General features: G+C 61.9%; 403 protein-coding genes, 4 pseudogenes and 1 riboswitch (2 of these 408 only partly in view). Of the genes and pseudogenes, 213 read left to right on the top strand and 194 right to left on the bottom strand.

Translation table 11 applies throughout. The features are described from left to right. Together DSC91_RS15685 and DSC91_RS15680 are read left to right on the top strand one after the other, a co-directional pair. A protein-coding gene (locus tag DSC91_RS15685) for a DHA2 family efflux MFS transporter permease subunit (RefSeq protein WP_115779568.1) crosses the window boundary here: on the top strand, positions 1–387 show its final stretch. It extends 1,140 nt beyond the left edge of the window; the window shows 387 of its 1,527 coding nt (coding positions 1,141–1,527); its start codon lies beyond the left edge, outside the window; its stop codon occupies positions 385–387. 123 nt (positions 388–510) lie between these two features. Beyond that, positions 511–1,344 carry an AraC family transcriptional regulator gene (locus DSC91_RS15680; protein ID WP_115779567.1) on the top strand — a complete coding sequence of 278 codons (834 nt, stop codon included), beginning with the start codon at positions 511–513 and terminating at the stop codon, positions 1,342–1,344. Between the two features lie 82 nt (positions 1,345–1,426). Here DSC91_RS15680 and DSC91_RS15675 read toward each other — a convergent pair whose 3' ends face one another. Beyond that, on the bottom strand, positions 1,427–3,346 hold the full coding sequence (locus tag DSC91_RS15675) for a cytochrome c biogenesis protein DipZ (RefSeq protein ID WP_115779566.1): 1,920 nt from the start codon (positions 3,344–3,346) through the stop codon (positions 1,427–1,429). A gap of 252 nt (positions 3,347–3,598) precedes the next feature. Here DSC91_RS15675 and DSC91_RS15670 point away from each other — a divergent pair, with 252 nt between their 5' ends. Further along, the gene (locus DSC91_RS15670; protein ID WP_115779565.1) at positions 3,599–4,354 is read left to right on the top strand and encodes a response regulator transcription factor; all 756 of its coding nucleotides are present in this window, start codon (positions 3,599–3,601) and stop codon (positions 4,352–4,354) included. Then, the gene (locus DSC91_RS15665) at positions 4,351–5,844 is read left to right on the top strand and encodes a sensor histidine kinase (RefSeq protein ID WP_115779564.1); all 1,494 of its coding nucleotides are present in this window, start codon (positions 4,351–4,353) and stop codon (positions 5,842–5,844) included. The genes DSC91_RS15670 and DSC91_RS15665 overlap by 4 nt, the downstream gene beginning before the upstream one ends. A gap of 86 nt (positions 5,845–5,930) precedes the next feature. On the opposite strand, the gene DSC91_RS15660 is transcribed toward DSC91_RS15665, so the two are convergent. Next, positions 5,931–6,590 carry a M24 family metallopeptidase gene (locus DSC91_RS15660; protein ID WP_115779563.1) on the bottom strand — a complete coding sequence of 220 codons (660 nt, stop codon included), beginning with the start codon at positions 6,588–6,590 and terminating at the stop codon, positions 5,931–5,933. Positions 6,591–6,688: 98 nt separating this feature from the next. Here DSC91_RS15660 and DSC91_RS15655 point away from each other — a divergent pair, with 98 nt between their 5' ends. The 5 genes from DSC91_RS15655 to DSC91_RS15640 all read left to right on the top strand — a co-directional run bounded on the left by DSC91_RS15655 (position 6,689) and on the right by DSC91_RS15640 (position 11,534). Next, positions 6,689–7,729: a LysR family transcriptional regulator gene (locus DSC91_RS15655; protein ID WP_229758356.1), complete on the top strand. Its 1,041-nt coding sequence runs from the start codon at positions 6,689–6,691 to the stop codon at positions 7,727–7,729. Positions 7,730–7,886: 157 nt separating this feature from the next. Beyond that, a complete protein-coding gene (locus tag DSC91_RS15650; RefSeq protein ID WP_115779561.1) occupies positions 7,887–9,089 on the top strand; it encodes an NAD-dependent formate dehydrogenase in 1,203 nt (400 codons plus the stop codon). Between the two features lie 68 nt (positions 9,090–9,157). Continuing rightward, a complete protein-coding gene (locus DSC91_RS37515) occupies positions 9,158–9,307 on the top strand; it encodes a hypothetical protein (protein ID WP_162831408.1) in 150 nt (49 codons plus the stop codon). 307 nt (positions 9,308–9,614) lie between these two features. Then, positions 9,615–10,271 (top strand): peroxiredoxin, encoded by a 657-nt coding sequence (locus DSC91_RS15645; protein WP_115779560.1) that lies wholly within the window; start codon positions 9,615–9,617, stop codon positions 10,269–10,271. 192 nt (positions 10,272–10,463) lie between these two features. Then, a complete protein-coding gene (locus DSC91_RS15640; protein WP_115779869.1) occupies positions 10,464–11,534 on the top strand; it encodes a rhodanese-like domain-containing protein in 1,071 nt (356 codons plus the stop codon). 54 nt (positions 11,535–11,588) lie between these two features. On the opposite strand, the gene DSC91_RS15635 is transcribed toward DSC91_RS15640, so the two are convergent. Then, a complete protein-coding gene (locus tag DSC91_RS15635) occupies positions 11,589–12,824 on the bottom strand; it encodes an NADH:flavin oxidoreductase/NADH oxidase family protein (protein ID WP_115779559.1) in 1,236 nt (411 codons plus the stop codon). A gap of 70 nt (positions 12,825–12,894) precedes the next feature. Between DSC91_RS15635 and DSC91_RS15630 the strand changes: the two genes are divergently transcribed. Beyond that, on the top strand, positions 12,895–13,332 hold the full coding sequence (locus tag DSC91_RS15630; protein ID WP_115779558.1) for a MerR family transcriptional regulator: 438 nt from the start codon (positions 12,895–12,897) through the stop codon (positions 13,330–13,332). Positions 13,333–13,375: 43 nt separating this feature from the next. Here the strand turns inward: DSC91_RS15630 and DSC91_RS15625 are convergent, their stop codons facing one another. Next, positions 13,376–13,843: a hypothetical protein gene (locus tag DSC91_RS15625; protein WP_162831407.1), complete on the bottom strand. Its 468-nt coding sequence runs from the start codon at positions 13,841–13,843 to the stop codon at positions 13,376–13,378. Positions 13,844–13,884: 41 nt separating this feature from the next. Further along, the gene (locus DSC91_RS15620) at positions 13,885–14,793 is read right to left on the bottom strand and encodes a LysR family transcriptional regulator (protein WP_115779556.1); all 909 of its coding nucleotides are present in this window, start codon (positions 14,791–14,793) and stop codon (positions 13,885–13,887) included. 196 nt (positions 14,794–14,989) lie between these two features. Here DSC91_RS15620 and DSC91_RS15615 point away from each other — a divergent pair, with 196 nt between their 5' ends. After that, complete coding sequence (locus DSC91_RS15615; RefSeq protein ID WP_115779555.1) at positions 14,990–15,736, top strand: SDR family oxidoreductase; 747 nt, start codon at positions 14,990–14,992, stop codon at positions 15,734–15,736. A 124-nt stretch (positions 15,737–15,860) separates the two neighbouring features. Here the strand turns inward: DSC91_RS15615 and DSC91_RS15610 are convergent, their stop codons facing one another. Continuing rightward, the gene (locus DSC91_RS15610; RefSeq protein ID WP_115779554.1) at positions 15,861–16,592 is read right to left on the bottom strand and encodes a GntR family transcriptional regulator; all 732 of its coding nucleotides are present in this window, start codon (positions 16,590–16,592) and stop codon (positions 15,861–15,863) included. Positions 16,593–16,756: 164 nt separating this feature from the next. On the opposite strand from DSC91_RS15610, the gene pcaB reads away from it, so the two are divergent. The 3 genes from pcaB (at position 16,757) to DSC91_RS15595 (ending at position 21,475) form a co-directional block, all read left to right on the top strand. Further along, positions 16,757–18,127 (top strand): 3-carboxy-cis,cis-muconate cycloisomerase, encoded by a 1,371-nt coding sequence (pcaB, locus tag DSC91_RS15605; protein WP_115779553.1) that lies wholly within the window; start codon positions 16,757–16,759, stop codon positions 18,125–18,127. 32 nt (positions 18,128–18,159) lie between these two features. Then, positions 18,160–19,575, top strand: coding sequence for a cation:dicarboxylate symporter family transporter (locus DSC91_RS15600; RefSeq protein ID WP_115779552.1), 1,416 nt, complete (start codon positions 18,160–18,162; stop codon positions 19,573–19,575). Positions 19,576–19,807: 232 nt separating this feature from the next. Then, a complete protein-coding gene (locus tag DSC91_RS15595) occupies positions 19,808–21,475 on the top strand; it encodes an alkaline phosphatase family protein (protein ID WP_115779551.1) in 1,668 nt (555 codons plus the stop codon). An 83-nt stretch (positions 21,476–21,558) separates the two neighbouring features. On the opposite strand, the gene DSC91_RS15590 is transcribed toward DSC91_RS15595, so the two are convergent. The 3 genes from DSC91_RS15590 to DSC91_RS15580 form a co-directional block, all read right to left on the bottom strand. Beyond that, the gene (locus tag DSC91_RS15590) at positions 21,559–21,762 is read right to left on the bottom strand and encodes a hypothetical protein (RefSeq protein ID WP_115779550.1); all 204 of its coding nucleotides are present in this window, start codon (positions 21,760–21,762) and stop codon (positions 21,559–21,561) included. A 64-nt stretch (positions 21,763–21,826) separates the two neighbouring features. Continuing rightward, entirely contained in the window at positions 21,827–22,159 is a 333-nt protein-coding gene (locus DSC91_RS15585; RefSeq protein WP_229758355.1) for a hypothetical protein, read from the bottom strand. 89 nt (positions 22,160–22,248) lie between these two features. Then, positions 22,249–22,752: a hypothetical protein gene (locus DSC91_RS15580; protein ID WP_115779549.1), complete on the bottom strand. Its 504-nt coding sequence runs from the start codon at positions 22,750–22,752 to the stop codon at positions 22,249–22,251. A 96-nt stretch (positions 22,753–22,848) separates the two neighbouring features. Between DSC91_RS15580 and DSC91_RS15575 the strand changes: the two genes are divergently transcribed. After that, entirely contained in the window at positions 22,849–23,781 is a 933-nt protein-coding gene (locus DSC91_RS15575; RefSeq protein WP_115779548.1) for a LysR family transcriptional regulator, read from the top strand. A gap of 22 nt (positions 23,782–23,803) precedes the next feature. On the opposite strand, the gene DSC91_RS15570 is transcribed toward DSC91_RS15575, so the two are convergent. After that, entirely contained in the window at positions 23,804–24,568 is a 765-nt protein-coding gene (locus tag DSC91_RS15570) for an SDR family oxidoreductase (RefSeq protein ID WP_115779547.1), read from the bottom strand. A gap of 142 nt (positions 24,569–24,710) precedes the next feature. On the opposite strand from DSC91_RS15570, the gene DSC91_RS15565 reads away from it, so the two are divergent. Next, a complete protein-coding gene (locus tag DSC91_RS15565) occupies positions 24,711–25,628 on the top strand; it encodes a LysR family transcriptional regulator (protein ID WP_115779546.1) in 918 nt (305 codons plus the stop codon). Between the two features lie 128 nt (positions 25,629–25,756). On the opposite strand, the gene DSC91_RS15560 is transcribed toward DSC91_RS15565, so the two are convergent. Both DSC91_RS15560 and DSC91_RS15555 read right to left on the bottom strand, forming a co-directional pair. Beyond that, complete coding sequence (locus DSC91_RS15560; protein WP_115779545.1) at positions 25,757–26,512, bottom strand: SDR family oxidoreductase; 756 nt, start codon at positions 26,510–26,512, stop codon at positions 25,757–25,759. Positions 26,513–26,560: 48 nt separating this feature from the next. After that, positions 26,561–26,962, bottom strand: a complete 402-nt coding sequence (locus DSC91_RS15555; protein WP_115779544.1) for a nuclear transport factor 2 family protein — start codon at positions 26,960–26,962, stop codon at positions 26,561–26,563. 228 nt (positions 26,963–27,190) lie between these two features. On the opposite strand from DSC91_RS15555, the gene DSC91_RS15550 reads away from it, so the two are divergent. Beyond that, entirely contained in the window at positions 27,191–27,817 is a 627-nt protein-coding gene (locus DSC91_RS15550) for a TetR/AcrR family transcriptional regulator (protein ID WP_115779543.1), read from the top strand. 6 nt (positions 27,818–27,823) lie between these two features. Here the strand turns inward: DSC91_RS15550 and DSC91_RS15545 are convergent, their stop codons facing one another. Beyond that, the gene (locus tag DSC91_RS15545; protein ID WP_115779542.1) at positions 27,824–28,486 is read right to left on the bottom strand and encodes an FMN-binding negative transcriptional regulator; all 663 of its coding nucleotides are present in this window, start codon (positions 28,484–28,486) and stop codon (positions 27,824–27,826) included. A 163-nt stretch (positions 28,487–28,649) separates the two neighbouring features. On the opposite strand from DSC91_RS15545, the gene pdxR (DSC91_RS15540) reads away from it, so the two are divergent. Beyond that, positions 28,650–30,173: a MocR-like pyridoxine biosynthesis transcription factor PdxR gene (pdxR, locus tag DSC91_RS15540; protein WP_115779867.1), complete on the top strand. Its 1,524-nt coding sequence runs from the start codon at positions 28,650–28,652 to the stop codon at positions 30,171–30,173. A gap of 46 nt (positions 30,174–30,219) precedes the next feature. Here the strand turns inward: pdxR (DSC91_RS15540) and DSC91_RS15535 are convergent, their stop codons facing one another. From DSC91_RS15535 to DSC91_RS15525, 3 genes are read right to left on the bottom strand one after another with little or no spacing between them, the layout of a single operon-like run. After that, positions 30,220–31,680, bottom strand: a complete 1,461-nt coding sequence (locus DSC91_RS15535; RefSeq protein ID WP_115779866.1) for an efflux transporter outer membrane subunit — start codon at positions 31,678–31,680, stop codon at positions 30,220–30,222. A gap of 17 nt (positions 31,681–31,697) precedes the next feature. Then, complete coding sequence (locus DSC91_RS15530; protein WP_229758354.1) at positions 31,698–33,362, bottom strand: MDR family MFS transporter; 1,665 nt, start codon at positions 33,360–33,362, stop codon at positions 31,698–31,700. After that, positions 33,298–34,440: an HlyD family secretion protein gene (locus tag DSC91_RS15525; protein ID WP_229758353.1), complete on the bottom strand. Its 1,143-nt coding sequence runs from the start codon at positions 34,438–34,440 to the stop codon at positions 33,298–33,300. The genes DSC91_RS15530 and DSC91_RS15525 overlap by 65 nt, the downstream gene beginning before the upstream one ends. Here DSC91_RS15525 and DSC91_RS15520 point away from each other — a divergent pair. Both DSC91_RS15520 and DSC91_RS15515 read left to right on the top strand, forming a co-directional pair. Then, positions 34,334–35,311: a CerR family C-terminal domain-containing protein gene (locus DSC91_RS15520; RefSeq protein ID WP_341869793.1), complete on the top strand. Its 978-nt coding sequence runs from the start codon at positions 34,334–34,336 to the stop codon at positions 35,309–35,311. The genes DSC91_RS15525 and DSC91_RS15520 overlap by 107 nt on opposite strands. A gap of 139 nt (positions 35,312–35,450) precedes the next feature. Further along, entirely contained in the window at positions 35,451–35,855 is a 405-nt protein-coding gene (locus tag DSC91_RS15515) for a hypothetical protein (protein ID WP_115779538.1), read from the top strand. Positions 35,856–36,043: 188 nt separating this feature from the next. Here DSC91_RS15515 and dctA (DSC91_RS15510) read toward each other — a convergent pair whose 3' ends face one another. Next, positions 36,044–37,399 (bottom strand): C4-dicarboxylate transporter DctA, encoded by a 1,356-nt coding sequence (gene dctA, locus DSC91_RS15510; RefSeq protein WP_115779537.1) that lies wholly within the window; start codon positions 37,397–37,399, stop codon positions 36,044–36,046. Here dctA (DSC91_RS15510) and DSC91_RS37510 point away from each other — a divergent pair. Then, positions 37,398–37,559, top strand: a complete 162-nt coding sequence (locus tag DSC91_RS37510; RefSeq protein WP_162831406.1) for a hypothetical protein — start codon at positions 37,398–37,400, stop codon at positions 37,557–37,559. The two genes, dctA (DSC91_RS15510) and DSC91_RS37510, sit on opposite strands and share 2 nt — an antisense overlap. Before the next feature lie 4 nt (positions 37,560–37,563). Here the strand turns inward: DSC91_RS37510 and DSC91_RS15505 are convergent, their stop codons facing one another. Beyond that, on the bottom strand, positions 37,564–38,730 hold the full coding sequence (locus DSC91_RS15505; protein WP_115779536.1) for a mandelate racemase/muconate lactonizing enzyme family protein: 1,167 nt from the start codon (positions 38,728–38,730) through the stop codon (positions 37,564–37,566). A 130-nt stretch (positions 38,731–38,860) separates the two neighbouring features. Between DSC91_RS15505 and DSC91_RS15500 the strand changes: the two genes are divergently transcribed. Then, a complete protein-coding gene (locus DSC91_RS15500) occupies positions 38,861–39,820 on the top strand; it encodes a LysR family transcriptional regulator (RefSeq protein WP_115779535.1) in 960 nt (319 codons plus the stop codon). Positions 39,821–39,880: 60 nt separating this feature from the next. Here DSC91_RS15500 and DSC91_RS15495 read toward each other — a convergent pair whose 3' ends face one another. The 3 genes from DSC91_RS15495 to DSC91_RS15485 form a co-directional block, all read right to left on the bottom strand. Continuing rightward, positions 39,881–41,233, bottom strand: coding sequence for an MFS transporter (locus tag DSC91_RS15495; RefSeq protein WP_115779534.1), 1,353 nt, complete (start codon positions 41,231–41,233; stop codon positions 39,881–39,883). A 4-nt stretch (positions 41,234–41,237) separates the two neighbouring features. Next, positions 41,238–41,990, bottom strand: a complete 753-nt coding sequence (locus tag DSC91_RS15490) for an alpha/beta hydrolase (protein ID WP_115779865.1) — start codon at positions 41,988–41,990, stop codon at positions 41,238–41,240. A gap of 186 nt (positions 41,991–42,176) precedes the next feature. Next, complete coding sequence (locus DSC91_RS15485; RefSeq protein WP_115779533.1) at positions 42,177–43,313, bottom strand: C45 family autoproteolytic acyltransferase/hydrolase; 1,137 nt, start codon at positions 43,311–43,313, stop codon at positions 42,177–42,179. Positions 43,314–43,553: 240 nt separating this feature from the next. Between DSC91_RS15485 and DSC91_RS15480 the strand changes: the two genes are divergently transcribed. Beyond that, positions 43,554–44,432, top strand: coding sequence for a LysR family transcriptional regulator (locus DSC91_RS15480; RefSeq protein WP_229758352.1), 879 nt, complete (start codon positions 43,554–43,556; stop codon positions 44,430–44,432). A gap of 152 nt (positions 44,433–44,584) precedes the next feature. Here DSC91_RS15480 and DSC91_RS15475 read toward each other — a convergent pair whose 3' ends face one another. Then, a complete protein-coding gene (locus DSC91_RS15475) occupies positions 44,585–45,499 on the bottom strand; it encodes an alpha/beta fold hydrolase (RefSeq protein ID WP_115779532.1) in 915 nt (304 codons plus the stop codon). Between the two features lie 9 nt (positions 45,500–45,508). Further along, the gene (locus tag DSC91_RS15470; protein WP_115779531.1) at positions 45,509–45,874 is read right to left on the bottom strand and encodes a nuclear transport factor 2 family protein; all 366 of its coding nucleotides are present in this window, start codon (positions 45,872–45,874) and stop codon (positions 45,509–45,511) included. Positions 45,875–45,985: 111 nt separating this feature from the next. On the opposite strand from DSC91_RS15470, the gene DSC91_RS15465 reads away from it, so the two are divergent. Both DSC91_RS15465 and DSC91_RS15460 read left to right on the top strand, forming a co-directional pair. Continuing rightward, positions 45,986–46,897, top strand: coding sequence for an AraC family transcriptional regulator (locus DSC91_RS15465; RefSeq protein WP_115779530.1), 912 nt, complete (start codon positions 45,986–45,988; stop codon positions 46,895–46,897). A gap of 253 nt (positions 46,898–47,150) precedes the next feature. Beyond that, positions 47,151–47,435: a cupin domain-containing protein gene (locus tag DSC91_RS15460; protein WP_115779863.1), complete on the top strand. Its 285-nt coding sequence runs from the start codon at positions 47,151–47,153 to the stop codon at positions 47,433–47,435. Positions 47,436–47,468: 33 nt separating this feature from the next. On the opposite strand, the gene DSC91_RS15455 is transcribed toward DSC91_RS15460, so the two are convergent. Continuing rightward, on the bottom strand, positions 47,469–47,921 hold the full coding sequence (locus DSC91_RS15455; RefSeq protein WP_115779529.1) for a cupin domain-containing protein: 453 nt from the start codon (positions 47,919–47,921) through the stop codon (positions 47,469–47,471). 404 nt (positions 47,922–48,325) lie between these two features. On the opposite strand from DSC91_RS15455, the gene DSC91_RS15450 reads away from it, so the two are divergent. The 3 genes from DSC91_RS15450 to DSC91_RS15440 all read left to right on the top strand — a co-directional run bounded on the left by DSC91_RS15450 (position 48,326) and on the right by DSC91_RS15440 (position 52,074). Continuing rightward, a complete protein-coding gene (locus DSC91_RS15450) occupies positions 48,326–49,285 on the top strand; it encodes an MBL fold metallo-hydrolase (RefSeq protein ID WP_115779862.1) in 960 nt (319 codons plus the stop codon). A gap of 30 nt (positions 49,286–49,315) precedes the next feature. Further along, entirely contained in the window at positions 49,316–50,347 is a 1,032-nt protein-coding gene (locus DSC91_RS15445) for a CobW family GTP-binding protein (protein WP_162831405.1), read from the top strand. A gap of 167 nt (positions 50,348–50,514) precedes the next feature. Continuing rightward, positions 50,515–52,074 carry a methyl-accepting chemotaxis protein gene (locus tag DSC91_RS15440; RefSeq protein WP_115779527.1) on the top strand — a complete coding sequence of 520 codons (1,560 nt, stop codon included), beginning with the start codon at positions 50,515–50,517 and terminating at the stop codon, positions 52,072–52,074. 221 nt (positions 52,075–52,295) lie between these two features. Here the strand turns inward: DSC91_RS15440 and DSC91_RS15435 are convergent, their stop codons facing one another. The 5 genes from DSC91_RS15435 to DSC91_RS15415 form a co-directional block, all read right to left on the bottom strand. Next, positions 52,296–53,033, bottom strand: a complete 738-nt coding sequence (locus DSC91_RS15435) for an OmpW/AlkL family protein (RefSeq protein ID WP_115779526.1) — start codon at positions 53,031–53,033, stop codon at positions 52,296–52,298. Positions 53,034–53,109: 76 nt separating this feature from the next. Beyond that, entirely contained in the window at positions 53,110–55,080 is a 1,971-nt protein-coding gene (locus tag DSC91_RS15430) for an acyl-CoA synthetase (RefSeq protein ID WP_115779525.1), read from the bottom strand. Further along, positions 55,077–56,033 carry a fumarylacetoacetate hydrolase family protein gene (locus DSC91_RS15425; protein WP_115779524.1) on the bottom strand — a complete coding sequence of 319 codons (957 nt, stop codon included), beginning with the start codon at positions 56,031–56,033 and terminating at the stop codon, positions 55,077–55,079. Before DSC91_RS15425 ends, DSC91_RS15430 begins: the two co-directional genes overlap by 4 nt. 25 nt (positions 56,034–56,058) lie before the next feature. Next, positions 56,059–57,129 carry a VOC family protein gene (locus DSC91_RS15420; RefSeq protein WP_115779523.1) on the bottom strand — a complete coding sequence of 357 codons (1,071 nt, stop codon included), beginning with the start codon at positions 57,127–57,129 and terminating at the stop codon, positions 56,059–56,061. Positions 57,130–57,138: 9 nt separating this feature from the next. After that, a complete protein-coding gene (locus DSC91_RS15415) occupies positions 57,139–58,800 on the bottom strand; it encodes a bifunctional 3-(3-hydroxy-phenyl)propionate/3-hydroxycinnamic acid hydroxylase (protein ID WP_229758359.1) in 1,662 nt (553 codons plus the stop codon). 168 nt (positions 58,801–58,968) lie between these two features. On the opposite strand from DSC91_RS15415, the gene DSC91_RS15410 reads away from it, so the two are divergent. After that, positions 58,969–59,721: a TetR/AcrR family transcriptional regulator gene (locus tag DSC91_RS15410; protein ID WP_115779521.1), complete on the top strand. Its 753-nt coding sequence runs from the start codon at positions 58,969–58,971 to the stop codon at positions 59,719–59,721. A 335-nt stretch (positions 59,722–60,056) separates the two neighbouring features. Here DSC91_RS15410 and DSC91_RS38605 read toward each other — a convergent pair whose 3' ends face one another. Continuing rightward, on the bottom strand, positions 60,057–60,209 hold the full coding sequence (locus DSC91_RS38605) for a hypothetical protein (RefSeq protein WP_308422880.1): 153 nt from the start codon (positions 60,207–60,209) through the stop codon (positions 60,057–60,059). Between DSC91_RS38605 and DSC91_RS15405 the strand changes: the two genes are divergently transcribed. Further along, positions 60,208–60,762, top strand: coding sequence for a carbonic anhydrase (locus tag DSC91_RS15405; RefSeq protein ID WP_308422879.1), 555 nt, complete (start codon positions 60,208–60,210; stop codon positions 60,760–60,762). The genes DSC91_RS38605 and DSC91_RS15405 overlap by 2 nt on opposite strands. Further along, a complete protein-coding gene (locus DSC91_RS15400) occupies positions 60,755–61,048 on the top strand; it encodes a hypothetical protein (RefSeq protein WP_162831404.1) in 294 nt (97 codons plus the stop codon). Before DSC91_RS15405 ends, DSC91_RS15400 begins: the two co-directional genes overlap by 8 nt. Before the next feature lie 142 nt (positions 61,049–61,190). Here the strand turns inward: DSC91_RS15400 and DSC91_RS15395 are convergent, their stop codons facing one another. The 5 genes from DSC91_RS15395 to DSC91_RS15375 form a co-directional block, all read right to left on the bottom strand. Continuing rightward, entirely contained in the window at positions 61,191–62,039 is an 849-nt protein-coding gene (locus DSC91_RS15395) for a sugar phosphate isomerase/epimerase family protein (protein WP_115779518.1), read from the bottom strand. After that, positions 62,036–63,283: an NAD(P)/FAD-dependent oxidoreductase gene (locus DSC91_RS15390; protein ID WP_115779517.1), complete on the bottom strand. Its 1,248-nt coding sequence runs from the start codon at positions 63,281–63,283 to the stop codon at positions 62,036–62,038. The genes DSC91_RS15395 and DSC91_RS15390 overlap by 4 nt, the downstream gene beginning before the upstream one ends. Before the next feature lie 19 nt (positions 63,284–63,302). Continuing rightward, complete coding sequence (locus DSC91_RS15385) at positions 63,303–64,337, bottom strand: sugar ABC transporter substrate-binding protein (protein WP_115779516.1); 1,035 nt, start codon at positions 64,335–64,337, stop codon at positions 63,303–63,305. Positions 64,338–64,434: 97 nt separating this feature from the next. Beyond that, positions 64,435–64,758, bottom strand: a complete 324-nt coding sequence (locus DSC91_RS15380; protein WP_064270848.1) for a non-heme iron oxygenase ferredoxin subunit — start codon at positions 64,756–64,758, stop codon at positions 64,435–64,437. A gap of 15 nt (positions 64,759–64,773) precedes the next feature. Continuing rightward, entirely contained in the window at positions 64,774–65,832 is a 1,059-nt protein-coding gene (locus DSC91_RS15375; RefSeq protein ID WP_115779861.1) for a fatty acid desaturase, read from the bottom strand. A 258-nt stretch (positions 65,833–66,090) separates the two neighbouring features. On the opposite strand from DSC91_RS15375, the gene DSC91_RS15370 reads away from it, so the two are divergent. After that, positions 66,091–67,116: a LacI family DNA-binding transcriptional regulator gene (locus tag DSC91_RS15370; RefSeq protein ID WP_115779515.1), complete on the top strand. Its 1,026-nt coding sequence runs from the start codon at positions 66,091–66,093 to the stop codon at positions 67,114–67,116. Between the two features lie 163 nt (positions 67,117–67,279). Here the strand turns inward: DSC91_RS15370 and phbB are convergent, their stop codons facing one another. The 6 genes from phbB to DSC91_RS15340 form a co-directional block, all read right to left on the bottom strand. Next, positions 67,280–68,023 carry an acetoacetyl-CoA reductase gene (gene phbB / locus DSC91_RS15365; protein ID WP_115779514.1) on the bottom strand — a complete coding sequence of 248 codons (744 nt, stop codon included), beginning with the start codon at positions 68,021–68,023 and terminating at the stop codon, positions 67,280–67,282. 196 nt (positions 68,024–68,219) lie between these two features. Continuing rightward, a complete protein-coding gene (locus tag DSC91_RS15360; RefSeq protein ID WP_115779513.1) occupies positions 68,220–68,762 on the bottom strand; it encodes a phasin family protein in 543 nt (180 codons plus the stop codon). A gap of 680 nt (positions 68,763–69,442) precedes the next feature. Further along, positions 69,443–70,564, bottom strand: coding sequence for a dihydrolipoamide acetyltransferase family protein (locus DSC91_RS15355; RefSeq protein WP_115779512.1), 1,122 nt, complete (start codon positions 70,562–70,564; stop codon positions 69,443–69,445). A gap of 4 nt (positions 70,565–70,568) precedes the next feature. Beyond that, positions 70,569–71,549, bottom strand: coding sequence for an alpha-ketoacid dehydrogenase subunit beta (locus tag DSC91_RS15350; protein ID WP_115779511.1), 981 nt, complete (start codon positions 71,547–71,549; stop codon positions 70,569–70,571). Further along, the gene (pdhA, locus tag DSC91_RS15345) at positions 71,542–72,630 is read right to left on the bottom strand and encodes a pyruvate dehydrogenase (acetyl-transferring) E1 component subunit alpha (RefSeq protein WP_115779510.1); all 1,089 of its coding nucleotides are present in this window, start codon (positions 72,628–72,630) and stop codon (positions 71,542–71,544) included. The genes DSC91_RS15350 and pdhA overlap by 8 nt, the downstream gene beginning before the upstream one ends. A 279-nt stretch (positions 72,631–72,909) precedes the next feature. Continuing rightward, a complete protein-coding gene (locus DSC91_RS15340) occupies positions 72,910–73,221 on the bottom strand; it encodes a hypothetical protein (protein ID WP_115779509.1) in 312 nt (103 codons plus the stop codon). A 186-nt stretch (positions 73,222–73,407) separates the two neighbouring features. Here DSC91_RS15340 and DSC91_RS15335 point away from each other — a divergent pair, with 186 nt between their 5' ends. Beyond that, entirely contained in the window at positions 73,408–74,202 is a 795-nt protein-coding gene (locus DSC91_RS15335) for a DUF899 domain-containing protein (protein WP_115779508.1), read from the top strand. Positions 74,203–74,214: 12 nt separating this feature from the next. Here the strand turns inward: DSC91_RS15335 and DSC91_RS15330 are convergent, their stop codons facing one another. From DSC91_RS15330 to DSC91_RS37500, 8 genes and pseudogenes are all read right to left on the bottom strand, one after another. After that, positions 74,215–74,637 (bottom strand): ACT domain-containing protein, encoded by a 423-nt coding sequence (locus DSC91_RS15330; RefSeq protein ID WP_115779507.1) that lies wholly within the window; start codon positions 74,635–74,637, stop codon positions 74,215–74,217. Positions 74,638–74,783: 146 nt separating this feature from the next. Further along, complete coding sequence (locus DSC91_RS15325; protein WP_115779506.1) at positions 74,784–76,766, bottom strand: SMP-30/gluconolactonase/LRE family protein; 1,983 nt, start codon at positions 76,764–76,766, stop codon at positions 74,784–74,786. A gap of 381 nt (positions 76,767–77,147) precedes the next feature. Next, complete coding sequence (locus DSC91_RS15320; protein WP_115779505.1) at positions 77,148–77,399, bottom strand: hypothetical protein; 252 nt, start codon at positions 77,397–77,399, stop codon at positions 77,148–77,150. Positions 77,400–77,431: 32 nt separating this feature from the next. Then, positions 77,432–77,832: pseudogene (locus DSC91_RS38660) on the bottom strand (NUDIX hydrolase). Positions 77,833–78,064: 232 nt separating this feature from the next. After that, entirely contained in the window at positions 78,065–78,799 is a 735-nt protein-coding gene (locus DSC91_RS15310; RefSeq protein ID WP_115779504.1) for a hypothetical protein, read from the bottom strand. A gap of 474 nt (positions 78,800–79,273) precedes the next feature. Further along, positions 79,274–79,735: a hypothetical protein gene (locus tag DSC91_RS15305; protein WP_244218017.1), complete on the bottom strand. Its 462-nt coding sequence runs from the start codon at positions 79,733–79,735 to the stop codon at positions 79,274–79,276. Positions 79,736–79,963: 228 nt separating this feature from the next. After that, positions 79,964–80,389 carry a hypothetical protein gene (locus DSC91_RS37505; protein WP_162831403.1) on the bottom strand — a complete coding sequence of 142 codons (426 nt, stop codon included), beginning with the start codon at positions 80,387–80,389 and terminating at the stop codon, positions 79,964–79,966. Between the two features lie 139 nt (positions 80,390–80,528). Then, entirely contained in the window at positions 80,529–80,828 is a 300-nt protein-coding gene (locus tag DSC91_RS37500) for a hypothetical protein (protein ID WP_162831402.1), read from the bottom strand. Between the two features lie 644 nt (positions 80,829–81,472). On the opposite strand from DSC91_RS37500, the gene DSC91_RS15300 reads away from it, so the two are divergent. After that, complete coding sequence (locus DSC91_RS15300; RefSeq protein WP_308422878.1) at positions 81,473–83,032, top strand: sensor domain-containing diguanylate cyclase; 1,560 nt, start codon at positions 81,473–81,475, stop codon at positions 83,030–83,032. A gap of 116 nt (positions 83,033–83,148) precedes the next feature. On the opposite strand, the gene DSC91_RS15295 is transcribed toward DSC91_RS15300, so the two are convergent. Continuing rightward, positions 83,149–83,523 (bottom strand): VOC family protein, encoded by a 375-nt coding sequence (locus DSC91_RS15295; protein WP_115779502.1) that lies wholly within the window; start codon positions 83,521–83,523, stop codon positions 83,149–83,151. 113 nt (positions 83,524–83,636) lie between these two features. Then, complete coding sequence (locus DSC91_RS15290; RefSeq protein WP_115779501.1) at positions 83,637–84,497, bottom strand: MBL fold metallo-hydrolase; 861 nt, start codon at positions 84,495–84,497, stop codon at positions 83,637–83,639. 87 nt (positions 84,498–84,584) lie between these two features. Here DSC91_RS15290 and DSC91_RS15285 point away from each other — a divergent pair, with 87 nt between their 5' ends. Genes DSC91_RS15285 through DSC91_RS15275 form a run of 3 tightly spaced genes read left to right on the top strand, consistent with a single transcriptional unit; the run spans position 84,585 to position 85,778 of the window. Continuing rightward, a complete protein-coding gene (locus DSC91_RS15285) occupies positions 84,585–84,920 on the top strand; it encodes an ArsR/SmtB family transcription factor (protein ID WP_115779500.1) in 336 nt (111 codons plus the stop codon). Continuing rightward, the gene (locus DSC91_RS15280; RefSeq protein WP_115779499.1) at positions 84,917–85,351 is read left to right on the top strand and encodes a YeeE/YedE family protein; all 435 of its coding nucleotides are present in this window, start codon (positions 84,917–84,919) and stop codon (positions 85,349–85,351) included. Before DSC91_RS15285 ends, DSC91_RS15280 begins: the two co-directional genes overlap by 4 nt. Before the next feature lies 1 nt (position 85,352). Continuing rightward, on the top strand, positions 85,353–85,778 hold the full coding sequence (locus DSC91_RS15275; RefSeq protein WP_115779498.1) for a YeeE/YedE family protein: 426 nt from the start codon (positions 85,353–85,355) through the stop codon (positions 85,776–85,778). Positions 85,779–85,905: 127 nt separating this feature from the next. On the opposite strand, the gene DSC91_RS15270 is transcribed toward DSC91_RS15275, so the two are convergent. Beyond that, positions 85,906–86,556 (bottom strand): MHYT domain-containing protein, encoded by a 651-nt coding sequence (locus DSC91_RS15270; RefSeq protein WP_308422877.1) that lies wholly within the window; start codon positions 86,554–86,556, stop codon positions 85,906–85,908. A gap of 775 nt (positions 86,557–87,331) precedes the next feature. Here DSC91_RS15270 and DSC91_RS15265 point away from each other — a divergent pair. From DSC91_RS15265 to DSC91_RS15240, 6 genes are all read left to right on the top strand, one after another. Further along, positions 87,332–87,895 (top strand): cysteine hydrolase family protein, encoded by a 564-nt coding sequence (locus DSC91_RS15265; RefSeq protein WP_115779496.1) that lies wholly within the window; start codon positions 87,332–87,334, stop codon positions 87,893–87,895. A gap of 984 nt (positions 87,896–88,879) precedes the next feature. Beyond that, positions 88,880–90,592: a porin gene (locus DSC91_RS15260; RefSeq protein ID WP_229758348.1), complete on the top strand. Its 1,713-nt coding sequence runs from the start codon at positions 88,880–88,882 to the stop codon at positions 90,590–90,592. A 498-nt stretch (positions 90,593–91,090) separates the two neighbouring features. Then, a complete protein-coding gene (locus DSC91_RS15255) occupies positions 91,091–93,016 on the top strand; it encodes an alkaline phosphatase family protein (protein ID WP_167470511.1) in 1,926 nt (641 codons plus the stop codon). 409 nt (positions 93,017–93,425) lie between these two features. Further along, positions 93,426–94,988 carry an HAL/PAL/TAL family ammonia-lyase gene (locus tag DSC91_RS15250; protein WP_115779493.1) on the top strand — a complete coding sequence of 521 codons (1,563 nt, stop codon included), beginning with the start codon at positions 93,426–93,428 and terminating at the stop codon, positions 94,986–94,988. 98 nt (positions 94,989–95,086) lie between these two features. Then, complete coding sequence (locus DSC91_RS15245; RefSeq protein ID WP_115779859.1) at positions 95,087–95,938, top strand: transporter substrate-binding domain-containing protein; 852 nt, start codon at positions 95,087–95,089, stop codon at positions 95,936–95,938. A gap of 49 nt (positions 95,939–95,987) precedes the next feature. Beyond that, positions 95,988–96,959, top strand: coding sequence for a LysR substrate-binding domain-containing protein (locus DSC91_RS15240; protein ID WP_115779492.1), 972 nt, complete (start codon positions 95,988–95,990; stop codon positions 96,957–96,959). 115 nt (positions 96,960–97,074) lie between these two features. Here DSC91_RS15240 and DSC91_RS15235 read toward each other — a convergent pair whose 3' ends face one another. Continuing rightward, positions 97,075–98,067 (bottom strand): zinc-dependent alcohol dehydrogenase family protein, encoded by a 993-nt coding sequence (locus DSC91_RS15235; protein ID WP_115779491.1) that lies wholly within the window; start codon positions 98,065–98,067, stop codon positions 97,075–97,077. A gap of 159 nt (positions 98,068–98,226) precedes the next feature. Between DSC91_RS15235 and DSC91_RS15230 the strand changes: the two genes are divergently transcribed. Further along, a complete protein-coding gene (locus DSC91_RS15230; RefSeq protein ID WP_115779490.1) occupies positions 98,227–98,592 on the top strand; it encodes a winged helix-turn-helix transcriptional regulator in 366 nt (121 codons plus the stop codon). Positions 98,593–98,679: 87 nt separating this feature from the next. Here the strand turns inward: DSC91_RS15230 and DSC91_RS15225 are convergent, their stop codons facing one another. Beyond that, positions 98,680–99,231, bottom strand: a complete 552-nt coding sequence (locus tag DSC91_RS15225; RefSeq protein ID WP_115779489.1) for a thioesterase family protein — start codon at positions 99,229–99,231, stop codon at positions 98,680–98,682. A 362-nt stretch (positions 99,232–99,593) separates the two neighbouring features. Between DSC91_RS15225 and DSC91_RS15220 the strand changes: the two genes are divergently transcribed. Beyond that, on the top strand, positions 99,594–100,313 hold the full coding sequence (locus DSC91_RS15220) for an ABC transporter substrate-binding protein (RefSeq protein WP_229758358.1): 720 nt from the start codon (positions 99,594–99,596) through the stop codon (positions 100,311–100,313). A 99-nt stretch (positions 100,314–100,412) separates the two neighbouring features. Here DSC91_RS15220 and DSC91_RS15215 read toward each other — a convergent pair whose 3' ends face one another. From DSC91_RS15215 to DSC91_RS15205, 3 genes are all read right to left on the bottom strand, one after another. Next, complete coding sequence (locus DSC91_RS15215; RefSeq protein WP_115779487.1) at positions 100,413–100,787, bottom strand: tautomerase family protein; 375 nt, start codon at positions 100,785–100,787, stop codon at positions 100,413–100,415. Between the two features lie 96 nt (positions 100,788–100,883). After that, entirely contained in the window at positions 100,884–101,684 is an 801-nt protein-coding gene (locus DSC91_RS15210; protein ID WP_115779486.1) for an acetoacetate decarboxylase family protein, read from the bottom strand. 282 nt (positions 101,685–101,966) lie between these two features. Next, entirely contained in the window at positions 101,967–102,998 is a 1,032-nt protein-coding gene (locus DSC91_RS15205; RefSeq protein WP_115779485.1) for a DUF1571 domain-containing protein, read from the bottom strand. 227 nt (positions 102,999–103,225) lie between these two features. Here DSC91_RS15205 and DSC91_RS15200 point away from each other — a divergent pair, with 227 nt between their 5' ends. Next, the gene (locus DSC91_RS15200) at positions 103,226–103,984 is read left to right on the top strand and encodes a hypothetical protein (protein WP_115779484.1); all 759 of its coding nucleotides are present in this window, start codon (positions 103,226–103,228) and stop codon (positions 103,982–103,984) included. Between the two features lie 138 nt (positions 103,985–104,122). Here DSC91_RS15200 and DSC91_RS15195 read toward each other — a convergent pair whose 3' ends face one another. Together DSC91_RS15195 and DSC91_RS15190 are read right to left on the bottom strand one after the other, a co-directional pair. Then, positions 104,123–104,713, bottom strand: coding sequence for a TMEM165/GDT1 family protein (locus tag DSC91_RS15195; protein ID WP_115779483.1), 591 nt, complete (start codon positions 104,711–104,713; stop codon positions 104,123–104,125). A 13-nt stretch (positions 104,714–104,726) separates the two neighbouring features. Further along, a riboswitch (yybP-ykoY riboswitch) is annotated at positions 104,727–104,909 on the bottom strand. A 149-nt stretch (positions 104,910–105,058) separates the two neighbouring features. Next, positions 105,059–106,000: an AraC family transcriptional regulator gene (locus DSC91_RS15190; RefSeq protein ID WP_115779482.1), complete on the bottom strand. Its 942-nt coding sequence runs from the start codon at positions 105,998–106,000 to the stop codon at positions 105,059–105,061. 267 nt (positions 106,001–106,267) lie between these two features. Here DSC91_RS15190 and DSC91_RS15185 point away from each other — a divergent pair, with 267 nt between their 5' ends. From DSC91_RS15185 to DSC91_RS15175, 3 genes and pseudogenes are all read left to right on the top strand, one after another. After that, positions 106,268–107,008, top strand: a complete 741-nt coding sequence (locus DSC91_RS15185; RefSeq protein WP_115779481.1) for an SDR family oxidoreductase — start codon at positions 106,268–106,270, stop codon at positions 107,006–107,008. Between the two features lie 91 nt (positions 107,009–107,099). After that, positions 107,100–107,240: pseudogene (locus tag DSC91_RS15180) on the top strand (SDR family oxidoreductase); the annotation flags it as partial. Between the two features lie 71 nt (positions 107,241–107,311). Continuing rightward, on the top strand, positions 107,312–108,160 hold the full coding sequence (locus DSC91_RS15175; protein ID WP_115779480.1) for an SDR family oxidoreductase: 849 nt from the start codon (positions 107,312–107,314) through the stop codon (positions 108,158–108,160). A gap of 97 nt (positions 108,161–108,257) precedes the next feature. Here DSC91_RS15175 and DSC91_RS15170 read toward each other — a convergent pair whose 3' ends face one another. The 5 genes from DSC91_RS15170 to DSC91_RS15150 all read right to left on the bottom strand — a co-directional run bounded on the left by DSC91_RS15170 (position 108,258) and on the right by DSC91_RS15150 (position 116,930). Then, on the bottom strand, positions 108,258–111,014 hold the full coding sequence (locus tag DSC91_RS15170) for a UPF0182 family membrane protein (protein WP_115779479.1): 2,757 nt from the start codon (positions 111,012–111,014) through the stop codon (positions 108,258–108,260). A 282-nt stretch (positions 111,015–111,296) separates the two neighbouring features. Then, positions 111,297–113,813, bottom strand: coding sequence for a glucose/quinate/shikimate family membrane-bound PQQ-dependent dehydrogenase (locus tag DSC91_RS15165; RefSeq protein ID WP_115779478.1), 2,517 nt, complete (start codon positions 113,811–113,813; stop codon positions 111,297–111,299). A 152-nt stretch (positions 113,814–113,965) separates the two neighbouring features. Then, positions 113,966–114,355 carry a potassium channel family protein gene (locus DSC91_RS15160; RefSeq protein WP_115779477.1) on the bottom strand — a complete coding sequence of 130 codons (390 nt, stop codon included), beginning with the start codon at positions 114,353–114,355 and terminating at the stop codon, positions 113,966–113,968. A 343-nt stretch (positions 114,356–114,698) separates the two neighbouring features. Next, a complete protein-coding gene (locus DSC91_RS15155) occupies positions 114,699–115,166 on the bottom strand; it encodes a hypothetical protein (protein ID WP_115779476.1) in 468 nt (155 codons plus the stop codon). Positions 115,167–115,538: 372 nt separating this feature from the next. Continuing rightward, the gene (locus DSC91_RS15150) at positions 115,539–116,930 is read right to left on the bottom strand and encodes a surface-adhesin E family protein (RefSeq protein ID WP_115779475.1); all 1,392 of its coding nucleotides are present in this window, start codon (positions 116,928–116,930) and stop codon (positions 115,539–115,541) included. A gap of 152 nt (positions 116,931–117,082) precedes the next feature. Between DSC91_RS15150 and DSC91_RS15145 the strand changes: the two genes are divergently transcribed. From DSC91_RS15145 to DSC91_RS15135, 3 genes and pseudogenes are all read left to right on the top strand, one after another. Further along, positions 117,083–118,522 (top strand): hypothetical protein, encoded by a 1,440-nt coding sequence (locus DSC91_RS15145; RefSeq protein ID WP_162831401.1) that lies wholly within the window; start codon positions 117,083–117,085, stop codon positions 118,520–118,522. A gap of 438 nt (positions 118,523–118,960) precedes the next feature. Next, positions 118,961–119,678: pseudogene (locus DSC91_RS15140) on the top strand (transposase). A 124-nt stretch (positions 119,679–119,802) separates the two neighbouring features. Continuing rightward, entirely contained in the window at positions 119,803–121,068 is a 1,266-nt protein-coding gene (locus tag DSC91_RS15135) for a leucine-rich repeat domain-containing protein (RefSeq protein WP_115779472.1), read from the top strand. Here DSC91_RS15135 and thrS read toward each other — a convergent pair. Further along, on the bottom strand, positions 121,031–122,290 hold the full coding sequence (gene thrS, locus DSC91_RS15130) for a threonine--tRNA ligase (RefSeq protein WP_229758347.1): 1,260 nt from the start codon (positions 122,288–122,290) through the stop codon (positions 121,031–121,033). The two genes, DSC91_RS15135 and thrS, sit on opposite strands and share 38 nt — an antisense overlap. A gap of 347 nt (positions 122,291–122,637) precedes the next feature. On the opposite strand from thrS, the gene DSC91_RS15125 reads away from it, so the two are divergent. Next, entirely contained in the window at positions 122,638–123,123 is a 486-nt protein-coding gene (locus DSC91_RS15125; protein WP_115779471.1) for a GNAT family N-acetyltransferase, read from the top strand. 40 nt (positions 123,124–123,163) lie between these two features. Here DSC91_RS15125 and DSC91_RS15120 read toward each other — a convergent pair whose 3' ends face one another. Next, positions 123,164–123,748 carry a flavin reductase family protein gene (locus DSC91_RS15120; RefSeq protein ID WP_115779470.1) on the bottom strand — a complete coding sequence of 195 codons (585 nt, stop codon included), beginning with the start codon at positions 123,746–123,748 and terminating at the stop codon, positions 123,164–123,166. A 311-nt stretch (positions 123,749–124,059) separates the two neighbouring features. On the opposite strand from DSC91_RS15120, the gene DSC91_RS15115 reads away from it, so the two are divergent. Beyond that, positions 124,060–124,623, top strand: coding sequence for a cysteine hydrolase family protein (locus DSC91_RS15115; RefSeq protein ID WP_115776491.1), 564 nt, complete (start codon positions 124,060–124,062; stop codon positions 124,621–124,623). A gap of 132 nt (positions 124,624–124,755) precedes the next feature. Here the strand turns inward: DSC91_RS15115 and DSC91_RS37495 are convergent, their stop codons facing one another. Both DSC91_RS37495 and DSC91_RS15110 read right to left on the bottom strand, forming a co-directional pair. Beyond that, a complete protein-coding gene (locus DSC91_RS37495; RefSeq protein ID WP_162831400.1) occupies positions 124,756–125,055 on the bottom strand; it encodes a hypothetical protein in 300 nt (99 codons plus the stop codon). A 105-nt stretch (positions 125,056–125,160) separates the two neighbouring features. Beyond that, positions 125,161–125,553: a lysozyme inhibitor LprI family protein gene (locus tag DSC91_RS15110; RefSeq protein ID WP_162831399.1), complete on the bottom strand. Its 393-nt coding sequence runs from the start codon at positions 125,551–125,553 to the stop codon at positions 125,161–125,163. 472 nt (positions 125,554–126,025) lie between these two features. On the opposite strand from DSC91_RS15110, the gene DSC91_RS15105 reads away from it, so the two are divergent. Then, on the top strand, positions 126,026–126,682 hold the full coding sequence (locus DSC91_RS15105; protein WP_115779468.1) for an aspartate/glutamate racemase family protein: 657 nt from the start codon (positions 126,026–126,028) through the stop codon (positions 126,680–126,682). A gap of 117 nt (positions 126,683–126,799) precedes the next feature. Here the strand turns inward: DSC91_RS15105 and DSC91_RS15100 are convergent, their stop codons facing one another. Together DSC91_RS15100 and pdxR (DSC91_RS15095) are read right to left on the bottom strand one after the other, a co-directional pair. Continuing rightward, positions 126,800–127,132: a hypothetical protein gene (locus DSC91_RS15100; RefSeq protein ID WP_115779858.1), complete on the bottom strand. Its 333-nt coding sequence runs from the start codon at positions 127,130–127,132 to the stop codon at positions 126,800–126,802. Positions 127,133–127,355: 223 nt separating this feature from the next. After that, positions 127,356–128,915 (bottom strand): MocR-like pyridoxine biosynthesis transcription factor PdxR, encoded by a 1,560-nt coding sequence (gene pdxR / locus DSC91_RS15095; RefSeq protein WP_115779467.1) that lies wholly within the window; start codon positions 128,913–128,915, stop codon positions 127,356–127,358. 108 nt (positions 128,916–129,023) lie between these two features. Between pdxR (DSC91_RS15095) and DSC91_RS15090 the strand changes: the two genes are divergently transcribed. Further along, the gene (locus tag DSC91_RS15090) at positions 129,024–129,764 is read left to right on the top strand and encodes a GNAT family N-acetyltransferase (protein WP_115779466.1); all 741 of its coding nucleotides are present in this window, start codon (positions 129,024–129,026) and stop codon (positions 129,762–129,764) included. A gap of 174 nt (positions 129,765–129,938) precedes the next feature. On the opposite strand, the gene DSC91_RS15085 is transcribed toward DSC91_RS15090, so the two are convergent. Continuing rightward, positions 129,939–130,475 carry a GNAT family N-acetyltransferase gene (locus DSC91_RS15085; RefSeq protein WP_115779465.1) on the bottom strand — a complete coding sequence of 179 codons (537 nt, stop codon included), beginning with the start codon at positions 130,473–130,475 and terminating at the stop codon, positions 129,939–129,941. Positions 130,476–130,766: 291 nt separating this feature from the next. Between DSC91_RS15085 and DSC91_RS15080 the strand changes: the two genes are divergently transcribed. The 4 genes from DSC91_RS15080 (at position 130,767) to DSC91_RS15065 (ending at position 133,818) form a co-directional block, all read left to right on the top strand. Further along, on the top strand, positions 130,767–131,606 hold the full coding sequence (locus DSC91_RS15080) for an AraC family transcriptional regulator (RefSeq protein WP_115779464.1): 840 nt from the start codon (positions 130,767–130,769) through the stop codon (positions 131,604–131,606). Positions 131,607–131,884: 278 nt separating this feature from the next. Next, entirely contained in the window at positions 131,885–132,850 is a 966-nt protein-coding gene (locus DSC91_RS15075; protein ID WP_115779463.1) for a quinone oxidoreductase family protein, read from the top strand. Between the two features lie 55 nt (positions 132,851–132,905). Beyond that, the gene (locus tag DSC91_RS15070) at positions 132,906–133,082 is read left to right on the top strand and encodes a DUF1427 family protein (RefSeq protein WP_115779857.1); all 177 of its coding nucleotides are present in this window, start codon (positions 132,906–132,908) and stop codon (positions 133,080–133,082) included. Positions 133,083–133,239: 157 nt separating this feature from the next. Next, the gene (locus DSC91_RS15065) at positions 133,240–133,818 is read left to right on the top strand and encodes a DUF4337 domain-containing protein (RefSeq protein ID WP_115779462.1); all 579 of its coding nucleotides are present in this window, start codon (positions 133,240–133,242) and stop codon (positions 133,816–133,818) included. A 116-nt stretch (positions 133,819–133,934) separates the two neighbouring features. Here DSC91_RS15065 and DSC91_RS15060 read toward each other — a convergent pair whose 3' ends face one another. The 5 genes from DSC91_RS15060 to DSC91_RS15040 all read right to left on the bottom strand — a co-directional run bounded on the left by DSC91_RS15060 (position 133,935) and on the right by DSC91_RS15040 (position 137,186). Next, entirely contained in the window at positions 133,935–135,212 is a 1,278-nt protein-coding gene (locus DSC91_RS15060; RefSeq protein WP_115779461.1) for an RNA polymerase sigma factor, read from the bottom strand. 4 nt (positions 135,213–135,216) lie between these two features. Continuing rightward, positions 135,217–135,624 (bottom strand): VOC family protein, encoded by a 408-nt coding sequence (locus DSC91_RS15055; RefSeq protein ID WP_115779460.1) that lies wholly within the window; start codon positions 135,622–135,624, stop codon positions 135,217–135,219. Between the two features lie 74 nt (positions 135,625–135,698). After that, complete coding sequence (locus DSC91_RS15050; protein ID WP_115779459.1) at positions 135,699–136,226, bottom strand: SRPBCC family protein; 528 nt, start codon at positions 136,224–136,226, stop codon at positions 135,699–135,701. Positions 136,227–136,263: 37 nt separating this feature from the next. After that, a complete protein-coding gene (locus DSC91_RS15045; protein WP_115779458.1) occupies positions 136,264–136,677 on the bottom strand; it encodes a YciI family protein in 414 nt (137 codons plus the stop codon). 155 nt (positions 136,678–136,832) lie between these two features. Then, entirely contained in the window at positions 136,833–137,186 is a 354-nt protein-coding gene (locus DSC91_RS15040) for a YciI family protein (RefSeq protein ID WP_115779457.1), read from the bottom strand. Between the two features lie 278 nt (positions 137,187–137,464). Here DSC91_RS15040 and DSC91_RS15035 point away from each other — a divergent pair, with 278 nt between their 5' ends. The 3 genes from DSC91_RS15035 to DSC91_RS38225 all read left to right on the top strand — a co-directional run bounded on the left by DSC91_RS15035 (position 137,465) and on the right by DSC91_RS38225 (position 140,155). Then, the gene (locus tag DSC91_RS15035; RefSeq protein ID WP_373291961.1) at positions 137,465–137,605 is read left to right on the top strand and encodes a glycine zipper 2TM domain-containing protein; all 141 of its coding nucleotides are present in this window, start codon (positions 137,465–137,467) and stop codon (positions 137,603–137,605) included. A 301-nt stretch (positions 137,606–137,906) separates the two neighbouring features. Next, positions 137,907–139,868: a hypothetical protein gene (locus tag DSC91_RS15030; protein ID WP_115779455.1), complete on the top strand. Its 1,962-nt coding sequence runs from the start codon at positions 137,907–137,909 to the stop codon at positions 139,866–139,868. 62 nt (positions 139,869–139,930) lie between these two features. Continuing rightward, on the top strand, positions 139,931–140,155 hold the full coding sequence (locus DSC91_RS38225; RefSeq protein ID WP_115779454.1) for a GDCCVxC domain-containing (seleno)protein: 225 nt from the start codon (positions 139,931–139,933) through the stop codon (positions 140,153–140,155). Between the two features lie 54 nt (positions 140,156–140,209). Here DSC91_RS38225 and DSC91_RS15020 read toward each other — a convergent pair whose 3' ends face one another. Next, a complete protein-coding gene (locus tag DSC91_RS15020) occupies positions 140,210–140,491 on the bottom strand; it encodes a hypothetical protein (RefSeq protein ID WP_167470501.1) in 282 nt (93 codons plus the stop codon). 100 nt (positions 140,492–140,591) lie between these two features. On the opposite strand from DSC91_RS15020, the gene DSC91_RS15015 reads away from it, so the two are divergent. Continuing rightward, on the top strand, positions 140,592–141,797 hold the full coding sequence (locus DSC91_RS15015) for an MFS transporter (protein WP_115779453.1): 1,206 nt from the start codon (positions 140,592–140,594) through the stop codon (positions 141,795–141,797). An 82-nt stretch (positions 141,798–141,879) separates the two neighbouring features. Here the strand turns inward: DSC91_RS15015 and DSC91_RS15010 are convergent, their stop codons facing one another. The 6 genes from DSC91_RS15010 to DSC91_RS14985 all read right to left on the bottom strand — a co-directional run bounded on the left by DSC91_RS15010 (position 141,880) and on the right by DSC91_RS14985 (position 149,370). Then, positions 141,880–142,230, bottom strand: coding sequence for a copper-binding protein (locus DSC91_RS15010; protein WP_115779452.1), 351 nt, complete (start codon positions 142,228–142,230; stop codon positions 141,880–141,882). Then, on the bottom strand, positions 142,227–145,433 hold the full coding sequence (locus tag DSC91_RS15005) for an efflux RND transporter permease subunit (RefSeq protein WP_115779451.1): 3,207 nt from the start codon (positions 145,431–145,433) through the stop codon (positions 142,227–142,229). The genes DSC91_RS15010 and DSC91_RS15005 overlap by 4 nt, the downstream gene beginning before the upstream one ends. After that, entirely contained in the window at positions 145,430–146,998 is a 1,569-nt protein-coding gene (locus DSC91_RS15000; RefSeq protein WP_115779450.1) for an efflux RND transporter periplasmic adaptor subunit, read from the bottom strand. The genes DSC91_RS15005 and DSC91_RS15000 overlap by 4 nt, the downstream gene beginning before the upstream one ends. A gap of 11 nt (positions 146,999–147,009) precedes the next feature. Then, a complete protein-coding gene (locus DSC91_RS14995; RefSeq protein ID WP_115779449.1) occupies positions 147,010–148,305 on the bottom strand; it encodes a TolC family protein in 1,296 nt (431 codons plus the stop codon). A gap of 92 nt (positions 148,306–148,397) precedes the next feature. After that, positions 148,398–148,760: a hypothetical protein gene (locus tag DSC91_RS14990; RefSeq protein ID WP_115779448.1), complete on the bottom strand. Its 363-nt coding sequence runs from the start codon at positions 148,758–148,760 to the stop codon at positions 148,398–148,400. Positions 148,761–148,896: 136 nt separating this feature from the next. Further along, complete coding sequence (locus tag DSC91_RS14985; protein WP_115779447.1) at positions 148,897–149,370, bottom strand: hypothetical protein; 474 nt, start codon at positions 149,368–149,370, stop codon at positions 148,897–148,899. A gap of 1,034 nt (positions 149,371–150,404) precedes the next feature. On the opposite strand from DSC91_RS14985, the gene DSC91_RS14980 reads away from it, so the two are divergent. Both DSC91_RS14980 and DSC91_RS14975 read left to right on the top strand, forming a co-directional pair. Next, the gene (locus DSC91_RS14980) at positions 150,405–150,878 is read left to right on the top strand and encodes a GNAT family N-acetyltransferase (protein WP_115779446.1); all 474 of its coding nucleotides are present in this window, start codon (positions 150,405–150,407) and stop codon (positions 150,876–150,878) included. Positions 150,879–150,909: 31 nt separating this feature from the next. Further along, a complete protein-coding gene (locus tag DSC91_RS14975) occupies positions 150,910–151,260 on the top strand; it encodes a DOPA 4,5-dioxygenase family protein (protein ID WP_115779445.1) in 351 nt (116 codons plus the stop codon). Between the two features lie 51 nt (positions 151,261–151,311). Here DSC91_RS14975 and DSC91_RS14970 read toward each other — a convergent pair whose 3' ends face one another. The 4 genes from DSC91_RS14970 to DSC91_RS14955 form a co-directional block, all read right to left on the bottom strand. Further along, positions 151,312–151,623 (bottom strand): high-potential iron-sulfur protein, encoded by a 312-nt coding sequence (locus DSC91_RS14970; protein WP_115779855.1) that lies wholly within the window; start codon positions 151,621–151,623, stop codon positions 151,312–151,314. Between the two features lie 96 nt (positions 151,624–151,719). Next, complete coding sequence (locus DSC91_RS14965) at positions 151,720–152,442, bottom strand: PepSY-associated TM helix domain-containing protein (RefSeq protein ID WP_115779444.1); 723 nt, start codon at positions 152,440–152,442, stop codon at positions 151,720–151,722. Next, on the bottom strand, positions 152,439–153,122 hold the full coding sequence (locus DSC91_RS14960; RefSeq protein WP_115779443.1) for a Fe2+-dependent dioxygenase: 684 nt from the start codon (positions 153,120–153,122) through the stop codon (positions 152,439–152,441). The genes DSC91_RS14965 and DSC91_RS14960 overlap by 4 nt, the downstream gene beginning before the upstream one ends. Positions 153,123–153,199: 77 nt before the next feature. Next, positions 153,200–155,392: a TonB-dependent receptor gene (locus DSC91_RS14955; protein ID WP_115779442.1), complete on the bottom strand. Its 2,193-nt coding sequence runs from the start codon at positions 155,390–155,392 to the stop codon at positions 153,200–153,202. 591 nt (positions 155,393–155,983) lie between these two features. On the opposite strand from DSC91_RS14955, the gene DSC91_RS14950 reads away from it, so the two are divergent. Continuing rightward, complete coding sequence (locus tag DSC91_RS14950; protein WP_115779441.1) at positions 155,984–156,979, top strand: aldo/keto reductase; 996 nt, start codon at positions 155,984–155,986, stop codon at positions 156,977–156,979. Between the two features lie 94 nt (positions 156,980–157,073). Here DSC91_RS14950 and DSC91_RS14945 read toward each other — a convergent pair whose 3' ends face one another. From DSC91_RS14945 to DSC91_RS14925, 5 genes are all read right to left on the bottom strand, one after another. Next, the gene (locus tag DSC91_RS14945; protein ID WP_115779440.1) at positions 157,074–157,643 is read right to left on the bottom strand and encodes a YbhB/YbcL family Raf kinase inhibitor-like protein; all 570 of its coding nucleotides are present in this window, start codon (positions 157,641–157,643) and stop codon (positions 157,074–157,076) included. Positions 157,644–157,782: 139 nt separating this feature from the next. Continuing rightward, a complete protein-coding gene (locus DSC91_RS14940; RefSeq protein WP_115779439.1) occupies positions 157,783–158,583 on the bottom strand; it encodes an ROK family protein in 801 nt (266 codons plus the stop codon). 42 nt (positions 158,584–158,625) lie between these two features. Further along, positions 158,626–160,239 carry a glucose-6-phosphate dehydrogenase gene (gene zwf / locus DSC91_RS14935; protein ID WP_115779438.1) on the bottom strand — a complete coding sequence of 538 codons (1,614 nt, stop codon included), beginning with the start codon at positions 160,237–160,239 and terminating at the stop codon, positions 158,626–158,628. A gap of 51 nt (positions 160,240–160,290) precedes the next feature. After that, positions 160,291–163,098 carry an MGH1-like glycoside hydrolase domain-containing protein gene (locus tag DSC91_RS14930; RefSeq protein ID WP_115779437.1) on the bottom strand — a complete coding sequence of 936 codons (2,808 nt, stop codon included), beginning with the start codon at positions 163,096–163,098 and terminating at the stop codon, positions 160,291–160,293. 51 nt (positions 163,099–163,149) lie between these two features. Further along, entirely contained in the window at positions 163,150–165,147 is a 1,998-nt protein-coding gene (locus tag DSC91_RS14925; RefSeq protein WP_115779436.1) for an amylo-alpha-1,6-glucosidase, read from the bottom strand. 590 nt (positions 165,148–165,737) lie between these two features. Here DSC91_RS14925 and DSC91_RS14915 point away from each other — a divergent pair. The 3 genes from DSC91_RS14915 (at position 165,738) to DSC91_RS14905 (ending at position 169,137) form a co-directional block, all read left to right on the top strand. Then, on the top strand, positions 165,738–167,894 hold the full coding sequence (locus tag DSC91_RS14915; RefSeq protein ID WP_115779434.1) for a phosphocholine-specific phospholipase C: 2,157 nt from the start codon (positions 165,738–165,740) through the stop codon (positions 167,892–167,894). Between the two features lie 504 nt (positions 167,895–168,398). Further along, entirely contained in the window at positions 168,399–168,794 is a 396-nt protein-coding gene (locus DSC91_RS14910; protein WP_162831398.1) for a hypothetical protein, read from the top strand. Positions 168,795–168,870: 76 nt separating this feature from the next. After that, positions 168,871–169,137 carry a cupin domain-containing protein gene (locus DSC91_RS14905; protein ID WP_115779432.1) on the top strand — a complete coding sequence of 89 codons (267 nt, stop codon included), beginning with the start codon at positions 168,871–168,873 and terminating at the stop codon, positions 169,135–169,137. A 106-nt stretch (positions 169,138–169,243) separates the two neighbouring features. Here the strand turns inward: DSC91_RS14905 and DSC91_RS14900 are convergent, their stop codons facing one another. The 4 genes from DSC91_RS14900 to DSC91_RS14885 all read right to left on the bottom strand — a co-directional run bounded on the left by DSC91_RS14900 (position 169,244) and on the right by DSC91_RS14885 (position 175,409). Continuing rightward, positions 169,244–170,680, bottom strand: coding sequence for a glycosyltransferase family 9 protein (locus DSC91_RS14900; RefSeq protein ID WP_162831397.1), 1,437 nt, complete (start codon positions 170,678–170,680; stop codon positions 169,244–169,246). 115 nt (positions 170,681–170,795) lie between these two features. Then, complete coding sequence (locus DSC91_RS14895) at positions 170,796–172,916, bottom strand: S8 family serine peptidase (protein ID WP_115779430.1); 2,121 nt, start codon at positions 172,914–172,916, stop codon at positions 170,796–170,798. A gap of 568 nt (positions 172,917–173,484) precedes the next feature. Then, entirely contained in the window at positions 173,485–174,603 is a 1,119-nt protein-coding gene (locus DSC91_RS14890) for a succinylglutamate desuccinylase/aspartoacylase family protein (RefSeq protein WP_115779429.1), read from the bottom strand. Positions 174,604–174,641: 38 nt separating this feature from the next. Next, a complete protein-coding gene (locus tag DSC91_RS14885) occupies positions 174,642–175,409 on the bottom strand; it encodes a transporter substrate-binding domain-containing protein (protein ID WP_115779428.1) in 768 nt (255 codons plus the stop codon). Positions 175,410–175,525: 116 nt separating this feature from the next. On the opposite strand from DSC91_RS14885, the gene DSC91_RS14880 reads away from it, so the two are divergent. Further along, positions 175,526–176,446 carry a LysR substrate-binding domain-containing protein gene (locus tag DSC91_RS14880; protein ID WP_115779427.1) on the top strand — a complete coding sequence of 307 codons (921 nt, stop codon included), beginning with the start codon at positions 175,526–175,528 and terminating at the stop codon, positions 176,444–176,446. Positions 176,447–176,494: 48 nt separating this feature from the next. Here DSC91_RS14880 and lysA read toward each other — a convergent pair whose 3' ends face one another. Further along, on the bottom strand, positions 176,495–177,730 hold the full coding sequence (lysA, locus tag DSC91_RS14875; protein ID WP_373291962.1) for a diaminopimelate decarboxylase: 1,236 nt from the start codon (positions 177,728–177,730) through the stop codon (positions 176,495–176,497). A gap of 121 nt (positions 177,731–177,851) precedes the next feature. On the opposite strand from lysA, the gene DSC91_RS14870 reads away from it, so the two are divergent. Further along, complete coding sequence (locus tag DSC91_RS14870) at positions 177,852–178,775, top strand: LysR family transcriptional regulator (protein WP_373291963.1); 924 nt, start codon at positions 177,852–177,854, stop codon at positions 178,773–178,775. Positions 178,776–178,826: 51 nt separating this feature from the next. Here DSC91_RS14870 and DSC91_RS14865 read toward each other — a convergent pair whose 3' ends face one another. The 5 genes from DSC91_RS14865 to DSC91_RS14840 all read right to left on the bottom strand — a co-directional run bounded on the left by DSC91_RS14865 (position 178,827) and on the right by DSC91_RS14840 (position 183,997). Then, positions 178,827–179,243, bottom strand: a complete 417-nt coding sequence (locus DSC91_RS14865) for a rubredoxin (protein WP_115779425.1) — start codon at positions 179,241–179,243, stop codon at positions 178,827–178,829. Positions 179,244–179,675: 432 nt separating this feature from the next. Further along, on the bottom strand, positions 179,676–180,914 hold the full coding sequence (locus DSC91_RS14855; RefSeq protein WP_115779424.1) for an aromatic ring-hydroxylating oxygenase subunit alpha: 1,239 nt from the start codon (positions 180,912–180,914) through the stop codon (positions 179,676–179,678). Between the two features lie 191 nt (positions 180,915–181,105). Continuing rightward, entirely contained in the window at positions 181,106–182,557 is a 1,452-nt protein-coding gene (locus DSC91_RS14850; RefSeq protein WP_115779423.1) for a glycosyltransferase family 2 protein, read from the bottom strand. Positions 182,558–182,627: 70 nt separating this feature from the next. Continuing rightward, on the bottom strand, positions 182,628–183,227 hold the full coding sequence (locus DSC91_RS14845; protein WP_115779422.1) for a cytochrome b: 600 nt from the start codon (positions 183,225–183,227) through the stop codon (positions 182,628–182,630). Positions 183,228–183,397: 170 nt separating this feature from the next. Then, a complete protein-coding gene (locus DSC91_RS14840) occupies positions 183,398–183,997 on the bottom strand; it encodes a uracil-DNA glycosylase family protein (RefSeq protein WP_115779420.1) in 600 nt (199 codons plus the stop codon). A 309-nt stretch (positions 183,998–184,306) separates the two neighbouring features. Here DSC91_RS14840 and DSC91_RS14835 point away from each other — a divergent pair, with 309 nt between their 5' ends. The 3 genes from DSC91_RS14835 to DSC91_RS14825 all read left to right on the top strand — a co-directional run bounded on the left by DSC91_RS14835 (position 184,307) and on the right by DSC91_RS14825 (position 187,040). Beyond that, on the top strand, positions 184,307–185,371 hold the full coding sequence (locus tag DSC91_RS14835; protein WP_115779418.1) for a DMT family transporter: 1,065 nt from the start codon (positions 184,307–184,309) through the stop codon (positions 185,369–185,371). Positions 185,372–185,554: 183 nt separating this feature from the next. Then, positions 185,555–185,758 carry a DUF3562 domain-containing protein gene (locus DSC91_RS14830; protein WP_115779416.1) on the top strand — a complete coding sequence of 68 codons (204 nt, stop codon included), beginning with the start codon at positions 185,555–185,557 and terminating at the stop codon, positions 185,756–185,758. 178 nt (positions 185,759–185,936) lie between these two features. Continuing rightward, complete coding sequence (locus tag DSC91_RS14825) at positions 185,937–187,040, top strand: NAD(P)/FAD-dependent oxidoreductase (protein WP_115779414.1); 1,104 nt, start codon at positions 185,937–185,939, stop codon at positions 187,038–187,040. 19 nt (positions 187,041–187,059) lie between these two features. Here DSC91_RS14825 and pdxR (DSC91_RS14820) read toward each other — a convergent pair whose 3' ends face one another. Then, entirely contained in the window at positions 187,060–188,547 is a 1,488-nt protein-coding gene (gene pdxR, locus DSC91_RS14820; protein WP_115779412.1) for a MocR-like pyridoxine biosynthesis transcription factor PdxR, read from the bottom strand. Between the two features lie 117 nt (positions 188,548–188,664). Between pdxR (DSC91_RS14820) and DSC91_RS14815 the strand changes: the two genes are divergently transcribed. The 6 genes from DSC91_RS14815 (at position 188,665) to DSC91_RS14790 (ending at position 195,553) form a co-directional block, all read left to right on the top strand. Then, complete coding sequence (locus DSC91_RS14815) at positions 188,665–189,126, top strand: GNAT family N-acetyltransferase (protein ID WP_115779410.1); 462 nt, start codon at positions 188,665–188,667, stop codon at positions 189,124–189,126. Positions 189,127–189,411: 285 nt separating this feature from the next. Continuing rightward, the gene (locus DSC91_RS14810) at positions 189,412–191,121 is read left to right on the top strand and encodes a molecular chaperone HscC (RefSeq protein ID WP_115779853.1); all 1,710 of its coding nucleotides are present in this window, start codon (positions 189,412–189,414) and stop codon (positions 191,119–191,121) included. 6 nt (positions 191,122–191,127) lie between these two features. Then, on the top strand, positions 191,128–192,948 hold the full coding sequence (locus DSC91_RS14805; protein WP_115779408.1) for a J domain-containing protein: 1,821 nt from the start codon (positions 191,128–191,130) through the stop codon (positions 192,946–192,948). A gap of 273 nt (positions 192,949–193,221) precedes the next feature. Further along, positions 193,222–194,706, top strand: coding sequence for an ISNCY family transposase (locus DSC91_RS14800; RefSeq protein ID WP_115779406.1), 1,485 nt, complete (start codon positions 193,222–193,224; stop codon positions 194,704–194,706). A gap of 193 nt (positions 194,707–194,899) precedes the next feature. Next, positions 194,900–195,241: a helix-turn-helix domain-containing protein gene (locus tag DSC91_RS14795; protein ID WP_229758389.1), complete on the top strand. Its 342-nt coding sequence runs from the start codon at positions 194,900–194,902 to the stop codon at positions 195,239–195,241. Between the two features lie 78 nt (positions 195,242–195,319). Next, complete coding sequence (locus DSC91_RS14790) at positions 195,320–195,553, top strand: SymE family type I addiction module toxin (protein ID WP_115779402.1); 234 nt, start codon at positions 195,320–195,322, stop codon at positions 195,551–195,553. Between the two features lie 36 nt (positions 195,554–195,589). Here DSC91_RS14790 and DSC91_RS14785 read toward each other — a convergent pair whose 3' ends face one another. The 21 genes from DSC91_RS14785 to DSC91_RS14685 form a co-directional block, all read right to left on the bottom strand. Next, on the bottom strand, positions 195,590–195,979 hold the full coding sequence (locus DSC91_RS14785; RefSeq protein ID WP_115779400.1) for a hypothetical protein: 390 nt from the start codon (positions 195,977–195,979) through the stop codon (positions 195,590–195,592). Continuing rightward, on the bottom strand, positions 195,976–196,722 hold the full coding sequence (locus tag DSC91_RS14780) for an RHS repeat-associated core domain-containing protein (RefSeq protein WP_244218016.1): 747 nt from the start codon (positions 196,720–196,722) through the stop codon (positions 195,976–195,978). The genes DSC91_RS14785 and DSC91_RS14780 overlap by 4 nt, the downstream gene beginning before the upstream one ends. A 152-nt stretch (positions 196,723–196,874) precedes the next feature. Then, on the bottom strand, positions 196,875–197,066 hold the full coding sequence (locus DSC91_RS37490) for a hypothetical protein (RefSeq protein ID WP_162831288.1): 192 nt from the start codon (positions 197,064–197,066) through the stop codon (positions 196,875–196,877). 8 nt (positions 197,067–197,074) lie between these two features. Next, on the bottom strand, positions 197,075–197,974 hold the full coding sequence (locus DSC91_RS14770) for an RHS repeat-associated core domain-containing protein (RefSeq protein ID WP_115779397.1): 900 nt from the start codon (positions 197,972–197,974) through the stop codon (positions 197,075–197,077). 143 nt (positions 197,975–198,117) lie between these two features. Then, on the bottom strand, positions 198,118–198,516 hold the full coding sequence (locus tag DSC91_RS14765; protein ID WP_115779394.1) for a DUF4279 domain-containing protein: 399 nt from the start codon (positions 198,514–198,516) through the stop codon (positions 198,118–198,120). 29 nt (positions 198,517–198,545) lie between these two features. Beyond that, complete coding sequence (locus DSC91_RS14760) at positions 198,546–201,998, bottom strand: RHS repeat-associated core domain-containing protein (protein WP_115779392.1); 3,453 nt, start codon at positions 201,996–201,998, stop codon at positions 198,546–198,548. A gap of 42 nt (positions 201,999–202,040) precedes the next feature. After that, positions 202,041–202,289 carry an RHS repeat domain-containing protein gene (locus DSC91_RS14755; RefSeq protein ID WP_229758392.1) on the bottom strand — a complete coding sequence of 83 codons (249 nt, stop codon included), beginning with the start codon at positions 202,287–202,289 and terminating at the stop codon, positions 202,041–202,043. Between the two features lie 404 nt (positions 202,290–202,693). Continuing rightward, on the bottom strand, positions 202,694–204,097 hold the full coding sequence (locus DSC91_RS14750; RefSeq protein WP_115779388.1) for an MFS transporter: 1,404 nt from the start codon (positions 204,095–204,097) through the stop codon (positions 202,694–202,696). A 25-nt stretch (positions 204,098–204,122) separates the two neighbouring features. Next, positions 204,123–205,388 carry an NAD(P)/FAD-dependent oxidoreductase gene (locus DSC91_RS14745; RefSeq protein WP_115779386.1) on the bottom strand — a complete coding sequence of 422 codons (1,266 nt, stop codon included), beginning with the start codon at positions 205,386–205,388 and terminating at the stop codon, positions 204,123–204,125. Continuing rightward, entirely contained in the window at positions 205,381–206,346 is a 966-nt protein-coding gene (locus tag DSC91_RS14740; RefSeq protein ID WP_115779383.1) for a VOC family protein, read from the bottom strand. Before DSC91_RS14740 ends, DSC91_RS14745 begins: the two co-directional genes overlap by 8 nt. A gap of 26 nt (positions 206,347–206,372) precedes the next feature. Next, positions 206,373–207,863, bottom strand: a complete 1,491-nt coding sequence (locus tag DSC91_RS14735; RefSeq protein ID WP_115779381.1) for an aldehyde dehydrogenase — start codon at positions 207,861–207,863, stop codon at positions 206,373–206,375. Between the two features lie 40 nt (positions 207,864–207,903). Continuing rightward, positions 207,904–208,734: an aspartate dehydrogenase gene (locus DSC91_RS14730; RefSeq protein WP_115779379.1), complete on the bottom strand. Its 831-nt coding sequence runs from the start codon at positions 208,732–208,734 to the stop codon at positions 207,904–207,906. Further along, a complete protein-coding gene (locus DSC91_RS14725) occupies positions 208,727–210,385 on the bottom strand; it encodes a thiamine pyrophosphate-binding protein (protein WP_115779369.1) in 1,659 nt (552 codons plus the stop codon). The genes DSC91_RS14730 and DSC91_RS14725 overlap by 8 nt, the downstream gene beginning before the upstream one ends. Continuing rightward, entirely contained in the window at positions 210,378–211,175 is a 798-nt protein-coding gene (locus tag DSC91_RS14720) for an SDR family oxidoreductase (protein ID WP_115779359.1), read from the bottom strand. Before DSC91_RS14720 ends, DSC91_RS14725 begins: the two co-directional genes overlap by 8 nt. Continuing rightward, positions 211,172–212,074, bottom strand: coding sequence for an IclR family transcriptional regulator (locus tag DSC91_RS14715; protein WP_115779357.1), 903 nt, complete (start codon positions 212,072–212,074; stop codon positions 211,172–211,174). The genes DSC91_RS14720 and DSC91_RS14715 overlap by 4 nt, the downstream gene beginning before the upstream one ends. Continuing rightward, the gene (locus DSC91_RS14710) at positions 212,075–212,965 is read right to left on the bottom strand and encodes an alpha/beta fold hydrolase (protein WP_115779355.1); all 891 of its coding nucleotides are present in this window, start codon (positions 212,963–212,965) and stop codon (positions 212,075–212,077) included. 39 nt (positions 212,966–213,004) lie between these two features. Beyond that, positions 213,005–213,532: a cupin domain-containing protein gene (locus DSC91_RS14705; protein WP_115779353.1), complete on the bottom strand. Its 528-nt coding sequence runs from the start codon at positions 213,530–213,532 to the stop codon at positions 213,005–213,007. A gap of 26 nt (positions 213,533–213,558) precedes the next feature. Then, on the bottom strand, positions 213,559–214,335 hold the full coding sequence (locus DSC91_RS14700) for an SDR family oxidoreductase (RefSeq protein ID WP_115779351.1): 777 nt from the start codon (positions 214,333–214,335) through the stop codon (positions 213,559–213,561). Further along, a complete protein-coding gene (locus DSC91_RS14695; protein WP_115779349.1) occupies positions 214,328–215,425 on the bottom strand; it encodes an aromatic ring-hydroxylating dioxygenase subunit alpha in 1,098 nt (365 codons plus the stop codon). The genes DSC91_RS14700 and DSC91_RS14695 overlap by 8 nt, the downstream gene beginning before the upstream one ends. Before the next feature lie 49 nt (positions 215,426–215,474). Beyond that, positions 215,475–215,786, bottom strand: a complete 312-nt coding sequence (locus DSC91_RS14690) for a recombinase-like helix-turn-helix domain-containing protein (RefSeq protein ID WP_115779347.1) — start codon at positions 215,784–215,786, stop codon at positions 215,475–215,477. Position 215,787: 1 nt separating this feature from the next. Continuing rightward, on the bottom strand, positions 215,788–216,102 hold the full coding sequence (locus tag DSC91_RS14685) for a non-heme iron oxygenase ferredoxin subunit (RefSeq protein ID WP_074289216.1): 315 nt from the start codon (positions 216,100–216,102) through the stop codon (positions 215,788–215,790). A gap of 440 nt (positions 216,103–216,542) precedes the next feature. Between DSC91_RS14685 and DSC91_RS14680 the strand changes: the two genes are divergently transcribed. Continuing rightward, on the top strand, positions 216,543–217,619 hold the full coding sequence (locus tag DSC91_RS14680; RefSeq protein WP_115779345.1) for a porin: 1,077 nt from the start codon (positions 216,543–216,545) through the stop codon (positions 217,617–217,619). Positions 217,620–217,710: 91 nt separating this feature from the next. Here the strand turns inward: DSC91_RS14680 and DSC91_RS14675 are convergent, their stop codons facing one another. After that, positions 217,711–218,682, bottom strand: coding sequence for an IclR family transcriptional regulator (locus tag DSC91_RS14675; RefSeq protein WP_115779343.1), 972 nt, complete (start codon positions 218,680–218,682; stop codon positions 217,711–217,713). A 175-nt stretch (positions 218,683–218,857) separates the two neighbouring features. Here DSC91_RS14675 and DSC91_RS14670 point away from each other — a divergent pair, with 175 nt between their 5' ends. Beyond that, on the top strand, positions 218,858–219,145 hold the full coding sequence (locus tag DSC91_RS14670) for a hypothetical protein (protein ID WP_115779341.1): 288 nt from the start codon (positions 218,858–218,860) through the stop codon (positions 219,143–219,145). Positions 219,146–219,259: 114 nt separating this feature from the next. Then, positions 219,260–220,945: an acid phosphatase gene (locus DSC91_RS14665; protein ID WP_115779339.1), complete on the top strand. Its 1,686-nt coding sequence runs from the start codon at positions 219,260–219,262 to the stop codon at positions 220,943–220,945. Positions 220,946–220,986: 41 nt separating this feature from the next. On the opposite strand, the gene DSC91_RS14660 is transcribed toward DSC91_RS14665, so the two are convergent. Further along, positions 220,987–221,661, bottom strand: coding sequence for a DUF4410 domain-containing protein (locus DSC91_RS14660; protein ID WP_115779337.1), 675 nt, complete (start codon positions 221,659–221,661; stop codon positions 220,987–220,989). A 161-nt stretch (positions 221,662–221,822) separates the two neighbouring features. On the opposite strand from DSC91_RS14660, the gene DSC91_RS14655 reads away from it, so the two are divergent. After that, the gene (locus DSC91_RS14655; RefSeq protein ID WP_115779334.1) at positions 221,823–222,182 is read left to right on the top strand and encodes a DUF3564 domain-containing protein; all 360 of its coding nucleotides are present in this window, start codon (positions 221,823–221,825) and stop codon (positions 222,180–222,182) included. Positions 222,183–222,349: 167 nt separating this feature from the next. Here DSC91_RS14655 and DSC91_RS38515 read toward each other — a convergent pair whose 3' ends face one another. Further along, a complete protein-coding gene (locus tag DSC91_RS38515; RefSeq protein ID WP_268238898.1) occupies positions 222,350–222,484 on the bottom strand; it encodes a hypothetical protein in 135 nt (44 codons plus the stop codon). A 117-nt stretch (positions 222,485–222,601) separates the two neighbouring features. Between DSC91_RS38515 and DSC91_RS14650 the strand changes: the two genes are divergently transcribed. The 4 genes from DSC91_RS14650 to DSC91_RS14635 all read left to right on the top strand — a co-directional run bounded on the left by DSC91_RS14650 (position 222,602) and on the right by DSC91_RS14635 (position 224,823). Then, a complete protein-coding gene (locus DSC91_RS14650; RefSeq protein ID WP_115779332.1) occupies positions 222,602–223,351 on the top strand; it encodes a DNA/RNA non-specific endonuclease in 750 nt (249 codons plus the stop codon). Then, positions 223,344–223,604, top strand: a complete 261-nt coding sequence (locus DSC91_RS14645; RefSeq protein ID WP_115779330.1) for a hypothetical protein — start codon at positions 223,344–223,346, stop codon at positions 223,602–223,604. Before DSC91_RS14650 ends, DSC91_RS14645 begins: the two co-directional genes overlap by 8 nt. Before the next feature lie 265 nt (positions 223,605–223,869). Continuing rightward, positions 223,870–224,241: a hypothetical protein gene (locus tag DSC91_RS14640; protein ID WP_115779328.1), complete on the top strand. Its 372-nt coding sequence runs from the start codon at positions 223,870–223,872 to the stop codon at positions 224,239–224,241. 195 nt (positions 224,242–224,436) lie between these two features. Continuing rightward, complete coding sequence (locus tag DSC91_RS14635) at positions 224,437–224,823, top strand: hypothetical protein (protein WP_115779326.1); 387 nt, start codon at positions 224,437–224,439, stop codon at positions 224,821–224,823. A gap of 10 nt (positions 224,824–224,833) precedes the next feature. Here DSC91_RS14635 and DSC91_RS14630 read toward each other — a convergent pair whose 3' ends face one another. Next, positions 224,834–225,547, bottom strand: a complete 714-nt coding sequence (locus tag DSC91_RS14630) for a Crp/Fnr family transcriptional regulator (RefSeq protein WP_115779852.1) — start codon at positions 225,545–225,547, stop codon at positions 224,834–224,836. Between the two features lie 89 nt (positions 225,548–225,636). On the opposite strand from DSC91_RS14630, the gene DSC91_RS14625 reads away from it, so the two are divergent. Beyond that, positions 225,637–226,158 (top strand): Mpo1 family 2-hydroxy fatty acid dioxygenase, encoded by a 522-nt coding sequence (locus DSC91_RS14625; RefSeq protein ID WP_115779324.1) that lies wholly within the window; start codon positions 225,637–225,639, stop codon positions 226,156–226,158. On the opposite strand, the gene rarD is transcribed toward DSC91_RS14625, so the two are convergent. Further along, positions 226,155–227,051 (bottom strand): EamA family transporter RarD, encoded by an 897-nt coding sequence (gene rarD, locus DSC91_RS14620; protein WP_115779322.1) that lies wholly within the window; start codon positions 227,049–227,051, stop codon positions 226,155–226,157. The two genes, DSC91_RS14625 and rarD, sit on opposite strands and share 4 nt — an antisense overlap. Before the next feature lie 658 nt (positions 227,052–227,709). Here rarD and egtD point away from each other — a divergent pair. Continuing rightward, a complete protein-coding gene (gene egtD, locus DSC91_RS14615; protein ID WP_115779320.1) occupies positions 227,710–228,693 on the top strand; it encodes an L-histidine N(alpha)-methyltransferase in 984 nt (327 codons plus the stop codon). 96 nt (positions 228,694–228,789) lie between these two features. Here the strand turns inward: egtD and DSC91_RS14610 are convergent, their stop codons facing one another. Continuing rightward, positions 228,790–229,083 (bottom strand): acylphosphatase, encoded by a 294-nt coding sequence (locus tag DSC91_RS14610; RefSeq protein WP_115779318.1) that lies wholly within the window; start codon positions 229,081–229,083, stop codon positions 228,790–228,792. Between the two features lie 210 nt (positions 229,084–229,293). Between DSC91_RS14610 and hpnA the strand changes: the two genes are divergently transcribed. After that, a complete protein-coding gene (gene hpnA, locus DSC91_RS14605) occupies positions 229,294–230,304 on the top strand; it encodes a hopanoid-associated sugar epimerase (protein WP_115779316.1) in 1,011 nt (336 codons plus the stop codon). Between the two features lie 243 nt (positions 230,305–230,547). Beyond that, positions 230,548–231,093 (top strand): hypothetical protein, encoded by a 546-nt coding sequence (locus DSC91_RS14600; RefSeq protein ID WP_115779313.1) that lies wholly within the window; start codon positions 230,548–230,550, stop codon positions 231,091–231,093. 80 nt (positions 231,094–231,173) lie between these two features. Here the strand turns inward: DSC91_RS14600 and DSC91_RS14595 are convergent, their stop codons facing one another. Then, entirely contained in the window at positions 231,174–232,346 is a 1,173-nt protein-coding gene (locus DSC91_RS14595) for a glycosyltransferase (RefSeq protein ID WP_115779311.1), read from the bottom strand. A gap of 58 nt (positions 232,347–232,404) precedes the next feature. After that, on the bottom strand, positions 232,405–232,623 hold the full coding sequence (locus DSC91_RS14590) for a hypothetical protein (protein ID WP_229758393.1): 219 nt from the start codon (positions 232,621–232,623) through the stop codon (positions 232,405–232,407). Positions 232,624–233,056: 433 nt separating this feature from the next. On the opposite strand from DSC91_RS14590, the gene ispH reads away from it, so the two are divergent. Both ispH and hpnH read left to right on the top strand, forming a co-directional pair. Then, positions 233,057–234,001, top strand: coding sequence for a 4-hydroxy-3-methylbut-2-enyl diphosphate reductase (ispH, locus tag DSC91_RS14585; protein ID WP_115779309.1), 945 nt, complete (start codon positions 233,057–233,059; stop codon positions 233,999–234,001). Positions 234,002–234,011: 10 nt separating this feature from the next. Further along, on the top strand, positions 234,012–235,166 hold the full coding sequence (hpnH, locus tag DSC91_RS14580) for an adenosyl-hopene transferase HpnH (RefSeq protein ID WP_115779307.1): 1,155 nt from the start codon (positions 234,012–234,014) through the stop codon (positions 235,164–235,166). 177 nt (positions 235,167–235,343) lie between these two features. On the opposite strand, the gene DSC91_RS14575 is transcribed toward hpnH, so the two are convergent. Further along, positions 235,344–235,949, bottom strand: coding sequence for an MlaC/ttg2D family ABC transporter substrate-binding protein (locus DSC91_RS14575; RefSeq protein WP_115779305.1), 606 nt, complete (start codon positions 235,947–235,949; stop codon positions 235,344–235,346). Between the two features lie 213 nt (positions 235,950–236,162). Between DSC91_RS14575 and hpnN the strand changes: the two genes are divergently transcribed. Further along, complete coding sequence (hpnN, locus tag DSC91_RS14570) at positions 236,163–238,778, top strand: hopanoid transporter HpnN (RefSeq protein WP_115779303.1); 2,616 nt, start codon at positions 236,163–236,165, stop codon at positions 238,776–238,778. Positions 238,779–238,780: 2 nt separating this feature from the next. After that, the gene (locus DSC91_RS14565) at positions 238,781–239,767 is read left to right on the top strand and encodes an MlaA family lipoprotein (protein WP_115779301.1); all 987 of its coding nucleotides are present in this window, start codon (positions 238,781–238,783) and stop codon (positions 239,765–239,767) included. A gap of 395 nt (positions 239,768–240,162) precedes the next feature. Here the strand turns inward: DSC91_RS14565 and DSC91_RS14560 are convergent, their stop codons facing one another. The 7 genes from DSC91_RS14560 to DSC91_RS14530 form a co-directional block, all read right to left on the bottom strand. Continuing rightward, positions 240,163–240,894 carry a phosphorylase gene (locus DSC91_RS14560; protein ID WP_115779299.1) on the bottom strand — a complete coding sequence of 244 codons (732 nt, stop codon included), beginning with the start codon at positions 240,892–240,894 and terminating at the stop codon, positions 240,163–240,165. 3 nt (positions 240,895–240,897) lie between these two features. Further along, entirely contained in the window at positions 240,898–242,946 is a 2,049-nt protein-coding gene (gene shc, locus DSC91_RS14555; protein WP_115779297.1) for a squalene--hopene cyclase, read from the bottom strand. Continuing rightward, positions 242,943–244,214, bottom strand: coding sequence for a hydroxysqualene dehydroxylase HpnE (gene hpnE, locus DSC91_RS14550; protein ID WP_115779295.1), 1,272 nt, complete (start codon positions 244,212–244,214; stop codon positions 242,943–242,945). The genes shc and hpnE overlap by 4 nt, the downstream gene beginning before the upstream one ends. Positions 244,215–244,218: 4 nt before the next feature. Continuing rightward, positions 244,219–245,067, bottom strand: a complete 849-nt coding sequence (gene hpnD, locus DSC91_RS14545) for a presqualene diphosphate synthase HpnD (protein ID WP_115779292.1) — start codon at positions 245,065–245,067, stop codon at positions 244,219–244,221. Positions 245,068–245,276: 209 nt separating this feature from the next. Beyond that, the gene (locus tag DSC91_RS14540) at positions 245,277–246,215 is read right to left on the bottom strand and encodes a sensor domain-containing diguanylate cyclase (protein ID WP_115779290.1); all 939 of its coding nucleotides are present in this window, start codon (positions 246,213–246,215) and stop codon (positions 245,277–245,279) included. Further along, the gene (locus DSC91_RS14535; protein ID WP_115779288.1) at positions 246,212–246,835 is read right to left on the bottom strand and encodes a chemotaxis protein CheC; all 624 of its coding nucleotides are present in this window, start codon (positions 246,833–246,835) and stop codon (positions 246,212–246,214) included. Before DSC91_RS14535 ends, DSC91_RS14540 begins: the two co-directional genes overlap by 4 nt. Next, positions 246,828–247,196: a response regulator gene (locus DSC91_RS14530; RefSeq protein WP_115779286.1), complete on the bottom strand. Its 369-nt coding sequence runs from the start codon at positions 247,194–247,196 to the stop codon at positions 246,828–246,830. Before DSC91_RS14530 ends, DSC91_RS14535 begins: the two co-directional genes overlap by 8 nt. Positions 247,197–247,432: 236 nt before the next feature. Here DSC91_RS14530 and DSC91_RS37485 point away from each other — a divergent pair, with 236 nt between their 5' ends. From DSC91_RS37485 to DSC91_RS14520, 3 genes are all read left to right on the top strand, one after another. Continuing rightward, on the top strand, positions 247,433–247,741 hold the full coding sequence (locus DSC91_RS37485; protein WP_162831396.1) for a hypothetical protein: 309 nt from the start codon (positions 247,433–247,435) through the stop codon (positions 247,739–247,741). Between the two features lie 129 nt (positions 247,742–247,870). Continuing rightward, a complete protein-coding gene (locus DSC91_RS14525) occupies positions 247,871–250,159 on the top strand; it encodes a hybrid sensor histidine kinase/response regulator (RefSeq protein ID WP_115779284.1) in 2,289 nt (762 codons plus the stop codon). A 237-nt stretch (positions 250,160–250,396) separates the two neighbouring features. After that, positions 250,397–251,416: a hypothetical protein gene (locus DSC91_RS14520; RefSeq protein ID WP_115779282.1), complete on the top strand. Its 1,020-nt coding sequence runs from the start codon at positions 250,397–250,399 to the stop codon at positions 251,414–251,416. A gap of 115 nt (positions 251,417–251,531) precedes the next feature. Here the strand turns inward: DSC91_RS14520 and DSC91_RS14515 are convergent, their stop codons facing one another. Continuing rightward, positions 251,532–252,086: an NADPH-dependent FMN reductase gene (locus tag DSC91_RS14515; protein WP_115779280.1), complete on the bottom strand. Its 555-nt coding sequence runs from the start codon at positions 252,084–252,086 to the stop codon at positions 251,532–251,534. Between the two features lie 417 nt (positions 252,087–252,503). After that, positions 252,504–252,635: a hypothetical protein gene (locus tag DSC91_RS38510; RefSeq protein ID WP_268238900.1), complete on the bottom strand. Its 132-nt coding sequence runs from the start codon at positions 252,633–252,635 to the stop codon at positions 252,504–252,506. 448 nt (positions 252,636–253,083) lie between these two features. Here DSC91_RS38510 and DSC91_RS14510 point away from each other — a divergent pair, with 448 nt between their 5' ends. Together DSC91_RS14510 and DSC91_RS14505 are read left to right on the top strand one after the other, a co-directional pair. Continuing rightward, a complete protein-coding gene (locus DSC91_RS14510; protein WP_097397126.1) occupies positions 253,084–253,692 on the top strand; it encodes an RNA polymerase factor sigma-70 in 609 nt (202 codons plus the stop codon). Beyond that, positions 253,679–253,882: a zf-HC2 domain-containing protein gene (locus DSC91_RS14505; RefSeq protein ID WP_115779278.1), complete on the top strand. Its 204-nt coding sequence runs from the start codon at positions 253,679–253,681 to the stop codon at positions 253,880–253,882. The genes DSC91_RS14510 and DSC91_RS14505 overlap by 14 nt, the downstream gene beginning before the upstream one ends. Before the next feature lie 111 nt (positions 253,883–253,993). On the opposite strand, the gene DSC91_RS14500 is transcribed toward DSC91_RS14505, so the two are convergent. Continuing rightward, the gene (locus tag DSC91_RS14500) at positions 253,994–254,284 is read right to left on the bottom strand and encodes a DUF1272 domain-containing protein (protein WP_115779276.1); all 291 of its coding nucleotides are present in this window, start codon (positions 254,282–254,284) and stop codon (positions 253,994–253,996) included. A 307-nt stretch (positions 254,285–254,591) separates the two neighbouring features. Between DSC91_RS14500 and DSC91_RS14495 the strand changes: the two genes are divergently transcribed. Continuing rightward, complete coding sequence (locus DSC91_RS14495) at positions 254,592–255,575, top strand: sulfonate ABC transporter substrate-binding protein (protein WP_115779274.1); 984 nt, start codon at positions 254,592–254,594, stop codon at positions 255,573–255,575. A gap of 27 nt (positions 255,576–255,602) precedes the next feature. Here the strand turns inward: DSC91_RS14495 and arsC are convergent, their stop codons facing one another. Then, complete coding sequence (arsC, locus tag DSC91_RS14490; protein WP_115779272.1) at positions 255,603–255,962, bottom strand: arsenate reductase (glutaredoxin); 360 nt, start codon at positions 255,960–255,962, stop codon at positions 255,603–255,605. A 935-nt stretch (positions 255,963–256,897) separates the two neighbouring features. On the opposite strand from arsC, the gene parA reads away from it, so the two are divergent. Together parA and DSC91_RS14480 are read left to right on the top strand one after the other, a co-directional pair. Next, complete coding sequence (gene parA / locus DSC91_RS14485; protein WP_054034704.1) at positions 256,898–257,560, top strand: ParA family partition ATPase; 663 nt, start codon at positions 256,898–256,900, stop codon at positions 257,558–257,560. 24 nt (positions 257,561–257,584) lie between these two features. Continuing rightward, complete coding sequence (locus tag DSC91_RS14480; protein ID WP_115779269.1) at positions 257,585–258,640, top strand: ParB/RepB/Spo0J family partition protein; 1,056 nt, start codon at positions 257,585–257,587, stop codon at positions 258,638–258,640. 79 nt (positions 258,641–258,719) lie between these two features. Here the strand turns inward: DSC91_RS14480 and DSC91_RS14475 are convergent, their stop codons facing one another. Beyond that, positions 258,720–260,069, bottom strand: coding sequence for a replication initiation protein (locus tag DSC91_RS14475; protein ID WP_115779267.1), 1,350 nt, complete (start codon positions 260,067–260,069; stop codon positions 258,720–258,722). 1,996 nt (positions 260,070–262,065) lie between these two features. On the opposite strand from DSC91_RS14475, the gene DSC91_RS14470 reads away from it, so the two are divergent. Then, the gene (locus DSC91_RS14470; RefSeq protein WP_115779265.1) at positions 262,066–263,271 is read left to right on the top strand and encodes a DNA-binding protein; all 1,206 of its coding nucleotides are present in this window, start codon (positions 262,066–262,068) and stop codon (positions 263,269–263,271) included. 88 nt (positions 263,272–263,359) lie between these two features. On the opposite strand, the gene DSC91_RS14465 is transcribed toward DSC91_RS14470, so the two are convergent. From DSC91_RS14465 to DSC91_RS14455, 3 genes are all read right to left on the bottom strand, one after another. Then, positions 263,360–264,427 (bottom strand): tyrosine-type recombinase/integrase, encoded by a 1,068-nt coding sequence (locus DSC91_RS14465; protein ID WP_115779263.1) that lies wholly within the window; start codon positions 264,425–264,427, stop codon positions 263,360–263,362. Between the two features lie 63 nt (positions 264,428–264,490). After that, positions 264,491–264,889, bottom strand: coding sequence for a DUF2471 family protein (locus DSC91_RS14460; RefSeq protein ID WP_115779261.1), 399 nt, complete (start codon positions 264,887–264,889; stop codon positions 264,491–264,493). Between the two features lie 114 nt (positions 264,890–265,003). Further along, positions 265,004–265,630, bottom strand: a complete 627-nt coding sequence (locus tag DSC91_RS14455) for a helix-turn-helix domain-containing protein (protein ID WP_115779259.1) — start codon at positions 265,628–265,630, stop codon at positions 265,004–265,006. Positions 265,631–265,799: 169 nt separating this feature from the next. Here DSC91_RS14455 and DSC91_RS14450 point away from each other — a divergent pair, with 169 nt between their 5' ends. Together DSC91_RS14450 and tdh are read left to right on the top strand one after the other, a co-directional pair. Next, the gene (locus tag DSC91_RS14450) at positions 265,800–266,999 is read left to right on the top strand and encodes a glycine C-acetyltransferase (RefSeq protein WP_115779257.1); all 1,200 of its coding nucleotides are present in this window, start codon (positions 265,800–265,802) and stop codon (positions 266,997–266,999) included. Between the two features lie 13 nt (positions 267,000–267,012). After that, complete coding sequence (gene tdh, locus DSC91_RS14445; protein ID WP_115779851.1) at positions 267,013–268,044, top strand: L-threonine 3-dehydrogenase; 1,032 nt, start codon at positions 267,013–267,015, stop codon at positions 268,042–268,044. An 84-nt stretch (positions 268,045–268,128) separates the two neighbouring features. Here tdh and DSC91_RS14440 read toward each other — a convergent pair whose 3' ends face one another. Next, on the bottom strand, positions 268,129–268,779 hold the full coding sequence (locus DSC91_RS14440; RefSeq protein WP_115779255.1) for a YceI family protein: 651 nt from the start codon (positions 268,777–268,779) through the stop codon (positions 268,129–268,131). 109 nt (positions 268,780–268,888) lie between these two features. On the opposite strand from DSC91_RS14440, the gene DSC91_RS14435 reads away from it, so the two are divergent. The 3 genes from DSC91_RS14435 (at position 268,889) to DSC91_RS14425 (ending at position 270,811) form a co-directional block, all read left to right on the top strand. Then, complete coding sequence (locus DSC91_RS14435; protein ID WP_115779253.1) at positions 268,889–269,578, top strand: TetR/AcrR family transcriptional regulator; 690 nt, start codon at positions 268,889–268,891, stop codon at positions 269,576–269,578. 13 nt (positions 269,579–269,591) lie between these two features. Continuing rightward, complete coding sequence (locus DSC91_RS14430) at positions 269,592–270,071, top strand: nuclear transport factor 2 family protein (protein ID WP_115779251.1); 480 nt, start codon at positions 269,592–269,594, stop codon at positions 270,069–270,071. Between the two features lie 221 nt (positions 270,072–270,292). Beyond that, a complete protein-coding gene (locus tag DSC91_RS14425) occupies positions 270,293–270,811 on the top strand; it encodes a hypothetical protein (RefSeq protein ID WP_115779249.1) in 519 nt (172 codons plus the stop codon). Between the two features lie 376 nt (positions 270,812–271,187). Here DSC91_RS14425 and DSC91_RS14420 read toward each other — a convergent pair whose 3' ends face one another. The 4 genes from DSC91_RS14420 to DSC91_RS14405 form a co-directional block, all read right to left on the bottom strand. Further along, positions 271,188–272,228 carry a porin gene (locus tag DSC91_RS14420; RefSeq protein ID WP_115779247.1) on the bottom strand — a complete coding sequence of 347 codons (1,041 nt, stop codon included), beginning with the start codon at positions 272,226–272,228 and terminating at the stop codon, positions 271,188–271,190. Positions 272,229–272,398: 170 nt separating this feature from the next. Then, positions 272,399–273,757 (bottom strand): C4-dicarboxylate transporter DctA, encoded by a 1,359-nt coding sequence (dctA, locus tag DSC91_RS14415; RefSeq protein WP_115779245.1) that lies wholly within the window; start codon positions 273,755–273,757, stop codon positions 272,399–272,401. Positions 273,758–273,824: 67 nt separating this feature from the next. Beyond that, positions 273,825–274,736, bottom strand: coding sequence for a substrate-binding domain-containing protein (locus DSC91_RS14410; RefSeq protein ID WP_115779243.1), 912 nt, complete (start codon positions 274,734–274,736; stop codon positions 273,825–273,827). Positions 274,737–274,771: 35 nt separating this feature from the next. Further along, positions 274,772–275,623 (bottom strand): amidohydrolase family protein, encoded by an 852-nt coding sequence (locus DSC91_RS14405; protein ID WP_115779241.1) that lies wholly within the window; start codon positions 275,621–275,623, stop codon positions 274,772–274,774. A 143-nt stretch (positions 275,624–275,766) separates the two neighbouring features. On the opposite strand from DSC91_RS14405, the gene DSC91_RS14400 reads away from it, so the two are divergent. Continuing rightward, entirely contained in the window at positions 275,767–276,996 is a 1,230-nt protein-coding gene (locus DSC91_RS14400) for a LysR family transcriptional regulator (protein WP_115779239.1), read from the top strand. Between the two features lie 234 nt (positions 276,997–277,230). On the opposite strand, the gene DSC91_RS14395 is transcribed toward DSC91_RS14400, so the two are convergent. Continuing rightward, positions 277,231–278,208 carry a LacI family DNA-binding transcriptional regulator gene (locus DSC91_RS14395; RefSeq protein ID WP_115779850.1) on the bottom strand — a complete coding sequence of 326 codons (978 nt, stop codon included), beginning with the start codon at positions 278,206–278,208 and terminating at the stop codon, positions 277,231–277,233. A 250-nt stretch (positions 278,209–278,458) separates the two neighbouring features. Here DSC91_RS14395 and DSC91_RS14390 point away from each other — a divergent pair, with 250 nt between their 5' ends. The 4 genes from DSC91_RS14390 to DSC91_RS37865 all read left to right on the top strand — a co-directional run bounded on the left by DSC91_RS14390 (position 278,459) and on the right by DSC91_RS37865 (position 282,817). Further along, complete coding sequence (locus DSC91_RS14390) at positions 278,459–280,006, top strand: UxaA family hydrolase (protein ID WP_115779237.1); 1,548 nt, start codon at positions 278,459–278,461, stop codon at positions 280,004–280,006. 99 nt (positions 280,007–280,105) lie between these two features. Next, positions 280,106–281,395, top strand: coding sequence for an MFS transporter (locus DSC91_RS14385; protein WP_115779849.1), 1,290 nt, complete (start codon positions 280,106–280,108; stop codon positions 281,393–281,395). Beyond that, the gene (hpaI, locus tag DSC91_RS14380) at positions 281,382–282,149 is read left to right on the top strand and encodes a 4-hydroxy-2-oxoheptanedioate aldolase (protein WP_115779848.1); all 768 of its coding nucleotides are present in this window, start codon (positions 281,382–281,384) and stop codon (positions 282,147–282,149) included. Before DSC91_RS14385 ends, hpaI begins: the two co-directional genes overlap by 14 nt. Positions 282,150–282,640: 491 nt before the next feature. Then, complete coding sequence (locus DSC91_RS37865) at positions 282,641–282,817, top strand: hypothetical protein (RefSeq protein WP_167470500.1); 177 nt, start codon at positions 282,641–282,643, stop codon at positions 282,815–282,817. Between the two features lie 44 nt (positions 282,818–282,861). Here the strand turns inward: DSC91_RS37865 and DSC91_RS14375 are convergent, their stop codons facing one another. Next, complete coding sequence (locus tag DSC91_RS14375) at positions 282,862–284,109, bottom strand: ATP-binding protein (protein WP_115779235.1); 1,248 nt, start codon at positions 284,107–284,109, stop codon at positions 282,862–282,864. Beyond that, complete coding sequence (locus DSC91_RS14370; protein WP_115779234.1) at positions 284,093–284,833, bottom strand: response regulator; 741 nt, start codon at positions 284,831–284,833, stop codon at positions 284,093–284,095. The genes DSC91_RS14375 and DSC91_RS14370 overlap by 17 nt, the downstream gene beginning before the upstream one ends. 452 nt (positions 284,834–285,285) lie before the next feature. On the opposite strand from DSC91_RS14370, the gene DSC91_RS14365 reads away from it, so the two are divergent. The 11 genes from DSC91_RS14365 to DSC91_RS14315 all read left to right on the top strand — a co-directional run bounded on the left by DSC91_RS14365 (position 285,286) and on the right by DSC91_RS14315 (position 300,134). Next, positions 285,286–286,506 carry an efflux RND transporter periplasmic adaptor subunit gene (locus tag DSC91_RS14365; protein ID WP_115779232.1) on the top strand — a complete coding sequence of 407 codons (1,221 nt, stop codon included), beginning with the start codon at positions 285,286–285,288 and terminating at the stop codon, positions 286,504–286,506. A 12-nt stretch (positions 286,507–286,518) separates the two neighbouring features. Continuing rightward, positions 286,519–289,719 (top strand): efflux RND transporter permease subunit, encoded by a 3,201-nt coding sequence (locus DSC91_RS14360; RefSeq protein WP_115779230.1) that lies wholly within the window; start codon positions 286,519–286,521, stop codon positions 289,717–289,719. Further along, on the top strand, positions 289,716–291,194 hold the full coding sequence (locus tag DSC91_RS14355; RefSeq protein WP_373291849.1) for an efflux transporter outer membrane subunit: 1,479 nt from the start codon (positions 289,716–289,718) through the stop codon (positions 291,192–291,194). Before DSC91_RS14360 ends, DSC91_RS14355 begins: the two co-directional genes overlap by 4 nt. A 151-nt stretch (positions 291,195–291,345) precedes the next feature. Beyond that, entirely contained in the window at positions 291,346–292,041 is a 696-nt protein-coding gene (locus DSC91_RS14350; RefSeq protein WP_115779228.1) for a DNA alkylation repair protein, read from the top strand. Between the two features lie 292 nt (positions 292,042–292,333). Next, positions 292,334–294,724: a HAMP domain-containing protein gene (locus DSC91_RS14345; protein ID WP_115779226.1), complete on the top strand. Its 2,391-nt coding sequence runs from the start codon at positions 292,334–292,336 to the stop codon at positions 294,722–294,724. Positions 294,725–294,779: 55 nt separating this feature from the next. Next, entirely contained in the window at positions 294,780–295,514 is a 735-nt protein-coding gene (locus tag DSC91_RS14340) for a methyl-accepting chemotaxis protein (RefSeq protein ID WP_115779224.1), read from the top strand. Next, positions 295,511–296,050 carry a hypothetical protein gene (locus DSC91_RS14335; protein WP_115779222.1) on the top strand — a complete coding sequence of 180 codons (540 nt, stop codon included), beginning with the start codon at positions 295,511–295,513 and terminating at the stop codon, positions 296,048–296,050. The genes DSC91_RS14340 and DSC91_RS14335 overlap by 4 nt, the downstream gene beginning before the upstream one ends. A gap of 58 nt (positions 296,051–296,108) precedes the next feature. Continuing rightward, positions 296,109–297,080, top strand: a complete 972-nt coding sequence (locus tag DSC91_RS14330) for a chemotaxis protein CheX (protein WP_115779846.1) — start codon at positions 296,109–296,111, stop codon at positions 297,078–297,080. 20 nt (positions 297,081–297,100) lie between these two features. Next, positions 297,101–297,466: a response regulator gene (locus tag DSC91_RS14325; protein WP_115779220.1), complete on the top strand. Its 366-nt coding sequence runs from the start codon at positions 297,101–297,103 to the stop codon at positions 297,464–297,466. A gap of 241 nt (positions 297,467–297,707) precedes the next feature. Beyond that, positions 297,708–298,562, top strand: coding sequence for a class II glutamine amidotransferase (locus tag DSC91_RS14320; protein ID WP_115779218.1), 855 nt, complete (start codon positions 297,708–297,710; stop codon positions 298,560–298,562). An 825-nt stretch (positions 298,563–299,387) separates the two neighbouring features. After that, entirely contained in the window at positions 299,388–300,134 is a 747-nt protein-coding gene (locus tag DSC91_RS14315) for a winged helix-turn-helix domain-containing protein (protein WP_115779216.1), read from the top strand. Between the two features lie 152 nt (positions 300,135–300,286). On the opposite strand, the gene DSC91_RS14310 is transcribed toward DSC91_RS14315, so the two are convergent. The 5 genes and pseudogenes from DSC91_RS14310 to DSC91_RS14290 form a co-directional block, all read right to left on the bottom strand. Further along, positions 300,287–301,210 (bottom strand): dihydrodipicolinate synthase family protein, encoded by a 924-nt coding sequence (locus tag DSC91_RS14310; RefSeq protein WP_175172057.1) that lies wholly within the window; start codon positions 301,208–301,210, stop codon positions 300,287–300,289. A gap of 42 nt (positions 301,211–301,252) precedes the next feature. Next, a complete protein-coding gene (locus DSC91_RS14305) occupies positions 301,253–302,611 on the bottom strand; it encodes an MFS transporter (protein ID WP_115779214.1) in 1,359 nt (452 codons plus the stop codon). 101 nt (positions 302,612–302,712) lie between these two features. Then, positions 302,713–304,440, bottom strand: a pseudogene (locus DSC91_RS14300) (IlvD/Edd family dehydratase). A gap of 357 nt (positions 304,441–304,797) precedes the next feature. Next, entirely contained in the window at positions 304,798–305,556 is a 759-nt protein-coding gene (locus DSC91_RS14295) for an SDR family oxidoreductase (protein ID WP_115779211.1), read from the bottom strand. 42 nt (positions 305,557–305,598) lie between these two features. After that, positions 305,599–306,561 carry a GlxA family transcriptional regulator gene (locus tag DSC91_RS14290; RefSeq protein WP_115779844.1) on the bottom strand — a complete coding sequence of 321 codons (963 nt, stop codon included), beginning with the start codon at positions 306,559–306,561 and terminating at the stop codon, positions 305,599–305,601. Between the two features lie 253 nt (positions 306,562–306,814). Between DSC91_RS14290 and DSC91_RS14285 the strand changes: the two genes are divergently transcribed. Both DSC91_RS14285 and DSC91_RS14280 read left to right on the top strand, forming a co-directional pair. After that, positions 306,815–307,453 (top strand): HD domain-containing protein, encoded by a 639-nt coding sequence (locus DSC91_RS14285; protein ID WP_115779209.1) that lies wholly within the window; start codon positions 306,815–306,817, stop codon positions 307,451–307,453. A 266-nt stretch (positions 307,454–307,719) separates the two neighbouring features. Further along, entirely contained in the window at positions 307,720–308,013 is a 294-nt protein-coding gene (locus DSC91_RS14280) for a hypothetical protein (protein ID WP_115779207.1), read from the top strand. A gap of 54 nt (positions 308,014–308,067) precedes the next feature. On the opposite strand, the gene DSC91_RS14275 is transcribed toward DSC91_RS14280, so the two are convergent. Next, a complete protein-coding gene (locus DSC91_RS14275; RefSeq protein ID WP_115779205.1) occupies positions 308,068–309,654 on the bottom strand; it encodes a Na+/H+ antiporter in 1,587 nt (528 codons plus the stop codon). A 267-nt stretch (positions 309,655–309,921) separates the two neighbouring features. Beyond that, entirely contained in the window at positions 309,922–310,647 is a 726-nt protein-coding gene (locus tag DSC91_RS14270) for a GntR family transcriptional regulator (RefSeq protein WP_115779203.1), read from the bottom strand. Positions 310,648–310,809: 162 nt separating this feature from the next. Here DSC91_RS14270 and DSC91_RS14265 point away from each other — a divergent pair, with 162 nt between their 5' ends. The 4 genes from DSC91_RS14265 to DSC91_RS14250 all read left to right on the top strand — a co-directional run bounded on the left by DSC91_RS14265 (position 310,810) and on the right by DSC91_RS14250 (position 317,334). Further along, positions 310,810–312,030: a pyridoxal-phosphate-dependent aminotransferase family protein gene (locus tag DSC91_RS14265; RefSeq protein ID WP_115779201.1), complete on the top strand. Its 1,221-nt coding sequence runs from the start codon at positions 310,810–310,812 to the stop codon at positions 312,028–312,030. 141 nt (positions 312,031–312,171) lie between these two features. Beyond that, positions 312,172–313,458: an MFS transporter gene (locus DSC91_RS14260; protein WP_115779199.1), complete on the top strand. Its 1,287-nt coding sequence runs from the start codon at positions 312,172–312,174 to the stop codon at positions 313,456–313,458. Positions 313,459–313,539: 81 nt separating this feature from the next. Further along, complete coding sequence (locus DSC91_RS14255; RefSeq protein ID WP_115779197.1) at positions 313,540–314,289, top strand: 2-keto-4-pentenoate hydratase; 750 nt, start codon at positions 313,540–313,542, stop codon at positions 314,287–314,289. Positions 314,290–314,313: 24 nt separating this feature from the next. Then, complete coding sequence (locus DSC91_RS14250) at positions 314,314–317,334, top strand: FAD-binding and (Fe-S)-binding domain-containing protein (protein WP_115779195.1); 3,021 nt, start codon at positions 314,314–314,316, stop codon at positions 317,332–317,334. 13 nt (positions 317,335–317,347) lie between these two features. Here the strand turns inward: DSC91_RS14250 and DSC91_RS14245 are convergent, their stop codons facing one another. After that, positions 317,348–318,268, bottom strand: a complete 921-nt coding sequence (locus DSC91_RS14245; RefSeq protein WP_115779193.1) for an AraC family transcriptional regulator — start codon at positions 318,266–318,268, stop codon at positions 317,348–317,350. A gap of 160 nt (positions 318,269–318,428) precedes the next feature. Between DSC91_RS14245 and DSC91_RS14240 the strand changes: the two genes are divergently transcribed. The 4 genes from DSC91_RS14240 to DSC91_RS14220 all read left to right on the top strand — a co-directional run bounded on the left by DSC91_RS14240 (position 318,429) and on the right by DSC91_RS14220 (position 323,441). Then, positions 318,429–319,355: a DMT family transporter gene (locus DSC91_RS14240; protein WP_115779191.1), complete on the top strand. Its 927-nt coding sequence runs from the start codon at positions 318,429–318,431 to the stop codon at positions 319,353–319,355. 730 nt (positions 319,356–320,085) lie between these two features. Then, on the top strand, positions 320,086–322,269 hold the full coding sequence (locus DSC91_RS14230) for an NHL repeat-containing protein (protein ID WP_115779187.1): 2,184 nt from the start codon (positions 320,086–320,088) through the stop codon (positions 322,267–322,269). A gap of 121 nt (positions 322,270–322,390) precedes the next feature. Continuing rightward, on the top strand, positions 322,391–322,648 hold the full coding sequence (locus tag DSC91_RS14225) for a hypothetical protein (protein ID WP_115779185.1): 258 nt from the start codon (positions 322,391–322,393) through the stop codon (positions 322,646–322,648). Positions 322,649–322,841: 193 nt separating this feature from the next. Next, complete coding sequence (locus DSC91_RS14220; protein ID WP_115779183.1) at positions 322,842–323,441, top strand: LysE family translocator; 600 nt, start codon at positions 322,842–322,844, stop codon at positions 323,439–323,441. A 22-nt stretch (positions 323,442–323,463) separates the two neighbouring features. Here the strand turns inward: DSC91_RS14220 and DSC91_RS14215 are convergent, their stop codons facing one another. The 5 genes from DSC91_RS14215 to DSC91_RS14195 form a co-directional block, all read right to left on the bottom strand. Continuing rightward, positions 323,464–324,687: a winged helix-turn-helix domain-containing protein gene (locus DSC91_RS14215; protein ID WP_115779843.1), complete on the bottom strand. Its 1,224-nt coding sequence runs from the start codon at positions 324,685–324,687 to the stop codon at positions 323,464–323,466. Between the two features lie 224 nt (positions 324,688–324,911). Then, a complete protein-coding gene (locus tag DSC91_RS14210) occupies positions 324,912–325,211 on the bottom strand; it encodes a hypothetical protein (RefSeq protein WP_115779181.1) in 300 nt (99 codons plus the stop codon). Positions 325,212–325,488: 277 nt separating this feature from the next. Beyond that, a complete protein-coding gene (locus DSC91_RS14205; protein ID WP_115779179.1) occupies positions 325,489–327,201 on the bottom strand; it encodes an FAD-dependent oxidoreductase in 1,713 nt (570 codons plus the stop codon). 93 nt (positions 327,202–327,294) lie between these two features. Beyond that, positions 327,295–328,287 carry a DedA family protein/thiosulfate sulfurtransferase GlpE gene (locus DSC91_RS14200; protein ID WP_115779177.1) on the bottom strand — a complete coding sequence of 331 codons (993 nt, stop codon included), beginning with the start codon at positions 328,285–328,287 and terminating at the stop codon, positions 327,295–327,297. Between the two features lie 338 nt (positions 328,288–328,625). Next, entirely contained in the window at positions 328,626–328,877 is a 252-nt protein-coding gene (locus DSC91_RS14195; RefSeq protein WP_007178686.1) for a hypothetical protein, read from the bottom strand. A 684-nt stretch (positions 328,878–329,561) separates the two neighbouring features. Between DSC91_RS14195 and DSC91_RS14190 the strand changes: the two genes are divergently transcribed. Continuing rightward, on the top strand, positions 329,562–333,197 hold the full coding sequence (locus tag DSC91_RS14190; protein ID WP_115779842.1) for an ATP-binding protein: 3,636 nt from the start codon (positions 329,562–329,564) through the stop codon (positions 333,195–333,197). Between the two features lie 39 nt (positions 333,198–333,236). Here DSC91_RS14190 and DSC91_RS14185 read toward each other — a convergent pair whose 3' ends face one another. Then, entirely contained in the window at positions 333,237–333,638 is a 402-nt protein-coding gene (locus DSC91_RS14185) for a RidA family protein (RefSeq protein ID WP_115779175.1), read from the bottom strand. Between the two features lie 212 nt (positions 333,639–333,850). Continuing rightward, positions 333,851–335,251, bottom strand: a complete 1,401-nt coding sequence (locus DSC91_RS14180; RefSeq protein ID WP_115779174.1) for a GntP family permease — start codon at positions 335,249–335,251, stop codon at positions 333,851–333,853. Positions 335,252–335,564: 313 nt separating this feature from the next. Here DSC91_RS14180 and DSC91_RS14175 point away from each other — a divergent pair, with 313 nt between their 5' ends. The 14 genes from DSC91_RS14175 (at position 335,565) to DSC91_RS14105 (ending at position 353,143) form a co-directional block, all read left to right on the top strand. Next, positions 335,565–337,031: a sigma-54 interaction domain-containing protein gene (locus tag DSC91_RS14175; protein ID WP_115779172.1), complete on the top strand. Its 1,467-nt coding sequence runs from the start codon at positions 335,565–335,567 to the stop codon at positions 337,029–337,031. Between the two features lie 87 nt (positions 337,032–337,118). Next, on the top strand, positions 337,119–337,379 hold the full coding sequence (locus DSC91_RS14170) for a hypothetical protein (protein ID WP_115779170.1): 261 nt from the start codon (positions 337,119–337,121) through the stop codon (positions 337,377–337,379). A gap of 521 nt (positions 337,380–337,900) precedes the next feature. Next, positions 337,901–338,104, top strand: coding sequence for a hypothetical protein (locus DSC91_RS14165; RefSeq protein ID WP_115779168.1), 204 nt, complete (start codon positions 337,901–337,903; stop codon positions 338,102–338,104). Positions 338,105–338,195: 91 nt separating this feature from the next. Continuing rightward, the gene (locus DSC91_RS14160) at positions 338,196–339,395 is read left to right on the top strand and encodes a serine hydrolase domain-containing protein (RefSeq protein WP_115779166.1); all 1,200 of its coding nucleotides are present in this window, start codon (positions 338,196–338,198) and stop codon (positions 339,393–339,395) included. Positions 339,396–339,560: 165 nt separating this feature from the next. After that, complete coding sequence (locus tag DSC91_RS14155; RefSeq protein ID WP_115779841.1) at positions 339,561–339,851, top strand: H-NS histone family protein; 291 nt, start codon at positions 339,561–339,563, stop codon at positions 339,849–339,851. Positions 339,852–340,478: 627 nt separating this feature from the next. Then, positions 340,479–341,003, top strand: a complete 525-nt coding sequence (fae, locus tag DSC91_RS14150) for a formaldehyde-activating enzyme (RefSeq protein WP_115779164.1) — start codon at positions 340,479–340,481, stop codon at positions 341,001–341,003. An 82-nt stretch (positions 341,004–341,085) separates the two neighbouring features. After that, complete coding sequence (locus tag DSC91_RS14145; protein WP_115779162.1) at positions 341,086–342,123, top strand: aldo/keto reductase; 1,038 nt, start codon at positions 341,086–341,088, stop codon at positions 342,121–342,123. Continuing rightward, entirely contained in the window at positions 342,120–343,559 is a 1,440-nt protein-coding gene (locus DSC91_RS14140; RefSeq protein ID WP_115779160.1) for an NAD-dependent succinate-semialdehyde dehydrogenase, read from the top strand. The genes DSC91_RS14145 and DSC91_RS14140 overlap by 4 nt, the downstream gene beginning before the upstream one ends. Positions 343,560–343,751: 192 nt before the next feature. Next, positions 343,752–345,137 carry an MFS transporter gene (locus tag DSC91_RS14135; RefSeq protein ID WP_115779158.1) on the top strand — a complete coding sequence of 462 codons (1,386 nt, stop codon included), beginning with the start codon at positions 343,752–343,754 and terminating at the stop codon, positions 345,135–345,137. 387 nt (positions 345,138–345,524) lie between these two features. Beyond that, complete coding sequence (locus DSC91_RS14130; RefSeq protein ID WP_115779156.1) at positions 345,525–346,082, top strand: fimbrial protein; 558 nt, start codon at positions 345,525–345,527, stop codon at positions 346,080–346,082. Between the two features lie 77 nt (positions 346,083–346,159). Beyond that, entirely contained in the window at positions 346,160–346,903 is a 744-nt protein-coding gene (locus DSC91_RS14125; RefSeq protein WP_115779154.1) for a fimbria/pilus periplasmic chaperone, read from the top strand. A 134-nt stretch (positions 346,904–347,037) separates the two neighbouring features. Continuing rightward, positions 347,038–349,773: a fimbria/pilus outer membrane usher protein gene (locus tag DSC91_RS14120; RefSeq protein ID WP_115779152.1), complete on the top strand. Its 2,736-nt coding sequence runs from the start codon at positions 347,038–347,040 to the stop codon at positions 349,771–349,773. A 186-nt stretch (positions 349,774–349,959) separates the two neighbouring features. After that, entirely contained in the window at positions 349,960–350,916 is a 957-nt protein-coding gene (locus DSC91_RS14115; protein ID WP_115779150.1) for a fimbrial protein, read from the top strand. Between the two features lie 625 nt (positions 350,917–351,541). Next, positions 351,542–353,143, top strand: coding sequence for a peptide chain release factor 3 (locus DSC91_RS14105; protein ID WP_115779146.1), 1,602 nt, complete (start codon positions 351,542–351,544; stop codon positions 353,141–353,143). Positions 353,144–353,301: 158 nt separating this feature from the next. On the opposite strand, the gene DSC91_RS14100 is transcribed toward DSC91_RS14105, so the two are convergent. Together DSC91_RS14100 and DSC91_RS14095 are read right to left on the bottom strand one after the other, a co-directional pair. Next, positions 353,302–353,961, bottom strand: coding sequence for a fimbrial protein (locus DSC91_RS14100; RefSeq protein ID WP_373291846.1), 660 nt, complete (start codon positions 353,959–353,961; stop codon positions 353,302–353,304). A gap of 761 nt (positions 353,962–354,722) precedes the next feature. Then, positions 354,723–355,592, bottom strand: a complete 870-nt coding sequence (locus DSC91_RS14095) for a LysR family transcriptional regulator (protein WP_115779142.1) — start codon at positions 355,590–355,592, stop codon at positions 354,723–354,725. Between the two features lie 353 nt (positions 355,593–355,945). Between DSC91_RS14095 and DSC91_RS14085 the strand changes: the two genes are divergently transcribed. Continuing rightward, positions 355,946–358,519 carry a bifunctional acetate--CoA ligase family protein/GNAT family N-acetyltransferase gene (locus tag DSC91_RS14085; protein ID WP_115779138.1) on the top strand — a complete coding sequence of 858 codons (2,574 nt, stop codon included), beginning with the start codon at positions 355,946–355,948 and terminating at the stop codon, positions 358,517–358,519. A gap of 42 nt (positions 358,520–358,561) precedes the next feature. On the opposite strand, the gene DSC91_RS14080 is transcribed toward DSC91_RS14085, so the two are convergent. Then, complete coding sequence (locus tag DSC91_RS14080; RefSeq protein ID WP_115779137.1) at positions 358,562–359,107, bottom strand: hypothetical protein; 546 nt, start codon at positions 359,105–359,107, stop codon at positions 358,562–358,564. A gap of 102 nt (positions 359,108–359,209) precedes the next feature. Beyond that, on the bottom strand, positions 359,210–359,998 hold the full coding sequence (locus DSC91_RS14075) for an IclR family transcriptional regulator (RefSeq protein WP_115779135.1): 789 nt from the start codon (positions 359,996–359,998) through the stop codon (positions 359,210–359,212). 322 nt (positions 359,999–360,320) lie between these two features. Between DSC91_RS14075 and DSC91_RS14070 the strand changes: the two genes are divergently transcribed. The 9 genes from DSC91_RS14070 (at position 360,321) to DSC91_RS14030 (ending at position 369,477) form a co-directional block, all read left to right on the top strand. Then, on the top strand, positions 360,321–361,370 hold the full coding sequence (locus DSC91_RS14070; protein WP_162831395.1) for a sugar ABC transporter substrate-binding protein: 1,050 nt from the start codon (positions 360,321–360,323) through the stop codon (positions 361,368–361,370). After that, a complete protein-coding gene (locus DSC91_RS14065) occupies positions 361,367–362,887 on the top strand; it encodes a sugar ABC transporter ATP-binding protein (RefSeq protein ID WP_115779133.1) in 1,521 nt (506 codons plus the stop codon). The genes DSC91_RS14070 and DSC91_RS14065 overlap by 4 nt, the downstream gene beginning before the upstream one ends. After that, entirely contained in the window at positions 362,877–363,932 is a 1,056-nt protein-coding gene (locus DSC91_RS14060; protein WP_115779131.1) for an ABC transporter permease, read from the top strand. Before DSC91_RS14065 ends, DSC91_RS14060 begins: the two co-directional genes overlap by 11 nt. Before the next feature lie 25 nt (positions 363,933–363,957). Continuing rightward, positions 363,958–364,320, top strand: a complete 363-nt coding sequence (locus DSC91_RS14055; RefSeq protein WP_229758214.1) for a UxaA family hydrolase — start codon at positions 363,958–363,960, stop codon at positions 364,318–364,320. A gap of 42 nt (positions 364,321–364,362) precedes the next feature. Next, positions 364,363–365,676, top strand: coding sequence for a UxaA family hydrolase (locus tag DSC91_RS14050; protein ID WP_115779127.1), 1,314 nt, complete (start codon positions 364,363–364,365; stop codon positions 365,674–365,676). A gap of 202 nt (positions 365,677–365,878) precedes the next feature. Continuing rightward, on the top strand, positions 365,879–366,919 hold the full coding sequence (locus DSC91_RS14045; protein WP_115779125.1) for an aldo/keto reductase: 1,041 nt from the start codon (positions 365,879–365,881) through the stop codon (positions 366,917–366,919). 7 nt (positions 366,920–366,926) lie between these two features. Next, on the top strand, positions 366,927–367,757 hold the full coding sequence (locus DSC91_RS14040; RefSeq protein ID WP_115779123.1) for an amidohydrolase family protein: 831 nt from the start codon (positions 366,927–366,929) through the stop codon (positions 367,755–367,757). A gap of 55 nt (positions 367,758–367,812) precedes the next feature. Beyond that, entirely contained in the window at positions 367,813–368,556 is a 744-nt protein-coding gene (locus DSC91_RS14035) for an SDR family oxidoreductase (protein WP_115779121.1), read from the top strand. 72 nt (positions 368,557–368,628) lie between these two features. Further along, positions 368,629–369,477, top strand: coding sequence for an ureidoglycolate lyase (locus tag DSC91_RS14030; protein WP_115779119.1), 849 nt, complete (start codon positions 368,629–368,631; stop codon positions 369,475–369,477). Positions 369,478–369,555: 78 nt separating this feature from the next. On the opposite strand, the gene DSC91_RS14025 is transcribed toward DSC91_RS14030, so the two are convergent. Next, positions 369,556–369,990, bottom strand: a complete 435-nt coding sequence (locus DSC91_RS14025) for a PaaI family thioesterase (protein ID WP_115779117.1) — start codon at positions 369,988–369,990, stop codon at positions 369,556–369,558. 267 nt (positions 369,991–370,257) lie between these two features. On the opposite strand from DSC91_RS14025, the gene DSC91_RS14020 reads away from it, so the two are divergent. Beyond that, positions 370,258–371,880: a methyl-accepting chemotaxis protein gene (locus tag DSC91_RS14020; RefSeq protein ID WP_115779115.1), complete on the top strand. Its 1,623-nt coding sequence runs from the start codon at positions 370,258–370,260 to the stop codon at positions 371,878–371,880. A gap of 112 nt (positions 371,881–371,992) precedes the next feature. Here the strand turns inward: DSC91_RS14020 and DSC91_RS14015 are convergent, their stop codons facing one another. Further along, positions 371,993–372,196 (bottom strand): cold-shock protein, encoded by a 204-nt coding sequence (locus DSC91_RS14015; RefSeq protein WP_007178724.1) that lies wholly within the window; start codon positions 372,194–372,196, stop codon positions 371,993–371,995. A gap of 263 nt (positions 372,197–372,459) precedes the next feature. On the opposite strand from DSC91_RS14015, the gene DSC91_RS14010 reads away from it, so the two are divergent. Next, on the top strand, positions 372,460–372,690 hold the full coding sequence (locus DSC91_RS14010) for a hypothetical protein (protein WP_244218015.1): 231 nt from the start codon (positions 372,460–372,462) through the stop codon (positions 372,688–372,690). A 54-nt stretch (positions 372,691–372,744) separates the two neighbouring features. Here DSC91_RS14010 and DSC91_RS14005 read toward each other — a convergent pair whose 3' ends face one another. After that, positions 372,745–373,854, bottom strand: coding sequence for an AGE family epimerase/isomerase (locus DSC91_RS14005; RefSeq protein WP_115779111.1), 1,110 nt, complete (start codon positions 373,852–373,854; stop codon positions 372,745–372,747). Positions 373,855–374,098: 244 nt separating this feature from the next. Then, positions 374,099–374,335, bottom strand: coding sequence for a hypothetical protein (locus DSC91_RS37480; protein ID WP_162831394.1), 237 nt, complete (start codon positions 374,333–374,335; stop codon positions 374,099–374,101). A gap of 205 nt (positions 374,336–374,540) precedes the next feature. On the opposite strand from DSC91_RS37480, the gene DSC91_RS13995 reads away from it, so the two are divergent. The 10 genes from DSC91_RS13995 (at position 374,541) to DSC91_RS13950 (ending at position 396,652) form a co-directional block, all read left to right on the top strand. Beyond that, positions 374,541–376,001: a hypothetical protein gene (locus tag DSC91_RS13995; RefSeq protein WP_115779109.1), complete on the top strand. Its 1,461-nt coding sequence runs from the start codon at positions 374,541–374,543 to the stop codon at positions 375,999–376,001. A 396-nt stretch (positions 376,002–376,397) separates the two neighbouring features. Further along, the gene (locus DSC91_RS13985; RefSeq protein WP_115779105.1) at positions 376,398–376,706 is read left to right on the top strand and encodes a hypothetical protein; all 309 of its coding nucleotides are present in this window, start codon (positions 376,398–376,400) and stop codon (positions 376,704–376,706) included. Positions 376,707–376,897: 191 nt separating this feature from the next. Beyond that, entirely contained in the window at positions 376,898–377,056 is a 159-nt protein-coding gene (locus DSC91_RS37860) for a hypothetical protein (protein ID WP_167470499.1), read from the top strand. Between the two features lie 435 nt (positions 377,057–377,491). Continuing rightward, a complete protein-coding gene (locus DSC91_RS13980; RefSeq protein WP_115779103.1) occupies positions 377,492–377,803 on the top strand; it encodes a hypothetical protein in 312 nt (103 codons plus the stop codon). 109 nt (positions 377,804–377,912) lie between these two features. Beyond that, positions 377,913–378,866 carry a 3-hydroxyacyl-CoA dehydrogenase family protein gene (locus DSC91_RS13975; RefSeq protein ID WP_175172062.1) on the top strand — a complete coding sequence of 318 codons (954 nt, stop codon included), beginning with the start codon at positions 377,913–377,915 and terminating at the stop codon, positions 378,864–378,866. Positions 378,867–379,136: 270 nt separating this feature from the next. Then, positions 379,137–381,326, top strand: a complete 2,190-nt coding sequence (locus DSC91_RS13970; RefSeq protein WP_115779101.1) for a two-partner secretion domain-containing protein — start codon at positions 379,137–379,139, stop codon at positions 381,324–381,326. 56 nt (positions 381,327–381,382) lie between these two features. Beyond that, positions 381,383–383,188 (top strand): ShlB/FhaC/HecB family hemolysin secretion/activation protein, encoded by a 1,806-nt coding sequence (locus DSC91_RS13965; RefSeq protein ID WP_373291851.1) that lies wholly within the window; start codon positions 381,383–381,385, stop codon positions 383,186–383,188. A 10-nt stretch (positions 383,189–383,198) separates the two neighbouring features. After that, on the top strand, positions 383,199–384,107 hold the full coding sequence (locus DSC91_RS13960) for a peptidylprolyl isomerase (RefSeq protein WP_115779096.1): 909 nt from the start codon (positions 383,199–383,201) through the stop codon (positions 384,105–384,107). A 129-nt stretch (positions 384,108–384,236) separates the two neighbouring features. Then, positions 384,237–395,927: a two-partner secretion domain-containing protein gene (locus tag DSC91_RS13955; RefSeq protein WP_229758212.1), complete on the top strand. Its 11,691-nt coding sequence runs from the start codon at positions 384,237–384,239 to the stop codon at positions 395,925–395,927. Further along, positions 395,924–396,652 (top strand): hypothetical protein, encoded by a 729-nt coding sequence (locus tag DSC91_RS13950; protein WP_115779088.1) that lies wholly within the window; start codon positions 395,924–395,926, stop codon positions 396,650–396,652. The genes DSC91_RS13955 and DSC91_RS13950 overlap by 4 nt, the downstream gene beginning before the upstream one ends. A 221-nt stretch (positions 396,653–396,873) precedes the next feature. Here DSC91_RS13950 and DSC91_RS13945 read toward each other — a convergent pair whose 3' ends face one another. Continuing rightward, entirely contained in the window at positions 396,874–397,269 is a 396-nt protein-coding gene (locus tag DSC91_RS13945; protein ID WP_115779086.1) for a helix-turn-helix transcriptional regulator, read from the bottom strand. 263 nt (positions 397,270–397,532) lie between these two features. Here DSC91_RS13945 and DSC91_RS13940 point away from each other — a divergent pair, with 263 nt between their 5' ends. Further along, on the top strand, positions 397,533–398,144 hold the full coding sequence (locus DSC91_RS13940) for a flavin reductase family protein (protein ID WP_115779084.1): 612 nt from the start codon (positions 397,533–397,535) through the stop codon (positions 398,142–398,144). A 286-nt stretch (positions 398,145–398,430) separates the two neighbouring features. Continuing rightward, positions 398,431–398,865, top strand: coding sequence for a cupin domain-containing protein (locus DSC91_RS13935; protein ID WP_093634459.1), 435 nt, complete (start codon positions 398,431–398,433; stop codon positions 398,863–398,865). Positions 398,866–399,005: 140 nt separating this feature from the next. On the opposite strand, the gene DSC91_RS13930 is transcribed toward DSC91_RS13935, so the two are convergent. After that, complete coding sequence (locus DSC91_RS13930) at positions 399,006–400,460, bottom strand: polyhydroxyalkanoate depolymerase (RefSeq protein WP_115779082.1); 1,455 nt, start codon at positions 400,458–400,460, stop codon at positions 399,006–399,008. A gap of 219 nt (positions 400,461–400,679) precedes the next feature. Here DSC91_RS13930 and DSC91_RS13925 point away from each other — a divergent pair, with 219 nt between their 5' ends. Next, entirely contained in the window at positions 400,680–401,333 is a 654-nt protein-coding gene (locus DSC91_RS13925) for a glutathione S-transferase family protein (protein WP_115779080.1), read from the top strand. 50 nt (positions 401,334–401,383) lie between these two features. On the opposite strand, the gene DSC91_RS13920 is transcribed toward DSC91_RS13925, so the two are convergent. Both DSC91_RS13920 and DSC91_RS13915 read right to left on the bottom strand, forming a co-directional pair. Continuing rightward, positions 401,384–403,357 (bottom strand): methyl-accepting chemotaxis protein, encoded by a 1,974-nt coding sequence (locus DSC91_RS13920; protein ID WP_115779078.1) that lies wholly within the window; start codon positions 403,355–403,357, stop codon positions 401,384–401,386. A gap of 139 nt (positions 403,358–403,496) precedes the next feature. Further along, positions 403,497–405,956: a heavy metal translocating P-type ATPase gene (locus DSC91_RS13915; RefSeq protein WP_115779076.1), complete on the bottom strand. Its 2,460-nt coding sequence runs from the start codon at positions 405,954–405,956 to the stop codon at positions 403,497–403,499. A gap of 259 nt (positions 405,957–406,215) precedes the next feature. Here DSC91_RS13915 and DSC91_RS13910 point away from each other — a divergent pair, with 259 nt between their 5' ends. Both DSC91_RS13910 and DSC91_RS13905 read left to right on the top strand, forming a co-directional pair. Next, on the top strand, positions 406,216–407,637 hold the full coding sequence (locus tag DSC91_RS13910) for a DUF1254 domain-containing protein (protein WP_115779074.1): 1,422 nt from the start codon (positions 406,216–406,218) through the stop codon (positions 407,635–407,637). A 398-nt stretch (positions 407,638–408,035) separates the two neighbouring features. After that, the gene (locus DSC91_RS13905) at positions 408,036–411,842 is read left to right on the top strand and encodes a DUF748 domain-containing protein (protein ID WP_115779072.1); all 3,807 of its coding nucleotides are present in this window, start codon (positions 408,036–408,038) and stop codon (positions 411,840–411,842) included. Between the two features lie 114 nt (positions 411,843–411,956). Here DSC91_RS13905 and pdxR (DSC91_RS13900) read toward each other — a convergent pair whose 3' ends face one another. Next, positions 411,957–413,510: a MocR-like pyridoxine biosynthesis transcription factor PdxR gene (gene pdxR / locus DSC91_RS13900; protein ID WP_115779070.1), complete on the bottom strand. Its 1,554-nt coding sequence runs from the start codon at positions 413,508–413,510 to the stop codon at positions 411,957–411,959. A gap of 130 nt (positions 413,511–413,640) precedes the next feature. On the opposite strand from pdxR (DSC91_RS13900), the gene DSC91_RS13895 reads away from it, so the two are divergent. The 8 genes from DSC91_RS13895 to DSC91_RS13860 all read left to right on the top strand — a co-directional run bounded on the left by DSC91_RS13895 (position 413,641) and on the right by DSC91_RS13860 (position 422,976). Further along, entirely contained in the window at positions 413,641–414,738 is a 1,098-nt protein-coding gene (locus tag DSC91_RS13895; RefSeq protein ID WP_115779068.1) for an ABC transporter ATP-binding protein, read from the top strand. A gap of 153 nt (positions 414,739–414,891) precedes the next feature. Continuing rightward, on the top strand, positions 414,892–415,941 hold the full coding sequence (locus tag DSC91_RS13890; protein WP_115779066.1) for an ABC transporter substrate-binding protein: 1,050 nt from the start codon (positions 414,892–414,894) through the stop codon (positions 415,939–415,941). Between the two features lie 236 nt (positions 415,942–416,177). Continuing rightward, complete coding sequence (locus DSC91_RS13885; RefSeq protein WP_115779064.1) at positions 416,178–417,455, top strand: ABC transporter permease; 1,278 nt, start codon at positions 416,178–416,180, stop codon at positions 417,453–417,455. Between the two features lie 24 nt (positions 417,456–417,479). Further along, on the top strand, positions 417,480–418,319 hold the full coding sequence (locus tag DSC91_RS13880) for an ABC transporter permease (RefSeq protein ID WP_115779062.1): 840 nt from the start codon (positions 417,480–417,482) through the stop codon (positions 418,317–418,319). 149 nt (positions 418,320–418,468) lie between these two features. Continuing rightward, positions 418,469–419,512 (top strand): OmpA family protein, encoded by a 1,044-nt coding sequence (locus tag DSC91_RS13875; RefSeq protein ID WP_115779060.1) that lies wholly within the window; start codon positions 418,469–418,471, stop codon positions 419,510–419,512. A 172-nt stretch (positions 419,513–419,684) separates the two neighbouring features. Continuing rightward, positions 419,685–420,320 (top strand): response regulator transcription factor, encoded by a 636-nt coding sequence (locus DSC91_RS13870; RefSeq protein ID WP_115779058.1) that lies wholly within the window; start codon positions 419,685–419,687, stop codon positions 420,318–420,320. Positions 420,321–420,475: 155 nt separating this feature from the next. Next, a complete protein-coding gene (locus DSC91_RS13865; protein WP_162831393.1) occupies positions 420,476–422,011 on the top strand; it encodes a sensor histidine kinase in 1,536 nt (511 codons plus the stop codon). After that, entirely contained in the window at positions 422,008–422,976 is a 969-nt protein-coding gene (locus DSC91_RS13860) for a hypothetical protein (RefSeq protein ID WP_115779054.1), read from the top strand. Before DSC91_RS13865 ends, DSC91_RS13860 begins: the two co-directional genes overlap by 4 nt. A 119-nt stretch (positions 422,977–423,095) precedes the next feature. Here DSC91_RS13860 and acnA read toward each other — a convergent pair whose 3' ends face one another. The 6 genes from acnA to DSC91_RS13825 all read right to left on the bottom strand — a co-directional run bounded on the left by acnA (position 423,096) and on the right by DSC91_RS13825 (position 431,614). Next, the gene (gene acnA / locus DSC91_RS13855) at positions 423,096–425,813 is read right to left on the bottom strand and encodes an aconitate hydratase AcnA (protein ID WP_115779052.1); all 2,718 of its coding nucleotides are present in this window, start codon (positions 425,811–425,813) and stop codon (positions 423,096–423,098) included. A 45-nt stretch (positions 425,814–425,858) separates the two neighbouring features. Beyond that, the gene (locus tag DSC91_RS13850; protein WP_115779050.1) at positions 425,859–427,310 is read right to left on the bottom strand and encodes a bifunctional 2-methylcitrate dehydratase/aconitate hydratase; all 1,452 of its coding nucleotides are present in this window, start codon (positions 427,308–427,310) and stop codon (positions 425,859–425,861) included. Between the two features lie 25 nt (positions 427,311–427,335). Continuing rightward, a complete protein-coding gene (locus DSC91_RS13845) occupies positions 427,336–427,833 on the bottom strand; it encodes a hypothetical protein (RefSeq protein WP_115779048.1) in 498 nt (165 codons plus the stop codon). 105 nt (positions 427,834–427,938) lie between these two features. Further along, positions 427,939–429,126: a bifunctional 2-methylcitrate synthase/citrate synthase gene (gene prpC, locus DSC91_RS13840; RefSeq protein ID WP_115779046.1), complete on the bottom strand. Its 1,188-nt coding sequence runs from the start codon at positions 429,124–429,126 to the stop codon at positions 427,939–427,941. 172 nt (positions 429,127–429,298) lie between these two features. Further along, the gene (locus DSC91_RS13830) at positions 429,299–430,315 is read right to left on the bottom strand and encodes an HpcH/HpaI aldolase/citrate lyase family protein (RefSeq protein ID WP_115779042.1); all 1,017 of its coding nucleotides are present in this window, start codon (positions 430,313–430,315) and stop codon (positions 429,299–429,301) included. 315 nt (positions 430,316–430,630) lie between these two features. Then, positions 430,631–431,614 (bottom strand): malate dehydrogenase, encoded by a 984-nt coding sequence (locus tag DSC91_RS13825; RefSeq protein WP_115779040.1) that lies wholly within the window; start codon positions 431,612–431,614, stop codon positions 430,631–430,633. Between the two features lie 504 nt (positions 431,615–432,118). Between DSC91_RS13825 and DSC91_RS13820 the strand changes: the two genes are divergently transcribed. From DSC91_RS13820 to leuB, 11 genes are all read left to right on the top strand, one after another. Then, positions 432,119–432,919, top strand: coding sequence for a GntR family transcriptional regulator (locus DSC91_RS13820; protein WP_115779038.1), 801 nt, complete (start codon positions 432,119–432,121; stop codon positions 432,917–432,919). A 157-nt stretch (positions 432,920–433,076) separates the two neighbouring features. Continuing rightward, positions 433,077–433,493, top strand: coding sequence for a succinate dehydrogenase, cytochrome b556 subunit (gene sdhC / locus DSC91_RS13815; RefSeq protein ID WP_115779036.1), 417 nt, complete (start codon positions 433,077–433,079; stop codon positions 433,491–433,493). A 4-nt stretch (positions 433,494–433,497) separates the two neighbouring features. After that, a complete protein-coding gene (gene sdhD / locus DSC91_RS13810; RefSeq protein ID WP_054034791.1) occupies positions 433,498–433,866 on the top strand; it encodes a succinate dehydrogenase, hydrophobic membrane anchor protein in 369 nt (122 codons plus the stop codon). Between the two features lie 4 nt (positions 433,867–433,870). Next, positions 433,871–435,646 carry a succinate dehydrogenase flavoprotein subunit gene (gene sdhA / locus DSC91_RS13805; protein WP_115779034.1) on the top strand — a complete coding sequence of 592 codons (1,776 nt, stop codon included), beginning with the start codon at positions 433,871–433,873 and terminating at the stop codon, positions 435,644–435,646. 24 nt (positions 435,647–435,670) lie between these two features. After that, positions 435,671–436,375, top strand: coding sequence for a succinate dehydrogenase iron-sulfur subunit (locus DSC91_RS13800; protein ID WP_054034792.1), 705 nt, complete (start codon positions 435,671–435,673; stop codon positions 436,373–436,375). A gap of 1 nt (position 436,376) precedes the next feature. Further along, on the top strand, positions 436,377–436,652 hold the full coding sequence (locus DSC91_RS13795) for an FAD assembly factor SdhE (protein WP_115779032.1): 276 nt from the start codon (positions 436,377–436,379) through the stop codon (positions 436,650–436,652). Between the two features lie 101 nt (positions 436,653–436,753). Next, the gene (gene gltA / locus DSC91_RS13790) at positions 436,754–438,055 is read left to right on the top strand and encodes a citrate synthase (RefSeq protein WP_115779030.1); all 1,302 of its coding nucleotides are present in this window, start codon (positions 436,754–436,756) and stop codon (positions 438,053–438,055) included. Between the two features lie 377 nt (positions 438,056–438,432). Continuing rightward, the gene (gene leuC, locus DSC91_RS13785; RefSeq protein ID WP_115779028.1) at positions 438,433–439,842 is read left to right on the top strand and encodes a 3-isopropylmalate dehydratase large subunit; all 1,410 of its coding nucleotides are present in this window, start codon (positions 438,433–438,435) and stop codon (positions 439,840–439,842) included. 5 nt (positions 439,843–439,847) lie between these two features. Beyond that, on the top strand, positions 439,848–440,006 hold the full coding sequence (locus tag DSC91_RS13780) for an entericidin A/B family lipoprotein (protein ID WP_115779026.1): 159 nt from the start codon (positions 439,848–439,850) through the stop codon (positions 440,004–440,006). 86 nt (positions 440,007–440,092) lie between these two features. Next, complete coding sequence (gene leuD, locus DSC91_RS13775; protein ID WP_115779024.1) at positions 440,093–440,746, top strand: 3-isopropylmalate dehydratase small subunit; 654 nt, start codon at positions 440,093–440,095, stop codon at positions 440,744–440,746. Between the two features lie 80 nt (positions 440,747–440,826). Continuing rightward, on the top strand, positions 440,827–441,894 hold the full coding sequence (gene leuB, locus DSC91_RS13770) for a 3-isopropylmalate dehydrogenase (protein ID WP_115779022.1): 1,068 nt from the start codon (positions 440,827–440,829) through the stop codon (positions 441,892–441,894). 22 nt (positions 441,895–441,916) lie between these two features. On the opposite strand, the gene DSC91_RS37475 is transcribed toward leuB, so the two are convergent. Continuing rightward, positions 441,917–442,201: a hypothetical protein gene (locus DSC91_RS37475; protein WP_162831392.1), complete on the bottom strand. Its 285-nt coding sequence runs from the start codon at positions 442,199–442,201 to the stop codon at positions 441,917–441,919. A gap of 63 nt (positions 442,202–442,264) precedes the next feature. Between DSC91_RS37475 and asd the strand changes: the two genes are divergently transcribed. The 13 genes from asd (at position 442,265) to DSC91_RS13705 (ending at position 457,603) form a co-directional block, all read left to right on the top strand. Then, positions 442,265–443,386, top strand: coding sequence for an aspartate-semialdehyde dehydrogenase (asd, locus tag DSC91_RS13765; protein ID WP_115779020.1), 1,122 nt, complete (start codon positions 442,265–442,267; stop codon positions 443,384–443,386). Between the two features lie 139 nt (positions 443,387–443,525). Next, positions 443,526–446,018 (top strand): motility hub landmark protein FimV, encoded by a 2,493-nt coding sequence (locus tag DSC91_RS13760; RefSeq protein ID WP_115779018.1) that lies wholly within the window; start codon positions 443,526–443,528, stop codon positions 446,016–446,018. Then, on the top strand, positions 446,015–446,827 hold the full coding sequence (gene truA / locus DSC91_RS13755) for a tRNA pseudouridine(38-40) synthase TruA (protein WP_115779016.1): 813 nt from the start codon (positions 446,015–446,017) through the stop codon (positions 446,825–446,827). The genes DSC91_RS13760 and truA overlap by 4 nt, the downstream gene beginning before the upstream one ends. After that, entirely contained in the window at positions 446,824–447,537 is a 714-nt protein-coding gene (locus DSC91_RS13750) for a phosphoribosylanthranilate isomerase (RefSeq protein ID WP_115779014.1), read from the top strand. The genes truA and DSC91_RS13750 overlap by 4 nt, the downstream gene beginning before the upstream one ends. 60 nt (positions 447,538–447,597) lie before the next feature. After that, entirely contained in the window at positions 447,598–448,791 is a 1,194-nt protein-coding gene (trpB, locus tag DSC91_RS13745) for a tryptophan synthase subunit beta (protein WP_115779012.1), read from the top strand. A gap of 11 nt (positions 448,792–448,802) precedes the next feature. Beyond that, positions 448,803–449,720, top strand: a complete 918-nt coding sequence (locus tag DSC91_RS13740) for a DNA-methyltransferase (protein WP_115779010.1) — start codon at positions 448,803–448,805, stop codon at positions 449,718–449,720. Positions 449,721–449,753: 33 nt separating this feature from the next. Beyond that, complete coding sequence (gene trpA, locus DSC91_RS13735; RefSeq protein ID WP_115779008.1) at positions 449,754–450,566, top strand: tryptophan synthase subunit alpha; 813 nt, start codon at positions 449,754–449,756, stop codon at positions 450,564–450,566. Positions 450,567–450,647: 81 nt separating this feature from the next. Beyond that, on the top strand, positions 450,648–451,520 hold the full coding sequence (gene accD / locus DSC91_RS13730; RefSeq protein WP_115779006.1) for an acetyl-CoA carboxylase, carboxyltransferase subunit beta: 873 nt from the start codon (positions 450,648–450,650) through the stop codon (positions 451,518–451,520). Positions 451,521–451,672: 152 nt separating this feature from the next. Then, a complete protein-coding gene (gene folC / locus DSC91_RS13725; protein WP_115779004.1) occupies positions 451,673–452,983 on the top strand; it encodes a bifunctional tetrahydrofolate synthase/dihydrofolate synthase in 1,311 nt (436 codons plus the stop codon). A gap of 29 nt (positions 452,984–453,012) precedes the next feature. Further along, on the top strand, positions 453,013–453,933 hold the full coding sequence (locus DSC91_RS13720) for an SPOR domain-containing protein (RefSeq protein ID WP_115779002.1): 921 nt from the start codon (positions 453,013–453,015) through the stop codon (positions 453,931–453,933). Between the two features lie 7 nt (positions 453,934–453,940). Next, positions 453,941–454,435: a CvpA family protein gene (locus tag DSC91_RS13715; protein ID WP_093634947.1), complete on the top strand. Its 495-nt coding sequence runs from the start codon at positions 453,941–453,943 to the stop codon at positions 454,433–454,435. 136 nt (positions 454,436–454,571) lie between these two features. Beyond that, the gene (gene purF, locus DSC91_RS13710; protein ID WP_115779838.1) at positions 454,572–456,119 is read left to right on the top strand and encodes an amidophosphoribosyltransferase; all 1,548 of its coding nucleotides are present in this window, start codon (positions 454,572–454,574) and stop codon (positions 456,117–456,119) included. A 293-nt stretch (positions 456,120–456,412) separates the two neighbouring features. Continuing rightward, on the top strand, positions 456,413–457,603 hold the full coding sequence (locus DSC91_RS13705; protein ID WP_115779000.1) for an O-succinylhomoserine sulfhydrylase: 1,191 nt from the start codon (positions 456,413–456,415) through the stop codon (positions 457,601–457,603). Positions 457,604–457,701: 98 nt separating this feature from the next. Here DSC91_RS13705 and DSC91_RS13700 read toward each other — a convergent pair whose 3' ends face one another. Next, a complete protein-coding gene (locus DSC91_RS13700; RefSeq protein ID WP_115778998.1) occupies positions 457,702–458,475 on the bottom strand; it encodes an AraC family transcriptional regulator in 774 nt (257 codons plus the stop codon). A 44-nt stretch (positions 458,476–458,519) separates the two neighbouring features. Then, positions 458,520–458,861: an FKBP-type peptidyl-prolyl cis-trans isomerase gene (locus tag DSC91_RS13695; protein WP_115778996.1), complete on the bottom strand. Its 342-nt coding sequence runs from the start codon at positions 458,859–458,861 to the stop codon at positions 458,520–458,522. A gap of 188 nt (positions 458,862–459,049) precedes the next feature. On the opposite strand from DSC91_RS13695, the gene DSC91_RS13690 reads away from it, so the two are divergent. Both DSC91_RS13690 and DSC91_RS13685 read left to right on the top strand, forming a co-directional pair. Further along, entirely contained in the window at positions 459,050–459,856 is an 807-nt protein-coding gene (locus DSC91_RS13690; protein ID WP_115778995.1) for a sensor histidine kinase, read from the top strand. A 94-nt stretch (positions 459,857–459,950) separates the two neighbouring features. Then, positions 459,951–461,294 carry a hemolysin family protein gene (locus tag DSC91_RS13685; RefSeq protein WP_115778993.1) on the top strand — a complete coding sequence of 448 codons (1,344 nt, stop codon included), beginning with the start codon at positions 459,951–459,953 and terminating at the stop codon, positions 461,292–461,294. Between the two features lie 57 nt (positions 461,295–461,351). Here DSC91_RS13685 and treY read toward each other — a convergent pair whose 3' ends face one another. After that, on the bottom strand, positions 461,352–461,373 hold the 3' portion of the coding sequence (treY, locus tag DSC91_RS13680; RefSeq protein WP_115778991.1) for a malto-oligosyltrehalose synthase. Its footprint extends 2,837 nt past the window's final position; 22 of the gene's 2,859 nt are visible here — the last part of the coding sequence; the start codon falls outside the window, past its right edge; it ends in the stop codon at positions 461,352–461,354.

Here is a 461,373-nt window from a genome sequence, read left to right as displayed (position 1 = left end):
GTGTTGCTGGCCGCCATGAGCGACGTCGACCCCAGCGACTCGGGCCTCGCTTCCGGAATCGTCAATACGTCGTTCATGATGGGCGGCGCACTCGGTCTTGCCGTGCTCGCGAGTCTCGCTGCCGCGCGCAGTGACGCGATGCAAGCATCCGGGAACGCGGTGACGGCGCTCAATAGCGGCTACCACGTAGCGTTTTTGTTCGGTGCAATTTTCGCAGCGGCGGCGGGGGTACTGGGCGGCTTGCTGCTGCGCCCGGGGCAACCCGGTGGCGCGAACGCGCATGCGGATGCGGATGCGGATGTGGATGTGGATGCACACGCTCACGAGGGACCCGCAGCAGCGCCGTCGCATGGCGCCGGTAATGCGGCGGCGACCGAAAACTACTGACCTGCTCCACTTGAAACCAGGCCGATCGCGATCAATCGAGCGCCATCCGCAAAACCGCAAACGCGATCAAATGCGCCGCATCGCGCTTGGCTATGCTGGCTTCATGCTGACATGAGAGCCGAAATGAACCCCGTTGGAAAAGCGCTCTGGTTTATCGAAAGCCACTTTGCCCGTGAGTTGACGCTCGACGACATCGCCCACTGTGGATGCGTGTCGCGTTTTCACCTGACCCGTGCTTTCGACGCGGCTACGGGGCTTTCGGTGATGCGCTATGTTCGCGCGCGCCGCCTGAGCGAAGCGGCACGGCGTCTCGCCGACGGTGCACCCGATATCCTGACGGTCGCCATCGACGCCGGCTACGGCTCTCACGAAGCATTCACGCGTGCGTTTCGCGAGCAATTCGGACTCACGCCCGAAGCGCTTCGCGCGCGTGGTCACCTCGACAACATTGCCATCGTGGAGCCGATCAAAATGGACGAAACCCTTCTCACGCATCTGGAACCGCCGCGTTTCGAAGACGGCAAACCGTTTCTCGTCGCGGGCCTGAGCGAGCGCTATACAGGCGAAACCTGCGCCGCGATTCCCTCGCAGTGGCAGCGCTTTGGCGACTACTTCGGCAGAGTGCCAGGCCAGGTCGGCAACGTCGCGTATGGCGTCTGCTACAACGCCGACGACGCCGGCAATATCGACTATCTGTGCGGCGTCGAAGTCAGCGACTTCTCGTCATTGCCTGCCGAACTGGGCCGCTTGCGCATTGCCCCGCAACGCTACGCGGTATTCAGCCACCGCGAGCACATCTCGACCGTGCGGCGCACCTGGAACACGATCTGGAATCAGTGGCTGCCGGCATCGGGACATATTCCCGCCGATGCCCCGAACTTCGAGCGCTATGACGAGAAGTTCGATCCCGTCAGCGGCATGGGCGGACTCGAAATCTGGTTGCCGTTGAAGGCTTGATTAGAAGGATGGCCGGCTTGCCCGGCCATCCCTCGATCGTGACCGCGGCAGTTTCAACACCGCCCGCGACCAGCAACCAAACTCAGCCAAACGTGAATGCGTACGCTTGCACGCCCGGATCCAGAAACTCGATCGAGAACGTGTGATCCGCAACATCGCCGGTTTGCCGCACGAGTTGATAGAGACGCTGCTCGGTAACCGTGCCGCTGCCGTCGGCGGCGACGTCCGTTCCATGTGCCGCGCCCGGTGCGGCGCCATCCACGCTCACGCGGAAGCGAACCGGCTTGCCGTCCTTGCCCGGACCGAGCACCAGATGCAGATCACGCGCATGGAAGCGATAGACGATGCGCCCGGATGCCGCCGCGAGCGTCGCGTGTTCGGCGCCCACATTCCACGCGCCGGCCAGCCCCCAATCGTTGACGGCGGGCTGTGACGGCGCCGTGTAGGTGTGAACCTTGTCTTCCGCTGCGCCGCCAGGCGACGTGAAATTCTCGGCACGCTCGTATCCGATATAGGTCTCCGGCGACTGCATGTCGGCGTTGTCGGCCGCTGCTTGCACGCCTTGCGCGCCCGTGCCGCCGATGCCGATTGCGACCTTCGACGCATTCGCATGCCCTGCCTCGGTCAGCAATTCCTGGATCACCTTCTCGGATTCCGCGTAGTCGCCTTCGCCGAAATGGTGATAGCGAATCTGCCCTTTGCCGTCGACGAAATAATGGGCCGGCCAGTACTGATTGTTCAGCGCGCGCCAGATCGCGTAGTTGTTGTCGATCGCGACGGGATAGTCGACGCCGAGGTCGTGGACGGCCTTCTTCACGTTGTCGATATTGCGTTCGAACGCGAATTCCGGCGCATGCACGCCGATGACGACGAGCCCCTGGTCCTTGTATTTCTGCGCCCACGCTTTCACGTACGGCAGCGAACGCAGGCAGTTGATGCACGAGTACGTCCAGAAATCGACCAGCACGACTTTGCCGCGCAGGTCCTGAACCGTCAGCGACGGTGAATTCAGCCACTGGACGGCGCCGTTCAAGGTCGGCAGCACGCCTTCGACGGGCAATGCAGCCGCGCCGCCTGGTGCGCCTTGCGAGGCACGCATCATCGTACCGGCGCCGCTTGCATCGGCGGCTGGGTTGGCCGTTATCGCAGCATCATTGCCTGATGCATTGGCCGCTGGGTTGGCCGATGCGGTGGCCGATGCGGTGGCCGGCGCGGTGGCCGGCGCGGTGGCCGATGCGTTGGTCCTGTTACCCGCTGCCGGATTGGCCGGCGTTGCACCGGGCGAAAGCGTGTCGACCAGTTTCTGTTCGATGCCGCCAGTGGCGATGGTCGATACGCGCGCCAATACGCCGGTGTCGAGCCCGAACGCAATCGCCACCACGCCGGCCAGCATCGCCGCACCGATCCCGCGGCGAATCCACTCGCCCGCGCCGAGCGAGCGTTTCATCGCCGTGAACACCCGGCCACCGATCAGCAGCGCCACCGCAAGCGAAGTCGCGGCGCCGGCCGCATAGGCCGCCAGCAACAGCGTGGTGCCGACGCTCGCGCCCCGCAATGCCGCACCGGTCAGCACCAGGCCGAGAATCGGGCCGGCGCACGGCGCCCACAGCAAGCCGGTGGCAATGCCCAGCAGAAAGGACGATCCCGCGCGAACCTGTTGACCGTCGCCCTGCGCGAAATTCGACAGGCGATTGCCGGCGCTCACCAGCGGGCGCATCAGATGATCCGCGAAACGCGGCAGCAGCAGCGTCAGTCCGAAGACGGCGAGCAAGGCGATCGCGAGCCAGCGGCCATACTGGTTGGCCTGCGTGACCCAGCCGCCACCCACGGCGGCGAGAGTCGCGACGATGGCAAACGTCAGCGCCATGCCGGCAAGCAAGGGCAGCCCGCTACGCACAAAAGGCTGATCGGCGCGCGCGAACACAAATGGCAGCACCGGCAGGATGCAGGGACTGAGGATCGTCAGAGCGCCGCCAAGATAGGCAAGAACGATAAGTAACATGTCGATTCCGGGCGTTGTTGTAAGTCGGTTAGGGTGGATACGCGCTTGGGTACGCTGCGAATCAGCGGAAAGCGAGCGGAAAGTGCCCACATCCTAGGGCGCGGGGGGTGTCAAAGTCCTCACGAAAAGTTAAATTAAATGTGATAACTCGCCGCCCGGAAATTTTGCACAATGGCGCAACGGCCCGTTTTTTTGCGGGCGCATTCTTTCCACCGCTCCGAACCACGCCCTTACCCGCGGCTACAGCCTTCCATGGACCAACCGAAGCGCATCCTGATCGTTGAAGACGACGTCGACATCGCCAACGTGCTGAGCCTGCATCTGCGCGATGAACGTTACGAAGTCGTGCACAGCGCCGACGGCAGCGAAGGGCTGCGCCTGCTGGAGCAAGGCGGCTGGGACGCGCTGATCCTCGACCTGATGCTGCCGGGCGTCGACGGTCTGGAAATCTGCCGGCGCGCCCGCGCGATGACGCGCTATACGCCGATCATCATCACCAGCGCACGGTCGAGCGAAGTGCACCGGATCCTCGGCCTCGAACTCGGCGCCGACGACTACCTGGCCAAGCCGTTCTCGGTGCTCGAACTGGTTGCACGCGTCAAGGCCTTGCTGCGGCGCGTCGAAGCCATGGCGAAAGACTCGCGCATCGACGCGGGCAGCCTGCAGATCGCCGGCCTCACGATCGACCCGCTGGCGCGCGAAGCGGCAGTCGAAGGCAAGCCGATTGAACTGACGCCGCGTGAATTCGACCTGCTGTATTTCTTCGCGCAGCATCCCGGCAAAGTGTTCTCGCGGATGGACCTGCTCAATGCCGTGTGGGGCTACCAGCACGAGGGCTACGAACACACCGTCAACACCCACATCAACCGCCTGCGCGCAAAGATCGAGACCGATCCCGCCCAGCCCGAGCGCATCCTGACCGTGTGGGGGCGCGGCTACAAGCTGGCTACGCCAGGCATGCCGGGCGATGGACCCGCGCCCGCCGGCGCACATGGGAACACGCCATGAACCTGACGCTGACCCAGCGGCTCTCGCTGGTTTTCTCCGCGCTGCTGCTGGCGTGCTGCGGCGCGTCGGCATGGCTGCAGATCCGTTCGAGCGACCTGCACGAAAAGGAAGTGGTGCAGCGCCTGTCGAAGGATCTCGCCAACCATATCGCGCATCGCACCACGCTGATGGACGCGAACGGTTTGCGGCCCGACGCGGTGCGCCAACTGTTCGGCCAGTTGATGATGGTGAATCCGAGCGTCGAGGTGTACCTGCTCGACAACCAGGGGCGCATCGAGGGCGACGATGCCCCCGCGGGCCACGTCAAGCGCGCTCAGGTGGATCTGGCGCCGATCCGCCAATTCGTCGCCGGTGAGGCGTTGCCGATCCTCGGCGACGATCCGCGCAGCGTCGACGGGAAGAAGGTGTTTAGCGCCGCGCCGCTGCAATTGAGCGGGCAAGCGCCGTCCGGTTATATCTACGTGGTCCTGCTCGGCGAGGAACACGATGCGCTCGCCGCGCGCGTGGCCGCCAGCTCGGTGCTGCGTACCACGCTCTGGTCGATGGGGCTGGTCGCGCTACTGGGATTGCTTGCAGGCTTGACGGCATTCGGCCTGATCACGCGACCGCTACGTCGCCTCACCGACGCCATGCGCCGTTTCGATGCCGATGGCGAGCCGGACACCCAGCCGGCAGTGCCACGCTCGTCGCCTGCTGGACGGCGCGACGAGATCGGCGTACTCGAAGCGACCTTCGCGCAAATGGCCAACCGCATCGGCGACCAGTGGCGTGCGCTGACGCGCCAGGATCAGCAGCGGCGCGAGTTGATCGCCAATATTTCGCACGACCTGCGCACGCCGCTGACCTCGCTGCACGGCTACCTCGAGACGCTGTCGCTCAAGTCCGAGACACTCGGCGAAACGGAGCGCAAACGCTATCTGGCGATTGCGCTTGCACAGAGCGTCAAGGTCGGGCGGCTCGCGCAGGCGCTATTCGAACTCGCGCGGCTCGAACACGGCAACGTGCAACCCGCACTGGAACCATTCTCGCTGATCGATCTGGTCCAGGATGTCTTCCAGAAATTCGAGTTACCGGCGGAGGCGCGGAACATCCGGTTGCGCGCAGGCTTTCCCCCTCGCCTGCCGACCGTCTACGCCGATCTGGGGATGATCGAGCGCGTGCTGACGAACCTGCTCGACAACGCGATTCGCCACACGCCCGCCGACGGATCGATCGATGTCGATCTCGCGCACAAGGACGGCAAGGTATCGGTCACCGTTAGCGATACCGGTCCCGGCATTCCAATGGAGCAACGCGAAGGGCTGTTCGAACGTCCGTTCAACTCAGGTGGCGCGCATCGCGGCGGCGGACTCGGACTGCTGATCGTACAACGCATGCTGCAGTTGCATCACAGCCAGATACGCCTCGTCGAGCGCGCGGGAGCGGGCACGGCATTCTGTTTCGAACTGCCGACCACCGAGAAGCCGGCTGTCGCCGGCATCCCGCTCTGACCGGTCGTCTGGCCGTTTGCCGTTTGCCGTTTGCCGTTTGCCGTTTGCCGTTTGCCGTTTGCCGGCGTAACGGTTGACTGGCGCAATCAGACCAGCAAGTCCTCATAGAACGCCCCGAACGGCCGAGTCGGATGTGCGAGCTGGATTTCAAGAATCCACAGGCCGGCATCCGGGCACTCCGCAAAATCGCCAAGATCTCCCGCTTTGTAGATCGCGTGCGGAAAGTCGCTGACACGGTGGCCCTTGATATCCAGATTCAAACGCCATCCGAGCGCCGCTGCACGCTGCGCCGCGAAGTCATACAGGGCTTTGCCTCCCGCACGCGTCGAGCGCCAGTGATGCTCCACTTCGTCGAACACGGTCTTCGCCGCGTCGGCACAAGCCTTCATCTCCGCATCGTGGCCGACCACGAAGGTCGCGCCCGCATCGCCTTCATGCTGATCCCAGACGACGCCCAGGTCGACGAAGAATATATCGTCTTCCTTGAGTCGTGGGTCGCCATCCGAGCGCTGCTTGAAAGTCTTCAGCGTGTTCTCGCCAAAGCGCACCAGCACCGGATGCCAGATACGATCCATGCCCAACTCGTTCAATACGTTCTTGCATTCGGCCGTCGCCTCCGACTCGAGCATGCCGGGCTGGACCCGCTGCGCCAGCCGCTCCACCACCGCCCACGTTCGGCCCTGCGCATATTTCATCGACTCAAGCACGTATTTGCTTCCGACCGCCTGTTTCGCCGCTGCTTCCATCCATCTTCTCCGGTTATATCCGTCTGAATATAACGATCGAACGCGCCGGTGTCCACGTTCTGTTTCTATCGATTGTGCGTAGTGGAGACGGCCATTTCGTGCGAAATGGCGTGCGCCGGTCCGCTCGGAGCACACGCAGTCGCTATATTCCATGTGATATAACGAGGCGGGCATGTGCAAACGGCATCTGCCGGTATCCAGGGAGCGCCATGTTCATCCGTCAACTTCATTATCTGGTTACGCTTGCGCAGGAACAGCATTTCGCCAAGGCTGCCGAGCTGAGCCATGTTTCGCAACCGGCGCTGTCCTCGGCGATTCGAAGCCTCGAGGCGGAGTTGGGCCTGGTCATTGTCAGACGCGGCAGACGCTTCATCGGCTTCACCGAGGAAGGCGAGCGAGTGCTCGGATGGGCCCGTCAGACGCTCGCGACACTCGAACACATGCGGCAGGACGCGTCGGCCGCCCAGGTGCGGTTGACCGGCACCATCCGCATCGGCGTCATTCCGACGACGATGCCTATTGTCGGCCTCCTGCTGGGAGCGTGCCGGGCGGATCACGCCGCGATCCGATACGCCGCGCGCTCGCTGAGCGCCGACACCATCCTGCGCCAGCTGGACGACTACGAACTGGATATCGGCTTCACCTATCTGGATGATCGCGTACAAGCCGGTTTTGCCGTTCTGCCGCTGTATCGCGAGCGTTACTTCCTGCTGTCTCCTCCCGACTCGCCCGCGAACCCGGCTCTGAACCGCTGGGACGCGCTCGGCGAACTGCCGTTCTGCCTGCTGGGCACCACGATGCAGAACCGGCAAGTCATCAATGCTGCATTTCGCCGCGCCGGCGTTCAGCCAACCGTCGTACTCGAAACGGATTCGTTGCTCGCGCTGTATTCGAACGTGCAACACGCCGGCTTATACAGCATCCTGCCGCACAGCCTGTTGAGCGTGCTCGACTCCCGGACCAGCGTCAACGCAACACCGTTGTTACCCGAACTGACGCGCGAGATTGGCCTGATCACGCGCAATTCTCCGTCGATGCCGCCGCTGGCGGCTGCCATGTGGACTGCCGCAGAAAGACTCGACCTGCAGCAGTCCTTCGATGCATTGCTTCAGAAGGCGGATATCGCGGCGTTGCAATGAACGACGCTTGATAAGCACAGGTTATCAGCCAATCCGTCCAAACGATTGGACCGGGCCCGCTTCCCTCACAGACACTGTGCCGGTCGATGTCACGCATCGATCCACCCGGCAGATGCATGACGCCGGATCACTATTGCATTGAGTGGAGTGAGACAACATGGCCAAGGTGCTTTGTGTACTGTATGACGACCCGGTCGGCGGCATGCCGAAAAAGTATGCACGCGACGACATTCCGGCAATCACCCGCTATCACGACGGTCAGACAGCGCCGACGCCCGAGGCGATCGATTTCACGCCGGGGCAGCTGCTCGGCAGCGTATCCGGCGAACTGGGGCTGCGTCGTTTTCTCGAGTCGCAAGGACATACGCTGGTCGTCACGTCCGACAAGGACGGCCCGGACTCGGTTTTCGAACGTGAGTTGCACGATGCGGAGGTCGTCATTTCGCAGCCGTTCTGGCCCGCCTATCTGACGGCGGAACGCATTGCCAAGGCACCCAGGCTCAAGCTCGCGTTGACCGCCGGCATCGGCTCCGATCACGTCGATTTGCAAGCGGCGATCGAGCGCGGCATCACGGTCGCCGAGGTGACGTACTGCAACAGCATCAGCGTCGCGGAACACGTGGTGATGATGATCCTCTCTCAGGTCCGCAACTATCTGCCTTCACACGAGTGGGTGAAGCAAGGCGGCTGGAATATCGCCGATTGCGTCGAGCGGGCATACGATCTCGAAGGCATGCATGTCGGCACGGTTGCAGCCGGGCGCATCGGCGCGGCGGTGCTGCGCAGGCTCAAGGCTTTCGACGTCAAGCTTCACTACACGGACCGGCATCGTCTGCCGGCGGAGGTGGAACGCGAGCTGGGTGCGATCTGGCATCCGGACGTCGAATCGATGGTGAAGGTATGCGATGTCGTGACGATCAACTGTCCGTTGCATCCGGAAACCGAACATCTGTTCGACGAAAAAATGATCGCGAAGATGAAGCGCGGCGCGTACATCATCAACACGGCGCGCGGCAAGATCTGCGACCGCGACGCGATTGTTCGCGCGCTCGAAAGCGGACAACTGGCCGGCTACGCGGGCGATGTGTGGTTCCCGCAACCCGCACCGCGCGATCATCCGTGGCGCACGATGCCGCATCAGGGGATGACGCCGCACACGTCGGGTACGACCTTGTCGGCACAGACGCGATACGCGGCCGGCACACGCGAAATTCTCGAGTGCTGGTTCGGCAAGCGGCCGATTCGCGACGAATATCTGATTGTCGATGGCGGACAACTCGCGGGCGTGGGCGCCCATTCGTACTCGGCGGGCAACGCGACGACGGGTTCCGAAGAGGCCCGCCGCTTCAAGGCTGCCTGACCCTGTTGCCGCGTGCCGTCAAGCGTGGATCAGCCGCGCGGACGGCACGCGGCCCACGCCGGAGTACCATGCAAAGTCTTCCCGGGTCAGCGGCGGTCGGTTCCCGCTCCGCGTTTCGCCATGTCGCCCTGTCGGCGATACCAGGGTTTCCAGGTGGCCCCCTTGCGATCGGCGTGCTCGGCACGATCGGCAAGCTGACATCCGGCCGGCGGCGTTGACCGTCAGCGCCACCATTGCCGTCACAACGGCGGATCCGCCCTAGAACCTACCTACAGAGAAAGTCTTTTTTGTTCTACGCTATAGGTGCGATCCGCAGCGCGTCCCGATGTCTATCCCGCATCACGGCTTTTTGAGCGCCTTCGAATTTTGCTGCGTCCGCAGATGGTCTTCCGGCACGATACGGCGCAACGTGCCGGAGGGTATCTCTGGTCAGACCAATTGCCACTCAACACCCAGGCAGCCCGGGGGACGTCACGCCGACTTCGGCACGGGCACCTGGGTGCACCCACCCTATGGAGACTGATGATGTCGATTCGACTTGGAGAAGACGCTCCCGATTTCACCGCCGAAACCACCGAAGGGACGATCCGTTTTCACGAATGGATCGGAGACCAATGGGTGATCCTGTTTTCGCACCCGAAGGATTTCACGCCCGTTTGCACGACGGAACTCGGCTACCTGGCGGGTCTCAAGCCAGAATTCGATAAGCGCAACACAAAAATTATCGGACTCAGCGTCGATCCCGTCAGTGACCACAGGGAGTGGGTCAAGGACATCGCCGAGACGCAGGGGCACGCGATCAACTACCCGCTGATCGGCGACTCGGACCTGACCGTCGCGAAGCTCTACGACATGATTCATCCCGAGGCAAGTGGCGGCGGCCCCCGCACCGCGGTGGACAACGCGACCGTACGCTCGGTATTTCTCATCGGGCCGGACAAGAAGGTCAAAGCCATGCTTGTCTATCCGATGAGCGCAGGCCGCAATTTCGACGAAGTGCTGCGGCTGCTCGACGCCCTGCAACTCAACGCGAAACACACGGTGGCAACGCCGGTGAACTGGAAACCGGGTGAAGACGTGATCATTCCAACGTCCGTGTCCAACGATGCCGCGATGCAAAAATATCCGCAGGGCTTCAAAACCGTGAAGCCTTACCTGCGATACGTTACGCAACCGAAGTAAAGCGCTCATTGATTGGAGCGGCAAACGCCCAATAGTGCGAATACGGCGGCCGATGCGGGTCCGGGTGCATTCACGTGCCCGGCTCGCTGAACGGGGTGCGGCCAATTCGACTGCCTGCAGGACAGTTTAGCGACGCCCCATGGGCCGCGATCCTTAACCGCTCGCAAAAGCGGGCCGCGGAGCGAAATCGTGTTGATCTTCCGGCAGCTATTCGATCAGCAATCGTCGACCTACACATATCTTCTTGCCGACAGCGCCACGCGGGAGGCCGTGCTGGTCGATCCGGTATTCGAACAGGTGCGCCGGGATGTCGCCCTGATCGAAGAGCTTGGATTACGTCTGCTTTGCACAATCGACACCCACGTCCACGCCGATCACGTGACCGGTGCATGGATGCTGAATCGCCGCACAGGTAGCCGGATTGCGATATCGGCTGCGAGCGGCGCCGAAGGCGCGAACCGCTATCTGAGCCACGGAGACAAGGTCGAGTTCGGCGCGAGGTATCTGGCCGTACGTGCCACACCGGGTCATACCGATGGATGCATCACACTCGTACTCGACAACGAGACCATGGCGTTTACCGGCGACTGCCTGTTGATCAGAGGCACGGGCCGCACGGATTTCCAGCGCGGTGACGCGCACGCCATGTTTCGTGCGATCCACAACCACATTTTCACGCTACCCGCCGCGTGCCTGCTTTATCCGGCCCACGACTATCGCGGTTTGACGGTCACCAGTGTGGACGAGGAGCGGCGCTTCAATCCACGCCTTGGCGGTGAACTATGTGAAGACGATTTCGCCGGGTACATGACGAATCTGCACTTGCCGCATCCGAAGCAGATCGACGTGGCCGTGCCGGCGAACCTCAAATGCGGCCTGGCGGAGCGCTACCCCGCGCAGATGGCGGAGCCCGATTGGGCGCCGCTGACATGCAGCTTCGCGGGCATCTGGGAAATCAATGCCCAGTGGCTCGAGGAAAACCTGCGTGCGGTCGAGGTCGTCGACGTGCGCGAGCCTGACGAGTTCAACGGGCCGCTGGGGCGCATCCCCGCTGCCACGCTCATTCCATTGGGCGAGCTGGCGAAGCGTGCCGCCGAACTCACGAAGGACCGCCCGATCGTGACGGTCTGCCGGGCCGGCGGACGGTCGGCACAAGCCACGATCATGCTCCGGCAAGCCGGATTCGAGCGGGTTGCCAATCTTCCCGGCGGAATGCTCCGCTGGCGTGCGGAAGGCCGCGTCGTCGAAAACGCCAGCATGTAGCGGCGGTGTCGACTGATGGCGAACCATTGGCCGCGCGGCGGCCGCACTGCCGCTTCAAGCTTGCTCCTGCTTCCATTGCCGATAACGCCGCGTCAACCGGCGCGTGCGCAGTTGATCGAGGATCAAGGTCAAGACCGCGGAATACCGGGCAGGTGCCGTACGTCCCGCGCCGAGCATACGCAGACGGCGTTTGACAAGCGCCATGCGGGCGAGTCCCGCGAGCGCCCGGTCGCGCCATTCAATCGGCTGAATAGGCGCGCCCAGATCGGCGCCTGCCTGCCAGCGCGCGGGCAGATCGGGCATCACGGCGAGCGCCGTCGCCATGCCGACGACGGCGACGCCGCTGTTCAACACCTGCTCGGCGACCGCGCGGCGCCGGATGCCGCCGGTGGTCATGACGGGCATCCTGGCGACGCCGGCCAGATCCTTCGCGAATTCGAGGAAATAGGCCTCACGTGCGAGCGTGCGCCCGTCGGCGGTGTCGCCCTGCATCGCGGGGCTTTCGTAGCTGCCCCCGGATAGCTCGACCAGGTCGACCGCCAGTTCATTCAGCCACAGCACGACTTGCCGGGCGTCATCTTCCGAAAAACCACCGCGCTGAAAGTCCGCGGAGTTCAGTTTGACTGCCACGCAAAAACCCGGCGAGACCCTTGCGCGTACCGCGCGCACCACGTCCAGCAACAGGCGGGCACGGTTGACGAGATCGCCTCCCCAACGGTCGGCGCGGCGATTGGTCAACGGCGAAAGAAACTGCGAGATCAAATAACCATGGGCGGCGTGAATTTCCACGCCGGTGAACCCCGCCTGCTCGGCAGCGTGCGCCGTCGCGGCAAAGCGGCCGATGGTCTCGCCGATCTCGTCCTCGCTCATGGCGCTCGGCTGCGCGAACAGCTTGCTGTGCTTGCCGAGCGCCATCGGAACCACCGAAGGCGCCCACGCTTTGCCGCCCATCGCCGCCAGCACCTGCCGGCCCGGATGATTGATCTGCATCCACACCTGGGCGCCGCGGCTGCGTGCCGCTTGTGACCATTGCCTGAAGGGTTCAAGCGGCGTATCGGCCTCGAGCACAATCCCGCCTGGTCCGGTCAACGCCCGGCCGTCGATCATCACGTTGCCGGTGACGATGAGCCCTGCGCCACCTTCGGCCCACGAGCGGTACAGGCGATGGATGGTCTCGCCAGGCAGTTGTCCGGCGTCGGCCAGATTCTCTTCCATGGCCGCTTTGGCCAGACGGTTGGGCAGCACGCTGCCGTTGGGCAACTGCATGGGGGTGAACAGCGTTGTAGTCATGGCGAAGTCCGCTTGCAGGATGAGCGATGCCGCTATACTAAGATTCAAGTCAACTTGAAGGTCAAGCGTTATGAGAATCGGCGAACTCGCGGAGAAAACCGGCCTCGCACCGTCCGCCATCCGCTTTTATGAGCAAAGCGGCTTGCTGCCCGCGCCGGAGCGCAGTGCCAATGGGTATCGCGTCTACTCCGACCAGACCGTTGGGCGCCTGCGCATGGTGCAGTTGGCGCAGAATCTCGGCTTCCCGCTCGACCGGTTGCGCGAGGCCATGACCGGCGACGAGCAATGTCCGAAAGAGGATTTACTGCACAATCTCGATACGCGGCTGGACGAGATCGAACAACTCATGACGGCCCTGCGCGCGCAGCGAAAAACGCTACGGACGCTTCGCACCACGCTCAGCGAAGCGTGGGCTGCTGGAGATTGTGTCGATGCGGCGGAGTTGGCGGATCGCCTCCTGGCACAGCAACAGGAACCGTTGCGCCGCTCAAAACGCAGCGCTCGATAGTCCGCTCGCCGCAAGGCCGCCCGAGACAGACACGGGTCGACGCTTAATTGAACGGCGCCTTTTCCGGTTCAGCTGCGTATTTGTCCCGGATCGCGTTCACGCAGTGGGTGAAGCGCGTGCGGAAACCGACGGGATCGGTGCTGGGTGGTGTGAGTCCGTCCGAAGTCACGCTCCACCCGTCGGACGTACGGGTGACATCGAGATCGAAGGATGGGCCCGGCTCGTCCTCGAGAATCACCGTCTCGCGCACATCGCGGCCCGCGGCGCGAATGATCGCCATGCAGCCCTGGTGAAGCCGGCCCGCGGCATGCGCGCCGCTGCCCGGCGCGTAGTTGTCCGAGGCCGCGCCGTACATCCGCAGTGTTTCGAATTGGGGCGGCGTCCCGGCAGTCACGAAGGCGGCGTCGGTCTCCGATATCCCGTCGCTACACCCGCCTACCAGGCTGGAAATCGCCGCCAACAGGATACCGGCGGAAGCACGTCGGAAACTCGATGAGGCGTAGCGTGGCATGGTTGGTCTTGGAATGTGCGCCGCGTGGCGGTGGCGACATTCTAGGGCAAATCGGCGTTCGCCCATTCGCGCACTGCTTGCGAAAATAATCTGAGCGCCGTCGGTGGATGCCGGTTGGCCGGATAGTAAAGACACAAGCCAGGCAGGGATGGGCACCACTCCGGCAGCAGACGGATCAATCGTCCGGAAGCTAAATGATCGACAACGTGATAATCCGGAACCCAGGCAATCCCGATCCCGGCCAACGCCGCGTCGACCATCAGGTTCGTATTGCCAAGCGTCATCGGCCCGGCGACGTCGATACTCGCGCTGCTGCCGCGATGCTCGAGTTCCCAACGATACAGCGCGCCGCTGACGAACCGGAACCGGATGCAGCGATGCTGGGCCAACTCCTCAGGCGTCGTGGGGGCCGCGTGGCGAGACAGATACTCGGGCGACGCCACCGCGGCGAACCGCAAGTCGGGCCCGAACTTCACGGCGATCATGTCGCGCGGCACGTCTTCAAGGATCCGGATCCCGGCGTCAAAGCCATCGGCCACGATATCGACAAGCCGCGTATCGACAACGATCTCGACATGGATATCTGGATAAGCGGCGAGGAAAGCCGGGAGAACATGAAGGATCAGTGGCCGGGCTCCGGCTTCCGCCGTACTGATCCTGATCGATCCGGACGGCCGGCTGCCTGCCGATGCGACCTCGTTGATGCCGTCCTCCAGATCGGCAAGCGCGGGACCCACGCGCCGTAGAAGATGCTCGCCAGCCTCGGTCAATGCCACCGAACGGGTGGTCCGGTTAAACAACCGCACATTGAGACTTTCTTCGAGACTTCGGACGGCATGGCTGAGTGCGGGCGGCGAGACACCCAGCGTTCGCGCCGCCGAGCGGAAGCTGCGATGTTCAGCAATGGCGATGAAAGCAGTCAGCTCAGATAAGCCGGCGCGCAGTTGCATAGATGAATTTTCCTTAATACCCCGTGAAATTCTACGCTCATTGTTAAAAATAAAACAACAAACTAGGATGGGGTGAACCCTCCCGTCGGCGGCCTTTCACGGTACGCCGGCGGTCCTCACATCGATTGCCCCTCTGCCCTCTCGCCCGCCGTTGTCTGGCGAAAACCGGGTTCGCGAGGGGTCGAAGGAAAAGCGTATGGAAACGAATATCGAAGGAAAAGTCGTCGTCGTCACTGGCGCAAGCAGCGGGTTGGGCGAAGCGACTGCCCGATATCTGAGTGCGCGAGGCGCCAGGCTTGTACTGGGCGCACGCCGCGTCGAGCGCATTCAAACGCTTGCGGCGGATCTGGCGAGCAATGGCGGTCAAGCGGTCGCAGTCGCAACCGACGTCACCCGGCACGAAGACGTCAAGGCACTCGTCGACACGGCGGTACGGACGTTCGGGCGCGTGGACGTGATGATCAACAACGCCGGCCTGATGCCGCACTCGCCGCTCGAGCGTCTGAAGATCGACGACTGGGACCGAACCATCGACGTCAATATCAAGGGCGTGCTGTACGGTATCGCGGCGGTGTTGCCCTACATGAAAGATCAGAAGAGCGGCCACATCATCAATGTTTCATCGGTCGCCGGCCGTACCGTCCGGCCCGGCAGCGCCGTTTACGCAGCCACCAAGAGCGCCGTCCTGATGTTGTCCGAGGGGCTGCGCCAGGAGGTCAAACCCTACGACATCCGCACGACAGTCATTTCCCCAGGCGCGGTCGCGACGGAACTCCCGAGCAGCGTAACCGAGCCGGATGTCGCCGGTTTTATCAGCAGGTTCTACGAACAATATGCGATTCCCGCCGACTCGTTTGCGCGCGCGGTCGCTTTTGCAATCAGCCAGCCGCCGGAGGTCGACGTCAACGAGATCCTGTTCCGGCCCACGCGTCAGGAAGGTTGAGGATTGCAAACGTTCGATAGGTCGAACAAGACCGCACACCGGCCGTCTCGACGCAGGTGTCTGAAAATCGACTTTGGGAACCCGGCTTGAAGCACCCGTCCGCAGGCGCCAATGCGTGCCCGGACTAAGCGTCGGAGCGCTTCAGCCGCATCGAAACCGAAAAACGTTCCGCCGGATGCACGCTGATCGACACCTCGAACGTCTCGCCCGAGGCGTCGAGATAGCGCCGCACGATCTCGAGCGCCGCCGTGCCCTTGTCGACCTGCAGCCGTTGCGCCATCTCCTCGGAAATCAGCGCGCCACGCACGTCCTGCTGAATCTCCGCGATACAGCGGCCATAACGCGTTTCGATCAACGAACTGATCAGCGTATCCGGTTGGGTTCGCGCGGCCTGGGCAACTTCCGTGTAAGCCGGATCGATATACACATCGGTCCAACCGATCGGCGGACTCTGCCTGTCTCCGTCGATGCGCAGGCTCGAAACGCGCAGCCATCGCGCACCGTCCGCGCATTGCAACGTTCTTGCGAGCTTGCCGGTCACGGCGATTTCCTCCGTCGACTGCACCAGGCGCAAGTGCTCTGAACCGAACTGCACGACGTCGTCGACCGACGCCAGCGAAGGCCTGAAGTCGTTTCTCGGCCGCGCGGACTCGACGCGCGTCCCCGCATTCTTGCGCCGTGAGACAAGACCGAGTTGCTGCAGCTCATGCAGCGCGGCACGCACTGTATGGCGGCTCGTCTGGTAAAGGTCACGCAGCTCCAGCTCGGTCGGCAACACCGATCCGACGGGATAGCGGCCGGATGCGATGCCTTCGGTCAGGTCACGCGCGATATCGGCGAAGTGCGGTCTGTTCATCTCTTTTGCGGATGGAAAGCGGGTTTTGGTACGCCAGGGTAAATCATAGCTTGTTCCATATGTTCGAACATATTAAATTTCAATATGTCCGGACATATTGACGAAGCGCCACATCCATCTGGCCCTCATCCCGTCCGTCCTTTCCGCACTTCCAAGAGGTCGCAATGACGAATCGCACTATTCCGATGGCCAGTACCGTGGTCGATTCCATCCTGTTTCGCGATGCCTTCGGCACCGCGAAGATGCGCGCGTTGTTTTCGGATTACGCGCTCGTGCAGCGCTATATCGACGTTGAAGTGGCCTTGGCGAAGGCCGAGGCGCGCGTTGGGGTGATCCCCGCCGAGGCCGCCGACGTGATCGCGCGCCAATCCAGCATCGAGCGGATCGATTTCGATCACATGCGCGAGGAAACCGACATCGTCGGCTATCCGATCCTCCCGCTCGTGCATCAACTGGTCGAGATGTGTGGCGAAGCCGGACGCTACGTACATTGGGGCGCCACGACGCAGGACATCATGGATACCGCCGTGTCCCTTCAGGTACGCGACGCGCTCGACGCGATCGAAGGCGACATACGCGAGTTGCGCGCGATCCTCGTCGATCTCGCGAAGAAACATCGCGACACGCCGATGGCCGGCCGCACGCATTTGCAGCAGGCGCTACCCGTCACGTTCGGCTACAAGGCCGCAATCTGGCTCGCGATGTTCGACCGGCATCAGGAGCGCCTCGCGCAATTGCGTCCGCGTGTGGCCGTCGTCGAATTTGCCGGCGCGGCGGGCACGCTGGCTTCGCTCGGTGACAAGGGCTTCGAGGTCCAGAAAGCCCTTGCCGAAGAACTCGAACTCGGTGTGCCCGCCACCACCTGGCATGTGGCACGCGACGGGTTTGCCGAAGCCGTCAACCTGCTGGCCCTGGTGACCGGCTCGCTCGGCAAGATCGCGCTCGACATCATGATCATGGCTTCGACCGAATTCGCCGAAGTGTATGAGCCGTTCGTCAAGGGCCGCGGCGCGAGCAGCACCATGCCGCAAAAACGCAATCCGATTTCCAGCGAGCTGATGCTGGCCGCGGCCAAAGCAGTGCGTCAACACGCGGGCCTCATGGTCGACGCGATGATTCAGGACTTCGAACGCGCAACCGGCCCCTGGCATGCCGAATGGATTGCGATCCCCGAGAGCTTCATCCTCTCCGCGGGCGCGTTGCATCAAGCGAAGTTCGCGCTGGGCGGATTGATCGTCGATACGGAGCGCATGAAGCACAACCTCGGCATCAGTAAAGGGCTGATCGTGGCCGAGGCCGTGATGATGGGAATGGCGCCGTTCACCGGCCGCCAGCAGGCCCACGACATCGTCTACGACGCCTGCCGCACGGTGAACGAGCACGGCGGCACGCTTGCCGACGCGCTCGCCGCGCTGCCCGAGGTCACTGCGCATTTCGACCGTGCCGCGATCGACCGCATGACCGATCCCGCCAACTACCTGGGCCTTGCACCGCGCATGGTCGATCGGGCTGTCGAACTGTCCAGCGATATCTGAAGGCGTCCCCAAAGGGCGTGGAGGAGCACACGATGAATAACGCAAACGCATCACACGACGCATCGAACGTCGCGCCACCGAAGAAGCTGCCGTGGTACCGCAAGCTCGGCATGCAGGTGTTGCTGGCGCTGGTACTCGGTATTGCCGTCGGTCTGGTGTTTCCGAAGTTCGGCGCGCAACTGAAAATACTCGGCGACATTTTCCTGGCGCTGATCAAGGCAGGCGTCGCGCCGCTGGTATTCCTCACGATCGTGCACGGCATTGCATCGGCCGGCGACGTGAAGAGTGCAGGCCGGGTCGGCTGGCGTTCGATCGTCTATTTCGAGGTGGTCTCGACCATCGCGCTGATGGTCGGCCTACTCGCCGGCAACCTGCTGCAAACCGGCAAGGGGATGACGTCCGTGAGCGTCGGCGCCGTGCCGGCAACGGCGGCCAAAGCGGCGCCGCAAGGGTTTGGCGAATTCGTCATGCATCTTGTGCCCGACAACTTCATCGGCGCGTTTGTCAAAGGGGAATTGCTGCAGGTGGTCGTCCTTGCGGTGATGGTCGGAATCGGCATTCTCGCGATTCCGGAACGCCGGCGCGTGAGAATTACCGAAGGACTCGATCTGGTCTCCGAGGTATTGTTTTCGTTTATCAACCTCGTGATGAAACTCGCTCCGCTCGGCACGCTCGGCGCGGTCGCCTACTCGGTAGGGAGCAATGGCACCGCGGTGCTGATCGCACTGGCGCAGCTGGTCTTCAGCTTCTATGCGGTGGTTGTGCTGTTCATCGTCGTCGTGATGGGCATCATTGCGAAGCTGGCCGGATTCAGTTTGTGGCGCTTTCTGCGGTATATCAAGGACGAGATTTTCATCGTGCTCGGCACGGCGTCGTCGGAAAGCGCGCTGCCGCGCCTCCTGATCAAGCTCGAAAGACTCGGTTGCGCCAAGCAGACTGTCGGGCTCGTATTGCCGACAGGCTATGCGTTCAACCTCGACGGCACGTCGCTCTTCATGTCGATGGGCGTGATGTTCATTGCGCATGCGTACAACGTGCCCATCACGCTCGAGCATCAGATCGGCCTGCTGTTGCTGATGCTGTTGACGTCCAAAGGCGCGGCGACCGTATCGGGCGGCTCGTTCGTGGTGTTCGCCGCGACCGTCACCTCAACGGGCATTCTGCCGGTGGAGGGGCTCGCGATCATCTTCGGTGTTTACCGGTTCATGTCGATGGCCATCGCAACGTGCAATACGATCGGCAACAGTCTCGCCACGGTGGTGATCGCCAGGTGGTCGCGGACATTCGACGCCGGCGTTGCAGAGCGGCATCTCTATCCCGAGCGCTACCCGGAGACCGCGCGGGCCGATGCCAGTCTCGGGGACGGGAATTTGCTGCCGGAAGATACGAGCGACGCCAATCCGCATCCGGGTGGAATACGGATGAAGACCGCCGGCACTTCGCAGTGACGGTTTTCAGGCAACGAGCGAGCGCCAGCCGTGGGGACTGCTGGCTCCAACCACTCACGCATTGCTTAAGGAAACCTTAAGCAATACAAACTATTACGTGATTTTCTCGCCGTAGCATAAATCGTTGGTGCGTTATGGAATCGAAAGCGTCGATTCATCCGGAGGACTCAATTGCACTGCACATTCATCCCTGATTACCGAATCTTTCGCGACAACCTTAAAAGGATGGGAAATGAAAGCGATCAGGAGATGGAAGCGTGCACAAAGCGCCATTGGCGTGGGCGTTGCCTTGCTGGCCGGACTGTACTCGATGGCCGCAATCGCGGGCGATGACCACGATCACGACCGTGAGTCAGTGAAACACGTTCTGCTGATCAGCTTCGACGGTTTGCATGAGCAGGACGTCGCACGCTGCATCGGTTCGAACTCGTGTCCTAATCTTGCGTTGCTGGCCAAGTCGGGAACGACCTACACCAACGCGCACACGCCTGGTCTTTCGGATTCGTTCCCGGGCCTCGCGGCGCTCGTCACCGGCGGTTCGCCCAAATCCGCCGGCCTGTTCTACGACGTATCGTATGACCGCACGCTCTACGCACCGTCCGATAGCAATTGCACCGGCAAACAAGGCTGGAATGTCGTATTCGACGAGACCACCGGTATCGACGGCGAGAACGGCGGTGCACTGACCCATCTCAACGGTGGCGGCGCGTTCAATCCGCAGGCCATCCCGCACGCATTGGTCAATGGCGTCTGCACGCCCGTCTATCCGCACAATTACCTGAAGACCAACACGGTTTTCGAAGTGGTCAAACGCAACGTGAAAGGCGCTCGCACCGCCTGGGCGGACAAACATGCGTGGGGCTACGACTGGCTCAATGGACCGTCCGGCACAGGCGTCGACGATCTTTCCCGCACTGAGATCAATTCGATCGATCCGGCTACCAACACGAACTACACGGACATCTACACGCACACGGAACAGTTCGACAATCTCCATGTGCAGTCGCTGATCAATGAAATCGACGGCAAGGATTCGACGGGCCAATCCAGCGCCGACGTGCCCACGGTGTTCGGGACCAACTTCCAGACATTGAGCGTCGCCGAGAAGGCAACGGTCGCGTCCGGCGGCGGCTATCTGGACGCGAGCTTCACGCCGGGTCCGCAGGTGACCGGCGCGATTGCCTATCTGGACAGCGCCCTGGGCCGCATCGTGTCCGAACTCAAGCAGCGCAACCTCTATTCGTCGACGGCGATCATCGTCACGGCGAAGCATGGCCAGTCCCCGACCGATCATTCGAAGCTGGTCAAGAACGGCGACACGCTCTCGAAACTGCTTGAAGCGAACAACTATCTGGATCCGAACGGCAACTTCGGGCAGAACAGTACGCAAAGCGGCAACCTCAATGACGGAACGGGGCTCGTCGATACGGGGTTCGTGCAGACCGACGACGTCGGCCTGATCTGGTTGCGCGATCAGAGCCAACTGTCCGCGGTCGTAAAGACTCTGAAAGACAATCTGAGCTGCAATGCGCCTGGCATTTGTGCGGACGGCCCGCAGGCATACATTCTGTACGGCCCGCAACTGAAAGGCTGGTTTGGCGATCCGTCACGCGGACGCACGCCTGACATCGTCGTTCAGCCGAATCCGGGGGTTATCTACACGTCGAGCAAGACCAAGGACGAAGAGCACGGCGGCAACGCGCCCGACGACAGCCATCTGGGTCTCGTGGTCTACGTGCCGCACGCCCATCACGCTGGACGGACCAACGACGAACGCGTGCTGACCACGCAAGTTGCGCCGACGATCCTGCGTTTGCTCGACCTGGAGCCTGAGCTGCTGCACTCGGTCGCTGCTGAAGGTACGCGTGCGCTGCCGGGGTTCGATCGCGAGCACTTTTAAACGAGCTTTCGACGAACCTTAGACGAACGGAAGCACGCCGCGCGGCTCATGCCGCGCGGCGTGCTTCACTGGCAACGCTGTGTTTAATTGCTTTCGGTCGTTTCTGACGACGTCGGCAACGACACAGAGAGCACCTTGATCGATTCCCAACGCGGATGCAGGAGCCGCAACGTAGCGAGGATCGCGCTGTTGGTATTCTCCGACACGGTCACCAGGTCGTTTCCTGTCTGAACTGCTTTCTTGCCGTGCTGGCAATACTGATACTCGACGCGAACCGTTACTGACATGATTACGAATTCCTTCCTATTAAGATTAATATCTCGCGAGTGATCGACGGTTGAGTGCCGCCAGTCAGTCCCGGCTCGTCTCGATCCGATCGACGAAGCCACAATCCAGCAGGATCTGACACAAGGTATCAGGCGAGCAGGATGGCCCCGCCACTTCGCTCATCCGGGCGAGCACATCGGAGAACGAAGCGAGAACGCGCCAACTGTCATAGTAAGCATGCAGTTGCGGTACGACCTCATTGCCCAGTTTTTCCCAGCGAACGGAAAGCATACCCACCGTGCCCCCGCCTTCCACCCGGTAGAGACCGAAGGTGACGGCCGAGACGACGCCCATCACCCGGCAATAGGAGGCCGTGTTTACATAAAATTCACGCCTAAGACGCTCATCGTCGTTCATCGCCTGTCCCCTGCTGCCTGAGCTTGTGCGGTTGTAAACCGTATAACGGCGCGCAAACGCCAAAGCTTGAGCGATGACCGACGGAAAGATCAATAGCTCCGAACCGCCTTGAACTGAGAGCGCAGCAGCAGATAGAAGGCGGCCACATGCGTAATCATCAGCACAGGCACGTAGATGATCGGAATCGCATACGTCGCGCCGAATTCGCCCGCATGCGCGGGAAGATCGGACTGGATAGCGTGGGCGTAGTCGAGGATGAGGTCGGCCGTTCCCACAAGATTGAAGGCGACGACGAACGACCAGAAGAGTTGGCGCACTCGTGCCGTGAGTAGCGCCAGCATCGCCAGAACGCCCGTTGCGAAGTCGCCGTATGCGGCGAACACGGCGAAGCTGGCAGGCAGATCGGGACTGACGACGCCCGGCAGAATGAAGACCAGACCGAAGAATCGGAAGCTGTGCAAGGTGGCGATGGCGCGTTGCGCGTCGAACGGATCCATCGACTTGAGTTTCGGCCAGGCGTAGACGCGGAAGCAAAGCAGCCCGGCGACATACCCCAGAACGAGTTGCAATTGGAAGAGAAGGTCCGGTGACATGTTGCCTCCAGTCAGGTGTTGCCAGCCGCGTTGAGGAATAGCGTAGGTGTACCATGGCCTTTCGCGAGCGACTATTCATCACAATGTTGACGGGCTATGAAGCAGAACTTCACAGTCAGGCAGGGTGCGCTCGACGGCGTGGAGGCGTTTCTGAGCGTTGCCCAGCATCGCAGTTTTCGCCGGGCAGCCGCGGAACTCGGGGTGACGCCGTCCGCCGTCAGCCAGACGGTGCGTGCACTCGAAGCGCGCATTGGCGCAGCGCTCTTCATACGCACCACGCGTAGTGTCGGCCTGACCGAAGCCGGCGAGCGGTTTCTTTCGCAAGCAAAGCCCGCCTTCGAGGAGCTGATCGCCGCGAGCGAGGTTGCGCGCGGACTTGGCCAGCGGCCCGCCGGATTGTTGCGTCTTTCCGTGCCGCGCGCGGTGGTGCCCATCCTGCTGGAACCTGTGATCGCCTCCTTCTGCCAGGCTTATCCCGAGGTCGAAGTGGAGATCGCCACCAGCAAGGAACTGGTCGATCTTGCAGCGGAAGGGTTCGACGCCGGTATCCGGCTGGGTCAGTTCGTCGACGCCGACATGGTCGCCGTGCCGTTGACGCCGCCGTTTCGTCTTGTCGTTGTCGGCAGCCCCGCCTACTTCGCGGGGCGCAGCCCGCCCAGGCACACGGACGATCTGCGCCAGCACGCGTGCTTGCGATGGCGGCGGTCCAGCGGCGCGCTCGCGCTATGGTCGTTCAACGACAACGGCCAGGCGGTCGAGATCGCCGTATCCGGCCCCCTCATCGCCCACGATTTCCCCACCATGCTTGGCGGGGCCGTCGAAGGCATGGGGCTTGCCCAGCTCCCCGAGCCGTTGGTCGCCGACGGGTTGCGAGCGGGCAAACTGGTGCAGGTACTGGAACCCTTCGCGCCGGTGACACCGGGCGTGTTTCTCTACTATCCGAGCCGTCGGCAGATCACGCCGAAGCTGCGCGCCTTCATCGATCATGTGAAGAGCCGCCCGGCGATCTCTTCAAACAAGGCATCCTGAACATCGGACGCCGTCAAAGCAATCACGTACGCGTTATCGACGCGCCGCCATCGACCAGCGAAGCCGTGCCGGTCACAAAGGACGAGTCATCGGACGCGAGATAAAGCACCGAACGGGCGAGTTCTTCCGGCCGTGCGACCCGCTTGAGCGCATGCAATCCGGTCACGAAAGCCTGCGACTCGGCGGTGTCGTTCATGTCGCGATACATCGGTGTGTCCACGGCACCCGGCAGAATCGCGTTGACGCGCACACCTTGCGGCCCATACTCGGCAGCAAGCGCCTGCGTCAGCCCAATCAGGCCGGCCTTGCTCGCGGCGTAGGCCGCGGTGCCCGGGAACGCGAATGAATAACCCACGAACGTCGACGTGAAGATGATCGATCCACCACCTTGCTTCAGCATTTCGGGGATCTGGTGTTTCGCACCCAAAAAGGCGCTCGTCAGATTGGTCGCCAATGCGGCCGACCAGCCTGCTTCCGAGACGCCCGTGCTCGTGCCCATTTCGCCGAGAGTGCCGGCGTTGTTATAGGCGATGTCGAGTCGCCCGAAGCGGCTGACGGCGAGCGCGACCAGCGCTTTCGCGAACTCCTCCGACTGCACGTCGCCCGCCAGAAACGCGACCTCACCACCTTCGCTGACGATCTCGGCAGCGAGCGTTTCAAGTTCGGCTTCGCGGCGCGCCGCGAGCACCACTTTTGCGCCTTCCGCGGCGAACAGTTTTGCGGTGGCGCGGCCAATTCCCGCGCTTGCGCCCGTGACGATGGCGACTTTTCCTGATAAGCGTTGCATGTTCAATCTCCTGCTGCAGTGTGTCGACCAGTGCCCAGTGCCTTGGTCCGTGAGAAGCAATATAGGCTTCAGTCACTCACGCAGGAAGGCTCAAAACATGGGTATATCATTCAGTATTTGTGAATGATCGTTGGGGGGGAATATGGACCGGCTGCGCGCTTATGAAGTCTTCGTGACCGTGGTGAGCCGCGGCAGCTTCACGCGCGCCGCCGATGCGCTCGAGACGTCGCCCGCCAACGTGACCCGCTACGTGAATGAGCTGGAAGCGCACCTCGGCACGCGCCTGCTGAATCGCACCTCACGCAGGCTGTCGCTCACCGAGGGCGGCGAAACCCTTTACGCCCGCTGCAAATCGATTCTCGACGACGTCGCCGAGACTGAGGGGCTTGTGTCGTCGGCATCGGTCGAACCGCGCGGCCGGTTGCGCATCAATGCGCCCGTGAGCTTTGGCATTCTGCATCTGGCGCCGCTATGGCCCGAGTTCATGCGCCGATATCCCGGCGTGGAACTCGATGTCGCGCTGATCGACCGTGTCGTCGATATCGTCGAGGAAGGCTACGACCTCGCCATTCGCATCTCGCGCGCCGGTTCGACGAGCCACGCGGCCCGCAAGCTGGCGACGTCGAGAAACATCCTGTGTGCGTCGCCAGCCTACCTGGCGCGTTGCGGATACCCCGCAACGCCAGCTGACTTGATCGAGCATCAATGCATCGGCTATTCGTACGCCGCCACCGGCGACGAGTGGCAATTGATCGACAGCGACACCAAGGCTCACACCGTGAAGGTCGACTGTCAGATGCATACCAACAATGGCGATACGGCGCGCGCGGCGGCGCTCGCCGGGCAAGGCGTGATCTGGCAACCCACCTTTCTGATCGGCAACGACCTGCGCGCCGGCAAGCTGGTTCAGGTATTGCCCGAGTATCGCCTGCCCGACATCGACATACTCGCGTTGTATCCGAGCCGCCGGCATCTGAGCGCCAAGATCCGCGCGGTGGTCGATTTCCTGGTCGAGGCGTTCGGCGGCGTGCCGCCGTGGGATCGGGATGGCGGACGTTGAGCGGGTGTCACGCCACCTCCGCCCACCATCCGCAATCCGCGATCGCCCAGCAAGGCGAACCTCGATGGCTCCGTCACCGGATGGGTGCCGACTTGCCTGCGTCACGTATCTCGCAGGCAAGCCGTCATTTACCCACTGAACACTTCCGTCATCTGCGCATTAAAGCCATTGACGAAATCATGCTCACCGGGTCCCGGGTTCGCGCGGAACTGCTTCGCGCCTTCAACCAGAACTTCATCCGCATCCGTTCCGAGCACGGCAATCGTTTCGTCGATGAAGGCGCCAAGCGGCATCGCCTGTTCGGCCTCGCGGCTGTTCATCAGATCCGTGCGCACCCAGGGCGGTGCGATCTCGAGCACGCGAACCTTCGTGTTCCGCAGCATGAAGCGTTGCGAGAGAATGTACGAATGCAGCGCCGCCTTGGTCGACGAATACACGGACGTCACGGCCAACGGAACGAAAGCGAGCACCGAGCTCGTGTAGGCAACCACAGCGTCGTTTTTGGTCTTGAGGTGGTCGAGCAGCGCCGACGTCATGCGGATCGGCCCCATGAGATTGGTCGTGATGGTGGACACCATCAGCGCGTCGTCGATGTGGCCGCCCGCCTGATCAGGCTGCATGATCCCCGCGTTGTTGATCAGCACGTTGAGATCGGGATAGTCCGCGATCAGTTGCGCCGCGACTTTCTCGATGCTGGCCGGGTCGGTAATGTCGAGCTCGATTGCAGCCATGCCGGGATTCGCCGCCACCACCTCGTCGAGATGGCCGCGCCGGCGCCCGCTGATGATGACCTTATTGCCGCGCTTGTGGAGCGCCTCGGCAAGCCCGCGGCCAATGCCCGAACCGCCGCCCGTGATGAAGATCGTGTTTCCGGTAAGTTTCATGATCGTAGTCCTGATGAAGTTGATTTGCTGTCGATAAGGCTGGCGTGGTTAGCCGGGGAAGCGGTCGCCGAACATCGGCAGACCGCTCGCTGATTCGGCCCGTGTCGCTTCGTCCTGAAGCACGTCCCAGTGCTCGGCAAGCTTGCCGTCTTCAAAGCGGACGACGTCGGCTGCAATCCACGCAGCGGGCCGGCCGTGTCCCGAGAAACGCCCATGTGCAATGACATAGTCGCCCTCGGCCAGGATCAGCTGGTTCTCGTAACGCAAGGTATCGGGCAGCGTGCGGATCAGGTCGAACAGGCCGTCGCGTCCCGGCGCGATATGGGCGCTATGCTGGATGTAGCGGTCGGACCAGAAGCGCTCGGCTGCCGCGTAGTCGCGCTTGTTGAACAGGGTGTCGAATGCTTCCAGTACGAGCGCCTTGTTCTGCTCAGAAGTTGTCTTCGTCATGCTGAGATCCTCTTTGAGGAGTGAGGTAACGACGCGGTCGGGCGTCGATTAGCCGTTGTGCCTCCTGCCGCCTGGACATTCAGGTAAAGAAGGCTATACTCAAGACAATGGTGAATGACATTGTCATTGAAATGGATTGTGGGCGCCCACCCCGCCAATGTCAATGGTGATCGACATTGTATTTTTTGATGGGTGTTATTGGGTCGTTGTCGGCCGAAGGGAGGGAAAGTGGGTGTTTCGAGGCAGCAGGCAGTGGAAAACCGGCACGCGATCGTGACAGCGGCTGAGAAGCTGTTTCGCGAGCGCGGGGTCGATGCGGTCGGGCTCGCCGAACTGATGAAGGCGGCAGGCTTCACGCAAGGCGGTTTCTACAACCACTTCAAGTCAAAAGACGCGCTGGTCGCCGCGGTGATGGAAAAGGCGATGGAAGAAGGGGGCGAGGCTTACGCCGCCCTATTCGAACACGCGAGGTCAGCTGACGCTGACCCGGTCAAGTACAACATTGAGTGGTACCTGTCACCCGAGCATCGCGCGAATATCGAGGCGGGCTGCCCCTGGTCGGGTTTTGTCGGCGACGCCCGCCGGTTCGACGACGCCGCCCGCGGCGCTTACGCACAAGGTCTCGCGGCGAACCTCGAACGATTCGCCAAAGTCATCGAAGAGACGGAGGGAAGCAGCGAAGCCAGCCGCAAGAAGGCGATCACGCTGTTCAGTCAGATGGTCGGTACGCTGTTGCTTTCGCGCGCCGTTGCAGACGTTGACCCGGCGCTTGCAGACGAAATTCTCGACGAGGGCCGCGAGCATCTCCTCGCCGCCACGGCGTCCGCTGAACATCATCAGAGGCCGTGTTTTTGACGAGCGTCAGGCGGGGGAATCGTCGGCCTTTATGGCGCTCTTTATCGCGGCGTACTCGAGCATGGCTCCGCCGATCACGTTTTCCCCCTGTTCGTTGAGGGCGGCGCCGGCTCCCTGTATATCCCGCACCTCCTTGTTCTGGCTGAGCTTGATCTTCCCGACCAGCCGGGTGATTTCGATCTCGACGCCAACGATCGCCTTGAGCATCGCGTCGATGTAGTCGCTCGCGCTATCCGTCATCTTCCACGGATGGGGCTGGGACGCTTCATGGGTTCGCGTGAGGCGGGCCACCAGTCCGCGAACGTAGCGCTCGTCGTCGCGGATGGTCACCCGGCCATGAGCGTGGACCACCCTGTAGTTCCATGTCGGCACCTGCTTGTGAAACTCGTGCTTGCTCGGATACCAGGTGGGCGAGATGTAGGCGTCGCCCGCGCGGAACACGACCAGCACCTCGTCCCCGTTGGCCACGTCCTGCCAGACCGGATTGGCGCGAGCGACGTGGGCGTGAAGGACGCCACACGCGCCTTCGCCCGCTTTCAGATCAAACGGGATGTGATTGGCGTCCAGACCGCTTTTGCCATGCGTGAACAGAATGCCAAGCGGATTCTCCGCGATCAGCGTGTGCAGAACCTCAGGGCGCGGCTCGTCGAAATGCTTCGGTACGTACATATAGGCTCCGTGATACGTGCAGCGATGCGCTAACCCTCATTTCAGGCAACGCCGGCGCGGCAGACCCGCGTATCGCAGGACCCCACGCCTGCAAAGAATTGTGGAGGCAAACTGGTTTATATTGTAGAACCAGTTTGGATCATTTTCTTTGGACCAGAAATTCATGGCGCGCAAACCGAAAGCGGTGGAGGTGCCGTCGATCGGCATGCTGGATCGAGCCGCGGGTAATTTGGGCCGCCAGCTCGCGCAGGCACTTCGCGACGCCGTTCGCCGTGGCGACCTCAAACCCGGCGAGGCGCTCCCATCCACGCGCACGTTGGCTGCGTCGTTGCATGTTGCCCGCGGCACCGTCGTCGAGGCATTCGAACAACTGATCGCCGAAGGTTTTCTGCAATCGCATCCTGGCGCCGACACGCGCGTGGCGCAATCGTTGACGCCGCCTGCCGACACCCGCGGGCGTTCCTCATCCGTTGAAGCTGCCCCGCTTCCAGAGCGCGCTCGCCTGTTCGCCCAGGTTGCCCGTCAGTTTCCTGCCGTACCGCAAGCGCCGTTCGCTGTTTCGGTACCCATTGGCCCCGCCGCGCCGGACGACGTCTGGCGCCGGCTCGGCAACCGGCTGCGTGCCCGCGGCCCCGGCGCTCCGGCTGGGTATGGCGATCCGCAAGGGGCCCAGGCGCTGCGCGAAGCGGTGGCCGACTATGTGAGGAAATCGCGCTCGGTTCGCTGCGAGGCTGAACAGGTGATCATCACAAGCGGCACCCAGCAGGGTCTTTACCTGTCCTGCCAGGTGCTGCTCGACGACGACGCATCGGCATGGGTGGAGGACCCGGCCTATCGGGGCATTACTGCCATTCTGGAAAGCACCGGCCGTCCGGAGCGCATGATCCGGGTACCCGTCGACGCCGAGGGCCTCAACGTCGATGAAGGTATCAGGCGGGCCCCGCACGCGCGGGCGGCATTCGTCACATCGTCGCACCAGTATCCGTTGGGCATGCCATTGAGCATGGCGAGGCGCAATGCGCTGTTGGCATGGGCCCGCTCAAACAATGCCTGGGTAGTCGAAGACGACTACGACAGCGAACTGCGTTACGCGGGACATCCGTTTCCGTCGCTCCAGGGGCTCGATCCTAACCGCGTGATCTATCTCGGCACCTTCAGCAAGATCCTGTTTCCGTCACTGCGGCTCGGCTATGCCGTTGTCCCGGCGAACCTCGTGGAGGCCTTCTGCGGTGCGCGCGTGCTCATGGATCGCAATCCGCCAAACGCCGATCAACACGTACTGGCGGCCTTCATTGCGGAAGGTCATCTGGACCGTCACATCCGCCGTATTCGTGGCGTCTACGCGGACCGCCGCGCGTGCATCATCGAGACGCTCGAGCGCGTGTTGCCGAGAGAGGTCGCCTGGTTGCAGCCAAGCGATCAGGGCATGCACCTCGTGCTCTGGCTTGGAGGAGGCGTCGACGACCGGTCGGTGGCGTCGTTGGCGGCCGAAAGCGGGGTTGCCGTGCGCGCGGTGTCCCCCATGTATTCCGACGGAAAAGGTCCGATGGGTTTGATACTGGGTCTCGGCGGTTTCAGCGACGACGAAATCGAAACCGCTACTCAACGTCTCGCCACGAGTATCGAGGCCGTCGCAAGAGCGGCTCGCCGCACGAATCCGCAGAGGAAAAAGGTAGAGACGAGTTAGGTGGCGCCAACGGCTTCCGGCCGGCGAGAATCGTCGCCCCGGCGCGCTAACCTTGCTGCGCCTGCCAGCCGATGCCGAGGCTCTTCTGTAGCGACACGAAGTCCTTGAGCAGCTCAGCCTGTCCCGCGACGACACTTTGCTGCGCGGTGAATTCTTCGCGCTGCGTATCAAGCAGATCGATCAGCGTGGCGACACCTGCTGAATAGCGCTGCCGCATCAGCGTGGCCGAATGGCTTGCGGACGCTTCCACCTTTTGCAACGTGACGACATGCTCGCGCTGATGCCCATAGCGCGAGAGCGACGAGTTCGCGTCCTGCAGCGCGCCGAGCACGGCCTTCGTATAACGCGCCTCGGCTTCGTCACGCGATGCCTCGGCCGCGTGAACGCTGCCCAGCGTGCGACCGAAATCGAACGCATTCCATTGCAGATACGGCGCGCCGATCCAGCTGAAATTGTTCTTGCGCACGAGGTGGCCTGGATCGCTTGCGCTAAATCCGATATCGCCGAGCAGCGTCACCTTCGGGAAAAAATCCGCGATGTGTTCGCCGATCTGCGCATTGCTCGACGCAAGCCGCCGCTCCGCCGCACGAATGTCGGGACGTTGCTGCAACATCGCCGACGGATCGCCGATCGCCACCGTCCCGGGCAACGCCGGCAGCGGCCGCACACCAGCAAGCTGTTGGTCCAGTGCGCCGGGCTCACGGCCGGTCAGCACGGCGAGGCGGTCGAGCGAATCGGTCAGTTGCGCGTCGAGCGGAATCAGCGTCGCGCGGGTGTTCTCAACCTGCGTGGTCAGGCGTTCCACATCGAGGTCCGGTGCCGTGCCGCGCTCCCGGCGCTGTTGCGTGAGCGTCAGCATTTTCTGTTCGGTCTCCGCCTGACGCTGCGCGAGTTCGAGCCGCGTCTGCTGGTCGCGCAGTTCGATGTAAGCCTGCGCGACCTCGGCCGCGAGCGAGACCTGGGTGTCGGCGAGGTCGGCGTCGACGGCTTCCGCATCCGCCGATGCCGCTTCGATGGCGCGCCGCGTGCCGCCGAACAGATCGATCTCCCAGGTGGCGTCGAAGCCCGCGGTATAGAGCTGCAGCGGGCCGCGCCCCGACGACGCTGCACTCGAGCTCCCCGAACTGAGCGCGCTCAGATCAGGCGAGCGCATGCGCACCGCGGCAGCATTCCCGGCGACTTTCGGCAAAGCATCCGCACGTTGCTGCTGCAATTGCGAACGCGATTCCCGCAGCCGCGCCTGGGCGATATGGACATCGGGACTGTGTGCGAAAGCGGCGGCGATGAGGTCGTTCAGCTGCGGGTCGTTGAATGCGAGCCACCACTGGTTCGGCGCGGGCGTCGCCGTCGTACCGGCGGCCGGCGTCCGCACGAAGCTCGCGCTGCTGCGGGCATACTGAGCATCCGGCGGCGCACCGTGATAGTCCGGGCCGACGGTGCAACCCGACAAGGCGGACAGAAGCGCGGCGGCGGCCAGCGCGAAACACGAGGGACGATTGAACATCATGGCGAGATGAAAAGACATTAGTGTCCGGCGGAAGAAGGCGGCGGCGCATTCCTGCTCGGTGTTTTCAGAAGCAGCGCGAGCGGAATGCAGGCAAGCAGCGCGATACCGAGCAGATAAAAGGTTTCCGAATAGGTCATCACGATGGCCTGCTGCTGGATCTGCGCGCCGAGTTGCCCAAGCGCGCGCATCTGCGCGAACGCCATGTCCCCCGTATGGGCGAACCAGTTCGCCGCATTCGCCGCGAGGCTCTCCTGCCCGATCAGCGAATTTGCGCTGACGGACTCGCGGATCATCGCGGTATGAAACGTCGTGCGCCGGTCGATCACGGTACCGATGATCGCAAGCCCGATCGACCCGCCGAGGTTGCGCGCCATGTTGTAGAGACCGGCCGCGTCGCCGGAATCCTCACGCGATACGGCTGCCATCGACGCCTGATTGAGCGGCATCATCGCCAGCATCTGTGCGGTGCCGCGTATCAGTTGCGACCAGACGAAATCGTGCCCGACACTCTGCGCCGTCAACTCGATGTCGATCATGCAACTGATCGCGTACAGCACCAGCCCGGTGATCACCAGCACGCGAAAGTCGACTTTGGCGAGCAACCGCGGCAGGATCGGCATGATCATGAAAGCGGGCAGCCCGGAAAGCAGCATGATTGCGCCGGACTGTTCCGCGTTGTAGCCCGCGACCACGCCAAGAAACTGCGGCAGCAGATACGACACGCCATACAACGCTGCGCCAACCGCGGACACAATCACGATCACGCTCGCGTAATTCGGGTTGCGCATCAGGCTGAGGCGGACAATCGGCTTCTTCGCGGTCATTTGCGAGGCGGCGATCAGGATCATGCCGAAGACCGACACGCAGGTGAGCGTTACGATCATCGACGATTCGAACCAGCGCTCGCGCTGACCTTCCTCGAGCACCACGGTGAGTGAACTGAGACCGATCGCGAGACCGACGATGCCGAGCCAGTCCGCCTTGAAAAACGCCTCCCAGTGCGGCCGGTCAGACGGCAGGCCGACGATCAACAGGGTCATCAGCGCAAGGCAGATCGGCAGATTCATGAAGAAGCACCAGCTCCAGCTGATGTTCTCCGCGAGCCAGCCGCCGACGACCGGTCCAAGCAGCGGCCCGAGCAACACGATCAAGCCGAACATGGTCATGCCGACCGGCATCTGCGATAGCGGCAGCCGCGTACGAATGATGGTCTGGGCCGTGGGAATCAACGCGCCGCCGGCGAAGCCCTGCCCGATGCGGCCGACGATCATCATGGGCAACGTGTGCGACCAGCCGCACATCATCGAGAAGGCAATGAAAAACGCTGAGTTCATCAGCAGAAAATTGCGCAGGCCGAACACCCGCGTGAGCCATGCCGCCAGCGGAATCATCACGATTTCCGACATCAGATAGCCAGTCGAAATCCAGGTGCCTTCGGTACCCGTGGCGCCGATTTCGCCCTGAATCTGCGGCAATGCGGAGTTTGTGATCGAGATGTCGAGCGTCGCCATCAAGGCGCCGAGCGCGCCGGCGGCGACAGCGATCCAGTCGCCGACGCTGGCACGCTCCTCGGCACGCGGTGCGGCCGGCGCCGCGGCGGGCGTGGTGGTTCCCGCTTCAGCCACGATGGTTCTCGCTATCGATGCGCGCGTCGCGATCGCGCGCGGAACGCGTGTCGACATCCACCGTCACCGATAGTCCCGGCAAGAGCACGCTACGCGTCTCGGCACCCGTGTCGATGCGAATCCGCACGGGCACGCGCTGCACGATCTTCGTGAAGTTGCCGGTTGCGTTTTCCGGCGGCAACAGCGCGAATTGCGAGCCCGTGCCCGGCGAGAAACTGTCGATCACGCCGTGCAGCGTATGACCGGGCAATGCGTCGACGTGCATTTCCACCGGTTGACCGACGCGCATCCCGCCGACCTGCGTTTCCTTGAAATTCGCCAGCAAATAGGTACTTTGCACCGGCACGACCGTCAGCATCCGCGAGCCGGGTTGCACGTACTGACCAACCCGCACGGTGCGATCGCCGACCTTGCCGCCGAGGACACTGCGCACCACGGTGTTGTCGAGATCGAGTTGCGATTGCTGTGCACTGGCCTGGGCGGCTTCGAGCTGCGCGCGCGCCTGCGCGAGCTGCGCGGTGGCCGAACCGACCTGCGAGCGTGCCGCGTCGACCGCCGCCGAGTTCGCGAGGAGCGTGGCATTCGCCTGATCGCGACTACTGGTCAGTTCCGCCAGCCGTTCACTGCTTTCAGCGCCGGTTGCGACGAGCGGCGCGTAACGCCGCACTTCGTCGCTCGCATGTTGTGCGCTCACGCGCGCCACCTGCTGCTGCGCCTGAGCCTGCGCAATGTTGGACTGCTGCTGTTTGATCTCGGCCTGCGCGCGTTCGATGTCGGCCTTGCGCGCGTCGATCGTGGCCCGCGCCTGGTCGAGCGCGACCTGATACTGGCGGGCGTCGAGATGGACCAGCGGATCGCCCGGCTTCACGACCTGATTGTCCGCGACGTAGACTTCCGTCACGTAGCCGGCGATCTTGGGAGCGACCGTCACGCTGTCAGCTTGCAGATAGGCATCGTCGGTGCTTTCGATGAAGCGCCCAACCGTCCACCAGCGGGCGAGCCAGAGCGCGCCGACAACCAGCGCGACGATGCCGAGCGCGATCAGCACCGTTCGCCGGGTGGGGCGCCGCGCACCCGCTGCGGGCGAATCGTCGGCCGGTATCGGGCGGGAGGGAGAGCCTGCGGTCGCTGACATCGTGTCGGTCCAATTGTTTCCAGGTGACACAATTATTCCAGTCGATAGAATTGTGTCAAGTGATATATTTCTTACGAATTCCCGCAATGGGCCTAATGGAGAAAGATGCATGAGCACCGCAAAGAAGCTGCGCCGCTCGCCGGAGGGCGGCTGTGCACGCGGCGACGAAACGCGCCACCGGATCATCGAGGCGGCGATCGAACTGTTTGGCGAACATGGTTTCGAGGGCGCGTCGACACGCGACATCGCGGCCCGCGCCGGCGTGAACGCGCCCGCGCTGCAGTACTACTTCGAGAATAAAGAAGGGGTGTATCGCGCGTGCGTCGAGATGCTCGCCGACGACGCGTGGGAGACATTCGGCCCGCCCATCGAACATGCGCAGGAAGTACTGCGTGAAAACGCCGACACCCCGGCGCTGATCGACGCCTTCCTCGGTATTCAGGTAGCGATCGCGCACGCCGCTTTCATCAAAGCAAGCAAACCGGGCCGGCGGATGTTCTTCGCACGCGAACAGGCAGGACACGAACCCCAGAGCGCCATGGAGATTTTCGGCGCCCGGATCCGCCAGCCGCTCAACGATGCCAGCACGGCGCTAGTCGCGCGAATTTCCGGGCGTGCGATCGACGATCCGGTCACCTTGATCCGCACCTTCAGCCTGCATGGACAAATGGTTATTTTTCACATCGCGCATCCGTCCAAGCTGTCGATGCTCGGCTGGAAAAGTATCGACGCGGAAAAGGCGGAACTGCTCAAGTCGACCATCCGTGAGCAGACTCGCACGCTGCTCGAACATTGGAGCCGGGAACGCGACGAGGCGCGCACACCCGCCGCGCAAACCACAGGCAGAGGAAAATCACGCAAGCGGCCGTGATCTCAGGGTGTCGCACCCTATGGGCTCATCGCCCCTGGTCATTGGCACGCCCATCGCCTGACGGATCGCCGCGTTAAGCGCCGTCGCGCAAGATGCCTTTACAATCCAGCACTTCGATCCGACAACGGTGATTTGCGCCATGAAATACCTCTCTGCACTGACATTCGCCGCGGTCATCGCTGCCGCGAGCACGGTCGCGACAGCCCAAACATCCGGCGGCAGCGACGCACCCAAACTGCAGTGCGCGATCGGATATGTCACCGGTGTCGGTGGAGCGGCGCAGAGCTTTCGCGACTACCTTGCGACCCCCGACCGGGACAAATATCGCTTTGTTGCCGACAACCCGATCCAATGCAAAGTCTCCGACGAGGGTCGCGCGTCTGGCTGTACCGGCGTAACCAACCTTAGCCGTGAAAAAGTCAGCGTGTACGACGACGTCGACAACGCAACGATAGCGGTAGTCGCGCGCGTGGAGCTCGAGCACGGGGCGACGTACCCGGTGATCATCCTCGTGCGAAGGCAGGATGTGAAGTGCGAGGAGTGAGTGGCTGTTTGCTTCCGCTTGTCAGCCTATGTATGTCTTCCCGGGTATAAGTGCTGAATTTACGGGGCACGCGCTTCGATTTTGCATGGATCGGCTGTACGCCAAGGATGTGTTTCTACGAGTGCGTGCATCAGCGCTGCGCTACCCGCAGTAACGGAGTCTGCTCAGCGTAAAGCGGCCTGGACGACTCAATGCATGTGGGACCGAATGACGGCGTCTTTCGAAGACGTCCGATCTGTGTGTACCTCGTCGGTGGACTCCAACGCATCGATGCTCGCGTCGGACCGGTCGAGCATGGCGCGAGCCGTGTTCATATCGAGCGCCCCTTCCCATCGGGCGACCACAATCGTCGCCACGCCGTTGCCAATCAGGTTCGTAACGGCTCGCGCTTCGTTGAGGAAGCGATCGACGCCCAGCAGCAGCACCAGTCCGGACACCGGAATCTTGTGCATCGAAGCCAGCGTGGCAGCCAGCGCGACGAATCCGGCTCCGGCCACACCCGCGGACCCTTTGGATGTCAGCAGCAGCACGCCGAGGAGCAGCAACTGGTCCCAGATCGTCATGGGGATATTCATCGCCTGCGCAACGAACATCGAGGCCATGGTCAGGTAGATCGCCGTGCCGTCGGCGTTAAAGGTATAGCCCGTGGGCAACACCATCCCGACTACCGGGCGTGAACACCCCAGCTTCTCCATCTTGATGAGCATCTGCGGCAGCACCGCTTCAGTCGATGCCGTACCGAGAGTAATGAAGATTTCGTCCTTGATGTAGCGGAGATACTTCCACAACGACAATCCGCTCATCCGCATGACAAGACCCAGCACAACGACCACGAAGAAAATCGAGGTCAGATAGAGGCACAGCATCAGTTGACCGAACGATGCCAGCGTGCCGATCCCGTACTTCGCGATGGTAAATGCCATGCCGCCAAACGCACCGATGGGCGCGACACACATCACGATTCGCACGACGCCGAACATGCCCTGAAGGAACATGTCGAGCATGTCGACGAACGGCGCAGTGCGTGGACCCAGCCTCGCGAGGGAGACGGCGAGCAGAAGCGAAAAGAAGATGATGGGCAGCATGTCTCCATTTGCAAACGCTCCGACAATGCTGTTCGGCACGATGCTCATGAAGAAATCAAGCATCCCGTGCTGTTGCGCCGAATGGGTGTAGGTGGAAATGGCCGAACTGTCGATATGCGCGGGGTCGATGTTCATGCCGCTGCCCGGCTTGATGACGTTCACGATCACGAGGCCAACCGCAAGCGCAATCGTCGATGCAATTTCGAAGTAGACGACCGCCTTGACGCCAACGCGACCGGCCGCATGAAGGTCGTTCATGCGGGCAATGCCGACCACAACGGATGCGAAGATGATCGGGGCAAGCAGCATCCGGATCAGCTTGATGAACAGATCCCCGAGAGGTTTGAGCTGAGAACCGACGTCAGGATAGAAATGGCCGACGAGGACACCGGCAACAATGCCGATCAGAACCTGTACGTACAGCCTGGAAAGCAATTTTCCGATCTTTGAAACCCGCATGACTGTCTCCTATGCGTGGCATCTTTTTATGAAAGTCAGGACCCGCCACCGCAGCGGGATCTACCGCTGCGGCGAACATGGACCGATTTCGCCTGCGTTCCTTCTGTCTATTTTTATGAACGCCACGCCGACGCTTTTGCCGGCGCGTTTTGTCGCTTGATGGCTTATGCGGACAGCTTTTGCATCTCGGCGAAAAGGTCGGCTTTTCCTTCGAAGCCGATGCCGGGCAGATCGGGCATCGTGATGAAGCCGTTTTCCACCTTCACGCCATCTGGGAAGCCGCCATACGGCTGAAACAGGTCCGGATAGGATTCGTTGCCGCCCAGACCGAGTCCCGCCGCGATGTTCAACGACATCTGGTGTCCGCCGTGCGGAATGCAGCGGCTCGGCGACCAGCCGTGCTGATGGAGCATGTCCAGCGTGCGCAGATACTCGACGAGGCCATAGCTCAGCGCGCAGTCGAACTGCAACCAGTCGCGATCCGGACGCATGCCGCCGTAACGGATCAGGTTGCGGGCGTCCTGCATCGAGAACAGGTCTTCGCCCGTCGCCATCGGCTTGTCGTAGTAGTTGCGCAGCGTGGCTTGCAATTCGAAGTCGAGCGGATCGCCCGGTTCCTCGTACCAGAACAGGTCGTATTGCGACAGCGCCTTTGCGTACTGGATCGCGGTGTCGAGGTCGAAGCGGCCATTGGCATCGACGGCGAGTTTCTGACCGTCGCCGAGTACGCTCAGAATCGAGTCGATGCGGCGCAGATCTTCATCGAGCGAAGCGCCGCCGATCTTCTTCTTCACGACCGTATAGCCTCGGTCGATGTAGCTGCGCATTTCGTCTTTCAGCTTCTCGTGGTCCTGGCCTGGGTAGTAGTAACCGCCGGCCGCGTACACGAAGATCTTACGATCGGGCCGGCCATCGCCGTAGCGGTCGGCCAGCAACTGGAACAGCGGCTTGCCTTCGATCTTCGCCACCGCATCCCAGATCGCCATGTCGATCGTGCCGATGGCGACCGAGCGTTCGCCGTGACCGCCGGGCTTTTCGTTCGTGAACATAGTCGCCCAGATCTTGTGCGGATCGAGGTTGTCGCCGGCATCGTTGACGAGCGTGGCGGGATCGGCTTCGAGAATGCGCGGAATGAAACGCTCGCGCATCAGCTTGCCCTGGCCGTAGCGGCCGTTGGAATTGAAGCCGTAACCCACCACCGGCTTGCCGTCGCGGATGACATCCGTCACCACGGCGACGAGGCTCAGCGTCATCTTGCTGAAGTCAATGTAGGCATTCCGGATCGGGGAGCTGATCGGAACGGTTTTTTCGCGAATTTCAACGATTCTCATGACGGCGTCTCCTGAGTTTTGAGCACGTTCTGCATGCATCTGGATGCAATGGAAACTAGCTTATCCGCGAAAGGAGGGATTAGAATTCACCTGAATTCATTTCATTTTTTACTTTAGGTGAACAACTGAGGTGACAACCGACTCAGTATCCGACTTCGAATTTTTCATCCTCCTCGCCAGACTCAAGAGCTTGTCGGGCGCAGCGCGGGCGCTCGATCTCACCCCGCCGGCCGCGACCAAGCGCCTGGGGCTGATGGAGCAAAAACTAGGCGCGCGGTTAGTCAACAGGACAACGCGAAGTGTCAGCCTGACACCCGAGGGCGAGACTTACCTGCGCTACGCGACACAGATCGTCGGGCAGGTCCGGCAGATGGAAGACGAGATATCCGGGGCTCGATCCGATCCCCATGGACTGTTACGCGTGAATGCGACGCTCGGCTTCGGGCGCACGACCATCGCGCCGCTTGTGTCCGAATTCGCGAAGCGCTTTCCCAACGTGGAGATCCAGTTTGAGGTGACCGACCGGCCTATCGATCTGGTGGAGGAAGCATTCGATATGGCGATCCGTTTTGGCGAACTCCCCGACAGCCGGCTTAGCGCCCGGCGCATCATGAGCAATCGCCGTTTTCTGTGCGCCTCCCCGAAATATCTCGAACGTTTTGGGGCTCCGGAGCGCGTGGAGGACCTCGTTCGGCACCGTTGCATCATCCATCGCCAGAACGACGATGCTTATGGCGTGTGGCGGTATATGCAGGGCGATCACACCGAAGCGTTGAAAGTCAAAGGCGCGCTTTCCAGCAACGATGGCGATATCGTGCTGCGATGGGCGCTCGACGGGCACGGGATATTGATTCGCTCCGAATGGGATCTGGCGAAGTATGTCCAAAGCGGGCGGCTCAAACTGGTTTTGCCGGAAATCGTGCTGCCGTCGGCCGACCTCTTCGTCTACTATCCGAGCCAGCGAAACCAGACCGCCCGCGCCCGCGCATTCATCGACTTTCTGATCGACCGTTTTCAGGCACCGTTCATACCTGTCGAAATCGGCGCTTCGATCTACGATCGGAAGAAGAAGGCGGGCCGCAAGGCATAGGTCGCGCGGACGCGGATAGGGTAGCGGCGCAGTCCGCACAAGCCAACCCGACCTATCACCCTAGTCCGCCCGCTGCATACCGGTCTCGCGTGCCGCACGCCGTTGCCCGCGCTCCAGCCGGTCGGCCTGCAACACCCGCCGCCCAGTGCGCGTAACGAGGACCAGCGTGATCGCCAGCAGCCCCGTGCCGAACAGGTAGCTCGGCGGAATGAAGCGCGCGTTGGTGAAGCGCGCCACCATCGAGATATAGAACGGCGCCAACCCGCCAAACAGCATGACCGAGGTGTTATACGAAATGGCCACGCCGGTGGAGCGCCCTTGCACCGTGAATATCTTGACCAGCATCCCTGGGTGCGCGGCGCCTTGCAGCGTCACGAACAACATGCCGATCACTTGCACGATCATCAGACGGCTGGCAGTGGGCTCATCCAGCAAGTACCAGAACAGCGGAAAGACACACGTCAGCCAGCCCGCGATAAAGAAGCAGAACAGCCGATATGCGCCGACGCGATCCGCCAGTATGCCGAACACCGGCGACAGCACACACGACACGATACTCGTGACGAACACGCCGTGCAGCGACGAACTCAGTGACAGGTGCAACTGGTATTGCGCGTAAGTCGGAAGATAAGCATTCCAGACATAATTCAACGACGTGCCGGCGATCATCACGCCCATCGCGCACACCACGGCATCGCCATTTTCACGCACAAATTCGCGCAGCCGCTCGCGCACGGGCGCCCGCGCCGAGGGCCGCGCCTGCATCTGATGGAATTCGTCTGATTCGCCAACGTGATGCCGGATGTAGAAGCCGATCGGCCCGACCAGCGCGCCGATCAGAAACGGCACGCGCCACCCCCAACTCACCAGCTCCGCTTGCGACAGATGGCTCGACAGGTAATAGCTGCATCCCGACGACAACATCCCCGCAATCCCCAGCGACAGCATGTTGAAACTGCCGTAAAACATCTTCCGCTCGGGCGGCGCCACCTCGTAGATCGTCACGGACGACAGCGCAAACTGCGCGCCCACCGCGAAGCCCTGCACGAGGCGGCCGGTCAGCACCAGCAGCGGCGCAGCCAGGCCCAACGTCTCGAAGCCCGGTGTCAGGCCCAGCAACAGCGAACCCACCGACATCAAGACCATGATCCACGACAGCACCTTCACCCGCCCTGCCCGGTCCGCGACCATCCCCATCACCACGCCGCCAATCGGCCGGACCAGAAAGCCGACAGCAAACGTGCCGAAGGTCAGCAACAGCGACTCGCTGCGATCGGCGCTGGGAAAAAACACCCGTGCGATTGTGCTCGAAAAATGGGAGTACACCATGAAGTCGAACCACTCGAAGGTGCCCCCTATCACCGTCGATACAATGGTCTTCCAGATCTTCGCTGAATCGCTTTGGGCGTCCATGTGTTTATCCTCCGGCCCGCAGCGCGCGCAACACCTGCGCAAGGAAATCCTGAACCACTTCGACGACCTGCATGCCGTTGTGGGCGATATTGGACATCTCATCGAAACGCACGCGAACGCCGGCAGCCTCGAACGACGCCTTCAGCGTGCGTAGCCGCTCCGGACGCGTCGTTCCAGCATCGTTGATACCTGGCAGATACATCGGACTATCCTCGGGCACCGTAATCTCCCAGGTTTCCAGGTCGGCCCGGCCCACCACCATCTGCACCGGCACACGCTGCAAGGCGGCCAGATCGAACGGCTTGCCGAAGTGCCGCTCGAAGCCGCCCGTGCCGAGCCACCAGTCCTTCGTGTGATCGAGCACGGTGACGTTGCCTGGCGCGCCGATCGACGCGGCCCATAGCCGCGCCGGATGCGCGTAGGCAAAGCGGTTCACGTACTGCCCGCCGCCCGAATAGCCGAACAGCGCGAACCTGTCGAAGCGCTTGCCATAGCGCTCGCCCACTTCGGTCACCATGTCGAGCAGCACTTTGTCGTAGCGGATATCGCCTTCGATCAGGCGTTTGAAGCCGCTGCGCTCGCCGTCGCCGCGCACACCTACGGGGAACAGCGGACACAGCACGATGCAGCGGTTCCAGCGGCCGAACGGCGCGAACGCATCGCGATACTGCGTGAACTGACGCCCCGTGCCATGCATCACGACGACCAGTTCCACGTCGTTGCCGGGTGTCAGGACTTCAGACGGCACGTACAGCACATACGGAAAGCGCGGATCGTGGCGGCTCGCGTACACGGTGGTCGAACCCAGGTCGTATAGCGCTTGCGCTTTCTCATGACCCGGAGTGGATCGCGTCTCTGCATCGAACATCTGTCATTCCTCTCTGACGATTTCTGCGGTCTCGTGCATGCCCGGCGCTGCCCGGCACGCGTGCTTATTCACAGCTCACGCCGCTTCGGGGAGCGGTTCGTGGTGCAGGCTGTAGCGGGTGAAGATCCGGTTGAGCGCGGGCATCGGCGCGACATCCATTTCCCCTGCGCCCGGCAACATGACGATCATCGCGACCGTCGCGGTCATCGTGTGACGCGTGCCCGGACGCGGCGGACGGCACACCGAATACGGCGTGCCGAACGCGTCGAAGAGTGCCGCCTTGACCGCGTCGCGATCCACCTTTGGTGCGGCCTTCAGCACCTGACGCACGCGCCAGTCGCGGTAATAGCTGTCCGGCGAGTTCTCGCACCCGGTATCCAGCAGCTTGGTGCGGGCGACTGGGCTGACCCAGTGATTCGCGTGCACGATCATCTGGTCGTCGTCCGGATAGATCGGGAAAGCTTCGTTCGGCGCGCATTCGAAATCGATGCCGAAGCCTTCGGCCATCCCGAGCATGATGTTGTTCGAACACGATTTCGGCGTGGTCGCGATCACCCGCAACGCGTTCGCGAACACCGGCTCTTCCAGCACGCGCCGGCGCAGCAGCGACAGCGGCACGCCCAGTTGCGAGAAGTCGCGCTCCGATTCGAGATAGTTCGCGGTGATCGATACGCCCGCGGCATTGAGCCCGCTGCGCGCGAGGCCGCCCGCTTCGACGAAGGTCAGGAGATCGGGGCCGTCGTCGCTGCGTACGCGCAAGACGATGCCGGTATCGACGCAATCGGCCTTCCAGTCCCAGTTCTGCGCATGGATCAACTGCCCGGTCGACGAGCGCGACGGCAGCACCAGCACGCCGGTACAGCCGTCTTCGTCGTCGGCCTGCAGCGCCATTTCCGCTCGCGCCTTGGCCAGCACCTCGGTACGGGCATTGATCATCACGATGTCCTCGAACGGCACGTCCGCGCCGGCGGCGATGCCGCGCATCTCGTCCAGGTACGCCGGTTGAAACTCGCCGATGACCTGTTCGAGCGAGCGGATCAGCGCCGTCTGCGACGCCTCGCCATAGCCGAGATTGCGCAGCGTCTGACCGTAGCGGGAAGCGCTCAGGCGCACACGCGCCGCCACCGCACGGCCATATTGCAGGCCGCGTTCGTACGGTTTACCGGACACACTGACAAAAGGAAACGGCGGAAACTGCTGGATTTGCGACATGTGTGGGACTCCTGACCATGGGCTGCTGCCGACAACGTCGAACGGGACTCGACACACGCTGAAGCCATCGGCTTGATTTGTGGCAAATCGATTCTCATTGGCCACAAACAAAATAAAAAGCGTTATTTTCTTTATCGAAAGGAAAGAAAAATTTTCGTTTCGTGCGATCATGCAGCGCGCGGAGACGGGAAAAAATCGTGCAATCCGTGCACGTTCCGGAGGCTATGAAGGAGATCCCGCATGAGTGAAATTCGAATGCTGCGGACGTTTCTCGCCATCGAGAAACATGGGACCATGGCGGCGGCCGCCGATCGCATGGCGCTCACGCACGCGGCGGTCGGCGCGCAGATGCGCACGCTCGAGCGCGTGTGCCAGCGCCAGTTGTTCGACCGCAGCGGGCGCAGCATCCAGTTGAACGAAGCCGGCCGCTCGATCATCCAGCAGGCACGCACGGTGGTGGCCGCGTACGACTCGCTGCTGCGCGGCGTGGCTGACGAACTCAGCATCGAAGGCTCGATCACGATCGGTTCGACCGTCTCGTCGATGGGTTTTCTGGCGGCCAACGTGATCCGGCTGCGAGTCTCCTACCCCGGCCTGAAGGTGCGCCTCACGCACGGCAACAGCGGCGAACTGGAGCGCCAGGTGCGCGCCGGGGAGATCGATGCGGCGGTGATCATCAGCGAACCCCGGGCGACCACGCTACCCGAGTCGTGGGAGCGCCTTTACGATGAGCCGCTGGTGCTGCTGGTCAATCCCGCGATTGGGCCACCCGATGCGTCGGTGGCTTCATTGCTCAAGCGACATCCGTTTATCGGCTTCGAAGCCGCATCGCTGACAGGCACGCATGTGGCAAGCCTGCTTCGGCGCCTGCGCGTCGAGGTCAATCCCATTCTGGAAATGAACTCGATCGCCGCGATCGCGGATCTGGTGCGGCAGAACGTGGGCGTGTCGATCGTGCCGCGTCTGCGGCACGCCGCCTGGGACGAAGACCCGTTGCTGTCGGTGAGGCCGATTCCGGGCACGGCGTGGCGCCGGCACATCGGCTGGTATGAATTCGGGCGGCAGCCGCTGGCCACCGCGATCGTCAAGAATCAATTGCTCGCGGCGCTGGCCGAGTAGCGACGGCTTATGTTTTCGCTATGTTTCGAACTGGCTCGACCTTTTGCGAGTGGATTCCAGAGAGTGCCGGCGGATTCCGGTGGACAAGCTACGAACGGAGTCAAAAATTTCCCGTGAAGTGTCCCGGCTGCAACTCGAACGAATCCTCGCCATCATCCGAAAAACTTGGTGAGGTATCGCACGGTTTCATCCGGTTGCTCGTCTGGAATCCAGTGTCCGGTATTGGGTAGCTTCAACACCGTCGCATCAGGGGCCGCCGTGCCAAGGAAAGCCGCGAGAAAGTCATAGCTGATGCCGCCTAGCCCGAGCACCGGGATAGTCAACGGCGCGTAGCCGCCGGCATCGGCGATATCAGTTGCAAAGGAGGAGAACCAGCTATTGGCTGCACGCAGCGCATCCGCGCTGTCATAAGCCGACGCATAGACGGCGCGGTCGTGCGCCGTGATTGCAGTCTTGTCGGCTGCCAGGTAGTCGAACAGCCAATCTTGCACGATGCCGTAGCGGCCCGCGAACACGCGTTCCGACAGTCCGGGAATCTGGTTGAAGGCAAACCACCACGGATGCACCGCACGCGCCGGATTCTCCAGATCGTAGGTGCCCGGTGCCGGAAGCAGTGGGATCTGCTCGAATACCGCGAAGGGATGCGGCGAGTCCATCATCACCAGCTTGCGCGCCGCCTCCGGGTAGTTCGCGGCAAAACTGTAGGCCACCATCGCGCCGACATCGTTGCCGGCGATATTCACCGCACCCAGGCCAAGCTGGATTACGAGGGCGTGGATATCGGACGCCATCGTCTTCTTGTCGTAGCCACCGGCGGGTTTGTCCGAACCGCCCATGCCGCGAAAGTCGACGGCCAACACGCGATAGCGTTCCGCGAGCCGTGGCAATACTCGCCTGAACTGCCACCAGGTCTGTGGCCAGCTCGGCAGCAGAATCAGCGGGTCGCCGGTACCCCCTTCCACATAGTGCAGGCGAATGCCGTTGACGTCGGCGTAGGCGTTCTTGAAACCAGGCAGCGTTGCGACGAGGTCGGCATCGCCGAGCGGGCCGAGCGATGAAGAAGGCATGTGATCTTCCTAGAACATTGTGTTGGCATTGTTGGACGAGGCCGGCACTGGCTGCAGTACATCCCAGTGCTCGACGACCTTGCCGTGGGCGTCGAAGCGGAAGATGTCCACGCCTGCGGTTTCCTGGCCGCCCCAGTCCAGATAGCGCACATGGACAAAAGCCAGATCGCCGTCGACGGCAACGCGCTTGACCTCGCAAGGTACGCGCCCGGCCTGCTTGATGTAACCCATGATTCCGTCGACCCCATTCGGGAAAAGCGGGTTGTGCTGGATGTATGGCCCGGAAACGAGACCCGGCAGCAGGTCGGCTCGACCCTGGTTGAAGACTTGCCCATAGATGGTGTCGATCGCGTGCTGGATGAGATCTCTAGTCATGACTCGGCTCCCGATTTGTCTGTCTCATCATTGAAACAAGCTTTTGGAAGATAAACCATACGCATAAGGCGCGATAACATAGCAATTCGTCTCGTTTTCCAGGATGCAGTCATGGACGCATTGAACAGTTGGTTGAAAGTCGTTCGCGCCAACGGCCTGGTGCTGGTGCGTACGCGCGTGGCAGGTCCGTGGGGGTTTGTCGTACAACCTCGCGACGCGGTGGTATTCCATTTCGTGGCAGAAGGACGCGCCTTCGTGCGCCAATCCGACACGGAAAGCATGGAATTGCGGGCTGGCGAACTAGTCCTGTTTCCGCGTGGTGACGCGCACGAAGTAGTGCATTCGGCTCGCGGGAAAGCCATGCCGTTGGAGGCGTTCCTGGCGAGGCGCGACGGCGTCGTGGATCGCGATCCCAAAGCCGTCACGCTGATCTGCGGTCAGTTCAACATGGATCTGCAACTGGCGCTTCCCGCGTTGCGGGCGCTACCGCAAGCCGTCTCTCTGCGCGCCGGTACCGAACCGGGATGTTCCCCGCTGAGCGACACCCTGCGCATGCTCCGTAACGAAGTGGAGACGCCTAACTTCGGTAACCAGATCGTCGTGCGCAACCTGCTTTCGTCCTTGTTCATTTTCTTCATGCGCGATTGGGCCGACACCACGTTTCCCGCAGCCAACGATTGGTTTGCGGCCGTGCGGTCGCCACAGATGGCGCGGGCTCTCGCGCGCATGCACGAGGCACCCGAACGTGCATGGACACTGGAGGAACTCGCTCAGGAAGCCGGTTTGTCGCGGGCTGCGTTCGCCCGCAACTTCAACGCCTCGGTGGGGGAGCCGCCACATAGTTATCTGACACGCTGGCGCATGGGGGTTGCCGCGCAGTTGCTTCAGGAAACCAGTCTGCGGCTCGGTGAGATCGCATCGCGGGTCGGGTATCGGTCGGAATTCTCGTTCAGCCGCGCCTTCAAATCTGCCCGCGGCATCTCGCCGATTCAATACCGCCACGAAGCGTCGAATCGCGCGTAACCGTCGCGGATGTCTCAGGCTTCTCGCCGACAGCCAGTACCGTTAAAGATAAACGCAACTGTGTTGGTCAGTGCAAGAGCACTGTGCATGTCAAACGAAGGGTTTGACCTCCAGAATGACCAATAGATGTATTGAGCCCGAAAGCATGTCGACGCACGGTGGAATCGCCACTAACAGGTGATAGCTCGCCTACCGCTGCGGCGTGACGGGCTATCCGACGAACATCGTCGCTCACTTCGCCGAGGAAATTCTCATGGGTCGTCCGCAGGCAGTTCCCACGCAGCAGGTAATCAATGAACGCGTGATCGTCACCGAGTGGCGATTTGCGCCCGGCGCCGAGACCGGCTGGCATGTTCATGGGCATGACTATGTCGTGGTGCCACAAACAGACGGCCAACTTCTCCTCGAGACAGCGCAAGGCAACCGGGAATCGCAACTGCATGCCGGGCACAGTTACGCTGGGCTGAAGGGCGTGGAACACAACGTGGTGAACGCGACCGACCACGAGGTGGTATTCATCGAGGTGGAGATTCGCTAAGGCAGCGCGGTGCAGCATCCGCCCCCTCAGGTTTCATGGTCGTGATGGCGGCGGCGCCGGCACTAACCCATACCTGGACATGACCTCCATAAGCTTCGAGCGGTCGGGCGGACCGCCGGCGCTTACGACTGTTGCGACATCACGAAAATACTGGGCACCGATATCGGGCGTAAGGACGATCAGTGCGCGCGCGGTGTCATTGTGCGGGTTGCTAAAGTGATGAACCGACCCGCGTGGGGTAAACATCCATTCTCCCGGCACCAGGTCCCGAACTACCCCGTCGACCGAATACCGAAGCATGCCCTCCAGCACATAGACACACTCTTCGTTACGCGTGTGGCTATGCGGCGGCGGGACCTGTGAACCAGGCGCCACCGTCAATTCGAAAACCCCCATCCCGCCTGTGGCAGTTCCATCGATCAGATACTGAATGCTCAACTTTCCAATGTTGATTGGTTCGATCGAAGCCGCGCCATTAGGTGTCATTTTCGAACTCCTTTGGAATTAGGATTCTCGTCAGCTCACGAGCGTTGCAGGTAAGGTACGTGCCGCTTGCGGCGCGTCCGTCGAACGAACGGAACGCAACTCATCTGGGATTATGCGCCTGTCAGGAACATATGCTGCCCGCGAGCGGCGACACACCGCCTCTGCATGTACTGACTCCCGCTGATTGACCCAAGAAAATCCGTGAGCAGGTGCTTCGGGAAGCAATGCCGGTGCGAGTGGCACCGAAGTTGTCCCATCCACTGCACCCGCAAGCTGACGAAATCGCTAGAATTCAATCGCCTTTGCGCCCGCTTACGCAGGAAATTCGGGCGCCGCCCATCCAGAATCTCAGGAGAGACAGACCCATGAGTGATCAGCCGTTCGGACGTTCCCGTCGTGATTTCATGCGTATCGCCGTTACAGCAGGCACCACGGCAGCGCTGCCGTGGATGCAGGACGCCCACGCTCAGTCAGCGGCCAGCTCCACGACCTCGGCGCCCACTGCCGGACCTGCGGCAAAAGGCACGCAACTGATCCTGCTCGGCACCAAGGGCGGCCCGACGCCCTCCGATCTGCGCGCGGCGCCGGCGAACGTGCTGGTGGTCGACGGTCAGCCCTACGTGGTCGATTGCGGTAACGGCGTCGCACTGCAGTTGACCAAAGCGGGTATCAAACTGCCGCGCATCCGTGACATCTTCCTGACCCACCATCATTCGGATCACAACGCCGACCTCGGCAACCTCGTGTTCCTCGCCTGGGCCACCGGCCTGCACACGCCGGTCAACCTGTACGGCCCGCCGCGCATCGCCAAGATGATCGACGACTTTGTCGACATGAACGCGATCGACCTCGACGTGCGCGTGCGCGAAGAAGGCCGCCCGCCGTTCCGGCCATTGATCAACATCCATGAATTCGACGGCCCTCGCCTCGTGATGGAAGACGACCGCGTACGCGTCACCTCGACACTGGTCGACCACTACACGATCAAGCCGGCCTTCGCTTACCGCTTCGAGACGCGGGACCGCACCGTCGTGTTCTCCGGCGACACGACCTACTACCCGGCGCTAGCCGAGTTTGCGAAAGGCGCTGACGTATTGGTGCATGAAGTGATGTACCTGCCCGCGCTCGAAAAGCTGATGAAGACCGTCGACAACGCGCCGACGCTGCTCGATCACCTCATGAAGAGCCACACCAGCACGGAGCAGGTCGGCAAGATCGCCGCGACGGCCGGCGTCAAGACGCTGGTGCTGAGCCATTTCGTGCCGGGCGGCGATCCCGCGATTACCGACGAGATGTGGGCCGCCGACGCGCGCAAGCATTTCGACGGACAGATCATCGTCGGCAAAGACCTGCAGGTTATCTGAGTGCCGGGGCAAACCACCATGCAAGCCACCATGCAATCCGCCGCAATTCCCCTGACGTTGCTGACGGGCTTTCTCGGTTCGGGCAAGACCACGTTGCTCAATCGCCTGCTGCCGCAACCCGCGCTGGGCCGTTGCGCGGTGGTGATCAATGAACTGGGTGCGATCGGTCTCGATCATCTGTTCGTCAGCACCTCGCGCGACGACACCATCGCGCTGCTGGAAAACGGCTGCCTGTGTTGCGGCGTGCGCGACGAACTGGCGGCGACCGTGGCCGATCTGCTGGAGCGCCGCACGCGTGGCGAGATTCCCGCTTTCGAGCGGATTTTGATCGAGACCACGGGGCTGGCGAGGCCCGGCCCCGTGATTTCGTTGCTGCTGGGCGACCCGGCGCTTGAAGGTCGTTTGCAACTCGACGGCATCGTGACGACCGTCGATGCGAAACACGGCGCCGCGCAACTGGCCCGGCATGAGGAATCGCGTCAGCAGGCGGCCGTCGCGGACCGGCTATTGCTGACCAAGGCCGAACTGGTCGATGCGCCCGCGCTGGCCGACCTCGAGGCGGCGCTTGAGGCGCTGAATCCGGGTGCGCCACGCATCCCGGTTCGCAACGGCGAGATTGACGCACACCCATTGCTCGACATCCTGACGCCGCGTGCCTTGCGCCCCTGGTTGCGCGCCGAGCCTGCGCCGCGCAAGTTGCTGATGCGTGGCGCGACGGCGTCACGCGCAGCCCACCCGGATATCGACAGTTTCTGCCTGACTTACCCGCAGGCATTGCCCATGCAGGCCTTCGAAACCGCGCTGACCGTCCTGCTCGGCTATCACGGCGAACGCATCCTGCGGGTGAAGGGAATCGGCAATTTCATCGGCGAATCGCGGCCTGTGGTGTTCCATGGCGTGCAGCAGTTGCTGCATGAACCGTTGCGGCTTGAAGCGTGGCCGGACGACGATCACACCACACGCCTCGTCTTCATTGTGCAGGGTCTCGCCAGATCGGTGATCGAGGAGACGATCGCGCATTTCCTGCGCGAAGCAGCGGCGGAAGAATCGGTAAGGCGCTAACCGAGGGTTTCACAGGATAAAACTTTCGCCTGTATCCGCCGATAAGTCAGGCAGGAACCACCTGGACGGCCGCCGGACAGTCCACCGGCGCCACCTGGCGCGCCCATTCACGTGCCACTTCGCACGGCAACCTGCGCGAGTTCCATTCGTTTGCAAGAGGACTCAGGATGCACAAGCTCAGTTTTACCCAGAAGCTGTGGCTGCCGTTGATCATCAGCCTCGTCGCGTTGCTCGCCGTTTCGGTGTCGGCGGCGTGGCATTCGCGCGAGACACGCATCGAGGAACGTAAGCACGACCTCACGAACGTCGCGCACGTCGGGCTCAGTATCGTCACGGAGTATGCCGCGTTGGCGCAAAGCGGCGCGCTGCCGGAGGCGGACGCCCGCAAGCAGGCGCTCGAACGCCTGCGCGGCGTCCGCTACGGCGAAGACGGCTACTTCCTTGTGATCAACTCGAAGCCGCAGATGGTGATGCATCCCATCAAGCCGGCACTCGAAGGCAAGGATCTCGCGGGCAGCGCCGATGCCGACGGCCGCCACCATTACGTGACGTTCGCCTCGGCCGCGCAGGCGCCGGACGGCGGTTTCGTCGACTACGTGTTCCCGCATCCGGGCGCGGCGCCGGCGCAGGCGGTCGGCAAGATCGGCTACGTGGTGCGCTACGCGCCGTGGGACTGGATCATCGCGACCGGCGCCTACGTCGACGACATCGACGCGGCGTTCATGGCCTCGCTGTGGCTGCTCGGCGCGATCTTCGTGGCGGTGTCGGCGGTGCTCGTGACGCTCGTCGCGGTGACGAACCGCAGCATCGCGCGCACGGTCGGCGGCGATCCGGCCTACGCGGCAAACGTGGCGGATGCGATCGCATCGGGCGACCTGACCGTGGCGATCCGCACGCGCGACGGCGACACGTCGAGCCTGTTGCACGTCATGCAGCGGATGCGCGACGCGCTGACGGGCACCATCTGCCAGATCAAGCACGCGTCCGACAATGTCGCGTGCGGCGCGAGCGAGATCGCGAACGGCAATGCCGACCTGTCGTCGCGAACCGAGAGCCAGGCGGCGTCGTTGCAGGAAACGGCGTCGAGCATGGAGCAAATGACGGCGATGGTCCGCCAGACTGCCGACAACGCGCGCACCGCCAGCGAGCTTGCCGCCAGCGCCGCGAAGATCGCGAACCGCGGCGGCGACATGATCACGCAGGCTGTCACGGCAATGAAGGGCATCTCGAGCGAATCGGGTCGCATGGTCGAGATCATCGCGACGATCGAAGGCATCGCGTTTCAAACCAACATCCTCGCGCTGAACGCGGCGGTTGAAGCGGCACGCGCGGGTGAGCAGGGCCGCGGCTTCGCGGTCGTCGCGAGCGAGGTGCGCAGCCTCGCACAGCGTAGCGCAACCGCGGCGAAGGAAATTCGCGAGCTGATCAGTCATGCGGTGGGCAGCGTCGGCAGCGGCGCGACGCTGGTCGAAAACACCGGCTCGACGATCGACGAAGCGCGCGACGCGATCATGCGCGTGACCGGCGTCGTGCAGGAGATCGCGGCAGCGGCAACGGAACAGAGCGCCGGCATCGACCAGGTGAATCTCGCGGTCACGCAGATGGACAGCATGACGCAGCAGAACGCGGCGCTCGTGGAGCAGGCTGCCGCCGCGGCGCAGTCGCTGAAGGAGCAGGCGATGAGCCTGCAACGCGCGGCCGCGGCGTTCCAGGTGGCCGACGCCTGACCATCGCTTTTGTCACATGGCCCGCCATACCGGATTCCAGAAATCTGTACGCACGAGACGGCATCGTAGTACCTGTAGTGGCGCAAGCGCCGCGTGCGCCGAGTACCCGCCGGAGTCGTCTCACAACACGGTACTGGGCGGTGCGAACCAGTCTTGCTCAGTTCGGCAATGATCTACAAGAGCCTGCAACTGCAGACTCTCACCTTCGTTTCTGATTGGCTCTAGAACGTATAAGCAACGTTGACGAGGGTAATCAACGGAGTCACCCGGATCTTTGTTTTCGTCACCACTTCGGATCCTGTTGCCGTGGTTGCACGCGTCGTCAACGTTGTCGACAGCGGCATATAAATTAGAGAGGCGCCGACCGACCAATGCTTCGTCATTGAGTAGGTTGCTCCAACGTCCAGCACGGGATTCCATGACGGACTCAGGCTCGCGCTCGTTGAACTTCCGGGACCGAAGTTAGCGGCAATGAAACTGCTATTCGTCAGGTGTGTGTTGGCGAACCACGTGTAGTTTGCGCCAACGCCAACAAACGGTCTGAATTTACTATCGGCGGAAAACAGGTGATATCTGGCCTCCAGAATCGGCGCCAGCGGCTTGGCTTCGCCGATCACGCCGAACTGGCTCAATGACCCGTCCCCGATCAGGTGGCTCGTGAAGGGAGTGCCCATCAGCAACGCGACCCCAATGTTGTCGGTGACGTGATATTCGATCGAAAAGCTTGCCGTGTCAGAGTTGCTGGCATGGGCTCCGGTATCCGGCACATCCTGATTGACCGGCACCCCGCCAGCGCTGACAACGTTGGTCAGGCCGGATTTTCCCTGCGGCATGATATGCAACCAGCCGGCGCCGATTGTCGTACTTCCACTTGCCTGGGCTTGGGCATTTCCGGCAATAACGGCAAGACCGGCGACAGCCGATATGCATACTGCCTTGACGTGTAGTTTGTTTCTCATATCTCCTCCTGATTTATTTCACTAGTAATACTAATTAAATAGAAAACGCTAACCCGTACGAACCTGCTTCGAACGCCTATCGTCGACCGGATAACTCGCCGCACTTACCGACAAGCGAGAACCGGAAAGGGAAGCGCCCCAAGACTTGCGTTGCCCGTTCGGTAAGCGCCATATCGACGAGTTCCACTTGCACTTCAGGTCCCTCGGGCGAGTCGACCATACTTACACGCGCGTCTTCAATCCCGGCCTCCGCAAGTGAAGCCGAAAGCACTTCGAGCGCTTCACGGCGTTTCAAGTCCGGTTTGAAGATTTTTCCCACCGCCGTCAACGGCATTGCATCGATTAGATAGATGCGCTTCGGCCAGGCCGCTCGCTCACCGATCATCCGATGTGCATACGCGGCAAGTTCCTGCTCGGTGGCCTGAGCTCCTGACTTGAGCTGCACATACACCACCGGCAGTTCTCCGGCATGAGCATCGGGTCGGCCGATAGCGGCGGCAAGCGCGACGGATGGGTGACGGTGCAGGCACTCTTCGATCGTTGCCGGATCGATGTTGTGCCCCCCGCGGATGATCAGTTCCTTCTTGCGTCCGGTCAGCCAGAAGTAGCCGTCAGAATCCTGGCGTCCCAGGTCTCCGGTATTGAGCCAGCGTCTCCCGTCTGCCAGATCGACCCACAATCCTTTGTTGTGCTGGGCCTGCGCATAGCCCCTGAAGACATTGGATCCGGATATGACAAGGAGCCCAGTCTCGTTCGGCGCACAGTCTCTGACATACTGCCCGGCTTCGTTCACAACGACCGCTTTCATCAGTTGTCCCGGCATGCGCAGTCCAATCGATCCGAGCCGGCGCTCACCGAGCGGCGGATTCGCACTGCTGACGCAAGCGCCCTCCGTCAGCCCGTAACCCTCCAGGATGCGTACGCCGGTTCGCTCCTGAAAGGACCGGAACACCTCAATAGGCATTGGCGCCGCTCCGCACAAGCCATATTCAAGCGATTGCAAATCATGGCCGGCGATGGGTACGTCAAGCAGAGAGGCATAGAGCGTAGGTACCCCGCTAAAGAAGTTGATGCGGTGATGCTCGACGATTTCCCAGAAACGCTTCACGACCCCTTCACCGCGATAGCCCTGCGGCGTGCCGAGCACGACGTGCGCGCCGCGGGAAAAAGGCACGAGGCCAGTTGCCAGGACCGCGTTGACATGAAAGAGCGGTAGTCCGCAAAACGTGGTCTTGCCAGGGCCGATGCCATCGCCAATGAATTCACCGACGGCCCACGCATTGCTGATTTCGTTGTCGTGCGTACGCATCGCAAGTTTGGGCAAGCCTGTCGTGCCGCCGGTGCAGAAATAGGACGACAGGTCACCGGATCGGATCTTGCGTACACTCGTCAATTTCGCACCGGACTCGCGCGAGATCGCACGGGCGAAATCGTGAACTTCGATGCGTGTGGGGACGGCACCCCGTATGCCGCCGCGACCGTGCAATCGTCGGCACTCCCGACGCTGCAGCGCCTTTGCTGCGAGCCCGCGAATTCCGCGAATGTGCCGCGATAGATCCACCAGCACGAGGTGTTTCAGGGACGGCACCTGATCGAGCACCCCGCTGACCTTGGGCCACAGATCAGTGCCTGGGAACGGTGCAAGCGTCACCAGGACTTTCGCGCCGGCAGCGTTCAGCAACGACGCGATCGCTGTCGCCTCCAGTAGTGGATTGATCGCACACACAATGCCTGCCGCTTCACCACCCCAGATCACAAAATGCGTCTCGGGGAGATTGGGCAACACGTAAGCGACGACTGCATCGCGCTCGACACCGAGGCGCGTGAACATATTCGCGGTGCGCGTGATATCTCGAACCAGCTCGTGGTACGACCACCGCGCCGGACTGCGATGGTCGTCGGCGCGCAGGAAGAATGACAGCGCAGGCGCCGAGGGATCGATCGCCGCGCCGCGGCAGATCATCTCGTACGTACTCGCCGGACGGTCTGCCGGCTCCCCACGTGCCTCGATGGCCTCCACATCGACCAGAGCAGAAACGCCTTTCATGCTGCCTCTTCAACGACACGGTTGCGCTGCGCACCAAGATTGATTGAGCCATCCTCGCTGACGATACGCGACTCGACGACGTCTCCCGGCTTCAGGTACTGGCTCCTTGCGGCCTGTATCTTCATGAACAGGCGCCACCGGCTCGCCTCGGGCAGCAGCGCGGCGACGCGCTGCTTGGCGGGGGACGGCACCGAGAGCGCGCAACCGGACGGCGTTCCCGTTGAAAGCAGATCGCCGGCGCGCAGATCGTGCACGCCCGAAAGCTCCGACAGCGTTTCCGCAAAGCCGTAGACGAGATTTGACGTCGAGTCGTTCTGCCGTATAGCGCCATTGACCGTAAGCGTCAGTCGCAGCTTCTTGAGAAGACCGATCTCACGAGGTTCGAGCAGACACAGGTACGGCCCTACCGGTCCGAAGGTGCGGTAGCTCTTGCCTTTGTAGAACTGCATCTGCGGTATCTGCACGTCACGGGCGGAGTAGTCATTCACGATCACCGCGCCGGCCACGTACTCGTGCAGGTTGTCGTCGGTAACGGACTGACGGGAGGAAATACTCTGCCGAAATACGAGGCCGAGCTCGATCTCATAGTCAAGGAAACGCACATGGCGCGGCCGCACCAGATCGGAATCGGCGGGCACGATGCAGCTCGGGGCTTTGGTGAAGACCATGTTGTACGCCTTCGCATCCGGATTCATGCCCGACTCGATCATGTGTTGACGATAGTTCGCCCCCTGGCAGATGAACTGCTGGTCCGGTGTCACGGGAGACAACCATTGGACGTCAGCTTCCGGGACGGTCGGGCCCGTCAGCGCGGCGAGTTGTCCGAGCGGGTTGGCCTCGATGAAAGCGCCAGTCGAGTCGAAGCTGCCGGGGATAGGCGTTATCAGACCGTTCCTGACGATCCCCCAGTGGGCACGCCCTTCGTGCCGGTAACGCAATACGTTGAGTGACATAGCTATCTCGGGTTGCTTCCAGTGGTCAGGCGAAGATTTTTGCGAGCATGCGCAGCTTCGCGACGGTCAGGTCGGGACTGCGACGAAGATTGCGGAACAGTGCCGTCACTGCACCCAGCGTCAGCTTCGGCTTGGTGAAGCTGCGCGGCATAACGGGTCCCCACTGCGACATGGCATTCCTGCTGACCGGATGAATGCCCATAGGTTTGTCGGCCGTGAACATGTCGCCGTCGCAGTAATGCTCGTGCTTGGCGCCTGTCGGATCCTGCCAGTAGTCGAACACCTGACTGCCGAGTACATGCCGGCCGATGCCCCACGCGTGGGTATAGCCTTTTTCCCGTAGAACCCGCTGCCCCATGCCGATCGCATCGGCATCGATGACTTCATACGCGCTGTGGCTATAGACCGGTGCGAAGCCCTGCGCCAATGCGAGCGTGTGATGATCCGCGGGCGTATCGCCGAGATCCAGCCGCATGAATGCAACGGCTGGAGAGCCGTCGGGCAGCACCTGAACATCGCTCGGAATGAAGCCGAAGTAACGTGTGTACCACGCACAGGTTGCCTGGAAATCGGCAAGCTCGAGAACCACATGTCCCAGTCGCAGAATCTCCGGCGCACTCGCCGGCGGGCGTTGCGTGCTGTTGACCCTGACCACGTCATCCGGCGAATTGAAATGCAACGCGGGGCGGTGCGGCAAGGTTCCCGCAGGCGTCTGCTCGCATATCGCGTCGACGCGAAATCCCGAGGGATCGACAAGCGTCACGCGATGCCCGCCGCCGGGCCAATCGGACGTCTCTATCGCCGATGCACCGGATACCTTCGTCAATGCCTTGAGGTCAGACAGGTCCCGCATTCGCAGACCCAATCCAACGAATCGCGCATGCGTCGATTTACGCACGACATAGCAGAAAGGCGATCCAGACGTGCCCCGGAGAAAGAGAAATGGTTCGTCGCGCACGACGGTGCGCAGACCAAAATCGTTCAGGAATCGCTCCGCCTGCTCGAGATCGGGGCGTTCGAAAATCAGGTAAGCCAGCGCCAATGCCTTCGTAGTCGGCGCCGGATGCCGGGCGGGTTGTTCAGTGATGAGCGTCATAGTGTTATCTCAGGCAGAAGATGCAACCGATTCGGCCGCTGTCTGCCTTGTTCGGGCAGGTTTTCGCAGCAGCATCAAACTTTCCTGCAGGATCCGGTTCGCATCGACGGCAGGCCCGTCGTTCATGACGGTCTTGTCAGGGCGGACGACCGCGACCCAGCCATATCGCACCGCGCCAGGTAGAAAGGTGCCGTGCAGATCCTCCCAGGCGCTCGCACGTGCATCAAGCTGTTGCCCGCGATGCGAGATGTTCACGATGGCGCCGCCGGCCGCGAAGAGCGCAGCTTTTGTACTGGCCTTGAGCGTTGCAGCGGCATCGACACCGAACCCGACGAGCACGAGCCGGTTGCCGAGGGCGTCGTCGCTCAAACACTGCGCGCCGGCGGCGCTGCGCACCCAACCCTGCGGAAGCACCGCACCGCGAACCAGCCGGGATCCGGAACGGCCTTTGACGAACAGTCCGCGCCGGCAGGCATTCGCCGGTTTGATGTGCATTTCCTCGAAGTAGATACGCGCCTTGGGCACGAGCCGCGCCATGCGCATCACGCCATGCGTGAAGAATGCAACGGCGGCATTGCGGGGCATCACGAGCTTGCCCATAAACTTTGCGAGCCGGATCATTGCCCTCACATGGGGTCCACGTTCCTGGTTGTATGTGTCGAGGATTTGGGGTGTGGCATGGCCGTGTATCACCATCGCCAGCTTCCAGGACAGGTTTGCCGCGTCGCGTAGTCCGGCAACCAGTCCCTGCCCCACGAACGGCGGTGTGATATGCGCAGCATCGCCCGCGAGAAAAACCCGCCCTTTGCTGAATGCGCTTACCGTTCTTGCATGGAAGCGGTACACCGCTTTCCGTTCGATGACCATCTGGTCAACGTCTCCCCATGGCGCAAGCAGATCCCGGATGCGCGCGTCGGACTCCATCTCCTCCCTGGTTTCCCCAGGGCGCAGCATGAACTCCCATCGCTCGCGCCCGCCTGGGGCGGTCATGTGAGGAACCGGGCGCCGGTGATCGCAGATGAATTCGACGTGATCGATAGGCCGGGGGACGTGACGCGCGTCCACAATGAGCCAATCCTCGTTGAAGGTTTTGCCGGTGAAGTCCTGACCGATCAACTGGCGCACGAGAGAACTGGCGCCGTCCGCGCCCACTACGTATTTGGCACGAACGCAGTGCGCGCCTGCGGGACCGGCATCCAGCGAGGCCATGACATGGTCCTCATGCTCCACCAGCCCGCTCAAAGACACGCCGAGTCCAACGTGCACCCAATCGAACTGACGGAGTTTTGCACGAAGGCACCGCTCGAGTTCCGGTTGGTAAAACGTCACGAGCTTGGGGTGTCCATCCAGAGCACCGAGTGTGTTGATTCGCCCGAATTCGCCCAGCCACGGCGAGCGCATGCGCACCTGCGATATCGCCACCTTCTCGAAGTCGCCCTCTTCAACACCTGCGAGCTGAAGGATTCGCAGCGCCTCGTTATCCAACGCGATCGCGCGAGGCGCCATGAAGATATCGGCCGCCTTGTCGATGACAAGCACATGCAAACCGTAGACGGCCAGCAGATTGGCGATCGTGGCGCCCACCGGTCCGCAACCGACGATCAGGATGTCGACGGCCGCCGGTAGCGGACCTTGCGGCAGACCGGCAGGGACCCCGTTACCGTCTGCCATGGCGGGCGGGCGAGCGCTTGTCTCCATCCTTTGCAACTCCAGTGATTGATGGCTTTTTGAGTCGACCTCGTTTCGCCGTTTTTGAGATATTGATCAAAACTGATATCTTTGTCAATTATGATTGATGAGGGTATACTCCAGCACACTCACCAAAAAGATTGAGCTCCGATGTCTACGCCACCCCGCCGCAGAACGACCCGGTCCTCGCAATCCGCGCCCGTCGCCTCCGCTGCGCCGCCTGCGGAGACGGAACCACGGGGCTCACGCCGCAAGCGGGAAACGCGCAGGCGCCTCCTTGAAGCTGCGCTCCGGCTGATGGCCGAGAAAGGAATGGAGGGCGTTGCGATCAATGAGATCACCGAGGCAGCCGACGTTGGCTTCGGATCCTTCTATAACCACTTCGAATCGAAAGAGGCGATCCATGCCGCTCTGACGGATTGGGTGTTCGAGCACTTCGCCGATACGCTGGACCAGCTCACACGCGATCTGTCCGATCCAGCAGAGGTCATATCGGTGTCCGTGCGTCATACCGTTTTGCGCGCAAGGAGTGACCCGCTGTGGGGGCAGTTCCTGATGCGTGAGGGGTTTTCTTCGCGGGCGTTGAGCCGCGGGTTGGGGCGTCGCCTGATGCGGGATGTCGAGAAGGGTATTGCGGCAGGCCGTTTTGTGGCGGAAGACCCGCTGCTGACTGTGATCTCCGTTGGCGGAACAGTCCTTGGCGCAATCACAATGCAGTTGGAGTTCGAATCGCCCGAAGAGCCAGGGCCAGACCCGTTCGCAGAATCGGGATTTTCGAGCGATCAGCTCGCCGAACGAGCAGCCGCAGTCTTGCTGAAGACGCTGGGGCTTTCCCGAACCGAGGCTGTAGAAATCGCTTACCGTCCCCTGCCTGCGCTCACCCTTCCAGACGAATCCGCCTGAGTGCCGCAAAGAACTTTGATCGGTGTCGAGGTAGCGCGTATTTGTTCGTTCAACTGGGGAAACGCATTGAACGATACGCCTTCACGGCCTACGCCTCGCAGTCGCGGGATTGTCCGTACATTGCGCCTTGCAACGACGGTATAGACTCAAACCTACACAAATTGTCGATCTACCGCGTGGCGTCGAACCATCACGCGAGGTGCACCTAGCAGGTAATCGGTGTGCCATATGCGTTGCGTCGCGATGCGGCAAGGCACCTGTTCGCGGCCAGATACGCCCAGCAATGACGGAGGCATTCAAATGTGTGATATGTGCGGTGATGCGCAGCACGAGCCTCAAGTGTCGCGCCGGGATTTCCTGAAGACCGGCGCACTCGCGGCGCTCCTGCCGTGGAGCGTGAGCGTCGCCATCGCGGCCGACGCACCCGCACCCGACGCACCGCCGCCACCGAACTCGATCACGCCGGCAGACGCGTTGAAGCGGCTCATGGAGGGCAACGCACGCTACGCCGCCAACGCGCCGAACGAGCGCGACTTTTCATCGGGACGCGCCGCCCGTGTGCAGGCGCAGTATCCGATCGCCACGATCCTGGGCTGTGCCGATTCGCGCGTGGCGCCGGAGTTCGCGTTCGATCAGGGGCCGGGCGATCTCTTCGTGTTACGCGTTGCGGGCAACATCGTGAACCCGGATCTGCTTGCATCGCTCGAATACGGCGCCCAGTTCCTGGGGGTGCCGCTCATCATGGTGCTGGGCCACACGGGATGCGGCGCGGTCGACGCCGCAATCAAAGTGCTGAAGAGCAAGGCGGTCCTTCCTGGCCATTTGCCGGGCCTCATCGCCTCGATCAAGCCGGCCGTCGTCGCCGCTGAGAAAACGCAGACCGGCAACTTGCTGGACAACGCGGCCGCCGAGAACGTGCGGCGGCAAATGGCGCGACTGAAGCACTCACCGCCGGTCATCCAAAAACTCTACGAGAGCAAGAAGATCGACATTGTTGGCGGCATGTATGACCTCGCCACCGGCAAGGTTGCCCTTGTCTGAAGTGACCGATCCGACCTATCACGCGTCCGACTTTCGCCAGCAGCGCACCGTCGGCATAGCGGGCATCGCGGTCGCTTCGCTGCTTGCCGCGGTGCTCTGGTTCGGCATCGATCTTTTGATGTCGCCCCTGCCGGGCATGGCGCTGAGCATGATCGTGCTGCTGTATGTGACGAGCCGGTTCGGGCGTGAGATCGCGGGGACGGTGGGCGCTATCGTGCCGCTCGCTGCATTTTTCGCGATCGAGGCGGTGTTGTTTTGGGGGACGCGGCCGCTGAAAGCGAAGTGATTCAATGGGGTCCGTCGAGCCGGAGCGGGACCGATCACTGACACGAAGAAATCGATATGGACACGAGGTCCATATCGCCCACAAAACGTCGTTGCGTGGGAAAAAAGCTGGCGGGTGGAGTCACCAGCGTATCAAACTCTAATCACGGTCCTTCGAGCGCCGTTAGATCCCCCCACAGCGTGCAGACCCAATCGCGCAGCAATAGAGACTCCGCCCACCGGTCGGTTGTGTCGTTACCGTCACGGCCGATGATCGCGTAAGGTTTAGGTCCCAGTTCGCAGGTGAAAGCAAGCGTGTCGTGCTCCCCTGCCCGCCTGCGCCACGATGCGAAGCCGTAGCGCCACCAGTCGAGAAAAAGGTCGACCCACATCCGGTGTGGCTCAAAAGAAAGCTCGATCTGCACCTGTTCCCGGCTCGCAACGCGGCCGTGAAACGCCCACGACTGATCGAGTATCCGATGCATGAGCCGGTGGTTATCGTCGGATACCGGCCATGCGAATTCGCGTCCCACCAGATAGTGTGAAATGTCGCCGAGCAATCTCAGATCAGGGCGTGCGTCGAGCAGGTCGAGCGTGAAGTAGAGATCGGTGGTCATCCGGTCGCGATGCGTCTCGATGTAGACCGGCACGTCCACCTGTTCGGCGAGCCGCTGCCAGCCGTCGATCAGCGCGAGACATTCCGCGACGGTGCGAGGACGCACGTCGGGCTGCAGATCGATGTGATGCGCGCCGAATTCGACGGCATTCTCGAGCACCGGTTGCAGATCGTCGACCGTGCGCGGAAAGCATTGGCCTTCCACGTCGAGTCCGTAGTCTGCACGTAATTGCGCCAGTCGCCGGACAGACGCGCGATCCGTGTAATGTGCGCTCAGGCCATCGAAGCCCGCGCCGGCGATCATCCGTACATTTTCTTCGAGCGAACGTTCGCGGCCGTCGGTGTGTCGCCGCTCCATCGCCCATAGCGACTGGAACACCAGCAGGCGTTGGCTCATTGCGCCTCCGCGACCATCAGCGAACGCAGCTTCATATCGCGATCGGCGAGCAGCGCCGGTTCGATGCACGCGCGTTGCGCAATGAGCGACTGCGCGATGCGCACGTCGCGCGCTATCTCGCCCGCCGGTCCCACTCCGCTTGCGCCGACCAGCGCGCCGCCGGCATCGAGTGCGAAGAAAATCCGCGACGCCGTGCCTGTTTCGCGCACCACCGTCGCCGTGCCGTATGCGGGAATCCCGGCGATCTGGATCGTCATGTCGTACTGATCGGACCAGAACCACGGTACAGCCGAATAGACGTCGCCATGACCCAGCATGCCGCGTGCGGCAGCGCGCGCCTGGTCCTCGGCGTTCTTCCAGCATTCGAGCCGGATCCGCTGGCCTGTCTGCGGATGCGGAAAGGAACAGACGTCCCCGGCTGCGTAGATATGCGGGTCGCTAGTGCGCAACCCGCCGTCGACCGCGATGCCGTTGTCGATGTCGAGACCCGCCGCCTGCGCGAGCGCAATACGCGGCCTCGCGCCCACGCCGACGACGACTGCGTCGCACGGGACGATGCTGCCGTCGACAAGTTTCACGCCGGTGACGCGCGCATCACCGGTCAAGCAATCGACCTGTACGCCGAAGCGCACATTTACGCCCATCTGTCGGTGACGATCAATCAGACACGCCGCGACGGCCTCGGGCACAGCTCGCATCAGCGCACGCGGCGCCGCCTCGAGCACGGTCACGTCGCAGCCGCGCGGCACGGCAGCCGCGGCAATTTCCAGACCAATGAAGCCGGCGCCGATCACGGCGATCCGCCGGCCCGGCGTCAGTTCGCCGGCGATCGCATGCGCGTCGGGCACGGCGCGCAGCGCATGCACGCCCGGCAGCATCGAGCCTGGCACGTCGAACGGGCGAGGTTCGGCGCCGGTTGCGATCAACAGCCGGTGATAGCCGATCGCTTCGCCATCGGCGAGCACTACCTTGCGCTGCGCACGGTCTATCGCGGCAACCGGCGCATCGACGCGCAGTTCGATATGTTGCTCGCGATAGAACGCCGCGTCGTAGATCGCGCACTGCGCGGCCGTCTTCTGGCCAAGCAGCACGGACTTCGACAATGGCGGGCGTTCGTATGGCAACCGTCCTTCGTCACCGAGCAGCGTAATGGCGCCGTCCCAGCCATGCTCGCGCAACGCATGCGCCGCGCGGGCGCCGCACTGTCCGCCGCCTACGATCACCATTCGATCGGTTGAACTCATCTCACGCTCCGCGGCGACATCACCGGTATTGGCCAGCCAGCGCCGACACCTGGCTGATGTTCTGTTGCGTGATGAAGCCCGGTCCCGAACTGACATTGCGCGCCTCATACACAGGCTTGAGGCCATAGTCCTGCAGACGCTTCATGAACTTCGGATTCTTCTCCAGCTCGGCGCGCGCCTGCAGCACGTCCGTGTTGTGATTCTTGTGCATGATCGCCAGCATCGCGATGGGGATATAGCCCTGCAGATACGGTTGCTGGTCGGTGCAGAACTTGATCGTGCCGTCCTTGATGGCCTTCGCGACATCGGAGTCAATGTCGAACGTCGCGAACCATATCTTGCCGGCCAGCCCCATTTTGGTCACCGCGCGAATCGTCGGATCGGCGGACGTCGGACCGAGCGTCAGCACGGCCTGAGTAGTCGGATGCGCACGGAGAAACGCGCTAACCTTGGCTTCGATGCCGGTGGGGTCCGCGCCCGCGTCCAGCACCGATACCTTCATATCCGCGCCGATGGCATCCGCAAAGCCGCGGCAACGCTCGAACGACAAGGGGTTCGTCGCGTAGTGGTTCACGCATAGAAACGTCTTGATGCCGTCGGCCTTCGCGCGCAATCCCGCCTCCTTGCCCGCCAGATATTCCGGCTGGCCGACGTGCAGCAACGCGCCCAGGTCGGCGCTCTGCTTTTCCGTGCCGGTATTGGTGGTGATGAGCGGGATGTTCTTCGCCTTGAGCTTCGGAAATGCGCTCTTCAGCAGATCGTAGTCGGCGATCGTCGACACGACCCCGTCATAGTTGCGCGCGGCCGCCTGATTGACCAGTTGCACCATGTCCGCGATATCGCCGTTCGGCGGGTTGCGGTAATCGGTCTGTACGTTGAAATCCTCGTCGGCCTGTTTGATGCCGTTCTTGACCGTATTCCACCAGGCATCGGAATCCGGCGCGTGCGAGATGAAATCGAAATGGGCGACAGGCTCGGCAAAAGCACCGGCGCACAGTCCGAAACCCAGCACCACGGCGGCCAGGCGAAACGCCTGGCGAATAGATCGTTTCATGGCTGTCTCCTTGTTTATGATTGGTTTGCCGATGTCGCGCATCGGCCCATCCCGCCTTGCCCGAGTCACGTGAATCACATGAATGAAGGGCGTGGCGTCAATCGTCGGCGAGGCCGATAAAGACCTTGCCGTCTTCGATCCTGACGGGGTGCGTGACGAGGTTCACGCAAACGGGCGCACCTTTCGCCGCGCCGGTGGGAATATGAAAGCGCCCCATGTGCATCGGACACTCGATCACCTCGCCGAACACGAGACCTTCCGTGAGCCGTGCGGTCTCATGCGTGCAAAGACCCGCCGATGCGTAATAACCGCTAGGTGTGTGATAGATCGCGTAGAGCTTGCCGTCATGCTCGAACTCGACGACGTCTTCTTCGTCGATGTCATCGCATGCGCAAACGGGATGCCATTGAAGGATGTTCATGGTGTGCCTCTTCGCTCAGCGCGTCTGCGCCATGAACGGCTGATCGCCGACGGATTCCGCGCCGAGTGCCGCCGCCTTTCCTGGCACGCGCGGCGTCACCATGTAATCGGGATCGTGCCGCTGCATTCTGAACACGAGCATGATTTCGCCCCACGCGCTGAACAGGCCGTCGTAGGCGGGCGGCAAATCCGCTTCGATCGCCTTGCGCAGCTGCGGCAGCGCATGAAACGGCACGTTCGGGAACATGTGATGCTCGACGTGATAGTTCATGTTCCAGTAGAGAAACTGGAGGAAGCGGTTCAGCTTGAGGGTTCGCGTCGAGAAGCGGTGATCCAGTTCGTTTTCGAGCAGCCCGGTGTGCTGCGTGAGCGCCAGCAGTTCGTGCAGCCAGGCGCCGTACGAACGCGGCAGGAGCAGAAACACCACCGGCAGCCAGCTATGCGCGACGACGGCCCACACAATCACGCCAACGTAGAGCGCGAGGATCACGCGCGAGTTGCGGCACATCGCACGATATTCAGTGGGCGGTACGACCGCCTTCGCCTTGTTCGACACGATGCCGAAGCTGTGCAACACGATGTTGCCCAGATGATGGATGCCATGCGAGATGCGCAGGAAATCGGTGGCGAGCTTCAGGTAGTTCGGCGGCCGCTTCACCGCCAGTTCGACATCCGATGGCACCGTCGCCGTCAGATGGGTGTACGTGTGATGTTGGGCATGCGACCAGCGGCTATATACCTGTTCGCGCCACGTCATGAAACAGATCAGCCAATGAACCGCCTCGTTCAACCATTCGCTCCGGAATGGCGTGCGATGACGCAACTCGTGCTCGATCGCTTCGGCGAACGCATAGATCGTTCCGTACAGCAGGAATGCCGGCACGCACCACAGCGTGCCGAGCGAGAACCAGGCAAGCACGCCGCTTGCCACGACCAGCGTGATGAAACCGCCGAAATGCAACAGCGCGTCCCGGTCGTTACGCCGCGTGACTTCCTTGAGCACCTTCCTGTCGAGGCGACATTTGTACCAGTCGTCCATGGTGATTGCTTTCGTGTTGTCTTGCTGTACGGACATGAGCTGCACCCCAGTGCCAAGATGTTTGACCGAGCGATGAAGCGAGTGAAGCATTGCTCATCGTTGAGCCAATTAAAGACTCTTAATGAGCACCGGTCAAAGACTAAAATGACTCATTTTGAGTTATCAAGGGTATTCCAGAAGGTGTTATCTGGCCTTTTCTGTGGCCTAAACATGAAAAAGCCTCGATAGCCTCAATTTGAGGCAAAATGTCGGCTATGCGGGCACCTCGGCCCGTACGCAAGTCTGGGGACATGCATGAAAGATCGACCGACGCTCAAACAACTGATGGAGATCACGCAGCTCAGCAGAGCAACCATCGATCGCGCCCTGAACGATCGGCCCGGCGTGCATCCACGCACGCGAAGCGCCGTTGAAGCGGCGTTGAGGCAACTGGGTGCCGGCTCGCCAGCACGTTCGTCGACGCGCGCGAGGCAGAGTACTTACGACTTCAGATTGCTCGCTCAGGCCGGTGACGCATTCACGGACGAACTGACGAGAACGGCGGTCGAACTCGAACCGGAATTTGCCGCATCCGGCGCCACTCTGACCGTCGTGCGATGTGTCGGCGCCGACGACGACGAAGTGGCTGCCAGCGTTCGCGAAGCGGCTGCCGAGGCCGACGGAATCGGCATCATCTGCACGAACACGGAAACGATAACTGCCGCGCTGCGCGAATGCATGACGGCGGGCAAGCCGGTTGTGACGCTCGTCACCGACGTCGATACCGACGCGCGTCACACGTATGTCGGGGTGAATAACCGGGCGGCCGGACAGTCAGCGGCGTTTCTCATTGGCCGGCATCTGCAGGCGCATGCTTCCCCGGATGTGGCGGTGGTCGTCGCAACGTTCTCCTATACCTGTCACGAGGACCGCGAGATCGGATTCCGTTCCCTGCTAAGGCAACGCTTCCCCAATGTGAATCTCATCGAAGTCATCAAGGGCGCTGATTCCGGTGCCGCGACCTATGAAGCGACCATGCGTTTTCTTGACGAGCACGAAAAGCTCGATGGTATTTACAACGTGGCGGGCGGCAACGAAGGTCTGGCGGCGGCGCTGCGCGAACGCAACCTGACGGGCCGAACGATTTACGTGACGCACGAAGTTAACCGGATAACGGAGCCGCTTTTGCGTTCCGACGCCATCGACTATCTGCTAACCCAGGACCTTCGACAGTTGCTGCGTACCACTGTCGAGCATTTGAAATCCGCGCGCGAAGGACGAGTCGTTCCGGCACAAGCGATCATCCCGATACAGACACATTCCCGATATTCGCTGTATTAGGTTTAATGAAGTTTCCACTCACTCCGGACCCTCAACAGTCAGCCGAGTTTCCCGTAAGCGGCCGCTCAGGAACCGTGCCGAGCAGTCTTGAGCGGCCAACCCAGCGTGTACGAGCGATTTTCGCCGCTTCGCTCATGGAGCCTCTATTGCCGGTCTCGCGGGTTCACTGCAGGTGTTGCCCGCCATTGATCGCGATGTTGGCGCCGGTCACGAAGCCCGCCTCGCGCGAACATAGATAGAGCACCAGCGCGGCGACTTCGTCGGGCTGCCCGAGCCGGCCCACCGGAATCTGCGGAATGATCTTCGTCTCGCGGATGTCCTCGGGCACCGCCATCACCATCTTCGTCGCGATATAACCGGGCGAGATCGTGTTGACGGTGACGCCTTTCTTCGCCACCTCGAGCGCCAGCGATTTCGTGAAACCGTGCATGCCGGCCTTTGCCGCCGCATAGTTGGTCTGGCCGAACCCGCCCTTGGAACCGATGATCGACGACACGTTAACGATGCGGCCCCAGCCACGCTCGACCATGCTGTCGCACACCGGCTTCGTCATGTTGAACACCGAATCGAGGTTGGTGCGGATGACCGCGTCCCAATTGACCTTGTCCAGTTTTTTGAAGCTGGCGTCGCGCGTGATGCCGGCGTTGTTGATCAGGATGTCGACCGGTCCGACCTCCGCCTTGATCCGCGCCATGCATTCTTCGCACGAATCGTAGTCGGCGACGTCGACCGCGTACGCGCGGAATTGTCGTCCTTCGGCTTCCATTCGGGCGAGCCACTCGTTCGCACCAGTGTTGCCCGCTGAATAGGTGACTACGACCGCATACCCGGCATCATGCAGCTTGATGCTGATCGCCTCACCCAGTCCACCCATGCCACCCGTTACCACCGCGATCTGCTTTGCCATCGAATCGTCCTCACAAATACCGGCGGCGTGCCCGTCTGCGGCAACGCTGCCTCTAGTCAAAATTTGATGCATTGAAATGCAGGATCCATATCCAGGATGAATAAAAGGAATCCTACGTATAAACATGGAATGGATTACGCGGACATTGCTGCCCGCGTGAGTCTTCGTGCTTCGCGTTCGCGGCTAAAGCAGCCGACTAGGCGGCACTACGTTTGGCAGCCTTGGACGCTGAGGCCGTGACGGCTTCCAGATTGCTCCCCGCCACCTCCACGGCCTGTTGCCCCGCCTTCTGCAGCGATTCGTACAGCGTGGTGGTGGCGCTGATCGCGGTTTTCCACGCGGCGATCGCCGCTTCGGATCCTGCGGGAGCACTCTTCGACGCTTCCTTGATGAATTCCTGCACGCGCGCGTTGTACCGTTCGTACTGCGTCTGCGCAAGCTGCGCGACCCCAGCCTGCGTCGTTGACGCAATGTCGAAGAGTTGGCGGCCGTATGACAGTGATTTCTCTGCGAACGGCGTGGTGAAACCGGCTTGCAGCGTGAGCCACTGCTGCGGGTTCGGTGTGCCGGGCGCCTTTGTCAGGTTCTCCTGCGACTCCGCCAGCGTAGACCGGACGACCTGCAGATTCAGTGCGACCAGTTTTTCGACGCCTTCAAAGACCTTGCCGGTCAATCCGAAGAACGCGTCGAGGCCGGCCTTCTGCGATGCGGCGATTTGCTCGGGACTCGATAGAGCCATTGTTGAAATTCCTCAGGATTCAGTCCGCCGCGCGGAACGCCGATCGTTCGGATATCGCGCGGCGAATGACGATGATGGATGGACCGAAGCGCAAGGACGCCTGCCGGGCAGCATGCGTCGCGAATACTTCGGAGGGGCGTTACTTTCATTTAGTCCGCTTATGCCGGGAGCATTAATTACCATTTCCCGAAGCGAATAGCGGCAGATAGCGGAAAATATTTCGCTCGCCTTTAAAAAGCAGGTGTTCAGTAAATCCCTACAGAGACGCCATCATAACTTCCCAATTTTCAATTGCAATATGTTCAGTACTTTTTTAATTTGTTTATCTATTCAGCCGACAGCGGCTCACTGCCTCGGCAAGCCGCGCGCAAGCCCTGTAAGCCTTGATCGGCAGGAGTCAAGCCGAGCCGAACGGGTCCGCCATGTCTGAATTGGCAGCCAATCGAGACATAGCGCCGACCACCTATTTATATCTGAATGTGGCGTTTATGGATCAGTATTGTCTTATTCAGACATGAGCCGCTTATGGGCCGATATTTATAACGAATACTTCATCGTATGCGAGTTGCTTATTTTCGCAAATCCAAGTGTCGCAAAAGGCTCAATAATCATTCACTTCTGCTGTCGCGAAGGAACAGAAGATGTCGCCGATGCGATTACGCCCGAACACACGAATACGGCTACCGCGTCATCTGCAGATCCGCGATCGTCGCGGCAAGAAAACGCGCCGCCTCGCCGCCCGTGACGACCCGATGGTCGAATGTCAGACTCAGCGGCAAGATTCGATGGACGGCGGGAACGCCGGCTGCCGCAACGACCTGCTCGTGAATGCGCCCGGCGCCGAGAATCGCGACAGTGGGTGGCACAACAATGGGCGCCGCATATTTACCGGCGATCATGCCGAAGTTCGATAGCGTGATCGTGTTGCCGCGCAGCTCTTCCGGCGGGATCTTGCGTGCCCGGATGTCGGCGCGCATCCGGTCGAGCCCGCCGCGCAGGTCCGCTGCGTCGCGATGCGCGACGTCGCGCAACACCGGCACGAAGAGGCCATCCGGCAGATCGACGGCAATGCCAAGATCGATCTTCCCCAGCACGTGGCGCCGCCCCGTGTGTCCTTCAAACCACGCGTTGAGTCCCGGTTCGGCGCGGCATCCGGCCACTAGCGCGCGGATCAGCCGGATCGTGACATCGGTATGGGGCGGCCATGCATGTATGTCGGCATCGTCGATGACGGTTGCGGCGGCCACTTCGCTCTGGGCGCGCGCCATGTTCTGCGCCATCGCGCGCCGCACGCCGCGCAGCACTTCGGGTGGCCCGAGCTCGGCAAGGACCTTCGCGACGCGCTGCACGTCTGCCGCCGTAACGACACCTTCCGGCCCCGAGGGCGTCACCATCGCCAGGTCGACATCCAGCTTGCGCGCGAGCGCTCGCGCCGCTGGGATCGCCTTGATCACGCCGGCGCCGGCACCCGCGCCGATGCCGCCGCCGGGCGCCGCCGGCGCTTCCTGCACCACATGCTGACCCACCTCCATGTGGCCGACCACGGTGCCGGCATCGGCTTCGTCGCCCTCTCCTTCGAATGCGACAAGCGGCGCGCCCAGATGCACGACGTCGCCCGGCTGGCCGAACAGCTTCGCGATGCGGCCGGATTGAGGCGACGGAATCTCGACGATCGCTTTCGCCGTTTCGACCGACAGGAGCGGCTGATCCGCGCGAACCTCTTCGCCGCTCCCGACGTGCCACTCGACGATCTCCGCTTCCTGCAAGCCTTCGCCGAGATCAGGCAGTTTGAAGACTTTCATGGCTTCACGACGCCTCCAGAGTCTGCCTGACCGCAGCAACGATGCGCTCCGTGCCTGGCATGTATTGATTCTCAAGTCTGTACAACGGCACCACCACGTCGTAGCCGGTGACACGCTGCACCGGCGCCAACAGCGAATACAGTCCACGCTCGGCGATATTGGCGGCAATCTCCGCGCCAACCCCTCCGGTGCGCGAGCCCTCGTGCACGATCACGCAACGCCCGGTTTTCGCCACCGAAGCAAGAATGGTGTTCATGTCGAGCGGCTTGAGCGTCGCCACATCGATCACCTCGGCCATCACGCCTTCCTGCGCGAGCAGATCGGCCGCGGCCTGAATGTCCTGCACCGCGCCGCCCCAACTCACCAGCGTGACGTCCGACCCATCGCGCAGCGTGAAGCAGCTGTCGAGCGGCAACGCTTCGCCGCTATCCTCCACCGGCTGCCTGAAGAGCCGGTACAGTCGCGTCGGCTCGAGGAAGATCACCGGGTCCGGATCGCGGATCGACGCGAGCAGCAAGCCGTACGCGCGTGCCGGCGATGACGGTGTCACGACACGCAATCCAGGGATGTGGGTGAACAACGCTTCAGGGCTTTCGGAATGATGCTCCGGTGCGTGAATCCCAGCACCGCACGGCGCACGGATCACTAGCGGACACGTCAGCCGTCCGCGTGTTCGATGCCGCAGACGCGACGCGTGATTCAGAATGTGGTCGATGGCCGGATAGATGAACCCGCTGAACTGGATCTCCACGACGGGCTTCAGGCCCATCGCCGCCATGCCGATCGCGGTGCCGGCGATCGCCGTTTCGGCCAGTGGCGTATCGAGCACACGCTGCGCACCGAATCGGCCCTGCAACCCGACCGTCGCGCGAAACACGCCGCCGTTCACGCCGATGTCCTCACCGAGCAGCAGGACGGCAGGGTCGTGCGCCAATTCGTAGGCGAGCGCCTGATTGAGGGCTTCGACCATGTTGAGGTCAGCCATGGCGGTTCCCCGCGGCAGGCGCGAAACGTTGTGCCATCGCGAGTTGCTCACGCATCGCTTGCGGCAAGGTTTCGTACAGGTGATCGAACATGGCGGAGATGTCCGGCGCCGGTACCGCCAGATAAGCTTCGACGGCCTGCTCGACCTGGGCAAGACACGCGCGGCCGAATTGCTCGTCCTGCGCCTTGTCCCAGACGTTCATGCGCATCAGGTAGGTGCGCAACCGCAGCAGCGGCTCGTATTCCCATTGCTTGCTGAGCACCTCGGAGTCGCGATAGCGCGTCGCGTCATCGGCTGTCGTGTGATCGCCAAGGCGATAGCTGAGCGCTTCGATCAACGTCGGGCCATCGCCGCGGCGAGCTTTCGCGAGCGCCGCGTAGACCACCTGATGCACCGCGATCACATCGTTGCCGTCGACCTGCACTCCGTCGATTCCCGCAGCGATCGCTTTTTGCGCGAGCGTTTGCGCAGCGCTCTGGCGGTTGCGCGGCACCGAGATCGCCCACTGGTTGTTATTGACCACGAGGACAAGCGGCGCCTGCCACACGCCGGCCATGTTCATTGCCTCGTAGAAGTCGCCCTTGGACGTGCCGCCGTCGCCGAATATCGCCACCGCGACGCGCGCTTCGTGACGCAGCAGGAATGCGTAGGCCGCGCCGGCGGCATGGCATACCTGTGTGCCGATCGGCACACAGTTCGGGAAATCGTAGCGGGGTCCGCTGAAGTCGCTGCCGCGTTCGTCGCCGCCCCAATACAGCAGACTTTCCGTCATCGTGACGCCGCGCAGCAATTGCGCGGCATGATCGCGATACGAAGGAAACAGCACGTCGCCAGGCTGCATTGCACTGGCGACGCCAACGCCGATCGCCTCCTGGCCGACCGACGACGCGAAGGTGCCGAGCTTGCCGGTACGCTGCAGCGCAACCGCCTTCGTGTCGAACGCCCGTGTCAGCACCATCGCGCGATAGAGCGGAATCAGCGCCGCTGGGTCCCGTGCAAACGCAGGCAACGGCTGGACAGGCTCGCCGTCGGGGCCAAGGTATTGCGTGTAGCCGATATGAAAACTGGCAGCCGTGGTCATGACCGCGCTCCATGTTCATTCAGATATCGTATACGCGCCGGAGTTCGCACGCACGAGCGCTACCGCACGAACACGGCTGCCTTGCGCACTCGAACCACAACGCGTGCGAACCGAATCGAATGCCTGGTTATCGCGATGCACCATCGGATGAGCAAAGCCAGGCTGGGGAGCACCGGCTGCCTGTCGTCACCTGACCCGAACGAAGCCCGCGGACACGTCGCAGAAAATGGGCCGCACTAAGACATTCCCGGATCCGCACCCTCCACCGAAAGAGGGTAGTCAGAAGCCACGTCCTATCGTATGCAATAAGTCGCCGACAGATTCGTGCGCGTTAACGGCGTTGATCAGGTCAGCGAGGAACCAGGGCAGATTCAATTGCGTATCGGGATCACTGACACCCACGCTGAGAACCGGTTGCCTCGACGCAGAATCGGCGCGCGTCGCACCGTGGTTAGCGCACGGCATGCATCTATCCGTGTCGGCCGGAACAGGCTGGACGGTCTGCTTGCTGGCGGGCGGCCACGTCGAGGAACAGCCGGCAGCGAGCACGATAAGGGCGGCGAGGGCAGCGGTGGAGCAAAAGGACTTCATGAGGTGACCTCCAGCCACGTTACTTCGACAGGATGGCATCGGAATACCGCCACACTTGTTACTCCCAATGTTCCATTTCCGGTACCACACTACCTCAAGGCCTACAACGACCGATAAGCAGCGAATGGCGTCGCGCTTCAACCAGGAGGCGCGGCAAGTCGCCCAACTTAGGAGATTGCAAAAGCCATGACTACCTCAACCGAGAACGGACGGAACGGCGGACAACCTGCCATGCGCACACCACCTGTCGTGTCGCCGCAGGCGTGGGAGGCCGCCCGCGAACAACTGCTCGTGAAGGAAAAGGCCCAGACCCGCGCCCGTGACGCCCTGGCCGCCGAACGCCGGCGCATGCCGTGGATGGCCGTGGAGACGGCCTACGTGTTCGACGGGCCTGCGGGCAAGGCCAGCCTGCTCGACCTGTTCGACGGCCGGCGTCAGCTGATCGTCTACCGCGCATTCTTCGAGCCGGGCGTGTTCGGCTGGCCCGACCAGGCCTGCCGGGGCTGCTCCATGGTGGCCGACCAGGTCGCCCACGTCGCCCACCTGAACGCCCGTGACACCACCCTCGTTTTCGTTTCGCGTGCGCCTCAGGCGGACATCGCGCGGCTGAAGGCGCGGATGGGCTGGGAGATGCCATGGTTCACCCTCACGGACAGCTTCGACGCCGACTTCGGCGTGGGCGAATGGCACGGCACAAACGTGTTCTACCGCGACGGTGACCGGGTGTACCGCACCTACTTCATCAACAACCGTGGCGACGAGCAGATGGGGGGCACCTGGAACTACCTCGACATCACGCCGCTGGGCCGGCAGGAGGTCTGGGAAGACTCGCCGGAGGGCTATCCTCAGACCCCAACCTACAAGTGGTGGAACTGGCACGACAGCTACGTCGCAGACGCGGCGCCCGACAAGAAGTGGGTCGAGGTGTCCGACGCCGGAGAGGCGGCGTTCCGGGACCAGCAGACAAGCACGAAGCCGTGAGTCATGGCCTGTTCAGGCCCTCTGCAAAATGTCCATCGCCTGTTCGGCATCGCCCAACGAGTCGACCGCGAGATAGGCAATGAACTGTGTGCCGAGCACCGCGGCGGAAACGCCGCGGAGGTTGATCCCCCCGTCGGCCAGCATCTGGGTCAATTGGGCAATGATTCCCAACTGGTCCAAACCCATTACACGGACGGAGTGGAGGCTCGGGGTGACGGTGAAGCCCACCTGAGTCGCGGCCTGGATCTCCCGTTCCCCTTGCAACGGCGCGACAAACACGACCCCCTTGCCCGATGCTTCCGGCGTGCGACGCGCGACGACGAACTGCAGGTCTGCGCCCGCATCCCGCAAAGCGCTTAATACGCGTGCAAGCCCGCCCGGTTCGTCCTCGATGGTAGCGGCCCAAACATCGACGCGTTCTACGTTCAGTTCCATGGCAGTTCCTCCCGCCCGAAGCATCTCCTAGTAAAAATCTACTTCACGGACGGCGCGCGAGCAAGGCTGGCAGCGTATGCGGCACACAGGAATACCCGGAGTCCCCGGGCCGGACCTTCGCGAATCGCGGCGACTCAGGCGCATCGTCAATTCACGCTGAACGGCGACACGACTATTGTCTTCGTCGCACTCACGCCAGTCCCGCTCGACGCAGGCGGCGTCCACCGATAGAGCACGATGCTCGAATCGTTGTAGTTGTCCTTCGTTATTTCATATTCGCCGGTCGAACGCCGATAGGCCCGAAGTCCGTACATGGAGTCCACGTCGTTGCCCACGTCGACTGAGTTCGGATTGCTATTGACGAACGTAGTGTCGAGCTTCCCCGTCGTGAGGTTGAAAGCATCGATATTCGGCACGGTATGGACGTAACCCACAAACAGATAATTCCCCGCGGCCACAATCGATTTGGGATTGGCGCTGGTGAGGTTGATCACCGGGTTCGGCGTGGTCCGGTTGCCGGCCAGCCAGCCGTGATACACCTCGACACGCGATCCGACCGCGGTCCAGTCCGTACTGCTGGTGATCCCTGTGAGAATCATCGTGTCGCTTTCGGGCAGGTAGACGATCCGCGTCAGTTGCGAGATCGTCGCGGGAATCGGCACCGTGACCGCGGCACTCCATAGCGGTTTGCCGCTCGCATCGAAACCGGTCAGCGGATAGTGTGAAATCGTGCCGGTCTTGTCGAGGCCCGCCCAGATATCGCCGTTACTATCGAGGCAGAAGCCGTTGCGGACTTTTGCCGTCGTACCGAAGGACGCTCCCGGCAACGTGCTATCGGGAATCGCAATGTACCCGCTCGCCCGGTTGAAGTGGAAAAAGTAGAAGGTATCGGGATTCTGGCTCGCTGCAACGAGTATCCGGTGTCCGCCCACGCTGGCGAGCTGGGCGAAATGTTCGCCGCGTTCGTGGTCGGCGAGATTGATGCGCGGATCGGACGGGTACGTGATCGGATCGATCGTGTTGGCGATGAACGTGCCACCCACGGTGCCCGAATAGATATTCATACCACCGTAGAAGATCGCTCCGTCGGTGGCCGGGTCCGGTGCGGCGTTGCCTTCAAAGTTCACCGACTGGAGCTGCCAGCGCAGAACCCCCGCGCCGTCGTACGCGTGGATGTCGGTGCCGCCGTTGCGGCCCAGGTCCCACGACCCGCCCCACGGGTTGTTCAGAACATAGAGGTTGCGTGCGGAATCCCTGCCGATGCCGGTGACGCGCGTAAAGCGCCTGTCGCCCACTTGCCCCTTGATGCCGGTGACCGTATTGAGGAAGCCGCCTTGAACACCAAACGTACCCACGGCATAAGGCGCACCGGACACGTCATAGATCTTGATGTTCATGTCCGGACCCTCGTCGCCGATCCATAGCTGCCCACTGGACGCGTCAAAATACAGCGAGGAGGGTTGCGCTTTGGCCGCCAACTGGATGGTGTTTCGGTGTTCGCCGGTCGGGCTGAACTGGATCACCGCGCCCATGCTTTGTTGCGCGACCCAGATGTTGCCGCCCGCGTCCACCGAGAGCGCGCCCGGCCCTGACACGCCGATGTCACGCACCCAGACTCCGGACGTCGTGAACACCCGCACGCGGTTGCCCGGGAAATCGCTCGCGTAGAGCAGCGAGCCGGACGTCGCGAGTCCGGTGACGACGTCCGCGAGGCGTTCGGTGGTCGTGTCGCTTACCGTGATCAGCAGGTCGCGAGTGCGGCTTGTCCGGTCGTATCGACCCACCTTGCCGCTTCCATACGCGGCGTTGAATTGCAGCGCAGCGAACAGCGAGGTCGAGTTGCCGGTGATCGCGCCGCCCTGAAACTCGGCGTGCGCCCCGATCGATCCGATGTTCCGTCCGTTCTGATAGATCGCGATGCCGCCTTCGCCTTCGTCCCACATCGATGCGGTATAGATGACCCCTTCCGGCGCCACCCACATCGAGCGGGCCACATTGCCCACCCGAGTCGTGGCCGTGCCATGGGTGTTGGCGATCCAGCCGGTGGAATATTGCGCTTCGCATACGGACGCAGCCGCTGCGTTTAGCATGACCGCGACGAATGCGGCACAGAGTCCTTTGAAAAACATAGGGGATATTTCTCCGATCGCACGCCGTGTTGTATAGGCGTCCATAGTGCGGTGTTGCCAATCCTGATTAACTTGCAGTCCGAACCCTGATGATTTGAGTCCGTGCGTCGCGAAACGGGCGACATGGCGCGTCGAATCGGTCTGGGATATCGTCTGAGTTAACGGCGGTGCGCGGCGCGGGTTGAGCGATTTTTCAATTGGACCAAGATGACGGGGTTACGAGCGGGAGACTTGCTGATCGCTATCGGTCGGGCGTTCGTTCGTTCGGTAAATTTAGGGCGCTGTAACGACCACTCGATTGCTTCGGATGCACGGCACGCTACGCGCTACAAGAAACAGCCTGCTTTTTGCACGTCTATCGCAAGAATGTCAGCGAGTGGCTTACCGCTCGCTCTTTTTCGCCTGTGCAGCGACCATCCAACAGATCACCGCACCCGCAGCCCAACCGCATGCGAACATCAGTTCAAGATCTAGCAAGCCCTGAAAATTCTCGGCATTTTCATAGCTGCATGTCTGATGCGTTTGGAACTGAATGCAACCAGTCTGCACGTCTTGAAAAAAGACAAACAATTTATACAGACCCAACGCTGTAACCGCCGAGGCAAGAAGAGCGCATTTCTTCGATTTGTTCATCGCACGTTCCGGTGGTTCTTTCCAGGACGATATCAATTGACGACGATCGCCACCGTGAGGACGGTAACAGAATTCATGAATGGCGATGCAACAAATGGACGGTTTAAACCGAGGCCGTGCAATTCCTCCGGCGATGCCAGCCGCGCGGCGACAATCTCACGATTATCAAGCCGCGGCTCGGGTATGCGATCGAGGTGCAGTTCAAACCAATGCTGCCGGTCTCTTCGCCGCTGCATCAGGTGTCTCACCGGGCCGGGCACTGCCGCCGGGGCCTTTCACTCGGCCCGGTACGATGACTTCACAAGCAACAGCGTCCGCCTGGCGTAGATTGCTACTGGCGCGCCCTCATGGCGAGGCCGTCGAAGGTCTAGCAGGCGCGAGCGCGCCGGAATCCGAGGCGAAGCGCCATGTGCCAGACAGAGTCGATAAGCATAAAGAGGTATACGAGGCTCGAAACTCGCCGAACGGCGATCGGCAGCAGGCGACCCGGAACGGCCACTTGGCTTTCCCGCTAACGGACAATCTGAGAGCGAGGAATTCCAATGCTTCGCAGAAATGGCCGGCCGTTTTACCTGCTCGATATACCGACACTGGGTCGAGCTGCGGACATCGCGGACATACTTGCAGCCGCCCCCATATTTACTCGGTGCGGACGTGTCGTCCCTTCAATACCCTTGTGCTGGATAGGAGAATGGTTGAAGTCCACGAATGGCAGGATCGACACGTACGCCAGATTCAAGCTCTGCCAGATAGCGCCGAACCTTGCTGAGAGGATGGTCGGGAAACTGGGCGTCAAACTTCTGATCATCGGCCTGATTGCGCATGAACTCAGCGCGATAGCCCGGGTCGTAGGGGTCCTGAGCCCATCCGATTAACTCACCTGTTACTTCGTCGATCTCTGGTGGCCCCATCAGAACCATAATGGCAGCTTCGCGCATACCGGTGACGCCCTGCTCGACGCTTTGTACCTTGATAACGTAAGAGCGGTCGGCAAAGGGCAGAGTGTAGGAGCCGACAAAGGCGAAACCACGTATCTGGTCCATTCGCGCCTTGAACAGCGTGCGCACGGCGCTCAATGCGGTCAGTTGTGCCAGCTCAGTCTCGACCAAGGCGAGACCGGCAGCCTCGGTTGTGCGACGGTAAAACGCACGCAGCGCATCAACGTCGTCGATTGGAGCCCCAATGTCGGGCACGGCCATAAAGAAGTTGATCGTCAGCACATCGCCCACCGCGTTGCGGAAAACGGCGACGTGCTCATCTTCCTGCTGCAAGGCCCATTGTGCCGGAAGTTCAAACTGTCGGCTCAGCCTTGGGGCGACTGCGGCGTGCTGAACCGAGCGGGTTGACGGTTCCTGACGCTTGCGTCCTAGCAGCGCGTCAACCAGAGATCGGAACGTCATGCTGCTGCTCCTAAGCGGCACGTCGGGTTCCAAATCTTTCGTAGGGCGACGATGCGGACAGGGCCAAGTTTGCAGCAAATTTGGTGCTTGACCCCGCCGTAGGTTTCGTCGATGACGCCGCTTGGCATGAGTGCCGGTAACCAGTTCATCCTTGACCCCGTTGTACACAAATGTTGTGAAAGTTTTTTCCTTGTGCAAGGCCGACCAGCTTTCCCCCGCGCAAGCTTCTACGAATTGTGGCGCGCAAATTGCCCGCACGTTCCTCTCCCGTCAACGCGAAGCTCTGCCATCGGCCTTCTTTCGAGACACCGCGAGGTAGCCTCACCCGCCCCCCGAATTGTCGACGATCGGTGCCTCCGTGTCGAACGGCAGAAAGTGGCCGGTCACGGTCCGATGGTGAATTTCCGTAGCCGACCCACAAGGGACGGTCGGTCGTGCCCGAAGCGGCCGTTCAATTGAGTTCGCTCGTTATTGTTAAACGATGGCTTCGCCGGTCGTGTATTCAAGCCGATAAGTGGTCCGATTGAAATCGACTACCTCGATGCAGTCGGACAGCAAACTGAATCCTTCGGAAAAAACATCGGCGCCGGATGCCGACCAGATCACATCGCCTTGCGGTGTTAGGCGCACAATTTCCAGTTCCCCGTGTGAAATGAGCGCGGCCCGCTTGCCTTCCCAGAAAATACCAAAGCACGTCGCGGTGTCGACCTGCGTTGCCCAGACCAACCGATGGGGAAAATCCAAGGACAGGCAAACGACGTGATCACCAACAGCCAAGTACAGCTTGTCCTTGATCGCCACCGCCGAATGCTCATGCACCGCGGAGCATCCCCCGCTGGCACCGACGACCACAACCCCGAGTCCGTTCAGCTCAACTGCGTGGACCGACGTCAGCGTGCCGTCCGAAAGACGTACTTCAAGCGGATACGTTCGCACATTGTCGTGTGATCCGAACGAGTAGGCTGCCTCATTTACGATTCTCACCGGGCCAGATTGTGTGTGTATTTGCATGCGCACGTTCAACGATTGTTTGTTGGCGGGGGCCTAACTCAACGACTGGTCTTCAGTGCACCGTCGACTGGCAGGCTGTTGGCCTGCCCTGTCGAACGCCTGGCTCGTCGTCATGACAAAACCCGCGCGAACTGCTGGGCTAATCGCTCATTCCTATCGCTGTTCAGAGTTAAACAAAAAAGATTGGTCGCCAGCCGACGACGCCCAGTTCGCGAGTTCAGAACCAAGCCGATTGATTGTTGCAGGCTCAAGCTCAACAGCGAACCGAGATCGGGCGCCTACAAGACGCGTACCATTTCTTTGACACTCGACCTCGAGTGCCGAATGTCCAACCCCGTCAAAAACGAACGCGCGCAGAACCAGCCAGCTATATGAATTCGGAGCATTCGAGCCGTTCTCAAAAACCACTTCGTCTGTCGATGACCGAGGAAATTCATGCAGGGTACGACCGAACGTTTCTATCGTTTCTGGATAGTCGTAGAAATTGACTTCCGCTGCAAAGCCAGAGCCCTGCATGGAAAATCGAAGTTCCAACATGCCGTCGTGATCACGCCATAGCGGCTCAAGGGTAAGTAGCATTCCAACTCCGAACTCATCTTTCCGGGGTGTTTGACCACCTTTTACCATAATCGGCAGGGGACCCAAACATCGAGATTGTTGACGATCTAGCCGGCGACAGCGACTGTCCCTTCATGGCCGAATGTGACCAGCGGCAACTTCAATATTCGAAGGTCGTGGAGTAACGCCCATCACTTCCGAGCTTGAAACGGCAACTGGTGAAGAGGCCTTTGTCTACAGCACTCACCAATCGAGCTAATTCGTGGAAAAAAAGCGCAAGTCGGGGCACACCAGACAAATGCCCTATTTTGCCGTCGTGGGTGCGAGTATAAGAAACGACTGCGTCGACACGGTCGCCGTCAAGCTTGACCTCGGCCACGATCGATACCCACGATTCTCGGCAAGCTGCTGTAAGCGCATGAGCTATAGCTTGCTGGCATTCAACTTGGTCCTTGAACATTCGGCTATCCCATGTAAGTCCAGAGTTACATTGTCGACGATCCGAGTGGTAGTGTCGAAGGTCCGCTCATGGCCGAAAGGAGAAGTCAATCGCCAGCAGCTCACCCGCGAGCACCCTTTCGCGGCGTGTCCAGGAAGCTGACAAGTCGACCTTAGAGAACCTGCCAAGCCATCGAAAGCAACACGTAAACTTAACCCGATCCGTCTGGGATTCGGTAGACACCCTTGGCAGTAGGAGCGGAACACGTTAACGCAGCGAGTTCCCACGCCATCATTTCATCGCACTGGAAGGTCAAGTAGGTCGACTGACAACGATCGACACCTCGATGTCGACCGGCTCAGCACGCCCCATCCGCATCACTCCGCCGCGACGCACGAACAAACCGGTTCACGGCAACCGCGCAAAACCGGTCAATTTAAGCTTCCGCACCAATACGACGCGTCCAGATTAAGTGTATTCCCGCATGCCCGCCAGTTTCTGGTGACGGCCTCGCGGCGGCACGCCCAATATCTTTCCCAAGCAAGCCGAAGTCAAGATATGAGCCTGAATGCCGATATACTCGCTGTGCGTTTGCGATTATGGCAACTTCCTCAGCAGAAAATACCCCGCCGCCAGGTGCTTCCAGGCTGTCCACGGAGAATAGTTTGATTTTGAATAGGCCGTCCATCATCTGGCGCGCGATAACCTTCGTGGTGATCGTGTGCCTGTCGCTCGTTGCACTTGATGGCTGGCGGAGTTGGACTGCACGGGCAGTCGAGTTGGGAGAAATGGATGTCGCCACCTCGAACCTCTCACGGGCAATGGCCGAACAGGCCGACGACACATTTAAGGAAGCAGACACCGCATTGCTGGGTATCGTCGAGCGCGTGCAGCACGACGGAACCGGCCCGGCCGCGCTTAAACGACTGCATGACGCTCTGGTGATGCACCAGCAGGAGCTTCCCCAGCTTGCCGGTCTTTTTGTGTATGACGAAAACGGAATCTGGATCGTCAACTCCACGTCGGCGCCACTCAATCGATTCAACAACGCGGACCGCGAATATTTTATCTTTCATCGACATAACGCTGATCCTGGTCCGCACATTGGCGTCCCGGTAATCAGCCGATCAAGTGGAAAATGGGTTATTCCCGTTTCCAGGAGAATCAATAAACCGGACGGCAGTTTCGGCGGCGTTGCGCTGGCCACCATCGATATTGATTTCTTCAAGGCTTTCTACGATAGCCTTCAGATTGGCAACGCGGGCGCTGTTGCCCTCGTGCTGAATAGCGGCGTGATGCTGATCCGCCGGCCGTTCGATGTCAAAGTGATCGGCAAAGACATGCGGAGCACCGAGCTGTACCGCTACTACACGACGCAGGGTCCGGCCGGAGCGGCCTTCATCAAGTCGGCGCAGGATGGCGTTACGCGGTTGAACAATTATCGTGGCCTCCGGCACTATCCGGTCTTTGTAGCCGCTGCGTTGTCCAAGGATGAGATTTTGCATGAGTGGTGGAACGACACCATCTGGCATTCCGTCGGCGTGCTTTGCCTTGTCATTGTGGTGGGCCTATTCGGCTGGCATCTGATCCGCCAGATCAGATTGCGAACGACTGCCGAGGCGGAGCTGACATTGACGCACGCGTCTCTTGAACAGCTCAATCAGACCCTTGAACGACTCGCCATGCAGGACGGCCTCACGGGGCTCGCGAATCGCCGCCAATTCGATATCACGTTGCATAACGAATTCAGTCGTGCCACGCGTCACGCGAGTGCTCTTGCACTGATCATGCTGGATGTCGACTGCTTCAAGCAATACAACGACATCTACGGGCACGCAGCGGGCGACGACTGCCTGCGAACGATTAGCCATCTCATCAGGAACCTGACCGCCGGACGTCCGGGAGATCTTGTCGCCCGCTATGGGGGAGAGGAGATTGCCGTGCTGCTTCCGAATACCGATGTAGCCAGTGCCGTGGCAATCGCGGACACTATCCGCAGCGCTATTCGCGATCTGGAAATTGAACACTCGGGCAATCCCACTGGCTTCGTCACGATAAGCGCAGGTGTTGACGCGCGAATCCCGATTCGTGGCGTAGACGAACCTACGGCGCTGATACTGGCTGCCGACAAGGCACTGTATGAGGCAAAGAGCGAAGGACGAAATCGAGTACTCGCCGCGAGAGGTAACGTACCCTCTTCGATTGCGGCTTCACACCGCGACTGAGCGCACCAAGCCCGTTGCGTCTCACTACCGCCCTTGCGACAACAACAGCCTTAGCAGGACACTCGACGTTTGACGTGAGAGGCGGCCGAGCCTCGCGAGTCCGTTCGATGGAAGAGTCAGGCCTCGGGTCGGTGGCAAACCACTTCGACGTTGTGCCCGTCCGGACCAATGACAAAGGCTGCATAGTAGTTCGCGTGGTAGCGCGGGCGCAGACCAGGCGCACCATTGTCCTTGCCACCCGCCTCCAGAGCCGCGCGATAGAAAGCGTCGACTTGCTGGCGATTCTCCGCCGTGAACGCCAGGTGAAGATGCGCCGGCTTCTCCTCGGTCTGGTACAGGCACAATGAAGCCTTACCCGGCGGGCTAAGCTCGACACCGTAGGTTGGCGCCCCCTCTCCGACAACCGCTACGCCGAGCGGTTCGAGTGCCTTGAGGAAGAACGCTTTGCTCGCTGCATAATCGCTGACTCCGAATTTGACGTGGTCGAACATGCGTTCTCCTGAGGTGTGCGGGCCTGCGCGAGACCCAACATGATTGAGAGATCACCGCGATGTTGCCACAGCTTGAGCAGACCGTGAATTGGTGCTGCTTACCTCAATGCGCGCTACAACGCGTCGAGGGGAATCTTCAGATAACGCGTCCCGTTTTCGTCGGGTTCGGGCAATGAGCCTGCACGAATGTTGACCTGAACAGCCGGAAGAATCAGCGTAGGCATATCGAGCGTCCGGTCGCGTGCGGTGCGCATCGCGACGAACGTCTCCTCGGCGTTCCCGTCATGCAGATGAATATTGCCCTTGCGCTGTTCGGCCACGGTGGTTTTCCACTGTGGTTGACGCGACGGCGGGGGATAGTCGTGGCACATATAGAGCCGGGTCTCGTCAGGTAGCGACAGCAGTTTGCGCGCTGAGCGAAACAGCGCATGCGCATCGCCACCTGGAAAATCGCAACGCGCGCTACCTACGTCCGGCATGAACATCGTGTCGCCGACAAAAACCGCGTCTCCGATCTGGTACGCCATGTCAGCCGGCGTATGTCCGGGAACGTGTATGGCGTGCGCACTCAGCGCGCCAATCTGAAACGTCTCGCCGGCCGCGAACAGATGATCGAATTGCAGGCCATCACCCGGTACATCGTCACCCAGGTTAAAGACGCGCTTGAACACGCCCTGCACCACACGAATGCTTTCGCCGATGGCAATCCTGCCGCCCAGGCGCGCCTTCAGATATTGCGCGGCCGACAGATGGTCTGCGTGGGCATGCGTTTCCAGCAGCCATTCGACATGCAAGCCATGCGCCAGCACAAATTCCACGACCTTGTCGGCCGATTGAGTCGAGGTACGCCCAGCCTTCGGGTCGTAGTCAAGCACCGAATCGATCACGGCACACGCAGAGCCATCGCCGGCGTGAACGACATAGGTGACAGTGCAGGTGGTTCGATCAAAGAACGCTTCTACCAGCGGTTTCATCGTGTGCCTCGGTCGATATGTTGAAAAACAATATATATTTTTATATAATGATGGTCAACATAGTGTTCGGCAGAAGGACCTTGATCGATGAACACGCCGCTATCTCCTGCCGCGCTCGACGCGCTGCGGCAATCCGCGACGAAGTGCTGCGCCCTTCTCAAAGCCATGGCGCAGGAAGACCGTCTGCTGCTGCTGTGCCAGCTGATCGAGGGCGAACATAACGTCGGAGAACTGGAAGCGGCAGTCGGCCTTCAGCAGCCGAGCCTGTCACAACATCTTGGCGTGCTGCGCGAGGAAGGTCTCGTCAGTGCGCGGCGCGAGGGAAAGTACATGTACTACAGCCTCGCGAGCGCCGAAGTCTTGAGCATTATGCAGACCTTGTCGAAGCTCTATTGCGGCGAAGTCAAAGGGCGCCTGAAATGAACATCGACTTCGCCCACTTCACGCCATTTCCCGCGCTTGCCGGCGGCTTGTTGATCGGCTTCGCGGCGGCGCTACTCGTGCTCGGAAACGGCCGCATCGCCGGCATCAGCGGGATTCTTGGTGGCCTGCTCGACACGACATCCGGCGATCGCGCCTGGCGCGCTGCATTCGTGCTCGGACTATTCGCCGCGCCCTGGCTGTTCAAGCTTTCCACGGCACTGCCGGCCGTCACGATTGTGTCATCGCCGCCTGTGCTCGTTGTGGCCGGCCTGCTTGTTGGCATCGGCACCCGCTACGCGTCCGGTTGCACCAGCGGCCACGGCGTATGCGGCCTCTCGCGCGGTTCGGTCCGCTCGCTTGCGGCCACCGCCACCTTCATGGCCGTTGGCTTTTTTACCGTTTTCGTTACGCGCCATCTGCTGGGGCTTTGACATGCTAATCCTCAACGCGCTGCTGGCCGGGCTGATATTCGGCACAGGATTGATCGTTTCCGGCATGGCCAACCCGGCGAAAGTGCTTGGCTTTCTCGATATCGCCGGCAAGTGGGACCCGTCATTGGCGTTCGTCATGACTGGTGCAATCGCCATCGGCGGCATCGGCTTCGCGATTGCGCGCAGGCTCAAGCGCAGCCTGTTCGACGCGCCCATGTCGCTGCCCACCGCAACCCGCATTGACCGCCGCCTGCTTGCGGGCAGCGCCATGTTCGGTGCCGGCTGGGGCCTGGCAGGTTTCTGCCCGGGACCGGCCCTCGTGAGCGCCGGCAGCGGCGAGTTTAAAGCGATGCTGTTCGTCATCGCCATGCTCGTTGGTATGAAAATTTTCTCTCTGGCCGAGCAGCGCTCTACCCAAACCAACTAACGCTCACCTCGTCCACCTTCGCGCGTGCGTCCGAACAATAAGTCGAATGCAAGACGTTACGGCAGCCATCGCTTCGGACAAGGTTGGCCGACGTCGCGAACGCGGCTAACAGGCCCTTCCTGATTGGTTAGAACGACCAATGCGTCGGACCTCGCCTGCGATCAATCTGATCATTAAGCCGGGCGATCGAATTGGCGAGAAACTCGACTCTCGCATCCAGACGGGAAAGGAACAGCGTCACGATGAGAATCGCGAACGCAAACGGAATGACGGCGGCAGCGAGCCATTGAGGCTTGACGCCGTTCGCGGCGCCGCACACCGACCCAACCGGGAAATTGGCCGCGGCCATACCGGTGTAATGCATGCCTGCGATGGCAATGCCCATGACACAGGCCGCACCAATGCGCTTGGGCATCACATGGCTCTGATCGGCGCCGCGGAGTGTATGCGCAACCCACAGCGCCGCAGTGGACGCGACGATTGCAATGACAATTGACCCGGCAAAAAGAGTTGGCTCGTACTGAATCGCGGGGTTCATCAGCATCGCGGCCATCCCCATGTAATGCATGCTGCTGATACCCAAACCCATCAAGACCCCACCTGCGAGCAAATGGAGCAGCTTCAGACGCTCCCGCGTGACGACGTGCAACGCAAACCACGAGACGAGTATCGCGATGATCAGCGAGTAGCAGGTAACGCCGGAATCGTAGCCAATCGGGATGCTCAGGGAAAACGAGAGCATTCCGATGAAGTGCATTGACCAGATGCCGACGCCCATCGCCAACGCGCCGGCCGCCAGCCATAGGTGTCGGGCACGAGCGTAAGCCAGTATGGAAAGCCGGTCTGCGAGATCGATTGCCGTGAAGGAAGCCAGTGTCGCGACGACAACGGAAATGGCGACTAACGCGAGGTTGTAGTTAGATTGCATAAGTCGGCGGCCCTTTCACAAAAGCTCGATTAGTGGTTATAGCAGCCTCGCACGGCCTCTCCGCCGACGAAGAACTGAGCACGACAAATCGCACTGACCTGTGCGGTTATGAATTCATTCCGAGCCTCTTCCCCCGCCGAATCGCGGCCGCGATATCGATGATGTTTCTACTTCTGCTCAAGCCGCTTTGGATGAATCGAAAATGCCGTCTGTGTAACTGGCTGCGAATGCAATACAGATTACGGTATAGCAACGCCGAGTATAGGGCAAGTTGATTGGGCGCTCGTTGAGTAAGGTCTCCAGAGTCGGGCGCTACGTTTGTGCGGCGTATCCGGCATCGCGGTGCGGTGCCGATGCACAAAGCATGGAGTTCCCGTGGCCCTTAGAGCGGTAATCTGCATCACGCGATCCATCTCAGCCGCGTGGATCGGAAACAGGTCAACGCCCGTCTCGGGTTTGAAGTGAGCATGCAGACGGTACTTCGTCTTATCGACTAATCGGCGTGACGACATGAAGTATTATTTCCACGGCATCGAAGCACCGTTTTGACAACGGATGCTTCGCTACATTCGACGTTCTCTGGTTGTGAATATGAACCGCGTGTCGACGTAAAGGAGATGTGTAAATGGAGACAATCGCGCCGGCGCAAACCGCGCTTGTCGTCATGCATTATCAGACCGACATTCTCGGGCTCTTTCCATCGGTCGCGCCGGCCTTGCTCGCCAATACGCGCAAGCTATGCGACGCGGCGCGGGCCAAAGGCGTCGGCGTCTATTTCGCCAACCTCCGGTTCAGTCCGGGCTATCCGGAAGTCAGCCCATTGAACAAGAATGGGCAGGGCATCAAGCAACTTGGCCTCTTCGTCGACGACAGGACCTCGCCGGAATTAGGTCAGCAGGCCAATGAACCGCTCATCGTCGCGCATCGCGCCAGCGTATTCTTCGGCACCGATCTGCAGGCGCGACTGTTGGCACAAGGTGTCGATTCGCTGATTATGGTCGGCATTGCGTCAACCGGCGTCGTGCTGTCGTCGGTCGCGTATGCGAGTGACGCGGACTTCCGCCTGTATACGGTCAAGGATTGCTGCTATGACCCGGATCAGGTGGTGCATGAACATCTGTTCTCTACCGCGTTCGATTCGCGCACCACAGTGCTGTCGCTCGCGGATGCCTTGTTGCTGCTCGCCTAGATGTTTGACGTCTGCTCTCGAGCAAGCTCGGGCGAGTCGCGTGACCAATAGTGCGCTGATGGAACAGACCGCGATTGAGCGCCTGACGCGCACTCGCAATGGCGACTGATCGCGAGAATCAATCCACTGTCGGCGATAACATCGCCTGAGAGGCGAGTCGTAGTTGGCGTTCCAACGATTCGGACGCGCCGCGCTACCACTCGCCCGCCTCTCTCGACCGCCTGGTGTGGCGCAAACATCCGATCCCAGCTTCGGCGAATGCGCGCTATCCATCCGTCTCGAAGGTATTGAGTTGGCGCAGGGTAGCGCTCTTCATGGTCGAAATTCGTTGAAGGCCGCCAGCGTATACGGGATGCCTGATGCAAACCATAAAATGTTTTAACTTTCACTGATCGCTGTTCTCGCGCAGCATGCACTCAGATTCCGTGAAGACACAACGACTTTTGTGAGACCGTTTGCGCGCCCCCGCAGGTCTCTCGTTGGTGCGATTTCCATTTGACCGACCAATAGCGCTTCATTGCCGACGCACATGCAAGCGATGAAGTGATTCGACTGCGTCATTCAGCGCGCCGCTCGCGCGACGAATTCCAAAACCGGAGATGGAGACGTGTGCCCCATGACGACGTTGAGACGCCGATAGTCGATCGAAATGCCTGAGCGGTCGGGTTGGGTCGGCACATCGCTACCGCGGAAATATCCCGCTGCCTTGAGCGCGCGGATTGCCCCATTTTGCGCGCGAGTTACCCGCAATCCGAAACATCGGACATTTGCGTTGGATACCGAGCGTCATCATCGATTGACTGAGTGACTGATTGGATAAGACCCCGCCGGACGGAGGCGGTCCGCGTAGCAGCACATAGGGAAGGTGGCGAGTAGCTCGAATCGACTGATTCTGCACGTGATTCTCATCGGATCGAAATAGAGGTTTGGGCTGCGATATCTATTTTCCTTATTCATTAGCATTATTAATTAATATTGGAGGAGATGATGAGAATAAGGAATCTGAAGCCGCGTCATGCGGCGGCTTCGCTATGCCTGTTTGCAGCTGGCAGTGTGACCTGTTCGGGAGGAGCATTCGCTCAGGCAACGGCGAAGGATGACGACAAACAAGAGATCCAGTTGTTGAAACAGCAAATGGAAGCGCTCAATAAAAAGCTCGACGCACTGATGGCAAAGCAAGCCCAGCCAGCGAACAGTCAGCAAGCGGTCAGTCCAGCTGTCGCAAGCACAAACGCAGGTACAGGTACTGGTTCAGGTACAAACGCAAACACGGGTACAACCGCCGGCGCGCAAAAAACATCGGATGCCGATACCTCCGGGTGGGGCGCCGGCATGCCGCCCAAGCTCAAGTCGTTGCTGGCCGCGCTGGGCGACATGGAGTTCTACGGCAATCTCGATCTTTCCGTGGACTACGCGACCAAGGGCCTCAAAGACTCGTACGTCGCACCAGGCGGGACCGTCGTCTCGCCAAGAGGGCATATGGGCTGGCAACCCGACGTCTCATCCAATCTTTCCTATATCGGCGTTCGCGGCAAGCGGCCATTCGGTTCCGACGCCAGCCTGGCGTTCGTCTATCAACTGGAAACCCAACTGGACATTTCGGCGACCTCAGGGTCCTCCAATTCGAACTCCTCTCAGGATTCGACCGTCAAGGGCGCCCTGACGTCGCGCAACAGCTTTATTGGCGTAGCATCGCCCACCTGGGGCGCGTTGAAGATCGGCAAGACCGATGCGCCTTACAAAACGTCGACTGCACGCATGAATCCGTTTTCCGGCACGCTCGGCGATTACTCCGTCATCATGGGCAACACGGGTGGCGACAATCGCGTCGAATTCGGTACGCGGCTGGATCATGCGATCTGGTATGAGTCGCCCAGTTTCCATGGCTGGTCGCTCAACGCACTGGTTTCGCCTGGGCAAAATCGCGGTTACGAAAATTCGGTGCAGGCTTCGGGTGAGTCGAGTTGCACGGGCGGCAATGTCCCCGGGAGTGGTGGAACGCCAATCGCGTGTAACGACGGCAGCTACGGGTCGGCCTACAGCGCGAACCTCGCCTATAGCAACGGCCCGCTGTACTTTACGACCGCCTATGAGCTGCACCTCGGCGTGAATCGCTCAAGCGATGTCATGAACACGCCTGCTGCGCTGGCTTCGCCTGATGGAACGGACCCCAACGATATCGGCAACGAATGGGCATTCAAGGTCGGTGCGCAATATAAATTGCCCACCCTCACCACGGTGAGCGCAATTTATGAAGTGATGCGCAGAAAGATTCCGGCCTACCTGCAAACACAGAACGAGCGGAGCCGTAACGGCTTCTGGCTCGCCCTAACGCAGGAAATCACCCCCAACGACAGCGTGAGCGTCGGTTGGGCGCACGCCAATCGCACGCCGGGTGACCCGGGGCAACACAACACGGCTCCAGCCGACCCGAATGCTATTGGTAGCCCGAATCCTTCCAATGGCGCCAATATGCTCACTGCAATGTATAAGCATGCGATCGACAAACATGCGACTGTGTATGCCGACTATGCCATGGTCATCAATCAGGCAGCGGCGCACTATGCGCTGGGCGCAGGCGGGCGAAGCGTCACCGTCGATTGTCATGACGGCAGCTCGATCTCGCAGGGTGCGCCGTTTTGCTACGCAGGCGGCAGAGAAATGGGTTTCTCCGTCGGGCTGAACTACAAGTTCTGAAAGCGCTGCCAACCAGGCGGAGGCGGAGGCGTCAGCAGTCGGGAGCGTGTCCGGGGTACTCAGGATTCGTCTTCCATCGCTGCGGCATCGCCGCTTTCCGCCGACACACACCAGACAAACGGGAAACTCGACCAGAACTGCCTCAAAGACGCGCTCGCGGATGCGACGCACGCGGCGACTGCAAAAAATTCTGGCTCGGCTGAACGACGCTCGCCATGAGCAACGATGCCCTCGCAGCCTTTGCCACCAGGCAACGCATGCAATGTGAATCACAATGAAAGCAATCCGTCAGTAGATTCACACGGCACCGACTTTTTTTCGTCCCCGTATTGTCACCCCCTCCCGATAATTTCTTACCGTCGTAATGATTTGTAATAGAGGCAGCATCTCCACGCAGAGAGCTGCCCGTCGTCTCCACACGCCGCATTACTGCTTGCTCATCCGAGTAACGTCATGGAGGCGTTCGTGAAAAAAATTGCCAATGTAATTAGTATTCCAATGTTTCGAGGTGGCTTGCTTTGCGGTGCCGTTTCCGTCGCGCTTGCCGCGGCGATCTGGCCGACCGTCGCAGAAAGCCAGCAGCAGGCCGCGATAGCGGCTGCGGCAGTGAACACCGCGTCGCCGATCAAGCATGTCATCGTGGTGGTCGGCGAGAACCGCACGTTCGATCACGTATTCGGCGCTTACACGCCACGCCAGGGGCAGACGGTGTCGAACCTGCTCTCGAAGGGCATCATCACGGCCGACGGCCACCCGGGTCCGAACTTCGCGCTGGCCGCGCAATACACGGCCAGTGCCACGGACCCGAAGCGCTTCGACATGGCGCCTGGCGGTAAGCAGCCCTATACCGTGCTGCCGGCGCCGAATACCGGCTCTACGGCAAGCACACCGAGCGATACCAGCCCGCCGCCGTTCGCCACGCTCGCAGCAGCGCAGGCCGCCGAGGGCACCATGATGGAGCCGTGGGACGTCGTGCACTTGACCACCGGTGCGACCGGCTTGCCGGCGCACAGCGTCGATACGCGCTTCGGCTCGAACACGTATAACCTGCCGAACGGACCGTATCAGATCTCGCGCGTCGGTCCCAACTACGACCAGTACATGAACAGCCCGGTGCATCGCTTCTACCAGAATTGGCAAGAGGCCGACTGCAGTCTCGATCACGCCACGCTCGATAATCCGAGCGGTTGTCAGATGGATCTGTTCGCGTGGGTGGAGACGTCGGTGGGCGCCGGTTCGAACGGCAACCCGCGGCCCGCGAACTTCAACGACGAGACGACCGGCGAAGGCGCGACCGCGCTCGGCTATTACAACGTGAACACTGGCGACATGCCGTACTTCACGCATCTCGCCCGCGAATTCACGATCAGCGACAACTATCACCAGCCGGTGATGGGCGGCACGGGCGCGAACAGCATCATGATCGGCACCGCCGATGCGCTCTACTACACGGACGGCAACGGCAATGCCGCGAAGCCGCCGGCCAATGAGATCGAAAATCCGCTGCCGCAGGCGAACACCAACAACTGGTACACGCAGGACGGCTATTCGGGCGGTACGTACAGCAACTGCTCGGACGGTCATCAGCCTGGCGCGGGCGCGCTGCGCCAGTACCTCAACCGCCTGCCGTACAAGCCGGACGCGAAGTGCGCACCGAACACGTATTACCTGCTGAACAACTACAACCCGGGCTACAACGGGGACGGCACGGTCAATACGAGTACGTTCACGATCCCGCCGTCGCCGGTGCGGACAATCGCCGATACGCTGCTCGAGAAGAACATCTCGTGGAAGTACTACGGTGAAGGCTGGAATACGTTTGTGAGCGCACCGGCCACCAGTGTCTACTGCAATATCTGCAACCCGTTCCTGTACGAAACCGCGATCATGACGAACCCCGCGCTCGTCAAGGCGCACCTGCAGGACACGACCGATCTGTACGCGGACATTGCAAACGGCACGCTGCCCGCGGTTTCGTTCGTGAAGCCGGGCGGTCTGCTCGACGGGCATCCGGAGTCGTCGAAGTTCGGTCTCTTTGAATCGTTCGTGCACAAGCTGGTCGACACGGTGCAACGCGACCCGAGCCTGTGGGCTTCGACGGCGATTCTGGTTACGACCGACGAAGGCGGCGGCTACTACGATTCAGGCTACATCCAGCCGCTCGACTTCTTCGGCGACGGCCCGCGCATTCCGCTGATCGTCGTGTCGCCCTACTCGCGCGGTGGCCGTGTTGCGCACCAGTACGCGGATCACGCGTCGATCGTGAAGTTCATCGACCGCAACTGGCGTCTGAAGCCGATCACGAATAGAAGCCGCGACAATCTGCCGAATCCGATCCAGTTGCAGACGCATCCGTATGTGCCGGTCAACGCGCCCGCAATCGACGATCTGTTCGACGCGTTCGAGTTTCCGCGCACGCCGTAAGTAACAATGTGGCATGGACGGCAGAGCCCAATCGGCTCTGCCGTCTGTTATTTCGTCGACCACTCAGTCCTTTCGGTCAGGCAAGCCACCGCATGTCCCTGCTCACACAAGAATTCAAGAAAAAACATTTACATAAATAAAAATAAATATCGAGACTTTCTGGCGCCCCACGAAAATACAAGCAAATCAATTTACCGAATTAAACAAAAACAACTACTTCACAAAACCATATCAAGCCCGACAAAAAATCCGCCTTTAGAAAAACTAAACACGGAACTCAAATCAAATCGTTTGTGCGCCGGCACCGCCGACGCTACTCTGCCCTGCAATGATCTCCGGAAAACATCGCGCTCTGAAGCCGATTTTTCCGCCCACTTCATTTCATTGCATTCGACAGAGGAAATCCAGAATGAATTTGGCGCACATCGAATCTCGACCAGGCAAGATATCCGAAGTCCAGCTCGGAGAATCCGATATTTCGATCGAGCAATTCATTGCCGTAGCCAGATATGGCGCGCAGATAAAATTTTCCTCGGTCTATCGCGAGCGCGTGTTGAATTCGCGCCGCCTGGTCGATCTTTTTCTGAGTCAGAACCGGCTGGTCTATGGCGTGACGTCCGGCTTTGGCGCCAATTCGACACACGTCATCAGCCCGAACGACGCCGAGCAGCTTCAGCGAAATATCGTGCGCTCCCATGCCGTTTCGGTCGGCGAGCCGCTGCCTCGCGAAGTTGTGCGAGCCACGCTCCTGATGATGCTGATCAGCCTCGGCAAAGGTTATTCCGGCGTGAGCCTCGAATTGCTGCAGCAAATCGCCGGCCTGCTGAACAACGACATCACACCGTTCGCGCCGGGCGACGGATCGGTCGGTTATCTCGCGCCCGAGGCCCATATGGCGCTGGTGCTGATCGGCGAAGGAGAAGCGTTCTGGCACGGTGAGCGCATGAGCGGCGCCGAAGCATTGGAGCGAGCCGGAATGAAGCCGCACTCGCTGCGCTGCAAGGAGGGGCTGTCGCTCACCAACGGCACCACCTCGGTGACCGCGATCGGGATGCTGGCGCTTTACAACGCGATCGAGCTTTCGAAGGTTGCGGACATTGCCGCATCGATGTCCCTGCAACCGCTCAAGGCCACCACGCGCTCGCTGGATGCGCGCTATCACGCCGTCAAGAAACATGCCGATCAGAGAAACACGGCCGACAATATCCGGCGGCTGCTGGCCGGCAGTGCGCTATGCGATCGCTTTGCCGATTACCGGCTGCAGGACACCTACAGCCTCCGCGGCATTGCCCAGGTGCACGGGGCGTCCAAGCGGGCGATCAAGGACGCCTACGACTCGATTCTCGATGAAGTGGGATCGTGCGGCGACAACCCTGTCATCCATCCCGACGGCGAGGACGGCACCGCGATATCCGGCGCCAACTTCGACGGCACGTTCGTCGGCATCGGATGCGATCTCCTCTGCATCGCCATGACCACGCTTGCGAAGATCTCGGAGCGCAGAACGGACCGCCTCGTCAACCCGTACTTCAGCGAACTGCCCGCGTTCCTCGCGAAGGATCCGGGGCTGAACAGCGGTTACATGATCATTCAATACACGGCGGCCGGATTGCTGGGCGAGATGCGCACGCTTGCTCAACCTGCAAGCGTCGACAGCGTACCGACGAGCGGCAACCAGGAAGACCCCGTGAGCTTCGCCTATCACGCAGCGCGAAAAGCCTACGCCACCTCGCAGAAGTTGCAGCACGTGCTGGCGATCGAACTGCTCACCGCTGCCCAGGCGCTGGACTTCTTCGATCCCGCCGACGCCTCGCCCGCCACCGCGGCGGTGTATGCGCGAATTCGGCAGGTTGCCCCGACTGCGGAAGGCGACCGGTTCTTCTATCCGGACATGATGGGTGTCCACCGGCTCGTCGAACAGGGCGACTTGCTGAACATCGTGGAAAACATCGCCGGCACCTTGCACAGCTGAAGCCGGTAGCGCCCGCCATGCCGCGGAGTGCGGCGATCCGAATCTTCCAATCCACGCCCGACCTTGATACGACACCATGGAGGTGTAATGTGAATACGATGTCCACCAACGCCCTGAAGGCTTCTCTCGTTACCTTTCTCGGCGTGTTGGCGCTGGCCGGAAACGGCGCTCAAGCAAAGGAATGGAAGACGGTGAAGGTTGCCCTGGAAGGCAGCTATGCTCCGTGGAATCTGACGTTGCCGAGCGGAAAGATCTCGGGATTCGAGCCGGAATTGATCGACAATCTGTGCAAGCGGGTCAACCTGCAATGCGAAACAGTCGCCCAGGACTTTGACGGCCTCATTACCGGCCTGCAGGCCGGCAAATTCGATGTTGTGATGGATGCCCTTGCAATCACGCCAGAACGTCAACAGGTCATCGCCTTCTCCAAACCCTACGCGGCAACACCGGCCGCATTCGCGGCGGTAGACGGGCATGGATTGGCGAACACGACAGGAAAAGCCGCTTCGCTCAAGCTGACTGGCGACCCCAAAATCGACGGCCCGATGATCGCCCCGCTGCGCGATCAACTGAAAGGGAAATCGATCGGCATTCAATCCGGCACGGTGTACACCAAGTTCATCACCGACAACTTCAAGGACATCACTTCCGTACGCCTCTACAAGACCTCGGCCGAACGTGACCTCGACCTGGTCAACGGACGCGTCGACATGGCCTTCGACGACGTCACCTATTACGCCGGCATCGCCGGCAACAAAGACACCGCTCGAATCCGCGTCGCCGGACCGACGATCGGTGGCCCGGTTTGGGGACCGGGAGAAGGGCTGGGGTTTCGCAAACAGGATGCGGATCTGAAAGCGAAATTCGACACGGCGATCACGGAAGCGCTGGCAGACGGCACCGTGACGCGCTTGTCGGAAAAGTGGTTCAAGACCGATGTGAAACCGTAAGCGTGCGGCATTGCATGACGCCGTTGCGCGTCGAGGCGGAGATCAGTCTTTGCTAGACTGGCTTCACGATGGCATTGGCCAGATCAACGACATGAACCGCCTTCCTCCTCTTCGAGCCCTGCAGATATTCGACGCTGTTATTCGTTACGGCGGCGTCGTGGCCGCCGCCGAAGCGCTTCACGTCACGCCCGGTGCGATTAGTCAGCAGATTCGCGTGCTCGAAGACTTTCTCGGGGTTGCGCTTTTCGAGCGGGAAAACACGGGCCTTCGACCGACCCCGCTCTGCGAGCTGTACCACTCGCACATCTCCCGGGGATTCGAGTGCTTTCATAGCGCCCAGGCGACGCTCAAGGCGCAGACGGGCCGCCGGCTCACCCTGATGACGTTTCCGTCAGTCGCGACCCATTGGCTTGCCTCCAGACTGGACACGTGGCACACCATCTGCCCTCACGTGCAGGTCCATGTCGAGGTCGTCGATCACGAAACCAGTATTGCTGCGAGAAGTGCCGACGTCCGGCTAACGTATGGGGCGCTACCCAACGACGGAACGCCCTATCACGTCGTTTTCACGGACAAAGTTGCACCCGTGTTCGCGCCCTCGCTATTGCAGGCGGAAAAACCCATCTCGCAACCGGCGGATATCTTGCGCTACCCGCTGATTCACGTGGAGTGGGGATGGGCCAACATGTCGCCACCAACATGGGAGCACTGGTTGCATGCGGTTGGCGTGCCGCTGCCCGAGGTGTTGGCGCCGCTCACTTACTCCGTTTCCGGCATGGCAATCGACGCCGCGATTCGGGGCAGAGGCATTTCGTTGGGACAGGGCTTTTTTGCCATCGATAGCATCAAGCGACACGAGCTTGTCGCGCCGTTCAAGGTTGCCCTGCCCATGCCGTTCCCCTACTTCATTTGCTGGAAGCGAACTGCGGCAGACTCCCCCGCAACCCGGCAATTTCTCGACTGGCTCATTGAGGAAGCCGAGCAGACAGGACGCGACATCAGAGCCATGTTCGGCGACTGAAGCGCATGGACAGGCTCAACACGTTAGTTCGGCGCGTCAACGGATATCCGTGACACGTGCAGAGAACATAAGGCGCCAGCGGGCGCCTTATGTGTTGTGTGCTTCGCGGCGCCGCCTAGTCGACCGTCACGACGATCTTGCCGATTTGCTCGTTCGATTCGAGGAAGCGGGTTGCGTCCTGGATCTGATCGAATGTGAAAGTCCGCGAGATAAGCGGGACGAGAGCGCCTGACTCCAGACCTTCGTTAATGAATTTCTTGGCGCGTTCGAGAAGCGCGTCGTTGCCGGTGATCTCGACGTAAAGATAGCCCTTGAAGGTAAGGCACTTGCCTAGCAGCGCGAACTGCGGGAACGTCCCTTCGTCCGTGCTGAGTGCGCCATATTCAAGCAGGATGCCGCCGAACGACATGCACTCCGCAAGCTGCGCGATTGCAGGACCGCCGATCGGATCGAAAACCACGCGCGCACCCTTCCCATGGGTGATCTCCTTCACTCGCGCCGCGAGGTCTTCTTCCGACGTGGCAATCACATGGTGTGCGCCGGCATCGCGAAGCGGTTGAGCCTTCGCACTTGTCCGGGTGGTAGCAATCACGGTCGCTCCAACACTCCGGGCGACTTGAATCGCGGCGACGCCGACACTGCTCGATGCCGCCGAGATGATCACGACATCGTCGGCATTCAATTTCGCCTGCTCAATCAACGCACCCCACGCGGTGACGTACTGCATCCACGATGCAGCGGCCTGTTCATAGGTCAGGCTTGCCGGGTGCTTGACGACATATTTGGCGGGAATGTTGATGAGTTCGCCGTATGTGGGCCAGCGCGACATGTCGAGTGTCGGAATGACGCTGACGGCATCGTTTTCAGCAAAGCCCTTAACGTCTGCGCCCAGCGCCTTGACGACACCCGCCGCCTCGTAGCCAAGTTGAGAGGGGAACACCGCTTCTTGCAGATAGCGGCCGGTACGAAACATAACCTCGGCACGATTGAGGCCGATGGCCTTCACAGTGAGTTGAACTTCGTCTGCGGCAGGGGCAGGAACGTCCACGTTTTCAATACGCAGCACGTCGGCATCGCCATATTCATGAAAGCGGACAACACGGGTCATACATGGCTCCTTGGAGGGTAGCTCGGGCTGTGTCGCCGAGCGTTAACTCCATTGTTCGTGTGTGCGCTGTGCGGTGCAATACTACAATTTTTTACATATACTATACAAAAGGGTAGTGTAAAAACGCTGCCTCGCTCTGCCCGAATCCTGGAGATCGTGATGCCGAAGCGTCGCAAATACGATGAAGTGCCGGCGTGCGCAATGGTCGCGACGCTCAACCTCATCAACGGCCGCTGGAAAGGCGTGATCCTCTATTACCTGCAGACCAAAGGTACGATGAGGTTCAACGAGTTGCACCGTCAACTGCCGGGATGCACGCCGCGGCTGCTCGTGAAGCAATTGCGTGAACTCGAAGACGATGCCTTCATTACCCGCACGGTTTATCCCGTCGTGCCGCCCAAAGTCGAATACGCGTTGACGGACGAGGGACGTACGATCGGCCCGATTCTTTCGCAGCTCAACGAGTGGGGAACGGGCTGGCTGGAGCGGCGGGGCTTGCGGCCAAAAGCCGTTGACGCGGCATAGTCAAACGCAACGTTAGCCCATGACGGTGAGTGTTGCGTTGTCGCCAAGTTGCGAGCAACGGTCCAGTGGCCGCTTCTGGCCGGACGGTTAAGAAACGGATGAGGCAAACGTAGACTGCTTCAACGCCAACCCTCCTTCGGCCTCACTCCAGCTCGCGACCCATTCGGGCAACTCCGGCGAAGGTTGCGTAATCTCCGACAGTTGCAGCAACTCGGCCGTCGTCACGACGCCGCCGCTTCGCTTCAGGAACCGTGCTCGCACAACCGACAATGCGACCTGCACATCGTCGCGCACGAACCCTTGTTCGATGAAGATGTGCTTTTCATCCCAACCGATAACACGCGTGCGGACGTTGTAGCGGTCGCCAAGCTCGAGCGACCGGTGAAAACGCATCGTTTCCAGTGTGACGACGGGATACCAGCCTCGTGCCTTCAATTGCCGCCATAGACCACTCCGCATCATCAGATCCACGCGCGCCAGGTCGAGGATCGTGAAATAACGGCCGTTGTTCATGTGACGCAACACGTCGAGGTCGTTTAGCCAGACGCGAAACGGCGTGATACACGTGTCGAGCACGTGCAGCCGGCTCCGGCGACGACTGGCGAATAACAGAATCAGCAAACGAATTAATAGACTCATGCGAAAACCCGATGATAGGAACGCGCCGCGTGCGGCATAGAAACGTGCATGGTAGTCGCGCGAACAAGATCGCGGACAAAGATGGCCCGGCAAATCTGTAGAACACTCACTCGAAAAGAAACGACATGTCGTAGCGCATCACGACATCGACATGGGTTGTCCGCACACGCCTTTCGACAAATGCCCGGATAATGTCGCTCTGGCACGCTAATCAAGGGCAACCCAAGATGACAAAGCCTTCAATCGCAAAACGCCGTAGCGGTGTGGTCAGAACGTTGGCAGCCTTAATGGCGTCGAGTGCGGTCCTATCCGTACCCGTTCCAACGCCCGCTGTCGCGCAAACGAAAGACGCGAGCGCGTCGATGGCGACGGTGTTCGCGCCGAGCGGCACGCTGCGCGCATCGATCAATCTCGGCAATCCTGTTCTCGCCAGTCTTGATCCGGCGACGGGCGAACCGGTCGGCGTGTCTGTCGATCTCGCCACCGAATTCGCCAAACGACTGGGCGTGCCATTGCAACTGGTCGTGGTCAAGTCGGCGGGCGCCTCGGTTGAAAACGTGAGTCAGGACAAGGCGGACATCGGGTTCTTCGCCGTCGATCCGAAGCGCGGACAGGAGATCGCATTCACCAAACCGTATGTGCTGATAGAAGGGTTCTATCTCGTGCGCGACAGTTCGCCAATCGCCGCCAACGAGGACGTCGATCGACCCGGCGTGACGGTCGCGGTCGGCAAGGGCAGCGCCTACGATCTGTTTCTGACGCGCGAACTGCATCACGCGACACTCGTCCGGATGCCGACTTCACCGGCGGTTGTGCAAGGCTTTCTGGATCAGCATCTGGACGTGGCTGCAGGCGTCAAGCAACAGCTCGAAGAAGACGCCGCTAAAACCGGTGGATTGCGGATATTGGACCAGCGCTTCATGGTGATCCGTCAGGCGATGGGCGTGCCAAAGACCAGGGGCGATGAAGCGGTTGCGTATCTGTCGAGGTTCGTCGAGGACATGAAGGCGTCAGGCTTCGTCGCGGCTTCGCTGGCGCGACATCACATCGCGGGCGCGGCAGTCGCCGACAACAACGAGTAGCGTACGACGCGTCAGTGCCCTCGAGGCACAGCACCCCATGCAAGACTTTCGCAGCAACCGGTGAGCAATCGGACACGCGTCGGCGCCCTTGCCCTCGCACTATTCGCCCGCGACGTCCGGCATGACCTGGCCCATCTCCATCGCCTGACTGGCGGGCACGTCCTGAATGCCAACGACAATCTGGTCATCGGGCGCGCCCGTCGCGGTCTGGAACAGTTTCCAAAGACGCTGTATCAATTCCCGCTTGTATTCGGGTGATCGCCCTGCCCGCATCAGGAGCGTGAGCGCGGCAGTTGCAGCGGGTTCTCCCGCAGTGAACCCGCTGCCCGGCGCATAGTCCTGAAACACGACGTGTACCCAGTTTTTTGGCACGCCCGCATAGTCGGAGTGCAGGATTGTCAGTTCCATCGCGAGCCTGGCCTTGGCGTCACTGCTGAGAACGCCGTCCTGAGTAATCAAGGTGTAGAGCGGCATGAGCGCGGCTCCTATGCTGATGTTTCGCGGGCATTCGCATTGACGGCGGCCTGCACAACCTGGCCTCCCTGCCAACTCACAGAACAGTCCCCACGATCATCCGGCGTAGTTCTTCAGAATGCGCAGGTCGGTCACGGAGTACGCCATGCCGAGCCGATAACCTCGCCCGACACGCAAGGGCGCAATCAGGTGCATGTCCTCGCCGTCGACTTCGGGAATCTTCAGTTCCGCCGATCCGGTCCAGACATCCACGATCGCGAGATTGTCCGTGAGCGACATGGTGAGTTCATCGACCGGTGGCTTTTCCTGAAGTCCCGCTGCGAGTTGAGGAAAGTAGCGGCGCATCGTCGTCGGCCGGTTGAACACGGTCGTCGGATCCGCGACAGGTTCATCGAGCTGGATGCGCGCCGTTGCCAGCCGCTCGCCGTGCGCGGACACACTCGCGCCAAAGCGACTGCCTTTGGCAAGCGGCGCAGCGGCCAGACTCGGCGCGGAGAAACTGCGAGTCTGGTAGACGCTGGCGAGTTTCTTTGGAAACCCCTGCGCCCACCCGCGGGCGATGGCCGCATCGTTGTCGACGAAGATGTAGGGGCAGTAGTTGACCGGAACACCTTCGAAGACTGCTTCGACCAGAACGAAAGCTTCGCGGTATTGATAGCGAGCCGGGTCCGTCAATTCGTCATTGGAACCCGTGAACTGCCAATCCAGAAACCAGAAGAAGCAGCGGCCGCCTGATTTCTCGTCCACCGTGACACCTGGCGGGAGGAGCGCCGCGATCGCTTTCTGGTCGGCCCAGTATTCGATGGCGAGGCAGTCGCTGGAATAGTGCCACGGCGGCAGCGTCGCCAGTGCGGACTTGCCTTGCGGAGTAATAGGAACCGAAAACGCTTTAGGCATCTCGTTTCTCCTTGATCGGGGGCGACGGGACGTCGCTACACATGGAATCCCTGCGTTTCCTGGGAACGCCGCGCATCACCTGACGCGGACAGTTCGAGGACGCAACTCGCGGCCACGATGCGATCCGCGTCGCGCTCGATCCGGCGTGCTGGGCGTGAAGGAATAGTGCCGCGCCTCGCCTGCTGACGCTTTCGAAATCGCACGACCGCGCTGCAGATCACAACCCTGCATCGCGGCAACCAATCCTTGCGAACCGGCGTGGGCGTTTCGCTGGATATGCCCTCAGCGAAAACCGTATTCAGGGTTATGCCGATCGAAAATCGATTCGCTCCAGCGGTGAGGCACAACGTCTTCGAAACGGATCATCTCCACCAGGTCGCCGCGCTCGTCCCACGCGGATTCACCACTGGGCCAGGGGTGTAGAAGATCGAACAGCAGTCTCACGCGCTGCGCGTAGTGCGCCGGCGGCCCTGACGGAGCAGTCCACGTCCATGCAAGCAAGCGCGTGCCGTGCACATTCATGAGTTCGATGCGGGCCGGCTTTTCAGTCAAGCCCTCTTCACGAAAGCTGCGGGCGTCGTGCTCAATGGTGCGCGCGATGTACTGCAGGCCGAGATCGCGGACACTATGACGGGATTGGGTGTGGGCGAACGAGCCGTCGATGGCGATCTTGCCTGACAAAATACGCAGCGCGCCGCCCAGATGACCGACGACGCTATCAGGGTCCCTTGTTTCGTCGTAGAGAATCTCCTGCCCCGCATGTGCGCCATCAGGCAGCCATTTTGCGTAGACTTTTCTGGGGCTGTCCTGGTATCGGATAACCATGTGATCGGGTCCGCCGGACCATCTGCCGGCTATGCGTTCCTGCCGGAACATTCTGTATTCGCAGGCGTCGTCGGGAACCATGTCGGATCTCGCGTACTCGACAAAGGCGTCTGGCTTCATCGCGTCCATCAGGGAAAGAATCTGGGCGTCAGTGAGGGACAGAAGCGAGCGGCTTTCGATCCACGCTCTCAACGCAGCCGCCTGATCGCGCGCCGCGAGACACCTGAACCGGTCGACGTCCACACTCACGGTATCCGACGTGGCGGCGTCGGCGCATTCCGTCGATGGTCCGGGTGAAACCGGCGTCACCGGTTTGGCCGATTGGGCCTCGGCGCCCATGCAGACAAACAGGCACGTCAACGCAAGCGCGCACAGCAACGTCCGCGCGCTTGCCTGCCAACCCGCGGCAAGCAGCGTGCTTAGGCTTGCTGGACGATCGGAAAGACGAACACCGCAAGGCATCATGGGTTCAGCACGGGCCATCATCATCTCGGGTGCCGGCGCTCCCAATAAACGTATGGCGTGGCCCCTATATTCCAATCGTGTGAAGTGAAGGTCTGCCGCGGTGGAGCCGGGACACTTTTCGGCACTCAGCCGCCACCTCGCTCGGGGCGGATAGTGCGCAATGTCCTCGCAAAATCAGGCGCTATGCGAGAGATGGAATAGACGCCCCCACGAAATCGTTTAAACGACGTACGAACCAACGGCAGACTTCGATGAGCACTCGACAACAGCACGTCATCCGTCCTGTTTGCGCGGGGCTGCTAACTGCATCCGTTGCGCTATTCGCGGGCTGCGGCGGCGGAGGCGGTGGTAGCGGCAGCGCGAGCAGCCTGTCGATGGTGTCGATTGCCGGTACGGCGGCAACCGGCAAGGCACTCGCGAACGCGACGATTAGCATCGGCTGCGCGCGGGGCTCCACCTCGGTCGCGGCGGATGCGAACGGAAACTTCCACGCGACATTCGGCGCGGCGATGCCCTGCATGATCGCTGCGACCTCGGGCGGGACGACGCTGCACTCCACAGCGTTCGCAGGCGGCACGTACAACGTCACGCCGGAGACCGACCTGTTGTTGTCGTATCTGGCGGCGCAACTCGGTACGAATGAAAGCGGACTTATCGCCGGCTTCGCAACGAGCACACCGTTTCAGCAGACGCTGCAGAATCAGACCGACGTCCTGACCGCGCAGGCCGCCGTCGTCCAGAGTCTGCAGCAAAAGTACGGCATTACGCTTTCCACCCCCAATTTTCTGACCACCGCATTCACGGTCGGTCAGCCAGGCGAGGACAGCGATCTCGAAGCACTCCTCGCTCTCGGCGCAATCGACACCAACGGCGAACCGGACGCAGCCGCCGTCGCGCTTATAGCCGCGATGGGAGCCGCACATCCGATTGCGACGTCGCCGAGTACCGGTACAAGCGGGACCGGGGGAGCAAGCGTAGGTGGCACTGGCAGCATGGGCGGCATGATGTGAGACCCATCCACGCTCAACCGAAAACACCCGCACCTGGATCAGAGCAGCTCCATGATGAAATCCCCTCGGCCGTGACGTTCAGTCCAGGAAACCGCGTCGTGGAAATCACGGCTCGAACGTATAAGGCAAGCTCTCGAACTAGAACAACGGGTGCGCTTGCGGAAACAGCGCGGTCCTGAGGGCGAGGCCACCAAGCACAACGAAGATGATGGCGGCCAGAATGTGGACCGCCTTGGTTGGCAAGCGGTCGGCGAATTTGTGCCCCAGATAGATGACGGGCACGTTGGCCAACATCATGCCGAGCGTCGTGCCCGCGACAACGCCGAAGAACTCGTGAAAACGCGCAGCAAGCGCGATCGTGACGATTTGGGTTTTGTCGCCCATCTCGGCGAGGAAGAATGTAAGCGCAGTTGTGCCGAACACGCCCATCGAGTTTTTCGTCAATACCGCGTCAGCGTCGTCCAGCTTGTCGGGAATGAGAATCCACACCGCCATCACCGCGAATGACGCGACAACCGCCCAATTCAGAATGCCCGGACTCAGAACGCTCGCGAGCCACGCGCCGAGTGCGCCGGATGCACCGTGATTGATGAGGGTAGCGGCAAAAACACCAAGAATGATGGGGATGGGCTTGCGATATCGCGCCGCCAGTACCAGGGACAAGAGTTGAGTCTTGTCGCCAATTTCGGCAAGGCCGACCACGCTGGTCGAAATGAGGAAGGATTGCATGGGTTGTTGTACCCGGGCCGCGCAGAAAAAACGCGATGACGCGCATTCCGGCGACCCGGTTAGGTCGGAATGCGTGTCATCGGTCTTGCCAGGCACTTGGCTGCGCACGCCATAGCGGGTCTCTCGACTCGCCAAGTATGTTGACGTGCACCCTCGAACGTGGCGTTCGAGGCGGCTACTCCCCAATGAGCAGGCGCGATTTTATCGCGCCTCATGTTACAGAGGCAAGCCGCCACAATAGCGCTTTTCGCGGTTGAGCATTGCTGCGCGTGCCAATTATTACGAATGCCTTTCGCGCATCATATGCTCGCCCCTGTCTTTGGGGAGTAGCCGGCTTCCAGTCCGTCAGTGAGACGCGGCGAAATCGTCGATCTTTGCAGCTGGCGATAGCGCGAACGATGCCCGCATGTCTCGGGCCTCGTCGACCGGCGAGCGTCCAAAAAACCGCTTGAACTCGCGACTGAACTGCGAGGGGCTTTCGTAGCCGACGCGCGCCGACGCCGAGGCGGCAGTCAACCCGTCGCGAATCATCAGCAGGCGTGCCTGATGCAGACGCGTCGACTTGATGTATTGGATCGGAGAGGTCAGCGTAACGGTTCTGAAGTTGACATGAAACGCGGGAACGCTCATCCCCGCCTCTTCCGCGAGACGACTGACATCCAGTGGCTGCGCATAGTCGGTGTGAATTCGCCGCAGCGCTTTCGCGACTCTGCCGAAGCGGCCCTGATGCGCGAGCGCAGCCCGCATCGCTCCGCCTCGTTCCCCGATCAATACTCGATAGCAAATTTCCCGCACGATTGCAGGCCCCAGCACCTCGGCGTCCAGGGGTGACGTCATGGCTTGCAGCAGACGCAAAGCCGCTTCGGCGAGGTCGCCTTCGAGCGGCGTCGATACGATCCCTAGCGGAGTGCCTTGCTGGTGGTTTCCGCCGCGATCGATCGCCAGTATCAGGTCGCTCAACTCGATCAGATCGAGGCGCAACGACACGGCCAGCATCGGCTCGGACTCGCTCGCTTCGGTTTCAGTCGAGAACGGCAGCGGCACGGACAAGATCAGATAGTGCTGGGCGTCGTAGACATACACCTCTTCACCCAGAAAGCCAAGCTTGCGCCCCTGACACACGATCACGATGCTCGGCTCGTACAGCACCGGCGTGCGCCCCAGCGGCCGGTTCGAACGCATGAACCGCACGCCTTCCAGCGCGGACTGGGTGTACCCCTCGTTCGGCGCCAGACGCTGGAGCAGGCTCACCATTCTTGCGGAAACCGGGTTGTCGGCAACGGTCACGAAGACTCCTCTTTCGCCAGATCGGGTGAGGAAATTCTACTGGATACGATCGACGGGCCGCATCCCACTTCAATAGGAATAGGCAATACCGCGATTGTCGCGTGTATTCGCGCGCAGGTGCCCGGCTCATAAGATGGGTCATCGGCTGGACGCTGTAGCCGAAGCGCCCGGGAGACCCCGCCGCGATTGCCCTGCCGCTTGGTGCGCAGACTTCGTAGCCTCTCCCTCGACCCAACCTGCACAGACTATCGAAACGGAGAAAGCAACATGACGACGCAATCCAACCAACCCAAAGTCATCCTCATCACCGGGGCCAGCAGCGGTATCGGTGAAGCAACGGTCCGGCTGCTCGCCGCCCAGGGGCACCAACTCGTGATCGGCGCGCGCCGTACGGAACGACTCGCCGCGCTGGCTGAAGAAATCCAGGCGAACGGCGGCTCGGTTCGTTACCAGGCACTCGACGTGACGTCCGCCGGAGACGTCAACGCCTTCGCCCAATTCGCACTGGACACTTTCGGCCGCATCGACGTGATCGTCAACAACGCCGGTGTGATGCCTTTGTCGCCCTTGAGCGCAATCAAGGTGGACGAATGGAATCGCATGATCGACGTGAATATTCGCGGCGTGCTGCACGGCATCGCTGCGGTTCTGCCGACCATGGAGCGCCAGGGGTTTGGCCAGGTCATCAATATCTCCTCGATCGGCGGCCTGTCCGTCTCACCGACGGCCGCCGTGTATTGCGCCACCAAGTTCGCCGTGCGCGCCATCTCGGACGGTCTGCGGCAGGAAACCGACAAGGTTCGCGTGACTGTGATCTGCCCCGGCGTCGTGGAGTCGGAGCTGGCCGATTCGATCTCCGACGACACCGCGCGGGCCGCGATGCGCGACTTCCGTCGCATTGCGCTGACGTCGGACGCCATTGCGCGCTCGATCGCCTATGCGATCGAGCAGCCGGCGGATGTCGATGTCAGCGAAATCGTCGTGCGCCCGACAGCGAGCCCTTTCTAACGATCCTCATCTCCACGGAGAAATCCACCATGACTTCGCATGCATCCGCCAATCAGCCGTTCAGCGGCAAGGTTGCCATCGTCACCGGCGCGGCAAGCACGCGCCGATCAAGCGGGCGGCCGATCCGCGAGAAATTGCTGAAGTGATCGCCTTTCTGGCGTCCGATAAAGCCAGCTGCATCGTTGGCGCGGTCGTGATGGCGGACGGTGGGATGAGCGCGGCGCTCGAGTAAAACCGCGGCAACATTCTTAAAAGCATTGCCTCCATATAAATTTGCATGACTTATTGATCAAGGAAACTATCATGAACAAGTCTATGAAAATCTGGTTCGTCACTGGCGCATCGAAAGGCGTCGGCCAACGACTCGTACGGCAACTCCTCGCGCGTGGCGATCGCGTCGCCGCGACCTCGCGCACCGTAGCGTCGCTGACGGAAGCGATCGGCCCCGCTGCGGAGCGGTTTCTCCCGCTGCAAGTGGATCTGACCGACGACCAGAGCGTGCGCTCCGCCATCGCGCAAACCATCAAGACGTTTGGCAAGATCGATGTGATCGTCAATAACGCGGGCTACGCACAACAAGGAACCGTCGAAGCCCTTTCGGACGACGAGCTTCGGCAGAATTTCGAGGTCAACCTGTTCGCGCCGCTGACGGTGCTGCGGCACGCGCTCCCACATCTGCGCGAGCAGCGCGGGGGACATGTCGTCAACATCGCCTCGATCGTCGGCTATCAGGGCGGCTACGCCGGCTGGGGCAGCTATGTGGCGAGCAAGTTCGCGCTCGCGGGCCTGACCGAGTCGCTCGCGGCCGAGGTGGCGGAGTTCGGCATCAACGCGACGGTGGTGTACCCCGGGCCGGTTCGCACGGAGTTTTTGTCGAGCGGCGCGTTGGCGGTGGCCAAACGACAGATCGATGAATACACCGAAGCCAAGGCGTCGCTCGATCTGCACCTGGGAACACTGCACGGTCGTCAGGCCGGAGACCCGGACAAGTTGGCCATGTTGATCATGCAGGCCGTGGATGTTGCCGAGCCGCCATTGCACCTGTTCGCCGGCAAGATCGCCAACGAACTGGCGGCGCAAAAAGCCGCGGCGGTCCAACAGGACATCGAGGCATGGAGAGGCTCATCCGAAGCGACGGACTTCGTCGAGTAACGTCAAAGCCAGGTGGCGTCCAGCAATGGGCGCTGCCGGGCGGGAGAATTCCATGAGAAAAGCGAATCGCACGAGCCCAAACCGTACCCCCAACACATCACTTCTTCCCCTCCCGCCGCCCGCCACCCAGCTCATCGAGCAGCGGCCGCAACGCATCCAGTTCCGCCCCGAACCCACTCCAGTCTCCCGCCTTCAATCGCTCGATCGCACGATCATAGTGCGCAAGCGCCTCGCGGGCACGCGCATCCGCCGTGCCCTGAGGTTGCGACGCGAGCGGCGCGCTTTCCTTGAACAGCGCCGCCAGCGCTTCACCCAAAGTCTCTTTCATCACCACCCGATCCCCATACGCGGCGATCACCCGCTTCAATTCGGGTAACTGCCCCGACTCCGCGCGCAAGTAGAGCGGAGAAATATAGAGGATCGAGTTCTCAATCGGTACGACGAGAAGATGGCCGCGAATGACGCGCGAGCCCATCTGGTTCCACAGCGAAATCTGCTGCGAAATCTCGGTGTTCTGCTGGATGCGCGCCTCGATCTGGAACGGCCCATAGACGAGCTTGTCTTTCGGGAACGCGTAGACGATAAGCTTGCCGTAGTTGGGTGGATCGCAACGCGCGGCGAGCCACGCGATCATATTGTCGCGCTGGCTGGGCACCATCGGCAGCATCAGGACGAATTCCTCGCGCGGTTCATCGGGCAGCCGCATGATCATGTAGTAAGGCGTCATCGGCGTGCCGGGACTATTCCCACCATCAATGCCGATCAGTTCCCGAGGGAACTGCCAGAGATCCTCGCGATTGTAGAAAACCTCTGGCGCATCCATGTGGTAAGCCCGATAAAGTTGCGCCTGGATCAGAAACAGATCTTCGGGGTAGCGGACATGTTGCCGAAGATCCTGCGGCATCGCCGCGAGCGGCTTGAACAGACTCGGAAAAATGCCTTGATAAGTTTGCAAGATCGGATCGTTAGGATCGCTGACATAGAAATCGACCGTTCCATCGTAGGCGTCGATCACCACCTTGACGGCGTTGCGGATGTAGTTGGCGCCATCGTCGAAACCCGGTTGGGCGTAGGGGAACCAGCTACTCGTCGTATAGGCGTCCTGCATCCAGAAAAGGCGTCCGTTGCTCGTGACGAGATAGGGATCACGGTCGAGCCTAAGGAACGGCGCAATCGTGCGCACCCGGTCCTGAATGTTACGGTGCAGCAGAATGCGGCTGTCGTTCGTGATGTAGTCGGTTAGCAGGATGTTCGGATCGTCGAACTGCCAGGCGAAGAGGCTGCGGCGCGCGGTGCTGCCAATGGCGATGCCGGCGCTCCTGCTATAAGTGGTGTAAACATTGTCCTTGCCCTTGGGGTAGTCGAATTCGGGGACACTGCCTTTTACGATGACGTAGCCCTCACCCCCTTCCCCGAAATACAGACGCGGCTCGCGAATGACCGGTCCGCCCTGGGCGACAGGCGGAATATCCTGCAGATAGAAAGAGGGCAGACCTTCCGTCGATTTCTCGGTGACGGGCGACATCACCACGCCATTGCCATGTGTGAACAGGAGATGAAGGTTCACCCAGGTCTGGGCGTTCGCGGGAAGCATCGAAGGCTCCAGTTCGCGGGCTGACAGCATGACCTGCCGGTAACCGGTGTCGAGACGGTAACGGTCGATGTCGACGGAGAAAAATTTGTAGTAAGTCCTGATCTCCTGCAACTGCGCGTAGGTATCCAACAGCGGTTGCACATCCCACAGGCGGATGTTGTCGATGGTCGCGCGATTGGCGTCGAGCGAGGCGAGATTCAATTCCTGCTCGGCCGGAAACGGCTTTACCGCGATCTGGGTGAGGCCGTAAGCCATTCGCGTGAGCGCGATATTGTGTTTGATATAAGGCATCTCCAGTTGCAGTTCACTCGGTTTGACATAGAGGCGCTGGAAGAGCGCCGGGTAGATCAAGGCGAACACGAACGAGGTGCCGAACACCAGCAACACCGAGACGGCGGGAATCCGATAGTCCCGCCAGCGCATGTTGATCCATGACGCGACGGCCGCAACGATGGCAAGGCCGATGAGCACCCACAAGACCGGGAGCTCGACGTGGATGTCGGTGTAGCCGGCGCCGACCACGACGCCGTTATCGCCGTAAAGCAGCAAGAAGCGGTCGAGTGCGTAGGACCAGGCCTTCAGAAGAAAGAAGGCGCCGAGCAGCGCTGAGCCATGAGCGGTGGCAGCGGCTGAGAGTCCGCGTGGCGTTCGCTCGAACGTGATGTCGCCGCGTACCCCATAAACCACGCCTGCCACGATCGCACTGCAAAAGATCGACTGCAGCAGCCAGTTCTTGAACGCAAGATAGGCGGGTAGCGAGAACAGATAGAAGCTGATGTCCCGACCGAAGACAGGATCGCGGTCGCCATAGGGCACCTGATGCAGGAAGCGCAGCGCCAGGTCCCAGTTGGAGAATTCGCCGCCGGCGATGATCAGCGCCAGGACAATGGCACTGCCCGCAATGCTGGTGCGCCAGGGGATGCGCGGCGCGAGCTGGTCTGCGAGTTCGCTGATGAACTCCGGCGTACCCGACAGACGGGCCGTCTCCACTTGCCAGCTACCGGGGCGCCTCGCGTAACGATGCGCAAGGAACCCCGATGCAGCGATCACGCTCGCGGACACAGCGAACACGGCGATAAAAAGGAACGCCTTGGCGGAGACTGTCGTCCAGAAAACGTCGACGTAACCGATTGAAGCAAACCACAGCCAGTCGACCACGACGCCGGTGAGGCGCCCGAGGACGATCAGGGCGACCACGACGACCGCAACCATGATTGCAACGCGTCTGACGGTCACCCGGGAGCTTGGTTGCCAATGCATCGCCCCTCCTTTGCCGGGACGCCACGCGTGGCTGGCTGCGATCAGGTCTGCTTAAACCGCTTTTCTGCTGCGAACCTGGCTGACCGGTGCGTCAATGCGCGCGTTGGAGCCAGCGCGCGGCCAACGCGTGATCAGGGTCATATAAATGATTGTAGACCGGCGAGGCACGAACGACAGAAAGCCGGCGACCGGCCACAACGTACGAGACGCCGCCCGATATGGAACGCGGCGCATTCAATGCGCCGCGCGGATTCCAGCAAAAGCGGCGCGTGCCGCTTACTACTATGGCAACGCGTAGGCAATCACATAGTCACCGAGCTTGGTGCCGAACGAGCCATGCCCGCCCGCCGCGATCACGACGTACTGACGGCCGTTGATCGAATAGCTCATCGGCGTGGCTTGTCCGCCTGCGGGCAGGCGCGCCTGCCAGAGCGACTCACCGTTGTTCACGTCGAACGCGCGGATGTAGTTGTCCGCCGTCGCACCAATGAAGACGACACCGCCCGCAGTGACAATCGGACCGCCCAGCATCGGCATGCCCATCTTGAACGGCAGAGGAATAGGCGAACTGTCGCGCACGGTGCCGATGCGCTTCTTCCACACAATCTCATTGGTCTTGAGATCGATCGCCGAGACGTAGCCCCATGCGGGTTGCTTGCACGGCAAGCCCAGCGGCGAGAGGAATGGATTGATCGTCACGCCGAACGGCACGCCGTACTGCGGCTGGATGCCGGACTCCGTGCCGCTGCCCTTGGCACCGGGCTCCGGTTCCAGCGGGTTGCCCGGCCCGCGCGGAATCAGGCGCGAGACGAACGGCAAGCCGATCGGGTTCGCGACGGCAATCTGGCGGTCGGTGTCGACGGCAAGACCGCCCCACTCGAACACGCCCAGGTTGCCCGGGAACACGAGCGTGCCCTGTAGCGACGGCGGCGTGAAGGTGCCCTCGTACCGCAGTTGGTGGAACATCACGCGGCACACCAGCTGGTCGAACATCGTCGCGCCCCACATGTCGGCGTCGGTGAGGTTCTTCGACGGACGATATGTGAGCTGTGAGAACGGCTGGGTCGGCGCAACGTGGTCGCCGGGGGCCGCGCCCTGCGGCACGGGCCTTTCGGGCGCCGGCACGACCGGCACACCTGTGCGGCGGTCGAGCACGAACAGGTTGCCGGTCTTGGCCGGCGCGTACACGACCGGCACGGTCTTACCATCCTTGCCGGTGATGTCGGCGATCGTGGGCTGCGACGGCTGATCCATGTCCCACAGATCGTGGTGCACGCTCTGGTAGAACCAGGCGAGCTTGCCCGTCGAGGCGTTGAGCGCGAGCAGCCCGGTGGCGTATTGTTCCAGCTCCGGCGTCCGGTCGCCGCCCCAGATATCCGGCGTCTTCACACCCATCGGCAGATAGACGATGTCGAGCTTCGCGTCGTAGGCGGCGGGAGCCCACGAGTTGGGCGAATTCCACGTGTAATGTTCGCCCGGATCCGGAATGTGATTCGGGTCCTTCGCGCCCGGATCGAACGCCCAGAGCAATTCGCCCGTGCGCACGTCGAAGCCGCGGATGACGCCTGACGGTTCGCGGTTCGAGAAGTTGTCCTCCACCGCGCCTGCCACGATGATCACCTTGCTGGTGATAATCGACGGCGAGGTAGGCTCGTACATGCCCGCCGTCGTGACGGGCTGGGCATGTTGAAGGTCGAGGTCGCCGTTGTTGCCGAAGCCCGCGCAACGTTGGCCCGTCAGCGCGTCGAGCGCGTAGAGGTGGCCGTCGTTGACCGGCAGGTAGATGCGGCGCGTACAAGCGGCCGTGGTGGCAGAGCCTGAGGTGTCGGCGACTGCGGCGCCCGAGGCGGCTGTGGGTGCAGCGCCTGAGGCGTCGGCGACTGTGGCGCCCGAGGCGGCTGTGGCAGCGGCGCCCGAGGCGTCTGTGGGTGCAGCGGCATCTCTCGCTGGTGTCGCTGTGGGTGCGGCCGCCGTGGCACTGGCCGACAGATCGACATACGACACGCCGCGGCACGTCACGTGCTGGAAAGACGGATCGTTCTTCAGTCGCGGATCGAACTTCCACTTGAGCGTGCCCGTTTTCGCGTCGAGTGCGAACAGGATCTGATGCGGCGAGCATAGGTAAAGCAGATCGCCGATCTTGATCGGCGTGACTTCGTTGGTGATCTCGACAGGATCGTTGGGCCCTTTCATGTCACCCGTGCGGAAGGTCCACGCCACCTGGAGGTTCTTCACATTGTCACGCGTGATCTGCTGCAATGGCGAGTAGCGCGTGCCTTCCTGGGTGCGCCCGTAGGCGGGCCAGTCGGAGGCGTCGATCCCCGTGCTGGCGACGCTCGCGGGCGCGGCAGCGTTCAGTGTGCCGTTGACCTGTTGCGGATCGTTGGAGTCCGCGTACACGAGCACGCCCGCCCATGCCACGAGCGCGACGACGAGCGACGCCACACCCAGCTTGCGCTCGCCCTCCAGCCGCCAGCTCACGAGCAGCAGCAACCACACGCCGAAAATGACAAGCACACCGGAGCGTGGCGCGAGTGCCCAGAAGTCCGGACCCGACTCGAAGAGTGCCCAGATCGCCGTGCCGATAAGCACGAGTGCATAAAGTACGAGCGCCGCGGGACTGCGTCGCCAAAGCAGCCAGGCCACGCCCAACAGCGCGATGCCGGTGATGACGTAGTACGCCGAGCCGCCGACCGCGAGCAGCCATGCGCCGCCGATCAACAGATAGAGCGCGGTCAGCACCGTAAAGAGCAAGGTGATGACGCCGATCACGCCCCGCGAATTCGATTGACTGGTCATAATGATCGCTACCCTCTTGAGTGGATACCGCCTGCCAGTGGTACCGACCTCGAATTCACATGCCGGCACACGGTAAAAAGCGCATCAGTACGCTAACTACACATATTAGGAGACGTAGCGACCACCTGGTATGACATATTCGTTGTAGTCGGCTACCGCGCTTCGGGGCGCCCGGTCAGATGCGCGGCCTGCTGGATGGCATAAACAGCGGAACCCGTTACCACACCCGTTATCAACACGCCGAGCAGTCCGAGCAGAACCGCGATGATGAGGCCAGGCGTAGTGGTCGGCACCACGTCGCCGTAGCCGATAGTGAGCGCCGTGACCGCGCAAAAATAGAAAGTGTGGCCCAGCGATGAGGGCGTGCGCGTGGCTGCATCGACCGCTCCTCCAACGTAATACATGGCAACCGACAAAATGAGGAAAAGTATCAGCAGCATCGCCAGAATGGCGCGCAGATACCAGAGAACCCTGCCAAACTCAGCAACTGCCCGGCGCGGCTGGATACGGGTGCGAGCAGCACCTTTGGCGGCATTGTCCATGTCATGAACCTCAGAAATACGCGCCGCTTCGCGCGACACGGCATCCGCTGCTCGCGCTCGAAAAAGCGCGTGACGACGCTCGGCTTAGACCGGCGGGGCAACTCAGACCGACAACCGGCACCGAGGTGCTTTCTCCTACTTTAAGCGCTCTATTGGCAGATTGGTGTGACATATTTTATGTAGCCGCTATGGTAGCGCCGGTGATATTGCGCCGTGTGACACGGATTGCCGATGATCTGGGTCATGTGACCGCACTGGGACGGACGACAATCGTCTCAGCGCGGTCGATTTCCGAGCGACCCGGCTGTACAGCCCGACTACCCCGATGGCCCGTCTTGATTATCTAGTGTGACGTGACGACCGGTTGCTGCAGCGCGTCGGCCCCTACTGTTGCGGCATTTTTCTCTGCCGGGGTTTGCCGTTGCGGTGCGTCTGCGGTGGCTATCGGTTCTCCTGCTCGTTGGGCCACCACTGCTGCAAGCAGGTTCGCTGCGTGGCGTGCCGTGATGCGGCTTTGCGGAACGCCCTTCGCATCGAGTGCAATCACTTTGTACAACTCGCGGTCGCATTCGAGTTCCTGCTGATATTGCTCCGCCGTGTCCACCAGCAATTCGAGAAGCGTCTGACGACGCCGTCTTTCCTCAAGCGTGATGGAAGGATTCCTACATATCGAGGACGCAAGTGTAATCAAGGTATCCAGTTGAGCCAGGTGCCGGCCGCATAGATCGAATGCGGACAGGGCAAGCTTTTCGTACTGGAGTGCGTCGACAGGCGGACGTGAAACGGGTTGATTTTTGTTGGACTTGCTCATGGTGCGACCTCCCTGTTACTTCCTGGATCGCCCGACACTCGCTTGCAAGGGGTGAGCGGGCACGTGACGGGGTTAGCAGACCGGCGTTACGTCAATCCGGCGAGCCTTGCGGCTCCCCCACCACGACCCGCCCATAGGAATATAGACGTGCAGCAGCAGACGCACTCCCGCCTAAGCGGGGTGTGCGGACGTAACGATCAGGCTGCTAAACCTGGCCGCCGGGTGTCTCCCGACGACTTGGTAATTATAAGGCAGGCCGCCGAGATTGCCTTCAATCTTGTAGGCTAAATGTTTGATTTGGCCGAACGGATAAGGAGAGATAGGACGAGGGTGGCTTGTGTTCGGCCTGACGGGTAGTTGATCGGACCTTTCCTAGCGTTCGATAGTCACACTGTCGACAGTCGTATCACTCACACCGAAGTCTTTGGAATCCTCGTGCGTGGTGATGAAAAAACCAAGTGCTTCGATGTAGTATCCCTTGGCTACGTCGCCGTTGAGCCTCTTGCAGTCGAGTGGCCACGCGTATCCGCCGAGTCCTGCATTCACGAGCTTCGCCTCGACATGCGACCCGATATGACAATTCAGTCCATATTTTTGGAGCTTGTCCCGGCCAGGTACGTTGTGGCCTTCGGTCACGAACGATACTTCTCCGCCTTCTTTCCACGCGTCCGCGTTGACCGTCAGTGTTTGCGCGACATACACGGTCCTGCTTTCTGAACTCCGCATATTCATCTTGGACTTAAGTTGGACCAGTCCAAGCATGTCACGATCGACGAAGAAGTCGGAACTGTAGATTTCCCGAATTCGCTCCACATTGCCCGTTGTCGGCCGAATGTCGATCGCGATACGGGTCGTGGGTAGCTTGTTGCTCTTCGACGTTTCCACAATCCGCGCCGTCGTGAATGGCGGCCTTTCTGGAAGTATCGAATAGAAACTTTGGGCCGGCGCGATCACCGCCGGGGAAGCCGGTATGCTGTCGATGTCGACATCCGCGGAGACCGGCTGTTTGGCCCTGAGGGTCTCGCCGCCGATACCGCTGTAGGTTTCGGGGTCAACGGGTTTTCCGCAAGCAACCGCCTTTATCGCGACTTCATAGTCGTCAGTCGAATCGATAGGCGTCTCGGCGTCGTCGCGAGCGATCATGTTGTCGGTGACTGCGCCTTCGGGCGTAAAGTCATAGCCGACCAAAATTCGAAAACGACTAGTCCTGCAATTCACCGTGACGAATTCTCGCTTGGAGTCATACGGTGCGTCATAGGGTGGATCGAACTGGATTTGAGGATAGTCGTACCGCGTCCAGAGCGATGTGTATTCGCCGGATTGATTGATGCTGTGCGCATCGATCTGAATCAGTTTGTCGCCGCTGGAATGACCGACGTTGACTAGTCGCTCCGGTTGCACCGGTAGGCGGCATGCCCATTGAAGAATGGCTTCGCCATACGCCGAGGCGGGCGCCGAGACGAAGGGCATGGCCGCATAGTGCCCGACACTTTTGCCGTACGACCGTTGAGCCGTGCGCCCCCCGACAAGGACGTCTCCCCATGCCATGCGAAGCGCGTGTTGCGAACAATCGAGCTCAATGGGCGCTTCAAACTTCAACGGCCCTTGGGCCGAATTGGCCGTGCCGCGCTCAATCAGGTACACATGGGTTCCAATTCTGTGCACGGAATCGACGAGATAGTCGAGGTCGCCTTTCGCCGTAATCGGCTGCCAGACTTCCGCCGCTACTGGGAGGCTTACAAGTGCCATGCATACGGCAAACATGCCAGGGACTCGGTGGCTACTCATCGGTCGAAAAAAGATTGGCATACACGCTTAACGGCGTTCGAAAAGCCAATCTTTAGCGTCAAAAAAGCACGCCTAAAGTCGTTAGCAGATTTGTCGTTAACGACGTGGACCTGTTCTCGAGAATTTCAATGAAGCTTTCCCTGTTCGCGGCAACCGTATGTGGTCTGATTGGCCTATCTAATTTGCATGCCGCCGAAGCTCCGCCTTCGCAGCAAGGCCTGGCAAGTGCACCGCAAAGTCAGGCAATGCCCTCGACGCTACCACGAGCCGTTATTGAACAAGCCGTCAGGGGTATGGGACTAGACCCTGCAAGCGAGAAAGGGCAAGTAGCCGGCCGCTGGTTCGAGCGTAGCTTTGTCGACGCCGATTTAAGAGCGCTGCTTTATCAGAACGGCGGCGTCGACCTGAAAGCGTCTGGCGACAAGCCCGTTTTTTCTGCGGGCGCGAGGCTTAAGCCGGAACAACGGCTCATGTTAGTCAAATTGTTTGCAGACTATGCTTCGACTCTGACAAAGCCTCAGTGTCAGGCACTCTTTGCATCACGGAAAGGCGACAACAAACTGCTTGAACTGCTGTCGGCCAGGCAGCTCGACGAAATGATGAAGGTTGTCGACGTCCTCCTGCACACTGCCGCGCATGCGCAGGGAGATGCAGAGTCGTATCCAGTCGACCAGGCATTACGAGCGGAATCAGAGGTCGAAGGGCGCGTTGAAGCTGCGCTGAGGCGCCGGCACGTCGACACCGCATTTCCATCAGCGGAAGATCCCCCGGGCAAGTCGGACACAGATGTCTGCATACAGATGACCACAATGCTTCGGACTCTGCTGCAAACACCGGAGCCTACCAGGCGCATCGTCACCTGGGACATGCTGTCTGCGCCTTGGTCTGGAACTGCGTTCGAACACGTGCTGCGAACGCCGGATCAATACCTGAGTTCACACTTTGCTCTCGACACCCTCCCAGCCGGTCTCCAGCAGCGGCTACCCGCGCCAGGTTCTCGACCGCTCGGATACGCAAAGATTGTCATTGCGGGCGACGAGGAGAATTCAACCGCGCACGAGAAGAGCACGCCATACGAAGAGACATACTGGAACCTGCGTGACACCGGCTTGGTCAATCGGTTCGGCCTTGATCATCCTGAGCGACCGAAGTACGGATATCTTTCGACGGAATACGGCTACCAGTCCATCAGAGCCCAACCCATTAGTGGAAGCGTCCGCTATCCAACCCCAAGGCTTCTGGCACCTGACGCGTACCCCATATTGGACAATGGTGGTCCGATCCCTGGACCGAATTCGGTCTACCTGTCACCCCCGCTCCAGCGTGATTCGGGTACCGGGCCAGGTTCGCGCTGTGAATCTTTCGATAAGTACCCTGCATCTCAAGTATTCAAGGATTTCACTGGCGAGGCCGTGGATGTCAGCTGCAAATCGATGAGCGACAAGGGGGTAACTTATCAGAATCGTGAAGCGTATCTTTACGATTACGGCATCTCCGTAACACTCTTCGAGATCAACGAAGATGGATTGTCGATATCACGAATTCGGGAAGTCAACATAACGCGATGAGGCTCGGTACTGGAATGGACAGCCGCCCGGCTTCGGTATTTTCCAGGGCGGCTCCTTAGGCGGTGGAGACGGCAGCGTGCACGACAACCTGGACATGCAGAAATGGTTCGGCGAGCAGGTGCTTGCATCGTGCCTCGGGCACGCCCGATCCTGTGGGCCGTGCATCACGGATCTTCCGAGGCGCCTGCCGAATTAACGAACAGATCACACCGCACTACTTCGGCATTTGTCTGTAGATTACCCCGCGCAGCAGCGGCATAAAACAGATACTTGCTGCGAACGGCAAATCAGCGAAAAGAGGCCAGAAAAAAGGCCTATTCGTGATGCGAACGCGCGCATATGACCGATAGAATTTCCTCCCATGAACACGTGACGCACAGTCGCGTATTCGATATCTGTCGGATCGCTTTCTCACATCGGATTTCCGGTTAATTCAGCATGACACGGCTTGCACGGCACTACGTCCCAGAACAACCGCAGCACGTTATCCTGCAGGAGCTCACGGGGCCCGCATTCCTGGACGAAGGAGACTACCTGTACTTCCTCGCCTGCCTGGCAGACGCAGCGCGCGTCGCCGATCTGGCAGTCCACGCATGGGTACTCATGCCTGACGCGATACAGTTCCTCGTCACGCCTTCATACGAGTCGAGCGTGGCCGTGGCGATGCAGGCGGTCGGCCGTCGCTATGTCGACACCTTCAATCGCCGCCATGGACGCCGCGGAACGGTGTGGCGTGGCGGGTACCGGGCAACAGTGATTGAGCCCGATCGGTATTTCCTGCTCGCGAGCCAGGTCATCGACCATGCGCCGGTGCGCAACCGCCTTGTAGCCGAGCCGGGAAACTACCCGTGGTCTAGCTACACACACCACGTCGGGTTGCGTGTCGATAACTTCATCAAGGACCATCCACTCTACCGGGCGCTCGGCAATACACCGTGCGAGCGCCACCAGGCTTACCGCGATTTGGGCGTACAGGCTCTTGACGAACGCGAGGTCAATGACCTGATGCAGTCGACGCTCAAGGGCTGGGTGCTCGGCAGCGCCGCATATTGCGAGTGGGCGGCGCAGACAGCCCACCGGCGGTTGATGCCCCTGTTGCTGCGCGACCGGCCGCCCCAAGGTTCGCACGACACACACCCTCCTACACGTGGGCTAACCAAAAGATAAACAAGCAAGGATGCCATCGCGGCGACGCGCTTCGGTGAGAGCGACGTTGCCTAGGCAGAACGCGCCCCGCTCTTCGTGTATAAAGGAGGAAGCCTGTCCTAACGGAGTCCGTCGTGCCCGAAACCCCGCCGCCAACCACGAACTCAAGCGCTGAAGGTCCGTACCCGTCCTTGCGGCAAATCATCAAGCCGTGGGCCATCGGCGGCGCAATCGTGCTGTTGCTCGGCATCTTGCTGCTGATCTTCAACCCGTTCCACAAGAGCCCGGATGAACGGGCGCTGAGCGAACTGGGATTCATCAAAGGCACCTGCAACGACAGCGGCGCGTCGACAGCCACGCCCGACTCGGAATGCCTGGCGTTGCGGGCGAAACCGACAATGACGGCATCTCAGGTCGCGGCCGCTTTGCCCCATCTAAAGAATGCCGACCGCAAGATCGAACTGAATCTGGGCGGCACCCAGATCGATAACCTCGATTCGCTGAAGGAACTGGACGATCTGGAATCGCTTGACCTGACGAACACGCCCGTCTGGAACATCGACTTCCTGAAGGACATGCACTCGCTGAAAAGGCTCGTGCTCCATCGCACCGAAGTCGAAAACATCGCCGCGCTAAAAGGGCTGACCGGTCTGCAATCGCTGAACCTCTGGGATACCCACGTCTCGAATCTCGACGCGCTCAAGAACCTGCGCGATCTGCGAGAACTCGACCTGCGGGATACACAGGTTCGCGATCTCGATCCGCTCGAAGATTTGCCTCATCTGGAAACGCTCAAACTCGGGGGCGCGAGGAACGTCCGGAACATCGACGCGCTCAGCCAGCTCGCCTCCTTGCAGACGCTCGACCTCAACGAAACCCAGCTCGACAGCATCAGTGAGTTGAAAAAGCTCAGCGGTCTGCAAGCGCTCTATCTGGCGAACACGCCGCTGCGAGACATCGACGCACTAAAGGGAATGTCCTCGCTCAGGACGCTCGTGCTGGACGGCTCAAAGGTCGACGATATCGACGCGGCGCAGGGCATGCCGCAGCTGGACACGCTGGTGCTCGCTCGCACGCAAGTGACGAACATCGATGCATTGAAGGGACTCACCCGTCTTCAAAGGCTCAATCTCGCCGACACCCGGGTCCAGAACATCGAGGCGCTGACAGACCTGAAAAGCCTGCGAATGCTCAATCTCTTTCGCACCAGGGTTCGAAACGTCGATCCACTGCGAGGTTTGACCGGTTTGCAGGAACTCTACCTCGCGAACACCCCTGTCGAAGACGTCGACGCGCTGAAAGGGCTCACAGGCCTGCGAGAGCTTGTTCTGTATGGTACCCAGGCCAGGAACGTCGACGATCTCAAAGCGGCGCTTCCAAAGACGCGAATCGTGTGGTGATCATTCGACATTTTTCAACAAACGCGGCAGGCGGCAACGCAGCCAGCCGCAAATGCTCAACACCCTCCGCGAGCACAAACGTCGACTGCCGTCCGTCGCGCCTACGAATACTGATCGTCCGATCGCGTTCATCGCGCGACCCGACCGCGACAAAAATCGGCACCTGCTTTTCCCTTGCGTCGACGATCTTCTTCTCCAATCGCTCCGGTCGGCCGTCGAGCAGCGCTCTTACGCCGGCGTCGTCGAGCGCCTGCATCACTTCCTGTGCATAAGCCGCATTCGCATCGCTGATCGTCGCGACCACAACCTGTTCGGGCGCGAGCCACACCGGCAGCCATCCTTCGTGATGTTCGAGCAACATCGCGATAAAGCGCTCCATGCTGCCAAGCACCGCATGATGAATCATCACCGGCCGCTCGCGTTCGTTGCGCTCGTTGACGAACTCCGCGTCGAGCCGCTCGGGCAGTACGAAATCGAGCTGGATCGTGCCGCATTGCCAGTTGCGTTCACGGCTGTCACTCAAATGAAACTCCAGTTTCGGGCCGTAAAACGCGCCCTCTCCTTCGAGTACGTCGAATTCAAGGCCTGCTGCACGCGCTGCATTGGCCAGCGCCTCTTCCGCGCGATCCCACGTTTGATCGTTGCCCGCGCGCATCGCGGGCCGCGTGGCGAGCGCTACCTTGAAGTCAGGGAAACCGAGGTCCGCATAGACAGCGCGCAGCAGCGAACAGAAGCGACCCACTTCGGCTTCGATGTGCGCCTCCGTGCAGAACACATGCGCGTCGTCCTGCACGAACGCACGCGTACGCTTGAGCCCTTCAAGCGACCCCGAAGGTTCGTCACGATGACACGCGCCGAACTCGCTATACCGAACCGGTAGCTCGCGATATGACCGCACACGCTGGTTGAACACCTGCACGTGACACGGACAACTCATCGGCTTCAAACACAGCGCGCGTCCTTCTTCCGCGTCGGCCAGCGAATACATCGCCGCGCCGAACTTTTCCCAATGGCCGCTTTTTTCCCACAACGAGCGTGCCAGCAGTTGGGGCGTACGGATCTCGCGAAAGCCCGCGCGCCGCATGCGGGCACGGATATAGTCTTCCAGCACGCGGTACAGTTCCCAGCCGCGTGGGTGCCAGAAAACCATGCCGGCGCCTTCTTCCTGCTGATGAAAGAGGTCGAGTTTGTTGCCCAGTACACGATGGTCGATGTCGTTCACGATGACACTCCGTTTGATTTGATCTTGCAGATACTGAGGATCGATGCCGCAAACGGGGGTCCAGAAACGCCAAAGGCCCCGTCCGTTTCCGGCGGGGCCTTTGGTGGTCTGCCACAGCTTCCTGCTTCTAGCGTGCGCAACCTCCAGACGACCCGCCTGTGAAGGTGGTCGTCGTGGTGGTGACGGCAGCGAAGGGAATCGAGTGGAAGTCCATGGATCGACAGTAAACGATTTTGCGACGATGCGTCAATTGCAATCTCGATAGCCGATACGATGGAGGCTTGAGGCGAAGCCGACGCTTCTTCGCTAAACTTCGATTCACCGTCCAACCGATCGAGCCTCTCACCTTGACCATCCACATCCGCCCCGCGCACGCAGCAGACGCCGCCTTGATTCTCCGCTTCATCACCGAACTCGCGGTGTATGAAAAAGCGGAGCACGAAGTGGTCGCGACTGTTGAAGACATCGAAACGAGCCTGTTCTCCGTCACCTCCACGGCCAAGTCTTTGATCTGCGAAATGAATGGAGAACCGATCGGCTTTTGCGTTTACTTCTTTTCCTATTCGACGTGGCTCGGCAAACAGGGGCTCTATCTGGAAGACCTGTACATCTCGCCGAAGTCGCGCGGCAGCGGCGCGGGCAAACAGATGCTTCGCCACCTCGCGCAGATTGCATGCGAAACAGGCTGTGGGCGCTTCGAATGGAGCGTGCTCGACTGGAACGAACCGGCGATCGGCTTCTATGAATCGATCGGTGCGAGCGCACAAAGCGAATGGGTTCGCTACCGGCTGGCGGGCGAGGCACTCACGGCGTTTGCCGACGGCACTACGTGAGATACGCTTGCCAGGGAGCAGAACGATAGCCGCTAACCGATCAATTCCCCGCGCCGCTCGCTACCGGCTCGACTTCAAACGCGTCACCTGTGGCGAAGAAGGTTCCGCCCGCCACGTAGTGGCACGTCCGCAGATCGGGGTCGTCACCGAAGTGCCAGCGGTTGTTCGAGTAGACGCGGCTGTCCGCATAGGCGGCGACCACTTCGCCAATGATCAGATCGTGCCGCTGGCTATCGTCCGGAATCACCTTGCATTCCATCCACGTGATGCAGCCCGCCAGCATCGGCACATCGATTTCTTGTGCAGGGAAGGTCTCGAGGTCGAAGGCCGAGAACTTGTCGAGCTCAGCGCCCGCGTTCGTGCCCACTGCCAGCGTCTGCGCGGCGAATCCGCGGCTCGGCAGTTGCAGCCCGAACACGCCGCTCGCTTCGATCAGTTGCCGCGTGAGAGTACGGCTGTCCACCACCACCACGACCTTCGGCGGCGTGAAATCGAGCGGCATCGCCCACGACGCGGCCATCACGTTCGAGCGGCCGCCATGCGCGCTGGTAATGATCGTGACGGGCCCATGATTCAGCAACTGCGTGGCCCGCGACAATGCGACGGGTTCCCGGGTGACTTTCATACGTGCTCTTCCGCGTCAAATGGATCACGCAGATTGTAGCGGGGACGCGCGAAGCGGGTGCAATGTGTCGCACGACACAGAAAGTAAAAACTGTGCCAGGTAGGGGAAGAGCTGCTGGCACAGTTGGTGAATCAACCAAGGCGGTCGACACTTTTTTGCGAGCGCTCGGCCGCTCGCGACTGTCGCTGATCGACCCGTTACGGACCGTCACCACCCACGTACGAGTGGCCGGTTAACATCTCAAGGCGGCCCTCGCATTGCGAGCAGTAGATCCCGCTAACATATGCTTTTATCTCAGGAGGTCTCTGCTCGTGACTACGATAGCCGATCGCCCCAACACCGCACTTGTCGTTATCGATCTTCAAAATGAAGTCGTCGCGAATGCATATCGACGTCATGAAGTGCTCGACGCAGTCAACATGCTCATCGAGCGGGCACGCACCGCGCACGTGCCGGTTATCTGGATTCAGCACACCGACGAAGACCTCGAGGCGGGCAGCGAAGCGTGGCAGATCGTTGCCGAACTTGCTCCGGCGCCAAGGGAAGCGATTGTCGAAAAAAGCTATCGAGACGCGTTTGAAGGCACCGATCTCGAGGAGGTGCTATCCAGTCTCGGAGTAGGCAAACTCATTGTGACCGGAGCACAGACGGACATGTGCGTACGCTCGACTCTGCATGGCGCACTCGCGCGCGGTTATGACGCGATCCTCGTCAGCGATGCCCATACGACGGATGACATGACGGAAAGGGGCGCGCCGCCACCGGATGCCGTGATCAGGCACACCAATCTGTACTGGAGCAATCAAAGGGCGCCGGGCCGCTGGGGCGGAGTCATCGAGAGTAAAGACGTCGACTTCACGCTCTGTGGTTCCTGAATTCGGCGAGCAACCCGGTCAAGCCGAATGCAACTGTCCGCTGGGCGGCCGACGTCCAGCGCAATTCGGACATTATGTTTGCGGCTCTGGGTGACCGCTCATGGCCGAACCCGGTCCGATGGCGAGTTTTCCTCAACCGGCAAGCTGATCATTGGCGGAACTCATCCACGGCCATGTAAGGCAAGCGTTAGCGATGCACGGCAGCGCAATCAAAGCACTCAACGCCGCGGCCGAAGAGGCTTGGAAGGTTCCCAGGAGTTGGGCAATCCCAACCACAAAAACCAGGGAGTACACCGCGTTTGCACCAAATGCTAAAAATCTCAGCCAGCGACGTGATCTTGCGCGAAAGGCGCAAATGGCTAGGGCAAACGGCGCGATCGCCAACGAATGATAGAAAGCCACTTCATGATATCGCAACGCGGAATTAGCCATTCCGATCACCATGGCGCCTACTATCAACCAATTTGCGCAAAGAACCACGAATCGCATACTGACGTGCTCCCTTCTCCGATTAACGACGTTAGCCCTCCGAGTAGTTCACTCCGCAGGTGTCGGGCACTCACCGTCCCCGGCGTTACAGTGCGACAACCCCTCTAATTCCCGGATCCTGGTTTGCGTCATTTCTCGGGAGCAGATCGAAAGCCATTGGCCATACGACGTCCCGCCTTCACTTCCACTTGCAGCAAACCGACAAGCTGATTCGCGGTAGGCAAGCCACGCGGTCTCGGTCTTTTTGAGCAGATCACGTTGATGGTCAGTTAGCTTCGTAGAAAGGTGTTCGTAGACGTTATGCAGAGCGACGTCTTGTTGCTGGGATTGCTTGAACGCGCATTCGTTCATGCTTCTCTGATCCAAAGCTTCGTCGCACTGTGAGGCGAACGTGGACGGCGCAATGACCACCAGCAGGAGCGCAAATAGTAAGCTTTTCATGAGCCACCGGTCAGGTAAGGACAAGCCACTTTTGCAATATCGGCTCAAATCCGAGCGCCCTTTAACACAACCGGGGCGCTTGCCTTTTGATTGTCGACAATCCAGACGGGTACGTCGGGCGACCGCTTGTGGCCGGTCACTACCCGAAGGCAACCGGCAGCACGCGAGCCGTGGGCCCCGTTGCGCTTTCGACATAAAGGCAATTCAGTCGTCTCCTGCTCCTGCCGCCTGATTAGCGAAGTATCCATCACGCTCACCTGTGTCCCAAAAGATCTCGACACGCTCGACCTCAAGGGACGGTGCTTCTCGAACTTCTTCCGCATGGATTACCTGGGCCAATGACCCGCAGGAATCGCGGCGCTTATCCGATTCCGCGTTCGCAAGTCCTTCTGATTTGCTTTGAAGCATCCGGCACGACGGACAGCCGATTCCAGGCGAGAATGTAAAACCACCCCAACCCGTCGGAGAAACCGTGCGCATCGTCTGCTTGCACACCGCTGACAGCAACATCGCCTTGTTCGATGCAGCCGCCCGCGCCGCCGGATTCGAAGCACTCGAGTTAGCCCACGTGGTCCGCGCCGACTTGCTCGCGGCCGCTGAGCAGGCCGGCGGCTTGACCGAGGCAATCGCGTCACAAACCCGCGCGGTGCTCCTCTCGCTGAAGGACAACGCGCACGCTGTTTTGCTCAACTGCTCGACGCTCGGCCCGTCAGTCAATGACGTCCTCGCCGCGCAAGCCGCACCGGTGCCCATTTTGCGGGCCGATGCCGCGTTGGCTCGGCGCGCGGTGGAGAATGGCGGCAAGGTTGTCGTGCTATGCACCGTCTCCACCACACTCGACCCGACCACGCGCGTGTTCGCTCAAGCCGCCACGCGCACCGCCGCGGAAGTCGAGGTTCAGTTGGTGAGTGGCGCATGGGACCGTTTCAGAGCAGACGACACAGCAGGCTACCTGTCCATGATCGCCGCCGCTGCGGACGCGGCCTACGAAAACGGCGCGGACGTCGTAGCGTTCGCGCAAACATCAATGGCCGGTGCGGCCTTGTTGGTCAAGGGCGGAGCGAAACCGCTGACCACACCGGCCATCGCCCTCGCCGCCGCAATCCACGCAGCCGCACTCGCCGCCTGAAGCGCGATGTTCGCGGAGTACCTCGTCAAGTGAGACTGGCTGCCGGACGGCAAGCCGATTCGCACAGATAGCATCAGGCGGCAGCCGCAAGCCGCCGCCCAATCCTTGCGTTAGCCGTCAATGCGGCGCTTTGCCGTTGGGCATTGCATCAAGCGGTTTGTGCTGCTCTTCGCCGAGTCCTGGGAAGAACGCGTTCCATGCGGCGCGCACGCCTTGAGCCGCGGTAGCCTCGGCGCCGATCGATTCGGCCTCGCCGTCGGCCGCTTTCGACGGATCGGCGGAAAGGCCGCGCCAGTGCGTGAACACCAGCAACGGTTTCTCGGTCCATACGCCGTCGCCATATTTCGCAAACGCCGTGTCGCCGCTCGTCAACTGCACCTCGTACCAGCCGTCACGAACGGGCGTGTGGGCGGCAAGCTCATACCAAGCGGTCGGTTCGATTTCCTTCATGTCGTCTCCGGTCGGATAGATCGTCAAAGATAACCACAAGCAAGGCATTCTTCATGCCCGAGCCCGGTTGCGGCTCGGCAGGTGCTCGCCACGTGTCGCGCGATGTTGCAGGCGCTGCGCTGGGCATGAGCTGCGGGCGATTCGTCGACATCGTGCAATCCGAATTCGCCGCGCATAAACGACACGATAGCGCGACATGGGTCACGCGGACAAACGCAAAAACTTACACGGCTCGCCGGGATGTCGAGCTGTTTGCCGAGCTGCTTGCCGACCTACTTCCCGCCCCGCTTGTCGACTCGCTCGCCGACCCGCTCGCCGCCTCGCCCACAAGCTTGGCCAAGACGCGGACAGCCAGCCTCAGTTGGTCGGCTGGCGTGCTGCCGTAGCCGATCACCAGCCCGTTCGTTTCCTCGCGCTGCTGCAATGCAAAACCCGACAGCGCACGTGGATTGAGCCGCTCGGCAAGCGCGCGTTGGGCGAGGGTTCGATCGGCAATGTGCGACGGCAAGCGAAGCGTCAGATGCATGCCGCAATTGCCGCCCAGAATCTGCGACGGCGCGAAATGCGCGGTGAGCGCATCGCGCAGCGCCTGCTGGCGCTCCCGGTACAAACGCCGCATGCGGCCCAGATGCCGCCCGAATTCGCCGCTGTCGATGAAATGCGCAAGCGCCAGTTGCTCCAGACGATGCCCGCCGCGCAGCATCTCCTGCACCGCGACAGCCGTGTGCGCGGCGATTGTGCGCGGCAGCACCACAAAGCCGATGCGCAGCGCCGGAAACATCGTTTTGCTGAACGAGCCGACGTACAAAACCGGCGCGTCCTCGACCAGCCCCTGCATGCTGGCGATCGGCTCGCCGGTATGGCGGAATTCTCCGTCGTAGTCGTCTTCGATCAGCCACGCGCCGCAGCGGCGCGCCTGCGCGATCAGTTCCAGCCGGCGCGCCACCGACAACACCGCCCCGGTCGGATATTGATGCGCGGGCGACGTGTAGATCAGCTTCGGAGGATGCGTGCGCCACGCGTCGGGCGGCACCGCGATGCCTTCGGGATCGACCGGCATCGGCCGCATGCTCAGATCGCCGAGGGTGAAAGCCGCTTTGGCGCCGCGATAGCCCGGATCTTCCACCCACGCGATGTCGCGCGGATTCGTGAACAGCCGCACGCACAGGTTCAGCGCTTCCTGCGCGCCTTCGGTGATGACCACCTGCGAACCCTCGCAGCGCACGCCCCGCGCCATCCGCAAATGCGCAGCAATCGCGTCGCGCAGCGCCGGCTCGCCCACCGGGTCGCCGTAGCCAAGTGCGAGCGGCAACGCGCGTTCCATCGACCGTTCGAAAGAGCGCCGCCAGGCGGCCAGTGGAAAGCGGTCCAGTGCGGGCGTGCCCGGTGTCAGCGGCAAGGTGTTGTCGGCGTGAGTGCGGGTCGCCGCGAATTGCTCGACCCGCGCCGCGTAGGCGACCTCCGGCGCGGCCGGCGGGGTCCGCGTTTCACCGCGTGCCGACGGACTGGAAAGCGGACTCACGCGCGTGCCCTTTTTGTCGGCCACGACATAACCGACCGCGGCCAGATGCTCGTACGCGATCACCACCGTGTTGCGCGACACGCCCATCTCCGCCGCCAGCAAACGCGACGACGGCAACAGCGTCCCCGCCGGCAAACGCCCCGTGAGGATCGCCTGCTGCAACCGCTCAATGAGCTGTTTTTGCAGCGGCGCGGACTTTTCGCCGCTACCGTCGAGGGTCGCGGCGGCGGGATTGGCAAGCGGGCCAATGATCTCGATCATCTTGGCTGGACCTATCAAATGACGTTCTGTTGGATCTTTTTAACATACCACGTTTGCCGTATCGTTCTCCATAAGCAAGCATCGCCCACTCTCGACAGGAGAGCAGACATGGAACCAAGACGTAATGCGTTCGAACAGCCGATCGGCGCCCTCGTGCCGGATTGGAAAGGCGCCCAGGCGCCCGGCCGCGAGCCGCTGGCGGGGCAGTATTGCCGGATCGAACCGGTGGACGTCGAACGCCATGCAGCGGACTTGTACGAGGCCTACAGTTCGGCGCCCGATGCCCGCGACTGGACCTATCTGACGGTCGGTCCGTTCGAGAGCCTGGCCGCGTATCGCGAGCATCTGACGCGGATGGCCGCATCGCCCGACCCGCTGCACTACGCGGTGATCGATCTGGCCACCGGCAAGGCGGTCGGCACGCTCGCGCTGATGCGCATCGACCGCGCGAACGGCGTGATCGAAGTCGGGCACGTCACCTATTCGACGCGCCTGAAGCGCACGCGCATTGCCACCGAAGCGATGTTCCTGCTGATGAACCATGTATTCGACGACCTCGGCTATCGCCGCTTCGAATGGAAGTGCGATTCGCTGAATGGACCGTCGCGCACGGCGGCGTTGCGCTATGGCTTCACGTTCGAAGGGATCTTCCGGCAGGCGCTCGTGTATCGCGAACGCAATCGCGATACCGCGTGGTTTTCGATCATCGACAGCGAATGGCCTGCGCTGCGTCCGAGCTATACGCGCTGGCTCGATGCCGGCAATTTCGATGCACAGGGCAAGCAGGTTGAACGGCTGGTGGACCTGATCGCGCAGCAGCGGGCGGCGGCGGGCGAAGCCGGTCAATAAGGGTGGTCGGCTCGCGGGCCGGTTGCAAGCCGGCTGGCGGACCGGCATGCGCCGGCTCGATGATTCCGGGGCTTCAGGGACCAGAGAGCCTGAATGCATGCCGGCATGCCCCGGCTCGTCAATCCCAAGGCTTCAGAGACTAAAGAGACTTCTTGTGTCTTGCCGTGCGACGACTCAGGCCACGCCTGCCATTCGCCGCAGCATGATGGTTGGGTTGCCTTTGTACGTCGTGCGGAGTTGCTCACGATAACCACACTTGCGCGCGACGTTCAGCGACGGCTGGTTTTCCGGCGCGATGATGCAAGCCGTCTCGCCGTCAGGCCAATGCGCATCGGCCCAACCGAGCGCGGCGCGCACGGCTTCGGTCGCGTAGCCGCGGTTGTGGACGGCTGGGTCCAGTGCCCAACCGATTTCCGGCGTGTCCATCAAGGAAGGCTCGATCTCGCGATGGTAGTCGGCAAAGCCGACTTCGCCCAGGAACCGGCCGCCGTCCTTTTCCCGCACCACCCAATAGCCGTAGCCCAGCAACGCCCAATGTCCGGCGTAGCGCAGCAGGCGCGCCCAGACTTCCTCGCGCGTGAACGGCTTGCCGCCGATGTAGCGGATCACTTCGGGATCGGACCACATTGCATAGCTTTCGAGGAAATCGTCGCGCGTGTGCGGACGCATGATCAGACGGTCGGTGGTGAGAAGCGTGGGGTGGCTGGACATGGGCGGGAGGGTGATTGGCGTAGACGCAGCGAGTTGAGAAGCGTTGAAGCGTGCCCCGGATGATCGCAGATTTCTTACGCGCCAGGTTCGCTGCCAAAATCCCGACAGCGTCCCGACAGCGCGCGCCATACTGCAAGCGCTGGCGTGCGAAGGGGCTTCACCTACACTCGATGGATACGCATGCGCAGCTACGTCGGCGCGATAAGCACCACGCCTCGCGCTATGCTTCGCACACGAACCATCAGGGTCCGCATTCTCCATACGCGACCGCGAACACCGAACCGAACCGCCGTGCCCAAAGCCCGCCCACCCGAACTTCACGACGACGCCGACGCCCGTTCGCTCGCGCGGCACTATCCGCGTGGGCTGCGCATCGACCCGCATTCGCATACGTGGGCGCAGGTGCTGTACGCGGTGTCGGGCGTGATGTGGGTGGAAGTCGGCCGCGAAGCGTTGGTGGTGCCGCCGCAGCGCGCGGTCTGGTTGCCGGCCGGCACAGTCCACTCGATCCACATGATGAGCGACGTGGAGATGCGCAATATCTATCTCCACGAGCGCAACGTCGGCCATCTAAGCCGACGCAGCGACGTGTTTGAAATCAACGGGCTGCTGCGCGAACTCATCACATCGATTGCGGAACACGAGCGCACCCATGCGCGCGACGAAACCTATCTGGAAGCCGCCTATCGTCTCGCGATGCTGGAGTTGGAGCACGCGCCGCGCTCGTCGCTGCGCATTGCGCTGCCCGACGCTTCGGACCGGCGGCTCGATGCGTTGTGCCGCGCGGTGATCGACAACCCATCGATTGCGATCAGCTTCGAGCAGCATGCGGCCTCGGTCGGCGCGAGCGTGCGCACGCTCGCGCGCCTCTTTACGCGCGAGCTGGGGGTGGGGTTTGCCGAATGGCGGCGTCAGGTGCAACTCGCGGTGGCCGTATCAGGCCTCGCCGAGGGACGCTCCGTCAGCAGCATCGCGCGCTCGCTGGGCTTCCAACCGAGCAGCTTCAGCGACATGTTCCGGCGCGAACTCGGCGCGCCGCCCACCGGCTTCGATCCGAGCGGCACGCTCAGCGAAGCGGCTTCTGATGCTTTACTGGAGCAGGAGCAAGACAACCTGTCCGGCGGCGGCTGAGTCATTCGCGCCGAGGGCGCTGAGATTGGCCCTTGCAACCGAGCCGCTTGCTATCAGTTGAACGATTTGATCGCTCCTGAGCCATTGAGCCACGGAGCCACTCACCCACTGAGCCACCAACCCACGGGCAAACGGCCCCCCACACCGCCCGCACACCAGCCCACAGCACCTCTTGTCCGAAATTCGAAAGTCTTTGTCTCAACGCCTCTGTACCGGCCATCTAGACTACGCTCATCGGCTGCACGACGCAGCGCAAGACCCGACAGGAGTGACACGCAATGAAAGCGATTCAGTTCAAGACATTTGGCGACCCCGAGGTGCTCGAATACGTCGATCTGCCGACGCCCCAAGCCGACGCGGACAGCGCCGTCGTCCAGGTCAAGGCGGCCTCGGTGAATCCGAGCGACGTCAAGAATGTGTCCGGCCATTTCGAACACACCGTCCTGCCGCGCACGCCAGGCCGCGATTTCAGCGGCGTCGTGGTGGACGGCCCACAGGCATGGCTCGGCGCAGAAGTGTGGGGCACCGGCGGGGACATCGGCTTCACGCGCGACGGCACGCACGCCGAGTTCATCAGGATTCCGCTCGCCGCGCTGTCGCGCAAGCCCGCCACGCTCAGCCATACGGAAGCCGCCGCGATCGGCGTGAACTTTGTGGTCGCCTGGCTCGGCACGGTCGAATATGCACACCTGCAGGCGCGCGAGACGATCGCCGTCATCGGCGCGGGCGGCGGTGTCGGCGGCGCGGTGGTACAGATCGCGAAAGCGCGCGGCGCGCGCGCGATTGCCCTCGACCGTCATCCGCTTTCTGCCGATACGCCCGCCGGCCGGTTGATCGACGACTACGTTCCGTTCGACGAAAACGTCACCGCGGGCGTCCGGGCGCTGACCGGCGGCGCCGGCGCGGACGTGGTGTACGACACGGTCGGTGGCGTCGCGTTCGAGACCGCACTGAGTCTCGTCAAGCGCCGCGGCCGGGTGCTGGAAATCAGCGCTACGGGCAAACGCCGCGTGGAATTCGACCTGATCGGCTTCTATCACAACGAAACGCAACTGCTCGGCGTGGACAGCGCCAAGCTGGGCGTCGCCGAATCGGCGCCGTTGATGACGGCGCTGGTGGACGGCTTCGAAAGCGGCAAGCTGCAAGGGCCGGCCATCGCGCAGGTCTTTCCGCTCGAACGAGCCCGCGAAGCCTACGAGGCAGTGGCCGCCGGCACGCGCGGCCGCGTCGTCATCACGATGTAATAGCCAGAGCGACCGGCGGGCGTGGCTGCCCGCGTTTCAGATGGATATGAAGAACATGAAAGCGTATTTGATCTCACTCGCTGCCGGCGTCGTGGTCGGTCTGCTGTACAGCGTCATGCAGGTAAAATCGCCTGCCCCGCCGACGGTCGCCCTGGTCGGATTGCTCGGCATGCTGGCCGGCGAGCATGCAATCCTGCTCGTGCGGACATGGCTGGCCGTCGGCATTCACTGACGCCTCCTTTCACCGATACCTTTTCCCTCTCCGAGCGCGTCACGCTAAGATTGAGCCCGCCGGGCCGGCGCGCAGCACTTGCGCCGCCGCGCACGCATGTGCCACCGCCATGCGCGCCGCCCGGAGACCACAAAAAAAGCCTGGCTCGGAGAATCAGATGTCTGAAGAATATGAAGTGCATGGTCCGCACGACCATGCGGTTGAACACGCGGGCCATCACGACGCGGACCCGTTCGCGAGCCGCATGGCCGTGATGACGGCGATCCTCGCGACGATCGGCGCACTGTGCGCCTATCAGAGCGGCAACAGCGAAAATCTGGCGCTGTACTACAAGAACGAAGCCGCCATTAAAAAGACTGAAGCGTCGAATCAATGGAACTACTACCAGGCCAAGGGCGAGAAACAGAATCTCGCTGAACTCGGCGCTGCGCTGTCGCCCGGCAATACGGATGCGCACGCGAAGTTCGTCGCCGACGTCGACAAATACAAGCAGCAGAAAGAGCCGATCCGCGCGAAGGCTGAAGCGATCGAAAAGGAAGTCGTGGACAACGACGCCAAGAGCGAAGCGCTGCTGCACGGCCATCATCGCTGGGCGCAGGCCACGACCTTGATTCAGGTGGCGATCGCCCTGTGTGCGATCACGTTGCTGACCCGCAAGAAATGGCTGCGCAATCTGTCGTTTGGGACTGCGGCTGCGGGCGTAATCACCGCCGCTGTGGCGTTCTTTTCGGCGTGATTGCGTGCGCGGTGCAGCAAGGCGTAGCGAGTGGTTACGCCTTGTTGCATGAATGAATTAAGGAGCAGGGTGTGGCCTTGGGCGTACGCCAGCTAATCCGATAAATTGCGTACGGTTCAATGCGTGCTGCCGCGCGCAGCACGCTCGAGCAACAGTTCGCGCTCACGCGCATTGCGCGTCATGGTGGCTGCGCGTTCGAACTCGGCGCGTGCCTCCTCTACCCGGCCGAGTTTCTCCAGCAGGTCGCCGCGCACGCTCGGCAGCCAGTGATAGTTCGCGAGCGCCGGGTCGGCGGCGAGCGCATCGACGATTTCCAGACCGGCAGCCGGTCCGAACGCCATGCCGACCGCCACCGCCCGGTTCAATTCCACCACCGGCGAAGGCGCCACCTGCGCCAGTGCGTCGTACAGCGCGACGATCTGCGGCCAATCGGTCTCTTCGGCACGGCGAGCGCGCGCATGACAGGCGGCGAGCGCCGCCTGCAACGCATACGGCCCGCTCGCGCCGCCCAACGCGTGCGCGGTGCCGAGCGCAGCCAGTCCGCGGCGAATCAGCAGCGGGTCCCAGCGGCTGCGGTCCTGGTCGAGCAGCAGCACCGGCCGGCCCTCGGCATCGGTGCGCGCATGCGTACGCGACGCCTGGATTTCCATCAACGCGACGAGGCCGTGCACCTCGCTTTCGTCCGGCACGAGCCCGCTCAGCACGCGCCCGAGCCGCAGCGCTTCCTCGCACAACGCCGGACGCATCCAGTCGTCGCCGGCGGTGGCCGAATAGCCCTCGTTGAAAATCAGATAGATCACCTGCAGCACCGATGCGAGCCGCGGCGCACGCGCATCCGCCTGCGGCACCTCGAACGGCACTTTGGCCGCGGATAGCGTGCGCTTGGCCCGCACGATGCGCTGCGCGATGGTCGGCTCGGGCACGAGAAACGCGCGGGCGATTTCGTCCGTAGTGAGGCCGCCGAGCAGCCGCAGCGTCAGCGCAACGCGTGCATCGGTCGACAACACCGGATGGCACGCCGTGAACACCAGCCGCAGCAGGTCGTCGCCGATATCGTCGGCGCGTGCGGCATCGAGCGTATCGACGAAATCCGGCACGAGATGTGCCTCCAATGCATCGAGATCGTGGCCCAATTCTTCGCGCTTGCGGGCATGCAGCGCGTCCTGGCGCAAGCGGTCGAGGGCGCGGTTCTTCGCAGTCGCCATCAGCCACGCTCCCGGGTTGTCGGGTACGCCCGCGTCAGGCCAATGTTCGAGCGCCGACACCAGCGCGTCCTGCGCCAGTTCTTCGGCGAGCCCCACGTCGCGCACGATCCGCGCAACGTGGGCGATGACCTTGGCGGATTCGATCCGCCAGACTGCCTCGATGGCACGATGGGTGGCCGGCTTTGTCACGGGATCAGTCCACTGCCTTGGCGTTCGGATCCATGTAGATCAGCTCCCAGATGTGTCCGTCGATATCTTCGAAGCCGTGCCCGTACATGAAACCGTAGTCCTGCGGCGCGCGCGGCACCGTGCCGCCGGCGGCGAGCGCCTTCGCGACCAGCGCATCCACCTCGCCCCGGCTCTCGCACGACAAGCCCAACAACGCCTCGGTGCTTTCCTTCGGATTGCAAAGCGACTTGCGCGTGAAGGACTTGAACAGGTCCTTGACCAGCAGCATCGCGTAGAGGTTCTCGCCGAGGATCAGACACGCGGCCTGCTCGTTGGTGAATTGCGCCTCGAAGCTGAAACCGATCGCGCTGAAAAATGCCTTCGATCGTTCGAGGTCGCCGACGGCGAGATTGACGTAGATCTGCTTATGCATGATGGAATCCATTGATCGGGTTGTGGGCTCGCCGAGACGGCGCAGTGCGCCACGTACACAGCGATCCCGCGTATTCAACTCGCCTCGGCCAGCGTTTTCAGATTGCCCAGGCCGTCTTCGAAATCCTTGCCGACCATCCGGTCCATGCTGACGAACACCGCGATCAGCTTAGACAGATACGGAGAAGGCCCATGCATCGCCCAGGTGACCTGCGTCGCACCGGCCTCCGGCTTCAACGTGAAATCGGCGATGTTGTGCGCCTCGAACGGCTTGATGAAATCGAGGTTCATCGTCACGTTCGACGGCGCCGCCGTCTCGACGATCTCCATTTGCCCCACGCCGACCTTTTCGCTTTGCCACGCATAACGGGCGCCCTTGCCGCTTGGCGTGCCGCTATAAGTGCCTTGCGCCGCGGGATCTTTGCGCAGGAACGGATTCCAGCGATTGAATTGATGCAGGTCGTCGATCAATCCGTAGATCCGCTCAGGGGGCGCCTCGATGCGCACGCTGCGCTCGATGCGAAAGTTGTCGGGCCGCGTCGCCGCATAAATGAGCAGCAGACCCACCGCCGCGACGACGGCGATCAGAATGACTTTAAGCATGATGAATCCTCCCGGTGTGGCTGGATCGGCGTCGCGATCAATGTTTGACCGCGTCCAGCTTGCGGGAACGGTCCACTTCCGTGCCCGGCTCGAAGTCCTCGTGTCCATGCAGTTGGCGCACTTCGATTTCGCCTTCGGCCTGCTCGCCGAACGGCGCCGGATACCGTCGCACCCATTCCATCGCTTCCTCGCGGGAGCGAACCTGAATCAGCGTGTAGCCGGCGATCAGTTCCTTGGTTTCCGCGAACGGACCGTCGGTCAGCGTGCGCTTGCCCGCGCTGTAGTGAATGCGCCAGCCTTTCGAACTCGGGTGCAAGCCGTTGACGTCGAGCAGCACGCCGGCCTTGGTCAGCTCTTCGTGGTACGCGCCCATTGCGGCCATCATGGTGGGGTCCGGCGGACCGCCGGCTTCGCTGACGGCAGTCGCCTTCACTATGATCATGAATCGCATCGCGGTCGCTCCTTGGGTGATGGGTGGCAAGTCGGGAGCCGTTATTTGTTTGCTGGCTCTTCACTCACACGACGAGCGATGCGCGACCGGATCGACAGACTTGCCGCCAGTCCAGGGAAAGCCCTAGGAGAACAGCCGCGGATAGTCGGATCGGCTTACAGGAAACACGGCCCGAGTTTGCGGACTTCGACGGTGCACCACGAGGCCGCCGGACAGGCTTGCGCGATCGCCACCGCTTCTTCACGGGATTCGCAATCGAGCAGGTAGAAGCCGCCGATCATTTCCTTGGCTTCGGCGAACGGGCCATCGAGCAGTTTCGGTTGACCGTCGCGCACCTGCACGCGCACGGCGTCACTCGTGGAGGTCAGCGCCTCGGCGGCGACCAGCTTGCCGCGCTCTTTGAGACCGGCGGCGAAACGCACCATCTGGTCATAGGCCTCACGCCCCGCCTGCTCACCACGTTCGATGCGCTGATTCGGGGGTTCGACGATAAGCAGCATGTAAGACATGGCGTCTCCAATTAATCGCGCCGTGGACGTCAACGCCTGGCAGGCATACGACGATAAAAGCGCGCTTACAGTTCGGTTGCGAAAAGCAGTCTAGCAAGCGCGGATGACTCCAGCAAACCCGTTGCACCGCCCGGACACCGGCGGATCGCAAGCCCTACGGACACTCGTAATACGGATGCGGCATGTGGATTGCTGCTTCGGTTATATCGACACACTTCCGAGGTGACATCATGCGGAATCGATCTGGCCTGGGCCTCATTGCAATCGCATTGGCGCTAATGACATTGACGGCCGGCTGCACCCTTGGCGGTGCGGTGGCAGGCGGCGTGATCGGCAACGAGGCAACCAATCACAGCGCGGTCGGCACAGTCGGCGGCGCGGTAGCCGGCGGGATTATCGGACACGAACTGGGCAAGTAACGAGCGCCTGAAGTGCCCGAATAAAGCCTGAAGTAATTCGATCAGAGAATATGACGGGTTCGAAAGCGCAACAACCCTTCATATTCTCCTATTCAGCCGCCGTCCGGCGTAACACAACAACGCCACTTTCAAGTATTCTCCCAACGCGCTTAGGCGCGTCGTGAACGCATTGTCTGTAGATTAAAGGCAGCCAATAATCCGCTTTCAATCCGATAAATCGACGCACCAATGCAATCAAACTCATCGGCATAATCTGCCGAAATAACAAACGAATCATATAAACAGAGCATCGGGGAAATTCATGCATCGATCGTTAGTGCGTAGCGGCGTCGCGGCCGCCGTGGCCTTTGCGTTGTTCCAACTCGGCGGTTGCGGCAGCGGCGGCGGCTCCAGCTCGTCGTCAAGCACGTCGACGGTCACGGCCACCTCGGTGAGCGGCACCGTCGCCACCGGGAGCGCCCTGGTGGGCGCAACCGTCACGCTGACCGATGCGACCGGCGCTCAGGCCACGGCAACCACCAACGCCCAGGGCGTGTACACGGTCTCGGTGAAGGGCATGACCGCGCCGTTCCTGATCGTCGCCAGCGACGCCACCGGCGTCTCCGCCCCGCTCTTCTCCGTACTCGCCAAATTGCCGAGCGGCACAGCGCCGGCGGTCGTCAACGTCACGACGCTGACCACGGCGATCGCCGCCATGCTGACGGCCTCGGGGAATCCGACCGACCTCGCATCCACCACGGCGCTCGCCAAGGTGACGCTGCCGTCCGTGCAGATCGCCACCATCACGCTCGACACGATGCTGGCGAAAATCCTCACGCAGAACGGCATCCAGACGGCGGGCTTCGATCCCATCGGCACGGCCTTCACGCCGAACCATACCGGCGCCGATGCGGTGATCGACACGGTGTCGCTGGTGTCGGCACCCAACGGCGGCCTGTTGCTGCTATCGAATGCGGCGCCGGGCACGACCGTCGCGCTGAACAACCAGACCGCCCAGTCGGTCACGCTGGCCGCGCCGCCCGCGGCGGCCAACTATCTGGAGCCGCTTGCGTCCCTGCTGACCGCCTGCGCGGCGAGCGGCACGCTCAACACGTCGTGCTCGCCGGCAATCGACTCCGCCTACCTCGAAAGCGGCTCGACCGATCTGGCCATCGCCCACGGCCTGACCGACACGACCCTCACCGGCGCGGTGTTCGGCTCGCCGAAAACGCTCGCCTTCTTCACGCGCAACGGCAAGCAGCTTGCGCTCTTGCAGTTGCCGTTCACGCTGGCGAGCGGCACCGCCACCGGCGTGCTCTACACCATCGCGCAACCGCTCTCCACGCCCGTCACGCTGGCGAACGGCACGCAGCTCGGCTGGGATCTGATCGGCAATCAGTCGCAATTCGCTGTGGCCATCAATTCGCAAATCCAGCGCCGCACCTTCCTCGATTCGAAGCTGAACGACGTGAACCGTTACGAGTCGGGTCTCAAGATTTCGATTCCGACCACGTTGAATCCGACGGTGTATTCGGCTTCCATCACAGGACCCGGCCTCGCCGCGCCGATCTGGCTGATGCCGCGCAATGCGCTCGGCATCAGCTCGCTGGGTTTGTCGGATCTGCCGTTGAGCGCGGCGCCGGTCTCGCCGGCGACGACCAGCAGCAATACGGAGCTGTACCGCTGGTCATGGCAATCGCTGTCGTCGACCGCGACCTTCACGCCGGCGGCTTCGACCGGCTACTACTCGGCGCAGTCGATCGACGCGAGCACCGTGCCGCTTTACTCGACCTACACCGTGACCTTCTACGACGCGAACGGCGCACAGCTCGGCCAGTCGTCGATCATCAATCCGGGCAGTCCGTTGAACGCGGCGGCGGGCAGCACGGTCGCGTGGCCGACACTGCTGTCTGACTTCGCGACCCAGTTCCTCACGCCAAGTGGGTCGCTGGCCGGCGTGCAGTACGCGATGAGCGTAACGTGGTCGAGCCTCGTGAACGGACAGAATCTCGCGTATCCGGTGACGTCCGTGCAGATCCAGGCCACCCCTGGAACGGGCTCCAGTTCGACGACGGCAATCGACGGCTTCTCGAGCGGCGCGCCGAACAACACCACGGTCGGCCAGTATCAGGCCACCGTCTTTGCGGGGCTGAATGCCGCAGGCGTGCAGACTTGCACGAATTGCCCGTTCCCGGCGTTGACGTCCGGTGGTTCGCGGCTCGTGCAGTTGGGGGGTGGACAGAACGGAACCACGTACTACGATATGACGAAGTACAACGACTAGGGCAAACCGGCGCAGGCTACGGCCGATGCGGGCTGTCCGTCCTACATGATGCAGGTGCAGTGATGACTGAAGTCGTGTTGAATTCCACCATCACGTGTCCGGCGTGCGGTCATAAGAAAGACGAGACGATGCCCACCGACGCCTGTGTGTGGTTTTACGAATGCGCCCATTGCAAGGCAGTCCTCAGGCCGAAACCCGGGGACTGCTGCGTGTACTGCTCGTACGGCACCACCAGGTGTCCGCCGATGCAGCAGTCAGGTTCATGCTGCGCGGGCCAGGACACGTGACAACGCCGCAGGCAAGACTCGCGAACGCGCGCCAGCAGTCCCACGCGTCGGTATTCATCGAGCGGGCAAGAGCGACCGGGCCTGCTTGAGAAGCGCGTGCGACGCCGCAAATTCATTGCGTCCCGCCAGAGTGAGTGCGGCGTGGCCGGTGCGCGCGAACAGCTCGTCGTCGGACGTCGCGAACGCATTCAAACCGGGATCCGGAGCGTCGTATCGGCGAAAGAACGCGAGCATGTCGAACGCGTCGAGCCGCCAGTCCTCTGGACCGGCCTTGGCGAGAAGCTCGGCGGCGGCTGCCAGTTGCCGGGTGGCTGCAAGGAATTCAGAGCGCTCCATGACATCCGTCTCCTGATAGGTCGCCGTCGCCGGTGCTTCTGAGCAGTCTAGCGCAGGTCTTCGACAGAATCGCACCCACTCATCGGGAAGGTTGGCTTCCATGCAGACTGAACAGCGACTCAGTGTTCTACGGCAAATTCCGCGCAGCGTGTGGGTGCTTGGCTGCGTCAGCCTGTTCATGGATATCTCATCCGAAATCATCCATAGCCTGTTGCCCATGTTCCTCATGGCCGCTCTCGGAGCCAGCGCAACCACGATCGGTGTCATCGAGGGCATTGCCGAGGCGGTAGCGCCTATCGTCAAGGTGTTCTCCGGAACCCTCAGCGACTATCTGGGAAACCGCAAATGGCTTGCCGTCGCAGGGTACGGACTGGGCGCCCTGAGCAAACCGCTTTTTGCCGTGGCGCCGACCATCGGTATCGTGGTGACCGCGCGCATCATGGACCGGGTGGGCAAAGGCATCAGAGGCGCGCCGCGCGATGCGCTCGTGGCAGATGTCACGCCGCCCCATCTGCGAGGTGCTGCATTTGGGCTTCGCCAGTCGCTGGACACCGTCGGCGCATTCCTCGGGCCACTGCTGGCCGTTGTCATCATGTTGGCGTGGGCCGATAGTTTCCGGCTCGCCTTCTGGCTTGCTGTCATTCCCGGCCTGCTCGCGGTCGCCCTGCTGACATTTGGCATCGATGAACCCGCGCGGGAGCCGAACGCGAAGCGGGTCAATCCGATTCGCCGGGACAGCATCAGGCAGCTCGGCACGCGCTACTGGTGGGTGGTCGTAGTTGGCGGAGTATTTGCGCTGGCGCGGTTCAGTGAAGCATTTCTCGTGTTGCGGGCCATGGGAAGTGGCGTGCCGATTGCGCTGGTTCCGCTCATGATGGTCGCGATGAATGTCGTGTATGCGCTTTCAGCCTATCCGTTCGGGAAATTCGCCGACACGATGAGCCACACCCGATTGCTGGTCGCAGGCCTCGTCGTGTTGATTGCTTCAGACCTGGTCCTCGCCCATGGCACCCAGTGGAGCGTCGTGCTCGTGGGCGTCGCGCTGTGGGGTCTGCACATGGGGATGACACAGGGGTTGCTGGCCACGATGGTTGCTCACACCGCGCCTGCGCAACTGCGCGGCACCGCGTTCGGTATCTTCAACCTGCTCAGCGGCGCCATTACGCTTGTGTCCAGCGTTATCGCCGGCACTTTGTGGGACCGCCTGGGTGCGGCGGCCACGTTCTATGCGGGAGCAGGTTTCTGCGTCCTGACGATCGCGTTGCTTTTGTCAGGACGAACGCCTGACACTTCAGCGGGTCGCTGAGCCTGGGTTATTGACGCAACTGCAACCCTGCAAACTCGCAGGCCAAACTAAAGCAAGCCCGCGAGTTTGCATCAACAACGCATCACGACGCTTTTTCCAGTTTCACGATGGTCAGCGTGCCGTCGACGTCTTCAATGCGCACCTTCACCTTGTCGCCTTCGTGAATCCGCTTGACCATCGAGGCATCCTTCGCCTTGAAGGCCATGGTCATGGCCGGCATCCCGACGTTCTGCAGCGCGCCGTGTTTCAGCGTGACCATGCCGGAGGCCGGGTCCACTTTTTTTACCTCTGCATCCGTGAGCGCCGCATTCGGCGTGTCCTTTGAAGCCGCCGGCTTCATGGACATGTTCATGCCCGCCATATCGTCACCCGCAAACGCGGGGGCGGCAGCCATGGTGCCGAAAGCAGCGAGCGCAACAATCCATTTCTTCATTGAAATTCTCCAGTTTGGGTAGTAGGCACGGTTGTGCCGGAAGGTACAGCATGAGAAAGCCGCGCGTCGGGCAGACGCTTCGCGCGGCGGCGTTGCAGCAGGAACCACGCTGCGGGAATAACCAGCATCGACAGGATGGGCGCCGTGATCATCCCGCCCACCATCGGTGCAGCGACGCGCTGCATGACTTCCGAGCCGGCACCGTGCCCGACCATGATGGGGATGAGACCGGCAAGCACGACCGCAACCGTCATCGCCTTGGGACGGACACGCTGCACGGCGCCCTCGCGAATCGCGTCGAGAAGCAGCGCTTCGGTCAGCGGCTCGCCTGCGTCGAGTCGGCGAGTCAACGCGCCCTTCAGGTAGAGCAGCATCACGACACCGAACTCCGCGGCCACGCCCGCGAGCGCAATGAATCCCACGGCGGTCGCGACCGACACGGCATGTCCCAGCATCCAGATGAACCAGAAGCCGCCGACCAGCGCGAAGGGCACCGTCGACATCAGCAGCAGCGCGTCACCAACCGAGTTGAACGTCAGGAAAAGCAGCACGAAAATGACAACCAGCGTCACGGGAATGACGGTGCGCAACTTCGCCGCCGCCCGCTCCAGATATTCGAACTGACCGGACCACGCAATCGAATACCCGGCGGGCAGCGTCACTTTCTCGGCGACTGCGCGCTGCATGGCCTGCACGGCTGAATGCAGGTCTGTGTCGCGGATATCGACGTACACGTAACCAGCGAGTCGTGCATTCTCACTGCGAATCATCGGCGGACCGTCGGCAATCGTGATGTGCGCCACGTCGTCTAGCCGGATCTGCGCGCCACGGTCTGTCACGACCGGCAGCGCGCGCAGCTTCTCGAGCGAATCGCGGATCTCGCGTGGATAGCGGATGTTGATCGGAAAGCGCTCCCGCCCGGCAATGACCTCGCCGACGTTTTCGCCGCCGACCGCGGTCGAGACGATCGACTGGATGTCGGCAACCGCAAGACCGTAGCGCGCCGCCGCCAGCCGGTCGATATCGACGTCGATGTATCGCCCGCCGTTCAGGCGCTCGGCGAGGGCGGACGTCACCCCGGGCACGGTCTTGACCGCCGCTTCGACCTGCGTTGCGACCTTGTCGATCTGCCCGATGTCAGGGCCCGAAATCTTGACGCCGACCGGCGTCTTGATCCCCGTGGAGAGCATGTCCAACCGATTGCGGATCGGCGGAACCCACACGTTCGAGAGCCCCGGCACCTTGACGGTGCGGTCCAGTTCGTCGACCAGTTTCTCCGGCGTCATGCCGGGCCGCCACCGGCTGCGTGGCTTGAACTGGATCGTGGTCTCGAACATCTCGAGCGGCGCGGGGTCCGTCGCCGTGTCGGCGCGGCCGGACTTGCCGAACACGGTCTGCACTTCCGGGACGGTCTTGATGAGCCGGTCGGTCTGCTGCAGCAGTTCACTCGCTTTCTCCGCCGAGATGCCCGGCAGCGCTGTCGGCATATACAGCAGATCGCCTTCGTCGAGCGGCGGCATGAATTCGCCGCCGAGCCGCGAAAGCGGAATCGCCGACGCGGCGAGCGCAACCACCGCCAGACCGATGGCCAACCACGGACGGCGCAACGTCGCCTCCAGCAACGGCCGATAGAGGCGGATCAGCACGCGATTGATCGGGTTCGCGTTCTCGTGCGGAATGCGACCGCGAATCAGCAAACCCATCAACACCGGCACCAACGTTACCGACAGCCCCGCTGCCGCTGCAATCGTGTACGTCTTCGTGAACGCCAGTGGGGAAAACAGCTTGCCTTCCTGGCCTTCGAGCGAGAACACCGGAATGAACGATAGCGTGATGACGAGCAACGAGAAGAACAAAGCCGGCCCGACCTCGGCGGCCGACGTGGCGATGAGCTCCCAACGTTCAGCCGCAGTGATCGCCTTGCCGGGATGGTCGTGGTCGAACGCTTCGAGATGCTTGTGTGCGTTCTCGATCATCACGATGGCCGCGTCGATCATCGCGCCGATGGCAATCGCAATGCCGCCCAGCGACATCAGATTCGCGTTCACGCCTTGATACCGCATCACGATAAAAGCGGTCAGCACGCCCAAGGGCAACGACAGGATGGCGACGAACGCACTGCGCAGATGGAACAGAAAGACCGCGCAGACGAGCCCAACGATAATGAATTCCTCGACGAGCTTGTCTTTCAGGTTGTCCACCGCGCGTTCGATCAGCTGCGAGCGGTCGTAGGTCGTCACGACTTCCACGCCCGCGGGCAGTGAACGCTTCAGCTCGGCGAGCTTGGCCTTCACCGCGTCGATGGTGGTCAGCGCGTTCTTGCCGGAGCGCATCACGATGACGCCGCCCGCCACTTCGCCCCGACCGTTCAGCTCTGCGATGCCGCGCCGCATCTCGGGGCCGATCTGAATCCGCGCGACGTCGCCCAGCAGCACGGGCGTACCGGCCTCGTCGGTGCGCAGGACGACGTTGCGAAAGTCATCGAGCGTGCGCAGGTAACCCGACGAGCGCACCATGTATTCGGACTCCGCCATCTCGACGACCGACCCGCCCGATTCCTGATTCGCCTTGCCCAATGCGTCGGCGACCATCGTCTGCGTGATGCCGTAAGCGCGCAGTTTGTCCGGGTCGAGCACAACCTGATATTGGCGCACCATGCCGCCGATGCTCGCGACTTCGGACACATCCGGTACCGACTTCAGCTCGAACTTCAGGAACCAGTCGTTCAGGGCGCGAAGCTGTCCCAGGTCGTGCTGTCCGCTCCGGTCGACGAGCGCATATTCGTAGACCCAGCCGACACCGGTTGCGTCCGGCCCGAGCGATACCGTCGCGCCTGGAGGCAGCCTGCCCTGCACCTGGTTCAGATACTCGAGCACACGGGAACGCGCCCAATACTGGTCGGTTTTGTCGTCGAACAGGACATAGACAAATGCATCGCCGAATGACGAATAGGCGCGAATGGTTTTTGCCCCCGGTACGCCCAGCAGCGTCGTAGTGAGGGGATAGGTGACCTGGTCCTCGACGACCTGCGGCGCTTTACCCGGATACGAGGCTTTGATGATGACCTGCGTGTCGGACAGATCAGGCAGCGCGTCGAGCGGCGTTTGCGTTACCGAGTAGACGCCCCATGCCGTGACGAGCACGGTGGCAAGCAGCACCAGAAAGCGGTTGTAAATGGACCATCTGATAAGACGCGCGATCATTTGGCGCCTCCCATCGGTTCGACTGTCGTCAGCTGGTAGCCGCTGTCCGTCTGCCGGAATGCGAAGTGCACCACGTCGCCGGGCCTGGCGTCCGGAAAGGCGGCCGGCGACGGTTTGCCGAATGCCATCGTCATCTTGCCCCAGCCCAGAGCCGGGACCGGCTGATGGGAGAACGTGATGTCTTCGGCGGTCACCTTTTCGATCCTGCCGGTGGTCTCGTACGTTTGGGATGCACCGGTCGTGGCGGGTGCGGATGCAGGCGCGCTCGAGCCTGCGTTTGCGCTGCTCGCGAGTCGAGGAAGAACCGATTTGAGGCTGGCCTCGGAATCGATCAGAAACTGGCCGGACGCCACCACCTGATCGCCATCGGCCAGACCGCTCAACACTTCGATTTGAGCGCCTGTCTCCTTGCCGACGGTGACATTCACCGGCTGCAAACGGCCGTCACCGTTCCTGACAATGACCACCGTGCGCTTGCCCGTCGTGATGACGGCTTCGGACGGAACGAGCAGACGCGAGACCGGCTTCTGCGCGCCGACCCGCACGCGCATCAGCATGCCGGGCGTCAGCTTGAACGCGGCGTTGTCGATCGCGAGACGTGCCTGGAGCGTACGGCTGCCGGTGCTGATGCCCGGCAGGATTTCGCGAATCCGGCCTTTGAAGCGCTCGCTGGGATCGCCGGCGAATGCCGCATCCACCGTCATGCCGGGCTGCACGGTCAGCGCCAGGGACTCCGGTATTTCGACGATCAGCCATAGCGTTGAAAGGCCGGCGATCTTGGCGAGCGTCTGCCCGGGCGTGACCATGGCGCCGTCGCGGACGTTCAGTTCGCTGACAACACCCGTTTCGGGCGAGGTCAGCACGACATGCGTTTGCGCCTTTCCGGTCCGGTCGAGATTCGCGACGACGCCATCCGGTATCGACATCGCCCGCATGCGCGCGCGAGCCGCGTCGAGCATGCTGCTGTCCATGCCGCTGCGTTTGAGCGCGAGGTACTCTTCCTGCGGCGCCAGCCAGTCCGGCACGAAGAGCGACGCGATCGGCGCGCCTTTCGCTATCCGCTGCATCGGTGCGTCCGCGTACAGGCGGTCTATGTAGCCCGTGACGCGCGACTGCACCACATCGGCGCGCGATTCGTCGAACCGCGTGGTTGCGACGGCGTCGAATCCTTCGGCGACTTCCTGCCGTCGCGCCGTTGCGTAGCGGATGCCGAGGTTCTGCTGCAAGCCCGAGTCGATTTTGACGCCGCTCGCGCTGGCGTCATCGGCAAAGACGGGTTCGAGCTGCATGTCCATGAAAGGCGACTTGCCCGGTTTGTCGAAATGCTGATTCGGAACCATCGGGTCGTGCCAGTACAGCACTTTGCGCCCCGTCTTCGGGTCGGTCTTGTCGCCCGTGGTGGGCGTTGTGGCAGACGTCGCGGCGGGCGTTGCGGCTAACGTCGTGGCGAAGGAAGCCGGGTCCGCCGACGTGGCATGACGCGTGCCGGCCAGGTAGCCCGCGCCTGTCAAAGCAGTTGCAGCGAACGCAATAAAGGCCGCGCGCGCCAGTTGTTTCTTTTGCATGGTGTTCTCCTTCACTGGCTGATGGACATCGACGCGGGCACAACCTGGTATTCGAGCTGCGCCCATGTCTGGGACACCTCGCGCCGAAGATCGAGCACCTGTAGCTGGGCGTCGAGCAACGCCCGCCGGGCAGCAAACGTATCCGCGAGCGACCCGCTACCCGCCTGATAGGCCGCGGCAGCGAGCTGCACGCGCCGGTCTGCGGCAGGCAACAGAGCATCCGTGAGATGGGCGATGCGCTCGCGGCCACTGGCGAGCGTCGCCGACTGCGTGCGGATATCCGCTTCGACTTGCCGCTGCGCGTCTTCGTACATCAGCCGCGCCTTGGTGCCGAGTTCCGCCTTTTCGGCAGCGTCGCGGTTCTGGCGATTCTTGCGATTGATCGGCAACGGAATGCTCACGCCGACCGAAACCATGTTCGAGTACTGCCCGCCTCGCTGCTGATAGGAGACTTCCCACGTCCAGTTGGGACTGCGGTCGCTGTTGGCGACAGCCGTATCGGCGTCGGCCACGGCGATGTCCCGCGAGGCGGCCACCAGGACCGGCTGAACGTCGCGAAGCTCATCGGGTGGCAGAGAGGACACATACGATTGCGGCGCGGGTGGATCGCCGCTCACATCGAGAACAGGCGTAGCAGTCCAGCGCGACAGGCCGATTAGCGCGGTTTGAAATGTCTGTTGTGCCTTGAGCAGTTGATCCTGCGTCTGCGCGAGCATCGCCTGGGCTTGCACGACGTCGGCCGCGCTTGCCTTGGCTCCCCGGTAAGACGCTTTCGTCGCGTCCAGTTCGTGGTCCATGTGACGCACCAGCTCCTGCTGCAACGCGAGCGCCTGCTTCGCATAGACGGCGTTCAGCCACGCAGCCGCCGTTTGCTGCCGTGTGTTCGCGAGCTGCAGCAGATAGCCGGCTCGCTCGCGGTCCACCACGTCGTTCGCCCGCGCGGAAAGCAGGCGGCGTTTATCACCGGAGACCCATTCCTGCTCGATGCCGATACGGCGCATCGTCATGAAGTCCTGACCAATGGTGAACCGTTGCGAGCCGTTGACCGGCAGGTTGTCGATGCCCGCTTTGAGCATCGGATCAGGCAACTGCCCGGCCCGGACCGCGGCATTGGAACTGGCGCGCACGGAGGCCTGTGCGGCGCCCATGGCGGACGAGCGGTCGGTCGCGGCCTGAAGCGCCGCATCGAGCGTGTAGCTGGCTTCCTGAGCGTGTGCCGCGCCGCTCGCGAAAATCAGCGCGGCGAGAAGCGAGCGCGCGCGCCGTGGTGCACGCCGGGTTGACGGCGCGTGAAGAATGAATGGCATGTTCTAACCCCAACGGCGAACTCCCAAAAGGAGTCCACGTCCTGGACGCAGGACGACCTCACCGCAAACGCGGTGAACCTGTCAGCAAGGGATTAGATGGCGCGAGGAGGTCGCCACGGTCCGGTCGGCTCACGGACCGGCAGCGACTGCGCGTAGTGGAAAACAACGGTGCTCGATAACCCGGCAGGCCGGGTTATTCCGGTCGGAGAGACCGGGTGATACAGACTGCCGAGCTGGCATTGCGCCATGACCTTGCAGAAAAGGCCCTTGGCTTTTTCGGGCTGCGATGAATGCGTCGACTCACAGCCGGACATGTCGGCCGACATCGCGTCGCTCTCGTCGGCGCTCATGCTCATCTGCATTGGACATTCTCCCGTCAAACCGCTGGCCGCCAGCCCACTAATGGGCAGCGCAGCGCACAGCAACAGGAGGAGCACAGTCCGCAGAAATCTCATGCCGGGGATTATAGCCGCACTGCTTTAACCGGGTGCATCGGATTAACTAACCACAGGATTTGCGTTGATGCGAAAAAACGCCCCATGCGGGGCGTCCTTCGTTTGAGCGTTGGCTTGCGGCAGAACGCGACGTTGCTTAGACCGTCGCTTCGACAATCGCTTGCGTATGGGCCGATCTCATCAGCCCCTCGATCATCTTCGTTTCCGCGTTCGCGATCTCGCTCAACGATGCGATCGACAGTTGCCCATCCAGAATCGCCAGCGCTGTGCAAAGACGGGCGTACTCGCTGTCTTCGAGCATCCAGGCGCCGTCGTGATGCTCACGCGCGTCGAGCTGCACCATCGCCGCATGCGCGCTTTCAATATCGGCAATGACGTCTTCACCGAGTCCAAGACGCGCCAACTCCTGCGACACCAGCAAATGCCGGCTCAAGGTCAGGTGCAAATCCCGTGTGCCCCGGCCGCGCCGGAACGCATCGAGGGCGGTGTAGCACTGCAGGAGCATCGCCGTGGTGACCGGCTCGTGGGCAGTGCGGCTATAGGTCAGCGCGCGCAGCAGCGGGGACATGGCCGGCTGGGTGTGCTTGCGGACTCGCGATTTACTGGACATATCGATTCAACCTCCTTCGCTAACTCTCGGCTTTGCCACCGAATGCTGTGCTCTCCGGTGGCAAAGGCCGCCGATGCGCCGGCGGCTTGACAGGCCCTCAATGTGAGTCTGTGTAGCCATCATGGCAAGCAACTATTAAGACAGACTTAAACAACTCAAAGTCTCGACTGTGCCCGGCACCCCGCTACGTGCAAGCCGGTTTTCCGCTGCGGCTGGCGGGAAATGCAACGCTGGCATATAGGTTCGGATCGGGTAAATACAAGTCGCATTGGTGGCGCGGACGAAAAAAACCCTGTTCCCGCAAGGGAACAGGGTCGGACAGGATGGAAGAGTCGTACAGGCGCGTGGATGCTTGCCGATCTGTAACCACCACAAACTACCAAAGCTGTTGCTACTTGAACTGCTACTGCGTTGCTGCGTTGGTGCATACGGCATTAGTGCGTTGCTGCATTACTACCTTGGTGCATTACTGCATACGGCATTACTGCGGTGCTGAATAACTACCTTGGCGCATTACTGCATACGACATTACTGCGTTGCTGCATTACTACCTTGGCGCGTTACTGCATACGGCATACGGCATTACTGCGTCACAGCTCGGTCCCTCACCATCGACATCGCCGCGCTGTAACCCCCTGCTGATCCGTGCGCATGGACGCTGCGATTGCGCACTATTTGCATTGCTTCGACTTCCTACTGCCTTACTGCCCTGCCACGTTGGTCAAACGCGGCAAACTGCCATCAACGGTACGGTTCAAAACAACGCGGGGGAAGACCGCGTCGATGGGCTCGGTGACTTGTCGCTCCATGGAAAACAGTTTATGTGAGCACGCCTGAATGCAATTGGGCGAAACGAGGGGAATTGGCAGGTCAATTTGCCGAATCGGCGAGGCGTGGCGTGGCGCGGCGGTTTCTTCAGGCGTCAGTTGTGAAGTTGAACGGCCGAAACCTAAGCGCATGGTAAAAAGGCACCTCTGACGTGACAATCCACGATAATTCACACTCGCTGCCCGCGCACCGGAAACGCTACCCGCATGTCCGTTCAAGAACCTGCCCTTACCCTGCGCCCGGCGCTAGATGCCGACGAGCGCTTTCTCTTCGAACTGCGCAAGGCCACCATGACCGAGCATCTGGCGCGCGCCGGCGAACCCGCCGACGATGCCGAGCATCGCGCGCGCCTGCATTATCGCTACGACGCGGCGCGGGTGATTTGCGTCGACGGCGCGCCGGCCGGTTTGCTGAAGGCCTATCGCACCGAGACCGAGTGGTTCGTCTCACAAGTGCAGATCGCGCCTGAGCATCAAGGCTGCGGGATCGGCGAGCGCGTGCTGCAAACCGTCTTGCAGGCCGCGCAGGCGGAGGCATTGCCGGTCGCCCTCAAGGTGCTCAAAGACAATCCGGCCAGACGCCTGTACGCGCGCCTCGGCTTCGAAATCGTCGACGAAGACGAAATACAGTTCCACATGAGACGTGCGCCGCACGTGTCAGCGAAAACTCAGCCAGAATGATTGTCTGAGACAGACGAAACGAGACCTTGCCATGACCTTTCGCGACACCTCGGCCATCAAGAGCTGGCACGCCCACGTTTACTTCGATTCAGGCAGCCGCGACGCCGCGTGGACCTTTCGCGAGCAAATCGAAGCGCACTGGAACGGCAAACTGCAAATGGGCCGCTTTCACGAACGCCCGGTCGGGCCGCATCCGATGTGGTCGTATCAGCTCGCATTCGCACCGGAACAGTTCGCCGAACTCGTCGGCTGGCTCACCCTGAATCACGGCGCGCTCGATATCTTTCTGCACCCGAATACCGGCGACGCCTTGCGCGACCACCGCGACGCGGCGATGTGGATCGGCCATTCGCACGACCTGGTGCTGAGCGCCTTGAAGTAGGCGCCAGGGCAGTTTCACATCACCCGTACCGGCGTGCAGCCGCTTCCCCTGTCACATATTCGAATACGAACTGCACCAGCCACGCGCGGCGACCTGCTTGTCGCCGAACAGCGTGCAGCCACCGTAGGCGTCGGTCGTCTTACCCTGGAATAGCGAGCAGTTGGCGCAGGTTTGTCCGGCGGCGTAGCCCGGGAATTTCGCCTTGTCGACCTTCGACGCGTCCTCTTTATAGCCGACGGCCTGCGCCTTCGGATCGGCTTCGCTCAGCGCGTTGGCGGTGTCGGCGAACGCGGCGCGGGACAGCATGAGCGATGAGCTGACGCCCACACTCAGCATCAGAAAATGGCGGCGTGAGGTTTTCATCATGGTCGGATGGAAAGTGGGGATGCACGGTTTTGGCGGTCTGCAAAGATTCTAGCGCGAGCACCCACTTCTCTGCTGGCTGGCGTGCAGGGTTCTTTAAATCAACCCCATACACACGGCAGCAACGATCGACCCCACCACCAGCACCGCGCCGACGGTTTTGCGTTTGTTCAACTCCGTCCAAAGCAGGACGCCGGTGAGCGACAGCAGAACGATGCTGCCCGCCAGCGTATCGATCAGCAGCACCCAGCCGACGCTCAAGCCGACGCCCTTGTGCAGATTCGTGAGCGTCGCGAGAAATGAGTTTTCGCTGCGCTTGACCGTCACATAGCCATTGCCGACCCAGTACTCCGCGGCGGTGTTTTCGTGCGGCGACGAAAAGGTCAGCTGCCAGTGCTCGGGCTGGAGTACGCTGCGCTCGCCCCACGCAACCGGATGCGCGGGCTCTTTCTGCGCGCGTCCCGGACTGCCGGCCAGTTTCAGTTCCTGCTTGAGCCACTTGCCGAGTTCGCGCGGCGTTTCCGGCGCCGGTTGGGGCAACGGCACCTGCACGACCGACACCTGCGGCTCGCCGGTCGGCACCTTGAGCGGCCCGCCACGATGATTCAGCAGAAAACCCGTAGTGCCGAACAGCAAACCCAGCGCCGCGCCCCACAAACCGATCCAGCCATGTACTTTGCGCAGCCATTTGACGAAGGTCGCGCGACGCGAGCGCTGTTGCCGCGCCTTCTGCTCGTCGCGGTCGAGCCGCTGCGGTTCGCTCGTCCCGGCGTCGATGGCCGCAGGCGGTCGGATTTCAATAGCCTCAGGTACGCTCACGTTTCGCTCCAGGTGCGCAACAGGTTGTGATAGCAACCGACGAGGCTGCGGCGCGCGGCATCGTCGGCCTGTGTGGCGTTCAGACGTTGAATCGCCGTGTCCATATCGAATAGCAAGGCGCGCTGCGTGTCGCTGCGCACGAGGCTTTGCACCCAGAAAAAGCTGGCAAGGCGCGCACCGCGCGTGACGGGCGTGACCTGATGCAGACTGGTGGCGGGATAGACGATCATGTCGCCCGCGGGCAGCTTGACCTGTTGCACGCCGTAGGTGTCTTCGACAACGAGTTCGCCACCGTCGTATTCGCCGGGTGCGGAGAGGAACAGCGTCACCGACACGTCCGTGCGCAACTTCACGCCGTTGGGCAGCACCCGCACCGCGCCGTCCACATGGCTGCCGAATTGCATGCCGCCTTCGTAGCGATTGAAGAGCGGCGGATACACCTGGTTCGGCAACGCCGCGCTGATGAAAAGCGGGTTGCGCTCGATCGCCGCGAGAATCACATCGCCGAGTTCACGCGCGAGCGGTGAATGCTCGGCGATCTGCTGATTGCGTTTGACCGGCGCGCCCTGATAACCGGCGGTCGCGCGGCCATCGACCCATGCGTCGCCGGCGCTGTCGAGCCGCTCGCGAACAAAGCGCAGTTGCTCGGCGTTCAGTACATTCGGAATGTGCAGCAGCATCTTGAGTTTCCTTGGCCTCGTTACGTCGGCTTGCCATTTGCGAGAGCGGCAAGCCTACCGTATCGATACGGCGCGCTTCAGAACCGGTAGTCGAACGTCGCCAGCAGCGTGCGTCCGATACCCGGCACGGAACGGCCGCCGTCCGACTGGATGAGCGCGTCGTAGTACATCTTGTTGGTCAGGTTCAGCAGATTCAGCCGAACGTCGTATTTCTTCGCGTGATAAGCGGCGGTCGCATCCCAACGGGTGTAGCCCGGAACCTGCACGTAGTTCGTGTTCGACGCGTAGCGCGGCGACATGTAAGTCGGGCCGCCGCCGATTTCCCAGTGCGGCGTGATCGCATAAGTGGTCCAGAACGTGAGCGTGTTGCGCGGTGTGTTGGCCGGCACGTGTCCCTGGGTGCCGTCGCGCGCCTTCAGGATGATGGCGTCCATGTAGGTGTAGCCGCCAAACACTTGCCACTTGTCGGTAATGTGGCCTGTCACGCCGGCCTGGAAGCCGTCGACGCGGATGTCGCCGTCGAGTTCGTATTCGGTCGGCGAGACCTGCGTGCGGGCGTTGGTCATTTCCTCGCGGAAGAACGCGGACGTCACCGAAATATTGCCGCCCAGCAGGTCCCACTTGCCGCCGACCTCATACGACCGGGTCGACTCCGGCGCGAGGTTCTGCGTCAGATTGGTGACCGTCAGCGCCTCGAGCGACGGATCGAACGACGTGCCGTAGGACACGTAGTACGACTGCCAGTCGGTCGGCTGATAAATCACGCCGGCGCGAACGCTGGTAAAGAAGTTGGTTTGCGTGGCGTAGCCCGGCAGGCTGATCGTGTTGTGGATCTGTGCCTGGAAGCGGTCCCAACGCAAGCCGCCGATCACCTTCCAGTGCTGACCGATCGACACGGTGTCGTTCACATAAGCGCCCATCTCGTTCGAGCCGGAGTCGGCGTAGTTGCCGACCGTGGTGGTCACACCGGCGGGCGAAGACAGATACGCCGGGTTCACCATCGAAACAACCGGCAAGTTGTTGCGCGTGTAGGCCTGATTCGAATAGCTGTCGTGGCCCAGTTCGAAGCCGGCAATCAAATCGTGTTTGAGCGGCCCCGTGTCGAATTTGTACTCGAGCGCGGTGTCGTTATACAGCGAGTGGTTTTCGATCACACGGTCGTGGCTTTGCAACTTGATGAACAGTTGCGAAGGCGACAGCGTCGTGAAATTGCCGTTGGTCAGCGCGGGGCTGGTGGCAAGCGGCCCCGTCAGCACCGCTTGCGGCGCGGTTTCGCGCGCATCGGTCAACGAGTGCGAGAACTGCGTCTGGTTGGTCAGCGTGAGCTGGTCGGAGAACTTGTGTTTGATCGCGGCGGTGAACGTCTGCACGTCCTGGATGGTGCGATCGGTGGTCAGGCCATAAAACGTGTTCTTCGGCACCGGCGACGGGTGGCCGTTCAACGCCTGCACGCCGTAGTCAGGCATGTCGTAGTTGTGCTGGATCAGCGCGGAGATCGTGACTTCAGTCGGCGTGCCGATGCCGAAGCGCACTTCCGGCGCGATGCCGTAGTCCTTGTTCTTCATCTCGTCGCGCGTCGAACCAAGGCTTTGGCCGAATGCATTCAGGCGGATCGCCGACGTGTCCGTCAGCTTATGGTTCACGTCGACGGTGCTGCGATAGCGGTCGTCGGTCCCAATCATGCCCGTGACTTCCGCCGAGTCCTTCAGGTTCGCTTTCTTGCTCACCTGGTTGATCACGCCACCCGTCGAACCACGGCCGAACAACATCGACGACGGACCGTACAGCACTTCGAGTTCTTCGAGATCGAACGTGTCGCGGTAGTACTGGTTGCGATCGCGGAAGCCGTCCAGATAGATGTCGTTCTGCGCAGTGAAGCCGCGCAAGTTGATGTTGTTGCCGATCTGGCCGCCTTCGGCCCCGCCGATGGTCACGCCCGGCGCATTGCGCAGCGCATCCTGGAACGACGTGGCGCCTTGGGAAGCAAGCACCGACTTGTTGATCACGGTGACTGATTGTGGAATGTCGCGCAACGCGGTGGGCGTCTTTGCGCCGACGTTCGAGCGCTCCGCCTGGAAGTCCTGCTGTTCCGCTTGCGCCGCGACGCCGATGGTCGGCAAGGTTCCGTTGTCACCCGCCGCGCTCGTCGACCCGTTTTGAGCCGACGGCTGCGATGCGGTTTGCGGCGCGGTCTGCGCGACCGCGGGCGTGGCAAATGGAACGGCAAAAGCTAGCGCTAACGCAGTCGCAAGCGGTGTGTGGTTGAACATGGGAAATCCCGTCGAATGTGCGCTTGCCCGATCCGCATGCTCGACATGGAATCAATGACAAAACCGCAATTGGCTGGCTGCCGGTCTCCTGCTTGGAGCGAAGACGACGGGATGGCTGGCTGATGGTTAAATGAGAATCGATATCATTCCATACGCATAAAAACGCATCAATCGCGCCGAACCTTACCCGGTGTAATCGAATTATTTCTAATTTTTACCAACGTATGGAATATGTAATTTTCAAGGCTTCGCGATCGGCGCAATATTACGCACTTGTAATATTAAGTGACCTAATGCGTGGCAATTCTGGATATTTGTTAGACGAATAGGCGGGCTTGTGTATATCTTCGATAAATACGTCAACTTCTCTCAACTTGACGCAGAGTCGATCTGCATGCCCCCGACGATCTAGCTCGGCGATGAAAGCACGCGGCATTTACGCAAGTCAGTCGAGCGGCACGGAAAACTTTCTAACTGCTGACAATTCGCCGTGTTTTCGTATGCCGGCGGCCGAACACGAAACCGCCACACCGTTTATCCTTTTTACAACACCGCAACCCGCTACTGTTCCGTCCATCCTCGGAGTTGACCATGCAATACCGCAAATTCGGCCGCACTGGCCTGACCGTTTCGCGCCTGTGTCTCGGCACGATGACCTTTGGCCTGCAAACTGAAGAGGATGTGTCGCGGCGGATTCTCGACACGGCGGCGGACGCCGGCGTGAACTTCATCGACACGGCCAACGTTTATCCGCTGGGCGGCGGCGAGAGCATCGCCGGGCGCACGGAAGAGATCGTCGGACGGTGGCTGAAGGGCAAACGCGACCGCTTCATTCTGGCCACGAAGGCGGTCGGCAAAATGGGGCCGTCGGCGTGGGATCAAGGCGCATCGCGCAAACATCTGCTGGATGCGATCGACGCATCGCTGCAGCGCCTCGGCACGGACTACGTGGACCTGTACCAGCTCCATTCCGACGACGCGAACACCCCGCTCGACGAGACGCTCGAGGCACTGGACGTGATCGTGCGATCCGGGAAGGCGCGATATATCGGCGTGTCGAATTTCCTGGCGTACCGGCTGGCGCGCGCGCTGGGTCGCGCCGACGTGTTGCGCGTGGCGCGGTTTGTATCGGTGCAGCCCCGCTACAACTTGCTGTTCCGGCAGATCGAGCGGGAGTTGCTGCCGCTGGCGGATGAAGAGCAATTGGCCGTGATGCCTTACAACCCGCTGGCGGGTGGTTTGCTGACCGGTAAGCATCGGGTGGATGCTGCGCCCACGTCTGGGCGATTCACCGAAACCGTCGGGAAAGCAGGGGCCATGTATCAGGAGCGGTATTGGCATCAGCGCGAGTTCGAAACGATCGAGAAACTGAAGACGATCGCTGCGCCGACGGGCGAGTCTTTGACGCGGGTTTCGCTGGCGTGGGTGCTGGCGAATCCGCTGATTACGTCGGCGATTATTGGCGCCAGTCGCGCCGAGCAGTTGAGCGATACGCTGTCGGCTTCGGAGCTTGTGCTCGATGCACAGGTTAAGACGCAACTCGATGAGGTGAGTCACGAATATCGATGGGGCGATGCGGCCAGGTAGTGTAGCGCGTTCGGTGACGCCTTCTGTGATGTCTTCGATGACGCCTTTGACGGTGGCGCCGGTTGCCCGGCCGCCGCCATCAAAGGCATAAGAGTCACCGTCCGTATCGAAGCACCGTACTGGCTGCGGCGAGCACGTGATCCTTGATAGCCGCCTGCAAGGCGTCGCGCGTCAATCCTGCCGGCAATGCGTCGGGCGCTAAATCAAGCGCATAAACCTGCGCGAAATAGTGGTGCGGAATGTCCCCAACCGGCGGGCATGGTCCGTAATATCCTGGGCCGCCAGTCCGGTTCGTTCCGCCCACGCTACCGGCCGGCGGCGGCGCACCCGCGCCGAGCCCGGTCGCCGACGGCGCGATGCCATATAGCACCCAGTGCACAATGCCCAGACCCTTCGCGCCGTCCGGGTCGAAAATCGTAATCGCGTAACTCTTCGTGCCGGCAGGCGCGTTCCGCCATTGCAAGGCCGGTGACACATTCCCGCCACCACAATTGTTCGCGCTTGCAGCGTGGCTCGAATCCAGTGTGCCGCCGTCGGCCAAACCGGGCGACGACAGCGCAAATGCATCAGCCGCGCGGACATTCGCTGCAGCAAAAGTCAGCACGACACACATGCCGGCAAAAAACAGGCGTCGTGCAACGCCCGCGGTATTGCTTCGACTCATCGTCGCCCCCCTTGTATAAGTTAGCAAAGCTGAAAAAAGTCGTGGCGCAACAAACGCGCGTCACGGCCACCGGTGACAAACGTATCGAACGGGCGCTTTATTCCGCCGACGCACAACGTATCCATCCTCCAATCATGCATTACTTGAACCTGCCCGTCCGCTCATTGGCCTCCGGCAACTGCCGCGTCTCACGCAATGACTTTGGATGCCACAAGCGCGCGCCGCCTTCGATCCCCGCATCGTTCGATACGGTTGCGACGTTCGCGGGCAACTTGAACGCCAGCCGCGCCGCATTGCCACCGCCAATCCACAGCTTGTCGTAGTTCACCAACGCATCGAGAATTCCGATCACCTTCTGGACCCGGCGATTCCACCGCTTGTTTCCGGCCTTCTCGCGCGCCGCCTCACCGACGTACTCGTCGTACGCCACGCCCTTCTTGCTGACCGGATGATGGGCAAGCTCGAGGTGCGGCATCAACTCGCCGTCGCGGAACAGCGCCGTGCCCGCGCCCGTGCCAAGCGTCAGGACGAGTTCGATTCCATGGCCTTCGATCGCGGCAAAGCCCTGCATCTCCGCGTCGTTGATCATGCGCACCGGCAGACCGCCGAGGCGCTGCGCCAGTGAATCCGCGAGCGGAATGTCGTGCCAGCCTTCAACGCCAAAATGCGGCGCCGTCAGAATGCGGTTGTTGCGCACCACACCCGGGAAGCCAATCGACATCAGCGTGGGCGGCTCCTTGTCGACAAGCGGCTCGACCAGTTTCACCAATGCATCCACCAGTTGCTCCGGCGTGCACGGATGCGGCGTCGCCACGCGCAAACGCTCGGTTTTCATCTGTCCGTCCGCATCGATGATCGCGGCTTTCAGGCCGGTGCCACCGACATCGATCGCCAGAATCCGCTCGGTACTGCTCTTGACTTTCGTTTTACGCGTGCCCACGGTATCCCCCGATTGTGTTGGTGCGCCTCATGTCATGGAGAGTCACTTCTTTTCGACAGCATTCTGCTTCAAAGGCCGCCATGCGTGGCCGTCGCGTGCGAGCAGGGCGTCTGCTTCAGCAGGCCCCTCGCTGCCGGCTGCATAACCGTGTACCGGCAGCGCGCCGCCGGTCTTTGGGTGCAGTACGTCGTCCACCGCGCACCAGCTCGTTTCGATGCTGTCGGCGCGCTGGAACAGCGTCTCGTCACCCAGCATGCAGTCGTACAGCAAGGTCTCGTAGCCGACGTTGGCCCGCTCGGCAAAGAAATCCGCATAGTCGAACGACGACTGCACCGCGCCGATCTGCATCACCGGCCCCGGCGTCTTCACATTGAAATCGAAATTCGTGCCGTGCGCGGGATCGATGCGCAAGGTCAGCACATTCGGCGTGAGCGCGTCGACCGGCGTGTCGCGGAACAGACGGAACGGCACCGGCTTCAGTTGCACCGAGATCTCCGTGCGGCGCGCGGCGAGCCGCTTGCCGGTGCGCAGATAGAACGGCACGCCCGCCCAGCGCCAGTTTTCGATGTGCACACGCGCGGCGGCGTAGGTTTCGGTCGTGCTGTCCGGCGCGACGTCCGGTTCCTCGCGATAGCCGACGCCCGCCGCACCCTTCTCGTATTGACCAAAGACGACGTCGTTCGCGCTCAGCGGCTGGATCGCGTCGAAGATCTCGGCCTTCTTGTCGCGCACGGCTTCGGCGTCGAACGAGTTGGGCGGCTCCATCGCCACCATGCCGAGCAACTGGAACAGGTGGTTCGGCAGCATGTCGCGGAACGCGCCGGTCTGTTCGTAGAACTTGCCGCGTCCCTCCACGCCGATCGTTTCGGCTGCGGTGATCTGCACGCTGTCGATATATTCGCGCCGCCAGATCGGTTCGAACAGCGCATTCGCAAAGCGCACCGCGAGAATGCTCTGCACGGTGTCCTTGCCGAGAAAGTGATCGATGCGATACACCTGCGACTCGTCCGCGTACGACAGAATGTGCGCGTTCAGATCGCGCGCCGAAGTGAGATCGGTGCCGAACGGTTTCTCGATCACGATGCGGCGGAAGCCGCCCGTATTGCCCTTACCCGCGCCCTCGCCTTCTTTCAGCAAACCCGCTTTGCCGAGATGCTCGACGATCGGTTTGAAGAAGCGCGAACTGACCGCGAGGTAAAAAATCACGTTGCCGCCCGGCGATTGATCGAGCGTTTGCTTGAGCTTTGTGAACGTGTCGTCGGTTTCGAACTCGCCGGCCATGTATTCGAGCCGTTGCGCGACCCAGTTCCACGCAGCGTCGTCGAGCCTGCCGGCGTGGAAAGTGCTGGCTTTGTCGGCGGCGAACTGTTGCAGCGACTGATGCAAGTCCTCGCGCCACTCGCTCGTCTCGCGCTCGCCGTGATTCACGCCGATGATCTTCATGCCGCTGTCGAGCAGGCCGTCCACCGCGAGGTTGTACAGCGCGGGCATCAGCAGCCGTTTGGTCAGGTCGCCACCCGCACCGAAGATCACCAGCGTGCAAGGCGGCGCAGGCCGCTTGCCGGCCGGCGACGACGGCGCCTCATGCGGACCCGCGCTGACTTTGCAACTGGGTTCGTGAAGGGCGGAAGTTGGGGTGTTCGGGGTAGTCGACATGGGATTCGCTTAAGGAAGCCAATGGAACGAACGTGGCGGTAGATGAAAGTGCTACTTGGTCACCGCCGTTACCAGCGCGGGCGCCGGTTCGGGCGCCGCCTCGGGTGGGCAGGCGGGCGCAGGCGCCGAAGTCGACATCGGCATAGGCGCCCGGTCCGGCTCGCCTGCCAGCGGCACATTGCCGGATGCGCCTATCGCTCTCGGTTGCAGGAGCAACGCCACCAGCCCGCTCCAGCCGGTTTGATGCGACGCGCCCACGCCACGCCCGTTATCGCCATGAAAATACTCATGGAACAGCACGAGATCGCGCGAACGCGGGTCGGCTTGCAAGAGCGGATACGCGCCCATCACCGGACGTTCGCCGTTCTTGTCCTTCAGGAACAGGGTGGTCGCCCGGCGCGCCAGTTCGTCGCCGATTTCGTTGAGCGAAAACTTCTGCCCTGAACCGGTCGGATATTCGACGCGGAAACTATCGCCGTAGTAACGATGAAATTCGTATAGCGATTCAATCAGCAGATAGTTCACCGGCATCCACACCGGCCCGCGCCAGTTCGAATTGCCGCCGAACACCCGTGTGTCGGATTCGGCCGGCAGATACTTGACGGTCACGCGGGTGCCGTTGTGATTGAACTCGAAGGGATGATCGCGATGGAATCGCGACAGCGCCCGCACGCCGTGATCGGAGAGAAATTCGCTTTCGTCGAGCGCGCGGCGCAGCAACGCTTTCATCCGATGCCCGCGCAGCAGCGAGAGCAGAAGCGCATTGCCTTTGCCGGGCTCGTTCCAGCGCGAGACCAGCTTCGCCAGATCGGGGCGATGTTCGAGGAACCAGACGAGCCGCTCGCGCAGACCCGGCAAGTGACCATGCAAACGCTCTTCGAGCACGTGCACCGCGAAAAGCGGAATCAGGCCGACGATCGAGCGCAGGCGCATCGGAATATTGCTGCCGTCGGGCAGGCGCAATTTGTCGTAGAAGAATTCGTCCTCGCTGTCCCACAGACCGGTATCGCAACCGTCGTCGCAACTCACGGCCTCGGCGATATACAGGAAGTGCTCAAAAAACTTCACGCCGATATCGACGAACACATGGTTCGCATACGCGAGTTCGAGCGCGATCCGCATCAGGTCGAGCGCGTACGCCGCCATCCAGGCGGTGCCGTCGGCCTGATCGATGTGACCGCCGGTCGGCAGCGGCGACGAGCGGTCGAAGATGCCGACGTTGTCCAGTCCGAGAAAACCGCCCTGAAACACGTTACGGCCGTCCGCATCCTTGCGGTTCACCCACCACGTGAAATTCAGTAGAAGCTTGTGGAATACGAGCTCCAGAAAATCGCGATCCGCCTTGCCGGTCAACGCGCGGTCGATCTCATAGACGCGCCACGCGGCCCAGGCATGCACGGGCGGATTTGCATCGCCGAGCGCCCATTCGTAGGCAGGCAACTGGCCGTTCGGATGCTGATAGCGGTCCTTCACCAGCAGCAGCAATTGACGCTTGGCAAATGCGGGATCGATCAGCGCGAACGCGGCCGCATGAAACGCCAGGTCCCATGACGCGTACCACGGATACTCCCACTTGTCGGGCATCGACACGATGTCCGCGTTGCACAGATGCCGCCAGTCCACATTGCGGCCGCGTTTGCGGGACTCGGGCGGCCTGGGTTGCAGCGGATCGCCGTCGAGCCAGCGCTGCACGTCGTACTGATAGTACTGCTTGGACCACAGCATGCCCGCGAGCGCCTGGCGCTGCACCAGGCGTGCATCGGGATCGTCGATCTCGTGTTGCAGCGCGCCATAGAATTCATCGGCCTCGGCGAGGCGGTGAGCGAACACCGCATCCGCATCGAGTTGCGCGTCATCGGGACTCGACTGCGGGCGCCAGCGCATATAGACCACGGCGCGGCCATGCGGGCCGAGTTCAATCGACGCGTGCGCGCCCGCCTTGGTGCCGGCGTCGCGTCGGATCGCCTGTTCGTCGCCGTGGACGAGATAGTCGTTGAAGCCGTCCTTGAACGGACCCGTGCCCGCCATGTTGAACAGGCGCTTGACGTTGGTGTCGTTTTCGCAGAACAGCCACGCTATCTGCGGCGCGTCGTTCGACCACGCTGTCACGACGATCGGATCATGGCCATGCTGCTTGCCGACCACTTGGACTTCACCGTTGTGGTCGTTGCTGACGACGAGCGAGGGCTTGTCCTTGTTCTCCTTCCACGACCACGAATTGCGCGCCCAGATCTGCGGCAGCACGTCGAGCGAGGCCGCCTCGTCCGCGCGATTCTCGATGGTCACGCGCATCAGGATGTCGTCCGGTGCATGCTTCGCGTATTCGACCTGCACGTCGAAGTAACGGCAATCGTCGAACACGCCGGTGTCGAGAATTTCGTATTCCGGCATGTCGCCGTCACGCCGCGCGTTTTCCTGCACCAGGTCTTCGTAGGGAAAGGCAGCATGCGGGTACTTGTAGAGCATCCGCATATACGAATGCGTCGGCGTGCCGTCGACGTAGAAGTACAGCTCCTTCACGTCCTCGCCGTGATTGCCCTGCGCGTTCGTGAGGCCGAACAGACGTTCCTTCAGGATCGGGTCCTTGCGGTTCCACAGCGCGAGCGACACACACCAGCCGAGTTTGTCGTCGCCGAAACCGGCAATGCCGTCTTCGCCCCAACGGTAGGCGCGGCTGCGTGCATGGTCGTGAGGAAAAGAATCCCAGGCGGTGCCGTCCGCGCTGTAATCCTCGCGCACCGTGCCCCACTGACGCTCGCTGAGATACGGCCCCCAGCGCTGCCAGTGGGCACAGTCGGCGGAGTGCAGACGGGAGCCTTCGATCGTGTCGAGCAGATTGGCAGCGCGCAGCGGTGGCATGACTACATCCTTGCGTCGGGCCTAGCGGTGGGACTCACATCGTAGCGCGGTTTAGGCGGCGATGGGCTCCCACCGGGCAAGCAGGTTTTCGATGCGCAGCAACTCCCCCAGCGACCACGCCTGAAACGGCGTGCCGGCGGGCGCGTGCGGCGCGTCGCCGTCGGCGATTTCGGAGAGATGGTCGAGGCCGGCGTGATCGAGATGCGCGTACAGCGGATCGAGAAAACGCGCTTTGGCTTGTGCACGGGCGTCCGGCTCGGCGCCGTGAACCCGCAGCCATGCTTCGACGAATGGGCCCAGCAGCCATGGCCAGACGGTCCCTTGATGATAGGCGCCATCGCGCTCGAGCGGCGTGCCGCCATAGTGGCCGCGGTAGGCGGGATCGGACGGAGCGAGCGTTCTGAGGCCGAGCGGCGTGAGCAGGTGCGCTTCGACCTGATCGACCACCGCGCGCGCCGCCGTGCCGTCGAGCAACGGAAACGGCAGGCCGCCTACGGCGAAGATCTGGTTCGGGCGGATCGAGCGGTCCACGGCACCTTTCACGAAATCCACGTCGACGTTATCGACGAGCGCTTGCGTCGACGGATCGGTAAAACGTTCATGAAACGCTTGCAGCGCTCGGTCGGCAGGTTGCTGCCATTGCGGATTCCACGTTGCTGCAATGCGCAATGCGTTGATCCAGAGCGCCTGCACTTCCACGGGTTTGCCGATGCGTGGCGTGACCACCCAATCGCCCACCTTCGCATCCATCCACGTGAGTTGTACGCCGGGTACGCCGGCGTTTAGCAGGCCGTCGTCGGTGGAGGCTTTGATGTTGAAGCGCGTGCCGGTCGTGTAGCCCGTAAGGATGGTGTCGACTGCCTGTTGCAGGCGCGTCCGGGTGCCGCCGTTCGCGTGGTTTGTCGCCAGATAGTCGTGCACGGCGATGACGAACCACAACGATGCATCGACGGAGTTGTATTCCGGCGTATCGCCATAATCGGGGAAACGATTCGGCAGCATGCCTTCGGACAAGGTGCCCGACCATTCGAGCAGGATCGCTTCGGCTTCGTCGAGCCGGCCTGTTGCGATCAGCAGGCCGCGCATCGCGATGAACGTGTCGCGGCCCCAATCGGTGAACCATGGAAAGCCGGCGAGGATCGTGCGGCCTACGTTGCGCGCCACGACGTAGGCATCGGCGGAGCGTTGCAGGCGTGGGCCGAGTGCGCCGCGACGCTGTTGTTCGAGGTGCGCGAGTTCCGTTGCGTGGGGGGCGGCTGCTGGGGTGCTCGCCGGTTCCGTCGCCGACTCGGGGGACGCTGAGGACGCGATCGACGCGCTGAGGATCATCACCGCTTCGCCATCGGCGAGATTGAAGCTGAACACGCCGGGCGTGGCGAGGTCCTCACTGAAGTCGAGGCCGCGCTCGCGCTCGCGAACGTAGCAGAAGTTTCGGTACCAATCAGGCGCGTGCGTGTAGACCCCGTTGGTAACGGCGTTGATGACCGGCAGGTCGCCATAAGGTTGCCAGCTTACGCACGCCTGATCGCTGCTCGTCTGCGCGTTGAAATTGAACGCCGGGTTTTCGTGGTGCAGTGCATGGTAGTCGCGCCCGGAGAGCAAAGGCCTGACTTTCAGATTGAACGCGCCTGCGGCATAAGTTGCTTCTGAACCTTCCAGCCGCCAACGCAAAACCGTTTCACGCGTTGCCTTGCTGACGAACACTTCCGCTACCAGCGTCATAAGCGGATCGAGTTGCAAACGCCATGTCGGCCAAGGGTCGGTGTCGAACGCGAGAAGACTCGCCGTCAGGTCCGGATAGATCACGTCCGGCACGTAGCGCTGCATGCTCAACGGATAACGCTTGCCGTCTGCTTCGAGCCATGCTTCGACACCGTTGACGAGCACCACGCGCCCGCCCGGCGCGCGCGTGGCCGTGAGCAACAACGCCTGATAACGCCGCGTGCGCAGCGTGCCGACGGTTCCCGAAGCGAAGCCGCCGAAGCCGTCAGCCTCGAGCCATTCGTCTTCGAGACGCGTCATGTCGAAAGGTCTTTCGATGCGTGTCATGGACCTACCAGAATAGGCGGAGCGCAAATCGTTCGGTGTGCCAAGGCTTCAGCCATATGGCGCTAACGTGACCATTCTCCTGCTTACTGCTTTCCATTTCCTTTCGAATAACCGACATCGCGACACAAGTCTATCCGCTCGCAAACGTTTCACAATTATTTCTCGAAAGGAATGGAGACTGCATCCGCCGCCACACATTGGATGCAGACATGAGAACAGATTCCCGCCTGGCCAGCGCCGTTTTCGTTGTACTTGCAACTTTCGCGTTGAGCGGCTGCGGCGCCGACGACTCGGCCCCGGCTTCAACGTCTTCATCGCCAGGCACCACCAATAACGCTGCTGCCGCGCAAAGCGCCACGACAGTCCCAGCAGCTGGAATGCTCAACGCATCAGCACCACTCGCAGCCGACCCTGCAACCGCGTCTGACGCCATCACCCAAAACATGCAGGCCAGCCTCACCGCAGACAGCCGGCAAGTCGCGCCCGTGATGCATTACGCACCGGGCGACAACGCCAATAGCAACTGACCCGATTCCCCGAGCGTGCGCGAGGCGCGCTATTCTTTCTCCACCCGCAGAAGGTGATATTCGATGACATCAAATAGCCGTCGCCGTTTCCTGCAGACCGTGGCTTCATCCGCCGGCGCTGCCGCCGCGCTGACCGCGCTGCCCGAGTCCATTCGCAATGCGCTTGCCGTGCCGGCGTTTTCGCGCACCGGCACGATCCGCGATGTCGAGCACATCGTCGTGTTCATGCAGGAGAACCGCTCGTTCGACCACTACTTCGGCCATCTGCGCGGCGTGCGTGGCTACAACGACCGCTTCCCGATTCCGCTGCCGGGCGGCAAGCCGGTGTGGTATCAACCGTCGAAGGAAGATCCGACCCAACCGGTGCTGCCGTTCCATCTGAATACGGCGACGACCAGCGCACAATGCGTCGGCGATCTTGACCACACCTGGTACAAGACCCATGCCGCGATCGACGGCGGCCGCTACGATCAGTGGCCCGCGAACAAGACCGACATGACGATGGGCTATCACCTGCGCAGCGACATTCCGTTTCACTACGCGCTGGCCGATGCATTCACCGTCTGCGACGCCTACTTCTGCTCGCTGCCGGGACCGACGCACCCGAACCGCTCGTATCTGATGACCGGCATGGTCGATCCGACCGGCACGCTGGGCGGCCCGCTGCTCGACAACGCCGATTTCGTCGACGGCGACGGTCCGCCGAACTATCAGTTGCTTTCGTGGACCACGTACCCGGAACGCCTGCAAGCCGCGGGTATTTCGTGGCAGGTGTATCAGCAGGGTCTGACGGGCGCCGATCCGTTGAACGGCAACTACGGCACCAACGTCCTGCAGAACTTCGCGAACTTCATCAATGCACAGCCGGGTTCGCCGTTGTATGAACGTGCGCAAACCGTGCGCACCATCGACGACCTGAAGGCCGACGTGCTGGCCAACAAGCTGCCGCAAGTGTCGTGGTTGTGCCCGCCGGCTGCCTACTCCGAGCACCCGAGCTATACGCCCGCATACGGCGCGGAATACACGTCGCAGATTCTCGATGCGTTGACGTCGAATCCCGAAGTGTGGAGCAAGACCGTGCTGTTCATCATGTACGACGAGAACGACGGCTTCTTCGATCACCTCGTGCCGCCACAACCGGCGACGACGCCGGCGCAAGGCCAGTCGACGGTCAGCACCGACGGTGAAATTCACAACGTGGTGAATCCGGCGCGCGGCGGCAGCTACACCGCGGACGGCTTGCCCTACGGCCTCGGCCCGCGCGTGCCGATGACGGTCGTGTCGCCGTGGACCAAGGGTGGTTTCGTGTGCTCGCAGGTGTTCGATCACACGTCGGTGATTCGCTTCATCGAAACGCGATTCGGCGTGTACGAGCCGAACATTACGCAATGGCGCCGTGCGGTGTGCGGCGACCTGACGACGGCGTTCGATTTCCGCACGCCGGACTCGAAAGTGCCGCCGCTGCCGGACACGAGCAACTACAAGAGCATCGCCGACAACCAGTGCGCAACGCAGCCGAAGCCGACTGTGCCCGCAACGCCGGGGGCGATCGATCCGCAGGAAAGCGGCATTCGTTTCGCCCGTGCATTGCCGTATGAGTTGCATGTAAACGGTCACGCGGATGTGAAGAAGAACACGTTCGAGATCGTGCTTGCCAACAGCGGCGATCAAGGCGCGCATTTCTATGTGTACTCGACGAATCGTACGGATGGTCCGTGGCGCTATACCGTCGAGGCCGGCAAGTCGCTCAACGAGACCTTCGATCTGACGACGACGAACGGCGTGTATGCGTTCGAGGTGTTCGGGCCGAATGGCTTCGTGCGCAAGTTCGCGGGCAATACGCAGCAGGCAGCGGCGCAAACGGCGCAGGCAACCTCGGGCGGACACGGCAACGGCAAGCCCGCACAGCCGGAGATCAAGGTGCAATACGATGTTGCGAACGGCAATGTGTTTCTGAAGTTCAGCAACAAGGGCGGCGGTGTTGCGCGGTTGACGGTGACGGATAACGCGTATGGCGCGCGGACGCGTCCGGTGCTGGTGCCGGCCGAGTCGCATATCGAAGAGGCGTGGGTGCTGTCGTCGAGCCATCACTGGTATGACTTGACGGTGACGAGCAATGACGATCCGAGCTTCTCGCGTCGTGTGGCTGGACACGTTGAGAATGGGCGGCCGAGTATTAGCGATCCGGCGGCGGTGGCGCCGGTGTTGGTGGTGAATTAAGGGCGGGCGGAGATGGGTGGGCTTCGGTTGAGCGGTTCGTTTTTTGGGGTGCTTGATCGAAGCTCAGTTGCGAGGCTGTTGCTCAGCATAGGTAGCATTTGACGGGGGCTGGGTTTCGATCGGACGATTCGCTAACGAGAAGGTTGATCGAAGCTCAGAGGTTTGATGTCGTTGCTCTGAGGGAACGGTGCATCCGTCCTAGGCCGAATGGCCAAAGCTTGATAGTTAGCTTAACAAAGTGAATTTTAAGAAAGCGGCACGCTTATACTTTAGCGGTCGTCAAAACAAAGACGATCGGGTTTGAGAGCCCGCATGCTATTGCCCATTCAACCTGTCATGCAGGTAGTTTGCCTCTGTGCGTCCGTTTAATGGGCGAGCCGTGGCGAGGGAGCCGCAAGGTTCGCCGGCTCTGGGATAGCACCGGTCTCTCAACCTCGCTACGTGCCCGCCCACCCGTTTGCAGCGAGTGTCGGGCGATTTCGAGAATCAACCGGAAATCGCGCCATGAGCAAACCCGCTGAAGCCCCATTTATGAATCCGCGTCTTTCGGTGAAGCCCGCTGAATATAAGCGACTTGCTGGAGAAATATTGGAAGCAACCCGCACGTATGTGGAACGGCTTTCATCGCTGGCTATGCTTGCCCGGACACTGCGCAAAGGCATCGCGATGAACCATTGCGACCGTCGTGACCAGATGTTGCTTGCGGAGTTGTTGGAGCAGACGGCGCATCAATATGAAACCGACGCGAACATCGAGCGAGGAAGAATGTCGGTCGTGATGGCCGATGCGGAAGAAGCGGAATCGAATGCTGCGCGCCGCAGGAAGGGGATGGGTGAATCAGTGGTGCCGCGCACGAGAACACGCAGGAAGCTCGACGCTGGTGTAACAGCATCGGCGTAATGCGCGGCAGCGCTCTGCAAGAATCGGCGGATGGCGTTACAGTGAATCTCCGCAACTGCTTGCCGATGGAGACACCATGGACCGCGAAGCATTCACTGAAAGCCTGACGAAAGACGGATTCCCTGAGGCCGTCGTTGTGACGCGGGAGGCGAACATCACGATGGATGTGCATGAACATTCATTCGAAGCGAAAGCGTTGATTCTGGAAGGGGAGTTGCACATCCGCGTGGGCGACGAAGAGCGAGCGTATAAAGCCGGCGACGTCTTCCACTTGCCAGCTAACAAACTGCATTCAGAGCGTTACGGACCGAGTGGTGTGACGTATCTGGTGGGAAGGAAGTAGGCGGGCGCGACGACCCAGCGGTAGACGCGAGACTTAGATGCTTCATCGGCCAATGCAAACGACGGTCGAAGCGCTGATGCTGTCTTTGTTCGGCTTGCCTTGCTCGTCAAGCGTTCCCATGTCGCGCTCCATGTCGGCAGTCAGTGCGGTGTGACACATCGCTATTGCACCAATCCTGCAAGGCTGCCCGCACGTCTTCGACAACCGCGTCCCACTCACCCAATCGGCGCTGACGGAACAGGCGCATGGATGGATACCATGGACTATCCGTTCTATCGACTAGCCACCTCCACTCCGAATAGGCTGGCTGAAGCACCCAGACGGGCTGGCCAGCAGCGCCTGCAAGATGTGCAGCAGATGTATCTACTGTGATAAGCAGATCAAGCGTTTCAAGTATTGCGAGTGTATCGGTAAAGTCCTCAATCAGCGGTCCCAAGATGTGCACGTCGAATTCGTCGGCTATGGATTTTCTGCCTTCCTCACCATCTCCTTTTTGGACTGAAAACCAGGCTATATGCGGCAATGCAAACAACGGTCTCAGCATCTCCAATTGCATCGATCGGAAGCGATCATTGTTCGTATTCGGGCTACCCTTCCAGACGAACCCAACGCGCCGTTCGTTTGCACATGCCGTGCGCGGAGCGGTCGCCTCGAAATAGGTGCGCCAGTGCTTACGTCGCTCCTGCGTTGTCGTGAGATATGGCATGGCAACTGGGAGCATTGATATTTGCAAATTCATGTACTCTGGTATCCGCATCATATAAGACCAGTACTCGTATGGTCCATTCGGTACGGTGGGATACGTGTAGACCGTTCGCACGCCGGTCATGCTGGCAGCAATTCCGGCGAGTGGTGGATCGACAAGTACATCGACTGTTGCGCCTTGCTGGCGTAACCACTCGACGAACCTAAGGAACTGTATCTGGTCGCCAAATCCCTGGTGGAGTGCGTACAAAAACCGGCATCCCGTCAGGGGTTCGCCATTCCACTCGGGGAAGTCAGGGCGAATCAATTGGTTGGAAACCGACGGGTACGTGTAGAAGATCTTATGTTGCTTCCACCCTTCGTCAAAATTACCCAGAACAAGCTGGACACATGAGACAAAATACTGCACGCTCGTGCCCGAATTTTCCGGCCAAAGACGCGCCGCTTGCATTGCGTATGAGGAACATTCTTGGGCCAACCCGCACATCCATAATGCCCTTGCCGCGTTGTAGTGCAGAAAATGGTTATCAGGATCGACCGACAGTCCCTGCTTGGCGATCTTCAATCCATCGTCATAACGGAAGTTCTCGTTCAACACGCCAGATATAAGTCTCAGCGCTTCGGCATCGTTTGCATAGCGGCTGCTCAATTGCTCTACCACGTCGTCAATCTTATCCTCGCGCTCCGTTTTGACCAATGCGACGATTAGGTCGAGACCGTCCTGCAAGCTCGCCGGGTTTGGCGTCCACGCACGAAAAAGATAACTGCCGGTACCAGAGGTTTCTATTAGTTCTGCGTTGATCGATGCATCGTTATTTGAGGTGGAAGATTTTGACATTTAGGGAATTTCTATTGACCAATTTTTTTCTTGTGCGTAGACCTGAAGGTGCGCCCCTATGATCGCCAAGTGCGATCCAGGGGCGCTACTACTCGTCAAACCAGCTTGACTCGGCTTATTTCGTATAGGTCGCCGTGAGCGTGCTGCTCAGATTCGATTGCGCGCCTATGATGAGGTAATAGGCCCCCGCAACCGGATTCGCGATCGTACAGGTCGCGGCGTTGCTGTTCCCCATACCTGCCTGGCACTCAGGGTGAAGCACAGAAGGTGTGCCAACCCGGGTATACAACCAGGCAGATTCCGTGGCATTCGACGGCTTCAACGTAACAGTCATGCCCTTTACGCCGGCCGGCACATCCAGTGCGAAGTACAACATGTCGCGATTTTTCGCCGAAACCAGGGTGGGTACATTGACCGAGAAATCCTGGACGGTAGGCGGGAGTACTGAGAATGGACGAGTCAGTGTGCTGGTAGCGCCATTACTATCGGTCACTTTCAACGTGATCTTATAGTTGCCAGCATAGTCGAAATTGACGTAAGGATTGACGGATTGTGTTCGCACCACATCAGGATCACCGGTGCCAAAATTCCACGCCCACGACTTGATGGGTGCTCCCCTCGCAGCAGACAGGTCGGTGCACGTGACTTGCATCACGTTCGGCGCTTCCGAGCAAGTAAAATCCGCTGCCGCTGGAATCTTCCCTGACTTCGCAGCGGCGATTGTCGCAGTTGCATCAAGAATGCCCGCGCCCAAAGACCGGGTCCAGTCAAACGTCGCTGGAAAAGGCTGGGCGTTCTGCTGAATCAGGGCTCGCATTTCGGCCGCGCTCAATGGAGTAGGTGCCACCGACTGGGCAAGTGCAACAACACCGCTTACCATAGGCGCCGACATCGACGTGCCATTCTGATATGAATAGCTCTCCACGCCAGGGGTGGAAGTTCCACTGTTATAGGTAGACAAGATCCAATCACCCGGTGCGGCTATATCGACGACCGGCCCATAATTCGAATCATAGTAACGAACACCACTGCGAGCGGAGTTGCCTACCGTAATAACGTTATGGCAGTTCGCCGGTTGATATTTCGCTGCATCGTTGGCCTCGTTCATCGCAGCGACCACGACGACAGCACCTCGACTGGTGGCATAATCGATTGCAGCCTGCATCGTTGCGGAACACATCCCGTATCCACCAAGGCTGGCATTGATGACTTTCGCCGGATGAGGATTGGCGGGCACCCCCTGGACCATTCCGCCGGCCGCCCACATAATTCCATCTACGACATTGGATAGGCTGCCGTTGGCGCATCCGTTCAACACCCGCGCCGAAACGACCTTCGCGGCGGGCGCGACGCCGGCGATCCCGATGCCGTTATTGGTTACCGCAGCCATGATGCCCGCGACATGTGTGCCATGCCACGTAATCGAGCAGGTGTAACCGGACGGCACCCCTGTATCCCTACCATCTCCGCCACGTGTTTCATAGGTGAAGTCATACCCAGGCAAAATATTCGCGTCCAAGTCGCTATGGCTAGTGACGCCGCTATCCACCAGACCGATCACACCCCCTGCGCCGCTCGTCATGGCCCATGCGCCCTCCGCGCGTATACCTTTTGTCGATTGCCCCGGGTCAAGGTCCGACCCTAAGCCCCACTGGGAGCTATACAATGGATCATTAGGAGCCGATGCACCGGACATTGGTGTATCTGGTTCCACATATTCAACGTCAGGGTCCGAAGCAATGGCACGCATAAATGCTTTTGCTTCGGTCGACGTTAGCTTGCGCTCTGTTGTCACCACATCCGAGCCGATACCCATGCGCCGCAGATGGCGTGCCCGGGAGGGGAGTGCACCAGTCAGGCGATCGAGCCGAGACTGCACTGCTGCCGTTGACCCACGTTCGGATGTGCCTGACTTGTACTTGACAATGAAGCGATCAACAGATGCGTCCGCCGACAAACTGCTCGCGTTCATCTTCAACGACATGGCTAAAGGTACGGTTGCCGATTTCGCTGCCAAAGCCGCATTTGCTTCCAGACTCTGAGGCGCTGTCGACGACGGTATTCCGGAAGACGTCGAATCGCTCCCGCTATGTCCGCCGCATGCAGCAAGTGCAAGCGAGACACAGGCAACGCCTGCAAGTATTCGAAATGTTTTAGCTCTTGACCACAGCGTACCGACGCCGTTGATAGTTTCGCGGCGAAAATCCCGTTCGCTTCCTCGTCTCTTCTTTTGCATGCCTCTCTTACCTCACACAAACCGCAAAAGGATTACCCCATTTTTTGTTCTGATGTTGCTGCCGCAATCGCGACTGCTTCCCGACTTTTCGCGCAACCTCGGTGCGGGTCGCATCTTTTTTTCGGAAAATTCTGAGTGACCGATCAGCACCGGAGCATATTCGCCATTACGTCTCGCCACCTACAATCAGCGGGCTAGCTCTGTAATAATCTGTAATCCATAAGATTAAATAGCCGAGGTGAGTGGCGCCATCAGAAATGTCTATTTATCAATTGGGATAAATCATCGGACGATGTACGACTGTGAGTGAACTGTTGAGGCAATAAAAAAGCGCGATTGCTCGCGCCTTCTTCATTGCTGCGGCGTGGTGGCCGCTAGTACTGGTCCGTGCAGCGCGGCCATCCGCTGCCCGCCCGCCAAGTCCGCATAGTCTTCTGCTGAATCGTACCAGTCCGCATGCACGATCGAATCGTACGCGTGGGGACGGTGCGATCTCGACTCTCTCGCCACAGGCTGTCCTATAAAGCACCCCAAGGAAAGAGGTCGTCGCCGCTAAAGGCAAGAATTCTCACGCCCCCAACAAAACCCCAGTCCTAAAAGCCGTCTTCCCAGTCACCCGCCCCAAAGGCGCCCCAGCCGTCACAAACCGAATCGCGCGTCGCATATAAAACACGCCCTCAGTATTGCTACAAAGCGTAGTTGTCTCGTCAGTCAACGGATCGACGATATCGAACAAAGGCTGTCCGATGCGAATCGTGTCTCCGATCTTCGCGCGGTGAATCAGAATTCCGCTAACGGGTGCATAGAACTGTTCGCTGCCAGCTAGCGGCGTCGCAGGCGCCAAAAGCTCAGGCAACGGCTTAACCGCATCAACCCGAATCGCCTTTCGCCAACCAAGATAATCCACGATCGCGTCCGCATCCTCTTGCGCGACTTCATAAGAAACATCCCGTTGCCCACGACACTCCACCGTCACCGCAATCGTCCCATTGGGCACAGGCTTGGTAGCAGGCATTTCCTGCTGCAGCTTCCACCACAACAAGCTATGCGTCTCATCAAACGACTCACCGCCCGAGTTAGTCGCCAGCAACGAAGCCTGCGCGCCCAAATACCGTGACAAAGGCTCGAACTCAGGCCACGCGGCCTCACTGGTATAGAGATGCATCGCCGCTTCCAAAGAGCAATGCAAATCGATCACCACATCCGCATCGAAAGACAGCTTCAGCAAGGCCAATTGCAGCGACTCGAACTCGGTCAACGGTTTCTGTTCAGCCAGTTCAGCAGCGATCAACTCGCGAACAATCCGCCGATTCTCCTCGGCATCCGAACCCAACGCATCCTTAGCCCGCTCCACCAGTTTCGAAAACTGCATGAAGTGCCGATTGAAGTTCTTGCCGCTGCCGAGATCGAAGCGCCCGAGAAACTGCCCAAGCACGTACTGCCCAAGTCCGACAGGATTCGCCACCGGCACCAGCACGATTTCCGCGTTCAGCGCGCCCTGCTTCTCCAGTTCGAGCAATCGACGCTTAAGCAAAACCGTCGTCAACATCGCCGGCGTTTCGTCAGCATGCAGCGACGACTGGATATAGATCTTTTGACCGCTATCCGCCGGACCAAAATGAAACGACACCAGTTCGCGGTGCGTGCCAATCGCTGGCGAGAGAAGCGGAATCGATTGCTTGTTCATAAGAGCAGGAGGTCTGAAAAAAGAAGTAAAACGGAAAATCAATTGCCGTACGGATCGAAGTCGAAGTACTTCTTCGCGATCTGCATGTAGGTACCGTCCTTGCGCATCGATGCAATCGCCTCGTTAATGGACGCCTGCACCGCAGTCTCATCCTTGCGCAAACCGATCCCCACGCCACGATCGCCCATCGAAAGCGGCTCGCCGGCAAACGCAAAGCCCTTCCCCGCCGGCGTGCGCAAAAAACCGTAGTCGGCTTCGACGGAACCGAGCAACGCGCCGTCAAGCCGGCCGTTCTGCAAGTCGGCGAACACCTCCTCCTGACTCTTGTACGCGACCACCTGCACGCCAAGCGGCGCCCAATTCTTCAGCGCATAACTCTCGAACTGTGTGCCCGACTGCACGCCGATCTGCTTGCCGGCCAACGCATTCGTTCCGCCCGCGAGCGCTGAACCCTGGCGCGCGATCAGCCGCGATTTGAACTGAAACAGCTTCGACGAAAACAGGATCTGCTGCTCGCGCTTTTCGGTGATCGCCATCGACGAAAGAATCGCGTCGATCTTGCGCGCCTGCAGCGCCGGAGTCATCCCCGAGAACTCGAGTTCGACCCACTGGCAATGCGCATGGATGCGCCGGCAGATTTCGTTGCCGAGATCGACGTCGAAACCTTTGAAGCTGCCGTCGGGCGCCTTGGCGTCCATCGGCGGATAGGTCGGATCGATACCGAGGCGCAACGTGGCGGGGTCGGCGGCAAACGCACCACAGCTGAAAGCCAGCGCGGCGCTCAAGAGCATCAGCGGAATTTTCATGGGAGACGGGTGTGAGTTGGGCGGATGACTACTGGGCCATCCTATGCCGTCGCCGCGCTTCAAAGAAGCACCGAAAGTAATATCATGATCACTTTTACCGATCACCGAGACTCTTCATGGCGTTGACGATCTCCCAGCTGCGCGCGTTCACCGCCATTGCCGAGCACGGCAGCATCCGCGCGGCGTCGCGAGCGCTCGGCATCGCCCAGAGCGGCATCACGCAGCAGTTGCAGAACCTCGAATCGATGCTGGGCGCGACCTTATTCACCCGCACGAACCGCGGAATCGCGCTGACCGCCCTCGGCCAGCGCCTGTTGCAGCGCGCCGGTGCGATTCTCGGCGAATGCGAGCGCGCCGAACAGGAAGTGCAGCAATTGCGTGGCGACTATGCGGGCGAGGTCACGTTCGGCATGACCACCGAGCCGCTCATCGACGCCTTTGCCCCTGTGTTGATGGAGTTCCGCGCGCGCTTCGAGCGGGTCGCGGTGCATTTGCGCACCGGCACATCGCGCATGATGATTTCGTGGATTCGCGAAGGCACGCTCGATTTCGCTGTCGCGCTAGTGTCGAAACATACCGACACGGCCGATCTGTCCGTGACGCCGCTCTATCCGTCCGATCCGGTGATCGTCTGCCGTCGAGGTCATCCGAAAGCCGGTGCGACTTCGCTGGCCGAACTCGTCGATTGCACGTGGGTGGCCACGCGCTCGCCGAATCTCACCGACGATCCGCAGGTCAATCGCCTGAACCATCTGTTCGAAAGCAGCGGCTTGCCGTCGCCGAAAATCATCGCGACGGTGGAAGGGCTGTACGAAACGCTGCATCTGGTTGGCGCGACGGATTGCCTGTCGCTGGAGTCGTCGATCGTCGCGAAACGCGGACCGTTTGCGAGCACGCTCACGTCGATCAATGTGCACGAGCGCGCGATCGAACAGAACGTGTGCCTGCTGCAACGCGCGGCGATTCCCGTCACGCCCGCCGCGCAGGAACTCGCGACGATGATTGCGTCGTACACGCGCACGGTGCGGGCGCGATGAAGCGGGAGGCTTGATGCCGCAATTCCAGCCAGGTGGGTATGAGCGTGCTCAGTCCGGCGTTTCGAGCGCGATCAATTCCTCAATGGTTTGCCGACGCCGGATCAACCGCGGCTTGCCGTTCTCCAGCAACACCTCGGGCGCCAGCGGCCGGCTGTTGTAGTTCGATGACATCGACGCACCGTACGCCCCGGCGTCATGAAACACGATGAAGTCCCCTACTTCCGGCGCCTGCATGGAACGGCTCGTGACGACGCCGCCGGCCGCCTGCGTGAACACATCGCCCGCTTCGCACAACGGTCCGGCCACCGCGAAGGAACCAACCGGCGCTTCGCTCGGCATGCCGTTGCCTTTCACCACCGTCATCTCATGATGGCTACCGTAAAACGACGGCCTCATCAGATCGTTGAAGCCCGCATCGACCAAGGCGAACTGCCGGTTCGGCCGCCGGTTCAGCGCGTGCACCTCGGCAACCAGCACACCGGCTTCGGCGACCAGAAAGCGCCCTGGTTCGATCTCCAGTCTCACGCCATGCCCGAGATGCGCTTCGATCTGCCGCCGCGCCGTGTCCCAGAGATGGAAATAATGCTCGACGTCGATCCGCGGCTCGCCCTCGCTATACGGTACCGACAAACCGCCGCCCGCCGAAATCGCTTCGATATCGTGCCCCAAGCCTTGCACCGCTTCGACCATCGCATCACACACTCGCGATAGGTGCATATAGTCGACGCCGGAGCCGATGTGCATGTGCAACCCCACCAACTTCAGGCCGTAACGCCGCACCATGGCGATCGCCAGCGGCACGTCGTCGAGCCAGATGCCGTGCTTGCTATGCTCGCCGCCGGTGTTGGTCTTGTTGCTGTGTCCGTGGCCGAAACCGGGATTGATCCGCAACCACACACGGTGACCTTCAGGCGCATGCTCCCCCACACGTTCAAGCATATCGAGCGACCCGGCGTTGACCGTGATGCGATGCTCGATCACGGCGGCCAGCGTCGCGTGATCGATGAGATCCGCTGTAAAGACGACGCCTTCGGGATCGCCATCCGGCGTGAAACCCGCAGCGAGACTGCGCGCGATTTCGCCCAAGGACACGGCGTCGACCATCGCGCCTTCGTCTCGCATCAGCTGAAGGATGTGCACGTTCGAACACGCCTTCTGCGCGTAGCGGACCACATCGAAGCAACGCAACTCGGCGATACGCTGACGAATCACGTCGGCCTCATAGATCCAAAGAGGCGTGCCGTGCTGTCGAGCGAGTTCGACAAGTTGCTGTGGATTGAAAATGGTCACGGTGCTCGGTTCCCTGTATCGAAGCATGGGTTTGAGCAACATGATGCCGAGAACCGATCATTCAGTAAAATACCTATTTTTCGCCAATCCATTCATTCCTGATATACATACCATGGTGCTCACTCATCGACATATCGAAGTCTTCCGCGCGTTGATGACGGCAGGCAGCGTGACCAAAGCGGCCGAGATGCTCTTCACCTCGCAGCCCACAGTGAGCCGCGAACTCGCGCGCATGGAACAGAGCATCGGCTTTGCCTTGTTCGAACGCGTGCATGGTCGCTTGCGTCCAACCATGTCCGCGCTGACGCTGTTCGATGAAATCAAGCGCGCGTATATCGGGCTCGAGCGAGTGGCGTCCACGGCGGCAAGCCTGCGCGAATTTCAGGGCGGCCAGCTATCCCTCATCGCGTTGCCCGCGTTCTCGCACTCGATCCTGCCAGGCGCATCGAGACGTTTTCACGATGCACAACCCGGCGTCAGCCTCTCGATCGCGACGCAGGAATCACCATTTCTCGAAGAATGGCTGACCGCGCAGCGCTACGACCTCGGCTTGACGGAACACGGCGCGCCGCCTGCTGGCACACGCCTGACGCCCTTGCTTGAAGTGGATGAAGTCTGCGTGCTGCCCGATGGGCACCCATTGCTCGCAAAGCGGGTGATCGAGTTGAAGGATTTCGCGAACCAGCCGTTCATCAGCCTGTCGTCGAACGATCCGTACCGGATTCAGATCGACGAAGCCTTCACGCAAGCGGGCATCGCGCGCCGCCAGATGATCGAGACGCCCACCGCCGTCTCCGTTTGCAGTTTTGTGCGGCAGGGTCTCGGTGTGGCCATCGTCAATCCGCTTACCGCGTTGGATTTCGTGGGCCGCAATCTGCATATCCGGCCGCTCGGCGTGTCGCTGCCGTTTCGCGTGAGTGTGGTTTATCCGGAGCATCGTCCGAGCCATCCGCTGGCGGGCGCCTTCGTCGCAGCGCTGCAAAGCGAGGCCGACGCGCTACGTCTACAGTTGAAAGCCCTCTCGAAACGTAAGCAGTAACGACGCGGTTCAACGATCGATTGGCGCCGCGCCGTGGAAGGTTTGTCGAGCCTAAAACTCGACCAAGGCAAAATCTTCCTTGCCCACATCGCACAGTGGGCAACGCCAGTCGGCCGGGACATCTGCCCAGCGGGTGCCCGGCGCAATATTCTCTTCCGGCAAACCGGCGGCTTCATCGTAGAACCAGCCGCAGATCACGCAGACCCATTGTTTGAAGTCGTCCGCAGACGCCGCGCTTTCTACCGCCGCATGCGGCGCATCGACCACGTGCGACGTTGGCGTCTCATCAAGGCTCACCACCAGCGGCGCGGCTGTCCCCACACTGCTTTCGGCGAGGCGTGCCTGCAGGCTTTCCAGCAACCGTTGCGCTTCAACTTGGGTCAAATCGATCCAGTACGGATCGCCGGCGCCGTCGTTGAGCCGTTCGGGAGAAAACTGGATTTCTACGGCTACGCCCTTCTTGTACATGGCAAATCGGAATATCGATGAAGCCGGCGGCTAGGGCCGGCATGGGTCGGATGCTTGGAGCAAAGGCTTCGTGGCGGGGTCAGGCGAACTGGTTCAGCACGATCGCTGCGATCAGTCCCGCAGCGCCGATGAGACCCAGCAGTTGCAGCAGAGTGAGGGATTTACGGGATGCGGTGGGGATGTGTTGCGTAGTCACGAGGTGTTCTTAAAGATCGGAAAAAGCGAAATGGTACACGGATTGAAGGCTGAGGCATCTCGATTGGCGCAAACCTCGGCGTGTTAGACGCCATTATCGCTGCTCGACCGGCCCGGATTCTCTACCGAGTGGAGATGGATTCATTCTCCACCGGACGGAAAGCCGCCTACGAAACAGCTGCCTCGCCAGCATGCTCGGACACCGCCCCCACGATCGCGGCAACGGTTGCAGCATCATCAGGTATTCGACAATGGATTGCCGTGACGCGAATCCCAGAAGCGGATCACCGCGGCGCCACCCGTTCCGGCACCCACCACCTGGTCCGGCGCGCCACTCTCTCGCAGCAAAGCGCGTAGATCATTGATAACCGGAAACACCTCGTGATTCCAGTCCGCGCCCTGCGAATCGTGCGCGCGTTGCTCCGCTTCGACGATTTCGCGGTCTTCCTTGAAAATGCGTTCGGTGAACCACACGAGCAGCGGCCACGCGAGATTCAGCACGCCAGGAATGCCGGGTTTGCGAATCGACAGCAGGCCAAAGGTCCGGTTCGTACGCTGCTCGCGATCGAGCGGCACGTAGATGATCCACAAATCCATCACCAGCGTCTGGTCAGACGTGCGGATCTGCAGCGTCTGATACGGATACTCGGTTCGGATCGTCATCACGTCCTTGTCGTTGTCGCCACCGGTCTTGCGGCTTTGGCCGAACACGATCGCTTCGCCGATCGGCTGCTGGCCGGCCATGCGCGCAAACGTGTAATCGACTTCGACCCAACCGTCACCGCGCCGCCGGCCCAACGAGCGCGCGCGCATCTGACCCATCTGCCGGCGATGCAGGAACTGATGGTTCATGTCCATCAGGTTCTCGTGCATGAACGAGTAGTGGCAATTCACCGGGCGGCCGAAACGGCGCGTCTTGTACTTCTTGTCGGATACGGAGCCGAACGCGGGTAGCGGCCGTTCTTCGGCCAGCTCGGCATTGCCGGGAAACACGAAAATCAGGCCTTCGACTTCGCGGCACGGGTAGGAACGCACGCCATTGGGCAGACGTTCGCGGCCCAGGTACGGCACATCGATGCACGTACCCGAACAGTCGTAGGTCCAGCCGTGATAACCGCAGCGGATCGATTCGCCGTCCACCACGCCCTGATGCAACGGCACCTGACGATGTGCGCAACGATCTTCGAGCGCGAATACCTTGCCGGACTCCGTACGCGCGAGCACGATCGGCTCACCCGCGAACGTCACACCATGCGTCTTGCCCCGCTTCACCTCATGCGACCACGCGAGCGGATACCAGTAATCAGGGTGAATACCGACGCGGCGCAGATCGCGCACCTGGGCTTCGTTGGCGGCCTGATCCGGCGCGTGTGGTTTCGCACCTGTTGAGACGTTAGTTTGCGCGGCTGCATGAGCATGCGGCGCATCGACTGACGCATCGACGGTGTCTTGTTCGAGCGGGGGAACAGCATGCATACGTGGAGCCTCCGTGCACGAGCGGATGGAAGGTTGCCGCCCTGCAATTCGCGGGCCGACATCGCGTTACAGTCTACTCGAACCCGAAGCGGCATGGTTCCGCTCACGGCAAGGCACACCCTGCTGCGCAGCCGATGGGCGCAATCGCGCCTATCGGCCACCCTGCATGCGTCAAATAAGGCAAACGGCGGCTAACTTTCGTCGCGCGTCACGAGTCCGGAGCGGCGTTGCACGCCCCACGAGCGTCCGCCACGCAGGAAATGCAGCCAGCCGAGCAGTGCGCCGACATGCCGCACCAGTTGGAACGTGAACGGCTCGGCAATCGCCGCGAGCACCGCCATCCACAAACTGGAGCCGGTGCGCTCGCCAGTCCAGCGGCGGTACAGATGGATGCACCAGAGATAAAACGCGAGGTCGATCGCGGTCTTGAGGCCGATCACGCTGAAAATCGACACGACGATCGCGCCATGCCCACCGAACAGAAAGCCGAGCAGCAGTGCGAAGGCAGTCAGCCCGTAGATCGGCTGCATCGTATCGACGGCCTTGACCGGCAGCATCAGCATGCCCAGCGTGCCGTAGCGCGGATTGCCGGTCATGTCGCGGTTCCAGTATTGCGTTTGCAGGAAGCCCGCGAACCAGCGACGGCGCTGCCGCAGGAAACTGCCGAGGTTGTCCGGCGCATCGGTATGCGCATGGGCATCGCCGACTACGCGCACGTCCCAGCCGAGACCATGATCGACCGAATAGCGGCGCAGCCGATGAATCAGTTCATAGTCTTCGACAAGACATTGCGGATCGAAGCCGCCCACGTCGACTAGCGCGTCGCGTTTGAACGACGCGAAGGCGCCGGAAATCAGCAGCAGACTATCGGCGCGCATCCACGCAAAACGGGCGATGAAGTTGCGCATGTACTCGTAGGTCTGGAACCACTGGAACACGCGGCCCGAAACCGATTTGCCGCACACCGGCACCAGAATGCCCGCCGCCGCGACCAGCTTCGGCTCGCTCGCGAAGGCGGCGCGCATCGCGTAAGTGGCGTCGTCGTCGAGCAGCGTGTCGGCGTCGACGGTCATGACGGTCTCGGTGGTCATGACCGTGATGGCCGCGTTCAGCGCGCGCGGCTTGCCGCCGTGCGGCAGGCGCAGCCAGTACAGATTCGGGTACAGCGAACTCGGCGCGCTCAGCACGCCGTCGGCTGCGGCAACCAGGCCGAAGCGTTCGGTGAGCAGCGCGTGAGTGGCGTCGGTTGAACCGTCGTCGGCGATCACAATCTGCGCCGGGCCATGCGTCTGGCGCAGCAGCGCGGCGAGCGTCACCGGCAGTACCGCCGCCTCGTTATGCGACGCGACGATCACACCCATGCCCGGCAAGTTGCGCGCATCGAAGTCCGGCTCGAGCGGCGGCGTGGGCCGCATCAGCGGCAGCGTTTTCCAGGTGACGAACGCGAGCAGCAACGTGTCGTACACGACATAGGCAATGCCGGTCGACCACGCCACCACGCCTTGCAGAAAGAATGCGCGGGCGAACAGCAGCAACCACAGCACGACGACGCTGAAATGAATCAGCGTGCTCGGCAGCGTAGTGGGACGCGGCAGAATGCGCGGCGATGCAAGGGCGAGTGCCTGTTCCAGAGTTTTCTTCAAAATGACTGCCGAGCCCGTCGATAGTGCGGTTATCAGATAGACAGCGAGAGAGAAAGCAGCGTGACGGTGCTTACGGCACCATGCGTTTCAGAACCGACTTGCGATCGATCCATTGATGCTTCAACGCGCCGCCGATATGCATCGCCAGCAACGCATACAGTGCGTAGCCGAGCCACGCATGCAAGGCGCCGAAGCGGTCGTGCAAGGTCTCCTTGAACGACGGATCGAGATTCATCACATAGCCGATTCGCGGCCAGGGCAACAGATTGAACAGACGCATCGGATGCGTGGCGGCATCTTTCCACGCGGAATCGTGCAGCCAGCCGGACAGCGGCAGGGCGATCATCAGCAGATACAGCAGGAAATGGGCAAGGTGCGCGGCGATCTTTTCCCACGACGGAAACTCGCGCGGCAACGGCGGCGGCTTGTGCGTCACGCGCCACAAGATGCGCATCAGCACGAGGCCGAGCACCGTGATGCCGATCGACTTATGGGTATCGACCACCGGACGCACCCAGTCGTCTGGCCATGATTCGGCGGTCAGGCCGAGTACGACATTGCCGATCATCAGCAGCGCGATCAGCCAGTGCAGCGTCATGGCCGTGCGGGTATAGCGCGACGGCGCCTGCGTGCCGGTCGAATCGATCAGGGAGTCGGCGTGAATATTCATCGGTCGTTCCGTCTGCAATGGGTTTTCTGGCGAAAGCTGTTTGAAAATTCGGCCATGCCGGAGCATGGCCCGGTCGCGACGCGGCTATGAACCAAACGCATTAGTGTGACGTTTTATTCCACGCGGCGCTTAGCGATGTGTTTCAGATTATTTCGACCGCGCGTGGCGAATCATTCCTGGAGCGCCGCCGCGACCCGAGTCCGCAAGGTCGGCAACACTTCCGCCTCGAACCACGGATTGCGCTTGAACCACGCGATATTGCGCGGCGAGGGGTGCGGAAGCGGTATGACGCTGGGACCGTAATCCCGCCAACGCAGCAGCGTATCGGTTAGCGTCGGCCCGGACGCGTCACCGAGGCCGAAACGCTGTGCGTATTGGCCAATCAGCAATGTGAGCCGCACTTCGCGCAACTGGGCGAGTAAGGCCTGATGCCAAAGCGCGGCGCATTCGGGGCGCGGCGGCAGATCGCCACTCGCCCCTCTGCCCGGAAAGCAGAAGCCCATCGGCACGAGCGCGAATTTCGAGGCGTCGTAGAAGGTCTCGTCGGAGACGCCGAGCCAGTTGCGCAAACGGGCACCGCTCGCATCGCTCCATGGAATGCCCGAAGCATGCACGCGCGCACCAGGCGCCTGGCCGATGATCAGAATGCGCGAATCGGCCGACGCCACGACGACCGGCCGCGGCGCATGCGGCAACACCGGCGCGCACACCGTGCAGGCGCGAATGTCGCGCAATAGCGTGTTCAGGGAAACGGGCTTCCTTGCGGTCATACCAGGGCGCGGGTCAGGATTGGGTGTGGCGCTTCAGAAAGCGATAGTGTCCCACGCCTCACTCGTTCCCATTGGCATAGCCGAACAACTCGGCCACGGCCATATAAAACATCCGCCATCGCTAAAACCACACCGTGGCGTCGCCCGCCCCCTATGTAAGCAAGCCAATGCACGCATTCAAAGAAGTAGTTCGGATGCGCGCGCACCCGTGGGGTTTGCAGCCCGATCGAATGTTCAGCGGAGTTAGGCGTCTACGGCCCGATAGCGGTATTGTGTCGGCAACGCCTGCACCCACTGAATCTTCCGCTCATGCCGACCCGCTTCAACGCCGCTTTCACCGCCCTGCTCGCCGCCGCCTTGTTCGGCGCGACCACCCCGCTCGCCAAGGCGCTGCTTGGTTCGCTGTCGCCGTTTTTGCTGGCCGGACTGTTCTACCTGGGCAGCGGCACCGGTCTCGCCGCTGTGATTCTGGCGCGTCGCCTGAAAGGTCACACGAATGGCCAGCCGGTCAGTCAGCACCGCTTCCCGCTGCGCGAAGTGCCGTGGCTCGCCGGCGCGATCGTGGCCGGCGGTGTCGCGGGGCCGGCGCTGTTAATGCTGGGTCTGAAGACGACGCCTGCCGCCACCGGCTCGCTACTGCTGAATCTCGAAGGCGTATTCACCGCGCTGATCGCGTGGATCGTGTTTCGCGAGAACGTCGACATTCAGGTGTTCCTGGGGATGGCCGCGATCGTCGCGGGCGGTGTGGCCTTGTCATGGCAGCCGGGCGCGGCCGGCCTGCCGCCCGGCACGCTGCTGCTGGTCGGCGCCTGTGCCTGCTGGGCGGTGGACAACAACCTCACGCGCAAGGTGTCGACTCACGACGCGATGTTCATCGCCTGCATAAAAGGGCTCGTGGCCGGTTCGGTCAACGTGACGCTCGCGCTCACCTTTGGCGCCGCCTGGCCCAGGGCCGCAACCGTCGCGCTCGCCATGCTGACGGGTTTCGCCGGCTACGGCGTGAGTCTCGTGCTGTTCGTCGTCGCGCTGCGCAATCTCGGCACCGCGCGCACCGGCGCCTATTTTTCGGTCGCACCGCTATTTGGCGTGACCTTGTCGTGGCTGCTATGGCCGGAAATGCCGCCACCGCTGTTCTGGGTGGCTGCGGCCCTGATGACACTGGGTGTCTGGCTGCACATCCGCGAACGTCACGAGCATCCGCACACGCACGCCCCGCTCGACCACACGCATCGCCACCGGCACGACGCGCATCACCAGCACGAGCATGATTTCGCATGGGACGGCGACGAACCGCACACGCATCCGCATTCCCATACGCCGATCACGCACACGCACGCGCATTTCCCAGATATTCATCACCGGCACACACATTGATTTCCTGCCCCACCGCGTGGTGCGGGCGCTTATTGCAGTGCAAGACAAAAATCTCTGTGGAACGGTTTGTGCGATAGACCGATTCAATTGGCATCGCGGCCGATCGCATCCTCTAATGAAACTCCTGTCGTGCGTCCGTTCCCGGCAATCCCGCCGGTCCACCCGTTTGCCCCGGAGAGTTCCATGTCCCAGCCCGAGCCCAATGTCGACGAAGTGGTGAGAAGCATCGCAGAGGAAACCGATACCCCCACGGAAACGGTCTCGAAGATGTATGCAGACACACTGGCCGACTACCGGCACGAAGCGCGTGTGTTCGATTACGTGCCGCTGTTCGCCGCGAAAAAAGTACGCGACAAACTGCGCCATACCTCGGAACACAAACACTGATACGGCGGCGCGCGGAGACCACCGCCTGCTTGGCAGCACGCTGAATCGCCCCCGATGGCTCGCGCGGCGATTCTCCAGACCACGCACCGAATTATTTTTCCTACTGCCCGAACGCGCATTTATTTATTTTTCCGCTGCTAGACTCTGACCCGGATACATCGACTCGGGGGAAGACCGCATGCGGGTGACAATCGTAGGCGCGGGCATTGCCGGCTTGAGCACAGCGTGGTCGCTCGTGAAGCTGGGACACGACATCACGCTGATCGAGCAGAGTTCGATTCCGAACCCGCTTGCCGCCTCGGGCGACCGGCATCGCATGATTCGTCGCGCCTATGGCGATGCCGACGGCTACGCACGCACCATCGCCGAGGCGTTCGATAGTTGGGATCTGCTGTGGAATGATCTGGGCGTATCTCACTACGCGAACTGTGGCGTGCTCGGCATTTCGCAATGCGCCAGTGACGGCGCCGAGTTGTTCCGCAGCGGCCTCGACCGGATGAACTTCGACTATGAACCGCTCGACCCGCGCGACGCGGCCGAGCGTTATCCGTTTCTCGATCCCGCCACGTTTCGCTACGCTTACCTCGATCGGGATGGCGGCGCGTTATTTAGCGAACGCATCGCGCACGACATGAAAGCGTGGCTCAAAATGCGCGGCGCGGACATTCGCACCCACGCCAAGGTGCTCGCGGTCGATGCGCAAGCGGCCTCCGTGCGGATCGAGGACGACACGATCCTCCGTGCCGACCGGCTCGTGGTCGCCGCCGGCGCGTGGACGCTCCAACTGTTCCCCGCGCTCGCCGAAAAGCTGATGACGTATCGCAACGCGGTTGCCTATATCGAGCCCCCCGCGGATCTGGCGGACGCATGGTCGAATGCGCCCGCTATCGTCGATATCGGCGGCGGCAGCGGCGGTTACGTGCTGCCGCCGATCGACGGTGTCGGTCTGAAGTTCGGCGCGGGCGTGCACAAGTCGATTGCGCCTGATCCCGATGCCAATCGCATCGCGGCGCAGGGTGAAGGCGACCGTCTGCGCCGGTTGTTTTCCCCACCGTTCAGCCGCATCGACGAATATAAGGTTACCGAAGTAAAAACCTGCGCCTACACGTTCACTGCGGACCAACGCTTTTTTTCGAAGCGGCTCGGCAACACGCTAGTGGTGTCGGCATGCTCGGGCCATGGCTATAAATTCGGCGCGGCAGTCGGGCGCCGGGTCGCGCAAGCGCTGGATACCGACGACGACGCCGGGCTTGCGCGTTGGCTCAGAGCGGAAACGGTCTAGTTCTCTTTCGTCATAGCAATCAGACGTTCGCGGTACGGCCCAGCCCACGCACCACGGCGGCGAGTCGCGCCACCAGCGCATCCGCTTCGTGCGGTTTGACGCCTGCGTAGCCAAGCATGAAACCGTTGTAGCGCGCGGCGCCTTTGGCAGGCGGCTGACAAAACGCGCTCAGCGCGGCGATATGCAAACCGTGTTCGCGCGTCGCCGCGCTCACGTCCTGGTCGCGCAGCGGCACATCGAGCCGCATCGTCAGATGCATGCCGCCGCCGTCGGACGAAACCGTCACCAGGTCGCCCATATGCCGCTCGATCGCGCTCACCAGTGCGGCGCGGCGCTGCTGGTACAGTCGCCGCATACGCCGCAGATGCCGCGCATATTTCCCGCTGTCGATGAAATCCGCCAACGCGATCTGTTCAGCCACGCGCCCTTGCCGCGCGATCTCGCTGAGAGCCTCGTCGATGTCCGCGACGAGATGAGCCGGCACGATCATGAAGCCCATCCGCAATGCCGGGAACATCGTCTTGCTGAAGGTGCCGAGGTAAATCACCGGCGTGTCGACCGCGAGGCCCTGGATCGACGGCAACGGCGGACCGCTGTGACGCAGTTCGCTGTCGTAGTCGTCCTCGATGATCCACGCGCCGCGCGCCACTGCATTCTCGATGATCGACCAGCGCCGCTCCAGGCTCAACACACTGCCAAGCGGATATTGATGCGACGGCGTGATGTACATCAGGCGCGGTGGCGTCAATTGCCAATGATCGGGTGTCGGCGCCATGCCGGCGGCGTCGACGGGAATCGGCACCAGTTGCAAGCCAGCAGCCTGAAACGCGGCCTTTGCGCCTTGATAGCCGGGGTCCTCGACCCAGACGCTGTCGCCGGGGTCCGCCAGCATGCAGGCGCATAGATCGAGACTCGCCTGCGTGCCCGAGGTGATGAACACCTGCTCCGCCGAACACCGCACGCCGCGCGAGACGCGCACGTATTCCGCAATCGAGCGACGCAATGCGGGGTGCCCGGCATTGTTGCCGTAACCGAGCTCGCGCGGCTCGACAGCGCGCCATGCGCGCTCCATCGAGGCACGCCATTGCGCGAGTGGAAATTCATCGAGTGCGGGTACGCCGGGGCGAAACGGCGTGGGATCATCGGGATTCGTGCGCTCGCGCGGCAGGTCGGCGACGCGGCGCGACAGGCGATTTTCAGGCGTCTGCACGCTGCCGCTTGCGGCGGTGATCGAAGCCCCCGAACCGCTCTCCATGCTGACGATGGAACCATGCCGGCTCGCCGTGATGAAGCCCTCCTCGGTGAGCCGTTCGTAGGCGTAAAGCACCGAGTTGCGCGCAATGCCCAACTGTTCGGCGAGTGCGCGCGTGGCAAGAAGACGGCTGCCGTGACGGATATCGCCATCGAGAATCGCGCGACGCAGACTCTCGTAGAGCAAGTCCTGCTGCGTAAGCTTGCGCCCACCCATTGCACGCTCGACGTTCGACATCAACAGGCTGTAGTCCAAATTCGTGGCTCCAAATTTCGATCGCATTGTGGAGCTAACAATGGTGCCACAAATTTCTTATGCTGACGGTTCTGGAGTCGTCACTCGCCCACCACGCTAACCCTACAAGGAGCCCCCATGTCCGACGCGATTCAAATCCGCCCTGTCACGCCCGCCGACTTCGACGCCTGGCTGCCGCTCTGGGACGCCTACAACGCGTTCTATGGCCGCTCGGGCGAAACGGCATTGCCGCGCGAGATCACGCAGGTCACGTGGGGGCGTTTCTTCGACGCCTACGAGCCCATGCACGCAATGGTCGCCGAACGCAACGGCCAGTTGCTTGGGCTCGTGCACTTCCTGTATCACCGTCACACCACCATGGTGGCGCCGACCTGCTATCTGCAAGATCTCTACACGCTGGAGGCGGCGCGCGGCAAAGGAGTCGGCCGCTCACTGATCGAAGCAGTGTATGCGCGGGCCAAGGCAGACGGTTTGCAGCGGGTCTACTGGCAGACCCATGAGACGAATCACACGGCGATGAAGCTATACGACAAGGTCGCGGACCACTCCGGTTTCGTGGTGTACCGCAAGGCCTTGTGATACAGCGCAGCAAGCCCGCCTGACGGGCTTCGCATCTCCTCTTCGCATCCGCTCTTCGCGCCGCCTTCCTTGCGCGGCCCGGTATCGCATTCGCATGTCCGATGGTTTATTCAGCCGGCATGCGTACTGCATCGCCCGCACCGATTCGCACCGCAGCCGCTCCCCTCGCCGCTCAAGTTTGCGTGCAGCCTGCCGTTATCGCCATTGGACGGAGCACCACCTGGCTCCCACGCGACCTTGGGCGATCTCCTCACGGAGGGGCGCAAAACGAATCGGAAACTGTACATGCCTTCGATCATCGGCATCGATCTTGGAACCACGCATAGCCTTGCGGCCGTCTGGCGCAATAACGAAGCCGCTCTCATCCCGAACGCACTGGGCGACGTACTGACGCCGTCGTGCGTCTCGATCGACGACGACGGCTCGATCCTCGTGGGCCGTCCCGCCCACGACCGGTTGCATACGCATCCTGAACGCACCGCCGCGAACTTCAAACGCTACATGGGCACGAATCGCAACGTGTCGCTCGGCGGGCAGAGACTGCGTCCGGAAGAACTCTCTTCGCTGGTGCTCAAGTCGTTGAAAGCCGATGCCGAGGCGTTTCTCGGCGAAACGGTGAGCGACGCCGTGATCGCCGTACCCGCCTATTTCAGCGATGCGCAACGCAAAGCTACGCGCATTGCCGGCGAACTGGCCGGCCTCAATGTGCTGCGTCTCGTCAACGAACCGACTGCAGCCTCGCTCGCGTACGGCGTGCATCAGCGCGACAGCGAACGCAAATTTCTGATCTTCGATCTGGGCGGCGGCACGTTCGACGTCTCGGTGCTCGATTTCTTCGAAGGCGTGATGGAAGTGCGCGCCAGCACCGGCGACAATTTTCTGGGTGGCGAGGATTTCACCGAGGCACTCGTCGAGTTGTTCTGCCAGCGCACCAGCCTTCGCGCCGCGTCGCTGACGCCGATTGCCGCGCAGCGTCTGCATCAGCAGGCCGAACGTGCAAAACGTCTGCTCACGCAGAACGCGACCGAGAGCGTCACGCTCAAACTCACCGTCGGCGATGTCGAGCACACGCTCGAACTCGAAGCAGCTGCGGCGGAACGGACCTGCGAGCATCTGCTGCAACGGCTGCGCAAACCGGTCGAGCGAGCGTTGCGCGATTCGAAGATCGCCGTGGATGCGCTCGACGAAATCATCCTCGTCGGCGGCGCTTCGCGCATGCCGATGGTGCGCAAGCTGGTCTCGAAGATGTTCGGCCGCTTGCCCGCCGCCAATCTGAACCCGGACGAAGTCGTCGCGCTCGGCGCCGCCGTGCAGGCGGGACTCGTCACACGCGATGCCGGTCTCGACGAAATGGTGCTGACCGATGTCGCGCCGTATAGCCTCGGCATCGATACCGCGATGCAGGTGGGCGCCAATCAATATGTGCCGGGGCATTTTCTGCCGATCATCGAGCGCAACACGATCGTGCCGGTCAGCCGCATGCAACGCATTTTCACGGTGAGCGACCGCCAGCAGATGCTGAGCATCAAGGTATTCCAGGGCGAAGCGCGCTTGACCGCCGACAACGTGCCGCTCGGTGAATTCACGCTGGATGTGCCGCAGAAACCGGCCGGCCAGGCCGGCGCGGATGTGCGCTTCACCTATGACATCAATGGCGTGCTCGAAGTGGAAGCCACTGCGTTTCCCGGCGGCGTGAAGCGTGCAATGGTGATCGAAGAAAACCCCGGCGTGCTGACGCCGGAAGAAATCGGCGAACGGCTCGCAGCGTTGGCTGCATTGAAGATCCATCCGCGAGATCAACTGGAGAATCGCACGTTGCTCACGCGCGCCGATCGCGTTTATGAGGAAACGCTCGGCGAGCATCGGCAATATCTGGCCGCGCATATCGCGCGGTTCCAGTCGCTGCTCGAGCGGCAGAACGCCGAGGAAATCGCCCATGCGCGCAGCGAATTGAGCGCACTGCTGGATCGCTTCGATGTGCACGTGACGTACTGACCGGCTATGGATACGACTTCTGCCCATCACTGGCCGTGGGATCTGCTCGGCATTGCGGCAAACGCCGACGAGCGCACCGTGCGTCGCGCTTATGCACGCCTCTTGAAACAGCGGCGCCCGGATGAGGACGCCGAGGCGTTTCAGCGGCTTCGGTACGCGTATGAATCTGCGTTGCAGATCGCCAGCAACGGCGCGGCTGGGGGGATAGCCGCGGCATCCGCTTCAGCGCAAGTACCTGTGTCGATGCCGGTCTCGACGCTGACGCCGGCGCCGGAGCCGACCTCGGCGCGGAATGCGGCGAGCGCCAATGCCGAGGCCACTGTCGAATCTATACCCGCCACGGAAATTGCGCCGGGTTCGCGTCCGGCACCTTCAACGCAGAAGACGCCGCAATCATCCGGTTTCATACCGGCGCAACCTGAAGCGCGCCTTCGCGAACACGATGCCTTCGAAAGCGCTGTGCAGTTGTGGCAGCACTTCGCCTCGCAACGGGACCAGCTCGAGTCGCGCCGCTCGCTGCAGGATCTATTCGCCGCCGTCGTCAACATTCAGATGCGCGACGAACTCGAATGGCAAGCGCTGGTTCACTGCCTGAACGAGGATGCGCCCGCCACGCTGCGCATGAACCTGAGTGCGGTCCTCGGATGGCGGGACAACGCCGACCATCTGCGGCGGCGCAATGCGGCCGTCGCGACGCTCGCGCTGGACCGCGTATTCGCCGACGAGGACTACACAGCGCTGCGGCTGCGCTTCACGAATGCCATGGCGCTGCTCGAAGGGCCTCAGCCGCCGTTGGCGGCGGGTGCGCATGCACTGCTTCGCGCAGGCGTGCGCGTCGAGATGGAACAGTTGCTGACGGCGCTCAGTCGCTATCATCCGAATGTCGTGCGCCTGCGGCTCGACAGAGAAAAGGTCGAATTCTGGACACGCTGCCTGACGTTCCGAATCGGCGCGGGCCGCCTGTTCGGTCCGGCGCTCGCGCTCAGCACGTGGTGCGGTTTGCTGTTTGCCAACGCGTCGATGAATCTGAACGGCGATCGCTGGTTCGATCAATGGACGCCCGTCCAGTTGGCCGTGCTTCTAGCCACGGTGATGGTGACGCTGGTCGCCAGCGCCGCAACGACTGTGCTGCTATCCGAGCCGCAGCAACAGCGGCTGCGGGCGTTGCGTTCGATTGGCTGGCTGCGCCATGGCTGGATTCCGGTGTGGCTTGGCGCCACTGCCGCCGCGTTGTGTGACGGCGGTAGTGGGCGTTTGACCTCGGCTGCAATGGACATACTCGGCATCTGCACGATGTGGACCGCGTTGATCTATGGATGGCCTCGCATCAAACAGCTCGCGATACTGGCCGCCGTGGGGGCAACCGGCTTCGGCTTCGCCGGCCATTGGCTCTCCACCGATCCTCGCGCGTGGCAGATGCCGTTCGCGCACGGCGTGTTGTTCGCTTTCTTCTTCGCTTTTGCACAACAGGAGTGGCGCGGCTGGCTCGCACGCCGACCTCGCCTCGCGTGGTTTGGGGCGACGATGTGGTTGGCGGGTTTCGTCGCGTTGATCGTTTTGCTGTTGCAACGGGACGAGCGTTCGACGCAATTCGCGTGGGCGCTCTTTACGGTGATGGCAACGGCAGGTGGTGTGCTGGCGACGACACGTTGGACTGATTTGCGCAGCGCCGTGCCGGGGTTTTTTCGCGGCTATGTGCACTTTGGCTGGTTGGCGCTTGCATTGTCCAAACCGGACATCATTGCTTGTGTGAGTGCGGGGTTGATGAGTGTCTGGATTATTGAGGAACTGAAGCAGCGACGTTTGTCGCGGGGAAAGGCGGTTTGACAATAGTACCGTGCTCACGGCTTAAAGAAACGCCGCTCGTCGCCCAATGAGTAGAAGCTGCTCAGGCGAATTTCAAGCCGCACTCTTTGATTCTCCGAAAGTATTGACTGCTCCAGCCGGCCGGGCCAGGGGGGCGCAAGACATAACGCAAATTAGCACCCTCTGGTGATGTAGCGGCCAGATGGTAATGTCCGCTTTTAGCCGCATAGAAATGTCCGCTTTTGATGCCGTCGTATGCTAGCCACCCGCCGTTTTCGGGCGCTCTAGACATCGATGGCTGTGACAGAACGGATAACAATGACGATGCGGGAACTGGACAGATTCAAGGTCATCCAGGACGTGACGGAGGGACGGCTCAAGCCATGGCGTGCCGCCGAACGTCTGGGTCTGACGACCAGGCAAATACGGCGACTGGTGGCCCGATACCGCGAGTCTGGCGCGCCCGGACTGATCTCCCGCAAGCGCGGGATGCCCGGGAATCGGAGGCTGGACGGCGAACTGGCACAACGTGCTCTGGCCATCGTCCGTGAACGATACGTCGATTTCGGCCCGACACTGGCGTGCGAGAAATTGCGCGAATGTCACGGCATCCGACTCGCGAAGGAAACCGTGCGCAACCTGATGACGGAAGCCGGGCTGTGGATACCGCGCCGGCAACGCCCACCGAAGATCTACCAGCCGCGGGCCCGGCGCGCGTGTCTGGGCGAGCTGGTGCAGATCGACGGCAGCGATCATCGCTGGTTCGAGGACCGGGCGCCGGCCTGCACGCTGCTGGTGTATGTGGACGATGCGACGAGCCGGCTGATGGCGTTGCATTTCACGGCGACCGAGTCAACTTTTAGTTATTTCGAGGCGACTCGCGCGTACATCGAGCGCCATGGCAAACCCGGCGCGCTCTATAGCGACAAGTACAGCGTGTTTCGCAAGACGGGCGCCAACAAGGATGGCAATAGTGTGACCCACTTTGGGCGGGCGATGTACGAGCTGAACATCGACACCTTCTGCGCGAACAGCAGCCCGGCCAAGGGCCGCGTCGAGCGCGCGCATCTGACGCTGCAGGACCGTCTCGTGAAGGAATTGCGACTGCGTGGCATCAATACGATCGCCGATGCCAACGCGTTCGCCCCTGTCTTCATGGCCACCTATAACGCGCGGTTCGCCAAGCCGCCGAAGAGCGATTTCGACGCGCACCGGCCGCTGCGTGCGGATGAGAGCCTTGAGCTGGTGATGACGTGGCGCGAGTCGCGCAAGGTGACAAAGTCGCTGACCGTGCAGTACGACCGCGTAATGTACCTGCTGGAGGACACGCCGGAGCACCGCAAGCTGATCGATCGATATATCGAGATCTGGGAGTACCCCGATGGACGTATCGAACTCCGGGCGGACGGCCGTGTTCTGACGTGCAGGCAGTACGACCGGTTGGCCGAGATCGATCAGGGCGCAATCGTTGAACACAAGCGATTGGGCCACGTGCTCCAGGTTTCGCAGGCGATTCAGGCACAACGCGATAACAGCCGGATCGGTAAGGCACCTTCCCGGACTCATCTGAGCGCCCCAACCAAAGCCCAAAGTCGTTCGCCAGGCAAGAAGAAACAACGCGAGTTCAATCAGACCGACATCGAACATGCAATTGTGGATCTCGCCCAGCAAAGACAGGCGCAACCGCAACCCCGCAAACCTGGCCGGCGGTCTGCAAGGGACAGTGGAACGGACGTAAGCGCCCTGCCCGTACAAACGCCATCCTTCGACACTGCGTGATCTCTAACCCATGAAAGGTAAATCCTGAACCCCTTAAACCCGGACATTTCTATCTGGCCGGGAAGCGGACATCTCAATCTGGCCTCGACAGGTGAGCCGGCAGACGCAACGGCTCGCGCGATGACGGCCCGCCAGACGGTGCTAATTTCCCAGCGATACGATCGTGGCGTTCTCGACTCACTGGTTTTCTACTATGAGCATCGCCGCACGACTCGCCACCCTGCGCAAGCAGAAGGGCCTGACACAGCAGGCGCTGGCCGACGCCATCGGCCTGCCCATCACCCAGATCAAGCGCTATGAAGCCGGTACCTCGCAACCGTCCCTGGAGGCTATCAAGAAGATCGCCAGGACCTTGCGTGTGACCACCGATTCCCTGATTTTTGAGGAGGAGGAGCTTGAGGCTGACGCCGATCTGGCCATGCAGTTCCAGGCCATCGCCAGCATGCCCAGGAAACAGCAGTCCGTTATCAAGCAACTGCTCGAAGGCATGATCATCAAGTACGGGGCTGAACGATGGTCATCCAGACTGAAGTGATGTAAACGCAGCGCGGGCGATGAGTGCGTCAACACTTACCGCCCGCTGACCACCACCAACTCAGACAAGGAGTTGATCATGGCTGATGCCAATCATAAAGCACGTCCACCCGTCACCGAACGCTCTGTCACCATCCAGGAATCCTGGCGCTATCAGAAACCGGCACGCCTGCCCTTCCATATGCGCAAGGAGCCGGCCACCTTTCCGTGGATGAAGCTCTCCGGCCGATGGATCGAGACCGCCAGCTTTGAACCCGGATCACGCGTGCGTATCACCGTCGAACACCAGAAACTCATCATTACGCCGCTTTAAATGAAGAAGGGCCGCTCACGCGGCCCTTCTGTCATGCTATGAAACGTCGCTTGGCCGAGGCTTGTCGTCGGAACAGGGATATCCGACGGTTTCCAGCGACATGCCACAATCCGCCAACAACCTTATGGTTGATGATGAGATAGAAAACGGAAATACAATTGTTTCATTCAATTCATAAAATATGGCAACGCGCAAAACGTTTTCCGCCGTCTCGTCAAATCCACACACCTGCAGATTTCTTAAGAAATCCTGAATCTCTAAATCCACATCATCAACAACCCTCTCACTGGAAGAAAGCCAGACATGAATCTTCCGCCGCCCATCTGAACCCTCCCTTTGCCGAACGGCAAATGTTTTTTTCATGTTGTCAATCCCCGAGTCTTTCAACTCATGAAATTGAGCATCAACCCAAATGGTGAGTTTCATAATTCCGTCCTGACGGCAGTCCGCGACGCTGCATTGCATTGATTACACCCAGGGCCCGGCTGACCCAGACGCTTCCATTCTCCATATGCCCCTAGCGCCTCAGCTTTTGGCACCTGTCCGTTGCCCACCTTTTCGCCTGTCATATTGCCGCTGGCGTGATACCAGCGCCAAAAGTCTCGAGGAAGCCCATACAGGTTGTCCCATGGCCCAAGCCCAAACGGATCATTGAACTGAACCGGATTGCCGTTGACGTAGGCATACGCGTTCGTCTGCCCACTCGCCCAGCCTATGGGATCTTCACTGATGAACCTTCCGGTTTGCGGACTGTAGTACCTATTGCGGTAGTAATACAGCCCCGTCCCATCGTTCTCCCGGCCCGTGTACTGCTGCGCGTTCGGATCGGCCACCCCGGTTGGCGTCGTCTTCCCGTACGGCTCAAACCGGTACTGCGTCTGGCTCTGCTGGTTCGCATCCGTCAGCGCGATCACGTTGTTATTCCCATCGCGCAGGACATAGCGGTCCTGACCCGCATCGTCCCCGATACGCCGGTACGTCAGCTCATCCAGCCCGCTCTCCGGATACGGCGAGAGCTGACGCACACGGTGCGCGTAGTCGCCGTCTGCAATCGTGAAGGCCAGTTCGTCGCCAAGCCAGAACGACTGCGTCCGGCGACCATTGACCGTCTGGTCCCGGCGACGCCCGAAGATGTCATAGCTGAAGCTCGCCGTGACACCGCCGGTCATGCCGGCAAGCAGGTCCTGCGGGTTCCAGCTGTACTGGTTCGCACCATCGCTGGCCAGGTTGCCGTCACGCCATTGGCGAGCGTCGCCTGACTGCGCCGGCCGAGCGCATCGTAGGTATAACCGTCTGTCACCATCCAGGAATCCTGGCGCTATCAGAAACCGGCAAGCCTGCCCTCCCATCTGCGCAAGGAGCCGGCCACCTTTCCGTGGATGAGGTCGAGACCGCTGGTTTCGAACCCGGACAGCGCGTGCGTATCACCGTCGAACACCAAAAACTCATCATTACGCCGCTTTAAAATCAGAAGGGGCCGCGAATGCGGCCCTTCCGTCACAACTTGATCCACAAACACATCTACCTGTTTATGGCTATGCTCTTCGCAAGAAGAACAATCCATCCGCCATACACAGGCTCGATCTCAACGAACACTTTTTCCCCTCGTTCAATCGCAACCACTTCGCGCTCAATCACCGGCAACCAGACTGTCTCATTCCTCTGGTCACTGCTCACTCCGGACAGCAGAAGCGCTAGCGAATCCCGATAGTCATTCGGCTCACTCGCCGAATCCCACAGATGAATTCTGTCAACAATGTTCTGCTCGCGGAATTTGTCAGCAACAAAACGATCCACCCCTTCCGCAACCAGAGTGAAGCACTGCCTGGCTTGTCCGCGGAAAAAAATGCTGACGCCTTTATCGTCCTCAGTAAAGGTGATGCCAGTGACATGCGCCTCCACGAAACCAGAGAAATCAATCATCGATGCGCTCCCGTCTGTCATGGTTTTCGGGGCCACGGCGAGTAAGGACGCCCCGGTTCCTCGCGTGCCCCCCGGCCATTCATGCACATGATCCACCTCGTTGCCTTGGTGCGGTTTGTCATAGTCGCGCTGCGGCAAACCATCCGATCCGTATTCACGCCCCCGCCGCGGACCCTCAATCCAACCATTTGCCGGGCCCTCATCTGGTGGATTTTTTGGCCTATTGAAAGTCGACCCATCAAACAGATCGTTAAACCATTTCGGAACACCTCCCGAACCCGGATTGCAATTCGGTCCAACCGGTAGAGGTGGCGGAACGATCGGAATCGCCTGCAGCCCCGCAGGATCCGTGAACTGCACCGGATTCCCACCCCCATAAGCATACGCATTGGTCTGCCCACTCGCCCAGCCTATCGGGTCCTCACTGATGAACCTTCCCGTCGCCGGACTGTAATACCGCTCCCGATAGTAGACAAACGCTACTACGCCGACACTCATCGGTTTGCGGTTTGATAAGCGCGTCGTAGTTGTATTCGTTGAACGTACCTACGTCCGGTTGACCGTGACCGCCCGAGGCCCACGGCTGTGCCTGAGCAAGAGCCGTCGCGGGCATTTTCCTCTGCGTTCAAGTCACCGATCAGCTATTCTTGCTCAGCAAAATAGATGTCGAAATAGAGCGGCAGATTGAGCGTGGACAAGCTAGCAATTACATCCGGCTCCAGACCGGGACCTCCATTCCCAGTACTGGAGACCCAGAAGCAGCTCAACCAACATTTGCAACCTATGTCTTCTAACGTCGCCATTTGAAGCTGGGCTTGTGAGACAAGATTTACAATAAACTTCAGATGCTCACCGACGTCTCTGGAAGCAACAGATGATTGAGTGCTCCAAAACCATGCGAAGACTCCATTTCTGTCGGAGGTTAAGGTCGGAGGCACTAGCGAGAATTCGTCAACTGAATCAAAAATCTCAGCGCTTTTTGGATACACACAAAGTGTGACGAACGTTTCATCACATGCGGACGTAGCAGGATTATTCATTTTCGGCCCTTTTTAATGCATCAGCCCATTTAGCGACTACCAGGCACAGGACAGCCGAGCTGTTGCCACTGGTCCCATAGATCTCGAATGTCATCTTTGGTGAAGTTTTCGTTGGGCGCTCGGCCCATAATAGCTTTCTCACCATGCGCCCACCGCTGGAATGTTCGATCGTTATAGCCGTACCATTTGTCGCCCGGAGCCAGCCCGTAGGGATCGGAATTGGAGACCGGATTGCCGTTGACGTAAGCATACGCGTTCGTCTGCCCACTGGCCCAGCCTATCGGATCCTCGCTGATGAACCTGCCCGTTTGCGGACTGTAGTACCTATTGCGGTAGTAATACAGCCCCGTCCCATCGTTCTCCCGGCCCGTGTACTGCTGCGCGTTCGGATCGGCCACCCCGGTTGGCGTCGTCTTCCCGTACGGCTCAAACCGGTACTGCGTCTGGCTCTGCTGGTTCGCATCCGTCAGCGCGATCACGTTGTTATTCCCATCGCGCAGGACATAGCGGTCCTGACCCGCATCGTCCCCGATACGCCGGTACGTCAGCTCATCCAGCCCGCTCTCCGGATACGGCGAGAACTGACGCACACGGTGCGCGTAGTCGCCGTCTGCAATCGTGAAGGCCAGTTCGTCGCCAAGCCAGAACGACTGCGTCCGGCGACCATTGACCGTCTGGTCCCGGCGACGCCCGAAGATGTCATAGCTGAAGCTCGCCGTGACACCGCCGGTCATGCCGGCAAGCAGGTCCTGCGGGTTCCAGCTGTACTGGTTCGCACCATCGCTGGCCAGGTTGCCGTTCAGGTCGTAAGCCATCGTCCTGCCCGACCAGCGCGTGAGCTGGTTGGCCGCGTTGTACTGTGCGTCGTTCACCGCCTGCGGCAGGTCCACCTTCGCGAGACTCCCGCCCGCCTTCGTGCGACGGCCGCCCGGATCGTAGCCGTACGTCAGATCGCCCAGCACGCTGCCGTCGGCGCGTTTGTATGTGATGCCCGTCAACTGGCTGGCGGCATCCCATGTGTAGATCGCCGTCATGCCGTTGGCGAGCGTCGCCTGACTGCGTCGGCCGAGTGCATCGTAGGTATAGCCGAAAGTACGCGGCGCCTCGCCGTTCACCTCGTACTGGATCTGCGTGACACGGTGTCCGGCGTCGCGGCTGTAGGTCACCACCGCATCCTTCATCTCGATGCGAGCCAGATCCCGGCTGTCGGCCGCGTACCGGAACCAGACGCGCCCCTGCTGGTTCGCTGACGAATCGAACCACTGGCTGAGTTTGCCGGTGACACTGTCGTAGTAAGCGCTCGTACCGCCGGGTGCCCGGTCATTGCCGCTATCGCTCGTATCCTGCAGCCGGCCAAAGGCATCCCGGCTGTATCCCAGACTTCGAACCGGCTTCGCCTTCGGATTGCCGTCCGGCATGAAATACGTCGACTGCAGGCGGCCCGCCGCGTCATACGTGTACACCCTCAACTGGCCCCTGCGGTCGGTCACGCTCGCCAGCTGCCCCGCGCTGTTCCACGTATACGTCTCGTTGTGGCCCAGCGGGTCGGTTTTACTCACCGGCCGGCCGATCGCGTTGTAGGCGTAACGGGTCGTCACGCCCTTTGGGTCGGCCTGGCTGAGCAGGTGGCCGTTGCGATCCCACGTGAAACGGGTCACGCCGTTCAGTGCATCGGTGAGCTCAGTCGTGCGGTCCAGCGCGTCGAGCGTGCGCTTGGTCGTGTTGCCCAGCGGGTCCTGCACCGCCGTCACGCGACCCACGGCATCGGACGTGAACTGCGTGGTGCGGTTCAGCGGATCGGTGACGCTGGTCAGATCCGCGCCGGTATACGTGAACTTCGTCACGCCCCTGAGCGCGTCGGTCACCGTCAGCGGGCGGCCCTGGCTGTCGTTCGTCTGCGTGGTGCGGTTGCCGAGGCGGTCCGTGATGGTCAGCAGGTTGCCCCTCGTGTCGTACGTGTAGACCGTGGCGACGCCCCGCTGCCAGTCGCCGGCCTGCGCATCGGTGAGCAGCTGGCTGTAACTGTCGAAGGTGCGTTGAATGAGTGTCCCGAACTGGTCGGCTTCACTGACGCGGTTGCCGTTCCCGTCGTAGCCATAGGTGTACTGGCGATCTCCTGCCGTGAGGTTCGTCACGCGGCCGGTCGCGTCGTACGTGAAAGTCTGCACCTGCTGCTCCGGCTGGCCAGCCGGATAGGTGTTGCGCACCACCCGTCCGTTCGCGTCGAACTCCAGACGGCGAATGCTGCCGCGGCGGTCCGTCACTTCGGTCTTTGTCACGTTGCCGCCCGTGACCGTATAGGCGAGGCCGAACGTGCTGCCGTCCGCGAGCTTTTGCGCAACCACGCGGTCGTTGTCGTCGTAGGTGCTGGCGACCTGCAGATTGCCCTCGGGGTCGGTGACGCTCACCAGCCGTGATTTGCTGTCCCAGCCGTATTTCCACACGCCGCCGCCTGCGTCCGTGACCTGGGTGAGGCGGTCCTGGCTGTCGTAGGTGTAGCTGACCTGGCGGTTCAGCGGATCGGTCACGCGCGAGACGAGCCGTGTGCCGCGCGCACCGGCCACCGTCGTGAACGTGAGCTTGCGGCCGTTGGGGCTGGTGATGCCGGTGATCGCCCCGCTCGCGCTGTCGCGGGCGATCACGACCGCATTGCCGTTGCGGTCCTGCACGCGGCTTAACCGGTATAGTCCGTTGACCATTGCGAACTGCTGCACCCGGCCGTCGCGCAGCGTAAGCGTCATACCCGCACTGCCGCCACTGATCCCCGCGCGATAGTATTCGCCCGGGCTCGTCAGGTCGTCCCACGCCGTCGTGGTGCCTGCGCGCGGGGTGAACGGCACCCGCACACCGCTCGGCAGGTACAGTTCGACGCGTGACCGCACACCACGGTCATCCGCTGCGCTGAACACCAGATGGCTGTCGTACGCAAACGTCGTCCCCACGCCGAACACGCCTGCCACCGGACTTCCGGATGCGTCATAGGTACTGCTGCGATAGACCCGCGCGAGATCCAGCGCGATCGTGTCCGCAACATGCAGGTCATGCGCGACCAGCCCGAACTGGCCGGTGAACAGGTTCACCGGGTCGGCCCCGGACGTGCTGCCGCCACAGCCGGCCGTCGCGTCAGCGGCGCAGCCGCCGGCGCCGCCGGGCTGGCCGTCGGGAAGATCGCCCTCTGCGGCAATGGCGCCCTCGGCCGGCACGGGTCCGACGGTAACGCCGTCAGTTGAAGCGCCGCCGCAATACGCGGCAATGGTCGACGGGTTGCCGCAGATGTAGCCGCCCATGCCGCCGAAATCGGCCGCAGCCGCCTTCAGTGAACATTGCGGGTCGGTCGGAAAGGCGCCGGCTTTGGCGTAGGCCATTGGACATTCCATGGCGCGCGCATGCGGTGCGGCGAACCACGAGATCAGCACGAAGAAAAACAGCACGAACGGGCGCAGCAGCGCGCGACGCGCCGCGAGGGCATCGATGAGTCGCATAAGAATCTCGAGAAACCGGGAAAGGAATCGAATGCCGCGCGTCTAGCGCGTGGCGGCTTGCGCCGAAGCAACTGAATCGGGCAGTGCCCCGGCACCGGAGTGAGGCGAGCCATCAGCATGGTGGGCATTGGCCACCGAAGACACCGCCCCCTCCCGCCGAATCCCTGTGATGTTGCCCGCCGCGTCGTAGTCGTAGTACGCAGTAGCGCCGGTCACCGTGACCGACGTGAGACGGCCCAATGCGTCGTACCCGTAGGCGATATCATCGGCGTGGGCAGACATCACAGGCATCAACAGGCAAACCGCAGCACAACAACTTGCCACACGTCCAACTAGCCCCCTGCAACTTTCCCAGCATGCCCCGACACAGGCGTACAAACTCCCAGATGAATCAACCATCAATGTCCTCTCTATTTATAGGTTTACTAACTAATAGAAGGATATTGAAAAGCAGATCGGTTTTATAGAGGATTGTTCTGAACTTGAGTAGTAGATTTCTTACGCTGCACTCGAGTTTCGAAGAACTATGCGCTAGCGCAAATTCCTTCCAAATACACGGGTCGCGCTTGCCGGTTAAATCGTCAGTGTTGCCTTCCAAAAACAAAGAGCGCACCACCCAGTGCGCCCTTCGCCTTCCTGCCATTGCGGCACTACAACATCAACCGCCCACCCAACCCATCACACGCTCGAAAGCATCAAGCCTCGAGCTGCTCCAGCACCTTGCCCTTGGTCTCAATCCCAAGAAAGTGCACCGCGATCGCCGCGATAAACGGCACAGCCGCGAGAATATAAAACGCCACGTCCAGATTGCCGCCGATCATCGTCTTCGAAACGATCGCCGGCGCAAAAATCGCCGCCACCTTCAGCCACGCGCCGCCCACACCGCAGCCCATCGCACGGATACTCGTCGGATACAGCTCCGGCGTGTACACATACGCCGTGATGAAGCCACAAGCGAGGAAGCCGAGCGAAAACGCGCAGCACGTCGCCACCACATACACAGACGAATTGTGGAACACACCCGCCAACAGCAACGACAGCGCACACGCCACGAACGACAAGTTAATGATCGGCTTACGCCCCACCTTGTCGACCAGCAACGCACAGGTCAGCGAACCCAGCACGCCCAGCACCGAGGCGGCTACCGCCAGATTCAACGCCAGTTGCAGCGGCGCGTGATAAACCGTGCGGTAGATCGTCGGCAGCCAGGTCGACAGGCCGTACTGAATGAAGCCGCAGGTGATCCAAAGCATTGCAACAGCCATCGTGCGCTTCAGATACGCCGGACCGAACAGATCGGCCATACGGCGCTTCGGATGGCGATTGGCCAGCGCATCGAACTCGGCCGAATTGGCAACCGGCGGCAGCGGACCTTTCACAGCCCGCTCGAAAGCATGCACCGCGGTATCGGCATCGGTCATCCGTTCGCGTTCGGCCAGCCAGCGCGGTGACTCCGGCACCAGCTTGCGCAGCACGAAGAACAGAATCAACGGCATGCCGCCGATAAAGTACATCGCCTGCCAGCCGAAGCGCGGCACGATCCACGCCCCTAATGCATTGGAAGCGAGCAAACCAACCGGAAAAACGATTTCATACAACAGCACGAAGCGGCCACGCCCATGCGCACGGCTGATCTCGTTGATATAGGTTGCGGCCACGGGCAATTCACCGCCGAGCCCAAGCCCCTGAATCACACGCAACACGACAAACGCCGCGAAGGTCGGCGCAAAACCGCACGCAATACTCGTCATGCCGATGATCCCCGAGCTCAGCGCAATCGCCTTCACGCGGCCCTTGCGCTCCGCATACCACGGGAACACGAACGCGCCGATCAACTGCCCGACCGAACCGGAGCCGATCAGAAAGCCGATTTCCCACGGCGTCAGATGCCACTTCGCAATCAGGATCGGCAGCGTGGCCGCGATCGCGATTACGTCGAAGCCGTCGAAGAACGTCGCGAGGCCGATCAGGATGCGCGCGCGCACCTGCATCGCATTCTTCGGCAAGCGCTCGAGACGCGCGATGATCGAGCCCCGGGTCACGGGGCCTGAGACACCGGCGCTGCTGCGGTCCCCCATGGTGTTGTCGATGGTTCTCATGCCGTGGTGCCGTCCGTAGGTGTGGTTAGGCAAGCGCCGTTGAGGCGTCGGTCAGGGTGGCCAGGTCGATCGTCCGGCCCTGGTTCATCCATTTGCGCGACAGTTTCAGTTCGCGCGGCGTATTGATGGCGATCACACCGCGAATCGCGCTGTCTTCCAGATGGAAAAGCGTGGCGCGTTTGCCCGGCAGATCACCGCGTATGGCGAGTTGCGCATCGCCTGGAATGTCGCCGAGGATCTGCAGATTGACGTCATATTGGTCGGACCAGAACCACGGAATGTCCGCATACGGTTCGAACTTGCCGAGCAAAGCCTTTGCCGCCGAGATCGCCTGGTTCTGCGCGTTGGCCCACGATTCAAGGCGCACGCGGCGCTTGAGCCAAGCGCTCGGATGATTGGCGACGTCGCCGCATGCGAAGATGCGCGGATCGTCGGTCGCGCCGAAATGATCGACGACAATGCCGTCGTCCACCTTGATACCCGCGGCTTCCGCCAGCGCCGTGTGGGGTGCGAGGCCGATGCCGGCGACCGCGAAATCCGCGTCCAGTGTCGAGCCGTTGGCGAACGTTGCGCGGATGCGGTTGGCGTCGTTCGGATGATCCGCAATCGACACGAGCGACGCATTCAGACGCACGTCCACGCCATTCTCACGATGCAGTTGCAGCAGGAAATCCGACACCATCGGCGGCAACGAGCGAGCGCACAGACGTGGCGCGCCTTCCACAACCGTCGCTTGCACGCCGAGCTTGCGCGCCGTCGCCGCGACTTCGAGGCCGATCCATCCCCCGCCGACCACCAGCACCCGTTTGCTCCCGCGCAACCGTTCGCCAAGCACGACAGCTTCGTCGAGCGTACGCAGATAGGCGAGGTGCGAGGTCTTCACCAGCGCGTCCGGCAAACGGCGCGCCGCGCCGCCGGTTGCAATCACGAGCCGGTCGTATTGCACTTCACGGCCCGACTGCGTGCGCACGATACATTGTTCGCGATCGATCGACGTCGCGCATTCCGGCTGCCATGCTTCGACATTCAGCGCGTCGAAATCGTCCGGTTTCACGAGGCGCACGGTTTCGATATCCGCCTCACCGGCAAGCACGGCCTTCGACAACGGCGGCCGCTCATACGGCAGATGGATCTCGTCGGCGATCATCACGAGGCGGCCGTCGAAGCCTTCCTTGCGCAACGTCTTCACGACCCAACCCGCCGCCTGACCGCCGCCGATCACAACGATCGTGCGCGGCGCTTCGAGTCCGGCATGCGCGGCTTGCGCCTTTTCAGCAGCAGCGTCAGTCATTTTTCCGCTCCGTCATGAACTTGCCTTCCGGCGCCTTCGCATTTTTCTGGCGACGTGTATTGCCGTCGATGCCGCCGTCGATCGCCCATTCGGCGAACACGGTCGGGCCCGGTTCGAAATCGCGTGGCTGCCATTCGGGCGTGAGCTGGTCTTCGTCGGCGTAGTACTCGATCAGGCCGCCGGCCGGATTCTGGAAGTACCAGAAGTAAGCCGACGAGACCGGATGACGTCCCGGACCGAGTTGCGTATCCCAACCGCAGCGGCTGATATGCATACCGCCGCCGAACACTTCGTGGATATCGCGCACGGTGAACGCCACGTGATTGAGACCGCGCTTACCGCCCGGCAAGGCCAGCAGGAAAATGTCGTGATGGCCGCCGTGCGGTGCGCAACGCATGAACGCGCCGCGGCCCGGATAACGGTCGGACATTTCGAAGCCGAGCAGCTCCTGGTAGAACTTTTCCTGTTCCGCGAGTTGGTTCGTGAAGAACACGACGTGGCCCACTTCGACCGGTTCGGCGCGTTCGTAAATTGGCGACGGTTGATCGATACGCAGCGTTTGACCCCACACGTTCGACGGTGAACCGTGGATATCCAAAGCACGCTTGCGGGTCACTTCAACGCGAATCGCCATGCCGTTCGGATCGATACAACCCACGGCGTCGTCCGTTTCGAAGTGGCCCGGTTGACCCACAAAGCGGCCACGCAGTTCGTCGAGTTCCGCTTTCGTTGCGACACCCCACGTCACTTCACGCAGCGTCGGACCTTCTTCGAAAGCGGGCGGCAGCGACGGGTCGTTTGCGTCGATCACAAGAATCGTGCAGCCGTTCAGCGTTTCGAAACGTGCGTGTGTTTCGTCATGCGCGACTTCCTTCAAACCCCAGTCCGCGAAAAAGCGGCGACAGGTGGCGAGATCCGTCACGCCGTAAATAATCTGTTCAATGCCGAGAATCGTCATAACGTGCCTCTTGCGTATTTCGCGTGTTAGTTCGCCCACGCCAGCGGCGCGTCGTTCAAGCCCCAGTAGAGGCTCTTCTGCTGCATGTATTCGCGGATGCCGAGCCGGCCCTTCTCGCGTCCCATGCCGCTCTCCTTCCAGCCGCTGAACGGCGTCGAAATCGAGAACAGCTTGTAGGTATTGATCCACACGGTGCCGGCTTCGAGCGCTCGAGCGATCCGGTAAGCGCGTTTGTAGTCGCGCGTCCAGATGCCGGCGGCGAGGCCGAACACACTGTTATTGGCTTCTTTGAGCAGCGAGGCTTCGTCGTCGAACGGCATCGCGACCAGCACCGGGCCGAAGATCTCTTCCTGGCAGATGCGGGCTTCGTTCGTGAGGCCTTCGAGAATCGTCGGCTGGAAGTAGGTGCCCTGTTCGCGACCCTCGCCAACCGGCCGCTCGCCGCCGCACAGCAGGCGGCCGCCTTCTTCCAGGCCCAAAGCGACATACCGTTCGACGGTTTCGCGATGGGCAGCCGTAATGAGCGGACCCATCTGCGTTTCCGCACGCGATGGATCGCCGACGCGCAGCTTGCGTGCGCCTTCCGCAAGACGCTTCATGAACGCGTCGTAAATCGAACGCTGCACGAAAAGGCGCGAGCCTGCGATGCATGCCTCACCCGACGAACTGAAGATGCCGTACAGCACGCCGTTCACGGCGTGATCGAGATCGGCGTCGTCGAATACGATGGTCGGCGACTTGCCGCCGAGTTCGAGCGAGACTGGCATCAGCTTGTCCGCGGCGATGCGCGCGATTCCGCGGCCGACTTCGGTGCCGCCCGTGAACGACACTTTCTTCACCAATGGATGCCGCACCAACACGTCGCCGATCACAGAACCTTTACCCGGCACCACGCTGATTACGCCCTTCGGCACGCCGGCTTCTTCGCAGATACGCGCCAATGCAAGCGACACCAACGGCGTGACTTCAGCGGGCTTCAACACCACGGCGTTACCACCCGCCAGCGCCGGAGCCAGTTTCTGCGCATCCGATGCAATCGGCGAATTCCACGGCGTGATCGCCGCGATCACACCGATCGGCTCATAAATACTCATCGTCAGATAGTCGCCACGCGAAGGCGTGACTTCCTCGTCGAGCGTTTCGAGGCAGGCCGCGAAGTAGCGGAAGGTGTTCGCCGCGCTCGCCACCAGCACGCGCGTTTCGCCGATCGGCTTGCCGTTGTCGCGGCGCTGCAATTGCGCAAGCGCTTCGTGACGCGCCATGATCAGATCGGCGATGCGATACAGAATCAGCGCGCGTTGATGCGGCTTCAGACCCGACCAATCCGCGCGGCGCCAGGCGATATCCGCGGCTTCGACGGCTTCGCGGGCGTCGTCGGCGTTGGCGGTCGAGATTTCCATGTTGACCGACTGATCCGCCGGATACAGGCTTTTGTACGGATTGCCACGCCCTTGCCGCCATTCGCCGCCGATAAAAATATCGCCGTTTGGTACGAGGCTGGTATCGATGTGAGTCATGTCGGTCGTTCCGGTTTGCTTCAGCTAGTCAGCTAATGTCTTAAATCACGCAACGCGCCGCGCGATTGCGTAACGCGCGAATCGCGCTGTACGCGGTCAGTGCGGACGTCTTGGGGTTGTCGGGCAGCGGCTTGCCGCACATTTCCAGCGACATCTCGCCGAACGCGCCGCGCGCCACGATACGGTGCACGTTGCGCGACGCGTTCGGGTCGGCGATCAGGCGGACCATGGTGTGGTCCAGACCGAGGCCGGCCAGCGCGATCGTCGCGGCGACGTTGGCGTTCTTCGGATAGAGGCGCGCCGCTTCGCGCGCGCTGCCTTCGAAAATCACCCTCTCTTCGTTCAACGTGTGCAGATTGCAGACCTGTTCCGCGGGCGTGCCGAGCCAGCCCGAAGGCGGCTTGCGGCCCGTGTACAGCACTTCGTCGAGGCCGCCGAGCTTGGCGGCGGACAACGCATCCACGCCGCCGATTGCGCCCGACAACAGTGTCAACGTTGCGTCGCCTTCATCGGCCGCGGCGGAGAGCGCGTCCAGCAACATCATGTCGGACAGCGCGCCGATCGATGCGACCGCGCAATCCGTACCGGCTTTCAGCAACGGCACCACGTGATCGACCAATGCGCTGTGCCCCGCGCATTCCAGCGCGAAATGCGGCTGGCTGCTCAACGCGGACACCGACGCCACCACATCGACCGATGCGCCCACCACTTCACGCACCGACGCCATATGACGCTCCGGCACGATCACGTGCGACACGCGCACCGTCGGATCCGACTCGACCGAGCGATACACCGCCTGGCCGATCGCGCCGAAGCCGATCATCGCGACATCGACGGGTGCGTGATGCCCCGCGTAGCCGGTCTCATGCATGTTCGGGCTCCTTTTCCTTGACCGGCGGGCCCGCGAACGCGGTGGCGAACGAGCCGACCGACAGCATGTCCACCTCGACCAGCACAGGGCCGGTCTTCGCCATGCCTTCGCGGATGATCTCCTCGGCCTGGTCGAGCGATTGGATGCGGTAGTGCGTGAGCTTCAGGCTTTCGCAGAACTGCGCAAAATCAGGCTGGTGCAGATCGACGTAGCAGCGGCGGCCACCGTATTGCGCGTCCTGAATGTTGCGGATGACGCCGTAGCACTGATCGTTCATCAGCACGATCATCACGTTGGCGTTTTCCTGCACGGCCGTCGCGAGTTCGCCGACGTTGACCATCAAGCCGCCGTCGCCGACCAGGCACACGGTCTTTGCAGCATTACCTGCGAGCGCTGCACCGATACCCATCTGCATGCCCTGGCCGATGCCGCCGCCGAGTGCATGAACGCCCGCGCGCGGCGAGAAGATCTTCAGCATGCGATTACCCCACGTGCTGTTCGAGATCGTGACGTCGCGCACCCAGTTGTAGTCGCGGCCCACGGCCTGCTGCAGGGCGTCGACGAGGCGCTTGTACGGGCCGAGACCCTTGCCAACATCGGCGACTGCGCTTTCGCGCGCGGCAGCCAGGTCTTGCGCGAACGTCGGATCGACTTTCAGGCGGCCTTCGAGCAGCGTCGCGAGTTCTTCGAGAACCGCCGATGCATCGCCGTGAATGAACATGTCGTTGCGATAGCCACGGTTGTCGGCGAGCGCGTCGGCGTCGATGCGATACAGCGGTTGCGGCAGCGCCAGCTTGTACTTCAGCGTCTCATTGCCACGCAAACGCGAACCGACCACCACCAGCGCATCGCACGTCTTGTAGAAGCTTTCGACAGCGGCATGCACGTTGAACGCACCGAGCGTCGCCGGATGATCTTCCGGCAGCACGCCACGGCCCTGCACGCTGGTCACGACGCCGAAGCCCAAGGCCACAAGACGTTCAACCGCAGCACGTGCGTGACGCGTGCCGCCGCCGAGCCACAACAGCGGACGCTTCGCATTTGCCAGTTGCTCCGCGAGTTGCACGACACGCTGGCTGCAATGCGTAAGCGTGGTGACATGCGGCGCGGCCAGATCGGCGGGCCATTCGATTTCGGCGGCTTGAATGTCGATTGGAATTTCGACGCTGACCGGGCCGCTCGGTGCGGTTTGCGCGACACGTACGGCTTCGCGGATCGTCGGCAATGCGGTTTCGACCGAGCGCACGCGAAATGCGGCCTTCGAGATCGACGACAGCATCGACAATTGATCCGGCGCTTCGTGGATATACGCGAGGTCCTTGTCGAGGTATTCAGTCTCGATCTGGCCGGTAACGTGCAGCAGTGCAGTGCCCGCGGTCAGTGCTTCGACCATCGCGCCGGCCGCATTCCCCGCCGCCGTGCCCGTGCTGGTGAATGCAACACCGAGCCCACCGGAGACACGTGCCAGGCCATCAGCCATATTCACCGCGCCCGCTTCACCACGTGCGCCGACGTAGCGAATCTTGCCGCGATTGTGGATCGCGTCGAGGATCGGCATGTTATGAATCGAGATCACGCCGAATGCGGTTTGAACGCCGCATTGCTCGAGAAAAGCGGCGATCAGTTCGCCAACGGTGGTTTTGTTAGACATGTCGTGCAACGCCTCCAGAAACATCGATGTGGCTGCCCGTCGTATAGGACGACAGCGTCGTAGCCAGATAAAAGAGCGCTTGTGCGGCTTCTTCGGGTTTGCCGAAGCGGCCTAGCGGAATGTTTTTCTTGCGCGCCAGGTCGGCGGTCCAGTCCTCCCAACTCTGACCCGGCTGCGCTTCTTTCGCGTAACGGCGGCGCCATTGACCCGATTCGACGATGCCGATCAGAATCGAATTCACGCGAATGCGTTGCGGCGCCAGTTCAACTGCGAGCGATTTGATGAGGCTCAGCACACCGGCGCGCGCCGACGAAGTCGCCACCATGTGCGGCTCCGGTTGCAGTGCGAGCAGCGAGTTCACGCAGACCACGGCCGGGTTCGATGCGTCGCGCAACATCGGCAGGAACGCGCGGGTCGGGCGAATCACGCTGAAGTACTTCAGGTCAAGTTCTTCGCGCCAGGCGTCGTCGGTGGTGTCGGCGAAGGTCGACACGCGACCCTGGCCGGCGTTGTTCACCAGCATGTCGGTGCGGCCGAAGCGTGTTTGCACGGCTTGCGCGAATACTGCGACTTCATCGGCGTCGAGCACGTTGCAGGTTTGCGCCAACAGTTGCGCTTGAGGAAACTGCGCCTTCAGCGCGGCTTCCGCTTGTGCGAGACGTTCGCTGTCGCGACCGCAGATCGCGACCGAGGCGCCTGCTCGCAGAAACAGTTCGGCAGTCGCCAAGCCGATGCCGGAAGAGCCGCCCGTCACCACCGCCACCTGTCCGGTCAAGTCGATTTGAATCATTTGAGCCCCAGTGCCTTAAAGTATTTCGCGCCCGCGTTCGGGCCACCCTTTGGCCGATAGTTGAGCCGCTGCGACAGTTCGTCAGCCGCGCGGCGGACCTTGTCGATCAGGCCGCTGTCGAGCAGTGACGCGTCGATCTCGTGGCGCGGAATCGTCGTGGTGATCACGGCGACGATGCGGCCCGTGTCGTTACGCACCGGCGCGCTCACCACCGAGATGCCGCGTTCGAACGACGACTCGCTGATCGCGAAGCCACGCTTGGCGTCGTCGCGAATCCGTTCGTACAGATCGTCGACCGTCGCGGGCGTTTGTTTCGTGAAGCGTTCGAGTTCCGGCTCGGGATAGAGCTTCTTCAAGTCGTCGAGCGTCATGTCGCCCATCAACACCTGGCCGTGCGTCGTCGCGTAGGCAGGCAGACGGGTGCCGACATTCACCTTCACCGAACTGAAAATCGGCGTGTGGCTTTGCGCCTTGGCAACGAACACCACATCGCGTCCGTCGCGTATCACGATGTGGCTCGTCAAGCCGGTATCGTCGCGCAGCGCTTCGATGATCGGCAAACCGAGGTCGGTCAATTCGAGCGAGCTCAGATATTCGAAACCGAGTCGCAGTACCGCGACGCCGAGGCGATAGTTGCGGTCTTTATCGGCACGCTCGAGAAAGCCGAGCGATTCGAGCGTTTGCAGCAGACGGAACACCGTCGTGCGGGGAATCTTCAGGCGCTTCGATAATTCCGGTGCGCCGAGAACCGGCTCGCGCGGCGAGAACTCCGTCAGAATCTTCAGACCGCGCTCCAGACCCGGCACGCGATAGCTGGTATCGCTGCTCGTGTCTGCGTCGTTGCGGTCGTCGTCCGCGTCGCGCTCGGCGCTAACGATGTCATGCGTGTCGGACGTCATTCATTGGCTCCGTTGTCCGTCGCTCGCGCGGCAGAACGTGTCGATAATCGCGCTGTACGCGGCGGGTGCTTCGATATAGCCGGCGTGCCCGGCGCGCGGCACGACCTGCAGTTTGGTGCCCGCGGCCAATGCGATCCGCGCGCAGGCTTCGGGAGGGGTAATGGTGTCGTCTGCGCCGACCGCGACGCTGATGCGGCCTCTGCAGCGTGCGAGATCGCTGGCGAGATCGGCGTTGGCGAGCAGATGCGTTGCTTGCGCATAGCCGCGCGGAATCACGCGCGACATGTTCCAGCGCACCCATGCGCGCGCTTCGTCGCTCGCGTAGGCGGACAACATATTGGTGCTGCGTTTTTCGGCAAGGCCTTGCGGGCCGAGTTCGTCGAGCATGGCGAGACGCTGATCGCGTTTGGCTTCGCGCACGTCAGCGGATGCCGCGCCATAACCGCCGGCAGGTGACAACAGCAGTAAACCGGCCACGCGCTGCGGGTTCGTCACAGCAAACGCGCCTGCGACAATCGCGCCAAGCGAATGACCCAGCAGTACGCAGCGTTCAATGCCGAGCGCGTCGAGCCATTCCTTCAATACAGTTGCGTAATCGCTTGCCGCGGGCGACTCGGCTGCCACGGGTGTCGATGCGCCATACCCCGGCGCATCCCATGCCAGTACGCGACGCGTCTCGCCCAGCACTTCGAGCTGCTGCACCCACGAAGCCGCGCCCGAACCGATACCGTGCAACAACACCAGCGGCAGCGCATCGCTTTCGGCGCTATCCGCCTCGCGATAGCTCACCGCGCGTTGCGATGCCAGCCAGATCTGCTGCGCGGGAAAGCGTGCAAGGCGCGCTTCGAACGTAGCGTTCTGATCGACGGTAGCGGACGAGAGTGCAGACATGATTTCCTTCGTGGGTGTTTTGAAGACGAACTTGAAGGCTTAGCGCTTGAGCTTGGCCAGAGGCGAATCCGGCGGATACGTCGGCGTAATCGGCTTGGCTGCGCCGAGCATCACGCACATCAACGCGTCTTCTTCACCGATATTCACTTCCGTGCGATACACACCCGGCGGCACCGAGATCAGATCGCGCTCGCCGAGCACGGCCTCCCACGTTTCGCCGTCTTTCTCGCAGATCACCTTCATCTTGCCGCGCAGCACGAAGAAAATTTCTTCGACATCCCTATGAATATGGCTCGGGCCGATGTTGCCGGCCGGGATCACCATGGTCGAAAACGTGAAGCCGCCTGCGGGCACCGTATTCATATCTTTCGCGACGCCCGTGCCGCCCGTGCCGACATAGCGCATTTGCGCACGGCGATATTTCGGGTCGTAGTCGGCCTGGAACTTCAGCGCGTCCCAGTCGTAACGACGCGTTTCCAGACGCGCGACGCGGCTGTCCAACCATTGTGCAAAGCTCGCATCCGCGGGTTGTTCCCACGATTTGCGCTCGAGTTCGGCGTCCGCCATCTCTTTCTCCTTTCGATTCGACAAGATCAATTCATCACGAAGCCACCGTTGACCGGCAGCAACTGGCCGGTCACGAAGCGCGCGGCATCGGACAACAGGAACAGCACCGGCCCGGTAACATCGTCGGGCACTTGTGCGCGCGTGAGCGCACGGCCTTGCAGGTAATACTGGTGACGCTCGGCGGGCACGTAGGCGGTGGCCTCGACTTCGGTGAGGCCAGGCGCGATCGCGTTGACCGTCACTTGATGTGCACCGAATTCGCGTGCCAGCGAGCGGGTCATCGAGATCACCGCCCCCTTGCTCGCGACATACGCGAGCAGCTTTGGCGCGCCCCACATCGCTGTATCCGATGCGATATTGACGATGCTGCCGCGGCCCGAGTCGCGCAGATACGGCAATGCAGCGGTGCTCATCAGCCACGTGCCGCGCACGTTGACGTTCATCACGGCGTCCCACGTGTCGACCGACAACTCGTCGGCGAGCTTGCCGCCCGAGTTGGTGATCGCCGCGTTGTTGATCAGCGCGTCGAGGCCGCCGAGTTGCGCCGCGGCCTGATCGGCGCATTGCTTGATGCTGGCGGGGTCGGCGAGATCGAGCGGCAGATACGTCACCGCGTGGCCTTGCTCGACCAGCGACGCAGCGAGCGCGCGGCCTTCGTCATGCAGCACGTCGCCGAACACGACTTGCGCACCGGCTTGCACCAGCGAGCGAACGAACGCCGCGCCGAGACCACGCGCGCCGCCCGTTACGAGGACGCGCCGCCCTTCGAGCGCAGCCGATGCCGGAAGCGCTTCGTTATGCATGGCTGTGGCCTGCTGCTTCGGTTTGCGCCGTGCCGGCTTGAGCGGCTTGAGCGTGGTAAGCGTCCAGTTCGGCAAAATGTTGCTGCGCGCGCTGGCGGAACATGCGGCGCACCCGCGTCATGCCGACGTCGTGCTGATAGAGAAATTCGTGCTCGCGCGCATTCGGCGCCATGCTTTCCAGAACATAGCGATCCTGTTCGAGCACGGCCCAGTGCAGCCCTTCCAGACGGTTGCGATACATGAAGCGCCAGGCGTCGCGCTGCCAGCCCGACACCTTGCGCGTGCGCCAGAAGTAAACCTGGCAGTTGTTTTCGTCGACCGGCGTGGCAAAGCCGATGATCCCGAAGTTGCCGCCCGGGCCGAACTTCTTCTTGTACGGAATCGCGAGGCGCATCCACAGCGTGCCAGTTTCGCCGAGCTCGACCCAGTCGAAATTCACGTCGCGCTGGCCGACCTTCTCGAACATCAGACCGGTTTCGGTCTTGCGCACGCGCATGTCGGCCTGCTTGTCGCCTTCGGCCATCGAGTGCGAGGTCGCGTGCAGATACGCGCCGTGCATCGGATCCATCACGTTGTCGATCGCGTATTGGTAGTTGCATTTCCAGTGCGACATGCACAGGAAATTCGCGTATTCGTCGCCCACCAGTTCTTCCGGCAGCACGAGTGGCGTGGGTTCTTTGTGAGCGTCGTCGCCGAACCACAGGAAGATCGCGCCGGCATGCTCTTCGACCGGATACGACTTCACGCACTTCTGGCCTTCCAGCGGGCAGTTCGAGACAGCGGGGACCTTGGTAACGGTGCCGCCGCCGTCGATTTCAATGCCGTGATACCAGCACGCCACGCTGCCACCAAGGTTCCAGCCGAGCGACAGACGTGCGCCACGGTGCGGGCAGCGGTCTTCGAGCGCGCGGACTTTGCCTTCCTTGTCGCGCCACAGCACGATCTGATCGCCGAGGCGCGTGACGCCGACCGGCGCGTCGCCGACTTGCCAGCTCGGCGCGACGGGATACCAGTAGTTGCGCAGGCCACGGTTCAGATAGGACTGAATCGGGTCGGCCGCGCCTTGAGTCGTTGTATTGGGGGACGTCATGAGGAGACTCCGGATACGAAAGCGATGAGACGTGTTCGGGAAAGCGCGCTTATTCGGCGAGCAAGCGGAATTCGGCGGCGAGTCGGTCGGCGTCCCACGCATTGCCTTCCGGCGTGCGGAAGCCCCCGCGGTTCAAACCGTCGACGACTTCCTGTAACTCATTCGCACCGGCTTCGAAAACGGTTTCGAGTGCATCGCCGAAGTCGTTTTCGTACTGAGTCGGCTCAGCCTTGCGCGTCTGCCAGATGAAATTTTCGGTCTCGCCCGGCTTTTCGATCACGCCCTTGCCGGCGACGTTGTTCGGCTGCGGCGCGAGCCACGGCTTCAGGAAGGGATTGAAGTTCACGGTTTGCTCTCGCATGTCATTCCACCTTGATCTGGATTTCTTCGCCGGCGAGACGTACCGAGTACATCTTCAGGTCGCGGCCACCGGGCTCTTTCAAGCATTTGCCGGTCGGGATATGGAACACAGCTTCGTGCAACGGGCATTCGACGGTGTCGCCGTCGACAAAGCCCTGCGTCAGCAGCGCGTACGCATGAGGGCAGACGTTTTCCAGCGCGTACAGCGCATCGCCCACCTTGTAGATGCCGATCTCCGTGCCGTCGAGTTTGAACTCGAGCGGCGCGTCGTCGGACAGGTCGCCGGCATGGCCGGCGCAGCGCCATTGTTCAGTCATTTCTCACCTTCTCCTGAAGCCCTATGTTCCATATAAGGAACATCAGTTCGTGTATGGATAATTATAGGAGTGGCTTCGAGTCGAGAAAATAAAAATCTGGGCCGGTAGGGGAAAACACCGACTGTGGCGTTCGCAACACGGCCTCGAGTGAACCGCCAGGAATGATCGTGTTTGCTCAAAAGCCTTTCTGGGCTTGGGTTTCCCCATAATTTTCAGACAAATTCGCACACCCTCATGCGGGTTTGTACGGGGTCCGAAAATTTATTTTGACCACTTCCAGACTCACTATACTTTTCCATAGGCGACACAATAGCCCATAGGTGGAACATAAAGCGTGGCAGTTTTGGCGCATAAACCCAAAGCTGCATTCAACCCAAAGCAAGGATCAGGGACGACGAAATCAGCGCGAGCTGTGAGTCGTGCGATCAGGAGAACCAACGGTGAAGCACATCATTGCGGCGGCCGGCTTGACGGCAATCTGCGCAACGACTGGCGCATGGGCGCAAAGCAGCGTGACGCTATACGGCAGCCTGGATGCCGGCATTGCATACATCAGCAATGCGGGTGGCCATGCGAAGTGGATCGAGGAACAGGGCAACATGCAGCCCGACCGCTGGGGCCTGAAGGGCGTCGAGGATTTGGGCGGCGGTCTCAAGACGGTTTTCCAGCTGGAAAACGGCTTCTATACGAACACGGGGGCATTCGCCAAAGCCGGCACCCTGTTCAACCGCCAGGCTTTTGTCGGACTGAGTTCGGACCAGTTCGGCACCGTGACGCTCGGCCATCAAACGCCATTCAGCTTCGACGTGTTGGGTCCGTTGAGCACGGCTTACCAGGCCGCGAGCTGGTACGCATTTCACCCGGGCAACATCGACGAACTCGCCGACACGGGCGTGGTGCCGTTCGACAATTCGGTGAAGTTTCGCTCGGCAAGTTTCGCCGGCTTCTCGGTCGGCGCGATGATGGGTCTCGGCAACACCACCAACTTCTCGACCGGCAAGACGCTGAGCTTTGCGCTGAGCTACGCGAATGGCCCGCTCAAGGCCGGGGCGACCTACGCGAACGAGCACAACCGCACGCCGTCGATCGTGACGACGGGCATCGCCAACTTCCAGGGCGTCGCCGCGGCCAACTACACCGCGGACAAGGTCGAGAACATGGGCGCGGGCGCGTCATACCAGTTCGGCAAGCTGCTGGTGCATGGTTTGTACACGCGCGTGAAGCTGGAATCGTCCGGCCATTCGGACACGTATCAGAGCTACGACGTCGGCGCGAATTATCAGTTCACGCCGTTCAACACCGTTGCAGGCGGCGCCGCGACGACAACGCTGGCCGGCCACCGCTGGACGCAATTCGAGATCGGCGATATCTACGCGCTGTCGAAGTCGACGCAGTTGTACGTGAATGCGCTGTACGAACGCGCGGGTTCGAATACGGACGCCGCGTTCTTTACGGCGGGCGTGTCGAGCGGCCGGAACCAGACGATTTTCCTGACGGGTATCCACCACTCGTTCTGATGTCAACGACGACGATGCCGCTGATGTAAAGCAAACGGCCCGGGTGCGAAAGCAGCCGGGCCGTTTGCCATGAGCAGAAGCAAAACCGGAATCAGTTCGCCGTAACCGGTCTGCGACGCGCTTGAGCCGCAGTCGGATCATCCGGCCGCGGACGATAGCTGAGGCGTTCGGACAATTCGAGCGCCGCCTGGCAAACCGCGATGATGAGCGGTTCGCGTTCTTCCGCTTCGCCGATATCCGAGCGCGGAATGGTGACCGTCAACGCGGCCACGATCTTGCCGCTTTGATCGCGCACCGGCGCGCTCACCACCGAAATCCCCCTTTCAAAAGACGCCTCGCTCAACGCGTAGCCGAGCGCCGCGCTTTCGCGCACCCTGCCATACAGTTCCTCGACGGTCGCCGGCGTGCGTTCGGTGAAACGTTCGAGCTGCGGCTCGGGGTACAACTGACGCAATGCTTCGAAACTCAAATCGCCCATCAGCACCTGGCCATGGACGGTGGCATGCGCGGGCAGACGTGTCCCGACATGCACCTTCACCGAACTGAACATCGGCTCGTGCGTTTGCGCCTTGGCGACAAACACCACGTCGCGCTGGTCGCGGATCAGCAAATGCGTGCTGAGGCCGGTCGCGTCGCGCAAACGTTCGAGAATCGGCGTGCCGACGTCGGTGAGTTCGAGCGAACTCAGGTATTCGAAACCGAGCCGCAGCACCGCGACGCTCAAGCGGAAATAGCGATCGCCGTTCACGCGTTCGAGAAACCCTAGAGCTTCGAGCGTTTGCAGCAGACGAAATGTAGTGGTGCGCGGAATGCCGATGCGCTTCGACAATTCGGGCGCGCCCAGAATCGGCTCGCGTGCGCTGAATTCGGCGAGGATGCGCAGGCCGCGCTCCAGCCCTGGCACGAGATAAGTCGATCCGCCGGTGCTCTCTTCATCGATGGAATCGGGGGAATCGGTGCCGTCCGCCAGGGACCGCGCCGCATCGTTTTGCGCAGTCGACACTGTCGCGCCGCGTGGCCTCACGTGCTTGCGTCCCGCTCCTGTCTGCTCTTCTTTTGCCATCTTGGCTGCCGTCTTTGCCGTTGTCTCTACTGTTCATCGGGTACAGATCAACATGATAGCGCGAAGCACACGGCGGTCATTTTCGTTTCGCGCGGTGCTATCCTTTGATGCGGTCCAACGCGCGGGGTCTCGCTGCCGCGCGTCGGTTCCCGCCAGGCGTCCGGAGGCCACACTCATGTCCGATTCCGTCCAGATCCAGGTTGCCGACTCACATCTTTACCCGGGCTGCGCAGTGCATATCGCGCACCTGCCCGAGCCGGCCCGGGAGGCCGCGGCGATAGTCGAATTCGCGGACGGCTCCGGCGCGCATGCCACCTGCCATCGGCGGACTTTCGACGAACTCGAATTGACCGTTGACGGTTACGCCACGCGGCGGCGTCATCCGGTGGACGCCAGACATTGGCTTCTGCTCGCCGTCGACTCGACGCACAACAGTTGGCGCGTGAAGCGGCGCTTGCCTTAGCTGTGCCGGAACCTTCGGCCACCCCGTATTTGAACCCGGTGCCGCGCGCACGCCGCCCCGAGCAGCAGCTCTCTGGCTGTGAAGCGCACGTCACGCACACTTCGCGAGAGACCGATGACAGACAATGACTCGACCCTGCCGCCGAACCTCAACGACGCCCCCGACGATCCCGAACGCCGCCGTGTCCTGACCGGGCTCGCGGCAGTCGGCATCGGATTGGCACTGACCGGTTGCAAGACGGAACAAGGCACCGCGAGCGACACGGCGCCGCGCAGCGCCGCCGACTTGCGGCTCGACGCCGCGCTGCGCGACCAGGTCCGGCAGATCGTGGTGATCTACGCCGAGAACCGCAGCTTCGCGAATCTGTACGGCAACTTTCCCGGCGTCCAGCATCCACTCGATGCGGTGAGCGCCGAGCGTTACCTGCAACTCGACCGCGACGGCAAAACACCGCTGCCGCGCCTGCCGGCAATCTGGGGCGGCCTCGTGCCGCAAGCGCAGGAGGTGGACGGCAAGCGCTACATGATCAGCCAGAAGGATATCGGCAACCTGCGCAACGGCCCGTTCCGTATCACCGACGCGCACGGCGCCCCGCTGCCGACCGGTGTGATCACCCGCGATCTGGTGCATCGCTTCTATCAGAACCAGATGCAGATCAACGCCGGGCGCAACAACCAGTTCGCCGCATGGGGCGACGCCGGCGGCCTGGTGATGGGGCATTACCGCAATTCCGCCGACACGCTGCGTCTGTGGAATCTCGCGCAGCAATACACGCTGTGCGACAACTTCTTCATGGCGGCCTTCGGCGGTTCGTGGCTGAACCATATCTTTCTGATCTCGGCGCAGGCGCCGTTCTATCCCGACATTCACAACAGTCCGGCGAAGAAGATGGTCTCGGTGGTCGACGGCGACGATCCGACCGGCGTGCGGCTCAAGCTGGCGCCGGACTCGCCTGCGTCCGCACTCGACGGTCCGCCGAAATTCGTCAACGACGGCGCATTTACCGCCGACGGCTATGCCGTCAACACGATGGCGCCGCCCTACCAGCCGAGCAATGTGCGTCCGGCCGAAGGCGGCAATCCCGCGTTCGCCGACCTGTCGAATCCGCGCGTGCTGCCGCCGCAAAACTTCGCGACGATCGGCGACCGTCTGACGGACAAGGGCGTGGACTGGGCGTGGTACAGCGGTGCGTGGCAGTACGCGCTGGAGCATCAGGACACGGGTGCGGTGCCGGATTTCCAGTACCACCATCAGCCGTTCAATTACTTCGCCCATTACGCGCCGGGTACCGCCGCGCGGCGTAAATATCTGCGCGATGCAGGCCTCGGCGACGACGCCTCCACCAATCGTCTGATTGCCGATATCGACGCGGGGCGCCTGCCGGCCGTCACGTTCTACAAACCGCAGGGCGATCTGAACATGCACGCGGGGTATGCGGACGTCGCGTCAGGGGATCGTCACATCGCGAACGTGATTGAACATATTCAGCGCGGCCCGCAGTGGGCCAATACGGTCGTGGTCGTCACAGTCGATGAGAACGGCGGCTGGTGGGACCCGGTTTCACCGCCGAAGGGCGACCGTTGGGGGCCGGGGTCGCGGATTCCCGCGCTGGTGATTTCACCGTTAGCGAAGAAGGGGTATGTCGATCATACGGTGTACGACACCAATTCGATTCTTCGTCTGATTAGCCGGGTACATGGGTTGGCGCCGCTCGACGGGGTTGTCGCGCGAGATCGGGCTTTTGCGCAAAATGGCCTGGCGCCGCTGGGCGATTTGACGGGTACGCTGGATCTGGCCTGAGCCGCCGGCCTATCGCACGAGGGTGGACAGCAGGGCGTCGATCACTGCGCCACCCCGTGCAGCCTCGCAATCACCGCATCTGAAATCTGCTGCGCGGTCTTCTTGATCGTCTTCTTCTCGTCGCCGCTCGCCATGACGAACTTCGCCGCGATCACGTATGGATTGAGTTTGATCACCGCGCCTGGCTTGCCCGTGCTGTCGGTGTCTTCGACGGCCTGATAGAGCGGCGGCAAATCGACCGTCCCCAAGCTGTCGCACGACACCGCCACTTGAATATTGTTCTGACCCGCACCAAGACCCACCATCGCACGTCTTAGACGATTGCCGTCGTCGACACTCAGAAACACGCCGCGCACTTGCCAACCCGTAGCGGGTAATGGCTGGCCTGGCGCAATACGGCGCGCATCGACGCCGCCTTTTTTCAGGTCCGCAGTCAGCGCGTCCGCCATTTCGTTCACGATGTCCTTGGCGTGGTCCTCCGGATTCTTGTCCTTGCCCAACGGGCCTGGGCCACTCGGCAGCAGACCGCGCAGGCGGCGCACACGTTGTCCCGGTCCGCTATCAGGCGTTATGTCGGCCACGTCGAGATCGAAGTCGGACACGTACACGATCGGCGCGGGCGAGGCGAAGGGGACACTGTCCGCAGCGGCAGTGAGCGTCGATACCGAGCTCAGGCATCCCGCGACCATCATGAATTGCAGCAATCGACGCAGCATGGCGCGCCTCCGCGAATCTCTTATGGACGCGGCTATCGTACAGCCGTGTGCGTCGCGCGTGAGTTTTTTCGTGCCCGATCGTCATCCCTTTTTGCCCTTGCATAACACGCGTCGCGACATAGACTGATAAAGCATTACTTCGCACTTTGTACGGAACTGCCATGCGTCTGACCATCCTCATCAACGGTTCCGATCCGACCGTCAGTCACGATTACGCCGTGCTATGGCTCGACACCGACGAACACCGGTGGTCGAGGGAAGCACATCAAGGGATCGATCTGCCCCCGTGGGGCGAGTTACACGACGACAATGGCGTGACCACCCTCTGTGCGCCGAGCACGGACGCACCGTTGTGCACGCTGCGCGGATTGCACGTCGACCGCAAGCAACGCGTGAGCGCGGCGCAGGGCGCCGCAGCGTGGACGGCCTTGCCCACGCACGCACCGACCAGCGGTTTCTGGCGCTTGCAAGCCGTCGACCGCCAGAACGTACAGGCCGAGCACAGCGTATTCGGTAATTAGGTTCGAGCGCTTTTTTGCCGGTCGAAATTTTTACTCGCGCCAACCGCAGCGACATGTGCGGGGGATTTGTGCGCGAGTTCGGTGTTCAACACACGCCGTACTTTGCATCCGGTGCGCGCGCTTAAGTCCATCTTAAGTTTGCGTGCGTAGAGTTGGAAATCCACGCATTAGGGTCGCTGCAAAGCGGCCCGTTTTTTTTTGGTGCGGAGCTTTCTGTGCTTTGCGCCGCGTGCTTCTTTCGCTTCTTCCGCTTCTTCCGCTTCTTCCGCTTCTTCCGCTTCTTCCGCTCCCAGCATTTTCATCGCTGCGGGCGATGCGCAAAAGCGACTTCCCTGCCACGCGTTTCTTTGCGTTCCACGTCGCGCGACACCGGCTCACGACGCTATACTTGCGCCCCCGATTCCTCGACTGACCGACATATGAAGAAGTGGTTTGCCTGTCTGTTGTTCGCCGTTGCCGCTCACGCGAGCGCGGCGCCTTCCTGCACCCAGTTCACCCCGAATGCGCAATGGCCGGTTCTGATCAATCAGAAGATGGCGCCCAAAACGCGCATGCTGTGCTATAGCGATTTCGCGGTGCTGCATTCGGGTATCACGCACGGTCCGCTGTGGTCCGCCGAGCATCTGACGCGCGATCATATCGAAGCCGCCAAAGACATGGTGCGCACCAACAAATTCTTCGAGGACGCGCGTTTGCCGGACGGCGAAGGCGCAACACTCGCGGACTATAAACGCAGCGGCTTCGATCGCGGTCATATGAGTCCGGCAGGCAATCGCTGGAATCAGGAGGCGATGGCACAATCGTTTTCGCTGGCGAACGTGGTGCCGCAGAATCGCGAGAACAATCAGCGCCTGTGGGCGCGTATCGAAACGTCGGTGCGTAAGATCGCAATGTCGTACAACGATACTTATGTCGTCACCGGACCGATTTTCAGCGGGCAGCAATTGCAGACCATCGGACCGACACGTGTCTTCGTGCCGACGCAATTGTTCAAGGTGGTCTACGTGCCGTCCCGGCAGATGGCATTCGCGGTGGTGGTGGACAACGTCTCGACCAACCGCTACGACATCAGGACGATTCACGAACTCGAAACGGCATCGGGCATCCGTTTTCCGGGCATTCCGGAGAACCTCAAAGATCAGCGACCGGGAGGACTGAAAGGTGTTTAAACCCTATTCGAACGATGACGACGTGCTCAACATCCAGGGCGATGCCCTCACCCTCAGCAACGGCACCACGCGCGTAGTGCTGAACGGAACGCTGGAGTTGACTCAGGATCAGCGCGGGCTGAAGGCGGCTCTAGCGCTGAAGGAAGCGATCGATGCAGTAGTGACCGCGCTGCAGGCGCAGGCCAACTTGCCCGCGAAGGTAAAGGACGAGCCGGATGCGAAACCGGGCGTCGTGCAGAATCCGTTTCAATAGCGCGAATCTGGAACGATGGCAGCAGACCCTGCGTCTTCACGCAGGGTCCCAGCATTTGCGTGGGATCGATCGCGACCACTGCGCCGTCTGAGCTATCGGTAAACAGAAACAGCCTCAAGCTGATTCAGGACCCCGATATGTATCCGCCGTTACGTTTTGTCACCAGAGCACCGTCAACTGCTGTCCTCCCGCCAACGTTAAACCGGCAGCGCTGAACATTTCAGCCGCGACAAAAGACACAACCGGTTAAACCAGGAGTTACATCATGAAGACGCTTTTCGCCGCTCTCGCTTCCGCTCTCGTCGTGTCGACCGCATTCGCACAAACCGCAGCGCCGTCGGCCGCACAACCCGCACAAACGCAACCCGCCGGTCAAGCCAATCTGAAGGCGAGCACCACCGTGCAAACCGGCGCCACCGACGAAGCCACTTCGGCAACGAAAGCGCCGACGAAGGCCGCGACGAAGACGCACGTGAAGAAGGCTACCTCCAGCCACACGGCAAAGACCCATAAGGCCACCAAGAAGACTGCTGTCGATACAAGCGCAAGCAAGACCAAGACGGAGAGCGCGAAAGAGGCCAGCAATGCCCCGGCAAAAGCCGACGGCGCAAAGACCGACACGACGAAGACGCAATAACACGTGATCGGCATTCGGCACGCACCGGCCAGGCATCCATAGTTAATCGAAGCCGAACTGTGCCGTTCAGGGAGGGCGAGTCTCACGACTCGCCTTTTTTTCATTGGACACCCCAATTTTTGCACTGCGTTTACCTGTAGCCGTCTAATCTCGAACTGTCTTGATCAACCATGGCGTCAACGAACGCCGCATCGAATGGCACTCACGCAATCAATCGACAACTTCGAAACGCAGCCACGCAACGCGCCGCCGGTCCCGCGCAACAATGTCCTTCCCTTCCCCGCGGCCCGCGCCCGCTTGCAGGTCACCCTGCCTCATCCGCCGCACGATCTTCCCGGCACCCAACTCCGCACACTGCTTCATTCGCCGCTCGGCGTGTATGTGGTCAGCACCGAGGCCGTACGCGAAGAAGTGCGCGTGCAACTCGACATTGCGCTCGACGATCTCGATTTCACCTTGCATACGTTGATCTCGACACTCCCCGCAGCACTGATTGGACCATTGAAGCGCCGCCATGCCGATCAGATGCAGGAGCACGCGAGTAGGCCGTATAGCGGAGACCGCGTCGTGCTTTGCGAGTAAATCGAGGCGCTCAGTCCGCAGCCGGATTCAGATCCGCTAGCGCGCCAAGCTTTTGCACATCGGCAATTTCGATTTCCGCATAGCCCAGCTTCAGCGCGCCCTGCGCTTCGAACTGCTTGAGCACCTGATTGATCGTCTGCCGCGACAACGCCAGCATCATCGCCAGGTCCTCCTGCGGCACTTTGAGTACGCGCCGCAATGCGCCGGGTTCGCCGTAGCCGCCGGCCATCAACAACAAGCGGCGGGCAACGCGCGGCGCGGCGGGCAGCAACGCGGCTTCTTCGATGGCGTCGAAAGCGAGGCGCAGCTTTTGCGTCAGCAACAAACCGAAGACATGCCAATACTCGGGCGTGCGCTCGAGCAGTTCGACAAGCGCCGCGCGTGGCACATGAAACAGCTCGGAATCGCGTTCGGCATACGCGTCGTGGGTTCGCGGACGGTTATCGAACAACGCGATCTCGCCGAACCAGTTGACCGGTTCGATGACCGCGAGCAATGCCTCTTTCCCGGCCGAACTGGCCGCGCCGATTCTCACGAGACCGTCGAGCACGCAATAGAGGCCGTCGTCGGAATCGCCGCGCGTGAAGAGCCGTTCACCCGCCGCAAGGCGCTCGATACGCCCCGCTTCGATCAACCGCGCCCGCATGGCGGCAGGTGCCGAGCGAAACCACGCGCCGCGCTCCAGCCGCGTGGCAAGCTCATTCGATGAAAAACTCGCAGTCATGGAACGGTCCGTGCCCGATTGTCGGCTACCCGATGGTTTCAAATTGCGCTGCCCGCGATTATGCTGACTTTGATCGAGGAGCGGCATCCATGAGAACGCTGACGCAACAGCTTACGCAATACGCGGCCTACCATCGCGACCGGCGCAATATCGCCACGCATTTCATCGGCATTCCGATGATCGTGCTGGCGCTGGCGGTGTTGCTGAGCCGGCCGGCTTCCGGCTTCGGCGTACTGCCATTTGCCGTATCGCCCGCGTGGGTCTTGTTCGCCGCGGCGACCGTCTATTACCTCGTGCTCGACGTGCCGCTCGGCGTGATGATGGCGGTCGTATCGGTACTGTGCGTCGCATGCGGACAGTGGCTCGCCGCGCAAACCACGCTCACCTGGCTCGCCTCGGGCATCGGCCTCTTCGTGGTCGGCTGGGTGTTTCAGTTCATCGGCCACGTGGCATACGAACATCGCAAGCCGGCATTCGTCGACGACGTGATCGGCCTGCTGATCGGGCCGCTATTCGTCCTCGCTGAAGCGTTGTTCGGTTTTGGCTGGCGGCCGGCGCTACGCGAAGCGATTGAGGCGCAGGTCGGCGCGACGCGTATCAATGCGGCCTAGCGCGGCGCAAACCGAACGAGCCGCACGCTATGCAAGGCCGTCAGCGCAACTGCCATCCAGATCGGAATATAGGTGGCTAACTGCGCCGCGCTGAGCGTCTCGCCAAGCAGCGTGATCGAGACAAACACGAGCAACACGGGCTCGACATAGCCGAGAATGCCGAACAGGGCGACCGGCAATAAACGGCTCGCCTTCAGATACGAAGCGAGCGCAATGGTGCTGAGCGCGCCGAGTCCTGGCAACAGCAGGCACCACATGTCGATCCGGCCGCCGATCATCGCCAGCGACCCGCCGCCGACGATGAACAGCGCTGCCGCCGGCAACAGCAACGCCATTTCCACTGTGAACATGGCGAGCGAGTCCTGATTGATTTTGCGGCGCAGCACGAAATACGGCGGATAGCCGAGCGCGACCAGCAAGGTGGGCCAGGAGAAGGCACCCGTCATCCACAGTTCATGCGCGACGCCCAACGCGGCGCAGACCACAGCGAGCCACTGCAGGCCGTCGAGACTCTCGCGATAGTAGAAGCGGCCCACCAGCACCATCACAAGCGGCAGCAGAAAATAGCCGAGCGAGACTTCGAGCATGCGTCCATGTAGCGGCGCCCATAGAAACACCCACAGCTGCGCGCCGAGCAAAACCGCGCTGACAACCATCGCCGCGCCGAGCTTCGGCTCCGTCACCATGCGGTAAAGAAGTTGCCGAAGAATGGGCAGGCGTTTGCGCAGCGCGATCAGCATTAGCGCCCCGGGCACAGTCCACACGACACGCCACGCGAAAATGTCGAGACCGCTCAGCGGCGCAAGCAGCTTGGCGTAAGCAGACAGTAAAGCAAACATCGCGGACGCGCCGACCGACAACGCAATTCCGCGCTTTGGGTCATACTGGTTCATCGCGCGGCCCGTGGCGCCATTCCTTTAGCGTGCAGTGCAGGTGTGCGAGCGGATGCGGCGTCAGGTGTGTGCGGCGCAGCACACGGCAACGCGCCTTGAGTTGTTGTTGTCGTTGTTGTAGTTGTTGTCATGGGAAGTGAAGTCTCACAAATTGGCAGGTCGGCTCGCAGTGTGAATCAAGCGCTGCGTTTTTATCCTCGATTGGCGAGGTGAGCGGGCATCAAGAGGGCATCAAGCGGGCATTCTAGACGGGTTCCCAACCAACGTACCCGCAACGTACCCGCCCGTTCCCTGCAATAAGCAGCAATTTTCCCCGTGCGCATCGTGCGCCGATGCACTAGAACATAACTTCACGCGCGACACGCGAATCCGCAGTTGCAACGCCGGCAATGTCCCGTGCAGCTGCTCAAGCGTGAATCTTGCTTCGAAGTCTGGCGACACCGTTTGCGACGTCATTCGAGACATCCCGGATATCCGTCGCAACGCTCAGCCATCGTTTGCAACCGTCATCTGCCGCATCAACGAACCGGGCCGGCCAAGGCAGTCCACGCGGACCGAACCAGCCCTTCTTTCCACGGCATGCATCAACTGCGTTTCGCCACGCATGCCGCCGTCCGGCCAGCAATCCCGCTCATCGAATGTGACTACTGGAGCCAGCATGACCCAGCCAGCCCTCTCGCACGATGCATCACCCGATCTATTGCGCGCGACCTTCGCCGCCGAGGTACGCGCGGGACTCACGCACACGCCGCAGAAGGAGTTGCCGTCGAAGTATCTGTATGACGAAGTAGGCTCGGCGCTGTTCGAAGTGATCACCGTACTGCCCGAATACGGTGTGACGCGCGCCGAGGAACGGCTGCTCACGAAGCACGCTGCGGACATCGTCGCGCATCTGCCGCACGACGTGACCGTCGCCGAACTCGGTAGCGGCAGCGGCCGTAAAACGCGGCGCATTCTGGAAGCACTGTGTAAAAAGCGCCCCACTTCTTACTTCCCGATTGAAATTTCGCGCAGCGCGCTGCAGTTGTGCAGGCGTGAACTCGGCGACATCGAGCGGATTTCGATTGTCGGTTATGAACGCGATTACCTCGCCGGACTAGCCGAGGTCAGCAAAGATCGCGCGGCGGACGAGCGCTTACTCGTGCTGTTTCTTGGCAGCACGATCGGCAATTTCGGCAGACTCGCGGCGACGCGTTTTCTGCGCGATATCCGCAACATGCTTGCGCCCGGCGACGCGCTGCTGCTCGGTACGGACCTGATCAAGCCGACGCCGGTGCTCGTGGCCGCCTACGACGATGCGATCGGCGTGACCGCGTCGTTCAATCTGAATCTGCTGGCGCGCGTCAATCGCGAACTCGACGGCGATTTTCCGCTCGATGCGTTCGAACACGTCGCGCGCTTCAATCCGGATGCGCGCAGCATCGAGATGCATCTGCGTGCAAAGCGCGATCTCACCGCGCATGTGGGCGCCGCGCAATTGACGGTGTCGCTCAAGGCAGGCGAAACGATCTGGACCGAGAGCAGCCACAAATATCGCGCGGACGAGGTGCCCGCGATCGCCGACGATGCGGGCTTCGTGTGCAGCCATCAATGGATCGAAGATGGCTGGGGCTTTGCGGAGAGCCTGCTGATAGCGCGTTGAGCACGCTCGGCTGCTGACTGGAGCGGCGGGGCAAACACGGCAAGGCGGCGCGCCATGGCTTGATGGCGCGCCGCCTTTTCTTTCGCGTGAAGCCGCTTAGTGCTGCTCGAACCGTTCGTAGCGCTTATCCGTCGCGCGCTCTTCGCCGGTCACCTCGGTCACGCGCGCTGCCGGCGGGCCGTGACGCAACCACGACAGCATCCGGTCGACCTGGTTGGCCGAGCCCTGCAACATGGCTTCGACGGAACCGTCGTCGAGATTCGCCACCCATCCTTTGATACCGAGCGCGTGGGCCTGCCGCACGGTCGCGTGGCGAAAGCCCACGCCCTGCACGGTGCCGCGCACCCGCACGTAATACGTTTCGATCCGCTGATCCAGATCCGGGGCCATGCCATCCTCTCCTGTGTCGACCGGAGTTAGCGCTTTAGCGCTTACTCCGAGTCCATGCAGCACAATTCTTTCAAGCCGGCATTCTAGTCGCGTCGCGGCGAGAATGCTCGGCAGTCTCCGAGCCCGCCTGCACGCTTACGCCACCCGGCGCGACACGCGGCACGCGCGACACGTACAATCCGTCGACTGTCACGCAGGGAAAGAAAGAGAATGACCGAACAGAATCGCGATCTCGTGCTCGTGACCGGCGCATCCGGCTTCGTCGGCTCGTCGGTGGCGCGCATCGCGCAGCAGAAGGGTTTCAAGGTGCGCGTGCTGGTGCGCGCCACCAGTCCGCGCAAAAACGTCGAGGCGCTGGACGCGGAAATCGTCGTCGGCGATATGCGCGACGAAGCGTCGATGCGCAACGCGCTGCGCGGCGTGCGCTATCTGCTGCACGTGGCGGCCGACTATCGCCTGTGGGCGCCGGACCCGAGCGAAATCGAACGCTCGAATCTCGAAGGCACCGAGGCGACCATGCGCGCGGCGTTGAAGGAAGGCGTCGAGCGCATCGTCTACACGAGCAGCGTGGCCACGCTGAAGGTCACCAGTTCCGGCCAGTCCGCGGACGAAACCTCGCCGCTCAAAGCCGACCAGGCGATCGGCGTGTACAAGCGCAGCAAGGTGCTGGCCGAACGCGCAGTGGAGCGCATGATCGCCGAAGACGGCCTGCCGGCCGTAATCGTCAATCCGTCCACGCCGATCGGTCCGCGCGACGTCAAGCCGACACCGACCGGGCGCATCATCGTCGAAGCAGCGCTCGGCAAGATACCCGCGTTCGTCGACACGGGGCTTAACCTCGTGCATGTGGACGACGTGGCCGCCGGCCATTTTCTCGCGCTCGAACGCGGCAAGATCGGCGAGCGCTACATTCTCGGCGGCGAAAATCTGCCGCTGCAACAAATGCTCGCGGATATCGCCGCGCTGACCGGCCGCAAGGCGCCGACGCTGAGCTTGCCGCGCTGGCCGCTCTATCCGCTCGCCGCGGGCGCGGAAGCCGTGGCCAAGATCACTAAACGTGAACCGTTCCTCACCGTCGACGGTCTGAAGATGTCGAAGAACAAGATGTACTTCACCTCGGCGAAGGCGGAACGCGAACTCGGCTATCGCGCGAGGCCGTATCGCGAAGGCTTGAGCGACGCGCTCGAATGGTTCAGGCAAGCCGGGTATTTGAAGCCCTGATAAAAGCGCTGAGGCGGGCGGTATAGGCGGCGCTGGCCTTGCGTAGGGTGGGCATGAGTCAAATCGCGCCAGGCAGCGGCGCACCGGCCCGCGAAAGCGGCATCACGCACGTCGCGCAGGTCGCACTGCTCCGGGCGATCCCGTGTCGCCTGCACGCACTTTGTTACAACGTCACTGTGTTTGCGACAGGTAAAAGCCTACGCGCAGCAGGTAAAATCGTAGGTCTTACCAGAGAAACCTCGCATGAATCTTCATGAACAGCTCGGCGCGCTGGAAATGGGCGTCGATCAGCTCATCCAGGCTGTCGTGGCCCCGCAGGCCGAAAACATTCCCGAGACACCCGCAGTAGCCGCCGCGCAGGCAGCGCCGGAGGCGAATCGTGTCGCGTCCGAATCGAAAGCGCAAGACGTTGCATCCGAAGCAGCGGCCGCACCGGCAGAAGCTGCGGAGCCGGCCGCCCCGTTGCAGCCCACGCTCGAAATCAATCGCCCCGCGCAGAACGAAATCACCATGACGATCGGCGGCCAGACGGTCGCGCTGCGTGCCGAGCAGATCGGGCAACTGATCGAGGAATTGTCGAACGCGCGCGCCTCGATGACGCCGGAGCCGCCACCGGGCATTCCGCCGGGCTGGCGTTTCGTGTCGACGAAGAATCCCGTCATGGCCGTGCAGAAACAGTCGAATGGCGACCGTCTGCTGATCATGCGCCACACCGGTCACGGCTGGGTGCCGTTCACGTTCTCGCCCGACATGGTGATCCAGATGTACATGATGCTCACCAAGGGCTGATGTCCAGGCCGAGGTAAAAAAGCAGCGGCGCCCGAGGGCGCCGCTTTTCTTTTCATCCGACAAATCCCCGGACGCGCGCCTTAGCGCTCCTGCACCGGCGCCTGCACCCGGGCCTTCCATTGGCCGCCCTTGCCGCGCCAGTAGCGCACCGCCGACGCAAACGTCGCGCCGACGTAGAACAACGCCACGAGCGGCAGAAACGGCGCCCACAGCGGCGAGCGACGGTAGTAGCCGAGCATCGGCGCATACGCGCAGCACATGGCCGCCCAGGCGAGCCACGCGGGGGCGCCTTGGGGACCGAGCACCAGCGCGGCCGCCGGCGGCACCAGGTAGATGATCGTCATGCCCAACAGCGTGCCGGCCAGCAACAACGGCGAGTAGCGCAGCTGTGTGAAGGCCGTACGCGCGATCATGTTCCAGATCTCACGCCAGCTATCGTAAGGACGCAGCGACACGCTGCGCGCCGCCACATCCAGGCGGATCGGATGACGCCCCGTGCCGCGATGCTTGATACGCGCGGCGAGGCTGCAATCGTCGATCAGTTCGGCGCGAATCGACTCGATGCCGCCCGCTTCTTCGAGCGCGCTGCGCCGCACCAGCATGCAGCCGCCCGCCGCCGCGGCCGTGCGGTTGCGCGGGTTGTTGACCCAGGAGAACGGATACAGCTTGGCGAAGAAGAACACGAAGGCCGGGATCAGCGCCTTCTCCCAGAACGAATCGCAGCGCAAACGGACCATCAGCGAGACGAGGTCGCGCTTTTCCGCGTCCGCACGGGCGACGAGCTGCGCAACGGCGTCGGCGGGATGGCCGATGTCGGCATCGGTCAACAGCAGGAAATCGGCCGGAAGGCCGAGTGTGCGCACCGCCTCGATACCTTGCGACTGTGCCCACACCTTGCCGGACCAGCCCGGCGGCAGCGGCTTCGCGCTCAGGACCGTCAGGCGACCGGGGCACTGCAGTTGCAATGCGGCTGCGCGGGCGGCGTCGGCGGTGCCGTCGGTGCTGTGATCGTCGACGACGATCACGTGGAAATCGCCGGGATAGTCCTGCTCGAGCAAGGTGGTGACCGCTTGCGCGATCACATCGACTTCATTGCGTGCCGGCACCACGGCGGCGACCGCCGGCCAGCTTTCGCGCGGTTCCAGCGTGAGCGGCGCGGCGGGACGAGCCCGCCAGAAACCGCCACGGGCAAACAGCAACACGCACCAGATCAGCAGGGAAAGACAGGAAAGAAGAAACAGAACCACAGCCATTAAGCATTACCCTCGAGTGAACCCGCTTCTACGCCGATGCGCCGCGACAGGCGCATCACTACAGTGCGTACCGCGACGACGCACCAGTCAACTGTGCGAGCACCGGCCGTTCGCGAAACACGTCGTAGCCGGCCTTTTCGATCTGCTCGGAGATGCGCGAGCCGCCGTGGATGGCGCCGCATAGCTCGATACCCGAGCGCCCGGGAATACGCAACGCGAGCGGCAGTTTATACTGCGCGATCACGCTGGCGAGCTTGCCGGACAGGAATCGCCGCACCGGTGCCGCGAGCCGCTCCGCTAACGCGTCCAGCGAGCGTCGAAACCTTTTTGTAATGCGGCTGCAAACTTGCGCCGCAGGACCACGTAGTTTAAGGGTTCCGTCAAACCGGTGCAGCGTGTAATCATTGCCATCTGCGCATTGCCATCTGCGCATTGCCACCTGCGCATTGCCACCTGCGCATTACCACCGGTGCATTGCCGCACGCGCCATGGGGGTGGCGCGGACAGCAAGCCGAGGCGCGGCGGCGCCCCGGCAACGCCGGCAGGCCGGCCAGAGCAAAGCCGGGCTGATAGCGTTAGAATGCGCGTTTGGTTTTGCTGTACCGGCTCGTCGCCGGGGCTCAAGACGTCAACTAAATTAGATGGTCGCGGCGATAAAGTCAGAGTTACCGGCTTCTTCGAAACCCGCGTCAGTCGGAGTTCGCCAATTTATGCGAGTCATCCTTGCTCAGCCCCGCGGCTTTTGTGCGGGTGTTGTACGTGCAATTGAGATCGTCGATCGCGCGTTACAACAACACGGCGCGCCCGTGTATGTTCGCCACGAGATTGTTCACAATCGCCACGTGGTGGATAACCTGCGCCAGAAAGGCGCGCGCTTTGTCGAAGAACTCGATGAGGTGCCGCATGGCGCCGTGGCGATTTTCAGCGCGCACGGTGTCGCACAGACCGTCGAGCGCGACGCGGAACAACGCGGCCTCGACGTGCTCGACGCGACCTGCCCGCTCGTGACCAAGGTCCACGTGCAAGGGCGCCAGTATGTGGCCGCCGGCCGTACCCTGATCCTGATCGGCCACGCGGGCCATCCGGAAGTCGAAGGCACGATCGGCCAGATTCCCGGCACGGTGCTGCTGGTGCAGAGCGAGGCCGAAGTCGCGCATCTGGACCTGCCGCCCGATACGCCGCTTGCGTACGTCACGCAGACCACGCTATCGGTCGACGACACGCGTGGCATCATCGATGCCCTGCTGCGCCGATTCACCGACATCGTCGGTCCCGATACGCGCGACATCTGCTACGCCACGCAAAACCGTCAGGCGGCGGTGCGCGAACTGAGCAAAGAAGTCGAGGTGCTGCTGGTGGTGGGCGCAACCAACAGTTCGAACTCGAACCGGCTGCGCGAGATCGGCAGCGAAAGCGGCGTGGCGAGCTATCTCGTCGCCGACGGTTCGGAAGTGAAGCCGGAGTGGTTTGCGAACGTGCAGACCGTCGGCATCACGGCCGGTGCTTCAGCACCGGAAGAGATGGTGAAGAACGTAATCGATGCGCTGAGCGCATTGGGGCCCGTCGAGGTCACGACGATGGCGGGCCGTGAAGAGAAAGTCGAATTCAAGTTGCCATCGAAACTGATGCAACCACTCGCTGCACGCGAAGTTTAAGGAGGACGTCTTGTCTATTCCGCTGCTACAGAAAGTCCGGGTCGGCGCATACATCATGCGCCAGCACCTTTCGCGCAACAAGCGCTACCCGCTCGCGTTGATGCTGGAGCCACTGTTCCGCTGCAATCTTGCCTGCAACGGCTGCGGCAAGATCGACTATCCGGATCCCATCCTGAATCAGCGTCTGTCGCTCGAAGAATGCCTTGGCGCAGTCGACGAATGCGGCGCACCGGTCGTGTCGATTGCAGGCGGCGAGCCGCTCCTGCACAAGGAAATGCCGCAGATCGTGAAGGGCATCATCGCGCGCAAGAAGTTCGTGTACCTGTGCACGAATGCGCTGCTGATGGAAAAGAAGATGGACGACTACGAGCCGAATCCGTACTTCGTCTGGTCGGTTCACCTGGACGGCGACGAGCAGGCGCACGATCACTCGGTGTCGCAGGAAGGCGTGTACGTGAAGGCTGTCGCCGCCATCAAGGAAGCGAAGCGCCGTGGTTTCCGCGTGAACATCAACTGCACGCTGTTCAACGACGCCGTGCCGGAGCGCGTTGCGGCATTCTTCGACACGCTGGGCCCGATGGGCGTGGACGGCATCACCGTCTCGCCGGGTTATGCGTACGAACGCGCGCCGGATCAGCAGCACTTCCTGAACCGCGACAAGACCAAGCATCTGTTCCGCGAAATTTTCAAGCGCGGCAACAATGGCAAGAACTGGTCGTTCAGCCAGTCGGCCATGTTCCTGGATTTCCTGGCCGGCAATCAAACGTACGAGTGCACGCCTTGGGGCAACCCGGCGCGTACCGTGTTCGGCTGGCAGAAGCCGTGCTATCTGGTCGGCGAAGGCTACGTGAAGACCTTCAAGGAATTGATGGAAACCACGGAGTGGGAGAAGTACGGCACGGGTAACTATGAGAAGTGCGCGGATTGCATGGTGCACTGCGGCTTCGAAGCGACTGCCGTGATGGATACGGTGGCGCACCCGTTGAAGGCGTTGAAGGTGAGCCTGCGCGGCCCGAAGACTTCCGGTGCCTTCACCAAGGATATTGCTTTGGACAAGCAGCGTCCCGCTGAGTACGTGTTCTCGCGGCACGTCGAGATCAAGCTCGAAGAAATCGGGCGCGCGGGTACGGGCAAGAAGGTGCAGACGGCAGCGTCCGCTCATTGAGACTCGCTGAAACTTTCTGGGGGCGTTTTGCGCGCCCCTGGTCGCGCATCTTTTAGAAGGCTTTAGAAGCGCGGTGGCTTGATTGCCACCGCGCTTTTTCTTTGGATGATCGGCCTGCGCAATACGTTTGCCTCGCACAGGAGAACATGCCATGCCGCCGCCAGGCGGCAGACAGTCTTAGCCCGCGCTTCGTGCGTTATGCGCAATCAGAAACTTGATCAGCCCGTCGACGCCGCCCTTGGAAATCTGATCGGCAAACTGCGTCTGATACACCTGAATCAACCAGGCGCCCATCATGTTGATGTCGTAAATCTTCCAGCCGTTGGCGCCCTTGGTCATGCGGTAATCGATGGCATCGTCGCCACCGTTGCTGATCACGTGCGACTGCACCACCAGATCCTTGGAGCCGGCAGCCACGTTGACGGGCAAGAACTTGAACTTCACGTCCTGATCCCGCAACTGCGACAACGAAGCGGCATACGTGCGCACCAGCAGCAGCGTGAATTGATCGTACAGCTGCTTCTGCTGCTCAGGGGTTGCCGTGCTCCATGCCTTCCCTACCGCGATCCGCGTGGTCCGCTGGAAATCGGTAGCCGGGACAAATCGCGTTTGAACCAGCTCCGTGATCTTCGCCATGTCGCCGCCGCGCGCCTGCGGGTCGGCCTTCATCGCGGCCACCGTGCCTTCGACGGCACTCTTCACCACCGTATCAGGCGCGCTTTGCGCATAGGCGGCCGTGGACACCACGGCCGCGGCCAGAAAAGCAGACAGATAACGTTTCATACGCTCGCCAAAACCCCAAGAAGTAAGCGCCGGCAGGCTCGCAAGCCCGCAGCGAAAGCAGGATAGACCAGTATACCGATATTGCGTTCCCACCCCGGCCGCGCCGCCCGGGCGTCGCCCTTGCTACCGAAGTGGAGCCGAGTCGCTCCGGCTCTGTATACTTGTGCACTTTCGTCAAAAAACGCCACCCGTGATAAGGCCGCCTCCGCCTACATGCTGAAGTCATCTATCGTCCGTCTCGTCGCCTATTCGGTGCGCCATCCGTTTCGGATCATCGCTCTGTCGCTCGTGCTCGCCGTTTTGAGCGGCTTCTACGTTGCCCATAACTTCAGGATCAACACTGACATCAGCAAGCTCGTCGAGACCGACAAGCAATGGTCGTTGCTCGAACACGCCATGGACGAGGCCTTCCCGGATCGCGGTCAAACCGTGCTGGTGGTGGTCGAAGCCCGTGCCCCGGAGTTCGCCGACGCCGCCGCCAACGCCCTGACCGCCGCGCTCAAAGCCGATCCGAAGGAATTCGTCGCGGTCTCGCAGCCTGCCGGCGGTCCGTTCTTCGAACACAATGGCCTGTTGTTCCCATCGACCGATGAAGTGCTGTCGACCACCTCGCAGCTCGTCCAGTCCCGCCCGCTCGTCAATGCGCTCGCGCACGATCCGAGCCTGACCGGCCTCGCCGGCACGCTCACCACGAGCCTGCTGCTGCCGCTGCAACTGGGTCAGGTGAAGCTGGCCGACATGAGCCATTTGCTGTCGCAAAGCGCAACCACGCTCGATCGCGTGCTGGCCGGCCAGCCGGCGGCGTTCTCATGGCGTGCGCTGGTCGACAACAGCGCCGCAACGGATCCGGCGCGCGCCTTCGTCACGGTGCAGCCGGTCGTGAACTACGACGCACTGGAGCCGGGCGCAACCGCGTCGAAAGCGATCCGCGACACCGCCGCCTCGCTGCACCTCGATGCGCGCTATGGCGCCACGATCCGCCTGACCGGCGAACAGCCTCTCGCGGACGAAGAGTTCGCGTCGGTCCAGGACGGCGCCGTGCTCAACGGCATCGGCACCTTCATCGTCGTGCTGGTCATTCTGTGGCTGGCGCTGCGCTCGGGCCGCATGATCCTCGCTGTGTTCGTCACGCTGTTCGTCGGGCTCGCGATCACGGCGGCGCTCGGCCTGCTGATGGTCGGCGCGCTCAACATGATTTCGGTCGCCTTCATGGTGCTGTTCGTCGGGCTGGGGGTCGATTTCGGCGTGCAGTTCGGCGTCAAATATCGTGAGGAGCGTAATCGCGACGACCGTCTTTCCGCCGCGCTCATGCATACCGCGCACAGTATCGGCGTGCCGCTGACGCTCGCGGCCGTGGCGGTCGCGCTGAGCTTCTTCTCGTTCCTGCCGACGGCTTACCGCGGCGTGTCGGAATTGGGCGAGATCGCCGGCGTCGGCATGTTCGTCGCGTACTTCACCAACATGACGCTGCTGCCGGCGCTGCTGAAGGTCTTTAGCCCGCCAGGCGAGCCCGCTTCGCCTGGCTTCAAGCAGCTCGCGCCCGTCGACGATTTCCTCGATCGTCACCGCAAACCGGTGCTGATCGGCACGCTCATCGTCGTGATCGGCGCGATGCCTTTGCTCACGCATTTGCGCTTCGACTTCAACCCGCTGCATCTGAAGGACCCGCATACGGAATCGATGGCGACGCTGCTCTCGCTGAAGGATTCGCCCGAAGCCGCAGTCAACAACGTGCATGTGCTGGCGCCCACGCTTGCCAGTGCGGACCAGAAGGCCGCAGGTCTGCGCGCGCTTCCGGAAGTGGGCCGCGTGACCACGCTGAGCACCTTCATTCCGACGGAGCAGCAGCAAAAGCTGATGCTGGTGGCAAGCGCCGCGCAGCAACTGTTGCCTGCCCTGCAGCAACCGCCCGCGCCTCAAGCCACCGACGCAGTACGCGTCGCCGCGTTGAAGCGCGCGTCGAACCAGCTCTCGCTCGCCGCCGACGACCACCCGGGCCCGGGCGCCGCCGAAGCCAAACACCTGTCCGCGACGCTGCAGAAGCTGGCTGCCGCCAACGCCGCCACGCGCGACCGCGCCGAAACCGCGATGTCCGAGCCGCTGCGCATCGCGCTGAAGCAACTGGCGGATCTGCTGCAGCCGACCGAGATTACGCGCGACAACCTGCCCAAGGAGATTGCCACGAGCTGGGTCTCCAAGGACGGCCGCGCGCTCGTCGACATCGCGCCGAAGGTCAAACCCGGCACCGATCCGAACGACGACGCCATGCTCGCCCGCTTCGTCCACGCGGTGAAGAAAGCGGAGCCGGACGCGATCGGCGGCCCGATTTCGATCCTGAATTCCGCGGACACGATCATCAAGGCGTTCCTGCAGGCCGCCGGCTGGGCCTTGCTGTCGATTGCAATCCTCTTGTGGGTTGCGCTGCGGCGGCTCAGCGATATGCTGCGCACCCTGGTTCCGCTGCTCGTGTCGGCGCTGGTAACGTTGGAGTTGTGCGTGGTGTTCGGCATGCCGCTGAACTTCGCGAACATCATTGCCTTGCCCCTGATGCTGGGCGTCGGCGTAGCATTCAAGATTTACTTCGTCATGGCGTGGCGCCACGGCCAGACCAGCCTTTTACAGTCAAGCCTCACGCATGCCGTGCTGTTCAGCGCGGCAACCACGGCGACGGCGTTCGGCAGCCTCTGGCTGTCGCACCATCCGGGGACGTCGAGTATGGGACGCTTGCTGGCACTCTCATTGTTTTGCACGCTGATTGGCGCGGTGGTGTTCCAACCCGTACTGATGGGCAAGCCGCGCCAACGTCGCGCGAAGCACAAAGGAATATAAGCATGAAGCTGCGAACCACCGTGCTGGCACTGGCCGCCACCGGTCTGATCTCTGGCTGCGCGACCGGCCCCGACCGCAAGCCTGGCGACCCGTTCGAGCCGGCGAACCGCGTGATTTTCAAAATCAACGACGGTGTGGACCGCTTCATCGCCGTCCCCGTCGCCAAGGGTTACCAGAAGGTGACACCGCAGCCGCTGCGTACGGCCGTGAGTAACTTCTTCTCGAATCTGGGCGACCTGACCAACGCCGCCAACAACCTGTTGCAACTGAAGATCACCGACGCAACCGAAGACCTTGTGCGCTTCGCCTTCAACTCGACCTTTGGACTTGGCGGCCTGCTTGACTGGGCGACGCCGGCTGGCCTGCCGAAGCACCACCAGGACTTCGGTCTGACGCTGGGCCACTGGGGCGTTCCGTCGGGCCCGTACCTGGTCTTGCCGCTATTCGGCCCAAGCACGGTACGCGACAGCATGGGCCTCGTGGTGGACGTGAAGTTCAACCCGCTGAACTACATTGAGCCGGCGGTCCGCAATCCGCTGTACGTACTGCAGTTCGTGAGCGTGCGTTCCGACCTGCTGGGTGCATCCAACCTGCTGGAGCAGGCCGCGCTCGACAAATATTCATTTGTTCGCGACGCCTACACGCAGCAGCGTAAGGCGCGCCTGCGCGGCGCCGGCGACAACGCCGCGCCGCTCCCGAACTACGACGACCAGGACGACTCCGGCGCCGCCGCACCCGCCAAGGGCGCCTCAGGAGCGGCGGCAGGCGTCCCGAACTACACCGACCCAGGCGACGCCCCAGAGGCCCCAAACGCAGCATCCGGAAGCGCCACAGGCGCCCCGGCGGGCGTCCCGAACTACACCGACCCAGGCGAGACGCCAAACGCCGCAGCAGCGGCGCCTGCTGCGGCGTCGGGCGCAATGACACCGGCACCGCAAACCACGCCAACGGACAAGAATCCGCAGGAAGCAGCACCGGCAGTCCAATAAAGGATGTGAGCAAGATGACTCGGCGCGCGCGAGGCGAGGCGCGCCGAGCAGCGAAGAACGCACGAACAACGTGCCGAACCAACCGAGGGGGTTTATGAAGTGCTCTTCGGCGCGCGCAGCGCCGCCGGAAGAATGACGCCCTTGTCACAAGCGCAGGCAGGGGCGCGAGCACGGATTCCAGAAGCACCACTACCGTGTGCGGGCTACGGTGCCCACTTAGCAGGCGTGGTTTGAGCTGCTTTCTTTTGCCTACTTTTCTTTGCAGCCGGCAAAGAAAAGTAGGTGCCTGCCCCGCACAGGGGCGACGCTAATAGACCACGAACAAATCAAGGAAAGGCACAAAAAACCAGATCAAGAAAAGGCCAACACCGTAGGCATTCCGACAAACAACACCTTCAGGCAACAGCCATCCTGAAAACCCCACCCACCCCCATCGCATGCCGCGCCTGCACAAGCGAAGTCCGCGCCGCCCGCGCATCCACGGCCACCTGAATCAGCGCCCCCAACTGCGAAGGCTGCCGCAGCAACTCCCGCAAAATCGGCCCTAACGCCGTAGTGCCATCATCCTGCAAGCCAGCGGTTGCAGCAGAAGGCAACGTCCGCCAGGCCGGATCAACAACCGCCCGGCACACCGCAAACGGCACCCCATGCGCAGCCGCCGTCGCACCGGCAATATGCGATTCCATATCGACCGCCAAAGCCCCCGTCGAGCGGTGCAACAAACGCTTGTCGTCAGCGGTGACCAAAGGCGCGGTCACAGCCGCCGTCACCCCACGCCGCAAACGCGCCGCCAGCGGCCCCATCGAAAGCGCAGCGGCAAATCTGTCAGCCCATGGCCGATCGGTCTCAAGCCGCCCAAACGGCCCCTCGACGGCCTCCCCGACGATCACCGCGCCGGGCTCCAGGTCGGGCGCCAATCCCCCCGCCGTGCCGAAGCTGACGATCCCCGAGCAGCCGCGTGCGACTGCCGCGCTCAACGCCCGCTCCAACAGATCGGCGCGCGCCGCGTAGACCACCTCGACACCCTGACCGCGCGCGATGCGCGCTTCGAACGCCATGCCCGTCACCACGATCACCGGCAAGGGGCCGCGGCCAGCGTCGGCTGACGCCGTTGTCGAAAGCGACATCTGTTACATCCCGACCGCGACGCGCGTCAGCCCGTTGCGCTTCAAATGACGGAAGCGCGCCAGCGCCCACAACGGGAAGAACTTGCGATAGCCGTGGTAACGCAGATAGAACACGCGCGGGAAACCGGTCGCCGTGAAGCGCGTTTCGTCCCACAGGCCGTGCTCGCGCTGTTCGCGCTGCAAATACTCGACGCCGCGCGCCACTGCCTCATGATTCACCTCGCCCGCCGCCATCAGGCCCATCAGCGCCCACGCGGTTTGCGAAGCCGTGCTCGGCGCGCGCTCGTAGCCACGATAGTCGAGCTTGTAGCTCTCGCCGCCCTCGCCCCAGCCGCCGTCTTCATTCTGGATCGACAGGAGCCACTGCGCCGCGCGCTTCATGCGCGGGTCGTCGTGCGGCAGGCCTGCGGCGTTCAGCGAACACAGCGCGGTCCACGTGCCGTAGATGTAGTTCAGGCCCCAGCGGCCGTACCAGCTGCCGTCCGATTCCTGTTCCTTCAGCATGTAGTCGAATGCGCGCTGCGCCGGCTCGCTGCCCTGCGGGAATTCGCCGAGTTGCGCGAGCATCGACAGACAGCGGCCCGATACGTCCGCGGTCGGCGGATCGAGCAGTGCGCCGTGATCGGAGAACGGAATGTTGTTCAGGTAGTACTGGGTGTTTTCCGGTTCGAACGCGCCCCAGCCGCCGTCGCTGCTCTGCATGCCGACCACCCATTCGCGCGCCCGCGCAATGGCCTCGCGATCGACATCCGATTGCGTCAGCGCCGCCGAGCGTTGCATCGCCATCGCCACCACCGCCGTATCGTCGACGTCGGGATAGTGCGCGTTGTTGTACTGGAACGCCCAGCCGCCAGGACGCACGTCCGGACGGCGCGAGATCCAGTCGCCGCGCACGTCGAGAATCTGCAGCGGACGCAGCCAGGCGAGCCCGCGTTCAGCCGCCTGCTCGGCATGCGCTTCGCCGGTTTCAAGCAATGCGTGCGCCGCCAGCGAGGTATCCCACACCGGCGACAGGCACGGCTGGCAATAGGCTTCGTCGTCCTTGACGACGAGCAGCTTGTCGATCGACTGACGAGCGATGGCACGATTCGGATGATCGGCCGGATAACCGAGCACGTCGTACATCATCACCGAGTTGGCCATCGCCGGGAAAATCGCGCCGAGGCCATCTTCGCCATTCAGCCGCTCGTCGACAAAGCGCACCGCCTCGCGCACCGAACGCTCGCGCGTCGCCTTCGGGAACAGGCCGTCGACCATGCGCAGCATCACGTCCACGCCGCGGAAGAAGCGGAACCAGCCGAGGTGCTGATGCGGCGCCCGATCGCGCATGCCGGTGTTGACCGGCGCGCCGCGGAACAGCTCGTCGATCCGCACACGGCGCGGATTGCGCGCCACCGGCCGCTTCGCGTTCAGCACCAGCAGCGGCACGATCACGGTACGCGCCCAGTACGACACCTTCGACAGATGGAACGGGAACCACTGCGGCAGCAGCATGATTTCCACGGGCATCATCGGCACGGCGCGCCACGACACCACGCCGAACAGCGCGAGCAGAATCCGCGTGAACACGTTCACCGTTTCCGCGCCGCCGTCCGCCAGAATCGCTTCGCGCGCGCGGACCATGTGCTCGGCATCCGGCGAGTCGCCGATCATCTTCAGTGCGAAATACGCCTTCACGCTGGCGCTGATGTCCATCGCGCCGTCGGTGAAGAGCGGCCAGCCGCCGTCCGCCAACTGGATGCGGCGCAGATAGCGGGCGATCTTCTGCTCCAGTTCCACGTTCGGCGTTTCGCCGAGATAGTGGACCAGTAGCACGTATTCGGCGGGAATCGTCGCGTCGGCTTCGAGTTCGTAGACCCAGTGGCCGTCCGGCTTCTGCGCGCCGAGGATCGCGTCGGTGGCGCGCGTGATCGCGGCGTCGAGCGGCGTTGCCGACGCTTGCGGCGCGGCAACAGGCGCGGTGTCCGGCACCGCGTTTGGCACAGTCGGCGCCGCTTCGGCGAATTCAGGCAGGACGGCGTCCAGCGGCTGGGCTTGAGATAAGTCGTTCATCGGCGTTCCATCGGTTGATTCAGCAGCGTGTCCGCGGCCTTCTGGCCGGAGCGGATCGCCCCTTCAATCGTCGCGGGCAGGCCGGTGGCCGTCCAGTCGCCCGCGAGCATCAAGTTGTTCCAGCGAGTGCGCGTGCCGGGGCGCAGCGTTTCCTGATCCGGCAACGCGGCAAACGTCGCGCGTTCTTCCACCACCACCTGCCAGGCCGGCACCGGTTCGGGCGGCAAATTAACAGCCTGAGCCACTTCGGCCCAGATGGTTTTCGCCAGCGCTGCATGCGATGTGTCGAGCAGGCGCTCGGCGGCGTTGACCGTCACCGATACGCGGCCCTCGAAGGCGAACAACCAATCGGCCGTCGCATTCAGCAGCCCCGTGATCGGCGCCATGCCGAACGGCGGCTCGACCGCGAAATGCACGTTGAGGGTCGCCGCGAAACGATTCGGCGAGCGCAAACCGGGCACGAGCGTCTGCGCAATGTCCGGCGGCACCGCAAGCACCACCGCCTGGTTGGCTTCGATCGCGATGCTTTCGTCCACGAAATTCAGTGCTGAAACCCTGGCGGGGCCGGTGTCGGCAAACACCATGTTCGTCAGGCGCGACCCAAGCCGGATTGCCGCGCCGCCATGCTGCAACAGACGCAGCGCCGGGTCGACAAAAGCGCTGCCCAAGCCGTTCTTCGCCACCAGCGGGCGGCACGCGAGGCCACCGGCAACGAGCGTCTCCCTGACCATCGCGGCCGTGAGCTCGGCCGACGCTTCACGCGGCTCGACATTGAGCATCGCGAGAAACAGCGGCCGCAGCAGGCGGTCCCACAGCGGACCATTGCAGCGCATGGTTTGCGCCACGCTGCGCCCGGGTTTGGCGAACAGCAACGGCACGAGCGCCAGATAGTCGCTAGGCCCGGTGTTCGGCACGCGTGCGTTCGGGTCGAAGATCCACCAGGGCAAGCGCCCGGGGGACAGGCGCACAGTCCAGCGCGCCCGCGTCGCCAGATCCACGAATGGGTACTCGGGCTGGGCCAGGCCGGCCAGCTCGTCGGCGGCGCCAATCGCGCGCACGTAGTTGAGCGTGGCGAAGTTGCCGGACAGCACCATGTGATTGCCGCTGTCGATAGTCGAGCCGAGCTTGGGGTCGTAATACGACCGGCAACGGCCACCCGCCTGCGGCGCGGCCTCATGAAGCACAACCTGTGCGCCGCGCCGCTGCAATTGCACCGCAGCGGCCAGGCCGGCCAAGCCCGCGCCGATCACATGGATGAGCTTCGGCATCAGCTCAGAAGAGCGCGTAGCGCGCGACGACCCACAGCATGCGCAGTTTCGGCTTGCTGACCTTCGTACGCGGAATGTCGAAACCGCGCTCGAGCGTGCGGTCGAGCAGCAAACGATAGACGCCCGACATGATGCGCGGCGCACGCACATGGCTGCGCGGCTCGCGGTCCATGATCGCGTCGGAGGCGGCGAAATGCTGTTTGGCGCGCTCGGCAAGCGTGGCGCAGACGTGCGGCAGCGACGGGTCGTCGGCGATCTGCACCGGGCTCGTCACGGCGATGCCCTCGCGCGCCAGCAATTCGTGCGGCAGATAGCAACGGTTGATGCCGGCGTCTTCGTCGATATCGCGCAGGATGTTGGTCAGTTGCAGCGCGCGGCCCAGATGGTGCGCGAGCAAACGGCCCGGCTCCTCCTGCATCCCGAATATCCTCACCGATAGACGGCCCGCCGCGCTCGCGACACGGTCGCAGTACAGGTCGAGCGTGGCTTCGTCGGGCGCGCAGATGTCGGCGGCGGCGTCCATCGCCATGCCGTCGATCATTGCGTGAAAATCTTCGCGTTGCAGGTGAAACGTATGAATGTGCCGCGTCAGCGCGCGCAAGGAAGCGCGCGGTGCGCCGGCATAGCACGCGTCGATGTCGGCGCGCCAGCGCTCGAGCGCGGCGGCGCGTTCGGCGCGCGGCATGTCGCTGTCGGCGATATCGTCGACAGCGCGGCAGAAGGCGTAGACCTGATACATCGCGTCGCGCTGCGCGGCCGGCAGGATGCGCATCGCAAGATAGAACGAGCTGCCGGACGTGGCGGCAGCGGCGTCGATTTCTGTATCGTCCACGACAAGATTGGAAACAGCCAAGACGATCTCCGCTGGAGGCGCCCGCTGAAAGGCGTTCAAGAAGGTTTAATGCCTACCCGCAGGGCAAGCGGCCCGCGCGCGCGGACACGCGCGAAACACCCGGCTGGGAGGCCGGAAACGGCGAAAAGTATAACAACCTTTGTGAGATGCCGCAGTTTAGGGGTGAATAAGGGGCCGGAAGAAGGAGCGTAGCGCCTCGCGAGAAACGCTCAGGTGAACGCCACCGAACGGTTGCGTCCTTGCCGCTTCGCGCTATATAGCGCCGCGTCGGCTTCGTTGATGAGCACGTCGTACGCCGGCACGCCCACGCGCGCCGCCGCACCGCCGACGCTGGCAGTCACCGGCACGCTCGTGCCCTGCACTTCGACCGGCGTGTCGGCGATCGTGCAGCGGATCTTTTCCGCGACCCGCATGGCGTCTTCGAGCGGCGTGCACGGCAACAACAAGGCAAACTCCTCGCCGCCGAAACGCCCGAACGTATCCTGTGCCCGCACTACCCCGGCGACCCGCTGCGCCATCACGCGCAACACCGTATCGCCGACGCCGTGGCCAAACTGGTCGTTGATTTTCTTGAAGTGATCGAGATCGAACAGCAGCACGGACATCTCGCCGCCGTAGCGCTGCCAGCGCGTGTACTCGTCGCGCAGGCGCGCTTCGAAGTAACGCCGGTTGGCGATGCCCGTCAAACCGTCGCGGTCCGCGTATTCCTGCAACTTGGCGACCGCTTCTTCGCGCTCGCGCTGCACGATGCTGACATGCGTGACGTCGGAGATGGTCACGCACACCGCCACCACTTCGCGATCGCGCGTGAGCGGCATGAACGTGCAGTCCTGCTGCATGAAATCGACGCCGCCGGTAATCGGCCGGTCGTGATCGAACTTGAAGAGGTACGGGCGCTGTTCCCACGAACTGAACGCGAAACTGCCGAGCTGAAACACGCTTTCGATCTTGCGCGACAGCCACACGCGCGGCAATTCCGGAAAGTGCGCAAAGAGCGATTTGCCGACCACCTGATCCGGCGACAACCCACTGTGGTCCTGCATGAAGCGATTCCACATCAGCACCGTCATGTTGCGATCGAGCACGAAGATGCCGAAACCGACACGTTCGACCACCAGATCGCTCAACGACTCCACGGACACATTCATAGGCTGGACAACAGCTCGTCGAGCGCCTCGTTCATGTGACGAATCGACTCTTCGGCCATCAGCATCACAAGGTGCGCGCGGAAACTCTGATCCTCGAGCGCGAAATTGACTTCGACCAGCAGCGCGACTTCCCATTGCAGCACGCCGGGCTGGAACACTTCGTCGAGCGTCATCGCTTCGCCGAGCAGGCCCGGCGCGGAGAATACCGGCGTGCGGCCGAGCTGGTCGAGAATGCACGAGACGCACGCGCCCGTCAGCACGTTCGCGACGTCGAACACGAGTTCTTGCTGGCTCACCGCTTCGTAGCTCGAGCGCGAGTACGGATCGCTCACGAGCGAACACAACTGGTCGACGCTGTCGCTGCGGCAAATTACCAGCGCTTCGCCCTTGATGTCGGAACGAAAGCCCTGGCGCACCGCGCTCACCGTGTCCTCGATCCCGGTCATCTCGCGCAGCGCCTTGGCCGCCTCGCTCACCGCCACCACCTTCACGCGCGGCACCGACAATTCGATGAACGCATCGAGCAGACTCGCAAGACGCGTCGCGGCCTGGCCCATCGCCAGATTGGCGACTTCCTGCAGCGCGTCGCGCCGGTCTTCGGTGAGGACTGGCTCAGACATACAACCCGTACTCCTTGAGGATAGGTAGTACCGCCTCGGGCGTCACGGGCTTGGCGATGAATGCAGCGGCGCCGAGCGCGCGCACGCGCGACTGGGCCATCGGCTGAACATCGGCGGAGACGACAATGACGAAGGTGTTCAGATCCTCGTGCTGCAAGGCTTCCAGCACCTGATAGCCGGTCATGTCCGGCATCGTCAGGTCGAGGAACATCACCGACGCTTTGCCTTCGCGATACAGGCCGAGCGCTTCGCGCCCGTTCGTCGCGTAGGACACGTCCACCTTCCAGTCCGGCGGCAATGCCTTGGTGAGCACCTTGCGGGCAAGCAACGAATCGTCGGCGATCACAATGGGCAAAGGCATGGGCAGGTCGGTAAGCGAAATTAGCTCTTGCGCGTTAACGGCGGGTAGAGTGGTTTCTTTAGCGTGCGGTCTGTCGACCAGCGCTGAAGCGGGCTGAAGCTTGCGAGAATGGAGCTTGCAAACGAGCGGGGAGCGCGCGCAGCGAGGCGCTTGTGACGGAAGCCGTGGGCGCGCATGGATGCGTGCGAGCACGGTGGACGACGGCTATGACCGGCATGTTCGAGCCTACCCCGTAGATGAATCCGCGCTTCACGGATCGGGTTGGTCCCCTTGCCGCGCGCCTGTTTCCGCGAGCGCCTTCGGTCACGCGTTGTGCGCGTTGTCTGGCGGGCCTCGCGGCAGATGCATCCGAACGTGGCGGACGCATTTTTTGTGATCGCATCGATTTTCGAAGCAAATTGGCGGAAAGGCAACTCGCCAATTTCACCCTGATTAAAGAGATTCTCCCATTAAATACAATTCTTGAAAATGTTTCGGTAGATTTCGAAGGCTTTCTTTTACATTTATACTTTTGTGTACGTTTGCGCTTCTCGATTTGTCACTGATTCAAACGGCCGACAAATCAGGGGTCGACCATTTGTCACAGTAACCAGTACCGCTACTACGTGTCTATGCTTTTTGTATGACACCGACTCCCGGCCCCTTCGTCCAGAACGACCTTAGCGTTATCGACCATGACATCAGACCGGTTCGACCCGCCCGAAGCGAGCCGCCCTCCCGCTAGCCATCAGGACGAGGCGCGGTTCCCCGCCGTGCCGGAACAGAATTTCCACGTCCGGCGCATCACGCTGATCGCGCTGCTGATCGCAGCCATCGTGCTGCCGTGCGTGTACGTCGCGGCGATGGCGTTCGGCGACCTGCGCGGGCGCATGGCCGACGCGACCGACGTGACGCTGCGCACGGTGCGCGTGGCGGAAGAACACGCGCTGAAGGTGTTCGACATGAACGAGACGCTGGACGCGCGCATCGTCGATCTGACGCAAGGTCTGGACGACAACGGCATTCGCGCCAAGGAAGGCGAAATTCACGAGAAGCTGCGCACCATGGGCGGTGGCTATCCCCAGGTGGCGGCCGTCTCGATCTTCGGCCCCGAGGGCGATCTGCTCGCCACCAGCCGTTTCTATCCCGCGCCGGTGTTGTCGATTGCCGATCGGGAAGATTTCATCGGTATTCGCGACGGCAAGGGTCTCGAGCATGTCTCGAGGATCATGACGGGACATGTCGTGGGCGAACAGGTGTTCAACACGGGCGTGGAGCGGCTCGACGCCAACGGCTCGTTTGCCGGGGTCGTCTCGGTCGCACTGCGGCCCAGCTATTTCGATGCGTTCTACCGGGAACTGCTCGGCGGCAGCGACAGCACGCCGATGATCATGAGTCTCGTCCGCACCGACGGCGCGATCCTCGCGCACTATCCGCGCCGCCCACGCGAGCCGCTGGCGATGGCGTCGAATTCGCCACTGGCCGAAGCGCTCGCGCAAGGGCGGCGAGCCGGCGTCGTGCGCATGCATTCCGACCTCGACGACGACAACGTGATCCTCGCCTTCCGGCGCATCGGCGCCTATCCGGTGTACGCGCTGTGCGGCTATCGCACCTCGGCGATCTGGGCTGCGTGGTACCGGCATCTGAGCGTGCTGATCCTGTCGATGTTCACGCCATCCATCGTGCTGTGGTGCGTGATCTGGCTGTCGCTGCGGCGCCTCGGCGCCGAGGAAGAGGCGTGGGAGCGCTGGCAGGCCGAAGCCTCGATGCGCCGCTCGATCGAATCCGCGTATCGCCAGTCGCGCAAGATGGAGGCGCTTGGCAATCTGGTCGGCAGTGTGGCGCACGATTTCAACAACCTGCTGATGATCGTCTCGGCCAACGTACAGATCGCCCGGCGGCACGGCGCGCCGGGGCTCGACCGCGAATTGTCGGCGATGGAGCGGGCGCTCAAGGGCGGCCAGTCGCTCACCCGGCAGTTGCTCGGCGTCGCGCGCAAGCAGCCGTTGCGCAACGAGACGCTGGCGCTCGAGCGCTGGCTGCCGGCCTGCCGCGAACTGCTGCGTGCCTCGCTCGGCGCGAAGGTTTCGCTGGTAATGGACATCGGCGTCGATATCTGGCCCATGCGTGTCGACGTCGCCGAGCTCGAACTGGCGTTGATCAACGTCGCGGTGAACGCGCGCGACGCCATGCCGAACGGCGGCCGCTTCACGGTTCGCGCCGCCAACATCAACTTCCGTCACCAGGACGGCTTTCCGCTGACTGGCGACTTCGTGCAACTCTCACTCGAAGACACCGGCGCCGGCATGCCGCCTGACGTGCTCGCGCGCGCCTTCGAACCGCTTTTCACCACGAAGCCGAAAGGCATGGGCACCGGTCTCGGGCTACCGCAGGTTTTCGCTTTCTGTGAGCGCTCCGGCGGCCTTGCCGCGATCGACAGCGCAATCGGCGCGGGCACCTCGGTGCGCCTCTATCTGCCGCGCGCCGCCGCCGCGCCCGAGGCCGAACTGCCCGCTGAGACGGGCGTCGAGGAAAGCGGCACGCCGCACGGCTTGCGCATCCTGCTGGTCGAGGACAACGACGACGTCGCCGCCGGCACCGAGGCCCTGCTGCAGATGATGGGCCACCAAGTCACCTGTGTGTTCAACGCGGATACCGCGCTCTGCCTGTTCGACGACGCCCACGCGAGGCAGGCGCGCACCGGCGAGCCGCTGCCGTTCGACCTCGTGCTGTCGGACATCCATATGCCCGGCACGATGAACGGTATCGACCTGGCCGAAGCCGTGCAGGCTTTCGACACCAGACTGCCCGTCATTCTGGTCACCGGCTACGCGGAAGAACTCGACCGTGCGCGGCATGTGAACGTGCGGGTGCTGTCCAAACCCTTTGATATCGCGTTGCTCGAAGCGCTCCTGCAAACGATCCAGCGGGACCTGGCGCAGACCGGCGCGGATCCCGCTGCGGCAGCGCATCCAGCCGGCTGAAGCCGGCCCATGCCGGCCTCGTCAGCATCCGCCGCCATTTACCGGTGGTTGTAAAAGCGCGGCAGCGGTATGCCGCGGTTTCTGGGTAACCAGATCGGCGCCAGCGGCCTGCAGCGGGCGGCGGCGGCCTGCGCGGACGCATCGTGCCGCCCCGGCATGATCGTTGCAGTGTTTTGGGGAGGCAGGCCGACGCGTTCTTGCGCCGTTCGATCCACCTAAAACCGTCGGGAGACAGCCATGCGACATACCGTGATTGGTTTATTCGACACCTACTCTCAAGCCGAGGCCGCACGCGACACGCTTGTGCAGACTGGTTTCGCACGCGAAACGATCGAGTTGCAGGCGAATCCGGAACCCTCCGTCGGCTCCGCAACCGACGAGGTCGCCAGTTCCGGCGTGCTCGCCAACATCGAGCGCTTTCTCTCGAGCCTGTTTGCGGCCGGTCCCCGCGCGTCGGACACAGCTCGCTACGCTGACGCCGTGCGCCGCGGCGCCGTGCTGGTCTGCGTGAACGCGGCAAGCGAATCCCACGCGGAACTCGCGCGCAATACCTTGAGGAGGCTGGGCGCGACCGACGTCGGCGAGCGCTCGCCCGATTGGGACACGCCGGCGGAATCGAGCCGCGATCACTCGATCCTCGACGAACTCGGCATTGGCGCGGTGACGCCCGGCACGCCGCACACATCGAGCGTGACGACGCCCGGCATAGCGACGCCGGCTTCAACCACGCGGCCTGCAAGCCCGGCCGATCCGCTCTATCCGCCACCGCTCATGGGCACCGACGCCGAGCCCTTCGTCCCGCCGCCGCTGGCTGAGCGGCCGGTGCACGACCCGGTCAACGAGCCGGTCGCCAATCCGCTGTTCGGCGACGCGGACCGTACCGCGATCGCCGCCGGCTCGGTGCCGGGCTCGGGTGCGATCTTGCAGCCGCCGAACATCGTCTCCGAAACGGGGCAACCGACTGCGGGTTCCGGCGACCAGATTCCGAACGAGTACCTGGAATACGAAGAGGATTTCCGCACGCACTACGACGAGCAATACGCGTCAGAGAACGCGCGCTATGAAGATTACGTGCCGGCCTACCGCTACGGCGCGGAGATCGGTCAGGACGCGCGATATCGCGACCGGCCATGGGACGACGTCGAGCCGGAAGCCCGGCGCCATTGGGAAAACACTTCGCCCGAGAGCACGTGGGAGCGCTTCAAGCTCGCTGTGCGCCATGGCTGGGAACGGGTGACGGGGCACCACCACGTCTAGGCGGACTCAGCGGCTGCGCCGACGTGCCGTGCAGTTGCGGCTACGTCGGCGTTTTCGGTTCGGGCAGACGCGTGCAGAGCTGCCTGAGTTGGCGCGAACTGGCCTGGATTGGCCGTCAGGCAGCAGTCTGACGTTTAACCCACGCGACGTAGCGGTCGACGAACGTCTGCAGGAACTTGCGCGTGCCGTCGTTCACGATCTCGCCTTTCTCGTTGATGGTCGCCGGGTCGTGCTTGATGAACACTTCAGGTTGGCCAAGCGTGGCGACATCGAGGTACGCCAACACGTTGCGCAGATGCTGTTGCGCCAGCGCCGTGCCGGTCGCACCGAGCGAGGTGCCGATCACCGCGCCGGGCTTGTTGGCCCACGAATTGGTGCCCCACGGCCGCGAACCCCAGTCGAGCGCATTCTTCAGGACGCCCGGCATGGAGCGGTTGTACTCGGGCGTGACGAACAGCAGGCCGCCGGCGGCTTCAATGCGCTGCTTCAGGTGCCTGGCAACCTCGGGATAGTCGGCATCGTAGTCCTGGCTGTAGAGCGGCAAGGAGCCGATCTCGATGAATTCAAAGGTGAAGTCCGCCGGCGCGAGTGAAATCACGGCTTGCGCCAATTGACGGTTAAACGACTCGCGGCGCAGGCTGCCGACGACCACTGCGATGTGATGGGCCATGGTTCGCTTCCTTGAGATAGAGCGCTTGACGCGCAAAAGGGTACGAACTGTCCATCATAGGCAATAGCCGCGCCGCCTGGCGGTGACGCATTCAAAAAACGCCGGTTTCGGGCGGCGCTGGACCAGGCCTCAAAAGTTGCGACCGGTGGATAACCCGGTAGCGACCAAAGTTATCCACAGATTCACTGAATAACCTTGTGGATAACTGGTACTTTTGCCTTGTCAATCAAGCATGCTTTCGGCCTAGGACGATTTGAGGCAAATGGGCGTTCTTCGCGATCGCACGGCAACCTGATTTCGGTGCCGCGCCGGCAGATTAGACGCAAAAAGGGCGCCTTCGTCGGCGCCCTTTTTGATTTCGAGAACCCGCCTCGTCAGCAGACTGGTGTCGGGGGGTGTCCGGCTGCGTCCGCCAGCTCAGTTGCCGAAGAACACGTTGCAGTACGATGCCGGGCCGCCGCATTGGGCCGGTGCGGCAGCTTGAGCGGCGCCCGAAGCAGCAGCAAACAGAGCAACGGAAGCGATCAGGGCGGTAAGAATGCGTTTCATGGTGCGACTCCTCTTCAGCGATTGGTTCGCGATCTGGGCGATCGATGGAGTGGAGAATAGCGATTCAGTGTCCCCTTAAAAACACCGAAGACAAGAAGAGATTTTTTCAGATACTGAAATAATCCGGACGCGTGTTTATGGCGAGCTTGAGGCGTGCCTCTCAGCACGTCTCGCCGATACACTTGAAATTACGATTGCACGCTGCGGCCTTGATTTCATTTTGCGCAATAATATTTTTTGCTGTCATAAAGCCCGTTACGGCACGACTAAGGTCATCAGGTCATCGCTTGCCGGCGGACACATGTTCAATACCGATTCGCTTGCGCTGGAACGTGCGCGAGAATGGCGCACATGTCAGGGAACCGCGCGAGGAAAGCCACCCGCCTATGAACCACAACGATTCAGAAGAAAACGCGCGGCAACCGCGAGCGCGGCGATGGAGCCTGCCATGGCGCAAGTAAGCGGGCCGGCGCTCGACGATCCCGTTTATCTGACGCAACTGCGGCGCGACCTGTTGCGCTTCGCCCGCTTGCAACTGCGCGACGCCGCTGCCGCCGAAGACGCCGTCCAGGAGGCGCTGGCCGCCGCCTGGACACAAGCCGACCGGTTTGCCGCGCAATCGGAGCACAAGACCTGGGTGTTCGGCATCCTGCGGCACAAGCTGGTCGACACCTTGCGCGCCCGGCAGCGCACGGTGAACCTGTCGGCGCTCGAATCCGAAATCGACGGTGAAACGCTGCTCGATCGCGAACTCTTCAAGGACAACGGCCACTGGTCGCGCGAGAGCAAGCCGCAACCATGGCCGACGCCGGAAACCGCGCTGCGTCAGCAGCAATTCTGGACCTTGTTCGAGATGTGTCTGGAACACCTGCCCGAGCACATCGGGCGCGTGTTCATGATGCGCGAATTCCTCGATCTCGAAACCGAAGCGATCTGCGCCGAACTGCAGATGACCGCCAATCACTGCAGCGTGCTGATCTATCGCGCACGGCTGCGCTTGCGCACTTGCCTGAGCGAAAAGGGCCTATCCAGAGAGGATGCGAATGGGGAAGTGTAAGCACATCACGCGTCTGTTATCGGACGCGCTCGACCGCCGTTTGACGACCGGCGAATGGGTCGCAATCCGGCTGCATCTGCCGACCTGCAGCGGCTGCCGCAATTACCGCAAACAGATTCGTCTGCTGCGCGTGGCGGCGCGTACGGCAAGCGGGATTGCGGCGCCGGGTGCAGGCGGCAGTGACGATTGACGTGGCTTATGGGCATCCGGCCTTGGGCTGCGCATCGCACGGAGGCCTTGCGGGCTGCAGCCGCAATGGATGACGGTTGGCCTGAACGCCGCCTTGTGCCGGCAACCTTGCTTAGCGCTCGCCGGGTGGCGTGTTCCGATAGCGCTCGAAAAAGCTCGCGTGCGACGCTTCGTCGATGGAAACGGGATGCGCTTCGGTACGGGCCGGATGTTTGGCCAGCTGCGCGCGCGTGCGAATCGGCCGATGCTGGAAATTGCCCCCGCAGTTCGGACACACGTTGCGCAGCGCGCTGAGCGCACACACTTCGCAGAAGGTGCATTCGTACGTGCAGATCATCGCGTCGGGGGCGTTCGGCGGCAGTGATTTGCCACATCCTTCGCAGGACGGTCTCAGTTCAAGCATGGTGGCTCCGCTTCGGCAGAGCAGCGAGGCGCGGGACTGCACCTCGTCTGCTGTGTCGAGGCAGTGTAAGCGGACTGGACCATGCGCAATTGACAGCCAGGCGTCAATTCCTGCCACCGTTTGCGATCCCTGCTAGCGAAGCACACTGCTTGGCGCAGTCAGGCACGCAGATCGGGACCGCAGGTGCGTTCCGCACCCTCCGGCGTGATTTGCTTATGCGAATTTATCGGTTCATCCAGGCTTGCAGACGAATTATCGTCGGGGTCAATCGGTCCGTTTTGCGTCCGTCTTTTTATCGAGCACTTTTATGTCCCGTCATCCGTTGCTGACCCGCCGCGCGTTTATCGCTGGTGTGGGCGCCTCGCTGGCCGCCGCGGCCCTGCCCGTTGTCTCCACGTCAGTCTTCGCAGCGGATGCGCATGCGAAGGAATTTCGCATCGGTTATCAGAAAGCGGCCAATACGCTCGTGTTGCTGAAGGCGCACGGTACGCTCGAAAAGCAGCTCGCACCGCTTGGCATCACGGTCAAATGGACTGAGTTTCCCGCCGGGCCGCAGTTGCTCGAAGGCTTGAATGTCGGCGCGATCGACTTCGGCTATGTCGGCGAGGCGCCACCCGTGTTCGCGCAAGCGGCCGGCGCGAACTTCGTCTATACCGCGTATGAAATCCCGACGCCGCACGCCGAAGGCATCCTCGTCCATCAGGACGCGCCGATCAAAACGCTGGCCGATCTGAAGGGCAAAAAGATCGCCCTCAATAAAGGCTCGGACGTTCACTGGTTTCTGGTCGCCGCATTGCAGAAGAGCGGCGTGAAGTACAGCGACATCCAACCCGTTTTTCTGGCGCCCGCCGATGCGCGTGCGGCCTTCGAACGCGGTGCGATCGACGCATGGGCGATCTGGGACCCGTTCCTCGAGGCGGCAAAACGCCAGTCGAATGCCCGTTTGCTCGCCGACGGCGAAGGCATCGTGAGTCACCATCAGTTCTTCCTGAGCGCGCGGCCGTTTGCGCAGCAAAACGGCGACGTGCTCACGATCGTAATGGACGAAGTCAGCAAAGAGGGGGCGTGGGTACGCGGCCACTACAGTGAAGCCGCCGCTCAGCTTGCGCCGATTCAGGGCCTTGACGCTGGTGTGATCGAGGCGGGCTTGCGGCACTATGCGCACATCTACAAACCCGTCGACGCGAACGTGCTTGCAGAACAACAACGTATTGCCGACACGTTCAGCGAACTGCGCATCATCCCGACAAAGATCGTGACGAAGGATGCTGCCTTGCCCGCCAAAGCCTAGGTCACCTGGACCATGACGTTTCGACGCCTAGGCGAATAGCACTTCGACATTTTCCGGCGGGCGGCCAATCACGGCTCGCCCGTTTCGCACGACGATCGGTCGTTGCAGGAGGATGGGGTGCTTTGCCAATGCTTCGTATAACTGAGCGTCGCTCAGCGTGCTGTCGGAGAGGTCGAGCGCTTTGTATTCGGGCTCGGTGTCGCGGATCATTTCGCGGACTGAGCAACCTAGTTGCGCGTTGAGTTCCTTTAACTGCGCGACGGTGAGCGGCTGCTTCAGGTATTCGACAATTTCCGTAGGCTCGTTGGCGCGATTGTAGGTGGTGGTGATCAGATCGCACGCCGCTCGTGATTTTGAGCAGCGGGGGTTGTGGTAGATGGTGATCATGGATAGTTGAATAGGTGTTGCACGTGTTGGGTTGCAGGGCGGTTTTCGTGAGGGATTCTAGCGGGTGCTGGGAGTGGGAGGGGCACGCGGCACGGGCAGGCGAGACGGTCGGGGTTTCGCTGCGTCGTGAAAGGGCGTTGACTGTTGGTGATCGCGCCGTTCGGTTTATGCGCATAAAGTGCTGGCAGGAAGTTGTTGTCACGTGCGTTGGAACGGACTGGGTCGCGCGGCTGGGTGCTTCGACTCATATTGTTTGCCGGCCTCTGTATGAATGAACGAGGCCCCCAGTCCCAGATGCCGTGCCGTGCCGTGCCGTGCCGTGCCGTGCCGTGCCGTGCCGTGCCGTGCCGTGCCGTGCCGTGCCGTGCCGTGCCGTGCCGTGCCGTGCCGTGCCGTGCCGTGCCGTGCCGTGCCGACAGGATCATGCGTCGATCCAAGCGGCCCGACGACAACCGCAGCGACGACTCGACGCGTGAGGAATGCTCGAGGGGTTTATGCGCATAAAGATCCGCGCAAATGACTCGCGGCTCACGCTCGTGGCACTGATTCGCCTTATTGCAGCCAACAGCCGGACTTCCAAAAGCAACGCGGCTCAGCACGGCCAGATCTGATCAAGCGGGGCAGCGTCGAACTCGAAGATGGCTGACGCCCCACAAGCTGTACCCGAGGGCGTAGCCGCACGTCGAGCAGGATCGTATAGCCGCCTCCCTCCTTCGATACCTCATCACGCCTGACATCCCTCAGACGCCCCGCACCTCTCTCTGCCGATAAGCGTCTCGCAACCGCTGCGCTTCAGCTCAACCGCGTCTTGCCACATCCTTTATGCGCATAAACCTATCCCGATCGGCTAATTCTTCTCGCGTTTACACAAAAACGATTGAAATGCGAATTCATCCAGGTAAAATCCTTTTGCGTCTAAAAAGAGGAGGTGAAGATTGGCAGCAGAAATCATCGCGGTAACTCAGCAGAAGGGTGGGGTCGGGAAGAGCACAATCGCGATGCACCTCGGGGCTGCGTTCCATGAAAAAGGCAAACGCGTCCTCGTCGTAGACGCAGATGGTCAAAACACCCTGGTCCATTGGGCCAGTGCATCATCAGACGGCGAAACCGGCATTCCCTTCCCAGTCGTCAACCTCTCCGAAGCCGGCAGCCAGATCCATCGCGAGATCAAGAAATTCGTGGCTGACTACGACATCATCGTCGTCGACTGCCCGCCCTCCATCACCGAGAAAGTGTCCGGCGTCGTGTTGCTCGCGGCGAGCGTCGCGATCATGCCGACGTCGTCATCGCCCGCCGACTATTGGTCGAGCGTCGGACTGGTGAAACTCGTCCAGCAAGCTCAGGTCATGAACGAGGACCTGCGCGCAGTCTTTCTGCTGAATAAGACCGAAGAGAAACGGATGCTGACGCGCGAACTGAAGCGCGCGTTGGAAGAGCTCGGTTTCCCACTGCTCAAGACCCAGATCCCGACACGGGAAGCCTATAAGCAGGCAATGGCGTTAGGGCAGACAGTGCTTCAGATGAACGATCGCGGCGCCAAGCTCGCCGCCATCGAAGTGCGGGCGTGTGCCAACGAGATCGCAGCCCTGCTCCCCTGAATTTATGCGCATAAAGGACCCTGAATGAAACCCTCCCAATTCGCCAAAGGCTTTCAAGCACGTCCTGATACGACCAGCAGCGAAAAGCGAACCGCCCTCGACCGCCTGAACGCGATCGACGGTTTGGTCAAGAATGGCGCCACGACTGGCGATGTCCCGAGCCGCACCATCCAGCCGGTCATGTCCCTGGACATCGCGGAAGTCGAAGCCGCAGATATCGCCAATGAGTCGGCGGCCTACCGTGCCTGGCGGATCGAGCACGCCTACCGGCCGGGCCAGGTCATCGAGCTAGCGCTCAAAACGATCAAGCCGAGCCCGTTCAATCCACGTCATTTCTACCTCAAGGCGTCGATTGCCGAGCTTGCCGTCAACCTGGCGAAGCAGGGCCAGCAGCAGGCGATTCACGTCATTCCCGATTACGACAATCCCGGCACCTACTTCGTCAGCGACGGCGGCCGGCGTGTGCGCGCGCTTAAAGAAGCGAACAAGGAATCGGTAAAGGCCATCGTCATCGATCTGCCGATCGGCATCCAGAGCTATAAGCTTGGCTATGACCTCAACGTTCAGCGCGATTCGCAGACTGTGTTCGACAACGCCGTCGTCTGGAAACGCTTTCTCGACGATCGGCATTTCCAGAGTCAGAAGGAGCTCGCCGAACACCTCGGACTAGACGAGTCGACGGTCGCGGTCGCCCTGTCGATTGCGAAGCTACCCGAAGTGGTGATGCATGAGATGGTCGCAAGGCCGGACCGCTTTGGTTCGAACATGGCGTATCAGGTGGGCCGCTATCACACTGCCCGCGGCGCCGACGCCACGCTGCGCCTGATCAACAAAATTCTGTCGGACGACCTGAGCACGCGACAAGTCGCGGACATCGTAAAGGGCAGGGCAAGCGCGCAGGAAAGCGCCAAGCCGGCCGGGCGGCAGCGCTATGCGCAGCGTCTGGAAATCAAGCTCGGAGGCGTCTCGGTCGGCGATCTGAAATCGTATGGGGACGACCGAATCGAACTGCGTCTGAAGGGCCTTACGCGTGAGAAGCGTGACGACATTCTTCGTCAGATTGAAAAGATGCTGAAGTAACAGAGCGGAAAGTATCAGCAGGAAAAGAAACGGCGGCCCACGAGAGTGGCCGCCGTTTTTCTTGATGCGATATTGATGGCTACGCCGCGCGCGATTGACTCAGCGTGAAGGCGAGCAGATCGCCATCGGTGGGTTCACCCCACGTTTTACGGGCCAGCCAATCGAAGAACGCCGTTTCGACGATTTTCGAATCCAGCCCACGACGGCGCCAGTCGTCCCGCATGTGAGTACCGAGACCCGGCAACTCGTCTTCCTCAAACGATTTCCGCGCGATCTCCCGTTCGGACTCACCTTGCTCGTCGTAGAGCTCGCGCGCTTCCTTGCGACGAACCGCCGAGTACTCGCCAAGCAGACGCGCTTTCAGGTCGTCCGCCGGCGCTGCCACCGCGGCTTTGCCGCCGCTACCGGACGGCAGTGCTTCGACCGGCGGCGCATAGCCTTTCTTCAACGCATCCTTGAACAGAGCCGGTGCGCTACGCACAGCGGGCAGCGACGTGCTGCGCATGCGTTGCTCGGTCATCTGCAGTGCCGCGCGAATCCGGTTCTCTTCGCTATCGGCGTACAGTGTTTGCGCTTCTTTCAGCGGAATGCCGATTTTCACCATCCGGTCGACCAAGGTGCTGTCGAACACATTCGGGTGTTCGTCGAGTGCAAGCATGGGCTGCTTGCGCTCGGTCACGCGGAACTGGATCTCGGCGACACGCCGTCCTTCCCGGTGTTCGATCAGTTCGACAAAGATGTTGGTGACCGCATTCACTTCGGCGATAGCAGGGCGCAGATAATCGCGCTTGAAGTACTTGTACTCGCGCTTTGCTTCGTCGCCTGCTTCGGTGTCGGGTGTGCCGGAGAGAATGGGGCGCCACCATTCCCATGATTCGCGCATCGTCAGATGGCTAGGGTTGGTCAGGTAGCGAACACAAATCTCATACAGTGCGAGCCCCGCGCTGCTGCGCAGCTGGCTCTGAAACTGCAGACTCAGCCGCGCATACTGGACCGGGTCGAGCAGCTTCTTCTTGATCTTAGGTGCGAACGAGAACTCCACCCACACGCGGCGGGTGGTGGGATCTTCGAGAATTTCCGCATCGGCAATCAGCGTGGAAATACCCCATTTCCGGCCCGGCTTCTGGCTGGACGTGCCCGTGCTCCACTCAACCTGCACCGACACCATGCGCCGCAGATGCTCTTTCACGAGCGCTGTGTCGTTCGAATCGAATGCCGAATTGGCGACGATGTCGGACAGCAAGGCGCGATAAGTGTCGCCGGACTCATCCGCTTGCTGAGCGACGGCAAGGAGAACGTTGAACAGCTTGCGGGTGAGGAGCGTGATCTTGCCGCTCTTAGGCTGGATGGCGATCGCCTCGACGGCCTTGCGTAGTTCGGCCGAGCTCGGGCTGACTACATCTGTCTTCTTCGCGCGCTTCGTGGCCATGCTTCTGGTCGAGGAGGGATTTGGCGAGAGCATACCGGCTGTGGTGATACACGTCTATAGCATGGGTCTCACCGTTCCCGGTGAAGTGAGTTTACGAAGCACAACTCACCTCGAGCGGTTCCCGAAAACCCTCACCTCACCCGTTTCGCGCCAGGTTCAGGGCATCCTTACAGATCACGGCCTCCCGAAAAACTGACCGATTCCCGACCCGTCACGAACCGGCGCCACTCGATCCCGAATCTTCTCACCTCAAAAAATTTTCGTGAATTTTGCCCGCACGCACGTTGCGAGCGGCCCGCACTCGCACTCCGTCGTCGGCGCGGGTGCGCTTCGGCCGATTTCAGCGGATAGGGGAGGGCGACTCGAGGAAAACTTGCTGCGATCGCGGCGGTCGCCTTCGTCACCCGCGCAGCAAGCGCATCAAGCCGCCCTAACCAGGCGGGCGGCGCAACGAAGCTCGCCGGCGCGCCCACGTGTCGATGACGAGCACATGGTCTACGCCGCGCAGAGGGATACGGCAACCGCCGCGACGTCCATTTGAACAGAGGCCGCCGAACCTGGCAGCAAGACACTTCATTCACGCGAGTGTGAAATCCGAGTCGAGTCGCGACAACCTCCCCCGAAAAAGCTCACCTTAACGCTAACCGAACGCTCGAAACGGCGCGGCCTCCAGACCTGGGGCCCTGGAAAAACACCGTTAAATCCTCCCGGAAAGCCTCACCTATGAGCCCGGAGCAGGCTTGCATGGGTCATGGAAAAACGCCCCCGAAAAACCTCACCTTTGCGCAATGCACAAAAAATACTCAATGATTTCATTGGGTTATGAAGTCACGATTGACCGGGCTATGGATACGCCCTCCCGTATATCCTCACCTTTGGCAGCGTTTCGATGAAATCTGACCTTTCCTGCCGCAACCCAAAGAGTCCCGAAAAATCTCACCTTACGATTTCGGCAGTCACGAAACCGGAATGGCGCTGACAGCGTCTGTAGGGCTTTTCCGGCCCGTTGCGGCGATTTTGGTCCTGTATTTCCTCACCTTAGCGATCGCAAGCGCCCTAAAAGGCTCCCGAAAAATCTCACCTCAGGCCCAAAACAGGCATTTTGGCGAGCCGGCCATCGCCTCGATCCACGTCTCCCGAATTCGCTCACCTTTGCACAAAGGCGAGCGAGGAGCCAATCGACGTAGCGGACCGAATTTTGGTCGAAATCCGGTTCAGCTCCCGCAAACACTCACCTTAAGCGCCAGATTGCACAAATTTGAGGCAAAAATGACACCTCAGCCCCGGAAAGTCTCACCTTCAGTTCGCGTTTTCTCCTGTCTCGACTCACCAATGGGGTTAACGAGGCCCAAATAAGATCAAAATCCGGGGTCGGCGAGGGTCCCGAAATCTCTCACCTTCAGGTCGATCTCGCTCCGCACCCACTTTTGAGCGCTGCCGGGCGATCCCGGGCGCGCAGGTCCCGCAAAATCTCACCTTTAGCCAAACCGCACTTTCGAGGTCGCTCCTGAACCCGCTCACGTTCTGTCCCGGAGCTGCTCACCGAGTCCCCCGAACCTCATCACTCAACTCTCCCGCAAGACCTCACCACCATTCCCGTAAAGCTTCACCTTGTCGGGCTGGAACCCTTGCCTGGTAAGGGTTTGCCATGGCGTTAACGTTTTTAACATGGGTTCAAAGGTGTTTACTTTTATTACTCTCTAGACTTTCCCCGCGTGTCCTTCGGACAAAACCTTTCCACCCCTAAACCTCCCGTGACGTCTTCGTGAAACAGTGAGCGATCAAAAAGAAACTGCCAAAATCTCTTTATTTACAATGGCTTGTTGGCTAATCTTCGTTTTGTTTCACGGAAAAATTTCACTGGCTCCGATCTTCTAAGCGACCAGCACCCTCAAAACACGCCAATTGGCCAAATAACACTCGCCTCAAACAAATACGTAGCAAACAATACGTAAATTGTTATGATTCATCCAATTCGAGCGACATCGAGGCATACATGAATCTGGACCAGGAACGACAAACCATCCGCGACGAGCTTGAATCGTTACGGGCTAACGGGGCAAGACGGCAAGAACTGTCACTGCACGCGTGCAAGCGACTTTTTTTCGATTTGGGAATTCGCCCGTCCATGGCGGCCGTCCGCGACCTGACCCAAACAGGCAGCGCGAGCGACATCCCAAAGGACATCGATCATTTTTGGGAACGCATCCGAACGGTGTCGCGCGTCAAAGTCGGCGCCGGCGCTATCCCGAAAGCACTGGAAGATCGCGCCGGAGAATTGTTGGGCGCCCTTTTCGAAGAAGCGGTAGTGCATGCCCGTTCGACCCTCGACAGCGAACGCGACGAAATTCGCGCCCAAATCACCGTCGCCGACCAACGTGCGCGAGAAGCGGAAATTCGCCGCGACGTGTCGGAAGACGCGATCAGGCGCAGCGAACTCAGAGCCGAAGCCGCATGGGAACGCGTTCGCGCGCTCGAAACCGAACTATCCAGCGCCACCACGCATGGGACCGCTCACCAGGAAGGCTTGCAGTCCACGGTGCGTCGACTCGACGGCGAAAACGAAATGTTGCGCCAACGCGTCGATACCGAACAGGCGACTAACGCGGCGCTCCGCGACCGGATCGATGCCCTGCATGTCGAATTGCGCCAAAGCACCGAGCACTATGCGCAACAGATCAAGGACGCTGTCGCCGAAGCCGAGCGCCGTGTGAAGCCGATGCTGGTCGAACTCGATTCTTTGCGGAGCATGGCGGCCACCTACCAGTCTGGGGTACGTGACGCAAGCCGCAAGGAATTCGAGTTTATTCAGCAGCTCGCCGCAGCCAAGGCCCGCGGCGACCGGCTCGACACGCAACTGCGCGAGCAATCGGACGAAGTCGATGCGTTGACGAAAGAAGTTGCGGCACTGCGCGGCCAACAGGACATCGATCCCGCGATCGCAAACCTGCTGTGTGCGCTGGTCGAAGCAGGCAGGCTCACAACCGACGAGCTGGCCGTGATCGGCACCGCGGCGGACGGCCATGTCACGCTGCCACTGCGCTGCCCAAAATGTGAGCAAGGTGAGCCCGAGTTGTCGCAAGTGGATCACCGCTTCGAGTTGCAGTGTCCGGAATGCGATCACTCGTCCGGCCTCGGAGAATCAAGGCTGGAGGCGGTCAGCCGATTTTTGTCGAACGGGTCGATTGCGGCGTCGGCATGACCGCACGACGCGGGCGTCATAGCGGATAAATTGCCAAAGGTGAGGAAATTCGGGACCTTAAGGGTGAGTATTTTCAGGGCTCGCCCGATCACCCTTTCCTCGTCAAACGCCCATCCAGTCTAGGCGCGGGCAATGGAGGAGCGGCAGGATCCGGCACATCGACAACTGGCGAATCCTGCTGATCCATCCACCTTTGCCACGCCCGATACAAACGGTTGGCCGATACGGCCTGGACAAATCCCAGCCATTGCCCGACCAGTTCCGCTTCAACCCCGCTTTCGAACAGATCCGCCGCGAAGGTGTTGCGCAAAGTCTGCGGACTGGCGCGCGAGGCTCGCGACGCGGCAATGCCTGCCGCGTCGATCAACGCATCGACTGCGCGCAACATGGTCGCCTTGTGCATTGGACGACCTGAAGGCGAAGCGGGAAAGACCAGATTACCGGTTAGTTCGGAAAGGCGCCGTTCGGCAAGCCATGCATCGAGAACGGCGGCCGCGAAGGGCGCGAGCCGGGTACGCCGCGTCAGCATCGGATTCGCGGACTCGATCGTGATCCACGGTGAGCCGACACTGACGCAACTAACTGTAAGCGCTGCAGCCTCGCCGGTCTTGATGCCACCGCCGAGAAACACCGCAATCAATGCACGGTCGCGTCGCTCCCTCCAGCGCTGCGCGACAGATAAGGCCGGCAAGGGCGAAAACAGTTGGGCAATGAGCGCGGCGCGTTCGGCATGGTTAAGAAACCCGGTCGGTTCGTTATCGCGTGCGTTTCGCCATGCTGCTTCGCCATCCTGAGCAATAAAACGCGCAGGGTTGGTCGACGCGGATTCGATCTCGCGGACGTGATCCAGCACCCGTTCGATGAGCCGCAAATACCTGACGCGTTGCGGTTTTCGGATCGCGAGACCACCCACGAATTCAGCGATGGTTTGCGTATCGACCGTGGCCAGACTCTTTTGGCGGACCGCAAGCCAGTCGAGGAAAAGCCCCCACTGTGCTTGATAGACTTCAGCGGAAGAGCGCCTGAAATGCTGTTTGGCAAGCCACGCATCGAATGCGATTTGCGGATCGCGGCGCCAGTCTTCGCGTTCCTGATCGAAGAGATCGGTTGACGGTGCAGGGCGCGAGACCAGGTCGGACAGATGAGGAGGTGACATGGGCTATCTTTCCGTTAGTTGCGCATATTGTAGGTGGCAACCGATGAAAACACAGCGCGTGGGTCAGTCGCCCCACGCCCGCGCGTGCTTAAGCGGCGCGCCTTTCGATGCAGGTTGCGCGGCGCGGCGTGCCGCCTCTTCATAGGCCGAGACGGCAAACGCGAACACCGCCGGCAAAGCAGTGGATGTGCCGAAATCCACTGCCTCGTCCGTTTCCGGATAAGGCAGCTCGGACGGCCGTTGGAACAGGCCGAGCATGATCGCGTCGTGCCGACTGGCGAATCCGAGATCCGCCAGCGCTTCGGCTTCGATTGCATGCAGCAGCCGCCACGAGAGCGGCACCTGCTGGACGATGTAGCGTGCGGCGATGTTGCGCACGATGTGTTCAAGATCGCGCGCCGCGGTTTGATAGCGCAGCGCGGCCAGAGCATGCTCGGCTTGTTCGGTGGTCAGGTCGTTCATTATCGGCTCCAGTCGACACCCTGTACTGTGCAAATATACAGTGTCTCGCGCAACCTCGGCCAAACGACAATTCAGTCCGATTCCGACATCAACCAGCCGCGGTGCGCCCGCCCCTCAGCCGTGAATCACCACCAGCAGCGCTTTCGCCTCGCCCTTTCCGACGTTGCGAATCGCATGCGGCTCGTCGGCGACGTAGCGCGCGGTGTCCGCGGCCTTGAGCCGCTTTGTCGTGCCGGCCGCCTCGATCTCGATCGATCCCAACAGCACGGTCAGATGCTCACGCGTGCCGGGCTCATGCGCGTTCGACACCAGCGCCCCGCCTGGCTGCAGCGTCAGCTCATACCACTCGAACTTGCCGGCCAATTCGATCGGGCCCCAGACACGCAACTGATACTTGGCCTCGTGCCCGCTCAAGGTGGGGATGTCGTGCGGACCGGAGACCGCAATTGCCTCCGGCGCCTTCTGCGGCGCGAACAGCGAATCGAGACTGACGCCGAGCGCGTTCGTCAGACGCCACGCAACCGCGATCGTCGGATTGGCCTTGTCGCGCTCGATTTCCGAGAGCATCGATTTCGACACGCCGGCCGCACGCGACAGGTCGTCGAGCGTCATGCGCCGTTCGGCGCGCAGACGCTGAATCTGCTCGCCGACGCGAGGCGGCGCAGCGATCGCCGGAACCGGACTCGTGCCTGAAGTGGGGGCCGCGCTGGCGGCTGCGCGGCGGATTCCCGAACTTGCCATTTACTGACCTATCGTTTAGAGTTGTTCGACATACCGGATTTTAGTTCGGAAAAACGAAAATATCCGATAAAACTGACAGCCGACTATAACAGCCCGCCTCGACGTCGAACATGCCGCACGTGCCGGGCATGTCGCCCACGGGCGCACTACCCTTTCAGGAGCCTGGTTCATGCGTGACCTTTACCTCGCCCATCTGCGCGGCACTCTCGAGCAGATCCGCGCTGACGGTTTTTACAAGAGCGAGCGCGTGATCGCCAGCCCGCAATCGGCTGACGTGCGTCTCGAGAACGGCACGGAAGTGCTGAATTTTTGCGCGAACAACTATCTGGGTCTGGCCAACGACGAACGGCTGATCGAGGCCGCCAAGCTTGGCCTGGACAACGACGGCTTCGGCATGGCGTCGGTGCGTTTCATTTGCGGTACGCAAACCGTGCACAAAGACCTTGAAAAAGCGCTGGCCGCATTCCTGCAAACCGACGATTGCATCCTCTACTCCAGCTGTTTCGATGCGAACGGCGGTTTGTTCGAAACCCTGCTCGACGATAACGATGCCATCATCAGCGACGAGCTGAACCACGCGAGCATCATCGACGGCGTGCGGCTTTCGAAGGCGAAGCGCTTTCGCTACAAGAACAATGACCTCGCCGATCTCGAAGCCAGGCTGAAAGAAGCGGATGCCGCCGGCGCGCGCTTCAAGCTGATCGCCACCGACGGCGTGTTTTCGATGGACGGCATCATCGCCGACCTCGCCGGTATTTGCGATCTCGCCGACCGCTACGGCGCACTGGTGATGGTCGACGATTCGCACGCGGTCGGCTTCGTCGGCGAGCATGGGCGCGGCACGCCGGAACATTGCGGTGTGCTGTCGCGCGTCGACATCATTACCGGCACGCTCGGCAAAGCACTCGGCGGCGCATCCGGCGGCTATGTCGCCGCGCGTCAGGAAGTCATCGATTTGCTGCGTCAACGCTCACGCCCCTATCTGTTCTCGAACACGCTGACACCGAGCATTGCCGCCGCGTCGCTGAAAGTACTCGAATTGCTCGCGAGCGACGAAGGCGCGCAACTGCGTGAGCGCGTACGCGAAAACGGCGCGCATTTCCGCCGCGCAATGAGCGCGCTCGGTTTCACGCTCGTGCCCGGCGAACACCCGATCATTCCAGTCATGCTCGGCGACGCGCAGCTCGCATCGAAGATGGCCGACGCGTTGTTGAAGGAAGGCGTGTACGTAATCGGCTTTTCGTTCCCCGTCGTGCCCAAAGGCCGTGCGCGAATCCGCACGCAAATGAGCGCCGCGCACACGCCGGAACAAATCGATCGAGCCGTCGATGCATTTGCGCGCGTCGGCCGTCAACTCGGCATCATCTGAAGCGGAGGCGCACATGAAAGCATTGGCAAAACTCGAACGCGCACCGGGCCTCACGCTGACGGATGTGAAGAAGCCCGAAGTCGGTCACAACGACGTGATGATCCGCATCACGCGCACCGCGATCTGCGGCACCGATATCCACATCTGGAAATGGGACAATTGGGCGCAAAAGACGATTCCGGTACCGATGCATGTCGGTCACGAATACGTCGGCGAAATCGTCGAGATGGGGCAGGAAGTGCGCGGCTTTGCAATCGGCGATCGCGTGTCGGGCGAAGGGCATATCACCTGCGGTTTCTGTCGCAACTGTCGTGCGGGACGCCGGCACCTGTGCCGCAATACGGTGGGCGTCGGCGTGAATCGCGAAGGTGCGTTCGCCGAATACCTCGTGATTCCGGCCTTCAACGCATTCAAGATTCCGCCTGAAATCTCCGACGATCTCGCTGCGATCTTCGATCCGTTCGGCAACGCCACGCACACGGCACTGTCGTTCAACCTGGTCGGCGAAGACGTGCTGATCACCGGCGCCGGGCCGATCGGCATCATGGCGGTGGCGATTGCGAAGCATGTTGGCGCACGCAATGTGGTGATTACCGACGTCAACGACTATCGCCTCGAACTCGCGCGCAAGATGGGCGCAACGCGTGCGGTGAACGTCTCGCGTGAATCGTTGCGCGACGTGATGGCCGATCTGCACATGGCCGAAGGTTTCGACGTCGGGCTCGAAATGTCAGGTGTGCCGAGCGCATTCACCGGCATGCTCGAAGCGATGAACCACGGCGGCAAGATCGCGCTGCTCGGCATTCCGCCCGCGCAGACCGCGATCGACTGGACCCAGGTGATCTTCAAAGGCCTCGAAATCAAGGGTATTTATGGCCGCGAGATGTTCGAGACCTGGTACAAGATGGTCGCGATGCTGCAAAGCGGTCTGGATCTGTCGCCGATCCTCACGCACCACTTCAAGGTCGACGACTATCAGGAAGCGTTTGCCACGATGCTCTCAGGCGAGAGCGGCAAGGTGATTCTCGACTGGACCGCTGCGTGAGCCAAAACGACAACGCACTCATGCGCAGCGCCTGAAACGAAAAGTCTGACCGACGACGCCTGAACCAGAACGCCCGCACCGCGCTCACGCGCCTGCGGGCGTTTTGACGAACTCGGCCTGAATACGCACATGAATATCGTCGCCGACAGCCGGGTACCACGTCGACAAACCGAACTTCGCGCGGCTGAAGTGACCGTCCGCGGAAAAGCCGAGCGTGTCTTTTTTCGTGAGCGGATCGGGGGCGAAACCGTTGAAGGTGACGTCGAGCGTGACCGGTTGCGCGACGCCGTGAATCGTCAGATCGCCACTCAACGTGCCGCGCGATTCGCCGGTTCGCTCAAACCGCGTGCTGGCGAAGCGCACCTCTGGAAAGCGCGACACATCGAGCATGCTGTCGCTTTTCACCATCTTGTCGAGTAGCGGCACATTCGTGTCGATGCTCGCGGCGTCGATCGTAATCGCCACGCTACTCTTGTCCATTCCGCCTTCGTTCCAGTCGAGTTGCCCCTGCTTGCGATCGAAGCGCATCGTAAAGCGCGAGTACTTGAAGTGATCGATGTCGAAGGTAATGCTGCAATGGTCCCGATCGAGATCGTAGCGACCGGCCGGCACGCGTGCTTCGTTCTGGCTGACCGTATGCGTGAGGACTCGCACGGGCGTGCAGGCCATCGAAGTCAGCAGTGCTGCGCTGAGTAGCGCACGCACCAACGACGCGCGGACAATAGAGCGGCTCATGATTTTCGTTCCAGTTGATCGATCGTCATCACAATAGCAGTAAGCGCGCCCAACGCGCCGAAGCGAGCAAAAACTTGACGAAGGAGAATGATCGTTCTAACCTTCGCACATGGCTACTCAAAACCCAACTGAATCGGCTGCGTCGGGCAGCGCGCGTGAACGGTTGCTCGATGCCGCGGAGGCGTTGATCTACGCAGGCGGCATCCATGCCACCGGTGTCGACGCGATCGTCAAGCAGTCCGGCACCGCGCGCAAAAGCTTTTACACGCACTTCGAATCGAAAGACGCGCTCGTCGCCGCCGCGTTGGAGCGGCGCGACGAGCGCTGGATGAACTGGTTTATCGCGGGCGCGTTGCAGCACGGCAAGACGGCGCGCGCGCACCTGCTCGGCATGTTCTACGTACTGCGCGAATGGTTTGCGTCGGAGGATTTTCATGGTTGCGCGTTTCTGAATGCCGCCGGCGAAATCGCCTCCGCGGAGGATCCGATCCGGATCGTCGCGCGTGAACACAAGGAACGCCTGCTCGCGTTCGTGCGAACCCAGTGCGATGACTACGCGGTCGAATCCGGTATGGACGCTCGCCGCGCCGCGCGCTTGTCGCGCCAATGGCTGATCCTGCTCGACGGCGCCATCGCCGTGGCGCTGGTCAGCGGCGAGACCGACGCCGCGCTCGACGCGCGAGCCGCCGCTGAAGCCTTGCTCAATACTGAGTCCGCCAGCGAATCGAACCCGATCGCAGGCCGGTCCGCGAGTCAATCCCCAAGCAAACGACCGCCATCCCGGCGCACCGCAACCTGACTGAGGAAACACTATGGCCGAGCCGATTGAAACCCGCCCTCCACTACCGCCGTTCACACGCGAGACCGCGATCCAGAAAGTGCGCGCCGCGGAAGACGGCTGGAATACCCGCGATCCCGAGCGCGTGTCGCTCGCGTACACACCGGATAGCGTGTGGCGCAACCGCGCCGAGTTCACGCATGGCCGCGCGGAGATCGTCGGCCTGTTGCGCCGCAAATGGGCAAAGGAACTCGACTACCGCCTGATCAAGGAATTATGGGCATTCACGGATAACCGCATCGCCGTGCGCTTTGCCTACGAATGGCACGACGACTCGAACAACTGGTTTCGTTCATACGGCAACGAGAATTGGGAGTTCGATGAGCATGGGCTGATGGCGCGCCGTCATGCCAGCATCAACGACCTGCCGATCCGCGAGGCCGATCGTCTCTATCATTGGCCGCTGGGCCGCCGTCCCGACGACCATCCAGGCCTGTCCGACCTCGGCCTCTAGGCCTCCTGGAGATTGAAGGTGGACACCTGCCTGGTGTTCACCGCTCTGCCATCGGTTCTCCGTTATCGTTGCGTCGGCGCTGCGGGGCACGTCCTGTGCCCGCGCGTCCGAGCGTGCCCTCCACATCGCCAGTGCGGGTTGAGGTACAGTGCGCGACGGACCACAAGTAAGAATGCCTAGAACATAGATGACACCGGCGCTCGATCGGTGGCGGAGAATACATGCATTTTCGTCAGACAAAAAAGCAGATTCGGCACGCGGCCGCGGCGCTTGTCGCGAGCCTGGCCGCGGCGTCCGGTGCGCATGCGGGTAATTGGTGCGATGGCGGCGTATGGATCGACGCAATGCTCGGCTCGTATCACATCAATCCCGACCCGAACACCCATTTCGAGCAATTCAATCCAGGCCTCGGCGTGGAATGCTGGATCAACAATCAATGGGCGGTGACGGCCGGAGGCTTTCGCAATTCGCTGCGGCGCCCTTCTTACTATGGCGGTGGCGTCTGGGCGCCCGAGTTCGCGCACTGGGGCATCGTGCGGATTGCGGCGATCGGCGGAATCATCTCGGGCTATAACTATGGCAACTGGGGCCTGGGCCGCAACCATACGATCGGACCGGTGGTCGCACCGATCGTGATGGTCGACTACAAGCGCGTCGGGGCTAACTTCATTGTGATTCCGCCGATCCCCTCGGACAATCTTCCGTTCACGATCGGGTTTCAGGTGAAGGTGAAGTTCTAGACGGATTCTGGCGAATACATGGCGTCATCGTGATCAAAGGTGAGGAACACCAGGAAATGACGTCACCACGGCCAAAGGTGAGGAATTCCAGGAGACGCAACCACCTCGACGAAAGGTGAGCCGTTCGAGGAGATGTCACCTTATCAGCAAGAGGTGAGTCATACCAGGAATCGAACTGCATCGTGGAAGCAAGCAAAGATATGCCAAAGGTGAGGAATTCCAGGAGATCGCTCGCCAAAGGTGAGCGATTCCAGGAGGTGAGCAATTGCCGCGTCGAGCACGCACCTGAAATAAGGTGAGGATTTCCAGGGAGTCTTCGTCATGGCCGCAGACGCTTCGAAGAGCTGGGTCGGCGAGGATTGTTCGATCGGCGTCACTAGAACAGGACGTCGATGCCGACGGTGACCGCTGTCTGACTGGACGCCCCGGCCGGGTTGAGCGTACTGACCACCGCGTGCTTGTACGACGTGTAGTCGACTTCGCCGTAGAGCGTGGTGCGCTTGGACAGCAGATACGCGAGCGAAATCACCGAGAGGCCGCGGCGGCTGGCCTTGTCGTTCGACACGGTGGTCTGGTAATAGCCGCCGTCGAAAATCACGTCCGGCGTGATGGTCCACGAAAGACCGCCAAAGGCGTTGTTTGTCACCTGGTGCGGTGCGGCCGGATTCTGCAGATCCTCGGACATGAAACCGCCCGACAGTCGTACCGGACCGATCTTGTAGGCGGCGCCGGCCATGTAATAACTGTCGCCGATGTAGGCCGTGCCGGTCAGTATGTTGCGATGCCCATACACGCCACCGACGCTAACCGGACCCGCGCTATAACTCACGCCGACTGAGCGCGTTGCTCCGCTGCTGAAATCGCCGGCGACGCCGCCGAACGAATTGTCCACTTCGAACAGCAACGGACCGAAAACGTTCTTGTACTTGACGTCGTTGTTGTTGCGCGTGCCGTCTGAGGCAACGGTCAACGGAAGGATCGGCGTGAAGTGGAAGCCGAACGGGTCGTAGATGCTGATGATGTCGTGCGAGATCGTGTACTGGCGGCCAAGGTCGAGCGATCCATACTTTTCATTTCCGATGCCGACGAAAGCCTGCCGGTTGAATTCAACGCCAGTGGTATTGTCGAACTGCCCGTTGCCGAGGTTGAAGCCGCTCTCCAACTGGAAGTGCGCGTTCCAGCCGCCACCCAGGTCTTCCTTCCCAAGGAAGCCGAGTTTGTTCGAACTGTAGTAACCGTTCGAATTCATCGTCACCACCGTGCCACCGCCTTTTACCGCATTCGTTTGATAACGGACGCCGCCGTCTGCCGTACCGTATAGCTGAACGCTCGACTGCGCATAGGCGGGCATTGCGCCCAGCGTGCCGGCTGCGGCCGACAGTCCAAAACCAATGGTTCTCCAAACCTTTTTTTTCATAGCATGTCTCCAATCTAATGTCGTATTTTGTGAAACGGCTGGCGATGGCATAGCTTTGCCATACGATTCGTATGACTAATTAAACTCGATAATTCCAACTCCGTTTGTCGGTTTCCGGCTGGGCCGGCGGCAGACTTTCATCCACGCCGCCGGCCGTGTGGCATGCGTTGCTAGTTGCCTGCGTGACCGCTCCTCGCCTGGTTGAGGCGGGCGGGCGGCGGGTCGGCCGGCTTGAAGCCGGTTTTCAGTTCATGGCGTAGCGCGACGCGGTCGAGTGCCTTTTCCCAGTTCGCGACCACGATAGTCGCCACACTATTGCCGACAATGTTGGTGAACACGAACGCGCTGGACATCGCCTTGTGAATGCCGAGAATCAGGGCGATCGATTCGACCGGAATCGTGTTCGATGCGGCGAGCGTCGCTGCCAGCACGGCGATCGCCGCGCCGGACACGCCTGCCGCGCCCTTCGACGTGAGCAGCAACACGGCCAGCAGCACCAACTGGTCGTGCCAGTTCATCGGCGTGTTGGTGGCCTGAGCGAGAAACACGGCGGCTGCGGCGAAGTACAGGCACGTGCCGTCGTGATTGAACGTGTACGCGGTCGGCAGCACCAGGCCCACCACCGATTTCTCGCAGCCGAGCCGTTCGAGCTTGTCGATCAGTTGCGGGAAAACGGTCTCCGACGAACTCGTGCCGATCACGAGCAGCAACTCCGCGCCGATATAGCGCATCAGGCGCAGCAGGCTGAAACCGTTGGCCTTCGCGATCGGCCAGAGAATCAGCATGATGAAGAGCGCGCAGGTCAGATAGAACTCGAGTACGAGTTTGCCGAGCGAGATCAGCGTACCGAAGCCGAACTTGCTGACCGTGAAGGCGATCGCGCCGAACGCGGCGAGAGGCGCGATTTTCATCGTCAGGCCGATGATCCAGAAGAGCGAGCCCGACGTCGCATCGATCAGGTTCAACACCGGCTGTGCGCGCTCGCCGATTGCGGCGAGGCCGAATGCAAACAGCACCGAGAAGAACAGCACCTGCAGCACGTCGCCGCCGGCGAACGCGCTGATCGCCGTGTGCGGAATCACATTCAGCAGGAATTCGCTCGTCGTGACGACGTGATGGGCTTGCGCGATGTACACGTCGACGGTGGCGGAGTGCACGCTGTGCATATCCACGTTCATGCCGACACCGGGCTTGAGCAGGTTGATGACGACGAGGCCCAGCACCAGTGCGAGCGAGGTCACCACTTCAAAATAGAAAAGCGCCTTGATCGCCACGCGGCCAACCTTCTTGAAGTCGTTGACGCCCGCGATGCCGCTGCACACGGTGCAGAAGATGATCGGTCCAATCAGCATCTGGATGATGCGGATGAAGGCGTCGCCGACGGGCTGCAGATTGATGCCGAACTTCGGGAAGAAGTAACCCGTGGCGACGCCCAGTGCCATACCGGCCAACACCTGAAAAGACAGGTCGCGGTAGAACGGCTGACGCGCCCTGGGTTTCGTGGCGGCGGACTTGCCGGGCAAGCTCATGGTGTCTCCTTGGTCAAGACGGCGAACTCGGGTTCGCTCGAAAATGGGGAAATGAACGGCCGCGACGTTAGTGCGCGGCGTCGCCCAGAATGCCAAGACTGTCGGCGAAGATTTCGTCGACACTCAGCTTGCGTGGCAGCAGTTGCTGCTGCTCGCAGAACGCAAGCGTTTCCTCAAGCGGACCGCGCAGCGCGTCGTAGCCGAACAGCAGCTTGTCCGGCTTGCCAGCGTGTCCCGCGGCGGCCGATGCCTTACCGCGGCACAGCAGGTCATACACAGCACGCACGGCTTGCGGATGCGTATCGGCCAGCGCCTTCGTGACCACGACGACGTGATTGATCGGAACGTATCGATGGAGGGCGTACCACGCACGGTCGGCGGCGGCCGCGTCGTCGATCAGCGGTTCGAGCCCCGGCTCGTCGGGTAGATCGTTGCCGAGGATGGCGGCATCGAGTTCGCCCGCGCGAAGCATCGGCAACAGTTGCTTGCCGGGTTCGGCGCGGTGCACGAAAGGCGGATCGCGATACTCCTCCAGATGCGCGCCTTCGATCGTGACCCATTCGATCTGATCGAGCGGCACGCCATAGGTCTGCTTCAGAATGGCGCGCACCCACATGCCGGTGGTCTGCGAGTAGGCGCGCACGCCGACTTTCTTTCCCGGGAGACGGCCCGCATCGAGTTTGCCACGCTGCGCATTGTAGATAATGCAGCCCTGCTGGAAGCGCGCTGCCACGACCGTGGGCAGCAGCACGACCGGCTTGCCGTAGGCCTTCGCCTGCAGATACGTGACGATTGCCATTTCGCTGACGTCGTACGCCTGACGGCGCGCCATCGGTGCGAACGCGCGGTGAATCGGTTCGACGTCCTCAAACACGAGTTCGACGGCGGGGTCGGTCAGTTCGCCCGCTTTCAGCGCCTGCGTGTGCGGATAGGTTTTCAACGCAGTCTTCAGGCGCAGCGGTTGTGTAGAGATGCTCACGGTCTTGTCTTCCTGTTTCGTTCGAGGCGTACGTATCAAGCGGCGAGCGCTGGATAAATCGTGCGCGCGGTGCCGCCGAAGATTGCTGCGCGCGCGTCGGCGGGCAGCATCGACAGACTCTCGCGGGCATCGGCGAGCAGTTGCGGCAGCGCGCCTTCGGCAGCCGGGAAATTCGAACCCCACGCGATGCGATGCGCGCCAAATGCGTCGAGCACGCGGGGGAAGAAGGCGGCGGGCGTCGAGTCACCACGCGCGGCTTCGGCGATCGTGCGGTTCGTGAGCTTCAGATACACACCCTGATGCGACGCGAGGCCGAAGAGCGGCGCGGCCGCTTCGTACGGCGGGCCGCCGGCGAGTTCGGGGCGTGCGAGGTGATCGAGCAACACCCGGATGTCCGGAAAGCGTGCGAGCATGTTCAGGAGTGCGGGAATCCCTTGCGCGGTCATCTGCAGGCAGATCGAGACGTCGTGGCGCTGCGCGTATTCCCATACCGGAAACGAGCGCTCGTCGTCGAGCCAGCCCGCCTGGCCAGGCATCGTGCTGCCGGTCGTGAAAAGGCGCAGCCCGGAGAGTCCCGCGTCGAGCCAGCGCTGCAACTGCGTGACCGCGTCGCTCGCTAGCACGTCGATCGAGAATACCCCTGCGAAGCGATCAGGATGGCTCCGCACCGCGTCGACCACATAACTATTGTCGTTACCGTACACTGTCGAAGCTTGAACGACCACCGCACGACCGATGCCGGCTTCGTCCATCAAGGCGAGCAGGCCTTCAAAACTAACGGGACGCTTCGCCGACCATTCCGACTGGTGACCGCCGACCGGTGCGAGCGGATAGCGTTGTTTATCTGGGGAAATTGCGTGAGTGTGCGTGTCGATGACGACAGACATGAACGTGCTCCTGACTGGAAACTTTTTGATCGGATGGACATTACTGTAAGTGGGATGTAGTCGAAGGCCCCAATATGAAGTGAGCCGCAAGGCATAAATTCTGGTTAAGCTAAGGGTTTTCACATAGCAATTCTGGAGAATCGATGGGTGTCGTCGAGCGCACGCCATCGGATGACGATCTGACGCGATTAAGGCGGCTTTTCCTGTTCGATGCGGTATGCGAGGCAGGTGGAATCGGACAGGCGGCCGCCCGCGCGGGGCGCACGCAACCTGCGGTGAGCCTCGCCGTTAGCAAGCTGGAAGCGAGCTTTGGCGGTCAGCTATTCGATCGCGGCTTTGGCGGCAGCGAACTGACGGAGGAGGGCGTGATCCTGCAGCGGCGCGTGCGTCGCATGCTCGATCAGATGGAGCGCGCCGTTGCAAACCTGACTGGCCAGGCTGCGGCGGCGAGCGCGGGTAAGATTTGCCGCCGTCTCACCGACACGCAGGTGCGCTGCCACATCGCGATTGCCAATGCGGGATCGGCGGCAGAGGCCGCGCAGTTGCTGGGCATCTCGCAGCCGGCCGTGCATCGGGCGGCGCGGCAGATCGAGCAGAATGTCGGCGTGTCGCTTTACCGCCGGCGTGTGCACAGCGTGTCGGCCAACCCCGCAGGCATCGAATTCGCGCGCTGTCTGAGTCTGGCGCTCTACGAAATCGCACAGGCGAGTGAGGATCTGGCCTACGCGCGCGGGCAGCTCACAGGGAAAGTGGCGATCGGCGTCTTGCCGTTGCTGCCGCCACGCCTCGTCGCGCGCGCTATTCAGCGACTGCGCAGCCGCTATCCTGCTGCGCGCGTGACAGTCGATGAAGGCTCCCACGCGCATCTCTTGCGCGAACTACGTGTCGGCGCTATCGATATCATCGTCGGCGGGCTGCGCGAGCCCCGCCTCACGGGGTCCGTGCAGGAGACGGAGCTGTTCGCCGACCCTTACGTGGTTGCCGTGCGCAAGGGGCATCGGCTGGCGGGGCAGAAAACCGTCGCGGCCCGCGACCTCGCCGGTTACGACTGGGTCATGCCACAGCGCAACGTGCCGCGACGCTCGGTGATCGATGCGATCTTCGCGCGGCTGCCGGTCAAGCCGCCGCTGGTGGTCGAGACCAGTTCGCTCGCGATGATGTTAGCGATGCTGGTAGAAAGCGATTGCATCACGCTCCTGTCGCGTGCGCAGATTCGCGAGGCCTATCCGGGCAGCGAGATGGTCGCGTTGGAACTGGAGACCCCTGAGGCAAGCCGGGCCGTCGGGTATACATTGCGTACCGACTGGCTCGGCACCGCCGTCCAGCAGGCGTTCATTGAGCACCTGCGTGAGGAATGCGCGTCTCGAATCTGACCGCGGGCCACGACGCGCTGTCGATGTTGATTCGCATCGAGAGGTGAGGTGTTCCAGGAGAGCGTTCGCCAAAGGTGAGCGATTCCAGGAGGTGAGCAATCGCCGCATTGAGTCCGCACCTGAAACAAGGTGAGGATTTCCAGGGAGTCTTCGTCACGGCCGCCGACGGTTCGAACGGCGGAATCGCAGCGGATTATTCCGTTGCGCCGACAGAGCTAACAGAGCACGACGACGCTACGTGCTTTCCCGCTCGATCAGACTGAACCCGACATCGACAATCTGTTCGCCGCTAGCGCGGTTTTCAATGCGGTCGACCAGCATGGTCGCCGCAAGCGTTCCGATTCTCGTGCCGTCGACTCTCATGGTCGACAACGGCGGTGTGGTGTCTTTCGCAAAATTCTGATCGCCGTAGCCAATCACCCGCAACTGCTCCGGCACGGCGATATCCCGGTACTCCGCTTCCATCAACACGCCCAGCGCCAGAATATCCGCGCCGCAAAAAACGGCGTCGATATCGGCGTGTGTGTCGAGCAAGCCTTTCAGCGCCCGTCGCCCGTCACCCAGATTCGCGGGTGACTCGACCGTCACGACGGGGACGGTGGAGATTGTCTTGCCGTTTCCGAACGCTTTGAGGAACGCCTTGGTGCGGGCCTGCGCGCGCCGGTCGCTCGGTGTGACGACCGCGGGCCGCCGCACGCCACGCGTCTTCAGAAAATCCGCAGCGGCCTTCCCAACGTGCTCGTGAGAAAACCCGACCAGCATGTCGATGGGCTCGCGTGTCAGGTCCCAGGTTTCGACAACGGGAATGCCGCACGCGCGCAGCTTTTGCCTCGCGCTCTGGGAATGAACGACGCCGGTCAGTACGATGCCGGCGGGCCGGCGGCCGATCACCGCATCGAGCAGGGCGTCCTCGCGCGATTCGTCGTATCCGCTTTGCCCGATCAGCAATTGGTAGCCCGACGCGGCAAGCTCGGTCGTCAGGGCGCCGACGGTTTCCTGAAACACGCTCCCGGCCATCGCGGGAATCAAGGCGACGATGAGATAGCTGCGAGTCGACGCCAGCGAACCGGCGATGAGATCGGGCGTATACCCGGTTTGCCGGACGGCCGCCTGGACGCGCTCCAGCGTATCGACCGAAACCAGTTCCGGCGTATTCAGTGCGCGTGAGACGGTCACCTTCGTTACGCCGACGAGCGCCGCCAGATCGCTCAGCGTCACGCGGCCGGAATTCTTGCGGGCACGCCGCGAGGCACTTCGTTCGACAGGGGCAAGCAGGGAAGTAGGCGGTTTGCTCACGACGTTGATGACTCAGGCCCGAAAAAAGTTGCTGGCGATTATCGCAAAAGCATACTACCATGCGTCCTATGTTACCGGTTACATGAACCGGTAACATCAATTAGAAGAAAGGCGATTGGCGCGAACCGAGTGCGTGCGCCACGGACTTGAGAGACAGGAGAGCATCATGTCGCAGGCTGGTACGGTGTTGAGCGAGCCGCTGATCCGGCTCAACGCCGCGGACAACGTACTGATCGCGCGAGAATCGCTGTCGATCGGACAGCAATTGTGCATCGGAGACACGGCGATCCGCCTGCGCGCGCAGGTCGCCGCAGGCCACAAAGTTGCCGCCTGCCGCATTCCGCGGGGTGCGCCGATCCGTAAGTACGACACCGTCATCGGTCTTGCGGCCCGCGACATCGAGGCTGGCGATCACGTCCACACTCACAACGTCGAACTGATCGATTTCGACCGCGATCCGGGCTTCTGCCTCGATGTGCGTCCGGTCGAGTACGTTGCAGAAGCTGAACGGGCAACATTCAACGGTATTGTTCGTCCCGATGGACGGGTTGCGACGCGCAACTTCATCGGGATCCTGGCATCGGTCAACTGTTCGTCGACCGTTATCAAGAATATTGCCGCCTGGTTTACGCCGGAGCGGCTCGCGCCCTATCCGAATGTCGACGGTGTGGTCGCGTTCGCGCAGACGAGCGGCTGCGGGATGTCCTCGCCCAGCGAGCACTTCGACGTCCTGCGCCGGACGCTCGCCGGCTATGCGCGCCATCCCAATCTTGCCGGCGTGCTGATCGTCGGGCTGGGCTGCGAGCGCAATCAGGTGGGCGATCTGCTCGATTCACAAGGACTGCGTGCCGGTCCGTCGGTCCACGCGTTGGTGATGCAGGACGAAGGCGGCACCCGGGCAACGATCGATGCGGGGATCGCTGCCATACAGAAGATGCTGCCGTCGGCTAACGACATCGAACGCCGCCCGGTGCCGGCGAGCCACCTTAAAATCGGTCTGGAATGTGGCGGCTCCGACGGCTTTTCGGGCATCACGGCCAATCCGGCTCTGGGCGCGGCCATGGACCTTCTGGTACGCCATGGCGGCACGGCCATTCTTTCCGAAACCCCTGAAATTCACGGCGTCGAATATATGCTGACGCGCCGCGCGGTGACACCGGAGGTCGGTCAGAAACTGCTCGACCGGCTCGCGTGGTGGGAGCGCTACACGCGCGGCCACAACGGTCAGTTCAACGGCGTCGTCGGGCCGGGTAATCAGAAGGGCGGACTCGCCAACATTTTCGAAAAGTCGCTCGGATCGGCGATGAAAGGCGGCACGACGCCGCTGCAGGCCGTCTATGAATATGCTGAGCCGATCGACCGGGCCGGCTTCGTCTTCATGGATTCGCCCGGCTACGATCCCGTCGCGGTGACGGGGCAGATTGCAAGCGGCGCAAACCTGATCTGCTTCACGACCGGCCGCGGTTCCATGTTCGGCTCGAAGCCGGCGCCCACCCTCAAGCTCGCGAGCAACACGCCGATGTTCGAGCGGCTGCGCGACGACATGGACATCAACTGCGGACGGGTCCTTGACGGAGAGCGGTCAGTCGAGGAGATGGGGAGGGATGTCTTCGAACACATCCTCCGGGCCGCCTCTGGTGAGCGCACCCGCAGTGAACTGCTCGGGCTGGGCGACCACGAATTCGTGCCCTGGCATATGGGTATCGTGAGCTGAAACACCACCTCATTCCTACAAAAAAAGCGGAGACAGAGATTGAACCAAGCCTTGCAACACGAGCCACGCAGCAAAGTGCGCTGGCTGGTGGCCGGTCTGATGTGGTCAGCCATCGCCATCAACTATATCGATCGGACGGTGCTGTCCGCCGCGGCCCCGCATCTTCAGTCGGAGTTCCATCTCAGCGCGATGGAGATGGGCATCGTGATGTCGGCGTTCTTCTGGTCGTATGCGTTGCTGCAATTGCCTGCCGGCATGCTCGCCGATCGCTTCGGACAGAAGATCGTGCTGGGTGCGGCCGTGTTCTGGTGGTCGCTTGCGACGGCCGTCACCGGACTCGCCACCGGCTTCAAGTCTCTCGTGGCTCTGCGGGTCATGCTGGGCATCGGCGAGGCGGGCGCGTATCCCAGTAACGCGGGCATCGCCTCGCGATGGTTTCCGCGCAAGGAACGCGCGACGGTGGCGGGCATCTTCGATAGCGGGTCGAAGCTTGGGGGCGCGGTCGCGCTGCCGCTGATCGCCTGGCTGCTGGCGACGTTCGACTGGAAGGTCACCTTTGCGATCACCGGTGCGCTGGGCCTCGTCTGGTGCGCCGTCTGGGTGTTGGCGTTCAAGAATTCGCCGGCCGATCACCGGCGCGTGAATGCGGCCGAGCTTGCTCACATCCGCGATGGCGAAGCGGCGTCGCGCTCCAACGGCGTGAGCACGGCCGCCGATGTCCCCTGGCACAGACTGTTCGCGCATCGGAACATCTGGGCCATGTGTATCGGCTTCTTCATGATCAACTACAACTCGTACTTCTTCATCACCTGGCTGCCGACGTATCTCGTCAAGGAGCGCGGCATGAGCCTGATGGAGATGGGCTTCATGGCTTCGCTACCGCTCGTTCTTTCGATGATCGTCGAGGTATTCGCGGGCTGGGCCTCCGATCGTGTGTATGCCTCCGGAAGGCTGTCGCTCACCGCGACCCGCAAGCTGTTTCTCGTTGTCGGCCTGGCGATGGCATCAAGCATCGGACTCGCAGCGTTCGCCACTTCTCCGCTCGTGGCCGTCGCGTTGCTCTGCGTCGCGAAGTCGGGCACGACCGTCGCCGCATCCCAGGTCTGGGCGCTGCCGGGCGATGTCGCGCCGGGGAATATGGTCTCGCGGGTTGCGGGAATCCAGAACACCGTCTCCAACATGGGCGGCGTGGTCGGTCCGATCGTCACGGGCGCGATCGTCGGCTCGACCGGTTCTTTCATTCCCGCGCTGCTGTTCTCGTCGGCGCTGATCGTGATCGCGATCCTCAACTACCTGTTCCTGCTGGGAAAGGTGGAGCCCATTCAATTCAATCAAGTCCCCATGGAGGCTAGAAATCGTGATGAACGCAACGTCGATGTCAGGGCTTAATCCATTCAAGGCGGCGCTTGCAAACGGCCAACGCCAGATTGGCTTCTGGCTTTCGATGGCCGATGCCTACCTGGCCGAAGTCAGCGCGACGGCCGGCTTCGAGTGGCTGTTGATCGACGCCGAGCACGCGCCGAACGACGTGCGCAGCATTCTTGCGCAGTTGCAGGCGGTCGCCCCGTATTCCGCCGAAGCCGTCGTGCGGCCCGTGAACGACGATCCGGCGCTGCTCAAGCGCTTGCTCGATATCGGCGCACGCAACCTCCTCATTCCGATGATCGATACCGCGGATCAGGCCCGCGCGTGCGTGGCCGCCGTACGCTATCCGCCCCATGGAATTCGCGGTGTGGGCAGCGCGGTGGGACGTGCGTCGCGCTGGAGCTTGCGAACCGACTATCTGGATATCGCGGACAGTGAAATCTGCCTGCTCGTGCAGGCGGAGACGGTCGCAGCGCTCGACAATCTCGAAGCGATCTGCGCGGTTGACGGCGTGGATGGCGTATTCATCGGGCCGGCGGATCTGGCCGCGTCGATGGGCCATCGCGGCAAGCCCGGCCATCCGGAAGTGCAGAATGCAATTGAAGCCGCAATGCGCACCATCGTCGCTTCAGGCAAGGCGGCCGGCACGTTGACCTCGGACCCGGTGCTTGCCCGGCGCTATCTCGAGCTTGGATGCACCTTCGTCGCAACCGGCGTGGACATCCTCATGTTCGCGAACGCGGCGCGCAAGCTCGCTCGCGAGTTCATCGAGCAGTGAGGAACGGTGAGGAATTCCAGGAGACGGGACCACCTCGACCAATGGTGAGGAATTCCAGGAGACGGCCTGCAAGGGTGAGCGATTCCAGACGGTGAAGAATCACCATGCTGGACGCGCACCTGGAATAAGGTGAGGATTTCCAGGGAGTCCACGTCATGGTCGCGGACGGTGATGCGGCGAGCGCTCCAAATCTCACCCTGTCGCGCGTCGATGCACGACCGAACCCACTCATCTCCTTACATCCTCTTCCATATACGAACAAAGCGTGAGCGCGACATCTTGCTCCGCGCCACGCCGCAAAAGCCGTGTGACCTGCGCCGTACGGCGATGTACACCAAAGCCCTAGTGCAGCAGAAGCGGCCACGCCGTCGCCATCTTGTAACTCTCTCGTAAAACATGATCTCGCGCGGGTTGATAAGTTGCGGATAACGCGTGTCGTCGCCGCTCGAGCAACGACTTTGCGTCACTGAAGATCTATCGATGGAGAAAGCATGAAGAAGCTGTTGGCAATCGCGGCGCTGGCCGCACTGAGCGCAACGTTGAGCGGCTGCTGGTGGGGGCCTCCGGGTTGGGGCGGGGGCGGTCCGGGCGGAGGTGGGGGTGGAGGTGGTCCCGGCGGCGGACCGCACGGTGCGATCGTCGTTCCTGACAACACCGCTCGAGGATGAGCCGGAAATCAGGCCAGAATCCAGGCCGATAACCCGGCCGACAACTACGCGGGAAACGTAAGCGTCACCACGAAACCCCCATCGGCGGCGTTATCGGCGTGAAAAGCGCCGCCGTTGTATCGCACGAGACGCCGCACGATCGCGAGCCCCAAGCCGCAGTGCGCATCGCCGCTACGCGCTTCATCGAGCCGCACGAACGGTTGCAGCGCGCGATCCAGCTGACTGCTGGGAATACCGCCGCCGTGATCGCGCACCTCGAGCGTGTACTTGCCGTCGCGGCGGGACGTCGAGATTTCCACCGGCGGCTCACCGTAAGTGAGCGCGTTCTCGATCAGATTGGTCAGGATCCGGTCGAGGTCGACAAGCGGCAACCCAAAGCCATCGCCGGCCTGCAGATCGAGGCGCACGAGCGCATCGTCCGCGAGACTGTCGCCATAGTGCCGGCGACAGTGAGCGTCGACGCTCGTGCTCGGCGAGGTATCCGCCGTCTCGCGTGCGAAATCGAGAAACTGCGTGACGATGCGCGACAACGATTCCGCGTCCCGCAAGAAGCCGCGACGGTTCGCTTCATCCGGCAGCAGATCCGCGCGCACCTGCATGCGCGTGATCGGCGCACGCAGATCGTGCGCCACGCCGGCCAGCATCACCGCGCGCTCCTGCTCGGCCTGCGCAAGTTCATGCACCATCTGATTGAAGTCGCCGATCAGCTCTTTCAGCTCGCGCGGGCCGCTCGCCTCCACGACCGGCGCGCGATGGCCAACGCGGAACTCGCGCGCGGCGAGTGCCAGCCGATGCAATGGCCGCTGCAATTGCCACGCGCCAACCAGCGCGATGATCACCGCCAGCACCAGCATCGTCGCCGATGCGCCCCAGAAGCGACGCGCCGGCAGCGTCGAGTTCTGCATCTTGAGCCAGCCGGGATCGTCTGCGTCATGGACCCAGACCGTACCGTTCTCGCTGTCGGTAACGACCTGGCTGCCGGCCGGCAACTTCTTGCGCAAGTCGAATTCGAACGGACCCGAGGTGTTCTCGCACGGCGCGGGACAGCCATACCGGATCGCGTCTCGCGAGTCGACATAAGACACACCGAGCGTTTCCGCAATGTGCGAGGCGGTGAGCGTGCCATCCTGCCTCGCCTGCAGCGCGAGGCGCACAGCGCGCTGCGCATGACGGGTATCGATCTGGCCGCGGTCACGGTCCACGAGGACGATGCCGATGATGTGCACCAGCACGATCAGACTCACCGTCATCAACGAGAGCCGGCCGAACAGCGTATTAAAGGGATTCTTCATTGTCATTGCCGCCGGGCACGAACATGTAGCCGATGCCGCGTATGGTCTGAATCCGGCGCGGATTCGCCGGGTCGTCTTCGAGCAGGCGGCGCAGGCGCCACACCGGTACATCGATACCGCGTTCGGTCACTTCCGAGTGCGGCCCGTGCAGCAGATCGACGAGCTTCGAGCGCGACAGCGTCTCCATGGGATGCGTGGCAAGCACTTCGAGCAGCGCGTATTCGCCGCCGGTCAGCTTGAGCGGTTCGTCATCGCGAAACAGGGTGCGCCTCGCGAAGTCGAGCCGGAAGCGGCCGAAGCGCAGCGCTTCGCGCTTTTCGGCTGTCGCTGCCGCAGACACCGCCGGTTGCGCGTGCCGGCGCAACACCGCATGAATGCGCGCGAGCAGTTCCTGCGGCATGAACGGCTTGCCGAGGTAGTCGTCGGCGCCGAGCTCCAGACCGACCACGCGATCCACGCCGTCCGCGCGTGCGGTCAGCATGATCACGGGAATCGTGTCGCCGTTCGCGCGCAATTGCCTGAGCGCGGTGAGTCCGTCGACGCCCGGCATCATCAGATCGAGCACGATGATCGACGGCCGCTCGCGTTCCAGCCGGCGTGCCAGATGGTTCGCGTCGTGCAGCACGGACATTTCGATGCCGCGTTGTTGAAAGAAGGTTCTGAGCAGGTCACGAAGGTCGGCGTCGTCGTCGACCAGTAAAACCTGGATGGGCGTGTCTGACATGGCTGGCCCTTGATCGATGAGGACAATTGACGGACGGCGCGGCCGTGCGCCTTTCGTACGTCGCAATATAGCGAATCGCGCGGTGGCAGCGGTTTCGGGTTCTTATACCCGCTTACAGTTTATTACGGTAGCTACCTTGGGTTCTATCCGGCTGCGTGAATCAGTCCCTGCCGCAACCCATGCCGGTGGGCGTCATACGGCCCGACGCATCGCAACATCACGCGCTTCGTTACAACTCGTAATCCTTGCCTAAGCCACCGTAAGACGCCGCTCACTATGCTGGGCCACCTCTCGCCGCTGGCGGCGTTACGCGGTTTCCTCCGGGCCCAGTGTGTTGGTTTGCGTGCAGATTCAAGCGCGTGGTCAGCCGATACGTTTTCACTCGCCCCGCTTTAGCGACCAACGCATGCCAGACGGCCCTTTGTCGAATTGAGTCGAAGGATGCCCACAGCATGCCGAATAACCCTGCCGCGTCCGGACCTTCTCCGCGCGCACCGAGATTCACCTATCTTGCCGCCGCTGTCGCCACCGCCACGTTTTTGCTGGCAGGTTGTGGCGACCAGGCGCCTCATGGACCGCCACAAACCGTTCCCGAAGTAGGCGTCCAAACGATCGTGCCGCACACCGTGGTGTCGAGTACCGAATTGTCCGGGCGACTGTCGGCGATCCGCGTTGCCGAGGTCAGGCCGCAGGTCGAAGGCATCGTCAGAAAGCGTCTCTTTACGGAAGGCGCACTGGTCGCAGCCGGCGCCGTGCTCTACCAGATCGACCCGTCCAGCTACCAGGCAACGTACGACCAGGCCGTCGGCACGCTCGCCAAAGCCGAGGCGACCGCGAGCGCCGCGCAGACCAAGGCCACCCGCTATGCCGAACTCTCGAAGATCGAAGGCGTGAGCAAGCAGGACTACGACGACGCCGTCGCCTCGCTGGCGGAAGCGAAGGCCGACGTGGTCGCCGACCGTGCCGCCTTGAAGACCGCCGCGATCAATCTCGGCTACACGAAGGTCGTCGCGCCCATCGCGGGACGGATCGGCAAATCGAGCGTGACCGAGGGCGCGCTCGTCACCGCGGAGCAAACCACCGCGCTCGCGACGGTCCAGGCGACGGCCGAGATGTATCTCGACGTCACGCGCTCTTCCGCCGACTGGTTGCGGCTGCAGAAAGAATTCGCCAGTGGCCGGTTACAGCAGGCGGGCCGGGACGGCGCGGTCGTTCATCTCGTGATGGAGGACGGCAGCACGTACACACAGCCTGGCAAGCTGCTGTTTTCCGATATCACCGTCGACGCCACCACCGGTTCGGTGACCTTGCGTTGCGTGTTCCCCAATCCGGACGGCGTGCTGCTGCCCGGCATGTTCGTGCGTGCCCGGCTCGAAGAGGGGGTGAACCAGCAGGCGATCACGGTGCCGCAGCTCGCGGTCTCGCGTGCCTCCGACGGCTCGGCGAGCGTGCTGACAGTCGGGGCCGACAACAAGGTCACGCAAACGCCCGTCACGGCGGACACCGCTTCGGGCGCCGACTGGCTCGTCACGAGCGGCCTCAAGGCGGGCGATCGCGTGATCGTCGCCGGATCGCAGAAAGCGCGTGCGGGCGGCGTCGTGAAGCCGGTCGAGTCGCCTGCCTCATCGGGTGCGCCCGCCACTGCGGCCGCTACGTCGGCCGCCCATAGCTAAAGCGAGACACTCATGGCAGGTTTCTTTATCAACCGACCGATCCTCGCGTGGGTCATCGCCATCGTCATCATGATGATCGGCGGCGCCTCCATCGGGACGCTTCCGGTCGAACAGTATCCGAGTGTGGCGCCGGTTTCCGTGCAGATCACGGCGACCTATCCGGGCGCCTCGGCCGAAACCGTGGCGACCACCGTCACGCAGGTGATCGAGCAGAAGCTGAGCGGCATCGACCATCTGCTCTACATGTCGTCCACCAGCAGTTCGGCCGGACAGGCCACCATCACGCTGACGTTCCAGCAGGGCACCAATGCCGACATCGCCCAGGTGCAGGTGCAGAACAAGGTCGAACAGGCGAGTTCGTCATTGCCGCAGACGGTTCAGGACCAGGGTGTGCAGGTCGCGAAGGCGGCCAATGCGTTTTTGATGATCGTGTCGCTGTCGTCCACGGACGGCAGCATGAATTCCATCGATCTCGGCAATATCATCGCCACGCAGATCGAAGATCCGCTCACGCAGATCAACGGCGTCGGCGACGTGACGCTGTTCGGCGCCCAGCACGCCATGCGCATCTGGCTCGATCCGGTGAAGCTGCAGGCCGTCGGCCTGACTACCGGCGACGTCACCACCGCGATCACCAATCAGAACGTGCAACTCTCGGTCGGCCAGATCGGCGGCTCGCCGTCCACGAAGACGCAGGCGCTCAACGCGACCATTTCCGCGTCGAGCCTGCTCACCACGCCAGCGCAGTTCGGTGCGATCCTGCTGCGCGTGAATAGCGACGGCTCGAAGGTCCTGCTGAAGGACGTCGCGCGTGTCGAAGTCGGCGGCGACGATTACAGCACGGACTCGCGTCTGAACGGCAAGCCGGCGGCCTCGCTCGCGGTCAAGCTCGCGAGCGGCGCGAACGCGATGAGCGTGGCCAAAGCGGTACGCGCCAAGCTCAACGAACTGAGCGGGCAATTGCCGCACAACGTGGTGGTCGACTACCCGTACGACACCACGCCGTTCGTGCGCATCTCGATCGAAGAGGTGGTGAAGACGCTGATCGAAGCAGTGATGCTGGTTTTCGTCGTGATGTACGTGTTCCTGCAAAATCTGCGCGCGACGTTGATTCCGACCATCGTCGTGCCGGTCGCGTTGCTCGGCACGTTTGCCGTGATGTCGGCGGTGGGCTTTTCGATCAACGTGCTGTCGATGTTCGGGCTCGTGCTCGCGATCGGGCTGCTGGTGGACGATGCGATCGTGGTGGTGGAAAACGTCGAGCGGCTCATCGCCGAAGAGGGGCTGTCGCCCGTCGAAGCCACGCGCAAGGCAATGAAGCAGATCACCGGCGCACTGGTCGGCATTACGACTGTGCTGATTGCCGTGTTCATTCCGATGGCGTTTTTCTCGGGGTCCACCGGCGCGATTTACCGGCAGTTCTCGATCACGATCGTCGCGGCGATGCTGCTCTCCGTGTTCCTCGCGTTGACGCTGACACCGGCGCTGTGTGCGACCATGCTGCGGCGCGTGGACGTCGAGCACCACCCGAAGCGCGGCGTGCTCGGCTGGTTCAACCGTGTGCTGACTCGCGGCACCGCTCGCTACGATTCGACGGTCGCGCGCGTGATCGGCAAGCCGATGCGCTATATGGTGATCTACTTGCTGATTGGCGGCGTGGTTGCGCTGCTCTTCATGAAGCTGCCGTCGTCTTATCTGCCGGACGAGGATCAGGGGATCATCATCACGTCGATTTCGGCGCCCGTCGGCACACCCGCTGCGCAGACGCTGGAAGTCGTGAAAAAGGTCGAGGCGTATTACCTCGGTCTGCCGCAGGTGGACAAGATCATCGCGCTGACGGGCTTCAGCTTCAACGGCTCGGGTCAGAACAACAGCCTCGCCTTCGTCAAGCTCAAGGACTGGAGCACGCGGCGCGGCCGCGACGGTTCGGCGGCCGCGATCATCCAGCGCGCCAACATGCACTTCGCCGCCTCGCGCGACGCACAGATTTTCGCGCTCAATCCGCCGGCCATTCAGGAACTCGGCACGCAGAGCGGCCTCGACTTCGAACTGGAAGATCGCGCCGGGCAGGGCCACGACAAGCTGATGGCCGCGCGCCAGCAATTGATCGCGCTCGCCTCGCAGGACAGCGCGCTGTCCGGCATGCGCCCCGGCGGCCTCGACGATACGCCGCAGTTCCATGTCGATATCGATCGAGAAAAGGCGAGTGCGCTCGGACTCTCCATCGCCGACGTGAACGACACCTTGCAGACCGCGTTCGGCTCGTCGTACGTGAACAACTACGTCGACACGGGACGCATCCAGAAGGTCTACGTGCAGGCCGACGCGCCCTACCGGATGATGCCGTCGGATATCGGACGGTGGTATGTGAAGTCGAGCACGACAAGCAGTTCGAGCACGAGCAGTTCGAGCAGCACCTCGACGAGCAGCACCAGCAGCACAACCACCGCGGGCTACGACGGCCAGATGGTTCCGTTCTCCGCGTTCGCCACCGGCAAATGGACTTTCGGGCCACCGCAGATCGAACGCTTCAACCGCACGCTGTCGATGCAAATCACCGCGCAAACCGGCGCGAACACCAGCACGGGCCAGGCGATGGCCGCCGTCGACGCGCTCGTGAAGAAGCTGCCCGCCGGCTTCGGCATCGACTGGACCGGGCAATCGTACCAGGAGCGCCTTGCCGGATCGCAGGCGATCTACCTGTACGCGATTTCGCTGATCGTGGTGTTTCTCTGTCTGGCCGGTCTGTACGAAAGCTGGTCCATTCCGATCGCGGTGATTCTGGTCGTACCGCTCGGCGTGCTCGGCGCGGTACTGGGCGCGCACATCCGCGGGCTGTCCGACGACATCTACTTCAAGGTCGGCTTGCTCGCCACCATCGGGCTCTCCACCAAGAACGCGATCCTGATCGTCGAATTCGCCAAGGACCTGCAGGCGCAGGGCCGCAGCCTGATCGACGCCACGCTGGAAGCTGCGCGATTGCGTCTGCGGCCGATTCTGATGACCTCGCTTGCTTTCGTGTTCGGCGTGCTCCCGCTGGTCATCAGCACCGGCGCCGGCTCCGCGAGCCGGCATGCAATCGGTACCGGCGTGATGGGCGGCATGATCGCCGCGACGCTGCTCGCCATCTTTTTCGTGCCGGTGTTCTTTGTCGTCGTGCGCCGCCTGTTCGGCGAACACGGCGATGCCAAGCAACAGGAAGGTGTTGAATGATGAGACTCAAATTGGGCGCATGCATGGTGGCGTTTGCCGTCGCCATGCTGACAGGGTGCACGCTGGATCCGCACTATGAACGGCCCGCGGCACCCGTTGCCGTGGCTTATCCGAAAGGCGATGCGTACGAGAGCACTAGCGCCGCGGCTTCGGGAACGGCTGCGGCTTCAGCTTCGGAAACTGCAGCGGCTCCGGGAACAGTTGCTCCGAGCACGACGACTGCAGCAGCGCCGCTCGGCGCCGACATGGCGTGGCGCAACTTCTTTCGCGACGAGCGTCTCCAGCGGCTGATCGAAATCGCGCTCGACAACAACCGCGACTTGCGCGTGGCCGCGTTGAACGTGGCCGAGTACGAGGCGCAATATCGCATCACGCGTGCCGCGCTCGCCCCGTCGATCAGCGCGAGCGGCAGCCTGACCCGCGAGCGCACCTCGGGCGTGACCACCAGTTCCAGCGACGTGAACGTCGGCACCACGTCATGGGAGATCGACTTCTTCGGACGCTTGCGCAGCCTCAAGCGCCAGGCGCTGGAGAACTATCTCGCGACCGATGCGTCGCGGCAGAGCACGCAGATCAGCCTGATCGCGACGGTGGCGACCGACTACCTCACCCTGCTGTCCGACGAGCGCCTTCTGCAAATCACCGAAGACACGGTGAAGGCGGACCAGTCGACATACGATGTGACAAAGCGCATCCAGGCGTTGGGCAATTCGTCGATGCTCGACGTGCAGCAGGCGCAAAACTCGTTGGCGAGCGCGAAGGCGAGCCTTGCGTCTTATCGGCGCGCCGTCGCGCAGGATCGCAACAACCTGGTTGCCGTGCTCGGTGCGCCGATTCCCGACGACCTTCCGCCTGCCCGCGAATTCGACGACGAGTCGATGTTCGCCGACATCGGTGCGGGCGTGCCGTCGCTGCTGCTCACCCGTCGTCCCGACATCGTGCAGGCGGAACACGCGCTGAAGGCGGCGAATGCGAACATTGGCGCCGCGCGTGCCGCGTTCTTTCCGAAGATCGAGCTGACCGCTTCGGCCGGCACATCGAGTTCGACGCTCTCAAGTTTGTTCAAGGCGGGGACGGGCGCCTGGGCGTTTGCGCCGAGCGTGTCGGTGCCGATCTTCGACTACGGCAGCAACAAGGCCTCGCTCGACGTCGCCAAAATCGAGAAGCAGATCGAGGTCGCCGATTACGAAAGCACGATTCAAACGGCGTTCAAGGAGGTCTCGAACGCGCTGACCGCGCGTGCAACTTACGTCGATCAGGTGGCGGCGGATCGCGACTATGTGGCGTCGTCGCAGCGCTATTACTCGCTTGCTCAGGCGCGCTACAAGGCGGGTACCGACAGCTTCCTCACGTTCCTCGACGCACAGCGAACGCTCTACACCGCGCAGCAGCAGCTCGCGACGGATAGTCTGTCGCGACAGGCCAATCTTGTGACCTTGTACAAGGTGTTAGGCGGCGGTTGGCAGGGAAGCTAAAAGCCAAAAGGTGAGAACATTCGGGAGTGTGTGCGGTGATAATGTTGCTCCCTGTCGGCGCACTTTCGATTCGAAGGTGAGAAGATTCGGGAGACCTGCGCCGAACGCAGCCACCGGCGAATCACTTTCCGTTCACATGGAGCACTTCCCTATGACGCCCGGCGCTTTTGGCGAAGCAATCAAGGCGGCACTCGTGCCGCACGCCGACGCTCAACGCGCGCTCGCGATGCGCGCCTACATGCGCGACCAGTTCGAGTTCATCGGAGTGCCGACGCCGTTGCGGCGCAAAGCGGTACTGCCGGTGTTCAAGCGGCTGCCGGTGGAAGATGCCAATCATCTGCTGGCATGCGCGAAGGTCTTATGGTCGATGCCGGAGCGCGAGTTCCAATACGTCGCGACTGACCTGTTGGCGCGCAGATGGAAGACGCTTGCGCCGGCAGACATTGCACACTTGTTAAAGCTCGCCCAGCGGAGCGCCTGGTGGGATTCGATCGATCCGCTGGCGGGTGTTGTCGGCGACGTTCTGAAGGCGGCGCGAACCCGCACGCCGGATGTGCAGGCCGCGATGGACGCGGCGCTCGAGCACGAATCGCTGTGGGTTCGGCGCATAGCGATGATTCACCAACTCGGCTGGCGCGAGCATACGGACGAGGCGCGTTTATTCGGCTATGCGCGCTCGCTCGCCGCGGAGCCGGATTTCTTCATTCGCAAGGCGATCGGCTGGGCCTTGCGGGACTATGCGTGGCATGCGCCTCACGCGGTCAGCGGTTTCCTGACGACCACGCGAGACATCCTGTCACCGCTCACGTTGCGTGAGGCGTCGAAGCACTTGCCGCCGATCCGCTGACACGTCGAACGGAAAACATGTGCCGTTCAATTCGCGAGGCGCGTCGACGCAACGCCGGCTATGGAAAGAGCTGCACGCCGCTGACCGCAAAATAAAGCGCTGTTAACGGCGTCAAAACCAAAAACTTTAGAAGAATATTTAGCCTCCCAGGCTTGGCCAAACGCTCCGCAGTCATCGCTTAGTAATATGCGCCAGCAATACTCCGCAGCGCTGCAAGCTTGACTCGAATTCGCAAAAAACGCGCTGCCCCGATCGAGGGCTGACGCGAAGGCCATACCCCCGGGGGTTTCACATGACTATCCGTCATCGCATCACGCTATTGGTCGTCTTGATGTTCGTCGCCTTGTCGGCAATCGGCGGCTACGCCGTGTATCAGACGCGCGGCAGCGCAGCCGAAGTACGCAAGGTGACGGAAGGCGTCGTCCCCAGCGCGCTGGCTTCCGCTGATCTCGTCTCGCAAGTCAAGGACGTACAGCTCGCGACCATGACGCTGGTCTACGCACCGGACGCCAACATGGTCGCCCAGGCACAAGACGAACTGAAGAAGAAAAAGGCTTCGCTGCAACAGGCCCTTGCGCTGCAAGGCAAGGATGCTGCGAGCCATGCCCAGCAAGGTCTCGTCTCCCAAGCCAACGATAGCCTCGAGAACTACTTCACCGCGATCGCCGAGACGGCGAAGATGAAGGCCGACGGCAAGAACGAACTCGCGCAGGCGTATCTATTTGCCAATGTCGCGCAGTATCGCGACGAACTCGAAGGCATTGTCGAAACCCTCCGCGTCGAAAAGAATCGCCAGAAAGACGAGGCAATCACCGCGCTGAACGCCACGCTTTCCACCACGACGACGGCCATTGCCGCCGTCACCGGTATCGCCATCATTCTGCTGACCTCGATCGGCACGCTGCTCTACCGTCAGATCACGCGCCCGCTCAGCCGCATGCAAGCGATGATGAGCGAGATCGCTTCGAGCCAGGATTTCACGCGCCGCGTGCCGGTGGGCCGGCTGGATGAGATCGGCCATTCGATCGTCGCCTTCAACGGCATGATCGAAAAGATTCAGGAGAGCTCGGCGCAACTCAAGCAGAAAACCGCCGACATCCAGGCGATGTTGCAGAACATGCAGCAAGGCATTTTGACGGTGGTCGACGGCGCTGTGATCCACTCGGAATACTCGGCGTATCTGGAAGATATCTTCGAAACGAAAGACATCGCCGGCCGCGCTCTGATGGATCTGGTGTTCTCGGATACCGATCTCGGCTCGGACGTGCTTTCGCAAGTCGATGCGGCCGCGCATGCGTGTCTCGGCGAAGACTGCATCAACTTCGCGTTCAACCAGCATCTGCTGGTCGGCGAAATTTCGAAGCGCATGCCCGATGGCCGGGCGAAGATTCTCGACCTCAGCTGGTCGGCAATTACCGACGAAAACGACGTCGTCGTGCGTTTGATGCTGTGCGTGCGCGACGTCACCGAACTGCGCAAGCTCGCCGCGGAAGCCAGCGAGCAGCGCCGCCGTCTCGACATGATCGGCGAGATTCTCGCGGTGAGCGAAGAGAAGTTCCATCACTTCATCGAAAGCTCGGCAGGCTTTATCAGCGAGAACGAGCGGATCATCCGCAAGCATTCGGAAGCGGACCATGCCGCCATCGCCGAACTGTTCCGCAACATGCACACCATCAAGGGCAACGCGCGGACCTACAACCTGGCGCACCTGACCAACGTCGTTCACGAAACCGAGCAGAGCTATCACGAATTGCGTCAACCGGACGCGGACCGCTCGTGGGATCAGGAACACCTGATGCAGGAACTGACGCGCGTGCGCGAGGCGATCGAGAGCTACGCGAAGATCAACGAACACAGCCTCGGCCGCAAGTCCAAAACCGGTGCGAACAATGCCGGCCATGCGGGCCGCTACGTGATGGTCGAGAAGGACCAGATTCAGCAGACCCTGAGCATGCTGGACAAGACGAACGCCGGCGAACTCCACGAATTGCAGTCGATGCGCGATGCAATGCGACAGACCTTGCGCGCCCTGGGCAGTGAAAGCGTGCGCGATGCGCTGTCCGGCGTGCTGGACTCGTTGCCTTCGTTGGCGCAGGAGTTGGGCAAGCCGGCACCGACCGTGTGCATCGACGACAACGGCTACCGCCTGCGTGGCCAGGCGGGCGGCACATTGAACAATGTGTTCATGCATCTGCTGCGCAATTCGATGGACCACGGTATCGAAACCGCCGAGGTCCGCGGCGCGCACGGCAAGACGCCGGCCGGCACGATCGATATCGAAGTGGGCGTGGACAGCGGCGCGCTGCAGATCACACTCAGCGACGACGGCCGTGGCCTCGCGCTCGAACGGATTCGCGGCATCGCCGTCGAGCGCGGCTGGATCGGCGGCGACGAACACCTGAGCGACGAAGCCATCGCCGAATTCATTTTCCGGCCAGGCTTCTCGACCGCGGCAACGGTGACTGAAGTGTCGGGCCGTGGCGTCGGCATGGACGCCGTGCGCGACTTCCTCAAGCGCGAAAACGGCCGCATCGAACTGCGCTTCACCGACGACCACAAGGGCGCCTCGTTCCGACAGTTCCAGACGATTGTCTGCCTGCCGGATAGCTTCGCGGTCGACGCGCTCGGTGTGGCGGCGCGCGGCGATGCCGGCGAACTGCAACTCGATGCGATGGTGGATTGAACGTTGGTCGAACGCTGATTGACGCGCTTCGCGACGGACTTCGGAAGGAAAGGTTGTGATTCAACAGTATGTATTGGCGGCGTTGGCAGGCAGCGCGGTGACCGCGCTGCTGGCTCTTGTCGCGCACAAATTGCACTGCGCGAGACTGACGGCACGGCTCTCCGCCGAAGCGGATGCCCGAATCAAAGCGCTGTCGGCGGAACAGACGGACCACGGTGAAGCGATCCGCGAACGCGAACAGGCCGCGCAGGAGATGGAGGCCTTGGCCGCGCAGTTGCGCGAGGAGCTGAGGCAGCAATCGGCCAGCGTCGACGAATTGCGTGCAACGTTGAAAGCGGCGACTGACGACAAGGACCAGTGGGCGCATCAGGCGCAACAGATCGCCGGCGAAGCCGCGCGCCTGAAGAGCCTTGGCGCGACATTCGAGCGTTGGCACGAGCAGATGATCTCGCTGATGACGCAAAACCACGACATGCACGCGAAGAATCAGGAGCTGTCGTCGATTGTCCGGCATGTGGTGATCGTGTCGCTGAACGCGTCGATCGAGGCCGCGCGCGCGGGTCCGGCCGGACGCGGCTTCGCGGTGGTGGCGAGCGAGGTTCGGGCGCTCGCCGCGCGTTCAGAGGAATTGTCGAAGAGCTATCGCGACAGCCTGCACCGCAACGATCTGACCACCACCTCCACGTTCCAGGACATCCAGGCGGGCGGCAAGATGATCGCGGCGTCGCTCTCCAGCGTCGAATCGCTCGCCAATCAGTTCCATTCGAAGCTGCACCAGGTGCCGGCGTGATCACGAGCCAGGCGAAGGACAGCTTCGAGCGCATTTTCCGCAAGGCGGCGCAGGCGCGCTTGCCGCAGGATGCCGGCGATACGTGTGAGGTCGCGCCGCTCGCCGAGGCCGGCGCGGGCGCAACGAAGGAGACCCGGGTGGTCGTGCTGACCATCTCGTCGATCGTGTTCAGGCTGCTGCTGATCCTTCACTTCGATGAAAACGACAGCACCCGCGAGTACTACCTGAAAGAGGCCGACGAGCGGCCGTTTCAGGAAGCTTTTCTGGAAATCTGCAATCTGTGCTGTGGCGCGATGAATCAGGAATTGTTGCGTTATTTTCCGGACCTCGGCATGTCGACGCCCTATGTGTTGAACGCGCGTTGTCTGGAGCATCTGCAGGCATTGAAACCGGATGTGCTGTCGTCGTATTCGGTCACGCTTAACGGTTCCGTGCAGCTTGCCGCGACGGTATGCGTGTGCGCCCATGCGCCGATCGACTTCGTGGCCGACACGAGTGCGATCGAAGAATCCAGCGGCGAGCTGGAGTTGTTTTGAGTGTGGTGTGTGGGGTTTTGACCATGACGTCGATATCCACAGCGAGCGGGAACGCGAAATGAACATGAACAAGCCGGTCAGCAAGGTGCTGGTGCTCGACGATTGCCCGGTGCACAAGGAGGCGCTGAAGCGCTTCTGCGACGAGAACAACCTGGTCGGCGTGAAAGTCGGCAAGAACCGCTTGCAGTCGGTGCTGCGCTCGAACATCGACCTGGGCGCGGTTCTCTTCGCGGAGCGCTACGGCGGCTCAGCCGAAGCGAGCGCCGAGATTGCGATCAGGATCAACGCGGTGCGCCCCGAGTTGCCGATCATCATGCGGCGGGACGACGATCCGGGCGTCGACAGTTTGCCGGAGAGCTTGCGCCGCGTGGTCTGCGCGACCTACGTCGCACACGATATGGCGCCCTTACGCAAGGTGATCGACGAATATATCTTCAGCCTGGATTTCCCGAACGCGCTAGTGCGTGGCATCGCCGACATGACGCAGGCGATTCTCGGCGACGTGTTCAAGGACCTGAGCATCACGTGCGACACGCCTTATATCGTGCGCGACCGCATCATCTTCGGCGAAGTGTTCAGCCTGATTCCACTGGAAAGCGCGTGGTGCCGCGGTTACATGATGATGCAGGCGGAAGAGGCGCCGATTCTCGAACTGCTCGATCGCTATCGGATGGGCGAGCACGCGGGAGACGGCGAAGCAAACTTCCGCGATCTGAATGGCGTGCTCGACGAGGTGACGAATCTGATCTGGGGTTCGTTCAAGAACCGCTATGTCGGCGATGCGGGCGCCTGGCTGCGCAGCCAGGTGCAGGTGCCGCTGCTGGTGAATCACAAACACAAGTACATCTCGTTCGGCAGCGGCAATCCGCAACTGTGTTTCGTGTACTCGCTGACCGACCCGCAGTCGGGCCGTTCGGTCAAGCTGCATCAACGTTTTGTGTTCAGCCTGAGCTGGTCGCCGGAGGACTTCAAGGAAGTCGCGGACGATGTCGGCGCGATGGTCGAAGCGGGCGAACTGGATCTCTTCTGAATGTTGTCATAGGAAAAAACATGTCGAAAATTCTGGTGGTGGATGACTCGAGCACGGTGCGCGACGAAGTGGCCGGCTTTCTGAAGAAGAACGGGCTGGACGTCGACACGGCCGTGGACGGCAAGGACGGCCTCGCGAAACTGAAGGCTAGTCCCGGCATCAAGCTGGTGATCAGCGACGTCAACATGCCGAACATGGACGGCCTGACGATGGTCGAAAAGATTCGCGGCGAACTCGCGAACACGGCTGTCAACGTCATCATGCTGACCACCGAAAGCAGCCCGGCGATGAAGGAGCGCGGCAAGGCGGCCGGCGTGAAAGGCTGGATCGTCAAGCCGTTCAAGGGCGACGCGGTGCTGGAAACGTTCCGCAAGCTGGCGGGCTAGACGCAGCACGCGCGGCGGGCCGGCCAAAGGTGAGGGTTTTCGGGAGCCCGCGCGCCGGTGATTTGCAAAGCATGATTCGCTATAACGGCGGCGGTTGAAACACGCTAGTCTCCCAGTGACTGTGAACGACCGGGACGACACGTGATGGCCGCGAAAACTTCAGGAAGCGCTGGCGCCGCAACCGCGGATGTCGTCATGGTCGCGCACGTCCCGGCTCAACGCGTGTAGGGCGGCGTCGGACATGTGCCAACTGCTTGCCCTCAGCTGCGCCGAACCCACCGACGTCAGCTTCTCGCTGACGGGTTTTGCCGCACGCGGCGGCCTCACCGACCATCACGTCGACGGCTGGGGCGTGGCGTTCTACGAGGACCGCGCGTGCCGCGTGTTCGTCGATGAAAAGCCCGCGTACCAGTCACCGGTCGCCGAGTTTCTGAAGAGCCATCCCATCAAGTCGCGCAATGTCGTCGCGCATATTCGCAAGGCGACTCAAGGCGGCGCGCGCGTGGAAAACTGCCACCCGTTCATGCGCGAGTTGCGCGGCCAGCAATGGGTGTTCGCGCATAACGGCGATCTGCAACCGCTCGGCGAAGCGGAGCAAGGTCCGTATGCGCCGGTGGGCACGACCGACAGCGAAGCGGCGTTCTGCTTCGTCATGAATCGCCTCTACGCGCATTTTGCCGATCACGCGGACACGGACGTGGACGACATCGACGCCGTGTTCGACGTCATCGAGCAAGCGACGCGCGCAGTGAACCCGTATGGCATTTTCAACTTCGTGCTCTCGAACGGCACGGCACAATTCGCGTATTGCTCGACGCGTTTGTCGTACGTGATACGTCACTGGCCGTTTTCGAGCGCGCGTCTCGTCGACGGCGATCTCTCGGTCGATTTCGCCGAGCGTGGCACGCCGGCCGATCGCACGGCGGTGATCGCCACGACGCCGCTCACCGATGAGGTCTGGACTGCCTGCCAACCGGGCGATCTGCTGATGTTCCGCGGCGGCGCGCTGTTGCGGCGTGCGCATGTACCCGTTCCCGACGAAGTCCTCGCGACCGCGAAATACGCGCCTTCCGAACTGTCCGCCGTCGCGGCGTGACATCGCGGCAACGCGTGGCCTTGGAAGCGGCCACGCTATCCATTGAGGAATTCGTTAGTTTGCCGGCACACATTCCTCTCGTAGCGTTTCGCCAGATAGGTGAGGATATTCGGGAGTGTGACGCGTCAGCGCATACGTGAGCCAGGCCGCATCACTCCGCCTCACCCTCCAGCCATTCCGCCGCCCACTCCCGCTAGCATTCGCTGAACAGATCCGTCGCGCTGCGAGGCATCCGCGGGCAGAACGGTTACGCGAACACTGGCGATCCGTATTGCTCGGCATCGCCACGACAGCAGCGGTCGTCGCATTGAACGGTTTGCTGTTCACGCACATGCCCGGTGTATCCCGATCGCGTTTTGCACGACGATCCGCGCCGCGCAACACCGGCCGATTCACCGCCTCTTACCTGGGTATGCAGATTAGTCATTCCCTTCCAAAGGTGAGGGTTTACGGGAGTAGCCTGTTCGGAACCGTCGGTGGTCCGCCCAGCATGCCTTTGCGGCCTGCCTCCAAGCTCGGAAGGTGAGCGTTTTCGGGAGCGCCCCGACATGCACCTCGCGCCTGGCCTCGTCCGCTCCGTGCCAAAGGTGAGACTTTTCGGGAACAGGCGTGCGCATCGCACGGTGACTTTTGCGGACCGCCCCATATCACGTTCCGTGCTGAAAGAGTTGGGAAGAAATTGGCAACCTTGGGGGCTGTTCCGCGTTTTGAGAATAGCGGCATACAGGGAAGATGGCGACGCGGACGACAAGCGGTCAGCGGATTTGCCATTCCTGCAAGCCATCGCCTGTCTCTGAAAACCGATCGTCTCCTGGAATCAGTTGGATGAGTCAGCACATTCTCTTTGTTGGCGCCGACGCCGGCTTAACGGCCGTGGTGGGCGAATCTTTACGCGGGCAGGGCTGCGGCGTGTCCACACGTCCGCATTGCGCCGGATTGAAGCCCGTGGTCGAGACGGAACGGCCGGCGTTGCTGGTGCTCGACGTCTCGGTGCCGCACGGCGACGGCCTTGCCGTATTGCGCGACTTGCGCATGGGCGGCAACGATGTGCCGGTGATTTTGCTGTCGGCGAGCAGCAAGGCGATCGATCGCGTGATTGGTCTCGAGCTCGGCGCAGACGATTTCATGAGCAAGCCCGCCGACCCTGCCGAACTGTTCGCCCGCATCCGTGTGCTGCTGCGCCGGCGTGGCGCGCTCGCGCCAGGCGCACCGGAAACGCGGCCGCCGTACCGCTTCGGACGATGCGAGCTGAACTTCTCCGCACGCGAATTGCGCCGCGACAACGAGCATTTCGCGCTGCGCAGTTCCGAATTCGCGCTGCTGAAAATCTTCGTCAATCACGCGATGACCGTGCTTACGCGCGTGCAACTCAACGAGAAATTGCGCGGCAATAGCGTGCTGCATCAAGGGCGGAGTCTCGATGTATCGATCTGGCGGCTGCGGCGTCTGATCGAGGTCGATCCTTCCGAGCCGCGCTATGTGCAGACCGTGTGGGGACGCGGCTATGTGTTCGTGCCGCACGGCGAGATCGGAGCGGCCGAGCGCGATGCGATGGTCGCGCCCGGCGTGTGAGGTTCGGCGTATCTGCCGGAGGAAAGCGACGGAGCGTCTGTTCTTCGGGGTGAACTTTGCCAAAGTGCCAGCGGCCTGTTCCTATCGGCATCCCGCCCGTACAGTGCCTGACAGGCAACAGACGTCGCAATCCGGGGCCGTTTGCGGGTCAATCAAGGCAACGGCCCGAGCATTGCTGCGAATCTTCGAGCGGCTTCGAGCCCAAAGTGGCTCGGTTGTAATCGCGTGTCGCGATCGTGCTCGACCTCAAACCCCATGCGCCATGCGGCGATACGTTTTCCATAGCAGATCAACGTATCGAGCGACTGCATGACAAAGACAATGGCCGGCAGTACCTCCCGGTAGAGCGCCTCGGCCTGTGCAACGTCGCCGCTAACGAAAGCTTGATAGATCCGTTGCTGCCAATCGAAGCAATCGGGCGCGACGATCATGCCCGCGCACCCCGCGCGCAGATTGTCGATCAATTCCATTCCTCCGCGACCGTTGAGTACAGGCATACGGTGTCCGACACGCGCCACCGTTTCCGCCAGCACGATCGATGGTCCTTCACCTTTGAGCAGCCGGAAGTTCGGGCACTGCGTGGCGAGCCGTTCGAGGTTGTCGGGCGACAAGCCGACGCCGAGGTATTCCGGTGCGTTCTGGATGCCGACCGGCACACCGAGTCCTTCCATCACGGCGGCAAAGAAATCAAAATAGAACGCTTCAGGTTGCGGTATCGCGCCGATCTCCAGTGCAGGCGGTTGTAGGATCAGCCAGCTCGCGCCCTGCGCGATCGCGTAGTGAGCCAGCTCGCGCTGGGCCTCGACGGATGTGCCGCTCACCGTCACCGCGAGCGGCAGCGTGCCGCCACTATCTTCTATCGCCCACTGGACGATGTGCTCACGTTCGGCTCGGGACAGCTTGTTGACCTCGGTGGCGAGTCCGAGCACGGCTACACCGGGCGCCTGGGTTCGCACGACAGCTTGCATCTGCCGGCGCATGGCGGCGCGGTCCAGGCGGTTGTCGCGGTCGAAGAAGGCATACAGGATCGGATAGATACCGGCGATGCTGCCGGTGGGCGAGGCGATGGAGTTCATGGACCCGGTTTCCACAGCGGTTGAATGGCGACGAATCGAGCGCTAATCGACACGGTCTTGATGGAGCCGCTCGGCGTGAGTCGCCGCGGCGGTGCCGGCATTCAGCGCTTGCCGCTCTGACTTGCGGATGACCGCTTGCATCACAAAGGTCATCAGCGCGCCGAACGCGAGGCAGGCGGACAAAAACAGCATGGGTGCGATAACGCTGCCAGTGCGGTCCCGGATCATCGGCACGGCGTTCTGGGCAATGAATCCGCCCAGATTGCCGATCGAATTGATTGCAGCGAGCCCTGCGGCTGCGCGGGCGCCGGTCAGAAACCGGCTTGGAAGCGACCACAGTACCGGCTGCCCGGCGAACATGCCGGCGGCCGCGAAGCACAGACAGATGAACTGCAGCGCGTGGCCGGGCACGAAGACACTGAGCAACAGGCAAAGCGCACCTGTCAGCGCCGGCACGACGATGTGCCACGTCTGTTCGTTCCGGGCGACTGAACGGCGCGGCACCCACCACAGCGCGATACCGACCATCAGCCAGGGAATGATATTCAGCAGACCGTTGACGGTATTACCGACGCCGAATCCTTTGACGACTGTGGGCAACCAGTAGCTGAGACCGTAGGCCGACAGCGGGAAGAACAGGAAGTAAAACGACATAAGCAATACACGCTTGTCCAGCAGCACCGCAAACGGATTGCGATGGTCCGAGGGCGCGATGCGGGCGGCCTCCGTTCGCAACGTATCGGCCAGCCAGCTCTTCTCGGCTTCGCTGAGGAAGTTTGCGTTTCGCGGCGTCTCGGGTAAGCGCTGCAATACCACGCCACTCATCAGCACTGCCGCCATGCCGGTAACGATGAATACCCATTGCCAGCCGCGCAAGCCCCACAGTCCGTCGAAGTCCAGCAGGACACCGCCAATCGGCGCTGCGATGGCATTGGCGAGCGCGCTGCCGATCATGAAATACCCGACCAGCCTCGCACGGGAGCGGACTGGAAACCAGAGTGTCAGGTAGTACAGCACGCCTGGATAAAAGCCTGCCTCACAAGCGCCCAGCAGGAAACGCAGCACGTAGAGCATTGTCGCATTGTGCGTGAAGCCCAGCGCGACGGTGACGGCACCCCACGACAGCATGATCCGCGCGAACCAGCGGCGCGCGCCGACCTTTGCGAGGATGATATTGCTCGGTATCTCGAACAGCAGGTAGCCGATAAAAAACAGTGACGCGCCCAAACCAAAGGCCGCTTCGCTCATGCCGAGATCGGCCACCATCTGCAGCTTGGCGAATCCGATGTTCTGCCGGTCGATATAGGCGATCAGATAGAGCAGGCCAAGCAGTGGCATCAGCTTTAGCGTGGCGCGCTCGATGACTCGGGTGCCGTCGACGGCGGGTGATTGCACCTGCATTCTGTGATCCTTGGTTTGCGGCGTAGAAGGCGATTACCGTGACGCCTCGGGAGGCCGTGGTCGCGGCAGTCGCCATTGCGGCGCCGGTGTTCTGGCTCCGCTCAATGTGAATCGCGCGGAACGGCCGCGCCGCTTGACCCGATGAGGAATGCCAGGTCGGCGCCCAGATGGGCCTGTTGCACCGTGTCGACATACAGCTTGTACCAGCCGCGTGCAGGTGCCGGCGGCGGCTTCCACTCGGCCCGCCGGCGTGCCAGTTCTGCTTCGTCGACATCCAGATGCAGGCGCCGTCCGGCGACGTCGAGTTCGATCATGTCGCCATCGCGAACGAGCGCCAGCGTGCCGCCCGCGGCCGCTTCGGGCGCCACGTGCAGCACGACTGCACCGTAGGCGGTGCCGCTCATTCGACCGTCGGAAATACGCACCATGTCGGTAATCCCCTGCTTCAGAATCTTGGTGGGCAGCGGCATGTTGCCGACCTCGGCGAAACCCGGATAGCCCTTCGGGCCGGCGCCTTTGAGCACCATCACGCAGCTGGCGTCGATGTCGAGACTTTCGTCGTTGATTCGCGCATGCAGGTCTTCGACGTTTTCGAACACCACGGCGCGGCCGCGGTGCTGCAGGAGTTCGGGGGTGGCCGCCGACGGTTTGATGACCGCGCCATTCACGGCGAGGTTGCCTTTCAGCACGGCGATGCCAGCCCTGGGTTTGAACGGCTCCGCGACCGGAAAGATCACCTTGCGATCGAAGCATTCGGCGCGGCTCACGTTTTCCCAGATGCTGCGGCCATTCACCGTCAACGCGTCGCGATGCAGCAGTTGCGCCTCGCCGAGTTCGCGCAGGACGGCGGGCAGGCCGCCGGCGTAGTAGAAGTCCTCCATCAGGAATTCGCCTGACGGCTGAAGATTCACCAGACACGGTACATCCGACCCGCGTTCCCAGTCTTCCAGCTTCAGGTCGACGCCGATGCGCCCTGCAATGGCCAGTAGATGCACCACGGCATTGGTTGAGCCGCCGATCGCCGCATTCGTGCGGATCGCGTTTTCGAACGCCTCACGCGTGAGGATCTTGCTCATGGTCAGGTCTTCACGAACCATCTCGACGATGCGGCGTCCGGCCATGTGCGCCAATACCTGGCGGCGCGCATCGACGGCGGGGATCGCGGCGTTGTGTGGCAAGCCCATACCGAGCGCTTCAACCATCGAGGCCATGGTCGACGCCGTGCCCATCGTCATACAGTGCCCGCGCGAGCGATTCATGCAGCTTTCCGCTTCGATGAACTCCGCCATCTCCATCTTGCCGGCGCGCACCTGCTCCGACATCTGCCAGACGCCGGTGCCCGAACCGATGGTTTCACCCCGATAGCGTCCGTTCAGCATGGGGCCGCCCGAGACGGCCAGCGCGGGAAGATCGCACGAAGCCGCGCCCATCAGCAGCGCGGGCGTGGTTTTGTCACAACCGCATAGGAGGATCACGCCGTCGATCGGATTGCCGCGAATCGATTCTTCGACATCCATCGAGGCGAGATTGCGAAACAGCATTGCCGTAGGCCGCAAATTCGATTCACCCAGCGACATGACCGGAAATTCGAGCGGAAAGCCGCCCGCTTCGTAGACGCCCTTTTTGACGTATTCGGCGAGTTCGCGGAAATGCGCGTTTCAAGGCGTCAATTCAGACCACGTATTGCAAATGCCGATAACGGGACGGCCGTCGAACAGATGATGCGGCAGACCCTGGTTTTTCATCCACGAGCGATGAATGAAACCGTCTTTGTCGGCTTTGCCGAACCAGGCCTGGCTGCGCAGCGGTTTTCTGGGTGAGGTACTCATGATTGTCTCCTGCATAACGCACTCGCGAAATCGGCGGACGGTCCGCTTACTTCGGTTTTCTGAACGGGCGACGCCATCAAAAACGAGCGTTGTTCCTGGTTAACTCTATGAGCGGTCTGATGCTTCGTCAACCTGCCCATCCATGTCCCACATATAAAGCAAATATTCAACTATCTCTAAATTAGCGATGCTAATTAATGCAAATGCGTTTTAAAACTGTGCCACTGACGCGCTGTACCTGGCATGAATGTTTGAGAGAGGAGGCGAGCCGGGCGCGGCGCGATAGCCGCGCCCGGCGTTTGAGTATCGGCTTCTCAGCCAAAAGGTGAGGTTTTACGGGAGCGTGGCGCTCGCGAGTCAGCCCTGCCTGGCGACCTCGCGAATGTCGGCCACCGGCGCTTGCCCGAATGCATCGCTGAAGGCGTAGTCGATCAGTTGGGTGGCGCTTTGTTCGGGCGTCGAAAGCTGGCCGTTGCGCTTGAGGTCTTCGAATCTTTCGCGCATCGGGAATTGTTCCTTGCCGCTGCCGCGAATTTCCGCCTGCATGTTCGTATCGATGACGCCCGGCGCCAGGCTGCAGATACGCAGCGCACGATTCGCGTCGAGTGCAACGGCGCGTGCGTGGTGATCGAGCGCGGCCTTGGTCGCGCAGTAGATGCTCCAGCCGGGATACGCATTGCGCGCCGCGCCACTGGAAATATGCATGATGCGCCGATCGGTCGCGTCGACGCTGGCTGCGGCGAGCGCGCTCGCCAGCATCAGCGGCGTGGCCACGTTCAGGCTCACGGCGGTCGCGATGTCGGCGGCGTTCTGACCTTCGATTGGACCGATCGGCTGAACCATGCCTGCGTTGTTGATCAGCAGGACGCTCTGCGCGCCGTTGACGAAGCTGCGCAGTGCATCGGTTGCGGCCCACTGCGCGACGCGCGTGGGGTCCGCAAGCTCGAGCTCGATTTCTTCGAGCAATGCCGGAAAGCGCGCTTTGAGCGTAGCGTGACGCGAGCGGGACAAACCCAGTACCGCGACGCCGCGCGCCAGCAGTTGTTCAGCAAGGGAGGCGCCGAGGCCGCGAGTGTGGCCGGTAACGATCGCACGGATCGGAGAAGAGAGGGACATGTCGTTCCTTGTGATCGTTGGCTTGAGAAGGCGGTTATTTTCTCACGCAGAGCGAAAGCGCTCGCGATACTGCATCGGCGTAACGCCGAGTCGCTTCGTAAAGACAATGCGCATCCGGTCCGCGGTGCCGAAGCCGCAGTCGTAGGCTATCGCCTTGAGCGCCGCGTCGCTGCTTTCGAGCAACTTGCGCGCCGCATCCACGCGGGCGCGTTCGACGAATTCGTGCGGCGTCACCCTGGTTTCCTGCACGAACACGCGGGCGAAATTCCGTGCGCTCATGCCGGCGAAGTCCGCCAGTTGTTTGACCGTAAAGCTCTCGCGAATCCGTTCCATGACGTGCGCCTGCACTTTGGCGACCGGCGAGGTGTCGTCGGCGGGGGCGGTCAAGTACGGGCTGAACTGCGATTGACCGCCTTGTCGCTGTGCAAACACCACCAGCCGCTTGGCGACCGCGAGGGCCGTGTGCGGCCCATGATGCTCGGCGACCAATGCAAGCGATAGATCGATGCCCGCCGTGACGCCCGCTGACGTGACGAGGTTGCCGTCGCGTAGATAGATCCGGTCGAATTCGACATGGGCTCGCGGAAACTGCTCGGCGAGTTGCGCCGCGTGCTGCCAGTGGGTCGTGACATTGCGCGCGTCGAGCAGTCCGGCGTGGCCGAGTGCGAACGCGCCGGTGCAGATCGAGCCATAGCGCTCGCATTGCGAGGCGGCTTGCGACAGCCATTCGAGCAAACGCGTATCGGGCGTGGCATCGCCGGGCAGCGCGGGGCCGCCTGCAACCAGCGCAAGGTCAAACGGTCGGCGCGACTGGTCGAAAGTGGCATCGGCGATCAGCGTCATGCCGTTGGAGGCGCGCAGCGGACCCGGCTCCGCGCTGAGCAGCGTGACCTCGTAGCGATCCTGCGGCGCGATGAAGCGATTGGCCTCGGAGAACACGTCGACCGGACCGGCGACGTCGAGCGCCTGCACGCCGGGAAAGATTGCGATCGCGACGGTAGGCATCGAGTGAGTTCCTTTGACGATGGACGGGAATTCGCTGCCCGCGGCAGTCAACGCGGTGCGTTTGGCAGTGTTCAACGGTCCGCGACGATTGCCCGCGACAGCGGGCTGACCAATACTGAGCCTCATCGGACGCGCTGCTCGACGGGTCGAATAAGCAGCCAGAAAAAGCATCGCGGACCAGCATACCAAACGCGCTATCGACTCACAAAGACCGCGTGTCCGGTTCACCCAAGTCTTTCATGGAGCACTTCACATGACCACGATCGCAGGCATCCAGATTCCCGACAGCATGATGGCGCGCGAAGCCACGCAACTCGTGCGCGATACCGAAACCGAGTTGCTCTATCACCATTCGCGGCGCGTGTTCCTGTTCGGCTCGCTGGCCGGCGCGCGCAAGCAGCTCAAGTACGACCCCGAGCTGCTGTACATCGGCGCGATGTTTCATGACATGGGACTCGTCGCACCGTATAGCAGCGAGCATGATCGCTTCGAGGTGGACGGCGCGAACGCGGCGCGTGATTTTCTGCGGCGTCATGGCATCGGCGAAGACGATATCGAGCAGGTGTGGAATTCGATTGCGCTGCACACCACGCCTGGCATTCCGCAATATATGAAGCCGGTGGTCGCGCTGGTGACAGCGGGTGTGGAGATGGACGTGCTGGGTCTCGCCTATGACGAATTCGCCGAACACCAGCGCCATGAAGTGATCCACGCCCACCCGCGCGGTGCGCATTTCAAGGAAGGCATTATCGACGCCTTCGCGCACGGCACGATGCACAAACCGGAGACGACTTTCGGCAATGTGAAAGCGGACGTGCTGGCGCTGAAAGACCCGCACTACCATCGTGAGAATTTCTGCACGATGATCCTGGGGTCGTCCTGGAAGGATTAATTAGTCGGCGTGCCGCGGCGAAAGTGACAGCCGCACAGAAGAAAAATCATCGGCACATTTTTTATCGAGCATGTCATTTCCAGTAAGCGTTCGCGACTAAACCCATGAAACACCCGGTTGATCGGGCACAGCGGCCGTCCCCGGGTGTTGCATTCCCAGACTCGTCATGTGCAGCGGATCGACCGCGGCCTGTCTGTCTGAGCGTTTGAGCGTCGCCTACGTAGCCGACTTTAAACCCCGGCTACTCACCTGAAACTGGAGATGACATGAAATCGATTCGAGCTTTGATGATGTGCAGCCTGTTGCCACTCGCGCTCATCGCGGGTTCTGTGCAGGCACAGGGAATAGGGCGCGCCGGCACCTATCTGATGCCACCTGAGTACAGCATGATGATGGACAAGCTGACCCCTGAACAGCGCGCTCAGGCCATCGGCATCCAGCAGAAAATGATGCAGATGGAAATGGAGTATCAGGACACGATGGCGCAGATGGAGATGAAGCATGCGCATGAAATGATGCAGATGCAAAATCAATTGCTGGATATTTTCAAAGGCCATTGAGTCTCACCGTGGTTCGACCGGTTCGCGTCTTGGCTAACGTCAGGCGCGGCCGGGTCATCCCCTTCCGTGCAATGCGGCGATTTCCTGCAAATCGAGATCCCGCTCCAGCTCGGTCAGCAGTTCATCGTGAATCAGGCCCGATCGATGCATCCGCAACAACTCGCTGCGTCCGGCCGCTATGGCGGCGAGTACAACGTCGTAATGTGCGGTGCGCACATCGGCGGGATATTCCGTCAGGTCCTGGTGGGTTTCGGTCATTCGTGCCCGATAGCTGTATTGCTCTAGCAGGCGCGGGTGAATCACCTGGCCCTGTGCGTCGTGCACGAGCGGTTGGATGGCGGCAAACTGCGACGCTTCGACCCTCGCCCACGCCTGGGGCTCGGTCAAATGCCGCTCGTTACGCTCTTTTGCGCTATCCGGTTTGACCCAGCGAATCAACGCGCCAATCGTGGTTCCCTGGCCGAGCACGGTCACGAGAATCACTGCGAATGACGCGACCAGAATCAGATCGCGACCCGGCATCGCCTCGGGCAAGGAGAGTGCGATTGCCAGCGTTACCACGCCCCGCATGCCGGCCCAGCTCGTTACCGTCGACGAGCGCCAGTCGAGCGCGACGTTTGCACGCCGTGTCAGCTTGCACACGAGTCCCTTCAACCATTCGACGGCGAACACCCACACGAAGCGCGACACTACGACGGCCGCGATCACTGCGCCGACCGCGGGGGCAAGCGCGATCAACGTGTCGCCGACGCCGCCTAGCCGCACGACCACGCCGCGCAGCGACAGCCCGATCAGAAGGAACACGAGCGCTTCCATCAGGAAGATCAGGACCTGCCAGAAAGCCGTACCGCGCATGCGCACCGCGGCTGAGAAGACTTCATGCTGATGCCAGCCGAGCACCATTCCGCAACTGACGGTCGCGATGACGCCCGAGACGTCCAGCATGTCGCCGGCAATGTAGCTGATCCACGGACAGAGTGCGGATGCGGTGATGATGAGATAGCCGTCGTCGAGATAGCGCAGCAGCCTGACGACCACGAAGCCAATCGCGATGCCTACCGCCACGCCACCCAGGCCGAGCACGGCAAACTGCCCGAGCGCGTGTTGCGCGCTGAACGTGCCGGTCAGCGCGGCGGCGACGGCGAAGCGGAACAGGACGATGCCGGCGGCGTCGTTGAGCAGGCTTTCGCCTTCGAGGAGCACCATCAGGCGGCGCGGCAGCGCGACGCGCTCCAGCACGGCTTTTGCGGCGATGGCGTCAGGCGGCGAGACGACCGCGCCCAGCGCGAAGCATGCGCTCCACGGTAAGGCCGGCACGACCCAATGCGCGACCATGCCGACCGCGAGCGTTGTAAAGACGACGGCGCCGATCGCGAGCAGCAGGATGCCGCCGAGATGGCGCTTGAACTCGTCCCACACGGAGAAGTACGCGCCGTCCATGAGGAGTGGCGGCAGGAACACGATCAGGACCAGTTCGGGATCGAGATTGATGGGCGGCAGTCCGGGTACGAAGGCCATCGCGGCGCCGCCGACCAGAAGCGCCGCGGCCGGTGGAAGTTGCAGCCGCTTGGCGAGCAGCTGCAGGCCGATCATCGCGGCGAGCGACAGCAGGACGAGTTTGAAGGCCATGACGGAGGACATGCGTGGGGCCTCGGTGAGCGGCTGGGGATTACTTTTTATCACAGAGCGCGGGCATTGCCTGCGGAGGAGCCGGCGGACGATATGTGTGCGGCGTCAAGCACTTGAGTGGACTGTGCTCAGGTTGTCCACAGGCTTCTGAACATTTTTTGGGGACAAGTTTTCTGCGCGCCACGCAAAAGTTGTCCGTGCCTACGACATTGGAAAAACAGAAGAAACCGAACGCCGCAAGCGCGCAACTCATGCGGCGCTCTCAAGGCTAAAAACCGCTTAAGCCTTCAACACCGCCCCCGCCACCTCTTCCCGCGATTGCACCTGCAACACCGCATCGCGTTTGTCGAGCAAATGCTGCCGAAGAATCGCGCTCAACTTCTTCCCATCCCGCGCTTCGAGCGCCTTCAACATTTCATCGTGATCATGAATCGCGCTATCCCACTTCGGGATCTGAAAATTCGACCGGAACCGCAGCGCCTGCAAGCGCCGATTCACCGCGACATAAGTCTGCCGCAGTGCTGAATTCCTCGCCGCTTCATTGATCTTGTCGTGAATCGCCTGGTTGCGGCTGTAATACCCGGCCAGATCGTTCTGCGTGCGGCAAGCCAGCATCGCGTAATGCAACGCCTTGATCTCTGCGAGCTCCGCAGCCGTCATCCGCTCCGCCGCCAGTTCGCCGGAAAACGCTTCAAGGCCACTCATCAATTCGAAGGTCTCGCGCAATTCCGCTTCCGACATCTTCGACACCGACGCGCCGCGGTTCGGCGAAATCTCGATCAGCCCTTCCGCTGCCAGCACCTTCAGCGCCTCCCGCAACGGCGTACGCGAAATCCCGAGCGTTTCGCACAACTCGCGCTCGTTCAGTTTCTTGCCCGGCTCGAGCACCCCTTCGACGATAAAGCGGCGAATGTGCTCCACCACCGTGTCGTGCAAACGCTGACGCTCAACCTTCGGCATCAACGGAGAGGCGGTCGTACCCGCATTGAAATCAGAATTTTGCATACAAAAGCCCTCAACATCGTGTTAGGTGTGATTTTATCGGAAGCACAAAGATTAGTTAATAGCGCGGGTAAACACCGGTATCGGCAAGCAATTTTCGCCTTGGGACCGTCACGGATCATCTGATATAGTTTTTTGAATGCAAAATTCAATCGGAGGAGCCCAATGCTCAAGCTAGACTTTCATCCCGCTGGCCGTCACTTCCTGCAGATCCCGGGTCCGAGCCCGGTGCCCGATCGCATTCTCCGTGCGATGAGCTACCCGACCATCGATCACCGCGGCCCCGAGTTCGGCGAACTTGGTCTGAAGGTGCTCGAAGGCATCAAGAAAATCTTCAAGACGCAGCAACCGGTGGTGATCTATCCGGCCTCCGGCACCGGCGCGTGGGAAGCGGCGTTGTCGAACACGCTGAGTCCCGGCGACCACGTGCTGATGTTCGAGACCGGTCACTTCGCGACGCTGTGGAAAAAGATGGCGGAAAGCCTCGGGCTGAAGCCGGAGTTCCTCGGCCTGGCTGGCATCGAAGGCTGGCGGCGCGGCGTGCAGCCGCAAATGATCGAAGAACGCCTGCGCGCCGACACGCAACACGAGATCAAGGCGGTGTGCGTCGTCCATAACGAAACCTCCACGGGCGTCACTTCGGATATCGCCGCCGTGCGCCGCGCGATCGATGCCGCCGGCCATCCGGCGCTGCTGCTGGTCGACACGATCTCGGGCCTCGCTTGCGCCGACTATCGCCATGACGAGTGGGGCGTCGACGTCACCGTGTCGGGTTCGCAGAAGGGTTTGATGCTGCCGCCGGGCATCAGCTTCAACGCGATCTCACAGAAGGCATTGGCCGCCAGCAAGCACGCCAGGCTGCCGCGCAGCTTCTGGGACTGGACCGACATCGTCGAGATGAACAAGACCGGCTACTGGCCGTACACGCCGAACACGAACCTGCTGTACGGGCTCAACGAGGCGCTGGAGATGATTCTCGGCGAAGGGCTCGACAACGTGTTCGCCCGTCACGAGCGTCTTGCGGAAGCCACCCGCCGTGCGGTTCGCGCGTGGGGTCTGGAGATCCAGTGCGCGGATCCCGCCGTGTATAGCCCGGTGCTGACCGGCGTGATGATGCCCGAGGGTATCGATGCCGACGCCGTGCGCAAGGTCATCTACGAACGTTTCGACATGTCGCTCGGCACCGGGCTCGGCAAGATGAAAGGCCGCATGTTCCGCATCGGCCATCTCGGCGACTGCAACGACCTGATGCTGCTGGCGACGCTGGCCGGTTGCGAGATGGGCCTGCGGCTCGCGGGCGTGCCGCTCAAGGAAAGCGGCCTGCCCGTCGCTATGGAGTGGCTGAGCCAGCCGACGCAAACCTCGGGGCTGAAAGCAGCGGCTTAAACGTCCGGGCCTTCACGAAGCCGCGCACAGAACGCGGCTCATGATCAACATGCGATGGACCCGCAGCGTATGCCGCTGAAGGGTGACGACACAGCGCGCCATTCCAGGCGCGCCGTCGATAGACTGCAATGGAGAGAGGCGATGAAGCGGTTTCGTGTGAGCAGTGCGACCAGTATCGTTCTAGTGATGCTATGCATCATGTACTTCATCACCTACCTTGACCGCGTCAACGTCAGCACCGCGGCCGCAGGGTTTGGCAAGGAGTTCGGTCTTTCGCACACGGAAGTGGGCCTGGTGTTTTCCGCCTTCGCTTATCCGTATCTGATTTTCCAGATCATCGGCGGCTGGGTCAGTGACCGCTTTGGTGCGAAACGCACGCTGATTTTCTGCGGCGCCATCTGGGGTGTGGCGACGCTGCTGACCGGTTTCGCCGGTGGTCTCGTCTCGTTGCTGGCCGCGCGCGTGTTGCTCGGTTTCGGCGAAGGCGCCACGTTTCCTGCTGCCACCTCGGCAATGGCGCGCTGGGTCGCAAAAGAAAAACGCGGCTTCGCGCAGGGCATCACTCACGCGGCATCGCGTATCGGCAATGCGGTGGCGCCCGGCCTGATCGTGCTGGTGATGGCGACCTGGGGCTGGCGCGAATCGTTCTACATTTGCGGCGTGTTCAGCCTGCTGTGGGTGGCGGTGTGGGCGTTCACGTTCACCGAACATCCGAAAGATCATCCGCGTATCACGAGCGAAGAACTCGATGTCTTGCCTGTGCCGAAGCCGAAAGCGGCTGGCGTGCCGTGGGGAAAACTGTTTCGCCGCATGTGGCCGGTCACGATCGTGTACTTCTGCTACGGCTGGACTTTGTGGTTGTTCCTTAGCTGGATTCCTCAGTACTTCCTGCATAGCTATCACCTGCAACTGCAAAAGTCGGCGGTCTTCGCCTCGGTCGTATTTTTTGCGGGCGTACTCGGCGATACGCTCGGGGGCATCGTGACCGACTGGATTTTCACGCGTACCCGCAGCCTGAAGCGTGCACGGAGCTGGATGGTGTCGGTATGCATGCTGTTCTGTTTGCTCTCGCTCATTCCGTTGATGTTCACGCACAGCCTGTATCTGTCGATGGCGTGTCTTGCCTCGGGCTTCTTCTTCGCCGAAATGACGATCGGGCCGATGTGGGCGATTCCAATGGACATCGCGCCGGAATACTCGGGCACCGCGAGCGGCATGATGAACACCGGCTCGGCATTGGCCGCGATCATCTCGCCGGTGGTCGGCGGATTCCTGATCGACTACTTCGGCAGCTGGGAGTTGCCGTTTGTCGGCAGCATGCTGTTGATGGCGATCGGCGTGGTGCTCGCGTTCCGCATGCAGCCGGAAAGCAAATTCGAACTCAACGCGGCCGACAAAGCGCACGCCACCACGGGCGTGGGTGCGTAAACGGAATACAACGTCCGGAATGCGCTGTTTCATAACACACCGTTTCGGAATGCACGGTTCCCTCTCTTCGACTTTAAAGCAATGACAACCTCACTGAGTCAGCGTCTCGCCGACGCGCGCCGTAATCACCTGACGCTCGATACGTTGCCGCCTGAGCAAACACCTGCAGACAGCACCGCCGCCTACGCGGTCCAGCACGAGATTCTGCGCGTACTGGACGCACCGATCGGTGGCTGGAAGATCGGCGCGAAGTCCGACAGCGGCCCGATCCAGGGCGCCCCGTTGCCGGCGAGCGATCTGCACGCCGATGGCGCACCGTTGCCGCGTGAAGCCTTTGCGCCGCTGGGACTCGAACTGGAGATTGCGTTCCGCTTCGGCCGCCGCTTCGAGCCATCGACCACGCCCTATAGCGATGCCGACGTGCACGCAGGCATCGGCTCGATCGGCGCGACCATCGAGATCGTGGCGAGCCGTTACGCTGATTGGCCCAAGGTCGACAAGCTCGCCCAACTCGCGGATTTGCAGAATCACGGCGCGCTGGTCGTCGGCGAATTCACGCCGTATCGCGAGGACTTTCCGTTTGTGGCGCCGTCGTTGCGGTTCAGCTTTGAAGGGCGGGACGTGGTCGAGACGACGCCAGCCAATCCGGCCGGCGATCCGCGACGCCTGCTAACGTGGCTCGTCAATCACGCCACGTCGCGCGGTATTGCGATCACGCCGGAGATGGTCGTCACCACCGGTTCATACACCGGCATGTTTTTTCCGCAGAGCGCGGGAACGGCGAGCGGGCTCATTGAAGGGCTCGCGCCGATCAGCCTGACGCTGTACTAGCCCGCTTATCCATAGGCCGACGATATGACGACCTCCACTTCCGCTTTGCTCGTCAAGCCGATCCATCTGGTCCCGTCCGCGGCACGCTTGACGACGCCGCTCGCGCAGCATTTACGCAAGTCCTTGCGCGGCGACGTATTGTTCGATGCGGCGAGCCGCGGCCGTTATTCGACCGATGCGTCGATCTATCAGATCACGCCGGTCGGCGTGGTGGTGCCGCGCGATCAGGACGATCTGCGTATCGCGCTGGAAATCGCACGCAGCGAGAAAGTACCGCTGCTTGCGCGTGGCGCTGGCACGAGTCAATGCGGCCAGACCGTCGGCGAGGCGCTGGTGATCGACACCAGCAAGTGGCTGAACAACATCGTCGCATTCGATGCCGACGCGCGCACGGTGACGGTCGAACCGGGCGTCGTGCTGGACCATCTGAACGCATGGCTGAAGCCGCATGGCCTGTGGTTTCCCGTCGACGTTTCGACGGCGGCGCAATGCACGATCGGCGGAATGGCAGGCAATAACTCGTGCGGCTCGCGCTCGATCGAATACGGCAACATGGTGCACAACGTCGAAGCGATCGACGCCATTCTCGCCGACGGCAGCGAGGCACGGTTTGCGTCATTGCGCGAGGCGCCGCAAGGCGCGCGCTTGCAGCAGATCGTCGAGGGCGTGAAGCAGATTGCCCAACGTGAGCGCGATGAAATCGTGGCGCGCGTGCCGAAAGTCCTGCGGCGTGTCGCGGGCTACAACATCGACGTGTTCGATTGCCAGAACCCGCGCGCCTATACCGACGACGGCATCGCGAATCTCGCGCATCTGCTGGTCGGTTCGGAAGGCACGCTTGCGTTCAGCCGGCAATTGACGCTCAAGCTTGCGCCACTGCCCACGCATAAGACGCTTGGCGTGGTCAACTTCCCGACCTTCTGGCAGTCGATGGATCTCACACAGCACATCGTCAAGCTGAAGCCGGTGGCCGTGGAACTGGTCGATCGCACCATGATCGATCTGGCGATGAGCAATCCCGCCTTCCGGCCGGTGATCGAGAAGGCGCTGGTCGGCGAGCCGCAAGCGATCCTGCTGGTGGAATTCGCGGGCGAGGACCGCGACCGGCAACTTGCGTCTCTCAAGCAACTCACCGAACTGATGGCCGATCTTGGCTTGCCCGATTCAGTTGTCGAGATGCCTGCCGCGAACGAACAGAAAGCGCTGTGGGAAGTCCGCAAAGCCGGGCTGAACATCATGATGAGCATGAAGGGCGACGGCAAGCCGGTCTCCTTCATCGAAGATTGCGCGGTGCCGCTCGAACATCTGGCGGAATACACGAGCCGTTTGACCGACGTGTTTCACCGCCACGGCACGGAAGGCACCTGGTACGCGCATGCAAGCGTCGGCACGCTGCACGTGCGGCCGATTCTCGATATGCGGCGCGACGGTGCGGTGAAGATGCGTGCCATCGCCGAAGAAGCGGCGGCGCTGGTGCGCGAGTACAAGGGCGCGTATTCCGGTGAACACGGCGACGGCCTGTGCCGCGGCGAATGGGTGGCGTGGCAATACGGACCACGCCTGAACCAGGCGTTCACCGAGATCAAGACGCTGTTCGATCCGGATAATCGCTTCAATCCCGACAAGATCGTGCGTCCGCCGAAGATGGACGACGCGCGCAATTTCCGCTTTGCACCGGGCTATCAGGCGCAGCGGATCGAGACCGCGCTCGACTGGTCCGCATGGAACGTCGAACGCGATCCGCTGACGGGGCAGGAGACGTTGCCGGGCAGCGGCAACGATCTGTCGGGCGGTCTCGCGAAGGCCGTCGAGATGTGCAACAACAACGGCCATTGCCGCAAGTTCGACGCGGGCACCATGTGCCCGAGTTATCGCGTGACGAAGGATGAGCAACATGTGACGCGAGGACGTGCGAACACGTTGCGTCTCGCGATTTCCGGACAACTCGGCGAAGGAGGACTTGCCAGCGACGACGTCAAGGACACGCTCGATCTGTGCGTCTCGTGCAAGGGCTGCAAACGCGACTGCCCGACGGGCGTCGACATGGCGAAGTTCAAGATCGAGGCGCGGGCGGCGCGCGTCAAACGGCATGGGCTGCGTCTGCGCGACAAGCTGGTGGCCTTCATGCCACGCTATGCGGGAATGGCGAGCCGCGTGCCGGGTTTGATGGCGCTGGCCGATAACGTGCCGGTGTTGTCGGCGTGGTTCAAACGCGCGATAGGCTTTGCACCCGAACGCACGTTGCCGCGGTTCAAGACATCGTTTCTGTCTGGCGCAGTGACGGCCAAACCGCCTCGAGGCGGTGCGCTGAAAGAAGTGCTGTTGTTCGTCGACACGTTCAACAACAACATGGAGCCTGAAAACGCGCGCGCCGCGCTACAGGTGCTCGAGGCTGCCGGTTACACGGTGCACTTCAATACGCGACCGGGCGAGCGGCCGGTGTGTTGCGGCCGCACCTTCCTCGCGGCCGGTCTGGTCGATGAAGCGAAGCAGGAGGCGCGGCGCATGCTCGATCTGTTCAAGCCGTTTGTGGCGCGTGGCGTGCCGATCGTCGGGTTGGAGCCGTCGTGTTTGCTGTCGTTGCGCGACGAGTTTCTGCACTATGGATTCGGTGAGGAAGCGCAGCGTCTGTCGAAACTGGCATTCCTGTTCGAAGAGTTTCTGGTGCATGAGGAACAGGCCGGGCGCTTGCAGCTTGCGTTGAAGCCGCTGGCGAAGGAGCAGGCGCTCGTACACGGCCACTGCCATCAAAAGGCCTTCGATGCGTTCACGCCCGTGCAAACCGTGCTGAAGTGGATTCCTGAGCTGAGGGTGTCGACGGTCGAGTCGTCGTGCTGCGGGATGGCAGGCAGCTTCGGTTACGAAGCCGAGCATTACGCAACATCGCAGGCCATGGCGGAACTTTCACTGCTGCCCGCGGTGCGCAAGATCGACGGCAATACGGTGATGGTCGCCGACGGCACGAGTTGCCGGCATCAGATTCATGATGGCGCGGGCGTTGACGCAATCCATGTGGCGCGCGTATTGGCAATGGCTTTGCAATGAGGGCGGTCGGCCCCTATCCGGCCCCCACCACCTGCCGATACGCCGTCGGCGCCACGCCGACGCTTTCACGGAAACGATGGCTGAAATGACTGGCGTTCGCATAGCCGCATTGTTCGGCGACTTGCGCGAGCGGCAGTGTCGTCGTGCGCAGCAGCGTGCGTGCGCGTTCGAGCCGTTGCTGCGCGATCCACGCAGCAGGCGGGAGTCCGAACGACGCGCGGAACATGCGCGCCAGATGAAACTCCGACAACGCCGCCACACCGGCAAGCTCGCCGAGTGTGAGGGTCTGCGCGAGATGGTTCTCGATGTAATCGCGCAAGCGCCGGCGAGTCGCGACCGACAGGCCGCCCTTGAGCGCCGCATCCGTGCGACGCACGCCTTGTGCGCGCAGCAGCAGACTCAACACCTGATGCGCGGTTTCATTGGTGCGCAGCAGGCCATCGGGGTCTTGCCAGTCTTCATTGGCCAGTGATTGACACAGGCTCGCGATGCGGGCGTCTTCGAAATAAGTGCGATCGGCCAGCGTCAGCTCGCGCGGTTCGCGATCGAGTTCCTGCACGGCGCGCTGCGTGAAGTGTTCGGGCAGGAAGTAAAGATGCATGAAATGCATATGGCCGCGCACCCACCAGCGCGATTCATGCTCGCCGGGCAACGCGCAGAGCCGCGACGGCGCGCCGTAGCGCCCGGGCATCTTCTGACGCTCGGTGCGATAGCCGCCGTCCAGGTAGCACGACAGCGTGTGATGGCCGGGCTGTTCGTAGATGGTCTCGGCTTCCTCGATGTCGCGGGTCCAGACGGCGATGGCGAGCCGGTCGCCGAGCCACGCGAAGCGTTCCAGATTCGCGTTGGCGCTCTGCAGCGTGTGACAGACCGACTGAAGGCCGAACGGCGTTTCGGTGGATTCGATCACGGTGGCGGGCGGTCTGGCGTTCACGGGACGAGCGGGATGTGTTCGATGACAGGGCAGGTGCCAGTATAGGGCGAGCGGTCGCCGGCCGCTCGCTCCGGCGAAAAAGTGCGCAATCCTGGACAAGTGCGGCCGCCGGCGCTGCAGCATAGTAGGGCTTCCGCTTTTTGCTGCTGCAGGCTTCATCATGAATCTTTCGCTCTATGCCGTCACCGTGCTGATCTGGGGCACCACGTGGATCGCGATCAAATGGCAACTGGGGGCGGTGCCGCCGCCGGTGTCGATTGCGTGGCGTTTCTGGATCGCGGCGCTCGTGCTGTTCGCGCTGCTGCGCATCATGCGCCGGCCGATCTGGCCGCCGCGCGCCGCCTGGCGCTTCCTGGCCGCGCAAGGTCTGGCGCTCTTCTGTCTTAACTTTCTGTGCTTCTACTATGCCGAGCAGGTGGTGCCGAGTGGCCTCGTCGCGGTGGTGTTTTCCACTGCGCCGCTGCTGAACTCGATCAACGGCCGGCTTTTCATGGGCCGTCCTTTGCAACCGTCGGCGATTGCCGGGGCGGCGTTGGGGCTGGTCGGCATCGTGTGCCTGTTCGTCCAGCAGATGGCAGGGCACCTGGGCGATCACACGGTATGGTTGGGACTCGCGATCGCGTTCCTTGGCACTTTGTGCTTTTCGGCGGGCAATCTGCTGTCGAGCCGGATGCAATCGATGGGCCTGCACCCGTTCGCCACCAATAGCTGGGCGATGCTGATCGGCGCCGGCATCTTGACGGTGGGCAGCGCGCTGGCCGGCTTTTCTTTCTCCATCGAGCCTGACGCGCGTTATCTCGGCGCGCTCGCTTACCTGGCCGTGTTCGGCTCGGTGATCGGCTTTACCGCGTATCTGATGCTGGTCGGACGCATCGGGCCGGAGCGGGCCGCCTATTGCACCGTGTTGTTTCCGATTGTGGCGCTGGCGGCGTCGACGGTATTCGAAGGCTACCGATGGTCCGGGTTGGCGGTGCTTGGACTCCTGCTGGTGGTGGCGGGCAATCTGGTGGCGTTCGATCTCACGCGACGCATTTTTGTGCGGCGTGATCAACCGTCCGGTCGACAGCGCCTGCACAGACAGCCTTAAAGGTGAGTCTTTCCGGGAGCAAAAAAGTGAGCTGAAAATTTCACCAGTGAGCTTTTCCAGGAGAAGAAAAAACGCGAAGCGTGCAACGGCAAGCGCTTCGCCAAACAACCCCCAGCGCCGAAAAAGTCAACCGGACGGTTTTAAGAAGTAGGCTTCGGCGCGCGCAGCGCCGCCGGAAGAATGACACCCTTGTCACAAGCGCGGGAAGGTGCACGAACACAGACTCCACGGAGCCACTACCCCATCCAGACAACGGTGCCCACTTAGCATGATTGGTGTGAGCCGCTTTCTTTGCTTATCTTTCTTTGCGGCGGCAAAGAAAGTAAGTGCCGCCCCGCACAGGGGCAACACTAATAGACCACTAACAACACAAGAACAACACAAGAACAACACAAGAAAATCCCAAACACCAAGATGATCCCAGCATCACCGAACCGCCATACAAGAGCGCGAAGAGGACCACCAACCTGCGCGACGCGCGACGATAAACCCATCAAGTGAGACTCAAGAGCAAACAACGCCGCTTTCCCGCGCAAAGCTATGCGCTTCGAATTGTTTAAGCGATCAACTCCTTACCGCGAATTTTTTGCGAATAAATTTCCGCTCTTTCCATGCGAGGATAAAACGTCAACGTTCACGTATGTGCGATAGCTAATCGATCCGCATACATGCGATGGCGCGCCGGACACGCCGGCCGTGCGCGCTTCGCACCTCGCAAGGAAATACCGTCGTGAAAATCTTCTCTCGCCTTGGCGTCGCGGTTCTTGTCGTCCACAGTCTGCTTCCTCTCAACGCATCCGGACAATCGCAACTCAGCTACACCACGTCCTGGATCGGCAATAGCTTTGGTTTCGGCGATGGCAAGTGGATGCAGCAGGACATTCAGGCGATCAGCGTCGGCGCCGACGGCACCGTTTATACCAACGCCCCCTGGGATGAAAGCGGCAGCGAAATTGCCGCGTACCGTGCGGGCGACAAGATCGCCGTGGCCGGTTCGACACACGGCTGGGGCGCCGCCGGCGGCGATGCGGTCGCGACGAACCATACCTACCTGTACGCGGCAATGTCGATCGGCAACGAGAACAATGGACTCGTCGGCGCGGACTATCCGCCGGCCAACCAGACGTGGTTCGGCATTACGCGTCGCACGCTTGCCAATCTGGCGACTGGCGCGCCTTTCACGAGCGGCATCGGCAATAGCGCCAACGCGACAAAGAACAGTTTCCTGCGGCTGAACGCAGTGACCACCGGCACCGATGCGGGCATTCGCGGGATGGCCGCTACCGATACCGAACTGTATGTCGCCGATACGTACAACAGCCGGATCGTCGTGTTCGATGCCGCATCGATGCGGCGCCTGCGCTCATGGAATGTGCCCTCGCCAGGGCGAATCGCTTTGGATACCGATTCGACGCTGTGGGTGATGAGCGGTGTCTCATCTGGAAACCTAAGCATTCTGCATTATGCCGCCAACGGCACCGCGCTCTCCGGCACCGTGCCGTTGCCCGCCGGCACGGTGCCGACCGACATCGCAATCTCGCCGTCCGGGCAAATCCTGGTCGCCGACAATGGACCGGCGCAACAGATTCTCGTCTTCAACAAGTATGCCGACGGCCAGCCGCGAATCGCCGAGTCGATCGGCACGCGCAATGGCATCTTCCACGCGGTCAAGGGTGTGCCGGGCAACTGGCGATTCAATGGCATCACTGGCCTGGGTGTCGATCCCGCAGGCAATCTGTACGTCGCGCAGAATGGCGAAGGTCCAAGGCCGCTCGGCTCGGCATCGGTCGGTCAAGGGGCTGTGCTCGAAAGCTTTGTGCTCGGCTCGCATGCCTTCAACTGGCGCCTGTACGGCCTGACCTTTGTCGATAGCGCGGGGTTCGATCCGGCGACGCCGAATTCGGTCTACACCGGCTCGAAGCGCTTCACGCTCGATTACCGCCAGCCGGTAGGCCGGGAATGGTCGTATGTGGGCTTCACGCTCGATCGTTTCGCGTATCCCGACGACCCGGCGTTTCACGAACCGCGTGGCGTGCGCGGCGAACCGATGGTGCGGCGAATCGACGGTCGGCGCTATCTCTACACGCTCGATCCGGGCGCGCATTATCTGAACGTCTATCGCTTCGACGCGGCGCATGGCGAAGTGGCGATTCCGTCCGGCTTGCTGGCGCAAAATCCGCTGCCGGGCTCGTGGCCCGCAGGGCAGCCGACGTATGGCGAATGGCTGTGGCGCGACAGCAATGGCGACGGCACGGTCGACGCGAGCGAGATCAGCAGCAATCCATCGACGGGCAGCACGGTCGGCAACGGCTTCTGGTGGGTCGATACGCCCGGCAACGTGTGGCTCGCCACGCCGAAGAGCGGCATCCGCGAGATGCCGTTGCAAGGTCTCGACTCGGCCGGCAATCCGATCTACACGTACGCAAGCTCGAAGATGTTCGCGATGCCGCAACCGTTCACGCGGATTGCGCGGATCGTCTATATCGCCGCGACCGACACCATGTACATATCCGGTTTCACGAGCGCGATCCCGTGGGATTCGACGCACTGGAAGGAGGCGGGTCCGGTGCTGGCGCGCTATGACAACTGGAGTTCCGGCACACCGGCGCAGCAATACACAGTCTCGTTGCCATGGAACACGCAGACCAATCCGCAGACCACGACGGTCGGCGTCGCGGTGGCAGGCAATTACATTTTCGTCGCCGAGTTGTACACCGCGAAGGTGGATGTGTACGACACGCGCACCGGGCAGGCGATCGGCTATATGACGCCGGGGGCGAGCGTCGGCAACACCAGTGGCTGGGTGGATGTCTACCTCGGCATCAGCGCCGTGCAGCGTGACAATGGCGAATACGTCGTCCTGCTGGAAGACGACGCGCGCGCGAAAATCCTGATGTATCGGTGGACACCTTAACGTGGATCATGCGAATCGCGCTGAGTCCGATCACGAATGGACGCCGGCGCGCGATCGGTATATAACAACGTGTAAGGATGGCTTTGTTCACTGATGCATGGGACCGGAGAGAAGATTCATCATGACGCAAGACGTAACGCCTCAGCCGCCCCCGGGCGACCGGCCCGACCTGGAACACCTCGATGCCGCGCTGAGTCACGTGGACCAGCAGGTGTCGTCCGGCAGCATTGCTTCCGGTGCCGCAAAGGGCATTCTGTATAGCCTGATCGAAACGCTTGGCGCGTTCGTCGGCGATCCCGATCTGCCGGAGCACGCCCGTTCGGGTTATGAGGGGCTGCTGGAAGCCGCTCGCGAATTGCGCGCGAAACTGGAGCACTGAAGGCGGTGGCGCGCCACCTGCGGGCGCGCGTGGTTCGCATCGGCATGAAGCGCCGATGTGGAGCAGGCGTTTGTTGTTGCGATGGGCGGTGACAATTTAGCGATGCATTTCGCCACCGCAATCACCTCCGCTTTTCGGCGGCACGGTTCTCTGTGATAAAAAGGCGCATTGTTTCCAACATTGCGCCTTTTTTATGCTTTCCACGTCCGCTATCGCGTTGCTGGCTGTCGGCATCCTCGTTGTGCTGATTACGCCGGGCCCGACCAATACGCTGCTCGCGGCGGCCGGGTTGCGCCAGGGCATGCAACGTTCGTTGCCGCTGATCGCCGCCGAACTGGCCGGCTATCTCGTGTCGATTTCCGTGTGGGGACATTTTCTTGCGCAAGCGGCACACGCGTGGCCGTGGTTGCCTTCGCTGCTGCGCGTGGCGGCCGGCTTGTACATCGCGTATCTCGCCGTCGATATGTGGCGCGCGGCGGTCGCCTTGCCCGATTCGACGCAGCAGGCGAGCGGCATGCGCACGCTATTCGTGGCGACGCTGCTCAACCCGAAAGGTTTGTTGTTCGCCGGGACGATCTTTCCCGCCGTTGCGTTCACGCATCTGCCCGCATATGCCATGGCGATGCTGATGTTCGCCTGCCTGCTGGTGCCGATCGCGCTTGCGTGGATCGCGTTCGGCGCGGCGCTCGGCAGCGGCAAACTCACCTGGCTGAATCCGGTGAAGATGCAGCGTGGCGCGTCGATCGTGCTGGGCGTGTTTTCCTTGTCGCTCGCGTGGGCGGCGCTGCATTGATTACGGCTCTTGTGCCGCGCGCTTAAGCTTCCGTCGTGCTGCCCACGCTCAACGCCTCAAGCCATTCCGGCGGCGCGGATGCGATTTCCAGTTGCGGCGTGCCGTGCCAGTCCGCACAGCGCTGCAAAGCGCGGCGCAGATCGCCCGCAAGCCTCGCACTGAGCCGCACGCCGGGTTCGATGTGCAAGGACTTCAGTTCGAACACGCCGGTGCTCCGGTGCGCTTTCGCATCCACGCGACCGACCAGGCGCCCCCGGCTCAGAATCGGCAGCACGAAGTAGCCGTATTTGCGCTTCGCCGCCGGTGTATAGCATTCGATCGCATAGTCGAAGTCGAAAAGCGCGGCGGCGCGCTTGCGGTCCCATACCACCGGATCGAACGGCGACAGCACCGTGGTGACGGTTGACGCAAGCTTGCCGGTCGCCGCGTCGTCGATCATCGGTGCGAATTCACGGTGGACGAAGGTGTCCTGCTTCCAGCCTTCTACTTGCACCGGGATCAGTTCGCCCCGATCGGCGAGCGTACGCAGTTCGTCGCGATAGGGCCGGCGCGGCAGCCGATAGTAATCGGCAACCCAATCGGCCCGCACGACACCGAGCGCGCGACAGGTTCGCCGCAACGCTTCCTCGGCGACGGCTTCCCGTGGCGGCAGGTCGCGTGCGTCGTCCCAGCCGGGTAGCACGCGCTCGGTCAGATCGTAGACGCGATGAAAATTACGCCGCTCGGCCACCATCAGTTGCCCGATCGCGAACAGCACTTCCAGATGCCGCTTCTCCGGTTTCCAGTCCCACCAGCCGTTGCCGGTGCCTGCCTCGCGAGCGAAGTCCGCTGAACGCACAGGACCTGTTGCGCGGATGTGCGCGAGCAGCGTCTCAATGTCCTTGCGGTGCTTCTTGTGCCACTCCGCTGCGTATTTCCAGCCCATGTCGCTCGGGTCGAGCATGCGGTGACGCAGCAGCGCGTAGTCTTCGATCGGGACGAAACAGGCTTCATGCGACCAGTATTCGAACAGCTTGCCTTCGGCGAGATGCTCGTCGAGCCATTGCTGCGGATACGCGCCGAGCCGGCTGAACAGCACCAGATACGGACTGCGCGCGACGACGTGGATCGTGTCGATCTGCAATTGCGCCATGCGGCGGATCGCGTCGAGCACGTCGGCTTTGACGGCTTTGCGGCGCGGCGGCGTCAGCAAACCTTGCGCGGCCAGATGCAGGGTGCGCGCGGCGGATAGCGGAAGGGTCTTCACGCGGGCGTCGGTCACGGGCTTGGGTCGATGAGTGACTGCGATGGGAGCGGACGCGAGGTCCGGCCTGAATCAGCAGCCGCTACTGTAGCGCGAATACGGCAGACGAATTGGCGCGGAGTGCAACCGGAGCATGGCGGTTTGGAGGGCGGAGCGGACGCAATGACTAGGTTCAACAACTCAGCAATCCGGCAACCCGGCAACCCGGCGCCGTGGCCGAGCGGACATTACCAGTCGCGCTTGTGGTGCTTATCCCAGCCGCGGTGGCGACCATGGTCATGCCGCTCGCGATACCCGCGATAGTAATCGCCGCGATACCCATAGCCATACGCCGGTTGCATCGGCGCATAAACAACCGGAGGCGGGGGCGCATAAACGACCGGAGGCGCATAAATCACAGGCGGCGGCGCATAAACGGGGCCGGGTGTGTTGACGAACACCCCGACGTCCACCCGGGCCAAAGCGGTGGTTGATGCGAAGGCAGCGGCAAGGCCGAAGGCGGTGAAAACAATCGCGCGGTTGATCATGCTTGTCTCCTGTTTCGAAAGAGCCGGCCATTCGCTGTCGAATAGCTGACGATATATTACGAAACAGAAAGCAGGACAGGTGCAACCAGTTGAAGGCGTGTGTAACAACAGATTACCCGCCCTCGGTTGGCGGGCAGGCAATGCGTGGCGCGGGATAGCCTGACTGACAGGCGCGCGCGGGCGTGGATTGTGACATGGCGGGCAGGAAAGCGGCGCGCCACGCCGGCGCGGCGCACCGGTCTCGAACAACCGGTGTGCGGCCCCGGCCAAGCCGCCTTCATGCTCCCAAAGCCACCGCCTCTTCTGCCGAAACGGCCAGCAGCTGGTGGATCTGCGCGACCACTGCCGCGCCTTCTCCGACCGCCGCCGCGACGCGTTTCGTCGACCCCGCGCGCGCGTCGCCGATTGCATACACGCCTTCGACAGTCGTGGCGAGATCGCAGACGGAGGCTCCCTCTACGTTGGTGCCGGTCAGCACGAAGCCCTTGTCGTCGAGTTGCACGCCGCAGGTGCGCAGCCACTCGGTATTCGGATCCGCGCCGGTGAACAGGAACAGATGCCGCGTATCGAAACTTTGGGTGCCGTCCGGCAGAGGCTTTTTCAACGAGACCGACGCCAACCCGATTTCATCCGCCTCGAGCCGGCCGATTTCCGAATTCGGATGCACGAACACATTCGGCAGCGAACGGATGCGGTCGATCAGATAGCGCGACATGGTGGCTTCAAAGCCGCTTCGGCGGATCAGCACATGGACCTTGGCCGCGTGTGTCGCCAGATAGACGATCGCCTGGCCCGCCGAATTGCCGCCGCCCACCAGCACGATCTCCTGGCGCTTGCACAGTTTGGCCTCGACCGGCGACGCCCAGTAGTACACGCCGCGCCCATCGAAACGGTCGAGCCCTTCGAGGGCGGGGCGCCGATAGACCGCTCCGCTCGCGATCACAATGGTTCGCGACGTGATCTTGCCGCCGCACTTGAGCTCCAGCCGGTACGGCGACTCCGCGCAATGCAGCGCCTTGACGTGGACCGGAATCGCCACATGCGCGCCGAATTTCTGCGCCTGCACGAACGCGCGGCCCGCCAGCGCCTGCCCGGAGATGCCGGTCGGAAAGCCGAGATAGTTTTCGATCCGCGAACTGGCGCCCGCCTGGCCGCCTGGCGCGCGGCTGTCGAGCACGATCACCGAGAGTCCTTCGGACGCCGCGTATACGGCGGTGGCGAGGCCGGCCGGGCCGGCGCCGACGATCGCGACGTCGTACACATGCGAATCGTCGAGATCGGGCAGCAAACCGAGGCAGGTGGCGAGTTCCGGCATGCTCGGATGACGCAGCACCGAGCCGTCCGGGCAGATCACCAGCGGCATGTCTTCTTTCTGCGCGGCGAATTGCTCGATCAGACGCAGCGCGTCTTCGTCGCGTTCGTCGATGACCGAGTGCGGATGGCCGTTGCGCGACAGGAAGCCTTGCAGCATGACGAGCCGTGCGTCGCTGCTGTTGCCGATCAGAATCGGGCCACCCGCGCCCTTTTCGATCAGCGACACGCGCCGCAGGATCAGCGCCCGCATGATGCGCTCGCCCAGTTCCGCCTCGGCGACGATCAGCGCGCGCAGCTTGTCCGGCGGAATCAGCAGAGCATCGACCGGGGTGACGGCCATGCCGTTAACCAGCGCGGGCCGCCCGGACAGCTGACCGACTTCCGCGAGAAAGTGCTTGGCGCCATGTTCCGCAATCACCACCTCGCGCCCGATGCCATCGCGCTGGTAAACCTTCACGCGCCCATCCAGCAGCACGAACATGCCAGGGCCGGTGTAGCCGGTCTCGAACAGCAACTCACCGGCTTCCCAGTGGCCTACTTCGCCGAACCGGCGCAGACGATCGATTTCCGCACACGTGAGTTCGGGGAACATCTGATGCATGCGCGTTGCAAGCGACGAAAACGGCGCGTCGGCAACGACGGTCTGTTGCCCTTCAGCTTCTTGAGTCGACAGCATTAAACCGCTCCTTCTGTGTTCATCCTGATTGATCGACACGGGGGGCGAAGCGGCGCGGGCGCGCGACGGCGCCAATATGAGTGCGCTGCCGCGCTACACGGCCTTCGGCGCGATATCGTCGACCGCCACGTCGGGCGGCGGCATGCCGGGCAGCGCGTCCACCGTTTTGCCCGAGTCGCGCCAGGCTTCCATGCCGCCGCGTAACGGCAGCACATCGGCGAAGCCGGCTTCGTTCATCTGTTTGGCCATCCATGCCGCGGATATTTCATTCGGGCACGAACAGTAGATCACCACCTTCTGATCGTGCGGATACTTCGCGACGATCTCTTCGAGTTGCCGCTCGTCGGCGAATTGCGAGCCCGGAATCACGAACGGGTCGAGCGCGCGCTTTTCCTGCGAGCGGATATCGAACACGACCGGTGTTTTGCCGGCCGCGACCAGCGCCGCCAGCTCCTCGACTTCGATCCGCTGGGTCGCGAGCGTGGAAATCAGCTGGCGCCGGCGAATCCAGCGATAGGCGGCATACAGCAGCAGCAACGCGACGGCCACCAGCGCGGCCGTGCGGCCGAGGCGTCCGGCCATGGCGAACAGCATGTCGATCTGCCGGGCGAACAGCGCACCGATGATCAAACCGGTACCCGACCACAAGGCGGCGCCGATGCTGTCGTAAGTGAGAAACGTGCGGTAGCGCGTGTTCATTGCGCCGGCCATTGGAATCGACACGATCGACAGGCCCGGCACGAACTTCGCGACCGCCAGCACGCGCACGCCCCAGCGGCCGAAAAAGCGTTCGGTCTTTTTAACGCAGGTGTCGCGTGAAAGCGAAAGACGGCAGATCGCTTTCAGCGTATTGCCGCCGTACAGACGGCCGGCGAGATACCAGGCACTGTCGCCGATCAGGGTGGCGAATATCGACAACACGAGGACCGGCATCAGCTGCGTGCCCACTGACCCGGGATGCATGGCCGCCATCGCTCCAAACAGCACGAGCGCCGGCATCGCCGGGACCGGCAGCCCGAGCGAGGCGGCCAGCACGTTGACGAAGACGAGCGCCGGTCCATATTGCTCGACGAGATCATGTAGCATCGGCTTACATCCGCAGCCCTTTCAGGCGCGGAGCAGGTAGGGAAAGCAACAGAGGATGTAAGGATTATGGACGCATTTTCAAGACGTGCAAATGTCCGGAATAGCGGCCCATTACTCGCGTGTTAAAAGCGTGGCTGCGGCTTGCCTGGCGGGTTAAAGACGCGGAATAGAAACGCGAATGGAACAACGCGAAACAGATTGTAGCTTTTGCGGCAAGCGAGTGATGAATCGCGGCCTACGCAAGCTCGTAGGCCGTTATTCGGTACGGAAATTCAGGGCGGCGGTGCAAAAGCGGCGCACGGCATTCGCGCATAAGCGCAATACCGTACGCGGCAGCTTTATTGACGATGATTGTGCTGTTCGCCCGGCAACTCCGCGCCATGCGCGCGAATCGCCGCAATCAGTTCGGCCGGCGTGATTTCGTAGCGCACTTCGCGGTGGATGCCTGGCTTGCGCTCATCGACTTCGATCAGAAGAATGCCTTTGCCGTCTTCTGTCGATTCGAGGCGCAGCGAGCGGAGTTCGCGCGCCGTTGCGTCGTCGTATTCGGTGAGCAGGGCCATTGACCCGGAGGACCCGGTAGTGCGCATCGAGGTTGTCCTTGTTCCGTTGTTGATCGAACCATTGTACGGGCACGTTGGCGCGCCGTCTGTCGCGCGGCGCTCACACGTGGGGAATTTGCCCGCCACCCATCTGCCTGCCGGGATGCCACGCCGTGCTGCCTAGACGTATGGCGGGCGTGGCCCGCCGGGCAATGCGAGCCGTGGCGCCCGACTGTGACAACCAGTTTAACGCGACTCCCCGCGTCGACGGCTGCATTTTTCGTGCCCCGTGACGGTGCAGCCCTTCTGCCCGGTTGTCACGGTGCTGACGCGCGCTTCGATTATGAGCCGGTGCAGCGAGAGAAACACGCCGCAAAAAAATAGCCCGTCCTTGAAGGGACGGGCTGCTAAACGCCGTTGTTACTCGGGTCAGCCTGCCCTTGCAACTAGTTGGGCGCTGACGTTGCCATCCTGATGCGTCAATTCGGGACTGTCGAGGTGGGAGTAACGCCGATCTATCAGATCAATGTCAATTCTTCCCGCTCAATCAAGTTCGCGCACCTCGTGCTCGACCCGAGCGCAGCGTCGCGCCGGCATCCGGACCTCGTCCGCGATGCGTTTCGCCGTGCCTTCAAAAGCGTTACACTGCGCCGGACAAGGCCTGCAGACGCATTTCGTCACCTCGACACCCGCAGCGGTCTGCCTGCGCGAATCCGCCACTCGAGCGAGACGATGCAGAAGATCCTCGACCGTACTCAGGAGTCATTGGCCCAGGCGTTTGCTTCGCTCGCGCAAAACGCGAAACGTCAACAGCGGGTGTACCTGGCGACGATCGCTTTGCTGATGCTGATCATCGTCCTGTTCGCGCTGTTGCTGGCCGCTCTTGCCGTGGGCAGGGAACTCGACTACCGGCGCGCCATCGCCACCCAGAACGCCGCCGATATCTCTCTGGCGCTGCACCGTGAAGAGTCGGTGCTACGCCGCGCCGAATTCACCCTCGACTACTATCACGACACGCATAACGTGCTGAGCGTGCCGGACAGCGTCGAACAATCGGTATTGCAGACCGGCGTCGGCCGCGGCACGGTAGACAGGGGCAGCGAGCAATTCGACGTGCTGGTTGGCGAAGCAACGCGCAAGGCGTGGGGCCCGGCGTTCAGCGTGAAGCTATGGCGGCTGTACGACGCGGCCAAGTCCACACTGGTGACCCAGCTAGCCTTCGAATTGCGGCAACGCGCGGTGCTGATCGGGCTGGATGAAGACTATGCCGCGATCCTGCCGTCACTCGCGCCACCGGCGACAGGCGCAACCGCCCCTGCCTCGGCTTCGCCGGCGTTGCAGCCGGCGCTCGTCAGCGTCCTGCGCGACGCACTCGAACGCGAGTTGCAGGCGCGAACCGGCAAGCGTGTGCCTGGCAAGGGCGAGCTTGTCTGGATTGGTCCGTATCGCGATCCGCTGCAAGGCATCCCGGTGATCTCGGCGGTGGGCGTGCACTACAACGGCGATACGCCGACCACGCTGATCGTGATGAGCATCCCTCTCGACACCCTTTCCGCCCTTCTCGCCCGGCCCACCAATGAAGGAAGCTTGATGCTGATGGGCGCGGATCATCGCTTGATCGTGGCGTCGCCGCCGGTCGATGGGCCCACGGCGAAAACGTTGCAGGGCGCTTTCTCCAGCGCGACGCCCAACACCTATCACTACATTCGAAACGGCGTATTTCTGAGCAAGCCGCTTATATCGGGTCTCGGCTCGCTGGTCGGTTATATGTCGTGGTATGCACTGGCTGCGGCGCTCAGTTGGCATCTGGTGGCGCTAGCCGGTCTCACGCTGCTGATCCTGCTGACGATTGCGTTGATGGCCCGTTTCTGGGGCCTGCGTCTGTTGCGCAACAGCGTCGCGGAAACAACGCGCGCGCTGGAAAGCGAAACAATCAATCACATCCTGGTTAGCGCGACGCCGATCGGGTTGTGCATCGTCCGGCAAAACGACTATTCGATCATCAACGCCAACGCAATAGCCGCCGAATTGCTGCATATCGAACCGGGCAGCAACCGCTTGCCGCCGCACATTGTCGGTGAGTTCTCGGCGCAGGCGCCGGACAAGCCCTCGGTGACGGCGTTTGCGAAGGTCGCCGCTTTTGTCGTGCCTGCACGACCCAATCGGCAGCAGCCGCATGTGTCGCAACCGGTAACGCAGCCGCAACAGCAGCCGCAGCCGCAGCCGCAACCGCAACCGCAACCGCAACCGCAACCGCAACCGCAACCGCAACCGCAACCGCAACCGCAACCGCAACCGCAATCGCAGCCGGACGAAGGCGCGCCCGCGCAGTTCCTGCAGCTCACCTACGCCGCCGCGCGTTACGCCGGCGAAAACGTGCTGTTCTGCGCGATTCTCGACGTGACCACGCAGCATGCACTCGAACAGCAACTGCGGCTCGCGCAGCAGAGTACGGAAACCATGATGCGGGCGCGCACGAATTTCTTCGCGTCGATGAGCCACGAAATCCGCACGCCGTTGAATGCCTTGCTCGGCAACCTCGAACTGCTTGCGCGCACGCCTGGACTCGATGCGCACGCGCAACGACTCACCGCGCTGAACGTGGCGGCCGACGCGCTGCGCCGCATCGTCAACGACATTCTCGACTTTTCAAAGATCGACGCCGGCGAGATGAAACTCACGAGCGAATTGTTCCGCCCGATCGACGACTTCGAAAACATCGCGCTCTCCTACGCGCCAATGAAGGCGGATCGTGCGATTCGGTTTTATTCGCATCTGTCGCCGACACTCGACCAGATGGTGCGTGGCGACCGCACGCGCATCGCGCAGATCGTCAACAATCTTCTGAGCAATGCGTTCAAATTTACGTCGAGCGGCAAGATCACGCTGAATGGAGAGGTGCAGGACGATCTGCAAGGCCGCCCGGTTCTGACGTTCCGGGTTTGCGATTCCGGTATCGGCATGGACCAGGCACTGGTGGCGCGCATTTTCAATCCGTTCGAACAGGGCGAGGCGAGCACCTCGAGCCGCTACGGTGGCACCGGACTCGGTCTGTCGATCTGCGCGCGGCTGTGCGAACTCATGGGTGGGCATATTTCGGTCGAGAGCGTGCTGGGTGTGGGGAGCGCGTTTAGCGTCTCGATACCGCTTGCACCACCGCCCGATGAATTGCGTGCGCCGGTTGTCGAGCCGGCGCGTCGAGGCAATGGGCTCGTTCTGTGTCAGGAGCGAGAGTCGGGGCAGATGCTCGAGCGTTGGTTCCTCCGCACGGGGCGGGCGGTGCAAACGGTGACGTCGATGCACAGCGCGCTAGCATGGCTGCGAGTGAACCGGCCTGACGTGCTGGTGGTGACCGGCGAGTACAGCCTCGACGCCATCGCGGAGTTGCGTGCAACGCAGCCTGTCGGCGTGGTGTGGATCACGCGCGGCGGACCGCATCGTCCGGCCGTGCGTGCCGACGGTGTGATCGAAGCCAGTGAGTTCAGCCGCACGGCGATTCTGTCGGCAGTCGATCTGTCGACGGATAGCGCGGACGGTGCAGGCAATAGGGCGACGCCCTCCAGCGACTCCTCAGTGGCGCCGCAACCAACGGTCAATCCGGCGCTGCGTGGTCTGACGATTCTGGTTGCAGAAGACAATCCGCTGATCCAGACCTTGATCGTCGAGCAGCTCGACGCGCTCGGCTGTGTGCCGACGGTCGCCGGCGACGGGCGGCAAGCGCTGGCGGCATTCGAACAGGGACACTTCGAGGTCGTGCTGACCGATATCCACATGCCGGTCATGGACGGCTACGAACTACTCGCGTCGTTGCGCAAAGCGCATACGGACTTGCCGGTGCTGGCCTTTAGCGCGGTTACCGGCAATCAGCAGCAGGAAGGCTGGCGCGAACGCGGCTTTAGCGGCTATGTCGCGAAGCCGGCGTCGTTGAGCGAGCTGGAAACGGCGTTGCTTACGGTGATGCCGGCGGGGTCGCGGGCGGCAACGTCACGGCCAACTGTGACGGCAGATGCGGCGGTGGCGCCGGTGACTTCGGCTGTGGCTGGCGCAATCTCCGATCCGGTCAGTTCGCTCAGCGCGGACGACAAGACGCGTTACACGGCCTTGCTGAAACAGCACTTGCAGAGCGATCTGCCGAGGTTGATGGCGATTGTCGAGCAGGAAGACCGGGAAGCATTGGGCGGCTGGGCGCATAGCGCAGCCGGCGCGTTCCTCGTGGTGCAGGAACGGCAGTTCGCGCAGCAATGTCGCGAGCTGCAGCGGCTATGCGAGAGCAGCGAAAGTTGGACGACCGAAATGGACGAACGTGCGATCTCGCTGCACGAGGCGATGTGCGATCGCTTCGGGCTGGATGAAGCGTCGATGCATTGATCCAGACGCCGTTGCCAATGGCGTTTCGGTCGTGGCGGATCAATCCGGCCGCTTCGCGATGAAGTCGATCTCGACCAGCGCATCGCGCGCGAGCGCGGTGACGCCGATGCAGGTTCGGGCAGGTAGCGCGTCGGCGGGGAAATAGGCGCGGTAGGTCTCGTTCATCGTCGCGTAGTCGCGTTTGAACTCCGTCAGAAAGATGCGCACGGCGACCACGTGTTGCAGTCCCAGACCGACGCCTTCCAGGACGAGTACGAGGTTGTCCATCACCCGTTGCGTCTGCGCGACCACGCCGTCCGGCAGCGGCGCGGCGTCGTCGGTGGGGGACGTCGGCATCTGGCCGGTCAGGAACACCCAGCCGTCGGTTTCAGTGGCATGGGAGAAGGGCCCGACCGGTGTCGGGGCGGATGGGATCATCCAGAAGGCGGGCGCGGTGCTCATGGGGGCGGTCGGTTAGCGGGCTTGGATTGTCGATGGCGCTAAGCTAACCGATCAAAATGCCGGGCAGGAGATGCTTCATTCGCGACATGTGGCGTCGCCGCAAGCGCGGCGTGATGCGGCCTGATGCGGCCTGATGCGGCGCGCTTGCGGCGACGAGGCCGACCGTTCACGTTCGTGGAAGGCACGATCGGTCGTCTGCCAGAGCGAAACAGTTAAACCAGCCCCGTCATGTAATACACCGCGATCACGAAGAAAACCGCCAGCGTCTTGATCACCGTCACCGCAAAGATATCGCGGTACGACTGGCGGTGGGTCAAACCCGTGACCGCCAGCAGCGTGATCACCGCGCCATTGTGCGGCAGCGTGTCCATGCCGCCGCTCGCCATTGCAACGACCCGGTGCAGCACTTCCATCGGAATATGCGCGGCTTCCGCGCCCTTGATGAAAGTGTCGGACATGGCCGCGAGCGCGATGCTCATACCGCCCGATGCCGAACCCGTGATGCCGGCCAGTGAACTCACCGAAACGGCCGCATTGACGAGCGGATTCGGAATGCTCTTCAGCGCATCGCTGACCACCAGAAAGCCGGGCAAGGCCGCGACCACGCCGCCAAAGCCGTACTCCGAAGCCGTATTCAACGAAGCCAGCAGCGCGCCCGCGACCGCCGCCTTGGTGCCGACCGCGAAGCGTTCGCGCACGCGGCCGAACGCCGTTGCCACGACCATCAGGATACCGAGTAGCAGCGCGCCTTCAACAGCCCAGATCGCGACGACGTTTTTGATCGCCGTCGTGACCGGCGTGTGGATACCCGGCAGGATGTCCGGGGCGACGGTGTATGTCGTGCCGTACCAGTTCGGAATCCAGCGGGTCAGCATGAAGTTCGCCACGCCGACCAGCACCAGCGGCGCAACCGCGAGCAGCGGATGCGGCAGTTGCTTCGATTCGATGCGTTCCGGCTCGTTGACGAGATCCGTGCCGTAGCCTTCGCCGGTCGCCATTGCTGCACGGCGGCGCCATTCCAGATAGGTGAGGCCGACCACGATGATGAACAGCGAACCCGTAACGCCAAGCGTGGGTGCGGCCCAGGACGTCGTCTTGAAGAAGGTGGTCGGGATGATGTTCTGGATCTGCGGGGTGCCCGGCAGCGAATCCATGGTGAATGAGAACGCGCCGAGCGCGATCGCGCCAGGCATCAGGCGTTTCGGAATATTGCTCTGACGATACAGCTCCGCGGCGAACGGATACACCGCGAACACCACCACGAACAGCGATACGCCGCCATAGGTGAGCAGTGCGCACACCGCGACGATCACTGCATTGGCGCGCGAGCGGCCGATGTAGCGGATGGCCGCAGCCACGATCGATTCGGAAAAGCCGGACAGTTCGATGACTTTACCGAACACCGCGCCTAGCAGAAACACGGGGAAGTAAAGCTTCACGAAGCCGACCATCTTCTCCATGAAGATGCCGGAGAACACCGGCGCGACGGCGCCTGGATCGGTCAGCAGCACGGCGCCGAGGGCGGCGATAGGCGCGAACAGAATGACGCTGTAGCCGCGATACGCGGCGAACATCAGAAACGCCAGCGCGGCGAGGACGATAACAAAGGACATTGAGTCTCCAAAGCTTGGTTGTTCTACGTGTACGCCGTCTCGATGACTGCGACGGCCCGGCGCCCGCAAATGCAGATTCCATGCCACACACGCCGCAGCGGCCTGGCCGTTGATTTCACAGGCCGAAGTTCGAAACGCGATGCGGCCGATTGTACCCAAACGTCTCCAGAACGGGACGCCGATCGGCCAAACTTGGACCGAGTCGAGGTTAAACCATTATTGGGTAAGCTTGCTGGCAATCTCGCAGGTGAGATAATCTTGTCTACGAAATGAGATATGCATAAATAGAACGATAGCCGGAGACAGCGACACCATGATGAACGACTGGGCGGGCCTGCCCGCCACCTACGGCGACGTACTCCGCCGGGCGATGGATTCGCTTTTCCGCACTTTCGAAAACTTCAGCGAAGGCACGTTCATCGTCGACGCCGAGGCGCGTGTCGTCTGGATCAACAAGCGCTACGCGGCGCGCTTCGGTTTTTCTGACCCGGAACAGGCGATTGGCCGGGACTGCGAGGAGGTTATCCCCAATAGCCTGATGCGCGAGGTCGTGAAGACCGGCAAACCGATTCTGCTCGACATCCTCGAAACAGGCCGCGAGCCGCTTGTCGTGACGCGGTTGCCGCTGAAAGACGATGCGGGCGATACGGTCGGCGCGGTGGGTTTCGCGCTGTTCGATGAGCTGAAGGCGCTCACGCCGCTTTTTTCCCATTACTCGCGCGTGCAGGAAGAATTGATTGCAACGCGCCAGTCGCTCGCGCAGGCAAGACGGGCGAAATACACGTTCGGCAGTTTTGTCGGCACAAGCGCGGCCAGTCTCGAAGTGAAGCGCCAGGCGCGCCGCGCCGCGCAACTCGAGTCCCCGGTGCTGTTGCTCGGCGAAACCGGCACAGGCAAGGAACTGCTGGCGCATGCCATTCACGGCGGATCGGCACGGGCGAACTGGCCGCTCGTGACCGTCAACGTGGCGGCGATTCCGGACACTTTGCTCGAGGTGGAATTCTTCGGCGCCGCGCCCGGTGCCTATACCGGTGCCGACCGGAAAGGACGCGTCGGCAAGTTCGAACTGGCGAACGGCGGCACGCTGTTTCTCGACGAAATCGGCGACATGCCGCTGCCTTTGCAGGGCAAGCTGTTGCGCGTGCTGCAGGACAAGGAGTTCGAGCCGCTTGGCTCGAACCGGATCGTTCGCGCGGACGTGCGGATTATTGCCGCGACCTCGGCGGATTTGCCGGCGCTGGTCGCGGCAGGGCGTTTCCGCGCGGACCTGTTTTATCGGCTGAACGTGCTGACGATCCACGCGCCGGCGCTGCGCGAGCGTTCGTCCGATATCGAAGCGCTCGCCTACACCATGCTCGAAGACCTGTCGACGCAAGCGCGCGGCGCCAGTCACTTCGAATTGCAGGACGATGCCTTGCGGCTGCTGTGTTCGTATGGGTGGCCCGGCAACGTGCGCGAGTTGCGCAACACGCTGGAGCGCGCGGTGGTGCTCTCGGACAGCGAGCGAATCGATGCGCGTGCGCTGGCGCCGTTCATTGGCCCGGCGCAAGGCGGCCATCGTTCGCACGTACCCGCCGCCTCTGACGCGCACGCTTCAGAGGCGGCTTCGGCGGCGCCTGAAGCGACGTCGTGGAGCGACGCCATGGCTGCGTTCGAAAAGCGTTTCCTCGGCGACGCCTTGCGTGCCAACGGCGGCCGCGTGATCGAGACGGCCATGCAGATCGGCATGGGCCGCGCGACGCTCTACAAGAAGATCGCGGCATACGGCATCGAGGTGTGACGAAGTCCGGCGACATCGCGCGACGCAGTGCAATTGCCGCGTGGCACAATCGCGTGATCGAAAAACAAGATGTGATCGGGGTTTCAAATGAAACGCAGTCTCTCCTCTTTCGCGCGCCGCGCCGGCGCCACGCTGGCGCTTCCCGCCATCGTCTTGCTGTGCGGTTGCAGCAGCAGCGCACCGCTGTTTCTGTCGGACGGCCGTCAGACGACTCTGGTCCAATGTCCGGCCGGCTCGGACTCCTGCTCGCAGCAGGCAAACGCGGCGTGCGGCGGCGCGTTCGACGTCGTGCGCCAATCCAGAGACAACGGCACGCTCAGTCTGATTTACGCCTGCCGGGCGAAATGACGCCATGCCGGCCGATGGCCGGCGCGGTGCGTGCGATTGCCACTTTCCTTCCTCGATCCCGCCGCTCGGCCAAGCTCGGCCACAGGGCGGGCATCTCCCTCTCTGCGCAGATTTCGTTTTACCCGACAAAACCCGGCCGTACGGCGAACGGATGTCATGCCAATGGCATATGACCGTCATCAATATCCGGCTCTAATGTGCATTGACAGAAACGGCTACGATGCGCAGCGAATATTAATCGGACTTCTTCGGGATTATTACTTTTACCGTTTGCGCCGATAGCAAAGCGCTCGGATTTCGCCGTTAAGCGAAGTCGGTGCGGCATCTAACGGAACGCGAGGTTTCGCCGCAGTACCCTCATCGGGCCGGCTCACAATCAAAACAATGTGCAGGTTTTGCCGGTTCGCGGCGGCCCGAATTATTGACTTCAGGAAAACTTTCCGTTTCAACTGAGTGGCTGGAGCAATCGCGGCATGCTTTGTGCTTCTACATTGGCTCAACGAGTAATTCCGGGGACAGCAATGAATCACCTCCAACTCGAAAAAGATATCGAACACCTTGAAAACGTAATCACGCATATTTCCGCTGAAGACCGCATCCCGCTGTCTTACTGGCGCAACCGCATTAACCTGGTGTCCGGCGCGCCACTGGTGCCCGCGCAGGCCAGTCGCGTCAAACGGCTCAATGCGGCTCTCTCCGCATTGGAGGAGCGGCAGAAAACATAACCGTCCGCCAAGAGGGTGACGTGTACCGTCTGATCGGGTAACGTTTCCTGCAGAAATAAGGGAACGTAACGCCCAGGAACTCAGGAGAAGCATGCACCCAGCAGGATTTTCAGCCACCCGGCTGACGGCGCTCACGAACGCCATGCAAGGCTATGTGGACCGAGGCGAAGTGACCGGGGTCGTTTCGCTGGTCTGGCGGCGCGGTGAAATCGGCTATTTCGAGCCGCTCGGCTTGCGCGACGAAGCGGCGCAATTGCCCATGGAGCGCGACACGCTGTTTCGCATCGCGTCGATGACCAAACCGGTGACGAGCGCGGCGATCCTGATGCTGATCGAAGAGGATCGGCTTGCGCTCGACACGCCGGTCTCATCGTGGCTGCCGGAGCTGGCGGCGCCATCCGTGCTGCGCGACCCCACCGGCCCGCTCGACGAAACCGACCCGGTCAGAGCACCGCTGACCGTGCTCGATCTGCTCACGCATCGCGCCGGCTTTGCTTATCACTTCACCGCCACCGGACCGTTGGCCGAAGCTTACGCGGCGGCCTTCAACGGCATTGAGGCGCGCGGCGATGCCAGCGCGTGGCTGGGGCGCATAGCCGGCTTGCCGTTGATGTTCCAGCCCGGCTCGCGCTGGCATTACGGTATCGCGACCGACGTCCTCGGCGTGCTGATCGAACGTGTGAGCGGCATGCGGCTCGGCGATTTCTTCCGGACGCGGATCTTCGAACCGCTCGGCATGCGCGACACCGCGTTCTGGGTGCCCGACGCGCAGCTTGCGCGTTTGGCGACGGCTTATGGCGTCGAGGCGGGCACGCGGCGGCGTGTGGTCGAAGATCATCCGTCGGCGAGCCGCTGGGCGAACCCCGGCCGGTTTCAGAGCGGCGGTGGCGGCCTTGTCTCGACGGCGCAAGACTATCTGCAGTTCGCGCAACTGCTGTTGGGGCGTGGACGCGTCGGTTCGGCCCGTTTGCTGTCGCATCGCTCGGTCGATTTGATGCGCTCGAATTTTCTGACCCGCGACCAGCGCCGCGTGCCGGCGTTCGGTCATGTGCTGTGGGCGGGGCAGGGCTTTGGCCTCGGCTTGTCCATCGTCGACGATCCGGCGCAGCAGGTGCCGCTCGGCTACCGCTCGATGGGTTCGTTCGGCTGGCCGGGAGCCTATGGCACGAGCTGGTTCGCCGATCCGGTGGAAGACCTGATCGGCATCATGCTGATTCAGCGACGTGCTGTCGAACCATTCCCAATGTCGGTCGATTTCGAGCGTCGCGTGTACGATGCAATTGACGATTGAATGCGTCGGCCGCGGCAGTTGAGCAGGTCGCTTTGATCGGCGGTCAGTCGCAGGCCGCCCTGTGCGGGTAACCCCGCGCGGGCCGCTCTATCCGGCGCTTTATTCGTCTGATAGTGTCCGCAAATGTCCGCACTGCAGTTCGTCAAATCGATCGGAGTACCCGTCATGGCCTCGTACAAACAGTTGACTGCCCAGCTCGAAAAGCTCCATAAGGAAGTCGCGGCGGCGCGCGAAAAAGAAATCGCGCAGGCGATCGCCGAGATCAAGCAGAAGGTCGCCGAATACGACCTCACGGCGGAAGAGCTGGGTTTCACGAGCAAACGTACAACGGGACGCAAAACGGCTTCGGTAGCCAAGTACCGCAACCCGAAAACCGGCGAGACGTGGAGCGGCCGTGGCCGTTCGCCCGGCTGGCTTGTGGGCAAGAATCGCGAGCGCTTTCTGATCGAAGTCTGAAGCCCGTCGTACTTGGCGCTCGCGCTTGCAACGCGCCGGCTTTTTCCGAAGTGAAGTTGCGGCCGGTTTTTCTCGCACCGCTTAGAAGGTCCCGAAAACGCTCACCTTTCGCGTGAACCTGTAACGCGCGCCGTGGATTTTGCGAGGCGCCTCGCGTCAGGATTCGTTGGTTCGGTGAGCCTGGTTTTGTCAGATGATGCACCTTGCGGTGCGATCGCCGTCGCGCTCTCTCGCGGCTGCGCCACTTTCCTCCAAACCCGCGCCAGCCTTTGCTGGCGGGCGTTCCCAGGCTATGCGAAGCATCGCGTAGGCCGTCGCTCGGTTCTCGCGCCGTCTTCTCCGGGGACTTTGCCTCGTTGCCGAACTTGGCGCCGCTGGTGCGTGAGTGGCCGCGGGTCTGTTCACCTTTCGCCTCGATTCGGGGTTCGCAATCGCGAGTCCCGAAAAACCTCACCTTTGCGTTCGTTGGTGTGTGGGAACTCATGCGCCACCTGATCGCCACCCGAAGTGTCCCGGGGCAAACCCGGAGATGAGTTCGCCTCATACCCCGGATCAAAACTCATCGATACAGGGTCGCGACGGTCGAACAGCACAATCGGTCATCCATTCAACCTCGACGGAAAGACCATGAGCGTATCGACGGACAAGCAACTTTTTATCGGCGAAGGATTCGAAGGCCCCGGCGTCAATCTTGCGCATATCAACGTACTCGTCGGCCCGCGCAACGGGCCCGCAGGGCAAGCCTTCGCTACCGCATTGGCGACGCCTTCCGCGGGGCATGCGCCGTTCGTCGTGATCGCGCGTCCGGGCGTGCCGACCAAGCCGTTGACGCTGTACGTGAACAAGGCGCAGATCGGCAGCGACTTCCACGGCAATGCAACGTGGGGCGCTTCGCAGGCCGGCATCGCCAGGGCGGTGGCCGAGTCGCTCGAGAACGGCACGTTGCCGCCCGAAGCGGAAAACGATTGGGTGGTGGTGTCCGCGAACTGGGTCAACCCGGCCACCGACGATCTCGACGCCGTGTTCGAGAACAACTACCGCGCGTGCAGGAACGCGATCCTCGCGGCGATGAAAGGCTTGCCGCATCGCGATGAAGTGTTCGCCGCCGCGCGCGACGTATCGAATCCGTTCTACACCCCAAAGCAACGCTAATCACACGCGACGCGGTTCGCGCGCCGTGAGTGCGGCGCGACCGCTTGCGCAACTGGATGCGATCAGGAAGGAGACAAGCACTATGGAATACATTCGCCTCGGTCAGTCGGGCCTGAAGGTTTCGCGTCTGTGCCTCGGCACGATGAACATGGGCACGCCGCAATGGAAGCCGTGGATTTTCGACGAAGCGCAAAGCGAGCCGATCGTGCGTCACGCGCTGGAAGCGGGCGTCAATTTCATCGACCTCGCCGATTTTTATTCGACCGGCGTGGGCGAGGAAGTGGTGGGGCGCATCTTGAAGCGCATCGCGCGCCGCGAGGAAATCGTCGTGACAACCAAGGTCGGCTATGACATGGGCACGTATCAGAATGCCGGCGGCCATTCGCGCAAGCACATCATGGACGGCATCGACGCGTCGCTTGCGCGCCTGGGTATGGATTACGTCGACATCTACATGCTGCATTTCTTCGACGTGAATACACCGGTCGAAGAAACCATGGGCGCGCTCAACGATATCGTGTGTGCCGGCAAGGCGCGTTATATCGGTGTATCCACGATGTACACGTGGCAGTTCGCCAGGATCATCCAAGTGTGCGAACGCAACGGCTGGCACAAGCCGATCAACATGCAGTTGCAGTTGAACCTCGCCTACCGCGAGGAAGAACGCGAAATGATTCCGTACTGCCAGGATCAGGGCGTCGGCGTTTCCGTGTTCAGTCCGCTGGCGCGCGGGCTGCTGACCTGCGATCCGAATTCGACGCGCAATCAGACCGATTTCTTCACCGCGCAAATGTACGGCGATACGGCGTCGCGTGAGATTGCTGCCTCGGTGGCGCGTGTGGCGGCGCGGCGCGGTGTGTCGGCGGCGCAGATCGCGCAAGCGTGGGTGCTCAATCACGGCGGCGTAGCGAGCATGCTGGTCGGCGCCGATACGCCCGCGCAGTTCGATAGCGCGTTGGCGGCACTCGGCACGAAGCTCAGTGCGGACGAGCTGTTCGAACTCGAACGCAACTACACACCCTGCGATCTGATCAACGACTACACCGCGGGCAAACGCATCGCGCGCGAAGCGCGGCTTGCGCAAGGTGTGTTCGTCGAGAATCTGGAGAAAGCCGCATGAACGAGTTTCTCCGAACCGGCCATTACATTGGCGGTGAGTGGTACGAAAGCGCGAGTACGTATGTCGTCCTGAACCCGGCGACCGGTGAGGTGATCGCTCAGGTCGCGAGAGGCGGCGCGGCGGAAACGACGCAAGCCATCGCCGCAGCCGAGCGGGCCTTTCCGGCATGGCGCCGGTTGACCGCAAAGGAGCGTGGCGCACGCGTGAAGCACTGGGGCGAGTTGATGCAGGAGAACCGCGACGCGCTCGCCGAATTGCTGACGCTCGAGCAAGGTAAGCCGCTTGCCGAAGCGCGTGGTGAAGTAGGCTACGCGGCGAGCTTCTTCGAATGGTTTGCCGAAGAAGCCAAGCGCAGCTACGGCGACGTGATCCCCAGCCCCAATCCGAAAGCGAAGATCATCGTGACGCGCGAACCGGTTGGCGTCGTCGCGGCCATCACGCCGTGGAACTTCCCGCTCGCGATGATTACGCGCAAGGCGGGACCGGCGCTCGCGGCAGGTTGCACGATGGTGCTCAAGCCATCGGAAGAGACGCCGTTGTCCGCGTTTGCACTGGCTGTGCTCGCGGAGAAGGCGGGCATTCCGCCTGGCGTGTTCAACATCGTTTCCGGCGATGCAGTGGCGATCGGCGGCGCGCTGACTGAGTCGGAAGCCGTGCGCAAGCTCTCGTTCACCGGCTCGACTCGCGTGGGCAAGCTGCTCGCGAAACAGTCGGCGGATACGCTGAAGAAGCTGTCATTGGAACTCGGCGGCAACGCGCCGTTCATCGTCTTCGACGACGCGGATATCGACGCCGCCGTGCAAGGGGCAATGGCGTCGAAGTTCCGCAACACCGGCCAGACCTGTGTGTGCGTGAACCGCTTCTACGTACAGGACGGCGTCTACGATGCATTCACACTGGCGCTGGCCAGAGCTGTGCGTCAGATGCGCGTCGGCAATGCGCTGCAAGGCGAGGTCGAACAAGGTCCACTGATCAATCAGGCGGCACTGAAGAAGGTGGAAGCGCATGTCGCCGACGCGTTGCAAAAAGGCGCGAAGATTCTGACCGGTGGAAAACCGCATGCGCTCGGCGGCACGTTCTATGAGCCGACCGTGCTGATCGATGCGTCGAAGACGATGTTGATCGCCGCGGAAGAAACCTTCGGCCCTGTGGCCGCATGCTTCCGCTTCAAGACGGAAGACGAAGCGATTGCCGCCGCCAACGACACGCCGTTCGGCCTTGCCGCGTATTTCTACACGCGCGATCTCGCCCGCGCATGGCGCGTTGCCGAAGCGCTGGAGAGCGGCATGGTCGGCATCAACGAAGGTATTTTGTCGACCGAAGTCGCGCCGTTCGGCGGTGTCAAACAATCGGGGCTTGGCCGCGAAGGCTCGAAGTACGGGCTCGATGAATACACCGAACTGAAGTACACGATGATGGGCGGCCTCGGACGCTGATCTTCATTTAGCGCATTCATCCATCGCACGTGTTCGCCTGACGTATCGCACGCTGGAGCATGCGGCGAACAGCGAAGCGAATGACTGGATGAACAGCGAAGCGAATCATGCGCCGAACTGCGTGGTTTGGCGCGGCCTCGGCATCGCGCCGGCGCCGCGCCAACCGCACACATATACATACAAGGAGACAGCGTGAGCAATCAGGATACCCAGGCCGCCACTCTCGGCCTCGCCCCCACCATGCCGCCTGCGGCGGCTGCGACCGCGCACGGCCGCATTTCTCTCGATGACGTTCCGCTGAACGCGTTCCACGTCAAGATCGCCGGTTTGACGTTCGGCGCGCACTTTACCGAAGGTTATGCGCTCGGCACGATCGGCTATGCGCTGGCGTCGCTGAATCGCCAGATGCCGCTCGACGCGTTCTGGATGGGCATGATCGGCAGTTCCGCGCTGATGGGCATCTTTGTCGGCAGTCTCGTGTTTGGCTGGTTGTCGGATCGGCTTGGACGGCAGAAGATTTTCCTGCTGAGCTTCCTGATCATTACCGCGGCAGCGTTTGCGCAGTTTTACGTGAGTTCGCCACTTGAATTGTGTTTGCTCCGTGTGTTGATCGGCTTTGGCATGGGCGGTGATTTTGCAGTTGGGCACGCTATCCTTGCTGAATTTTCGCCGCGAAAACATCGTGGGACATTGCTAGGTTCGTTCAGTGTGGTGTGGACCATCGGTTATGTGGTGGCCAACGTGCTCGGCATGCACTATGCCGACGCGTCGCCGGATGCGTGGCGGTGGTTGCTTGCGTCAGCGGGCATTCCGGCCTTGATCGTGCTGCTGTTGCGTATGGGCACGCCGGAGTCGCCGCGCTGGCTGTACGGCAAGGGACGTATCGCTGAAGCCAAAACGATCGTACTCAGGCACTTCGGTCCCAACGTGACGCTCGACGCAGGTGAAGACGGCCACGCGCAAACCCGTGGTGGTTTCATGCGCCTGTTCAAGCAGGACCTGATCCGCAGAACGGTCTTCAACTGCGCATTTTTCGTCTGCCTCGTGATTCCGTATTTCGCGATCTACACGTTCCTGCCGACCATTCTTAAAGCCATTCATCTGAACGACGGGTCGGGTGCGGATTTTCTGCTGAACGGCTTTCTCGTGCTGGGCGCGCTGATTGGCATCTGGCTCACGATCAAGTTATCGCGCCGCGTGTTCTTGATCGGCTCGTTTGCGGTGACGTGCTTGTCGCTGATCGCGTTGAGCTTGCTGCCGGAGTCTGCGACGCTGGCGATGATCGTCGCATTCGCAATCTTCACGCTGACGATGTCCGCTTTTTCGAATCTGGTCGGCGTGTTTCCGCCGGAGTGCTTCCCAACAGAAGTGCGCGCGTGCGGCGTTGGACTTGCGATCGCGTGCAGCCGTCTCGGCTCGGCTGTCGGTACTTTTCTGCTGCCGCTCGGCATTGTCCATCTGGGTTTCCACGTGACGATGATGGTGCTCGCAGCCGTTCTGCTGATCGGCATGACGGTGTCAATCGCCTGGGCACCTGAGACGAAGCACCTGACGCTAAACGAAGCAAGCGGCACGTAGCCTGCCTGAGCACTCCAAGAAAACCCGCCGCATCGGCAACGATGCGGCGGGTTTTGCTTTTGTGACGTCGAATTTTAATTGAGCCGTCTCTTTTCCTAGATTTTTAGGAAAAGTCCTAGCGACTTGCTTCGTGTGATGGAGCAGTTGTCGGATGAAATCGCGCGTCGTGTAGGGCAGTTCCTACATAAATCGGAATTCTCCTAGGTACTTAGGAATCTCGAAAACCTAACATTGGTTTGCGCCTGAACGAGAGACCAATAGTTCGAAACAAAGACCGCCATTTCCCCGGCGAAGAACATTGGAGCACCCAGGGGCAAATGGTGGATCTCACGCAATATCGATTCGCCGTTGATTCACCAATCTTCTTAACTCACTGGAGCAGCAAACATGAAATCAATTCTCCCCGCAATCGCGATCGCAACCGGCGGTCTGATGGGTCTCGCATCGTTCGGCGCTAATGCCGCGGACGGCACGATCACCGTCACCGGTACCGTGTTGGACACCACGTGTTCAATCAATGGGACCGCGAGCGGCGTCCCGGCTGACAAGTCGATCACGCTGGCGCCGGTGTCGTCGGGCTCTCTGTCGGTGCTTGGCGCAACTGCCGCCACGTCGAGCCCGACTGACCTGGCGCTGAACCTGAGCGGTTGCAGCGGCACGGCAACGAAAGCGATCGCCCGCTTTGAAAATGGCCCAACTGTAGACCAGAACAGCGGCAATCTGACTAATTCGGGTACGGCGACGAACGTGCAAGTTCAACTGCTGAACGCGCAGATGCAACCGATCAATATCACGACGAACTCGAATAACCAGTTGGCAAGCAACGCGTCGACGATTACGGGCGGCGCCGCCAACCTGAAGTACTTCGCACAGTACTACGCGACGGGCAAAGCGGGTGCCGGTACGGTGAATACGTCGGTTCAATACACGATGCAGTACCAGTAAGCGCAGGCCGAGGCGTTCGCTCAGGCGAACGCCTTTTTATGGTCTTTTTTTCAAGATTACGAATAAAGGTGGTTGTGATGAAGTTGCTCGGAAAAATGACGATGGGAATCGGTTTTGCATGTGCGCTGCTCGCAGGCAGCGCACATGCAAGCGTGACGATCGGCGGTACGCGAGTGGTGTATCCGCTCGAGCAGCGCGAAGTCACGGTCAAGCTCGATAACGACAGCCGTGAGCCTTCGCTCGTACAGGTATGGATGGATGACGGTGACGCGGATGCAAAACCCGGGGACATCAAGGTGCCGTTTGTGATTACGCCGCCGATCTTCCGGATGGACCCGAAGAAAGCGCAAACGCTGCGCGTCATGTATAGCGGCGAAGCGTTGCCGCAGGATCGCGAATCGGTCTACTGGCTCAACGTGCTGGATATTCCGCCAAAGGCCAGCGGCGCATCTGATGCCAATTCGCTTCAACTGGCCTACCGCACCCGCATCAAGGTGTTCGTGCGTCCCGCCAAATTGCAGGGCAAGCCTGAAGATGCGCCGGCGCAGCTGACCTGGAAGATTGCTGCGTCGCCGGGTGGCAAGGGCCAGGCGGTGAGCGTATCGAACCCGACGCCGTACTACGTGTCGTTTAGCGAAGTCGATGTGGAAAGCGGTGGTCACACCTACAAGAACGAACAGGGTGGCATGGTCGCACCGCGCGCGTCGGCGGTCTTGCCGATCGCAAAGATGAATGCCGTATCGGCAGGTGCAAAGGTTCACTACACCGCGATCAGCGACTACGGCGGCGCACTCAACGGCGACGCGACGCTCGGGCAATAGACCGCAGCAGTTCACTGTTCGGGCGACGGCCTCTCGCCCATTGTTAAACCAATTCTCGTACACGGCGTGCGTTGCACAGGCAACGCACAGCGACGACGCACGCCTGTTGCCCGATATCCGAAGTCAGCCAGATCATGAAACTATCACCTCGTCATCAGTCGCATGCTCGCACCAGTGGATCTTCTGGTCCGTTCGGCCTGAGCCCTGTGGCCGTCGTTGTTATGTCGGTTTTCGCGGTGCTGGGCGGGGTCCAGTCGGCGAGCGTGAATGCAGCAGAGTCCGGCGGCACCGGCGCAGCTGTCCAGTTCGACACGACCTTTCTGCGTACCGACCCGAATCAAACCGTGGACGTCGCGCGGTTCACGAGCGGCAACATCGTGCAGCCAGGTGTGTACTCCGTCGACCTCTGGGTCAACGATGTTCGTGTGGCGCGCCAGGACGTGCGCTTCGTGGCGAGTCGCGACGGACAAAGCGCACGTGCGTGCTTTGGTCGTCAGATGCTGGAAACGCTCGGTGTTGATTTCGCGAAGGTTGGTGCCGCTACCGGCGCGAAGCTGACGGAACATGCATCTGCCGAAACAGCAGAAGTCGCGGGAAAAAAGCCGCACGCAGCAGCCGGCGCAAGCGCTGACGCCAGCAAGCAATCCGGTGAAACCGTCAACGCCGACGAATGCGTTGACCTTCTCGGAACGGTGCCGGATGCGACCGTCGACTTCGACTTCTCCGAACAGAAGCTCACATTGAGCGTGCCGCAGAAATACATGCGCAACGCCGCGCGCGGTTACGTGCCGCCTGACATGTGGCAAACCGGTGTGAACGCGGGCTTCGTGAGCTACAACGCGAATACCTACCGCACCGCGGGTTCGGGTACGCAGTCGACACAAAGCTACCTGGGCCTGAATGCTGGCGTGAACATTGGCGCGTGGCATTTTCGCCACCAATCGTCGGTGTCGCAGGAGACTGGTCAGAGCACGCATTTCGACAACATCGCGACCTATGTGCAGCACGATGTTGCAGCACTGAAGTCGCAAGTGACGTTGGGTGACAGCTACACGGCCGGTGATGTGTTCGACAGCGTCCAGTTTCGCGGCGCTCAGATCGCCACTGACGACCGCATGTTGCCGGAATCGCTACGCGGCTATGCGCCGGTGGTGCGCGGTACGGCGGAAACGAATGCGCGCGTGACAATCCGTCAAAACAGTCAGGTAATCTATGAAACCAGCGTGTCGCCGGGTCCATTTGAAATCAACGACCTGTATGCGAGCGGCTATGGCGGCAATCTCGACGTGACGGTGACCGAGGCGGACGGCCGTACCAAGACTTTTACGGTGCCGTTTGCTTCGGTTGCACAATCGCTGCGGCCCGGTACGACGCGATTCTCGGTGACCGCTGGGCAATTGCGTAGCGATGCGCTCGAAACGAAGCCGAATTTTGCGCAGTTCACCTTGCAACGTGGCCTCACCAATCTCATCACCGCCTACGGCGGTGGCGTGGCTGCCAACGGCTATGTGGCGGCTAATGTGGGCGCGGCATTGAACACGAAGCTCGGCGCGTTCTCGGCAGACGTGACCGGTGCGCAAACGCAAATTCCGAATCAAAGCACGATGCGTGGCACCAGCTTGCGTATCGGCTACAGCAAGTTCATCGATCCTACGGACACCAATATTGCGGTTGCGGCTTACCGCTATTCGACGGCGGGTTTTATGAATCTGTCGGACGCGGCATCCGTGCGCGATCTGGCGATGCACGGCGGCGATACGGATTCTGTCTATCGTGAGCGCAACCGCTATCAGCTCACGATCAACCAGAATTTGAAGGGCCACGGTTCCGTGTTCCTGAGCGCGTCAGCCCAGCAGTACTGGAATTACAGCGGCAGCGGAGTGTTCTATCAGGCTGGCTATACCAACGGCTTCAAGTACGGGACGTACAACATTACTGCGGGACGCACCCGCAACGCCAACGGTTCGATGTCCAACCAGTACATGCTCAGCACGACGCTACCGCTCAGCCACGGCCAGCATGCGCCATTGGTGTCGACCAACCTGTCGAGCTCGGGCGGCAGCACCAGCTTGCAGGCCAACGTGAGCGGCTCGCTCGGCGATGCGAACCAGTATTCGTACAACGCGTACGGCATGTACGGCAGTGGCAACAGCAGCAGTTCCGCCAACACGGGCGTGAGCGGTGCATGGCGCGCGCCGTATGCGCAGATGACGGCCTCGGCAAGCGCGGGCTCAGGTTCGAGCCAGATGTCGGCCGGTATCAGCGGGTCGGTCGTCGCGCATCCGGGCGGCGTGACGTTCTCGCAGACGGTTGGCGATACGTTCGGCATCGTCGAAGCCCCAGGCGCTGCGGGCGCTAGCGTGACTAGCTCGCCGGGCGTCAAGCTCAATGGTCATGGTTACGCGGTGATTCCTTACCTCACCCCGTACGGAATGAACACCGTCGACATCGACCCGAAGGGCACATCGGCCGACGTTGAATTCGAATCGACTTCGGAGCAGGCGGTTCCGCGTCTCGGCTCGGTCGTGATGATCAAGTACAAGACAGTGAGCGGGCGTGCCGCGTTGATCCGCGCTCCGCGATTGGGCGACAAGGCACTGCCGTTCGGCGCGGATGTGGTCGATGGGAATGGCAAGACGGTCGGCGTCGTCGCACAGGACAGTCGAATTTTTGCGCGTGGGTTGGCAGACAAGGGCTCGTTGTTTGTGGAATGGGGCTCGGTGCCGTCCGAAAAGTGCCGGATTGATTATGTGTTGCCGAAGTCGACAGTGCAGGCGGCAGCAGCTTACACCTCGGTGGAAGGACATTGCATTGCGGCTGACGGAATCAGTGCGGACCTGGTTTCCACTGGCGCGGGAGCGGCAAAGTGAACGGATGATTGCGACGTCCGAAATGAATCGATGAATGAGCTGCGCTGACTGCGACGGAAACGATGCTGTACTGGCACGTCGTAAAGGCACCGCGGGAAGCACCTTCATTCAAAACCGCCCGACTGATACTCAGTTCTCAGACTCGCGGCAAACCAGGGCGCTACACGCGCCGACTCGGAGTTGAACATGAAAAAGATCTGGATTATGTGGTTCTTTACTTTGGCCACGCTGTGTGCACCCGGGATAAGCCATGCGGTAAGCTGCTATCAAAATACGTCAGGTGGGCCTGTCACCGTAACGAATACATTGCCTGGCAATGTCTATGTCTCATCGTCGACGCCAAATGGAACTGTGATATGGGAATCAAATCAAATTACGTACAATGTTGCCTGCTCGGGAGTCACTGGAGTTGCCCTGCCGTCTGAGAGCATTTATGCCTGGATTAATCCCCAGCAAAGGACTGTCGCTCCAGGGGTCGTCGTTGGTATTAGATATAGGGGTGCCATATACACGACAGGTTCGGTCGCAACGGGATATAGCACGAGCAATTATTCAGTAACTTTTTCTTATACCTATTCTATTGTCCTTATTAAGGGCGGGTCGGGAAATGGAAGTGGTGATGTAAATATAAGTAGCTATTCTGTATTTCAGCTGGATGGTCAAGGTGGGATAAATAACGTTTCAGGATCTAACTTAAACCAGATACTTAACGGCACAGTTCATCTTTTAAACCCTACTTGTTCCCTCGCTCCCAGCGATGTTAGTAGAACAGTAACCCTCCCGCCTGTAGCACGGTCGGGCCTTTCGTCGGTCGGCAGTATTGCCGGCAAACAGGCGTTCGCTCTTACTGTAACAAAGTGTTCAGCCGAGACGAATACGGCACAATTCACGTTCCAAGGCACGGGTGACAAAAATAACCCTTATGCTTTTGCGAATACAGGGACCGCTAAAGGCATCGGAGTCCTCCTCGGTAGTTCTAACGACGGCAGCACGATCCGTGCCGATGGCACGAACAACACCAGGGTCGTACAGATCCAGAACAGTGATGGCGTGTTGAGCTTGTTTGCGGAGTACATTGCCACAGCAGCCGTTCAACCCGGGACGGTAAACGCTGGCATAACTGTCAACATAACGTATCAGTAGATAAGCCAAGTTTTGGGATGTATTGCGCAGGAGCGGAACCAATCCTTGCAACATGAGGAGGACGACATGACAGCCCTGGAGGCGAATGCGTTGTGTGGTTTTGGTTGAGAGGGACGAGGTCGCGCCCGATCTGGAACAAAGCTAATGAGATTGTCGGCTATATAGCGAAGCAGACGAATCAGAAAGTCAGCCGCACATCGCTCGCGTCGGGGGCCGCAACACGTAGTCTATGCCAACGTGCCAACGTGCCAACGTGCCAACGTGCCAACGCGGCATGCCGATGTGCTGTTCGACGAGTGCAAGCAGATGTCGCGTCAGATCGGTGAACACGGCGTGTGACAGGTTTTGCCGGGTTTTGGAAAGCGCCGCGGCGCTTGCGCGTTGCACCATTTCCTCCGCACGTCCTCATGACGTGTATCATTCGCACCTTGCGCTGTTCTGCGCTGGCGATTCCCGTATTGTCGAACGCTCGTTCGCGACCTGTTTCCAACGCGGTCGAGTTGCCTTGTGACGCGGGTCCCCGACCCAGCTCCCGCAGCCCGACGCTGCCGCGCTTAACGTGGCAGACCAGAGGCCACAAGCTTCTGGGGATCGCCCGAACCCCTATCCGTGACCGCCAGACCCGATGTCAGTCTCCGAACTCAAACGCCGCCGCACGTTCGCGGTCATTTCCCACCCGGACGCGGGCAAGACCACGCTCACCGAAAAGCTGCTGCTGTTCTCGGGCGCGATTCAGATTGCCGGTACCGTGAAGGGCCGCAAGAGCAACCGCTACGCGACGTCCGACTGGATGGAGATCGAGAAGCAGCGGGGCATTTCGGTGGCCAGCTCGGTCATGCAGTTCGAGTATGGCGACGCCGTCATCAATCTGCTCGACACCCCAGGCCACGAAGACTTCTCTGAAGACACATACCGTGTGCTGACCGCTGTCGACGCCGCCGTGATGGTGATCGACGGCGCGAACGGCGTCGAAGCCCAAACGCTGAAGCTGCTCGAAGTGTGCCGTAGCCGCAAGACGCCGATCGTCACCTTCATCAACAAGCTCGACCGTGAAGTGCGCGAGCCACTCGAATTGCTCGACGAAATCGAACAGCACCTGGGTGTCGCCGCTGTGCCATTCACGTGGCCGATTGGCATGGGCAAGGAATTCCAGGGTGTGTACGACATCCAGCGCGATCAGGTGCGCCTGTTCCGTGCCGGCCAGGATAAAGCGGGCGGTGAAGTTGAAACGCTGCAAGCGCTCAGCGACGAAGAAGGCGAACGCCGTTTCGGTCACAGCTGGGTCAAGGCGAAGGACGAGATCGATCTGATCACTGGCGCATCGCCTGATTTTGACCGCGAGCAGTTCCTGGCCGGACAGCAATCGCCAGTGCTATTCGGCTCGGCGATCAATAACTTCGGCGTGAAGGAAATTCTCGACGCGCTGGTGGATCTGGCGCCGCCGCCGTCGATGCGTATGACCGTTCAGCGTCCGGTGATGCCGGACGAACCCAAGTTCACCGGCGTGGTGTTTAAGGTGCAGGCGAACATGGATCTGGCGCACCGCGACCGCGTGGCGTTCATTCGTGTGTGTTCGGGGCATTTCGAACGCGGCATGGCCGTGAAGGTCACGCGCACGAACAAGACCTTCCGCGCGAATAACGTGGTGACATTCCTGTCTCAGCGTCGCGAGACGGTAAGCGAGGCGTATCCGGGTGACATCATTGGTATTCCGAATCACGGCACGTTGAGTCTCGGCGATACGCTGACCGAGGGCGAGCAGTTGCAGTTCGTTGGGTTGCCGTTCTTCGCACCGGAAATTTTCCAGACGGTCGAAGTGGTCGATCCGATGCGCGCGAAGCAACTTGGTGAAGCGCTGAAGCAGCTCGGTGAAGAAGGCGCGATTCAGGTGTTCCGTCCGGAAGTGGGCGGCTTGATGATTCTTGGTGCCGTGGGGCAACTGCAGTTCGAAGTGGTGTCGCATCGTTTGTCGACGGAATACAAGGTCGACGTGCGGATGGCACCGGCGCGCTATCGGATGTCGCGTTGGGTGACCTGTGACGATGCCGCCGAGCTACGCCGTTTCACCGATTCGTATGCGGCACGGATCGCACTTGACGCGTCCGATGCGCCAACATATTTGGCGTCGCACGTGGGAGAAATCGAAGTCGCACAGAAGGCGTGGCCGAAGATCGTGTTCAACGAGTTGCGCGAGCATTCGGGCGCACCGTTCAAGAAGGTCATGTAGGCGCATGGGGATTTGTTGGCGCGGCTTGCAGTCATACCAGCAAATGGGCGCGTCGTAACGAGGGAGCTATGCCACTGCGGGATGAACCGGCCCGGCGCTTTCCTTGCGTTCGCTCGTTTCGCTAACGAGGCTGCCGCATCCGGCGTTTCGCAGACCTGCTATTGATAGCTCATCGTGAAGATTGCAGACGCATTGACGGTCCCTGCCGCTACCTCTGACCCACCTAACCGGTAGTACTGTCCGTAGAACGGGAACGACATGTTTCCGGTGGTGCCCGAACTCAACTGAAGCGCCGTGTCGAGACTGATGGGCGTTCGCGAAGCGTTAAGCAGTTGCACGCCCACGCCTTTGGCGGTGCCATTCGACGCGATGACTGACGGAATTCCCGAGTTGCCCGACGCTGAGCTAAAGGTCACCGCCACTTTCACGCCGGACTGGCAGGTAAGGTCGATCGAGAAAGGTGTGGTCGCGGCAGTTGCACCGGCGCTGTTAAGCATGGACGGGCTGATTGCTGTGAGCGCGATTGTCTGATTTGCAGTCGCAGCGGTGACGGAGCAAGTGACGAGGCGAACTGACGAATTGGTACCGAAGTTAAAGCCCGCCGAATTATTGTTGACTTTGACGTAAGTGCCAGTACTCGGGACGAGAACTGGGGCGAACGTGTTGCCGGTAACCGATCCGGCTGTGATGGTGCCGGTCTTTACCAGTTCGAACGTACCGGAAAAACTGAAGGATCCGTTCGCGTCGGTATAGCCGGACGGCGAACCGTCTGCGCAACTGGTACTGAGTGGTACCGGGGTTCCCTGGCTGGAACGCACGAGAATACCGACTCCCGCGATGCCACTCGACCAGACCCCATTCGTGCCGCTGAGAGGTCCATATAAAACGGGGCAAAGTACAATCTTCTTGTTCGCGCTATTAGGTCCGGTGCATTGGCCAGAGAGCCGAAATGGCTGCTCCGCGCCCGGAATCGTTGAACCGACCGCAAGTGAGGTGGACGCAGCTACGGTTCCAAAGGTGACGTTTACGCCTAGACCAGGTGCACTACACGACTGCGCATGGGCGCTTGCTGCCCACCCGAGTCCTATCGCTGCGAAAGCAAGCGCGTGCAAGAGCCAACGCCGGACTAATTTTGAATTGAACATCATATTCACCTTTCAAATTGAGCTGGACGCAGTCAGTGAGCATCGCTACCGTTGCGAATGATTCAACTGACGCTAGCGGGAAGGCGGACGGTAGAGGCGCATCGGCCGTCCGTCGATGCAAAGCGCGTGTGGTCACAATGTGAGTCGCAGATGATCCCGGCGAGACGCCCACTTGAAAGAGCTGTGGTCGCAGGGAAATAACGCAGGTCGCGGTCACCAGGGCCGGTTTCGGCATCACGCCGCGCGCACGCCAGACTTAATATTTGCCGGATGTCATCTCGCAATACATAGGATCATTCTTAGTTGTGTAATAACATTCCTACGTACGTATGGATAAATCGGGCGTCGGGGCGAGCGACATTAATGTTCGCCACTTGAGTGCATGGCGCGAAAGAGCGGTGTGACCGGCGATCGCCAGCCTGACGCACCCCACCTCACCCCAACTTCAAAACCTCTTCCCGCATCCATCCGGCAAACGCCTGCACATGCTCGAGCGCCGCGTGGCGTTGTGCCACGTCGAGCCAGTAGCCGAAGGGTCCGTTCACTTCAACGTCGGAAAATTGCGCGAGACTGCGGTCCACCAGTTCCTCGACGATCATGTTCCGATCGACCACCGCCAGCCCCACTCCCTTTCGAGCGGCGTGGATCGCCTGCTCCAGCGTCGAGAGCTCGATGCCGTTCTCCGCGTAGCGTGCGGGTAAGCCCGCCGTCGCCAGCCAATTCGGCCACAGGTCGAGGCGGGCGTCGTTATGCAGCACATGTAGCGCCGGCATATGTTCGAGCAGCATATCGAGCGATTCGCCGAGCAGACGCGGCGCGCCAACGAGTACATGGCGTTCGATCATCAACAATTCGGAATGCGCACCTGTCAGCGCGTCGCGCCCGAAGCGGATATTGCAGTGACAGTCTTCCGTGGGCGACGTGCGGACAGACAGTTCGACGTCGGGCAACTCGTCTGCCAGCGAACCGAGCCGCGGCGAGAACCATTGCGTCGCGAAAGTGGGCGGCACGGCGAGTACGAGACGGCGTCGGCCTTTGGCCGCGGTGATTTGCCGGAAGCCGCGTTCGATCGTGTCGAAGGCGTCCGAGAGACAGGGTAGCAACTGCAATCCGGCTGGCGTCAAACGGATACCCTTGTGATCTCGCTCGAACAGTTTCTCGCCAAGCGAGTCCTCGAGCAGCTTGATTTGCCGGCTCACGGCACCTTGCGTTACGCACAGGGCGGTGGCGGCACGATTGAAACTCATATGACGGGCGGTTTCTTCGAAGAAGCGCAACGCAATCAACGATGGCAAGCGCCGCATAAATCACCTTCCGTGTCTCTGTTCATCCGGTGCAGGTGGGTTGGCGTCACACCTGAGCCGCGGAATATAGGTTCGTGCCGCGCGTTGTCTCCGACGCGCCTTGCTGGCAATCAATCAGCCTGCGGATCTGGAGGCTGACGTGCCGCCTGGCAGCGCTAGGATTGTCGCATTTCGGCTCGATATTTTGCTTGAGCACGCTAAAAAAATTCTGATGCGCGCTGGCCTGGATCAACCGGACCTTCGTGCGCGCCAGGCGGCTTAAGCAGAAGCGCCGCGCAAATCGTCGACTTCGCCTATCCTGACGAAGACACGCGCCTCGCTGTCGGCGCGCCCTCCTATTCAACGGAGCGCCCGTGACCGTTCGCAATCTCGACGCCTTGTTCCGACCCAAATCCGTCGCCGTGATCGGCGCTTCCGAGCGACCGGGCAGCACGGGTGCGATGGTGTGGGCGCGCGTGCTGGAGGGTGGTTTCGAAGGTCCGGTGTGGCCGGTCAATCCGAAATACGACACGCTCGGCGGCCGCGCGGTGATCGGCGATGCCGGCGATCTGCCCGAGGCACCTACCGTCGCGCTGATCTGCACGCCGCCCGATACGTGGCCTGGCATCATTCACAAACTCGGCGGTTTGGGTACGCGCGCGGCGATCATCGTCGGCGAGGTGCGGTGCGATGAGGATCGCCTGGCACTGCGGCATGCGCTGTCGGCGGCGCGGCCACATCTGTTGCGCATTGTCGGGCCGGGCAGTCTCGGTGTGGTGACGCCCGCGCTGCACGCACATTTTGGTGCGCCGTCGTGCACGGTGAAGGCGGGGGGCGTTGCGTGGGTCTCGCAGTCGAACGCGCTAACCAACGCCGTGCTAGGTTGGGCGCACGCGCGTGGGCTTGGGTTTTCGCACGCGGTGGCGCTGGGCGGTGAGGCCGACGTCGATGCCGGCGACGTGCTCGACTATCTGGCGAGCGATCCCGGCACGCGTGCCATCCTGCTCGAACTGGATACGGTGCGCGCGGCGCGCAAGTTCATGTCGGCGGCTCGCGCGGCGGCGCGCAACAAGCCGGTGCTGGCGTTGCGCTCGGGCCGTTCCGATCCTGCCGATGCGCTCTACACCGCCGCGTTCCGTCGCGCGGGCATGGTGCGCGTCGATGCGCTCGACGATTTGCTCGACGAAATCGAAACGCTCGGCGTGGGCCGGGTGGCGGCGGGCGCGACGGCAACGCTGATCACGAGTGACAGCGGCCTCGCGACGCTCGCCTGCGACGCCTTCGCCGCCGCCGGCGACACGCTCGCGCCGTGGCCCGCCGAGGCGGACGCGGGGCTAAGCGAAGCGCTGCCGCGCGCGGTGGCGGGCAACCCGTTAAGACTCGGCGACGACGCCCGTCCCGAGCACTTTGGCACCGCGCTCAAGCTGCTCGCCGAGCATCGGAGCACCGGCACGGCCTTCGTGGTCCACGCGTCGACGCATGGTGCGCCGGTCGGCGAGGTCGCGCAGGCGTTGATCGCGAATCAGCGCTTCGCGTATCGCGGCTTGCTCGCGTGTTTCTTTGGCGGCGTGGATGCAGCCACGCGCGACGCGCTGCACGCCCAGGGCATCCCGGTTCATACGACGCCACAGCGGCTCGCTCGCGCGTTTGCACGGCTGGTCGACTACCGGATGGGCCGCGAACTGCTGATGCAGACGCCGGAAGGTTTGCCGGCACAGGTTCCCGAAGCCATCGACGCCGCTCAGGCGCAGGCGCGCGCCGCCATCGTCGCAGGTGAGCACCAACTAACCGGCAAGGCCGCAACGCAGTTTCTTGAGCGCTTCGGGCTGCGTGTCGAACCGCAAGCGGACGACCAGAGCGTGAGCGCAACACATGCAGCGGTACCGGAGTCGACACAGGAGCAAGTGCAGGGATTGGCGCGAGGGTCAATGCAAGGGCTGACGCAAGCACTGATGAAAGGAGCGGTTTTACATGCGACACCAGTGCCAGCGCAGCCGCCTGCTGCAGCAGGACGACCAGACCCGGCAACCGGAGATTGCGCGGACCAGGCCGCCACGGCGCTTAAAAAACCTGTTGTCGACATCGCCGTCGAGCTTCACGACGACGACAACTTCGGCCCCGTTTTCCGCTTCACCGCGCCGTCGGTGGATGGCGTGTCCGAGCCACTGCGTGTCTACGGCCTGCCGCCGTTCAACCCGATGCTGGCGCGCGACATCGTCGCGCGTTCGCGTTACGCGAGGCTCATCGACCCGGAGCCGGCATTGGCTGCGTTGACGGCGCTCTCGCAGGCGGTCTGCGACGTCAAGGAGATCGTCGGTCTGAATCTGACGCTGAGGGTGTTCATCGACCATGTCGTGGTTGTCGAGCCGACCCTGAGCATCGCGCCGACGCGCAGCCGGCTCGCGATCGTGCCTTATCCGCGCCGCTTCGAAGAGACGCTCGACTGGCAAGGCTTACGTGTAACGGTGCGGCCGATCCGCCCGGAGGACGAAGCCGCGCATCACGATTTCGTCGAAGCGATGACGCCCGAAGATCTACGCCTGCGTTTCTTCGGCGCGGTTGGCAGTTTCGATCACTCGCAGCTCGCGCGCATGACGCAGATTGACTACGACCGCGAAATGGCGCTGATTGCGACGGTGACGAGCGAGGAAGGTTTTACGCGCACCCTCGGTGTGGTGCGCGCGGTAGCCGATCCGGACAACGAGACCGCAGAGTTCGCCGCCGCGGTGCGCTCGGACCAGAAAGGCCGGCGCCTTGGACAATTGCTGATGGACCGGATCATCAAGTACGCGCGGGCGCGCGGCATACATTGGCTGGTCGGCGAGGCGCTGCGGGAAAATGCGCCGATGATCGCGCTGGCCAGATCTTGCGGCTTCACGATCACGCCGACGGAAGATCCGGGCGTGATCGGTTTCAGGATGGCGCTGGACGAACCCGCGCAGGGATGAACGGCGGCTTGCTGCGACGTTCAGCTCTCGCGGGTGCGCGCCTCAAGCCGGCAGCTTTGCCGCGGCTTCGTCGACTTGCGTGCGCGTCACGGCCAATTCTTCCAGCCACGCTTCAGCGTAGACCGCGCCCGTCTCGCGTTCCAGACGTGCAATCGTCGCCGCGCAACGGTTCGCGTCCTTCAGCGTCGCGATGAACGACTTCACCGATTCACCTGCCTTGAAGGCGTCGAACAAGGGCACGCGGATGTCGTCCGGCAGCGGACGCGCTGTCCATTGATACGGCTTGCCGTTGAACGTGAACTGCGGCGGCAGCACGCGTTCTTTCTTCGCCGCCGGAATCAGGCCGAAGGTGCGCGCGGCGTCGCCGATCTGCTCGGCCGAAAACAGCTCGTCCGGGCTGATGTCGAATTGCTGAATGAAGGTCTCGATGCTTTGCATTGCCGCGGCGCGATCGTCACGGCGCTTCTGCGCGTGAGCGACGATGTCGCGCAGTTCGTCGGCTTCTTCAGGCGTAATCGTGAAGCTCGACTGCTTCTGCTGGAGTTCGGAAAAACGCTGGAATTCGGAATCGGTCAGAAGTTTCGCCATTGCTTATCGATGGGCGCGCACGAGGGGACCCATGCGGCGTGGTTTTTGAGAGGGTCGCCATTCTAAACCATGTGACGAAGCGGACGATTTTGCAACGGCCCGCTAGACAGCCGCGTCCCGAAACATCGACAACGCCCGCACCGTCTCGCGCAGCAACGCTGTCGCCGCCTCCAACGTCGGCGCAACGTATTCGTCGATACGTTTCAAGTACGGGCAAGTGAGCACCGCGATCGCCTGGCCCGACGGCCCCTGGATCGGGAACGTGACGTCGGTGACACCGAACGTCTGCTGACTGTCCTTCTGCGAAAACCCCGCCGCGCGAATCCGCTCGCACACCTGTTCCAGGGCGCCGCGATCGATCGTGACTTCGCCTTTCACCTTGGTGTGTTCGGCGAGCATCTGTTCGCGCTGCTCGACGCTTTGAAACGCGAGCATCACGCGGCCCGACCCGGTATCGATCAGGCCAACGCGTGAACCGAGCCGCACGGACATCCCCCACGTGCCCGGTCCGTCCACCTGCGCGATCACCAGCAGATTGCCGCGGTCGTACACCACCAGATGACACGATTGCTCGGCAGCATCGGCAAAGCGCTGCATCAGCGGCAGCGCTTCGGAGATCAGACGGTTCATCGGCGGATGACGGTGCGCGAGCGCGTACAGCTTCAGGCTCAGCGAATAACGGTCGCCCGCCGCCGAGCGCACCACGTATTGCCGTGCGACCAGCCGCTCCAACATCCGGTACATCTCGCTCGCGTTGCGTCCCAGCAGCTTGGTGATTTCCGCGCGCGTCAGCCCTTCTTTCTGCTCGGCGAGCAGTTCAAGGATGTCGAGGCCCTTGTCCAACGCGGGGGCGCGGTAACGGTCGGCATCGTCTTTGTCTTCTGCGTCCATGGTGAGCAAAGCTCCGTGTGTTGTTCGCATTATCTGGCGCGTGAGTGTAAGTGCGTGGGGAATCTCAAGCGAGGTGGCCCCGCGCCAGGGGAAACACTGACGTTTGGTGCAGTGCACGTTGCTTGACTTCAAAAGATTCGTATATGAATAATACGTTCATTGGTGAATTGACAAACGCCAATACCTCATAAGAAAGCGCAGGACGAAGTGCTCACCATTCGCGTGGCGGGTTCACGCAGTTCCCATAACGCACTACCTTGCATGGGGCCGGAGTAAGCGCGTCAGCTAAAGCGTCAATTCCGGACCGACACAGGAGACAACCATGTCGTTCGCCAAAGGGCCGTACCCGGCTCGCCGTTTTTTGCAGAGTTCGTTGTTCGCCGTTGCATCGGCTGCGTGCATCGCCGGCCTCGCGGTCAGTGGTGCGGCGCATGCCGCTGACGCAGGCAAGGTCGGCCTGGGTCTACCGCTTCTCACGTCGCCGTTCTGGCAGTCGTACAACAACTATCTGCCCAAGTACGCGAAGGACATGGGCATCGATATCCTCGCGCCGGTCAATTCGAATGGCGATCCGGCACAGCAGATCACCGACATGAACAACCTGCTGAACCTCGGTGCGAAAGGCATCGTGGTCGGTCCGCTGGATTCGGCGGCGATCAGTCGCGCGCTCGATGCGGCATCGGCGAAGAACGTGCCGGTGGTTGCCGTCGACGTCGCGCCGACGCAAGGCAAGGTGGCGATGGTGGTGCGCGCCGACAATCGCGCGTACGGCGAGAAAGCGTGCAAGTACATCGGCGAGCATGTGAAGTCGGGCAAGGTCGTGCAGATCATGGGCGACCTGGCGTCGGTCAATGGACGCGATCGGTCCGAAGCGTTCCGCTCGTGTCTGAAGGGCTTTCCGGCTCTGTCGCTGCTGGAAATTCCGGCAAGCTGGAAGGGTGACGTCGCGGCGACCGCGCTCGACAGCCTGCTCACCGCGAATCCCGACGTGAAGGCAATCTACATGCAGGCAGGCGGCGTCTATCTATCGCCCACGCTGCAAACGTTGCGCCGCAAGCAGATGCTGTTTCCGGCCGGCGATGCGAAGCACGTCGTGATTGTCAGTAACGATGGCATTCCGCAGGAGTTCGAGGCCATCCGTCGCGGCGATATCGACGCCACCGTGTCGCAGCCTGCCGATTCCTACGCGAAATACGGTCTTTTCTATATCAAGGCGACGTTGGCCGGACAGACCTTCAAGCCGGGCCCGACGGATCACGGCAGCAACATCGTTCAGTTGGCGCCGGGCATTCTCGAAGATCAATTGCCCGCGCCGCTCGTCACGAAGTCGAATGTCGACGACAAAGCGTTGTGGGGCAATACGGTCAAATGAGCGAGCCGACGCCTTCCGTGCCGGTCGTCGAAGCGATTGAGGTCACCAAACGCTTCGGCTCCACGGCCGCGCTGAAAGACGTGAGCATCCGCGTGATGTCCGGCGAGTCGCATGCGCTCGTCGGGCGCAACGGGGCGGGCAAATCGACGCTGGTGTCGATCCTCACCGGCCTGCGCAAGCCCGACACCGGCGAGGTGCGTTTCGGCGGCGTGGCCGCGCCGTCGATCGCGGATCGCGATGCGTGGCGCGAGCGCGTCGCCTGCGTCTATCAGCATTCGACGATCATCCGCGATCTCTCCGTCGCGGAGAATCTGTTTATCAACCGGCAACCGTCGCGCGGGGGCGTAATCGATTGGCGCGCGATGCGTCGCGACGCGCGTGCGTTGCTCGATCACTGGAAGATCGACGTGCGCGAAGATGCGCGCGCCGGCGATCTGAGCGTGGAAGCACGGCAACTCGTGGAGATTGCGCGGGCGCTGTCGTACGGCGCGCGCTTCATCATCCTCGACGAACCGACCGCGCAGCTCGACGGCGACGAAATCAAGCGCCTGTTCCGCCGCATCACCGAGTTGCAGCGCGAAGGCGTGACGTTCCTCTTTATTTCTCATCATCTGCAGGAAGTCTACGAAATCTGCCAGGCCGTGACGGTGCTGCGCGACGCGCGGCATATCGTCAGCGCGCCGGTCTCCGCGTTGCCGCGCGAGCAATTGATCGAAGCGATGACCGGCGAGCGCGGCGGCCTGGCTGTTGCCGATGCGGCGGCGCGCGACGCGTTGCCGGCGGACACGGCCGTTGCGCTGGAAGTGGAAGATCTGGCCGGCGCCGATTACGAAGGTGTGTCGTTCACGGTGAGGCGCGGCGAAGTCGTCGGCCTGACCGGTGCAACGAGCAGCGGCCGCACGAGCGTGGCCGAAGCGATTGCCGGTTTGCGCGCGGCCAGGCGCGGCTCGATCAGCGTCGGCGGCGCAACGCTGCCGCCGGGTGATGTCCCCGCCGCCTTGGCGCACGGCATTGGCTGCGTGCCGAAGGATCGCCATCACGAAGGGCTGGTGCTGACGCAATCGGTTGCCGAAAACGCCTCGATGACGATCGCGCGTCTGCTCGGCAAATTCGGCATCGCGCCGCCGGCGAAGAAAAACGCTTTCGGTCAGAAGATGATCGACGCGCTCGGCATCGTCGCGCAAGGCCCCGAGCACATCGTGTCAGGGCTATCGGGCGGCAATCAGCAGAAGGTGGTCATGGCGCGCGCGCTCGCCACCGATCCCAACGTGCTCGTACTGATCGACCCTACGGCAGGCGTCGATGTGAAATCGAAAGAAGCGTTGCTGTCAGTCGTGGATCGCGTGCGCGAAGACGGTAAAGCCGTGCTGGTCGTGTCCGGCGAACTCGACGATCTGCGCACCTGTGACCGCGTGCTGGTCATGTTCCGTGGCCGTGTCGCGGCCGAATTTCCCGCGGGTTGGCAGGACCACGACCTGATCGCATCCGTTGAAGGAGTCAGTCTCCATGAAGAATAGTGTGCCCAGCCCTGCATTCGGCACCCCGCAAGGTCAAGTGCAGCCACCGCACGCCGTGGTCGCGACGCGCGGCAAACGTGCTCGCGGCGAACTCGCCCGGCTGCGCGAACTGGCATTGCTGCCCGCGCTTGCGTTGTTGCTCGTGATCGGCGCGTTTGTCAGCCCAAGCTTTCTGACGAAGGCGAATCTGATCAGCGTGCTGGGTGCGTCCGCGGCCCTGGCGTTGGTCGTGCTTGCCGAATCGCTGATTGTATTGACCGGCAAGTTCGATCTGTCGCTCGAATCGACGGTGGGTATTGCGCCCGCTGTCGGCGCGATGCTGGTGATGCCGGCTGCATCCGCGGGCTTCGGGATGCAATGGCCGGCGGCGGCGGGTCTGCTGGCCATCCTTGCGGTCGGCGCGGTGATCGGCTTCGTCAACGGGTTCCTCGTGGTGCGTCTGCGGCTGAACGCATTCATTGTCACGCTGGCGATGCTGATCGTGTTGCGCGGCATGCTGGTCGGCGCGACCAAAGGCGGCACGCTGTTCGATATGCCGCCGTCGTTCTTCTCGCTCGCCACCACCATCGTGCTCGGTTTGCCGTTGTCGGTGTGGCTCGCGGCGGCCGCATTCGCGATCGCTGCGTTCGTGCTGCGCTATCACCGTTTGGGACGCGCGCTGTACGCGATCGGCGGCAATCCGGAAGCGGCCCGCGCGGCGGGGATTCGCGTCGAGCGCATTACGTGGGGCGTGTTCGTGCTCGGCAGCATGCTGGCCTCGGTGGGCGGTTTGATCGTCACCGGGTACGTCGGCGCGATCAACGCGAACCAGGGTAACGGCATGATCTTTACGGTGTTCGCGGCGGCGGTGATCGGCGGCATTTCGCTCGACGGCGGCAAAGGCTCGATGCTCGGTGCGCTCACCGGCGTCTTGCTGCTGGGTGTCGTGCAGAACCTGCTGACGCTGGCCCAGGTGCCGTCGTTCTGGATTCAGGCGATCTATGGCGCAATCATCCTCGGCTCGCTGATGGTGGCACGGCTCGCCAGCGGCGAGGGCCAGAACTAATGCACACGCATCACGGAGAACGCACTTGACCAGCCACCCTTTGCAAACGCCCGAAACGCCGCAGACGCCCCAAACATCGAAAACCGACCCGCGCCTGATTCTGCTCAGTCCGGCGGATAACTGCCTGATCGCGGCGGCGCGTCTCGATGCGGGCACGCAAGTCGAGATCGAGGGCGAGCGCGTGACGCTCACCAAAACGATCGACCTCGGTCACAAGGTGGCGCGCCATGAACTTGCCAAAGACGACAAGGTGTTGCGTTATGGCGCGGTGATCGGGCACGTGACCGAGGCGGTGGCGCGCGGTGCGCATCTGCATACGCACAACCTCGAAAGCGATTATTTGCCCACTTATACGCACGACGCGGGCCACGAGTTTGTCCATCACTGATTTGAGCACAATGACGTGGCCTCGCGCCGCGCTGGAATGAACATGACCGACACTTCAGTAGCATCCGCCGCCGCGCGGCAGCCCGTGTTGCAGGGCTATCCGCGCAAGGATGGCCGCAAGGGCATCCGCAATGTGGTTGCGGTGGCGTATCTGGTCGAGTGCGCGCATCACGTCGCTCGCGAGATCGTCACGCAGTTTCGCGAACCGCTCGACGCGTTCGACGATCCTTCAGCCGAGCGCGAGCCGCCCGTGCATCTGATCGGCTTTCCCGGTTGCTATCCGAATGGCTACGCCGAAAAGATGCTCGAGCGTCTCACCACGCATCCCAACGTAGGCGCGGTGCTGTTCGTGTCACTCGGATGCGAGAGCATGAACAAGCATTACCTCGTCGACGTCGTGCGCGCGAGCGGCCGTCCCGTCGAAGTCCTGACGATCCAGGAGAAAGGCGGCACACGTAGCACGATTCAATACGGCGTCGACTGGATTCGCGACGCACGCAAGCAACTGGCCGCGCAGCAGAAAGTGCCGATGGCGTTGAGCGAACTGGTGATCGGCACGATTTGCGGCGGCTCGGACGGCACCAGCGGCATCACCGCGAACCCGGCCGTGGGCCGTGCGTTCGATCATCTGATCGACGCGGGTGCGACCTGCATCTTCGAAGAAACCGGCGAGCTGGTGGGCTGCGAGTTTCATATGAAAACGCGTGCCGCGAGGCCGGAACTCGGGGATGAAATTGTCGCGTGCGTTGCGAAGGCGGCGCGCTACTACTCGATCCTCGGGCATGGCAGTTTTGCCGTCGGCAATGCGGACGGCGGCCTCACCACGCAGGAAGAGAAATCTCTAGGAGCGTACGCGAAAAGCGGCGCATCGCCGATTGTCGGCATTATCAAACCCGGCGACGTTCCACCGACTGGCGGCCTCTATCTGCTCGATGTCGTGCCTGACGGCGAACCGCGCTTCGGCTTTCCGAACATCAGCGACAACGCGGAAATCGGCGAACTGATCGCATGCGGCGCGCATGTGATTCTGTTCACGACCGGACGTGGATCGGTGGTCGGCTCGGCGATTTCGCCCGTCATCAAGGTGTGCGCAAATCCCGCGACGTATCGCAATCTTGCCGGCGATATGGACGTCGATGCAGGCCGCATTCTCGAAGGCCGTGGCACGCTCGACGAAGTCGGCCGTGAAGTGTTCGAGCAAACGGTGGCGGTGTCGCTCGGTGCGGCGTCGAAATCTGAAACGCTCGGTCATCAGGAGTTCATCCTGACATACAAGACTTTCGAACCGGTGGGTCCGGCGTGTTTGCCGTCGAACGCTGCACCGCCGCATCGGGCTTTTGCGATCGCGCGGCACTGAGTGGCCTATCAGTTGTCGAACAGTGATTGATTCGGCGCGCGGTAACGCGACCGTCACGCGGCGGCCAAATCTCGTTTCCGCGTGGTAAAAACACGAATGGGATCGGAATAAGCGCTAAAGCGCTAACTCCGATCGACAGCCGTGCATGGGATCGGAATAAGCGCTAAAGCGCTAACTCCGATCGACACAGGAGACGTAGTCAATGACGGCAAAGACCGGTTCGAAGACCGAACAGCGGCGCGGTATCGGCCGCCGCGCATTACAAGTCAGCGGGCTCGGACTCGGTACGGCGCCCCTGGGCGGCCTGTACAGCGATCTGTCCGATGAAGAAGCGCACGCGACCATCGCCGCCGCGTGGGATGTCGGCGTGCGTTACTTCGATACCGCGCCGCTCTACGGCTACACGAAGGCCGAGCATCGTTTGGGCGACGCCTTGCGCCGCTATCCGCGCGGCGAGTATGTGTTGTCCACCAAAGTGGGCCGCCGTTTTGTGCCGCGCACCACCCCCTGCGATCCAAACGATAGCTGGCAAAACCCGCTGCCATTCGAAGCGATCTACGACTATACGCATGACGGCATTCTGCGTTCGTTCGAAGACAGCCAGCAGCGTCTCGGCATCGTCGATATCGACATTTTGCTGGTGCACGATATTGGCCGCGTGACGCATGGCGACCAGAACTCCCATTACTGGCGGCAACTCACCGAAGGCGGCGGCTTTCGGGCGCTCGACGATCTGCGCTCTTCGGGCGCGATAAAAGCGGTTGGGCTCGGCGTCAATGAAGGCGCTGTCATACTCGAAGCGATGGCCGAATTCGATATCGATTGCGCGTTGCTTGCAGGCCGTTATACGCTCCTCGAACAGACCACGCTCGACGACCTGCTCCCAGCATGTGAACAACGCGGCGTCAGCATCCTGTTAGGCGGCGCGTTCAACTCGGGCATTCTGGCGCGCGGCGTCCAGGGCGATCTGAAATTCAACTATGGCGAAGCGCCGCGCGAAGTTGTCGAGCGCGTTGCGCGGCTGGAAGCGGTGTGCAAGGTGTATGGCGTGCCGCTTGCCGCCGCGGCTTTGCAGTTTCCGTATGCGCATCCGGCGGTCGCGAGCGTGTTGACCGGTGCGCGCAGTGCCAACGAATTGCGTGAGAACGCCGCGTCGTTCCAGCAGCCGATCCCCGCGGACCTGTGGTCCGCGTTGCGTGACGAAGGCTTGCTCGACAGACGCGCGCCCGCGCCAGAGGATTAATTTGACAATGCTTATCGACGCACACCAGCACTATTGGGACCCCGCTCGCGGCGATTACGAGTGGCTCACGCCGGAACTGAAAATCCTGTACCGGCCGTTCGGTCCCGCCGATCTCAAACCGCTGCGCGAAACGGTGGGTGTCGAGCGGACGGTGGTGGTGCAGGCGGCGCCGACTATCGATGAAACGCGCTACTTGCTGGACATGGCGCGGCATGAACCTTCGATCGCCGGTGTGGTCGGCTGGGTGCCGTTGCTGCTGCCCACGGCGCCGGCTGTGATCGAAGCGCTGGCGCATGAGCCGAAGTTCAAAGGCGTGCGGCCGATGTTGCAGGATCTGCCCGACGATACTTGGATTGCGAACCCGGATCTCGCACCCGCGATCGAAGCGCTAATCGCACACGACCTCGCGTTCGACGCGTTGATTTACGCGCGGCACGTCGAGCATTTCGAAACGTTCGCGGCGCGTTTTCCTGCGCTGCGTATTGTTGTCGATCACGGCGCCAAGCCGCCGATCCGCTACGGTCGCGCGGGTTGGCAGACATGGGCCGACGCGGTCACGCGGCTCGCAAAGTTGCCGCAAGTGCATTGCAAGCTGTCGGGACTCGTCACGGAAGCGTCGCCTGGCTGGACCGAGGAAACGCTTCATCCCTATGTCGACCATCTGCTGAAGTCATTCGGTCCCGCGCGTTTGATGTGGGGCAGCGACTGGCCGGTGCTCGATCTGAACGGCGACTATCTGCTGTGGCACTCCGTGGCGAATACCTTGCTCGCGTCCTTGAACGACGCCGAGCGTGAGGCGGTTTTCGGCGGCAACGCCGCTGCGTTTTATCGACTTTGATGTGACGAACACGCTTGGCGAAGACAAGAGCAAGCCTACTCAACTGGAGTCGTAAATGACACAAAGACTGGCCGGCAAGACGGCCCTGATCACCGCGGCAGGACAAGGTATCGGACTCGCCACCGCGGAACTGTTCGCCCGCGAAGGCGCGCGCGTGATCGCCACCGATATCCGCATCGACGGACTCGCGGGCAAGCCCGTCGAGGCTCGCAAGCTCGACGTGCGCGACAACGCGGCGATCAAGGCGCTGGCGGCTGAACTCGGCGCGATCGACGTGCTGTTCAATTGCGCGGGCTTCGTGCATGCCGGCTCGATTCTCGAGTGCAGCGAAGAAGATTGGGATTTTGCCTTCGACCTGAACGTGAAGGCGATGTACCGCATGATCCGTGCGTTTTTGCCCACCATGCTGGAGAAGGGCGGCGGGTCGATCATCAATATGTCGTCGGCGGCGTCGAGCGTGAAGGGCGTGCCGAACCGCTTTGCCTACAGCGCGTCGAAAGCCGCGGTGATCGGACTGACCAAGTCTGTCGCTGCGGACTTCATCACGCGTGGTGTACGCTGTAACGCGATCTGCCCAGGCACGGTGGCTTCGCCGTCGCTCGAACAGCGGATCGTCGAGCAGGCCAAGGCGCAAGGCGCGACGCTCGAGGCCGTGCAGGCGGCTTTTGTCGCGCGTCAGCCGATGGGCCGCATCGGCAAGCCGGAAGAGATCGCCGCGTTGGCGCTGTATCTCGCGTCCGACGAATCGTCGTTTACCACCGGTCATGCGCATGTGATCGACGGCGGCTGGTCGAACTGACGCGGTTTGATCAACGCTGAAACACGAACCGAATACCACTGAACATCACTGAACGTAAAGGGAAGTGCAACGATGAAACTGCTTCGTTATGGGCCGAAAGGCCAGGAAAAGCCAGGCCTGCTCGACGCGCAGGGCAAGATTCGCGATCTGTCGGCGGTGCTTGGCGACATCGACGGTGCCGCGCTGACCGACGAAGGCCTCGCCAAGCTGCGCGCGCTCGATCCGGCTTCGCTGCCGCTGGTCGAGGGCAATCCGCGCCTGGGGCCGTGCGTCGGCAAGATCGGCAAGTTCATCTGCATCGGGCTGAACTACGCAGACCACGCCGCCGAATCGAATCTGCCGGTGCCGTCTGAACCGGTGATTTTCAACAAGTGGACGAGCGCGATCAGCGGACCGAACGACGACGTCGAAATTCCGCGCGGCTCGAAGAAGACCGATTGGGAAGTCGAACTCGGCGTGGTGATCGGCAAGCCCGCGAAATACATCGACGAAGCCAACGCGCTCGACTATGTCGCCGGCTACTGCGTGATCAACGACGTGTCGGAACGCGAATGGCAGATCGAACGCGGCGGCACGTGGGATAAGGGCAAGGGCTTCGATACGTTCGGCCCGATCGGCCCGTGGGTCGTAACGCGCGACGAAGTCGCCGATCCGCAGAACCTGAGCCTGTGGCTCGAAGTGGACGGCCACCGCTATCAGAATGGCAGCACGAAAACGATGGTGTTCGGCGTCGCGAAACTGGTGTCGTATGTGTCGCAGTGCATGAGCCTGCAACCGGGCGACGTGATTTCGACCGGCACGCCGCCGGGCGTCGGCATGGGCGTGAAGCCGAATCCCGTATTCCTGAAGCCGGGCCAGACCATACGTCTCGGTATCGAAGGTCTCGGCGAGCAGACGCAGAAGACTTACGCGGCGGAGTGATTCGCCCGCCCGGTTGAAAAGCGTCGTTGATGTGAGAATTGGAGAGGCCGTTCCCGCATGATGCGGGAACGGCCTTTTTCAACCCGCCGGCTCGTGCTCGCCGTTCTCGCTGATGCGATTGATCGTGCCTTGCGCAACGGCGACGAGTTTCTCGCGTTGCCCGTCCATCACATACACGTTGCACTGGCAGGTCGCCTGGTAGCGGCCCGCGTAGACGACCTTCGCCCGCGCGATCAGCGTGCCGTTTACCACTGGCCGCAGATAGTTGATCTTGTACTCGCCGGTCACGACCTTCGGCCCCAGCGACAGCGCGCCGGCGAACGTCAGCGCATTGTCGGCGAGATAGCTGATGACGCCGCCATGCACGAAGCCATGCTGCTGCCGCAGCTCGTCGCGGATCGGCAGACTCAGCGTCAGTTCGTTGGTGCCGGTGTGCATCAGTTCGGTGCCCAGCAGCATGCTGAACGGCTGGGCATGCAGTGCGCCGCGCGCCCGGTCGAGGATGTCGGTCATCGTGATTCCTTCGGGCGTGGCCCGCAGTGGCATCTGCACCGGCGTGCGTTGTGCAGTCCCTACCCACTCTAGGAAGCACCGGCGCACCGCGTCAAGGTGAATCCAAAATATCTGCGCGGCATTGTTGCGCAAAATAACAAGAATTGCGAAATTGGCCGATGAAAAGGGGGCATAAGACGATCTTTGACGACATTGATCTCAAGCAAAGCGTGGTTCTGCCGTTAACCCCGACGTAGCTCCCGTCATTCTTTGCGTTAGGTATTCACGATGTTCAGCAAGATCAAGGTCGCATCCGGCCTGTTGTGTGTTCTGGCCGCGTTCTGCGTCTTCCAGCTCGTCACGGTGGGTTTGGGGTTCTGGTCGCTCACGCGCACGCATGACGACGTGGGCGATCTGTCGAATATCGCGTTGAAGCAGGTGGACGCCGTCAACGAGACGACCCAGCGTCTGATGGATGCGCGCATCAATCTGTCGCGCGCCGGTACGCGCATGGTGCGCGGCGGCGCCGAGCCAGCCGACATCGTGCAGCACGCCCGCGAACAGTTGACAGCGGCCGATCGGACGTTCGGTGCTTTCATGAGCGCGCAGAAGACCAGCGACGAAAACAGCACCCGCGCTGCCGCGCTCGCCGAGCGCTACAAAAAGCTGCATGACGCGCTCGCGGAGCTGGTGCAGTTTCTCGACGCGAACAACATCCAGGCCTTCCTCGATCAGCCGACCCAAGGCTTTCAGGATGCCTATCTCGCCGAGTCGCGCAACTTCGTGCAATTCGGCGACGCGGCGAGCCGTGCCTCGATCGATTCGATCGACTCTCGCATGGCGACGTTCCGCGCCGTCAGCATTGCGATCCTGCTGGTACTGGTGGCGGGCACATTCGGTGTGTACGCAACGCTTCGTAAGGGCGTGGTGGCGCCGCTGGAAGAAGCCGGCCGTCACTTCGACCGCATCGCGCAAGGGCGTCTCGACCAGCCGATCGCCTCGCGCGGCACCAATGAAATCGGCCGCCTGTTCTCGGGTCTCGCGAAAATGCAGGCGAGTGTGGCGCGCACCGTGCAAACCGTGCGCGAATCCGCTGATTCGATTCACCTCGGCGCCGATGAAATCGCCACCGGTAACGCCGATCTGTCGGCACGCACGGAAAACCAGGCGGCATCGCTCGAAGAAACTGCGTCGAGCATGGAGGAATTGACGGCCACGGTGCGCCAGAACGCCGATCACGCCCGTGAAGCCAACGCACTCGCCGAAACCGCGCTCGAGGCGACCTCGCGCGGCAGCGAAGTCGTCAACGAGGTGGTCGACAAGATGCGCGGCATCGCGCAAAGCTCGGACAAGATCGCCGAGATCATTTCGGTGATCGACGGCATCGCGTTCCAGACCAATATCCTCGCGCTGAACGCGGCCGTCGAAGCCGCGCGCGCGGGCGAACAGGGCCGTGGCTTCGCCGTGGTGGCGGGCGAGGTGCGCGGTCTCGCCCAGCGCAGCGCGCAGTCGGCGAAGGAAATCAAGACGCTGATCAGCGAATCGGTCGCCGAGATTCAGGGCGGCTCGACGCTGGTCGAGCACGCCGGTGAAGCGATGAGCAACGTTTCCGCGTCGATCTCGCGGGTCACGCAGATGATGGCGGAAATCAGCGCGTCGTCGCTCGAGCAGAGCACGGGCATCGAGCAGGTCAACCAGGCGGTGGTGCAGATGGACGAGATGACGCAGCAGAACGCGGCGCTCGTCGAGGAGGCCGCCGCAGCGGCGGCTTCGCTGCATCAGCAGACGCAGCAATTGAAGGACGCCGTTTCCGTGTTCGAAATTTCTGAAACTGTGTTGCGGACGCAACAAATTGACGACCTGCGCGGACACACGGCGGCGTTCGCGCTATCGGGGATGCGGGCGATCTGAACCGCGCACGTGCCCAGAAAGAGGGCACCCACAATAGAAAATGGCCCGCCAAAGCGGGCCATTTTGCTTTAGGCGCGAGCGCCTAAGGGTGCCTCAACGTACCTGAAGGTACTTAGGCCGGCTGGATGTTCGCAGCTTGCTTGCCCTTCGGGCCTTGCTTGACTTCGAACGTCACTTTCTGGTTTTCCTGCAGGGACTTGAAGCCGCTGCCTTGAACTTCCGAAAAGTGTGCAAACAGGTCTTCGCCGCCGTCGTCCGGGGTGATGAAGCCAAAGCCCTTTGCATCGTTAAACCACTTCACAGTACCTGTTGCCATTTTTAATCCAGTAAATGTTGTGTGTTGCATTCGCGACCGCTATTTCTCACCACGAGATCGAGCGCGAAGTACGAGTTGTATCACGTCTTTATGATGGACGCCAATCAACAAGTATTCGGGTATTCCCCTGATTGGACCCTTTTGAGGTCCGGAAACCATTTTCCAAGGGGGTCCAGCCGGTAGGGTAAACTGCTTGTATTACTCTTCCAGGAAAAACATTGACACATTATTTGCAAGATGAACTCACTGCATTCTGGAGTCGTTTGACCCCCTATCTCGCGATATTGGAGTCGAAATCGCCTCAAGAGGGCGCCCCGGATCCGGTCGGCCGCATCACGGTCGATACCGCGGAGCATCAGGCTTTCGCCCTTCACATCACCGATAAAAAGCCGTGCGGCGACACATCGGACACCCCCACAGGACACAGCGCGACCTACACGCGATTTAAAACTGCCGACGCCGATTGGGGACCTTGGCAACGCGAAGAATATTGATTGACCGGTCAGTCGGCTTTTGACGCCGATGCCCGGCAAGACAGCGGCCGGCGCTTAGCCCGGCAGTGCGTCATAGGCGGTCGCAAGGTGATAGGGGGTGGTCGACGGCATGTCGGCACGCGCCACGTCATCGGCGGCCGTTTTGCATTCGAACCAGCCTTGCGGACGCAGGAAGCGTTGCTGGAAGCGCTGGATTTGCCGCGGCAGCGCGGCGAGCGCAGCGGGGTCGTCATGGCTTGCCAGTGCGCGCAGATACTCGGTTTGAGCCCAGATCCGCTGGGTGGCGTCCTTGATTCGTCCGGTTTCGTCGAGCGAGGCGCACACGCCGCCTGTTTGCGGGTCCACGCCATATTGCTGCGCGAAGCTGAACGCGCGTGTCAGCGATTCGTCGAGCCCTGAGGCTTCGAACAACGCGCCCGCCTGCTTGACCAGCCAGAACCATTCGAACTGGTGCCCCGGTTCCAGACGGTTGTCGTCGGCGCCAATCGGCAATTCGGCGACGCAGCCGGTCGGCGCATGCACGAAATGACGCGCGACGGCGCCGGCAAGACGGCGCAACGCGGCGTCGAAGGCGCTGTCGCGCGTGACGTCACGGGCGGCCAGCCAGGCTTCGGTGAGGTGCATCAAGGGATTCTGGATCGGCGTGCCGGTCACGCCGGCAAAGTCTGCGGTGAGCGCAGCGTTGAACAGATCGGCTTCGGCCGCAAAGTGCGACTGGATCAGTGCCGACGTGCGATGCACGACTTCCAGTGCGTCGCGATTGCCGGAACGCCCGGCATATTCCGCGCAGGCGAATACGACGAACGCATGCGTGTACAAATCTTTGGTCGTGTCGAGCGGCGCGCCCTGCGCATCCACGCTATAGAACCAGCCACCGTGGCGTGTGTCCTGAAAAGTGTGCACCAGCGAGTCGAACAGCACGTGGGCATGGGTCGCGTCGCCTGCTTGCGAGAACACGAACAATTGTCGCGCGCACGCCATCGCCCGGTAACGTTCCGCCGGCAGCGGTTCGGGACCTTCGGCGCTGATCGCTTCGTACGGCAGCTTCAGCGCGGGGTTGAAACCGGGCCCGCGCCACAGCGGCAGTACGACACGAGTGAAGTGATCACGCAGTGTGGCGGCAAGCGTGATCGTCGAAGCGGTGAAAGGGGGCATGCTCTGCATAGTTCGGTTGGTCAGACGCGGTCATTCGAAGCGCCGGCGGACTTTGGCTCTCGCCACGGCGTGGCGCGCGCCGCTGGCGATTGTGCCGTACCGACGGTCGTGGCTGCCAATTGTGCCGATTGGTCTGCAGCAGGACGGCTCGCCAGTTGCATGACGACCGTTCCAGCAAGCCGCGCGGCGGTGTGCGGCCAAGCATAAAGCAAACGGCTGCCGCTGACACTCCGCCGCCGGTGCGGAATACGCTTCAAATAATTTCAGAAAAGAGGAAGAGCAATGTTGGGAATCTCGAACTCATTTCCTGTCCGATGCTGGCCGCAGCGTTCGGCGGCGTGATCGGCTTCGGGCACGAACGGCTTTCATGGGCTTGCGGGGTTGCGCACGCATATTTGCCTGGATCAATCCGCTCGAGCGCCGCTTCATCGCCGCGAAGCAACGGCGCCAGCTGACGACGATCGCCGAACGCGGCGCCATGACAGTCCATTCGCTGCCCGACGAACTCGGGGCCACGAGCTCCGCGCGTCAAACAGTTCCGGCAAGACGAGGCCTCGTCTTAAAAACGGAAAAACCTCGGCGAATGGCTTCGGCAGGGGCGGGCGGCCATGCGACAATGCGGTCTCGAAAAATTCCAATGGCATTGACGAGCGGTGCTTGGCGCCCGCTTTCCGGCGACGACCGCTTTTTTCTCTATGGCAGATTCCGCAGCATCCACGCAGTCCCGGCCTTCGCGCGCCGCTTCGAAGAAGCGGCGTCAGGCCACCGTCTCGACCGAAACTGAAAACAAACTGGCGCGCGCCGCGCGCTCGGCACAACGTCTCGCGCAACTGAGCGATGCCTCACGCGACGACAGCACGCTCGACCTGTTCCCCGACGATCCCACCCGCGCCACGCTGGAAGCGATGAACATCGACATCCGGCAAGGCACCTTGCATGGCTTCGAATTACCCGATGTCGTGCTGGCCGCGGTTGGCGCGATCGATGCCGACGGCATGTCGCTGGAGGCAAGGGCGGCGCGTCGCGCACCGCCGCGCGTGGCGAAATCCGAAGAACCGGTGCCAGTGAATGCGCAATTGACTGGTCTGGAGACGGAAGCCGCGGAGGTCACGGCATCGCCTGTCGGCGAGCTGGCTTTCGGAGAGGCGAAGGCGGCTGCAGAGGCGCTGGCCGAAGAGAAGCCGGCGGCATCGGCGCGTGACGCGGCCGCGCCGCTCACGCCCGCGATGGCGGCGGCGACAGTGGCACGCAGTGTGACCGTGCTGCGCCAGGCGGCCGAGCCGGGCGCCACGATGACAGATGCAGCGGTTGCATCGACCTCGGGCGGCGCCAGGCCGCCTGAGCCGCCGCAGCGTTTTGCGGCGACCTTGGCCGAGGCGGCGACGGCGTCGCGAGACGCGTCCGGCGCGGAAGTGGCGAGTGTGAGCGCGGGAGCGGAGCGCGTGTCGTCGTCTTCGTTCGAGTCTGAGTTTGGGGTTGATTCCGGCGCGGTGGTTGCCGAACGGAAGCCGGCTGCGAAGGCGTCGGACAATGTGTCTGTATCTGCGCCCACGTCGGCATCTGTGTCGGCATCGGCACCAGCAGCACCAAAAGCGGCACCAGCACCAGCACCAGCATCGGCATCGGCATCGACCGCGCGCACAAACGCTGCTTTTTCTGCGCCGTCCTTCCGGGAAGCACAGCGTGCCGAAGCGGCCACGGCAGCGCTGCGGGCCGCGCCTGAACTCGATCGCGCGCGTGCGACGGCCTTCGCCGATACCGTCGATGCGCTATACGGCGTGATCGCCGATCAACGCCTCGCTGCAACCGATCATTCCCGTCGCATGAAGTGGATGCTGTCGATCGTGGTGGGCGCATTGCTCATGACGGTTGCGATCGGTATCACGCAAACGGTGCTCCTGATGCGCTTGACGCGCGAAACCACCGCGCAGCAGCACCGCATCGAACAGATGATGCAGAACCAGCAGGCCGCGATGGCCAGCTTGCTCGACACGCATATGGCGATGGCCAACGCGGCGGCGGCTAATGCGGCTTCCGATGCGGCCGCAACCGTGGCGCCTCAGCCAGCCGCGGCCACGCCTGCTCATGGCAAACGCGGTGTGCGCGCACAGCACGCGCACAAGCTGAAAGCGGCCAATACGGCCAATACGCACTGATGTTCCGTGACTGCCGCGCCGGCGTTAGCCGGCCGCGGCGGCTTGTTGTGCCGACGCAAACGGTCGGACGCGTACTTCCGGCTCCCGGCTCCCGGCTCCCGGCTTCCCGGCTTCCCGGCTTCCCGGCTTCCCGGCTCCCAGCTCCCAGCTCCCAGCTCCCAGCTCCCAGCTCCCAGCTCCCAGCTCCCAGCTCCCAGCTCCCAGCTCCCAGCTCCCAGCTCCCAGCTCCCAGCTCCCGGCTCCGCCCCTTGCCCCTCGCTCCCGCTCCCCCCGGATAGGCACCGTAAGGCGCCCTCCGCCGCCGCTCCGTCGCAAGCAAAGCCTGGCGTTTTACACTCTCGTTGCTGTTGCGAAGCCGGACCGGATACGCCAGCGCATCTTCTGACGGGAGCCACCATGCCGACCAGCACACACAAATATTCCATCGAGGAACTGCTCGCCGCGCTTCTGCGCGATCAGGGCATCCACGAGGGGCACTGGGCGTTGAATATCGAGTTTTCGGCGACGGGCGCATCCGTCAAGCCGCAAGAGAATCCCGCGCGGACCTTGCCGGGACTGATCGTGTCCGTCAACAGCGCGACGCTGATGCGCGCGGAGAGCGACGCAGAAGGCGCTGTCGATGCCGCCGTGGTCAATCCTCGCAAAAACGTGACGAGTGCGAAACCCACGCGCAGCAGGAAGTTGCAGTCGACCACGCTCCAGTAGGCGGACGCTTTTGACCCTGAAATATGGAAAACAGGGACGTTGTCATGGTGCGACGCACCATCGATAAAACCCTGTGACAACACACCACACCCGAGAAATTGCTGCATCGCACTAGCTTTTGCCTAGGGAAAACCCTATAATCATTCTTAAGGGAAAACCCTAGCAAATGCAGTAACCAACCGGGAGTCGCCATGAGCTTCATTTTTGCATTGTTCCAAAAGGTCAGCGACCTCTTTGCGTCGCCCCATCTGCCGCTGGATTCGGACTACTCGTACGCAGCCCGTAGCCGCGAAGCAGAGCGCATGCGCAGAGCGCAATCCACGTTGTTCGGCATCAAGTTGAGCGACTGAAGAGCAAAGTTGTACGGCCTGAGCGCGGACCACCGCGCATGGCTGCGCACGTCGAGTGCGCCCGCAGCATTGGAGCCACCGCCCGCGAAACGCGTGCCGTGGCTTTTGTTTTTTGTGCGGTCACCGTCCAATTCCCAGTTTTTCCGAATATTTCCGGGCCGAAATGAATGTAACGGCGGCTGACACGGCGCCGTCGCACGATTCAGTTGATCCACCACGCATGCGCCGTGGACGGGCGGCGAACGTCGAAACAGCGGTCATTCATCAGTCCCTTCCTATGAAATGTGCGCTTACAAGTGCTCACGTCTTCATGCGATTGGCACCGCTAAAGTTGGTTTCAAGCGTACGGCATCTGGTCCGAACCCAAACTTGCGGTTCGATGTTGGCCGAACACGGGCGCTGGCTTGATACAAAACTTTTGCATGGGAGGTCACGATGAAAACCTTTAACAAGACGTCGCGTTCGATTGTTGCAACCTTGCTGGCGGGCGGCGCGTTGCTCGCAGCCGGCAGCGTTTTCGCTCAGGAACGGGTGATTGTCGAGAATGGTCCGGGACCGGCGGTTTACGGTCAGCCGCACATGACGCCGGTGGGCGTCTCGATCAACATCGGCTGGCATGGCGATCGTTACTACGACGGCCATCGCTATTGGGCGCATGACGACTGGATGCGCCATCACCCGCACGACTACGATCCGCATCATCGCGGCCACGACGACGATCATCGCCCGCCGCCCCCGCGCTACTAATAGGCGCATGACGGCGCCGCATGTCGCGGCGTAAAGTCAGCAAAGCCGGTCCTTCCTCACGGAAGACCGGCTTTGTTGCATTCGGTCTTGGAAAGCGGCGCGCTGCGCTATGCTTGACCGCTTTCATCGACGGCAGCAGGAGAGCGGCGTGGACAAGGCAGTCATAGGCGTAGTGGGCACGGGATTGATGGGCGTCGGCATCGCGACGCAAAGCGCGCTGCACGGGCATCGGACGATCGTTCACGACGTCGACCCAGCGCGCCTCGCGAGCGTTGCGCCGAAGGCGGAAGCGGTGCTCGACGAACTGATCGACGCCGGCCGCATCGACCACGTCGCCAAACAGGCCACGCTCGCGCGCATCGAAACGCATGCGCAGCTCGACGTCATGGCGTCGGCGCAATTCGTGATCGAGGCGATCCCCGAGGTGCTCGATCTGAAGCATCGCCTGTATGCGTTGCTGGCTGAGTTGATGGCAGACGATGCAATTCTCGCGAGCAACACCAGCGGCTTTCCGCCGGACCGACTGGCTGCTCCGTTGCGCGCAAAGGAACGTTTTCTGATCGCGCATTTCTGGAATCCTCCGCACATGATTCCGCTTGTGGAAGTGGTGCCGGGTACCGCGACCGCGCCGGAAATCACCGACCGTACCGCTGGACTGATGAGCGCGATCGGCATGGAACCGGTGGTGCTGTCAAAGGCGATTCCCGGTTTTGTCGGCAACCGGTTGCAGTTCGCGGTATTGCGCGAGGCGTTGAACATCGTGCGTTCAGGCGCGGCGACGCCTGATGTGGTCGACCGGGTCATGAAGGCGTCGCTCGGGCGCCGGTGGGGGATCGTCGGGCCGTTCGAGGGCGCGGACATGGGCGGCCTGGACACCTTCCTCGACATCTCCACGCATCTGATGCCGCAGCTCGCTAAAGACGAAGACGTGCTCGATCTGCTGCGTGCGCAGGTGGACGCGGGGCGTGTGGGCGTGCGTAGCGGCGCTGGTTTTCATGAATGGGACGACGCTCATTTGGCGCGAGTCAAAGCAGGCCGCAAGCAGGTGATTAGTCGCGGTTAATGGCGCTACATGCACGTAGCGTGAACCGGATTATGCAATCCGAATAATCAGGCATTTGAAGTGAACAATATAGAAATCAAAATAATTTCAAATACCTTTCTAAAATAATAAAAATGTAATGTCAGGCGATAAAAAACTCCTGAATTACCCTAAAGAACGCTCGATCGTCGCCGTTATTGATCATACGAAAGACGCGGTTCCATAAAAACCGCGCGATAAAGACCAAACCGATCGAGCGAGCCCGCAACGAAAAGTTGCGTGAAAATAAGAATGTTTCGGAGTGCACGGGGTAGGCGTGCGGGCCGTGGGAAACCGCGTCCGCATCGCAATCGAGTCAAGTTGACCGTTGTGTTGCTCGTCGCCGCGCCTTTAGGTGCGAGTGCGGCGGGCATTGCTATTGACGGCGGAACTGCAACGACAGTTTCAACTGCGGCGAATGGCCATCAGACAGTCAATATCGCGCCGACGTTCGCAGGCGTTTCGAACAACACGTATAGCAGTTTCAATGTTGACGCAGCCGGCGCATCACTGAATAACGTCGGTATTAATGCCAGAACGATTGTCAATCAGGTAACCAGCACCAATCCCAGCATTATCAGCGGGCCTATCAACGTTGTCGGCTCGCGTGCGAACGTGGTATTGGCCAATCCGAACGGCATTACGGTCAATGGCGGTTCATTCGTCAATACGGGCCGTGTCGCGCTAACCACTGGACACGTCAGTTTCAAGGACACCATTCCGGTGGCGGGGATTCCGGAACGGGACATCGTGCTCGACACCAGCACCGGCACGATCGTCGTCGGGCCGCAGGGATTGGCAAGCGCGCTGATCGGGCTCGATCTGATCGCGAAGACTGTACAGATCAACGGGCCGCTCACCAACGGCTTCACGTCGCAGACCGCCTACGTGCGCGTGGTAGCGGGCAACAGCAACGTTACGCTGAACACGGCGGTTTCGCCGAACGACAACAGCAACGACTGGCTCACGCTGAGTTCGTCCGCCAGCGCGGCCACGGCCAGCTCATTCGCCATCGACATTACCGCCGCAGGCAGCCTGACGAGCGGCCGCGTGCAGTTGATCGTCACAGACAAAGGCCCGGGTGTGCGCAGCGCCGGGCCGATGAACGCGTCGCTAGGCGATTTCACGCTGTCGTCGAACGGGTCGGTGCAGTTCTCCAATACTTCGCTGATGGCGCAGAACAATCTCGATCTGCAGGTGCAGGACAGCGTGACGTTGTCGGATACGAAGCTGAAGGCGAACAGCGGTTCGACGACGTTGAACGCGAGTGGAGCCGTGAGTCTGACGGGCAGCAGCCTGCTCGCCAACGCCGGCATCGACGTGAGCGGCGCGGGCATCGCGTTGGCGCAGGATGCCACGGCGCAAGCGGTGATCGCTTCGACGACCAGTGGCGTGGTGCTGACCAGCACCGGCGATATCACCAACATCGGCTCGCTGATACAGGGCCAGCAAAAGAACACGCTCGATGCGGCGTCGCTCGGCGCGGTCACGCTGAACGCCACCGGCAACGTACTGAACCAGTCGATACCCACGAGCCTGCTCGGCGTCGTGTACGGTGCGAACGGCGATGTGTCCGTGACGGCCGGCGGCGCGGTGACGAATCAGAACGCGCGCATTCTGTCGAACCAGAACCTGACGATCACCGCGGGCGGCGACGTCGACAACATCGTCGATCATTCGAGCGGCGTGAACGGCGGCGCGCCGGTCAGCTATTCGGACCGCGGCCGGCGCCTGATTTTTGTCGAACATCGCGACGACGGCTTCGACGTCGACTACGGCACGCTCGCCGATCCGGACAAGCTCTCCTACCTGAGCGCCGCCGCCGGCAACGTGACCATTGCCGCGCAGAACGTTCACAACATCGGAGGCACGATTCTCGCGCAGATCGATCCGAAAAGCCCGACCGTTGGCGGCTCGATTTCGATCACCGCACGCGACCAGTTGCTGACGCAGGCCATCTTCACTGGCCAGGCGTCGTTTCATCAAACGTGTTTCTTCTTTTGCAGTTCGAGTTCGTCGAGCAACGTGCAGGGCTACGGCGGCGTGATCCAGGCGAACAATGACATCACCCTGAAGGCCGGCACGCAGATCACCAACACGGGCGGTCTCGTGTCGGCGGAAGGCACGCTCAAACTCGACTCGCCCAGAACCCTCGCACAGGCGGTACTTGGCTACACCGCGATCAACCGTACGCACGACCTCAAAGCGTGGTTCGGCAACGCGTGGTCGGCGATTTTCGCGGCCGATACGGGTGGCCTGTTCATCGGCGGCAGCGGCCAGGTCGAACTGACCGGCGAGGCGGATATTGAAGGTGGCGCGTTCAACGCGCCTGGCGGCATCAAAGCTGCAGGCGGAGTGAACACGATTGGCGCGCCGTATCGTGCGCCGGTCACGATTGGCAATCACAACCATCTCGGCCTCGTGTCGTGGTTCGGGCTATGAAACAGGCCATGAAGCGCGCCATCAAGCGGACCACGAACCGGACCATGAAGCGCGGCATGCCCCGGCTCGCGCGCTGCACGCTGGCGATACTCGCCGGCGCGGCAGCGGCGCGTGGGTTCGCGCAAACGCCACCCGGTTTGCCGAACGCGGCGCCATTGGGCGGTGTGCCTTTTGGCGCGCCCGTGCGGGCCGAACAGGACCCGGCGCAACGGCTCCTGCAGGAGCAACGCGACCGCCAGCGGCGCGACGAAATCCAGCAGGAACCCCCACAGATCGAGGTGCCGCAGCCGGCGGTGGTCAATCTGCCCGAAGGCGCGGATATCGCAACGCTGCCGGACGTCGAACCGCTGTTCAAGATCGACCACATCGATTTCATAGGCGACACCGCGCTCGGTGCGAGCGAATTGCAGCGCATTGCTGCGCCGTTCATCGGCAGGCAACTCGGCCGCAACCGCATCAACCTGCTGCTGCGCCGCGTGACCGAAGCGTTCATCGCACGCAGCTACATCACGACGCGTGCGTATCTCGGTGCGCAGAATCTCGCCTCCGGCACGCTGAAGATCAACATCGTCGACGGCAAAGTGTCGGCCTTCACGCTGAACGGCAAGCCACTGCGTCCGCGCGATCCGAACGAGCCGTGGTACACGACGCACGGCGGCGGCCTGTTGACCGACGCAGGCACCGCGTGGGCCTTCGGCGACAGCACAGGCGACGTGCTGCGCCTGCCCGATCTCGAACAGGGCGTCGACCAGATCAACCGGCTGCGCCGCAATCAGGCCGAGATCCAGATCATGCCGGGCGAGACGCCAGGCGATTCGGTGGTGGCGATCACCAACCACTACGGCGACCGTGTTTTCTACGACCTCGGCATCGACAACTACGGCAGCTCGCAAACCGGCCGGCTGCGCTATCGCGCCGGCGTCGAAGCGGACAACCTGATCGGTTTGCAGGAATCGCTGTCGTTCAACTACGTCGGCACGCAGGACAGCAACGCGGTGGTGTTTTCCGCGGCGGCGCCGTACGGCTATCAGACCTTCAGCTATACGACGTCGCTGTCCGAATACCAGCAGACCATCAGCGACGTCGCACTGCTCCAGGGCCGCACATTCAGCCAGATTCTCGGCTGGAACGACGTGCTGGCGCGCTCGCGCACCGGACGTACCAGCGTCGACGTGACGCTCACCAAAATGCGCACGGAGCGCAATCTGAACGGCATCGATCTGGCGCCGCAAGACCTCACGGTGTTGCGCGTCGGTCTGAATGGTTTGCGTCGCTTCGTCGCGCACGATCAGGCCGCGGCCGCGACATGGGACGTCGGCGTGTCGCAAGGTTTGCCGTGGCTCTCCGCGAGCCACGACGCCCCCGATATCGACGAAGTCGACGCACACAGCCAGTTCACCAAGCTCGATGCAACCGCCACGCTGCAGGTCGCGCTCGGCACGCTGGCGGGCGCGCAATGGACCTATCGCGGCACGTTGCGCGGCCAGTACAGCCGCGTCGCAATGTTCGGCAACGAGCAGATCTTCCTCGGCGGCATGGATTCCGTGCGCGGCTTTACTGAAGGCGGCATCGCCGGCGACAGCGGCTTCTATCTGCGCAACGAGGCCGCATGGCAGAACGTGCCGGTCTGGCACGACGCGCATCTCGAACCCTACGTCTTTCTCGACGGCGGCAAATCGCATCTGGTCGCGCAGGGTGGCTGGCCGACGCTCATGGGCACCGGCATCGGCGCACGTGCGCAATGGCGCTACAAAACACAAATCGTCACTAGCGAGGTGCTGCTCGGTCAGGCCTTGCTCCAACCCGCCGCACTTGGAAAAAAAGCCACCGTGCTGCTCGCCACACTCAACTGGTCACTCTGAAGAGGTTCATATGAAACATCGTCCGATCGCAGTCAGGATTCGCAACGCCACGTTGATCGCCACACTCGGTCTTGCCGCCGGTTTGCTGCCCGCAGCGCATGCGGCCAACAAGCCCACGGCACAGTCTTCGGCCGACAAGGCAGCGGATGCCGTCGGTGGTCCGCTGCCCGCCAACGGCGTGGCGCGCGTCAACAACGTCGTGATTACGCAGGACCAACTCGACCAGGCCGTGCACGCACTGAACGCGCCGGATACGCCTGCGCTGCGCGCGTCGGTAAAGAACCAGCTGATCGCGCGTGAACTGTTCCGCCAGGCAGCCGAAAAGCAGCACTACGAATCGCGTCCGCAAGTGGTGGCCGCTGTCGAGCAGGCGAAGACCGCCGCGATGACCGCTGCGTACCTGCGCGATCAGGTTAAGCCCGAACCTGTGACGGATACCGATGTGAAGGCGAAATACGACGCCATCGTCGCGACGCTCGGTGACAACGAGTACAGGCCGAGCGCGATCGCCGTGAAAGATGCCGACACCGCGCAGACGGTGCTCACGCAACTGAAGAAAGGCACCGACTTCGCGCAGCTCGCGAAGCAATACAGCCAGGGCCCAGCCGCGGCGCAAGGCGGCGCGATGAACTGGATTTCGTTCAAGACACCGATCCAGCCGGGTAACACGCAGAACTGGCCGCAGCCGCTCGCCGAAGCGCTCGTCAAGTTGCCGCAAGGGGGCGTGTCGAGCACGCCGGTGCAAGTCGGCGACGCGTACTGGATTTTGCGCGTCGACGAAAAGCGTCCGACGCAGATTCCCCAATACGACCTGATCAAGGATGCGCTGCGCAAGCAGCTCGAACAGGTCGCGCTGGAGAAAGCCACGGCACAGGTCGTGGTCGATCTGATGAAGAACGCACGCATTCAGCAGCAGTAAAAAGTCTCGCGTTTAAAGAGGCGCAGCGGACGGGATGAAACCGCTGCAACGCCGTTTCGGGTCGGTCGCCCGGAACGGCGAAGAAGAAGTGCCGGAAGTACAAGAAGAACCAAAAAAGACGAGAGCACCATGAACGCGTCCACGCGCAACGCTTTACGACAACTCGAGCAAACCCGTCAGGCACACGACGAGCGGCACGATCGCGGCATGCAGTCCGCGAGGCTGCGCTGGTCGGTGTCCATGCCTGCGCGTCCGTATCGCGTATGGCAGCGCGCGGTATCGGCGCTGGTCGCGTTGACGCTGTTCGCCGGACCGCTCTCGATCACGTTCGAACAAAGCCGCGACGCCGCCGGCGTGCTGGCCGCCGGCAGCCATCGTCTGGATGACGAAACATGGCAACGCATCATCGATCTGAGCGCGGTGCGTGTCCGCTTTGCGATGCAAATGGCGCAGGCCGCGCCGATTGTCGATCCAACCGCACCGATCACGTTTCAACCGAAGATCACGCAGACAACCGGCGCGGGTGGCGGTGTGCCCGTCGTCAACATTACCGCGCCGAATGCGGCCGGGATTTCGCTCAATAAATATCAGAGCTTCAACATCGATCCGGTCGGGTTGATTCTGAACAACAGCCTGATGGCCGGTACGTCGCTCACCGGCGGCGATCTGCAGGCGAACCCGAATCTCGCGGGCCGCACGGCGAGCGTGATCGTCAATCAGGTGACGTCGACGGGCGCCGCGTATGCGAGCTTGCTCAACGGGCCGCTCGAAGTGTTCGGTGCGCCCGCAACCGTCATCATCGCGAATCCCAACGGCATCACGACCAACGGTACGGGGTTCACGAATACGATCGGCGTCACGTTGTCGACCGGTACGCCCCAATTCTTGAGCGACCTCAAGGGCACGGTTACCGACTTCGACAACGCACAAGCGGTCGGTTATAGCGTGACCGGCGGCCATATTCAGATCGAAGGCAACGCGGGCGTGAACGGCCCCGGCGCGGGTATCGAAGGCACGGTCGGCACGATCGATCTGATCGGCGAAACTATCGGCATCAACGCGCCTTTGTATGCCGGCTCGCGGATCAACGCGATCGCCGGGCGGCAGTTCGTGCTGCCGTCCGCGGTGAGCAGCAACGGCACCACGTATGCAACGTCGGCGAATGGTTCGGACAACTCGGCCAACGCGATCAATAGCACCAATGGTCACGCCAACAACGGTCTCGCCATCGACGCCACCGCATTCGGCGCGATGACCGCCGGCCAGATCCAGGTGATCGGCACGGCGGCCGGCATGGGCGTGCGCACCGATGCGCAGATGGCCGCGAATACCGGCGATTTGCTGCTGTCGTCGAACGGCGATCTGACGGTGAACGGCTCGGCCGCGCAACAGCAAGCCACTTTGCAGGCCGGCGGCAATCTCTCGATGACCGGCGCGCACGTCGGCATCAGCGGCTACACGATCAATGCGAACGGCGACGTCACGTCGACGGGCACGATTCAGACCGGCGGCAAGCTCGCTGTTACGGCGGGCGGCAACGTCAACGTGGCGAATGCGCAATCGAACGGCGATACGGCGGTCACCGGTGGCGCGAACGTCGCGCTCGGCGACGTGCAGACCGGCGGCGCGCTTGCGGTGACCGCGCAAGGCAACGACGGCGCGGGCGATATCAACCTGAACGGCACGTCCGTGATGAGCGGTGCGACGAGCTTGCAGGCGGCGCGCGACATCAACGTGAACGGGCAGGCCAACGGCAGTACCTTGCAGGCGACGGCGCAGCGCAACGTCAACGTGAGCGGTGCACTGCAGACGTCGGGCGATCTCGGCTTGACGGCGACGCAAGGCAGCGTGGCGAACAGCGGCACCGTCAAAAGCGGCAATAACCTCGCGCTGACGTCCGGTCAGGACACGAATGTGACGGGACAGGCCACCGCACAGAAAGCCGTCACGGTGACGGCGGGCCAGGACTTTTCGGTGAGCGGATCGCTCGCCAGCGGCACGACGCTCGCCGCGAACGCTACGCGCGATATCTCGGTAGCGGGTTCGCTGCTCGTCGGCACCGATGCGCAGGTGAGCGCGGGGCGCAATCTCGATGTTCCGGGTGTTGTCATCGTGCAGCAGGACGGCGCGTTCAACGCGCAGAACAATCTCACCGGCAGCGGGTCGGTGGCGTTCGGCCAGAACGGCACGCTGACTACGGGACAGGACGTTGCGTTCGCGGGCAAGCTGCTCGCCAATGGTCTGCAAGTGACGGCGGGCAACAACGCGAGTCTCGCCGATGTACAGGCGGGCGGTGCGTTCAACGTTGCGGCGAATGGGATCACAAGCAACCCGGCCGGCGGCGGTGACGTGACGTTCAACGGCAACGCGGCGTCGGTCGGCGCGGCGAACGTGCAGGCCGCGCGTGATGTTGTCGTCAACGGCACGCTGGCGGGCGGCTCGCAAGTCACGCTGACGGCGCAGCGCAATGTCGCAGTGACCGCGGCGGGCACCGTGCAAGCGGTCGGCGATCTGTCGGTCACGGCCGTGAATGGCAGCGTGAATTCGAGCGGCACGTTGAACGGCGCGGCGAACCTCGTCGTCAACGGCGCACAGGATGTTGCGCTGACCGGTGCGACGAGCGTGACCGGAGATACGACGCTGACGGCAGGGCATGACCTGACCATCGGCGGCACGCTGGCGGGGCAAGGCGCGGCGACGCTGAGCGCGGGCCACGACGTGATTGCGGGCGGCAGCAGCGGCTTCGTCAAGGATGCGAATGTCACCGCCGCGAACGACTTGTCCGTGACTGGCGCGTTGCAAGGCGCGGGCGTCTCGCTGACGGCGGGTCGTTCGGTGGCACTGAACAACGTGCAGGCGAACTCCGCGCTGCAAGTCGCGGCGAACGGCGGCACGCTGGCGGTCAACGGCCTGGTTGCATCGTTGTCGACGGCGTCGCTGACTTCTAGCGGCGATATGTCGATCAATGGCGCGTTGCAGAGTGCGAACGCGCTGAACGTGACGAGCGGCGGCAACACGTCGATCGCCGGCAGCGTTGCGTCGAACGGCAACGTCACGCTGACGAACGCAACGGGTTCGTTGACGAGCACCGGCAACATTCAGTCCGGCGACAACCTGCTGATCAATGCGGCGCAATCGGTCGACCTCGGCACGCAGGGCACCTCCGCGCTTGGCGATCTGACTGTCAACGCGGGCAAGAATCTGACGATGAACGGCTCGGTGGTCGCGCAGGGCAACGGCACGTTGACGGCCGGCGGCGCGATTGCCGGCGCGGCGACCAGCGCGTTCGGTCTCGCGGCGAACGTGAGCTCCGGCGGCGACACGAACCTGACCGGCTCGCTGCGCGGCGGCACGGTACAGACGAATGCGGGCGGCTCCGCAACGCTGCATGACGTGCAGGCGGCATCGAGCCTCGCGCTTGCGGCGACTCAGGATCTGAACGTCACAGGTGCGATGACGGGCGGTGCGGCGGTTACGCTGAACGCCGGCCAGAACATTGGCATCAGCGGATCGATCCAGTCGGCGAACGATACGACGCTGACTGCCCAGAACGGCAGTGTCGGTTCGACAGGCACGATCGCGAGCAACGGCGCGTTCAACGTGCAGGCCGGCACCGACGTCAACCTTGGCGGCACGACCACCGTCGCGCTCGACACGACGCTCAACGCAACGCGCGACGTTAACGTGACCGGCATGCTTGCCGGGCAAGGGCAAGGCATCGTCACGGCAGGGCGCGACATCGGCGGGGCCGGCACGATGACCTTTACGCAGGCCGCCACGTTGAATGCGGGCCGCGATGTGGCGCAAGGCGGGTTGGTCCAGGGCCAGGCGGTTCAGGTGACGGCGGCGGGCAACACCGGCGTGAACAACGTTGAATCGGCCAGCACCATCGCGTTGAACGCGAACGGCACGAACACGGTTAATGGTCCGGGCAATCTCACCGTCAACGGTTCCGTTGCCGCGGCGGCTGCCGTCACGGTCACCGCGCAGAACGATGTCACTGTGGCTGCAACGGGCAAGATTGCTAGCGGCACCACGGTCGGTGTTAACGCGCAACACGACATTAATGTCGCGGGCGCGGTCGAGTCGGTCGGCGATGCGGTGCTCAACGCGCAGCAAGGCAGTTTGAATGCGACCGGTGGCATTAACAGCGGCGGCAAGCTGAACATCACGACGGGGCTCGATCTGTCGCTCGGCGCGAGTACGAGTGCAGTCGGCGACGCAACGTTGAATGCGGGCCGCGATGCGCTGTTGAACGGCTTGCTGATTGGCCAAGCGAACGGCTTTGTGACGGCGGGCCGCGATATTGGCGGTGCCGGTACACAAGCGTTTACTCAGGCGGCGAACTACACGGCGCAACGCGATATCGCGCTGACTGGCGGCGTGCAGGCGAACGTGGTCAACGCGGTGGGTGGCAACAGCGCCACACTGCACGACGTCAATTCAGCGACGACGTTGACGGTCACTGCAAACGGCAACGCTGGCGGCGGCGATGCGGCGATCACGGGGACGGCGACTGCGCCTGGCTCGGCCGCATTGAGTGGCGCGCGCGACGTGCTGGTGAGCGGTTCGCTGACCACCGGCGATACGCTGACGCTGGCTGCACAACGCAACGTGTCGGTGAGCGGCACTGTGCAAACCACGGCGGGCGATCTCACTGCTACAACCGCGACCGGCAGTATTGCGCTGACCGGCACCGCGACCACGTCGGGCGCATTGAACCTGACGTCCGCGCTCGATGCACAACTCGGTGGCACGATCAACGCGACCAAGGACGTGATCGTGCAGGCGGGCCGCGACATCATGCTGACCGGTGCGCTTGCCGGGCAGCTCGGCGGCACGCTGACGGCATCGCGCGATATCAACGGCGCGGGCACGGCGGCGTTTGCTCAGGCGGCGACGCTGAATGCCGCGCACGACCTTGCATTGACCGGCGCGCTGCAAGGCGCGAGCGTCACGGTGACGGGCGGCAACAACGCGGGCCTCGGCAGCGTGCAGGCGGTGACCGGCAACCTTGCCGTGACCGCGAACGGCAACGCGGGCGGCGGCGACGTGACACTCGGCGGCACGGCTACGGCGCTCGGTACGCTGGTGCTACAGGCGGCGCGTGATGTTGGCGTGGGTGGCGCGATCAACGCAGGCGGCACGACGACGATCGATGCCGCGCGCAACATCGCGCTCGCCGACGTCAACTCGGCGGGTGATTTGACGCTCACCGCGACCGGCGGCAACGCCAGTGCGGCGAATGTCACGACGCAAGGCAATCTGAATGCGAACGCGGGCCAGGCGCTGACGTTCTCCGGCGCGACGACGGTGGGCGGCAGTGCGCAACTCACGTCGGGCGGCGACATGACGCTGACTGGCGGCATCGGTGCGCAGAACGTGGGCACGTTGAAGGCCGGCGGCTCGATTAGCGCGGCGTCCGTCGCGTTCGGCCAGCAGGCGACGTTGAACGCGGGCGGCAGCATCGGCGTGAGCGGCGGTGTCGCGACCAACGGCGCGTTGAATGCGACGGCGGGCAATGATCTCTCGATGGGTTCCGCGCAAGCCGGCGGTGCAATCGCGTTGCAGGCGCAAGGACACAACGGCGCGGGCGATGTGAACGTGGGCGGCGCGCTCGCGTCTGGCTCGGCGGTCAATGTGACGGCGGCGCGCGATGCGACGGTTTTCGGTAATGCTTCGGCGACCGACAAGCTCACCGTGACAGCGGGCCGTAGCTTGAAGGCAAGCGGTACTGTTGGCGCGAATTCCGATGTGACGTTGACGGCGACCGGCGGCAATCTGAGCGTCGCCGGCACAGTGACCAGCCAGGGAAACTTGACGGCCACTTCGGGCGGCACGCTGGCGCTGAATGGCGAACTCGTCAACGGCGACACGACGCTGACCTCGGGTGGTACCGCGACGTTGACCGGCTCGTTCCTCGGCCTGGGTCTCGCGACGATCAACGCGGGCGGTGCGGTGAACGGCGGCGGCGCGCTGACGTTCGGCAAGGACATCACGATCGGCGCGGGCGCGGGCATCACGCTCGGCGGGATTCAGGGCGCGGGTCTGTTCACGGCGACTTCAGTGGGCGATATGTCGTTCGGCGCGACGACGGCGGTCGGTAATGTCACGGCCAGATCGACGAGTGGCAGCGTGACTTTTGGCGGTGACCTGCAGTCTGGCGGCAACGTGGCGATTCAGGCCGCACGGGATGCGACGGTGACGGGCGCGGTGTCGTCGATGGGCACGGTGAATGTCACGGGGACGCAGGGCAACGTAACCGTGGCGGGTGTCTCGTCGAACGGCGATACGACGATGAGCGCCGGACAGACGCTCACATTGAGCGGCACGAGCACCGTCGCGGGGCAGTTTACGTTGAGCGGCGGTAACGTCACGTTGAGCGGCTCGCAAGGCGGCTCGAAGAACGTCACGGTGACTGCGCAAGGGACGCTCGATGCGAGCAAGGCTTCGATGGTGTCGACGCAGAACATGCAGTTCAGCGGCGCGAATGTGACGCTGGGGTCGGCGATTGTGGGTGGGGCGTTGACGGCAACGGCTTCGAGTCAGTTGTCGCTGGTGGGGTCGGCGGTGGATGTGGTCGGGGCCGCGACGCTGACTTCGGGGAATGGGTTTTATAACGCGAGCAATGTGCTGGCGGGTGGGACGCTGTATGTGTCCGCGCCGAATCTGACCAATGCGGCGAATGCGTCGCTGGCGTCGACTACTACGACGACGATCAACGCGAGCAGCTTCACCAACGCGGGGTTGGTGAATGGCGCAACGACCAGCGTGACGGTTGCGGGTGGGTTGAACAACACGGGTGGATCGTTGATGGCGGTGAACGGCCTGGCGATCAACGCAGGTTCGTTGAACAACCAGAACGGGATCATCTTTGCGGGCAATCCGAATACGCCTAATGGGCCGACGACCGGTGACGTGTCACTGACGATCAATGGTGGCGACGGTTCGTTTAACAACGCCAGCGGTCAGTTGCTCGCGCAACGCAATATGGGGATTAGTGCCACGAACATGGCGTTCGACCCGTCGCAGGGGACGATTAGCCAGGGTGGGCAGCTTTCGATTACCGCAGCCTCGATCAATAACACTGGGACGTGGAATTACGGTGGCCAGGGTGTGACGTTGACGGGCCTGAACGGCATCGCTAACTACGGGACGATGACCGGGACGGCGGCGCTGACGTTGTCTACCAATGGCACGTTCACGAATATCGGGCAGGTCACGGGCGGCAATGTGACGTTCAACGGGACGTTGAACAATGTTGCCGGTGCGGTGATGCATGCGGACGGGACGCTGGCGCTGAATGGCAACACGACGAATCGCGGGACGGTTGAAGCCGGCAGCGTGCTGTCAGTGACGGGGGGGAATTACGACAACCAGGGTGCGACGACGCAGTCGAAGGGGGACGCCAACTTCAATATCGGTGGGACGCTGACTAACACCGGTGGGTCGATATTTGCGGGGAATAACGTCAATATCAACGCTGGGGCGGTGGTTAATGATCAGACGGCGCCGAGTGGATCCAGCACGTCGACGACAGCCGTCACCAACCCTTCTCTTCTCTGGTCGTCCGCTGCGGGAACTCAGACATATTGGTACGACCAGACTTACGGCGGAGAAAACGGCTTTCTTCAGGTCGCGTCGAGTACAACGAGCGCCACGCTCGGTGACCTTCTCTCCCCGACGGGAACACAGGCCACGGGCGCCAACGCTTCAGCCCCGAACGCATCTCAACCGGTGACCGGATCGGGCACGGTTACTTTTTATGAGCATAGTGTCCAGGTTGGCGAAAGTGGCGATAACAATCAGCCCGTCTATCAGAATTTCTGGTTTATCGGAACGGGTCCCGACCCAACCGCGCTGGCGTCGGTCACGCTGACTTTGCCGACGATCTATCAAACGACGGTCACGCAGCAAGCTGGTACTTCAGGCGTCATTTCGGCTGGCAATTCGATTTCGCTTACTGCCAATAGTTTGTCGAATCGGGGTGGCCAGATCGCAGCCCAAAACAATGTGACGCTGAACGTGCAATCGCTCAGTAATGGGTCCGTTGCTCCCTCGTCGTTGAATCAGTCTACCCAGACGATAGACCAGGGTCAGTACTCTGCATTTTTCGCGCAACTCAAGTCACTCGGCACGATTGCGGTTCAAGGCACGGGCAATTCGACGGGTACAAGTTGTGACTCGCAGAACTATTGCGCGATTGTCGATTTTCTTTCGCCGAACGTGTTCAATATTGCGCCGGGCGCAGCGCCGACCGCAAGTGGATACACGACGTCCACGTTTCCTACAGGGATGGTCGCCGCGGGCAGCAACCTGAGCGTCTATGGTGGCAACCTGGTGAACGCGGGCTTACTGTACGCGGGCAATAACGTGCTCATCGGAGCGGCGAGCCTGCAAAACCAGGGTGGCAACCAGCAAAATTATTCGACACAGACCGGTTGCGCGGCAGGCGTCCCGAATTCGGCCTGCGGTACCGGCGGTTACACGCGTGGTTCCAATCCGACCACCACGACCTTCAGCTACAACCAGAACGACGCGACGATCTACGCCGGCAATGACCTTGTAATTGCTGCAGGCCAGATCAACAACACGTTTGGCAACCTGCTTGCCGGTCACGACATTGTGATCGGCGGCGTTGGCACGACGGCGAGTTCCACGACACCTGCCGGCAGCCTGAACAACACTTCGGGCAATATCGTCGCGGGCAACAACATCACGTTGAATGTCTCGGGCGCAATCACGAACAACTTGCCACCGCCTGTGCCGGTTCACGAGAACTATGGCTCGAAAGAACAGTATTCGGGCTGTATGACCTCAGGTGGCTACAAGGAAAGCTACTGCGAAGGCTATGTCGATCAGCAATCGGGTAGCTCGTCTGTCATTAGCGCCGGTAACAACCTGCAGATCAACGCGGGCAGCCTCACCAACATCGGCAGCCTGATTGCTGCAGGCAATTCGGCGACGATTTCGGTTGCCGGGCCGGTGGTCAACGAAGCGCAAACACTGAACGCCTACTGGCACTCGCACTGGGTGCAGGAAACCGGCATGTTCAGCAGCGACAAGCGCCACGACGTGTGGGCATGCGGGTCGCCTGCGGAGTGCACGGCGCTCTACGGCAGCGCTTACACGAACACGGGCGGCACGATCGATCCGCCGCAGCCCGTCGGCAACATCGCGGCCACGATTCAGGCGCCGAATCTGTCCATTACGTCGGGCGGTCAGATCCAGAACGTGGGCAACGTGATCGGTACGTCTGTGACGCTGACTGGTCAGAAGCTCATCAATGGCATCACGACGGCGAACACCTATACGCCGCGCGTGAATGCGCCGTCGCAGGTCATCTCGCTGAGTCCGGTGGATTTGCCGGGGTTGAATCTGTCGATGCCGAGTGCGGTTGGCGGGACGATTCCGACGCCGGTCGCGGGTAAGGCTTCGTTTGTCGACAATTCGCTGGGTGGGTCGGCGATTGGCAATCTGGGCCCGCAGGATTTGCTGACTGCGCTGCCGAGTAGCTTGCAGCCGAGCTCAACGCTGTTCTATTACAACCAGCAGGAAGAAGACCTGATGCTGCAGCAGGCGGCATTGCAGCAAACAGGCAAGGCGAGCTTTATCGACGGGCTTACGTACGACAGCAAGACAGGCGCATCTGTGACGGAGCAGGAGAAACAGTACCTGTATCAGAACGCGCTCGACTATGCGACGACGAACAACCTGCAGCTCGGCAATGCGCTGACGCAGACGCAGATAAACGCGCTTGACAAGCCGATGCTCTGGTATGTCGAACAGACAGTGCCGGACCCGTCGTGTACGACGACTGGCACAGCAACGTGCCCGACTATCACTGCATTGATGCCGCAAGTGTATCTGCCGAGCAATACGAGTGCGATGTCGGCGGGTGGGAATATTTCCGGCCAGAATGTCACGCTCAATTTCGACAAGGGTAGCGGCGGCAGCATTCTGAATACCGGAAGCATTACGGCTTCCGGCACGCTGACGGTCAACACGGACTCGTTGACCAATCAGGCGAACCAGGTTGACGTCGGGCAGATCTGGAACAAGGTCAAGGGCGGTTACGTCGATACCACGGGTACGACGGTTCAGCCGGGCGGCTTCATGAGCGCGGCGAACATGGATCTCAACGTTCAGACGTTGGATCAGATCGGCGGTGCGTTGCAGAAGCTCAATGCGGATGGCACGGTCGATCAGGCTGGTACGCAGCAGGTGCTGGCCGCGCTTCAGCAGCAGCTTGGGACGAATTTCACGCAGACCACGGTTAGCGACAATCTGCATACGGACTTCGTGAAGGACGGTGGCGGGCTGCCGACGTTTGTTGTGGCGGCGATTGCGATTGCGGCGTCGATTGTGACGGCGGGGGCGGCGGCTGCGGCGTTAGGCGTCGTGATGACGCAATTGACACTGGGTACGGTGCTCGTGGGCGCTCTCGGTGGCATGGTCGGTAGTATTGCAGGTCAACTCGCTTCGGGGCAGGGACTGAACTTCAACCAGATTCTCGAGGCCGGAGCAGTTGGGGGTTTGACAGCTGGTGCCTTTGCTGGGCTCTCACAGGCAGGTATGGGTTTCGCCAATCTTCAACAGGCCGGGACTAACATCGCCAACGGGACGTTCGGGGTGGCAGACCTGCCGAAGGTTCTCGAAACAATCGCGGCGCGCGGTGTGGTCAGTGCCGGCATTAACACTACTGTGTACGGTGGTAGTTTCGGACAAGCACTCGAGGGCAGCGTAATAGCCGACGTAGGCGCCATTGGCGCCGGTGCAATCGGCGTCGAGTCAACAAAGAATCCGTTGATGGCGGAGAACACACCCGGGTATGTTCTTTCTCACGCCGCTCTGGGATGCGCACTCTCGGCGGCAGAAGGCAACGGTTGTGCGGGAGGGGCCATTGGCGGCGCCGTGTCGGCGGCGACGGCCGAAACGATTGCGTACGCGGTGACCGGTGGACAAGGCAATCCGAATGCAGCCCAACTTGGTCTAATTACAGCTCTTTCAACAATAGCGGGAGGAGCCGTAGCATCGGCCGCAGGCCAAAATGCAATGGGCGGTGCTGCTGCGGCAACCAATGAAACGCTTAACAATACTTGCGGCAGCGAAGATCCCAACGGATGTGGCAAAAAGCTTGGACTAGCAGGTTCTATCATCGGCGGTGGCGGCGCTTTTCTGGCTTCACTGCTTGCGGATGAAGCAACGGCTGGAGGAAATATTCCGTGGACCGCTGCGGAGGTGGCCAGCGGAGCGAAGACCGGTGGCCGTATTGGATCGGCAATTGGAGCTGGTCTCGATGCGCTTCTTTCCGAAAGCAGTTCGTCAAATGGAAGTACTGGCAGTTCCACGTCGGGAGGCGGCGGTGGAAGTTCGAACACGCCAGGGCAGACACTGGCCAATTCTCGAGCAGCTCATAACAACGCTGCGGGCGAAGTGGCCGACAATTTCACCAGTCAAGGCGCGTCCGTTCAGCCGGAAGTGACTTTGGACGCCGTCGGCGCAACGGGTTCAAGCGTGCGGGCGCGCGCCGATCAGGTCGTCACCGGTACGCCGAATGGTACGTTAGACGTGCCGCCCGGCTATGTGGCAAATGACCTCCAAGGAAACCAGCTAACTTCGATTCCTCTCAATTCTGCTGGTAGAGTTATTGTCGAGATCAAGACAGGTGCCGGGGATTTGACTCCGAACCAGGCAACGGTCTATCCCGCCAGCCAACTGGGTAATGCAACCGGAGCTGGTAGGAATGCAGCCAACGCAAATGTGGACGGCACAGTTGCCCCCACGCAAGTCGTAATAATTCGGCCCAAAACGCAATGACTTTCAAAAGCGAAATATTTGAAATTTGCCAGCAAGTTGCCGTTGAATTCCACGGTTGGAAATTCACGTCGTCCGGTGACTTCGTGAACAAGGCGTTGAAGCACACTGACCTGATAGTTAGTCCGGGCTTCGTATTCAACGCTGAGCCGAGCTGTTCAGTCTCTCCTGTTGCCGGCATAAAGAACAGGAAGATCGTTCGTCTTTACAAGGATCTGTTTGGACGCGAGCCGTTTTGGACCCTATCGGTAAAGTTTCAACTGGAGTCGGAGAAGTACCGCGGCGCCATAAGTGTCAAGCGTATCTACCCTCAGAAAGTGCCTTTCACGACGGCCCACGAGGAGCCGAATTGCTGGCCTGACGGTTTTATTGTTCGGGCCGAAGCGCTCACATATCTACGAGGCGTGTTGACGGACGGCCGGCGCTACGTTGAGAAGTACTTTGATCTGAGCAGCGAGGAAAGCTTGCTTCGGAATCTTCCCGTCAGTTACCAGTGGATGGATAAGGGTATTGGTAACTCGGGCCAAATGGGCTCGTTTTACGAAGAAAGCGATGGGATTGTTCATTGCCTTGCGGCGATAATTTTGGGTGATTTTGATTTCGTTGAGCGGTATCGTAGTGATGAGTTCAAAACCATGACTCCAAAACGCGTGCACGAAATCGATAAAATTGTTTCGGTGTTGCCTGAGCTAAAGCGGCGATTTTCCGAAACTGGCAGCGTAGTTTGATCGCTTGCTACGAAACTACTGGCGGCGTACGTATGCATCGCTGGCGGACGCCGCAAGCAGCTATGTGCAGATTGCCGGTGGCGGAATCACCCGAGTGATCGAGCTTCGATCTTGCCGACGGAAGGCACTTGAGAAAGAGCCTTCCATGGCGAGCCCAGTCCTGTGCATCTCGACGATGCCGCAAACATCAAGTCGTTGCGTCTGAGAGCGGCGCGCCATGATTACCAGTTTTCCCGTTTCTTTTTGGTCGTGATTGCCCCAAGGGGTTGTTTCGGACTCGACGCCTTCTGAGTTCGGCCTGAGCGGTTGGCGACCGACGGAGATTTCGCTTTCTTGGCGGCGGGGACGTGTCGTTGAAGTTTCGGTGTCTCGGCCTGCGCTGGTTCACTGCCAGGCGCGGGCGACCCCTGACTCATACGCAGCTCCACGTTCAGCAAACGCAGGACCTTAAAAAGCCGCTCGACGCTCGCCGATGCCGGATTGGCTTCCAGTTGCGCGTAGCTTTGCTGCGTGATGCCGAGCAGTTCGGCCACCGCAGCTTGTGTGAGCCCCGCGGACTTGCGGAAGCCCAGCAGAATGGGGCGGAGCTGACTTAGCGTCTTGATAGCGTAATCCATCGGATTTTCTTCAGGCTCGTACAGTCTCTGGACTGTAACATACAAATACAGGCAATAAACTGTAAAGTTAATAAACAGGTTATAGACTGTAATTTAAATTTACAACTTAAAGCTTGTTAGAGCGAGGTGTGAAGCCAACCGATTGCCAGGAATCCCCGAAAGAGCGAATAGCAGCATTCCGCTTCACCCCCGCTCCCAGCAGCCCCCGCCACTCTGCGGTATAAATACCCTCCCGTCTCACCCGCAAGCCCCAAAACGAACCCATGCCCCACTACTTCTACGACCCCGCCACCGGTCACGGCCTCCCGCATGACCCGTTCAAGGCCATCGTCGCTCCGCGCCTGATCGGCTGGATTTCCTCACGCGCCACCGACGGCACCCTGAACCTCGCGCCCTACAGCTTCTTCGGCGCGTTCGCCAGCTTCCCGCCGATCATCGGTTTCTCCAGCGAAGGCCGTAAAGACAGCATCGCCAACATCGAAGCGACCGGTGAATTCGTCTGGAATCTGTCCAGCAAGCCGCTCGCCGAGCAGATGAACCGTTCTTCCGCACCCGTCCCGGCCCACGTGGACGAATTCGAACTTGCCGGTCTTACACCCGCACCCGGCCGCAACGTAGCCGTGCCGCACGTCGCCGAATCGCCGGCCGCGCTCGAATGCAAGCTGCTGCAAGTGGTCCGTTTGCATAACCTCGATGGCAAACCGATGGACAACTATTTATCGCTCGGGCAAGTGGTCGGCGTCCACATTAACGAGGCCTATCTGAAGGACGGTCTGTTCGACACCCACGCCGCGCAGCCGATCATGCGCGCCGGCTACCGCGCGGACTACGCGGAAATCGGCGAGATGTTTCAGATGTTCCGCCCGACCGCATAACGGTCAGCATCAGTAGAGACGTTCAAAGCACGCCGCGCCGTGCATTGCGAGGCGCGGCCGCAGCATGAACGCCGCCGGGCAAAGCGGCGTGGCACTCATAGCATCGCCTCCGAGCGAACCAGCACGGCATCCATCCCGTCGCCTCGGAACACCGCGGCGCGGCGCCCACCCGATCGCCTCCGCGAAACGCAAAACCAGAGCCCCGCAAACTGGCCCGCTTGATGCTTGCAACCGACGCTCCACCGCGTCGTTTTCAACTGCCGGCTCACTCAAGAGGAGCGCGATCATGTCCACCGAATTCGCTACGCAGTTCAGCCATGTCCGTCCGCAAGACACGTCCTACGTGGATCAGGGGCTACGCGACTTTTTTCTCTACCGGGATTTAGGCATCGCGCAGGCGACCGGCGGCAAGGTGCTCGCGCAACTCGTCAAGGCGAATCACGCACCAGAGCAAGGCACCGGCTGGCACCGTCATGAGGCCGATTTCCACATTGTGATCATGTTGAAGGGCTGGGCGCGTTTCATGTACGGCGACAAGGAGACGCTCGTCGCCGCCGGCGATTGCGTGCATCAGGCGCCGGGCATCGTCCACTATCTGTTCGATTACTCCGAAGATATGGAGTACATCGAGATCGTGTCGCCGGCCGATTTCAAGTCGATTGAAGTGGAAGGTCCGTGCGAAGTGCCGGCGGTGCAGCCGTGGAAGAGCGCCGTGGCTTAACCGTGATCTGGGCAGAAGCCACGGGCGGCGGCACATTGCTGCCGCCCGTGGCCTGCACGGAGTGTGCAACGGTGTTTGCACGTGCCCTTACCTGCGAGAACAGCCGCGCCGTCTGCAACGCCTTCATCCGGCGCAACAGGTCATTGCGTCGCGGGTGGCCGTCGCCGCGTGGACCGTGAGGCTTGCGGTTTGACGGCGGACCCGGATCCCGCGTCAACCCCGTTCGGCGAGCCAGTCGCCGCCGTCGAGCGCACCTCGACATCGACCACCGCCGCGGCAGCCGGCGCTGCCGCCATCACTTCCGAAGCCGCAGCCACCGACACCGGCTGAATCGTGCGCGCCCGCGAACCCACCACCACAGCACGCGGTTCGTTGTCGTAAATCACGGCCCGCACGCGGGGATAAATCTGCCGTTCCCACCGATGTCCGTTGAACACGCCATAGTGCCCCACACCGGTCTGCACATGGTGTGTCTTCAGATACGGCCGCAACTTGTCGCACATATCCTGAGCGGCGAGCGTCTGCCCAACCGCGCAGATATCGTCCTTTTCACCCTCCACGGTCAGCAGCGCAGTACGTCGAATCTTCGAAGGCTCCACGAGCCGTCCCTTCACCTCGAGCTCGTGCAAGGGCAGCGCGTGCCGCTGGAAAACCGTATCGACCGTCTCCAGATAAAAATCGGCGGTCAGGTCCATCGTCGCGAAGTATTCTTCGTAGAAAGTGCGAATCGTGTCGGCCTTCAGCGGATCGCCTTTGGCGCGCTCGTAGTGCATGGTCTCGAACGAGTCGAGATGGCGGCTGAGATTCATCGACATGAACGCGGTCAGTTGCACGAAGCCGGGATACACGCGACGATGCGCGCCCGCAAAACCGAACGGCACCGCGCTGATCAGGTTCTGCTCGAACCACTCGATCGGTTTGCTCTTGGCCAGTTCGTTGACGCGCGTCGGGTTGATGCGCGTGTCGAGCGGGCCGGCCATCAGCGTCATGCTGGCGGGCTGCGCGGGGTTGTCGTCGGCGGCCATGAGTGCGACGGCAGCCAAAGCGGCGACCGTCGGCTGACACACCGCCAGCAGATGCGCACCCGGTCCGATGGCCTCGGTGAAGTCGATCACGTGCTGCACGAATTCGTCGAAACCGAAGCGGCCCTGGCTCAGCGGCACATCGCGCGGGTTGTGCCAATCGGTGACGTAGACGTCGTGCTCGGCCAGCATGGTGCGCACGGTGCCGCGCAGCAGCGTCGCGAAATGGCCGGACATCGGCGCGATTACCAGCACGCGCGGCTGCGGCTGCGAAAGCGTGGTGTTCTTACGGAAATGCAGCAGCGAACAGAACGGCGTGTGTGCGGCGACTTCCTCGACGATCTGTACGGATTTGCCTTCCGTCACCACGCTATCGATGTCGAACGGCGGCCTGACAGGCGTGAGTCCGGCGAGCGTCAACAATTCGCAGGCCGCGCGTATCGAGCGCCCATGCGACGTGTCGCCAAACGCGGGCCAGGCGTCGAGCGAGTGATTCACCAGTGCAGCGCCGTGCCGCATCGGCTGCATCATGTCGGCGAAAGCCTGGTATGTGGGATATGCGAACAGGTTCATAACCTTCGCACGAGTGCAGAAAGGGAAGGAACCCGAATAGAGGCAAGTCATGTGCCAATCGTGCAGCCGCACTGGTGCGACCGTCCCTGTACGTTGGCATAGCAATTGCGCGAGTCATGGGAACGGGCCGAAATTGCCGCGCTTTGGTGCGTCCGCGCCCGACAACGTGCATGCGCATCGTCAGGCGTCGGACGAACGCCTCATATGGAGGAGAATCGTATGGCGAATACCACGCTCACCCTCAGCAGCAAAAACTATTCGTCGTGGTCGCTGCGCGGTTGGCTGCTGACCAAATTCAGCGGCCTGCCTTTCGAAGAGATCGTGATGCCGATCGACGATCCCGCCGCGCGTGCCGAATTATTGCTGCTGTCGCCGTCGATTCTGGTGCCATGTCTCTTTCACGATGGCATCAAGATCTGGGACACGCTGGCGATTGCCGAATATCTGAACGAGTTGAAACCGGAAGCGGCGCTGCTGCCGAAAGATGTCCGCGCTAGAGCGCATTGCCGTTCGATTTGCGGTGAGATGCATTCGGGTTTCGCTTCGCTACGTTCGGCGTTGCCGATGAATCTGAAAGCGCATTTTCCGGGCTTCAAGGTGTGGGCGCGGGCGCAATCGGATATCGACCGCATCGTGACGATCTGGAGCGAATGCCTGAAGCAGTACGGCGGGCCATTTCTGTTCGGCGAGCGCAGCGCGGCGGACGCGATGTACGCGCCGGTGGTGACGCGTTTCGTGACCTACGACGTCAAGCTGGATCCGGAGATTGTCGAGTATGGGCAGCGCATCATGGCGCTGCCCGAGATGCAGCAGTGGATCGCGGACGCGCAGCAGGAAGTGGAAGAGATCGACGAACTGGATGTGGAGTTTTGATCGCTGCGCGGCAAGGCGCCGCGCAGCGACGCGACAAAGGAGGAGACTCCTTAACTCCGCCCAGCCTCCAGCTTGAACACGCTCACCACCTGCGCCAACCGCGCGGCCTGACCGCGCAACTCGGCCGCCGCGAGTTCCGCCTCGCCGACAATCGTCGCATTCTGCTGGGTCGCCTCACCGATCTGAGTGACAGCGAGATTGACCTGCTCGATGCCACCCGATTGCTCGCGTGACGCAACGCTGATCTCCGCCATGATCGCGCGCACCTGGCCGACCTGTTGAACGATGCCCTGCATCGTCGAGCTGGCTTCCTCGGCGATCCGGAAACCGCTTTGAACGGTTGCCGTGGAGGCGGCGATCAGCCCCTCGATCTCCTTCACCGAAGCCGCGCTGCGCTGCGCGAGCGCCCGCACTTCCGACGCGACCACTGCAAAGCCCTTGCCGTGCTCGCCGGCGCGCGCCGCTTCGACAGCCGCGTTCAACGCAAGGATATTGGTCTGGAACGCGATGCCTTCGATCACGCTGGTGATCTCGGCGATCTTCTGCGACGAGCGGCTGATCTCGCCCATCGTCGAGACCACGCGCTCGACGGCGCGGCCGCCTTCGAGCGCGGCATCGGCGGCATTCGTGACGAGCGTGTTGGCCTGAGCGGCATGGTCGGCGTTCTGCTGGACGGTCGACGTGATCTGTTCCATGCTGGCCGCCGTTTCTTCGAGGCTGCTCGCCTGCGTGGCGATCCGCGCGGCGATGTTGCCGCTGCCGGCGGCGATCTTTTCGGTGCCTTCCGACATATCCGTCGACGCATTGCGCACTTGCGAAACAATGCGCGCGAGGCCTTCGCCGATGCCGTCGATCGACTGCATCAGGCGGCCGATTTCGTCGGCCCGCGCCTTCCCACCCTGGGCCACACGCACGCTCAGATCGCCTGAGGCAAAGCGCTCGGACGCTTTCGCGGCTTCGTCGAGCGGACGGCTCACGAGACGGCGCACGGCGATCAGGAACACGATCGCGAACGCGCCCACCAGCGCGAAACCGATCAGCAGGAATTGATCGCGCGTCGTGACGACGTCCGCCATCACCTCGTCGTGCGGCGCGACGCCGCCCACCAGCCATTGCCATTCCGGCACGGTGACGAACGACACGAATTTGTCGCGCGCGTTGCGCTCGCCGAGCGTCGCGTCGGCGGAACTGAATTCGAGCTGGCCTTCTTTCATGTCGAGCATCTGCTGATACGGCGCGTTCGCGTTGTCCGCGTTCTGGCCGGCGGCGGCCGGATGCACGATCAGCTTGCCGCGATCCGGGCCCTTCGAGGCATTGACCACGAAGTAGTAGCCGCTGTCGCCGATTTTCAGTTTGCCGATGCCGTCCTGGACCGACTGGATTTCCTTGTCCACGTTCACGCCGACGAACAGCGCGCCGATCACGCGGCCGCTCGCGTCCGTAATCGGCCGATATTCCGTAATCAGCCGTTTGCCAAAGAGCGTGGCAAGTCCCGTGTAGGACTTGTTGGCCATGATCAGCCCGTACGCCGGCCCCTTGCGGTCGAGCAGGGTGCCGATCGCGCGCGAGCCATCCTGTTTCTTCAGCGAAGTCGTCACGCGGACGAAATCGTCGCCGCTGCGTGCGAACACGGTGGCCACCACGCCGCTGCGTTCGAGAAACTGGTCGGGAATCGAGAAGTCCATGTTCAGGACTTTGTCGCCGGCTTTGATGGTCGGGGTGGCAACGCCGTTGATGTCGACTTTCTGCGTGTCGTCGAGCGTGTAGCCGGTGGGCAGGAAGCTCGCGAACAGCGACATCGAACGATCGACTTCGGCCGACAGCGCCTTGTCGAACAGCGTGATCATGGCGGCGATCGAGCGGTCCTTGTCGGCGATGCGTTCGAGCACCTGATCGCTGACCTGCTTACCGGCGCTGCGCGTAAGCGCCCACGTAAAGCCGGCGAAAATCAATGCCACCAGCACGCACGAGAGCACGGCAAGCCGGGCGCCGACGCTGGCGCGGCGCAAAGAGAGAAATTCCATGGGCGTTCGGAGTAAGGAGTGACATGAGGTGCGCAAACCCTGCGAGCGCGTGGTTTACACCTATGTCAGGATTACGGCCGATTTGCCCATATCTTTAGGAATTTCGAAAGCTTTGCGTAATATGGCGGCGTATATGTCGCTAACGCGCCGACGCGCCGCGCCAGGTTCGCAGCAGCAGCGCGTTGGTCACGACGCTCACGCTCGAAAACGCCATCGTCGCGCCGGCCAGCATCGGGTTCAGCAAACCGAAGGCGGCGAGCGGAATGCCGATCAGGTTGTAGACGAACGCCCAGAACAGGTTCTGCTGGATCTTGCGCCAGGTCCTGCGCGAAATGTCGAAGGCGTCGGCCACCAGCGCCGGGTCGCCGCGCATGAGCGTGATGCCGGCCGCCTGCATCGCGACGTCGGTGCCTGTCGCCATCGCAATGCCGATGTCGGCGGCGGCGAGCGCGGGGGCGTCGTTGATGCCGTCGCCCACCATTGCGACGATGCCGGCGCTGCGGATCTTCAGATCGCGGATCACGCGGGCCTTGTCGTCGGGCAGCACTTCCGCGTGGAATTCGGCGATGCCGAGTGCCTCGGCGACGCTCGCCGCGCTGCCGTGGTTGTCGCCGGTGACGAGCACGCTTTTGATGCCCATCTGGGCGAGCCGTTCGACGGCGGCGCGGGCGGTCGGTTTGACGGTGTCGCCGAAGGCGATCAGTGCGAGCGCGGCGGGCACAAGCGGGGTGCGCTGCATCAGCCAGGAGACCGTGTTGCCGGCGGCTTCGAGCTGTTTTGCGCGCTCGGTGAGTTGCGGCGGCAACGGGATGCCGAGTTCGTTGAGCCAGCGCGTGCTGCCGATCGCCAGGGTGCGGCCATTGACGTCGGCTTCCACGCCGCGCCCCGGCACCGCGCGTGCGGCGCCTGCTGTGAGTGTCGGGCGTGTCGTGCCTGTCGCAGCTAACGATTCCGTCGCGACCTTCGCTGTCGCAGCGGACGCTGAAGCGCCTGGCGCGCTATCGGCCAGCGCCTCAACGCCGCCATTCGCCGACGCGTCCTCAACCACCGTGTCGTTTCGCGGACTGCTCGCCTGTGCCACTTCATACGCCTTCACCACGGCCCGCGCCAACGGATGATCGCTATGCTGCTGCACGGCCGCGGCGAGCGCCAACGCCTCGTTGTGCCCAAGGCCGCCGATCGCCTCGAACGCCGTCACCGACGGTTGCCCGAGCGTCAGCGTGCCGGTTTTATCGAACGCGACGACATTCACCCGATGCGCGGTTTCCAGCGCCTCGGCGTCCTTGATCAGCACGCCGCGCCGCGCAGCGACGCCGGTGCCGGCCATGATGGCCGCGGGCGTCGCCAGTCCGAGCGCGCACGGACAGGCGATCACCAGCACGGCGACGGCATTCAGAATTGCGGTTTCGCCACCCGCGCCCGCGATCAGCCAGCCCACCAGCGTGAGCGCCGCCATCGCCAGGATCGACGGCACGAAGACTTCGCTAACCCGGTCGACCAATCGCTGGATCGGCGCCTTCTCGGCCTGTGCACTTTCCACCAGGCGGATGATTCGCGCGAGGGTCGTTTCCGCGCCGATCGCGGTGGTCGTCACCGCAATCGCGCCTTCGCCGTTGATCGACCCGGCGGTGACCGGATCGGCTGCCTGCTTCGGCACCGGCAGGCTTTCGCCGGTAATCAGCGATTCGTCGATATGGGTGCGGCCTTCGAGCACCGCGCCGTCGACCGGCACGCGCTCGCCCGGACGCACGATCACCACGGTGCCGACCCGCACTTGCGCGAGCGGAACTTCGCGTTCGTCCGTGCCGACGCGGATACGCGCGCGCTCGGGGCGCAATGCGTTGAGCGCGCGGATCGCGTCTGTGGTCTGGCGCTTGGCGCGCGCCTCGAGCCATTTGCCGAAGCGCACGAGCGTAATCACGACCGCCGACGCTTCGAAATACAGATGCGTCATGTCGCCCGGATGGGTCGCCAGTTCGTAGACGCTGATTCCGTACGCCGCCGATGTGCCGAGCGCCACCAGCAAGTCCATGTTTCCGGCGCCGGCGCGTACCGCACGGTAAGCCGCCCGATAGAAGCGCGCGCTGAACACGAACTGCACGATCGAGGCGAGGCCGAATTGCAGCCACGGGGAAAGCATTGCGTGCGCGCCGAACCATTCGCCGACCATCGGCAGGACGAGCGGCAGTGTCAGCACGGCGGAGGCGAGTACGGCTGCCAGTTCGCGGCGTGTCTGGTTGCGTTTGCTCTCGGCGGAGGAGGCGAGGGTGGCATTTTCGTCAGCCGACGCCGGTGCGTCCGGCGGCGCGATCAGCGACGCCTCGTAGCCCGCTTTCTTGACGGCGGCGATCAAGGCGTCGGAGGCTGCATTGGCATCCGACGCCGCGTCGCTGAGATTGACGGTTGCCGTTTCGGTCGCCAGATTCACCGACACGCCCGCGACGCCCGGCACCTTGGCGAGCGCCTTCTCCACGCGCATTGCGCATGAGGCGCAGGTCATCCCGCCGATGTCGAGTTCGGTGGTTCTGGAGGGGGTAGCGTCAACTGGACGCAACGGTGTGGCAAGTTCGGTCATGGTAGACAAGGTTCGTCGCGGCATCGGGCCGCATCATGAACCCAGTATCGACCTTCCCATGATGGGAAGGTCAAGGATGTTTTTGTGGCGCGCCGGAGCGCCGCCACACGGGCGACCAAAACCCGTCTTTGCGCTTGCCTGGTGAGTAAGGATACGATACAACCCGATGTTGTCGGATTCGCGAGCCATGGCCTGGCTGCGCTGGGCTTAGGGAGGCCACGCAAACTGGTTTCGCCGTGCGCCGACGTCTCCCTTAGGACCGCACGTTCTGCCACCTGAACGAATGATAAAAAATCGCCAAGAACTGTTTTCGCTTCACTGGACCTGCGCATCGCTCGCGGGCCTCGCATTTCTGGCTGGTTGTGCGTCGACTCCGCCCACGACGCAAAAAGCCAACAGTTGGATCAAGGACGAAGTCGCCGATTCGTATGTATTCGGCTATCCGCTGGTGCTGATGGGCGTCGCGCGCGACGCGGCGGTCGGCACCGATCCGGGCCAGGCGCCGATCAATACGCTGCGCCACGCGCAGGCTTTGCCGCCGATCGGCGCAGCCAATCCGCTGCAGCCGAGCCTCGATACCTTCGACTCGACCGGCTGGCTGGACGTCGGCAGCGAGCCGGTGATCGTGTCGCTGCCCGACTCGCGCGGCCGCTACGTCGACGCCCGCGTGCTCGATATGTGGACCAACGTCGTCTGGTCGACCAGTTCGCAATTCGCCACCCGCGCCGCGGGCATCAAGGCGCAAACGATTGCGTTCGTCGGTCCGGGCTGGCAAGGCGATCTGCCCAAGGGAGTGACACGTGTCGACGTGCCGACCCGAAATGCATGGGTGAGCGTGCGCATCCAGTCGAACGGCACTCGCGACCTGACGGCGGTGCGCAAGCTGCAGCGCGCCATCCGCGTCGCGCCGCTGAGCGTCTACGCGGGCGACACGCGCTCGGCATCCATCACGCCGCCGAGCAGCAATGCCGCCGATGCCGCCGCCGCGTCCGCGTCCGGTACACCGGCCGCGCAAGTCGCCGCGCTCGACGCGAACGGCTTCTTCAGCCGGCTCGCGCAAGCCTTGCCGGACAACCCGCCGATGCCCGCCGATCCGCATGCGCTGAAAATCCTTTCGGATTTCGGCGTGGCGCCTGGCGATCCGGTGAATTTGCCGAGCGCACCCGATGCGATCGCCATGGGCCTTGCCGACGGCCATCAGCGTGTCGTCACGCCGCCGTCCAATCTGCTGAGCGGCAACGGTTGGAGCTGGTTCGGCGACGGCGTGGGCAATTACGGTCCCGACTACGCAATGCGCGCTTACGCCGCCGCGACCCAACCGGGTATTGGCACGAAGGACGATGAAGTGCGCGCGGTCGTCACCCAGGACAGCGACGGTCATGCGCTCAACGGCGCGAACCGCTACGTCATCCATTTCGCGCCGAACCAGTTGCCGCCGGTGCGTGGCTTCTGGTCGATCACCGCCTACACGAAGGACGGCGCGTTAGGGGAAAGCGCGCCTGCACGGCTTGCGGTCAGCGATCGCAACGGCGCGCGCCGCAATCGCGACGGCTCGCTCGACGTGACGGTGTCGTCCACGCGCGGCAAGAGCGGCAACTGGCTGCCGGCGCCGCGTGCCGATCTGCAACTGATGCTGCGCTTGTACGCACCGAAGCCGCAGGCGACCGACGGCAGCTGGCAACCGCCGGCGGTCGTGCGCCAGTGACTTGCGCCGGCGTCGATGAAGTTCGTCAATGAAATGCCTCGGTGAGGCGGGCTGCGAAGTAGGCTGTGGAGCGGGGCGGTGGAGCAGGGCGGTGGAGCAGGGCGGTGGAGCAGGGCGGTGAAGCAGGGCGGTGAAGCAGGGCGGTGAAGCAGGGCGGTGAAGCAGGGCCGTGAAGCGCCTCACCGATATGCGTCAATGCTGTGACAGCAAGGTATGACTGACTCATCAATCAGCCCGCGTCCGCCGCTTCGCGCCGGCGGACCTGCGGCGCTCCAGCGTGCAACAATGTGTAAGCCACGGCTTACATATATATCCCGCGTAAGATTCACCACTTATACTGCCGCTTGCGGGATTTTCGTTTCGCGGCGGGCTTGCCGCCGCATTACCCAAGACCGAGCATGGCAAGCCTCAATAAAGCATCAATCGCCTCTTCCATGCAGACCGTGCGCGATGTCGCGCAGTCACGCCGCACCCGGCGTGTCCTCACGGGTCTGCTGATCTTCCTCGTATTGTTCGGTCTGCTGGGCTTTTTCGCGGCGCCGCCGTTGATTCGCCACATCGCCGAGCAGCAACTTAGCCAACAGCTCGACCGGCCTGCCACGATCGGCCGCATCGCGCTCAATCCGTACACGCTCAAGCTCGAAGCCGATCGCGTGCATATCGGCGAGCGTGGCGGCGCGGGCGACTTTGTCGATATTTCGCGGCTCATCGTGAAGCCGTCATGGACCTCGCTGTTTCGCGGCGCACCGATCGTCGATGAAGTGCAACTCGATTCGCCACGCTTTCATATCGTTCGCTACGATGCGCAGCGCTTCAACTTCACCGACCTGATCGATAAATTCTCGAAGCAACCGGCCAAGCCCAACAGCAAGCCGGCGCTGTTCTCGGTGTCGAACATTCGCCTCGAAAACGGTCAGATTACGTTCGACGACAAATTGCTCGGCGCAACGCATGTGATCGATCAATGGAAGCTCGGCGTTCCGTTCATCGCTACGCTGCCGTCGAAAACCGACATCTTCGTCGAGCCGTTGCTGCGTGCGCGTATCGACGGCAGTCCGCTTGCGATTGACGGCAGGACCAAGCCATTCGCCGCGTCGCGCGAATCGGAAGTGTCGCTGCGCTTCGATGGGCTCGACGTGCCGCAGCTCCTGTCCTATGTGCCGACCAAGCTGCCCGTGGTGGTGCAGAGCGGCAAACTGTCCACCGATCTCAAACTCAACTTCGTGGAGTCCAACGACACACCTTCGTTGCGCGTGGCGGGCACCGTCGATCTGAACGACGTGGACGTGCGCGATCAGAGCAAGGCGCCGTTCTTCGCAGCGCACGCGGTGCACGTGGCTGCCGCGACGCTCGAGCCGCTGAAGAGCCTGTATCACTTCGACGAGATCCGCATCGACGCGCCGAGCGCCAATCTTGCGCGCGATAAAGACGGCGTGTTGAGTGTCGAGCGGATGTTCGCGCCTGCGCCTGCTGCGGCGGCTTCTGGAGCGGCGCCGGCAGTCGCGGCGTCCGCGGCTACGGCTACGACGGCCAAAAAAGCTGCAAGCGCGCCAGTCGAGGCGTCCGGCGCAAGCGCCGCGGACAAGACCGCGCAACCTCTGGACCTGTCGATCAAGCGTTTCGCACTCAACGACGGTACCGTGAACGTTCACGATGAAGCCGCCTCGCGACCGGTCGACGTGGGCCTGCAAAAACTGGCTGTCACGCTGACCGATTTTTCGACGCTCGCCACGGCGCCCGCACACTACACGCTGAACACCGACTTCAAGGACGGGGGCGGCTCGCTCGGCGCAGCGGGTGCGGTCGGCCTCGTCGCCAAGACGGCCAGTTCGAAGCTCGATCTGAAGTCGTTGAAGTTGCCGCTGCTGCAACCGTATCTCGACACCGCGACCGCCGCGCAGGTGGTGGATGGCGCGCTGTCCGCCAGCGCGAACGTCGGTGCGAACTGGTCGAAGTCGCCGGCCGCTGTGATGGTCACCGACACCCAACTCGATCTGCAGTCGCTCAAACTCGCCACGCGCGGCGGCAAGACGCCGGTGGTCTCGCTCGCGCAGGGCCAGGTGACGGTCAAGCAGGTGGACGTCGCCGGGCGCACCGCCGATATCACCAGCGTCGATACGACCGGCCTGATGGTCGATGCGCAGCGCCTGAAAGACGGCAGCATCGACCTCGCCGCGCTCGCCGGTCCCCATCAGGCCGAACAGCAGCGCACGGCGATCCACGCGGTGAAGAAGGCGGAGGCGGAAGGGCCCGCGTGGCACTACAAGATCGGCGAACTCAACCTGAAAGATGCAACGGCCAATTTCACCGACAACACCACGCCGCAGCCGGTGAAGCTGAGCGTGACGCCATTGCAAATCAAGGTGCAGCAGATCAGCGACGATCTGAGCAAACCGCTGCCGATCGATCTGCAGGCCACGCTCAACAAGAAAGGCACCCTCGGCATAAAAGGCAATGTCACGGCGACGCCGCTCAAGGTGGCTGTCAAGGTGAATGCGAACCGCCTGGATGCGGCGGCCTTCGAACCGTACTTCGGCGGCAAGCTGAATGCGTTGATCGCGAGCGCGTTGCTCAACGCGAACGGCGATCTCGCGCTGAGTCAGGCGAAGGCGCTCAAAGCGGCGTACCGTGGCGACGTGGCGCTGGTCGACGTGCGCATGCTCGACAAGGCAACGTCCGACCCGTTCGCAGGATGGGGTTCGCTCGCGCTGACCGACCTGAAAGCCGACTACGACGAACGCGGCACGGTGGTCGATGCGGGTCGCGTGACGTTCACGAAGTTCTATGGGCGTGTGCTGCTCGACGCGCAAGGCAAGCTGAATCTCAAGGACGTGGTGGCGCATGAAAGCGGCGCCGCGCAATCGCTGACACGCGACAAAAGCGGCGCTCACGAGCCGATACCGTTGACGCCGCAAGCTGCGTCGTCGCCCGAGGTGGCGTCCGCGCCGGTACCGGCCTCGTCGGCAACTCCGGCCACGCCGGCCATAGTTACGGCCGCCACGCCGCCGCAAAGCCCCGTCAAACTGCACTTCGGCCAACTGGTGTTGCAACAGGGCCGCGTGACCTATACCGACAACTTCATCAAGCCGAACTTCACAGCGAACCTGGTCGGTATTCAAGGCACGGTCGGCGCGTTCGGCACGCAATCGACCACGCCTGCGCCGGTGGACATCGCCGCGAAGCTGGCAGCCAATGGTCCGCTGTCGATTCGCGGTACGGTCAATCCGCTGATCGCGAAACCGGCGCTCGATTTGACGGCGAGCGCGCACGATATCGAACTCACCAACCTCACGCCGTATTCGGCGAAATATGCCGGCTATCCGATCACCAAGGGCAAGCTGAACGTCGATCTGCACTACCAGCTCGATAACGATCAGTTGAACGCGAACAACCACATTTTCATCGATCAGCTTACGTTCGGCGATCACGTCGAGAACGATACGGCAACCAAGCTGCCGGTGCGCCTCGCGATCTCGCTGCTGAAAAATTCGCGTGGTGAAATCGACGTGAATCTGCCGGTGTCGGGTTCGTTGTCGAATCCGGAGTTCAGTATTGGCGGCCTGATCTGGCATGCGGTGCTCAATCTGCTGCAGAAAGCCGTGACCGCGCCGTTCTCGCTGATCGCCAATGCATTCGGCGGCAATGGCGAGGAATTGGGCTACGTCGAGTTCGAGCCGGGGTCGGCGAAACTGTCCGACGCTGCGGACAAGAAGCTCGACACTATCGTGAAAGCGTTGGCTGACAAGAGCTCGATCCGTATCGATCTGATCGGCCGCGTCGACCCGGCGATCGATGAACCGGGCCTGCGCGCGCAATACGTCGAACGCCAGGTCAAGCAGCAGAAGATCAAAGATGTGGTGGGCAATGGCGAGAGCGTCGATCTGTCAACCGTCACCGTGGATCCCAAGGAGTACGACAAGTACTTGACCAAGGCCTACAAGGCGGGCGACTTCAAGAAGCCACGCAATTTTGTCGGCTTGACCAAGAGCCTCCCGGACGACGAGATGAAGAGCGCGCTGGCCGCCAACGCTCCCATTACCGACGCCAGCCTGCGTGATCTCGCCCAGCAACGCGCGCAAGCCGTGCAGCAGTATTTCGAAGGCAAGATCGACAGCAGCCGCGTGTTTATCGTTGCGCCGAAGCTGGACGCGGACGGCATCAAGGACAAGGGCGCGACGACGCGCGTGGACTTCGGCTTGAAGTGACGCGGTGCATGCGAGCCGGTTCGTAGTCGTCGCCTAGCCTTCGGGACGCGATGTGACGTCTTGCATCGTGGACGCACGCCGCTATTTGCCCGCCAGAGCAACTGCGGCGTGCAATCAAGCGGCGCGCGTCGGCTTTTTCTTCAACGCCGTCTGCTCGATTACCCGCGCGAGCGTGTCGAACGCCGGGCCGATCTTTTCGTTCGGTACGCAGGCGTACCCCAGCAACAATCCGCGCCGTGCGGGCGTCTCGCTGCTGTAGTAAGCGGCGAGCGGACGCACGATGACGCCGGCATCGTAAGCGGCCGCGGTGACTGCGCGATCGTTCGCATGGTCGGGCAGGCCGAGCACCAGATGCAGGCCGGCTTCGTCGCCCATTACCGGGAGTTCGTTGCCGAAACGCGCGGTGATCGCGTCGATCAGAATCTGCCGGCGCTCGCCGTAGAGCGCGCGCATACGGCGAACATGCGACGTGAGATGGCCGTCCATGATGAAGTCGGTCATCACCGCCTGCTGCATCAACTGTCCCTCGCGATACAACTCCGCAACGCCCGTGCGGAACGTATCCACCAGATGCTCCGGCGCGATCATGTAGCCGATCCGCAAACCTGGAAACAGCATCTTCCCCAGGCTGCCCACGTAGATCACCTGGCCGGCGTCGTCGAGCCCTTGCAGCGATGCTAGAGGACGGCTCCCGTAGCGGAACTCGCTGTCGTAGTCGTCCTCGATGATCCACACGTTGTGCTGGCGTGCGTACTCGAGCAGCGTGCGGCGGCGCGCGAGACTCATCACCATGCCGAGCGGATATTGATGCGACGGCGTGACGAGCGCCAACCGCGGCGGCTGTTGCAGATCCTGCTCGCGCGGGTTGAGGCCTTCGTCGTCAACCGGCACGGGTACCAGCGTGATCCCCGACGATTGCAGCACGCTGCGCGCGCCCCAGTAACAGGGTTCTTCGACCCACGCGCGGTCGCCAACGTCGGTCAATAAACGTACGGCCAGATCGATCGACTGATGAATGCCCGTCGTGATGATGATCTGATCGGGCGTGCAATTCACCGAACGCGCGACGCGCAGGTAATCGGAAAGCGCGCGCCTTAGCGGACGATAACCGCCGCCCGGCGCATACGTCAGCAGATCGGGATTGGCTTCCTTCCAGAGTCTTGCCTGCAGGCGGCTCCAGGTGCGCGCCGGAAATTCGGCGACGTCGGGCACGCCCGGCATGAACGCGCCCCACTGTTTGGCGGATACGCCGGCCTGATCGATCAGCCTCCGTCCGCGCGCGGAGAGGTCGCCGAGATCGCGTTTGGGCGGCTTGGCGGGCTCGGCGGCCTGATTGGCAGCGTCTGCATCGCTGCTCGCCAGTACCGGCTTCTTGCGCGCATTCACCGCCGCCGTGTCCGGCCGAGTGTCGGCGACATAGGTGCCGCTGCCGGTGGTGGAGATCACATAGCCTTCGGCGGTCAGCTGATCGTAGACGTGCAGCACCGTATTGCGCGCGATGCCGAGGTCTTCGGCGAGCGTGCGCGAGCTCGGCAGCTTGGTGCCGGGCGGCAGCTGGCCGGTCAGGATGGCCTGCTGCATCAGCCGTAACGTCTGCCTGTAGACCGGTTCGGCGGCGGCGCGGTCGAGCCGCGCCGCAAGCCAATCCGACAAGATCACGGTGTCCAAGTGGTTCTATCCGGAATAATGAAATGGTTCCATATTGTAGAACCGTAAGGGACTATAGTGAGCCACGCAATTAATGCAATCCTGCTGCTTTGCAGCGGAAGCCAGCCGGACCGCAGAGGAGACTAGTGCGATGAAAACCGATGACGTGATCGTCAGCTTTCGAGGTGTGCGCAAGACGTACGACGGCGAAACGCTGGTCGTCAAACAGCTCGATCTGGATATCTATCAGGGCGAATTCCTGACGCTGCTCGGACCGTCCGGGTCAGGGAAAACCACATGTCTGATGATGCTGGCGGGTTTTGAATTCCCCACAGGTGGAGAAATCTGGCTCGATGGCACGCTGCTCAATACTGTGCCGCCGCACAAACGTAACATCGGCATGGTGTTTCAGAACTACGCGCTGTTCCCGCATCTGACGGTCGAGCAGAACGTGGCGTATCCGCTCACGGTGCGCAAACTGTCGGCCGAGGAACGGGCGCATCGCACGAATAACGCCTTGAAGATGGTGCGCATGGAGAGCTTCGCCAAGCGGTATCCGGCGCAGCTTTCCGGTGGTCAGCAGCAACGTATCGCATTGGCGCGCGCGCTGGTGTTCGAGCCGAAGCTCGTGCTGATGGACGAGCCGCTCGGCGCACTCGACAAGCAGTTGCGCGAACACATGCAGTACGAGCTTAAATCATTGCACGAGAAGCTGGGCGTCACCTTCGTGTACGTCACGCACGATCAGGGCGAGGCGCTCACCATGTCCGACCGCGTTGCCGTCTTCGACAAAGGCATCGTGCAGCAACTCGATACGGTGGACCGTCTGTACGAATCGCCGTGCAACGAGTTCGTCGCGAACTTCATCGGCGACAGCAACAAGTTGCGCGGCACGATCGCAAACGTCGACGGCGAGTACTGCGAGTTTCATCTGATTGACGGCACACGCCTCACGGGACGCAATATCGGCGGTGCGAGGGCGGGTACGCCGGCGGTTGCTTGCATCCGTCCCGAGCGCATGAAGCTTGCCAACGGCGTGTCGCGGCAGGGCGCCAATGCACTGAGCGGCGAGGCGCGCGGGCTGATCTATTTCGGCGACCACGTGCGCATGCGCTGCGGCCTGCCGGAACAGGACGAGTGCTTCGTCAAGGTGCCGCTCGGCACCGACGCGCTCGAAGCTTTCGCGCCTGGCGCACCGGTTGCGCTGGAGTTTGCACCTGAGCATCTGCGGGTGTTTGCAGGGGCGTGAGGTCTCCTCCGGGTCTCGGCGGAGACGGGAAGTACGGCCCCTGTGAGGCGCGGGTCGTTCAACGCGGGAAAGAAGGGTAGTTCACGTACGCAGCACATAACAAGTCGCACTGTACTTAGCTTGAAGCACACCACCAAAGGAGAGCAACACACCATGAGCAAGATCGGGAAATCGCGCTGCGCCATCGCTGTCGGTGCTGTGGCGCTCGCGCTGGGCGCCGCGCAGGTCAACGCAGCTGAACTGACCGTCGTCAATTTCGGCGGCGCGAATGGCGACGCGCAAAAGGTCGCATTCAACCAGCCGTTCGAAACGCAAACCAGTAACAAAGTGACCGCCGTCGAATACAACGGTGAGCAGGCCAAGGTGAAAGCCATGGTCGAAGCGAAGCATGTGAACTGGGACGTGGTGGAAGTCGAGTCGGGCGACATCGGCCGTGGCTGTGACGAAGGGCTGTACGAGAAACTCGACTGGTCGAAGATCGGTAAGAAGTCCGACCTGATTCCTGAGGCGCCGCAAACCTGCGGCGTGGGCTTCTTCGTGTGGTCGACGGCATTGGCGTACAACGCCGACAAGCTGAAAACCGCGCCGACCGGCTGGGCCGATTTCTGGGACGTGAAGAAATTCCCAGGCAAGCGCGCGATGCGCAAGGGCGCGCGCTACAACCTCGAATTCGCGCTGATGGCCGACGGCGTGCCGCCGAAGGACGTCTACAAGGTGCTCGCCACCAAGGAAGGTCAGGACCGCGCGTTCAAGAAGCTCGACGAACTGAAGCCGAATATCCAGTGGTGGGAAGCGGGCGCGCAGCCGCCGCAATTCCTCGTCGCGGGTGACGTGGTGATGTCCACGGCGTACAACGGCCGTATCGACGCCGCGCAGAAGGAAGGCAAGAACCTCAAGGTCGTGTGGAACGGCAGCATTTACGACCTCGATTACTGGGCAATTCCGAAGGGTACGCCGAACAAGGCGCTGGCCGAGAAGTACATCGCCTATTCGATTTCGTCGAAGCCGCAGCAAGACTACGCGCACAACATCGCGTATGGCCCGGTGAACGTGGCAGCCATCAAGGCGCTCGATCCGAAGACGCTCGCGAATCTGCCGAACTCGCCGGCCAATGGCAAGAACGCAGTGCTGCAGAATCTCGCGTTCTGGACCGATCATGGCGATGAACTCGAGCAACGTTTTTCTTCGTGGGCTTCGAAGTAACGAGCTAGGCGCGAGACAGCGCGGCTTGCCTGCTACCGAAGCCGCGCTGTCTCGATGCAATGAAACGCATGTCCTCGCGAAGTATACGAATGGCCGGATGCGTGGGGCCGGAGTAACGTGCCATGGGGCTGGCGTAAGCGCTAAAGCGCTAACGCCAGCCGACACGCGATCTCTGGTCGGCAGCTAAGGCGCCCATTCGGGATCGACATGCGAGTTGTGTGGGATAGGAGACGGGTGTGACTACGATGACGATCGCCGGCGATTCGACGCCTGAGTCGAGTATTCGGCTCAAGCGGGAACTGAAGGCCGCGGAAGCGAAGAAGCGCGCGATGGCGCTGCTGCTGATTGCCCCGCTCGCCATTTTTCTGCTGCTGATTTTCGTGGTGCCGATCGGTGCGCTGCTGACGCGCGCCGCGCAGAATCCGGAAGTGGCTAGCGCCTTGCCGCATACGCTCACTGCATTGCGCGGTTGGGACCGCAAGACGCCGCCTCCCGATGCAGCGTATGCCGCATTGGCCGTGGACCTCACGGCGGTTGCCGATAGCGACGGCATGGGTGCGCTGGCGCGCCGCCTGAACGTCGAAATTCCCGGCTACCGCTCGCTGGTGGCGAAATCGGCGCATGCAATGCCGTTCGCCGACGACAACAGCAAGCCATTGAATCTCACGCCTGCGCAGGTTCACGCGAAGTTCGTCGAACTCGACGAGCGCTGGAACAACGTCACCTACTGGCAGGCGATTGCAAAAAATTCAGGCGCGTACTCGGCGTTCTATCTACTGGCTTCGTTGGACCATAAGCAGGACGCATTCGGCCACATTATTCCGACCGACCCCGACCAGCAGATCTATCTTGCTGTATTCAGCCGCACATTTGTGATCGGCGCTGCCGTGACATTGTTTGCGCTGCTGCTCGGCTATCCGCTCGCCTACTGGATATCGACGCTGTCCGATCGTCGCGCGAATCTGGTGATGATTCTCGTACTGATTCCGTTCTGGACGTCGATTCTCGTGCGCGTCGCCGCATGGATTGTGATTCTGCAGAGCGAAGGCCTGGTGAACAAGGCACTGATCGCGAGTGGCCTGTTGCACGATCCCCTCGCGCTGCTGTTCAATCGCACCGGCGTGTACATCTCCATGACGCACATTCTGCTGCCGTTCATGATCCTGCCGCTATACAGCGTGATGAAATCGATCCCACCGACGTATCAGCGCGCCGCGATTTCGCTCGGCAGCCATCCGTTCGCTGCGTTCTGGCGCGTGTATGTGCCGCAGACCTATCCGGGCGTCGGTGCGGGCGCACTGCTCGTGTTCATTCTGGCTATCGGCTACTACATCACGCCGGCATTGCTCGGCGGACCGGGTGACCAGATGGTCAGCTACTACGTCGCGTATTTCACTAACGTGACGATCAACTGGGGCATGGCGTGTGCGCTCGGCGGTTTGCTGCTCGCCGCGACACTCGTGCTGTACGTCATCTACGGGCGCTTCACGCGCTCGTCACTAAGCCTTGGCTGATTGCCTGAACGGAGCTTATTCGCGATGAAACTTGCCAAGCCCTTGTTCGCACCGCACACGTCGTTGGTCGAGCGCATGTGGTATTTCGCGCTGCGTGCACTTGCGGTATTGACACTGCTGTATCTGATTTTGCCGGTGCTGGCGATCGTGCCGTTGTCATTTTCGTCCAGCACGTTTCTGGTGTATCCGATTCCGGGCTGGTCGCTGCGCTGGTATCAGAATCTGGTTGCGTCCGATGAGTGGCGCATGGCGGCGAAAAATAGTTTTATCGTGGCGCCGTCCGCGACTGTGGTTGCAACCGTGCTCGGGACGTTGGCCGCTATCGGGCTGACCAAAGCGAACTTCCGCGGCAAGGCGATGCTGATGGCGATTCTGATTTCGCCGATGATCGTGCCGGTGGTGGTGGTCGGCGTCGGCATGTATCTGTTCTTTGCGCCGTTGGGGCTGGCCAATACCTACATCGGGCTGATTCTGGCGCATGCGTCGCTTGGCGTGCCGTTTGTCGTGACGACGGTGGTGGCGACGTTGCAGGGCTTCAACTACAACCTGGTGCGTGCCAGTTTGTCGCTGGGAGCGAATCCCGTGAAGACGTTTTTCCGTATCACATTGCCGGTAATTGCGCCGGGGGTGATTTCGGGGGCGCTGTTCGCGTTTGCAACCTCGTTCGATGAAGTGGTCGTGACGCTGTTCCTCGCGGGCGCGGATCAGACGACATTGCCGCGACAAATGTTTACAGGTATCCGCGAGAACATCAGCCCGACCATTGCGGCGCTGGCAACGATTCTGATCGTGTTTTCCACCTGCCTGTTGTTAGCGCTCGAATGGCTGCGGGGGAGAAATGCGGCTCGCGCGGTGAGGAGCTGAGTCTGAACGGTATGACACCCGTTATGCAATACGAATGTCGCCATCGCAAGTTTCTGGTGACATTCTAAGAATGTTCCCATTCCCTGCTCGTACGCGTCTCTTCATACTCGGAATCTTCTCAAAGAAGATGCGTTCGACGCAGGAAGTCAATGAAACTCCAACTAACGGTACTTGCGTTCGCGCTGGCCTTGTCGGGCTGCGCGGACCACGCCGCGCGTGAACGGCTTGGCATCGAAGATGCCACCGTGTTGAAAACGGGCGTCGGTGCCTCACAGGACGACGCAGCCGGCGCGGCGAATCGGCAATGGGTGGACACCTACGCGTCGATCGTCAGCGGCCGCACCGCGCTCGCATCGTTGCAACAGCGGCTCGATCAATTGCCGGGCGACAAGAACAGCTATTTCCACGCGAAGGCCCAATGCTGGATCGATGCCGGTCAGCAAACCAATGATCACTGGGGCTTCGTTGAAGAAGCGATCGGCCAGGCCGCCATGATCACAATGGGTCTTGAAAATGGCACGCCACTATCCGCAGCCAATCCGGCGTTGCGCACGGTGTCAACAGTGCGGCCCGATCTGTGGAAGATTGTCAATGCAATCAAGGCTGATCCCGCCGTCGCCAGATGCCCCGACGCGCAAAAACCGCTGGCATGCGCCGAAGTCGAATTGATGCAGGCCGGGCACGACGCGTGGGCGCGGAATTTCTCAGGCGCGGAAAAGCGCCTACCAACGATCCAGGAAAACCTGCGGAAATCGGCAGAAACGGCATTGCAATGCTCACCGGCGAGACCGGAACCGGTTGTGGCGTCTGTGCCGCAAAAGATCACGCTGCGTGCGGACGCTCTATTCCGTTTCGATGGTGGCGACGAGGCAGCGATGCTGCCTGCCGGCAAGTCCCAACTCGATGCCGTCGCGACCGGGCTCAGACAGGTTCGCAATATTCGCGAGCTAAACATCGCTGGCTACACTGATTTGCTCGGCAGTGGTGCCCACAATCAGAATCTGTCCTTGCGCCGTGCGCAGACCGTCAAACAGTACCTGAGCGCACGCGGAGTGGCATTGCCGATCACCGTGCAGGGGCGAGGCGACGCTGATCAATTGGTCAGCTGCAAGCAGACGAAGCATGACGAACTGGTGCGCTGCCTTGCGCCGAACCGCCGCGTCGAGATTGAATTTGTGAGTGTTGCGCCTTAGCCAGTTGCATTGAAAAAGTGGCGATAGGCAGCAAGGTATGCCGCCACGCCCGCTATCTGCTGGTTCGGCTATGTCCCGGTCCTGTTCCACGCCCATTAATCTTTACTCCCTTTAGTCTTCCACCGTGACTCGGTGTCGATAGGACAAAGAGAGTTTTCATAAGGAATAGAAAATGTCTACCATCCTGATTATCGACGATCATCCTGCATTTCGACTAGTTATAAAAACGCAACTCATGCAATTGCTCGGTATCGAGGAAGTGATCGAAGCTGACAATGGGCAAATCGCCGTCGAATTGGCCCGGCAGCACGCGCCAAAACTTGCAATACTCGATCTCGACATTCCGCGCATTAGTGGGCTCGACGTGATTCCACGTCTCAAGCTGGCCCATCCGTCGATTCGTGTGCTGGTGCTGTCTGGCCAGGATCCGGCTACGTTCGCCCCACGAGTGATGCGTGCCGGTGTGCATGGGTTTGTCGGCAAGGCGCAGGAAATAAAAGAAATCATGCGCGGTGTCGAGGCCGTGCTTGCGGGTTATACGGTGTTTCCCGTGACGGTTGGCGGTGCCGGTATGATCCATAGCGCCGGTTCAGGCAGTGAAGAAGACAAGCTCACGCTCTTATCAGACAAGGAGCTTGTGATTCTGCAGATGCTCTCCAAAGGCATGTCGAACAAAGCCATCGGCGACGCGTTGTTCATGAGCGACAAGACGGTAAGCACATACAAGAGCCGAATTCAGGAGAAGCTTGGGCTGTCGTCACTGGCTGCCCTGATTGAGTTCGCTTCATTGCACCGGCTGATCGACTAGGTTTGCGGGTTATGAAATTCTTGGGCTTGCTTGGTTCTTCGGTGGACACACCTCGTCGCGCGTCGCGTTTCTCCCATAGTGCGGGGGCCGCTTCAATACGCTTTGCGACGGTGTTGGGTTGTCTCTTTGCGTTTGTGCTGCTGTGCGTGATCTCAATGCGCGCCAACGCCGCACCTTTGCCCGACGATTTGCGTCCCGCCGCCGCGCGTCCCGCGCGTGATGCGATGGAGCAACTCAGCGGGTCGGCGTGTAGCGCCCGATTGCTGGCTGAAACGGGTGCCAGCGTGCCGTCCGCATATGCCGACGGCGAGGGCTGCACTGCCGGCGGCCAACCGGGGAGCAACATACGTGCTGCCGCCGCCGATGCATGGCAGACATGGTTTTTGGCGATCGCGGCTCCCGCAATCGTCGCACTAGGCAACGCATGCCTATTTCGCGGTGTGCTGACGAGCACCTCAGAGACACCACATCGTACTGACGACGATTGGGCACGCGGTCTCGACTCGACGCAAACCGTGGGGCGCGCATCACATGCTGCAGCGTCCGCTGAGGCTGGCGCCGCCTTGCTTCGTGAGTCGCTCACGCTGCCGGGCGCAATGAGCCGTTTCGTGGAGGCACCCGTCATCGCCGTGACGGGCATGATTGAATCGATTGAAACGGTGTCTATGTTGCCCGCACAGCGCACGCAACTGGCGGCGGTCGAATCCGCACTGCGCACGTGGTCCCAAACGCTTCACGATCTGCTGGATGCCTCACCTGTGCAATCGCGCAGTGTTGTTCTCGACGAAAGCGTGACGAATCTGCGTGATCTCGTGCATGGCGTCGTCGCGCTGTTGTCGACGGGCGCCGCGCAGCAAGGCGTGCGTGTGAAGTTAAGCGTCGATCCAACGGTGGCCACGAGCGTTCTCGTCGATAGGGCACGGCTTGGCCAGATGGTCTTCCATATGCTGAGCCGCTCAATCCAGTTTGGCGTGCATCAGGAGATTGCGGTCGACGTGCGGTCGGAGCCGTTGAATGCCGGTTCGCAGCGCATTGTTATTAGCGTGAGGGATAGTGGTTTGGGAGCCGCACGCACGGCTCAACTGCAACTTTCCGAGTCGAGCGGCAATGACCCGTTTGCGAATCAGTCGCCGGGCGGCGCCGACGCCGGCATGGCGCTATGCCGAACAATTGCGCAGCGCATGCAAGGCGAATTTTTAATGTCGAGTGGTTCGGACTGTGACATCCACGCGAGCTTTAGCGCGCCGTTCGCCGTAGAGCAATGGGAACCGGTGTCAGAACCGGCTCGTCGCTCGCAGCCGCCTTCAGCCATGGTGGCGCAATCGCAAGAAGCTCCGCCCGGTCTTCCTCCTGAACCCTTCGAGCGCGGCTATCTTGACGCACTGTTTGAAGAGGGCGTCGATCTGCGCACGTTTCTGGCCGGCTGGCGCAATTCCATTGATGATGACCTTGTACGCCTAACCGATGTGAGCCACCAACACTACAGCGACGGCCTCTATTCCGTGCTTCACCGATTGAGCGGAGCAGTCGGTCTGGTCGGCGCGCACAGTCTAATGGGGGCACTGCAGCGCGCGAGCGTCGCGCCGACGGAACATGATGCCGACACAATCGATACGCTCGCTGAGCGTACGAGGACCTTGGCCATGCAACTCGACGCGGCGATCGACCCACGCGGGAGCGTAATACGATGAATCAACCGCAGGCCTTGATTCAAGGCGATTTGGCGCTGCCGAAGCTGTGGCCGTTTGACGATGTGCCGCCTCCTTTCGGTTCGAAACGACGCGCCGCGAAACAGGCGATGCAAGACGCGATACGACGTATCGCGAATCCGGCGGTTCAGAGCAGGATTCCTCCGGGCGTGAAGCATATCTTGCTGTACAAGTCTCCGCCGCGACGCGTGGATTCCCATCGTTTCGATGCGGCGATGGCTGAGGCAAAGCACTATATCGATCTTGAGACGCGCAAGACAGGCGCGCGCTCTTCCCGTTCGGATCGGGTATGCGGCGCGGCGATTTTCGTCGGCGGGAGCATTGCTTTGGCCTGGTTGCTGGCCACGTGCGCGATGCGAGAGCCGGCATCGGCGATTAGCGTCCCTTCGATCGCAAGCGCGCCGTTATCGGCAACTCCGGTGAAGTCCACCGCGGTGGTTACCGCGGCAGTTGTTGCCCAGACGTCTTCCAAGGCGGGCGATGCTGTGCCCACGATGTCGCCCCGCATAAAGGGCGGCGATTCCAACGCCTTGAGGGCGCCTTCAGGCCCGCGTGTGCAGCAATCGCCCTATGTGTCGCAGCAGCAGGCGGCACGGGCAATGAGGCATGAATCCAGTGGCCAGGTGGCAAAAGCGGAACGGAAGCCCGCGACCGCGCTCACGACCCAGCAACAGGTCGCCAAACGGCTTGAGTTGAGCCGTACGGCTCGCGCTGTCAACCGTCCCTCCGTATCGCAACAACCGGAATGGAACGGCGTCCGTCGATCGGTCGAAGACGACACAGTGGGTCGGGCGTCGTCGTGGCTCGACTGGTCAGCACAGCCGCTGCGCAGCCACGTCACAACGCGTGCTGCGGTGCCAGTGGATACCGACTGGAACGCCCGCATGACTCAACGCCGGATCACCGACAACCCGGACGCGTTCCAGCTCGACCGCGGCAAACAGTAAAAACAACGAGCCATAAAAAAAGCCCGGCCAAAAGCCGGGCTTCCAAAGTCGGCTGCGCCCTCCACAGGACGCAGCCCCTGCAAAACAGCGCGCAGTTACTGCATGCGTAAGCGAATACCTTAAGCAGCCAGCAGCGAACGCAGCACGAACGGCAGAATGCCGCCGTGCTTGTAGTAGTCGACTTCGATCGGCGTATCGATACGCAGCAGAACCTGCACGCGCTTCTCCTTGCCGTCCTTGCCGCGAATCACCAGCGTCACTTCCTGTTGCGGCTTGAAGTCGTCGCCCAGGCCTTCGACGTCGAACGTTTCTTCGCCGGTGATGCCGAGCGATTGCACGCTATCCGAGCCCTTGAATTGCAGCGGCAACACGCCCATGCCGACCAGGTTCGAACGGTGGATCCGCTCGAAGCTGCGTGCGACCACAGCCTTCACGCCCAGCAGTTGCGTACCCTTCGCAGCCCAGTCACGCGACGAACCCGTACCGTACTCTTCACCTGCAAACACGACGGTCGGTGTGCCGGCATCGATGTACTTCATCGCTGCGTCATAGATCGACTCCTGTTCGCCGCTCGGCTGGTGAATCGTCAGGCCGCCTTCCACGCGCGTGCCGTCTGCCTTCGCCGGGATCATCAGGTTCTTGATCCGGACGTTCGCGAACGTGCCGCGCATCATCACGTCGTGGTTGCCGCGGCGCGAGCCGTAGCTGTTGAAGTCGGCCTTCTGCACGCCGTTTGCCTTCAGCCACTTGCCTGCCGGCGAGTCTTCCTTGATCGAGCCAGCCGGGCTGATGTGGTCGGTCGTGACCGAGTCACCGAAGATGCCCAGCGCGCGCGCGTTCTTCACGGCGGCGATGCTGTCTGCCGGCTGCATCGAGAAGTCCTTGCCGAAGAACGGCGGCTCAGCGATGTAGGTCGACGTCGGCCAGTCGTAGACTTGACCTTCTTCGCCTTCGATCTTGCTCCACAGATCGCCCTTCTTGGTCAGCGACGAGTAGTTCTTGCGGAACGCGTCTGCGTCCAGCGCGAACTTGAGCAGGTCGTTGACTTCTTCGCTGGTCGGCCAGATGTCGCCCAGGTAGATGTCCTTGCCGCCCTTGCCCTTGCCGACCGGTTCGGTCATCAGGTCGCGCGTGATGTTGCCGGCGATCGCGTAAGCCACAACCAGCGGCGGCGAGGCCAGGAAGTTCGCGCGGATGTTCGGGTGAATACGCGCTTCGAAGTTACGGTTGCCCGACAGAACCGCTGCCGCGACGATGTCGTTCTTCGTGATCGCTTCGTTCAGTTCCGGCGTCAGGTCGCCCGCGTTACCGATACAGGTCGTGCAACCGTAAGCGGCCAGCGTGAAACCGAGCTTGTCGAGGTACTTCATCAAGTCGGTCTTCGTCAGGTATTCCGTGACGATGCGCGATCCCGGCGCCAGCGAGGTCTTGATGTGCGGAGCGACCGTCAGGCCGGCTTCCACGGCCTTCTTCGCCAGCAGACCGGCAGCCAGCAGCACGCTCGGGTTCGACGTGTTCGTGCACGACGTGATGGCAGCGATCAGGATGTCGCCGTTCTTCACGTCGACGCCGTTGCTCGTCGTGTATTGCGCTTCGAGGTCTTCCGACTTCTTCGCAAAGCCGTTTTCCGCTACCGGCTTCGAGAACAGGTCGCTGAAGGTCGATTTCACGTGACCGATTTCGATGCGGTCTTGCGGGCGCTTCGGACCTGCCAGCGACGGCGTCACCGTGCCGAGGTCCAGCGTGACGACCTTGGTGTAGTCGATCTGGCCAGCCTTCGGAATACCGAACAGACCCTGCGCCTTGAAGTAGTTTTCGAAGGCGGAGATTTCCGCGTCGGTGCGGCCCGTGCCCTTGAAGTAGTCGATGGTTTTTTCGTCGACCGGGAAGAAGCCCATGGTTGCGCCGTATTCCGGCGCCATGTTGCCGATCGTTGCGCGATCCGGCAGCGACAGCGACTTCGTGCCTTCGCCGAAGAACTCGACGAACTTGCCGACAACCTTTTCCTTGCGCAGCAGTTCGGTCACGGTCAGGACCAGGTCGGTCGCCGTCAGGCCTTCGCGCAGCTTGCCCTTCAGTTCGACGCCCACCACGTCCGGCGTCAGGAAGTACACCGGCTGGCCGAGCATGCCGGCTTCAGCTTCGATACCGCCCACGCCCCAGCCCACCACACCGATACCGTTGATCATGGTGGTGTGGCTGTCGGTGCCGACCAGCGAATCCGGGTAGTACACCGTGTCAGCGCCTTCGGCCTTCTTGTGCACGCCGCGTGCGAGGTATTCCAGGTTCACCTGGTGAACGATACCCACGCCCGGCGGCACGACCTTGAACGTGTCGAATGCCTGCATGCCCCACTTCATGAACTGGTAGCGCTCGTTGTTGCGCTGGAATTCCAGTTTCATGTTCAGGTCGAGCGCATTCTTTTCACGGAAGTGATCGATCTGCACCGAGTGGTCGACCACCAGATCAACCGGGACCAGCGGTTCGATCGACTTCGGGTTCTTGCCGACGCGCTGTGCGACACCGCGCATCGCAGCGATGTCGGCGAGCAGCGGCACGCCGGTGAAGTCTTGCAGCACGACGCGCGACACGACGAACGGGATTTCGTCGACGCGCGCTGCGGTCGGCTTCCAGTTCGCGAGTTGCTCGATGTGTTCTTCGGCGATCTTCTTGCCGTCGTAGTTACGCAGCACCGATTCCAGCACGATACGGATCGAAACCGGCAGGCGGTCGATCTTGATGTTCAGTGCCTTGCCGAGTTGCGGCAGGGAGTAGAACTTGCCTTTGCCGGAACCGCTGTCGAATTCCTTGAGCGTTTTGTGGAGGTTGTGGGCCATGGTGTTTTCCTTGGTTTGATCGCGGAACTACAGTACTTGACTTAACTAGATGACGTAAAGATCGACGTATTCATTGACCGGCATGGCTTCGAGCCTTGCCTGATCGAGCGACACGTCGAGAATCGCCAGTTGTTGCTTGACCGGAAAGCGGCGCGCGAGGTTGGTCTTGAACTTCTCGACCAGCAACGGAATCCCGTCTTCGCGACGACGCTTATGACCGATCGGGTATTCGACTACAACTTCGTCGAACGTCGACCCATCGTTGAATTCGATCGTCAGTGCATTGGCGATCGAACGCTTCTCCGGATCGTGGTAATCCTTCGTGAACTGCGCGTCTTCGACACATTCCATTCTGGCGCGCAGCACATCGATACGCGCGTCCTGCGCGATCGAATCTTCATAGTCCGCGGCCGTCAGGCGACCACGGATCAACGGCACGGCGATCATGTACTGAATGCAATGATCGCGGTCGGCCGGATTGTTCAGCGGGCCTTTCTTGTCGATGATGCGGATCGCGGCTTCGTGAGTGCGGATCGTGATCTTTTTGATGTCCTCGACGCGCTTGCCTGCAGCGTTGAGTTGCGCATGCAGCGTCATCGCCGCTTCCACCGCCGTCTGGGCGTGGAACTCGGCGGGAAACGAGATCTTGAACAGCACGTTTTCCATCACGTACGAGCCGTACGGACGCTGGAATTTGAACGCATTGCCTTTGAACAGCACGTCGTAAAAGCCCCACGTCTTCGCACTCAGCACCGACGGATAGCCCATCTCGCCAGTCTTCGCGATCAGCGCGAGCCGCACGGCGCGCGACGTCGCGTCACCCGCGGCCCACGATTTGCGCGAGCCGGTATTCGGCGCGTGACGATACGTGCGCAGCGCGTGTCCATCGACAAACGCCTGCGAAACCGCGTTGATCAGCTCATCGCGCGTCAAACCGATCAGTTGGCCGACCACGGCGGTCGACGCCAGCTTCACCAGCAGCACATGATCGAGCCCGACTTTGTTGAACGAATTCTCGAGCGCGATGCAGCCTTGAATTTCGTGCGCCTTGATCATGGCGATCAACACGTCTTTCATCGTCAGCGGCTGTTTGCCCGCCGCGATGGCGCTGCGCGAGAGCCAGTCGGCTGTTGCCAGGATTCCGCCGAGGTTATCCGACGGATGGCCCCATTCCGCTGCAAGCCAGGTGTCGTTGAAGTCCAGCCAGCGGATCATTGCGCCGATGTTGAAGGCGGCCTGAACCGGGTCCAGCTGGAACGACGTGCCCGGCACCTTCGCGCCGTTGGGGACGATCGTGCCCGGCACGATTGGTCCCATCAGCTTGGTGCAGGCCGGGTAGGTGAGCGCCTCGAGTCCGCAACCGAGCGTGTCGAGCAGGCAGTTACGCGCGGTGTCCAGCGCGGGCGTGCTGTCGATCGGGAAATCCAGGACGTAATCGACGATATCGACCAGGACTGGGTCCGGGTCGGGTCGCACGTTGGAAATCGGAGCGGACATCGGGTTGCTTTCCTGATGTAACGGATTAGTTGGTTTTGTTGATCGCGTTCGATTGCGTCGGAGCCGGTGCGCCTTGCTGCATGGCTGCCGTCTTGCACTCGTCGGCCAGACGCGAGCTGTCCTTATCCGAGAACAACATCGCCTTCGTCGGGATCACGACCAGGTCCATACCCGTTGCTGCATCGTGGAAACGGTCTGCGCCCGTGGTGGTCGCTTCGCGCGGCAGATTGTAGTTTTTGTTCGCCCAGTGAACCGTGACGATCTGGTCACGCTTCATGTCGCCCTTCAGGTCGAATGCCAGACCTTCGTTGCACGACCACTTTTCCGAGCCTTCCGGTACCGGATCGACCTTCGCTTCCTTGGCCGGATTCGGCTTGCGCTTGATCAGGCGCTTCGGTTGCGGCTTCTTCGGCACAGCCTTGGCAGCCGGCGCGGTGGTGGTTTGTGCAGCGGCGTCCGTCGCAACGGTCAGCATCGTCGTGGACAAAGCGCCGATTACGGCGGCAATCAACAGCTTATTCATGGAGGAGAACCTTTCTATCTAGTTTCAGTTGAACAGTACGCGGGCTACCGGTCCTGGCAACCGCGAGGGTTGAACTGCACGCGCTCTGAAAGCGCACAGCGACCGCTATTTTCTCCTATTTAGCGGCACGTACTTCAAATTCTCGGGACCGGTGTAATTCGCGCTCGGACGGATGATCTTGTTGTCGATCCGTTGCTCGATGATGTGCGCACTCCAGCCTGCCGTGCGGGAGATCACGAACAGCGGCGTGAACATCGCCGTCGGCACACCCATCATGTGATACGAAACCGCGCTGAACCAGTCGAGATTTGGAAACATCTTTTTCACATCTGCCATCACTGTTTCAAGTCGCTCGGCGATGTTGAACAGTTTCAGGTTGCCCGCTTCCTTCGAGAGCTTCTTCGCGACTTCCTTGATGACCTTGTTGCGCGGGTCCGAAATCGTGTACACCGGGTGACCGAAACCGATCACCACTTCCTTGTTTTCGACGCGCCTGCGGATATCGGCTTCCGCTTCATCCGGCGTCTGATAGCGCGACTGGATCTCGAATGCGACTTCGTTGGCGCCGCCGTGCTTCGGGCCGCGCAGCGCACCGATCGCACCGGTGATCGCCGAGTAGATGTCCGATCCCGTGCCCGCGATCACGCGGCCGGTGAACGTCGAGGCGTTGAATTCGTGCTCGGCGTACAGGTTCAGCGACACATGCATCGCATCGACCCACGCCTTCGACGGCTCCACGCCATGCAGCAGATGCAGGAAGTGGCCGCCGATCGAGTCGTCGTCGGTTTCGACTTCGATGCGCTTGCCGTTGTGCGAGTAGTGGTACCAGTACAGCAGCATCGAACCGAGCGAAGCCATCAGCTTGTCGGCGATGTCGCGTGCGCCCGGCAGGTTGTGGTCGTCCTTCTCCGGCAGCACCGTGCCGAGCACCGACACGCCGGTGCGCATCACGTCCATCGGGTGAGCTGCGGCCGGAATCCATTCCAGCGCGGCTTTGACGTTCGCGGGCAGGCCGCGCAAGGCCTTGAGCTTCGTCTTGTAGGCGGTGAGTTCGGCCTGCGTCGGCAGCTTTTCGTGGACCAGCAGATACGCGATCTCTTCGAATTCGCATGTGGTCGCGATGTCGAGAATGTCGTAGCCGCGGTAGTGCAGATCGTTGCCGGTCTTGCCGACGGTGCAGAGTGCGGTGTTGCCGGCCGTCACGCCGGACAGGGCGACGGATTTCTTCGGTTTGAAGGCGCTTTTAGATTCGTTCTCGCCTTGTGCACCGGCGGTTTGCGTCGTCTCGCTCATGTCCCGCAATCTCCCTTGTGCCTGCTCATTACTTCTGCTCGGACCGTGGCTTGAAACGCGCGCTCTGCGCTCGCCTGCCGCTGCCGCAGGCGCTGCTCCGGCTCCATTGCTCGGTGGCACGCCCGAGGGCCGTCCAGCGTCACCGCGCCGGCCGCTGCGTTGACCGTCGCGCTCATGATGCGGCTTGCCCGTTAGTGCCCACTTTCGTGAAGAGCGGCGCGGCGTCTTGCGGGACGGCACGCCCCGTGGACTGCGCGCGACGCAGCACCGACCAGTAATAGCGATAGCTGGCCCGGTCGTGCAGCGTGTCGTGATAACGCGTGGGCCCCCATTGCGCGGACTGTGCGGCCAGCAGAATCTCGGTGGCGGTGACGATTTCTTCGTCGCGCGGTGCAAATGCAGCGACGATCGCTGCGATCTGCGCCGGGTGAATGCTCCACATGCGCGTGTAGCCGAACTCGTTGCGGGCGCGTGCCGCGTCGTTTGCCACCACGCTCATGTCGCGTACTTCAGTGCTGACGTTGTGCGACGGCACCTTGCCATACGCATGGCAGGCCGCCGAAATTTCAAGCTTCGCGCGCCGCACCAGCGGGTGATCGAACTGACCGGGCGAGCGCATGGCCGTATCGGGAATCGCGCCGTCATGCGCGGAAACGAAGTCCATCAGGCCGAAGCTCAGCGCCTCGACGCCGGGGAGCGCGGCCAGATCGAATACGCGCGTCAACGCGCCGTGCGTTTCGACCAGCAGTTGCACAGGTACCGGCTGCGTAATGCCGAGCTCACGCCGCGTCGCTTCGATGAACGCGACCATTTCGGCTGCATCGGGGACGTTGCGGATTTTCGGCAGTGTGATGTAAGCGGGCGCGCGCTTTGCCGCGCGCAGAATGAGACGGACATCGTCACGCCAGTGCGCGTGATCGAAGTCGTGGATCCGCACGCCGACGCGGCCGAAGCGGTCATGCTCGCTGCCCAGCAGCGACGCAACCAGTTCCGCGTGTTCGGCTTCGCGGCCAACCTGCGCGCCGTCTTCGCAATCGAGCGTGATGTCGAACACCGGGCCGAGCTGTTGCTGCACCGCGAGCGATTTCAGCATCAGCTTCTCGCTGCCGGCGTAGTGATCGCAGGCAGGCAGCACAGCGGGCGGCACTTCGCCGTCAAACAGCACTTCGGCGGGTGTGAGGGCGCGCATCTTCGGCGTCAGGATTCTGGGTGGTCGGGTGGGTCAATCGGATTCGGACGCGTTCTGCGTGGCGATCAGCGAGCCATGAGGCAAAGCGCGTTCGAATCAGAGGTGAATACTGGCACGACAAATTGCGACGTGAACCGCAATTTCATGGCACGTACCAGCATTCGCACGTAAAAAACCGGAACTCGCCGCGATAGAGCCTGAGAGCGCCCCAGACCTGCCGCTTTGCGCCAAGCCCCCAAGGGGACTTCTTGCGGAGCGAAAGACTTGGGGCGGCCCGGCGTTTTCTCACGAGTTCCGGTTCGTCTGCATCGGGGCTTAGCCGAGCAGGTGTTGAACGCCTTCGCGCTCCTCCAGCAGTTCGTTCAGCGTGCCGTCCATCTTTTCGCGCGAGAACGCGTCGATGGCCAGACCTTCAACGCGCTTGTACTCGCCGTTTTCGCACGTAACCGGCACACCGTAGATGATGTCTTCCGGAATGCCATACGAGCCGTCCGACGGGATACCCATCGTGACCCACTTGCCGTTCGTGCCGAGCACCCAGTCGCGCACGTGGTCGATCGCGGCGTTAGCTGCCGACGCTGCCGACGACAGGCCGCGCGCTTCGATGATCGCTGCGCCGCGCTTGCCGACGGTCGGGATGAACTCGTTGCGGTTCCATTCTTCGTCGTTGATCAGCTTGGTCAGGTCTTGACCTTCAGCCGTGGCGACGCGGAAATCCGGGTACATGGTCGGCGAGTGGTTGCCCCACACAGCCAGCTTTTCGATCGAAGCGACCGGCTTGCCCGACTTGGCGGCCAGTTGCGACAGCGCGCGGTTGTGGTCGAGGCGCAGCATGGCGGTGAAGTTTTTCTTCGGCAGATCCGGCGCCGACTTCATGGCGATGTAGGCGTTGGTGTTGGCCGGGTTGCCGACCACCAGCACCTTCACGTCGCGGCTCGCGACTTCGTTCAGCGCCTTGCCCTGAACCGTGAAGATTTCGGCGTTTGCCGACAGCAGGTCCTTGCGCTCCATGCCTTTCGAACGCGGGCGGGCGCCGACCAGCAGGGCCACGTCTGCATCCTTGAATGCGACCTTCGGGTCGTCCGTGATCACGACGCCCGACAGCAGCGGGAATGCGCAATCATCCAGTTCCATCACGACGCCTTTGACGGCGCCTTGCGCTTGCGGCAGGTCGAGCAGTTGCAGGATAACCGGCTGATCCTTGCCGAGCAGATCGCCATTGGCGATGCGGAACAGCAGGGAGTAAGCGATTTGACCTGCGGCGCCGGTGACGGCAACGCGCTTTGCGGGCTTAGCCATTGAGAAATCTCCAGGACGATGCGTTAGACGCTAGGGAAAACGCCATTCTATATGCGCGTTCAGCGAAGCGTTGTGAAACACGGCGGAATTCACTGTTCGCGTACGGCCTCGGAATATGCCGAGGCTGTGCGGCGTGCTGCGGCAAGACCGCCATGCCGGAAACCTGTATTGCCGAGCGGGGTTGGGGCAGGTTGGCGCCGGGTAGCCGCTGCACGGTGCGGGCTCCTGCAAACAGCGCGTTTCGGCAAGCGTCTGACCAACGAATGGCGGCGAATCGAAACCTGGACTGCGTGGGAACAGCATGGTGCAGAGTGGCTGCCGGTGCGCTACCGCGCTGCATTGCATCGTGCAAAACAGCCGCTCAAAAACCCGCAAACCCTTGCTCGACAAGGAGTGTAGGAGCCGTCAGACACAAAGTCAACATTATCTTATGTCTTATATAAGACATATCTGTTGAGGGGAAAATCCTAGACGCGGCCCGGCCCTTTATGATGAAATGCGCGGATGACTTCGAACCAGGCGAACACCGCGAATCCGAACGGCCATGGGGCCGCGGGCGAGGGTGTATCCGCTGCCGCGCCCGCCACGTCGCCCACTTTCAGCCCTTTGTATCAGCAGATCAAGGGCTTGATTACGCAGAGCCTCGAAACTGGCGAATGGAAGCCTGGCGAGATCATTCCTAGTGAAGTTGAATTGGCGGCAAGATACAAGGTCAGCCAGGGAACGGTGCGCAAAGCGATCGACGAGCTTGCCGCCGACAACCTGCTGGTGCGCCGCCAGGGCAAGGGTACTTTTGTTGCAACGCACAATGAAGACCGCGCCCAGTTTCGCTTCCTCAGATTACTGGCCGATGACGGGGCGGAACATCCGCACGTCAGCCGCCTGCTTGAATGCCGGCGTTTGCGTGCTTCGGCGGACATCGCCCGGCAACTCGACCTCAAACCCGCCGATCCGGTGGTGTTGATCAAGCGCTTGCTGCAGTTCGACGGTGAAGTCACCGTGCTCGACGAAATCTGGTTGCCCGGCGCGGTGTTCCGTGGGCTCACGCTCGAGCGGCTGTCGGAGTATAAAGGTCCCCTCTACGCGATGTTCGAGACGGAATTCGGGACCCGCATGATCCGCGCAACGGAAAAGATCCGTGCGGTCGCGGCTGATCCAACGGTCGCCGATCTGCTGCATGTGCCGGCGGGTTTTCCGCTGCTTTCGGTCGAGCGCGTCTCCTATACATACGGAGACCGGCCGGTTGAGGTGCGCCGTGGTTGGTATGTCACAACCGGGTATTACTATCAGAACGATCTGAGCTGAATCGGGATGAAGAAAGGCGCGGCGCCCCACGCGCGCGCCTGTTTGAAGGTGCCTTTATCGCGCACGCTGTAACGGACCGGGAGTGGTTTTCGCTGCAGCGCGATATAAAAAGGCGCTAAAATTGCGGATTAGTGTGACTACATAGTAGGGGTCTAGCATGGCTGAAGCCGTAAAAAAACCGAGGCCGGAATTCCGGAACATCGGTATCGGGCAGATTTTGACGGCATACCGTCTCCCGCTAGCGGGGCGAGTGTCGATCTTGCACCGCGTGAGCGGTGGTCTGCTTTTTGTTTTTCTTCCGTTCCTGCTGTACCTCTTTGATCAGAGCCTGACTTCCGAACTTAGTTTCGAAGTCTTCAAGGGCTTCCTCTCCAACATCATCGTCAAGCTCATCACGCTTGCTCTCGCGTGGGCCTTCCTGTTCCACTTCTGCGCCGGTGTCCGCCACCTGTTCATGGACACGAGCCACGGCCTCACGACCAAAGAGAAGGGTAAGCAAACCTCCATCGTGGTGCTGGTCGTTTCGTCGCTTCTGACGATTGCATTTGCGCTCAAACTCTTCGGAGCATTCTAAAAAAATGGCAGCTAATAACCGAATCGGTCCGAAGCGTCTCGTCGTCGGCGCACATTACGGTCTGCGCGACTGGCTCGCCCAGCGCATTACCGCCTGCATCATGGCCGTCTACACGGTGATCCTGCTCGCGTGGTTCTTCGGCGCGCGCGATTTCTCGTATGACGGCTGGGCCTCGATCTTTGCAACGCAATGGATGAAGCTCGCCACGTTTGTCACGCTGCTGTCGCTGTTCTATCACGCGTGGGTCGGTATCCGCGACATCTGGATGGACTATGTGAAGCCCGTTGGCACGCGCCTGTTTCTTCAAGCGCTGACGATCGTCTGGCTGCTCGCATGTGCGGGCTACGCTGCGCAGATTCTCTGGAGAGTGTAAAAGAATGGCTGCAATCAAGAATTCTCTGCCGCGTCGCAAGTTTGACGTGGTTATCGTCGGCGCAGGCGGCTCGGGGATGCGCGCTTCGCTGCAACTCGCGCGCGCCGGTCTGTCGGTTTGCGTGCTGTCCAAGGTGTTCCCGACGCGTTCGCACACGGTCGCTGCCCAAGGCGGCATCGGCGCTTCGCTCGGCAACATGAGCGAAGACAACTGGCATTACCACTTCTACGACACGATCAAGGGTTCCGACTGGCTCGGCGACCAGGACGCGATCGAGTTCATGTGCCGTGAAGCGCCGAACGCCGTGTACGAGCTCGAACACTTCGGCATGCCGTTCGACCGTAACGCCGACGGTACGATTTACCAACGCCCGTTTGGCGGCCATACCGCCAATTACGGCGAAAAGCCGGTGCAACGCGCTTGCGCGGCGGCTGACCGTACCGGTCACGCGCTGCTGCACACGCTGTACCAGCAGAACGTGGCGGCCAAAACGCAATTCTTCGTCGAATGGATGGCGCTGGATCTGATCCGCGACGCCGACGGCGACGTGCTCGGCGTGACCGCGCTGGAAATGGAAACCGGCGACGTTTATATCCTCGAAGGCAAGACCACGCTGTTCGCTACGGGCGGCGCGGGCCGGATCTTCGCAGCATCCACGAACGCGTTCATCAACACCGGTGACGGCCTGGGCATGGCTGCGCGTTCGGGTATCGCACTGCAAGACATGGAATTCTGGCAATTCCACCCCACCGGCGTGGCCGGCGCGGGCGTGCTGATTACCGAAGGCGTGCGCGGTGAAGGCGGCATTCTGCGCAACTCGAACGGCGAGCGTTTCATGGAGCGCTACGCGCCGACGCTGAAGGATCTGGCACCGCGCGACTTCGTTTCGCGTTCGATGGACCAGGAAATCAAGGAAGGCCGCGGTGTGGGTCCGAACAAGGACCACGTGCTGCTCGACCTGTCGCACATCGGCGCTGAGACGATCATGAAGCGTCTGCCGTCGATCCGCGAAATCGCGATGAAGTTCGCGAACGTCGACTGTATTAAAGAGCCGATTCCGGTTGTGCCGACCATCCACTATCAGATGGGCGGTATCCCGACGAACATCAACGGCCAGGTCGTTGGCACGTCGCGGGACCACAAGGAAGTCGTCAACGGTTTCTACGCAGTGGGCGAATGCTCGTGCGTGTCGGTGCACGGCGCAAACCGTCTCGGCACGAACTCGCTGCTCGACCTGGTGGTGTTCGGCCGCGCGGCCGGCAACCACATCGTCAAGCACGTGAAGGACATCAAGGAGCACAAGCCGCTGCCGGCCGACGCGGGCGATTTCTCGCTGGCTCGTCTGAACAAGCTGGACAAGTCCACGTCGGGCGAATACTCGCAAACCGTTGCGACCGATATCCGTTCCACGATGCAGGCGCACGCGGGCGTGTTCCGTACGTCGAAGCTGCTGGCCGAAGGTGTCGAGCGGATCCGCGAAGTGGCTGATCGTGTCGACAACATCTATCTGAAAGACAAGTCGAAGGTGTTCAACACGGCGCGTATCGAAGCGCTGGAAGTGGAGAACCTGATCGAAGTGGCCCGCGCCACGATGGTTTCCGCCGAAGCCCGCAAGGAAAGCCGCGGCGCGCACGCGCAGAACGATTTCGAACATCGCGACGACGAAAACTGGCTGCGCCATACGCTGTGGTTCAGCGAAGGCGATCGCCTCGACTACAAGCCGGTTCAGATGCAACCGCTGACCGTCGAATCGGTGCCGCCGAAAGCGCGTACCTTCTAAGGCACAAGTCAAAGGAATTCAGAAATGGCCAAGCGTACATTTGAAATTTACCGCTACGATCCGGATAAGGACGCAGCGCCGCGCATGCAAACGTACGAGATCGAAATCGACTCGCACGAACGTATGCTGCTCGACGCGCTGCTCAAGCTGAAAGCGATGGACGAAACCTTGTCGTTCCGCCGTTCGTGCCGCGAAGGCGTGTGCGGTTCGGACGCAATGAACATCAACGGCAAGAACGGTCTGGCCTGCTTGCAGAACATGAACGACCTGCCGCAGAAGATCGTGCTGCGTCCGCTGCCGGGCCTGCCCGTCGTGCGCGACCTGATCTGCGACTTCACGCAGTTCTTCAACCAGTATCACTCGATCAAGCCGTACCTGATCAACGATACGCCGCCGCCGGAAAAGGAACGTCTGCAATCGCCGGAAGAGCGCGACGAGCTCGACGGTCTGTACGAATGTATCCTGTGCGCCAGCTGCTCGACCTCGTGCCCGAGCTTCTGGTGGAATCCGGACAAGTTCGTCGGCCCGGCCGGCCTGTTGCAAGCCTATCGTTTCATCGCGGACAGCCGTGACGAAGCAACGGGTGAGCGCCTCGACAACCTGGAAGATCCGTACCGTCTGTTCCGTTGCCATACGATCATGAATTGCGTCGACGTCTGCCCGAAGGGCCTGAACCCGACCAAGGCGATTGGCAAGATCAAGGAATTGATGGTTCGCCGCGCTGTATAGGATGAACACCGAAACATCGCATCAGTCCGACCCTCTCCGCCGCGCGCGCCTTCGCTGGCGTGCGCGGCGGGGCCTGCTGGAAAACGATCTGATTTTCGAACGTTTTTTCAGCCGATATGAGCATGACCTCAGCGATGCCGATGTAGGCGCTCTCACCCGCCTGCTCGAGCTGAGCGATAACGACCTGATGGACTTGCTGCTGGCCCGCAAGGAACCGGAAGGCGAGCTTGCCGACCCGGATCTGATCCGGGTGCTGGAGCTGTTGCGGAATGCTTGAGCGCCGTTAACGTCGTTAGCGTCTTGAGTGCCGCTTGTCCGTTGTTTCCAGGCGTGCAAATTATCGAAACCCTGTTTCCATACTTCGATTGAGGATGTGCTATGACCCCGTCAGATGTTAAAGCCACGCTATCGTTCAGCGACAATTCGCCGAGCGTTGAAATGCCGATTTACAAGGGCACTCTCGGCCCGGACGTGATCGACATCCGCAAACTGTACGGCCAGACCGGCAAGTTCACGTACGACCCGGGCTTCATGTCGACGGCGGCGTGCAATTCGGCGATCACCTACATCGACGGCGACAAGGGCGAGTTGCTGTACCGCGGCTACCCGATCGACAACCTCGCGGAAAACGCCGACTTCCTCGAAACCTGCTACCTGCTGCTGAAGGGCGAACTGCCGAATGCGCAGCAGAACGCGGAGTTCGTCAACACCGTCACGAAGCACACGATGGTGCACGAGCAGATGCACTTCTTCTTCCGCGGTTTCCGTCGCGATGCGCACCCGATGGCGATTCTGGTCGCGGCGGTCGGCGCGCTGTCGGCGTTCTATCACGACTCGCTCGACATCAACAATCCGCGTCACCGTGAAGTGTCGGCCATTCGCATGATCGCGAAGCTGCCGACTCTCGTCGCGATGGCGTACAAGTACAGCATCGGCCAGCCGTTTGCGTATCCCAAGAACGACCTGTCGTACAGCGCGAACTTCATGCACATGATGTTCTCGAACCCGTGCGAAGAGTACAAGGTCAACGACGTGCTGGTGCGCGCGCTGGATCGCATTCTGATTCTGCACGCTGACCACGAACAGAATGCGTCGACTTCGACGGTGCGTCTGGCGGGTTCGTCGGGCGCTAACCCGTTCGCGTGTATCGCGGCCGGTATCGCGTGCCTGTGGGGCCCAGCGCACGGTGGTGCGAACGAAGCCGCACTGAACATGCTGGAAGAAATCGGCTCGGTCGACAACATTCCTGAGTTCATCAAGCAGGTGAAGGACAAGAACTCGGGCGTGAAGCTGATGGGCTTCGGTCACCGCGTCTACAAGAACTACGATCCGCGTGCGAAGCTGATGCGCGAAACCTGCCATGAAGTGCTGGAAGAGCTGGGCCTGCACGACGACCCGCTGTTCAAGCTCGCGATGGCGCTGGAAAAGATCGCGCTGGAAGACGAATATTTCGTGTCGCGCAAGCTGTACCCGAACGTCGACTTCTACTCGGGCATCGTGCAGCGCGCGCTGGGCATCCCGACGTCGATGTTCACGTGTATCTTCGCGATGGCGCGCACGGTTGGCTGGATTGCACAGTGGAACGAAATGATCGCCGATCCGGAGCAGAAGATTGGCCGTCCGCGTCAGCTGTTCGTTGGCGATACGCCGCGTGAAGCGAAGCCGATTGCGCAGCGTTAAGTAGTAGTGTGTCCCACGCGTTGCATGGCCGGCATGGCCGTGAAGCGCGCGAGACAGGATGGATAAAAAACGCCCCAACGGGTTGATCGTTGGGGCGTTTTGTTTTGGGCGCGCGCCTATCCAGTTGTCGTAGTTCCGTGGATGCCGGCAGCGTATGCCCATGCGTTTCGACGTGGCGACGATACGCGCCCGGCCTGACTCCGCATCGCGCCCGCCACGCAATCCCGTGCCGGGTAACACCCATACAGGTATCGCCACTACCACCCAACTCCCTGTTTTTTATCGGTTTTCTCCGTGATTGAGGGACCCAAAGCGCGGTTCAGCGTGGCATAATCGACCGACACAGTCAGCCCGCAGTCATTACTACCCCGCATACCATGGCACAGACTCTCTACGACAAATTGTGGAACACACACGTGGTCCACACGGAAGAAGACGGTACGACGATTCTCTATATCGACCGTCACCTGCTGCACGAAGTCACCAGTCCTCAGGCGTTCGAAGGCCTGAAGCTGGCTGAGCGTCCGGTGTGGCGCATCAGCGCGAATCTGGCCGTGTCGGACCATAACGTCCCCACCACGGATCGCAGCCACGGCATTGCCGATCCGGTCTCCAAGCTGCAAGTCGACACGCTCGACACGAACTGCGACGCCTACGGCATCACGCAGTTCAAGATGAACGACCTGCGCCAGGGCATCGTGCACATCATCGGGCCGGAGCAGGGCGCTACGCTGCCGGGCATGACGATCGTCTGCGGCGACTCGCACACGTCCACGCATGGCGCGTTTGGCGCGTTGGCGCACGGCATCGGCACCTCGGAAGTCGAGCATGTGCTGGCCACGCAAACGCTCTTGCAGAAGAAGAGCAAGAACATGCTGGTGAAGGTCGAGGGCCCGTTGCCGCGCGGCTGTACCGCGAAAGACATCGTGCTCGCGATCATCGGCAAGATCGGCACGGCAGGCGGCACGGGCTATGCGATGGAATTCGGCGGGTCGACGATTCGCGCGCTGTCCATGGAAGGCCGCATGACGGTCTGCAACATGGCGATCGAAGCAGGCGCGCGCGCCGGCATGGTCGCCGTGGACGACACCACCATCGAGTACCTGAAGGGCCGTCCCTTCTCGCCGGCAGGCGTCGAGTGGGATCACGCGGTTGAGTACTGGAAGCAGTTCAAATCGGACGAAGGCGCGCAATTCGATCGCGTGGTCGAGTTGAACGCTGCCGAAATCGTGCCGCAAGTCACGTGGGGCACGTCGCCGGAAATGGTCACGGCGGTGGATGGCCGCGTGCCGGATCCGGAGCGCGAAAAGGACCCGGTCAAGCGTGATGCAATGGAGCGCGCGCTGAAATATATGGCGCTCGAACCGAATGCGCCGATCGAATCCATCAAGCCGGATAAAATCTTCATCGGGTCGTGCACCAACGCGCGCATTGAAGACATTCGCGCCGCGGCCTACGTCGTGAAGAAGCTCGGCCGCCGCGTCGCACCGAACATCCGTCTGGCCATGGTCGTGCCGGGCTCGGGTCTGGTGAAAGCGCAAGCGGAACGCGAAGGCCTCGACAAGGTCTTTACGGATGCCGGTTTCGAATGGCGTGAGCCCGGTTGCTCGATGTGTCTCGCGATGAACGCCGACCGGCTGGATCCGGGCGAGCGTTGCGCGTCCACGTCGAATCGTAATTTCGAAGGTCGTCAGGGCGCCGGTGGCCGTACCCACCTCGTGAGTCCAGCGATGGCTGCCGCAGCGGCTATCGAAGGGCATTTCGTCGATATTCGCAAGCTTGGATAAATCGCATGATGAAGAACATGAATCGCACCACTCTATTGCGCCGCTTCGCACTCGGTACCCTGGCCGGACTGTTGATTGGTCTGGCCGGCTGCAATACGGTGCACGGATTTGGCGAGGACATGTCGCACCTCGGCAATTCGATCAGCAATCACGCTGACAAATAAGCGGTTTTTGATTTTTGCCGGCGACGCGGCGGGTGGTTTTCCGGCCGCCACGTGCATCGCCCGGTCTTGAAACAGGCGCAAGCGTCATGGATAAATTCATCGTACATACCGGCGTCGTGGCGCCGCTCGATCGCGAGAACGTCGACACGGACGCGATCATTCCGAAGCAATTCCTGAAGTCGATCAAGCGCACGGGCTTCGGTCCGAACGCGTTCGACGAATGGCGTTACCTCGACCACGGCGAGCCGGGTCAGGACAATTCGAAGCGTCCGCTGAATCCGGATTTCGTGCTGAACCAGCCGCGCTATCAGGGCGCGTCGGTGCTGTTGGCGCGTAAGAACTTCGGTTGCGGCAGCTCGCGTGAGCACGCACCTTGGGCGCTGCAGCAATACGGTTTCCGCGCGATCATCGCGCCGAGCTTCGCCGATATTTTCTACAACAACTGCTTCAAGAACGGTCTGCTGCCGATCGTGTTGACCGAACAGCAGGTCGACCACCTGTTCAACGAAACGTACGCATTCAACGGCTTCCAGTTGACCATCGACCTGGACGCGCAAGTCGTGCGCACGTCGGATGGCAGCGCCGCGTATCCCTTCGAAGTCGCGGGCTTCCGCAAGTACTGCCTGCTGAACGGCTTCGACGATATCGGCCTCACGCTGCGTCACGCGGACAAGATTCGCCAGTTCGAAGCCGAGCGCATCGCGAAGCAGCCGTGGCTGAATCACCGCATCGTCGGGTAACGGCTTGCAAGCCCGAGAGCCCGGTGGCTCGCTGATTCACGCTTAGAAAAGTCTCGAAGAAAATCATCAAGGAAATTCGCATGAAGATCGCAGTCTTGCCGGGCGACGGCATCGGTCCCGAAATCGTCAAGGAGGCCGTGAAGGTCCTGAACGTGCTCGGCGAAAAGTTCGAACTCGAAGAAGCGCCGGTTGGCGGTGCGGGCTACGAAGCCAAGGGTCATCCGCTGCCCGAATCGACACTGGCGCTGGCGAAGGAAGCCGATGCGATTCTGTTCGGCGCCGTCGGCGACTGGAAGTACGACTCGCTCGAACGCGCGCTGCGCCCGGAGCAGGCGATTCTCGGTCTGCGCAAGCACCTGCAACTGTTCGCGAACTTCCGTCCGGCAATCTGCTATCCGCAACTCACGGGCGCGTCGTCGTTGAAAGAAGAGATCGTTTCGGGGCTCGACATCCTGATCGTGCGCGAACTGAACGGTGACATCTACTTCGGCGCGCCGCGCGGTGTGCGTTCGTCGCCAGATGGGCTGTTCGAAGGCGCGAAGGAAGGCTTCGACACGATGCGTTATTCGGAACCCGAAGTACGCCGCATTGCGCACGTCGCGTTTCAGGCCGCGCAAAAGCGCCAGAAGAAGCTGACGAGCGTGGACAAGGCCAATGTGCTCGAAACGTCGCAGTTCTGGCGCGACGTGATGATCGACGTGTCGAAGGAATACGCGGACGTCGAGCTGTCGCACATGTATGTCGATAACGCGGCGATGCAGCTGGTGAAGGCGCCGAAGGCGTTCGACGTGGTCGTCACCGGCAATATGTTCGGCGACATTCTCTCCGACGAAGCTGCCATGCTGACGGGTTCGATCGGCATGCTGCCGTCGGCCTCGCTCGACAAGAACAACAAGGGCTTGTACGAGCCGTCGCACGGTTCCGCGCCGGATATCGCCGGCAAGGGCGTGGCGAATCCGCTGGCAACGATTCTCTCGGCCGCGATGATGCTGCGCTATTCGCTGAACAAGGCGGAACAGGCGGATCGCATCGAAACCGCGGTCAAGAAGGTGCTGGAACAGGGCTTCCGCACCGGCGACATTCTGACGCCGGGTTGCAAGCAGGTCGGCACCGTGGCGATGGGCGACGCAGTCGTCGCCGCGCTGTAAGGCGAGTTGAAACAGGCGGTAGTTAGGTCGCTAAAGGGTCTTCAAAACGACCTTTAAAACGACCTTTAAAACGCGAATTGGCCTCCAAACAGGCCGATTCGCGCGTAATACGGGCGATAGCGGCGTGTGATGACGTCGCCAGATTCCGGTTTTCGTGTATATTGTAGCGATGGCGCACATAGCTCAAATCTCCTCGATTTCGAAACTGCACGGCAAAACGGCCCGTGTGGTTGAGCTCGCCATTACCATCAAAACGATTACCCCGAAAACGATCACGAAACGCTGATCGTCCGTCGTGCCCGCTCATCTTCCCCGCGCGGTCACTGCGGGCAAAGATGCGGGGAAGTTTCCATTCGAAGGGTATGAAGTCATGAACGTAGGTCTCGTAGGTTGGCGCGGTATGGTCGGTAGCGTCCTGATGCAACGCATGCAGCAGGAAGGCGATTTCGACTTGATCGAACCGGTGTTTTTCAGCACCAGCAACACGGGCGGCAACGCGCCGTCGTTCGCCAAGAACGAGACCAAGCTCAAAGATGCGACAAGCATCGAAGACCTGAAGAAGTGCGACGCGATCATCTCGTGCCAAGGCGGCGATTACACGAATGAAGTGTTCCCGAAGCTGCGCGCAGCGGGCTGGAACGGCTACTGGATCGACGCGGCTTCGTCGCTGCGCATGAAAGACGACGCAGTCATCATTCTCGATCCGGTCAACCTCGACGTGATCAAGAACGCGCTGGTCAAGGGCCAGAAGAATTTCATCGGCGGCAACTGCACGGTCAGCCTGATGCTGATGGCGCTGGGCGGCCTGTTCCGCGAAAACCTCGTCGACTGGATGACGGCCATGACCTATCAGGCCGCTTCGGGCGCGGGCGCGCAAAACATGCGCGAACTGCTGTCGCAAATGGGCACGTTGCACGACGCAGTGAAGGACGAACTCGCGAATCCGGCTTCGGCGATTCTCGACATCGACCGCCGCGTGCTAAGCGCCATGAACAGCGACAGTATGCCGACCGACAACTTCGGCGTGCCGCTCGCCGGCTCGCTGATTCCGTGGATCGACAAGGATCTCGGCAACGGCATGTCGAAGGAAGAGTGGAAGGGCGGCGCGGAAACCAACAAGATTCTCGGTAAGCCGGCCATGGGCACGCCGGGTTCGATCCCGGTAGATGGTCTGTGCGTGCGGATCGGCGCTATGCGCTGCCACTCGCAAGCGCTGACCATCAAGCTGAACAAGGACGTGCCGCTGGACGAAGTGAACAGCATCCTCGCGTCGGGCAACGACTGGGTCAAGGTGGTGCCGAACGAACGCGAAGCGTCCATGCGCGATCTGTCCCCGGCCGTGGTCACGGGCACGCTGACGGTGCCGGTTGGCCGTGTGCGCAAGCTGGCAATGGGCGGCGAATATCTGTCGGCCTTCACGGTCGGCGATCAGCTGCTGTGGGGCGCGGCGGAACCGCTGCGTCGCATGCTTCGCATTGTGCTCGACAAGTAAAGTAAACTACGCGCTCACGACGCGTAGAAAACTCAAGAAGCGTCGCGCTTGCGCGGCGCTTTTTTCATTGTGTGCTCCGATTATCTTGTCTCTTTCCAACCGCAAAAAAGGGCTGCGCGCTGACGCGCCAGGAGTCCCGATGAACCTTCGACTCTCATCCCTTCGGGCTATGTTCATGCATCAAGGTACGAACCGGCTGACGGCCGCAGCCGTTTTGGCGCTCGCGCTGGCCGGCGCCGGCGTGGGTAGCGCGGTGGCCGCGCCTGGCGACGCCGCAAGCGCGCCGGAGGGCGCATCCGTTGCTTACGCCGCCGGGAGTCAATATACGGTGCGGCCCGGGCAGTCGTTGAACGACGTGGCGATTGCCGTCACGCAGTCGCACGACAAAGGGACGCTCGCACGCGCTTCTCGCGCGCTCTTCGACGCGAACCCGAATGCCTTCATGAGTCATGACCCGAGCCGGATGCGCGTAGGCGCGCTGCTGGCGATTCCGGCACTGGATGCGTCGGGCGCTTTGGTGGCTTCTGCGCCGGTTGCGGGGTCTGCGTCTGCGGCACCATCGGCTGCGACGGCTGCGACGGCTGCGACGGCTGCACCTGCTTCCGCGCCGAATGCGGCGGCTATCGGAGCGGCGGTCGGCGCCGCGAGTGGCGTGGCGCAGGTCAACGCCGGCGCAGCGAGCGCGACGAGCGCCGCGGCTCGCGTCGCCACGGCAGCCACGCCTGCGGTTTCAGGGACGGCCAGCTCGGCGGCTGAAGCCAGCGCGACGCCGTCGGCTAGCGGAGTGGCGTCCGGCGCGATCTCGGCGGCCCCCGTAGCGGGTTCACAGGCTGCAGGCGCGTCGCCGGCCAGCGGCGCACATGTCTGGTCAGGCGCGATCCAGCCCTCGGCCAGCGAGGCTGCGGAAGGCGCCTCGGCGGCTGCTACAGCAGCGACAGCCGCCGCACAGCCGGCTTCGCAACCGCGTGCGCAAGTGTCCAGCTTGCAGCAACTGCTTGCGCTGAAAAATCGCGTGCTGATGGAGTTGCAGAAACATGGCATCGGCGGTTCGCCGGCCGCGAAGGTCGCGCCTGCGACGAACGGTGCGCAGCCGGCCGTCGGTGTTTCGTCTGCGGCGGCCGTTTCCGGCCATGGCGGCGCGACGATCGCTACGTCGAACGACATCGGCATCTCTCAGACGAATTTGAGCGTGGCGGCGGCGATCGGCGCGGCGCTGGTCGTGTTGCTTGCGGCTTTGCGTCTGCGCCGGCGTAAGCGTGCCACCGTTGCCGCAACTGAAGGCTCGCTGGCGGCGGACGCGGCCGCGGCTTCCGCGCGGGCGGCTGAGTCGCAGGATGTCGTTTCGGCGCGCGAAGCGTCGGACGCTAGCGACGAAGCAGCAGCGGGGCATGCGGCGGCATCGGCGCCGGCCGACCACGAAACCGCTGGAGATGAAGCAGCAGCGCGGGAAGCGGCTGAACGCGTGGCGGCGGAGCGCGAAGCGGAAATCCACGCGGCGGCGGCGCGGGAAGCAGCAGAGCGAGAAACTGCCGAGCGTGTGGAAGCCGAACGTTTAGCGGCGGAACATGCAGAAGCGGAGCGTGCTGCGGTAGAAAACGCAAAGGCGGAAAGCTCAGCTGCGCTTCATGCTGCTGCAGACCGTGCTGAAGCCGAACGCGTGGAGGCGGAGCAAGCGGCGGCCGAGCGTGCGGCAGCAGAGGCAGCAGAGGCAGCAGAGGCAGCAGAGCGGGCCGCGGCAGAGCGTGAAGCCGCAACCCACCAACCGCACACGGATTTGCGTGCGCATGACCTCAACGCGTCCCAACACGCGTCGCCGGAAGGCTACCCGGCGCGCGCGCCCAACGAACCTGCGGAACCGAGCTCGGAAATTGAACGGGCCGCTCAAAGCGGTTCCACGTCCGAACTTCTTCCCGCGGCCCATCACGAAAACTTCGATGGGGCGACCACGGCGGCGAGTCTCGCCGCCGCCGCGGAACTCGGCGCTGACGCATTGCCGCTGACGCCGCTTGAACCGGTCGACGAGACTTTTCAGCAAGAGGCACCTCCGCCGCATCGTCTGCAATGGGACGACGAACCCGCACCAGGTTTCGAACCGGCGCCCGTCACACCGGTTCAGCCTGCGCCGGCCGTGCCAACCGGGTTCCCGCGCGATGCCGTCGATGCCTTCAGCAGCTTGAACATGCCATTGCCGCCGCGCATCGAATCGACCGACGACGCAGCGTTGAGCGTACCCGGCTCGCTGACGACACAACCGGTTGCCTCCCCGGAAAGCACCGCGCAGCAAGCGTTGGCGCCGCACGATCCGGACGACGCGCCGCATATCGCCGACGAGATTGCCGCCGGCACCGCCGGCCATGCGGCCGTCGCAGGTCTGGGCGCCGCCGGCTTCGGCGCGCTGAAGCTCGATTTCGACCTGGAGTTGCCGCCAAGTCCGGCTCAGCCATTGCCTGCCTTCACGCGGGCCGATCTCAGCCGCATTGCCCGGAACAAGCTCGATCTGGCCGCCGAATATATCGACCTCGGCGATCTGTCCGGCGCGCGCACGCTCATCAACGAAGTGATCGAAGCGAACGATCCGGCCACGCGCACCGAGGCTCGCGCGCTGCTCTCCACGCTCGCACCATTGTCGTGAAGCGTATTGCGCTAGGCGTCCAGTACGACGGCTCGGCATTCTGCGGCTGGCAGTCGCAGCCGCACGGCAAGACCGTGCAGGACGAACTCGAACGGGCGTTGCGCGAGTTCGCGCAAACGCCTTTGCAAACCGTTGTGGCTGGCCGCACGGATACGGGGGTGCACGGCCTCGGCCAGGTCGTGCATTTCGACACGGAGCTCGATCGCACGGATTTTTCGTGGGTCCGCGGCACTAACGCCTTTCTGCCGAAGACGATCGCCGTACAGTGGGCCAAGCCGATGCCCGACGCGTTTCACGCGCGTTTTTCGGCGTTCGAACGGACCTATTATTACGTCCTGTACGTCCATCCGTTCCGCTCGCCGATGCAGGACACGCGGGCCGGCTGGGTGCACACGCCGCTCGACGTGGACGCCATGCGGGCCGCCGCCGCTCATCTGATCGGCGAGCACGATTTTTCGGCGTTCCGTTCGTCGCAATGCCAGGCGAAGACGCCGGTCAAACATCTGTATCAGATCGACATGCGGCAACAGGGCGACTTCATTCATTTCCGTTTTCGGGCGAACGCGTTCCTGCACCATATGGTGCGCAATCTGATGGGCTGTCTCGTCGATATCGGCCGGGGACGTCATCCGGCCGAATGGATGGCCGAGGTTCTCGCCAGCCGTGATCGCGACTGTGCAGCGCCGACCTTCATGCCTGACGGCCTGTATCTGGCGCAGGTGGGCTATCCTGAGCAATTCGCCGTGCCCGCGCCGCAGACCGGCAGCGTGCCTTGGAGTACCGTATGGACCGAGCAAGCCCCGACATGAAATCAACCGAAACCCAGGCGGCCGACGCAAACGCCGGCGCGCAACAGCAGGCCGCGCCGCATCGCACGCGCATCAAGCTGTGTGGCCTGTCGAAGCCGGAAGATGTTTCGCTGGCGATCGACCTCGGCGCCGATGCGATCGGCCTCGTGTTCTATCCGCCGAGCCCGCGCTCGGTCAGCGTGGCGCAGGCCGTCGAGCTGGTGCATGACGTGCCGCCATTCGTGTCGGTAGTCGGCTTGTTCGTGAACGCAACGCCGGACTGGATTCGCGAAGTCGCCAGCAACGTCGGGCTTACGCTGCTGCAGTTCCACGGCGACGAGACCGCGGAGCAGTGCGAATCCCTCGCCAGCGTTGCGGGTTTGCCTTGGTTGCGCGCCTTGCGGGTCGCGGCGGATACTCAACCGGCAGATTTGGTAAAATCAGCGCTTAACTATTCAGCAGCCAGCGGCCTTCTGTTCGACACCCATGTCGAAGGCTATGGCGGCGGCGGGAAGGTTTTCGATTGGTCACTTATTCCAGCAGAGCTCGCGCGTCGGGCCGTTTTGAGTGGTGGGTTGAACGCGCAAAACGTCAGTGATGCGATCCATCGCGTGCGCCCGTACGCGGTCGATGTCTCGAGCGGCATCGAAGTGCCGGGCGCCAAGGGCGTGAAAGATCACGCCCGGATGGCGGCGTTCGTACGCGCAGTGCGCGCAGCGGATGCTGAATGATTCAGGCGGCGCGGTTTTCTCATATGAAAGCCGTGCGCCACACTGAGAAGAGTGATCACCATGTATAACTTGCCTGACGAAAGAGGCCATTTCGGCCAGTATGGCGGCGTGTTCGTCGCCGAAACGCTGGTTCACGCACTCGACGAGCTGCGTGCCGCGTATGCGAAATTTCAGAAAGACCCCGAATTCGTCGCCGAATACGAGCGCGAACTAAAGCATTTCGTGGGTCGTCCGTCCCCGATTTATCACGCACAGCGCTGGAGCGAAATGCTCGGTGGCGCGCAGGTTTTCCTCAAGCGCGAAGACCTGAATCACACCGGCGCCCACAAGATCAATAACGTGATCGGTCAGGCGCTGCTCGCGAAGCGCATGGGCAAGCCGCGCGTGATCGCGGAAACCGGCGCGGGCCAGCACGGCGTGGCGACCGCCACCATTGCGGCGCGCTTCGGTATGGAATGCGTGGTCTACATGGGCGAGGAAGACGTACGCCGCCAGGCTGCCAACGTGTACCGGATGAAGCTGCTCGGCGCGACCGTCGTGCCCGTGACGTCCGGCTCGCGCACGCTGAAGGACGCGCTCAATGAGGCGATGCGCGACTGGGTGACCAACGTTGAAAACACGTTCTACATCATCGGCACGGTGGCGGGGCCGCATCCGTATCCGATGATGGTGCGCGACTTCCAGCGCGTGATCGGCGACGAATGCAAGGTGCAGATGCCGGAGTTGGCCGGTCGGCAGCCGGACGCCGTGATTGCGTGCGTTGGCGGCGGATCGAATGCAATGGGTATCTTTTACCCGTACATTGAAGACGCTTCGGTGCAGTTGATCGGCGTGGAAGCCGCAGGCGACGGAATCGAATCCGGCCGCCATGCCGCCTCGCTGATCGGCGGCAGCCCGGGCGTGCTGCACGGCAACCGCACGTATCTCCTGCAAGACGACAATGGTCAGATCATCGAGACGCATTCGGTTTCGGCCGGCTTGGACTATCCGGGCGTCGGTCCTGAGCATGCGTGGCTAAAAGACACTAATCGCGCTCAATATGTCGGCATCACCGACGAAGAAGCGCTAAAGGCGTTCCACGATTGCTGCCGCATCGAAGGCATTATTCCGGCGCTCGAGTCCAGTCACGCCCTGGCCTACGCCACGAAGCTGGCGCCGACATTGCCGAAGGACAAAATCCTTCTGGTCAATCTGTCGGGTCGCGGCGACAAGGACATGCATACGGTCGCTGAGCGATCGGGCATTCAGTTCTGAGCGCCGCGACGATGCGCGACGAGTTCGACGAGCCGCAGCCGGCGCTTGAAACCACCCCGGTCGCCGAAGTCATGGCGGCCGAGGCGCCTGCGCCCTTGCTGGCACAGGTGCCTGCCGGCATCCGGCTGTTGAACCGCGATTTTTTGTCCGATGTGGCGAACATTCCCGACGGGTCGATCGACCTGATCCTTTGCGATCCGCCTTATGGGCTCGGCAAGGATTATGGCAACGACTCCGACATGCGCTCCGGTGAGGATTTCCTCGCCTGGACGCGTGGCTGGCTTGAGCTGGCTATTCCGAAGCTCAAGCCGTCGGGTTCGCTGTATATCTTCTGCACCTGGCAGTACGCACCGGAAATCTTCAGCTTTCTGAAGACAAAACTCACGATGATCAACGAAATCATCTGGGACCGGCGCGTACCGAGCATGGGCGGAACGGTGCGCCGTTTTACCTCGGTGCATGACAACATCGGCTTTTTCGCGGTGTCGAAGGATTATTTCTTCGATCTCGATCCCGTCCGCATCCCGTACGATGCCGTCACGAAGAAGGCGCGTTCGCGTAAATTGTTCGAAGGCAGCAAGTGGCTCGAGCTTGGCTATAATCCGAAGGACGTCTGGTCGGTATCGCGACTGCATCGGCAACACGCCGAGCGCGTCGATCATCCGACCCAGAAACCTCTGGAAATCGTCGAGCGGATGGTGCTGGCAAGTTGTCCCAAGGGCGGGCGCGTGCTCGACCCGTTCATGGGCAGCGGCACCACCGCGGTCGCTTGCGCCCGGCAGCAGCGCGAATTCGTCGGCTATGAGATCAATGAAAGTTACTGCGCAATAGCGCGCGAACGCGTTAGCGCGGCCGCGTCGGCGCCCACTGCCGCTCGCAAAACCCGCAAGGTTGCGGTCAAGGCCGAGCGGCAGACCGAGGCGCAATAAGCGCGCAGTAGCTTAAAAATCCGAGAATATTCCATGTCCCGTATCAAGAACACGTTTGCCGCGTTGTCCGCCCAGGGTAAGAAAGGCCTGATTCCGTTCATGACGGCCGGCGACCCGGATCCGGCGCGCACGGTCGAATTCATGCACGCGCTCGCTGCCGGCGGCGCCGACGTGATCGAACTCGGCGTGCCGTTTTCCGACCCGATGGCCGACGGCCCGGTGATCCAGCAATCGTCCGAGCGCGCATTGGCGCATGGCGTGTCGCTGCGTCATGTGCTGGCCGATGTGAAGCGCTTCCGCGAAACCGACGACAAGACGCCGGTGGTGCTGATGGGCTATGCCAATCCGATCGAGCGCATGGGCACTGAAGCGTTCGCCAAGGCGGCAAAGGAAGCCGGGGTGGACGGCGTGCTGGTTGTCGACTACCCGCCGGAAGAGTGTGTTAATTTCGCCGAACAGATGCGATCTGCCGGCATCGATCCGATCTTTTTGCTTGCGCCCACGTCCACGGACGAGCGCATCGCGGAAGTCGGCAAAATCGCCAGCGGCTACGTCTATTATGTGTCGTTGAAAGGCGTGACCGGCGCGGCAAATCTGGACGTTTCCAGCATCGCGAGTAAAATCCCGGCGATCAAGTCGCGCGTGCCCCTACCGGTGGGCGTCGGTTTCGGCATCCGTGACGCGCAAACAGCGCGTGCGGTGGCGGAAGTGTCCGATGCCGTCGTGATCGGCAGCCGTATCGTGCAATTGCTCGAACAAGCGGCCCCCGAAGCCGCAGCCGAGACGCTCACGCGCTTCATCGCCGAAGTGCGCGAGGCGCTCGATAGCGTCGCGACTGCCCGATAACAGTTATTTTTTGTCTCCTGTAGTGTGAACGGCGGGTTCGTCCCGCCGTTTGCGCAACCGGTTGACCCAGAAGGATTCAATATGAGCTGGATCGATAAGCTGCTGCCGCCGAAGATCAAACAAACCGACCCGAAGAGCCGCAAGGGGATTCCGGAAGGGCTGTGGATCAAGTGCCCGTCGTGCGAAGCCGTGCTGTACCGCAATGACGTCGAGGCCAATCTGCATGTTTGCCCGAAGTGCGACCACCACATGCGCATCGGCGCGCGTGAGCGCCTCGACGGCCTGCTCGATCCCGAAGGCCGCTACGAGATCGGCCAGGAAATCGTGCCGGTCGACGCGCTCAAGTTCAAAGACAGCCGCAAGTACCCGGATCGCCTGAAAGAGGCGATGGACGATACCGACGAAACCGACGCGATGGTCGTGATGGGTGGCGCCATCCACACGCTGCCGGTGGTGGTCGCGTGCTTCGAGTTCTCGTTCATGGGCGGCTCGATGGGCTCGGTGGTCGGCGAACGCTTCGCGCGCGGCGCGCAGAACGCGCTCGAACAGAAAGTGCCGTTTATCTGCTTCACCGCTTCGGGTGGCGCGCGGATGCAGGAAAGCCTGCTTTCGCTGATGCAGATGGCGAAGACCACGGCCATGCTGACCAGGCTCGCGGAAGCCAAGCTGCCGTTCATCTCCGTGCTGACCGATCCGACCATGGGCGGCGTCTCGGCGAGCTTCGCGTTCCTCGGCGACGTGGTGATCGCTGAGCCGAAAGCGCTGATCGGCTTTGCCGGCCCGCGCGTGATCGAACAAACCGTGCGCGAAAAACTGCCGGAAGGTTTCCAGCGCGCCGAGTTCCTGCTGACGAAGGGCGCGATCGACATGATCGTCGACCGTCGCAAACTGCGCGAAGAGATCGCGCAATTGATGGCGCTGTTGAGCCATCAGCCGGCGGACGCAGTCGCGTAAGCCCGCACTCCGACCTAGCCGGGGCCGTGCCTTTTCAAGCGCGGCCGCCGTCAGAAAAGCAGTAAAAAAATAGCGCGCCGCGAGAGTCATCAAGCGGCGCGCTGTCATTTCCGGGATAATCACGATCTCGCAACGCAGCACAGATTCACTCGATGACCACATTCCCCACTCTCGACGCGTGGCTCACGCACCTTGAATCCGCGCATCCGGTCGGCATCGACATGGGTTTGGGCCGTATCAGCCGGGTACGTGACGCGATGCAGTTGTCGTTTGCGTGCCCGATCATCACGGTCGGCGGCACGAACGGCAAGGGGTCGACCTGTGCGATCCTCGAATCGATTCTGCTGCGCGCGGGCTTCACGGTCGGTTGCCACACGTCGCCGCATCTGCTGTCGTTCAACGAGCGGGCGCGTGTGAACGGCGAGATGGCGAGCGACGCGGATCTCCTGCCGCATTTCGAAGCCGTCGAAGCGGCGCGCCTGAGCCTCGGCGAACCGGTTACGCTGACCTACTTCGAATTTACGACGCTGGCGATCATGAGCCTGTTCGCCTCGCGCGGACTGGACGCGGCGATCTTCGAAGTCGGTCTGGGCGGCCGCCTTGATGCGGTCAACATTCTCGACGCGGACTGCGCGATCATCACCAGCATCGATATCGATCACACCGAGTATCTCGGCGACACGCGCGAGAAAATCGCCTTCGAAAAAGCCGGTATTTTCCGCGCCGGCAAACCGGCGATCTGCGCCGATCCTGTCCCGCCGCAAAGCCTGATCGATTACGCCGAAAAGATCGGCGCCGAATTGTGGCTGTTCGGCCGCGATTTCCGCTACGAAGGGCAGGCGGGCAGCGAGCGCCAGCAATGGAGCTACGTGGGCCCGACCATGCGCCGTTCCGCGCTCGCTTATCCGGCATTGCGCGGGGCGAATCAGTTGATCAACACGTCGGCTGCGCTGGCCGGTCTTGAAGCGCTGCGCGACCGTTTGCCGGTCTCGGCGCAGGACATCCGGCTCGGTCTCGCCAACGTCGAACTGCCGGGGCGCTTCCAGGTGCTGCCCGGCAAGCCGGCCGTCGTGCTCGACGTCGGCCACAATCCGCACGCCGCGGCCGTGTTGACGCAAAACCTCGGCAATATGGGCTTTTTTCCCTACACGTATGCGGTGTTCGGCGCGATGCGCGACAAGGACATTGCCGGCGTGCTGACGCATCTGAAGGGCGAAATCGACCACTGGTGCGTGACCGATCTGCCAACCCCGCGTGCGGCTTCGGCACAGGAACTCGAGGCGGCTTTGCGCGAGCAGGGCGTGAGCGACGGCAACGACAGCAGTGTGACGCGCTACGCAACACCGGCAGAGGCTTTCCAAGACGCGCTAAAACGAGCGTCAGAGAATGATAGAATCGTGGTTTTCGGCAGTTTCTATACGGTAGCAGGCGTTATGGCCTATCGTAAATCGCAGCAACACTGAACGGGCGCCAGGCTCGAACCAAGCGATTCATGGGAATTTTCTCGTTCGGCAAGAAAGACGACGCGCCCACCCGGCGCGGCGCAAACACCAGTTCCACGCGGGCCGCCCGTGGCGAGCGCGTGGAGCGGCGAACCCGCCGCACGGAGCGCACCGTGGATGCCGATGCGATGCTGCTCGACCCTACGTTGCCCGAAAAGCAGCGTGCGCGGCGCAGACTCGTCGGTGCGGTCGCACTGGTCGTCGCAGCGGTGGTGATCCTGCCCATGGTGCTGGATTCACATCCCAAGCCCGTCACCGACGACATCTCCATCGACATTCCAAACCGTCCCGCGCCGAAGGTCGCCACCAAGACCGACGAAGACACGCAGGCCGGCGTAGCACCGGATAACCCGGCGCCTGACACGGCACTCGCCGCTTCCGGTCTTGCACCTGCACCGGCAGCCACGCAAGGGCAGTCCGGCGCCGCCAGACAGCAGAGCACGGCCACGAACGCGGCGCCCGCGATCAAGCCGGCCGTGAAACCGCAAGCGCCCGCCGCCGTTGCCGCCAATCCGGCACCTGCGGCGCCTGTAGCGCAGGCGCCCGCCAAACCGGCCAAAACACCCGCGACGCAAAGCGCCGCGAATGTTCCGGCCCCGAGCGAAGACAGCGCGAATACGGCCGCCGCAAGTGCGGACGCCAATTCCGGCACGCCGGCATCGCCGCCGGGCAGCCGTTTCGCCGTCCAGCTAGGCGCATTTGCGAACGACGCCAATGCCCGCAACTGGGCCACCAAGTTGAAAGCGGCCGGCGTGCCCGCATATATCGAACATCGGAAGCAGGCCGACGGCTCCACGCTCACCCTATTGCGCGCCGGTCCGTTCGCCGATCGCGCCGCGGCTAGCGCCGCGATTGCGAAGGTTCGTGAGGCCGGCTTGACGTCGGGCGCGAACAGCGGCGCTGCACAGTAAGCGAGCGATGTTCACTGCCTTCGACTACGCTGTAATGGCGGTGATCGGTTTGTCGGCCTTGCGCGGCACCTGGCGCGGCTTTTTGTCTGAGATATTCGGGCTGATCGGCTGGATCGCGGCGTTTTTCATCGCTTGCCGTTTTGTTGGCTATGTCGTGCCGTTTATCCCCGCCACGTGGCCGGGCGGCGCGCTGACCCAGTGGCTTCTGGCGTTCGCGCTGGTGGCGATCGGCGTGGTGCTGGTTGCAAGCGTGCTGAACGCCCTGTTGAGCCGTATCGTGCAGGCAAGCGGCTTGAGCGGCGTGGACCGCTCGCTCGGTTTGATGTTCGGCCTCGTGCGCGGGGTCGTTCTGGTGCTGATTCTGGTCGCCCTTGCAGGCTTGACCGAACTGCCCCAACAGGAATTCTGGCGCAACGCCTTGCTTCGGCCCTATGCGGTCGAGGGCGTGCACGTAATGAAACCGCTGCTTCCCGAGACGCTCGCTGCCTACGTCCGCGTGTGACGATCAGGTGACCGGTTAGAGGAGCGCAGCAGGACTCCGGCGCAATCCGGTTGCCTGTATGCACCGTCGCGTACCCTCGCGCGGCATCGCAGGCGCCAGCCGCCGTTCCGAATTTCGTACCTTTGAAGGACATGCCATGTGCGGCATCGTAGGCGTAGTTTCCCATTCTCCGGTCAATCAGCTGATCTATGACAGCCTGCTGCTTCTGCAGCACCGCGGTCAGGACGCCGCCGGCATCGCGACAGCGAACGGCAGCAACTTCCACATGCACAAGGCCAACGGCATGGTGCGCGACGTGTTCCGCACGCGCAACATGCGCAGCCTGCCCGGCACCACCGGTATCGGCCAGGTCCGTTACCCGACCGCCGGGTCTGCATCGAGCGAAGAAGAAGCCCAGCCGTTCTACGTGAACGCGCCGTTCGGCATCATCCTCGCGCACAACGGCAATCTGACCAACTGGCAGCAACTGAAAGATGAGATGTTCCGCATCGATCGCCGCCATATCAATACCAACTCCGACACCGAAGTGATGCTCAACGTGCTCGCGCACGAATTGCAGCTGTCCAGTTCGAGTCTGCAACTCGATCCGGCCGCGCTGTTCAAGGCGGTGTCGGGCGTGCATCGCCGGGTGCGGGGTTCGTACGCGATCGTGTCGCTGATTGCCGGCTACGGTTTGCTCGGCTTTCGCGACCCGTTCGGCATTCGCCCGCTGTGTCTCGGCAAGCAGGAAACGTCGGAAGGCGTCGAGTGGATCTTGGCGTCGGAATCCGTTGCGATCGAAGGCGTCGGTTTTGAATTCGTGCGCGACATTGCGCCGGGCGAAGCCATTTTCATCGACCTCGAGGGCAATTTGCACTCGCAGCAATGCGCGACGAATCCGAGCCTGAACCCGTGCATTTTCGAACTCGTGTATCTCGCGCGTCCGGACTCCGTGCTCGACGGCGTGCCGGTCTACAACGTGCGTTTGCGCATGGGCGATTACCTCGCCGAGAAGATCAAGCGCGAATTGCCCGACGTCGCGATCGACGTGGTGATGCCGATTCCCGATTCGTCCCGTCCGGCTGCGATGCAGGTCGCGAAGAAACTAGGTGTGGAGTATCGCGAAGGCTTCTTCAAGAACCGTTACGTGGGCCGCACCTTCATCATGCCGGGCCAGGCGATGCGCAAGAAGTCGGTGCGCCAGAAGCTGAACGCAATGGGCATCGAGTTCAAGGGCAAGAACGTGCTGATCGTCGACGATTCGATCGTGCGTGGCACCACCTCGCACGAAATCGTGCAGATGGCGCGCGATGCGGGCGCGAACAAGGTGATCTTCGCCTCGGCGGCGCCGCCAGTGAAATACCCGAACGTCTACGGTATCGACATGCCGACGCGCGGTGAACTCGTCGCGCATGGCCGCACGGACGATGAAGTCGCGCGCATGATCGGCGCGGACCATCTCGTGTATCAGGACGTCGACGCGCTGAAGCAGGCGGTGCGCGACATCAACCCGGCGCTGAAGGAATTCGAAGCCTCGTGCTTCGACGGCAACTACGTGACGGGCGATGTCACCACGGAATACCTCGACCGCATCGAAACCGCGCGTCTCGCACCGTCCTCGCAATCGGATCGCGACGCCGCGAGCGAAGCGGCCGAGGGCGGCCCGGCGCGTTCGCAACTGCATCTGCAATTGTCGGTCGGTTGAGTGATAGCGCTCGCGTCGTGGCCTGCTGCACGCCACGACGCGAGCGTGTTAGCATGACGGCTTGCGTCGATTTGATCTCAGCTTGCGGACGCGGGGCAACCCAAAACAGCTAAAGCGAATGGTGGAAAAGCCGCAATCATCCGCCTCCGCTCCAGCTTTCCCCCGCACATGAAGCCCGCTTATGCCGACGCAAAAGCGGGCTTTTTTGTTGCTGCCGTTGGGTGTTGCGCGGTCCTCCCACGGTAGCCGCAGACGCCGAACCCAGTCATGGAACATTGGAAATCAGAACCAACATGGACGACTCCCTGAACTTCGATACGCTGGCAATCCGCTCGGGCACAGCGCGCAGCGACTTCAACGAGCATTCGGAAGCGATTTTCCTGACCTCGAGCTTCGTGTTCGCGAGTGCCGCGGACGCCGCCGAAAAATTCAAGAATTCCGAAGACAACTACACCTATTCGCGCTTCACGAATCCGACCGTCTCGATGTTCCAGGACCGCCTGGCCGCGCTCGAAGGTGGTGAAGCGTGCATGGCCACGGCTTCGGGGATGGCCGCGATCATGTCGGTGGTGATGTCGACGCTGCAGGCCGGCGACCATCTGGTCAGCTCGCAGGCGCTGTTCGGTTCGACGCTCGGCATGTTCTCGCAGATCTTCAGCAAGTTCGGCATCACGACGACCTTCGTCGACCCGACCGATCTGGATGCGTGGAAAAACGCCGTGCGCCCGGAGACGAAGATGTTCTTCCTCGAAACGCCGTCGAATCCGCTGACCGAAGTCGCCGATATCGAAGCGATCAGCAAGATCGCGAAGGCGGCCAACGCGATCTTCGTGGTCGACAACTGTTTCTGTAGCCCGGCGTTGCAACAGCCGTTGAAGCTCGGTGCGGACGTCGTAATGCATTCGGCCACCAAGTTCCTCGACGGCCAGGGGCGTGTGCTCGGCGGCGCGCTGGTCGGCTCGAAGCAGTTCATCATGGAAAAGGTGTTCCCGTTCGTACGCAGCGCCGGGCCGACCTTGTCCGCGTTCAACGCATGGGTGCTGCTCAAGGGCATGGAAACGCTGTCGCTGCGCGTCGAAAAGCAGTCGGCGAATGCGCTCGAAATCGCGCGCTGGCTGGAGACCCATCCCGCCGTGAACCGCGTGTTCTACCCGGGTCTCGAATCGCATCCGCAGCACGCGCTGGCCATGCGTCAGCAGAAGGCGGGCGGCGCGATCCTGTCGTTCGAATTGAAGGGCGATACGCCCGAGCAGATGCGCGCGAATGCCTGGCGCGTGATTGACAGCACGAAGATCTGCTCGATCACCGGCAATCTCGGCGATACACGTACCACGATCACGCACCCGGCCACGACCACGCATGGCCGCGTGACGCCCGAGGCACGCGCGGCGGCGGGGATCAGCGAAGGCTTGATCCGTCTCGCAGTGGGTCTGGAAAACGCCGGCGATATCCGCGGCGATCTGGAGCGCGGTCTGGCGGGTTAGTCGTCGACTACGCTCGCTAATCACGCGAGGCAGGTGCAGCAGGAGAGCAGCAAGAAGCGCGGGACACCTTTTTCAGGTGGCCCGCGGATCGCACACACTCAATGGCGCAACGCGCGCCATTGACCGGGCGCCAACCCGAAACGCCGCGTGAATGCGTGCGTGTAAGCGCTCTGATCGCCGAAGCCGATTTCCAGCGCGATATCGCTGAGCGACAGGCGTGGATCGGATAGCAAGCCAAGCGACGTATCGAGCCGCAGACGCTGCAAATAGCGGTGCGGTGTTTCGCCAAAGGCGTCGATAAAAAGCTGATGGAAGCGCCGCATGCCGAAGCCGCAATGCGCGGCCAGGTCGGCGATACGCAGCGGTTCCGACAGATGCGCGCGCAGCCAGCGGTCGATGCGCGCGAAGTCGAGGCCGGGCGCTTGTGTCCCGGCCACCGTGCCGGTATCGGCCACCAACGCAGCGCCCAGTCGCGCGGCTGCGTCCCATTGAAAACGCCGGGTATCGAGATCGTCGCCTTGCGCGCCGCCGGTGGCGTGCGCCGCGATCCGATGCACGAGTTGCGTGAGCGAGGCATCCACCGTCACGGCCCGCGCGCGGTCGAACAGACGTTCCGGCACGGCCAGCGAGGCAGCCGGCAGATCCAGCACCAATTGCCGGTTCTCGCCGATGCCTGCGTAATCGTGCCGCGCCCCAGCCGGGATGAGCCAGGCGGAGCCGGCGTCGATCTGATGCGCGACGCCGTCTACCGCCATCACCATCGCGCCGTCGAGCCCGAGCACGACCTGGTGGAAGTCGTGCACGTCCGACGCTTCGATCGCGCCGTAGCGGCGCAATGAAACGCTAGGAGCGGCGACGGCGGTGTGACTCATCGGCAATGCCCAATTACAAAATACAAAACAGCGCAGCGAAAAACTTAGACGCCGAGCAGTTCGACTTCGAACACGAGCGTTGCATTCGGCGGAATCACGCCGCCTGCGCCACGCACGCCGTAGCCGAGTTGCGGCGGAATCGTCAGCTTGCGCGTGCCGCCGACCTTCATGCCTTGCACGCCTTCGTCCCAGCCCTTGATGACCATGCCGCCGCCCAGCACGAATGCGAACGGGTCGTTGCGGTCCTTGCTCGAGTCGAACTTCTGGCCGTCGGTCAGCCAGCCCGTGTAATGCACGCTGACGGTCTTGCCGGCCACCGCTTCGGCGCCGCTGCCTTCAACGATGTCTTCATATTTCAGGCCGGATTCGGTAGTCACAGTCGACATGTGTCGCTCCTTGGATCAAAACGTAAAAACCGACATTGTAGGCGTGTTGGCGATGCATCGCCGAGGATTGCCGCGTGGCATACGGTTTGCGTCCAGCCTGGCCATCCGGTCAGGCTGGTTGCGCTGGGCGGCATGCCTATAATGGGACTTCTTTTAACATTCCTTGCACCGCCTGAGAGGGTTCGATCGTGACAACGTCTTCCACCGGGACCGCCGGCGCACCGCCGGTTCCTTCCGGCTTCGCCGTATCCGAACGCACCGCCCATCTGCGCGCGGAAACCGCGCTGTTCATGCGCGACCATGTGTTGTCGCTGGTGTCGCATGATCTGCGTGGGCCGCTGAACGCCATCCATAGCTGGGCGTACGTGCTCGAGCGCAAGCTCGATGCGAACGACCCCAATGCGCAACGCGCCGTCACGGGGATTCGTAACGGCGTGGAACAGCAGGTGAAGTTGCTGGAGACGCTGGTCGACGCCACGCGCGCCGAGACCAAATCGCTGGCACTCGCCTTTGCCCCGTTTCCGCTGCATCGGCTACTCGATGAAACCGTTGAAGAAGTCCGTTCCGGATTGGCGCGCGCGCGTGGTGTCGAGGTCTCGGTCGAGTCGCATCTCGCTTCCGAGCAGCTCAATGGCGACCGTGAGCGCCTGGCCGCCGCACTGTGGCTGATGCTCACGTTTGCCGTCGAAGCGAGCACGGAGGGTGCCGTAGTCACGCTGGCCGCACGCGCGGACTCCACCAGGTGGTACGCCACCGTCGTCTTCAAGCAGAGCGCCGCCGCATTGGACGATCCGACGGTGCCACATTTGCTGGAAGCCTTTGCCCGCAAACAGGCGAGCGAACCTCGCGAAGCCAAACGGATCGCGTGGGTATTCGCGCTCTGCAAGCGCGTTGCGGAGGCGCACGGCGGCAGTTTCGAGCAAAGCGACGCACCTGGGAGCGAAGCGGTGACCCTCGCGCTGCATGTGCCGTTGATTGCGACGACAGCAACGTGAGCGGCGGCTGTCGGCGCGCGACCCTGTACGCGATTAACTTTCGACTTGCTTTCACCCTCTATACTGACAACTTTTGTTGCCGGAGTCTTTCGCTTTGATCCAGGTCGTCGCCCTCATCGGTGCGTTGTTTCTCGTTGCCCTCAACGGTTTTTTTGTCGCCGCCGAATTCGGTCTGGTGAAGCTGCGGCAAACGCGCGTGCAAAGCCTCGCAGCCAGGCATGGCATGCGTGGGCGTTTGCTGGCGAAGGTGCATGGAAGGCTGGACGCGTATCTGTCCGCCTGTCAGCTCGGCATTACGCTGGCGTCGCTCGGACTCGGCTGGATCGGTGAGCCGGCGTTCGCGGAATTGCTCACGCCAGTCTTCAGCCTGCTCGGCGTGGAATCGGAGCAGCTGATTCACGGCATCTCGCTGTTCTTCGCGTTCTCGTGCATTTCGTTCCTGCACATCGTGGTGGGCGAGCTGGCGCCGAAGTCGCTCGCGATTCGCGAGTCGGAAAAGGTTTCGTTGTGGGCCGCCACGCCGCTGTACGGTTTCTACTGGGCGATGTATCCGGCGATCTGGGTGCTCAACACGAGCGCCAACGCGGTGTTGAAGCTCGCGGGCCTCGACGGGGAGCACGGCCATGACTCGCATTACTCCACCGACGAACTCAAGCTGATCTTGCGCGGCCGCCGCGCCAACGTCGCGACTGAGCTCGGTTCGCCGGATGGCGCCTACAGCCAGGACGAATGGAACACGATTGCGCACTCGCTGGACTTTTCGCGCATGACCGTCTCGGATCTGATGCGCCCGTCCTATGAAATGGTCGGCCTGCGGCGCGATGTGCCGTTGCGCGAAAACATGCAGGTGGTGGCGCGGCACCGCTTCAGCCGCTATCCGTTGTTCGAAGACGCGTCCGGCGAACGGGTGGCCGGCATGATCCACTTGAAGGATTTGCTGCTGGCGCGGCACGCGGGCAGCACGCTCGACGACCTCTCCGAATATGCGCGGCCCGTGCAGTATGTCAAGCCGGACATGCCGGCGCTCGAACTGTTTCGCCGCTTCCGCAAGGGTGCGCCGCATTTCGCGCTGGTGGGTCACAAGAACTCGACGCCGATCGGCTTTCTGACGCTGGACAATCTGCTCGGTGCACTGGTTGGGCAGATCCACGACGAATTCCGCCAGGGCGACGCCGACTGGACGCGCATGGACGACGGCACGTTGATGGGCAAGGGCAGCTTGCCGGTGGTGTCGCTGGAACGCGCGCTCGGGATCGACATCGACGAGGGCAAGGCCGAATCGGTCGGTGGCCTCGTGATTCAGGCGCTCAACGATCTGCCTGCTGAAGGGCAGCGCGTCGAGTTCGATCGCTTCGACGTGGTGGTCAAGAAGATGAAGGGTCCGCGGATCGTGCTCGTGCGCGTTTATCCGAAGATCTTCGACGACGAAGGCGGTTGAGCGGCGTGACCGGCACGGGCTCGTCGATCACGTCTATAACCTTCGACAAAACGCGGATCAACCGCGTGGCACGCCGTCC

The sequence above is a fragment of the Paraburkholderia caffeinilytica genome (assembly GCF_003368325.1).
In the GTDB taxonomy this organism is placed as follows: domain Bacteria; phylum Pseudomonadota; class Gammaproteobacteria; order Burkholderiales; family Burkholderiaceae; genus Paraburkholderia; species Paraburkholderia caffeinilytica.
The sequence above is the reverse complement of the archived record's forward strand: the minus strand, read 5'-3'. Positions and strand labels throughout refer to the sequence as shown.

Excerpts from the sequence above, each read along its gene's own strand:
- DSC91_RS15680 (WP_115779567.1), top strand. The coding sequence starts at position 511 with ATGAACCCCGTTGGAAAAGCGCTCTGGTTTATCGAAAGCCACTTTGCC.
- DSC91_RS15675 (WP_115779566.1), bottom strand. The coding sequence starts at position 3,346 with ATGTTACTTATCGTTCTTGCCTATCTTGGCGGCGCTCTGACGATCCTC.
- DSC91_RS15670 (WP_115779565.1), top strand. The coding sequence starts at position 3,599 with ATGGACCAACCGAAGCGCATCCTGATCGTTGAAGACGACGTCGACATC.
- DSC91_RS15665 (WP_115779564.1), top strand. The coding sequence starts at position 4,351 with ATGAACCTGACGCTGACCCAGCGGCTCTCGCTGGTTTTCTCCGCGCTG.
- DSC91_RS15660 (WP_115779563.1), bottom strand. The coding sequence starts at position 6,590 with ATGGAAGCAGCGGCGAAACAGGCGGTCGGAAGCAAATACGTGCTTGAG.
- DSC91_RS15650 (WP_115779561.1), top strand. The coding sequence starts at position 7,887 with ATGGCCAAGGTGCTTTGTGTACTGTATGACGACCCGGTCGGCGGCATG.
- DSC91_RS37515 (WP_162831408.1), top strand. The coding sequence starts at position 9,158 with ATGCAAAGTCTTCCCGGGTCAGCGGCGGTCGGTTCCCGCTCCGCGTTT.
- DSC91_RS15645 (WP_115779560.1), top strand. The coding sequence starts at position 9,615 with ATGTCGATTCGACTTGGAGAAGACGCTCCCGATTTCACCGCCGAAACC.
- DSC91_RS15635 (WP_115779559.1), bottom strand. The coding sequence starts at position 12,824 with ATGACTACAACGCTGTTCACCCCCATGCAGTTGCCCAACGGCAGCGTG.
- DSC91_RS15630 (WP_115779558.1), top strand. The coding sequence starts at position 12,895 with ATGAGAATCGGCGAACTCGCGGAGAAAACCGGCCTCGCACCGTCCGCC.
- DSC91_RS15625 (WP_162831407.1), bottom strand. The coding sequence starts at position 13,843 with ATGCCACGCTACGCCTCATCGAGTTTCCGACGTGCTTCCGCCGGTATC.
- DSC91_RS15620 (WP_115779556.1), bottom strand. The coding sequence starts at position 14,793 with ATGCAACTGCGCGCCGGCTTATCTGAGCTGACTGCTTTCATCGCCATT.
- DSC91_RS15615 (WP_115779555.1), top strand. The coding sequence starts at position 14,990 with ATGGAAACGAATATCGAAGGAAAAGTCGTCGTCGTCACTGGCGCAAGC.
- DSC91_RS15610 (WP_115779554.1), bottom strand. The coding sequence starts at position 16,592 with ATGAACAGACCGCACTTCGCCGATATCGCGCGTGACCTGACCGAAGGC.
- pcaB (WP_115779553.1), top strand. The coding sequence starts at position 16,757 with ATGACGAATCGCACTATTCCGATGGCCAGTACCGTGGTCGATTCCATC.
- DSC91_RS15600 (WP_115779552.1), top strand. The coding sequence starts at position 18,160 with ATGAATAACGCAAACGCATCACACGACGCATCGAACGTCGCGCCACCG.
- DSC91_RS15595 (WP_115779551.1), top strand. The coding sequence starts at position 19,808 with ATGAAAGCGATCAGGAGATGGAAGCGTGCACAAAGCGCCATTGGCGTG.
- DSC91_RS15590 (WP_115779550.1), bottom strand. The coding sequence starts at position 21,762 with ATGTCAGTAACGGTTCGCGTCGAGTATCAGTATTGCCAGCACGGCAAG.
- DSC91_RS15585 (WP_229758355.1), bottom strand. The coding sequence starts at position 22,159 with ATGAACGACGATGAGCGTCTTAGGCGTGAATTTTATGTAAACACGGCC.
- DSC91_RS15580 (WP_115779549.1), bottom strand. The coding sequence starts at position 22,752 with ATGTCACCGGACCTTCTCTTCCAATTGCAACTCGTTCTGGGGTATGTC.
- DSC91_RS15575 (WP_115779548.1), top strand. The coding sequence starts at position 22,849 with ATGAAGCAGAACTTCACAGTCAGGCAGGGTGCGCTCGACGGCGTGGAG.
- DSC91_RS15570 (WP_115779547.1), bottom strand. The coding sequence starts at position 24,568 with ATGCAACGCTTATCAGGAAAAGTCGCCATCGTCACGGGCGCAAGCGCG.
- DSC91_RS15565 (WP_115779546.1), top strand. The coding sequence starts at position 24,711 with ATGGACCGGCTGCGCGCTTATGAAGTCTTCGTGACCGTGGTGAGCCGC.
- DSC91_RS15560 (WP_115779545.1), bottom strand. The coding sequence starts at position 26,512 with ATGAAACTTACCGGAAACACGATCTTCATCACGGGCGGCGGTTCGGGC.
- DSC91_RS15555 (WP_115779544.1), bottom strand. The coding sequence starts at position 26,962 with ATGACGAAGACAACTTCTGAGCAGAACAAGGCGCTCGTACTGGAAGCA.
- DSC91_RS15545 (WP_115779542.1), bottom strand. The coding sequence starts at position 28,486 with ATGTACGTACCGAAGCATTTCGACGAGCCGCGCCCTGAGGTTCTGCAC.
- pdxR (WP_115779867.1), top strand. The coding sequence starts at position 28,650 with ATGGCGCGCAAACCGAAAGCGGTGGAGGTGCCGTCGATCGGCATGCTG.
- DSC91_RS15535 (WP_115779866.1), bottom strand. The coding sequence starts at position 31,680 with ATGATGTTCAATCGTCCCTCGTGTTTCGCGCTGGCCGCCGCCGCGCTT.
- DSC91_RS15530 (WP_229758354.1), bottom strand. The coding sequence starts at position 33,362 with ATGTCGACACGCGTTCCGCGCGCGATCGCGACGCGCGCATCGATAGCG.
- DSC91_RS15520 (WP_341869793.1), top strand. The coding sequence starts at position 34,334 with ATGCCGAGCGCGATCAGCACCGTTCGCCGGGTGGGGCGCCGCGCACCC.
- DSC91_RS15525 (WP_229758353.1), bottom strand. The coding sequence starts at position 34,440 with ATGTCAGCGACCGCAGGCTCTCCCTCCCGCCCGATACCGGCCGACGAT.
- DSC91_RS15515 (WP_115779538.1), top strand. The coding sequence starts at position 35,451 with ATGAAATACCTCTCTGCACTGACATTCGCCGCGGTCATCGCTGCCGCG.
- DSC91_RS37510 (WP_162831406.1), top strand. The coding sequence starts at position 37,398 with ATGACTGTCTCCTATGCGTGGCATCTTTTTATGAAAGTCAGGACCCGC.
- dctA (WP_115779537.1), bottom strand. The coding sequence starts at position 37,399 with ATGCGGGTTTCAAAGATCGGAAAATTGCTTTCCAGGCTGTACGTACAG.
- DSC91_RS15505 (WP_115779536.1), bottom strand. The coding sequence starts at position 38,730 with ATGAGAATCGTTGAAATTCGCGAAAAAACCGTTCCGATCAGCTCCCCG.
- DSC91_RS15495 (WP_115779534.1), bottom strand. The coding sequence starts at position 41,233 with ATGGACGCCCAAAGCGATTCAGCGAAGATCTGGAAGACCATTGTATCG.
- DSC91_RS15485 (WP_115779533.1), bottom strand. The coding sequence starts at position 43,313 with ATGTCGCAAATCCAGCAGTTTCCGCCGTTTCCTTTTGTCAGTGTGTCC.
- DSC91_RS15480 (WP_229758352.1), top strand. The coding sequence starts at position 43,554 with ATGAGTGAAATTCGAATGCTGCGGACGTTTCTCGCCATCGAGAAACAT.
- DSC91_RS15475 (WP_115779532.1), bottom strand. The coding sequence starts at position 45,499 with ATGCCTTCTTCATCGCTCGGCCCGCTCGGCGATGCCGACCTCGTCGCA.
- DSC91_RS15470 (WP_115779531.1), bottom strand. The coding sequence starts at position 45,874 with ATGACTAGAGATCTCATCCAGCACGCGATCGACACCATCTATGGGCAA.
- DSC91_RS15465 (WP_115779530.1), top strand. The coding sequence starts at position 45,986 with ATGGACGCATTGAACAGTTGGTTGAAAGTCGTTCGCGCCAACGGCCTG.
- DSC91_RS15460 (WP_115779863.1), top strand. The coding sequence starts at position 47,151 with ATGGGTCGTCCGCAGGCAGTTCCCACGCAGCAGGTAATCAATGAACGC.
- DSC91_RS15455 (WP_115779529.1), bottom strand. The coding sequence starts at position 47,921 with ATGACACCTAATGGCGCGGCTTCGATCGAACCAATCAACATTGGAAAG.
- DSC91_RS15450 (WP_115779862.1), top strand. The coding sequence starts at position 48,326 with ATGCGTATCGCCGTTACAGCAGGCACCACGGCAGCGCTGCCGTGGATG.
- DSC91_RS15445 (WP_162831405.1), top strand. The coding sequence starts at position 49,316 with ATGCAATCCGCCGCAATTCCCCTGACGTTGCTGACGGGCTTTCTCGGT.
- DSC91_RS15440 (WP_115779527.1), top strand. The coding sequence starts at position 50,515 with ATGCACAAGCTCAGTTTTACCCAGAAGCTGTGGCTGCCGTTGATCATC.
- DSC91_RS15435 (WP_115779526.1), bottom strand. The coding sequence starts at position 53,033 with ATGAGAAACAAACTACACGTCAAGGCAGTATGCATATCGGCTGTCGCC.
- DSC91_RS15430 (WP_115779525.1), bottom strand. The coding sequence starts at position 55,080 with ATGAAAGGCGTTTCTGCTCTGGTCGATGTGGAGGCCATCGAGGCACGT.
- DSC91_RS15425 (WP_115779524.1), bottom strand. The coding sequence starts at position 56,033 with ATGTCACTCAACGTATTGCGTTACCGGCACGAAGGGCGTGCCCACTGG.
- DSC91_RS15420 (WP_115779523.1), bottom strand. The coding sequence starts at position 57,129 with ATGACGCTCATCACTGAACAACCCGCCCGGCATCCGGCGCCGACTACG.
- DSC91_RS15415 (WP_229758359.1), bottom strand. The coding sequence starts at position 58,800 with ATGGCAGACGGTAACGGGGTCCCTGCCGGTCTGCCGCAAGGTCCGCTA.
- DSC91_RS15410 (WP_115779521.1), top strand. The coding sequence starts at position 58,969 with ATGTCTACGCCACCCCGCCGCAGAACGACCCGGTCCTCGCAATCCGCG.
- DSC91_RS15405 (WP_308422879.1), top strand. The coding sequence starts at position 60,208 with ATGGAGGGCAACGCACGCTACGCCGCCAACGCGCCGAACGAGCGCGAC.
- DSC91_RS38605 (WP_308422880.1), bottom strand. The coding sequence starts at position 60,209 with ATGAGCCGCTTCAACGCGTCTGCCGGCGTGATCGAGTTCGGTGGCGGC.
- DSC91_RS15395 (WP_115779518.1), bottom strand. The coding sequence starts at position 62,039 with ATGAGCCAACGCCTGCTGGTGTTCCAGTCGCTATGGGCGATGGAGCGG.
- DSC91_RS15390 (WP_115779517.1), bottom strand. The coding sequence starts at position 63,283 with ATGAGTTCAACCGATCGAATGGTGATCGTAGGCGGCGGACAGTGCGGC.
- DSC91_RS15385 (WP_115779516.1), bottom strand. The coding sequence starts at position 64,337 with ATGAAACGATCTATTCGCCAGGCGTTTCGCCTGGCCGCCGTGGTGCTG.
- DSC91_RS15380 (WP_064270848.1), bottom strand. The coding sequence starts at position 64,758 with ATGAACATCCTTCAATGGCATCCCGTTTGCGCATGCGATGACATCGAC.
- DSC91_RS15375 (WP_115779861.1), bottom strand. The coding sequence starts at position 65,832 with ATGTCCGTACAGCAAGACAACACGAAAGCAATCACCATGGACGACTGG.
- DSC91_RS15370 (WP_115779515.1), top strand. The coding sequence starts at position 66,091 with ATGAAAGATCGACCGACGCTCAAACAACTGATGGAGATCACGCAGCTC.
- phbB (WP_115779514.1), bottom strand. The coding sequence starts at position 68,023 with ATGGCAAAGCAGATCGCGGTGGTAACGGGTGGCATGGGTGGACTGGGT.
- DSC91_RS15360 (WP_115779513.1), bottom strand. The coding sequence starts at position 68,762 with ATGGCTCTATCGAGTCCCGAGCAAATCGCCGCATCGCAGAAGGCCGGC.
- DSC91_RS15355 (WP_115779512.1), bottom strand. The coding sequence starts at position 70,564 with ATGAAAGTCTTCAAACTGCCTGATCTCGGCGAAGGCTTGCAGGAAGCG.
- DSC91_RS15350 (WP_115779511.1), bottom strand. The coding sequence starts at position 71,549 with ATGGCTGACCTCAACATGGTCGAAGCCCTCAATCAGGCGCTCGCCTAC.
- pdhA (WP_115779510.1), bottom strand. The coding sequence starts at position 72,630 with ATGACCACGGCTGCCAGTTTTCATATCGGCTACACGCAATACCTTGGC.
- DSC91_RS15340 (WP_115779509.1), bottom strand. The coding sequence starts at position 73,221 with ATGAAGTCCTTTTGCTCCACCGCTGCCCTCGCCGCCCTTATCGTGCTC.
- DSC91_RS15335 (WP_115779508.1), top strand. The coding sequence starts at position 73,408 with ATGACTACCTCAACCGAGAACGGACGGAACGGCGGACAACCTGCCATG.
- DSC91_RS15330 (WP_115779507.1), bottom strand. The coding sequence starts at position 74,637 with ATGGAACTGAACGTAGAACGCGTCGATGTTTGGGCCGCTACCATCGAG.
- DSC91_RS15325 (WP_115779506.1), bottom strand. The coding sequence starts at position 76,766 with ATGTTTTTCAAAGGACTCTGTGCCGCATTCGTCGCGGTCATGCTAAAC.
- DSC91_RS15320 (WP_115779505.1), bottom strand. The coding sequence starts at position 77,399 with ATGAACAAATCGAAGAAATGCGCTCTTCTTGCCTCGGCGGTTACAGCG.
- DSC91_RS15310 (WP_115779504.1), bottom strand. The coding sequence starts at position 78,799 with ATGACGTTCCGATCTCTGGTTGACGCGCTGCTAGGACGCAAGCGTCAG.
- DSC91_RS37505 (WP_162831403.1), bottom strand. The coding sequence starts at position 80,389 with ATGCTACTTACCCTTGAGCCGCTATGGCGTGATCACGACGGCATGTTG.
- DSC91_RS37500 (WP_162831402.1), bottom strand. The coding sequence starts at position 80,828 with ATGTTCAAGGACCAAGTTGAATGCCAGCAAGCTATAGCTCATGCGCTT.
- DSC91_RS15295 (WP_115779502.1), bottom strand. The coding sequence starts at position 83,523 with ATGTTCGACCACGTCAAATTCGGAGTCAGCGATTATGCAGCGAGCAAA.
- DSC91_RS15290 (WP_115779501.1), bottom strand. The coding sequence starts at position 84,497 with ATGAAACCGCTGGTAGAAGCGTTCTTTGATCGAACCACCTGCACTGTC.
- DSC91_RS15285 (WP_115779500.1), top strand. The coding sequence starts at position 84,585 with ATGAACACGCCGCTATCTCCTGCCGCGCTCGACGCGCTGCGGCAATCC.
- DSC91_RS15280 (WP_115779499.1), top strand. The coding sequence starts at position 84,917 with ATGAACATCGACTTCGCCCACTTCACGCCATTTCCCGCGCTTGCCGGC.
- DSC91_RS15275 (WP_115779498.1), top strand. The coding sequence starts at position 85,353 with ATGCTAATCCTCAACGCGCTGCTGGCCGGGCTGATATTCGGCACAGGA.
- DSC91_RS15270 (WP_308422877.1), bottom strand. The coding sequence starts at position 86,556 with ATGGGCGTCGGCATCTGGTCAATGCACTTCATCGGAATGCTCTCGTTT.
- DSC91_RS15265 (WP_115779496.1), top strand. The coding sequence starts at position 87,332 with ATGGAGACAATCGCGCCGGCGCAAACCGCGCTTGTCGTCATGCATTAT.
- DSC91_RS15260 (WP_229758348.1), top strand. The coding sequence starts at position 88,880 with ATGATGAGAATAAGGAATCTGAAGCCGCGTCATGCGGCGGCTTCGCTA.
- DSC91_RS15255 (WP_167470511.1), top strand. The coding sequence starts at position 91,091 with ATGTTTCGAGGTGGCTTGCTTTGCGGTGCCGTTTCCGTCGCGCTTGCC.
- DSC91_RS15250 (WP_115779493.1), top strand. The coding sequence starts at position 93,426 with ATGAATTTGGCGCACATCGAATCTCGACCAGGCAAGATATCCGAAGTC.
- DSC91_RS15245 (WP_115779859.1), top strand. The coding sequence starts at position 95,087 with ATGTCCACCAACGCCCTGAAGGCTTCTCTCGTTACCTTTCTCGGCGTG.
- DSC91_RS15235 (WP_115779491.1), bottom strand. The coding sequence starts at position 98,067 with ATGACCCGTGTTGTCCGCTTTCATGAATATGGCGATGCCGACGTGCTG.
- DSC91_RS15230 (WP_115779490.1), top strand. The coding sequence starts at position 98,227 with ATGCCGAAGCGTCGCAAATACGATGAAGTGCCGGCGTGCGCAATGGTC.
- DSC91_RS15225 (WP_115779489.1), bottom strand. The coding sequence starts at position 99,231 with ATGAGTCTATTAATTCGTTTGCTGATTCTGTTATTCGCCAGTCGTCGC.
- DSC91_RS15220 (WP_229758358.1), top strand. The coding sequence starts at position 99,594 with ATGGCGACGGTGTTCGCGCCGAGCGGCACGCTGCGCGCATCGATCAAT.
- DSC91_RS15215 (WP_115779487.1), bottom strand. The coding sequence starts at position 100,787 with ATGCCGCTCTACACCTTGATTACTCAGGACGGCGTTCTCAGCAGTGAC.
- DSC91_RS15210 (WP_115779486.1), bottom strand. The coding sequence starts at position 101,684 with ATGCCTAAAGCGTTTTCGGTTCCTATTACTCCGCAAGGCAAGTCCGCA.
- DSC91_RS15205 (WP_115779485.1), bottom strand. The coding sequence starts at position 102,998 with ATGATGATGGCCCGTGCTGAACCCATGATGCCTTGCGGTGTTCGTCTT.
- DSC91_RS15200 (WP_115779484.1), top strand. The coding sequence starts at position 103,226 with ATGAGCACTCGACAACAGCACGTCATCCGTCCTGTTTGCGCGGGGCTG.
- DSC91_RS15195 (WP_115779483.1), bottom strand. The coding sequence starts at position 104,713 with ATGCAATCCTTCCTCATTTCGACCAGCGTGGTCGGCCTTGCCGAAATT.
- DSC91_RS15185 (WP_115779481.1), top strand. The coding sequence starts at position 106,268 with ATGACGACGCAATCCAACCAACCCAAAGTCATCCTCATCACCGGGGCC.
- DSC91_RS15175 (WP_115779480.1), top strand. The coding sequence starts at position 107,312 with ATGAACAAGTCTATGAAAATCTGGTTCGTCACTGGCGCATCGAAAGGC.
- DSC91_RS15170 (WP_115779479.1), bottom strand. The coding sequence starts at position 111,014 with ATGCATTGGCAACCAAGCTCCCGGGTGACCGTCAGACGCGTTGCAATC.
- DSC91_RS15165 (WP_115779478.1), bottom strand. The coding sequence starts at position 113,813 with ATGACCAGTCAATCGAATTCGCGGGGCGTGATCGGCGTCATCACCTTG.
- DSC91_RS15160 (WP_115779477.1), bottom strand. The coding sequence starts at position 114,355 with ATGGACAATGCCGCCAAAGGTGCTGCTCGCACCCGTATCCAGCCGCGC.
- DSC91_RS15155 (WP_115779476.1), bottom strand. The coding sequence starts at position 115,166 with ATGAGCAAGTCCAACAAAAATCAACCCGTTTCACGTCCGCCTGTCGAC.
- DSC91_RS15150 (WP_115779475.1), bottom strand. The coding sequence starts at position 116,930 with ATGTTTGCCGTATGCATGGCACTTGTAAGCCTCCCAGTAGCGGCGGAA.
- DSC91_RS15145 (WP_162831401.1), top strand. The coding sequence starts at position 117,083 with ATGAAGCTTTCCCTGTTCGCGGCAACCGTATGTGGTCTGATTGGCCTA.
- DSC91_RS15120 (WP_115779470.1), bottom strand. The coding sequence starts at position 123,748 with ATGAAAGTCACCCGGGAACCCGTCGCATTGTCGCGGGCCACGCAGTTG.
- DSC91_RS37495 (WP_162831400.1), bottom strand. The coding sequence starts at position 125,055 with ATGGCTAATTCCGCGTTGCGATATCATGAAGTGGCTTTCTATCATTCG.
- DSC91_RS15110 (WP_162831399.1), bottom strand. The coding sequence starts at position 125,553 with ATGAAAAGCTTACTATTTGCGCTCCTGCTGGTGGTCATTGCGCCGTCC.
- DSC91_RS15100 (WP_115779858.1), bottom strand. The coding sequence starts at position 127,132 with ATGAAGGAAATCGAACCGACCGCTTGGTATGAGCTTGCCGCCCACACG.
- pdxR (WP_115779467.1), bottom strand. The coding sequence starts at position 128,915 with ATGATCGAGATCATTGGCCCGCTTGCCAATCCCGCCGCCGCGACCCTC.
- DSC91_RS15090 (WP_115779466.1), top strand. The coding sequence starts at position 129,024 with ATGGAACCAAGACGTAATGCGTTCGAACAGCCGATCGGCGCCCTCGTG.
- DSC91_RS15085 (WP_115779465.1), bottom strand. The coding sequence starts at position 130,475 with ATGTCCAGCCACCCCACGCTTCTCACCACCGACCGTCTGATCATGCGT.
- DSC91_RS15075 (WP_115779463.1), top strand. The coding sequence starts at position 131,885 with ATGAAAGCGATTCAGTTCAAGACATTTGGCGACCCCGAGGTGCTCGAA.
- DSC91_RS15070 (WP_115779857.1), top strand. The coding sequence starts at position 132,906 with ATGAAAGCGTATTTGATCTCACTCGCTGCCGGCGTCGTGGTCGGTCTG.
- DSC91_RS15065 (WP_115779462.1), top strand. The coding sequence starts at position 133,240 with ATGTCTGAAGAATATGAAGTGCATGGTCCGCACGACCATGCGGTTGAA.
- DSC91_RS15055 (WP_115779460.1), bottom strand. The coding sequence starts at position 135,624 with ATGCATAAGCAGATCTACGTCAATCTCGCCGTCGGCGACCTCGAACGA.
- DSC91_RS15050 (WP_115779459.1), bottom strand. The coding sequence starts at position 136,226 with ATGCTTAAAGTCATTCTGATCGCCGTCGTCGCGGCGGTGGGTCTGCTG.
- DSC91_RS15045 (WP_115779458.1), bottom strand. The coding sequence starts at position 136,677 with ATGCGATTCATGATCATAGTGAAGGCGACTGCCGTCAGCGAAGCCGGC.
- DSC91_RS15040 (WP_115779457.1), bottom strand. The coding sequence starts at position 137,186 with ATGTCTTACATGCTGCTTATCGTCGAACCCCCGAATCAGCGCATCGAA.
- DSC91_RS15035 (WP_373291961.1), top strand. The coding sequence starts at position 137,465 with ATGACATTGACGGCCGGCTGCACCCTTGGCGGTGCGGTGGCAGGCGGC.
- DSC91_RS15030 (WP_115779455.1), top strand. The coding sequence starts at position 137,907 with ATGCATCGATCGTTAGTGCGTAGCGGCGTCGCGGCCGCCGTGGCCTTT.
- DSC91_RS38225 (WP_115779454.1), top strand. The coding sequence starts at position 139,931 with ATGACTGAAGTCGTGTTGAATTCCACCATCACGTGTCCGGCGTGCGGT.
- DSC91_RS15020 (WP_167470501.1), bottom strand. The coding sequence starts at position 140,491 with ATGGAGCGCTCTGAATTCCTTGCAGCCACCCGGCAACTGGCAGCCGCC.
- DSC91_RS15015 (WP_115779453.1), top strand. The coding sequence starts at position 140,592 with ATGCAGACTGAACAGCGACTCAGTGTTCTACGGCAAATTCCGCGCAGC.
- DSC91_RS15010 (WP_115779452.1), bottom strand. The coding sequence starts at position 142,230 with ATGAAGAAATGGATTGTTGCGCTCGCTGCTTTCGGCACCATGGCTGCC.
- DSC91_RS15005 (WP_115779451.1), bottom strand. The coding sequence starts at position 145,433 with ATGATCGCGCGTCTTATCAGATGGTCCATTTACAACCGCTTTCTGGTG.
- DSC91_RS15000 (WP_115779450.1), bottom strand. The coding sequence starts at position 146,998 with ATGCAAAAGAAACAACTGGCGCGCGCGGCCTTTATTGCGTTCGCTGCA.
- DSC91_RS14995 (WP_115779449.1), bottom strand. The coding sequence starts at position 148,305 with ATGCCATTCATTCTTCACGCGCCGTCAACCCGGCGTGCACCACGGCGC.
- DSC91_RS14990 (WP_115779448.1), bottom strand. The coding sequence starts at position 148,760 with ATGAGATTTCTGCGGACTGTGCTCCTCCTGTTGCTGTGCGCTGCGCTG.
- DSC91_RS14985 (WP_115779447.1), bottom strand. The coding sequence starts at position 149,370 with ATGTCCAGTAAATCGCGAGTCCGCAAGCACACCCAGCCGGCCATGTCC.
- DSC91_RS14980 (WP_115779446.1), top strand. The coding sequence starts at position 150,405 with ATGTCCGTTCAAGAACCTGCCCTTACCCTGCGCCCGGCGCTAGATGCC.
- DSC91_RS14975 (WP_115779445.1), top strand. The coding sequence starts at position 150,910 with ATGACCTTTCGCGACACCTCGGCCATCAAGAGCTGGCACGCCCACGTT.
- DSC91_RS14970 (WP_115779855.1), bottom strand. The coding sequence starts at position 151,623 with ATGAAAACCTCACGCCGCCATTTTCTGATGCTGAGTGTGGGCGTCAGC.
- DSC91_RS14960 (WP_115779443.1), bottom strand. The coding sequence starts at position 153,122 with ATGCTGCTGCACATTCCGAATGTACTGAACGCCGAGCAACTGCGCTTT.
- DSC91_RS14955 (WP_115779442.1), bottom strand. The coding sequence starts at position 155,392 with ATGTTCAACCACACACCGCTTGCGACTGCGTTAGCGCTAGCTTTTGCC.
- DSC91_RS14950 (WP_115779441.1), top strand. The coding sequence starts at position 155,984 with ATGCAATACCGCAAATTCGGCCGCACTGGCCTGACCGTTTCGCGCCTG.
- DSC91_RS14945 (WP_115779440.1), bottom strand. The coding sequence starts at position 157,643 with ATGAGTCGAAGCAATACCGCGGGCGTTGCACGACGCCTGTTTTTTGCC.
- zwf (WP_115779438.1), bottom strand. The coding sequence starts at position 160,239 with ATGTCGACTACCCCGAACACCCCAACTTCCGCCCTTCACGAACCCAGT.
- DSC91_RS14930 (WP_115779437.1), bottom strand. The coding sequence starts at position 163,098 with ATGCCACCGCTGCGCGCTGCCAATCTGCTCGACACGATCGAAGGCTCC.
- DSC91_RS14925 (WP_115779436.1), bottom strand. The coding sequence starts at position 165,147 with ATGACACGCATCGAAAGACCTTTCGACATGACGCGTCTCGAAGACGAA.
- DSC91_RS14915 (WP_115779434.1), top strand. The coding sequence starts at position 165,738 with ATGACATCAAATAGCCGTCGCCGTTTCCTGCAGACCGTGGCTTCATCC.
- DSC91_RS14910 (WP_162831398.1), top strand. The coding sequence starts at position 168,399 with ATGAGCAAACCCGCTGAAGCCCCATTTATGAATCCGCGTCTTTCGGTG.
- DSC91_RS14905 (WP_115779432.1), top strand. The coding sequence starts at position 168,871 with ATGGACCGCGAAGCATTCACTGAAAGCCTGACGAAAGACGGATTCCCT.
- DSC91_RS14900 (WP_162831397.1), bottom strand. The coding sequence starts at position 170,680 with ATGTCAAAATCTTCCACCTCAAATAACGATGCATCGATCAACGCAGAA.
- DSC91_RS14895 (WP_115779430.1), bottom strand. The coding sequence starts at position 172,916 with ATGCAAAAGAAGAGACGAGGAAGCGAACGGGATTTTCGCCGCGAAACT.
- DSC91_RS14890 (WP_115779429.1), bottom strand. The coding sequence starts at position 174,603 with ATGAACAAGCAATCGATTCCGCTTCTCTCGCCAGCGATTGGCACGCAC.
- DSC91_RS14885 (WP_115779428.1), bottom strand. The coding sequence starts at position 175,409 with ATGAAAATTCCGCTGATGCTCTTGAGCGCCGCGCTGGCTTTCAGCTGT.
- DSC91_RS14880 (WP_115779427.1), top strand. The coding sequence starts at position 175,526 with ATGGCGTTGACGATCTCCCAGCTGCGCGCGTTCACCGCCATTGCCGAG.
- DSC91_RS14865 (WP_115779425.1), bottom strand. The coding sequence starts at position 179,243 with ATGTACAAGAAGGGCGTAGCCGTAGAAATCCAGTTTTCTCCCGAACGG.
- DSC91_RS14855 (WP_115779424.1), bottom strand. The coding sequence starts at position 180,914 with ATGCATGCTGTTCCCCCGCTCGAACAAGACACCGTCGATGCGTCAGTC.
- DSC91_RS14845 (WP_115779422.1), bottom strand. The coding sequence starts at position 183,227 with ATGAATATTCACGCCGACTCCCTGATCGATTCGACCGGCACGCAGGCG.
- DSC91_RS14840 (WP_115779420.1), bottom strand. The coding sequence starts at position 183,997 with ATGACCGCAAGGAAGCCCGTTTCCCTGAACACGCTATTGCGCGACATT.
- DSC91_RS14835 (WP_115779418.1), top strand. The coding sequence starts at position 184,307 with ATGCCGACCCGCTTCAACGCCGCTTTCACCGCCCTGCTCGCCGCCGCC.
- DSC91_RS14830 (WP_115779416.1), top strand. The coding sequence starts at position 185,555 with ATGTCCCAGCCCGAGCCCAATGTCGACGAAGTGGTGAGAAGCATCGCA.
- DSC91_RS14825 (WP_115779414.1), top strand. The coding sequence starts at position 185,937 with ATGCGGGTGACAATCGTAGGCGCGGGCATTGCCGGCTTGAGCACAGCG.
- DSC91_RS14815 (WP_115779410.1), top strand. The coding sequence starts at position 188,665 with ATGTCCGACGCGATTCAAATCCGCCCTGTCACGCCCGCCGACTTCGAC.
- DSC91_RS14810 (WP_115779853.1), top strand. The coding sequence starts at position 189,412 with ATGCCTTCGATCATCGGCATCGATCTTGGAACCACGCATAGCCTTGCG.
- DSC91_RS14805 (WP_115779408.1), top strand. The coding sequence starts at position 191,128 with ATGGATACGACTTCTGCCCATCACTGGCCGTGGGATCTGCTCGGCATT.
- DSC91_RS14800 (WP_115779406.1), top strand. The coding sequence starts at position 193,222 with ATGGCTGTGACAGAACGGATAACAATGACGATGCGGGAACTGGACAGA.
- DSC91_RS14795 (WP_229758389.1), top strand. The coding sequence starts at position 194,900 with ATGAGCATCGCCGCACGACTCGCCACCCTGCGCAAGCAGAAGGGCCTG.
- DSC91_RS14790 (WP_115779402.1), top strand. The coding sequence starts at position 195,320 with ATGGCTGATGCCAATCATAAAGCACGTCCACCCGTCACCGAACGCTCT.
- DSC91_RS14785 (WP_115779400.1), bottom strand. The coding sequence starts at position 195,979 with ATGAAACTCACCATTTGGGTTGATGCTCAATTTCATGAGTTGAAAGAC.
- DSC91_RS14780 (WP_244218016.1), bottom strand. The coding sequence starts at position 196,722 with ATGACCGGCGGTGTCACGGCGAGCTTCAGCTATGACATCTTCGGGCGT.
- DSC91_RS14770 (WP_115779397.1), bottom strand. The coding sequence starts at position 197,974 with ATGAGTGTCGGCGTAGTAGCGTTTGTCTACTATCGGGAGCGGTATTAC.
- DSC91_RS14765 (WP_115779394.1), bottom strand. The coding sequence starts at position 198,516 with ATGAATAATCCTGCTACGTCCGCATGTGATGAAACGTTCGTCACACTT.
- DSC91_RS14760 (WP_115779392.1), bottom strand. The coding sequence starts at position 201,998 with ATGCGACTCATCGATGCCCTCGCGGCGCGTCGCGCGCTGCTGCGCCCG.
- DSC91_RS14755 (WP_229758392.1), bottom strand. The coding sequence starts at position 202,289 with ATGCCTGTGATGTCTGCCCACGCCGATGATATCGCCTACGGGTACGAC.
- DSC91_RS14750 (WP_115779388.1), bottom strand. The coding sequence starts at position 204,097 with ATGAGAACCATCGACAACACCATGGGGGACCGCAGCAGCGCCGGTGTC.
- DSC91_RS14745 (WP_115779386.1), bottom strand. The coding sequence starts at position 205,388 with ATGACTGACGCTGCTGCTGAAAAGGCGCAAGCCGCGCATGCCGGACTC.
- DSC91_RS14740 (WP_115779383.1), bottom strand. The coding sequence starts at position 206,346 with ATGACGATTCTCGGCATTGAACAGATTATTTACGGCGTGACGGATCTC.
- DSC91_RS14735 (WP_115779381.1), bottom strand. The coding sequence starts at position 207,863 with ATGACTCACATCGATACCAGCCTCGTACCAAACGGCGATATTTTTATC.
- DSC91_RS14730 (WP_115779379.1), bottom strand. The coding sequence starts at position 208,734 with ATGCATGAGACCGGCTACGCGGGGCATCACGCACCCGTCGATGTCGCG.
- DSC91_RS14725 (WP_115779369.1), bottom strand. The coding sequence starts at position 210,385 with ATGTCTAACAAAACCACCGTTGGCGAACTGATCGCCGCTTTTCTCGAG.
- DSC91_RS14720 (WP_115779359.1), bottom strand. The coding sequence starts at position 211,175 with ATGATTCAAATCGACTTGACCGGACAGGTGGCGGTGGTGACGGGCGGC.
- DSC91_RS14715 (WP_115779357.1), bottom strand. The coding sequence starts at position 212,074 with ATGACGTCCGACACGCATGACATCGTTAGCGCCGAGCGCGACGCGGAC.
- DSC91_RS14710 (WP_115779355.1), bottom strand. The coding sequence starts at position 212,965 with ATGTCTGCACTCTCGTCCGCTACCGTCGATCAGAACGCTACGTTCGAA.
- DSC91_RS14705 (WP_115779353.1), bottom strand. The coding sequence starts at position 213,532 with ATGGCGGACGCCGAACTCGAGCGCAAATCGTGGGAACAACCCGCGGAT.
- DSC91_RS14700 (WP_115779351.1), bottom strand. The coding sequence starts at position 214,335 with ATGCATAACGAAGCGCTTCCGGCATCGGCTGCGCTCGAAGGGCGGCGC.
- DSC91_RS14695 (WP_115779349.1), bottom strand. The coding sequence starts at position 215,425 with ATGACGTCCCCCAATACAACGACTCAAGGCGCGGCCGACCCGATTCAG.
- DSC91_RS14690 (WP_115779347.1), bottom strand. The coding sequence starts at position 215,786 with ATGCGAGAGCAAACCGTGAACTTCAATCCCTTCCTGAAGCCGTGGCTC.
- DSC91_RS14685 (WP_074289216.1), bottom strand. The coding sequence starts at position 216,102 with ATGACTGAACAATGGCGCTGCGCCGGCCATGCCGGCGACCTGTCCGAC.
- DSC91_RS14675 (WP_115779343.1), bottom strand. The coding sequence starts at position 218,682 with ATGGCAAAAGAAGAGCAGACAGGAGCGGGACGCAAGCACGTGAGGCCA.
- DSC91_RS14670 (WP_115779341.1), top strand. The coding sequence starts at position 218,858 with ATGTCCGATTCCGTCCAGATCCAGGTTGCCGACTCACATCTTTACCCG.
- DSC91_RS14665 (WP_115779339.1), top strand. The coding sequence starts at position 219,260 with ATGACAGACAATGACTCGACCCTGCCGCCGAACCTCAACGACGCCCCC.
- DSC91_RS14660 (WP_115779337.1), bottom strand. The coding sequence starts at position 221,661 with ATGCTGCGTCGATTGCTGCAATTCATGATGGTCGCGGGATGCCTGAGC.
- DSC91_RS14655 (WP_115779334.1), top strand. The coding sequence starts at position 221,823 with ATGCGTCTGACCATCCTCATCAACGGTTCCGATCCGACCGTCAGTCAC.
- DSC91_RS38515 (WP_268238898.1), bottom strand. The coding sequence starts at position 222,484 with ATGAAAATGCTGGGAGCGGAAGAAGCGGAAGAAGCGGAAGAAGCGGAA.
- DSC91_RS14650 (WP_115779332.1), top strand. The coding sequence starts at position 222,602 with ATGAAGAAGTGGTTTGCCTGTCTGTTGTTCGCCGTTGCCGCTCACGCG.
- DSC91_RS14640 (WP_115779328.1), top strand. The coding sequence starts at position 223,870 with ATGAAGACGCTTTTCGCCGCTCTCGCTTCCGCTCTCGTCGTGTCGACC.
- DSC91_RS14635 (WP_115779326.1), top strand. The coding sequence starts at position 224,437 with ATGGCACTCACGCAATCAATCGACAACTTCGAAACGCAGCCACGCAAC.
- DSC91_RS14630 (WP_115779852.1), bottom strand. The coding sequence starts at position 225,547 with ATGACTGCGAGTTTTTCATCGAATGAGCTTGCCACGCGGCTGGAGCGC.
- DSC91_RS14625 (WP_115779324.1), top strand. The coding sequence starts at position 225,637 with ATGAGAACGCTGACGCAACAGCTTACGCAATACGCGGCCTACCATCGC.
- rarD (WP_115779322.1), bottom strand. The coding sequence starts at position 227,051 with ATGAACCAGTATGACCCAAAGCGCGGAATTGCGTTGTCGGTCGGCGCG.
- egtD (WP_115779320.1), top strand. The coding sequence starts at position 227,710 with ATGACCCAGCCAGCCCTCTCGCACGATGCATCACCCGATCTATTGCGC.
- DSC91_RS14610 (WP_115779318.1), bottom strand. The coding sequence starts at position 229,083 with ATGGCCCCGGATCTGGATCAGCGGATCGAAACGTATTACGTGCGGGTG.
- hpnA (WP_115779316.1), top strand. The coding sequence starts at position 229,294 with ATGACCGAACAGAATCGCGATCTCGTGCTCGTGACCGGCGCATCCGGC.
- DSC91_RS14600 (WP_115779313.1), top strand. The coding sequence starts at position 230,548 with ATGAATCTTCATGAACAGCTCGGCGCGCTGGAAATGGGCGTCGATCAG.
- DSC91_RS14595 (WP_115779311.1), bottom strand. The coding sequence starts at position 232,346 with ATGGCTGTGGTTCTGTTTCTTCTTTCCTGTCTTTCCCTGCTGATCTGG.
- ispH (WP_115779309.1), top strand. The coding sequence starts at position 233,057 with ATGCGAGTCATCCTTGCTCAGCCCCGCGGCTTTTGTGCGGGTGTTGTA.
- DSC91_RS14575 (WP_115779305.1), bottom strand. The coding sequence starts at position 235,949 with ATGAAACGTTATCTGTCTGCTTTTCTGGCCGCGGCCGTGGTGTCCACG.
- hpnN (WP_115779303.1), top strand. The coding sequence starts at position 236,163 with ATGCTGAAGTCATCTATCGTCCGTCTCGTCGCCTATTCGGTGCGCCAT.
- DSC91_RS14565 (WP_115779301.1), top strand. The coding sequence starts at position 238,781 with ATGAAGCTGCGAACCACCGTGCTGGCACTGGCCGCCACCGGTCTGATC.
- DSC91_RS14560 (WP_115779299.1), bottom strand. The coding sequence starts at position 240,894 with ATGTCGCTTTCGACAACGGCGTCAGCCGACGCTGGCCGCGGCCCCTTG.
- shc (WP_115779297.1), bottom strand. The coding sequence starts at position 242,946 with ATGAACGACTTATCTCAAGCCCAGCCGCTGGACGCCGTCCTGCCTGAA.
- hpnE (WP_115779295.1), bottom strand. The coding sequence starts at position 244,214 with ATGCCGAAGCTCATCCATGTGATCGGCGCGGGCTTGGCCGGCCTGGCC.
- DSC91_RS14540 (WP_115779290.1), bottom strand. The coding sequence starts at position 246,215 with ATGAATGTGTCCGTGGAGTCGTTGAGCGATCTGGTGGTCGAACGTGTC.
- DSC91_RS14535 (WP_115779288.1), bottom strand. The coding sequence starts at position 246,835 with ATGTCTGAGCCAGTCCTCACCGAAGACCGGCGCGACGCGCTGCAGGAA.
- DSC91_RS14530 (WP_115779286.1), bottom strand. The coding sequence starts at position 247,196 with ATGCCTTTGCCCATTGTGATCGCCGACGATTCGTTGCTTGCCCGCAAG.
- DSC91_RS37485 (WP_162831396.1), top strand. The coding sequence starts at position 247,433 with ATGAATCCGCGCTTCACGGATCGGGTTGGTCCCCTTGCCGCGCGCCTG.
- DSC91_RS14525 (WP_115779284.1), top strand. The coding sequence starts at position 247,871 with ATGACATCAGACCGGTTCGACCCGCCCGAAGCGAGCCGCCCTCCCGCT.
- DSC91_RS14520 (WP_115779282.1), top strand. The coding sequence starts at position 250,397 with ATGCGACATACCGTGATTGGTTTATTCGACACCTACTCTCAAGCCGAG.
- DSC91_RS14515 (WP_115779280.1), bottom strand. The coding sequence starts at position 252,086 with ATGGCCCATCACATCGCAGTGGTCGTCGGCAGCCTGCGCCGCGAGTCG.
- DSC91_RS38510 (WP_268238900.1), bottom strand. The coding sequence starts at position 252,635 with ATGAAACGCATTCTTACCGCCCTGATCGCTTCCGTTGCTCTGTTTGCT.
- DSC91_RS14510 (WP_097397126.1), top strand. The coding sequence starts at position 253,084 with ATGGCGCAAGTAAGCGGGCCGGCGCTCGACGATCCCGTTTATCTGACG.
- DSC91_RS14505 (WP_115779278.1), top strand. The coding sequence starts at position 253,679 with ATGGGGAAGTGTAAGCACATCACGCGTCTGTTATCGGACGCGCTCGAC.
- DSC91_RS14500 (WP_115779276.1), bottom strand. The coding sequence starts at position 254,284 with ATGCTTGAACTGAGACCGTCCTGCGAAGGATGTGGCAAATCACTGCCG.
- DSC91_RS14495 (WP_115779274.1), top strand. The coding sequence starts at position 254,592 with ATGTCCCGTCATCCGTTGCTGACCCGCCGCGCGTTTATCGCTGGTGTG.
- arsC (WP_115779272.1), bottom strand. The coding sequence starts at position 255,962 with ATGATCACCATCTACCACAACCCCCGCTGCTCAAAATCACGAGCGGCG.
- DSC91_RS14480 (WP_115779269.1), top strand. The coding sequence starts at position 257,585 with ATGAAACCCTCCCAATTCGCCAAAGGCTTTCAAGCACGTCCTGATACG.
- DSC91_RS14475 (WP_115779267.1), bottom strand. The coding sequence starts at position 260,069 with ATGGCCACGAAGCGCGCGAAGAAGACAGATGTAGTCAGCCCGAGCTCG.
- DSC91_RS14470 (WP_115779265.1), top strand. The coding sequence starts at position 262,066 with ATGAATCTGGACCAGGAACGACAAACCATCCGCGACGAGCTTGAATCG.
- DSC91_RS14465 (WP_115779263.1), bottom strand. The coding sequence starts at position 264,427 with ATGTCACCTCCTCATCTGTCCGACCTGGTCTCGCGCCCTGCACCGTCA.
- DSC91_RS14460 (WP_115779261.1), bottom strand. The coding sequence starts at position 264,889 with ATGAACGACCTGACCACCGAACAAGCCGAGCATGCTCTGGCCGCGCTG.
- DSC91_RS14455 (WP_115779259.1), bottom strand. The coding sequence starts at position 265,630 with ATGGCAAGTTCGGGAATCCGCCGCGCAGCCGCCAGCGCGGCCCCCACT.
- DSC91_RS14450 (WP_115779257.1), top strand. The coding sequence starts at position 265,800 with ATGCGTGACCTTTACCTCGCCCATCTGCGCGGCACTCTCGAGCAGATC.
- tdh (WP_115779851.1), top strand. The coding sequence starts at position 267,013 with ATGAAAGCATTGGCAAAACTCGAACGCGCACCGGGCCTCACGCTGACG.
- DSC91_RS14440 (WP_115779255.1), bottom strand. The coding sequence starts at position 268,779 with ATGAGCCGCTCTATTGTCCGCGCGTCGTTGGTGCGTGCGCTACTCAGC.
- DSC91_RS14435 (WP_115779253.1), top strand. The coding sequence starts at position 268,889 with ATGGCTACTCAAAACCCAACTGAATCGGCTGCGTCGGGCAGCGCGCGT.
- DSC91_RS14430 (WP_115779251.1), top strand. The coding sequence starts at position 269,592 with ATGGCCGAGCCGATTGAAACCCGCCCTCCACTACCGCCGTTCACACGC.
- DSC91_RS14425 (WP_115779249.1), top strand. The coding sequence starts at position 270,293 with ATGCATTTTCGTCAGACAAAAAAGCAGATTCGGCACGCGGCCGCGGCG.
- DSC91_RS14420 (WP_115779247.1), bottom strand. The coding sequence starts at position 272,228 with ATGAAAAAAAAGGTTTGGAGAACCATTGGTTTTGGACTGTCGGCCGCA.
- dctA (WP_115779245.1), bottom strand. The coding sequence starts at position 273,757 with ATGAGCTTGCCCGGCAAGTCCGCCGCCACGAAACCCAGGGCGCGTCAG.
- DSC91_RS14405 (WP_115779241.1), bottom strand. The coding sequence starts at position 275,623 with ATGTCTGTCGTCATCGACACGCACACTCACGCAATTTCCCCAGATAAA.
- DSC91_RS14400 (WP_115779239.1), top strand. The coding sequence starts at position 275,767 with ATGGGTGTCGTCGAGCGCACGCCATCGGATGACGATCTGACGCGATTA.
- DSC91_RS14390 (WP_115779237.1), top strand. The coding sequence starts at position 278,459 with ATGTCGCAGGCTGGTACGGTGTTGAGCGAGCCGCTGATCCGGCTCAAC.
- DSC91_RS14385 (WP_115779849.1), top strand. The coding sequence starts at position 280,106 with ATGTGGTCAGCCATCGCCATCAACTATATCGATCGGACGGTGCTGTCC.
- hpaI (WP_115779848.1), top strand. The coding sequence starts at position 281,382 with ATGTCAGGGCTTAATCCATTCAAGGCGGCGCTTGCAAACGGCCAACGC.
- DSC91_RS37865 (WP_167470500.1), top strand. The coding sequence starts at position 282,641 with ATGAAGAAGCTGTTGGCAATCGCGGCGCTGGCCGCACTGAGCGCAACG.
- DSC91_RS14375 (WP_115779235.1), bottom strand. The coding sequence starts at position 284,109 with ATGAAGAATCCCTTTAATACGCTGTTCGGCCGGCTCTCGTTGATGACG.
- DSC91_RS14370 (WP_115779234.1), bottom strand. The coding sequence starts at position 284,833 with ATGTCAGACACGCCCATCCAGGTTTTACTGGTCGACGACGACGCCGAC.
- DSC91_RS14365 (WP_115779232.1), top strand. The coding sequence starts at position 285,286 with ATGCCGAATAACCCTGCCGCGTCCGGACCTTCTCCGCGCGCACCGAGA.
- DSC91_RS14360 (WP_115779230.1), top strand. The coding sequence starts at position 286,519 with ATGGCAGGTTTCTTTATCAACCGACCGATCCTCGCGTGGGTCATCGCC.
- DSC91_RS14355 (WP_373291849.1), top strand. The coding sequence starts at position 289,716 with ATGATGAGACTCAAATTGGGCGCATGCATGGTGGCGTTTGCCGTCGCC.
- DSC91_RS14350 (WP_115779228.1), top strand. The coding sequence starts at position 291,346 with ATGACGCCCGGCGCTTTTGGCGAAGCAATCAAGGCGGCACTCGTGCCG.
- DSC91_RS14345 (WP_115779226.1), top strand. The coding sequence starts at position 292,334 with ATGACTATCCGTCATCGCATCACGCTATTGGTCGTCTTGATGTTCGTC.
- DSC91_RS14330 (WP_115779846.1), top strand. The coding sequence starts at position 296,109 with ATGAACATGAACAAGCCGGTCAGCAAGGTGCTGGTGCTCGACGATTGC.
- DSC91_RS14325 (WP_115779220.1), top strand. The coding sequence starts at position 297,101 with ATGTCGAAAATTCTGGTGGTGGATGACTCGAGCACGGTGCGCGACGAA.
- DSC91_RS14320 (WP_115779218.1), top strand. The coding sequence starts at position 297,708 with ATGTGCCAACTGCTTGCCCTCAGCTGCGCCGAACCCACCGACGTCAGC.
- DSC91_RS14315 (WP_115779216.1), top strand. The coding sequence starts at position 299,388 with ATGAGTCAGCACATTCTCTTTGTTGGCGCCGACGCCGGCTTAACGGCC.
- DSC91_RS14310 (WP_175172057.1), bottom strand. The coding sequence starts at position 301,210 with ATGAACTCCATCGCCTCGCCCACCGGCAGCATCGCCGGTATCTATCCG.
- DSC91_RS14305 (WP_115779214.1), bottom strand. The coding sequence starts at position 302,611 with ATGCAGGTGCAATCACCCGCCGTCGACGGCACCCGAGTCATCGAGCGC.
- DSC91_RS14295 (WP_115779211.1), bottom strand. The coding sequence starts at position 305,556 with ATGTCCCTCTCTTCTCCGATCCGTGCGATCGTTACCGGCCACACTCGC.
- DSC91_RS14290 (WP_115779844.1), bottom strand. The coding sequence starts at position 306,561 with ATGCCTACCGTCGCGATCGCAATCTTTCCCGGCGTGCAGGCGCTCGAC.
- DSC91_RS14285 (WP_115779209.1), top strand. The coding sequence starts at position 306,815 with ATGACCACGATCGCAGGCATCCAGATTCCCGACAGCATGATGGCGCGC.
- DSC91_RS14280 (WP_115779207.1), top strand. The coding sequence starts at position 307,720 with ATGAAATCGATTCGAGCTTTGATGATGTGCAGCCTGTTGCCACTCGCG.
- DSC91_RS14275 (WP_115779205.1), bottom strand. The coding sequence starts at position 309,654 with ATGTCCTCCGTCATGGCCTTCAAACTCGTCCTGCTGTCGCTCGCCGCG.
- DSC91_RS14270 (WP_115779203.1), bottom strand. The coding sequence starts at position 310,647 with ATGCAAAATTCTGATTTCAATGCGGGTACGACCGCCTCTCCGTTGATG.
- DSC91_RS14265 (WP_115779201.1), top strand. The coding sequence starts at position 310,810 with ATGCTCAAGCTAGACTTTCATCCCGCTGGCCGTCACTTCCTGCAGATC.
- DSC91_RS14260 (WP_115779199.1), top strand. The coding sequence starts at position 312,172 with ATGAAGCGGTTTCGTGTGAGCAGTGCGACCAGTATCGTTCTAGTGATG.
- DSC91_RS14255 (WP_115779197.1), top strand. The coding sequence starts at position 313,540 with ATGACAACCTCACTGAGTCAGCGTCTCGCCGACGCGCGCCGTAATCAC.
- DSC91_RS14250 (WP_115779195.1), top strand. The coding sequence starts at position 314,314 with ATGACGACCTCCACTTCCGCTTTGCTCGTCAAGCCGATCCATCTGGTC.
- DSC91_RS14240 (WP_115779191.1), top strand. The coding sequence starts at position 318,429 with ATGAATCTTTCGCTCTATGCCGTCACCGTGCTGATCTGGGGCACCACG.
- DSC91_RS14225 (WP_115779185.1), top strand. The coding sequence starts at position 322,391 with ATGACGCAAGACGTAACGCCTCAGCCGCCCCCGGGCGACCGGCCCGAC.
- DSC91_RS14220 (WP_115779183.1), top strand. The coding sequence starts at position 322,842 with ATGCTTTCCACGTCCGCTATCGCGTTGCTGGCTGTCGGCATCCTCGTT.
- DSC91_RS14210 (WP_115779181.1), bottom strand. The coding sequence starts at position 325,211 with ATGATCAACCGCGCGATTGTTTTCACCGCCTTCGGCCTTGCCGCTGCC.
- DSC91_RS14205 (WP_115779179.1), bottom strand. The coding sequence starts at position 327,201 with ATGCTGTCGACTCAAGAAGCTGAAGGGCAACAGACCGTCGTTGCCGAC.
- DSC91_RS14200 (WP_115779177.1), bottom strand. The coding sequence starts at position 328,287 with ATGCTACATGATCTCGTCGAGCAATATGGACCGGCGCTCGTCTTCGTC.
- DSC91_RS14195 (WP_007178686.1), bottom strand. The coding sequence starts at position 328,877 with ATGCGCACTACCGGGTCCTCCGGGTCAATGGCCCTGCTCACCGAATAC.
- DSC91_RS14190 (WP_115779842.1), top strand. The coding sequence starts at position 329,562 with ATGCAGAAGATCCTCGACCGTACTCAGGAGTCATTGGCCCAGGCGTTT.
- DSC91_RS14185 (WP_115779175.1), bottom strand. The coding sequence starts at position 333,638 with ATGAGCACCGCGCCCGCCTTCTGGATGATCCCATCCGCCCCGACACCG.
- DSC91_RS14180 (WP_115779174.1), bottom strand. The coding sequence starts at position 335,251 with ATGTCCTTTGTTATCGTCCTCGCCGCGCTGGCGTTTCTGATGTTCGCC.
- DSC91_RS14175 (WP_115779172.1), top strand. The coding sequence starts at position 335,565 with ATGATGAACGACTGGGCGGGCCTGCCCGCCACCTACGGCGACGTACTC.
- DSC91_RS14170 (WP_115779170.1), top strand. The coding sequence starts at position 337,119 with ATGAAACGCAGTCTCTCCTCTTTCGCGCGCCGCGCCGGCGCCACGCTG.
- DSC91_RS14165 (WP_115779168.1), top strand. The coding sequence starts at position 337,901 with ATGAATCACCTCCAACTCGAAAAAGATATCGAACACCTTGAAAACGTA.
- DSC91_RS14160 (WP_115779166.1), top strand. The coding sequence starts at position 338,196 with ATGCACCCAGCAGGATTTTCAGCCACCCGGCTGACGGCGCTCACGAAC.
- DSC91_RS14155 (WP_115779841.1), top strand. The coding sequence starts at position 339,561 with ATGGCCTCGTACAAACAGTTGACTGCCCAGCTCGAAAAGCTCCATAAG.
- fae (WP_115779164.1), top strand. The coding sequence starts at position 340,479 with ATGAGCGTATCGACGGACAAGCAACTTTTTATCGGCGAAGGATTCGAA.
- DSC91_RS14145 (WP_115779162.1), top strand. The coding sequence starts at position 341,086 with ATGGAATACATTCGCCTCGGTCAGTCGGGCCTGAAGGTTTCGCGTCTG.
- DSC91_RS14140 (WP_115779160.1), top strand. The coding sequence starts at position 342,120 with ATGAACGAGTTTCTCCGAACCGGCCATTACATTGGCGGTGAGTGGTAC.
- DSC91_RS14130 (WP_115779156.1), top strand. The coding sequence starts at position 345,525 with ATGAAATCAATTCTCCCCGCAATCGCGATCGCAACCGGCGGTCTGATG.
- DSC91_RS14125 (WP_115779154.1), top strand. The coding sequence starts at position 346,160 with ATGAAGTTGCTCGGAAAAATGACGATGGGAATCGGTTTTGCATGTGCG.
- DSC91_RS14120 (WP_115779152.1), top strand. The coding sequence starts at position 347,038 with ATGAAACTATCACCTCGTCATCAGTCGCATGCTCGCACCAGTGGATCT.
- DSC91_RS14115 (WP_115779150.1), top strand. The coding sequence starts at position 349,960 with ATGAAAAAGATCTGGATTATGTGGTTCTTTACTTTGGCCACGCTGTGT.
- DSC91_RS14105 (WP_115779146.1), top strand. The coding sequence starts at position 351,542 with ATGTCAGTCTCCGAACTCAAACGCCGCCGCACGTTCGCGGTCATTTCC.
- DSC91_RS14095 (WP_115779142.1), bottom strand. The coding sequence starts at position 355,592 with ATGCGGCGCTTGCCATCGTTGATTGCGTTGCGCTTCTTCGAAGAAACC.
- DSC91_RS14080 (WP_115779137.1), bottom strand. The coding sequence starts at position 359,107 with ATGGCGAAACTTCTGACCGATTCCGAATTCCAGCGTTTTTCCGAACTC.
- DSC91_RS14075 (WP_115779135.1), bottom strand. The coding sequence starts at position 359,998 with ATGGACGCAGAAGACAAAGACGATGCCGACCGTTACCGCGCCCCCGCG.
- DSC91_RS14070 (WP_162831395.1), top strand. The coding sequence starts at position 360,321 with ATGTCGTTCGCCAAAGGGCCGTACCCGGCTCGCCGTTTTTTGCAGAGT.
- DSC91_RS14065 (WP_115779133.1), top strand. The coding sequence starts at position 361,367 with ATGAGCGAGCCGACGCCTTCCGTGCCGGTCGTCGAAGCGATTGAGGTC.
- DSC91_RS14060 (WP_115779131.1), top strand. The coding sequence starts at position 362,877 with ATGAAGAATAGTGTGCCCAGCCCTGCATTCGGCACCCCGCAAGGTCAA.
- DSC91_RS14050 (WP_115779127.1), top strand. The coding sequence starts at position 364,363 with ATGACCGACACTTCAGTAGCATCCGCCGCCGCGCGGCAGCCCGTGTTG.
- DSC91_RS14045 (WP_115779125.1), top strand. The coding sequence starts at position 365,879 with ATGACGGCAAAGACCGGTTCGAAGACCGAACAGCGGCGCGGTATCGGC.
- DSC91_RS14040 (WP_115779123.1), top strand. The coding sequence starts at position 366,927 with ATGCTTATCGACGCACACCAGCACTATTGGGACCCCGCTCGCGGCGAT.
- DSC91_RS14035 (WP_115779121.1), top strand. The coding sequence starts at position 367,813 with ATGACACAAAGACTGGCCGGCAAGACGGCCCTGATCACCGCGGCAGGA.
- DSC91_RS14030 (WP_115779119.1), top strand. The coding sequence starts at position 368,629 with ATGAAACTGCTTCGTTATGGGCCGAAAGGCCAGGAAAAGCCAGGCCTG.
- DSC91_RS14025 (WP_115779117.1), bottom strand. The coding sequence starts at position 369,990 with ATGACCGACATCCTCGACCGGGCGCGCGGCGCACTGCATGCCCAGCCG.
- DSC91_RS14020 (WP_115779115.1), top strand. The coding sequence starts at position 370,258 with ATGTTCAGCAAGATCAAGGTCGCATCCGGCCTGTTGTGTGTTCTGGCC.
- DSC91_RS14015 (WP_007178724.1), bottom strand. The coding sequence starts at position 372,196 with ATGGCAACAGGTACTGTGAAGTGGTTTAACGATGCAAAGGGCTTTGGC.
- DSC91_RS14005 (WP_115779111.1), bottom strand. The coding sequence starts at position 373,854 with ATGCAGAGCATGCCCCCTTTCACCGCTTCGACGATCACGCTTGCCGCC.
- DSC91_RS37480 (WP_162831394.1), bottom strand. The coding sequence starts at position 374,335 with ATGGACTGTCATGGCGCCGCGTTCGGCGATCGTCGTCAGCTGGCGCCG.
- DSC91_RS13995 (WP_115779109.1), top strand. The coding sequence starts at position 374,541 with ATGGCAGATTCCGCAGCATCCACGCAGTCCCGGCCTTCGCGCGCCGCT.
- DSC91_RS13985 (WP_115779105.1), top strand. The coding sequence starts at position 376,398 with ATGCCGACCAGCACACACAAATATTCCATCGAGGAACTGCTCGCCGCG.
- DSC91_RS37860 (WP_167470499.1), top strand. The coding sequence starts at position 376,898 with ATGAGCTTCATTTTTGCATTGTTCCAAAAGGTCAGCGACCTCTTTGCG.
- DSC91_RS13980 (WP_115779103.1), top strand. The coding sequence starts at position 377,492 with ATGAAAACCTTTAACAAGACGTCGCGTTCGATTGTTGCAACCTTGCTG.
- DSC91_RS13975 (WP_175172062.1), top strand. The coding sequence starts at position 377,913 with ATGCTTGACCGCTTTCATCGACGGCAGCAGGAGAGCGGCGTGGACAAG.
- DSC91_RS13970 (WP_115779101.1), top strand. The coding sequence starts at position 379,137 with ATGTTTCGGAGTGCACGGGGTAGGCGTGCGGGCCGTGGGAAACCGCGT.
- DSC91_RS13965 (WP_373291851.1), top strand. The coding sequence starts at position 381,383 with ATGCCCCGGCTCGCGCGCTGCACGCTGGCGATACTCGCCGGCGCGGCA.
- DSC91_RS13960 (WP_115779096.1), top strand. The coding sequence starts at position 383,199 with ATGAAACATCGTCCGATCGCAGTCAGGATTCGCAACGCCACGTTGATC.
- DSC91_RS13955 (WP_229758212.1), top strand. The coding sequence starts at position 384,237 with ATGAACGCGTCCACGCGCAACGCTTTACGACAACTCGAGCAAACCCGT.
- DSC91_RS13950 (WP_115779088.1), top strand. The coding sequence starts at position 395,924 with ATGACTTTCAAAAGCGAAATATTTGAAATTTGCCAGCAAGTTGCCGTT.
- DSC91_RS13945 (WP_115779086.1), bottom strand. The coding sequence starts at position 397,269 with ATGGATTACGCTATCAAGACGCTAAGTCAGCTCCGCCCCATTCTGCTG.
- DSC91_RS13940 (WP_115779084.1), top strand. The coding sequence starts at position 397,533 with ATGCCCCACTACTTCTACGACCCCGCCACCGGTCACGGCCTCCCGCAT.
- DSC91_RS13935 (WP_093634459.1), top strand. The coding sequence starts at position 398,431 with ATGTCCACCGAATTCGCTACGCAGTTCAGCCATGTCCGTCCGCAAGAC.
- DSC91_RS13930 (WP_115779082.1), bottom strand. The coding sequence starts at position 400,460 with ATGAACCTGTTCGCATATCCCACATACCAGGCTTTCGCCGACATGATG.
- DSC91_RS13925 (WP_115779080.1), top strand. The coding sequence starts at position 400,680 with ATGGCGAATACCACGCTCACCCTCAGCAGCAAAAACTATTCGTCGTGG.
- DSC91_RS13920 (WP_115779078.1), bottom strand. The coding sequence starts at position 403,357 with ATGGAATTTCTCTCTTTGCGCCGCGCCAGCGTCGGCGCCCGGCTTGCC.
- DSC91_RS13915 (WP_115779076.1), bottom strand. The coding sequence starts at position 405,956 with ATGCCGCGACGAACCTTGTCTACCATGACCGAACTTGCCACACCGTTG.
- DSC91_RS13910 (WP_115779074.1), top strand. The coding sequence starts at position 406,216 with ATGATAAAAAATCGCCAAGAACTGTTTTCGCTTCACTGGACCTGCGCA.
- DSC91_RS13905 (WP_115779072.1), top strand. The coding sequence starts at position 408,036 with ATGGCAAGCCTCAATAAAGCATCAATCGCCTCTTCCATGCAGACCGTG.
- DSC91_RS13895 (WP_115779068.1), top strand. The coding sequence starts at position 413,641 with ATGAAAACCGATGACGTGATCGTCAGCTTTCGAGGTGTGCGCAAGACG.
- DSC91_RS13890 (WP_115779066.1), top strand. The coding sequence starts at position 414,892 with ATGAGCAAGATCGGGAAATCGCGCTGCGCCATCGCTGTCGGTGCTGTG.
- DSC91_RS13880 (WP_115779062.1), top strand. The coding sequence starts at position 417,480 with ATGAAACTTGCCAAGCCCTTGTTCGCACCGCACACGTCGTTGGTCGAG.
- DSC91_RS13875 (WP_115779060.1), top strand. The coding sequence starts at position 418,469 with ATGAAACTCCAACTAACGGTACTTGCGTTCGCGCTGGCCTTGTCGGGC.
- DSC91_RS13870 (WP_115779058.1), top strand. The coding sequence starts at position 419,685 with ATGTCTACCATCCTGATTATCGACGATCATCCTGCATTTCGACTAGTT.
- DSC91_RS13865 (WP_162831393.1), top strand. The coding sequence starts at position 420,476 with ATGCGCGCCAACGCCGCACCTTTGCCCGACGATTTGCGTCCCGCCGCC.
- DSC91_RS13860 (WP_115779054.1), top strand. The coding sequence starts at position 422,008 with ATGAATCAACCGCAGGCCTTGATTCAAGGCGATTTGGCGCTGCCGAAG.
- acnA (WP_115779052.1), bottom strand. The coding sequence starts at position 425,813 with ATGGCCCACAACCTCCACAAAACGCTCAAGGAATTCGACAGCGGTTCC.
- DSC91_RS13850 (WP_115779050.1), bottom strand. The coding sequence starts at position 427,310 with ATGTCCGCTCCGATTTCCAACGTGCGACCCGACCCGGACCCAGTCCTG.
- DSC91_RS13845 (WP_115779048.1), bottom strand. The coding sequence starts at position 427,833 with ATGAATAAGCTGTTGATTGCCGCCGTAATCGGCGCTTTGTCCACGACG.
- prpC (WP_115779046.1), bottom strand. The coding sequence starts at position 429,126 with ATGAGCGAGACGACGCAAACCGCCGGTGCACAAGGCGAGAACGAATCT.
- DSC91_RS13830 (WP_115779042.1), bottom strand. The coding sequence starts at position 430,315 with ATGCGCGCCCTCACACCCGCCGAAGTGCTGTTTGACGGCGAAGTGCCG.
- DSC91_RS13825 (WP_115779040.1), bottom strand. The coding sequence starts at position 431,614 with ATGGCTAAGCCCGCAAAGCGCGTTGCCGTCACCGGCGCCGCAGGTCAA.
- DSC91_RS13820 (WP_115779038.1), top strand. The coding sequence starts at position 432,119 with ATGACTTCGAACCAGGCGAACACCGCGAATCCGAACGGCCATGGGGCC.
- sdhC (WP_115779036.1), top strand. The coding sequence starts at position 433,077 with ATGGCTGAAGCCGTAAAAAAACCGAGGCCGGAATTCCGGAACATCGGT.
- sdhD (WP_054034791.1), top strand. The coding sequence starts at position 433,498 with ATGGCAGCTAATAACCGAATCGGTCCGAAGCGTCTCGTCGTCGGCGCA.
- sdhA (WP_115779034.1), top strand. The coding sequence starts at position 433,871 with ATGGCTGCAATCAAGAATTCTCTGCCGCGTCGCAAGTTTGACGTGGTT.
- DSC91_RS13800 (WP_054034792.1), top strand. The coding sequence starts at position 435,671 with ATGGCCAAGCGTACATTTGAAATTTACCGCTACGATCCGGATAAGGAC.
- DSC91_RS13795 (WP_115779032.1), top strand. The coding sequence starts at position 436,377 with ATGAACACCGAAACATCGCATCAGTCCGACCCTCTCCGCCGCGCGCGC.
- gltA (WP_115779030.1), top strand. The coding sequence starts at position 436,754 with ATGACCCCGTCAGATGTTAAAGCCACGCTATCGTTCAGCGACAATTCG.
- leuC (WP_115779028.1), top strand. The coding sequence starts at position 438,433 with ATGGCACAGACTCTCTACGACAAATTGTGGAACACACACGTGGTCCAC.
- DSC91_RS13780 (WP_115779026.1), top strand. The coding sequence starts at position 439,848 with ATGATGAAGAACATGAATCGCACCACTCTATTGCGCCGCTTCGCACTC.
- leuD (WP_115779024.1), top strand. The coding sequence starts at position 440,093 with ATGGATAAATTCATCGTACATACCGGCGTCGTGGCGCCGCTCGATCGC.
- leuB (WP_115779022.1), top strand. The coding sequence starts at position 440,827 with ATGAAGATCGCAGTCTTGCCGGGCGACGGCATCGGTCCCGAAATCGTC.
- DSC91_RS37475 (WP_162831392.1), bottom strand. The coding sequence starts at position 442,201 with ATGAGCGGGCACGACGGACGATCAGCGTTTCGTGATCGTTTTCGGGGT.
- asd (WP_115779020.1), top strand. The coding sequence starts at position 442,265 with ATGAACGTAGGTCTCGTAGGTTGGCGCGGTATGGTCGGTAGCGTCCTG.
- DSC91_RS13760 (WP_115779018.1), top strand. The coding sequence starts at position 443,526 with ATGAACCTTCGACTCTCATCCCTTCGGGCTATGTTCATGCATCAAGGT.
- DSC91_RS13750 (WP_115779014.1), top strand. The coding sequence starts at position 446,824 with ATGAAATCAACCGAAACCCAGGCGGCCGACGCAAACGCCGGCGCGCAA.
- trpB (WP_115779012.1), top strand. The coding sequence starts at position 447,598 with ATGTATAACTTGCCTGACGAAAGAGGCCATTTCGGCCAGTATGGCGGC.
- DSC91_RS13740 (WP_115779010.1), top strand. The coding sequence starts at position 448,803 with ATGCGCGACGAGTTCGACGAGCCGCAGCCGGCGCTTGAAACCACCCCG.
- trpA (WP_115779008.1), top strand. The coding sequence starts at position 449,754 with ATGTCCCGTATCAAGAACACGTTTGCCGCGTTGTCCGCCCAGGGTAAG.
- accD (WP_115779006.1), top strand. The coding sequence starts at position 450,648 with ATGAGCTGGATCGATAAGCTGCTGCCGCCGAAGATCAAACAAACCGAC.
- folC (WP_115779004.1), top strand. The coding sequence starts at position 451,673 with ATGACCACATTCCCCACTCTCGACGCGTGGCTCACGCACCTTGAATCC.
- DSC91_RS13720 (WP_115779002.1), top strand. The coding sequence starts at position 453,013 with ATGGGAATTTTCTCGTTCGGCAAGAAAGACGACGCGCCCACCCGGCGC.
- DSC91_RS13715 (WP_093634947.1), top strand. The coding sequence starts at position 453,941 with ATGTTCACTGCCTTCGACTACGCTGTAATGGCGGTGATCGGTTTGTCG.
- purF (WP_115779838.1), top strand. The coding sequence starts at position 454,572 with ATGTGCGGCATCGTAGGCGTAGTTTCCCATTCTCCGGTCAATCAGCTG.
- DSC91_RS13705 (WP_115779000.1), top strand. The coding sequence starts at position 456,413 with ATGGACGACTCCCTGAACTTCGATACGCTGGCAATCCGCTCGGGCACA.
- DSC91_RS13700 (WP_115778998.1), bottom strand. The coding sequence starts at position 458,475 with ATGAGTCACACCGCCGTCGCCGCTCCTAGCGTTTCATTGCGCCGCTAC.
- DSC91_RS13695 (WP_115778996.1), bottom strand. The coding sequence starts at position 458,861 with ATGTCGACTGTGACTACCGAATCCGGCCTGAAATATGAAGACATCGTT.